At 33.0% G+C, this 430262-nt stretch carries 396 protein-coding genes and 5 tRNA genes (1 of these 401 only partly in view); 154 read left to right on the top strand and 247 right to left on the bottom strand.

Going from position 1 to position 430262, the window contains the following annotated elements; genetic code table 11:
• Positions 1–297: 297 nt before the first annotated feature.
• Complete coding sequence (gene carB / locus J2Y38_RS14905; RefSeq protein WP_309843949.1) at positions 298–3153, bottom strand: carbamoyl-phosphate synthase large subunit; 2856 nt, start codon at positions 3151–3153, stop codon at positions 298–300.
• Between the two features lie 146 nt (positions 3154–3299).
• A complete protein-coding gene (gene rpmH / locus J2Y38_RS14900) occupies positions 3300–3461 on the bottom strand; it encodes a 50S ribosomal protein L34 (protein ID WP_008464848.1) in 162 nt (53 codons plus the stop codon).
• Positions 3462–3628: 167 nt separating this feature from the next.
• Here rpmH and J2Y38_RS14895 point away from each other — a divergent pair, with 167 nt between their 5' ends.
• Positions 3629–4144, top strand: coding sequence for a hypothetical protein (locus J2Y38_RS14895; protein ID WP_053474518.1), 516 nt, complete (start codon positions 3629–3631; stop codon positions 4142–4144).
• 587 nt (positions 4145–4731) lie between these two features.
• Here the strand turns inward: J2Y38_RS14895 and J2Y38_RS14890 are convergent.
• From J2Y38_RS14890 to J2Y38_RS14880, 3 genes are all read right to left on the bottom strand, one after another.
• Positions 4732–8010, bottom strand: coding sequence for an FISUMP domain-containing protein (locus tag J2Y38_RS14890; RefSeq protein WP_309843947.1), 3279 nt, complete (start codon positions 8008–8010; stop codon positions 4732–4734).
• A 300-nt stretch (positions 8011–8310) separates the two neighbouring features.
• Positions 8311–8526, bottom strand: coding sequence for a hypothetical protein (locus J2Y38_RS14885; RefSeq protein WP_309843944.1), 216 nt, complete (start codon positions 8524–8526; stop codon positions 8311–8313).
• A 67-nt stretch (positions 8527–8593) separates the two neighbouring features.
• Positions 8594–8791 (bottom strand): hypothetical protein, encoded by a 198-nt coding sequence (locus tag J2Y38_RS14880; RefSeq protein WP_309843942.1) that lies wholly within the window; start codon positions 8789–8791, stop codon positions 8594–8596.
• Positions 8792–8811: 20 nt separating this feature from the next.
• On the opposite strand from J2Y38_RS14880, the gene J2Y38_RS14875 reads away from it, so the two are divergent.
• The gene (locus J2Y38_RS14875) at positions 8812–9249 is read left to right on the top strand and encodes a hypothetical protein (RefSeq protein WP_309843939.1); all 438 of its coding nucleotides are present in this window, start codon (positions 8812–8814) and stop codon (positions 9247–9249) included.
• A gap of 333 nt (positions 9250–9582) precedes the next feature.
• Here J2Y38_RS14875 and J2Y38_RS14870 read toward each other — a convergent pair whose 3' ends face one another.
• Positions 9583–10242, bottom strand: coding sequence for a YqiA/YcfP family alpha/beta fold hydrolase (locus J2Y38_RS14870; RefSeq protein WP_309843938.1), 660 nt, complete (start codon positions 10240–10242; stop codon positions 9583–9585).
• Between the two features lie 284 nt (positions 10243–10526).
• Between J2Y38_RS14870 and J2Y38_RS14865 the strand changes: the two genes are divergently transcribed.
• Entirely contained in the window at positions 10527–10838 is a 312-nt protein-coding gene (locus J2Y38_RS14865; protein ID WP_234984747.1) for a GNAT family N-acetyltransferase, read from the top strand.
• Here J2Y38_RS14865 and J2Y38_RS14860 read toward each other — a convergent pair.
• The 5 genes from J2Y38_RS14860 to J2Y38_RS14840 form a co-directional block, all read right to left on the bottom strand.
• Positions 10835–12265, bottom strand: coding sequence for an anion permease (locus J2Y38_RS14860; protein ID WP_309843935.1), 1431 nt, complete (start codon positions 12263–12265; stop codon positions 10835–10837). The genes J2Y38_RS14865 and J2Y38_RS14860 overlap by 4 nt on opposite strands.
• 20 nt (positions 12266–12285) lie before the next feature.
• Positions 12286–13437 (bottom strand): porin, encoded by a 1152-nt coding sequence (locus J2Y38_RS14855; RefSeq protein ID WP_309843934.1) that lies wholly within the window; start codon positions 13435–13437, stop codon positions 12286–12288.
• 208 nt (positions 13438–13645) lie between these two features.
• Positions 13646–15280: an ABC-F family ATP-binding cassette domain-containing protein gene (locus tag J2Y38_RS14850; protein ID WP_053472781.1), complete on the bottom strand. Its 1635-nt coding sequence runs from the start codon at positions 15278–15280 to the stop codon at positions 13646–13648.
• A gap of 370 nt (positions 15281–15650) precedes the next feature.
• Positions 15651–16826 carry a GlmU family protein gene (locus J2Y38_RS14845; RefSeq protein ID WP_073486271.1) on the bottom strand — a complete coding sequence of 392 codons (1176 nt, stop codon included), beginning with the start codon at positions 16824–16826 and terminating at the stop codon, positions 15651–15653.
• Positions 16827–17062: 236 nt separating this feature from the next.
• Entirely contained in the window at positions 17063–17317 is a 255-nt protein-coding gene (locus J2Y38_RS14840) for a type B 50S ribosomal protein L31 (protein WP_031456968.1), read from the bottom strand.
• A 250-nt stretch (positions 17318–17567) separates the two neighbouring features.
• Between J2Y38_RS14840 and J2Y38_RS14835 the strand changes: the two genes are divergently transcribed.
• From J2Y38_RS14835 to J2Y38_RS14815, 5 genes are all read left to right on the top strand, one after another.
• Positions 17568–18095 (top strand): DUF4199 domain-containing protein, encoded by a 528-nt coding sequence (locus J2Y38_RS14835; protein WP_073486273.1) that lies wholly within the window; start codon positions 17568–17570, stop codon positions 18093–18095.
• A gap of 9 nt (positions 18096–18104) precedes the next feature.
• A complete protein-coding gene (locus J2Y38_RS14830; RefSeq protein ID WP_256635898.1) occupies positions 18105–19061 on the top strand; it encodes a glycosyltransferase family 2 protein in 957 nt (318 codons plus the stop codon).
• An 86-nt stretch (positions 19062–19147) separates the two neighbouring features.
• Positions 19148–20875, top strand: coding sequence for a phospho-sugar mutase (locus tag J2Y38_RS14825; RefSeq protein WP_309843928.1), 1728 nt, complete (start codon positions 19148–19150; stop codon positions 20873–20875).
• Positions 20876–21155: 280 nt separating this feature from the next.
• The gene (locus tag J2Y38_RS14820) at positions 21156–22985 is read left to right on the top strand and encodes an ABC transporter ATP-binding protein (RefSeq protein WP_309843927.1); all 1830 of its coding nucleotides are present in this window, start codon (positions 21156–21158) and stop codon (positions 22983–22985) included.
• Between the two features lie 131 nt (positions 22986–23116).
• Positions 23117–23818, top strand: a complete 702-nt coding sequence (locus J2Y38_RS14815) for a DUF2971 domain-containing protein (RefSeq protein ID WP_309843924.1) — start codon at positions 23117–23119, stop codon at positions 23816–23818.
• A 193-nt stretch (positions 23819–24011) separates the two neighbouring features.
• Here J2Y38_RS14815 and J2Y38_RS14810 read toward each other — a convergent pair whose 3' ends face one another.
• From J2Y38_RS14810 to J2Y38_RS14800, 3 genes are all read right to left on the bottom strand, one after another.
• The gene (locus J2Y38_RS14810) at positions 24012–24731 is read right to left on the bottom strand and encodes a hypothetical protein (RefSeq protein WP_309843921.1); all 720 of its coding nucleotides are present in this window, start codon (positions 24729–24731) and stop codon (positions 24012–24014) included.
• A gap of 84 nt (positions 24732–24815) precedes the next feature.
• A complete protein-coding gene (locus J2Y38_RS14805; RefSeq protein ID WP_309843920.1) occupies positions 24816–27281 on the bottom strand; it encodes a carboxypeptidase-like regulatory domain-containing protein in 2466 nt (821 codons plus the stop codon).
• 11 nt (positions 27282–27292) lie between these two features.
• Entirely contained in the window at positions 27293–28975 is a 1683-nt protein-coding gene (locus tag J2Y38_RS14800; protein ID WP_309843917.1) for a M23 family metallopeptidase, read from the bottom strand.
• Between the two features lie 179 nt (positions 28976–29154).
• Between J2Y38_RS14800 and J2Y38_RS14795 the strand changes: the two genes are divergently transcribed.
• The 3 genes from J2Y38_RS14795 to rny all read left to right on the top strand — a co-directional run bounded on the left by J2Y38_RS14795 (position 29155) and on the right by rny (position 31514).
• The gene (locus J2Y38_RS14795; RefSeq protein WP_053472792.1) at positions 29155–29445 is read left to right on the top strand and encodes a hypothetical protein; all 291 of its coding nucleotides are present in this window, start codon (positions 29155–29157) and stop codon (positions 29443–29445) included.
• A gap of 4 nt (positions 29446–29449) precedes the next feature.
• The gene (locus tag J2Y38_RS14790; protein ID WP_012022231.1) at positions 29450–29743 is read left to right on the top strand and encodes a cell division protein ZapA; all 294 of its coding nucleotides are present in this window, start codon (positions 29450–29452) and stop codon (positions 29741–29743) included.
• A 208-nt stretch (positions 29744–29951) separates the two neighbouring features.
• Positions 29952–31514, top strand: coding sequence for a ribonuclease Y (gene rny, locus J2Y38_RS14785; protein WP_309843916.1), 1563 nt, complete (start codon positions 29952–29954; stop codon positions 31512–31514).
• A 57-nt stretch (positions 31515–31571) separates the two neighbouring features.
• On the opposite strand, the gene J2Y38_RS14780 is transcribed toward rny, so the two are convergent.
• The 6 genes from J2Y38_RS14780 to J2Y38_RS14755 all read right to left on the bottom strand — a co-directional run bounded on the left by J2Y38_RS14780 (position 31572) and on the right by J2Y38_RS14755 (position 37105).
• Positions 31572–33092 carry a PAS domain-containing protein gene (locus J2Y38_RS14780; protein WP_309843914.1) on the bottom strand — a complete coding sequence of 507 codons (1521 nt, stop codon included), beginning with the start codon at positions 33090–33092 and terminating at the stop codon, positions 31572–31574.
• Between the two features lie 140 nt (positions 33093–33232).
• The gene (gene xerD, locus J2Y38_RS14775; RefSeq protein ID WP_053472795.1) at positions 33233–34129 is read right to left on the bottom strand and encodes a site-specific tyrosine recombinase XerD; all 897 of its coding nucleotides are present in this window, start codon (positions 34127–34129) and stop codon (positions 33233–33235) included.
• Between the two features lie 78 nt (positions 34130–34207).
• Positions 34208–34831: a porin family protein gene (locus tag J2Y38_RS14770; protein WP_309843912.1), complete on the bottom strand. Its 624-nt coding sequence runs from the start codon at positions 34829–34831 to the stop codon at positions 34208–34210.
• A 145-nt stretch (positions 34832–34976) separates the two neighbouring features.
• Complete coding sequence (locus J2Y38_RS14765) at positions 34977–35558, bottom strand: porin family protein (protein ID WP_309843910.1); 582 nt, start codon at positions 35556–35558, stop codon at positions 34977–34979.
• A 188-nt stretch (positions 35559–35746) separates the two neighbouring features.
• The gene (locus tag J2Y38_RS14760; RefSeq protein ID WP_309843908.1) at positions 35747–36349 is read right to left on the bottom strand and encodes a porin family protein; all 603 of its coding nucleotides are present in this window, start codon (positions 36347–36349) and stop codon (positions 35747–35749) included.
• 195 nt (positions 36350–36544) lie between these two features.
• Positions 36545–37105, bottom strand: coding sequence for an outer membrane beta-barrel protein (locus tag J2Y38_RS14755; protein WP_309843906.1), 561 nt, complete (start codon positions 37103–37105; stop codon positions 36545–36547).
• Between the two features lie 279 nt (positions 37106–37384).
• On the opposite strand from J2Y38_RS14755, the gene J2Y38_RS14750 reads away from it, so the two are divergent.
• The 3 genes from J2Y38_RS14750 (at position 37385) to J2Y38_RS14740 (ending at position 41118) form a co-directional block, all read left to right on the top strand.
• Positions 37385–37942, top strand: coding sequence for a porin family protein (locus tag J2Y38_RS14750; protein WP_309843903.1), 558 nt, complete (start codon positions 37385–37387; stop codon positions 37940–37942).
• 112 nt (positions 37943–38054) lie between these two features.
• Positions 38055–38468, top strand: coding sequence for a type II 3-dehydroquinate dehydratase (aroQ, locus tag J2Y38_RS14745; RefSeq protein ID WP_180857410.1), 414 nt, complete (start codon positions 38055–38057; stop codon positions 38466–38468).
• A gap of 160 nt (positions 38469–38628) precedes the next feature.
• Positions 38629–41118 carry a DUF5686 and carboxypeptidase regulatory-like domain-containing protein gene (locus tag J2Y38_RS14740; RefSeq protein WP_309843900.1) on the top strand — a complete coding sequence of 830 codons (2490 nt, stop codon included), beginning with the start codon at positions 38629–38631 and terminating at the stop codon, positions 41116–41118.
• Positions 41119–41367: 249 nt separating this feature from the next.
• Here the strand turns inward: J2Y38_RS14740 and J2Y38_RS14735 are convergent, their stop codons facing one another.
• The 4 genes from J2Y38_RS14735 to J2Y38_RS14720 form a co-directional block, all read right to left on the bottom strand.
• Complete coding sequence (locus J2Y38_RS14735; RefSeq protein ID WP_309843897.1) at positions 41368–42243, bottom strand: cation diffusion facilitator family transporter; 876 nt, start codon at positions 42241–42243, stop codon at positions 41368–41370.
• Positions 42244–42311: 68 nt separating this feature from the next.
• Complete coding sequence (murA, locus tag J2Y38_RS14730; protein ID WP_056201282.1) at positions 42312–43625, bottom strand: UDP-N-acetylglucosamine 1-carboxyvinyltransferase; 1314 nt, start codon at positions 43623–43625, stop codon at positions 42312–42314.
• Positions 43626–43725: 100 nt separating this feature from the next.
• Positions 43726–44448 carry a DUF4290 domain-containing protein gene (locus J2Y38_RS14725; RefSeq protein ID WP_073486305.1) on the bottom strand — a complete coding sequence of 241 codons (723 nt, stop codon included), beginning with the start codon at positions 44446–44448 and terminating at the stop codon, positions 43726–43728.
• A gap of 4 nt (positions 44449–44452) precedes the next feature.
• Entirely contained in the window at positions 44453–44749 is a 297-nt protein-coding gene (locus J2Y38_RS14720; RefSeq protein WP_053472805.1) for a DUF493 family protein, read from the bottom strand.
• 273 nt (positions 44750–45022) lie between these two features.
• Here J2Y38_RS14720 and J2Y38_RS14715 point away from each other — a divergent pair, with 273 nt between their 5' ends.
• From J2Y38_RS14715 to J2Y38_RS14690, 6 genes are all read left to right on the top strand, one after another.
• Positions 45023–45934 (top strand): alpha/beta hydrolase, encoded by a 912-nt coding sequence (locus tag J2Y38_RS14715; RefSeq protein ID WP_309843892.1) that lies wholly within the window; start codon positions 45023–45025, stop codon positions 45932–45934.
• Between the two features lie 322 nt (positions 45935–46256).
• The gene (locus J2Y38_RS14710; RefSeq protein ID WP_309843891.1) at positions 46257–46790 is read left to right on the top strand and encodes an ATP-binding protein; all 534 of its coding nucleotides are present in this window, start codon (positions 46257–46259) and stop codon (positions 46788–46790) included.
• 65 nt (positions 46791–46855) lie between these two features.
• Positions 46856–48751: an ATP-dependent DNA helicase RecQ gene (locus J2Y38_RS14705; RefSeq protein ID WP_309843888.1), complete on the top strand. Its 1896-nt coding sequence runs from the start codon at positions 46856–46858 to the stop codon at positions 48749–48751.
• Complete coding sequence (gene fmt / locus J2Y38_RS14700) at positions 48751–49698, top strand: methionyl-tRNA formyltransferase (RefSeq protein WP_309843886.1); 948 nt, start codon at positions 48751–48753, stop codon at positions 49696–49698. The genes J2Y38_RS14705 and fmt overlap by 1 nt, the downstream gene beginning before the upstream one ends.
• Before the next feature lie 180 nt (positions 49699–49878).
• Entirely contained in the window at positions 49879–50151 is a 273-nt protein-coding gene (locus J2Y38_RS14695) for an HU family DNA-binding protein (protein ID WP_012022249.1), read from the top strand.
• A gap of 129 nt (positions 50152–50280) precedes the next feature.
• The gene (locus tag J2Y38_RS14690; protein WP_053472839.1) at positions 50281–50841 is read left to right on the top strand and encodes a YqgE/AlgH family protein; all 561 of its coding nucleotides are present in this window, start codon (positions 50281–50283) and stop codon (positions 50839–50841) included.
• Here J2Y38_RS14690 and J2Y38_RS14685 read toward each other — a convergent pair.
• Positions 50838–51674, bottom strand: a complete 837-nt coding sequence (locus J2Y38_RS14685; protein ID WP_309843879.1) for an aminotransferase class IV — start codon at positions 51672–51674, stop codon at positions 50838–50840. The genes J2Y38_RS14690 and J2Y38_RS14685 overlap by 4 nt on opposite strands.
• 54 nt (positions 51675–51728) lie before the next feature.
• Complete coding sequence (locus tag J2Y38_RS14680) at positions 51729–52121, bottom strand: START-like domain-containing protein (protein WP_026727620.1); 393 nt, start codon at positions 52119–52121, stop codon at positions 51729–51731.
• A 151-nt stretch (positions 52122–52272) separates the two neighbouring features.
• Between J2Y38_RS14680 and J2Y38_RS14675 the strand changes: the two genes are divergently transcribed.
• A tRNA-Met gene (locus tag J2Y38_RS14675) sits at positions 52273–52346 on the top strand.
• A 112-nt stretch (positions 52347–52458) separates the two neighbouring features.
• On the opposite strand, the gene J2Y38_RS14670 is transcribed toward J2Y38_RS14675, so the two are convergent.
• From J2Y38_RS14670 to J2Y38_RS14660, 3 genes are all read right to left on the bottom strand, one after another.
• Positions 52459–53295 (bottom strand): methyltransferase domain-containing protein, encoded by an 837-nt coding sequence (locus J2Y38_RS14670; RefSeq protein WP_309843872.1) that lies wholly within the window; start codon positions 53293–53295, stop codon positions 52459–52461.
• Between the two features lie 345 nt (positions 53296–53640).
• Positions 53641–54462: an alpha/beta hydrolase gene (locus J2Y38_RS14665; RefSeq protein WP_309843868.1), complete on the bottom strand. Its 822-nt coding sequence runs from the start codon at positions 54460–54462 to the stop codon at positions 53641–53643.
• A gap of 38 nt (positions 54463–54500) precedes the next feature.
• Positions 54501–55271 (bottom strand): alpha/beta hydrolase, encoded by a 771-nt coding sequence (locus J2Y38_RS14660; RefSeq protein ID WP_309843866.1) that lies wholly within the window; start codon positions 55269–55271, stop codon positions 54501–54503.
• A gap of 424 nt (positions 55272–55695) precedes the next feature.
• Between J2Y38_RS14660 and J2Y38_RS14655 the strand changes: the two genes are divergently transcribed.
• The 4 genes from J2Y38_RS14655 (at position 55696) to J2Y38_RS14640 (ending at position 58327) form a co-directional block, all read left to right on the top strand.
• Positions 55696–55986: a GNAT family N-acetyltransferase gene (locus tag J2Y38_RS14655; protein WP_309843864.1), complete on the top strand. Its 291-nt coding sequence runs from the start codon at positions 55696–55698 to the stop codon at positions 55984–55986.
• Between the two features lie 127 nt (positions 55987–56113).
• Positions 56114–56734, top strand: coding sequence for a dienelactone hydrolase family protein (locus tag J2Y38_RS14650; RefSeq protein ID WP_309843862.1), 621 nt, complete (start codon positions 56114–56116; stop codon positions 56732–56734).
• Positions 56734–57084, top strand: a complete 351-nt coding sequence (locus J2Y38_RS14645; RefSeq protein WP_053472815.1) for a hypothetical protein — start codon at positions 56734–56736, stop codon at positions 57082–57084. Before J2Y38_RS14650 ends, J2Y38_RS14645 begins: the two co-directional genes overlap by 1 nt.
• A 304-nt stretch (positions 57085–57388) precedes the next feature.
• Positions 57389–58327: a ring-cleaving dioxygenase gene (locus tag J2Y38_RS14640; RefSeq protein WP_309843860.1), complete on the top strand. Its 939-nt coding sequence runs from the start codon at positions 57389–57391 to the stop codon at positions 58325–58327.
• A 118-nt stretch (positions 58328–58445) separates the two neighbouring features.
• Here J2Y38_RS14640 and J2Y38_RS14635 read toward each other — a convergent pair whose 3' ends face one another.
• The 10 genes from J2Y38_RS14635 to J2Y38_RS14590 form a co-directional block, all read right to left on the bottom strand.
• A complete protein-coding gene (locus J2Y38_RS14635) occupies positions 58446–60356 on the bottom strand; it encodes a cytochrome c biogenesis protein CcdA (RefSeq protein WP_309843857.1) in 1911 nt (636 codons plus the stop codon).
• A 5-nt stretch (positions 60357–60361) separates the two neighbouring features.
• Positions 60362–60883, bottom strand: coding sequence for a peptide-methionine (R)-S-oxide reductase MsrB (gene msrB / locus J2Y38_RS14630; protein ID WP_309843854.1), 522 nt, complete (start codon positions 60881–60883; stop codon positions 60362–60364).
• Positions 60884–60891: 8 nt separating this feature from the next.
• Positions 60892–61530 (bottom strand): peptide-methionine (S)-S-oxide reductase MsrA, encoded by a 639-nt coding sequence (msrA, locus tag J2Y38_RS14625; protein ID WP_309843852.1) that lies wholly within the window; start codon positions 61528–61530, stop codon positions 60892–60894.
• A gap of 77 nt (positions 61531–61607) precedes the next feature.
• Complete coding sequence (locus J2Y38_RS14620; protein ID WP_309843849.1) at positions 61608–62060, bottom strand: thioredoxin fold domain-containing protein; 453 nt, start codon at positions 62058–62060, stop codon at positions 61608–61610.
• Positions 62061–62162: 102 nt separating this feature from the next.
• The gene (locus tag J2Y38_RS14615; protein ID WP_309843848.1) at positions 62163–62705 is read right to left on the bottom strand and encodes a peroxiredoxin; all 543 of its coding nucleotides are present in this window, start codon (positions 62703–62705) and stop codon (positions 62163–62165) included.
• A 120-nt stretch (positions 62706–62825) separates the two neighbouring features.
• A complete protein-coding gene (locus J2Y38_RS14610) occupies positions 62826–63272 on the bottom strand; it encodes an OsmC family peroxiredoxin (RefSeq protein WP_309843846.1) in 447 nt (148 codons plus the stop codon).
• A 134-nt stretch (positions 63273–63406) separates the two neighbouring features.
• A complete protein-coding gene (locus J2Y38_RS14605; protein ID WP_309843844.1) occupies positions 63407–64405 on the bottom strand; it encodes a hypothetical protein in 999 nt (332 codons plus the stop codon).
• Positions 64406–64438: 33 nt separating this feature from the next.
• Positions 64439–64933 (bottom strand): hypothetical protein, encoded by a 495-nt coding sequence (locus tag J2Y38_RS14600; RefSeq protein ID WP_309843841.1) that lies wholly within the window; start codon positions 64931–64933, stop codon positions 64439–64441.
• Between the two features lie 164 nt (positions 64934–65097).
• Entirely contained in the window at positions 65098–65955 is an 858-nt protein-coding gene (locus J2Y38_RS14595) for an AraC family transcriptional regulator (RefSeq protein WP_309843838.1), read from the bottom strand.
• A 67-nt stretch (positions 65956–66022) separates the two neighbouring features.
• Entirely contained in the window at positions 66023–66370 is a 348-nt protein-coding gene (locus tag J2Y38_RS14590; RefSeq protein ID WP_309843835.1) for a helix-turn-helix domain-containing protein, read from the bottom strand.
• Between the two features lie 119 nt (positions 66371–66489).
• On the opposite strand from J2Y38_RS14590, the gene J2Y38_RS14585 reads away from it, so the two are divergent.
• The 8 genes from J2Y38_RS14585 (at position 66490) to J2Y38_RS14550 (ending at position 75859) form a co-directional block, all read left to right on the top strand.
• Positions 66490–67449: an aldo/keto reductase gene (locus tag J2Y38_RS14585; RefSeq protein ID WP_309843833.1), complete on the top strand. Its 960-nt coding sequence runs from the start codon at positions 66490–66492 to the stop codon at positions 67447–67449.
• 90 nt (positions 67450–67539) lie between these two features.
• On the top strand, positions 67540–68373 hold the full coding sequence (locus J2Y38_RS14580; RefSeq protein ID WP_309843830.1) for a helix-turn-helix domain-containing protein: 834 nt from the start codon (positions 67540–67542) through the stop codon (positions 68371–68373).
• Between the two features lie 79 nt (positions 68374–68452).
• Positions 68453–69319 (top strand): aldo/keto reductase, encoded by an 867-nt coding sequence (locus tag J2Y38_RS14575; RefSeq protein ID WP_309843828.1) that lies wholly within the window; start codon positions 68453–68455, stop codon positions 69317–69319.
• Positions 69320–69481: 162 nt separating this feature from the next.
• Entirely contained in the window at positions 69482–69892 is a 411-nt protein-coding gene (locus J2Y38_RS14570; RefSeq protein WP_309843825.1) for a VOC family protein, read from the top strand.
• Between the two features lie 138 nt (positions 69893–70030).
• Positions 70031–70882: a helix-turn-helix domain-containing protein gene (locus tag J2Y38_RS14565; protein ID WP_309843823.1), complete on the top strand. Its 852-nt coding sequence runs from the start codon at positions 70031–70033 to the stop codon at positions 70880–70882.
• Between the two features lie 75 nt (positions 70883–70957).
• The gene (locus J2Y38_RS14560) at positions 70958–72115 is read left to right on the top strand and encodes an MFS transporter (protein ID WP_309843821.1); all 1158 of its coding nucleotides are present in this window, start codon (positions 70958–70960) and stop codon (positions 72113–72115) included.
• A 206-nt stretch (positions 72116–72321) separates the two neighbouring features.
• Entirely contained in the window at positions 72322–74703 is a 2382-nt protein-coding gene (locus J2Y38_RS14555) for a TonB-dependent receptor (RefSeq protein ID WP_309843819.1), read from the top strand.
• Between the two features lie 58 nt (positions 74704–74761).
• Complete coding sequence (locus tag J2Y38_RS14550; RefSeq protein ID WP_309843817.1) at positions 74762–75859, top strand: PepSY-associated TM helix domain-containing protein; 1098 nt, start codon at positions 74762–74764, stop codon at positions 75857–75859.
• A 78-nt stretch (positions 75860–75937) separates the two neighbouring features.
• On the opposite strand, the gene J2Y38_RS14545 is transcribed toward J2Y38_RS14550, so the two are convergent.
• Positions 75938–77866 carry a glycoside hydrolase family 97 catalytic domain-containing protein gene (locus J2Y38_RS14545; protein WP_309843814.1) on the bottom strand — a complete coding sequence of 643 codons (1929 nt, stop codon included), beginning with the start codon at positions 77864–77866 and terminating at the stop codon, positions 75938–75940.
• Between the two features lie 184 nt (positions 77867–78050).
• A complete protein-coding gene (locus J2Y38_RS14540; RefSeq protein WP_309843812.1) occupies positions 78051–79082 on the bottom strand; it encodes an aldose epimerase family protein in 1032 nt (343 codons plus the stop codon).
• A gap of 115 nt (positions 79083–79197) precedes the next feature.
• Here J2Y38_RS14540 and J2Y38_RS14535 point away from each other — a divergent pair, with 115 nt between their 5' ends.
• The 3 genes from J2Y38_RS14535 (at position 79198) to J2Y38_RS14525 (ending at position 84992) form a co-directional block, all read left to right on the top strand.
• The gene (locus J2Y38_RS14535) at positions 79198–80127 is read left to right on the top strand and encodes an AraC family transcriptional regulator (RefSeq protein WP_309843809.1); all 930 of its coding nucleotides are present in this window, start codon (positions 79198–79200) and stop codon (positions 80125–80127) included.
• Between the two features lie 128 nt (positions 80128–80255).
• Positions 80256–81665, top strand: coding sequence for a sugar porter family MFS transporter (locus J2Y38_RS14530; RefSeq protein ID WP_309843806.1), 1410 nt, complete (start codon positions 80256–80258; stop codon positions 81663–81665).
• An 18-nt stretch (positions 81666–81683) separates the two neighbouring features.
• Positions 81684–84992 carry a DUF5107 domain-containing protein gene (locus J2Y38_RS14525; RefSeq protein WP_309843803.1) on the top strand — a complete coding sequence of 1103 codons (3309 nt, stop codon included), beginning with the start codon at positions 81684–81686 and terminating at the stop codon, positions 84990–84992.
• A 310-nt stretch (positions 84993–85302) separates the two neighbouring features.
• Here J2Y38_RS14525 and J2Y38_RS14520 read toward each other — a convergent pair whose 3' ends face one another.
• The 10 genes from J2Y38_RS14520 to J2Y38_RS14475 all read right to left on the bottom strand — a co-directional run bounded on the left by J2Y38_RS14520 (position 85303) and on the right by J2Y38_RS14475 (position 107502).
• The gene (locus J2Y38_RS14520) at positions 85303–87570 is read right to left on the bottom strand and encodes a GH92 family glycosyl hydrolase (RefSeq protein WP_309843800.1); all 2268 of its coding nucleotides are present in this window, start codon (positions 87568–87570) and stop codon (positions 85303–85305) included.
• Positions 87571–87868: 298 nt separating this feature from the next.
• Positions 87869–90208, bottom strand: a complete 2340-nt coding sequence (locus tag J2Y38_RS14515; RefSeq protein ID WP_309843798.1) for a glycoside hydrolase family 95 protein — start codon at positions 90206–90208, stop codon at positions 87869–87871.
• A gap of 141 nt (positions 90209–90349) precedes the next feature.
• A complete protein-coding gene (locus tag J2Y38_RS14510; protein ID WP_309843795.1) occupies positions 90350–93343 on the bottom strand; it encodes a discoidin domain-containing protein in 2994 nt (997 codons plus the stop codon).
• Between the two features lie 147 nt (positions 93344–93490).
• Positions 93491–95023, bottom strand: coding sequence for a RagB/SusD family nutrient uptake outer membrane protein (locus tag J2Y38_RS14505; RefSeq protein WP_309843793.1), 1533 nt, complete (start codon positions 95021–95023; stop codon positions 93491–93493).
• Between the two features lie 26 nt (positions 95024–95049).
• Positions 95050–98076 carry a TonB-dependent receptor gene (locus J2Y38_RS14500; protein ID WP_309843790.1) on the bottom strand — a complete coding sequence of 1009 codons (3027 nt, stop codon included), beginning with the start codon at positions 98074–98076 and terminating at the stop codon, positions 95050–95052.
• 590 nt (positions 98077–98666) lie between these two features.
• Positions 98667–100259, bottom strand: a complete 1593-nt coding sequence (locus J2Y38_RS14495; RefSeq protein WP_309843787.1) for a solute:sodium symporter family transporter — start codon at positions 100257–100259, stop codon at positions 98667–98669.
• A 3-nt stretch (positions 100260–100262) separates the two neighbouring features.
• Positions 100263–101279 (bottom strand): GntR family transcriptional regulator, encoded by a 1017-nt coding sequence (locus J2Y38_RS14490; protein ID WP_073486360.1) that lies wholly within the window; start codon positions 101277–101279, stop codon positions 100263–100265.
• Positions 101280–101347: 68 nt separating this feature from the next.
• On the bottom strand, positions 101348–103549 hold the full coding sequence (locus J2Y38_RS14485) for an alpha-galactosidase (RefSeq protein WP_309843781.1): 2202 nt from the start codon (positions 103547–103549) through the stop codon (positions 101348–101350).
• Between the two features lie 19 nt (positions 103550–103568).
• A complete protein-coding gene (locus J2Y38_RS14480) occupies positions 103569–105539 on the bottom strand; it encodes a sialate O-acetylesterase (RefSeq protein ID WP_309843778.1) in 1971 nt (656 codons plus the stop codon).
• A 10-nt stretch (positions 105540–105549) separates the two neighbouring features.
• On the bottom strand, positions 105550–107502 hold the full coding sequence (locus J2Y38_RS14475) for an alpha-galactosidase (RefSeq protein WP_309843774.1): 1953 nt from the start codon (positions 107500–107502) through the stop codon (positions 105550–105552).
• A 636-nt stretch (positions 107503–108138) separates the two neighbouring features.
• Here J2Y38_RS14475 and J2Y38_RS14470 point away from each other — a divergent pair.
• Both J2Y38_RS14470 and J2Y38_RS14465 read left to right on the top strand, forming a co-directional pair.
• Positions 108139–110820, top strand: coding sequence for a T9SS type A sorting domain-containing protein (locus tag J2Y38_RS14470; protein WP_309843770.1), 2682 nt, complete (start codon positions 108139–108141; stop codon positions 110818–110820).
• Positions 110821–110984: 164 nt separating this feature from the next.
• Entirely contained in the window at positions 110985–111242 is a 258-nt protein-coding gene (locus tag J2Y38_RS14465) for a hypothetical protein (protein WP_053474453.1), read from the top strand.
• 66 nt (positions 111243–111308) lie between these two features.
• Here the strand turns inward: J2Y38_RS14465 and J2Y38_RS14460 are convergent, their stop codons facing one another.
• The 5 genes from J2Y38_RS14460 to J2Y38_RS14440 all read right to left on the bottom strand — a co-directional run bounded on the left by J2Y38_RS14460 (position 111309) and on the right by J2Y38_RS14440 (position 118167).
• Positions 111309–114953, bottom strand: coding sequence for a DUF2339 domain-containing protein (locus J2Y38_RS14460; protein ID WP_309843768.1), 3645 nt, complete (start codon positions 114951–114953; stop codon positions 111309–111311).
• Positions 114954–115142: 189 nt separating this feature from the next.
• A complete protein-coding gene (locus J2Y38_RS14455; protein WP_309843766.1) occupies positions 115143–115895 on the bottom strand; it encodes an SDR family oxidoreductase in 753 nt (250 codons plus the stop codon).
• 12 nt (positions 115896–115907) lie between these two features.
• Positions 115908–116378, bottom strand: coding sequence for a DUF1097 domain-containing protein (locus tag J2Y38_RS14450; RefSeq protein ID WP_309843763.1), 471 nt, complete (start codon positions 116376–116378; stop codon positions 115908–115910).
• Positions 116379–116394: 16 nt separating this feature from the next.
• Entirely contained in the window at positions 116395–117135 is a 741-nt protein-coding gene (locus tag J2Y38_RS14445; RefSeq protein ID WP_309843760.1) for an SDR family oxidoreductase, read from the bottom strand.
• Positions 117136–117243: 108 nt separating this feature from the next.
• A complete protein-coding gene (locus J2Y38_RS14440; protein ID WP_309843757.1) occupies positions 117244–118167 on the bottom strand; it encodes an AraC family transcriptional regulator in 924 nt (307 codons plus the stop codon).
• A gap of 160 nt (positions 118168–118327) precedes the next feature.
• Between J2Y38_RS14440 and J2Y38_RS14435 the strand changes: the two genes are divergently transcribed.
• From J2Y38_RS14435 to map, 6 genes are all read left to right on the top strand, one after another.
• Positions 118328–119368, top strand: a complete 1041-nt coding sequence (locus J2Y38_RS14435; RefSeq protein WP_309843754.1) for an aldehyde reductase — start codon at positions 118328–118330, stop codon at positions 119366–119368.
• A gap of 3 nt (positions 119369–119371) precedes the next feature.
• A complete protein-coding gene (locus J2Y38_RS14430) occupies positions 119372–120019 on the top strand; it encodes an NAD-dependent epimerase/dehydratase family protein (RefSeq protein WP_309843751.1) in 648 nt (215 codons plus the stop codon).
• Between the two features lies 1 nt (position 120020).
• Positions 120021–121157, top strand: a complete 1137-nt coding sequence (locus J2Y38_RS14425; RefSeq protein WP_309843748.1) for an MBL fold metallo-hydrolase — start codon at positions 120021–120023, stop codon at positions 121155–121157.
• Between the two features lie 7 nt (positions 121158–121164).
• A complete protein-coding gene (locus J2Y38_RS14420; protein ID WP_309843744.1) occupies positions 121165–121965 on the top strand; it encodes an AraC family transcriptional regulator in 801 nt (266 codons plus the stop codon).
• A gap of 153 nt (positions 121966–122118) precedes the next feature.
• Positions 122119–122976 (top strand): phospholipase D family protein, encoded by an 858-nt coding sequence (locus tag J2Y38_RS14415; protein ID WP_309843743.1) that lies wholly within the window; start codon positions 122119–122121, stop codon positions 122974–122976.
• A gap of 64 nt (positions 122977–123040) precedes the next feature.
• On the top strand, positions 123041–123805 hold the full coding sequence (gene map, locus J2Y38_RS14410; protein WP_309843741.1) for a type I methionyl aminopeptidase: 765 nt from the start codon (positions 123041–123043) through the stop codon (positions 123803–123805).
• A 291-nt stretch (positions 123806–124096) separates the two neighbouring features.
• Here the strand turns inward: map and J2Y38_RS14405 are convergent, their stop codons facing one another.
• On the bottom strand, positions 124097–124678 hold the full coding sequence (locus J2Y38_RS14405; protein ID WP_309843738.1) for a Crp/Fnr family transcriptional regulator: 582 nt from the start codon (positions 124676–124678) through the stop codon (positions 124097–124099).
• 306 nt (positions 124679–124984) lie between these two features.
• Between J2Y38_RS14405 and J2Y38_RS14400 the strand changes: the two genes are divergently transcribed.
• From J2Y38_RS14400 to J2Y38_RS14385, 4 genes are all read left to right on the top strand, one after another.
• Positions 124985–125425: a hypothetical protein gene (locus J2Y38_RS14400; protein ID WP_309843735.1), complete on the top strand. Its 441-nt coding sequence runs from the start codon at positions 124985–124987 to the stop codon at positions 125423–125425.
• A 159-nt stretch (positions 125426–125584) separates the two neighbouring features.
• On the top strand, positions 125585–126580 hold the full coding sequence (mgrA, locus tag J2Y38_RS14395) for an L-glyceraldehyde 3-phosphate reductase (RefSeq protein ID WP_309843732.1): 996 nt from the start codon (positions 125585–125587) through the stop codon (positions 126578–126580).
• A gap of 27 nt (positions 126581–126607) precedes the next feature.
• On the top strand, positions 126608–128071 hold the full coding sequence (locus J2Y38_RS14390; protein WP_309843729.1) for a glycoside hydrolase family 30 protein: 1464 nt from the start codon (positions 126608–126610) through the stop codon (positions 128069–128071).
• Positions 128072–128088: 17 nt separating this feature from the next.
• Positions 128089–128742, top strand: coding sequence for a delta endotoxin C-terminal domain-containing protein (locus J2Y38_RS14385; RefSeq protein WP_309843726.1), 654 nt, complete (start codon positions 128089–128091; stop codon positions 128740–128742).
• Between the two features lie 68 nt (positions 128743–128810).
• Here the strand turns inward: J2Y38_RS14385 and J2Y38_RS14380 are convergent, their stop codons facing one another.
• Positions 128811–129836 (bottom strand): hypothetical protein, encoded by a 1026-nt coding sequence (locus tag J2Y38_RS14380; protein WP_309843723.1) that lies wholly within the window; start codon positions 129834–129836, stop codon positions 128811–128813.
• Positions 129837–130031: 195 nt separating this feature from the next.
• Between J2Y38_RS14380 and J2Y38_RS14375 the strand changes: the two genes are divergently transcribed.
• The 8 genes from J2Y38_RS14375 to J2Y38_RS14340 all read left to right on the top strand — a co-directional run bounded on the left by J2Y38_RS14375 (position 130032) and on the right by J2Y38_RS14340 (position 137656).
• A complete protein-coding gene (locus J2Y38_RS14375) occupies positions 130032–130547 on the top strand; it encodes a sigma-70 family RNA polymerase sigma factor (protein WP_309843721.1) in 516 nt (171 codons plus the stop codon).
• Positions 130548–130596: 49 nt separating this feature from the next.
• Complete coding sequence (locus tag J2Y38_RS14370; protein ID WP_309843719.1) at positions 130597–131496, top strand: FecR domain-containing protein; 900 nt, start codon at positions 130597–130599, stop codon at positions 131494–131496.
• 27 nt (positions 131497–131523) lie between these two features.
• Positions 131524–134028, top strand: coding sequence for a carboxypeptidase-like regulatory domain-containing protein (locus tag J2Y38_RS14365; RefSeq protein WP_309843717.1), 2505 nt, complete (start codon positions 131524–131526; stop codon positions 134026–134028).
• Between the two features lie 322 nt (positions 134029–134350).
• Positions 134351–135268, top strand: a complete 918-nt coding sequence (locus J2Y38_RS14360; RefSeq protein ID WP_309843714.1) for a hypothetical protein — start codon at positions 134351–134353, stop codon at positions 135266–135268.
• A gap of 228 nt (positions 135269–135496) precedes the next feature.
• Positions 135497–135892, top strand: coding sequence for an OB-fold protein (locus tag J2Y38_RS14355; protein WP_053472340.1), 396 nt, complete (start codon positions 135497–135499; stop codon positions 135890–135892).
• 2 nt (positions 135893–135894) lie between these two features.
• Positions 135895–136737 (top strand): DUF5777 family beta-barrel protein, encoded by an 843-nt coding sequence (locus J2Y38_RS14350; protein ID WP_309843709.1) that lies wholly within the window; start codon positions 135895–135897, stop codon positions 136735–136737.
• Between the two features lie 11 nt (positions 136738–136748).
• The gene (locus tag J2Y38_RS14345) at positions 136749–137099 is read left to right on the top strand and encodes a hypothetical protein (protein ID WP_053472341.1); all 351 of its coding nucleotides are present in this window, start codon (positions 136749–136751) and stop codon (positions 137097–137099) included.
• Between the two features lie 11 nt (positions 137100–137110).
• A complete protein-coding gene (locus tag J2Y38_RS14340; protein WP_309843704.1) occupies positions 137111–137656 on the top strand; it encodes a YceI family protein in 546 nt (181 codons plus the stop codon).
• 79 nt (positions 137657–137735) lie between these two features.
• On the opposite strand, the gene J2Y38_RS14335 is transcribed toward J2Y38_RS14340, so the two are convergent.
• On the bottom strand, positions 137736–138716 hold the full coding sequence (locus tag J2Y38_RS14335; protein ID WP_309843701.1) for an aldo/keto reductase: 981 nt from the start codon (positions 138714–138716) through the stop codon (positions 137736–137738).
• Positions 138717–138895: 179 nt separating this feature from the next.
• Here J2Y38_RS14335 and J2Y38_RS14330 point away from each other — a divergent pair, with 179 nt between their 5' ends.
• Both J2Y38_RS14330 and J2Y38_RS14325 read left to right on the top strand, forming a co-directional pair.
• Positions 138896–139789 (top strand): helix-turn-helix domain-containing protein, encoded by an 894-nt coding sequence (locus J2Y38_RS14330; protein WP_309843700.1) that lies wholly within the window; start codon positions 138896–138898, stop codon positions 139787–139789.
• A 4-nt stretch (positions 139790–139793) separates the two neighbouring features.
• A complete protein-coding gene (locus J2Y38_RS14325; protein WP_309843698.1) occupies positions 139794–141365 on the top strand; it encodes a Na+/H+ antiporter in 1572 nt (523 codons plus the stop codon).
• Positions 141366–141432: 67 nt separating this feature from the next.
• Here the strand turns inward: J2Y38_RS14325 and J2Y38_RS14320 are convergent, their stop codons facing one another.
• Positions 141433–142404 carry an alpha/beta hydrolase gene (locus J2Y38_RS14320; RefSeq protein WP_309843695.1) on the bottom strand — a complete coding sequence of 324 codons (972 nt, stop codon included), beginning with the start codon at positions 142402–142404 and terminating at the stop codon, positions 141433–141435.
• Between the two features lie 59 nt (positions 142405–142463).
• Here J2Y38_RS14320 and J2Y38_RS14315 point away from each other — a divergent pair, with 59 nt between their 5' ends.
• The 8 genes from J2Y38_RS14315 (at position 142464) to J2Y38_RS14280 (ending at position 148537) form a co-directional block, all read left to right on the top strand.
• Positions 142464–143366: a LysR family transcriptional regulator gene (locus J2Y38_RS14315; protein WP_309843693.1), complete on the top strand. Its 903-nt coding sequence runs from the start codon at positions 142464–142466 to the stop codon at positions 143364–143366.
• Between the two features lie 230 nt (positions 143367–143596).
• Positions 143597–145063, top strand: a complete 1467-nt coding sequence (locus J2Y38_RS14310; protein ID WP_309843690.1) for a glycoside hydrolase family 130 protein — start codon at positions 143597–143599, stop codon at positions 145061–145063.
• 28 nt (positions 145064–145091) lie between these two features.
• Positions 145092–145631: a hypothetical protein gene (locus tag J2Y38_RS14305; RefSeq protein WP_309843689.1), complete on the top strand. Its 540-nt coding sequence runs from the start codon at positions 145092–145094 to the stop codon at positions 145629–145631.
• Positions 145632–145708: 77 nt separating this feature from the next.
• The gene (locus tag J2Y38_RS14300; protein ID WP_309843687.1) at positions 145709–146167 is read left to right on the top strand and encodes a hypothetical protein; all 459 of its coding nucleotides are present in this window, start codon (positions 145709–145711) and stop codon (positions 146165–146167) included.
• A 25-nt stretch (positions 146168–146192) separates the two neighbouring features.
• On the top strand, positions 146193–146615 hold the full coding sequence (locus tag J2Y38_RS14295) for a hypothetical protein (protein ID WP_309843685.1): 423 nt from the start codon (positions 146193–146195) through the stop codon (positions 146613–146615).
• 338 nt (positions 146616–146953) lie between these two features.
• Entirely contained in the window at positions 146954–147529 is a 576-nt protein-coding gene (locus J2Y38_RS14290) for a Crp/Fnr family transcriptional regulator (RefSeq protein WP_309843682.1), read from the top strand.
• A 52-nt stretch (positions 147530–147581) separates the two neighbouring features.
• Positions 147582–147992, top strand: coding sequence for a hypothetical protein (locus J2Y38_RS14285; protein ID WP_309843679.1), 411 nt, complete (start codon positions 147582–147584; stop codon positions 147990–147992).
• On the top strand, positions 147989–148537 hold the full coding sequence (locus tag J2Y38_RS14280) for a nuclear transport factor 2 family protein (protein WP_309843677.1): 549 nt from the start codon (positions 147989–147991) through the stop codon (positions 148535–148537). Before J2Y38_RS14285 ends, J2Y38_RS14280 begins: the two co-directional genes overlap by 4 nt.
• 79 nt (positions 148538–148616) lie before the next feature.
• Here J2Y38_RS14280 and J2Y38_RS14275 read toward each other — a convergent pair whose 3' ends face one another.
• Together J2Y38_RS14275 and J2Y38_RS14270 are read right to left on the bottom strand one after the other, a co-directional pair.
• Positions 148617–149285: an SDR family NAD(P)-dependent oxidoreductase gene (locus J2Y38_RS14275; protein ID WP_309843675.1), complete on the bottom strand. Its 669-nt coding sequence runs from the start codon at positions 149283–149285 to the stop codon at positions 148617–148619.
• Positions 149286–149304: 19 nt separating this feature from the next.
• Positions 149305–149754: an ester cyclase gene (locus J2Y38_RS14270; RefSeq protein ID WP_309843673.1), complete on the bottom strand. Its 450-nt coding sequence runs from the start codon at positions 149752–149754 to the stop codon at positions 149305–149307.
• A 163-nt stretch (positions 149755–149917) separates the two neighbouring features.
• Here J2Y38_RS14270 and J2Y38_RS14265 point away from each other — a divergent pair, with 163 nt between their 5' ends.
• Positions 149918–150286: a helix-turn-helix domain-containing protein gene (locus J2Y38_RS14265; RefSeq protein ID WP_309843670.1), complete on the top strand. Its 369-nt coding sequence runs from the start codon at positions 149918–149920 to the stop codon at positions 150284–150286.
• Positions 150287–150300: 14 nt separating this feature from the next.
• Here J2Y38_RS14265 and J2Y38_RS14260 read toward each other — a convergent pair whose 3' ends face one another.
• Together J2Y38_RS14260 and J2Y38_RS14255 are read right to left on the bottom strand one after the other, a co-directional pair.
• Positions 150301–151077 (bottom strand): TIGR03915 family putative DNA repair protein, encoded by a 777-nt coding sequence (locus tag J2Y38_RS14260; protein ID WP_309843669.1) that lies wholly within the window; start codon positions 151075–151077, stop codon positions 150301–150303.
• 5 nt (positions 151078–151082) lie between these two features.
• Entirely contained in the window at positions 151083–152342 is a 1260-nt protein-coding gene (locus J2Y38_RS14255) for a putative DNA modification/repair radical SAM protein (protein WP_309843667.1), read from the bottom strand.
• A gap of 346 nt (positions 152343–152688) precedes the next feature.
• On the opposite strand from J2Y38_RS14255, the gene J2Y38_RS14250 reads away from it, so the two are divergent.
• Positions 152689–152931, top strand: coding sequence for a hypothetical protein (locus J2Y38_RS14250; protein ID WP_309843665.1), 243 nt, complete (start codon positions 152689–152691; stop codon positions 152929–152931).
• A gap of 15 nt (positions 152932–152946) precedes the next feature.
• On the opposite strand, the gene J2Y38_RS14245 is transcribed toward J2Y38_RS14250, so the two are convergent.
• Positions 152947–153549: a nucleosidase gene (locus J2Y38_RS14245; RefSeq protein ID WP_309843663.1), complete on the bottom strand. Its 603-nt coding sequence runs from the start codon at positions 153547–153549 to the stop codon at positions 152947–152949.
• A gap of 170 nt (positions 153550–153719) precedes the next feature.
• Here J2Y38_RS14245 and J2Y38_RS14240 point away from each other — a divergent pair, with 170 nt between their 5' ends.
• From J2Y38_RS14240 to J2Y38_RS14225, 4 genes are all read left to right on the top strand, one after another.
• Positions 153720–154283 (top strand): DUF6642 family protein, encoded by a 564-nt coding sequence (locus tag J2Y38_RS14240; protein ID WP_053472360.1) that lies wholly within the window; start codon positions 153720–153722, stop codon positions 154281–154283.
• Positions 154284–154285: 2 nt separating this feature from the next.
• The gene (locus J2Y38_RS14235) at positions 154286–155206 is read left to right on the top strand and encodes a helix-turn-helix domain-containing protein (RefSeq protein WP_309843662.1); all 921 of its coding nucleotides are present in this window, start codon (positions 154286–154288) and stop codon (positions 155204–155206) included.
• 70 nt (positions 155207–155276) lie between these two features.
• Positions 155277–155477, top strand: coding sequence for a hypothetical protein (locus J2Y38_RS14230; RefSeq protein ID WP_053472362.1), 201 nt, complete (start codon positions 155277–155279; stop codon positions 155475–155477).
• Positions 155478–155522: 45 nt separating this feature from the next.
• Positions 155523–156095 (top strand): pentapeptide repeat-containing protein, encoded by a 573-nt coding sequence (locus tag J2Y38_RS14225; RefSeq protein ID WP_309843660.1) that lies wholly within the window; start codon positions 155523–155525, stop codon positions 156093–156095.
• A 143-nt stretch (positions 156096–156238) separates the two neighbouring features.
• Here the strand turns inward: J2Y38_RS14225 and J2Y38_RS14220 are convergent, their stop codons facing one another.
• From J2Y38_RS14220 to J2Y38_RS14205, 4 genes are all read right to left on the bottom strand, one after another.
• A complete protein-coding gene (locus J2Y38_RS14220; protein WP_309843658.1) occupies positions 156239–157801 on the bottom strand; it encodes a DUF5123 domain-containing protein in 1563 nt (520 codons plus the stop codon).
• Positions 157802–157849: 48 nt separating this feature from the next.
• Positions 157850–159631, bottom strand: coding sequence for a RagB/SusD family nutrient uptake outer membrane protein (locus tag J2Y38_RS14215; RefSeq protein WP_309843655.1), 1782 nt, complete (start codon positions 159629–159631; stop codon positions 157850–157852).
• A gap of 20 nt (positions 159632–159651) precedes the next feature.
• Positions 159652–162765 carry a TonB-dependent receptor gene (locus J2Y38_RS14210; RefSeq protein WP_309843654.1) on the bottom strand — a complete coding sequence of 1038 codons (3114 nt, stop codon included), beginning with the start codon at positions 162763–162765 and terminating at the stop codon, positions 159652–159654.
• 725 nt (positions 162766–163490) lie between these two features.
• On the bottom strand, positions 163491–164657 hold the full coding sequence (locus tag J2Y38_RS14205) for an MFS transporter (protein WP_309843653.1): 1167 nt from the start codon (positions 164655–164657) through the stop codon (positions 163491–163493).
• Positions 164658–164760: 103 nt separating this feature from the next.
• Between J2Y38_RS14205 and J2Y38_RS14200 the strand changes: the two genes are divergently transcribed.
• From J2Y38_RS14200 to J2Y38_RS14170, 7 genes are all read left to right on the top strand, one after another.
• Positions 164761–165594: an AraC family transcriptional regulator gene (locus tag J2Y38_RS14200; RefSeq protein WP_309843650.1), complete on the top strand. Its 834-nt coding sequence runs from the start codon at positions 164761–164763 to the stop codon at positions 165592–165594.
• 70 nt (positions 165595–165664) lie between these two features.
• Positions 165665–166048 carry a hypothetical protein gene (locus tag J2Y38_RS14195; protein ID WP_309843647.1) on the top strand — a complete coding sequence of 128 codons (384 nt, stop codon included), beginning with the start codon at positions 165665–165667 and terminating at the stop codon, positions 166046–166048.
• 162 nt (positions 166049–166210) lie between these two features.
• Positions 166211–166741, top strand: a complete 531-nt coding sequence (locus tag J2Y38_RS14190) for a DUF3347 domain-containing protein (RefSeq protein ID WP_309843644.1) — start codon at positions 166211–166213, stop codon at positions 166739–166741.
• A 2-nt stretch (positions 166742–166743) separates the two neighbouring features.
• Positions 166744–167304 (top strand): AraC family transcriptional regulator, encoded by a 561-nt coding sequence (locus J2Y38_RS14185; RefSeq protein WP_309843642.1) that lies wholly within the window; start codon positions 166744–166746, stop codon positions 167302–167304.
• A 389-nt stretch (positions 167305–167693) separates the two neighbouring features.
• Positions 167694–168407, top strand: a complete 714-nt coding sequence (locus tag J2Y38_RS14180; RefSeq protein ID WP_309843639.1) for a MauE/DoxX family redox-associated membrane protein — start codon at positions 167694–167696, stop codon at positions 168405–168407.
• Position 168408: 1 nt separating this feature from the next.
• Complete coding sequence (locus tag J2Y38_RS14175; RefSeq protein WP_309843637.1) at positions 168409–170673, top strand: multicopper oxidase domain-containing protein; 2265 nt, start codon at positions 168409–168411, stop codon at positions 170671–170673.
• A gap of 301 nt (positions 170674–170974) precedes the next feature.
• A complete protein-coding gene (locus J2Y38_RS14170) occupies positions 170975–171130 on the top strand; it encodes a hypothetical protein (protein WP_177178044.1) in 156 nt (51 codons plus the stop codon).
• Between the two features lie 213 nt (positions 171131–171343).
• On the opposite strand, the gene J2Y38_RS14165 is transcribed toward J2Y38_RS14170, so the two are convergent.
• Both J2Y38_RS14165 and J2Y38_RS14160 read right to left on the bottom strand, forming a co-directional pair.
• Complete coding sequence (locus tag J2Y38_RS14165) at positions 171344–174739, bottom strand: polysaccharide deacetylase family protein (RefSeq protein ID WP_309843635.1); 3396 nt, start codon at positions 174737–174739, stop codon at positions 171344–171346.
• A gap of 417 nt (positions 174740–175156) precedes the next feature.
• Entirely contained in the window at positions 175157–175609 is a 453-nt protein-coding gene (locus J2Y38_RS14160) for a DUF4442 domain-containing protein (protein WP_180860058.1), read from the bottom strand.
• A gap of 251 nt (positions 175610–175860) precedes the next feature.
• Between J2Y38_RS14160 and J2Y38_RS14155 the strand changes: the two genes are divergently transcribed.
• The 5 genes from J2Y38_RS14155 (at position 175861) to J2Y38_RS14135 (ending at position 180301) form a co-directional block, all read left to right on the top strand.
• Positions 175861–176319: a DUF4870 domain-containing protein gene (locus J2Y38_RS14155; RefSeq protein ID WP_309843633.1), complete on the top strand. Its 459-nt coding sequence runs from the start codon at positions 175861–175863 to the stop codon at positions 176317–176319.
• 240 nt (positions 176320–176559) lie between these two features.
• Positions 176560–176892 (top strand): PadR family transcriptional regulator, encoded by a 333-nt coding sequence (locus J2Y38_RS14150; RefSeq protein WP_017498072.1) that lies wholly within the window; start codon positions 176560–176562, stop codon positions 176890–176892.
• A 3-nt stretch (positions 176893–176895) separates the two neighbouring features.
• Positions 176896–178641, top strand: a complete 1746-nt coding sequence (locus tag J2Y38_RS14145; protein ID WP_309843628.1) for a PspC domain-containing protein — start codon at positions 176896–176898, stop codon at positions 178639–178641.
• A gap of 3 nt (positions 178642–178644) precedes the next feature.
• The gene (locus tag J2Y38_RS14140; RefSeq protein WP_309843625.1) at positions 178645–179382 is read left to right on the top strand and encodes a head GIN domain-containing protein; all 738 of its coding nucleotides are present in this window, start codon (positions 178645–178647) and stop codon (positions 179380–179382) included.
• Between the two features lie 85 nt (positions 179383–179467).
• The gene (locus J2Y38_RS14135; RefSeq protein WP_309843623.1) at positions 179468–180301 is read left to right on the top strand and encodes a GIN domain-containing protein; all 834 of its coding nucleotides are present in this window, start codon (positions 179468–179470) and stop codon (positions 180299–180301) included.
• 141 nt (positions 180302–180442) lie between these two features.
• Here the strand turns inward: J2Y38_RS14135 and trxB are convergent, their stop codons facing one another.
• Complete coding sequence (trxB, locus tag J2Y38_RS14130; RefSeq protein ID WP_053472378.1) at positions 180443–181390, bottom strand: thioredoxin-disulfide reductase; 948 nt, start codon at positions 181388–181390, stop codon at positions 180443–180445.
• 255 nt (positions 181391–181645) lie between these two features.
• On the opposite strand from trxB, the gene J2Y38_RS14125 reads away from it, so the two are divergent.
• From J2Y38_RS14125 to J2Y38_RS14115, 3 genes are all read left to right on the top strand, one after another.
• Positions 181646–181720 (top strand) — tRNA-Pro (locus J2Y38_RS14125).
• 51 nt (positions 181721–181771) lie between these two features.
• On the top strand, positions 181772–182023 hold the full coding sequence (locus tag J2Y38_RS14120; protein ID WP_309843622.1) for a GIY-YIG nuclease family protein: 252 nt from the start codon (positions 181772–181774) through the stop codon (positions 182021–182023).
• A tRNA-Phe gene (locus J2Y38_RS14115) sits at positions 182022–182082 on the top strand. The genes J2Y38_RS14120 and J2Y38_RS14115 overlap by 2 nt, the downstream gene beginning before the upstream one ends.
• 171 nt (positions 182083–182253) lie before the next feature.
• On the opposite strand, the gene J2Y38_RS14110 is transcribed toward J2Y38_RS14115, so the two are convergent.
• Positions 182254–184428, bottom strand: a complete 2175-nt coding sequence (locus tag J2Y38_RS14110) for a hypothetical protein (RefSeq protein ID WP_309843619.1) — start codon at positions 184426–184428, stop codon at positions 182254–182256.
• A 192-nt stretch (positions 184429–184620) separates the two neighbouring features.
• On the opposite strand from J2Y38_RS14110, the gene J2Y38_RS14105 reads away from it, so the two are divergent.
• The 7 genes from J2Y38_RS14105 (at position 184621) to J2Y38_RS14075 (ending at position 190602) form a co-directional block, all read left to right on the top strand.
• Positions 184621–185022 (top strand): septal ring lytic transglycosylase RlpA family protein, encoded by a 402-nt coding sequence (locus tag J2Y38_RS14105; RefSeq protein ID WP_309843617.1) that lies wholly within the window; start codon positions 184621–184623, stop codon positions 185020–185022.
• A 276-nt stretch (positions 185023–185298) separates the two neighbouring features.
• Positions 185299–186066, top strand: a complete 768-nt coding sequence (locus J2Y38_RS14100; protein WP_053472385.1) for a ParA family protein — start codon at positions 185299–185301, stop codon at positions 186064–186066.
• A 5-nt stretch (positions 186067–186071) separates the two neighbouring features.
• On the top strand, positions 186072–186974 hold the full coding sequence (locus J2Y38_RS14095) for a ParB/RepB/Spo0J family partition protein (RefSeq protein ID WP_053472386.1): 903 nt from the start codon (positions 186072–186074) through the stop codon (positions 186972–186974).
• Complete coding sequence (locus tag J2Y38_RS14090) at positions 186974–187534, top strand: DUF5683 domain-containing protein (RefSeq protein WP_053472387.1); 561 nt, start codon at positions 186974–186976, stop codon at positions 187532–187534. Before J2Y38_RS14095 ends, J2Y38_RS14090 begins: the two co-directional genes overlap by 1 nt.
• A gap of 40 nt (positions 187535–187574) precedes the next feature.
• Positions 187575–188276, top strand: coding sequence for a 4-hydroxy-tetrahydrodipicolinate reductase (gene dapB, locus J2Y38_RS14085; protein WP_053472388.1), 702 nt, complete (start codon positions 187575–187577; stop codon positions 188274–188276).
• 64 nt (positions 188277–188340) lie between these two features.
• Complete coding sequence (lepB, locus tag J2Y38_RS14080) at positions 188341–189894, top strand: signal peptidase I (RefSeq protein WP_309843610.1); 1554 nt, start codon at positions 188341–188343, stop codon at positions 189892–189894.
• A gap of 93 nt (positions 189895–189987) precedes the next feature.
• Positions 189988–190602, top strand: a complete 615-nt coding sequence (locus J2Y38_RS14075) for a WbqC family protein (protein WP_309843607.1) — start codon at positions 189988–189990, stop codon at positions 190600–190602.
• Here J2Y38_RS14075 and J2Y38_RS14070 read toward each other — a convergent pair.
• The 6 genes from J2Y38_RS14070 to J2Y38_RS14045 form a co-directional block, all read right to left on the bottom strand.
• Positions 190599–191621 (bottom strand): endonuclease/exonuclease/phosphatase family protein, encoded by a 1023-nt coding sequence (locus J2Y38_RS14070; protein ID WP_091290680.1) that lies wholly within the window; start codon positions 191619–191621, stop codon positions 190599–190601. The two genes, J2Y38_RS14075 and J2Y38_RS14070, sit on opposite strands and share 4 nt — an antisense overlap.
• Before the next feature lie 46 nt (positions 191622–191667).
• A complete protein-coding gene (locus tag J2Y38_RS14065; RefSeq protein WP_309843604.1) occupies positions 191668–192531 on the bottom strand; it encodes a rhomboid family intramembrane serine protease in 864 nt (287 codons plus the stop codon).
• Between the two features lie 45 nt (positions 192532–192576).
• On the bottom strand, positions 192577–193389 hold the full coding sequence (locus J2Y38_RS14060) for a rhomboid family intramembrane serine protease (protein WP_309843603.1): 813 nt from the start codon (positions 193387–193389) through the stop codon (positions 192577–192579).
• A complete protein-coding gene (gene mutL / locus J2Y38_RS14055; protein ID WP_180860655.1) occupies positions 193386–195314 on the bottom strand; it encodes a DNA mismatch repair endonuclease MutL in 1929 nt (642 codons plus the stop codon). The genes J2Y38_RS14060 and mutL overlap by 4 nt, the downstream gene beginning before the upstream one ends.
• 176 nt (positions 195315–195490) lie before the next feature.
• Complete coding sequence (gene ribH / locus J2Y38_RS14050; protein ID WP_309843600.1) at positions 195491–196063, bottom strand: 6,7-dimethyl-8-ribityllumazine synthase; 573 nt, start codon at positions 196061–196063, stop codon at positions 195491–195493.
• A gap of 84 nt (positions 196064–196147) precedes the next feature.
• Positions 196148–196927, bottom strand: coding sequence for a hypothetical protein (locus J2Y38_RS14045; protein WP_180860657.1), 780 nt, complete (start codon positions 196925–196927; stop codon positions 196148–196150).
• A gap of 393 nt (positions 196928–197320) precedes the next feature.
• Between J2Y38_RS14045 and recF the strand changes: the two genes are divergently transcribed.
• From recF to J2Y38_RS13980, 13 genes are all read left to right on the top strand, one after another.
• Complete coding sequence (gene recF, locus J2Y38_RS14040; protein ID WP_073486886.1) at positions 197321–198400, top strand: DNA replication/repair protein RecF; 1080 nt, start codon at positions 197321–197323, stop codon at positions 198398–198400.
• A 113-nt stretch (positions 198401–198513) separates the two neighbouring features.
• On the top strand, positions 198514–199194 hold the full coding sequence (locus tag J2Y38_RS14035; protein WP_309843596.1) for a DUF2461 domain-containing protein: 681 nt from the start codon (positions 198514–198516) through the stop codon (positions 199192–199194).
• Between the two features lie 86 nt (positions 199195–199280).
• A complete protein-coding gene (locus J2Y38_RS14030; RefSeq protein ID WP_309843594.1) occupies positions 199281–200333 on the top strand; it encodes a glycosyltransferase family 4 protein in 1053 nt (350 codons plus the stop codon).
• 6 nt (positions 200334–200339) lie between these two features.
• Entirely contained in the window at positions 200340–200882 is a 543-nt protein-coding gene (locus J2Y38_RS14025; RefSeq protein ID WP_309843592.1) for a hypothetical protein, read from the top strand.
• A gap of 98 nt (positions 200883–200980) precedes the next feature.
• Positions 200981–202084, top strand: a complete 1104-nt coding sequence (locus tag J2Y38_RS14020) for a histidinol-phosphate transaminase (protein WP_309843590.1) — start codon at positions 200981–200983, stop codon at positions 202082–202084.
• Between the two features lie 90 nt (positions 202085–202174).
• Positions 202175–203188 carry a UDP-N-acetylmuramate dehydrogenase gene (murB, locus tag J2Y38_RS14015; RefSeq protein ID WP_309843587.1) on the top strand — a complete coding sequence of 338 codons (1014 nt, stop codon included), beginning with the start codon at positions 202175–202177 and terminating at the stop codon, positions 203186–203188.
• 38 nt (positions 203189–203226) lie between these two features.
• On the top strand, positions 203227–203727 hold the full coding sequence (locus J2Y38_RS14010) for a hypothetical protein (protein ID WP_309843584.1): 501 nt from the start codon (positions 203227–203229) through the stop codon (positions 203725–203727).
• 169 nt (positions 203728–203896) lie between these two features.
• The gene (locus J2Y38_RS14005; RefSeq protein WP_309843582.1) at positions 203897–204511 is read left to right on the top strand and encodes an FMN-binding negative transcriptional regulator; all 615 of its coding nucleotides are present in this window, start codon (positions 203897–203899) and stop codon (positions 204509–204511) included.
• An 84-nt stretch (positions 204512–204595) separates the two neighbouring features.
• Complete coding sequence (locus tag J2Y38_RS14000; RefSeq protein WP_309843580.1) at positions 204596–205702, top strand: glycosyltransferase; 1107 nt, start codon at positions 204596–204598, stop codon at positions 205700–205702.
• Positions 205693–206244: a sigma-70 family RNA polymerase sigma factor gene (locus J2Y38_RS13995; RefSeq protein ID WP_309843578.1), complete on the top strand. Its 552-nt coding sequence runs from the start codon at positions 205693–205695 to the stop codon at positions 206242–206244. The genes J2Y38_RS14000 and J2Y38_RS13995 overlap by 10 nt, the downstream gene beginning before the upstream one ends.
• A 156-nt stretch (positions 206245–206400) precedes the next feature.
• The gene (locus J2Y38_RS13990; protein WP_309843576.1) at positions 206401–207234 is read left to right on the top strand and encodes an energy transducer TonB; all 834 of its coding nucleotides are present in this window, start codon (positions 206401–206403) and stop codon (positions 207232–207234) included.
• Between the two features lie 97 nt (positions 207235–207331).
• Complete coding sequence (locus J2Y38_RS13985; protein WP_309843572.1) at positions 207332–208069, top strand: DUF4184 family protein; 738 nt, start codon at positions 207332–207334, stop codon at positions 208067–208069.
• 68 nt (positions 208070–208137) lie between these two features.
• Positions 208138–208518, top strand: a complete 381-nt coding sequence (locus J2Y38_RS13980) for a PH domain-containing protein (RefSeq protein WP_012022332.1) — start codon at positions 208138–208140, stop codon at positions 208516–208518.
• Positions 208519–208571: 53 nt separating this feature from the next.
• On the opposite strand, the gene J2Y38_RS13975 is transcribed toward J2Y38_RS13980, so the two are convergent.
• Together J2Y38_RS13975 and J2Y38_RS13970 are read right to left on the bottom strand one after the other, a co-directional pair.
• Positions 208572–209429 (bottom strand): M48 family metalloprotease, encoded by an 858-nt coding sequence (locus J2Y38_RS13975; RefSeq protein WP_309843567.1) that lies wholly within the window; start codon positions 209427–209429, stop codon positions 208572–208574.
• A gap of 196 nt (positions 209430–209625) precedes the next feature.
• Positions 209626–210501, bottom strand: coding sequence for a M48 family metalloprotease (locus J2Y38_RS13970; protein ID WP_309843565.1), 876 nt, complete (start codon positions 210499–210501; stop codon positions 209626–209628).
• A gap of 296 nt (positions 210502–210797) precedes the next feature.
• Here J2Y38_RS13970 and lipA point away from each other — a divergent pair, with 296 nt between their 5' ends.
• The 3 genes from lipA (at position 210798) to J2Y38_RS13955 (ending at position 214935) form a co-directional block, all read left to right on the top strand.
• On the top strand, positions 210798–211664 hold the full coding sequence (gene lipA, locus J2Y38_RS13965) for a lipoyl synthase (protein ID WP_053472411.1): 867 nt from the start codon (positions 210798–210800) through the stop codon (positions 211662–211664).
• Between the two features lie 73 nt (positions 211665–211737).
• A complete protein-coding gene (gene gap / locus J2Y38_RS13960; RefSeq protein WP_309843563.1) occupies positions 211738–212736 on the top strand; it encodes a type I glyceraldehyde-3-phosphate dehydrogenase in 999 nt (332 codons plus the stop codon).
• Between the two features lie 27 nt (positions 212737–212763).
• On the top strand, positions 212764–214935 hold the full coding sequence (locus J2Y38_RS13955; RefSeq protein ID WP_309843560.1) for an ATP-binding protein: 2172 nt from the start codon (positions 212764–212766) through the stop codon (positions 214933–214935).
• A 1-nt stretch (position 214936) separates the two neighbouring features.
• On the opposite strand, the gene lpxK is transcribed toward J2Y38_RS13955, so the two are convergent.
• The 3 genes from lpxK to J2Y38_RS13940 are packed head-to-tail and all read right to left on the bottom strand — an operon-like array spanning position 214937 to position 216469.
• On the bottom strand, positions 214937–215959 hold the full coding sequence (lpxK, locus tag J2Y38_RS13950) for a tetraacyldisaccharide 4'-kinase (protein ID WP_309843559.1): 1023 nt from the start codon (positions 215957–215959) through the stop codon (positions 214937–214939).
• 4 nt (positions 215960–215963) lie between these two features.
• Positions 215964–216245, bottom strand: coding sequence for a Txe/YoeB family addiction module toxin (locus J2Y38_RS13945; protein WP_309843557.1), 282 nt, complete (start codon positions 216243–216245; stop codon positions 215964–215966).
• A complete protein-coding gene (locus J2Y38_RS13940) occupies positions 216221–216469 on the bottom strand; it encodes a DUF2683 family protein (RefSeq protein ID WP_309843555.1) in 249 nt (82 codons plus the stop codon). Before J2Y38_RS13940 ends, J2Y38_RS13945 begins: the two co-directional genes overlap by 25 nt.
• A 192-nt stretch (positions 216470–216661) precedes the next feature.
• Between J2Y38_RS13940 and J2Y38_RS13935 the strand changes: the two genes are divergently transcribed.
• The 5 genes from J2Y38_RS13935 to rluF all read left to right on the top strand — a co-directional run bounded on the left by J2Y38_RS13935 (position 216662) and on the right by rluF (position 220937).
• Positions 216662–217756, top strand: coding sequence for a Nif3-like dinuclear metal center hexameric protein (locus J2Y38_RS13935; RefSeq protein WP_309843553.1), 1095 nt, complete (start codon positions 216662–216664; stop codon positions 217754–217756).
• Between the two features lie 3 nt (positions 217757–217759).
• Positions 217760–218539, top strand: coding sequence for a zinc ribbon domain-containing protein (locus J2Y38_RS13930; RefSeq protein ID WP_053472418.1), 780 nt, complete (start codon positions 217760–217762; stop codon positions 218537–218539).
• 189 nt (positions 218540–218728) lie between these two features.
• Positions 218729–219586, top strand: a complete 858-nt coding sequence (locus J2Y38_RS13925) for an alpha/beta hydrolase (RefSeq protein ID WP_309843551.1) — start codon at positions 218729–218731, stop codon at positions 219584–219586.
• A 59-nt stretch (positions 219587–219645) separates the two neighbouring features.
• On the top strand, positions 219646–219990 hold the full coding sequence (locus tag J2Y38_RS13920; RefSeq protein WP_309843548.1) for an antibiotic biosynthesis monooxygenase: 345 nt from the start codon (positions 219646–219648) through the stop codon (positions 219988–219990).
• Positions 219991–220109: 119 nt separating this feature from the next.
• Positions 220110–220937, top strand: coding sequence for a 23S rRNA pseudouridine(2604) synthase RluF (rluF, locus tag J2Y38_RS13915; protein ID WP_309843545.1), 828 nt, complete (start codon positions 220110–220112; stop codon positions 220935–220937).
• Between the two features lie 40 nt (positions 220938–220977).
• Here rluF and J2Y38_RS13910 read toward each other — a convergent pair whose 3' ends face one another.
• The 12 genes from J2Y38_RS13910 to J2Y38_RS13855 all read right to left on the bottom strand — a co-directional run bounded on the left by J2Y38_RS13910 (position 220978) and on the right by J2Y38_RS13855 (position 237755).
• Positions 220978–222366, bottom strand: coding sequence for a DUF4173 domain-containing protein (locus J2Y38_RS13910; RefSeq protein WP_309843544.1), 1389 nt, complete (start codon positions 222364–222366; stop codon positions 220978–220980).
• 59 nt (positions 222367–222425) lie between these two features.
• On the bottom strand, positions 222426–222716 hold the full coding sequence (locus tag J2Y38_RS13905; protein ID WP_053472423.1) for a transcriptional regulator: 291 nt from the start codon (positions 222714–222716) through the stop codon (positions 222426–222428).
• Between the two features lie 4 nt (positions 222717–222720).
• Positions 222721–223335: a hypothetical protein gene (locus J2Y38_RS13900; RefSeq protein ID WP_180860757.1), complete on the bottom strand. Its 615-nt coding sequence runs from the start codon at positions 223333–223335 to the stop codon at positions 222721–222723.
• 504 nt (positions 223336–223839) lie between these two features.
• A complete protein-coding gene (locus tag J2Y38_RS13895; protein WP_309843541.1) occupies positions 223840–224766 on the bottom strand; it encodes a magnesium transporter CorA family protein in 927 nt (308 codons plus the stop codon).
• 220 nt (positions 224767–224986) lie between these two features.
• Complete coding sequence (locus J2Y38_RS13890; RefSeq protein WP_309843540.1) at positions 224987–225874, bottom strand: tetrahydrofolate dehydrogenase/cyclohydrolase catalytic domain-containing protein; 888 nt, start codon at positions 225872–225874, stop codon at positions 224987–224989.
• Between the two features lie 130 nt (positions 225875–226004).
• Positions 226005–227357 carry a signal recognition particle protein gene (gene ffh / locus J2Y38_RS13885; protein WP_012022351.1) on the bottom strand — a complete coding sequence of 451 codons (1353 nt, stop codon included), beginning with the start codon at positions 227355–227357 and terminating at the stop codon, positions 226005–226007.
• 284 nt (positions 227358–227641) lie between these two features.
• Entirely contained in the window at positions 227642–229324 is a 1683-nt protein-coding gene (locus J2Y38_RS13880; protein ID WP_309843538.1) for an MBOAT family O-acyltransferase, read from the bottom strand.
• 1 nt (position 229325) lies between these two features.
• Positions 229326–230744: a GDSL-type esterase/lipase family protein gene (locus tag J2Y38_RS13875; RefSeq protein ID WP_309843535.1), complete on the bottom strand. Its 1419-nt coding sequence runs from the start codon at positions 230742–230744 to the stop codon at positions 229326–229328.
• Positions 230737–232218, bottom strand: coding sequence for an SGNH/GDSL hydrolase family protein (locus J2Y38_RS13870; RefSeq protein WP_309843533.1), 1482 nt, complete (start codon positions 232216–232218; stop codon positions 230737–230739). The genes J2Y38_RS13875 and J2Y38_RS13870 overlap by 8 nt, the downstream gene beginning before the upstream one ends.
• A gap of 214 nt (positions 232219–232432) precedes the next feature.
• Positions 232433–233947, bottom strand: a complete 1515-nt coding sequence (locus tag J2Y38_RS13865) for a T9SS type A sorting domain-containing protein (RefSeq protein WP_309843531.1) — start codon at positions 233945–233947, stop codon at positions 232433–232435.
• A 229-nt stretch (positions 233948–234176) separates the two neighbouring features.
• Positions 234177–235589 carry an HmuY family protein gene (locus J2Y38_RS13860; RefSeq protein ID WP_309843530.1) on the bottom strand — a complete coding sequence of 471 codons (1413 nt, stop codon included), beginning with the start codon at positions 235587–235589 and terminating at the stop codon, positions 234177–234179.
• Positions 235590–235601: 12 nt separating this feature from the next.
• A complete protein-coding gene (locus J2Y38_RS13855) occupies positions 235602–237755 on the bottom strand; it encodes a TonB-dependent receptor domain-containing protein (RefSeq protein WP_309843528.1) in 2154 nt (717 codons plus the stop codon).
• A 103-nt stretch (positions 237756–237858) separates the two neighbouring features.
• Here J2Y38_RS13855 and J2Y38_RS13850 point away from each other — a divergent pair, with 103 nt between their 5' ends.
• Entirely contained in the window at positions 237859–238761 is a 903-nt protein-coding gene (locus J2Y38_RS13850) for a DUF6607 family protein (protein WP_309843527.1), read from the top strand.
• 100 nt (positions 238762–238861) lie between these two features.
• Here J2Y38_RS13850 and J2Y38_RS13845 read toward each other — a convergent pair whose 3' ends face one another.
• From J2Y38_RS13845 to argS, 3 genes are all read right to left on the bottom strand, one after another.
• Positions 238862–240334, bottom strand: coding sequence for a RagB/SusD family nutrient uptake outer membrane protein (locus tag J2Y38_RS13845; protein ID WP_309843524.1), 1473 nt, complete (start codon positions 240332–240334; stop codon positions 238862–238864).
• Between the two features lie 4 nt (positions 240335–240338).
• On the bottom strand, positions 240339–243506 hold the full coding sequence (locus tag J2Y38_RS13840; protein WP_309843520.1) for a TonB-dependent receptor: 3168 nt from the start codon (positions 243504–243506) through the stop codon (positions 240339–240341).
• Positions 243507–243985: 479 nt separating this feature from the next.
• Positions 243986–245764 (bottom strand): arginine--tRNA ligase, encoded by a 1779-nt coding sequence (argS, locus tag J2Y38_RS13835; RefSeq protein ID WP_309843517.1) that lies wholly within the window; start codon positions 245762–245764, stop codon positions 243986–243988.
• A gap of 325 nt (positions 245765–246089) precedes the next feature.
• Here argS and J2Y38_RS13830 point away from each other — a divergent pair, with 325 nt between their 5' ends.
• On the top strand, positions 246090–248507 hold the full coding sequence (locus J2Y38_RS13830) for a TonB-dependent receptor domain-containing protein (RefSeq protein WP_309843514.1): 2418 nt from the start codon (positions 246090–246092) through the stop codon (positions 248505–248507).
• Positions 248508–248609: 102 nt separating this feature from the next.
• Here J2Y38_RS13830 and J2Y38_RS13825 read toward each other — a convergent pair whose 3' ends face one another.
• The 3 genes from J2Y38_RS13825 to J2Y38_RS13815 form a co-directional block, all read right to left on the bottom strand.
• Complete coding sequence (locus J2Y38_RS13825) at positions 248610–249281, bottom strand: copper homeostasis protein CutC (RefSeq protein WP_309843512.1); 672 nt, start codon at positions 249279–249281, stop codon at positions 248610–248612.
• A 105-nt stretch (positions 249282–249386) separates the two neighbouring features.
• The gene (locus tag J2Y38_RS13820; RefSeq protein ID WP_309843509.1) at positions 249387–249710 is read right to left on the bottom strand and encodes a GIY-YIG nuclease family protein; all 324 of its coding nucleotides are present in this window, start codon (positions 249708–249710) and stop codon (positions 249387–249389) included.
• 429 nt (positions 249711–250139) lie between these two features.
• Entirely contained in the window at positions 250140–251147 is a 1008-nt protein-coding gene (locus tag J2Y38_RS13815; RefSeq protein WP_035650216.1) for a 3-oxoacyl-ACP synthase III family protein, read from the bottom strand.
• Between the two features lie 264 nt (positions 251148–251411).
• Between J2Y38_RS13815 and J2Y38_RS13810 the strand changes: the two genes are divergently transcribed.
• Entirely contained in the window at positions 251412–253823 is a 2412-nt protein-coding gene (locus J2Y38_RS13810) for a prolyl oligopeptidase family serine peptidase (RefSeq protein ID WP_309843502.1), read from the top strand.
• A 111-nt stretch (positions 253824–253934) separates the two neighbouring features.
• On the opposite strand, the gene J2Y38_RS13805 is transcribed toward J2Y38_RS13810, so the two are convergent.
• The 3 genes from J2Y38_RS13805 to J2Y38_RS13795 form a co-directional block, all read right to left on the bottom strand.
• Positions 253935–254885, bottom strand: coding sequence for an ABC transporter ATP-binding protein (locus J2Y38_RS13805; protein WP_309843499.1), 951 nt, complete (start codon positions 254883–254885; stop codon positions 253935–253937).
• A 106-nt stretch (positions 254886–254991) separates the two neighbouring features.
• Positions 254992–255687, bottom strand: a complete 696-nt coding sequence (locus tag J2Y38_RS13800; RefSeq protein ID WP_309843497.1) for an OmpA family protein — start codon at positions 255685–255687, stop codon at positions 254992–254994.
• Between the two features lie 17 nt (positions 255688–255704).
• Positions 255705–256205: a lipocalin family protein gene (locus J2Y38_RS13795; protein ID WP_309843494.1), complete on the bottom strand. Its 501-nt coding sequence runs from the start codon at positions 256203–256205 to the stop codon at positions 255705–255707.
• Positions 256206–256407: 202 nt separating this feature from the next.
• Here J2Y38_RS13795 and htpG point away from each other — a divergent pair, with 202 nt between their 5' ends.
• From htpG to J2Y38_RS13770, 5 genes are all read left to right on the top strand, one after another.
• Positions 256408–258291 carry a molecular chaperone HtpG gene (htpG, locus tag J2Y38_RS13790; protein ID WP_309843491.1) on the top strand — a complete coding sequence of 628 codons (1884 nt, stop codon included), beginning with the start codon at positions 256408–256410 and terminating at the stop codon, positions 258289–258291.
• 243 nt (positions 258292–258534) lie between these two features.
• Entirely contained in the window at positions 258535–259212 is a 678-nt protein-coding gene (locus J2Y38_RS13785) for a hypothetical protein (RefSeq protein WP_309843488.1), read from the top strand.
• A gap of 204 nt (positions 259213–259416) precedes the next feature.
• Positions 259417–260688, top strand: coding sequence for a patatin-like phospholipase family protein (locus J2Y38_RS13780; RefSeq protein WP_309843485.1), 1272 nt, complete (start codon positions 259417–259419; stop codon positions 260686–260688).
• A 125-nt stretch (positions 260689–260813) separates the two neighbouring features.
• Positions 260814–261632, top strand: coding sequence for a hypothetical protein (locus J2Y38_RS13775; protein ID WP_309843483.1), 819 nt, complete (start codon positions 260814–260816; stop codon positions 261630–261632).
• Positions 261633–261766: 134 nt separating this feature from the next.
• Complete coding sequence (locus tag J2Y38_RS13770) at positions 261767–262504, top strand: DUF4369 domain-containing protein (protein ID WP_309843481.1); 738 nt, start codon at positions 261767–261769, stop codon at positions 262502–262504.
• A 64-nt stretch (positions 262505–262568) separates the two neighbouring features.
• Here the strand turns inward: J2Y38_RS13770 and J2Y38_RS13765 are convergent, their stop codons facing one another.
• The 8 genes from J2Y38_RS13765 to idi all read right to left on the bottom strand — a co-directional run bounded on the left by J2Y38_RS13765 (position 262569) and on the right by idi (position 266275).
• Positions 262569–263027, bottom strand: a complete 459-nt coding sequence (locus J2Y38_RS13765; protein WP_309843479.1) for a DUF5362 family protein — start codon at positions 263025–263027, stop codon at positions 262569–262571.
• 126 nt (positions 263028–263153) lie between these two features.
• Positions 263154–263227: transfer RNA gene (locus J2Y38_RS13760), tRNA-Thr, on the bottom strand.
• A 115-nt stretch (positions 263228–263342) separates the two neighbouring features.
• Positions 263343–263416, bottom strand: a tRNA-Thr gene (locus J2Y38_RS13755).
• Positions 263417–263492: 76 nt separating this feature from the next.
• The gene (locus tag J2Y38_RS13750) at positions 263493–263759 is read right to left on the bottom strand and encodes a hypothetical protein (protein ID WP_012022371.1); all 267 of its coding nucleotides are present in this window, start codon (positions 263757–263759) and stop codon (positions 263493–263495) included.
• A 58-nt stretch (positions 263760–263817) separates the two neighbouring features.
• Positions 263818–264789 (bottom strand): type I phosphomannose isomerase catalytic subunit, encoded by a 972-nt coding sequence (locus J2Y38_RS13745; RefSeq protein ID WP_309843473.1) that lies wholly within the window; start codon positions 264787–264789, stop codon positions 263818–263820.
• Positions 264790–264853: 64 nt separating this feature from the next.
• Positions 264854–265312 (bottom strand): peroxiredoxin, encoded by a 459-nt coding sequence (locus J2Y38_RS13740; RefSeq protein ID WP_309843472.1) that lies wholly within the window; start codon positions 265310–265312, stop codon positions 264854–264856.
• Positions 265313–265315: 3 nt separating this feature from the next.
• Positions 265316–265726, bottom strand: coding sequence for a 6-carboxytetrahydropterin synthase (locus J2Y38_RS13735; RefSeq protein ID WP_053470926.1), 411 nt, complete (start codon positions 265724–265726; stop codon positions 265316–265318).
• Between the two features lie 21 nt (positions 265727–265747).
• Entirely contained in the window at positions 265748–266275 is a 528-nt protein-coding gene (gene idi / locus J2Y38_RS13730) for an isopentenyl-diphosphate Delta-isomerase (protein ID WP_053470925.1), read from the bottom strand.
• A 294-nt stretch (positions 266276–266569) separates the two neighbouring features.
• Between idi and msrB (J2Y38_RS13725) the strand changes: the two genes are divergently transcribed.
• The gene (gene msrB / locus J2Y38_RS13725; RefSeq protein WP_309843467.1) at positions 266570–267124 is read left to right on the top strand and encodes a peptide-methionine (R)-S-oxide reductase MsrB; all 555 of its coding nucleotides are present in this window, start codon (positions 266570–266572) and stop codon (positions 267122–267124) included.
• A gap of 7 nt (positions 267125–267131) precedes the next feature.
• Positions 267132–267749 (top strand): peptide-methionine (S)-S-oxide reductase MsrA, encoded by a 618-nt coding sequence (msrA, locus tag J2Y38_RS13720; protein ID WP_309843465.1) that lies wholly within the window; start codon positions 267132–267134, stop codon positions 267747–267749.
• 52 nt (positions 267750–267801) lie between these two features.
• On the opposite strand, the gene J2Y38_RS13715 is transcribed toward msrA (J2Y38_RS13720), so the two are convergent.
• On the bottom strand, positions 267802–268239 hold the full coding sequence (locus J2Y38_RS13715; protein WP_309843462.1) for an META domain-containing protein: 438 nt from the start codon (positions 268237–268239) through the stop codon (positions 267802–267804).
• A 267-nt stretch (positions 268240–268506) separates the two neighbouring features.
• Between J2Y38_RS13715 and J2Y38_RS13710 the strand changes: the two genes are divergently transcribed.
• Together J2Y38_RS13710 and J2Y38_RS13705 are read left to right on the top strand one after the other, a co-directional pair.
• Entirely contained in the window at positions 268507–269910 is a 1404-nt protein-coding gene (locus J2Y38_RS13710; RefSeq protein WP_309843460.1) for an aminopeptidase P N-terminal domain-containing protein, read from the top strand.
• Between the two features lie 186 nt (positions 269911–270096).
• Positions 270097–271056, top strand: coding sequence for a quinone oxidoreductase (locus J2Y38_RS13705; protein ID WP_309843457.1), 960 nt, complete (start codon positions 270097–270099; stop codon positions 271054–271056).
• 125 nt (positions 271057–271181) lie between these two features.
• Here the strand turns inward: J2Y38_RS13705 and J2Y38_RS13700 are convergent, their stop codons facing one another.
• Both J2Y38_RS13700 and J2Y38_RS13695 read right to left on the bottom strand, forming a co-directional pair.
• On the bottom strand, positions 271182–272270 hold the full coding sequence (locus J2Y38_RS13700; RefSeq protein ID WP_309843456.1) for a hypothetical protein: 1089 nt from the start codon (positions 272268–272270) through the stop codon (positions 271182–271184).
• A 65-nt stretch (positions 272271–272335) separates the two neighbouring features.
• On the bottom strand, positions 272336–273895 hold the full coding sequence (locus J2Y38_RS13695) for an NAD(P)/FAD-dependent oxidoreductase (RefSeq protein WP_232680829.1): 1560 nt from the start codon (positions 273893–273895) through the stop codon (positions 272336–272338).
• 297 nt (positions 273896–274192) lie between these two features.
• On the opposite strand from J2Y38_RS13695, the gene J2Y38_RS13690 reads away from it, so the two are divergent.
• Positions 274193–274435, top strand: a complete 243-nt coding sequence (locus J2Y38_RS13690) for a hypothetical protein (protein ID WP_309843454.1) — start codon at positions 274193–274195, stop codon at positions 274433–274435.
• A 120-nt stretch (positions 274436–274555) separates the two neighbouring features.
• On the opposite strand, the gene recQ is transcribed toward J2Y38_RS13690, so the two are convergent.
• Entirely contained in the window at positions 274556–276751 is a 2196-nt protein-coding gene (gene recQ / locus J2Y38_RS13685) for a DNA helicase RecQ (protein WP_309843453.1), read from the bottom strand.
• Positions 276752–276839: 88 nt separating this feature from the next.
• On the opposite strand from recQ, the gene J2Y38_RS13680 reads away from it, so the two are divergent.
• The 5 genes from J2Y38_RS13680 (at position 276840) to J2Y38_RS13660 (ending at position 280113) form a co-directional block, all read left to right on the top strand.
• Entirely contained in the window at positions 276840–277805 is a 966-nt protein-coding gene (locus J2Y38_RS13680) for a KpsF/GutQ family sugar-phosphate isomerase (RefSeq protein ID WP_309843451.1), read from the top strand.
• Entirely contained in the window at positions 277805–278623 is an 819-nt protein-coding gene (gene tatC / locus J2Y38_RS13675; RefSeq protein ID WP_309843449.1) for a twin-arginine translocase subunit TatC, read from the top strand. The genes J2Y38_RS13680 and tatC overlap by 1 nt, the downstream gene beginning before the upstream one ends.
• A complete protein-coding gene (locus J2Y38_RS13670; protein ID WP_057124221.1) occupies positions 278616–278966 on the top strand; it encodes a carboxymuconolactone decarboxylase family protein in 351 nt (116 codons plus the stop codon). Before tatC ends, J2Y38_RS13670 begins: the two co-directional genes overlap by 8 nt.
• 90 nt (positions 278967–279056) lie before the next feature.
• Positions 279057–279797, top strand: coding sequence for an LPS export ABC transporter ATP-binding protein (lptB, locus tag J2Y38_RS13665; RefSeq protein WP_053470913.1), 741 nt, complete (start codon positions 279057–279059; stop codon positions 279795–279797).
• A 94-nt stretch (positions 279798–279891) separates the two neighbouring features.
• Entirely contained in the window at positions 279892–280113 is a 222-nt protein-coding gene (locus tag J2Y38_RS13660) for a DUF5808 domain-containing protein (RefSeq protein WP_180860828.1), read from the top strand.
• A gap of 21 nt (positions 280114–280134) precedes the next feature.
• On the opposite strand, the gene J2Y38_RS13655 is transcribed toward J2Y38_RS13660, so the two are convergent.
• On the bottom strand, positions 280135–280989 hold the full coding sequence (locus J2Y38_RS13655; RefSeq protein ID WP_309843444.1) for a glycoside hydrolase family 25 protein: 855 nt from the start codon (positions 280987–280989) through the stop codon (positions 280135–280137).
• Positions 280990–280999: 10 nt separating this feature from the next.
• On the bottom strand, positions 281000–281713 hold the full coding sequence (locus J2Y38_RS13650; protein WP_309843441.1) for a CDP-alcohol phosphatidyltransferase family protein: 714 nt from the start codon (positions 281711–281713) through the stop codon (positions 281000–281002).
• A gap of 295 nt (positions 281714–282008) precedes the next feature.
• On the opposite strand from J2Y38_RS13650, the gene J2Y38_RS13645 reads away from it, so the two are divergent.
• A complete protein-coding gene (locus tag J2Y38_RS13645) occupies positions 282009–282992 on the top strand; it encodes a PorV/PorQ family protein (protein ID WP_053470940.1) in 984 nt (327 codons plus the stop codon).
• A gap of 23 nt (positions 282993–283015) precedes the next feature.
• The gene (locus J2Y38_RS13640; RefSeq protein ID WP_309843438.1) at positions 283016–284155 is read left to right on the top strand and encodes a DUF4105 domain-containing protein; all 1140 of its coding nucleotides are present in this window, start codon (positions 283016–283018) and stop codon (positions 284153–284155) included.
• 2 nt (positions 284156–284157) lie between these two features.
• Here the strand turns inward: J2Y38_RS13640 and J2Y38_RS13635 are convergent, their stop codons facing one another.
• The 68 genes from J2Y38_RS13635 to J2Y38_RS13300 form a co-directional block, all read right to left on the bottom strand.
• On the bottom strand, positions 284158–285552 hold the full coding sequence (locus J2Y38_RS13635) for an exopolysaccharide biosynthesis polyprenyl glycosylphosphotransferase (RefSeq protein ID WP_309843435.1): 1395 nt from the start codon (positions 285550–285552) through the stop codon (positions 284158–284160).
• A 56-nt stretch (positions 285553–285608) separates the two neighbouring features.
• On the bottom strand, positions 285609–286958 hold the full coding sequence (locus J2Y38_RS13630) for an O-antigen ligase family protein (protein ID WP_309843432.1): 1350 nt from the start codon (positions 286956–286958) through the stop codon (positions 285609–285611).
• Positions 286958–288034 carry a glycosyltransferase gene (locus tag J2Y38_RS13625; protein WP_309843429.1) on the bottom strand — a complete coding sequence of 359 codons (1077 nt, stop codon included), beginning with the start codon at positions 288032–288034 and terminating at the stop codon, positions 286958–286960. Before J2Y38_RS13625 ends, J2Y38_RS13630 begins: the two co-directional genes overlap by 1 nt.
• A complete protein-coding gene (locus tag J2Y38_RS13620; RefSeq protein ID WP_309843427.1) occupies positions 288031–289146 on the bottom strand; it encodes a glycosyltransferase in 1116 nt (371 codons plus the stop codon). Before J2Y38_RS13620 ends, J2Y38_RS13625 begins: the two co-directional genes overlap by 4 nt.
• Positions 289143–290243 carry a glycosyltransferase family 4 protein gene (locus tag J2Y38_RS13615; protein ID WP_309843425.1) on the bottom strand — a complete coding sequence of 367 codons (1101 nt, stop codon included), beginning with the start codon at positions 290241–290243 and terminating at the stop codon, positions 289143–289145. The genes J2Y38_RS13620 and J2Y38_RS13615 overlap by 4 nt, the downstream gene beginning before the upstream one ends.
• Positions 290244–290264: 21 nt before the next feature.
• Complete coding sequence (locus tag J2Y38_RS13610; protein ID WP_309843422.1) at positions 290265–291410, bottom strand: glycosyltransferase family 4 protein; 1146 nt, start codon at positions 291408–291410, stop codon at positions 290265–290267.
• The gene (locus J2Y38_RS13605; RefSeq protein WP_309843419.1) at positions 291411–292061 is read right to left on the bottom strand and encodes a CatB-related O-acetyltransferase; all 651 of its coding nucleotides are present in this window, start codon (positions 292059–292061) and stop codon (positions 291411–291413) included. It abuts the gene before it with no gap.
• Positions 292062–292072: 11 nt separating this feature from the next.
• The gene (locus tag J2Y38_RS13600) at positions 292073–293458 is read right to left on the bottom strand and encodes a UDP-glycosyltransferase (protein ID WP_309843416.1); all 1386 of its coding nucleotides are present in this window, start codon (positions 293456–293458) and stop codon (positions 292073–292075) included.
• Positions 293459–293464: 6 nt separating this feature from the next.
• Entirely contained in the window at positions 293465–294346 is an 882-nt protein-coding gene (locus J2Y38_RS13595) for a hypothetical protein (RefSeq protein WP_309843414.1), read from the bottom strand.
• Positions 294346–295779: an MBOAT family O-acyltransferase gene (locus tag J2Y38_RS13590; protein WP_309843413.1), complete on the bottom strand. Its 1434-nt coding sequence runs from the start codon at positions 295777–295779 to the stop codon at positions 294346–294348. Before J2Y38_RS13590 ends, J2Y38_RS13595 begins: the two co-directional genes overlap by 1 nt.
• A gap of 32 nt (positions 295780–295811) precedes the next feature.
• Complete coding sequence (neuC, locus tag J2Y38_RS13585; protein ID WP_309843412.1) at positions 295812–296945, bottom strand: UDP-N-acetylglucosamine 2-epimerase; 1134 nt, start codon at positions 296943–296945, stop codon at positions 295812–295814.
• Complete coding sequence (gene neuB, locus J2Y38_RS13580) at positions 296938–297978, bottom strand: N-acetylneuraminate synthase (protein WP_309843410.1); 1041 nt, start codon at positions 297976–297978, stop codon at positions 296938–296940. Before neuB (J2Y38_RS13580) ends, neuC (J2Y38_RS13585) begins: the two co-directional genes overlap by 8 nt.
• 20 nt (positions 297979–297998) lie before the next feature.
• Positions 297999–298658 carry an acylneuraminate cytidylyltransferase family protein gene (locus J2Y38_RS13575; protein ID WP_309843407.1) on the bottom strand — a complete coding sequence of 220 codons (660 nt, stop codon included), beginning with the start codon at positions 298656–298658 and terminating at the stop codon, positions 297999–298001.
• Between the two features lie 13 nt (positions 298659–298671).
• Complete coding sequence (locus J2Y38_RS13570; RefSeq protein ID WP_309843406.1) at positions 298672–299766, bottom strand: glycosyltransferase family 4 protein; 1095 nt, start codon at positions 299764–299766, stop codon at positions 298672–298674.
• Between the two features lie 20 nt (positions 299767–299786).
• Positions 299787–300806 (bottom strand): glycosyltransferase, encoded by a 1020-nt coding sequence (locus J2Y38_RS13565; protein ID WP_309843402.1) that lies wholly within the window; start codon positions 300804–300806, stop codon positions 299787–299789.
• A 4-nt stretch (positions 300807–300810) separates the two neighbouring features.
• Positions 300811–301701, bottom strand: a complete 891-nt coding sequence (locus J2Y38_RS13560) for a glycosyltransferase (protein WP_309843399.1) — start codon at positions 301699–301701, stop codon at positions 300811–300813.
• Positions 301686–302474, bottom strand: a complete 789-nt coding sequence (locus J2Y38_RS13555) for a glycosyltransferase family 2 protein (RefSeq protein ID WP_309843398.1) — start codon at positions 302472–302474, stop codon at positions 301686–301688. Before J2Y38_RS13555 ends, J2Y38_RS13560 begins: the two co-directional genes overlap by 16 nt.
• Positions 302475–302533: 59 nt before the next feature.
• Positions 302534–303478 (bottom strand): glycosyltransferase family 10 domain-containing protein, encoded by a 945-nt coding sequence (locus J2Y38_RS13550; protein ID WP_309843395.1) that lies wholly within the window; start codon positions 303476–303478, stop codon positions 302534–302536.
• Positions 303479–303512: 34 nt separating this feature from the next.
• The gene (locus J2Y38_RS13545; protein ID WP_309843392.1) at positions 303513–304655 is read right to left on the bottom strand and encodes a glycosyltransferase family 1 protein; all 1143 of its coding nucleotides are present in this window, start codon (positions 304653–304655) and stop codon (positions 303513–303515) included.
• Positions 304656–304679: 24 nt separating this feature from the next.
• Entirely contained in the window at positions 304680–305528 is an 849-nt protein-coding gene (locus tag J2Y38_RS13540; RefSeq protein ID WP_309843389.1) for a class I SAM-dependent methyltransferase, read from the bottom strand.
• A 27-nt stretch (positions 305529–305555) separates the two neighbouring features.
• A complete protein-coding gene (locus J2Y38_RS13535; RefSeq protein WP_309843386.1) occupies positions 305556–306188 on the bottom strand; it encodes an acyltransferase in 633 nt (210 codons plus the stop codon).
• Between the two features lie 70 nt (positions 306189–306258).
• Positions 306259–307197 carry a nucleotide-diphospho-sugar transferase gene (locus J2Y38_RS13530; protein ID WP_309843385.1) on the bottom strand — a complete coding sequence of 313 codons (939 nt, stop codon included), beginning with the start codon at positions 307195–307197 and terminating at the stop codon, positions 306259–306261.
• A gap of 2 nt (positions 307198–307199) precedes the next feature.
• Positions 307200–308102 carry a glycosyltransferase family 2 protein gene (locus tag J2Y38_RS13525; protein ID WP_309843384.1) on the bottom strand — a complete coding sequence of 301 codons (903 nt, stop codon included), beginning with the start codon at positions 308100–308102 and terminating at the stop codon, positions 307200–307202.
• Positions 308102–308947: a glycosyltransferase gene (locus J2Y38_RS13520; RefSeq protein WP_309843383.1), complete on the bottom strand. Its 846-nt coding sequence runs from the start codon at positions 308945–308947 to the stop codon at positions 308102–308104. Before J2Y38_RS13520 ends, J2Y38_RS13525 begins: the two co-directional genes overlap by 1 nt.
• Positions 308944–309942 (bottom strand): glycosyltransferase family A protein, encoded by a 999-nt coding sequence (locus tag J2Y38_RS13515; RefSeq protein ID WP_309843382.1) that lies wholly within the window; start codon positions 309940–309942, stop codon positions 308944–308946. Before J2Y38_RS13515 ends, J2Y38_RS13520 begins: the two co-directional genes overlap by 4 nt.
• The gene (locus tag J2Y38_RS13510; RefSeq protein ID WP_309843381.1) at positions 309932–310783 is read right to left on the bottom strand and encodes a glycosyltransferase; all 852 of its coding nucleotides are present in this window, start codon (positions 310781–310783) and stop codon (positions 309932–309934) included. Before J2Y38_RS13510 ends, J2Y38_RS13515 begins: the two co-directional genes overlap by 11 nt.
• Positions 310784–310836: 53 nt before the next feature.
• The gene (locus tag J2Y38_RS13505; protein ID WP_053470882.1) at positions 310837–311613 is read right to left on the bottom strand and encodes an FkbM family methyltransferase; all 777 of its coding nucleotides are present in this window, start codon (positions 311611–311613) and stop codon (positions 310837–310839) included.
• A 6-nt stretch (positions 311614–311619) separates the two neighbouring features.
• A complete protein-coding gene (locus tag J2Y38_RS13500) occupies positions 311620–312888 on the bottom strand; it encodes an ABC transporter ATP-binding protein (RefSeq protein ID WP_309843378.1) in 1269 nt (422 codons plus the stop codon).
• A gap of 53 nt (positions 312889–312941) precedes the next feature.
• Entirely contained in the window at positions 312942–313802 is an 861-nt protein-coding gene (locus J2Y38_RS13495) for an ABC transporter permease (RefSeq protein WP_309843376.1), read from the bottom strand.
• A gap of 129 nt (positions 313803–313931) precedes the next feature.
• Positions 313932–315899: a nucleoside-diphosphate sugar epimerase/dehydratase gene (locus tag J2Y38_RS13490; protein WP_309843375.1), complete on the bottom strand. Its 1968-nt coding sequence runs from the start codon at positions 315897–315899 to the stop codon at positions 313932–313934.
• An 83-nt stretch (positions 315900–315982) separates the two neighbouring features.
• Positions 315983–316867, bottom strand: coding sequence for a glucose-1-phosphate thymidylyltransferase RfbA (gene rfbA / locus J2Y38_RS13485; RefSeq protein ID WP_309843373.1), 885 nt, complete (start codon positions 316865–316867; stop codon positions 315983–315985).
• A gap of 66 nt (positions 316868–316933) precedes the next feature.
• A complete protein-coding gene (gene rfbD, locus J2Y38_RS13480; protein ID WP_309843372.1) occupies positions 316934–317779 on the bottom strand; it encodes a dTDP-4-dehydrorhamnose reductase in 846 nt (281 codons plus the stop codon).
• A complete protein-coding gene (rfbC, locus tag J2Y38_RS13475; protein WP_309843371.1) occupies positions 317779–318327 on the bottom strand; it encodes a dTDP-4-dehydrorhamnose 3,5-epimerase in 549 nt (182 codons plus the stop codon). Before rfbC ends, rfbD begins: the two co-directional genes overlap by 1 nt.
• A 20-nt stretch (positions 318328–318347) precedes the next feature.
• Positions 318348–319484, bottom strand: coding sequence for a DegT/DnrJ/EryC1/StrS family aminotransferase (locus J2Y38_RS13470; protein ID WP_309843368.1), 1137 nt, complete (start codon positions 319482–319484; stop codon positions 318348–318350).
• Positions 319477–319902, bottom strand: a complete 426-nt coding sequence (locus J2Y38_RS13465; protein ID WP_309843365.1) for a hypothetical protein — start codon at positions 319900–319902, stop codon at positions 319477–319479. The genes J2Y38_RS13470 and J2Y38_RS13465 overlap by 8 nt, the downstream gene beginning before the upstream one ends.
• Positions 319899–320864 (bottom strand): glycosyltransferase family 4 protein, encoded by a 966-nt coding sequence (locus J2Y38_RS13460; protein ID WP_309843362.1) that lies wholly within the window; start codon positions 320862–320864, stop codon positions 319899–319901. The genes J2Y38_RS13465 and J2Y38_RS13460 overlap by 4 nt, the downstream gene beginning before the upstream one ends.
• 17 nt (positions 320865–320881) lie before the next feature.
• Positions 320882–321814 (bottom strand): GDP-L-fucose synthase, encoded by a 933-nt coding sequence (locus J2Y38_RS13455; RefSeq protein ID WP_309843360.1) that lies wholly within the window; start codon positions 321812–321814, stop codon positions 320882–320884.
• Positions 321815–321862: 48 nt separating this feature from the next.
• A complete protein-coding gene (gmd, locus tag J2Y38_RS13450) occupies positions 321863–322978 on the bottom strand; it encodes a GDP-mannose 4,6-dehydratase (RefSeq protein ID WP_309843357.1) in 1116 nt (371 codons plus the stop codon).
• A gap of 62 nt (positions 322979–323040) precedes the next feature.
• On the bottom strand, positions 323041–323937 hold the full coding sequence (locus tag J2Y38_RS13445; RefSeq protein WP_309843354.1) for an NAD-dependent epimerase/dehydratase family protein: 897 nt from the start codon (positions 323935–323937) through the stop codon (positions 323041–323043).
• A 1-nt stretch (position 323938) separates the two neighbouring features.
• Complete coding sequence (locus J2Y38_RS13440) at positions 323939–324727, bottom strand: glycosyltransferase (protein WP_309843352.1); 789 nt, start codon at positions 324725–324727, stop codon at positions 323939–323941.
• A gap of 117 nt (positions 324728–324844) precedes the next feature.
• Entirely contained in the window at positions 324845–325723 is an 879-nt protein-coding gene (locus J2Y38_RS13435; RefSeq protein ID WP_309843351.1) for a hypothetical protein, read from the bottom strand.
• Position 325724: 1 nt separating this feature from the next.
• Complete coding sequence (locus tag J2Y38_RS13430; RefSeq protein WP_309843350.1) at positions 325725–326840, bottom strand: EpsG family protein; 1116 nt, start codon at positions 326838–326840, stop codon at positions 325725–325727.
• Positions 326841–327560 carry a glycosyltransferase family 2 protein gene (locus tag J2Y38_RS13425; protein WP_309843348.1) on the bottom strand — a complete coding sequence of 240 codons (720 nt, stop codon included), beginning with the start codon at positions 327558–327560 and terminating at the stop codon, positions 326841–326843.
• 14 nt (positions 327561–327574) lie between these two features.
• The gene (locus tag J2Y38_RS13420) at positions 327575–328585 is read right to left on the bottom strand and encodes a hypothetical protein (protein ID WP_309843347.1); all 1011 of its coding nucleotides are present in this window, start codon (positions 328583–328585) and stop codon (positions 327575–327577) included.
• Between the two features lie 74 nt (positions 328586–328659).
• Complete coding sequence (locus J2Y38_RS13415) at positions 328660–329832, bottom strand: sialidase family protein (RefSeq protein WP_309843346.1); 1173 nt, start codon at positions 329830–329832, stop codon at positions 328660–328662.
• A 21-nt stretch (positions 329833–329853) separates the two neighbouring features.
• Entirely contained in the window at positions 329854–330381 is a 528-nt protein-coding gene (locus J2Y38_RS13410; protein ID WP_056200652.1) for a DapH/DapD/GlmU-related protein, read from the bottom strand.
• 1 nt (position 330382) lies between these two features.
• On the bottom strand, positions 330383–330952 hold the full coding sequence (locus J2Y38_RS13405) for an acyltransferase (RefSeq protein WP_309843344.1): 570 nt from the start codon (positions 330950–330952) through the stop codon (positions 330383–330385).
• Between the two features lie 238 nt (positions 330953–331190).
• The gene (locus J2Y38_RS13400; RefSeq protein ID WP_309843342.1) at positions 331191–332444 is read right to left on the bottom strand and encodes an oligosaccharide flippase family protein; all 1254 of its coding nucleotides are present in this window, start codon (positions 332442–332444) and stop codon (positions 331191–331193) included.
• Between the two features lie 30 nt (positions 332445–332474).
• Positions 332475–333515: an acyltransferase gene (locus J2Y38_RS13395; RefSeq protein WP_309843339.1), complete on the bottom strand. Its 1041-nt coding sequence runs from the start codon at positions 333513–333515 to the stop codon at positions 332475–332477.
• Positions 333516–334016: 501 nt separating this feature from the next.
• On the bottom strand, positions 334017–334703 hold the full coding sequence (locus tag J2Y38_RS13390; RefSeq protein ID WP_309843336.1) for an acylneuraminate cytidylyltransferase family protein: 687 nt from the start codon (positions 334701–334703) through the stop codon (positions 334017–334019).
• Between the two features lie 3 nt (positions 334704–334706).
• Entirely contained in the window at positions 334707–335753 is a 1047-nt protein-coding gene (locus J2Y38_RS13385; RefSeq protein ID WP_309843335.1) for a nucleotidyltransferase family protein, read from the bottom strand.
• Positions 335740–336852 (bottom strand): UDP-N-acetylglucosamine 2-epimerase, encoded by a 1113-nt coding sequence (gene neuC, locus J2Y38_RS13380; RefSeq protein WP_309843333.1) that lies wholly within the window; start codon positions 336850–336852, stop codon positions 335740–335742. The genes J2Y38_RS13385 and neuC (J2Y38_RS13380) overlap by 14 nt, the downstream gene beginning before the upstream one ends.
• Complete coding sequence (gene neuB / locus J2Y38_RS13375) at positions 336849–337871, bottom strand: N-acetylneuraminate synthase (RefSeq protein WP_309843331.1); 1023 nt, start codon at positions 337869–337871, stop codon at positions 336849–336851. The genes neuC (J2Y38_RS13380) and neuB (J2Y38_RS13375) overlap by 4 nt, the downstream gene beginning before the upstream one ends.
• Positions 337872–337873: 2 nt before the next feature.
• Positions 337874–338497 (bottom strand): acetyltransferase, encoded by a 624-nt coding sequence (locus J2Y38_RS13370; protein ID WP_309843329.1) that lies wholly within the window; start codon positions 338495–338497, stop codon positions 337874–337876.
• Complete coding sequence (locus J2Y38_RS13365) at positions 338487–339629, bottom strand: LegC family aminotransferase (RefSeq protein WP_309843326.1); 1143 nt, start codon at positions 339627–339629, stop codon at positions 338487–338489. Before J2Y38_RS13365 ends, J2Y38_RS13370 begins: the two co-directional genes overlap by 11 nt.
• Position 339630: 1 nt before the next feature.
• The gene (locus J2Y38_RS13360; protein ID WP_309843324.1) at positions 339631–340818 is read right to left on the bottom strand and encodes a UDP-N-acetylglucosamine 4,6-dehydratase; all 1188 of its coding nucleotides are present in this window, start codon (positions 340816–340818) and stop codon (positions 339631–339633) included.
• 24 nt (positions 340819–340842) lie between these two features.
• On the bottom strand, positions 340843–341913 hold the full coding sequence (locus J2Y38_RS13355; protein WP_309843322.1) for a Wzz/FepE/Etk N-terminal domain-containing protein: 1071 nt from the start codon (positions 341911–341913) through the stop codon (positions 340843–340845).
• A gap of 9 nt (positions 341914–341922) precedes the next feature.
• On the bottom strand, positions 341923–344313 hold the full coding sequence (locus tag J2Y38_RS13350; protein ID WP_309843319.1) for an SLBB domain-containing protein: 2391 nt from the start codon (positions 344311–344313) through the stop codon (positions 341923–341925).
• 51 nt (positions 344314–344364) lie between these two features.
• Positions 344365–345411: a dTDP-glucose 4,6-dehydratase gene (gene rfbB / locus J2Y38_RS13345; protein ID WP_309843316.1), complete on the bottom strand. Its 1047-nt coding sequence runs from the start codon at positions 345409–345411 to the stop codon at positions 344365–344367.
• Between the two features lie 6 nt (positions 345412–345417).
• Positions 345418–346425, bottom strand: coding sequence for a mannose-1-phosphate guanylyltransferase (locus J2Y38_RS13340; protein ID WP_309843314.1), 1008 nt, complete (start codon positions 346423–346425; stop codon positions 345418–345420).
• A 29-nt stretch (positions 346426–346454) separates the two neighbouring features.
• Positions 346455–347738: a nucleotide sugar dehydrogenase gene (locus J2Y38_RS13335; protein WP_309843312.1), complete on the bottom strand. Its 1284-nt coding sequence runs from the start codon at positions 347736–347738 to the stop codon at positions 346455–346457.
• Between the two features lie 328 nt (positions 347739–348066).
• Entirely contained in the window at positions 348067–348531 is a 465-nt protein-coding gene (locus J2Y38_RS13330) for a UpxY family transcription antiterminator (protein ID WP_309843309.1), read from the bottom strand.
• Positions 348532–348617: 86 nt separating this feature from the next.
• On the bottom strand, positions 348618–350009 hold the full coding sequence (locus tag J2Y38_RS13325; protein ID WP_309843306.1) for a UDP-glucose 6-dehydrogenase: 1392 nt from the start codon (positions 350007–350009) through the stop codon (positions 348618–348620).
• Positions 350010–350031: 22 nt separating this feature from the next.
• The gene (locus J2Y38_RS13320; RefSeq protein ID WP_309843302.1) at positions 350032–351015 is read right to left on the bottom strand and encodes an SDR family oxidoreductase; all 984 of its coding nucleotides are present in this window, start codon (positions 351013–351015) and stop codon (positions 350032–350034) included.
• A gap of 10 nt (positions 351016–351025) precedes the next feature.
• Positions 351026–353476 carry a polysaccharide biosynthesis tyrosine autokinase gene (locus tag J2Y38_RS13315; RefSeq protein ID WP_309843300.1) on the bottom strand — a complete coding sequence of 817 codons (2451 nt, stop codon included), beginning with the start codon at positions 353474–353476 and terminating at the stop codon, positions 351026–351028.
• A gap of 16 nt (positions 353477–353492) precedes the next feature.
• Entirely contained in the window at positions 353493–354281 is a 789-nt protein-coding gene (locus tag J2Y38_RS13310; RefSeq protein ID WP_309843298.1) for a polysaccharide biosynthesis/export family protein, read from the bottom strand.
• Positions 354282–354351: 70 nt separating this feature from the next.
• Positions 354352–354972 (bottom strand): recombination mediator RecR, encoded by a 621-nt coding sequence (gene recR / locus J2Y38_RS13305; protein ID WP_256636080.1) that lies wholly within the window; start codon positions 354970–354972, stop codon positions 354352–354354.
• Positions 354973–355117: 145 nt separating this feature from the next.
• Entirely contained in the window at positions 355118–355483 is a 366-nt protein-coding gene (locus J2Y38_RS13300; RefSeq protein WP_056200582.1) for a CoA-binding protein, read from the bottom strand.
• 151 nt (positions 355484–355634) lie between these two features.
• Between J2Y38_RS13300 and J2Y38_RS13295 the strand changes: the two genes are divergently transcribed.
• Positions 355635–356261, top strand: coding sequence for a MarC family NAAT transporter (locus J2Y38_RS13295; RefSeq protein ID WP_256636081.1), 627 nt, complete (start codon positions 355635–355637; stop codon positions 356259–356261).
• Between the two features lie 79 nt (positions 356262–356340).
• Here J2Y38_RS13295 and ctlX read toward each other — a convergent pair whose 3' ends face one another.
• The 37 genes from ctlX to rpsL form a co-directional block, all read right to left on the bottom strand.
• Positions 356341–357276, bottom strand: a complete 936-nt coding sequence (gene ctlX, locus J2Y38_RS13290) for a citrulline utilization hydrolase CtlX (protein ID WP_309843289.1) — start codon at positions 357274–357276, stop codon at positions 356341–356343.
• A gap of 89 nt (positions 357277–357365) precedes the next feature.
• Entirely contained in the window at positions 357366–358280 is a 915-nt protein-coding gene (locus J2Y38_RS13285) for a dimethylarginine dimethylaminohydrolase family protein (protein WP_180861035.1), read from the bottom strand.
• A gap of 63 nt (positions 358281–358343) precedes the next feature.
• Positions 358344–359621, bottom strand: a complete 1278-nt coding sequence (locus tag J2Y38_RS13280) for a citrate synthase (protein ID WP_309843283.1) — start codon at positions 359619–359621, stop codon at positions 358344–358346.
• A 156-nt stretch (positions 359622–359777) separates the two neighbouring features.
• Positions 359778–361070: a phosphopyruvate hydratase gene (gene eno, locus J2Y38_RS13275; protein WP_053470835.1), complete on the bottom strand. Its 1293-nt coding sequence runs from the start codon at positions 361068–361070 to the stop codon at positions 359778–359780.
• Positions 361071–361172: 102 nt separating this feature from the next.
• On the bottom strand, positions 361173–362291 hold the full coding sequence (gene carA, locus J2Y38_RS13270) for a glutamine-hydrolyzing carbamoyl-phosphate synthase small subunit (RefSeq protein WP_309843279.1): 1119 nt from the start codon (positions 362289–362291) through the stop codon (positions 361173–361175).
• Positions 362292–362532: 241 nt separating this feature from the next.
• Positions 362533–363024 (bottom strand): 50S ribosomal protein L17, encoded by a 492-nt coding sequence (rplQ, locus tag J2Y38_RS13265; protein WP_053470833.1) that lies wholly within the window; start codon positions 363022–363024, stop codon positions 362533–362535.
• Positions 363025–363060: 36 nt separating this feature from the next.
• Entirely contained in the window at positions 363061–364053 is a 993-nt protein-coding gene (locus J2Y38_RS13260; RefSeq protein WP_008464329.1) for a DNA-directed RNA polymerase subunit alpha, read from the bottom strand.
• 21 nt (positions 364054–364074) lie between these two features.
• Complete coding sequence (rpsD, locus tag J2Y38_RS13255) at positions 364075–364680, bottom strand: 30S ribosomal protein S4 (protein WP_029272055.1); 606 nt, start codon at positions 364678–364680, stop codon at positions 364075–364077.
• A gap of 89 nt (positions 364681–364769) precedes the next feature.
• Positions 364770–365153 carry a 30S ribosomal protein S11 gene (gene rpsK / locus J2Y38_RS13250; protein ID WP_012022477.1) on the bottom strand — a complete coding sequence of 128 codons (384 nt, stop codon included), beginning with the start codon at positions 365151–365153 and terminating at the stop codon, positions 364770–364772.
• Between the two features lie 8 nt (positions 365154–365161).
• Positions 365162–365536: a 30S ribosomal protein S13 gene (gene rpsM / locus J2Y38_RS13245; protein ID WP_089055322.1), complete on the bottom strand. Its 375-nt coding sequence runs from the start codon at positions 365534–365536 to the stop codon at positions 365162–365164.
• Positions 365537–365538: 2 nt separating this feature from the next.
• Positions 365539–365655, bottom strand: coding sequence for a type B 50S ribosomal protein L36 (gene ykgO / locus J2Y38_RS13240; protein WP_002987490.1), 117 nt, complete (start codon positions 365653–365655; stop codon positions 365539–365541).
• A 12-nt stretch (positions 365656–365667) separates the two neighbouring features.
• Positions 365668–365883 carry a translation initiation factor IF-1 gene (infA, locus tag J2Y38_RS13235; RefSeq protein ID WP_007136545.1) on the bottom strand — a complete coding sequence of 72 codons (216 nt, stop codon included), beginning with the start codon at positions 365881–365883 and terminating at the stop codon, positions 365668–365670.
• A 7-nt stretch (positions 365884–365890) separates the two neighbouring features.
• Entirely contained in the window at positions 365891–367237 is a 1347-nt protein-coding gene (gene secY / locus J2Y38_RS13230) for a preprotein translocase subunit SecY (protein ID WP_053470831.1), read from the bottom strand.
• A 13-nt stretch (positions 367238–367250) separates the two neighbouring features.
• The gene (gene rplO / locus J2Y38_RS13225; RefSeq protein ID WP_309843269.1) at positions 367251–367703 is read right to left on the bottom strand and encodes a 50S ribosomal protein L15; all 453 of its coding nucleotides are present in this window, start codon (positions 367701–367703) and stop codon (positions 367251–367253) included.
• An 11-nt stretch (positions 367704–367714) separates the two neighbouring features.
• The gene (gene rpmD, locus J2Y38_RS13220) at positions 367715–367897 is read right to left on the bottom strand and encodes a 50S ribosomal protein L30 (RefSeq protein ID WP_017495010.1); all 183 of its coding nucleotides are present in this window, start codon (positions 367895–367897) and stop codon (positions 367715–367717) included.
• 12 nt (positions 367898–367909) lie between these two features.
• Positions 367910–368434: a 30S ribosomal protein S5 gene (gene rpsE / locus J2Y38_RS13215; protein WP_085950926.1), complete on the bottom strand. Its 525-nt coding sequence runs from the start codon at positions 368432–368434 to the stop codon at positions 367910–367912.
• Between the two features lie 3 nt (positions 368435–368437).
• Positions 368438–368788 carry a 50S ribosomal protein L18 gene (gene rplR / locus J2Y38_RS13210; protein ID WP_053470830.1) on the bottom strand — a complete coding sequence of 117 codons (351 nt, stop codon included), beginning with the start codon at positions 368786–368788 and terminating at the stop codon, positions 368438–368440.
• A gap of 11 nt (positions 368789–368799) precedes the next feature.
• Positions 368800–369342, bottom strand: a complete 543-nt coding sequence (gene rplF / locus J2Y38_RS13205) for a 50S ribosomal protein L6 (protein WP_053470829.1) — start codon at positions 369340–369342, stop codon at positions 368800–368802.
• A gap of 18 nt (positions 369343–369360) precedes the next feature.
• Positions 369361–369759, bottom strand: coding sequence for a 30S ribosomal protein S8 (gene rpsH / locus J2Y38_RS13200; protein WP_029272051.1), 399 nt, complete (start codon positions 369757–369759; stop codon positions 369361–369363).
• A gap of 78 nt (positions 369760–369837) precedes the next feature.
• Positions 369838–370107 (bottom strand): 30S ribosomal protein S14, encoded by a 270-nt coding sequence (gene rpsN / locus J2Y38_RS13195; protein WP_008464305.1) that lies wholly within the window; start codon positions 370105–370107, stop codon positions 369838–369840.
• A 3-nt stretch (positions 370108–370110) separates the two neighbouring features.
• Complete coding sequence (gene rplE, locus J2Y38_RS13190; protein ID WP_017495015.1) at positions 370111–370662, bottom strand: 50S ribosomal protein L5; 552 nt, start codon at positions 370660–370662, stop codon at positions 370111–370113.
• Positions 370663–370664: 2 nt separating this feature from the next.
• Positions 370665–370979 carry a 50S ribosomal protein L24 gene (gene rplX, locus J2Y38_RS13185; protein WP_053470828.1) on the bottom strand — a complete coding sequence of 105 codons (315 nt, stop codon included), beginning with the start codon at positions 370977–370979 and terminating at the stop codon, positions 370665–370667.
• 11 nt (positions 370980–370990) lie between these two features.
• A complete protein-coding gene (gene rplN, locus J2Y38_RS13180; RefSeq protein ID WP_007803649.1) occupies positions 370991–371359 on the bottom strand; it encodes a 50S ribosomal protein L14 in 369 nt (122 codons plus the stop codon).
• A 2-nt stretch (positions 371360–371361) separates the two neighbouring features.
• A complete protein-coding gene (gene rpsQ, locus J2Y38_RS13175) occupies positions 371362–371622 on the bottom strand; it encodes a 30S ribosomal protein S17 (protein ID WP_007803646.1) in 261 nt (86 codons plus the stop codon).
• 17 nt (positions 371623–371639) lie between these two features.
• On the bottom strand, positions 371640–371831 hold the full coding sequence (gene rpmC / locus J2Y38_RS13170; protein ID WP_008464297.1) for a 50S ribosomal protein L29: 192 nt from the start codon (positions 371829–371831) through the stop codon (positions 371640–371642).
• Positions 371832–371843: 12 nt separating this feature from the next.
• The gene (gene rplP, locus J2Y38_RS13165; protein WP_017495016.1) at positions 371844–372269 is read right to left on the bottom strand and encodes a 50S ribosomal protein L16; all 426 of its coding nucleotides are present in this window, start codon (positions 372267–372269) and stop codon (positions 371844–371846) included.
• Positions 372270–372288: 19 nt separating this feature from the next.
• On the bottom strand, positions 372289–373047 hold the full coding sequence (gene rpsC / locus J2Y38_RS13160; RefSeq protein WP_012022487.1) for a 30S ribosomal protein S3: 759 nt from the start codon (positions 373045–373047) through the stop codon (positions 372289–372291).
• Positions 373048–373052: 5 nt separating this feature from the next.
• Positions 373053–373466, bottom strand: a complete 414-nt coding sequence (rplV, locus tag J2Y38_RS13155; RefSeq protein ID WP_007803631.1) for a 50S ribosomal protein L22 — start codon at positions 373464–373466, stop codon at positions 373053–373055.
• A 6-nt stretch (positions 373467–373472) separates the two neighbouring features.
• Positions 373473–373751 (bottom strand): 30S ribosomal protein S19, encoded by a 279-nt coding sequence (gene rpsS / locus J2Y38_RS13150; RefSeq protein WP_012022488.1) that lies wholly within the window; start codon positions 373749–373751, stop codon positions 373473–373475.
• Positions 373752–373757: 6 nt separating this feature from the next.
• Positions 373758–374582: a 50S ribosomal protein L2 gene (rplB, locus tag J2Y38_RS13145; protein ID WP_035650459.1), complete on the bottom strand. Its 825-nt coding sequence runs from the start codon at positions 374580–374582 to the stop codon at positions 373758–373760.
• Positions 374583–374591: 9 nt separating this feature from the next.
• A complete protein-coding gene (rplW, locus tag J2Y38_RS13140; protein ID WP_012022489.1) occupies positions 374592–374882 on the bottom strand; it encodes a 50S ribosomal protein L23 in 291 nt (96 codons plus the stop codon).
• A 7-nt stretch (positions 374883–374889) separates the two neighbouring features.
• Positions 374890–375519, bottom strand: coding sequence for a 50S ribosomal protein L4 (gene rplD / locus J2Y38_RS13135; RefSeq protein WP_053470827.1), 630 nt, complete (start codon positions 375517–375519; stop codon positions 374890–374892).
• A complete protein-coding gene (gene rplC / locus J2Y38_RS13130; protein ID WP_007803612.1) occupies positions 375519–376136 on the bottom strand; it encodes a 50S ribosomal protein L3 in 618 nt (205 codons plus the stop codon). The genes rplD and rplC overlap by 1 nt, the downstream gene beginning before the upstream one ends.
• Positions 376137–376537: 401 nt before the next feature.
• Positions 376538–376843, bottom strand: a complete 306-nt coding sequence (gene rpsJ, locus J2Y38_RS13125) for a 30S ribosomal protein S10 (protein ID WP_007803605.1) — start codon at positions 376841–376843, stop codon at positions 376538–376540.
• A gap of 10 nt (positions 376844–376853) precedes the next feature.
• A complete protein-coding gene (fusA, locus tag J2Y38_RS13120; RefSeq protein WP_309843232.1) occupies positions 376854–379010 on the bottom strand; it encodes an elongation factor G in 2157 nt (718 codons plus the stop codon).
• A gap of 10 nt (positions 379011–379020) precedes the next feature.
• Positions 379021–379497: a 30S ribosomal protein S7 gene (rpsG, locus tag J2Y38_RS13115; RefSeq protein ID WP_056200545.1), complete on the bottom strand. Its 477-nt coding sequence runs from the start codon at positions 379495–379497 to the stop codon at positions 379021–379023.
• 23 nt (positions 379498–379520) lie between these two features.
• The gene (rpsL, locus tag J2Y38_RS13110; protein WP_007136570.1) at positions 379521–379904 is read right to left on the bottom strand and encodes a 30S ribosomal protein S12; all 384 of its coding nucleotides are present in this window, start codon (positions 379902–379904) and stop codon (positions 379521–379523) included.
• A gap of 183 nt (positions 379905–380087) precedes the next feature.
• On the opposite strand from rpsL, the gene J2Y38_RS13105 reads away from it, so the two are divergent.
• The 5 genes from J2Y38_RS13105 to J2Y38_RS13085 all read left to right on the top strand — a co-directional run bounded on the left by J2Y38_RS13105 (position 380088) and on the right by J2Y38_RS13085 (position 388246).
• A complete protein-coding gene (locus J2Y38_RS13105; RefSeq protein ID WP_309843228.1) occupies positions 380088–381791 on the top strand; it encodes a hypothetical protein in 1704 nt (567 codons plus the stop codon).
• A gap of 84 nt (positions 381792–381875) precedes the next feature.
• A complete protein-coding gene (locus tag J2Y38_RS13100; protein ID WP_309843226.1) occupies positions 381876–385130 on the top strand; it encodes a SusC/RagA family TonB-linked outer membrane protein in 3255 nt (1084 codons plus the stop codon).
• Positions 385131–385141: 11 nt separating this feature from the next.
• Positions 385142–386587 (top strand): SusD/RagB family nutrient-binding outer membrane lipoprotein, encoded by a 1446-nt coding sequence (locus tag J2Y38_RS13095; RefSeq protein ID WP_309843224.1) that lies wholly within the window; start codon positions 385142–385144, stop codon positions 386585–386587.
• Positions 386588–386670: 83 nt separating this feature from the next.
• The gene (gene rlmB, locus J2Y38_RS13090; RefSeq protein WP_073486710.1) at positions 386671–387405 is read left to right on the top strand and encodes a 23S rRNA (guanosine(2251)-2'-O)-methyltransferase RlmB; all 735 of its coding nucleotides are present in this window, start codon (positions 386671–386673) and stop codon (positions 387403–387405) included.
• 40 nt (positions 387406–387445) lie between these two features.
• Positions 387446–388246 carry a DUF2490 domain-containing protein gene (locus J2Y38_RS13085; protein ID WP_309843220.1) on the top strand — a complete coding sequence of 267 codons (801 nt, stop codon included), beginning with the start codon at positions 387446–387448 and terminating at the stop codon, positions 388244–388246.
• Between the two features lie 2 nt (positions 388247–388248).
• Here J2Y38_RS13085 and J2Y38_RS13080 read toward each other — a convergent pair whose 3' ends face one another.
• Positions 388249–388755 carry a hypothetical protein gene (locus J2Y38_RS13080; protein ID WP_309843217.1) on the bottom strand — a complete coding sequence of 169 codons (507 nt, stop codon included), beginning with the start codon at positions 388753–388755 and terminating at the stop codon, positions 388249–388251.
• Positions 388756–388816: 61 nt separating this feature from the next.
• The gene (locus tag J2Y38_RS13075; RefSeq protein ID WP_309843215.1) at positions 388817–389590 is read right to left on the bottom strand and encodes a rhomboid family intramembrane serine protease; all 774 of its coding nucleotides are present in this window, start codon (positions 389588–389590) and stop codon (positions 388817–388819) included.
• Between the two features lie 154 nt (positions 389591–389744).
• On the opposite strand from J2Y38_RS13075, the gene J2Y38_RS13070 reads away from it, so the two are divergent.
• Positions 389745–391022, top strand: a complete 1278-nt coding sequence (locus tag J2Y38_RS13070) for a replication-associated recombination protein A (protein WP_053470818.1) — start codon at positions 389745–389747, stop codon at positions 391020–391022.
• A gap of 13 nt (positions 391023–391035) precedes the next feature.
• Here the strand turns inward: J2Y38_RS13070 and J2Y38_RS13065 are convergent, their stop codons facing one another.
• The 3 genes from J2Y38_RS13065 to radC are packed head-to-tail and all read right to left on the bottom strand — an operon-like array spanning position 391036 to position 393164.
• On the bottom strand, positions 391036–391782 hold the full coding sequence (locus tag J2Y38_RS13065) for a hypothetical protein (protein ID WP_309843211.1): 747 nt from the start codon (positions 391780–391782) through the stop codon (positions 391036–391038).
• A 2-nt stretch (positions 391783–391784) separates the two neighbouring features.
• Positions 391785–392471, bottom strand: a complete 687-nt coding sequence (locus tag J2Y38_RS13060) for a YjjG family noncanonical pyrimidine nucleotidase (RefSeq protein WP_309843210.1) — start codon at positions 392469–392471, stop codon at positions 391785–391787.
• Between the two features lie 3 nt (positions 392472–392474).
• The gene (gene radC / locus J2Y38_RS13055) at positions 392475–393164 is read right to left on the bottom strand and encodes a RadC family protein (RefSeq protein WP_309843208.1); all 690 of its coding nucleotides are present in this window, start codon (positions 393162–393164) and stop codon (positions 392475–392477) included.
• A gap of 106 nt (positions 393165–393270) precedes the next feature.
• Between radC and J2Y38_RS13050 the strand changes: the two genes are divergently transcribed.
• Positions 393271–393903, top strand: a complete 633-nt coding sequence (locus J2Y38_RS13050; RefSeq protein WP_309843206.1) for a DUF1287 domain-containing protein — start codon at positions 393271–393273, stop codon at positions 393901–393903.
• Between the two features lie 96 nt (positions 393904–393999).
• Here J2Y38_RS13050 and murC read toward each other — a convergent pair whose 3' ends face one another.
• Positions 394000–395355, bottom strand: a complete 1356-nt coding sequence (gene murC / locus J2Y38_RS13045) for a Mur ligase family protein (RefSeq protein ID WP_309843202.1) — start codon at positions 395353–395355, stop codon at positions 394000–394002.
• A 206-nt stretch (positions 395356–395561) separates the two neighbouring features.
• Between murC and J2Y38_RS13040 the strand changes: the two genes are divergently transcribed.
• Positions 395562–402035: a carboxypeptidase-like regulatory domain-containing protein gene (locus J2Y38_RS13040; protein ID WP_309843200.1), complete on the top strand. Its 6474-nt coding sequence runs from the start codon at positions 395562–395564 to the stop codon at positions 402033–402035.
• A 198-nt stretch (positions 402036–402233) separates the two neighbouring features.
• Here the strand turns inward: J2Y38_RS13040 and J2Y38_RS13035 are convergent, their stop codons facing one another.
• A complete protein-coding gene (locus tag J2Y38_RS13035) occupies positions 402234–404378 on the bottom strand; it encodes a S46 family peptidase (protein ID WP_309843197.1) in 2145 nt (714 codons plus the stop codon).
• Between the two features lie 312 nt (positions 404379–404690).
• Between J2Y38_RS13035 and J2Y38_RS13030 the strand changes: the two genes are divergently transcribed.
• Positions 404691–405221 (top strand): outer membrane beta-barrel protein, encoded by a 531-nt coding sequence (locus J2Y38_RS13030; RefSeq protein ID WP_309843195.1) that lies wholly within the window; start codon positions 404691–404693, stop codon positions 405219–405221.
• 115 nt (positions 405222–405336) lie between these two features.
• On the opposite strand, the gene obgE is transcribed toward J2Y38_RS13030, so the two are convergent.
• The 4 genes from obgE to hpt form a co-directional block, all read right to left on the bottom strand.
• Entirely contained in the window at positions 405337–406338 is a 1002-nt protein-coding gene (obgE, locus tag J2Y38_RS13025) for a GTPase ObgE (protein ID WP_073486737.1), read from the bottom strand.
• Positions 406339–406440: 102 nt separating this feature from the next.
• Positions 406441–407715, bottom strand: a complete 1275-nt coding sequence (locus J2Y38_RS13020) for a hemolysin family protein (RefSeq protein ID WP_309843192.1) — start codon at positions 407713–407715, stop codon at positions 406441–406443.
• Positions 407716–407919: 204 nt separating this feature from the next.
• A complete protein-coding gene (locus J2Y38_RS13015) occupies positions 407920–408492 on the bottom strand; it encodes an adenylate kinase (protein WP_053470808.1) in 573 nt (190 codons plus the stop codon).
• A gap of 75 nt (positions 408493–408567) precedes the next feature.
• The gene (gene hpt / locus J2Y38_RS13010; RefSeq protein ID WP_180861085.1) at positions 408568–409098 is read right to left on the bottom strand and encodes a hypoxanthine phosphoribosyltransferase; all 531 of its coding nucleotides are present in this window, start codon (positions 409096–409098) and stop codon (positions 408568–408570) included.
• A gap of 186 nt (positions 409099–409284) precedes the next feature.
• Between hpt and J2Y38_RS13005 the strand changes: the two genes are divergently transcribed.
• The 7 genes from J2Y38_RS13005 (at position 409285) to J2Y38_RS12975 (ending at position 418362) form a co-directional block, all read left to right on the top strand.
• Positions 409285–410559, top strand: a complete 1275-nt coding sequence (locus J2Y38_RS13005) for a sorbosone dehydrogenase family protein (protein ID WP_309843189.1) — start codon at positions 409285–409287, stop codon at positions 410557–410559.
• Positions 410560–410696: 137 nt separating this feature from the next.
• Entirely contained in the window at positions 410697–412787 is a 2091-nt protein-coding gene (locus J2Y38_RS13000; RefSeq protein WP_309843186.1) for a TonB-dependent receptor domain-containing protein, read from the top strand.
• Positions 412788–413369, top strand: a complete 582-nt coding sequence (locus J2Y38_RS12995; protein ID WP_309843184.1) for a hypothetical protein — start codon at positions 412788–412790, stop codon at positions 413367–413369.
• A gap of 307 nt (positions 413370–413676) precedes the next feature.
• A complete protein-coding gene (locus tag J2Y38_RS12990) occupies positions 413677–414831 on the top strand; it encodes a 5-(carboxyamino)imidazole ribonucleotide synthase (RefSeq protein WP_309843181.1) in 1155 nt (384 codons plus the stop codon).
• 123 nt (positions 414832–414954) lie between these two features.
• Positions 414955–415440, top strand: coding sequence for a 5-(carboxyamino)imidazole ribonucleotide mutase (purE, locus tag J2Y38_RS12985; RefSeq protein ID WP_068843754.1), 486 nt, complete (start codon positions 414955–414957; stop codon positions 415438–415440).
• Between the two features lie 102 nt (positions 415441–415542).
• Positions 415543–417570 carry a M3 family metallopeptidase gene (locus tag J2Y38_RS12980; RefSeq protein WP_309843177.1) on the top strand — a complete coding sequence of 676 codons (2028 nt, stop codon included), beginning with the start codon at positions 415543–415545 and terminating at the stop codon, positions 417568–417570.
• Positions 417571–417702: 132 nt separating this feature from the next.
• A complete protein-coding gene (locus J2Y38_RS12975; RefSeq protein WP_309843174.1) occupies positions 417703–418362 on the top strand; it encodes an ElyC/SanA/YdcF family protein in 660 nt (219 codons plus the stop codon).
• Positions 418363–418378: 16 nt separating this feature from the next.
• On the opposite strand, the gene J2Y38_RS12970 is transcribed toward J2Y38_RS12975, so the two are convergent.
• From J2Y38_RS12970 to J2Y38_RS12915, 12 genes are all read right to left on the bottom strand, one after another.
• Positions 418379–419566 (bottom strand): hypothetical protein, encoded by a 1188-nt coding sequence (locus J2Y38_RS12970; RefSeq protein WP_309843171.1) that lies wholly within the window; start codon positions 419564–419566, stop codon positions 418379–418381.
• 10 nt (positions 419567–419576) lie between these two features.
• Positions 419577–420488: a glycosyltransferase family 2 protein gene (locus J2Y38_RS12965; RefSeq protein ID WP_309843169.1), complete on the bottom strand. Its 912-nt coding sequence runs from the start codon at positions 420486–420488 to the stop codon at positions 419577–419579.
• A gap of 6 nt (positions 420489–420494) precedes the next feature.
• A complete protein-coding gene (locus J2Y38_RS12960) occupies positions 420495–421760 on the bottom strand; it encodes a hypothetical protein (RefSeq protein WP_309843167.1) in 1266 nt (421 codons plus the stop codon).
• A gap of 15 nt (positions 421761–421775) precedes the next feature.
• Positions 421776–422588, bottom strand: coding sequence for a hypothetical protein (locus J2Y38_RS12955; protein ID WP_309843165.1), 813 nt, complete (start codon positions 422586–422588; stop codon positions 421776–421778).
• A 187-nt stretch (positions 422589–422775) separates the two neighbouring features.
• The gene (locus tag J2Y38_RS12950; RefSeq protein ID WP_309843162.1) at positions 422776–423354 is read right to left on the bottom strand and encodes a hypothetical protein; all 579 of its coding nucleotides are present in this window, start codon (positions 423352–423354) and stop codon (positions 422776–422778) included.
• 1 nt (position 423355) lies between these two features.
• Positions 423356–424777, bottom strand: a complete 1422-nt coding sequence (locus tag J2Y38_RS12945) for a radical SAM/SPASM domain-containing protein (RefSeq protein WP_309843159.1) — start codon at positions 424775–424777, stop codon at positions 423356–423358.
• A 78-nt stretch (positions 424778–424855) separates the two neighbouring features.
• On the bottom strand, positions 424856–425026 hold the full coding sequence (locus tag J2Y38_RS12940; protein ID WP_232680630.1) for a DUF1843 domain-containing protein: 171 nt from the start codon (positions 425024–425026) through the stop codon (positions 424856–424858).
• An 88-nt stretch (positions 425027–425114) separates the two neighbouring features.
• Complete coding sequence (locus tag J2Y38_RS12935; protein ID WP_291150462.1) at positions 425115–425291, bottom strand: DUF1843 domain-containing protein; 177 nt, start codon at positions 425289–425291, stop codon at positions 425115–425117.
• Positions 425292–425314: 23 nt separating this feature from the next.
• Positions 425315–425968 (bottom strand): hypothetical protein, encoded by a 654-nt coding sequence (locus tag J2Y38_RS12930; protein WP_309843155.1) that lies wholly within the window; start codon positions 425966–425968, stop codon positions 425315–425317.
• A 613-nt stretch (positions 425969–426581) separates the two neighbouring features.
• On the bottom strand, positions 426582–428063 hold the full coding sequence (locus J2Y38_RS12925; RefSeq protein ID WP_309843154.1) for a hypothetical protein: 1482 nt from the start codon (positions 428061–428063) through the stop codon (positions 426582–426584).
• A gap of 141 nt (positions 428064–428204) precedes the next feature.
• Positions 428205–428618 (bottom strand): DUF1842 domain-containing protein, encoded by a 414-nt coding sequence (locus J2Y38_RS12920; RefSeq protein WP_309843152.1) that lies wholly within the window; start codon positions 428616–428618, stop codon positions 428205–428207.
• A gap of 331 nt (positions 428619–428949) precedes the next feature.
• The gene (locus J2Y38_RS12915; RefSeq protein WP_053470797.1) at positions 428950–429282 is read right to left on the bottom strand and encodes a hypothetical protein; all 333 of its coding nucleotides are present in this window, start codon (positions 429280–429282) and stop codon (positions 428950–428952) included.
• Positions 429283–429664: 382 nt separating this feature from the next.
• Between J2Y38_RS12915 and J2Y38_RS12910 the strand changes: the two genes are divergently transcribed.
• Together J2Y38_RS12910 and J2Y38_RS12905 are read left to right on the top strand one after the other, a co-directional pair.
• Complete coding sequence (locus J2Y38_RS12910) at positions 429665–430168, top strand: GbsR/MarR family transcriptional regulator (protein ID WP_053470795.1); 504 nt, start codon at positions 429665–429667, stop codon at positions 430166–430168.
• 56 nt (positions 430169–430224) lie between these two features.
• Positions 430225–430262, top strand: the start of a protein-coding gene (locus J2Y38_RS12905) for a hypothetical protein (protein WP_309843150.1). 319 nt of this gene lie beyond the right edge of the window; 38 of the gene's 357 nt are visible here — the first part of the coding sequence; its start codon is at positions 430225–430227; the stop codon falls past the right edge of the window.

Below are 430262 nucleotides of genomic sequence, written 5' to 3'. Positions count from 1 at the left end.
AAAATTGGAATGGAATTTATATACATTTTTCGACAAACAAATACACAAAGTATATCGTAGAAACGCACAGCAGTGCGTCTTATGCGCAAAGTAAATCAACAGATGTGAATACTGGACGTAGACGCACTGCTGTGCGCCTCTTCGGAAAATTGGAATGGAATTTATATACATTTTTCGACAAACAAATACACAAAGTATATCGTAGAAACGCACAGCAGTGCGTCTTATGCGCAAAGTAAAAAACAAAAAAAGCTCCAATTTTCATTGGAGCTTTTTTGGTTATAATAGAATCTGAGATTATTTACTCAAATACATTTTTCTTCTAGAGTACAATTCGTAGAATTGATCGTCTTTTAAGTCATCAATAAACAAGATGCTTTCTCCTGTTGATTTCATTTCTGGTCCTAACGCTTTGTTTACGTTCGGGAATTTGCTGAAAGAGAAAACCGGCTGTTTGATTGCATAACCTTTCAATTGCGGGTTGAAATCAAAGTCAGTTACTTTATTGTGCCCTAACATTACTTTTGTAGCGTAGTTTACATAAGGCTCTCCGTAAGCTTTTGCAATAAACGGAACCGTTCTTGAAGCTCTAGGGTTTGCTTCGATAATATAAACCGTATCATCTTTTATCGCAAACTGAATATTGATTAAACCAACTGTTTTTAAAGCTCTTGCAATTTTAAAAGTATGGTCTTTAATTTGCTGCATTACGAATTCTCCTAAGTTAAAAGGAGGCAATGTTGCATTACTATCTCCAGAGTGAACTCCGCAAGGTTCGATATGCTCCATAATTCCTATGATGTATACATTTCCGTCAGCATCACAAATTGCATCAGCTTCGGCTTCGATCGCTCCGGCTAAATAGTGATCCAAAAGTAATTTGTTTCCTGGAATTGTTTTCAACAAATCGATAACGTGTTCTTCAAGCTCTTTTTTGTTGATTACAATTTTCATTCCCTGACCTCCTAATACATAAGAAGGACGAATCAAAAGCGGAAAATCTAAACTGTCTGCTAATTTTGAAGCTTCGTCTGCTGTTTCAGCGATTCCAAATCTTGGGAAAGGAATATGTAATTCTGTCAATAAATCGGAGAATCTTCCTCTGTCTTCAGCTAAGTCAAGTGCATCAAAACTAGTTCCGATGATTTTTACACCGTATTTAGATAATTTATCAGCTAATTTAAGAGCCGTTTGACCTCCAAGCTGAACGATTACTCCTTCTGGTTTTTCGTGCTGAATGATGTCATAAATATGCTCCCAGAAAACCGGTTCGAAGTATAATTTATCAGCTGTATCAAAATCTGTTGAAACTGTTTCAGGGTTACAGTTAATCATGATCGTTTCGTAACCGCATTCTTTTGCTGCTAAAACTCCGTGTACACAAGAATAATCAAACTCAATTCCCTGTCCAATTCTGTTTGGCCCAGAACCTAAAACAATAACTTTCTTTTTATCTGTCAGGATACTTTCGTTATCTACATAACGCTCTCCGTTTGCTTTTTCGATTTCTGCCTCAAAAGTTGAGTAGTAATAAGGTGTTTTTGCTTTAAACTCAGCAGCACACGTATCAACCAGTTTAAACACACGGTTGATGTTTTTTTCCATACGTAAAGAATGCACTTCACTTTCCAGACAGTTCATCATGTGAGCCAATTGTCTGTCGGCGAAACCTTTTTGTTTGGCTTCAAGTAACAATTCTTTAGGAAGGTTTGAAACTTTATAGTTTGAAATTTCTTTCTCTAAAACATAAAGTTCTTCGTATTGCTTTAAGAACCACATATCGATTCTTGTAATTTCATGAATTCTGCTCAACGGAATTCCCATTGCAATGGCATCATAAATTACAAAAACTCTGTCCCAGCTTGCATATGTAAGCTTTTCGATGATTTGTTCGTAATCTTTATATCCTTTTCCGTCAGCTCCTAAACCGTTTCTTTTAATTTCTAAAGATTGGGTTGCTTTGTGAAGCGCTTCCTGGAAAGAACGTCCAATTCCCATAACTTCACCTACAGATTTCATCTGAAGACCTAAAGTTCTGTCTGATCCTTCAAATTTATCGAAGTTCCAACGTGGTATTTTTACGATTACATAATCTAAAGTTGGTTCAAAAAGAGCCGAAGTTGATTTTGTAATTTGGTTTTGCAATTCATCTAAGTTATATCCTAAAGCCAGTTTAGAAGCAATTTTAGCAATTGGATAACCTGTTGCTTTTGATGCTAATGCAGAAGAACGAGATACACGAGGGTTAATCTCGATCGCTACGATATCTTCTTTTTCATCTGGAGAAACTGCGAATTGTACGTTACATCCTCCCGCAAAATTTCCGATACTTCTCATCATTAAGATAGCGTAGTCACGTAATTTTTGGAAAGTGGTATCTGATAATGTCATTGCCGGCGCAACAGTAATCGAATCTCCGGTGTGGATTCCCATTGGGTCCATATTTTCGATAGAACAGATAATAACAACATTATCGTTTTTATCTCTTAAAAGCTCTAATTCGTATTCTTTCCATCCCATTAAAGCTTTATCAATTAAAACTTCGTGAATTGGAGACGCTTCAAGTCCGCGTGTTAAAAGCTCATCAAAATCTTCTTTTTTGTAAACTACTGCAGCTCCTGTTCCTCCTAATGTAAACGATGGACGAATTACAAGCGGAAAACCAAATTCCTGAGCAATTTCTTTTCCTTCTAAGTATGAAGTAGCTGTTTTTGCAGGTGCAGTTGGTACATTTATTCTTTCTAAAAGCTGTTTAAACTGTTCTCTGTCTTCGGTAATATTAATTGCGTTTACATCAACTCCTATTAATCTTACTCCGAAATCCTGCCAAATTCCTTTTTCTTCTGCTTCCAGACACAAGTTTAAAGCGGTCTGCCCTCCCATTGTTGGCAAAACTGCATCAATTTGCGGGTGTTCCTTCAGAATTTCAATAATCGATTTAGTAGTTAATGGTTTCAAATAAATATGATCGGCCATAGATGGGTCGGTCATAATTGTCGCTGGATTGGAGTTAATTAAGATAACTTCAATTCCTTCTTCACGAATCGAACGTGCAGATTGAGATCCCGCATAATCGAATTCGCAAGCTTGACCAATAACAATAGGTCCCGAACCTATTATTAAAACTGATTTAATTGATGTGTCTTTAGGCATTTTGTATGTATTGTGTAGTTATATAAGTATTTTAAAAAACATTCTTAGTGTACTAAAAACTAGAATGTTGAGAAAATTTTTACCGACAAGGTATAAAAAAAGGCGATACTAAAAAAGTAATCGCCTTATGTATGTTTATACAAACATTATTTTTTGTGTCTAGGTTCGCTAGAAACAGTCAATTTATGTCTTCCTTTTGCTCTTCTACGCGCTAGAACTTTTCTTCCATTCGCAGAAGCCATTCTGTCCATAAATCCGTGCTTATTTCTTCTTTTTCTTTTCGATGGTTGAAATGTTCTTTTGCTCATTGCTTTGTATCTTTAAAATGGTGTCTATTATCTCTTTTTCTGTTTTTGAATTCCGTTGCTCAAAAACCGAGTGCAAATATACAAAGACTTTTTTTTCTGGCAAGTAGTTTTATAAAAATATTTTTAATTCATTTTACTATATTTGCAATCACAAATTTACATGAATTATGTTTAATAAAATTATCAAACTTATTTTGGCCGGACTTCTTATAATAGCTGGCGTTTGGCAAATTGTAGATAAAGAAACCGGTAATGGTATCTTCCTTATATTATTGTCTGCAATTCCTATTTTTCTTTATTTTAAAAATGAATTTATCCTTTTAGCCTTTCTTAAATTAAGAAAACAAGACTTTGAAGGCGCTAAAAAATGGTTAGCATACATCAAAAATCCGGAAACAGCGTTAGTAAGAAAACAACAAGGATATTTTAATTACCTTCACGGTATCATGCTTTCTCAGACTAATTTAATTCAGGCTGAAAAACATTTCAAAAAAGCGATCGAACTTGGACTATCAATGGACATGGATTTAGCTGTAGCAAAATTAAACCTTGCCGGAGTTGCAATGTCACGCCGAAGAAAACTGGAAGCAACTAATTTATTGGCCGAAGCTAAAAAATTAGACAAACAAGGAATGCTGAAAGAGCAAATCTCTATGATGAAAGAACAAATGAAGAAAATCTAATTTTCTTTAAATTACAATATTCGAAATCCCAAATTCTAATTGTGAATTTGGGATTTTTTTTATTTTAGAGTTTTGAGATGTCATCCTGAGTAACGAAAGATCGCACTTGCTGATCGACAAAGATTGGCGATTCTCTTTGTGGAGTTTCTTTGTAGAGTTTCTTGTGCGATCCTTCGTTCCTCAGGATGACAGGATTGTGTCTCCATAATAATAACGTTTGCTATGTCATCCTGAGGAACGAAGGATCGCAATTGCTGATCGACAAAGATTGGCGATTTACTTTGCGGAACTTCTTGTGTAATTTCTCCCTTCGGTCGAAATGACAAAAAAACTCATAACTCCTATTTTTCATGTTTTTATTTATTTCTTTTACCAATTAATTAAAACTTTATAAAACACCGAAACGCCTTCCATTCCTGCCTATGAGCAGGAAATGAAAAGCGAAACGGCCTTTTGGTAATCTTAATTATTTATATTTTTTATAGCTAAACCATTATAGATAGCTTAACTATGTTTTTATTTTATCCCGAGAGAAAAGTTTCTCTCAGGATTTTTTTAAGTGAACATGTATTACAAACTATTTAAAATTATGGCTTACCCCCCTCGCCGTCTTTTTTAGCTATACAACGTACTGGTAATCCAGATACGTAAGAAGTAGAACCCTCCGTACCTGTAAAAGTTGGTAAATATGAATCTATCATTAAATATGCTGTTGATAACTTACCACTACCATTACTGCCGGTCCCGCTCCAATAGTGTTGTGTACTTTGAGGAGGATTACTATTAGAATACTGCTTGACACCTGTATATGGCAGCATTAAATAATCACCAAAATAAAAAGCTGCGTCACTACTTAATACCATCATATTTTTTACACCTGCGTATCTCAGAACATTGTTATTACTATTATATAAAGCAGCCCATTCAGCTGAAGTAGGTACACGATACCCTTCAGGACAAGGATCATTAGGTCCTTTTATATTTCCTGTATTGGACCAGCTCCCAGCTGGGCTTGCTATTGGATTAATAATTAAAGGATTAACAGGGCTACTCATCCCCCAGTGATAATAATCTCCAACTAATTTTACTCTCTGATTATTATCCAGAGGATCTACAGATGTATCTGCTCCTAAGTTATGACACAAAAATACTCTCCAATCTGAATCTAAAGGACCAACTTTTGCACCACAACAAGAGCAGTCTTTAATTTTTGCTGTTAGCTGTACCTTTTTATCTGTACCATTATTAGTAGGGCCATCATTGTAAATTGCATAGATGGTTAGGGTAAGCGCACTTTTATCATCTCTACCGTAAGCTGTACCGTCTTTGGCAAGTAAAGTTGTACTGCTTAATGTTTTTTTGTATGTTACTTTAAGTGTAACAACTGTGCCTTTAGCAATAGTAGTGGTTGGATCAGTTACGGCATCACTGCTAATTAAATCTACAATTTTACCGCTGTCTGATTCTACGACAACAAAACGAACATTACTTACTGAAGCGGTGCTATTCGTAGTAAATTTATATTCTTGTGCGCTCATTGTATTAAAATCAGCTCTCGTTGAAGATCGGGAATCAATCATACCGCAAGCAACACTTCCGCTTTCAGCAATATCAAAACAAGTTTTTCCGCTTAGGGTACCGCTTCCTGATGTTATGCTAGCTGGGTCAACACTTGCTTTAACATGGAAAAAAGCGGATGTTGCACTTGGTGTTCCTGTACAGCCATTTTGTACAATACAGTAATAATAATAATCACCTTGCGCTATTTTTTGTTCAGTATATGATGATGCTGTAGCGCCAGATATAGCGGCTGCACCTGTAGTACTTGCACTTGTTTTATTAACATACCATTGATAAGTTGGCTGATTAGCAGTTCCACTTCTTAAAGTAATACTTACTGCAGGATCAGATCCTCCTGTTACAGTCTGCTCTAATTGTGACTGCGATATAATTTCAGGTGTTGGACATCCGTTGTTCAATGTAATTACCTTTTCTAAAGTATCTGAAGTACCGCAGTAGTTTTTGGCAGTTACCGCAACAGTAACTCTTTCACCATCTGTCTCCAGAAAATCTATTGTGCCATTTGCTGAGGCTTGACCTGAAACTTCAACCCCATTTTTAGTCCATACATAAGACTCAGCAGGAAATGTCGTACTTGTGGCAAATGTGAATTTTGAACCAAAAGAAGCTGTATCATTAGCAGGAAAACTTGTCCATGAAAGTTCCGGACGGTTTGAATTATTATTTGAAACTGTTTTTTTTATTGCCGGGCTTACACATCCTGTAGTATTAGCAATAGCAGCACTGTAATCTCCTCCCTGTTTAACAATAATAAAATCTTTATTCTCACCACTCATTAGCTCAACATTCTTATACCACATATAAGTATAAGTGCCCGCTGTTTTTGGATTAATTGTCAATTTTGCTTCTCCGTCGCAAAGTGCTGTATTTCCGTCAATCGATTTTATTTCAGGAGTACTGCCCTGTATTACATCCATATCTATTGCCTTTTGTTGAGCAGGGCATTTAGCTCCGCTGTCATCAGTAGCAATCATACTAAGTGATATTTTAGTTTGAGAATCTGGTATTTTATAAGGGTTACTCGTAATTTTATCAGTACCATTATACCAAGAGTAAGTAATGCCGTTTTGTTTATTAACAACACTTAAATCTAAAGTTCCGCCCGCACAAAAAGCCGTAAAATCTTTTAATGGTTTTCCATTTACCTTTACATCACTATCATTAATAATTATTGGTGATGCTGCTTCGCTTTTTGTTACCGTAATAATGTTGGCAGATTGTTTTGAATAACAGCTTCCTTCTTTTACCGCTGCAAACCACTGACCTACACTACTGTCACCACTAATCGTTATTTTTCTGCCTGACTTTGTTTTGTCTTCTACTCCATTATGGAACCAGGCTATATTAGTTGCTGTTCCACTTGTTACAAAAAGGTCAATAGTGCCCGTACCGCAAATCACTCCATTATTATCTGCAGATATGGTAATACTGCCCGGCGCTGTTGAAGTAGTTGAATCTTCAATAATTTTCTCATTTGCAGCATTGGTATTACAGCCCATTGCCCCCATAGAAATATTGTATTTTCCTGCTTTATCTGCAACAAGATAATTTAATCCGCGATTAGAAGGGATTTCAACTCCATTATATATCCAGATTAATTTATCAAGATTAGGTGTATTAGCAGGAACGGAAAGATATACAGAACCGCCTGCGCACAAAACAGAAGAAGATGCACTTAAAGTAGGCACAGCATAAGGCATAGTACTGCAGTCTACCCCATTTTGAGAAAATAAAAACTCTTTATACAACCCTGTACAACTACTTGTAACGCGAACTATTACGTTGTGTTTGTTTACCGTTTCGTTTGGATTAAAGTTAATTTTAAAACTTCCGTCTTTTTTATTTACCCCGCTTAATGAAGCATAATTTTCACCTCTTGTAATTTCAATTTCAAACAGACCATCAGGACAATCAGGATCTGTAACGTCAAATGTCTGGTCACATCCGGTTCCATTTGCAGCTACATTTACACAAGGTTCCGGGCTTATTGAAGCCTGCGATGTTCCGTCACATAAACTTACCCAGCGTGATGCGTTCCAATATTCTACACACTTGGTATCAATATTATAAATAGTTAGTCCTTCACCTGCAATTTTACCTTGTACTGCAAATGTGTTACGCTGTGCAGTTGTCATTTGGGGCAGTCGAAGCCCTCCTTTGTTAAGCAGTTCCAGCACAGAGAAAGCCTCGGGTTCTTTCTTGCCCCCAATGGTCATCTGGGCCTGCGTGTTAACCGAAAATAATATGGCAAATACAAGCCATATACAAAATAGATTTTTTTTCATTTTTTAAATTATTTAATTATTTAAATGGAGCAGGCCTCCAGCTGCTATGCATAGAATAACAGAATAAAAGACATGCCGGACCGATATCCTTTTGGGATATTCGTATGTATTTTGTGGTATTTGTGGTATTGTTGAGTAAAAAAGGCACTTATCGAATCTTATCAATAAGGCTTATAATGATGAAGGCAGCCTGTGTATTAATAAAACAAGGCTTTAATAAATCGGCTTCTAAAACTTGGGGTTTTAAAGCTGACATGAAGTATAATAACTTTTTGGTTTTCTGGTATATTTTTTACTTAATTACTTAAGCGTTGTCTGAATAAGATTCATGATGACATCTTTGTGTGCTTTTTCCATTATTTCATAGTCTTTTTTTATGCTGTCCGGTGTTATTCCGTGTACAGCTCCGTTCACACATTGTCGTATGTAATATTTTGACAGTCCGTATTTTATAAACAAGGCTTCTAAAATATTTGCATCATAGGAGCTATAAACTTTTGTCTTCCTTTTATCCATTGTCTTACTTATTTTCATTTGTTAATGATCTTAATTTTACTCTGGCAGACTTTCCTGGAAAATTAGTCTATGCCTTTTTTGTTTTCTTTTGAAATTCCTTAATTAAAGCCTCGCGGTTTGCAATTATTTTAAGTAACGCTTTTTTCGCAATTTCATCTCCTCTAAAAAATCTCATTTTTGCCGCAGGGGCATTAATTCCCATAACCTGCCCAAGCAAGGTATAATCACCATACAGCGTTTTTTCCTTAATTTGTTCGATTGTCATAACAAAAAGTTTATCTTTGAATGCTAAATAATATCCAAATATACACAAAAAACTGTGTAAAAAACCTACAAAACACAATAATCTGTAATTTTCCTGCAATGAACGATGTAACTTCAAGATTTCTAATAACTTATGAATATCTAAAAGAAGCAAAGGTTGTTTCAAATATCAAAAGTTTTGCTAAAGAACTAAATATTAGCTCTTCGCTTGTTACAGAAATTTGTAAAAAAAGAACCAATGCAGGAATGGTTCCAATATCTAATTTACTGATAAGATATAAAGATATTGATGCAAACTGGCTTTTAACCGGCGAGGGAACTATGTTAAAGAGCAGTGGCAGTCCCGAAGCCAATCTTAATTATAAAGAATTAGCTGAAGCAAGACTTGAAATTATCGCCCTGAAAGATGAAAAAATTGAGTGGCTTAATAAGGAACTTAAAAAAAAGAAGGGTTTGTAGTGTGGCTGCTTTTATTCACAAGATATGTCTTTGCGAAGAACGAAACAATCTCACTAACAAGGAACAACTTTGGTGATAAACGGAGTGGGATTGCTTCGTTCCTCGCAAAGACAGTACGTTAGTTTTTTGTCATTTCGATGTAAGGAGACTCGAGCGATAGCGACAGACGAAGTAAATCGTCAATCTTTGTCAAGTTACTTACAGAGATCCCTCGTTCCTCGGGACGACAAGATTGTGTAGAGAATTTTATTGTAGAGTTACTTTGCGCCCTTCGACTTCGCTCAGGGTGACAAAACAATTATTAATTATTAATTGTAAATTATCAATTATTACTCACTCTTCTAATATAATCGAAGGCAGATTTTCGTTGAGCCATTTGTATTTATTGAGAATCATAATATGGGTTCCGCCTTTTACTACTATACAGCTGTTGATATATTTTATAGGAAAAACTTCGTCCTGATCGCCGTGAATATGAATGACATTATCGTCGACTTCGTTTCTATTCCATAAAATAACAGATTCTACCGCCCACTGCAGATAATTAAGATCGCGAACGGCTAAAAACTTTTCGTATAATTTAATTCGTTTGTTGATTTTTTCTCCAAAAGAATATTTCGCCAGACTTTCTATATTCAAAATCAGCTTCATAGGAATCAGCTTGTAAGCTTTTGTCTTCTTCCCTATTTTCATTCTTCTTGGAAATTCGATGTTACTTCTTACACTCGAAATAATGATTACTTTTCTCGCCTGAACATGTTTTGCAATTTCCTGCACTAAAATTCCTCCAAAAGAAACGCCAATTAACACAGGGTTTTCATGTTTGATTTTTTTTGAAATTCGGAGTGCGTAATCTGATAAGGCTTCTTTGGGATGCGGAATTTCCCATTCTAATAAACAGGTTTCAAAAACAGATTCATCTAATATGATTCTCTCAAATATAGCAGGGCTAGCCGCCAGACCGGGCATAAAATATACGGGAATTTTACTCATTTGATTAAAATGGAATTACAACTACAGCTCTAAATTTCAAGCTAAATTTACTTTTTTTAATAATATCTACAGCAAATCGCACACCATAATTACATATTAAAACAAATTGAGTTGTAAAAACAAACGATTTTGCAATGAACCTGATCGCCAAAAAATAATTTTATATTGAAAATCAAATGATTACCTTTGCAATCCAAATCACCTGCAGCTAAACATCTTTTTAAAAGATCTTAGCTGACTATATTTTTCGTTCTTTTTCTAATATTTTTAACCTACCCCAAAACATGACAAATATGGAACCTACCGAAACTATGGAAATCAAAGACAACACTTTTGCAAGACAATTTGAAACCGTGGTCCCTGAAGGATTATTAAGCGTGGAATACTCTTTTCAGGAAAAAAAGATTTTTTTAACCAAAATCAATACGCCCGAAAACTTTGAAAACCAGCCTGTACTTGACAATTTACTTAAAAGCATTTTGGAATTAAGTACTGAGAAAAAATTTAGAGTTGTACCGATTCACCCAAAAATCGCGGCTTTTTTCAAAAAAAACCCAAAATACAAAGATTTATTGCCACCGGGAATCAGGATTTAAAAATCGCCAATTACCCAAAGCCATAATCCGCCAATTGCCATATAAATAAAGAGCATAATAAGTCCGGTTATCAAACCTTTGACCCACCAGCTTTTTAAATCGACATATCCGCTCCCAAAGAAAACGGGAGCCGGACCATGTCCGTAATGCGTTAATGTTCCGTAAATAGATCCCACAAAACCAAGCATAAAAGCCAGAAGCAATCCTGGAATTCCAAGTGAAACCCCAACACCTAAAAGTGCCGCATACATTGCCGCCACATGCGCCGTTGCACTTGCAAAAAGATAGTGGCTGAAAAAGTATACCAATATAATAATAGGAAAAGCCATCTGCCAGCTTAATCCGCCAATTTCGGCTTTTACAACATCACTAAACCAGCCAATAAAACCTAATTCGTTTAGGGAACTTGCCATCATTACTAATACCGAAAACCACACAATAGTATCCCACGCTCCTTTTTCGGCTTTTACATCATCCCAGGTTAAAACGGAAGTGAGCAGTAAAACCACTAAACCTATAAAGGCTGTGGTGGTGGCATCTATAGAAAATAAATCGCCGGTCATCCAGAGAAATAATAGTATAAAGAAAGTCAGCAGCATCATCCATTCGTTTCTGGTGATTGGCCCCATTTCTTTTAATTTTTGAGAAGCTATTTGCGGTGCGTCTCCGGTTTTTTTAAGTTCCGGCGGATAAATCTTGTACAACACAAACGGAATAACAAAAAAGGCACATAATCCCGGTACAATTGCCGCGGCTGCCCAGGACATCCATGTTATTTTTATTCCCAAATTAAGTGCAAACTTCTGGCACATTGGGTTACTTGCCGTTCCGGTAAGAAACATGGAGGATGCTATTAAATTCATATTATAACAGTTCAATGTTAAATACGAACCTAGTTTTCGATGTGTTTCGGGCTCTTCCGGTAAAGAACCAAAACTCATCGACATTGATTTCATTATGGGATAAATAATTCCGCCGCCGCGGGCTGTATTACTTGGTACGGCTGGTGCCAAAACCAAATCGGCAAGACCTAAACCGTAAGCTAATCCAAGCGAACTTTTTCCGAATAATCGAATAAACAGAAAAGCAATTCGGTTTCCTAAACCTGTCTTTATAAATCCGCGTGCTATAAAAAATGAAATTCCAATAAGCCAGATCACCTTGTCTCCAAAACCTTTTAAGGCCAATGTAATTGATTTTCCGGGATCGCCCGGCGCTAAAACCTGCGTAAAAGCGGTTAAGGCAATGGCTATCATACACATGGTTCCCATTGGTGCGGCTTTTAGAATAATTCCTAAAATGGTCGCAACAAATATGGCAAACAAATGCCAGGCTTCGGGTACAACTCCGTTTGGCGCAGGAATAAACCAAATTGCTGCTCCAACGGCAAGTGTAATCAGGGTTTGAGGAATTTGTACTTCTTTCATGGTTTTGGAATTAAATTAAACTACAGCCTGCACTGAAACTGAATTAAAAATAAATTGTCGTTATAGGTTGATGTATCCGGGATATTTCGGTCGAAATGGTCTATTTCAAATCCCATTTCTATACGACCTGTATAGTTTTTTCCAAATTCAAGACTTATCATAGGAGTATAAGTCTGTCTAACATTTGAATCGATTTTAAAACTTGGATCAAATCTTTCATAACGGCAGGATACTTCTAAAGAAGTTAATTTTTTATAATCGATTTGGTACCGCACATTGGGTAGAAAATAAATTCCGCGCATTTGATAATCAGCTACATCAGCTGTTCTGGAATCAACGGGTAAAGAAAAATATAAGTTGTGATTTGTTCCTCGCTTGTATTCTATCTGCAAATCAAAAGTAAAACGGTCTGTAAGTCTGAAATCGCTGGTAACATCTGCACCAAAGGCAAATACTTTTTCTTTGGAATATTTACCAATACCTCCGTTTAAACCGAGATTAATTTTATGTTTTTTTGATAATTCGAAAACCAATCTTGAAGAATATTGTTTTCCGTTATCGTTGTCTTTTTCCTGATTTTTACCGTTCCCGTTTAAAACTGAAACAGAATAATTTACGGGAATTTTGCCCAAATCAAAATTTCCGGTTGCAGAAGCTCCGATTTGAAAGCTTGTCCAGCCATTTTTTCCAAATTCATAATACTGATTCGAGAAATCAAATGATTTTATAATATCAACCGGAACTAATTCCTCAATACCAAAAGCCGGCCGAAACTGCCCTCCTAAAACGGCAATGTATTTATTGAAGGTATATTTTGCATAGGCATTTTCGAGAACTTTACCTTTTGTATCTGATTTAAAATCGGCAAGGTTTACCAGAATTACGACTTCTGTAGCTTCGCTTAATTTTGTATTTAACCCAACACGCATTCTTTTAATATCAAAGGAACTTTGGGTTACGTCGCCTGTAGAATGGTGAACGCCCATAACATCTACATTGTCACCAAAACTTTCGAGATATCTTGCCTGAAAAAGTCCTTTAAACTGAAATTGGGGATACTTAACACCATCTTCAGAATCAGCTGCCTTTTGGGTTTCGGCAGTTTGCGCATTCGTGAGAAGTGGTATTAAAAAAAGGAAAAAAGCAATTCTTATTAGTAAAGGTGTATTCATACGCTCCAGAAATAAAAAATTGAACTTAGCTAATTGCTTGAAAAAACCTAAAAATAACTAAAAGGTAATTGGAAATATCTTACGAAAATAAGAAAAATAGTAATGTCTTGTAAAAATTACTGCATTAAAATACTTTCCTGTATTCAACGATACAAAAAAAAGGCATAAGAATTAACTTATGCCTTTCTGTTTTTTATTTTAGTAAATATTATTTTTCAATCTCTCTCATGGAGTCCATTTTTTTGTGAGCAAGGAAACCTGCAACATCTTCAAAATGTTCTTTAACTCTTTTGTTTCCAAATTCGAATACTTTAGTTGCCAGTCCGTCAAGGAAATCACGGTCGTGAGAAACTAAGATTAATGTCCCGTCAAAATCACGTAAAGCATCTTTAATAATGTCTTTTGTTTTCATATCCAGGTGATTTGAAGGCTCATCCAGAATTAACAAGTTAACAGGCTCTAACAATAATTTAATCATTGCCAAACGTGTTTTTTCTCCTCCTGAAAGTACTTTTACTTTTTTGGTAATATCATCACCCTGAAACATAAATGCTCCCAGAATATTTTTTATCTGCGTACGGATATCACCTACTGCAATGGCATCAATTGTTTCAAAAATGGTTGCATTTTCATCTAATAATGAAGCTTGATTTTGTGCAAAGTATCCAATTTGTGCATTATGTCCAATTTCAACGCTTCCTGAATCAACGCCAATTTCTTTCATAATCGCTTTGATCATCGTTGATTTTCCTTCTCCGTTTTTTCCAACAAAAGCTACTTTCTGACCTCTTTCGATTACAATATTAGCATCTTTAAAAACCACATGATCTCCATATGATTTTGCCATTTCTTTTACAATAACCGGATATTGTCCTGAACGTGCTGCCGGCGGGAATTTTAAACGCAATGCCGATGTATCTACTTCGTCTACCTGAACGATTTCTAGTTTTTCCAGCATTTTTACACGAGACTGAACGGCATCTGTTTTAGAGAATGTTCCTTTAAAACGATCGATAAAGGCTCTGTTATCAGCAATCATTTTTTGCTGCTCGTCATAAGCTTTTTGCTGATGAATACGACGGTCTTTTCTTAGTTCTAAATAATGAGAATATTTTGCTTTATAATCGTAAATTCTTCCCATTGTTACTTCGATCGTACGGTTTGTAATGTTATCTACAAACGCTCTATCGTGCGAAATTACTACAACCGCTTTTGCTGAATTCACTAAAAACTCTTCTAACCATTGGATACTTTCAATATCCATGTGGTTGGTTGGCTCATCCAGTAAAATCAAGTCTGGTTTTTGCAATAAGATTTTTGCCAGTTCGATACGCATTCTCCATCCTCCAGAAAATTCAGAAGTTTGTCTTGTAAAATCTTCACGTTCGAAACCTAAACCAACTAAAATTTTCTCTACTTCAGCTTCATAATTTACTTCTTCAATTGCATAATATTTCTCGCTTAAGTCCGAAACTCTTTCGATCAATTTCATGTATTCGTCACTTTCGTAATCTGTACGAACGGTTAACTGCTCGTTGATTTCGTCAATTTCGGCTTTCATTTTAAAAATCTCACCAAAGGCTTTAGATGCTTCTTCCATTACAGTCGAACCGTCTTTTGTCAATAAATGCTGAGGCAGGTATGCTACAACGGCATCTTTTGGCGTAGAAATACTTCCGGTAGATGGTTTGCTCTGCCCTGCTATAATTTTTAAAAGTGTCGATTTTCCCGCACCATTTTTACCCATAAGGGCAATTTTATCATTTTCATTGATAGCAAAAGAGACATCGCTAAAAAGTGTAGTTCCACCAAACTGAACCGAAATATCGTTAACTGTAATCATTATCTTCTGTGAATTTGTTTTATCGGTTAATCGTTTACTTGACTACCCATTTTTTTCGTGCTGCAAAGATAGATTAATTAGATAATTAGGCAATTAGAAAATGTGGCAATTTATTAATTAGATAATTTTGAGAATGTGACAGTTAGAAAATTTTCTTTTTTACCACAGATTAAAGGATTTTCACGAATTATTTTTTTCAAGAATTGACTTTGAGATAAAATCTTTTTTAATCTTTTTAATCTGTGGCAAAACAAAAAAATGTTTCGTTCAATTTTTTTAACGGGATTAAAGTAAAAAATAAACCCGACAGGCTTTAAAAAACCTGTCGGGTTGTGAAATTATCTCATTATCAAATTGACTAATTATCTAATTAATCTTTTCTCCATTTTTTAGTTTCTTCAAAAACGTGTTCTAATATTGAAGCTTCTATTTCATCAAAATCAATATTACGTCTTCCCATTACTAATTTTGCAGTTTCAAAAGCCTTTTTGGTAATATACGTAGTGAAACCTGCTGCTCCGCCCCAAGAGAAACTCGGAACAAAATTTCTAGGAAAACCAGATCCAAAAATATTAGCACTTACTCCAACAACAGTTCCGGTATTAAACATCGTATTGATTCCGCATTTACTGTGATCACCCATCATTAAACCGCAAAACTGAAGTCCGGTTTTAGCAAAACCTTCCGTTTCGTAACTCCACAATTTTACTTCTTCGTAGTTGTTTTTCAGGTTTGAGTTATTACTGTCAGCTCCAATATTACACCATTCGCCTAAAACAGAATCTCCAAGAAATCCGTCATGACCTTTGTTTGAATTAGCAAACAGGACAGAGTTTTTAACTTCTCCTCCTATTCTTGATCCCGGACCAACTGTAGTTGCTCCATAAACTTTTGCATTTAGTTTTACCTGTGCATTTTCACACAAAGCAAAAGGGCCGCGAATAACAGTTCCTTCCATGATCTCGGTATTCTTACCTATATATATAGGACCGTTTGATGCATTTAGGGTTACAAATTCTAATTTTGCTCCTTCTTCAATAAAAATATTTTCAGGCGCAATTGTATTTACACTTTTAGGAATGGGCTGTGATTTTCTGTCTTCAGTCAAATAAGCGAAATCGGCACGAATGGCGGCGTCGTTTTTTGAGAAAATATCCCAAGTGTGTTCTACTGTCAAACATTCATCATTATATTGAATGATTTCATACGAATCGAAATCAACTTCTTCCTGATTTTCTGTTGTAAAAAAAGCAATTACATCTTCTCCTTTAAAAATTGCCTGATTAGGTTTTAAGTCCGAAACTAATTCTGCAAGCGTATCATTTGGCAAATATGCAGCATTTATCATTACGTTTTCTTCCATTTCTACCATTGGGAATTTAGCAGAAAGATAATCCTCCGTAATTGTTGTTATAGTCGATCCTAAACGAGTTTCCCATTTTTGGCGAATCGTCATAATTCCGATTAAAATATCAGCCACGGGTCTGGTAAAAGTAAAAGGTAATAGCGCATTCCGGACGGGACCGTCAAAAAGAATGTAATTCATAAAATTAATTTAATGTGTTAAAATTTGTTTGGTTACCGAGGCCAAAGTTACAAATATTTATGTGTTTCATTAATATATGTTTTTTCTGATAGGTCTGAATTCACGAATTTTTATTTATCTCCAACTTATTAAACGAATGATAATAAAATAATTCGTGAATTCGTGGCTAACAAAAAATAATCCCATAAAAAAAGCCTTCCAAATTGGAAGGCTTCTTATATAATTTTAAACAGCTATTATTTTTTAGCGTGTTTTGCATATTTAGTTTTGAATTTATCAATACGTCCTGCAGTATCGATAAGTTTAGATTTACCAGTATAAAAAGGGTGAGATGTTCTAGAAATCTCCATTTTTACAACTGGATACTCAACTCCGTCAACTTCAATTGTTTCTCTTGTATCTGCAGTAGATTTAGTGATAAAAACGTCATCATTTGACATGTCTTTAAATGCAACTAATCTGTAATTTTCTGGGTGAATTCCTTTTTTCATCTTTTCTTTTTATTTATTGTTTAGAACATTTTCATTTTGAAGCTTCTTCATGGTTAGAAAAAGGTATAAACAAACGATGCTCTTTTTTGTTTAAAATTTTAATTAATTTTGAGTTTGCAAATTTACAATTCTTTTTTAATAAACAAATACTTAGCGTACTTTTTTTTAGTTAAATTCAAAAAGCTTTTTTTCTCCTTGATTATATTGGGAATTGCTATATTTGTGGATTAATTTTAAAACATATATAAATATGATTAATGAAGTTATAAAAAAGAATGGAGTTACATACGGAATTATCTTAGGTGTTATTTTGGCGCTGATTACGGCAACAATATATGCCGTTGATTTAAAATTGTTTGTTTCGGGCTGGATTGGCGGTCTGTCATTTGTTATTTATTTAGTAGTTGGTATTTTATTACTTACAAAAACAAAAAAAGAGATTGGTTTTTTCTCTTTTAAAGATGCCTTTACCACTTTTTTTATAACTACAATAATTGCTATAGCAATTTCTACTTTATTCAGTATCGTATTATTTAACGTAATTGATCCGGAAGCAAAAGAAACGGTAAACCAGTTACTTATTAAATATATGGCCGAGACATTGCAAAAATTTGGAACTCCGGCTGCAGCTATCAACGAAGCTTTGGCTAAAATGAAAGAAAACAGCCCTTTCTCGACTACGGAACAATTAAAAGCATTGGTTTTTAGTATTGTTGGCTACTCTATTTTAGGATTAATTTTAGCAGCATTTTTTAAAAGCAAATCTACACAAGAATAAAAATTATAAATGAATCTATCTATACTTATACCACTTCTAAACGAGGAGGAATCGCTTCAAGAACTCTACACATGGATTATTAAAGTGATGCAGTCTAACAATTACTCTTATGAAATCATTTTTGTAGATGATGGAAGTACGGATGATTCTTGGAATATCATTGAAAGTTTTTCTAACGAAAACCCAAATGTAAAAGGGATTCGTTTCATGAAGAATTTTGGAAAATCACAGGCTTTACATGCTGGTTTCGCTAAAGCAAAAGGTGATGTTATCATTACTATGGATGCCGATTTGCAGGACAGCCCGGATGAGATTCCTGAATTGTATGAAATGATTACCAAAGAGCGTTTCGATTTGGTTTCGGGATGGAAAAAGAAACGCTACGATTCTGTTGTGGCTAAAAATTTGCCTTCAAAATTATTTAACTGGGCGGCCAGAAAAACTTCTGGTGTGGAGTTAAACGATTTTAACTGCGGGTTAAAAGCCTATAAAAATGCAGTTGTAAAAAACATTGAAGTTTCGGGCGAAATGCATCGATACATTCCTGTTTTAGCAAAAAATGCCGGTTTTGGTAAAATTGGAGAAAAAGTAGTGATTCACCAAGCCCGTAAATACGGCGAAACCAAATTTGGAATGGAACGTTTTATTAACGGATTCCTTGATTTAATTACGATTTGGTTTTTATCAAGATTCGGAAAAAGACCAATGCACTTGTTTGGCGCAATGGGTTCAATTATGTTTATTATCGGATTTTTATCTGCCGGATATATTGGAGTTTCAAAACTATACCATATGTATAGCGGAGTAAAATACAGCTTGGTAACTAATAATCCGTGGTTTTACATAGCATTAACAACAATGATTCTGGGAACTCAGCTTTTCTTAGCTGGATTTTTAGGTGAAATCATTTTGAGAACTAAAAGCAACGAAGCAAGATATAAAGTAGCACGAGAAGTGAATTTTTGACACAAATCAGGAAAAAAAAATCTTTTTGAGTCAAATTAACCTTTGAAGAAAAACTATCTTTATTTAAAACATAAAAGAAAATTTACATGAACATAGCACCTAATATTTTAAACGCTGTAAATGAATGGCTGACACCAACTTTTGATCAGGAAACGCAAGCCGCTGTAAAAGAATTAATGACAACATCTCCAAAAGAACTTGAGGAAAGTTTTTATAAAAACCTTGAATTTGGAACCGGCGGTATGCGTGGCGTTATGGGCGTAGGAAACAATAGAATTAATAAATATACACTTGGAAAAAATACTCAGGGTTTATCTGATTATTTACATGAGGTTTTTCCAAATCAGCCTTTAAAGGTTGTTATTGCTTATGACTGCCGTCATAATAGTAATACTTTAGCAAAAGTGGTTGCTGATGTTTTTTCGGCAAACGGAATTCAGGTTTATTTATTCTCAGATTTAAGACCTACTCCGGAATTGTCTTTTGCACTTAAATATCTGGGATGCCAATGCGGAATTGTTCTTACGGCTTCACATAATCCGCCAGAATACAACGGATATAAAGTTTACTGGCAAGATGGAGGACAAATTGTTCCTCCGCAAGACGCTGCTATTATTAACGTAATCGAAAATTTAGGCTACGATAAAATTAAATTCAGCGCAAACGAAAGTTTAATTCAATATATTGATACTGAAATTGACAAAGCGTTTGTAAAATCGTCTATCGATAACGCAAGTTTTAATACTCCGGCTGAAGCCAAAGATAATCTGCATATTGTTTTTACTTCACTGCACGGAACTTCTATAAAATCTGTTCCTGATACTTTATCGCAGGCGGGTTACAAAAATGTTCATATTGTACCGGAGCAGGCGGTTCCAGACGGAGATTTCCCAACTGTAAAATCTCCAAACCCGGAAGAACCTGAGGCTTTGACAATGGCTTTAGCTTTGGCAGATAAAACAAATTCTGACATCGTTGTGGGTACAGATCCTGATTGTGACCGTTTAGGTGTTGCGGTTAGAAATAACGACGGTAAAATGATTTTGCTTAACGGAAACCAAACGATGATTTTAATGACTTCTTTCCTTTTAAAACAATGGAAGAAAGCCGGAAAAATTAACGGAAAACAATTTGTAGGTTCTACTATTGTTTCTACTCCAATGATGATGGAACTGGCTACAAGCTACGGTGTTGAATGCAAAGTTGGCTTAACAGGATTTAAATGGATCGCTAAAATGATCAAAGATTTTCCTGAACTTCAGTTTATTGGCGGAGGTGAAGAAAGTTTTGGTTTTATGGTTGGCGACGCTGTTAGAGATAAAGATGCCGTTGCCGCTACTTTATTAATATGCGAAGTTGCTGCTCAGGCAAAAGCTGCGGGAAGTTCTGTTTATAAAGAACTTTTACAACTTTATGTTGAAAATGGTTTCTATAAAGAATATTTAGTTTCACTGACTAAAAAAGGAATGGAAGGTTTACAGGAAATTAATCAGATGATGATTGATTTACGTGAAAATCCTTTGAAAGAAATCAACGGTCAGCGTGTGATTATGGTGGAAGATTATGATTCATCGACAGCATTGAATTTATTGACAAATGAAGTATCTGAAATGGATATCCCAAAATCGAATGTATTGATTTATTATACAGAAGACGGATCTAAAATTTGCGCAAGACCAAGTGGAACTGAACCTAAAATTAAATTCTATATCAGCGTAAATGCCGAATTAGAATCGGTTTTAGATTTTGATGCTGCTGAAAGTTTCTTAGACGGAAAAATACAAAATATCATTGCAGACATGCAATTGAAATAAAAAAAACGAGTGATAAGCTCTTTAAATACCTATTATAGCTGCGCAGGGAATCTCTGCGCAGCTAATTAAATTTTGACATTTAGAACTCTGGTTTACATTTAGAACAAATGCAAATCAGAGTTTTTTAATAAAAAAAACTAAAAAAAAATTGAAAACTAATCAATTGGATTAATTTTGTGCATTGAAAAACCACCAAAACAAATTAGTTATAACCACAAAATTATATTGCTAAAAACTCGAAAGAGCATTGCCATAGCAGAAAAATAACATTCAAAAATAAATGAGTAATTTCAAAAAAATAGTTCCTTTTATATATCCGTATAAAAAATATGCGTTCTTAAACATCTTTTTCAATGTTTTGTATGCCCTTTTCAGCACACTTTCATTCATGGCGTTGATTCCAATGCTGCAGGTTTTATTTGGTAAAAGCAAAAAACTTACAACCATGCCTGTTTATGAAGGAATCACACATATAAAAGAATACGGAGAAAGTTATCTAAACTATTACATCACAAAAAACAACGATCCAAACAATCCGGGTTTTATACTTTCGGTAATGGTTGGAATAATTATCTCGATCTTCTTATTAAAAAATTTAGCAGATTATCTGGCTATGTTTTTTATTAACTTTTTAAGAAATGGGGTTTTAAGAGATATGCGAAATGCATTATACAAAAAAACACTTGAACTGCCTTTGGCATTTTATTCTGAAAAAAGAAAAGGAGATGTTATTTCCAGAATCGCCGGCGATGTAAATGAGGTACAAACCTCTTTTTTAGCAATTTTAGAGCTTATTGTCAAGGAACCTTTGACAATTATATTTACGATAATAGCAATGTTAATTATAAGCGCTAAGCTAACGTTGTTCGTTTTTATATTTATTCCGGTTTCAGGTTACATTATTTCTTTAATTGGGAAACAGCTTAAAAAACAATCTACAAAAGCGCAGGAAGAACAAGGTACTTTCTTATCTACTATTGAGGAAACTATTGGCGGATTAAAAGTGGTAAAAGGATATAATGCCGAAAACTATTTCAACAATGTTTTCAAAAATTCTACGGAGCGTTTTTTCAATTTATCAAACAGCATTGGAAACCGTCAAAACCTGGCTTCGCCTGCCAGTGAGTTTATGGGAATAACGGTTATTGCTATATTACTTTGGTACGGTGGACAAATGGTTTTAATTGACAAAACTTTAGAAGGCGCTTCATTTATTGCTTACATGGGATTGGCTTATAACATCCTGACTCCGGCAAAAGCCATTTCTAAAGCTTCATATGGTGTAAAAAGAGGAAATGCTGCCGCAGAACGTGTATTGGAAATTTTAGATCAGGAAAACACAATTGTTTCAAAAGAAAAAGCAATCGAAAAAACAACTTTTGAAAGCAATATCAGTGTTCAAAATATCAACTTTAAATATGAAGATGAAAATGTCTTAAAAGATTTTTCTCTTAATATTAATAAAGGACAAACTGTTGCGCTTGTTGGACAATCCGGAAGTGGAAAAAGTACCATTGCGAATTTATTAACCCGTTTTTATGACGTAAACGAAGGCTCGATTTCTATTGATGGAATTAATATAAAAGATATGAACCTGCATTCGCTTCGCAGTTTAATGGGATTAGTAACTCAGGACAGTATTTTATTTAATGATACAATCAAAGCCAATATTGCATTAGGAAAATTAGACGCTACAGATGATGAAATTATCGATGCACTTAAAATTGCCAATGCGTATGAGTTTGTAAAAGAACTGCCTTTAGGAATTTACACCAACATTGGTGACAGTGGAAACAAACTTTCCGGCGGACAAAAACAACGTTTATCTATTGCTAGAGCGGTATTGAAAAATCCGCCGATTATGATTCTTGATGAAGCAACATCTGCATTAGATACTGAAAGCGAGAAATTTGTTCAGGTGGCGCTTGAAAACATGATGCAGAACAGAACTTCGATTGTGATCGCACACCGACTTTCGACGATTCAAAAAGCAGATGTTATCGTGGTAATGCAAAAAGGAAAAATCGTTGAGCAGGGAACGCATGACCAATTAATTGCACTTAACGGAACTTATAATAAACTGGTTACCATGCAGTCTTTTGAATCTTAAGACTTACACATCATAACTAAAAAATCTACACAGATTAAGGAAATATTAAAACTCAGTTTAATTTCTTTAATCTGTGTTTTATTTTATAACTTTAGGTAGTAAAGATTAAAATCATTTAATTCTTATGAAAAATGTATCTTAGCAGCCCTAACATTAAACTGCCAGACGATCCTGATACTATTGTTTGGAAATATCTTGACCTATCTAAATTTCTTGATTTACTGCTTTCTAAAAAACTGTTCATGTCGCGATCTGATAAATTTGAAGATCAATATGAGGGTACTTTTAGCGAGCCGACTTATGAAGAGATTAAAAAGCTTGCCGTTGACAATCCTGACTTTTTAAATTATTATAAAACGCATCGCGAACAGGTTGCCGTAAGCAGCTGGCATATTAACGAATACGAATCGTTTGCTATGTGGCAGATATTTACTCAAAACAGCGAAGGTTTAGCGATTCAGTCTACAATTGGAAGATTGCAAAAAGCTTTAAAGCCTGAGAATAATTTTGATCAGTATATTGGCGAAGTAAATTACATCGATTATAAAAAAGAATATATTCCGTTTGAGGATTTGTTCTTTCCTTTTTTATTCAAAAGAAAAAGTTTTCAATACGAACGTGAAGTCCGTATTCTTACCGATACTTCAAAAAGCGGCATAAAACTAAATGACGGAATAAAAATCAATGTTGATATCAATCAGTTGATTGAGAAAATATACATTCACCCAAAATCTGAAAACTGGTATAAAAAACTGGTAATCGAATTGGTTGAACGCTTGGAGTTCGGTTTTGAAATCGAAAAATCTGACTTAGAAAGCGACATTCTGATTTAGTTTTTTAAAGTTGCTAAGATTCTGAGATGCTGAGGTTCTAAGTTTTTTTTAGCCACAGATTATACAGATTAAAAGGATTTTTTGCATAGTCTTAAAAAATAAAAAAGCCCTTTAAAAATTAAAATTTAATTTTTAAAGGGCTTTTTATATGTATAAAGATTTGAAAATCTTAGAATCTCAGAACCTTAGCAACTTAGATAGGTTTATAGCTTTTAACCTCCCATTTTTTAGAAGCTAAGTCGATATAATTATAGTGTAAAACATCGTTTTTGTCGAATTGACCGTTTTGGTTAGTATCTTCAATAGTTCTAAAATACAAACGGTTTTTCGATTCAATCAAGCTCCAGTCAACCAATTCCTGAAGATCTGCTGAGACTTTTGTAAAGTTTTCTCCGCTGATATCACTTAAATATAAAGTTTTGATATCGCTTGTGTCAATTTTGCCGTCTTTGTTGGTATCAGAATCTGTTAAAGTGTACACCATAACTTTATTTTTAGTTTTATCTGCAACCGTTTTTAAATACGTTGCCGTTAAAATCAAAACAGGTTTATCTGATAAAGCATGAATCGAATCTGAATCTGTTTTTTGAAATTTAAGGTTTTGTAAATATCCTGTAATTTCATATTCCCCTAAGTTAGAAATTGTAAAACTTACATCATTTACACTTGAAGATCCATAACGTGCTTTTGAGCCTTTTTCAAAAACTCTTAAATCCCCAACCGGATGAATTAAATAATCTGTTCCTTCCATTTGAATAGGCAGATCAGCAACTTCAATCTGAGTTGAATCTGTTTTTGTAACACTTACTTTATTTGACACATCGTAACTTACTTTTGGCTTTTTAACTTCTTCACGACAGCTAATTAATGTTCCAACAATTGCTAAGGCTATATATTTAAAGTACTTTTTCATCGACAAATTATATTCAATTATCAAATATACTATTTTTGATTGTAATTTTGGTTTTTATTGAATTTTACTGGACAAATTCAAAAGCTACAATCTCGCATTCAGTTTTATATTAAAAACTCTCGAAGTCATATAATTTGGAATCGCGTACTGGTTTTTAGAATATACATCGCGAACCCAGGTATTTGTAATTGCATTTTGATTATTGAAAAGATTGAAAATTTCCAATCCAACAGCTAATTCTTTGAAGTTTTTCAACCAGCTTGTTTTTGAACCCTGCGTACTGCTGTCTACAAAAACTTTAGCAAAACCAATATCAGCCCTTCTATAATCATTTAATCTGTTTTGGTACAAATACGGATCAGAATATGCCGGCGCGCCGCCTGGCAAACCTGTATTGTAAACTACATTAAGATAAACTTTTACACTTGGAATATTCGGCATGTAATCCTGAAACAACATCGCAAATTTTAAACGCTGATCTGTCGGACGAGCAATGTAACCTTTGTTTTCGTAATTTTCTTCTGTTTTCAAATATCCAAAACTTACCCACGATTCTGTTCCCGGAACAAATTCTCCGTTTAATCTAAAATCTAAACCTTGAGCATAAGCTTTAGCATTGTTATTAGCAACATATCGAATGCGGACATTGTCGATGGAATACACATTTACATCCGAAAGGGATTTATAATAAAGTTCCGTCACCCATTTAAAAGGGCGATTCCACATTTTGAAATTATAATCATTTCCTAACACAACATGAACTGCTTCTTGCGCTTTTACATTTGGATTTACAACTCCGTCCAGATCACGAAGTTCTCTATAAAATGGCGGTTGATGATATAATCCTCCCGAAATCCTGAAAACCATATCACGATCCCAATCCGGTTTTATGGCGAACTGCGCGCGCGGACTTACTACAAACTGATTTTTCCCTTCTTCTATAGCTCCAGTAACATTCCAGCTTTGAAAACGTGCTCCAATATGATACCAAATCTGGCTTGAACCCAGTTCAGACTGTTTGTTCCATTGTGCATAACCGGAAAATCTATTGATTGTATTAAAATTTGTAGCACGAATATCCTGATAAGGCAAAAGCGGACCTGTATAAGGCGAATACGGCTGATTGTTTTCTGGCAGAATCACCAACGGCGGATTGATAGAAAACCCCGCAGAATCGATCATCTCCCACTCTACAACTCTGTCACGAATAGATTCTCGTGTATATTTTAACCCAAATTCAAGCTGACTTTCCTGCCATTCTTTAGAACCTTTAATTTCCATATTGGCAATTAACGCATCTAAATCATTTCGGGCGTGATTCAACTGCGAACCAATTCCGCGTGTGAAATCAATTGTTGATGCATCTTTCGGGTTTTCTGCATTCACATTTCCTAAACGATATTGGGCTAAAATATCAAAATGTTCTTTTTCTGTAGTATGAAATAACGAACCGATAAATTTTAAAGTCAACGAAGGCGAAACTTTATACGTTGTTTTAAAAGCTCCAAAATAAGTATCGTATTGATCTTTTTCCTGACCTTCATAATAAACCGCCAAAGCCATTGGCTGATCAATTGTTCCAAATTTCGTTTCGCGGGTTAAGGGCTGATATAAATATTTATTCTGCGAAATATTTCCTAAAAAGCTAATCTGCCATTTTTCAGAAATATCATAATTTATATTGGTTTGAATATCGGCAAAAGTTGGTGTGTAGTTCGTCTGCGTATCTTGGCTGTTTACCAATAAACTATTATTTCGATAACGAACTCCGGTCACAGCCGACCATTTTTTATTTTTCGAAACTAAATCTACAGAAGCGCTTCCCCCCAAAAAACTTGCCTCAAACGAAGCACCAAACTGTGTTGGTTTTCTGTATGTAATATCTAAAACAGATGATAATTTATCTCCAAATTTTGCCTGAAAACCTCCGGCTGAGAAATCAACGTTTTGAACCAAATCTGTATTGGTAAAACTCAATCCTTCCTGCTGACCTGAACGAATTAAAAACGGACGGTAAACTTCGACTTCATTTACATAAACTAAATTTTCGTCATAATTTCCACCTCTAACGGCATATTGTGTACTTAGTTCATTATTTGAATTTACGCCGGGAAGTGTTTTTAGAATATTTTCGATACCTGCATTTGCTCCCGGAATCTTTTTTATTGTGGCAGTTTCTATAGTTGTAATTCCCTGAACCCGTTTTTTATTTCTCGAAGAAACAAAAACTTCTCCCATTTGTTCCTGAGAATTATTCATGACAGGATTAAAAACAAAAACTTCATCTGGTTTTAAAGTAACCGTAAGACTGATCATTTTTAACGAAATGTGTGTAAAAATGATAGAAGCTTTTTTATTCGAAATTACATCAATTTCAAAAAAACCATTCGCATCAGATTGTGTGTTGTTTTTCCCCGAAGTTATATTGACATTCGAAACAGGATGATTTTCATTATCTAAAATAATACCTTTTACATGAGCATTTTGAGCAAATGAAATACAAGTAAAGCACAAGAAAAGTAAAGCGAATATTAACCTGTTTTTATTCAAAGATTTGGGTTTTATTTTTGTTGACTTCTAAAAAAATGAGTTTCAAAGATAGTAGAATTTCCTACATTATCAACTACTTCCATTTTTAAAAAGTTTTCTCCTTCTGTCAAATACTGATCATCAAAAGTATGTGTAATTTTTCTATTTTTATTTTCATATTCAAATAAAACCCAGCTTCCGTTTAAATAACCGTTATACGACTTTATTCCAGACAAAGAATCACTAATGGTAAACTCAATTTTTTTCTGATCGCTGATCCATTTTCCTTCAACAGGTTTTGTGATTTTTATAACCGGAGCAATGGTATCGAGAACCAAACCATACGTTCCTAATATTTTGGCTTTGGCAGTAAAAACATCACCTTTTCTAAGAGTTCCGTTATAGCTTGTACCTTTTCCTATATAAAGTTTATCCTTTAAAGATTCCGGATAAACGGTATCTTTTATAGTAATTGTAAAATTAGAATGCACCGGAACGGTATCATCATGAATATAAATCTTGTTGTTTTTTACATCAAAATTTAAATTAAAATCTTCGTAAAAAGTTCCGGCAGGAAAGAAAACTGACATATTATCTTTCTCAAAATTGGAGTCTTTATTGTAACGAATAAAATATTTTGATGTTACAGGTTCTGCTGGAACAAGCGGAGTTTCCAAATCATATTCAATTGGCACCGAAATTGAATTTGAATTTCCGAAATAATCTGAAACTTCAATTCTGTAATTCGAAGTCAGATTTGGTACTGCAGAAATTATCCCTCTCAGCGAATCTGTTTTGATAATACTTAATGCAAAAGGCGTTTTCATAAAAAGTTTCTGTACGCGCTGGCTTGTCTTTTTATATCGCGGATAATCGATAAAAGCGTTGATATAACGCATTTCATCAAAAGAATAGGTATTGAATTGATAATTATAATTCTGGTTTCCGTTTAAAAATGCTGAAACATTAAAAACCCCATTTTTATTAAAAGAAACATCATCAGTATCTGAGGCATTAATTCCAAAACCAATTTTTCCGTTTGTCTTTACTTTCGAAGCAAGATAAGTTCCGTCTTTTTGAAGCGTCATGTTTACAAGCAATGGCTGTTTTGACTGGTTAACTGTTGCATTATCTAACGGATAAACGTATAAACTCGACAAGGTCGGCTTCTTGGTATCTTTAATATTTTGGTCAAAGCCAAAGAATATTGGATTAATGACAAACTCCGTTTTGGTATCACGAATTTCAAAATGAAGGTGCGGCCCTTCAGATGAACCAGTATTTCCTGAAAGCGCAATTAATTGTCCTTTTGTAACCGGAAGTTCATCTGGTTTCAATAACATTTCAATTTCATAAGCCTTTTCTTTGTAGTGCGTTTTTTTTACATAATCCTGAATTGGGCCAAGGGTTGTCTGCAAATGTCCGTAAACAGAAGTATATCCATTTGGATGCGTGATGTAAATACATTTTCCATTTCCAAAAGTCGAAATTTTAATCCTTGACACATAGCCGTCAGCAATCGCATACACATTTAATCCTTCTTTTTGATTCGTTTTTAAGTCAAAACCCGCATGAAAATGATTGGGCCTTAACTCGCCAAAATTCCCCGAAAGCTGCATAGGAATGTCCAGCGGCGGACGAAAGTAATCTTTAGGATATTGTGTCTGGGCGAATAGAAAAGGGCAAAAGAAAAGGGCAAGTATTGAAAATTTCATAGGTAACATTTTTGCTAAGGTAAAAAATTAACAGGTAAAAACCGAAGAAAAACTTACAAAAACACAATTGATTGAAATTCATTTATTTGTCTATTTTTAATGCAAAAAAATCGAGAAAAAATTGCATTAATAAAAAGGAATACTAACTTTGTATGATTAAGTAATGAATAGGATTTATAATGAGTGTAATTGCCGAAATAATTGATACTCTTGAATATAAAGTCGAGAAGCTTTTTGAAAAATCAAAAGGCCTGGAAAAAAATAATCAGGAATTACGATTAGAATTAGACAAAGCGGTGCAAATTATCCAGAAACAATCTGAAGAAATGGAAGCTTTGAAAAAGCAATATGAAACACTTAAGATAGCCAATTCGTTGCTTGGCAGCGACAATAACAAGAGAGAGACAAAGCTTAAAATAAATTCATTAATTCGCGAAATTGATTACTGTATAGCGCAATTATCAGATTAGAAACATGGACGGAAAGCTTAGAATTAAAATATCAATTGCCGACCGCGTTTACCCATTAACGGTTGAACCCGCTCAGGAAGAAGGTCTTAGAAGCGCCTCAAAAAAAATTGATGCTATGATCAAGCAATTCGAAGAAAGTTACGCAGTTCGCGATAAACAAGATGTATTAGCCATGTGCGCACTGCAATTTGCATCGCAGGTGGAACAAAAACAAATTGATAACGCAATCGATGGCGAAGAAACCATTGAACGAATTAAAAGATTAAATTCGCTTTTAGATCAATATCTCGAAAATTAAACGTTCTTTACATAAACTAAGATACTGCCTACATTAGTTCACAATTGGTAAACTCAACACTAACAATTTAGAATGAGCAAATCGTCGCTACTATAGTATGCCCAGCTTTGACCGGGAAACTTGAACAGTGAGTTAGCTCAAAACTTGTCTTTACGAGTTTATACAAGCAATTAATGTAGGCTTTTTTTATATATAAACCCTAACAAACATGGACATCATAACGATCATTATTTCAGGTGTTGTAGGTATTGCGGCAGGCTTTGCAATAGCTAAAATCATCGAGAAAAGTAATATTTCAAACCTCATCAAAAATGCTAAAAAAGAAGCAGCTTCTATTTTAAAAGATGCTAATTTAGAAGCTGAAAACATAAAAAAAGATAAAATCCTTCAGGCAAAGGAGCGTTTTATCGAATTAAAATCTGAACACGAACAAGTTATTCTGGCACGCGATAAAAAAGTAGCCGAAGTAGAAAAACGCGTACGTGATAAAGAATCTCAGGTTTCTAATGAACTTTCTAAAGCTAAAAAAGTAAACGACGATTTTGAAGCTAAAACAGAAGAATACAATAATAAAATTGAAGTTTTAGATAAAAAACAAGCTGAAGTTGACAAACTACACAAAAGTCAATTGCAACAGCTTGAAGTAATTTCTGGGCTTTCTGCAGAAGAAGCAAAAGAGCAATTGGTTGAAGGTTTAAAAGCCGAAGCTAAAAGCAAAGCTATGTCTCATATTCAGGAAACTATTGAAGAGGCTAAACTTACAGCGCAGCAAGAAGCTAAAAAAATCATCATCAACACTATTCAAAGAGTTGGAACGGAAGAAGCAGTTGAGAACTGTGTTTCTGTATTCAACATTGAATCTGACGATGTAAAAGGAAGAATTATTGGTCGTGAAGGTCGTAACATTAGAGCGCTTGAAGCTGCAACGGGAGTTGAAATCATTGTTGATGATACGCCGGAAGCTATTATCCTTTCTTGTTTTGATCCGGTTCGTAGAGAAATTGCCCGTTTGTCTTTACACAAATTAGTGACTGACGGACGTATTCACCCTGCAAGAATTGAAGAAGTTGTTGCTAAAACGGCTAAACAAATCGATGATGAAATTATCGAAGTTGGAAAACGTACTGTGATCGATTTAGGAATTCACGGTTTACATCCTGAATTAATTAAAGTTGTAGGTAGAATGAAATACCGTTCTTCTTACGGACAAAACTTATTACAACACTCAAGAGAGGTTTCTAAACTTTGCGGTATCATGGCAGCTGAATTAGGCTTGAATGTAAAACTGGCAAAAAGAGCAGGTTTACTTCACGATATTGGAAAAGTTCCAGATACAGAAAGTGATTTACCACACGCATTATTAGGTATGCAGTGGGCTGAAAAATACGGCGAAAAAGAAGAAGTTTGCAACGCTATTGGAGCGCACCATGACGAGATTGAAATGAAATCATTATTATCACCAATCGTTCAGGTTTGTGATGCTATTTCAGGTGCAAGACCAGGTGCAAGACGTCAGGTTTTAGATTCATACATTCAACGTTTGAAAGATCTTGAAGATGTTGCTTACGGATTTAGCGGTGTAAAAAATGCTTATGCAATTCAGGCTGGTAGAGAATTACGTGTTATTGTAGAGAGCGAAAAAGTTTCTGATGATAATGCTGCAAATTTATCATTTGAAATTTCACAAAAAATCCAAACTGAGATGACTTATCCAGGTCAGGTAAAAGTTACTGTAATTAGAGAAACAAGAGCAGTTAACATTGCTAAATAATTCTCTTTTAATTATATAAAATAAAAAAGGCTGTCAAATGACAGCCTTTTTTATTATTTAGAGATCGTTAAAAACGATTTTAAAGCTCGTTCCTACTCCAACTTCACTTTCTACAGAAACCGTTCCTTTCATCGCTTCTATTTGGTTTCTGGTAATATATAAACCAATTCCGCGCGCTTCTTCATGTTTATGAAACGTTTTATACATCCCGAATAATAATTCTCCATAGACCTTTAAATCGATTCCTAAACCGTTATCTGTAATTTTTAAAGATTTATAACCTTCTGGTTCAATTCCAAAATCAAACACAATAAGCGGATCCCGATCCGGATGTGCATACTTAATTGCATTTGTAGTGAAATTAAGCAAGACACTTTCAAGATAAGCCGGATTAAAATTAATAGTCAAGTATTGCGGAACATTATTTACAATCGTAACTTTTTTTTGTTTATCATACCCTTTTATAGTCGCAACAGTTTTCTCGATATATTCACAAAGTTTTAATGGTTCAACCGCAATATTAATATTGCTCTGTGTTTTTACAATTTGCGTTAAGTTAGAAATTGTCTCATTTAAATCATTTGAAACCGTACGAAGATGTTCCAGCATTTCGCCAACAGTTCCTTTATCTCCATCTTCATCAATAAAATCCAAAATCGATTTTATATTTCCTGCCTGCGTATTTAAGTTGTGCGAAACAATATGCGAAAAGTTTAACAGCCTACTATTTTGGTCGCTGTACAATTTCATTGTTTTTAAAAGCTCCAGTTCTTTTTCTTTTTGCAGAGAAATATCGGTGTGGGTTCCAATAACACGCAATGGCTTACCATTTTCATCACGTTTGATTACTTTACCTCTATCCAAAATCCATTTATAATTACCGCTTGAAGTCATTACACGATGGTAATTTTCGTAATACGGAATTTTATTATCAAAATGTTCTTTAATGTCTGAATAGTATTTTGGAAGATCATCTGGGTGCACGATTTTATCCCAGCGTTCCGGATCATCAAAAATATCCGCCGATTCTAATTCTAAAATTTTTAAGGAGAGCGAAGAATAAAAAACATTATTAGTTACCATATCCCAATCCCAAATTCCTACGGTTGATGCATCAAGCGCAAACTGGAAACGTTCTTCAGAAATACGGAGTCTTTCTTCTTTGTCTTTTAAATCGGTAATATCAGATATGTGTCCAAAAAAACTAACTTTTCCATCAGAAGATAGTTCTGTTTTTGCAGAAACCCGAAACCAGCGCAATCCCTTTTTGGGTAAAACAGATCTGAATTCTAATTCCCAAGGCACAATTTCTTTACGCGCTTTTAGCAGGGACTGAAAAAATTTTTCTCTATCCTGTTCAAAAACCCGTTCGTAAATAATGTGCTTAATATCGTCTGTAAATTCTTTAAATGAAAGTTCAAAAATTTCATCAACTGCTTTACTGACTAGAGGAAAAGTATAATGATTATTAGTATCTATAACAAATTGAAAAAGCAAATCTGGCATTTCGGCAAATAATTTTCTGTAAAAATTATTTACTTCCATGCAGTCTTCATTACTGTACAAGTCAAAAATCATATGTCGCTATTTAAGTAAATAATATCGTATTGGATTTGTTAAAAAAATCCTCAAAATCCTTTTAATTTACTTCCCTTGAATACAAATGTGATACCAAGTTATAACTTTTGATGTAAAAAAACCAGACTCTTTCCAAAAAATTACTTCCGCGGATGATACGAATGCATTACTTCTGTCAGGAAACTTCTGTCCAAGTGCACATAAATTTCTGTTGTTGTAATAGATTCATGTCCCAGCATTAATTGAATAGATCTTAAATCGGCACCATTTTCCAATAAATGTGTCGCAAAAGAATGACGCAAAGTATGCGGGCTTATATTTTTGTTTAAACCAATTTTTACCGCCAAATCTTTTATAATGGTAAAAATCATGGCACGTGTTAACTGGTTTCCTCTGCGGTTTAGAAATAAAGTATCTTCACAGCCTTTTTTAATATTGAGATGGACTCTAATCTCGTCCTGATAGATTTCAATGTATTTTTTAGTTAATTTTCCAATGGGCACAAAACGTTCCTTATTCCCTTTTCCGGTAATTTTTATAAAACCTTCGTCAAAAAATAAATCTGAAATTTTAAGCGAAACCAATTCAGAAACCCGAAGTCCGCAGCCATATAATGTTTCCAATATAGCACGATTTCGTTCTCCTTCATTACTGCTTAAATCAATGGCTGCGATAAGTGCATCAATATCTTTTATGGATAATGTATCGGGAAGTTTTCGTCCGGTTTTGGGGCTTTCGATTAATTCTAGCGGACTGTCATTTCGATAATCTTCAAAAACCAAATAATTAAAAAAACTTTTCAAACCAGAAATAATCCTCGCCTGCGAACGTGGATTTACTTCTTTTGAAACCGAATATATAAACTGCTGAATGGTTTCATCCGTAATTTTTATAGGCGAAACATCAATTTGATTGGTTTCTAAAAAAAGACATAATCGCTCAATATCAAAGCTATAGTTTTCAATTGTATTTTTAGACAAACCTCTTTCTATTCGCAGATACGATTGATAGTCTTTTATATAATTGTTCCATTTCATATTTACAAAGTAAAACATTTTTGGGCATAAAAAAACCTTCCGTTTCGGGAAGGTTTCTAAGTATTTTAAAAATTCAAATTAGAATTTATATCCAGCAGATAATGAGAAAACTCCGTTGTGAAGTTTTGAATCATCTCCCTCTTCAGTTTTAGCAATATTTGCTAATCCTAAATTATATCTTGCACCAACAAAGAAATTTTCTGTAAAATCATATCCAGCTCCTAAATTCAATCCAAAATCAATTGATTCAAAGTTATCTTTAATATCTTGTGTACTACTTCCGTAACCGTCTACTTTAGTCTTAAGTTCTGCAGAAACTAAAAAGCCAATTTGTGGACCAGCCTCTAGTGAAAACTTTTCTGCTGCAAAATATTTAAACATAACAGGAACATTTATATAAGCGAAGTTAAAGGAAGCATCTCCTGTAAAAAAGCCTAATCCATCAATTTCCAGACCAAAGTTATCAACTTTTGCACCTTGAGTAGAATATAAAACTTCGGGCTGTATGGCAAATTTTTCAGAAAATTTAATTTCTGCAAATCCTCCAACATTAAACCCGAATCGAGATTTAAAATCTAATCCTTCTGTATCACCAGAAAAATTAGAAGCATTTAAACCTCCTTTAAGACCAAATTTTACGTCTTGTGCATTTGTCATACCAAATGCCATAACTGCAATTGCAGATAAGATAACTTTTTTCATTTTTTTGTTTTTGGTTAAAAATAATTTAGCCAAATATAAAAATTTACTTATCAAAATATAAGTGTTGTTAAAACATTTTAATATTAAATTTCATGCATAAAAAAACCTCCCATTCTGGGAGGTTTTTTAAGTATTTTTAAAAATTCTAATTGAATTTATAACCTACAAACAATGCAAGGTTGCTGTTTTTAGAGCTATCTATATAATCTTCTAAATCCTCATTATCGTTATCATAAACTCCTGATAAACCTACAGTATAGCGAATACCAGCAGAAAAATTATCAGTAAAGTTATATCCTGCTCCAAAATTAAATCCAAAGTCAGCTGATTTGTAAAAATCTTTAGCATCTTCTCCCTCTATTTTTGCAGATAATAAAAATCCTATTTGTGGACCAGCTTCAACTGTAAATTGTTTTGTTATATAAAATTTAGCTAAAACAGGGATATTCAAATAATTCAATTTAGCATCATATTTATCATTTCCAATACCTTCAAATCTTGCTCCTTGTGCAGAAAATAAAAGCTCTGGCTGAATAGCTAATCTTTCAATAACTTTTATCTCAGCGAAACCTCCAACATGAAAACCTATCAAAGATTTTGTATCATCTTCGTATTCTCCAGTTAAAGTTGAAACGTTAAGACCACCTTTTACTCCAAATCTTGTTTTCTGCGCATTGGCAAAACCAAATGCCAAAATAGCCATTGTTGTTAAAATAACTTTCTTCATCTTAATTTGTTTTGGTTAAAATTAATAATCAAATATAAAAATATTCTTCATAAAAACTAATTTGGATTTTAACAAAAAAAAAAGTAATAAGCATACAAATTGTTAACACAAGGTGAATTTGGGTTTAATTGAAAAAAAAAAGCTCCCTCAAAAATGAGGAAGCTCTTTTTAAAATAAAAGAATATTTATTAGAATTTGTATCCAACAGATAATGAGAATACACTATTGTTAATTTTATAGTCTTCAGCATCTTTAGCCAAGTTTGCTAAACCAAGATTGTAACGAAGTCCTACAGAAAGATTTTCAGTAAAATCGTAACCAGCACCAAAATCAACTCCAAAATCAATTGATTCAAAACCATCTTTAATATCATCTTCTTCAGAGTTACCAAGAACAGTTGCTTTACCTTTTGCGCTTACAAGAAAACCAATTTGTGGTCCAGCTTCAAGGCTAAATTTTTCAGCAACATAATATTTTGCTAATACTGGAACATTAATGTAAGCCAATTTATAGTTCATTTCAACGTCATAAACATCTCCATTAAACTCAAATTCACCTTTCTCTTTAGCTCCTTGAGTTGAATAAAGAACTTCTGGTTGGATAGAAAATTTATCAGAAAGTTTAATTTCTGCAAATCCACCAACATGGAATCCAACTTTTGAAGACGCCTCTTCAATATCTCCTGTTAATGTAGTTAAGTTAGCACCTGCTTTTACTCCAAATTTAACTTCTTGAGCATTTGAAAATGCAAAGGCCATTACTGCGGTAACAGTAAACATAATTTTTTTCATTTTTATTTGTTTTTGAAATTTATCTGCCAAATATAAAATTATACTTCATAAAAATTAATTAGGAATTTAACAAATAAAAGACTAATAAGGAGGCAAGCTATTTATAGTGTATATCAATTTATTTTTAAATGAAAAGAAAAAAGCTCCCTCAAAAATGAGGAAGCTTTTAAAAAAACTAACTAAAAATATTTTCTTTTAGAATTTGTAAACAACTCCAAAACTTACATCTCTTAAATCTGTTCCCAAACCAAAAGTATTAGTTTTCTCTGCACCATGACCACCATTGTTATCAACATAATAACCTAAACCAACCCAAGTAGCTTCAATAGCAAAATGATTAGACAAGAAGTAGCTTAAACCTAAACCAATGTTTCCACCAATTGTGTTTGATTTAAAATCACCAGGTTTTACTTTTGAGTTCATGTAGTCAAAACCAGCCTGACCATAAACTGAAAATTGAGAAGCTGGAGTAAAATAGTATCTACCGAAAGCTCCTACTGTAAAGTCATTAGTTTTATTATCACCTTCTTTTGATGTACTAAAACCTAATTTCGCCCCAATAGCAATATTTTCACTCACAAAATAACCAGCACTTGGAACAAGAGTAAAATCACTTGATTTAAAGTCTCCAGTTTTTTGAGAACCTACATTGAAAGCTCCCGAAACAAATACATCACCTTTAGAGAAACCTGTTGTTTGTGCATTTGCAGATGCAAATCCTAATACTGCAATAGCAGCTAAAATAACTTTTTTCATGTTTTATTTTTTTAATTACAATTCAAAACTAAGATTATACTTAATAAAATATAACCCCTAAAAGAAAGAAAAGTATCAAAATAAGACAGAAAGAAACTACAAATATTGATCTGGTTTTCAGTATTTTAAAACAAAAATCATTAATTTAGCATATTAAAAATCTTAAAAAAGTGTGAATTTTAATAATTATCTGAACATCGATATAAAACAATAAATTCAAAATAATGTAGTTTTGAATAAAAAGAATAACATTTAAATACCAAACTAAAAACATTTTTTATGAAGAAAATACTTTTAGCAGCTGTATTGTTCATCGCAACAACGGCTACGATTCAGGCACAATTATTAAAAATTGGGGTTAAAGCAGGGGTTAACTTTGCAAATCAAACTGGAGATTTTCCAGATCAAATTGATAAAGAAGGGATCACTAGTTACCATGCTGGTTTAGTTGCTGAATTAAAATTACTAGACAAATTTTCGATCCAACCAGAACTTTTATATTCAACTACAGGTGCATCATATAAATTTAGCGAAGTAAGTGAAGATATTAAAAACGAACTAGGATATATATCTATTCCGGTAATGGCTAAATTTTATTTGAATAACACATTTAGCTTAGAAGTTGGTCCACAAGCTTCTTTTTTGGTAAGCGAAAAAAATGATTTTGATGTTAAAAACGGAGAAACTTTTGAATTTGGAGTAAATGCAGGGTTAGGAGTAAAACTTACTGAAAACTTCTTTTTACAAGGACGTTACGGGTTAGGCTTAACAGAGGCTTCTAAAGATGCCGATGTTAAAAACTCTGTATTCCAGATTTCAGCTGGATTCATGTTCTAAAAATATATCACATACTTTAATAAAAACCGGTCTATTAATTAGATCGGTTTTTTTATTTTTACACAATTCAATTGCAATAGCAATATCAATATTTCAATAAATAATTTTAAATATGAAAATCTGCATTATCAACGGACCCAATTTGAATCTTTTAGGAAAACGTGAACCGGAAGTTTACGGAAGTCAGACTTTTGAAGATTATTTTGAAACGTTGAAACAAAAATTTCCAAACATTGAACTTTCTTATTATCAAAGTAATATTGAAGGGGAATTAATTGGAAAAATTCAGGATGTTGGTTTTTCATTTGACGGAATTATTCTAAATGCCGGTGCTTATACTCATACTTCTATAGGTTTAGGCGATGCTATGAAAGCAGTTACAACTCCAGTTATCGAAGTACATATTTCTAATACTTATGCCCGCGAAAGTTTCAGACATCAGTCGTATTTGTCTGGAAACGCAAAAGGTGTTATTTTAGGATTTGGATTAAAAAGTTACGAATTAGCGATTCAGTCATTTTTGTAACATAGTGTAACCCTGAGCGAAGTTGAAGGGCTTATCACGCACGAGGGGCTTCGACTTCGCTCAGCCTGACAATTGACTTTGAATTTCCTTATTACAATTTAACAAATTATTAATAAGCTCATTTTCAACTTCTTTTATTTTTGTGAGAGAAACCACTTTCATGAAAAACTACATTTTATTCGCCTTTTTATTTTTTTCGATTTCCAATTTTGCCCAAATCAAAGGAATTATAACCGATGAAAAAGGGAATCCGCTGCCGTTTGTTTCTATTTTTGAAGAGAATACCTATCGCGGAACTACTTCAAACGAACAAGGACAATATCAATTGCAGGTAAAAGAAATTGGTAAAAACAGAATTGTTTTTCAATATCTGGGGTTTAAGACTCAAAAAATAACTGTTTCTGCAGGTTCTAAAACAGTAACTTTAGATGTTAAAATGCAGGAAGAAAGTTTTGACTTAAACGAAGTTGTTATTGATGCTAAAAACAATCCTGCAAACGCAATTATTAAAAGCGCGATTGCAAATCGAAAAGAAAACTCTGAAAAAACAGCCCGTTTTACTGCCGATTTTTATTCGAAAGGAATTTTAAAAGTAAAAGATTTACCTAAAAAAATATTAGGACAAAAAGTAGATCTTGGCCCGGATTTATCTTCAAATTTAGATTCGACAGGAACTGGGATTTTATATTTATCAGAAACTATTTCGAAAGTTTCTTATCAAAAACCAGATAAATTAAAGGAAACTATAATTGCCTCTAAAATTTCCGGAAACAATAAAGGCTTTAGTTATAATACCGCTGCTTTATCAACTTATGATTTCTATGACAATACATTAGAATTTGATGTAAACCTCATCTCTCCTATTGCCAATAATGCTTTCAGTTATTATAAATATAAACTGGAAGGAAGTTTTTATGATGATAATAAACAGCAGATTTATAAAATTAAAGTAATTCCGAAGCGCGATAAAGAACCTGTTTTTGAAGGTTACATTTACATTGTTGATGACAGTTTTGCTATTTATGCCGTTGATTTCGACATAAAAGGTTACCGAATGAAAAATGAATTTACTGAAGTGATGAATTTAAAACAAAGCTTTAGTTACAATCCAAAAAACAAAATCTGGTCAAAAAATGCACAGACACTTTCGTTTAATGCCGGAGGTTTTGGTGTAAAATTTTCAGGTCAGTTTAATTATGTTTATTCCAATTATGAATTTCCGGAGTCGTTTGCCAAGAAAACTTTTGGAAACGAAATCGTAGCTTTTGATTTGAATGCCAATAAAAAAGACGATTCTTTTTGGAATGAAATTCGTCCGATTCCGTTAACGCTTGAAGAAAGTACCGATTACACCAAAAAAGACAGTTTGCAGGTTATTAGAAAATCTAAAAAATACACTGATTCTATTGATGCAAAAAATAATAAGTTTAAAATTTTGGATATTCTTGGCGGTTACGATTATAAAAATACGTTTAAGAAATACTCTTTTACGTTTGACGGCTTGCTAAGTCCTACATCTTTAAGTTTTAATACCGTTCAGGGATTTAATTTTGGAACTGGATTTTCATTTAAAAAATGGAATGAAGAAAAAGGAAAAAGCACTTCAATAAGTACAGATTTCAATTATGGTTTTTCTGATGAAAGACTTCGTGTTACTGGCGAATTCAGCCACCGATTTAATACTATTAATTACGCCACGATTTCGGCTTCTGGAGGAACAAAAACAGCACAGTTTAATAGTGCAGAACCTATTACCAAATTGATCAATTCTGTAAGTTCGTTGTTTTTTAAAGACAATTATATGAAATTGTATAATTTGGAATTTGCTCAAATTAACTATGCGCAAGATGTCGCAAACGGACTAAATTTAAACGCAAGAGTAGCTTACGAACAAAGAAAACCTCTTTTTAATACAACCGATTATTCGTTCTTTAAAAGAGATGATATTTATTCGTCAAATAATCCGCTGGCGCCAAATGATTTCAATACACCTGCTTTTAATCAGCATCATTTAATGAAAGCTAATTTGACTGCCAGAATTAATTTTGGAAACAAATACATTTCAAGACCAGACGGAAGGTATAATTTTAAAGATGAAAAATATCCAACTGTATTTTTAGCTTTTGAAAAGGCATTTGCCGCAAGTGAAAAAAAGTACGAGTTTGAACGAATTGGAGCTGCTGTTCAATATGATTTAAAATTAAATAACAAAGGTGTTTTAGGAATGAATTTTAAAGCCGGTAAATTCTTTAATGCCGAAAATATTTCTTTTATAGATTACAGGCATTTTAACGGAAACCAAACTCACATTGGAACCAGCGATCGTTATTTGAATGTTTTCAATTTAATGCCGTATTATGACAATAGTACAAACGATAGTTATTTTGAAATGCATTTAGAACATAACGATATGGGATTTGTAACAAATAAAATTCCACTTTTGAATCTTTTAAAATCAACAATGAATCTTGGTTTTCATTCGCTGGCAATTCCGGATCGTAAACCGTATACTGAATTTACAGTTGGTTTAGATAATCTAGGTTTCGGGAAATTTAAGTTATTTAGAATTGATTACGTGCATTCTTACCAAGGTGGAATCCAGCAAAATGGTGTTGTGTTTGGGCTGAAGATTTTGAATGTTCTTAACTAAGGTGCTAAGGTTCTGAGATGCTAAGATTCTAAGTTTTTTTTCTTTTGAGTTATAAAACATCTTAAATAATAAAAAAATCCGCTTATGTCAAATCTCGGTGTAACCAGACTGGACATAAGCGGATTTTTTTTCAAAGTTTGAAGATCTTTACGCGGGCTTCGACTTCGCTCAGCCTGACAAAAAATCAGACTAGATCCCTAAAAGAAAACTTAGAATCTTAGCATCTCAGAACCTTAGCAACTTAGAATCTCAATGATAATCATCCGGTTCGATATGTATCAAAACATTTCCTAACTGCGGAATTTTCTCTTTTAAAGTATCTTGCAATTTATGAGATAAATCATGTCCTTCTTTTACTGAAATTTTTGCCGAAACAATAGCGTGAAGATCTACATGATAACGCATTCCGGCTTTTCTGATGAAACATTTTTCGGTTCCGAGGATTCCGGGTACTGTCAGTGCTTTTACACGAATTTCTTCAACTAAATCATCGTTCATGTTTTCATCCATGATTTCGCCAAGCGCAGGTCTGAAAATTTTATAACAATTATACAGGATAAAAAAAGCAGCAAACAGCGCCGCCCAATCGTCTGCAGATTCGTAACCTTTACCCATAATCAGTGCAATCGAAATTCCGATAAATGCCGCAACCGAAGTTACAGCATCACTGCGATGGTGCCAGGCATCTGCCGCAAGAGACGAACTATTGGTTTCTTTACTTCGTTTCATCACTAAACGATACGAGTATTCTTTCCAAATAATTATAGCTCCTAAAACATATAATGTCCATGATTTTGGCAAATCATGCGACGATTGAATATTGGCAATACTTTCGTACCCAATAATTGTTGCCGAAGTAATTAAAAATCCAACGACCAAAAAAGTAATTAAAGGTTCTGCACGGCCGTGACCGTAAGGATGGTTTTCATCTGCCGGTTTATTAGAATATTTGATTCCGAATAAAACCAAACAGGACGAAAATATGTCTGCTGTTGATTCGATTGCATCTGCAATCAAGGCGTATGAATTGCCAAAAAAACCTGCCAAACCTTTTATCAAGGCCAAGCAGGTGTTTCCGACTATACTAAAGATAGTAGCTTTTATAGCTTTTTTTTCATCTGTCATTATAGAAAATTATTTTTCGCCACGAATTACTTTAGATAATCTTAGATTAAATTCGTGGCAAATAATTTTTATGCTCTTACAATTTTTGCTCCAATAGCTCTTAAACGCTCATCGATACGCTCGTATCCACGGTCAATTTGTTCGATATTTTGAATTGTACTTGTTCCTTTTGCAGAAAGCGCCGCAATCAATAATGAAATTCCCGCACGAATATCAGGAGAAGACATTGTAGTTGCTTTTAATTGAGATTCAAAATTATGTCCCATAACCACAGCTCTATGCGGGTCACATAACATGATTTTTGCTCCCATGTCGATTAATTTATCCACGAAAAACAAACGGCTTTCGAACATTTTTTGGTGAATCAAAACATCACCTTTTGCCTGTGTTGCTACAACCAAAACAATACTTAATAAGTCAGGTGTAAATCCTGGCCAAGGTGCATCCGCAATTGTTAAGATAGATCCGTCAATGTCTGTTTTTACTTCATATCCGTCTTTGTGAGCCGGAATATAAATATCGTCGTTACGTTTTTCAATAGTAATTCCTAATTTTCTAAATGTATTTGGGATCAAACCTAAATTTTCCCAGCTTACATTTTTGATCGTGATTTCACTTTTTGTCATAGCCGCAAGACCAATCCAAGAACCAATCTCGATCATATCAGGAAGGATTCTGTGCTCACATCCACCAAGGCTTTCAACGCCTTCGATAGTTAATAAGTTAGAACCAACTCCAGTGATTTTAGCTCCCATAGAGTTTAACATTTTACATAACTGTTGTAAGTAAGGCTCACATGCAGCGTTGTAAACAGTTGTTTGTCCTTTTGCCAAAACCGCAGCCATTACAATATTTGCAGTTCCAGTTACAGAAGCTTCGTCAAGAAGCATATCTGTTCCTTGCAGTCCTTCTTCTGGAGATTCAACCCCGTAAAAGTGATCTTCTCTGTTATATCTAAATTTTGCACCAAGGTTAATAAAACCTTCAAAGTGAGTATCTAATCTACGACGGCCAATTTTATCTCCTCCCGGTTTTGGAATATATCCTTTTCCGAAACGTGCTAAAAGCGGTCCAACAATCATAATAGAACCACGAAGCGCTCCACCTTCTTTTTTGAAAGCTTCTGTTTCTAAATATCCAACATTAACCTCATCGGCTTGAAACGTAATCGAACCCGGTTCATTGCGTTGAATTTTTACACCTAAATTACCCAGCAAAGTGATTAATTTATTGATGTCAATAATATCGGGAATATTATTAATTCTTACTTTATCTCCCGTTAAAAGCACGGCACATAAAATTTGTAATGCCTCGTTTTTTGCTCCTTGCGGAGTGATTTCTCCTTTTAAAGGAATTCCTCCTTCGATTTTAAAAATTCCCATAGATTTTTTTTAGGTTCTTCTTTTTAAGATTCTAAGACTCTGAGATTCTAAGACTCTAAGAAAAAACTTAGCAGCTTAGTATCTTAGCAACTTAGAGACTTTACTTCTGATTATTGTTTTTTTGAAAAGTTTTAGGTTTACCGCCTTTATTATTGTTTTTGTTGTTTTGAATTTTAGGCTGTCCTGCAGGTGTAATTTTGTTTGATACACGTTTGTTTGTACGCATTAAATCTGTTGTGTTTAACAGTTCTTCTGTACTGTGCAGCAAGTTGATTTTTCCTCCGGACAATTCATATAAATGTTCAAAAATAACATCGTCTTTTACTGTGTCTTTGTTCCAGCTCAAAAATGATTTTTTCATGTGGTTGGCAATTACCATAACCAATGCATTTTTCATTTCTCCATCTTCCCATTTATTAGCAACATCAATCATGTATTTGATATTGTTTCCGTAAAATCTGTATTTTGGAAAATTCTGAGGATATTGTAAAACATCTGGCTTTAACTGCAATACATCTCTTGAAGGAATTGGGTACGGAGATTCTACATTCAATTTAAAATCAGACATAATAAAAAGCTGATCCCATAATTTATGCTGAAAATCCGGCACATCACGCAAATGCGGATTTAAGCTTCCCATAACCTGAATGATATATTTCGCCGCTTTGTTGCGTGTTTCATCATCTTCGATTGCAGTAGCCTGATCGATCAGTTTTTGTAAATGACGACCGTACTCCGGAATAATCAAACGCTGTCTTTCAGAATTGTATTCTAAATTATACACAACGTCATTTGCGACTTCTTTTTTATATTTTTCGACCATAAGTTTATAATGAAACTATACCTTCTATTGTAGAAACTTCTTTGTATTTGCCAATCACCTCATCAGAGCTGTTCATGGTAACATCTACAGAAACACTGGTAAATTTACCAGTTTTTGATTTTGTTGTTTTAATAACCGCGCCCATTCTGTCAAAAGCTTTTTCAACACGTTCTACATTATCACCCACAGAAGGTACAATGAATTTGTACAAATATTCTGCTGGCCAAGTATTTGCGTTGTCTAATTCGACTTTTAATCTTTCGAAAAATTCGGCGGTATTTTTTTCTTTATCGTTCTCCATTCGTAATTAAAAATAAACGCAAATATACGGTTTTGATTTCAGATTTTAGATTTTAGATTTTAGATTTTTTTCGTTGGAGAAACTGTAGATTTTTTGCCACGAATTTCACTAATTTACACTAATTATTATTGAGGTGAATATCTTCCTGAATTTTGCTGGCTTTTGATTAATTTTAAAATTAAAATTCGTGAAATTCGTGGCAAACCTTTATATTTGAAATACTTTGCTATTTCACTTCCGGTAATTATCGGAATCAAACTAAACCACATTATAATGAAAAAAATCCTTTTACTTTTTATTGCACTTACAATCAATAATATTCACGCACAAGAAGTTAAAACTCTAACCTATTTTCAAAATGACACTTTAAAACTGGATTTGGATTTATATCTGCCAAAGAAAAAATCTAACGAAAAAATTCCGTTGATTATGTTTGCTTTTGGCGGCGGATTTTCTGGCGGAGAACGCACCAGCGAAAAAGAATTTGGGATGTTTATGGCGCAAAATGGCTATGCGGTTGCCAGCATTTCGTACAGTTTATATATGAAAGGAAAAGATTTTGGATGCAAAGGTGTTTTAACCGAAAAGATAAAAGCGATTCAAATTGGCGTGAGCGATATGTGGCAGGCTACTTCCTTTTTAATTGAAAACGCAGACAAATACAATCTTGATTCTTCTAAAATCTTTATTTCGGGAATTAGTGCCGGAGCAGAAATTGGTTTTCACGCTTCATTTTGGGATTATAAACTCATGAATCTATACAAAAGCAATTTGCCGGAAAACTTTAAATATACAGGATTTATTGGAGGTTCTGGTGCTATTCAGGACATCAATTTGATTACCAAAGAAAAAGCTATCCCTATGTTATTGGCACACGGAAGTAACGACGACACCGTTCCTTATAGTGCGGGTTCGCATCGCTCCTGCCCGACAAATGCTTCGGGATGGTTAATTTTATTTGGTTCCTACGCAGTTTACAATCATATGCAGGATTTACACAAAGATGTTGAGCTGATTACTTTCTGTGGCGGCGGACATGAATTCTCCGGTTATCTTTTTCATGACGGACAACAATATGTTCTGGACTTTGTAAATGATGTTTTGAAAGGAAAGAAATTTGAATCGCATTTGATTGTTCCTTCTAAAAAAGGAAAAGGCTCTGGGAAATATTTGTTTTGTGATTAAAAAATTGGATTGCGCCAAAATAATCAACATTATAAACTGGACTGAAGTCCAGCCCTACAATATTTGGCGAGCCTATAGCTCTCTTTTCCAATATAGTTCAAGAAGAACAATTTATATTATAGAGGTGAATTTCAATCCAGTTACCACAATATTTAAAGAACTCACAGCTCTTTTCACACTTTAGTTCCGAAGGAACGATCCATATTGTAGAGCTGGACTTCAGTCCAGTTTACAGTCAAAAATGCTAAATTATTCGCTCTTGATAAATATTCTTTTTAAATACGAATAAGTTTAGGTAAATTTGCGCTTTATTTTTAGAATAGTGCAAAAACAAATCATAGTTCTCATTGGCGGTCCTGGTACAGGAAAATCTACGCTTATAAACGAATTAGTCGCTCGTGGCTATTGTTGTTACCCTGAAATTTCCAGAGAAGTTACACTCGAAGCCCAAAAAAGAGGCGTTGAGCAATTGTTCTTGGAACAGCCTTTATTGTTTAGCGAAATGCTTTTGGAAGGGCGTATTCAGCAATTTGAAAACGCTAAAAAAGAACCCGATACTATCGTTTTTATAGATCGCGGTATTCCTGATGTTGTGGCTTATATGGATTATATTGGCGATGAATATCCCGCAGATTTTGTAAAAGCATGCGAGGATTATAAATATTCTAAAACTTTTATTTTACCGCCTTGGGAAGAAATTTATCAGAGCGACACGGAGCGTTATGAAAATTTTGAACAGGCACTTACCATTCAGAAACACTTAATTGAAACGTACAAAAAATACGGTTACGATTTAATTGAGGTTCCGAAAGATACGGTTGAAAACAGAATTCTTTATATCTTAGACAAAATTTAGCAGCCGGTTTTAAAGTTGTAAAACTAGAAACTGATTTCTACATTTTTAACTTTAAAACAGAGGCCATGCAGGACGCACAGGAAATTCTTTTAAAATACTGGAAACACCAAAGTTTCCGACCGTTGCAAAAAGAAATTATTGATTCGGTTTTAGAAGGGCAAGACACTTTTGCACTGCTGCCAACCGGAGGCGGAAAATCGATTTGTTTTCAGGTTCCTGCCATGATGCGCGAAGGAATTTGTCTGGTAGTTTCTCCTTTGATTGCCTTGATGAAAGATCAGGTAGCGAATTTGCAGAAAAGAGATATTAAAGCAATTGCTCTTACAGGCGGAATTCATACGGAAGAAATTATTGATCTTCTGGATAACTGCCAATTCGGAAATTATAAATTCCTTTATCTTTCTCCAGAACGTTTACAGTCTGACTGGATTTTAGAACGCATTAAAAACCTTCCTATAAATTTAATTGCTATTGACGAAGCGCATTGTGTTTCGCAATGGGGCCACGATTTTAGACCGGCTTATTTAAAAATTTCTGAACTTAAAAAATACTTTCCTAAAATTCCATTTTTGGCTTTAACAGCAACTGCGACCCCACGAGTTGTAGAAGATATTAAAACCGAATTAGGTTTAAAAGATACCAAACTTTTTCAACAGTCTTTTGAAAGAAAGAATATTGCGTACATGGTTTTTGAAGTTGAAGACAAATTGTATCGCGTTGAGCAGATTTTGAAGAAAAATCCGCAGCCATCTATTATATATGTACGTAACAGAAAATCGTGTTTGAATATGTCAACGCAATTGCAATCGTTAGGATTTCGGGCAACATATTATCATGGCGGACTCTCGGCTCAGGAAAAAGATAAGAATATGCAGTTGTGGATGTCGGAACAAGCACAGGTTATTGTTGCCACCAATGCCTTTGGAATGGGAATTGACAAAGACAACGTAAAAACAGTTATCCATACGCAATTACCAGAAAACATAGAAAATTATTACCAGGAATCTGGAAGAGCGGGACGAAATGGCGAAAAGTCGTTTTCGGTTTTATTGTTTAATAATTCAGATGCAAATCAAACAGAGCAGCAGTTTATAAGTGTTCTTCCTGATAAAAAGTTCCTTAAAACGATGTACATCAAATTGTGCAATTATTTCCAGATTGCTTATGGCGAAGGCTTAGATGATTCGTATTCTTTTAAAATGAATCATTTTTGCCATAAATATGACTTCCCTACTTTAAAAACGTATAATTCTTTACAGTTTTTGAATCAACAGGGAATTATCACCATGTCTCAGGAATTTTCAGAAAAAGTTTCCATGCAGTTTTTAATTGAATCGAAAGAAGTACTTCGATATATGAGTCTGAATCCGAATGATGAAGAAATTATTCTGGCGATTTTAAGAACGTATCCGGGAATTCATGAAATGAAAACTCCGCTTAATCTTTCGTTGATTGCAAAAAAATCAAATCATACCGAAGAACAGGTTACGAATCTTTTAGAAAAACTGAAAGAGAAAGATATTATTGAATACAAATCTAAAAACAACGACGCTACGATTTTATTTAATGAAGTCCGTGAAGATGATTTGACAATAAACCGGGTTTCTAAATATCTGGAAAAACAAAACAAATTAAAACGTGATCAGCTTTCGTCTGTACTCTATTATATAAAGGAAGACAAAACATGCAAGAACAGATTAGTTTTGGATTATTTTGGAGAGGAAACCAAATCGAATTGCGGCGTTTGTTCTTTCTGTATTACTCAAAAAGGAAAAATCACTGAAGCCGATTCAATTGCTGATAAAATTCTTCACTTATTAAAAGCAACTGCACTAACTTCGCGCGAAATTCAGAATCAAATAAAATTAGATGCTAAAGATGTTATATTAGTTCTTCAGGAATTACTGGAAAACAATCATATCATTATTTTAGCCAATAATAAATACGCTTTAAAATCATAATGGAAAAATTACGAATTATATTTATGGGAACTCCGGAGTTTGCAGTTGGCATTCTGGACACCATTATTAAAAACAATTACGATGTTGTTGGTGTTATTACAGCGGCAGACAAACCGGCTGGACGCGGACAAAAAATAAAATATTCGGCTGTTAAGGAATATGCCCTGGCAAATAATCTTACTCTATTACAGCCTACAAATTTAAAAGACGAAAGTTTTTTAGCCGAATTAAAAGCTTTGAATGCCAATTTGCAAATTGTTGTTGCTTTTAGAATGTTACCAAAAGTAGTTTGGGAAATGCCAAGTTTAGGAACATTTAATCTTCATGCTTCTTTATTACCAAATTATCGTGGTGCAGCTCCTATAAATTGGGCTATTATTAATGGAGAAACTAAAACCGGAGTTACTACATTTTTTATCGATGATAAAATCGATACCGGGGCTATGATTTTAAATTCGGAAATTGCTATTGAACCTAAAGAAAATGCCGGACAGCTGCACGACCGATTAATGCATTTAGGAAGTACAACGGTTATTGATACTTTAAAAGTTATTGAAAACGGAAATGTTACTACAACAATCCAGGAAGATAATGCCGATATTAAAACCGCTTATAAACTAAATAAGGAGAATTGTAAAATTGACTGGACAAAACCCGGAGATGAAATCAATAATCTAATTCGCGGCTTAAGTCCTTATCCTGCAGCATGGTGTTTTTTGAAAGATAAAAACGAAGAATTAAATATAAAGATATATGAAGCCAAACTGGTTTCAGAGGATCATTCTTATGAAGCTGGAACTTTAATTAGTAACAAAAAAGAAATCAAAATTGCAATAAAAGAGGGCTTCATTCAGTTATTAAGTCTACAATTACCTGGTAAGAAACGAATGCAAGTAGCAGAATTGTTAAATGGGATAACTTTTTCTGATAGCGCAAAGGTCTATTAAAGTCAGTAAAACAGGGGTTTCTACCTGTTTTTGATCGATGAACAACACGCTTTATGAACAAAAAAAACAAGTTATCAACAATTATTGCTAAAATTAGAGAAAACACTTGCACGCAACGGATTTCCTACTAAATTTGTGTATTAACAATTTTTTTTAACCAACAATTAATAACTAATTATTATGAACAAATCAGAATTAATCGATGCTATCGCTGCTGATGCAGGAATTACAAAAGCTGCGGCTAAATTAGCTTTAGAGTCATTTTTAGGAAACGTAGGAACTACTTTGAAAAAAGGCGGAAGAATTTCATTAGTAGGTTTCGGATCTTGGTCAGTATCTGCGAGAGCTGCTAGAGACGGTAGAAATCCTCAAACAGGAAAAACTATCAAAATTGCTGCAAAAAATGTAGTAAAATTCAAAGCTGGAGCTGAATTAGAAGGTGCAGTGAACTAAGTAAGAAAGTTCTCTAAACTAAATAATATAATTAAGACCCTCCTTATGGAGGGTTTTTTTGTGCGGTTTAACGATTTTTTTTGTGAATTTAAAAAATTTATGATTAAATTTAATAAAAATTGTAGCCGTATGATTTCAGAAAAATTAAAAAAAGGACACCTGCTTATTGCCGAGCCTTCAATAATTGGAGATTTATCATTCAACAGATCGGTAATTTTATTAGCAGACCATAACAAAGAAGGATCAATAGGTTTTATCATTAATAAACCATTAAAATACACTATTAATGATTTAATACCTGAAATTGAAGCCAGCTTTAAAATATATAACGGAGGCCCAGTTGAACAAGACAATCTGTACTTCATTCATAATATTCCTGACTTGATCCCGAATAGTGTCGAGATTTCTAACGGAATTTATTGGGGAGGAGATTTCGAATCAACCAAAGACTTAATTAACGACGGATCGATCAATAAGAACAATATTCGTTTTTTCTTAGGTTATACTGGTTGGGACGAAAATCAGCTTGAAAACGAAATGCAGGGCAACTCCTGGATCATTGCTGACAATAATTACAAAAACAAAATTATTGGAAAATCTACTACCCATTTCTGGAAAGAGCAGATTATTGAACTTGGCGGTGATTATGTTATTTGGTCAAATGCACCTGAAAACCCATATCTGAATTAATTTTCGGATATGGATTCATTTAGTTTCTGTACTAATAAATGAGCCAGATTACTTGTAAACTCTTTTTTTCGGTATTTGCTTATCGGTTGTATCCCTGTGATTACATTTGTCAAGAATAATTCATCTGCTTTTTGAAGATCAAACGGCGAAATTATTTCTTCCACGACTTCTATACCTTCAACTTTCTTAGCTAAAGCTAAAACCTGCTTGCGCATAATTCCATTTAAACATCCTTCAGAAATTGGAGGTGTAATTAATTTTTTGCCAGAAACCATAAATAAATTTCCCTGCAAAGCTTCGACAACATTTTTAGTATCGTTTACTAAAATACAATTCGCTAATCCGTTTTCATGGGCAAAAATACTTCCGGTAACATTAATCATTTTATTAGTCGTTTTAATCGACGATAATAATTGTTTTGTTACATAGAAGTCTTTATATAAATCAACTTCGTATTCGGCCGTATTTAAAGCGTATAAAGTATTGTCAAGCTGTGTTGCATGAATTAAAAAAGAAACTTCATTCGTTTTTGGCAGATACAAACCACCATCGTTTCTAAAAACAGTTATTCTGGCTCTTGCCGATGAAGCAATGTTCTTTTGCTGCACAAGATTTAAAATCTGTTCTTCAAAATATTCCATTGTAAAATTCATGGGAATTTCCATTCTAACAACACGCATTGAAGCCATTAACCTGAAATAATGATCTTCGAGAAACAAGATTTTATTGTTGATTATTTTTACTGTTTCAAAAACGCCGTCTCCGTATAAAAAGGCACGATTTTGAGTTAGTATATTTTCTTCTTGTGCAATGTTTCCGTTAAAATTGATCATAAAAAAACCCTGAATTTTGTTCAGGGCAAATATAAGGCATAAAATAGACTTTTACTAAACAGATCCTATAAGATGTTTTAGGTCTGAGATTTGATTCTCCCACAATTGTTTAGCTTCGCCTACTTCTTCTTTTTCTGCAAAATCGACTACCATTAATGATACATCCTTAGTTAATTCATCAACTAAAATATGGAGTTCAAAAAAGTATTCAGTATCCTTACTGCTTTCATCAACCCATTTAAACTTTACTTTTTCACCTGTTTTTTTAGAAGCAAGACGTGCTTTTTCCTGCGAATCGTTCCAGATGAAAGTAAAAAATTCACCTCTTGAATTAACATTGTCAGCAAACCATTCTGATAAACCTGACGGAGTTGATATATATTGATACAATAATTGTGGCGAAGAATTGATCGGAAACTCGATTTCGTAACGTATTTTTGAATCCATGTGCTACTTTTAATTTTTTCGAAATATAAGAATATATGTCCAAAAACAATGCGTTTTTAAAAATATTTTTTTTTCTTCATTTTATTCTTGTAAGCTTTAATATTATTTCTATCTTTGCACCCGCAATCAGGAATTCAATGATAGCAGTCCAGGCGAGGTAGCTCAGTTGGTTAGAGCGCAGGATTCATAACCCTGAGGTCACGGGTTCAACTCCCGTCCTCGCTACAAAAAGGCAAAACCCTTAAACAGAAATGTTTAAGGGTTTTTTATTTGGGTTAATCCGGAATCTTTGCATAAAAAAAGTATTTATCACTTTATGACTAATATCTTGAAAAGATTATTTTACTCCTAAGACCACAAAAGAGTTTCCTTCTATAATAACTTTATCCGGATACGCTTTTTGAACGATTTCTAAAACTTCAGTTTTAATTTTTTGCCGCATTTGATCATCTGCATTGCTTAAAGCTGCTACTACCGGAGCTGCAATTTCAGTCATCATGCTCCAGTATCTTTCCGGAGTTTGACAATTTAATTCTCCCTGTACTTCATAAGCCTTGATTTCTTTAAAACCTGCTTTATGAAATAAATCTTCTATTAATCCGGATTTTGCACATCTAAAAACACCCGGAGCATCAGGATTGGGTGGAGGCAATTCCATATTCCTGTTAATTGCCCCTCCAATAGCAGTGACCCAAAAGTTTTTTTCGGGAATATCCCAAACAGAGGTTACAACTCTGCCGCCAGGTTTAAGAACCCTAAAAATTTCTTTTGCGGCTAACTCCATATCCGGAAAAAACATAAAGCCTAAACGGCAGCTGACTGCGTCAAAAGATTCATCAGAAAAAGGAAGTTCACAAACGTCGCAATTCACAAAATCAACGTTTTTTATGCCTCTATTTTCAGCATTCTCATTTGCTATTATCAGCATATCATTAGATAAATCTGTAATGGTTACTTTTTTAGCATATTTTGCTATACTAAGTGCCGGCTCACCTGTTCCGGATGCAATATCCAAAACATGATCTGTTGTTTTCAAATCAAGCAGATCAATCATTTTTTCTCCCATTGGTTTAAGAAAATCCATCATTTCCTTATCCCATTTTTTCCAGCCCGGAGAAAATTTATTCCATGAAGTTTTTTGCTGTTCCCGAATTTCCTGAAGATGTTTTTCCATAGCTCCTATTGTTTAATGTTTGTAATTTTAATTAATAATTCAATTCTTAATCATTACTGCAAACGTTTCGGGGCTAAGCGTTAAGCGATTTTTTTATTTATGAAGTCATCAAAGGTAAAAAATCTCAACACGAAATCAATATAAAACACTGAAAATTTGATAGTTACACTCTTAAACAAATAAACCTTGAAAAGAGCTGGATTTATATTCTTGAAGAAATTAACAACCCAAAAAAAAGCATATCTAAAAAAAAAACATTCAGAGATTTATAAATAAAATAAATCTCTGAATGTATAAGTGAGTAAAATTTTCCTCTTTCTGATAGAAAATCTTTAAATAAAATACTTAAGGTTTAATAAAGTTAAGAATGTCTGCATTAACTCTATCTGCATCTGTTGTTGGTATTCCGTGGCAAAGTCCCGGATAAGTAATTATTTTTCCGTTTTTTACCAGTTTAATAGCTCTTAGCGCAGTAATTTTATAAGGCACGATCTGGTCGTCTTCGCCATGTAATATAAGCACAGGGAAATTAACACTTTTTAGATCTTCGGTAAAATCTGTTTCAGAAAATGCTTTTATACAGTCATAATGCGCTTTAATCCCGCCATTCATTCCCTGACGCCACCAATTGTCCTGAATTCCTTTTTTTATATCTGCTCCTTCTCTATTATATCCATAAAATGGAAAAGTAATATCGTGATAAAACTGCTGTCTGTTATTGGCTGTGTTGAAACGAATATCATCAAAAACTTCTATCGGCACTCCATCCGGATTGCCTTCATTTTTGATCATATACGGCGTCACCGCACTAATAAGTATTACTTTTGACACACGGTTTTTACCATATTTTGCGGCATAATGAATCGCTTCACCTCCACCTGTAGAATGTCCGATATGTATAGCATCTTTTAAATCTAAAAACTCAGTAAGTTCTGCAACGTCTGCAGCGTAGGTATCCATTTCATTACCAGAATACGTTTGTGTAGATCTTCCGTGTCCTCTTCTGTCATGTGCAATTACCCTAAATCCCTTATCTAAGAAAAATAGCATTTGTGCATCCCAGTCATCTGCTGATAAAGGCCAGCCATGATGAAAAAAAATAGGCGTTCCTGTTCCCCAGTCTTTATAATAAATCTCTGTTCCGTCTTTTACCGTAATCTTGCTCATTGTATTATGTTTTAATTGTTAGTATGCATTATCAAAGTTTATAATTGTTCGTACCAGTCTAAAATATAATCTGCTACAGCTTCCCAGCCTGGTTCACCACATATAAAATGGCTTTTTCCCTGAAAAATTTTCAGGTCAATCTTGCTGTTACTGTCTTTATATTTTCTGGCCAGCGTCGTGGTAAGTGATGAAGGAAAAATAGTGTCGCTGCCTCCACCAATAAATAAAATAGGATTGTGAGGTTTGCTGAAATCAATATTAGAAAAAGAATTCAATACCAGTTCACGGCTTACTTTATAACTTTCAGGAACGGCAATACTATCAAAAGCATTTGCTCTGTCTCTTTCCGGAAGTGTGTTGAAAAAGCATTTGTCATACCATTCGCGGCTGCCCATGAAATATTTTTGGGAGGAAAAGAAACCAAATGCCGGTATAACTGACTTTAATGTTGCAAAAGGAGGAAATACATTTTTTGGAGGAGCACCATCAATACTTACTGCCGCAGCTGCTTTACCTAATTCTAATAATTTCATCGCCGCCATTCCTGCCATTGAATGTCCTATAATTAATGGCTTTTCGGGCAGGGTTTCAATTAATTTAATGATATTATTAACCACGTCTATAAAACCCGTTTTGGTAAGATCAGGATGGACTTGTTTTCTTAAGTCAGAAGGAATCCCATCATGTCCGGGATTAGCCGGCGTGTAAACGGTATAACCTTTTTGTTCGTATCGGTCTTTCCACTTTTCCCAACTTGTTTGGTTTACAAAGTTTCCATGTATCAGAATAATAGATTTTGATTTTGTCATAAGATTAATATTTAATGAGTAATTGAGGTTTATAAAATATGACGTACCTTACTTCTAAATTAGCAGTATAATCAGGGCAAAGCACCTATTAAAAATTAGATTTCAATCATTTTATTAAGAATTCCAATACTTCAGAAGTATTCTAATTTCTTTCCTGTGCCTAATCATGGAAACAGATAAAGCAAGCACTATGCTAATTTACTAATTTATTGATAATCAAATAAATATACTTTTAAAAAATTATTCTAATAACTATATTTCGCTAAAAGAATTCACCGATAGTGAAATATAAATAATGAACAAATAGAATCTATTTTAAATCTGGGAAGTAAAATTTTTCTTAATCTAGGTTAATGAGCAGATTTGTGTGTATTGCCTAAGTTTGTAAAAGAAATTAACAACATCAAATTATAACTAGAACAATATGGAAAAGATAAAACTAGAATTAGACGAGAAAAAACATGGAGCTTTTAATCTTTATGTTGATGGTAAAAAACAAGGTGAAATGACGGTAAGTATTAAACCTGATTTATTGACTGTTTATCATACAGGAGTTGAACCGGAAGCTGAAGGAAAAGGCTATGCAAAAAAACTTTTGGATGAAATGGTATCGTATGTTCGTGCTAATAATTTAATGGTTTTAGCGCTTTGCCCTTATGTTCATGCGCAATTCACAAGACATCCGGATGAATATCAGGATATTTGGAAAAAATAATTAAAAATCTTTTTATAGGCCACAGATTATACAGATTAAATAGATTAAAAAAATCTGTGCTAATCTTTATAATCTGTGGTGAAAAAATCTACTTTAATCAGCCTCATAATTTTAAAAATATAACATTATGAATACAGAAATTTTAACCGATGGTATTCCTTTAAACGAAGCTAAAAAAGCTTTGATTATGATTCATGGCCGTGGTGCGAGTGCTCATGATATACTTTCAATTGCAAAACATCTTAAGGTTGATGACTTTGCATTGGTAGCGCCTCAGGCCGAAAACAGAACCTGGTATCCATATTCATTTTTGGCTCCTATTAATGAAAATGAACCTTCTTTTTCAAAATCATTAGAAGCTATTCATCAGGTTGTTGTTGCAATTCAGCAAAACGGAATTGAAAAAGAAAACATTTATTTTCTTGGATTTTCTCAGGGCGCTTGTCTGGCTTTAGAATTTACAGCCCGAAATGCTGTAAAATACGGTGGAGTTGTTGCCTTTACAGGCGGACTTATTGGCGATAAAGTATATGAGAATCATTATGCCGGAAATTTCGAGAATACACCAATTTTCATTGGAACAAGTGATCCTGATTTCCATGTTCCTGTTGAAAGAGTAAATGAATCTGAAGCGCTTATGACAAAAATGGGCGCAGACGTTACTAAAAAAATCTATCCAAATATGGGACATACCATAAGTCAGGATGAAGTAGATTGTGCAAATGCATTAATTTTCAACAAAAAATAATGATTACGATAACGCGAGTTTACAGCGATACCAATGGCGAAAGTCATTTTGAAGACTTCGAAGTTCCGTTGAAAAACAATGGCGATATTGGTTTTTTATCTGATGATGAGCCTGTAAAATCAATCGTTTTTAGAGAAGTCAAACCTTCTTATGATTATGATTTTCATAATGCACCAGACCGTCAATATATTGTTTTATTGGAAGGCGGTGTAGAAATCGAAACTTCTTTAGGAGAAAAAAGAAAATTTGAAACAGGATCTATTCTCTTGGTTGAAGACACTACAGGAAAAGGACACAAAACAAAAAATATGGAGCCCAAACTTCGAAAATCAATATTTATAAAATTATAAACTGCCGACGTTCTGTCGGCTTTTTTATTTATGAAATTTAAGAAATAACCTCGTTATATTTTTTATCCATTTTCTAAATGAAACAGCTTCATTTATAAAATTGCGATATATCGTAAAAACAAAAAAACACAACACAAGTAAAACACTAATAAACAAACAAATAGCGCACTTGGAATACTATTTGGTTATTGGTTTACGAATAATAAAAAGTGGCTTTTATTTCTTAATCTAGGTTAATCGATCCAGAGCGATAATGGAGGTAAATTTGTATAAGAAATCAATAACAATTTAATAGTATAATACCATGGAAAATAAAATTTTAGGCTTACACCATATAACTGCAATAGCAGGTGACGCAAAAAGAAACTTCAACTTTTACTCTAATATTTTAGGATTACGTTTCATTAAAAAAACAGTAAATTTTGATGATCCGGGAACGTATCACTTTTACTTTGGCGACGAGGTTGGAAGTGCCGGAACAATTTTAACTTTTTTCCCTTGGGGAGAAGGAATTCAGCAAGGAAGAAAAGGTTCTGGAATGGCAACAGAAATTGGATATTCTGTTCCAAAAGGAAGCTTGGATTTTTGGCAGAAACGTTTCGAACAATACAATGTAATTTATAATAAACCAGCTGAAAAATTCGGAGAAAAATATCTTACTTTCTTAGATCCGGATGGTTTAAAATTAGAATTAATCGAATCTAAAACAGACGATAACAGAAAAGCCTGGGAAACATATGAAGTAAAAGCAGATGTAGCTACAAAAGGTTTTCATAACATTACTTTGACTTTAAACGATATTAAACCAACTGCTGCAATTTTAACAGAAATATTTGGTTACAAATTAATCGATCAGGATGTAAACCGTTACCGCTATGCTACAGATGCTGTAGAAAATGCTGCAATTGTTGATTTGGTAGAATTGGCAGATGAAAAACGAGGTTTAAATGCAAACGGAACTGTTCATCACGTTGCTTTCCGAGTAAAAAATGATGAAATTTTAATGCACTTCCGTGAAAAAATCGAAGCTTACGGATTGTCAATTACACCACAGATAGACAGACAATATTTCCATTCTTTATATTTTAGAGAACCAGGAGGTGTTTTATTTGAAATTGCTACAGATAATCCCGGATTTACTGTAGATGAAAGCTTAGAAGAATTAGGTCAAAACTTAAAACTTCCTGCTCAATACGAATCTCAAAGAGCTACTATCGAAAATCATTTGGTTAAAATTAATTAATGATACTTTTAGAATAAGCCAAAAAGCCAAACCCCTTAAACAGAAAATTTTTAAGGGGTTTTTTATTGGTCTGAATCAAAAAGATTATGTTTTTCTCAATCAAGCTATCAAAAACAACTTAAAAATTCTCAATTCCATTTTGTAAAAATGCCGCATATTTTTTCACATCAGGTTCGTATGCTGCTGGTTTAGAAAGCATATTTCCGTTTGTATCCATCAAAGCATAATACGGCTGCGAATTGGTTTGAAACTTTTCAGTTTGAAAATCACTCCATTTATTCCCAATTGTTTTGATCTTTTTGCCGGTAGTTTTCGAAATAAACTGTTCCTTTTCCGGAAGTACTGTTGTATCATCTACATAAAGTGAAATCAGTACATAATTGTTATTCAGCTTTTCCCATACCTCTTTATCACTCCATACATTATCTTCCATCTTGCGGCAGTTCACACAACTCCAACCCGTAAAATCAAGTATGATTGGTTTATTTACTTTTTTCGCATAAGCCAGTCCTTCTTCATAATCATGAAAGCAGTTGAGATTTTGCGGACAGGGCTGCGAATGTTTTTCTGCTTCATTCTCTGTATTGGACGAAACAGAAGCAGTATTATTTTGATTCCATTCTTTATAAAAAGACGGAGGTAAAAATCCGCTGGCTAATTTCAAAGGGGCGCCCCACAGCCCCGGTATCAAATAAACCACAAAACTGAATATCAAAATAGAAGACACAAAACCACTAATTGAAACTTTTGAATTGTTTTCGTATTCATCAAACTTTAGCTTGCCCAACATGTAAAATCCAAATAAGGTAAAAATAACAATCCAAATGGCTATAAAAAGTTCACGCTTTAATATTCCCAATCCGTAAACAAGATCAAAAGTTGAGAGGAATTTTAGTGCAAGAGCCAATTCTAAAAAGCCTAAAATCACTTTTACCTTTCCCAGCCAGCTTCCTGATTTAGGCAGTTTTTTAAGCATACTCGGAAAAGCGGCAAAAAGCAGAAACGGAATGGACAGTGCAAATGAAAACCCAAACATTCCTATTGCTGGTCCAACAATACTTCCGCTGATTGCAGCTTCTACCAAAAGATTTCCTATAATTGGCCCTGTACAGGAAAACGAAACCAATGCCAGTGTAAAAGCCATAAAAAATATTCCGATCAATCCGCCTTTATCTGCCATTTCATCAGATTTGTTAAGCCAGCTGCTTGGAAGTGTTATTTCAAAAGCGCCTAAAAATGAGATCGCAAAAACAACAAAAATCAAAAAGAAAATAAAATTTACGATACCGTTACTTGCCAAAGCATTCAGCGCATCTGGTCCTAAAGTCAGCGTAACCGTTAAACCAAGTGTGACATATATCGCCACAATGGATGCGGCATAAATAATCGCTCGCTTTATTCCTCCATTTTTGGTAAAATAACTAACCGTAAGCGGAATCATAGAAAATACACAAGGCGTTAGTATTGCTAAAAATCCGCCAAGGAATCCTCCCAGAAATATCCACCATAAATTAGCTTCTTTCACAGGCGGTGTATAATGTGCATTTTCTGCACTTTTTTTAGGCAAGTATTTTAAATTAATTTCCTCGGTTTCCGGCGGAAGGCACATTGTACTTCCGCACGACATATAATTGACAGTTGCTTTAATCTTTATGCTGTCTTTTGCTTTAGGAATTATCTTTTGTATAAAAGTGACTTCATTTTCAAAATAGTACAAAGTCTGATTCTCAAACTCCTTCTCTATTCGGTTGAGAGGTTTGGGTTCCATTACTCGGCCTGCAAGAACATATTGGTCTGATTCTTCAAAATGAAAAAATGTAGGAAGCGGACCATCTTGTATTTTATTAAACTGGCTGTTGATGTGCCAGCCTTTTTTAATTACAGCCGAAAATTTTAAATGTAAAGTATCGCCAGAACCTTGTTCAATGCTTGATTTCCATTTTACAGGATTTTCCTGAATCTGCGCGTTTACATTTATAAAAAACAAAATGAAAAATATTCCAAGAATACCCTTAAATTTTTGATACATATTATTTATTTTTTTGATTCTCCTTCTGGTTCAAAATCCAGCGAAACAGAATTCATACAGAATCTTTTGTAAGTAGGTGCCGGACCATCATCAAAAATGTGCCCCAAGTGCGCATCGCATCGTCCGCAGAGAACTTCTGTACGACTCATTCCGTGTGAGCTATCGTCGTGATAACGAACGCTGTTTTTTCTAAGAGGTTCATAAAAACTCGGCCATCCACAGCTGCTTGCAAATTTGGCATCAGATTTAAAAAGTACATTACCGCACGCTGCACAATAATAAGTTCCTTTAGTGATGCTTTTCCAGTATTTCCCTGTAAAAGGTCTTTCGGTATTTTTTTCTCTTGCTACCAGATATAAATCAATCGGTAATACTTTTTTCCATTCGGCATCAGAAACATTTAGTTTTGACGTATCAGTATTTGAATAGTAAGGATTATTTTCATGTCCTTTCTCTGATTTCATATTTTGAGCATAACCGCTGGCAGTCAATAGAACTGCTATACAGCTTAATACTATATTTTTCATAGTGATCACTATTTGAGTTTCTTTTTAAATATTTCCCTGAATTTTTCCAGCTCGGGCTGAATTACATATCGGCAATACGCCTGATTAGGATGCTTTTTATAATATTCCTGATGGTAACTTTCGGCATTGTAAAATTTAATGAAAGCGGTTACCTCTGTCACGATATTACGTTCGTAGATTTTTTTCTCTTTGAGCTGCGCAATGCAATATTTGGCTCTTTGTTTCTGATTTTCATTATGATAAAAAATCGCCGAACGGTATTGTGTACCAACATCATTGCCTTGACGATTTAATTGTGTTGGGTCATGTGAAAGAAAAAAAGCTTCCAGCAATTCATCATATGAAATTAAAGACGGATCATAAACAATAGAAAATGCTTCAGCGTGTCCGGTCGTTCCCGTGCAAACTTCTTCATAACTCGGATTTTCTGTAAGACCACCAGTATAACCAGGCGTAACTTTTAATACGCCTTTAAGCTGTGAAAATTTAGCTTCTCCGCACCAGAAACAGCCTGTTGCAAATGTTGCAGTTTCTGTTTGAAGAGCCGCTGCCTGAGTCGAAGTAACTGAACTTTTAAAAGTGTGAAATGCAAATCCTGAAAGCGAGGAGAATATCAGGATATAAATTGCCAGAACGTGTTTTTTCATAAATTTTATTATTAATTCAGATGAGTATCTGATGAAATTGTTCCTCGAAAAACTTCTGATTCAATCAAAAGCGTAGATTATTGAGCCGAGGCTTCTTTAGCAAATTCAAGCAATCCTGCACCATCAACATATCCAATATGATTTGCAATTATTTTTCCGTTTTGATCCAAAATTAAAAGTGTCGGCAGACCTTCAATTCCCCATGTTTTGGCTAGTGTAGTTCCTTCTCCTTTTTCAACATCAATACTGAAATTGATATAATTTTTATTAAAATAAGCAGCTGCCTTTTGATCTTTGAATGTAGTTTTCTGAAGCTGTTTACAAGGCGAACACCATACTGCGTATGCATCTACAAAAATATTTTTATGACTTGCTTTAGCCATAGTAAGTGCCTGCTGATAATTCTTTGGAACAAAATTTATTTCATTTTCTGTCGCTTTTTTTTGAGCTTCTGCATTCAAAACATAAAGCATTGAAAACAGAAGAAAACAAAATGATAACAGACCAGAACCGTTTTTTAAATTTTTCATTTGAATAAAATTTTACGATTAGCCGCTCCTCGCACCGATGCCGTCAGTAACCTTGAAGCACCGATACTTAATAGCGGACACTTTAAAAAATAGAACTTATTATTATTTTTTCAGATAAGAAAGTACTTCTTTCGAATGATCTTCACCTTTCATAAAATCTCTGAAACTGTAAGCAATAACACCATCTTTTCCAATCACAAACGTTTCACGTCCGCTCAGGATCATAGTGCCTAAGTTTTCTTCTTTTACTCCAAACAATTTCAATACTTTATTATCCGGATCGCTTAACAAATCAAAAGGAAGTTTTTCTTTTGATTGAAATGCTTTATGGCTTTCAACAGTACCTTGGTTAATCCCGATAACAAGAGCGTTGGCATCTTTGTATTTTGCGTAAGCATCTCTAAACGCGCATACTTCGGCAGTACAAACCGGGCTCTGATCCATTGGGTAGAAAAAAACCACTATTTTTTGTTTTCCCAGATGATCTGCCAGTTTAAAATCTTTGCCATCTTGATCTTTTAGAGTAAATCCTGGAGCTTTATCTCCTTTTTTTAATGTTTCCTGTGCGTAAATATTCGAAGCTGTTAGAGACAGAACTGCAATTACCATCATTACAATTCCCTTCATTTTTTTTGATGTTATCATGATTTTAAAATTTAAATTGTGCCATTATTGACCTTGTAAAATTGCAATACAAAAAAGAGTTTGTTTTTGCGATTAAGGTCAATTATTTGGTAATTTGGTTCAGCTTAAAAATTATTTTATTTAAGCGAAAAGCTGCGCATCAGAAGTAATCTGAATACTTAAAGCTTTTGAGATTAAGCAATTCTGTTCTGCAGCTTTTGTAACGGCTGTAAATTCTTCTTCACTAATTCCCGGTACACTTCCTGTAATCGAAAGATGAATTCCTGAAATAGCAAAACCTTCCATCGTTAAAGTCGCTTCAGTATTCAATAATGTTGGTGTTAAGCCTTTTTCTGTCAAGGCAAAACTTACTGCCATTGTAAAACAGCCTGCATGTGCCGCCGCTAGTAATTCTTCGGGATTTGTACCTTTTTCTTCTCCTGTAAAACGAGTTTTAAAACTGTAATTTGTTTGGTTTAAAATTCCGCTTTGAGTTGTTAATTCTCCTTTTCCTTCTTTTGCACTTCCTGTCCATTGTGCTTTTGCTGTACGTTTCATTACTTTATTATTGTTTAATTTGATTGTCATTATTGACACTACAAAATTGCGTTATACTTAAGAGAAGGATTTTGTCAATAAGCCCAATTATTTGGCGATTTAGTCCAAAAAAAAAGCCCTAAATCTTTTCAGTTTGGGGCTTTTGTTATAAGCTATTTTGTTTGCTAGAAAGACAATAGAGAAATACCTGCATTTACATAACCCGCACTTGTATTATCGCTTGTAAAAGAAGCGTTGCTATAATGTTCTCCATCTTTAAATAATCTGGAAGAGAAATAATTATTGATACCGCCTCCCACGCTTAACATAATATTTTTGGCAAAGAGATATTCAAATGTGGCACCGCTTTTAAGCTCAATTGTATTATAACTTACTTTGCCATCGAGCAGATTATTTCGACGATTGTAAAAAGTACTAAAAGAACTTTGGTTGGAACCAAGAATAACCCATGCATTTCTGGCCACTTCTTTTTTAAGGTTAATTCCTGTGGGAATATCTACAATAAGTTTCAATCCTGACGAAAGAAACTTATGATAATAATTTATAATGGGTTCTACCGGAATTGGCGAAGAAGGATCGATCAACACTAAAAGTCCAACAGAAAACGAAGAGTTCTCTGTTTTCTTTATTGGCAATGTAAAACTTCCATTAAAATTAAAACGCTTCACAGAATTTAGATTATCAGAAATGCCTCTGGCAACCAATGAATATATAATGGGATGATTAAAAATACGGTCAGATCTGGAATAATTTACCGCAACATCTATGGTATTTCTATCCGATGTTAAAGGCATTAATTGAGAATCAGTAAGATTGGTTATATCTTTAAGTTCGATGGCGGTATACGTATAAAAAACCGTCGCCGAAAGAGAATTTCCACTCCACTGAATTGCCGGAGAATTGAAAAAAGTAGTGATGCGCTCGGTCTTTATTTTTCCGTTTGCAAAATCTTGATCATCCAATTTTGAATCAAAATCGCTGTAACCAAAACTGCTCGCCGAAACACCAAATTGTCTTAAAGCCGGATAGCGAATTGCCAGTTCTCTTTTTCCTGCACTTGTGGTGTCTGCCACAGGATGTACAGATGACATACTGACCATGTTTTGTGCTTGTAATGCACACGAGAAAAGTAAGATATAAATGAAAAAGGCTTTTATTTTCATGGCTTTGTTGTTTAAAATAGTATGTTTCCTGATTTAAAGTCTTGTTGTTTTATTGATAAACTTCTGTTTTCTAAACTGAAATATTGAACCGGCAATAAAAAGCAGTAATAAAACAAGAAGTGTATTCCCAATTACAGGATCTTTAATATCCTTAGCCAGCGGATGTCCTAGCGGAACTCTGGTAAAAGTTTCATTAACGGTTGGAACTAGTGATAGAAAAAAACTAAAAGACAGCCAGAAATTTTCAAAATAACGAGCTCTCCCGCTGTTTTTTCTTTTTGAATTCAGAAAATAAGCTGCTAATACCAGAACGATAATAAAAATAGCAAAGACATGACCCGGATTAAATCCGCCATGTTTGGAGATTCCTAACGAGGTTAGTGAGGTTACGACTGTTCCGTAAAAATATATTTTACCGGATAATGTGTTCAAATTGATTTTACCATATTTGACAAAATCTATTACTGCTGCTACGATTGCAGCAACACCTATAATTGTGTGAAAAATTCCTAAACTTGATAGTCCCATTTTTTTATGATTTAAATTTGTTTGAAAATACATAGCAAACTTCCGATAGATCAAGGAGAATGGTTTTGTCAATTAGTCCAACTATTTGGCAATTTGGTTCACAAAAAAAAGCATCCTTCAACTAAATGAAAGATGCTTAAATATTATAAAAATGAGTTTTACAATTACTCTTTGTTATTCAGTTTCTGGCGGTAATTTGTGGGGCTGACGTTGTATTTACTGGTGAAACTTTTGGTGAAATTTGCCAGATCATTAAAACCGCAGTCAAATGCTATTTCAGTAATACGCTGATCTGAAACTTGCAGTAATTCGGCAGCTTTTTCCAGTTTTTTAGCTTTGATATAATTGGCTGGTGTATCATGGAATATTTTTGCAAATTCTCGTTTGAATGATGAAACGCTCAAATTATTTTGCTGCGCCAGTTCTTCAATTGTGAGTTGTGAAAACAGATTTGCTTCTATAATTTGTTTGAAAGTATAAGTCGTAGGAGAAAAAAGCTGTGATAATATCAGTTGTATCGATTCTGAATTTTGTGTTTGAGACAGCAAAAGTATAATCTCTTTTACTTTTAATACCAAAATATCTTCGTTGATCAAAGATGGATTTTCAAAATAAAACAATAATCCTTCAATGTACTTCTGAATTAGAAAATCGTTGTTTATTTTTTCACTTGATTTATTTGATATTACGTTCTTAGGTTTTTGAAGCAATAACGGAAGTTCTCTGTCGTATATTTTTTTTAATATCTCCGGATAAAACGTAACAATTACAATTTCGCAATTACTGTTTGTCTTTGAATTGTGTATTTGTTTCCCGGAATTTATACAGTTTAGTAATAACGAATAATTTGTGGCAACACTTATTTGTTCATCATCGATTTGATATTCAACGTCTCCTCCTTTCACGTATAAAAAACAAGCCTGCTCCGTAACCGGAAAATCAAAATTAAACGGCGGTGTCAATTCAATTTTTTGAATTAGTGTTTTGCCGTATAGATCGTGTTTTTTATAGTCGTTTATCATAACTTTTTATTTTCTTCTTTAAACTAATATTTAAATATCAGCTACAAACTTTTTTTGTTTTGTATTATTATGATTGAATTAATTTTTCTAATTCTTCACGATGGTCTTCGCCCCACTGCGCTGTGTATTCAATTGCGGGTATGAGTGAATTTCCTAAAGAAGTCAGTTCATATTCTACCTTTAAAGGACGTTCGTCATAAGTAATTTTGGTTAAAATACCATGATTAACAAGTTCGCTTAACTGCGTATCGAGAAGTCTTCTGGATGCTTTTGATATTTTGCGCTGGAGTTCTCCGGGACGTTTTATACCCGAATGAATACACCAGATTAAAGCGATTTTCCACTTGCCCTGAATTACCTCCATAAACAAATGCAGTCCGCAGTCTAAATTTACCGGAATCTTCTTTTTGTACATAATTAATCGAATTGGGTATCAAAGGTAAAATATAAAAATGATAAATCTTATACGGCTGAATTTAGCCGTACTTGACTGATTTAAAAGCAGTCTGTAATTTTACAAAAAATAAAAAAATCATGAAATATAAATTATTCGGCACAGGAACGGGATTATATTCCAGCGAAATTATATTGGGCGCAGCGAGTTTTGGAACACGTAAAGGACACGGAACAAATCCCGAAGAAGTTCATAAAATATTAACGGCTTATGCAGATGCGGGCGGGAATTTTATAGATACTTCTGACCGATACCAACTTGGAGAATCGGAAGAACTGATTGGGAAATTTATAGAACATCAGCGCAGCAATTTTATCATCTGTACAAAATATACACAAAGTAATGAAGCTGCGCCTAAAATCAGCAATTTTGGAAATCATCGCAAGGCAATGAGACAAGCTGTAGAATCAAGTTTAAAACGCTTGAAAACAGATTATATCGATATCTATATGCCGCATTTTGATGATGGCGTTACTCCGCTTGACGAAATTATTAGAGGTTTAGAAGATTTGGTAAAAAGTGGAAAAGTGCTTTATACTGGTTTAACTAATTTTCCTGCATGGAAGGTTTCTGCAATAGCTGCTTCAACCAAACTGACTGCTGTACAAATCGAATATAATCTATTACAGCGTACTGCAGATCGTGAATTTATACCAATGGCAGAGCAATTTGGCTTAGGAACTATGATGTATTCACCTTTAGCAGGCGGAACATTAACGGGAAAATACAGAAAAGGAGAAACAGGGCGAATAACTCTTGCTTCTTCTGATTACCACGAAGATGAAAAATCAAAAGCAATACTGGATCAACTTTTTATTATTGCAGAAGAAATTGATTCGACACCCGGACAAGTGGCTTTTGCTTGGGTAAAATCTAAAAGCGCTTTTCCAATATTAGGTGCGCGTACCATTGAGCATTTTAATGATGGACTTAAAGCTTCTTCTATAGAATTAACAACCGAACATATTCAACAATTAGATAAACTGAGTGCTATTACTTTGGGATATCCGCATGATCTATTGGCAAGCGTAAGAAGTTAGAATTACTAATCTAAAAATTTGGCATAGAACTTATTCATTATAATTGAATTGTATAAATTTGTGAATGATTAAGATATATCTAAATAAAATATGAGTCAGTTTCTGGTAGCAGCGATTGGAGAAAATAAATGTACACTGGAATCTTATAATCGCAGGGATTTCTATAAAATTAGTCTGGTAACAACAGGCTGGCCTCCATGCCAATTGTATTACGGCAAACTTTCTCCTATAGAAGTAGACAAACCTGCGTTAGTACTGCTTAATCCGCTTGTGCCTCATTCATGGGTGGTGCCCGAACGTGAAATCGAAACAGAAGGATATTTTTGTGTATTTGATGACAAGTTTATTAATTCCAGCGCACAGCTCAACGGATTAGCCAGCCAATTATTTAATGAACAGTCATCGCCTGTTTATTTTCCGGATAACGAGGAACTAGAATTTTTATCTGTTTTATTTAAGCGTATTCGGGCAGACTCTGATATTCAGTATGATGACAAAGAGAATCTTTTTCGCAGTCATCTCAATTTAATATTTCATGAGGCTTTAAAAATGCGAAATACGAAGGACAGAACTGATAAAGGCACTTCGAGAATTGTAGCTTCATTTTTTGGTTTACTCCGAAAACAGTTTCCAGTTGATTTACCTCTACAGACAATTAAACTAAAAACTGCATCAGATTTCGCCAGCTGTCTTTCAGTACATGTTAACCATCTCAATACTGCGGTAAGAAAGGCTACCGGTAAATCGACAACGACACATATCAACGAACTTTTATTTGCTGAGGCTAAATCACTCCTGAGTTATACAAATTATAGTGTTGCCGAAATCACATTTGGTTTTGGTTTTGAATATCAAAGCTACTTTACAAGGTTTTTTAAAAAATATGCAGGAACTACTCCTTCTGATTTTAGAAAAAAGATTTGAAAAGTATAAATAATGCTTTGAAAAGTCTTTATCAAAATTCAAGTCGCCTCAATAGCTTTGTATCTATAAAAACTAAATTATGGAAACATCAATTAAATCTAAATTTCTTTTGGGAGGTGACCTGAATATTAACCGAATGGGATATGGAGCAATGCGTATAACCTCACCCGATTTATTTGGTATGCCGCAGGATCCGCAGAATTCTATTAAGGTACTGCAGCGCGCTGTAGAATTGGGAGTAAATTTTATCGATACTGCCGATCAATATGGCCCTTTTATTTCGGAAGAATTGATAACCGAGGCTTTGCACCCGTATCAACAAGACCTGATTATTGGAACTAAAGGCGGTTTGGTTCGTTTTGGTCCATGGGCAGATATTAATAACGACGCCAGCCCGCAGCACCTTCAGGATGCACTTGACGGAAGTCTGCGGAGGTTGAAACTGGAACGTATTGATTTATACCAATTGCATAGAATCGATCCTAAAGTTCCTGCTCCAATAAGTTTTGATTTTTTGGCTAAAGCTCAGGAACAAGGAAAAATCAGGCATATTGGTTTATCAGAAGTATCAGTTGATGAAATTAAAGAAGCTCAAAAGTATTTCAAAGTTGTTTCGGTACAAAATCGATACAGTGTATTAGAACGTCAGTGGGAACCTGTATTAGAATATTGTAAATCTCAGGGTATTGCTTTTATACCCTGGTTTCCTATTGGAGGCGGAATGACGCCTTTGACTGAACAACTGCAAAAAATCGCCGATCGTAAAAGTGTAACTATGCGTCAACTTGCATTGAGCTGGCTGCTTCATCACGCTGATAATATTCTTCTTATTCCTGGAACAGCCAATCTACATCATTTGGAAGAAAACATTAAGGCGAAAGAAATTTTACTTGATCAAAATGATATGCTGGAATTGAATGCTTTAACGGATCAACAAAGCATTTAATTTTCTTTGATAAATAAAGTTTATACAAAAGGATGAGTTTTTATTCATCCTTTTGTATAAACTATTTTATTCAGAATAAATACGAAAAAATCCAAAGTCTCCTGACAAACAGCTGTCACAATCCTAAATTATTTTTGTCTTATAATTTTAAAAAAAAGAAAAATGAATTTAGTGTCAATTCGCATTATTACTGCCCGCTTAGAAGAACTAGTAAAATTTTATGAGCACGTTACAGGCGTAACAGCAGTGCAATATACACCGGACTTTGCCGAACTTAAAACACCAACCACAACATTAGCAATTGGAAGTACCAAAACTTTAGCCTTTTTCGGTGGAGATGAAGTTGCAAAACCAGCTCAAAACAGCAGTGTGATTATAGAACTTAAATCAGAAGATGTAGAACAAGACTATATTAGATTAGAAAATTATCTTCAAAATAATATCGTTCAAAAGCCTACCACAATGCTGTGGGGAAATAAATCATTCTTATTTCGTGATCCAGATGGTAATCTTGTCAATTTATTTACGCCGGTCACAGCAGAAGCTATTGCAAAATTTAATGCTCAAAATTAACTCTAACTATCGAAGAAATTCAGGTGAATTATAAATAGTATTTCCTGAGTCAGATTTCAATTGAAATCTGACTCAGGATTATAATTGAGTATACGCATATGAATTATTTTGTAGTTTTATAAAAATTTTGGGTGAATTATGCCGACTAAAAAAGAAACTATAGAAATACATAAAGATGAGCTAAACGCTCCGGGTATCGATATTGCTTCCTTTGATAATCTTCAGGAATATTTGCACACTGCCCACAGAGACGATCATTATATGTTTGTTATCCTGCAAAATGGAAATTTTCTTTGGGAACTTGATTTTAAAGAAATAACCCAGATTGGTCCCGCTGTAGGTTTCGTCGCTCCCGGACAAGTACATCGCTATCTTGAAGCAAAGCAATGCAAAGGCTGGTTGGTATTTGTAGATAATGATTTAGTTCCGCTTCAATATCGTGACATTTTCATTACCTATTTAAATGCAAAACAATCTGCATCTGTAACAAATGATGAAACGGTTTTTAAAATACTTCCGTTATTGGCATCAATGCTTGAACAAACACAACAACCGTTGTTTGATTCTGTCGTAAGATCAATGATAGAAACTCTTGCTGGTTTGGTAGCTTCAAAAATTTTAGATTCACAAGATTCAGTGATTCGTCCGGAAGGACAAAAATATAATACTGTAGTAAAATTTAAACAGCTAATAGCTGAGCACAAAACAAAAGTAAAACAGGTTCAGAAGTATGCATCTCTTTTAAATATTTCACCACTTTACCTTAACGAAATTGCAAAACAAATCACGGGCTTTCCGGCAAGTTACTGGATCAATCAGGAAATTTTACTGGAAGCCAAACGTATGCTCTATTATACCACACTTGATGTTAAACAAATAGCTTACGAATTAGGCTATGAAGATTATCAATACTTTTCACGCTTCTTTAAAAAGAATACTGCGATGACTGCTCTTGAATTTAGAAATTCAAAACCATCAATTGTCCAATAACAGCCATTAATCGGCTATCGCCTGCGCTGCCCTTCCCGTCTACCTTTGCCGTTGTATAATTATAAAAAATCTACAATGGTACAAACCAACAATTTTACTAAAATGATCACACCAATAATTCTATCGGTGTTTGCTATTTACTTAACTATTGGCATGACTCTGGGAATTCTGCCCGGTTTTATAAAAACAAATTTAAACCTCAGCAATTTTATTGTGGGCTTAGTTATCGGACTGCAGTCATTGGCAACTTTGTTTACAAGGGCATATTCCGGAAAAATAACCGATACAAAAGGAGCCAAAAACAGCAATCATCTGGGAGTATTACTAATGATTATTTCAGGAGGCATTTATGTAACAGCTTCTTTATTTTCTAATAATGTTTTAGTCGCTATAATTTTATTGATAATTGCCCGAATCGTACATGGTACTTCTGAAAGTCTTGCTATAACCGGCGCTCTATCCTGGGGAATAGGTCTGGCAGGCATACAGCAATCTGGAAAAGTAATGACATGGAATGGAATTGCTATGTATGCAGGAATAGCAATTGGTGCTCCGGCGGCTTTATGGCTCAAAAGTACTTATGGCATAACGATCGTATTTATTTTAATCTGTTTGCTTTCTGCTGCAAGCTGGCTTTTTACCCTAAAACTGCCTTCTTTAACTGTCGACCCTTCTCTTGTTAGATCTCCGTTTTACAAAGTTGTGGGACTTATTTCGCAACAAGGACTGGCGTTAGCATTTTCTGCTATTGGGTTTGCTTGTATATCGTCGTTTATTGCGTTGTTGTTTTTAGATAAAAACTGGGGAAATCCGTCATTGGCTTTCATGGCATTTGGATTCTTTTATATAATAACAAGAGTTCTTTTTTCTTCATTTCCTGATAAATTTGGCGGTTATAAAGTGGCACTTATATCTTTGGTTATCGAAATTATAGGTCAGCTTTTAATTGGATTTGCGCCTTCAAAAATGATTGCTTTGGCAGGCTGCGGTATTACCGGAATAGGGTTCTCCTTAATATTTCCATCTTTGGGCGTATTAGCAATTAAAAAAGTAATTCCACAAATGCGCGGAACAGCTTTAGGAGCATACGCAGCATTTTTTGATCTTTCACTAGCATTGGCCGGACCCGCAGCGGGACTTATCGCAGGCTTCTATAACTATCAATCTGTTTATTTCTTTGGAGGAATCAGTTCGCTTCTTGCAATAGCAGCTTTATTTTATAAAAAACAATAAAACCTGTTTTATATTAAAGATTAAAACCTCATTTATTGAGGTTTTTTCTCTTATAAAAAACTTTCAATAATTTTTTAAGATTCCCGATTTTTCAACTTAAAGTTTTTAATATTATTTTAAGAAAATTTTAATGTTGCTATATGAATTTATAGTTCTATTTATATATTTGTAATCAGTCTAAATAAGAATAAATTACAAAATTTCATATGAAAACAACATTTAAAACACTTAAAAACAATGTTTTAACAAGAGTGTTTCTAGCGTTACTGACTATTTTTTTGTGTTCAGAAACTGCTTTTTCTCAGTCAACTTTGGGAACTATCTCAGGTAAAGCAATCCTGAAAGACGGAAATCCTTTACAAGGTGCTACGGTAAAAATTTCAGAATTAAATAAAACTACAACTACTGATTCTGATGGTACTTATTTACTAAAAAACATTCCTTTTGGAACGTATTTAGTTGAAATTAAACTAAACGGTTATGAGTCTACTCCTGCTTCAATTTTAGTAGATCAAAACAATTCAAATCCAACTCTTGATTTTGAACTTACTTATACTTCACAAAAATTAGAGGAAGTTATTGTAAGCTCTGGAGGAAACCGATTTGCAAGAAAAGAAAGTGAAGAAGTTTCTAAAATGAAACTTAAAAACATGGAAAATCCGCAGGTTTACAGCATTGTAAGTAAAGAACTTATGAAAGAGCAGGTAATCACGGATTATAATAGTGCTTTTAAAAATATTCCTGGTGCAGGTATTTCTGAGGTTAGAAATCAGGGAAGATCAACTAATATTTCGAGAGGATTTGCAACACCTCAATTAGTAAGAAACGGGGTTGGAAGTTTTACTTATAATTCAATTGATCCTTCTAACTTAGAGCGTATTGAAGTTATCAAAGGGCCATCGGCAACATTGTTTGGAAGTACAATTTCATCTTTTGGAGGTTTGTTTAACAGGGTAACAAAAAAACCTTTTGATTTCTTTAAAGGTGAAGTATCATATACTGCTGGTGATTGGGATTTAAATCGTTTTACAGCCGATATTAATACACCAATTAATGATGATAAAACAGCTCTTTTTAGAATTAATACAGCTTTGCATAGCGAAAGAAGTTTTCAGGATGCAGGTTTTAACAAAAGCTTTTTTATAGCGCCAAGTTTTTCTTATCAGGTAAACGAAAGAATGACTTTACTTATTGATGCTGAATTTAGCGCATCAAAAGGAGTTTCACCAACAAGATTAGCTCCTTTTACCGGAGCTGGTGCTACTGCACACAGCATTGAAGAAATGGGAATCCCTTATAAACTTTCATTTGCTAACAATACTGTAAATTACACCGCTCAGCAGTATAATATATTTGCACAGTTAAAATATCAAATTTCAGATGAATGGACATCACAAACGATTGTTTCGCGTACAAGATCATCTTCAGAAGGATATACTGTAGCTTTAACAGCTTTAAGTAATGAAACATTAAGACAAGCTGTTACAAATCAGGATTATCCTTATTACGGTACAGACATTCAGCAAAACTTTAATGGTGATTTCAAAATTGGAAGCTTACGTAACAGAGTTGTAGCTGGTTTAGATTTCTACAGCCTTCGTGCAACGCGTAATGATGCAACGGTAAATATGCCGGCTATCAATTTTAGAACACCGGGAGAAGCTTATAATAACTTTACCATTGATAAAATAAAGCCATTATTTGCGGGAGTTAATTATGTAAATTATGTATCTAATAACGAAAGAACATATAGTGCATATATATCTGATGTATTGAACATTACTGATCGATTAATTGTAATGGGAGGTGTTAGAGCTGACCGTTATTTTAATAAAGGAACGTATTATCCGGCTACTAACACTACTACAGGCGATTACAACCAAACTGCATTTTCTCCTAGATTTGGAGCTGTTTATCAAATTGTTAAAGAGAAAATCTCTGTATTCTCTAATTACATGAACGGATTTAATAATGTTGGAGGTTCAGATTTTAACGGAGATACTTTTAAACCAAACCATGCGAATCAGTTAGAGGGAGGATTTAAATTCGACTTTGATAAAATTAGTGCTACTTTGAGTTATTATAATATTGAAGTAACTAACATGACCCGTAATGATCCTGATCATGCTAATTTTCAAATTCAGGATGGTACGCAGTTAAGCAAAGGTTTTGAAGCTGAGCTTATTGCAAACCCTATTAAAGGTTTAAATATCGTTGCTGGTTATACGTATAATGACAGTAGATTATCAAAATCAAATCCTAGTACTAACGGATTAAGACCTACAACTGCAGGTTCGCCAACAACTGCGAATCTTTGGGCTAGTTACAGATTAACTCAAGGTGCAGCATCTGGTCTTGGATTTGGTGTTGGTGGAATTTACGGAAGCAAATATTTCCAGACTAATACAGCTACTTTTAAATTCCAAATTCCTGAATATACTGTTTTAGATGCTTCTGTTTTCTATGACAGACCAAAATACAGATTAGGTTTAAAAGTGGATAACTTAACAAACGAGAAATACTGGTCATACCGTTTAGCTGCTCAAAATCCAACGAGAGTTACGGGAAATATTACCTTTAAATTCTAAGATTTTCAGTTCGTTATTTCGACTGATATTATTTACATTTGGGCTTTTATAATAAGTTATGACCAAAGGTTTTAAAAATACAATAAGACAAATACATTTGTGGCTCGGTTTAGCATCGGGCCTCATTGTTTTTATAGTGAGCATCACCGGATTTCTTTATGTTTTTGAAGAAGAAATCCGTGATTTTTCAAACAAAGAATATCTGCATGTTCCTGTTCAGCAAAAATCATTTATAGGATTAAAAACTATAATTGAAAATTATAAAAAATTGGAACCTAAACAGAAAATTACAGCTTTAAAAGTAAACAGAGAAGAACCTAATGCTGCAATTGAAATTTCAACCAAAAAGAAAAAGACCTATTATTTCAATCCTTATGACGGAAGCTTAATCAACAAGCAAAGCTCTGACTGGTTAAATATTGTTCTTGAAATACACCGTACTTTATTGCTGGGAGAATTTGGCGAATTCATACAAGGCTGGTCAGTAGTAATTTTTATCATAATGTTGATTACAGGACTAATATTATGGTTTCCAAATCAAAAACGATTAATAAAACAATCGCTAAAAATAAAGTGGAGCGGCTCTTTTAAAAGAGTTAATTACGATCTGCATCAGGTTTTAGGATTTTACGCTTCTATTATTTTGCTTTTAATCGCTTTTTCAGGAACGTATTTTAAATACGATACGGTTAAAAAATCGGTTAGTATAGTAACCGGAAGTAAACTTAGAAAAGGTGATGAAGTCGTGTCTAAAGAAAAAATTGATTCAACCACAATTCCGTTTCGTTACAATAACATTTACGAAAGTGCCAACTCCAAATATCCGGGAGCAACTTCTGTTTCATTTTCGATTAGAAAAACAGGAGAATTGAGAGTAAGAATGACGTATCCGAATGATTGGGCAAGAAACCAAAATACACTTTTCTTTGACGGAAAAACAGGTCAAATGCTTCGTACTAAACTTTACAAAGACAACAATGCTGCAGATGTATATGAAGCCAGTAATCATGATTTGCATACAGGAGTTTTCTTTGGTCTTACAGGGAAAATAATCTGGAGTTTGGTAAGTTTGATTGGAGCTTCTCTTCCTATAACCGGATTTATTATTTGGTGGAAAAAAGGAAAGAAATCAAAAACAAAAAAGGTTAAAGCTTAAAAGCTTTCAGCCAATAGAAATAAAAAAAGCCTTTAAACAGAAACGTTTAAAGGCTTTTTGCTTTTAATCTTCAACTATTTATTTTATAAACTGAATAATAAATCCTCCTTTTGGAGCTAAATTATACTGCCATTTTGAAGTTATAGGATAATTTGAAATCTTAAATTCCATTAACGGATCTGTTCCTTCAGAAATAATTCTGAATTTTGAAAAGCCCTTACCGTATTTCGACAAATCAATTGAAATTGGTGATACTGCATTAGTACCATTTATTCCAATAATATAAGACAGATTATCTTTTTTGCGAGACAAAACAACTGTTTTTCCTGGCTCTGCAATTATAGCTTCGGTTTTATCCCAAGTCGCCGGCATCTCTTTTAATAAATCCTTAAGTTCATTAGGAAGTGAATTAAAAACCTCTTCTGAATCGGCAAAATGAATAATTCCTGATGTATAAATCATGGCCATAGCCAATTCATGCACTGCTGTATTTAAACGCGTATATTTTCTAAATGTTAAAGCAAACGGAGTATAATCTGCAGGTCCTGCAACGTTTCTTGTAAAAGGCAATACTGTATTTTGCTGCGCTGCCATTTCAGGAAATCTTGGCTCATAAAAATAACTTTCCGTTCCTAAAATAGCTTCTGCCGTTACAAAGTTGGGCCATGTTCTATGCCATCCTCTTGGAACTGTTGTTCCATGCAGGTTTACAAGCAAATGTTCTTTGGCAGCATCTTCAAAAACCGATTGAAGCGTACTCATAACTTCTTGTCTGTCTGAGCACCAAAAATCTATTTTAACGCCTTTTACTCCCATATCAGCGAGTTCCTTAAATCTTTTTTTCCTTTTTTCAGGATTAAAATATTCTGCCGAATATCCCCAAACTAATGGCTGAACTCCTTTAGACAAAGCATGATCAATAATTTTTCCTTCTTTATTCGCTTTTTCCCAACCCGCATCAAAAAGCGTATATCTAAAACCAAATGAAGCCGAAACATCAGTAAACTTTTTATACATTTCTGGTGTAAAATCATCAGGATGCGACCACCATGACCAGGCTGCTTTTCCCGGCACAATCCATGAAGTATCTTCAATTTTAGAAGCCGGAGCCAAATCCGTAATCAAAGTTGACAATAAAATATCTCCCGCTTTATCGCCAATCAAAATAACTCTCCAAGGCATTGTCCACGGTAAACTTGATTCAGGATAAGCGTTTGTGTCCGGCAAAGGCAAAGTGAATTTTTCATCTTTTTCTGCAAAAGCAATTTTATACATTCCGCCATTAGAATCCGGCTGTAAATGACAACCCGGAAATGTACCTTCGGCTCCAGATTCTGAAATTAGAACCCAATTTTTAGTATCGTTTACATTAAAAAGCGCCGGCATACACCATCCAACCGAAACATTTCGTGCGCCGCTTATTGGATCTCCAGATTTTACATTCACATAAAAATCCTCATAACCCGGAGTATAATCTCCAGCCTTGTTGTACGGTTGAAGCCAGCCTTTTGCATTTTGATCAATATGAAATCCTGTAATTTCATTTTTAACCACTCTGGTTTTTTCTTCCTTCTCGGTAAACTTATATCTAAAAGCAACCCCTTCTTCTCCAGCAATTAAATCAATTGTGATTAAAGCTCCCTGCTTGTTTTTAAACGTTATGCTTTTAGTTTTAAAAACATGATCAGCAACTTTATTATTGGCGACTTTAAGTTCGTATTTTTCACGTTTTTCTTCGATAGGCGAAACTTTCTCAACCGACAAACCAGAAGTAAAATCATTATTTTCAAGATTCAAACCCAGCGGAGAATCTAAAATTATCGTTTTATCTCTGCGGGTAACTTTATACGACAACTTTCCATCTTCGGTTAAAGACAAAGTAATTTTATTTAAATTATCCTTAGACTTCAGGTAAAGGTCTTTGTTTTGAGCTTTACCGCTTGTCAGTACAAAAAATACTGCTGGTATCAGTAAGCTCAAAGTTCGATGAATAAACATTTTTCTCATTATATAATTTTTAAAGGTGATAGTTCAATTTTGTTATTAATAGTTGCGGTTATTTTAACACATAGATTGTAAAGTTTATTTTGCCACGAATTCCACTAATTAGCACGAATTAATTAGTGAAAATTTGTGCAATTCGTGGCAAAAAAAATCCTTTTTATCCCTATAATCTGTGGCATAAATATTTTTAATTTTCAAGAGTCATAACATCAAAAGCATAAGTAATCATTTCATTATAAATCTGCTCTGCTTTGAATATTGTATTTGGAAAATGTGCATGATTGGGACTATCCGGATAATACTGGCATTCTAAACAAAGACCGTCAAAAGGTTCATAAAACTTAGAATGTTCCCCAATTTCGACGCTGTTTAAATAATCTCCCGTATACAATTGCAAGCCAGGATAAGACGTAAATACACGCATTATTCTTCCTGATATTTCTTCGAATAATTCACAAACCGAATCTTCATCAACATTATTTCTATTAAAAATATAATACGTATTCAGTCCGCCATCTTTCATAACATCACCTAATTTGTAATGATAAAAAGAGCAGTTTTCTGCAGGTATAATTCTTCCTGTCGGAATATAATCTTCTGTACTTTCTACTATTTTGTCGGCTTGGATGTTGAGATAATGATGCTGTATTTTTTCGGCACAAGCCGATAAATTAAAATAAGAATGATTCGTAAAATTTATTGGAGTTGGTTCATCGGCTACAGCCAAAAATTCAATTTTCAGTTCGTTTTTATCCGTCCATTTATAAATGACTTTGGTCGTTAAATTTCCGGGAAAACCGCCGTCTCCATCTTCATTTTCCAGAGTAAAAATTACAGCATCTTCTTTTATACTAAAATCAAAAACCTTGCTGTTAAATCCGGCTGAACCACTGTGGTTATTGTTCTTGCCATCATTTTTATCTAAATAATAAGTTTTATCATCAATAGAAAATTCGGCATTATTGATTCGGTTGGCAAAACGACCAACAGTTGCGCCTATATAAGATTTATCTTTTATGTATCCTTCTAAAGTTGGAAATCCTAAAACTACATTTTCTTTATTTCCGTTCTTATCCGGCACTACTATGGATTTTACTACGGCTCCATAATTAAGCAGTTCAACATAATTTCCGTGAACATTTGTAAGTGTAAATTTAAAAATTTCTTTCTCAGCATACCAGCCAAAAGGCTCATATACAATTGTATCTAAAGGATTCATATTGTTTTAAAAAAGGATTAAAAACACCAAGGTTATAATAGTGTTTCAAATGTACTTTTGATTATTCGTCTCAAAATGGACATTTTTTTTAAAAGCATGGATTAAATTACGATATTTGGAAAAGACAATCCAGAAAATGAAAAATTCATCTCAAAAAGAAAAAACAAAAGTTAAAGAAGGTTTCTTAGGACAGCGCATGATTGTGATTCCTAAAAACATACTTTCAAACATCAAAAAAAATCCTCTTATTGCGAGTTTGTATTTTACAGATATTGGAGTTTTCCCAAACGCGAGCCATCATTCCATGAAACGAAAACACGGAAGCAAGCAATACATTTTGATTTATTGTTATAAAGGAGAAGGCATTATCAGCAAAGAGCATAAAACTATAACGCTCAAAGCGAACACTTTTTATATTATACCGCCAGAAGTTGCGCACGATTATTATGCTTTAAAACAAAACCCGTGGAGTATTTTCTGGATTCATTTTACTGGACCACAAGCGCCTCATTTTTACGACAAATTCATAACGGAGTTTCCAGATTCAGCACCGCAGCTTTCACTTGAAGAAAGACGCATTGAACTTTTTGAAAACATACTCGACGTTATGGAAGACGGTTACAGCGCGAGTAATCTCGAATTTGCTAATCTTTCACTATGGCAATTGCTGAATGCTTTTTTATATGAGAAATTTTTCATTCAAAAGAACCGAAAATTTTCAGAGGATAATACTATTGAATCCGCAATTGACTACATGAAAAAACATCTGGATCTTTCTCTAAAAATCAATGATGTTGCTGCTTATTTTAATTATTCCTCATCCCATTTTTTTACCTTATTCAAGAAGCAGACCGGCTATTCTCCCATACATTATTTCAACTATTTAAAAATGCAGAAAGCCTGTCAGTATCTTAGTTTCACTACGATGAGCATAAAGGAAATTAGTTTTAATTTAGGGTTTAATGATCCGCTGTATTTCTCCCGTTTGTTTAAAAAAATAATGAGTACTTCGCCTATACAATATCGCACAGAATACAAACAGTAACGCAATGGTTTTCGTATTTTAATACACCGCATCAAAAAATCAGATTATAATCCATCTATTCAAAAAAAATATCCATAAATCAAAGGTTTCTATTCCGCTAATTTTACAAAAGCTATTAAACCCTTTTTATGAAAAATTATAATTATACCTTTTTACTATCGATTAGCCTTGTTGCAGCATTGGGTGGTTTACTCTTTGGCTACGACTGGGTTGTAATAGGTGGTGCAAAACCATTTTACGAAATTTATTTTGGCATTTCAGATTCTCCGGCGCTTCAGGGCTGGGCAATGAGTAGTGCCCTTGTTGGCTGTGTGGCAGGTGCAGCAGTTGCCGGAAAACTGGCAGATACGTACGGAAGACGTCCTATGTTAATTGTTGCCGCCGTATTATTCTCCTTATGCGCCATTGGCACGGGAGCTTCAGAAACTTTTACCATATTTATTATCTGGCGAATTATTGGAGGAATCGGAATTGGGATTGCTTCTACAATATCACCTTTATATATCGCAGAAATTGCGCCTCAGGAAACCCGCGGACTTTTTGTTTCGATTAACCAACTTACTGTAGTTATAGGAATTCTGGCAGCACAAATAACCAATATGCTGATTACAGAAGTGATTCCCGCAGGTTATACGCACGCTCAAATTCTGGCTTCATGGAACGGACAAACGGGCTGGAGATGGATGTTTTGGGCAGGATTTTTTCCGGCAGTTTTATTCTTTCTTTTAATGTTTTTAATTCCCGAAAGCCCTAGATATCTGGCTAAAAAAGGGAAAAACGAGACGGCAGAAGCAACACTTACCAAAATTGGCGGATTAGCTTACGGAAAAGAAGCTATCACAAAAATCAAAGAAACGTTTACAGACGAAACGGAGAAAACAGATTTCAAAATGTTACTCGACAAAAAAGCTTTGCCAATATTAATAATTGGTATTGTTTTGGCGGCTTTTCAGCAATGGTGCGGCATTAATATCATTTTTAATTACGCTCAGGAAATCTTTGTTTCAGCTGGTTACAGCATCAACGATTTATTTATGAATATCGTGATTACCGGAAGCATCAACTTAGTTTTCACTTTGGTTGCTATGGGAACTGTAGACAAATGGGGACGTAAAAAATTAATGCTTTTTGGATCTGCTGCATTGGCGATAATTTATGCTTTATTAGGCTATTTTTATTATACTAATGTTACCGGTTTCCCTTTATTATTACTCGTATTATTAGCCATTGCCATTTACGCAATGTCACTTGCACCTATTACCTGGGTTATTTTATCTGAAATTTTCCCAAACCGAATCAGAGGTGTTGCGATGTCTATTGCCACATTTGCACTCTGGATTGCTTCTGCTCTATTGGTACAAACATTTCCAATTTTTAACGAATACCTGGGCACATCAGGAACTTTCTGGGTGTACGGTATTATCTGTGCCTTAGGATTTGTATTTGTTTTCAGAAAACTTCCTGAAACAAAAAACAAAAGTCTTGAAGAGATTGAGGAACTAATGGTTTCTGATCGTCAATCGAAGAATATTCAATAATCTAAATTTCATTACATCATGCAAAAAGTAAATGTTTGGAAGGAAAAAATAATCCTGCCAACTTATGAGGTGGGCAAACCTGAAAAAAATCCTGTATTTATTGAGAAAAGAGTATACCAGGGAAGTAACGGATCTGTATACCCGTATCCGGTTATTGAAAAAATAGCAGACGAAAAAACGAACAAAGAATATCAGGCGGTTTATCTTGAAAATGAATTTATTAAAATAATGATTTTGCCTGAACTTGGCGGACGAGTTCATATGGCGTATGACAAAACTAAAAATCGTCATTTTGTTTATTATAATCAGGTTGTAAAACCGGCATTAGTTGGACTTACAGGCCCGTGGATTTCTGGCGGAATCGAGTTTAACTGGCCGCAGCATCACAGACCAACGACTTTTGATCCTGTTGATTTTACGATAGAAGAACACGAAGACGGAAGCGCAACAGTTTGGTGCAGCGAAGTAGAACGTATGTTTAGAACCAAAGGAATGGCAGGTTTTAGATTATATCCTGATAAAGCATATTTAGAAATCAAAGCGCAATTATACAACAGAACATCGTTTCCACAGACATTTTTATGGTGGGCAAATCCGGCAGTTAAAGTAAATGATGATTATCAATCGGTTTTTCCACCAGATGTAAATGCTGTTTTTGATCATGGAAAACGTGATGTTTCTTCTTTCCCAATTGCAAAAGGGACGTATTATAAAGTCGATTATTCGCCGGGAACTGATATTTCTCGTTATAAAAATATTCCAGTTCCAACTTCTTATATGGCGATTGCTTCGAAATATAATTTTGTGGGCGGATATGAAAATGATTCAAAAGGCGGATTACTTCACGTTGCGAATCATCATGTTTCTCCCGGAAAAAAACAATGGACTTGGGGACACGGCGATTTCGGTCGCGCATGGGATCGTAACCTTACGGATGAAGATGGGCCTTATATTGAATTAATGTGCGGAGTTTATACGGATAATCAACCGGATTTTACGTGGATTATGCCGGGAGAACAAAAGGATTTTACACAATATTTTATGCCGTATCGTGATTTAGGGATTGTAAAAAATGCGACCAAAAATGCGATGGTTAATTTAGAAAGTATTGATGATAAATTAGTCATTAAAGCTTATACAACTGGCGTTTATCCTAAAACTACTGTTACTTTAAAAAATAATGATGTTGTTATATTCCAAAAACAATATGATGCTTCACCATACAATTCGTTTGAAGAAACAATTGATTTTAATTTTGGTTTAGAAGGTTTATCAATTGCCGTAACCGATGCAGATGATAAAGTTTTAGTAGACTGGAATTACGAAGGCCAAAACGAAGATGAAATTCCCGAAGCTGCAAAACCGGCTCTTGCTCCGGAAGATATTGTAAATAACGAACAATTGTTTCTAACGGCTCAGCATTTAGAACAATACAGACACGCTACTTACAGTCCGATTCCATATTATGAAGAAGCTATAAAACGTGATTCTGGAGATATTCGTTCTAACAATGCAATGGGATTGTGGTTAATGCGCCGAGCAAAATTTGCAGAAGCGGAACCTTATTTTAGGGCAGCAATAAAAACATTGACACAGCGAAATCCAAATCCGTATGAAGGTGAAGCTTATTTTAATTTAGGATTATGTCTTAAATATCAAAATAAAAACGAAGATGCTTACAGTGCTTTTTACAAATCAACATGGAATGCGGCCTGGCAAAATCAGGGTTGTTTTTATGTTGCACAGCTTGACGCTCTAAAAGGTGATTATGATTTGGCATTAACGCATATTAAAAAAGCAATTTCTAAAAATACCGAAGACCATAAAGCACTGCATTTGCAAGTAGCACTTCTTCGAAAATTAAATCAAAAAGAAAAAGCGCTTGCACTTACAAACAACTATTTGCAAGACGACTGTTTTAATTTTGGATTACTTTATGAGAAATATCTTTTAAGTAATGATAAAAAAGACCTCAGCTATTTTAATTCTCTTATCCGAAACAACATTCATACGTATATCGAATATGCTTTAGATTATAATGCTGCCGGTTTTTATGAAGAAGCTGCCGGATTATTAAATGAAGGTTTGAAAGATGAAAATACATACCCAATGGCGTGGTATTTTGCAGGTTCTTTTTATGAAAAATTAAATGATTTCGGTCAAGCCGAAAAATGTTTCAAAATGGCTTCTGAGGCAAAACCGGATTATTGTTTCCCAAATCAGGTTGAAGCTGCGTTGGTGCTTCAAAATGTAATTGAGAAGCAAAACAATGATGCTAAAGCGTTATATTATTTAGGTAACTTTTGGTACGCTTCGAAGTTTTATGATGATGCTATTTCCTGCTGGGAACAATCTGTCGCTATAGACAATAGTTTCCCTACGGTGCATCGTAATTTATCATTGGCGTATTACAACAAATTGGGCGATGAACAAAAAGCACTTTCGAGTTTAGAAAAAGCTTTTTCATTAGATTTAGAAGATTCAAGAATCCTGATGGAATTAGATCAGTTGTACAAACGTTTGAACAGAGATTTGGTTTTCAGATTGGCTTTCTTAGAAAAACATTTAGAATTAGTAATTCAGCGTGATGATGTTTATTTAGAAAGAGCCGCTATTTACAATCTTTTAGGAAAACATGATAAAGCGTTAACCTTATTACAAAACCGAATTTTCCACCCGTGGGAAGGCGGCGAAGGAAAAGTGAGCGGACAATATCTTATTTCTTTAACTGAAATTGCAAAACAGCAAATCTCACAAGGAAATTACGATAAAGCCATAGAACTTTTGGAACAAGCTCAAATTTATCCTGATAATTTAGGTGAAGGAAAACTTCCGGGTGCACAGGAAAATGATATTCATTACTGGCTTGGCGTTGCTTACGAAAAGAAAAACGATTTGAAAGAAGCTCAAAACTGGTGGCAAAAAGCAACTCAGGGATTAGACGAACCAACGGCCGCTATTTTCTATAACGATCAACAGCCGGACAAAATTTTCTATCAAGGTTTAGCTTTCTTAAAATTAAATAATACTGCCGAAGCAGGAAAACGTTTTGAAAAATTAGTCGCTTACGCTCAAAAACATGTAAACGATGCTATTACGATCGATTATTTTGCAGTATCGCTTCCAGATCTTATGATTTGGGAAGATGATTTAGATAAACGAAATAAAATTCACTGTCTATATATACAGGGATTAGGGCTTCTGGGTCTTGATAAAAAAGCAGAAGCAGAACAGACTTTTGAAACAGTTCTTGCAGAAGAAAAAAGCCATTCAGGCGTTACGATACATTTATCCTTATTGAAAAATGAGGAATCAGTTTTTGTTTAAGTTAGTATTGGTAATTTAAGTTTAGCCCCGACAGATTTTTAAAAATCAGTCGGGGCTTGTGGTTTTATTTTTAAAACGAAAATGGAATCTCCTCAATTTTGTCATTCCGAGGAACGAGGAATCTTCGTTGCAAAATCGATAAAGATTGATACTTAGGAATGGAATTTCTTTGTAGAGTTACTTGTGAAGATTCCTCGTTCCTCGGAATGACAAGAATGCGTATAAACACATTCCGGCTAGTTTCTAAAAATGAAGTTTAAATTAAAATCTGCTAAAACCCGTTCAACCCACATAATCCGTGGGCAAGAATCTAATTATCCGGCCTATCCTCTAATTTAACTCCCCATTTTTTATTAGGCTTTGGTCCCATACTAAATTCTAAAACCCCGCCATTATCAATATCCGATTGATGAATAAAAGTCTTAGTATACGTTTTACCATTTAGCTTTGCGCTTTGGATATAAATATTTTTATCTGAAACATTCTTTGCCACAACTTTAAAAGTCTTCTCATCTTTCAACTGAATTGAAGCTTCTTTTAATAATGGAGAACCAATAACATATGTACCGCTGGCAGGATTAACAGGATAAAATCCCATCGCACTAAAAATATACCAAGCCGAAAGTTCTCCGCAATCATCATTTCCCGAATAACCGGATGAAGTTGTGTTGTACATTTTCTTCAAAATCTCAGCTGTGTATTGCTGCGTTTTCCACGGCTGACCTGCATAATTATATAAATAAGCGATATGGTGACTTGGCTCATTTCCATGTGCATATTGACCAATAAAACCAGAAGCATTATCATTTACTTCTTCCGGTTTATCTTCCAAAGTGAAAAAAGTATCTAGCTTTTTGGTAAAAGCATTATCTCCTCCAACCAAATTTACAAGTCCTTTTACATCTTGCGGAACATACCAAAAGTATTGCCAGCCATTTCCTTCCGTAAAAGGATATCCACCATTTGCACCATACTTTAACGGATCAAAAGGTTCTATCCAATTGCCTTTATCATCTTTGGCTCTAAAGAAACCAATTTGTTTATCATATAGATTTCTGTAGAATTGAGAACGTTTTGTAAAATGATTACAATCATCTGTTTTTCCGAGTTTCTTTGCCAATTCTGCCACGCACCAATCATCATACGCCATTTCTAAAGTCAGGGAAACCGATTGTGATTTTAAATTTTCGGGAATGTATCCGTACTTTTCCCAAATGTCAAATGGTGATCCGGGATGTTCACGAACTGCTGAATTTTTTACAGCTTCAAATGCTAAGTCTGCATTAATGCCGGATAAATTTTTAAGCACGGCATCAACCACAACTGGAATAGCGTGATTGCCTATCATACAATAATTTTCCTGGCCCCATAACTGCCAGATTGGTAAATAGCCAAAGACTTTATAATACTCCAGCATACTGTTTACAAAATCAGCAGAACGTTCCGGCTGCAAAATGGTATATAATGGATGTGCTCCGCGGTACGTATCCCACAAAGAAAACGTTGAATAATAAGGTTTAGAAGAATTTCTAACCGTAAAATCTGCCGATGGATAATCGCCGTTTACATCTGATAAAGTATTCGGCTGAATAAAAGTATGATACAAAGCGGTGTAGAAAATCTGTTTTTGTTCGTCTGAACCGTCAATTTTTATTTTGCCGAGTTCCTTTTCCCAAACAGCATCTGCATTGTTTACGGTTCCGTTAAAATCCCAAGTAGGAATTTCAGCTTGCACATTCAAACGGGCATTTTCTATGCTTGTCGCAGAGATTCCAACTTTCACCAAAACTTCCTGTTGTTTCGAAATATCAAAATCTAAGATTGCTTTGATTGCATTTCCATTAACGATTTTCGCATTCTCATAAACATTACTCCCGTCTTTTATATGATTATGAATTATGGGCTGTGAAAATTCCGCATGAAAATATACTTTTCGCATTGGTGCCCAGCCTGTAATAATGCGATATCCCTCGATAGTATGATCATTTGGAAACGACAATTGCGAAGCAATAATACGTGTATTCCAATCTGATTTTTTCATCGAATGATCTAAATCGATGATAATATGGGCTTCTTTATTTTTCGGAAAACTGTATTTATGAAAGCCCGTGTGTGTTGTCGCCGTCAATTCTGCCTTTATTTGATAATCCAAAAGTTCTATGCTATAATAACCTGGTTTTGCCGATTCTTTATCATGCGTAAATTTAGATTGATAGGCATTTTGTCCTTCTGTTTCTTTAACTATTGCACCGCTAAAAGGCATTAACATAATGTCGAATAATTCTGCAACACCAGTTCCGCTTAAATGCGTGTGGCTGAAACCTGCAATGGTATTATCGTTATAATTATAACCGCAGGCAACGCTCCAATCAGGTGTATTTCGGGTATCGGGACTAAGCTGTACCATACCAAACGGTACTGTCGCTCCGGGATAATTATTCCCCGAAAGTGGCGATCCGTGTGCCGCTCCCGTTCCAATAAACGGATTTACATGTGAGGTTATTTTTTCTGTTGTCTGCGCTGTTAGAAGTATAGAACTTAGAAATGCACCGCAGATTATTATTTTATTGTAATTCATTTTTTTTTAAGATAAAAATTAATGACATGATTTCATTCTTCTTTTTAATTGCCTCCAGCTTTAGCTGGAGGTTAGAAGAATTAATTTTAAAAAGGCTTTAGCCAAAACATTATGATTTTGGCTAAAGCCCTTTGTTAATAGACTTTTTTTAAACCTCCAGCTAAAGCTGGAGGCAATTAATTTTTTATTGATATTGTTAAGTCCTGCAAGGTTTTCAAAACCTTGTAGGTTTAATTTTTTATTTCACTTTACAATTTAATACCTACAAGGTTTTAGAAACCTTGCAGGAATATAAAAACTACAATTTCGAAGATGTAATCTCTTTCAATTCTCCATTTACTTTCACTTTTACTTTTATGGGTATAGGAGATAATATTTCATATTTGGTGACTTTTCCTTTTTCCCATTTCATATTTATGGTAAAATTACCTTCGGCTTTAAGTCCTTTTACTTCACCTTCCTTTAACCAAACATCTGGCATAGCAGGCAATAAATCTATAAATCCGGCGTGGCTTTGAATCAGCATTTCACCAATTCCTGCTGTAGCTCCAAAATTGCCGTCAATTTGAAATGGCGGACCTGCCGAAAGTAAATTTGGATAAACTCCTCCTCCTGCTCCATAATTAATATTCGTAGCAAGCGTTGGTCTCAAAATTGTTTTTAATAATTTATAAGCTCTGTTTCCTTCTTTCAAACGAGACCAAAACAACATTTTATACGCAATTGACCAGCTTGGCCCATCATCTCCTCTAACTTCAAGAGTTTTTTTAGCTGCTTCGGCAAGTTCTGGTGTACTTTCTGGAGTTATTAAAGAGGCAGGATATAATCCGTATAAATGAGAAATGTGGCGATGTTGTGCGTCTGGTTCTTTATACGGTTTTAGCCATTCCTGAATTCTTCCGTCGGGACTAATAACTCCCGGCGGCGGCAATAATTTTAATCTTTTTTCAAGATCAGAACTTAAATCTTTATCGATTCCCAATTTTTGAGAAGCTGTGATTACATCATTAAATAATTCACGAACAATTTGATTATCAATTGTTGGTCCCATACAAACATGCGCATCCTGACCATTTGGCAAGAAAAATGAATTTTCTGGAGAAACTGATGGTGAAGTTACCAGCCAGCCTGTTACCGGATCTTTTACGAGCATGCTGTTATAAAACTGAGCTGCTCCTTTTATAATGGGATAAATTTCTGCTAAATAAGTCTTATCGTTTGTATACAAATAATGGTTCCATAAATTGTTGCACAACCAGCCTGAACCTGCTTTTGCAATTCCCCATGAAGCACTTTCGCCTGGTTCTGTAAATCCCCAGACATTGGTAATTACGTGCGCTACCCAGCCATCTGCATTGTAGTAGGCTTTTGCTGTTTTTTCTCCGTAAGGAACCATTCCTTTGACCAAATCTTTTAATGGAAGATTTAATTCTGAAAGATTCCCCGTTTCCAGTGCCCAATGATTCATCTGCACATTTACATCAAGATGATAATCTCCGTTCCATGGCGTCTGCACCTGATGCGCCCACAATCCTTGTAAATTTGGCGGAAGCAATCCAACTCTTGTACTGCTGATACTTAAATATCGTCCGTATTGGTAAAACAAAACCGGAAGTTCGGTATCTGAATCTGGTTCTTTTAAAAAAGCATCTAAACGTTCATTTGTAGGCAATATTTTTTTGTCTGATTTTCCAAAGTTTAAAGCCACACGATTGAATAATTTCTGATAATTCTGAATGTGGGTTTTCTTCTGATCCTGATATTTCTTTTGAATTGCTGCATCTAAAATTTTATCTACAGAAGTTTCAAAACTTTTATCTTTAAAATCTGTTCCTGCGGATATATAAAGTACAACTTCGGTTGCATTTTTTATTTCAATTGAATTATTAGTATATAAAGCGCTTCCGTCAGTTGTTTTAGCTTTTACTTTGGCTTTATATTTCATTCCTTTTCCGTCAATTCCATTATTCAGCTGTCCTGTCATAACAAGAGAATTGTCATTTTCATTTAGCGTTTTAAAATGTTCTGGTCGGTCTAACTGTACGGTAAAATTCAGCTTTCCTTTTTTACTGGAAGTAAGTTTTACAAAAAGGGCATCATCGCCAAAACCTGCAAAATATTCACGTTTATAAGTAACTTCGTCAATATTAAATTGTGTGGCTGAGGTTGCAGTTTGTATATTTAAGTTTCGGCTGTAGTTAGTGGCTTGTGATTTGGTTTTGTAATCAAATTTCAGGGTCATATTTCCTAAAACCTGATAACATCCAAATTGTACATTTGCGCCGTCTCCACTTCCTGATCCTGGTCCCGTGCAGACAAAATTCTCATTGATCAGTTTCTCGGCTTCAGTATTTTTATCTGCTAAAAGCAATTCTCTTATTTGAGGCAGAAATGAAAATGCTTTGTAATTATTGGCATCTTGTGGTGATCCGCTCCAAAGGGTGATATCATTTAAAACCAATTTTTCGGTTGTAACGCCGCCGTCGGGCATAATTCCTAAACGTCCGTTTCCTAAGGGTAATGTTTCTTCCCATTGAGATGCCGGTTTTTTATACCATAATTCTAATGGATTATTTTGTGAATAACCTAAAATGGGTATTAGTATAAATAGTAATGCTTTGTATTTCTTGATATTCATATTGTATTGTTTTTTGCCACAGATTAAAAGGATTAGAATGATTTTTTTAGTCTGTGGGAACTTGTATATTTTTTCTCCGTTTCGATTAAACCTGACAGGTTTTAAAAACCTGTCAGGTTTGACGTTGACGATATGATTTCCTTATTTATTATACGGAGTCGCTTTTACAACTGGTTTTTCTCCATTTTTTAAAGCTGATTCATCAAATTCTATTGTAACTTCTTTGCTTTCTCCTTTTAGCAAAGTAAAGTAGCTATCGCTTACAATTGCGGGTAATATTTGAGTTCCCGATTTGTCATTTACTGCTTGTATCTGGATTCCGAATGCAATTCCTGAAGGGCTTGAAATCTTCGATTTAATAACATACTTCCCGTTTTGTTTTACCACTTTACTGGAAACATTTACGTTTGCTTTTGGCAATTTATTCAAATCTGTGAAATCTTTCATATTAGAACCTCTCCAATAAAAATTCTCACTCATTACTTTATTCTGAGCATCTTTTAGTTTTAATCGGATGAAATGTACCGGACTCAAACTCGAAGTATCGGCATTAGTTTCTGCTCCAAAAACTTTGAAATCATACAAGGAATATCCCCAGCCTGAACCTCTTTTTATTCCCAACATTCGAACATAACGGCCTTTTGTTTCATCAAACGAAATATTCTGAAGTCCTTGTTTTCCATCTTTAATCGTACTTACATATGTCCAGTTTTTGGCATCTGTACTTATTTGAATTTTATATTCTTTTCCGAATGCATTTTCCCAGTTTAAAACTACGCGATTGATGATATATTCGTTTTCAAGATCGATGTAAATCCATTCATCATCTGTTGATTTACTTGCCCAGCGGGTATTTGAATCACCGTCTGTAATATCTTTTGTGTTTCCTCCATCTGTCGATGATGCGGTAACATTTTTTTGAAAAGCTAAATCCTTCTGATTAGAGTAAAACGGAATTACAAAACTTTCTGTCGCTGTATTTGAATAAGAATCTACAATGGTATTTTGGCTGAACTTCGCTACCGATTTTCCATCTAAATTATAAATCGTTGCTTCGGCAGTCAAATTCTTAAAATCAGTTCCGGTGGTATTGATTACTTTAACTGAATTATTTACTGGACTCCATTGAATATGCATAGGTTCACATGCCGATTTTACGCCCCAATAAGCTCCTGTTAAATCATAATAATAATCGTAAGTCTGCCAAACCATACTTGGATAAGAGGACTGACTCATCCAAATCATTATCCCCGAAGCGTCTTCCCACATATGATCTAACCAGCCTTCGTACATGGCTTTGTTGGTTTCGATATTTAATAATTGGGCTTTTCTGGTATATTCTTCGAGATTATTTGGTTTGCCGTAACGTTCTGTTATGCTTTTATCGTAATTATCGGGAGAAGCATTAAAGGCTTTTTGTCCGAAGAAATGTTTGTCCCACATATCGTTTCTTGGCCACCAGTCTTTTTCGGGAATAAATTTTTTGAAACTTTCTATATTCGGAAAAACGGCTGTACCAATTTCAGATCTTAAACCCCAGCTTGGGCCGTCTCCTGTTCCTAGGTAAGGTTCAGGATATTTTGTAAAATAAAACCTTGGATCTTTATTGCCCCAAAGTCCGCTGCCGCTTAAGTTTCCTGTGTTAGAACAAGGCTGATAATAACGGTCGTTGTTGTCAAAAGTTTTGATATTTTCGGCAATCCATCCGTTGAGCGGAGGTTGAGGTAAACCTTCATTATTTCCGCACCAGATTGCGATACTGGCATGATTTCTAACTCGTTTTATTTTCTCAATTACATTGCTGTTGAAAACATGAATATCTAAAGGAAGGTTCGGATTTGCATTTAGCCAAAAATCATCCCAAACCATAATTCCGTATTTATCGCAAGCCTGGTAAAATTCATCATCTGTTGTTGAACCTAACCAGTTACGAATAATATTGTAATTCATTTCTTTGTGAAGTTTGACCTTCAAATCATATTCTTCACCTCTGCAGCGAAGCATATATTCACTCATTCCCCAATTTCCTCCTTTAAGAAAAACGCGTTTTCCATTAATCGAAATATGCAAAACGCCGCCTTCTGTATCGTAAGTATACTTTTTGATTCCGAAGGTTATTTTTTGGGAATCAGAAACTACATCTCCAATTTTAAATGTGAATTGGCACGTATATAAATTAGGATCTCCGTAACCATTTGGCCACCATAATTTAGGGTTTTGAATAGAAAGTTCCGGAAACTGTTCTTTGCTTAATTTTACACTTGTAACTGCATTGGCATCAAGACTTATTTTTTTAGAAAAAGTAATATTTCCAGGCATTATTACACCTGTTAAAACTCCTTCCTGATTTTGTGCAGATGAATTTTTAAGGTCGACTTTTACATCTAAATCTGCACGAGCGTTCGTTGGTAAATTAGTATGAACCCAAGGATCTGCAATTGTTACTTTATCTGTATTGCTTAAAAAAACATCATCTGTAATTCCTGAATTTAGTCCCGGTACATACGGCATCCAGTCCCAGCCGGCACTTGAAATATAAGTTGGGCTTCCGTAATTGTTCAAAGGCTGTTTTGGAATACTTACTAAAATAGTCAGCACATTTTTTGCTTTGCGGTGCACTAATTTTGTAACATCAAATTTACCGCGCTGCATCATTCCACTAAGCGTGGCTAGTTTTTTTCCGTTGAGGTAAATATCACCTTCACGATTGATTCCTTCAAAGTTGAGCCAGATAATTTCTTTGGTAAAATTTTCGGGAATGCTAAATTCTGAACGATACCAAAAACTACGGTCGTATTTTGATTTATCTACCTGATAAATATTGTCGCCAAAATTGGGGTCTTTTTCTAAACCGCTTACTACATAGGAATTAAAAACCGTACCCGGAACTACTGCTTTTACCCAGTCTTTATCTGAATAATCTGCAGCAGTTATTTTAAGGCTGTCTTTTCCTAATTCTGCCTGCGGTTTTAGTTTCCAGACAATGTCTGAAGAGTTCAGACTTACTTTATTCTGAGCATAAAAATGGAACGATAAGGCATTTAAAACAAATAAAGTGATATAAACCTGAATTGTATTGAATTTCATATTGTTATTTGAATGATGAAAAATTGTAACTAAAAATAAGAATGCCATTTTGGAATAAGTTTTTCTAACAGAATTCTCAGGACTGTTTTATTACCTATACCCAAAATGGCATTACAAATCAAAAACTGTGATTATTAACCAAAAAATCACATAACCAAACGATAAAAACTATTTTAAAAACTTTTCTAATTGATATTAATAACCAGGATTTTGATCTTCTGGATTAATCTCATCATTAAGCTTGATTTCTCCAATAGGAATAGGATAACGGTTATGAAATACAGCAATTGTACCGTTTTGTTTCGCCCATTTGTTGCGGGCACTTACTAATTCTACCAATTTTCCTGTACGAATAAGATCCATTCTTCTCCAGCCTTCAAATGCTAATTCACGCATACGTTCATCAAGAATTTGATCTCTAAACTGAGATTGAGAAAGTCCGCTCCACTTCATTGCTGCAGGTAATGTTCCTCCAAAAGCTCTTGTACGAACCTGATTCACATATCCTTCAGCTTCTGGTGTGCTTCCTAATTCATTTAAACATTCTGCGTAATTAAGTAATACATCCGAGTATCTGATGTATGCTTTATTTTTTCCTGAATTCCAAAACGATTGTCTTCCATCTACACGAATATCTTCGTATTTTTTAATGTGTGGATCCAATTCGTCTCCGCCAAAACCAGCAGGAAGTGTTGGTGTAACTCCTCTATAAGTAAAATCATAACGAATACTTGCATCTTTACGTCTATCACCAGCTTCCCATAATCCTCCATCAGTTTTGTCTTTATAACAATATTGAGTAGGAAGTATAAGGTCATAACCACCAAAATAAGCATATTGGTCTATATTTGCCAAAACTCTTGAACCTGTCTGCCATTGTATCTGGTTGTTATCAGGCCAGTTATTATTATACTGCCATTCATATAAAGATTCTGAAGAATTAGCATGATCCGGACTAAAAACATCTGCGTAATTAGACAGTAAACTGTACTTGCCAGATTTAATAACTTCTTCAAACCATTGCTTTGCTTTAGCATAATCACGGTATCCTGACGCTTCTGGAGCATATAGATATACTTTTCCTAAAAGTGCCTGAGCTACACCTTTTGCAGGAAATGCAGGATTGCTTTGTGTTACAGGAAGTTTTTGAATTGCTCTTTCTAAATCGGCAACTATAGTAGAATAAACCAAATTCAGAGGCTGACGTTTTAAACCATATTCTGCAGTTTTTGCTTTATCATTAATCGGTATTTCGCCCCAATATTGTGTAAGTTCAAACATTAACGTTGCTCTTAAAAAACTAGCTTCGCCCATTAAAAGATCACGTTTTGCACTATCTTCTTCGGTATTGATTAATAATGCTCTAACAGATTGTGCAGCTACTTCAATTACTGGCCATCTGTCATTCCACAATTGTCCAATTGGCTGATTTTCCTGACTTAGAAAACCATTGTATAAATCAAGTCCTGCCTGGTTTGCATCTCCGGTTACCTGCAAAGCCCCTTGTTGTGCTTCGTCTGTACCTAGAGAAGTATAAAGTCCTGCACGGTCTTTTTGCATATTTCTCCAATTCGTTATAGCTCCCAAGAGAACAGGCTCTATTTTACCTAAACTGCCATATGCCTGTGCAGCAGTAAGTGAACTTTTAGGCTCTTCTTCTAAAAAATCTGAAGAACAGGAAGCTGATAATATTGCTAAGGCCATAAAGGCTATAATTTTTGCTTTCATAAAAATAATTTTTAAAATTAATTTGATTAAAGAGATACATTTAATCCCATAACTACCATTCTAGATAAAGGATAAGAATCTCCTCCCTCAGGATCATAACCTTTATATTTAGTTATAATAAATAGATTAGATCCCGTTACATAAAACCTTACATTTTTAAGAAAAACACTATCTGCAACTTTGTCTTGTAATGTATACGATAATGTAAGTGCATTTAATCTTAGGAATGAAGCATCTTGTATTGCCTTATCTGTCTCTCCTAAAGTGTATCTTCCTCCTCCATAATAAGCTCTTGGAACATCTGTATTAGTATTGGTTGGAGTCCAACGATCCAAAAGATCTGTATGCGCAGCGCTCATTCCTCCTGAGTTCATATAGCTTTCGTAAATACCACTAGGTCTTTTACCTCCTATTGAATAAGCAAATACTGCATTTAACGCAAAACCTTTATAATTAAGGTCTGTAGAAAAACCACCATAATAATCAGGATTCAAATCGCCAACCACATATCTGTCTTTATCGTTTATTACACCATCACCATTACGGTCTTTAATTTTAATATCACCAGCCTGAACAGTTCGGCTTCCATAATTTATTCCACTAAGGTTTTCTCCCTGCTGTGCTATACCGTCATATTGAAACACATAAACTGTGTTTACCGATTGACCTAAGAAAAAGTTTCCAGTACGCTGAATCTCATTGTTACTATAACCACCTAGATTGTATATCTCTGTAGCATCTCCATAAAGTTTTGTAACTTTATTTTTTGCCGATGATATATTGGCAGAAACATTCCATTTAAAATCTTTGTTTTTAATAATGTCACCGCTAAGTTCTAATTCTATACCCTCATTAGTTGTAGAACCGATATTATCCAGCTTATATTTATATCCAGATGAAACCGGCATATTACGCAGCATTAAAAGATCGTCATTATTTATATGGAAATAATTAGCGCTTGCAGTCAATCTGTTTTGAAAGAAACCAGCATCCAGTCCAACATTAAATTGTTTCTGTTTTTCCCATCTTAAATCAAAATTATCTATATAATTATCAGACACGTAAGTACCAGAATTATTACTAACTTGTGCATTATATAAGGCAAAATATCTGTAAGCATCTACATTTTGATTACCCACCATACCGTAACCTACACGAAATTTAAGCTGATTTAATTTTTCAAATCCTGAAAGGAAATTTTCTTTAGCAATATCCCAGCTTCCTGCTATTGAAGGGAAAGTTCCCCACTTATTATTTGGACCAAATTTAGAAGAACCATCTCTTCTTATTGTACCTGTAATATTATATTTGCCATCATAAGTATAGTTCGCTCTTGCAAAATACGATTGGTTTGAATAATCTGTAAAATTCGAGCCTAACTGTGCATTATCTTTTTGATATGCTCCTGATAATGCCATATAGGTCAAATCATCACTAACAAATCCGCGGGCTCTAACATCAGTAGTATTACCTGAATTACTCATTACAGAAAATCCTCCCATTACGCTTACGTCATGCTTTGCAGCAAAAACTCTACTGTAACTTACGGTATTATCCCACTGATAATTAAATTGTGAATATCTGTAGTGATGCGCTTCCCCATCCATCGAATTTCGAAGTGACTGTCCTGTGTAGCTTGGCACATAATCAAAATTTGCCTGATCTGTAATATCTACAGATAAATTTGTTCTGATATCAAGTCCTTTTATTGGTTTTGCACTTAAAAAGTTACTGCTTGTAATTCTATTACGTGTGCTTGTATTTATGATATCAAGACTTTTTATTGGGTTATAAAGATTCTGGTCAAATACTTCACCGTATCTAAGATAAGTAGCCTTAGAGTCTATAGGCAATAATGGATTTGCTCCCAATGCCACACCAAAAGCACTGCCTTCCTGATAATCACTCTTACTTCTTGAAAAAGTAGTATTGGTACCAAATTGCAGCCATGATTTTAAATCCTGCGTAAGGTTAATTTTTCCATTATATCTTTTAAAATCAGAGTTTTTAAGAAGTCCTTCCTGGTTAACATAATTAAAACTTACAAAATAAGTTCCTTTTTCTCCTCCGCCGCTAAAACTTAAATTATGATTTGTTTGAAAACCTGAACGTGTTACCTGATCCAGCCAATTGTAACTTTTACCAGTTCTGTAAGATTCCAGTTCATAAGGTGCAAAAACAGTCGAACCATCTGATTTAATTTGATTAACATAAGCAGCACGATCGGCTCCAGGATTTTCATCCATATAACGATTTGCGTAAGCATCAACTCTTAGGTCAAATAACTGCTGGCCATTCATCAACGGGATCGTTTTTGCAAATTCAGATACACCTGTCCATGTATCATACTGTATTTTTGCTTCTCCTGATCTTGAACCTTTTTTTGTCGTAATTACGATTACTCCATTAGCTGCTCTTGAACCATATAGTGCAGTAGCAGAAGCATCTTTAAGAACTTCCATACTTGCAATATCATCAGGATTAATGTTTTCAAAATTGCTGTCGGTAACTAAACCATCGATTACAAATATTGGATTACCTCCAAAATTTAGAGAGTTATTACCCCTAATTCTTATTGAACCTGCCTGACCTGGTACAGCACTTTGCTGCACATATACACCAGAGGCACGTCCTTGCAGTGCCTGCACTACGTTTGGAGTAGGAACTTCTCTAAGCTTATCACCAGAAACGCTGCTTACTGCACCCGTTAGATCTCCCTTTTTCATTGAGGCTCCAACTATTACAATTTCATTTAATTCCTGTGGACTTGGAATTAAAGAAACATTAATTTCTGATTTATTGGCTGCAACGGTCTGCGTATTAAATCCTATAAACTTAAACTCTAAAGTTGAGCCGGATTTTACGTTTGACAATTTATAACTGCCATCTATGTCTGTTACTGTAGAATTCTGTGTACCTTTTACCAGAATTGTGGCACCTGGCAATGGTAGATTTTCATTATCTGTAACTTTACCGGTTATGGTTTGGGAGCAAAGTGTCCCGGCTGACATCATAACTACTAAGAAGCATAAGTATCTTATTGCAATTCTCATAATAATTTGGTTTTTTAGTTAATAAATTAGTGAGTTAGTTTTATTCTTTTTATTGAGCATTAAAATATGAGAAAACGAATTGACTTATACTATACTATACTACAACATTACAAACATACAAATATTTTCATTACATCCAAATTTATGTTTTAAGAATTTCATATTTTTTTTGATGATTTATTTCGGCTTTAATAGAAATACCAAGCTTTAAAAAGGAAAAAGAAAATAAAGGAATAATTAATTTAAAGAAATCTCAGACAAAACTGAATAGCGTTTTAGCTTAAAACAAAGAAAACAGGTATAATTTACCTGCAAAATCAAAAAGCCATTTTTGAACAATTTTCAAGATATTTCATCCCAAATATGAATAAAAAAAGACGCATTGCTGTGCGTCTCTACAAAAAATTGGGATGTTTGAATTGTCAATTTTATAATTAATTATATCCACAACGCATATCCGTAGAGGCGCACAGCAGTGCGTCTACGTCAAGTATATCAAATGTTGTGGTTACGTTGCGCAAGACGCACTGCTGTGCGTCTCTACATAAATCTTTGTCCCTAAAAATCTTAGAACCTCAGCACCTAAAAAACTAAGCTATTCCCCATTTCGAAAACAAAACAAAAATACTCACCATACCAATTATTAAGGCCGTAAAATACCAATAACGGTTTTTCCAAGGCGATAATTCGACCGATTCTAATTTTATTTCGACATAATTATATTTCGGATAAAACTTAGAAACCAGCAGCATGCATACAGAAGTAAGCACAAATAAAAGTGCCAGCATGTGCAAATAATGTAGTTTAATATCGAGTACGTAATTAAAAATAATATAGCCTAAAATAAAGAATATCATTCCCATTTTTGCGGCCTGCGGCGGTACTTTTTTGAAAACAAAACCAATCAGAATAATGGTGAAAATAGGCAGGCAAAACATACCGCTCAACTGCTGTAAATAAGTATAAAAACCAGCTTTACTGAACAATATAAACGGAGCCGAAAACATGGCTAAAGCCGATACAATGATCTCAAATTTGCGTCCGGTGTAAACTAAATGTTTTTCGGTTACTTCTTTGTTTTTCTTCTCTAACCACGGTTTATAAAGATTCAACACAAATAATGTACTGCTACTGTTAAGCCCTGCATTAAAAGTACTTATGGCTGCTCCCAAAACAACTGCGGCCGTTAAACCAATCATAACTCCAGGCAATGTGTCTTTGATAACAAGCGGAAAAACTTCAGCTGTATTTTCAAGATTTTGGTAAAGATGAACCCCAACTAATCCAGGAATATTGATGATGAAAGGACATAATAGTTTTCCTAAACAGGCAAGTCCCATTCCTTTTTGACTGTGTGATAAGCTTTTTGCCGAAAGTGCCTGCTGTACAATAAACTGCTCCATTCCCCAATAGTACAGGTTCATAATAAACATTCCTGTAAAAATGGTGCTCAGCGGAATTTCATCCTGTGGTCCTCCTATAGAATTTAAATGTTCTTTATGTTCTGAAAGCAAAATATGAAGTCCCTTGAACCAATCTCCATTTCCTAAAAATTTAAATCCGAAGTAAGGAAAAGCAATACCAATGGTCAATAATCCAACACTTAAAACAGTGTCACTAATTGAGATAGCACGTAAACCTCCTAAAACCGAATAAGCACAGCCTGTAAGACCTATCAGCCAAACCATAACCCAGATATTCTGCCAGTACGTTAATTCTAAAGGATATAAAAAATTGAACATTCCAGTTAGGGCAACTGCACCGCCATATAATACTGCCGGAAGTAAATTGACAATATAACTGCATAAAAATATAATCGACACGAGTCTTTTAGTCGAATCGTCATAGCGTTTTCCCAGATAATCCGGAATTGTCATAGCTCCGGTACGAAAATATATAGGCAGAAAAAACTCGGCAACAAGTAGCATGGCAAGCACAGAACTTACGCCCCAAGCCATAACGCTCATGTTGTTGGTGTAGATGGATTCGTTTTCGCCTATAAACTGGTTGGCGCTTATATTGCTGAGCAATAAAGCGCCTCCAACTATAAAAAAGTTATTGTTATGATCTGCAAAAAAAAGCCCGCTTGTGGTTTGTACCTTTCTTTTTCGTGTTTTTATGGCTGAAATAACAGCGACTAAACCTGTAATCAGTAGAAAACTAACAATGGATAAAACATTCATAAACTACAACGAATTTCTATCAATAAGAATTGTTGGAATAATCTCTTGTGTCTTTTTTCTATTCAACACAAAATCAGCGGCTCTTTTTCCCATTTCAGAGAAATCTGTAGAAAATGTGGTTACACCATCAAAGATGATTTCTTTTACAATATCATCGTTGTGCGAAATAAAACCAATGTCGGTACCAATTTTAAGTCCTTTTATTTTAGAGTCTTTCAGCATTTCCCAAAGTTCCAGATTGTGAATCGTAAAATACACTTTTCCTTTTTCCAGAGAACCTGCTGTGTATTCTTCTTTTATAACTCCTTTGATATCATAATCCTTCATGAACCTTTTAAATGAATTTAAAATTTCATTAGGTTCTGCAGACGATGGCTTGAAAAAGAAAACAAGTTCATCGTACTTTTTAATTTTATCTTTAAGCTGCACAAAAGCATTGTAAGACGAATCTCCAAACTCTTGTGCAACATAATTGTAATCTTCATCTGTTTCTATAAAACGGTCAACCAGCAATACTCTGTTTGTTGGCAGCTGTTTTAAAACATCCGGTGTTTTTTTATTCGGAATCGGAGCGATAACAAACATTCCGTATTTTCCTTTTATACTTTGAATTATATTTTCAAACGTATCAAAATTATTGTGATGGAAAAAGATATCCAATTGTACATTTTTTCCAAGTCCTTTTCTGAAATTTTCATAAAACGTTTCCTGAAAAATATCAAATGCAAATATCAGCAGTGCCACTTTTAATTCTTGCTTTACATCGTTTGTAGCAACGAAATATCCAAGTCGGTTTTTTGATTCGATAATTCCTCTGTGAACAAGTTCTTTATAAGCTTTGGCAATAGTTTCTCTTGCAAAACCCAATTCGCTTATAAAAGTATTTACAGATGGAAGCAGATCACCTTTTGTTACTACCTTTTCATCAATGGCATTAATTATTCCCTGAACCAGCTGCTCGTGTTTGGATAGGGAATTAATTGATTCAAGGTTTTTTATCTGTTGAATAATTTGCTTCATAAACGTTTTAATAGGTATTTATTTAGAAAATATATAGTACAAATATATACTAATGTTTGAAATTTATTTTAGGCCTTCGTGATTTTTAAAACAACGCTGTTATTTGATACTGTTACATTTGGATTAATTCCAACCTGCATTAAAAAATCACCAGAATATACTGCTGTTTCTACAGAAGCTTTTTTATCCGGATACACATTGATTTCTTCTACTTTGTAGTTTTGTCCTGCTTGTAACCCTTTTAATTTTATTGGAAGATGTGTTCCTGCTTCATATCTTGAATTAACTGAATAACTAAACATTACGGCTTCGTTTCCGTTTTTGTTCACAAACATTACCGATGCTGCATCATTACCCCACGGATTTTGCAGACGATATTGATCTCCCTGCCAGATTGTTCCGCTTAATGCGTTGTAGTTTTTGATGGCTTGCTGTGTAAATGCTAAATCTTTTTCGTTTAAATCTTTAACCACAATATCAAAACCCAATCTTCCCATCATGGCAACATCTGTACGGTATTTTATAGATTGTTTACCCCAGTCTGTAACGTGCGCCGCAATAGTAAGTGCCGGATAAAAATACGAGTATTCCCATTGCATATATACACGCTCTAAAGGATCTGTATTATCACTTGGCCAGAATTCAGTAAAGTATTTTAAAGCTCCATAATCCACTCTTCCGCCGCCGCCAGAACAAAGCATCATTGGTACTTTTGGATATTTTACACGAATGCGTTCTAAAACTTTATAAAGTCCGTTTACATAATCCGTATAAAAATTATTCTGATTGTCTTTTAAATTACTTGAATATGCGTTATAAATCACTGCATTACAATCCCATTTGATATAAGCCAATTCCGGGTTTTGAGTAAAAAGATTATCAACAACTCCATAAACAAAATCCTGAACTTTTGGATTTGATAAATCTAAAACTAATTGATTACGGAAATAATGTTCTGCTCTTCCCGGTTGTTTGATTACCCATTCCGGATGTTTTTTATACAAATCACTCGCCGGATTTACCATTTCCGGTTCAATCCAGATTCCGAATTTTACCTGATTGTTTTTCGCTGTTTTTATCAAAGTTCCAATTCCGTTTGGTAATTTCTTTTTGTTCACGTCCCAATCTCCTAAAGCCGCATCATCATTGTTGCGTGGATACGTATTTCCGAACCATCCATCATCTAACAAAAACATATCAACACCCAGTTTTTTACTATCGGCGATAAGCACTTTAAGCTTTTCTTCATCAAAATTAAAATAAGTCGCTTCCCAGTTATTCAATAAAGTTAAACGATCTCCTTTTCCGTCAAGGATTTTATGACTTCTTGACCAGTCGTGTAAATTACGGCTTGCCGTTCCTTTTCCTTTTGATGAAAAAGTGTACCAAAATTTAGGCGTTGTAAATACTTCGCTTTTAGCCAGTTTATAAGCCGCCGCTGCATTATTTATTCCTGAAATAACACGAAGATTATTTAAAGGATCTAATTCTAAATCGGTTCTAAAATTTCCTGACCATTCTAAACCTGCAAACAAAACTTTTCCTTCGTCTTCTGAAGCTGGTTTATCTAAAGAAACCATAAATACAGATGGCTGAAATAAATTAGTACGTGATCCTAATTTAGAATCTAAAACTTTGATTCCGTGCGTTAATTTAGTTTCTTCCGGCTGCATTTCTTTTGCCCAGTCACCATGATATTGGTTCAGGTAAAAGTTATTATATCCTTTAAGATATAAATTAGCCGAAGCATACTTATTTAAAGTAATACTTGCTTTTTCGTTATGCTGAATGGTTGTCCACTGCTCAATTACATCATTATCAAAATAAGACTGAATAAACAAATGAACCTCAACCGGATAAACAGGATCTTTTAGCGTAATATCAGTTTGAAAAACTCCTGTACTAATTTTATTTGTTTCATGACTTACGTATAACAAATCAAGCGAAGTATTTCCGTCAGCGTGTGTTACGGTAATAGCAGGTTCTAACAAATTTTTAGATCCCGATGCCGTATAAGCCGCATTATAAATACCAGAGTAATCTGTTCCCTGACGAAACTGAGCTTGTATTTTTGTGTAATCTGAATCGTTTGCCAGTTTTTCTCCTAAGTAAATAGTGTTTACTTCTTTCCCGGGAGTTACTTGTAAAACCAATGCGTTGCTTTTTGTTTTTACTGTAATAATCTGTTGTGCAGTTATTGAACAATAACTCGAGAGAATAAAAAATGCTATCGCAAAAGACTGCCTTAAAGTTGTAAATTGTTTTTTCATTTTATTATGTGTTATTTTCTTATTTCTTTTTTTGTGTAATTCCTGCCCAGTTATCTGTTCTAAAAGAAGATGCCGGCAATCCCGAAGCATTCATTAAATTTCCGTTTGGATTGTCTGCCCAATTGTATCGCACCGAAACCGGATTTGGAACTTCCTGCGCATATACTTCTACTTTTCCGTTGACTATTTTGGCTTCTGCCCAATGAAATTTCTGGTCTGCTCCAGCAATCGAAAATCCTTTTAAAGAATTGTCTTTTGCTTTTATATTTTCATTAAAATCAAAATCAACCGTAATCACATTTGCTTTAACAGAATACGATTTATAAAGCGGCCCCGAATACTCAATTTTAGTATTGTAAACTTTTGCCAAAGCAATATTTGCCAAACGCGCTCCAACATCTTGTTTGTTTTTTGGATGAATGTCTTCTCCGTTTCCGATATCAGTTGTTACAGCCATTCCGGTATTTGGCAGTTTTAAAGCCATAAATTGCGCTTCTCTTAACTCTGCCCAATCTGAATCTCCGGGTTGTTGTTTTTGCTGTTTATAATTAGCTAACTGAACATAGAAAAATGGAAGATTTTTATCCTTGAATTTTTCTCTCCAGTCGTTTATCAGCAACGGTAATAATTTTTGATATTGAAAAGCTCTTTCCGCATTGCTTTCTCCCTGATACCAGATTACTCCTTTTATTTTATAATCTAACAAAGGCGCGATCATCGCATTATAAATCGCACTTGGTCTGTTTTGTCCTTGTGCCAAATAGGGTTTAGCTGGTAAATCTTTACTGTCTGCACCAATATTATATTTCCAGTCTCCGGCTAATGAAAGAGTTTCATTTTCAGATTTTAATGTGATTTTTTCATCGGCATAAACTCCCCCGTTTCCTGCTCCGTCAAAGACTCTGATTGTGATGGTGTTTTCTCCTTTTTTCAGAAACTTAGCCGGAATTGTATAATGACGCTCTACATTATAACCTTTGGTTTCTCCAACATAATTTCCATTAATCCAAAGTATATCGTCGTCATCGGCATAATAACTCAAGTTAAAATCTTTATTATTTTCAGAGATTGTAAACTTTTTTCTAAACCAGATTATTCCATCAAAATTGGCTAATCCGTTGCTGTCAAAAAAAGAAGGCAGTTTCATGGTTTTCCAGGAAGAATCATCAAAGTTTTCTGTTGCCCAAATTGCTTTTTCCTGCTGCATGCCTTTATCAGCATTTGCAACTTGTTTTTCCCAGACAGCCAAATCAGCATTGTATTTTTGCTGTAAAGCTTCTCTGTTCGTTTCAGATTTCATCGCTTCGATTTCGGTATCAAAATCATGAATTGTGCTTAACGCTCCAGAACTCGTCCAGACTTCAATAAGCGTTCCTCCCCACGAAGAATGAATTAATCCTATCGGAATCTTTTTTTCTTTGTAAATTTTTCTGGCAAAAAAATAAGCTGTTGCGCTAAAGTCGGCAATCGTTTTTGGACTGCACACATTCCATCCTTCGTGCTGTACTTTTAATGTGTTTAATGGTAAAGTACTTTCGATATGTTCGGCTTGTAACAATCGTATTTGCGGATAATCAGCATTTGCAATTTCTTCTTTATAATTATCTATTTTTCCCCAGCCTTCAAGAGGCATTTCCATATTACTTTGTCCGGAACACAGCCAGACTTCACCAATTAAAATATTTTGAAGCGTTTTTAAATCTCCGTCATTTATAGCAATAGAATAAGGTCCGCCGTAAACAGGCGTTTTTAAAATCACATTCCATTTGCCGTTTACGACATTGGCTTTATATGTTTTTTTATCCCAAGAAGTTGTAACCGAAATGGATTGCTTATTGCTTTCTCCCCAAAACGGAACTGCGCTTTTTTGCTGCAACACCATATTATCTGTAAAAAAAGAAGGCAGTGTTACCGCAGCTTTTACAACATTTGATGAAAGTATCAGCAACAATACAACTAAAATGGTTTTCTTAAAAAAATGTCTTTTCATATACATTCAATTAACGATTTATGATTTTGTACAAATGAGCATCTTTGGAATCAAGACTTACATTTATATTATTTTTTACATCAGTTTTTTGATTTGTAAAAAGATTCTGCAGTTGATAATTTCCATTTTTTATGCCCAATCTTTCCAGAGGAAGTGAATAATTTTTAGGTGTATTACCATAATTTAAAACCGCTATATACCAATCGTTTCCTATTTTTTGTTCGAAAACTTCAGTCGTATGTTTTCCTGTATTTCCTTCTACCGGACGGAAAGCCACACCGTGAGAAACAATTTTTAGTAATTCTTTATTCTGAAGCCACTCTTTTGCGCGTACATTCCAAATTCCGTCTTTACTATAATCGTCTCCGGTAATTAAAGTTCCTGTAATAACTGCCGAAATTAATCGGGCGCGGTTCTCTCCTTCTGTAACATCTACAAAAACTACATGATCGGCATCAATATAATCATACGAATAAGTCTGCCACCAGCCATAATTTACACTATTCAGCGTGTATTGTGTATGTTCAATTGTTTTCCAGGCATCGCATGCAATACGACGGACATGGGCATAACGAGATGTTGCCATGTTTGGGGAAATAGCAGCATAAATAAGCATTTGTCCGTCTAATGCATTTACTAAATGTTCCATTCCCACTTTGTAAGCCTGCATTCCTGTAGTAACATTTTTATCGTAAAACGAAGTAGATTCTGCGGCAGCGTGACCTAAAAAGTCAATTTTAATCATTTTAAAACCGCACGCTTTTAGTTTGTTAATTACATAATCAACACGCTTTAATGTTCCCGGATGTGTCGGGTCAATCGCTCTGGCGCCGTCAAAATCAAAATACGTGTTTCCGGTTTTCGTCCACATTTCTCCAAAAGTATAATCACTTCCTTCGGCTTTGCGATTTGGTCCGTCTTTCCATCCCCAATCTGTAAAAGGCGCCCAATACGCTCCCGGTTCTAAACCTTTACTTTTACAATAATCTGCGAATTCTTTTAATTTGCTGAAATCTCCCGTAAAACCGCCTTTTACCATATTGTCCCAAAAAGAATCTAAATCGATATAAGCCGTATTTCCTACTCTAAACTGCGGAATTTCTTTTGCAAAAAAGTCTGCAACCTTTGTCGTATTATCAAAATTAATTTTCTCCATCAAAACGCCCCAGCTGTTCCATCCTACCGGAGTTGGTTTGTCCCACTCAAAAACATAAGGCTTTTCTATAATGCGATTGGTTTTGGCATAATCTTCCATACCATTTCGCCAATCTGAATAATAACCCACAAAGAATTTTGGCGATAAAACTTTATTGCCTTTTACGAGACCGTGTGCGATGCTGTCACGCGTAACTTCTTTTTCAGCATATCCTGCCCATGCAGAAAATAAAGCTGTCGGTTTTTTATTGGTAGTTTTTACAGCACTTTTCCAAACGGTATGTTCAAGAGAACCTATAATAAAACCATTTCTGGAAGTATTATTAAATAAAATTCCAACTTCGGCACTTGTATTATGAGAAATCGTATCTAACTTTTTTGAATTATAGCTGATAAAAGCATCATTATCATAAGGCACAAAAACGGTTTGTAAATTCTCTATTTTGTCAAAAGTGATTTTTCCTAAATCTAATGGCGAAATATAATTGGTTGCAATTTGCTGCCCTGCGCCTAAAATTTCTATTTGAGTTATAAAGTATGACTGATTGTTATAAGTATAGAAGTTTTGGATTAGGGTTGGATTGTTTTTATCTGTATAAGTAAGCGTATATTTTGTCCCTTTTCCTAAATTATCATTCAAAGTTTCTTTTGATACAACAGCTTCTGAATAATCACTAACCGAAATTGTTTTACCATTTACATTGACTGAAGCTTTTGCATCTGAAAAAATAGTTTCCCCAGATTGGCTTACGGCAATTGTTTTTTGTTTTGCATCATACGTTATGATTCCGTTTTTCCCAAAAGTCATTTTAATGCTTTTTTGGGCTAACGCCAAATTAAAGAAAAATGCTACAAACAAAATGGACAAAAACATTTTTTTGAATAGAAAAAAATTAGGTTTCATTAAGTGGTTATTTTGGTTATTATACTATTCTATACTACAATGATACAAATTAAAATTTATTTCGCAAGCACTTCAAAAAATATTTCATTAAATCTTCTATTCAAAAGGCATTAAAAAATAATTTATTCGATTAAAAAACCAGGATCTAAATCTTGCTTTTGCCTTAAAAATAAAGCACATAGCTACTAATGTATTCAATTTGCAGCTAACGCAGTCAAACGAAATTTTTATTTACTGAATAATTGTGAATTTTACAATTTTTTCAAATAATTTCAAAAAACAAGACGATCAATATCTATAATATTAGTCTTGTCTTCAGTCAAAATATTCCAACTTCAATACTTCTTTTCCATTTTTTGCCAAATTGATTCTTCAATTTATCCATACTTATTTTAAAGATTATTTAAAAACGAAAAACATAATTCTGGTAGCTTCAAAAATAAAAAATGTCAAATTTTTAACTATATATTAATATTTTTCTTATCATTGTAGCACAGTATAGTATAGTACTGCATTTTAACTGTCTAAACCAAAATTATTATGCAAGAAAAAATTACAAAAACAAGATTATCAATTAGAGTATTAATTACCACTACAATGCTCTTTATAGCGCTATATACTTCAGCTCAGACTTATGAGTTTGAAAATGGTACACGTACTAATAGCGCTGACATACAAAACTGCGATTCCTGTTCCGGCAAAATTGTCGGTAATTTGGGAGGCAACAGCAGTGTATCAACAAACGTTACGGTTTCGACTGCGGGTTTGTACAATCTTCAATTATTTTATTGTACCGGAGATCCGCGTACCATTCGTTTAACAGCTGGCTCAGCTACAGCGATATCTATTCCGTGTGATCCAAGCGGCGGATGGAGTACTGCTGCATCAAAAAACTTAAGTGTATACCTAAACAGCGGAACCACAACGCTACTTTGGGACAATACAAATTCATGGGCACCCAATTTAGATAAGTTTGTTTTAACGCCGCTTAGTTCTTCTAGTCTTCAAACTATTGCTTTTGGTACAAATAATAGTATTGTTTACAATTTAGCTACTAAAACGTATAGTGTAAAATTTAACGGAGCGACGGTTATTACGAATGCATCTGCTTACGCAAATAGTGATCAGCAGTATTTGAGCGGTAACTTTGCTACAGCTGCTTATTCATCGGCACCATTTACAGATAATATTGGAAGCGGAACAAAACATATTTTTACTTTAAGCGGAAATTATACTTTGGGTATGCAGCAAATATTTTATACCTATACTAATAAAGAATATGTAGCGGTACAAGTTGTACTTACCGGAAATGGATCGAACTGCTATAGAATGTCTCCTTTAACGAGTTATCAGGTAACACCAAATTTTGGTACGGGAGATACCAGAGCTATATTTGTTCCTTATGATAATGACGCCTGGATTCGCTATAATGCTAACGCTTTAAACTCGGCAGATTTTACGGCTTCTGAGGTTACGAATATTTATAATAACACGAATCGTAAAGGTTTGGTTATTGGTTCTCTTGAACATACAAAATGGAAAACAGGTATTACAGTAAATGGCGGCGGTGCATCATCTGCTTATGTTTCGGTTATTGCAGGATGGACAAAGCAAGATATAACAAGGGATAAACGTGGTCATGGCTGGGTAAATGTGGGGCAAACAAGCTGTCCTTCGCCTAAAGTAATGATAAATGCGGGTGACGACTGGAGAACAGGTTTTGAAGAATTTGCTCAGGCAAATGCAGCACTACAGCCGAAATATATTTTTGACTGGACGGCACCAAAACCTATTGGCTGGAATAGCTGGGGCGCCATGCAGACTAGTATAAATTTAACGAAAGCAAAAGCAGTTGTAGATTATTTTCATGATGACTGCCCTGCATTCAAAACGCAAGACAATACTTTATTTATAGATCTTGATTCGTATTGGGATAATATGACCGATGCGCAGCTTGCACAGTTTGTTACTTATGCAAAAAGTAAAGGTTTTAAAGCGGGTATTTACTGGGCTCCTTTTGTGGACTGGGGAAAATACAATCGTCAGGTAGAAGGAAGTTCATACAATTACAATCAATGCTGGACAATGGTTAACGGAGCTCCACTAGAACTGGATGGCGCATATGCGATGGACCCGACAAGTCCGGGAACTAAAGCCAGAATAAAATATTTTATAAATCGCTTTAAAGCAGCTGGTTTTGAAATGGTTAAAATTGACTTTTTGACGCATGCGAGTGTCGAAGCAGACAGTTTTGTAAATTACCAAATTCATACGGGTATGGAAGCGTATCAGGAAGGTATGAAATATTTAGTTGATGAAATTAACGGAACAATGCTGGTTGAGGCTGCGATTTCTCCAAATTTAGCAACGGGTCCGTTTGTGCATGTGCGTCGTATTGCTTGTGATGCGTACAGTACAATAAGTGATACTGAGTATACTTTAAACAGTACAACTTATGGCTGGTGGCAAAACCAGATTTATGATTATCTGGATGCAGATCATGTTGTATTTGGTAATTCTTCTATCGGGCAAAATCGTGCGAGATTATTAAGCAGCGTAGTAACGGGAACTGTTACAACAGGCGATGACTTTTCTGTTGCAGGCGCATGGAAGGCTACAGGGCAAAATCTTTTACAAAATGATGATGTGATGGATGCGGCGCGAAACGATATGCATTTTATTCCGTCTGACGGTAATACAGGATACAATGCCGCGAATATTTTCTACGCAACACATAATAATGTTACTTACGTTGCTGTATTTAATTACAGCAATGCTGCAACAACCAATAATATTAGTTTAAGCCGAATTGGCTTGGGTTCTGGAACTTACAACGTTAAAGAACTATATTCCGGGACAGTAAGCACGGCGCAAGGTACATTAAGTGCTCAGCTTCCTCAGGCAGATGCTGCTTTGTATGCTATTTATGACGGCCCAATTTTAAGCACTCCTGACTTTAACTGGGGAATTGCTGCTACAAATTATATTTTTCCTAATCCTGCTTCAACAACTTTCAGGATAAAATTTGATCATACGATTAGCGGACCAGCTGTTATTTCAGTTTATGATATATCTGGTAAAGAAGTGTCAAAAACATCTTTGGTTGCTGAAGATATGATTAGTTCTGAAATTCCGGTAAACAATCTTGCAAAAGGGGTTTATGTGGTAAAAGTTTCATCGGCAGATAATAAGGTTCAAAACTTTAAGTTTGTGAAAAAATAAATAGTTGCTCCATAAAAAATCCCGATTTTCACTTCAAAATGAAAATCGGGATTTTTTATTTCTGCAAAACAGAACCTCAACTTGTTATTTTAAATTATCCATATTTTTATTTATACAATTAATTACAATAACTTTGCAATTTCATTAAGCAACTTAGAAATAATATGGACATAGTTAAATTTAAAATTACATCAAAAACGATAAAAGTAGAAGTACGCAATTCGAATAATTATGTTTTTAATTTTAATACTGCCTTAGATATTGCAAAAGAAGATAAAGATGTTTTATTGAAACTTTATCACGCATTAGATCTTCTGTTTAAGAAAGAAACTCCTCCCGAAAATAAAAATTATATTTCGCCGAATCAAACTAATATTTTAGATCAGATTTCGGCTGTTGATAATTTAGAAAACGAAGAATAAATAAGTTCCCTATAAAAAAGAAGCCCTTAAATAGAAATATTTAAGGGCTTCTTTTTAGGATTATTTTTAATCAAATCGTTCTTTGTATTTTTTAAATAAAGTATTCATTACTAAAAGCACCACTCCAACGCCTAGTAAAACTAATGCTCTTATAAGGAAATCGGCATTTGATAAGTCGAAAAACATTAGTCGAATTACACAAACACCAACTAAGGAAAGTGAAACGTAACGGAAATATTTTTCTTTTAGAATAATTCCGAGTATCAGCAATCCTAAAGATTCTAAAATCCAGAAGAAGGTCAAGATTCCTTTATCAAACGAAAGAAATAAAAACAATCCAATGCTAAAAGTAGCCGGATAAATAATAATACTATTTCTTAATTTGAAATCTTCGATGTATTTGTAAATGATGAAAATATACAACGCGAGCAAAGCAAATATGATCAAATAAACAAATTCAAATTTAGCTTCGAAATAATTAAAGCTCACAAAAGCTAAATGAAAGTTAGCCAGCAAATAGTAAACAATACTGATTTCTTTTTTGTTCCCTATTTTTTTATAATAAAGCAATAAATTCACAATAGCTGTCGCGGCCCAAAATACGGGAAGCCATTTATGCTCCAGCTGTGAAAACATAATGATCGAAAGCCAGATATTTATAGCTATTTGATAATCTATCTGTAATGATTTAATAAACTCTTTTTTCTTCGTCAGAAAAACCAAAACAATTAATAATACAATTGCTAAAAGCTGTAAAATCCAATCCTGCAAAGTAAAATGATTGAGTACTTTTATGCTGTAATACACGGAAGTTAAAATAGATAAAAGTCCTATAAACAATATTGATTCTGAAGCCAATTCAATTTTTTTGTATAAAATCAAACCAAAATTAAGGATTGCCAAAAACATAAATAGTAAAGGTAAATACACTATTTCTACCTGAATAAATAATAAAGCAATTATCCATAAATTTTGAATAAAAGGTAAAATTGCAATAAACCTTTTCCCTTCTTCTTTCTGGCTTTTCAACTGTAGATAACTATAAACTGCAGATATCAAAACACTTATTGTTTGTGTTATATAAAGTATATTTTTATTCAACGCTTTATCTGTATCAAAAACAGCTAAATAAATACTTAAAAGTACGCAGCCTATCAACAGTACAAAAGAATAGATATTATAGCGTTTCACTTTTTCGGTTTTTTGGAAAATCCAAAAAGTGACCAACGCTAAACTTCCTAAATAAACCGGAATATAATCTATTTGAATACAAGAAAATCCAAAAACCAATGCATTAAAAAGAATGAATTCAGAATTTAGTGTACCGAAGTTTTTCCAGTCTAAAATTTCTTCATTCGATTTATTTCTGATTTTATCTGCAAACAAAATGTAAACTTCGATAACAGAAAGTCCAACGGCGGTTAAACCAATTTCGGTATAATTTAAAAACTGGGTATTGTATAAAAACAATGCGCTTCCGAATATTGAAAAAGCAAGACAAAAAAGATACAGCAACACTTGATTGTCATTTGAAAGTGTTTTTCGTTTAAACTGAATCCAAAGAAATTCGTGATTTAACAACGCTGCCACAAATAATCCAAAAATCTGAATTATAGTATAACCCGCTAAATATTTATAATCAAACAAAACCAACAAGGAATTGACACCAATAATCCCGATGGTTTTTATATTATTCTCATTGGTATAAAATAATTTTACAAACCAGTTAAAGGTTATTACAGCAATAATTCCTAGAGCAAAAACCAGGTCTAAATTAGATTTAGGGTTTTGGAAAATTAATACTAAACCTGCAATGATGGTTGTGTTTAAAAATAGGAATCGTCCTAAATCAAAAGTATTGGTTTTGAATTTGAATCGTAAAAAACACCATAATAAAGCGAGGAATACAAGAGGATAATAAAACGAAATTTCGATTGTATGATACCAGCTTACAAAAAACAATGTCGAAAACAGCACAGAGAAAATTCCGTTTAAGCTCAAATCTTTCTTAACAATTAAAGAATCTATTTCTAAGAACTCTTTTTTTACAGCGCAGAAAACAGGAACGATTAACGTAATTAAAGTCATTACAATCAACGACACAAAAGTACTGGTGTTATTTGTTTGCTCAAAAGGCGTATTAACCTGCACAATAAAAAAGCCAAAAATGATTAAACCTAAAATATGATTAAGGCCTAAAAATATTTTATGCAGCAAAGTTTCTCCGCTTTTGTAAACGATAAATAAACAAGTAATAACCAAAAAGTACAATGCGCAGGCGATAACATCGAAACCTACTTTCCAGTCATTAAGCATAATAATACTTAATGAGAAAAGTAAAAACGAAACCATTCCGTCTAAATGATATAGCCAGAAAATCTTTTTCTTTCTGGCAAAAAGAGCAGCAAAAAGACAAAGAATTCCCGCAGCAAACAAAACAAATATTTTGATTTTACTTCCGGTTGAATGCAAAATTAAACCCAAAGCAAATAAAATCCAGTTGGTAAGATGCGTTATAAAAGCAATTCGGTCAAAGCGTGTATTGGCATAAATGCTTCGGTACTGCATATACATACAGCTTAGCGAAACCAAAATAATACCCAATATCGCAAATATATTTTGTGACGAACTGAGACTATGTGCTCCTTGTGTAAACCAAATATCAAATATTATAAAAGCCGAAATAACGATCAATAAATGATATTCCCATTTTTCTTTATACGATAAAATAATTCCTGCCGTCGCAGTTAAAGCTGCCAGCAAAAATGTAATTAAGAGTTTTTCGGGAATAACGCATAAAACCAAAATACTTAAAATGACGTGAAGTGATAAAAAAGTCTGCTGTTTTATAATATATCCTACATATAAATTTATGGCAATCCCAACTCCTATAAGCGAATAAGCAAGCGGAATACTTTCTATAAAAGTAAGCGCCGGAATTTGCGAAGCACCAAAACATCCAAATAAAAACAAACTTGCTCCGGCACTGCGAAGCCAAAGTCCCGTTTTAAACCATTTTTCTTTTTTCTTTAAAAAGAAATAAGAACCCACTAAAACTCCGGAATAAAGCCAAAGAATTAAAACCCTAAACATTGGCGAAACCTTCAAAGCCGTATAAATGCTTAAATAACCAATTCCTAAAACCATTATGGCGGTTCCTAAAATTCCCGTCCAGTTTTCGGCAAACTGTTGTTCTAATTTCTTTATAAAAATTGAAAAAGCACTTTCTACATACACTTCTTCTTCCTTATGCTGAGGTTTCGGTTGTGTTTCAAATTCAGGGATTGAAGGCGTTTCGATATTTTCTATCGGCGCAGGAGTTTCTTTTTCTTCAACAATTTTATTTATGTCATGAACAGGAATTCCTTGCGAATCAAAACTTAAAGCAATTTTCTCTAAAGATTCTTCATTAATACTATTTTGTTCATCTTGAAGAACATCAAGACTATTAACAGGATCAGGAATTGGAGATAAAACTTCAACTACTGGCGCAGGATTTTCTTCAATTTTTTGCGGTAAATCAACAGCAGTAAAACCAGATTGGGAAATCTGTTTTTTTATTTCACTAATTTCATTTTTTAAAGAATTGTAATCTTCTCTGCTTTTTCTATAAAGAGAATCCAGATGTTCGTTTTCTTCTTTTACTTTAGAAAGACTATTAAACAAAACGATAACACATACAAATAAGATAAAAAGTATAAAGTACTCCATAGTTTGAATTTTGATTTGGCGAATGTAAGAATTTTATACTTGTTTAATTTCTGCCAAATTTCTTCCTAAAATAGAATAGATTTTTGAATTTAAGACTGTAATTAGAATTAAAATAAAAAAGTCAGGTTTTGACTAAACAAAAAACCTGACTTTTTTAAAATACTTTGAAAATTCCTCAATCAAAGTTTATTATTGATTTGCTCCGCCATTTACAAGCAAATGCTGGCCGTTTACGAAAGAAGACAAATCACTTGCAAAAAATTCAGCAATATTAGCTACATCTTCCACTTCTGCCAATCTTCCCATTGGACAGCTGTCGATTAATGATTTTCGAAGTTCAGGATAACTATTTTCATCTGCAAAAATTCCCGAATGATCTACCGCAAACGGAATAATCGTATTAACCGTAATTCCTTTATGTCCAATTTCTTTAGATAAAACATCAACCATATATCTCGGTGTAGTTTTACTTCCGCCATAAATCGCCATTCCCGGAATTGGAAAAGCCGTTGTGCTCGAAGCGATATAAATTATCCTTCCATTGTTTTCTACTTTTTTCGCCGCTTGCTGCATAGTGAAATAAGCGCCTTTTGTATTGATAGAAAATAATTTATCAAACTGAGATTCTGTAAATTCAGCAACCGGAGTTTCTACCATTTCGATTCCGGCATTGGCAACAACAATATCTATTTTTCCGAAAGCTTTAATGGCTTCATCAAATAATCTTTCGATATCGGCAACTACACTTACGTCGGCCTGAACAGCGATTACTTTTACGCCCATAGCCGTAATGTTTGACACTACTTCATCTGCAGACGCTTTATCTTTTGAATAATTGATTACAATATTGGCACCTAATGATGCATATCTTTCTGCAATAGCTTTTCCTAAACCTCTTGCTGAACCCGTAATTACTGCGACTTTATTATTTAATATTTTCATGATTTTTAAATTTTAATTGTTGAATGATTTTGATACGATTTGAAGCGAAGAATCATTGAGCCAGGCAAATGTAAATCCTGCAATTACCGGAATCAGAAGGCTGACAATAGCTACAAATTCAAGTTCAGGATGTACTCCGAAAATAATTATCAATCCGATAAACCAAGCCGGAATACTTTTTAAACCTTCTATTTTTGATAAGAAAGCCAAGAAACCGATGAATAAAAATACAGACAGTTGAAAACCTGCAACTCCAATGAAGCTTTCAAAAAATTTCGCCGATACCATTATTCCCACTCCCATCAGGATTCCGAAGATTATTTGCACGAAGACCGGAATAGAAGTTTTAATCGATTTCCCGAATAAATAATAACTTACCCAAGCCAGGAACATCGTCCACGTTGGCCATTGCAGCATAAATGAAACAGTAACCGCAGCCGCGCCAAACAATCCTAATATTATTGCGTTTATATATGTTTTCATAATTTTAATTTTAAGATTAAGCCATTCCACCGTTAGCACCAATATTCTGTGCATTGATCCATTTTGCATCATCAGAAGCAAGGAATATCACAACGTTTGCAATATCATCTGTTTCTCCAATTCTGTTGAATGCAGATAATGACGCTAATCTTGCGATAACTTCTTCTGATTTTCCGTTTGTGAATAATTCTGTGTTTGTTGGTCCAGGCGAAACTGAGTTTACGTTAATTCCTCTTGAACCAATTTCTTTAGAAAAAACTCTTGTCAATTGCTCCACAGCAGATTTTGTGGCTACATAAGTGGCGTAACCCGGAAGCATAATACGATTTACAGAAGTCGAAAAGTTGATAATACTTCCGTTATCAGCCAGTTTTGTAGCTGCTTCACGCATCGTATTAAAAGTTCCTTTAACATTGATATTGAAGTGACGGTCAAAATCTTCATCGGTAGTATCTTTGATTAATTTGGTAATCATAATACCAGCGTTGTTAATCAACACATCGATTTTACCAAAATGAGCAATACTTTCATCAAAAAGATTTTTAACTTCTGCCGAATTGCTTACATCTGCTTTAATGGCTAAAGCCTGACCTCCGTTAAAATTAATTTCCTGAGCCAGTTTTTCGGCAGGTTCTTTGCTTCCTGCATAATTGATAATAACTTTTGCTCCGGCCTGAGATACTTTTAATGCAATTGCGGCTCCAATTCCTCTTGATGAACCTGTAATTAAAACTACTTTGTCTTTTAAATTTTCCATGATTATTTATAAATTTTGTTATGTCATTATCGACAGTACAAAATTGCAAATAGACAGGAAGGTGGTTGTTGCGAAGATTACAGATTGAAATGCAAATTTCAAAGCATGCTATAAATCTGCTGACTTTCTGTATTCCTCAGGTGAGGTTTTGGTGTTTTTTTTGAAGTAATTACTAAAATGTGACGTTTCTATAAAACCCAATTTATAGGCTATTTCTTTAATAGAAAGCGTAGAATTTATTAAAAGTGATTTTGCTTCTGCAATCAGTTTTTCCGAAATCCAGTTACTTACTGATTTTCCGGTTTTACTTTTAATAACATTGTTGAGGTAATTTTCATGAAGGTTTTGTGCCAAAGCATAATCTTTTACCCGAAGTTGTTTATCGGTTTTTCCGTCCAGTAATTCCCTGAAATGCTGTTCGAGGTTTTTCTTGAAGTTTTTTACAATTTGAGAACTTTTATTTCCTTCGTAAATTGGGTTATAATTGTTCCAAAAAGCTTCTTTTATCTTCAAAAGTAAAATGACCAAAAAACTGCCAACTACTTTATTTTTTATGGAAGATGTTGAAGCAAATTCTTTTTCCATTTGAAGATAAATCGTTTCAAACTCTTTAAAATCGGTTTCATTCAGGTTTCTCGGATAAACCGTTTCAGACAATAAAAAAGGAAATTCCTTAAAGATATCCGTATGAACATTTTCTTTTAAAAAGCTTTCTGTAACCGTTATCAAATAAACATCAGTAATCTCATCCCATTCAAAAGATTTGAAATGTCCCGGATTTGTAAAATATACCGTTCCCGGTTCTGTCGTAAATGAAACATCATCTGTCGTATATTTTCCTTTGGCATCTTTTACAAATAAAAAAGAAAAATAACTTGGTCTGTATCCAATCGATTTAAAAGGCAGTACCGGATGCAGATCTTTTAAATTATTGATTGTTAAACCGTCATTGTCAATAATTTCATTTACAGGAAGTCCCATATTTTTATAGGTTTCGTGTAAGTTTTTAAATAAAATTATTTCTTTAGACATTGGTTTCTCTTTGTAAGTTCCAGCGAATATAAGATTTTTTCACAAAAGCCCATTCGTTTCGTTTTCAGCTTTCTGAACCTCTCAACAAAATAACTTTGGACTTTTCAACAAAATAACTTCTCTGCATTCTCCTGAAATTTGCCCTATAAAAATACAATCGATGATACAATCAAATCAAAAAGTATTAGTTACCGGCGGAACAGGCTTTGTTGCCATACACAGTATTTTGCAATTACTCAACCGCGGTTATAAAGTGAGAACAACTGTTCGCTCGCTAAAAAGCAAAGAGAAGATTTTTGAAATGCTCGAAAACGGCGGCATTACAGATTTTAGTGATTTAGAATTTATTGAAGCTGACTTAACCAGCGATACAAACTGGGCAGAAGCTATGATAGACTGCGATTACGTTTTGCACATTGCTTCGCCTATATTTTTAAGATTACCAAAAAACGAAGATGAAATGATTCGCCCTGCGGTTGACGGAACCTTGCGTGTACTAAAAGCCGCAAGAAACGCAGGTGTAAAACGTGTTGTCATGACGTCCAACTTTGGCGCTGTGGGCTACAGTCATAAAGATAAAAATTCGCTTATTACCGAAGAAAGCTGGACAAATCCTAATGAAAAAGGGCTTTCAACTTATAATAAATCTAAAGTTCTGGCAGAACAAGCAGCTTGGGATTTTATGAAAAATGAAGGCGGAACATTAGAACTTTCTGTAATTAATCCAATGGGAATTTTTGGACCTTCCTTAAGTCAGGATTTATCGAGTGGTTTTGAATTGCTTAAAAAGATATTAGACGGTTCGATGAAAGCAATTCCGGATATCAGATTAGGAATTGTTGACGTAAGAGATGTTGCCGAATTACACATTTTAGCAATGGAAAGTCCCGAAGCAAAAGGCGAGCGATTTTTAGCATTATCAGGAGGAACAATGTCTTTAATGGAAATTGTAAAACTGCTGAAAGAAAAAATGCCGTATGTAACCGAAAAGGCATCAACAAAATCTTTGCCTACCTTTATAATACGTTTAACGGCATTATTTAACGATCAGGCCAAAGCGATTTTACCTTTGGTTGGCGTTTATCGTAATGCCAGCAACGAAAAAGCAAAAACAATATTAGGCTGGAAACCCCGAAGCAATGAAGAAGCGATAACCGCCACAGTGATTAGTTTAATAAAATGGAAATCTCTTAAAATATAAAAGATGAAAGTAATTATTACCGGTGCCACCGGAATGGTTGGCGAAGGCGTTTTAATAGAATGTCTTGAAAATAATCAAGTTGAAGCTGTATTATATGTGGGAAGAAAACCAAGCGGAAAATCACATCCTAAATTATCGGAATATCTTGTTCCAGATTTTCTTTCGCTGAAAAGCGATGATGTTAAACTTGCTGGTTATGACGCCTGTTTTTATTGCGCCGGAATTAGCAGTGTCGGACTTGACGAAGCGCAATACACTTATATTACGCACGATACAACGATTCATTTTGCAGAAGTTGTACTCAACCAAAACCCAAATCTTGTTTTCAATTTTATTTCGGGATCACATACAGACAGTTCTGAAACCGGAAAAGTGATGTGGGCGCGTGTGAAAGGAAAAACCGAAAATGCTTTACAAAAAATGTCTTTTAAAGCGCAGTATAATTTCCGTCCGGGATTAATGAAACCTGATCCAACGCAAATTCATTTAAAAGGATTTAATAAATACATCAAATTCATGTACCCAATTATGGGATTATTTTATACAGGCTGCGAAACCAGAGAAATTGGCCGCGCCATGATTTCGACAGCACGATTCGGATTCTCTAAAAAAATACTGGAAGCAATAGACATTAAAAAAGCCGCGAACTAAAATGAAAAAACGAATTCTAAAAATCATCAAAAGAATACTAATTGTTCTCGTAATCCTGATAATAATTCTTGGTTTCAGCACATGGTTATACATGCAAAAAGCAACATTTGGAAGTTTACCTTCAGAAGAAAGTATGGCTCGAATTGAAAAATCATCTCATTATAAAAATGGTGAATTTCAAAATAATACTTACACGCCAACCTTTGCGCCGGGTTATACTTTTTGGGGCGTAATCAAAAGCCAGCTTTTTGATAAAAAGGTTCCAACGGAACCTACAGGAAAAATTCCGTCTGTAAAAAGAGATTTGAAACATTTACCTGCAAATCAGAATTTGTTGGTTTGGTTTGGGCATTCTTCTACCCTTTTACAAATTGATGGAAAGAAAATTTTAATCGATCCCGTTTTTAGTGATAATGCATCACCAATTCCAAATAGTGTAACCGTTTTTGCAGGAACAAATTCGTACCATGTAGAAGATTTACCCGAAATTGATTATCTGCTGATTTCTCACGATCATTACGATCATCTTGATTATGAAACTGTTTTGGCATTAAAAGACAAAGTCAAAACTGTAATTTGCGGTTTGGGCGTTGGTGCGCATTTTGAACGCTGGGGATATCCTAAAAATAAGATTATAGAAGAAGACTGGAATGATTCCATCACAGTTGGAAAAGATTTCACGATTCATACACTTCCGGCAAGGCATAAATCCGGACGTGGATTCACACAAAACCAATCTTTATGGGCGTCCTATTTAATTAGTTCTCCAAAAATGAAAGTATTCTACAGCGGTGACGGCGGTTACGATACGCATTTTGCAGAAATCGGAAAAAAATTTGGCCCAATAGATGTTGCCATTATGGAAAACGGACAATACAACAAAGCTTGGCATTATATCCACATGCTTCCCGAAGAAACCCTTCAGGCGGCGAAAGATCTAAACGCTAAAAGTGTTGTTCCGGTTCATAATTCGAAATTTGCATTGGCAAAACATCTCTGGAATGAACCGTTAAACGAAATCACGCGTTTAAATAAAAAATATCACATTCCGCTGATTACACCTGTTATGGGAGAAATCGTTAATTTTGAAAGTCCTGATGTTTCCAAACAATGGTGGAAAACTAATCCTGAAAAATAAACGCTTTATGAAATATACAGAAATCAAAAGTTGTTATATAGGTCCCGAAATATCGCCGGAACATTTTATTGCAGAGCATTTCTTTTTGTATCTGGCAAAAGGCACTATTGAAGGTTATGACGGAGTTAGCAAATACAACCTAAAACCTAGCGAATATTGCATTGCCCGAAAAAATCATCTCGCACGTTACAACAAACAAAAACAAGACGGGGAATTTGAAAAAGTAGTGGTAATTTTTGATACTGCATTTTTAAAAACTTTTGCTGCAAAGCATAAAACCAAAGCTCAAAAAAGTGAAGATGAAGCAGCATTTTTTGCTTTGAAGAAAACCAATCTCGTTCCGAATTTTATTCTTTCCTTAATGCCTTATTATAATGATGGCGGTGAAATCGACGAGACTTTTTCGAATATAAAACGTGAAGAATTACTTTTGATTCTGCTAAAAGAAAATCCGCAATTGACAGATATTTTATTTGATTTTGCACCGCCGGAAAAAATAGATTTAGAGGCTTATATGAACCGAAATTATAAGTTTAATATCAGCATGGAACGTTTTGCATATTTAACCGGAAGAAGTATTTCTGCCTTTAAACGTGATTTTGCATCCATTTTTTCAGATACTCCAAGCCGCTGGCTCATTCAACGCAGACTGAAAGAAGGTTATTTTTTAATGGAAAAGAAAGGCAAAAAACCTTCTGATATTTATCTTGATCTTGGTTTTGAAGATCTCTCTCATTTTTCTTTTGCTTTTAAAAAGAAATATGGGTTTTCTCCTTCGGATGTTTTGAAAGCGGTGAAGAAAGTTTAAAATATTTAATATGAAACTCTTGCTATAAATGAAACCCCTAACTGTAATTTTTAGGGGTTTTTACTTGTAAATATTTTCTCAAATTAAGTTATATTAGCAGTAACAAAAAAAATGTGAATGATTTAAATTACCAACAGCAAAATAGAATAGCAAATGACAAAATTCATTACAGGAAAAGAACTTGAAAAAGTTGTATATGACATCATTTGGGAAGCAAAAAATACAATTCTTATTGTTTCGCCTTACATAAAGCTGGATGATTATTTTAAGCGTTTGTTTGACAAACACACAAATAATCCTAAAATTCATATTTTGATTGTATTTGGCAAAAATGAAGGAGAAGTAAGCCGAAGTTTAAGCAAAGATGATTACGATTACTTCAAAAAATTCTTAAATGTTACTATTGTTTATGTTCCAAAACTTCATGCGAAATATTATGGAAATGAAAAAAAAGGAGTAATTACATCTATTAATCTTTATGATTTTTCATTTAAAAATAATATAGAATTTGGCGTCTATACAGAACAAAATATTTTGGGTAGTTTTAATAAATCGGCAGATCAGGAAGCTTGGAATACTTGTTGGGAAATCGCACATAACAATGAAGCAGTTTTTGTAAAGCGTCCTCTTTATGAAAAAAAACTCCTAAGTGCATTTCTTGGAAAAAATTATATCAAATCTGATATTCTACATGATGTCACTGATAATTTCTATCATAATTTTCGCAATTACAAACAACGTACATTAATAAAAAAACTGGGAGACTTTCCTGATGAATTAGAGTTAGGCTCAGAAGTATCATTGCGACCAGAAAGAGATGAAGAAATTATTCGATTTGGTTTCTGTATCAGGACAGGAAATAAAATCCCATATAATCCAAATAGACCTTTTAGTGATAAAGCATATAAAAGCTGGGTACAATTTGGTAATGTAAATTATCCTGAAAACTTTTGCCATAAAACAGGAAACCCTTCTAATGGAAAAACATCAATGAGAAACCCTATTCTCTAAAAAAGTGATATTGAACTAATACTTTAAATTTAAGTTTTATATTAGCAATTAGAAAAATAACACCATGTCAATAACAACAGAAGCAGAATTAATCGGAATGAAAAAGGCAAGCGAAGCTGTAGCTTATGCTTTAAGAGAAATGAGAAATTATGCCAAACCTGGAATTTCTACAAAAGAATTAGATGATTACGGCGGAAAAATTCTGAATGATCTCGGAGCAAAATCGGCACCGTATGTAACGTATGGATTTCCCGGCTGGACTTGTATCAGCGTCAACAAAGAATTCTGCCACGGAATTCCTTCTGATAAAAGAATATTGAAAGAAGGCGATTTAATCAATATTGATGTTTCGGCAGAATTAAACGGTTTCTTTTCAGATAACGGCGGTTCGTTTGTTATTGGCGAAGATGTAAACCGTCATCAAAAATTGATTGAAGCTTCAAAAGAAATTCTGCATAAAGCAATTCACAATATAAAAGGCGGCGTTCGTATTTCTGATATTGGTTTTATAATGGAAACCGAAGCTAAGAAAAGAGGTTACAAAGTCATCAAAAACTTAACCGGTCACGGAATTGGAAGAGGTCTTCACGAAGCACCACACGAAATCGCCAATTACAGAGATAAATTTAACTTAACAAGATTTAAGAAAAACTCTGTAGTGGCAATTGAAACTTTTATTTCAACAACTTCTACAATTGCCGAAACTCTGCAAGACGGCTGGACAATGGTTGGAAACAAAGGTGGTTTTATGGCGCAGCACGAACATACAATTATCGTTACTGATGGAAAACCTATTATCTTGACAGAAATGAATGAGATTTGGAATTAAAAATTCTGAAAATTCTTATAACTTTTTGATATCCCGTTATCATTCCGTTAGGAATGTTTCATCGGTAGAAAAAAAATAACGATTGACCGCATTTTACGTTCCGTAGGAACGTTTGATATATTAGATTATTAAAAACGATATCAAAATCAAACGTTCCTACGGAACGTAAACAATAATAACAATATAATTTTTCTACCGACGAGATGTTCCTACGGAACAGAGAAATATATAAATTTAAAAGGGCTGCTTCGATTTTGAGCAGCCCTTTTTTATTGTTTTTCAAATCTAAATTCATCCATTCTTCAAATGCTTCGCACGCAACCTGCTTAAAAATTCAGGCGTAATTCCTAAATAAGAAGCGATATATTGCTGCGAAACCCTTTGCGAAATTGTTGGATAACGCGTAACAAACTCAATATATTGATCCATTGCGGTTGAAGAAACCGTTTTAAACAATCGTTTTTGCAATTTCGACAAATGCCTTTGAATCATCAAACGAAACATTCTTTCTAATTGCGGAACTTCGTTAATCAAATTCTCTTTAGACTGACGGGTTAAAACCAATAATTCGCAGTCTTCAAGCGTTTCAATATACATATCACTCGGAATCTGATCTTCAAAACTGGTAATATCACTTACCCACCAATCTTCGGTTGCAAACTGCAGCGTTAGTTCAATTCCTGCATCATCAATAAAATATTCGCGAATACAGCCTTTATTAATATAAGCTTCAAAATTGCATACTTCACCTGCCTGCAATAAGATTGTTTTTTTTGGAACAAGCCTCAATTCCAGACTGTTTTCAAAAATTTTAATCTCTTCTTCAGAAAGGCGGACAGACCTTGAAAGATATTCTCGTATTCTTTGAAACATTGTTTTACTGATTTACAAGATGTAAATATAAGATGATTTATTTAACTCATTGAATCTATTAATTTAAACACATAGGAACATAGTTTTTCGGAATCTTAAAAAAAGGCGTTTCACTTACATTAACAAACATAGAACTATGTGCAAATGATGTGTCATTTATTTTAATCTTTTTCAACTTGAATATAAAACTATGTTTCTATGTGTTTAATAAAATTTTTATTTATTATAATTTCTTGATCTAGTTTAAGAAATTAGGAAACAAAATATTTCATCTTTGAAATCCCTAACATTTTATAAATCAAAATAATGAATGATCAAATTCTACACTTAAGAATTGCTTTGGCTTTATTGGCTATTGAAGATCTGATCCCCAGCTACATGGACGTTCAGGAAGACAAAGTAATTTCAAACGGAAATGTAGCCGTATGTATTATTGACGAAGAAGGAACCGTTTATGGCCGTATGTACGGAAATGATAAAGCCAGAAAAAGACAATCGTATAAAATTGCGTGGACAAAAGCGAGTCAGGTTTGGCTTACCGGAGTAAAAACGGGAGATTATGAAAAATTGGTTTTTAATAATATTGTAGATGAAAACGCTAACGGAATTGAAGCTCCAGATCTTATTGGATGGCAGGGCGGACAACCTTTAACTTTATCTGACGGAACAAAACTTTCTGTTGGTTTTAGCGGTTTTAGAGGCACAAGCGATTTAGAAATTGTTGTAAAAGCATTTAAAAAAATATAAATTAACTCATTGAGATGTAACAAATAAATATTTTTAAACACATAGAAACATAGCCTATGTTTGTTAATGCAAGTGAAACGCCTTTTTTAGATTCCTAAAACTATGTTCCTATGTGTTTAAATAAATTACACCCAAAGAAAAAACAATTAAAATAAAAATATGAGTTACATACCTGATTCAAACCGATATCAAAAAATGGAATACCGCCGCAGCGGTAAAAGCGGATTAATGCTTCCTGCCCTTTCTCTTGGGTTGTGGCACAACTTTGGCGCAATCGATAATATCGAAAACGCCCGTAAAATATTGCACACTGCATTTGATAATGGTATAAGTCATTTTGATTTGGCCAATAATTATGGTCCGCCGGCGGGATCTGCAGAGCAGACTTTTGGTCAATTATTTAAAGAAGATTTCAAACCTTTCCGTGATGAACTTGTGATTTCTACCAAAGCTGGATGGCCTATGTGGGATGGCCCTTACGGCGATTGGGGATCAAAAAAACATTTAGTTGCGAGTTTAGATCAGAGTCTTTCCCGCCTCGGATTAGATTATGTTGATATTTTTTATCACCACAGACCAGATCCAAATACACCATTAGAAGAAACTATGGCAGCACTTGACTTAATTGTACGTCAGGGAAAAGCACTTTATGTGGGTATTTCGAGCTACAGCCCTGAAGAAACTCAAAATGCAATTAAAATTTTGAAAGAATTAGGAACGCCTTGCTTAATTCATCAGCCTAAATATTCAATGCTGGAACGTACTATCGAAAAAGGTTTATTAGATGTTTTGGAAACTAACGGAGTTGGCGGAATCGCTTTTTCTCCTTTGGCACAAGGACTTCTTACCAATAAATATTTAAACGGAATTCCTGAAAATTCAAGAGCAAACGCACATCGCGGAAACGGAGCAATTGAAGAAGATGCAATAACGCCGGAAAATATTGCAAAAGTTCGTCTGTTAAATGAAATGGCAACAGAGCGCGGACAAAGCTTGGCGCAAATGGCATTGTCGTGGGTTTTAAAAGATAACAGAATTAGTTCAGTTATCATTGGCGCAAGCAAACCGGAGCAGGTTTTAGATTCTGTTGGATGTCTTAAAAACACAGCTTTTTCTGCAGATGAACTTCAAAAAATTGATAACATTCTAGCATAGAACGATACTAACTATTTAACCATAATTATGAAAACATACCAAATCAACACATGCCTGACCATCATGTTATCCGGTTTTCTGACGGCAAGTTTATCGGCCCAGAAAAAGCAGACTAAAGCAGCCGATTATAAAAGTGTAACGGTTTTTGTAACGGCAAAAAATACCGAGAATAAACTAACAAAAACTGAAACCTTAACGTTTTTTGACAAACCGCAGCCAACGGAAAAAGAAACTTCTGTTTTTGTTGATCCGTCTAAAACGTATCAAACTTTGTTAGGAATTGGCGGCGCACTTACTGACGCTTCCGCAGAAGTTTTTTACGCACTTCCAAAGGATAAGCAAGAAGAAATCCTGACGGCTTATTACGATAAGGACAAAGGAATTGGATATACTTTGGCGCGTACTAATATGCAAAGCTGTGATTTCTCCAGTGATATTTACAGTTATATTGCTGAAGGCGACAAAGATTTAAAAACTTTCGATATCAGCCACGACAGAAAATACAGGATTCCGTTAATTAAAGAAGCGATTGCAAAAGCCGGAGGAAAATTGACTTTGTACGCTTCACCTTGGAGTCCGCCGGCGTGGATGAAAACCAACAATAATGTTTTGCAGGGCGGAACTTTAAAACCGGAATATCACCAAAGCTGGGCTAACTTTTTTGTGAAATTTATTAATGAATACGAAAAAGAAGGAATTCCTATTTGGGGTTATACCGTTCAAAACGAACCAATGGCAGTTCAAAAATGGGAATCGTGCATTTTTACTGCGGAAGAAGAACGTGATTTTATAAAAAACTTTCTTGGGCCAACGATGCAAAAAGCCGGATTATCTAAAAAGAAACTGATTATGTGGGATCACAATCGTGATTTAATGTATCAGCGTGTTAGTACTGTTCTGGAAGATAAAGATGCTGCAAAATATGTTTGGGGAGTTGGATATCACTGGTACGAAGACTGGATGAAAAACGGAATGAACTTTGAAGCCGAACGCCGCGTTGCAGAAGCTTTTCCAGACAAACCGCTTATTCTTACCGAAGGTTGCGCTGCAGATTTTGACCAAAAATTATTAACGGAATGGAGTTACGGTGAAAAATACGGAATGTCGATGATTAACGATTTCAATATTGGAACAGTTGCCTGGACAGACTGGAATATTTTACTGGATGAAAGAGGCGGACCAAATCACGTTCAAAACTTTTGCATGTCGCCTATTCACGCTGATTTAAAAACCGGAAAACTGATTTACACCAACGGATATTACTATTTAGGACATTTTTCTAAATTCATTAAACCGGGTGCAAAACGTGTGGCTTGTAATTCGAGCAGTAATAAATTGTTGTCTACAGCTTTTGTAAATCAGGATAATAATCTTGAAGTTGTGGTAATGAACCAAACTGATAATGACGTAGAATATTTTCTATGGATAAAAGGAAAAGCTTCAAAAGTAACGAGTTTGGCGCATTCTATCGCAACTTTAGAAATACGTTAATGCTAAAATTGACTACTATGAAAAAAGTATTATTATTTCTGAATGCTTTCGTTTTGATGAATGCTTTTTCAACATTTGCTCAAACATCGGCTGAAAAGCCAAAACCTTTTAAAACGCAGCAAATTCCCGGAAAAATAGAATGTGAGTTTTATGATTTGGGAGGCGAAGGTATTGCATATCACGATACGGATGAGGTTAATAACGGAAGCGGAAAACTGAATCCGGTAAACGGAAATCCTTTAAACGAGTTCCGGCTAAAAGAAGGCGTTGATATTTCGTATACCAAAACAGACAGTATTGACGATACGCCTTATACCAAAGTTCCGATTAAGATGAAACAGCTTTATGTGGGCTGGACGCAGCCAACGGAATGGATTAATTATACGGTTGAGGTTAAAAAATCCGGAACTTATAAAATTGGTGTTTTATATACGGCAAACGGCGACGGAACAATTTCTATTGCTGTAAACGGAAAAGACAGCACCGGAAATATGAAAATTGTTTCTACACATGATGATAAAGATCCTGTTGCCTGGAGACAATGGCATCATTGGAACAGTTCTGAAAATATTGGTACAATTAAATTAGAAAAAGGAAAGCAATTGCTCACTTTGCATATCGTAGAAAACGGTAATATGAATTTAGATTATTTGACCTTTACGCCCAATTAATAATGATTTATGATTAGTTAACTTGATCTGGCCGCATAATTCAAACCAAATTGTGCGGTCATTTCTTTTTATAACTTTTCGAAGTAAAGATAATTGGTACTGCTGCTTACATCGCGCAATCTAATCTGCGAATTATTAAACTCAAACAACTTCCAGCTGTTATTCAATTTACTAAGTAACGCTGAACTAAAAGTTAATTTTAATTCCCTAACATTATTTTGTACGCTGCTTTCCCATTGGCCCGTTTCTGAAGCTCCCGCTTTTGTTGCCACTACAGAATTATCGTTTTTAAATACAAAGGAATAACCACTGTAAGACGAAGTTTTCTCAGAATCATCAAAATAATACGGAATATCCCAGGAACCTTTTGTAATTACTTCATTCAAATCAAGCGTTACAATATTATTTTCCGGGCAGTAATCAATCGCATATTTTATAGCATTTTCAAAATCCAGATTATTGTTAATGGTTCTCGTTTGACCATGATAATCAACTATCGAAATTGGATATTTTAAAGAAATGTACTGACTGGCATTCAAATTTTTAATAAAATTAAAAAAGGCCTGATCGCTTATAATTGATTGAGAACTTCCTATTTGATTTGAGCTGTTATAAATATTAATTGTTATTGGATAATTGATATTCAGTCCGTTGATTTTAGATAAAAGATCAGGATATTGGTTCCAATAATCAATTAAAGAATCAAAATCAGCTTGGTCAGGAATAAATTTTTGAATGTAATTATAGTAGACCATCGTTACCGGAAAATCTATTGTTACAATATCATCATCATAATTATTTGCATTGATATTGTCTATTACTTTTTGATAATCTGCAGTCGTATTAACAGCAATTTGAGTATTATTTACAGTAACCGTGTAAGGTAGTTTTATAGTACAATAAGTAGAGCCGTCAATTACATTATCCTGCACGGTTGGCACCATGGCAACCCTTTGCAGATAAGACGTAAGAGGTGAAGCATTAGTAATTGTTCCTTGCCCACTATTATCCTGATCGTCAGGTGATTCGTTTTGACAAGATAACAAAAGCAGGAAAACTGCTGCTAGTGATAAATATTTTTTAAAAGGGAACATATTTATATTTTTACAAAGGTAATAAAATTTAAGAAACTGTTTTTTAATAAATTAACATTAGGGGTTTTGGCCTCTTTTAATACTAAATTATCAAAAGCCAATAACATTTCATTCTTCTATAAAACAATCTACATTGCTTTTACCCTACTTATACTAAAAACAAATACTTTTGCATCATACCAATCACAAATATAAATGCCAACTAAGAACCAATCAGACACTTGCGATGAAATAATTTTTTCGTCTTTTTTCAAAAGTCACGTAAAAGCACTTCGAAATTTTCTTTTTTACAAATTTGGCAATGTCAATCAGGCTGAAGATGTGGCGCAGGAAGCATTTGTAAAACTTTGGCAAAATTGTGCATCTGTACCGCTGGAAAAAGCAAAATCTTACGTATATACCATTGCCAACAACAGCAGTCTCAACGAAATTGCACACCAAAAAGTGGTTTTGAAATACGAAAAAAACTTCACGGGTTTAGACAAAACAAATGAAAGTCCCGAATATATTCTGGAAGAAAAACAATTTCAGGCCAAACTTTTAAAAGCCATAGAAAATTTAAACGAAAAACAGCGTGAAGCTTTTTTAATGCATAGAATTGACGGAAAAAAATACAGCGAAATTGCCTTAGAATTAAATATCAGCGTAAAGGCAGTAGAAAAGCGCATTCATCTCGCTTTATTAAGCCTGCGTAAAGAAATTGATTTATAAAAGTAGGGTAAATTTAGTTTTAATTGTTTTAATTATATAGTACAGTACAATGAAAAAAGATCGCTTATTAGCAAAATGGCTCAACGATGATTTATCTCCGGATGAATTGGCTGAATTTGAAGCAAGTCCCGATTTTGAAAAATACCGAAAAATAAAAGATTATACAGCTCATTTAGAGGTAGGTGATTTGGACGAAAATGCGATGTTGTCGAACATTTTGAGTCAGAAAAAAGCGGCTCAAAAAGTAGTCCCGCTATACAAAAAATGGGCGTTTAGAGCGGCTGCAATATTTGTTCTGGCACTTGGAATTACGTTTGCAATGAAAGTTTTAGTACCGCAGACAGAAACAGCAGATTTTGGAAAAAAGACCACTTTTTCATTACCTGATAATTCTGAAGTGGTATTAAACTCTGGTTCTGAAATAAATTATAAAAAATGGAACTGGGACAACAACAGACATTTAGATTTAAAAGGTGAAGCTTATTTTAGAGTAGCCAAAGGCCGAAAATTTGAAGTACAGACTAATCTTGGAAAAGTAACAGTTTTAGGAACTCAGTTTAACGTAAAAGCCAGAAAAAACAGGTTTGATGTAGTTTGTTTTGAAGGACGTGTAAAAGTAAATTATGCAGATACTCAAATTTTATTAACGCACGGACAAAGCGTTAGTTTTGAAAACGGAAAACAAATTAAAGCGGTTGTAAGTTTAACACAACCGGAATGGATTGGCAATGAAATCGCTTTTTATAAAGAAAATATCAGAAGCATTCTTGACGAAGTTGAAAGACAATATGATATTACAATCGAATTAAATACAAAAGATACAACATCATTATTTACAGGGAAATTACCCGCTAACGATTTAAACACAGCCTTGCAGATTATTAGTACAACTTATCATTTAGAGGCCAAGCAAGTCTCAAAAAATAAAATAATTTTTGACGGAAAATAAATGTTGCTCCCCAAACAATTTCATTTTTTGTTTCTTCTGTTTTTCCTTGTCCCGAATGCTTTTGCTCAGGACAAAGGAAAACTTATGCCTTTTAAGAAAATCATACTTGAAATTGAACAGCAGCATCAGATCAGCTTTAATTATACCGAAGACAATATTACCGGACTGGAATTAATTCCGCCAAAAAAATCACTTTCTTTAGTCGAAAAACTAGAATACCTGGCCCAAAAAACTCATTTGTCTTTTGAAAACATAGACAACAAATTCATTAATATTTATAAAAAAGAGAATCAGAAACCGCTAATATGCGGTTATGTTTTTTCTAATACAGATAAAAAACCAATTGAAAACGCTAATATTAGTCTGTCTAACAAAACTCAGGTTGCAACAGATGCAAACGGTTATTTTGAGTTTACAAAAGAAGACAAAAACACATTCGTAATCAGCCACGTAGGTTTTTTAGCTAAAAAAATTACTGCAGTCAATGCGGATTCTAAAGATTGTCTCCAACTATTTTTAGAACCAGAAATCATGCAGCTTCAGGAAATAAAAGCTAATGCTATTCTGGCTTCGGGGATTTCAAAAAACAAAGATGGATCGTTTGAAATTAAACCCAAGAAATTCGGTATTCTTCCCGGACTTATCGAACCGGACGCTTTGCAGACCATGCAGCAAATTCCGGGTGTAAACAGTATCGACGAAAGTGTTTCGAGCATTAACGTTCGCGGTGGCACACACGATCAGAATTTATTTTTATGGAATGGTATACGAATGTTTCAAACGGGACATTTTTTTGGTTTAATATCGGCATTCAATCCTAATTTAGCCCATACTATTTCTATTTATAAAAACGGAAGTTCTGCCTTTTACGGAGAAAGTGTTTCCAGCGTTGTAGCTATTTCGTCTACTCCCGAAACTGCTGAGAAAAACTCCTTTAGCGCAGGGTTAAATATGATTAATGCTGATGTTTACGGGAAATACAATATTTCACCGAAGGGTTATATCGAAGTTTCGGCACGTAAATCAATTACTGATTTTGTCGAAACACCTACTTATAAGGAGTATTTTAATAAAGTATTTCAAAACACAACGATCACTGATTTTTCAGATAAACAAAATGTTGATTATCACAGCGACAAGAAATTTGGTTTTTATGATGCTACGCTAAAATATGCTCAAAAAATAGGGCTTAAAGACCAAATTGTTTTAGATCTTATTACGATTAAAGATAATCTGGAAGTTTTTCAAAGTGCAAAAGTTTACGACATAAACAGTTCTGAAAATAATATTTTACGTCAGCAAAATTATGGCGGGAATTTATCTTGGAAACGAAACTGGAACGGCTTTAATACAACTAAAATTAATGTTTACAACTCTGCTTATGAACTTCGCGCCAATCAATCTACGAGCGAAGATCAAATTGTAATTCAGGAAAATACGGTTAACAATAACGGAGTTAATTTAGAGAACAATCATATCCTTAATTCTAAATTTACTATAAACGACGGGTATCAATTTAATGAAATTGGTGTTACTAATTTAGAACAGGTTTCAAATCCGGATTTCTACCGTAAAGTAAAAGACGTTTTGAGAACCCACGCTTTAATTGCAGAAGTAAAATACAACGATACCATTTCGAGAATATATTTTAAAGCCGGAAGCCGAATTAATTATATCGAAAAGTTTAAAAAATATATTATTGAACCGCGCGCGCAGTTTAGCTACGGCATCAGCAAAAGTTTAAATGTAGAATTACTGGGCGAACTAAAAAGTCAAAATACACAGCAAATTATTGATTTGCAAAAAGATTATTTCGGTATTGAAAAAAGACGCTGGATTATTTCTAATAACTCCACAATTCCTATTCAAAAAAGCAGACAGGTTTCTTTGAATTTATCTTACATAAAAAATGACTGGCTTTTTGATATCGAAAATTTCTATAAAAAAGTAATAGGAATTACAACTTCAAGTCAGGGATTTCAGAATCAGTTAGAGTTTGTTAAAACTACGGGCGATTATGAAGTTTGGGGAACCGAAATGCTGATTCAAAAAAAAATGAATCACTTTTTGACTTGGTTAAGTTATACGTATAATCATAATAATTATCATTTTTCTAATTACGAATACCCAATTTTTCCTAACAATTTTGAGGTAATGCATACAGCATCGTGGGCAGGAATTTATGAGAAAAACAATTTCAAAATTGCTTTAGGTACAAAGTGGACTTCGGGCAGGCCAAAAACTTCTCCTGATAATACGCAAATTGATCCTTCAAATCCTACTTTGATTTATCACAAACCTAACAGCGATAATCTGCATATTTTTTCGCAGGTTAACTTTTCTTCTACCTATAAATGGGAAACAGATAATGGTATTCAATACAAATTAGGGATCTCTATCTTAAATATTTTAAACAGAAGAAATGAAATCAGCGAATATTACAGAGTAAGTTCGTTGACAAATTCTATCGAAGAAGTCGAGACTTTTTCACTGCAAAGAACTCCAAACGTGAGCTTTAGAGTTTCTTACTAATTTCCTTCAAGCCGGGATTTAAAAAAATCCTACATTATTTTTCATTTTTTTTATAAAAACTTTAATTCTTTGGTAGGGTAATCTACATCAAGGCTGTTTTACTATTGAACCATATCAAAAGAATAGAAATGACCGCCTTACAAAACTTCATAAAATACCACGAAGGCTATTTTATTTATGACTCTTCTTAGCATAACTAAAAAGATGGAACGAAATGCTTATTAAAGCATGAATTCCCGATGTAGAATTTTAAAACAAAACACTTTACTGTTTTTGTAAAGTTTCAATTCCCTTATCAATATATAACTTAAATTAAAAAACGATGAAATTAAAACAACTTAAATTCGCTGCGGCTCTTGTAATTACAACCTTCTTTTTAAGCTGCAGTAGTGACAGTGGAGATAGTGGAGACAATGGTGGAAATAATAACCCGCCAACTCCCGAAGTTAAAAAAGCTGTTAGCCTTGCTACAAGCGCTACATTAGGTTCTTACCTTGTAGATAAAGATGGAAGAACTTTATATTTTTTCTCAACAGATGCAAACGGACAATCTTCTTGTACTGGAGGATGTGAAGCACTTTGGCCAGTATTTAATGTAGATAATTTAACTGCAGATAAATTAGGTGCAGGATTAACATTATCAGATTTTGGATCTATTACTACTCCCTCTTCTAAAAAACAATTAACCTACAAAGGATGGCCTTTATATTACTATGCACCAAGCTCAGACGATGGTTATGGCAGCGTGATGAATAAGCTTGAAGAAGCAGGAAAAACAGGTGGAGAAGGATTTGGAGGGGTTTGGTTTGTTGCAAAACCAGATTATTCTATTATGATTGTAAGAAGCCAGCTTGTTGGGCATGATGGTAAAAACTACAAATCAGATTATACTGTTGGAGACGGTGCTACAACATATTTTACAGATGCTAAAGGTATTACGCTGTACACTTTTAAAAACGATAAATTCAAGAAAAACAACTACACAAAAGAAGATTTTTCTAACAATGCTGTTTGGCCAATATATGAGACAGACAAAATTGTAGTTCCTTCTACTCTTGATAAAACTAAATTTTCTGTTATCACGGTATTTGGTAAATCACAATTGGTTTACAACGGATGGCCATTGTATTATTTTGGGCAGGATGCAAATGTAAGAGGTGCTAATAAAGGAATTAGTTTCCCTGCTCCTGGTGTTTGGCCGGTTCCTGTAAAAGATATTGCGGCTGCGGTTGCGCCATAATAATTTACTTACTAAGTGTAAATTAATTTAAACACATAGGGACATAGATTTTAGATTCTTAAAAAGGCGTTTCATTTATTTAAAATTCACAGAGCTTACTATGTGAAGAAACGGGTTTCTTTTTTATCCTTTTTTAAGTATAAAATCTATGTTACTATGTGTTAAATAAAAAATTCAACAAATAGTATATTCTGGTACATTACTGTAAAATTTAAATCCCAAATTGACATGAACAAACGAAAAATCACGATTTTAATCGTACTGCTTTTGGTAAGTTTTGGTCCTTACTATATCTACCAAAACATTATTTACAAAGATGCCAGAGACATCAATAATGAAAAATCAATACTTACCATTTCTGCTAAAAACTTAGAAAACCACTATGCGAAAAATGCTTTGCAGGCAGATTCAAAATACTTAAATAAAACAATTGAAATTGAAGGAACAGCCACAGAAGTTACTGATTCTTCAATGGTAATTGACGGAAAAGTATTTTGCAAAATGAATGAAATAGTAAAAACGAACTTCACCAATAAACCAATCAATATAAAAGGAAGATGTATAGGATTTGATGATTTATTTGGAGTTGTAAAATTGGATCAATGCAGTATACAACAAAACTAAATATGAAAAAAATATTCTTAATAGCCAGCTTTTTAATCTGCTTATATGCGAATGCCCAAGAAGATTTACTTTCCAGTCTGGACTCAACACAAGTAGTTGATAAAAACGCAACTGCCACTTTTAAAGGTCTGCAGATTATTACGCTACAGTCGACAAAAATGGCGGCCAAAAAAGAGCTTTATATTGTTATATCGCATCGATTCGGTTCTGTGAAAGGCGGAATCTCTGAATTTTTTGGTTTTGATGATGCCACGACAAAAATTGGCGGAATTTATGGTGTAACCGATTGGCTTTCTGTAAGTGCATCACGTCATACACTTTTAAAAATTTACGAAACATCGGTTAAATATCGATTAGCGAGACAAAACGACGAATTCCCGTTTGACATTGTGGGTTACAATACGATCGATATTAATAGCGGATTAAAAAAAGACGATTATCCTAAAATTGAATTTTCTGACCGATTAACTTATGTGAATCAACTTTTGATTTCCAGAAAATTCTCTGATAAATTATCCCTGGAATTAGCGCCTTCATTCCTTCATAAAAATCTATATAATCCGGATAATGAAAACGATAATCAATTTACTTTAAGTGCAGGCGGAAGATTAAAATTAACCAAAAGGCTTTCTTTAAATCTTGAATATGGTGAAAATTTCAATAAACCTGATTTTTATAACAATCCATTATCTGTGGGCTTGGACATCGAAACCGGGGGTCATATTTTTCAGTTAATTTTTACGAATTCGCAATCTATGACCGAGAGCGGCTACCTGACCAATGCAACCGGCGATTGGGGAAAAGGCGATTTTTTCTTTGGATTTAATTTATATAGAGTTTTTTAAAAGTATACAATATGAAAAAATTTATCTTCTTATCTGGCATTATATTATCCTTATACAGCTGCGAATCTACTACTTACGAAAGTCTGGAAGAACCAGAAGTTATTACAGGTCCGGTTACTTACAACGCTAATGTGAAATCTATCATTGATGCCAACTGTATTGCCTGTCATAATTCTGAGTCCCAGCTTATCCCTTTAGAAACGTATGCTCAGGTGAAAGACGCCACTTTAAATACGAATTTGATAGACCGAATTCAGCGTCAAAACGGAACTCCGGGACAAATGCCAAAAGCAGGAAGAATGTCTCAGGATAAAATCAATACAATTCTACAATGGAGTACGGACGGATTATTAGAAAATTAAATCGATAGAAAATGAAAAAACGAATTGTACTGCTATTTTTATTGGTTGGAATATTTCATGTTTCGGCACAAAAATATGCGACAAAAACAGGAAACTTAAAGTTTGAAGCTTCTGTTGATTCTTTTGAAGAAGTGGCGGCAGAAAACAAAAACACATCGGCCATTTTAGATTCAGGAACGGGAGATATTGCGGTGTTAACACTTATGAAAGGATTTCGGTTTAAAGTGGCCTTAATGGAAGAACATTTTAATGAAAATTATGTAGAATCGGATAAATTTCCAAAAGCTTCATTTAAAGGAAAAATTGAAGATTTTGATGCCTCTAAACTTTCGGCGACAGCAAAAGCAGTTAAGATTTCGGGAGATTTAACGCTGCACGGAAAAACAAAAAAAATAACGACAAATGCTAAAATTTCAAAGTCTGATGACAAGATTACCGTAATAGGAAATTTTGAAGTAAAAGCAGAAGATTTTGATATTCAAATTCCAAAACTGGTTTCTAAAAAAGTGGCGGATAAAATAAAAGTCAATTTTAATCTGCCGCTTACAAAAATGTAATACTTTTTTTTAGTTCATGGTGTTAGTTATTTAAAAGTGCTAAATTTTTCAATTTAGCACTTTTATGTTTTCTACAGAATTATTTCCCTACCGTTTGCTGAAATTGAGCAGGATAACGATCTCCTTGAATTGTAGTTTGAGCAAAAGCATCGTCAATTTTTTTCACATCTTCTACAGATAAATGAATGGAAGCTCCGCCAATATTTTCTGTTAATCGGTGTGATTTTGTTGTTCCCGGAATTGGAGCAATCCACGGTTTTTGTGCCAAAAGCCAGCCTAATGCAATTTGCGCAGGAGTTGCTTGTTTTTGAGAAGCAATTGCAGACAATAAATCAACTAATTTTTGATTGGATTTTCTGTTTTCTTCACTAAAACGAGGCAGATTATTTCTAAAATCTGTAGCTTCAAAACTGGTACTTTCAGTTATTGCTCCAGTTAAAAATCCTCTTCCCAACGGGCTAAACGGTACAAAACCAATTCCTAATTCTTCTAATACCGGTAAAACTTCTAATTCCGGTTCTCTCCACCAAATAGAATATTCACTTTGCAAAGCAGATACCGGCTGAACCGCATGAGCTTTTCTAATTGATGCTGCACCCGCTTCAGACATTCCAAAATATTTCACTTTTCCTTCCTGAATCAAATCTTTAACCGTTCCGGCAACATCTTCAATCGGTATATTTTGATCTACTCTATGTTGATAAAACAAATCAATAACATCCGTTTTTAAACGTCTTAAAGATTCTTCGGCAACAGCCCTGATATTTTCTGGTCGGCTGTCTTGTCCGTTAAAAGCCTGTCCGCCTTTAAAACCAAATTTGGTTGCAATAACAACATCTTTTCTAAACGGAGCCAGAGCCTCTCCTACCAATTCTTCATTGGCAATACCATAAGCTTCGGCGGTATCAAAAAAATTAATTCCCTGTTCGTATGCTTCTCTGATTAATTTTATTCCTTGTTGTTTGTCTACCGCTGTACCATACGCAAAACTTAATCCCATACAGCCCAATCCTAATGCAGAAACCTCTAATCCTTGTGTTCCTAATATTCTCTTTTCCATAATTTTATTTATATAAAAGTTTATTGTTATTTTTAACAGTACAAATTTCCTTTAATAAAACCAGGTGCATATAATACAGATTACTGCTATTATTACCATTTTTACTGATTTGAATAATCACGCTAAGTTATTAAGAATCTGAATAGTATATTTGTGCAGCTATTTTTTATAAATACATCATGGACCAATTAAAACTCGAACAAGTTACACAGTATAATCAGTTAAAAGGTGTTGAAACGCAGCATCCTTTAATTAGTGTTTTTGATAATTCAAATAGTAACGCATTACCTAATAATACGCGCCTGCATTTTGGTTTCTATGCCGTATTTTTAAAAGCGGGTCATTGCGGCGAATTAAAATACGGACGTAATAATTATGACTACGACGATGGTACAATGGTTTTTGTAGCACCCGGACAAGTACTCGAAGTTAATAATACAGACAATTATAAATCGACAGGCTTAACATTGCTTTTTCATCCTGATTTGATAAAAGGAACTGCGCTGGCTAAAAATATAAATCAATATTCGTTCTTTTCTTATGATTCGCACGAAGCACTTCATTTATCTTTAAAAGAACAGCAAATCATAAAAGATTTATTCAGTAAATTAGAATATGAATTAAGCCAGTCTATTGATAAACACAGCAAAAACATTATAAGCAATACAATTGATTTGCTTTTAAATCATTGTGTGCGTTTTTATGACAGACAGTTTATTACGCGCGAAAACATCAATTCTGATATTTTATCAAAATTTGAGAATTTGTTAAACGATTATTTTCAATCGGAAATTGTTCAAGATTCTGGTTTGCCTTCTGTTGGCTATTTTGCAGATCATTTGCATCTTTCTTCTAATTATTTTGGAGATTTAATTAAAAAAGAAACAGGGAAATCGGCGCAGGAACACATTCATCTTAAGTTAATAAATCTGGCCAAAGAACGAATTTTCGATACAGAAAAATCAGTTAGTCAGATTGCCTCAGAATTAGGGTTTAAATATCCGCAGCATTTCAACCGAATGTTTAAAAAAAATACCGGTTACACACCAATTGAATATAGAAACCTAAACTAAACGAATGCTGGACGACTTTCCATTTTATCTCGGTCTTTTAATTATCATTTTACTGCTCATTATGCTGGGCAATAAAATAAAAGTGGCTTATCCTGTACTTTTAGTATTGGCAGGATTGGTGATCAGTTTTATTCCGGGCATTCCTGCGATAAACATTGAACCGGAGCTTATCTTTTTTATTTTCCTCCCTCCGTTATTATACGAAGCGGCGTGGACAATTTCATGGAAAGAGTTGTGGCGCTGGCGGCGAATTATTACAAGTTTTGCTTTTATTGTCGTTTTTATTTCGGCACTTTCAGTCGCATTAGTGGCTAATTATATTATTCCCGGATTTTCATTGGCACTAGGTTTTGTTTTAGGCGGAATCGTATCGCCGCCGGATGCCGTAAGTGCCGGAGCGATTTTGAAATTTGTCAAAGTTCCCAAAACAATTTCATCCATATTAGAAGGCGAAAGTTTACTGAATGATGCTTCTTCCCTGATTATTTTCAGATTTGCCATGATTGCCGTTGCAACAGAGCAGTTTATATTTTATAAAGCAGCAATGAGTTTTAGCTGGATGATTTTTGGCGGTGTTGCGATTGGTTTATTAATTGGATGGCTTTTTATGAAAGCACATAAATATTTACCGACAGATGCTAATGCGGATATTGTACTGTCTTTATTAACGCCATACATAATTTATCTGGCGGCTGAAGAAGTTCATAGTTCCGGAGTATTGGCCGTTGTAAGCTGCGGATTGCTTTTGTCTAACAACAGGCATCGTTTTTTGAGCAGCAGATCACGTATACAAGGCGTAAATGTTTGGGAAAGTTTATGTTTTATTTTAAACGGATTGGTCTTTATGCTGATTGGCTTAGATTTACCCCAAATTACAAAAGGTCTTGAAGACGTAAGCCTTTTAACCGCAATTGGATATGGCGTATTGATTACGCTTGTATTAATTGTAAGCAGAATGATATCTTCTTACGGTGCCGTAATTGTCACCTTAATTGCCCGAAATTTTATTACCGTTGCCGACAGAAGACATCCCGGTTATAAAACGCCTTTTATTCTGGGCTGGACTGGAATGCGCGGCGTTGTATCATTGGCCGCAGCCTTATCTATTCCTGTTTATTTGAATAATGGCAACGGATTTCCGCAGCGTAACCTCATCTTATTTATCACTTTTATTGTGATTCTTTTGACTTTATTGATTCAGGGATTAACGCTTCCTTATTTTATCAAAAAAATCAAACTGCCTAATATCTACGATGTTCCTCGTGAAGAAGCTTATCATCAAATAAGACAAGAATTAGCCGAATTTGCTTTACACTATTTAAAGACGAATTATGACGGTCAGGTTGAAAATAATACTTCTTTACAGCATCTTATTCAAAAATGGGAACAGCATATTAAAGGAATCGATGATGAATCGATAAGTCAGGATCTTAAACATATTTATCTTGATTTATTAAATCAGCAGAGACAATGGCTCATCAACAGAAATAAAGAAGATCAGACTTTAGACGAATCTATTATTCGCAGACAAATGCATTATCTGGATATTGAAGAAGAAAAACTAAGATATCTTTAATTTATATAATAAAAAAACAGCCTCTAATTGGGCTGTTTTTTTATTAAGACTGAAAAGTTGTTTCGTCTTATTTAGGAAGTTTAGCAAGAAACTTTAAAATATCATTTCCTATTTCGTTTACGTGTGTTTCAAGTGCAAAATGTCCGGTATCGTAAAATTTCACCTCAGCATTTGGACTGTCTTTTTTATACGCTTTTGCGCCGGCAGGTAAAAAGTAAGGATCTTTATCACCCCAAACTGCTAATATCATTGGTTTTTTAGTTCTAAAATATTCCTGAAATTTTGGATAAAGCGCCACGTTAGTTCTGTAATCTTTTACAAGATCAAGCTGAATTTCAACATTTCCCGGACGATCTAAAAAGTGCTGGTCCAGCGTATAAGTTTCTGGAGCAATAAGACTTTTATCGGCTACTCCGTGAAAGTATTGAAACTGGGTAACTTCTTTAGAAACAAAAATATTAAGCGCGTCACGATTGGCTTGTGTCGGCTCTTTCCAATATTTTTGAATTGGATTCCATTCGCTGCTTAAACCTTCTTCATAAGCATTTCCGTTTTGAGATATTATTCCCGTAATTTTTTCCGGATTTGCCAAAGCAAGTCTAAAACCAGTTGGCGCTCCATAATCAAATACATAAATCGCAAAACGTTTTAAACCAAGCTGATCGATAAAACCCTGCATTGTTTTAGCCAAATTATCAAAAGTGTAGGCAAACTGCGTATGATCTGGCGCATCAGAATAACCAAATCCAGGTAAATCTGGTGCAATCACGCGATATTTTTTACTCAAAATAGGAATCAGGTTTCTATACATATGCGATGAAGTTGGATATCCATGAAGTAATAATACAACTGGCGCATCTTTTGGGCCTGCTTCACGATAAAAAATATTCAGCCCGTCTACCTTTGTGGTATTAAAATGTGTTGCCTGAATTTCAGTATTACTTTTTGATGCAGAAGATTTTTCTTGTGCATTTGCATCAATTCCGGGCAGCGCTGTTAAAGTCAATATTAGCGCTGCAGATTTAATTGTGTTTTTCATATTTTCAATTGTTTGATACAAATTTACTTTGTATTTTTGATATCTAAATATGATATGTTATGATCATATTAATCACTAATAATGATGTTATGAATAGTAATGATCTTAAAATATTTGAGGCTGCCGCAACACTCGGAAGCTTTACAAAAGCTGCAGAAGCTACTTTTACCGTACAATCGAATGTTACGGCGCGCATAAAAAGTCTGGAAGAAGAATTTGAAACCGAGCTTTTCAAAAGAGTTTCCCGCAAGGTTGTACTTACGGAAGCCGGTGAAACATTATTAAAGTATGCGAAGAAAATAGGAAACCTATTAAATGATGCAAAAAATGATATTCAGAATTCAGATCAAATTGGAGGTACGGTACGCATTGGCTGTATTGAAACCACAATGGCATTAAAAGCACCGGATATTATTAATAGTTTTAGTGAAAGTTACCCTGCTGTTGAACTTGAGTTTCATTCCGCAGCATTATCAACACTTGTTCATGATGTATTAAATTATAAACTGGATGCCGCATTTGTTATAGCACCCATAAATATTCCAGAACTGGAACAAGTAGTTGTGCGCAACGAAAAGCTTCTTATACTTTCTCCGTCGGGAACAAATAAATTAGAAGATATCCTAAACGAAGATCCTTTAAAAATTGTAGTTTTTGAAAAAGGCTGTGTTTTTAGATCCAGACTTGAAACCTGGTTAAGTTCAAAAGGAATCACGCGCTACAAAAGCACCGTTCTTAATTCTATTGAAGGAATTATCAATTTTGTTGAAGCAGGTTTAGGAATCAGTATTCTTCCCGAAGAAGTAATTAATACGTATTACAGCGGCAGGAATATAAAAACTTTTCCGGTAAGCAAAGAGTTGAACACAATGACAACTTTATTAGTTTACCGAAATGAAGAACTCCATTCTAAAGCGCTAAATGCTTTTATAGAGCAATACAGAGAGCCTTCAGTAGTTTAAACTTTGAACTCTGATATCCTTTTAAAATAAATGGAGAAAGAAAACACAGCCAAATAGTTCATAAAAAAGTTTTTTTTAGTAACCAAAATCATTAACTTGTTATAGAATTAGAACTAATACCACCCTATTTATGAGGTTTATTTCTAAATTTTTTGAAACAAATTATACCCAAAGTAATTTTTCTAACACTAGAAAACCCACTTACTCATTGTACTAAAAAAAACAAAACTATGCGAGTATCAGTAGTCCGAAAAAGTATAAAATTCACCCCAGATTCCAGAAGAGTTGTTGCCCGATATTTTATGAACGGTTATGAACGAACCCAGCAAATGGTGCTTCGGATTATGACATTGGATGAAAAACAAGTGTTGGAAACTTTAGAGCAGACTCTTCGTGAATTTGCCAGACGCCATCGCAATATTTCGGCTATATTTTTTAGACACTGCGAAAAAATCAGACCTATTATCGAAGCCATGCAGGTCGATTATGAAGCCATGTCTCTGAATCGAAAAATGCTTATTGGCTCCTATTGTACCATGGAATATGCGATAGAATCTGCTGCCATTTTTAATCCCTCAATTGTAGAAGACTTTGATCAGTCGGGATTGGAAGTCGGTGAAAAACGTGTTATTATTTCTTTTCGTGCCACGGGCGAAGGCCATATTTCATCGATTGTTTTTAGAAGAGGAATTCTCGACAGAGATAACAATTTGCAGATCATGAAAATTGGTCATCATATTGATAAGGCCGAAATTGAACACAAAACTTTATTCAATAAAGAGCGCTTTTTGACTAAGCTGATCGAAATGCATACCCAGGACAAATACATCGATCAAATCATGCAGGGCCTGCCAGATGAATTTGAATTTGCTGTTCTTAAAAATTTACTCGCTACCGCATTGAGCGATCCGCTGATTCGTCAGGAAAGAAGAGTTGCGCTCGAAGAAATTCTTTGGTTAGCCAATTCTTTTTACGATTTGCAATTCAAACACGATTCTGATATTACGGAGCGTGTTATTTTCCCAATATCTGATTCTGAAAGCCGCGGAATTGAAGATGCGCGTTTTGTTCGCTTTACCGATGATGACGATTCTGTTCGTGTTATGGCTACTTATACCGCCTATAATGGTCATGCGATTTTACCAAAACTAATTTCTACAGAAGATTTTTATTCTTTTAGAGTTATGCCTTTACACGGAGAAGGCGCTCAAAATAAAAACCTCGCTTTGTTTCCAAGAAAAATAAAAGGAAAATATGCCATGCTCGCCCGAATCGACGGTGTAAACAATTACATTATGTATTCGAACCGCGCAACACAATGGAACAATCCTATTTTATTGCAGCAACCGCGTTATACTTGGGAACTTACCCAAATAGGAAATTGCGGTTCGCCGCTTTGGACAGAAGAAGGCTGGCTTGTTATTACACATGGCGTTGGTACAATGCGTCGTTATTGCATTGGCGCGTCACTTTTTGATCTTGATGATCCGTCAAAAGAAATTGGAAGACTTAGCGAACCGCTGCTTTCTCCGCTTGAAGACGAACGCGAAGGTTATGTTCCAAATGTGGTGTATTCCTGCGGGGCGATTATTCACAATAATAGTTTGATTTTACCTTATGCCGTTTCTGATTATTCGTCTACTTATGGCGTGGTTGATATGGTGGAATTGCTGGATGCTTTGAAGAAGAGTAAGTGAAAATAATGGGCTTTTAAAATATATTTAAATGGCAAAAAAAATTATATGCACTTTATTTACATTCCTTATTTCTATAGCATTTACTAGTTGTGAAACTAAAAAAAGTAATTTGGAAGAATCTGTTTATTATGTAGAAAATATTAAACGAATACAAGATTCTATTTTTAAATTAAAAACTTATGGCGCTAAATTAGTTATATGCAGTTTAAAAAAAACTTCAAGTCATACTATAATTAATTTATCTTCACCCAACACTCCTTATAAAATTCACACTAACCATAAGTATAAAAAAATTCAGGGAGTTAATATTCTGTTTGTAAATTATGATGAAAAACTGATTAATCAACAAATTCCAAAACAACTTATAAAAGATAAGATTCTAACATTTAAGGGGCTTGAAAATAATGAACCACCGTACTTAGAGTTTATTTTTTGTCCAAATGATATTAGTTCGATAAAATGTTTTAATAATATTCAGCTTGACGATTTTGATCAGGAATATAGAAAAAACAAAAAGATCTTTAATGAAGATATGTTGGTTAGAAAATGTGATGATAATGAAACCTAACTCTTTTCATCTTCGAGAATCCGAAATTTTTCCATTTATAAACTACAGACTACAAATTCACAAAAAGAAGACTAACAATGAATAAATTTTATTTCTTAAGCATATTATGTGTCTTCATAAGTTGTAACACCAGAAATCGTATTGATAAAAAATTATTAGATTCTATATCTGAGATTCATATACAAAATAGAGCCACCGATAATTTTGGGGGAATCGAGGAATATAAAATTAAAGACAAAAAAGAAATAACTTCTTTATGCAATGAATTACTTCTGTTAAAAGAAAAAAATAATTTACCCACAAAGCCATATGATGGAACAATTGTTATAGAATTTATGACAAGAGATAAATATGGAACAGAAGAATATATTGATATTCTTTCCTCTAGAATTATACTTAAACCTAATGGAAAATACTTTATAGATTATTCTAGAGGGCAATTTGTATCAGATCTCTTTTTATCTAGAATTTTAAACTATTTAGAAATAGATAAAAATAAAGTTTCTGCGTTAGATAATTACCCAAAAACCGAATAAAATAAGTTATAAAAATCAAATATAAATGACCCTTAAATTTAAAATAAATGACAATTATGATGATGAATTATTTTTATCACATTTGCAACATCATTTAATTAAACAAGAAATAAGCGATGTATCTATTATAAACAATAAGATTGTGCTCAAAAACAATTTATTTAATGGTCAAAGTCAAATGAATAGCTTTGCTTATACCGCAGAAGGTTTCTTTTATATCCGACATTTCGAAACTTATAAAACACTTTATTATACCTATTATAATTTTAGAATTCTACTATATATTGGTTCTCTTTTTTTAGTTTTAGGCTTTTTCTTTGAAACATTTAGGATTCTCACTATTGCTGTTATTCTAATAACTCTAATTAATCAAACTCTTTATCGTAAAAAACAGAAAAGATTTATAACTAAAAAAATTTCAGAGTTTGCTACTGCTAATCAAGCTTAACGATGTTTTCTAATCAACCGCAAAACCTCGCAAAACTTTCCCAAACTCTTTCTTCATGTCTATTTTATTTTTCTCATTTGAAACATCAGATGAATCTATTTTAAAAATTACAAAGATTAAAAACCCGGAAATTATCATTATAAAATCATCAATATTTATTTTTTAAGTGGAATTATTGTTTTCAACTTTACTTATTGGTAGAGGACTCACATATTTCCCCATAAATTTACAAAATGATGGATGATTCGCTTATTGTTTCGTGTTTTATAAGCGGAATTCTTGGCGTATTAAAGTGAGATTACGTTATCTTTACATAGATTATTGTACATCAATTAGTAATGGAATCACTACGCGCTATTTTTACCGAAACTTTAGGATTAAGTTCCAATCATTTTGAAGAATTCCTAAAAGAATTGCATCTTAAAACACTGAAGAAAAAAGAACATTTAATTCAGGAAGGTTCTGTCTGTGATTTTATTGCTATCGTGATTTCGGGAACCTTAAGATCGTATGTGCAAAATAATGACGGAGAATTTAATAATGATTTTTATCTCGAAAATAGTTTTGCCAGTGCGTACACGAGTTTTTTAACGCAAATGCCAACAAACTGTAATATAGAAGCTTTAACCGATGTTGAATTATATTACATCACGCATAAGCAGTTTCATTCGTTAATCGAAAAAGACACTAATTATTTAAAACTTGCTAAATATATTTCTGATAATTATTTCATCCGAAAATGTAAAAGAGAAACTTCTTTCCTAAAAAATTCTGCAGCCGAAAGATTGGAAATGATCAGAAAGCTTTATCCTGAAATTGAGCAAAAAGTTCCGCAATATCATATTGCCTCCTATTTAGGAATTAAACCGGAGTCTTTAAGCAGAATAAAACTCTTAACATACATCAATAAATAAGTCTGCTGTTATAATGAGCTTTGTACTTCATTAATTATTAAATATTTGAAGTATGCCTATTATAAATTTAAAAGTCAGCGGCGAAGAAGACGCAGCTTTAGCAAAAGAATTAGCGGTAATTATTAGCGGCCTTACCAAAAAAGTGCTGAATAAAAAACCCGAAGTTACGGTTGTAACGGTATCATTTGTTCCAGACAATTTTTGGTTTATTAATTCTGAATCGCTGGAAGATTTACAAACAAAAAGCTTTCATCTTACAATTAAAATTTCCGATTCTACTAATCTAAAAAACGATAAAGCCAATTATATCGATGCTGTTCACAAGGCGTTGGCACTTCGGTTAGGCGGAATTCATCCCGTAAGTTATACGGCAATCGAAGAAATGAAAGCTGATGCGTACGGTTATGAAGGATTAACTATTGAATACAAACTGATTCATAATCGTATAAAATTAGAAAAATGAAACATATAAAACCATTGATTTTGGGCTGTTTGATTTTCATTCAAAATACAAATGCACAGCAAAAAACAGATAACAAAAAAGAAATAAATGTCATTATAGAAAAGTACAGCGAAAGTGTGATTAAAAAAGATTCCATTGCGTTTTACGATTTATTTAATGAAGGAACTGTAACTTGGTGCGCTGCGCTTATGGATAAATCACAAAATAAAGAAATAGAAACAAACGGAAAAGAAAAAGCCCGATCGAATTATTTTTCCGGAACTTATAAGGGTTTTATGAGAAGTTTATTCCGTTATCAATCTACCGAAGATAAGTTTGATAATATTCATATTATTGAAGATGGAACTGTCGCCGCCGTAACAATGGATTATAGTTTTTGGGCCGATAATAAAATGACCAATTTTGGCGGTAAATATTTAACTCTAATAAAAAGAGACGGCAAATGGAAAATTACCAGCGTCATTTATTCCTTAGAACTTACTTCTTATTTTGAACAGCCTTCGCTAATAGACAGACAAAAAGAGAAGAAATTACAATTACTGTAAAGTCTTAACTCTGAAAGACAAAACCCTTAAACATTGATTTGTTTAAGGGTTTTACAATTGGCTTCAAATTTAGAAACAATTAATCGATACCGGGAATGGTAATGTCCCAAAATTTACCCGATTCTATGTTTAAAAGAATAGCGTTATAAATTCCGTCTGCAGAATCTTTTGTGGTAAATGGCGCTTGATTTCCACCTAATTTAGTTTGAACCCAGCCCGGATGAATTGGTGTTACAATAATTTCTTTATCAATTACTCTTGTTGCCAGCATTGCCGCATACATATTAATGGCATTTTTTGACAATCGATAAGCTGTTCCGTTTGGAGCTGCATTTTTTAATAATCCCATACTGCTTGAAATAAAAGCAATTTTTCCGCCCGTTTTAATATTTTTTAATAATGATTCTGTAAAGAAAATTACACTCGTCACATTTGTATTAATGGTTTCGGTAAAGGAATCAAAATCAGGTTGATTTGAAAAAGCATCGGGAGCAATTCCAGCGTTATTTACCAGTAAATCAATATCTGTTGTAATCGCTAAAATTTCATTAATCGCATTATTTCTGCTTTCCTGATTGGTAGCTTCTAATGGAATCACTTTTAAATTCGAATGCGAAAAATCATCTAATTTTCCTGATCTTGTTGTTCCTATTACATTAAAATTTTCGTCCAGCAATTTTTTAGTCAACGCTAAACCTATTCCGCTGCTTATTCCCGTTATAACGGCTGTTTTATATAATTTGTTCATTTTTTCTCTTTATCTTAAATTAATTATTGGGTTTAAATCCGCCGCTTTGCATTAGTAAACCAAACCAGTCTTCTAAATGCCAGGTATGCGTTATTTTTCCATCTTTTAAATAATGAAATTCATGTATTGCTACCGACACTTTTTTGCTCGTTGCCGGTATACCAATCAATTCTTTATTGTGTGTAAATACAATTTCTGCCCTTACCCCCGCACGTTCATGTGTTCCGAAAATTTCTAAAATATTGATTTCGATATCGGGAAAATTAGTTGTAAAACCTTTAATAATATCTTGTAAACCTTTTGGACCTGCCGCCTGATTGGGTAAAAGCGGCATATCTTTCCAGTCCGGCGTACAGATTTCATCTAATAATTCCGGTTGTTTTGTTCCCCAAATTGCATAAAAAGTTTTAATTGATTCTATTTCGGATGTTGTCAATCCTTTCACCATTTCTTCATTATTTGTCTTCATAATTTTACATGTTTTTCAGTCGTTTTTTCTGCAGAAAAATGGCTTGTTATTACTTCTTAAGTACTTTTGTTTACAATAGTTCTACAAATAAACTATCAATAGTTTATATTTGCAACTAATGTAAATTGATTTAAGAAAAATTGCGGTAACTAAAAAGTAACTTATGGCACGAAAACTATTTGAGAACAAAGATTCTTGTGCAATGCTTCACACCATAAATATCATTGGCACTAAATGGAAGCCTCTTATCCTGTATTTACTGGCTAATAAAAGCGTACGTTTTGGAAAACTACTTTTCTTTATGGAAGGTGTTTCTAGGAAAGTATTAACCGATCAGCTTCGTGAACTTGAAGAGGATGGTTTTATTCTCAGACAGAAATTCGGAGAAGTCCCGCCAAGAGTAGAATATTCTTTAACAGAAAAAGGAAAATCTTTTCTTCCGGTTTTAAAACAAATGTACGACTGGACGATTGAATGGAATCCCGAAATTTCATTTATGGATTGTAAAATAGTATTGCCCGTAGAAGATTAATTTTACCCGAATTATTACTTTTTCAAATTCGGGATTTTCTCTGTCAAATTTTTCCAATAACGTTTTGGCATGTGTTGTAAATGCAGTTTGGTATTTTTTCTGGATTCAATATTAACACTGCTGAAATAACGACGCCAGAGATTCTGAAAAAATTCTTCGTCGTCATCGCATATTTCGGCTAAAAATTTAGAAGAATTGGAATCAGCATTAAACTCTAATTGTACTGATGTTGTATTTTCGAGATCATAGTAAATGCCGTATTTGCGTTTGGCATCATAAATTAACCAGCGCTGATCGGCGTAGCGGTTTTTAAAATGACGTTCTATTAAAGGCAAAACATCGCAGTCGGGTTCTACGATTGCGTAATACAAATTGTCTTTGGTCAATTTAAACCTTACAAAAGCTTCCATTCGGTGGCTTTCTCTTCCGGTTAAGTGAGCGGCTTTTCTAACTTCTAAAACTGCCGAATTAGATAAATCACCTTCGACATTTATGGAACTCGAAAAAATATATTTTACGTATTGAAATAAGGTTTCGTCAATTTTATCATTTTCAGATAAAAATGCTCTGTAAATATTCGCAAAACCTTCCTTTGATAGCTTTTGTTTCAATCCGTTTAAAACCCGTTTTGCTTTTACTAAATCTGTTGTTACAAAATGTTTATCCGAAAAAAGCAACGCATTTGAAACTTCACTTTTAGCAAAAACCACATCTTCGAGTTTAAGTTCGTAGATTTCAAATACAGCCGAAAGCCAGCCTTCAAAAGTGCTATCGTAAATTATTTGTGTCATTGGGTTTAAAATAAAGAAAGCTGATTCGAAAAATCGTTTTTGTATTTGCTTTTCTGCGTATTTAAAATATGATCTTTTATTTGGATAGAAGTCCAATCCCGCTGCAATTGAAATGGTGAAGCAAAAGCCAAAAAGTATTTTGATCTGCTGTAAGCGATTCCTAATTTTTGTAAATCTTCGGGCTGCAATCTTTTAAATTTTCTCGCGGCGACAATCTTTTGGGCACTTGAAACTCCAATTCCGGGAATTCGGAGAATCAATTCTAAATCGGCAGTATTGATATCAACCGGAAATTGATTCAAATTTCGCAAAGCCCAGCCGAGTTTTGGATCAATATCCAAATCAAGATTCGGCTGATCGAAACCTACAATTTCATTTACATTAAATCCGTAAAAGCGAATTAACCAATCGGCCTGATACAAGCGGTTTTCCCGAATCATGGGAACAGGTGTTCCAATTGCCGGAAGTCGATTGTCATAACTAATGGGCACATATCCCGAATAATAAACGCGTTTCATGTTCATTTGTTCGTAGAAATAATTGGCCATTCCTAGAATTTCCATGTCATTTTCTTTTGTTGCGCCAATAACCATTTGCGTACTTTGACCTGCCGGAGCAAAAAGCGGCGCTTTGTAGTTTAGTTTTTTTTCTTCTTTATAACCAACGATTTCATTTTTGAGATATTCCATTGGTTTGATCACATCGATATGATTTTTATCGGGAGCCAGTAATTTAAGACTCTGCTCTGTTGGCATTTCGACATTTACGCTTAAACGATCTGCGTAAAGTCCTGCCTCTTTTAGTAATTCGTCGCTCGCGCCCGGAATCGCTTTTAAATGAATGTATCCATTAAAGTTTTCTTCTAACCGAAGTTTCTTTACGATTCTAACCAAACGCTCCATTGTATAATCAGGATTATCAAAAATACCCGAACTCAAAAACAAACCTTCAATATAATTTCTACGGTAAAAACCAATCGTCAAATCCACCACTTCCTGAACCGTGAAAGCGGCGCGTTTTACATCATTGCTTTTTCTGCTCACGCAATACGCACAGTCGAAAATACAATGATTGGTCAGTAAAATTTTAAGCAGCGAAACGCAGCGTCCGTCTTCGGTATACGCATGACAGATTCCTTTTCCCATTGCATCGCCAAGTCCTTTACCTTTATTTTCCCGTTTGCTGCCGCTGGACGAACACGAAACATCATATTTTGCTGCATCGGCTAAAATTGCCAATTTCTCCATCACTCTTTCGTGTACCATTTTGACGTTTTTTATTTGTTTTTGAAATGAAATTTCATCATTTCAAAATTAGGGATTTGGCATGGAGAAGGGTTGAAAATTAGTGTTCTAAATTGTATCAAAAATTGAAGCCAAAGCCAACAATAACAAAGCTTTTCTTAATAATTATTCTCCTCAAAATAAAAGAGTTAAAGTTTAAAAACAGGTATAAATACCTGGTCCAAAATTTTTGAATATTTATACATTGCACTAACAGTTATGAAAAATTTTTATAACCCCCTTAAGATTATTTTTCAATTCTTTTTTTGATAAAATTGAGACTACTGTATTAGCGAATAATAAATAAAGAATCGAAAAAGCTAAAGCAATGAATTTTGAAAAAGGACAAGATATATCCTACACAACTTTAAGTGGGAGATCTTACAGGGCTATTGTATTAGAAAGAAAATTAGATTTTAAAAAAGGACTTATCAAAAAATCTGCAATGAAAGAAATGACTTTTCATTATTTGATTGAGGTTTTTAGAAATGATCTTAGGGAACAAATTCTTTGTTCAGAGGAGCAGATTAAGCTTTTAGAAGAAAAAGTGAGTATAAAAAAAGCGGCTTAATAACCGCTTTTTATTCTATACTAAAACATCTTCGTTATTCAATCCCAAAATCTTGCCGTAAGCTACGGCAGCTTTATGCACCTGAACAAACCAGTCTTCGGCAGCATTATCATCGGCGCCATCAGAAATGTATTTGAGACATAAAAACGGAATATTTTCTTTCATTGCAATCATGGCTAAAACATAACCTTCCATATCTACAACATTGTAGGCATCAGAACAATGTCCCATTTCAAAATTATCGCCAGTTCCGCAAATTCCTTCTTTTAGGTTATCCATTTTCAAACCATATTCCAGAACTGGAGGCAGTCCTGATAATGGCGTTTCATATTGTGCGTAACCTAATCCCTGAACATCCATATCTCTTTGTACAAATTTAGTACAGCAAATAACGTCTCCTTTTTGAAAAAAACTGCTTCCCGCTGATCCTAAATTAACTATTAATGCAGGTTTTTTATTTTGAATAGCTTTAGACAATTCATACGCTACATTAACTTTTCCAATCCCAGTAATCAATGTATTATAATTTTTAAAAACTTCTGCCGCTTCTGATTCAAGAGCAAAAGAAAATAATATATCGTCGATGGAAAAGGATTGGTTTTGATTAATTTGGATCATGTTTAATTTGGATTTTCTGTCCGCAAAAATACGTTTAAAAACTTTTTCTATTTAATGTATTTCTTCTAATTCTAAAAAACACGTTAAAATCCCAATCAAATAGCGGTTTTTCCATATAAAAAAATATATTTGTCAAAAGCAGTTTTCCCAAGAACCGAAAAGACATTTGTATGGATAATGAAAAATTTATTTTCTGCCTTGAAGGCGTACAGGACGTAGATACCGTTACGACTACTGATGTGGTTAAAAATTTGGAAGAAATTGCTATTGACCAGGGAATTGCAAGTATTTATAAAGCCTGCGATACAATTGAAGGTTTAGAAGAAAGCTTGAACACGCTGCTTTATGACGATCATAATTTTAAGGATTATGAAATCATTTATCTTGTAATGCCGGGACAGGAAAACAACATCTGCCTTCATGATTATTACTACAGCCTCGAAGAAATAGCTGAACTTTTTGAGGGAAAAATGAAAGGAAAGATTATTCATTTTGCCAATAAAAAAAGACTCGACCTCAACGACGAAGAAGCGCAATACTTTCTGGATATAACCGGAGCGCGCGCCATTTCGGGTTACGGATCTACTTATAATAAAATTGCCAGCTGCAGTACTATTGATAAAGCTTTTTTTAGTTTGTATCAGGAAAACGATGATCTTACAGAAGTAGTAGAAGATTTGTACCAAAAACATTATGCGCTTTGCAAATTACTTGATTTTAGATTGTATTATTAAGTATGAAAGTCAAGACAACAGAGAAAATAAAAACGTATAATCCTTCAAGATTTCGGGAGAAGTTTTTGGGAGAAGACAATCCTATTCATTTGCTTTTCAAATCAAATTCGGATCATTTTTTCTGTTTGGAGATTGAGGAAATCATGCAGATGCAATATCCGGTACCGCCTTCTAAACATTCCTGTCACACTTTAATTTTTATTACTTCGGGTCAGCATGTTATGAAGTTGGGTTATCAGGAATACATCACTACAGATAACGAAATGATTATGGTTCCGGCTGGTCAGATTTTCTCTCTTGATAATGTGAATAGTATACACAAAGGCTTTATCTGCCAGTTTCATCCTGATATTTTAATTGGAAAATACGGCAGCCGTGAAATGCTTAATGAATTTGATTTCATGAAAATATCTGGTAATCCAAAAGTTTCTTTTGCGAGCAAAGATGTTCCTGATATTACGGCTATTTTGAATCGGCTTCAAAAAGAATATTCAGAAACGGAGAGTGCGAACCTGAATATTGTGCAGTCGTATTTGATTGCTTTGTTTTATGAAATGAATAAAAATTCGGTTAAGAGTCCTAAAAGTATTTCGGCCGCAGAAGTTATTACAAATAAGTTCAAGGAACTAATTCATGAACATATTAAAACCCATCATTTTGTTCATTATTATGCTTCACTGCTCAGTGTTACGCCAAACCATTTGAATAAATCGGTTCGAACGGTTACCGGAAAATCGGCAGCAAAATGGATTGACGAGACCATATTGCTTGAAGCTAAATATCTCCTGTTTCAGACCACTCTTTCTGTAAGTGAAATCGCAATACAAGTAGGACTTGAAGATCAATCGTACTTTAGTCGGTTTTTTAAAAAACATGAAGGAATTAGTCCTATTCAATATCGAAAAATGATTGATAAATCCTAATTATTGATTATTGCATCCTAATAAATAACAATACATTTTTCTGAAATTTGCATCTCAAAAAATGCATATTATGATTTATGTTTTTAAAACTTCCGTTGACAACCGATCCAAGTTTGAGTCGGCTTCTGCCCTGCTTCAGGAATTACTCCCAAATACATTATGGAATTTTGATCTCGAGGACTGCGATAATATTTTAAGAATCGACAGCGAACTTGATATTCCTAATTTAATTCAAAACAATGGCATTTTTGATTGTATTGAATTAGAATAAAATCATGCTCATTTCTCCAATTTTTCAATTTCTTCATACCCTTTAATGGAAACAAAATTATACCAAAACCGAACTTTTGATACGGTAGATTATGCTGATCAAAGTTTATCGAATACTGAATTTGTAAACTGTGAATTCATCAATTGCAACTTCTCTAAAAGTGATTTAAGCCATAATGATTTTTTGGATTCTACTTTTAAAAACTGCAATCTTTCATTGGCGATTCTGAAAAACACAGGATTAAAAAACATCAGGTTTTTGGGCTGTAAACTGATGGGTTTGGATTTCAGCGCGAGTAACAGCTTTTTGTTTTCCATGAGTTTTCAGGATTGCCTTTTAGATTATTCGACTTTTATTTATAAGAAATTAAAGAAAACGAATTTTATTGACTGTTCTGTAAAAGATGTCGATTTCTCGAATACTGATTTGTCTTTGGCGGTTTTTAAAAACTGTGATTTATCGAATGCTACTTTTGTGGAATGTATTCTGGAGAAAACTGATTTTAGATCGTCTCGAAATTACGCTTTTGATCCTTCTGAAAATAAAATTAAAGGAACTAAGGTTTCACATATTGCCCTTGCGGGGCTGCTTGAGAAATTTGATTTGGAGATTGAATGAGTTTTTTAGTCGCAGACTCGGTTTGAGAATATTGTGTGTAATTGGCACACGGATTTCCGCAGGTCTTAACGGGTTTATTTTATACAAAAAGGGATGCTGTTTGCATCCCTTTCTAAACCAATATGAAAAAAAACAATGAATTATTAATCTAACCAGCGTGGATCTCCAATTTGATTGTCGATCAGGGTTTGATTTTTTACTGTAAAGTCACCACTTGCTGCATTTACAAACTGTGGGTCTGCTGTTGTTCCTGAGGCATCGATTTTATTTAAAGGAATCGTTGCATCCATAAAACTTGCTGCGTTGTAATAATAGGTTTTACTAAATACTGGCTGCTCAGTATTAGCCTGATTAGTATAAATAGCGCTTGTTCCTGCTATTAAAGTATTTTTTACTGTTGAAGCATTATCTAAGAATCGAACATATAAGATTCTTTTTGGAGCTGCTAAATTTGATACATTATACAAGGTACATTTATCAATTAAACTATTGGTTACTAAACCTGTTCCAGATAAGTTAGCTGCCGCATCTGCTCTAATAAAATCACGGGATGCAGAACAACTGTCGAATGTACTGTTTTTAAGTACTATGCTTGCAATGTAGGTATTTCTGAAATCGATAAAATCAGCACCAACATTTGTATTTACATTTTTAACAATACTGTTATCAACTGTAAATGATGTTACTTTTGCATTTGTTACGTTGGCAGAAATTAAAGCACGAAGATAATCATGAATATTACTTTTACTTATTAAAATATCTCCATAAGTTGATGCAGCTCCGCTGATTGTTATTACAGCTGCATTGGTTAAATCTTTCCCATTCAAATCTAAATCTACTAAAGAAAGATTTGTAACTCCCGGATTAACCGTAAACTTGACATTTAGTTTTGGCTTGTCACCTGTTTTGAATCCTCTTATAATAAGTGATTTATTTAAGATTATTTCGCCAGTAGTACTAAAAGTTCCCGGCATTAACAACAATCTTGAACCGGCAGGCGCGGCTGCAATACTTGCTGCTAAATCATCTCCCGGATTCACTACAATACCGTTCGTAATATCGATTCCGGTTGTAAATGTCGCCGTTCCTCTTGTTTTAGTTCCGTTTAATAATGTTGCTGTATAAGCTGTTTCACCAGTAAGTCCGTCTACTATCGCTACTCCTGCCGTTTTTTCTGCAGGTGTTATCGTATGAATGACATTACCTGGAGCAACAGAAATTTGTGTAACGTTGCTATTTGGCGTCCATTTCAAAGTAACGAATTTAGCATCGATATCAGCATCCTGAACCGGGAAGAAAATTTGTTCTGAAAGCGTAGTTGCGGTTACCACAGACCATTTTGAGTCTTCCAATCCTGTTGAACCAACTGATTTTACTCTAATCGAATAAACTGTTTCACCTTCTAATGCAACCTGAATTGGCAATTGTTCCGGTGTAACGTTCATGGTTTTAAAAATCGTTTTAAAGTCCGGATCATCTGCACTAAATTCTACTATATAGTGATCTGGGTTTTCTTCTTCTTTTACTGACCAGTTTAACTCAACTGTAGTCTGGTTTCTAACTTTTGCCGTTAAACCAATTGGAGAAAATTCCCTGCTTGCATTTATGCTGTCTACAACTTCTTCGTTATAATTTTCACAGCCCGAAATAACAGCTGTCAACACGATTGAAGCTATTAATCCTTTTATTATATATTTTGTTTTCATAAACATGATACCTTATAATTAATAAATAATTGTATGAGATTAATAACCCTAATCATTAGTTAATTTACCGTTACTTCCGTCAATAAACACTTGCCAGATTGGCCAGAATTGTCTGTTATCAGGATTCACGCCCGCTTTATACAAACTGTTGATTTTTGTATCGGTAGCAGCACCTGTCCATGTCCACTCAAAAGAAGTATAAGCAGCTCCCGGATTAGCAGTTTCTCCACGGTTTAATCCGTAAATATCCAAGCTCACGTTATCAGCTTTAAATTTATAATATAAGGTTGTTGGCACTGTAGCATATTCGCCCAAACGCTGCGATAAGTTTGTCATTTTAACTTTGGCTTCATCTAGTTTTGTTTTAAGAAGATTCCAGCGAATAAGGGCTTGTTTACGTTCCATTTCTCCTGTAAACTCAAATTTATTTTCTTCTACCAATGCTTTAAACATGGCATCTTTACTTGTTAAGGCACTTACATAAGCATCTACTTTTACTGGCTGAGCTGCGACCGGAAATGCTCTTCTGCGGATTTCTTTTAAATACGGAGCTGCTGCACTTGGACCTTCTAATTCGTTAGCTGCTTCTGCGGCGATTAAAAGAACCTCAGCATAACGCATATAAATTTTGTTTACGCCATCATCATTTGTTGAAGTAACTCTGCGGGTCATCCATTCGTAACGGTATTTTCCAAAATACCATGTATTTAAAGCTCCTAATTCTTGTTTTGCAATATTATTTACGGCTGTTCCATATTTGTACGGAACGCAGGTTACATCTCTACGTGTATCTGCCTGATCATAGTCATAAAAAACGAAAGGAAGCGGCCCTGCAGTTCCCCCGCGGTTTGGTCCGTTTGCATGAAATTGATCATCTGTAGTATGGCGTACTGCAAATGTAAATAACATACGTCCTCTACCTTCTGAAAATGGAAGTTCCCATAGTGATTCTCCTCCTGCAACTAAATATTCCTGATTGTATTTTCTCCAGAATGTTTCAAAAGAAGATTCTAAATGTGCAGATCCGCTTTCAATTACCGAACGGGATTCTGCCAATGCCAATGCGTACATATTGGCAACAGAAAGCTGCGGATCTGTACTTCTTCTTACTCCGTCAGGATATTGCTGATAACCGCTCGCAGCCATTGCTAAACGAGCACGGAATCCTTTTACGAATGCTTTATTGATTCTTTCTACACTGCTTGTTGCTGTAGTTTCTCCAGGCCACGGTACTAATGTTGCAGCTTCAGCTAAATCTTTAAGCAACTGCTTGTAAATTTCGTCACGGCTTGTTTTTCCTATATAAAGTGTTTCATTTGTTAATGGCTCAAATCGATACGGAACATCTCCAAAAGCTTTTACCAAATCAGCATAATAAATAGCTCTCAATGTTAAAGCCTCACCTAATAAATACCCTAAGTCTGATCCCGGTGTTGGGTTGCCATAAGTACGTAAACCGCGAACACAAAGATTGGCACGCTCAATTCCTGAATACATCATTGCCCATGCATTGTTGGTTGTATTCATTTGAGAGTTATTTGCCTTTGCATCATACGTACATAAATCTGATGCATCACTTACGGTTTGTGAAGAGTTATACCATTCTACATCGGTGTTTAATCCATAAAAAGGAAGAAAACGACCTCTGTAAGAGTTAGTTTCTGCAAACGGAATTTTAATTCCGTCTACTGCTCCTGCAGCTAAATCAGGACTGGAAAAAATAACTGATTCGTCTAATGTTGATTGTGCCGGAGCATCTAAGTAGTCATCTGAGCAAGAACAAAAAAGACTTGCAACAAACATTCCTGCGATTACTATTTTATGTTTCATCTTGTGAAAGTTTTACTGAATTAAAAATTAAGGTTTAAACCAAATATCAACTGTCTGCTTCTTGGATAAGCTGAATAATCAACCCCAGGAGTCAACGGTGTATTTCTTCTTGTTGAAGCTTCAGGATCTTGTCCGGTATATTTTGTCCAGACAAATACGTTACTGGCAGTTAAGTAAAATCTTAACTTAGAAATGCCTAAAGCAGAAGTTAAATCATTTGGTGTAGTATAACCTAAACTCAAAGTATTAAGTCTTAAAAAAGACCCGTCTTCAACAGCCCAGTCACTAAAAACATAACGCGGCATATAAGGAGACCACATTGTAGTATTTGCATTTAAGGCAGTAAGTGCTGCAGGATCTGTTACTAATTGTCCTGTGTTAGGATCAAAGTTTGTCCATCTTGTCCCGTCAGCCATTTCAGTATCTAAATTTCTATATTGTCCATTTGGAATTGAAGTAGAAAATTCAACTTTATTTGCATTATAGACATCATTTCCAATGCTGTAGTTAAATGCTGCAGAAAGATCAAATCCATACGCATTTGCATTCAGTACAAAACCACCTGTAGTTTTTGGGTTAGCATTTCCTATAACAGTAAGGTCGTTTGCATTTACTTTACCATCGCCGTCAATATCTTTCAATTTCATTGCACCTGGTTTCATAGGCCCAACAATTGTAGTACCATCTGGCACTCCGGTTTTTAAAGTGTAAGCTCCTGCATTATAATTGAAATCAGATACTTCGTAACGTCCGTCACTTTTATATCCGTACATAACACCTATTGACTGACCTACGTTTACTAAATAATCATTTCCAATAGCCGTTGAAGCCCATCCAGAACTTGCACCAAAGTTGCTCATTACACCAAGTGAGTTAATTTTATTGGTGTTGAATCCAGCATTAAGCGATAAGCTTACGCCGAATTTCTCTCTTTCAATTAGGTTAAGATTTAAAGTGGCTTCAACTCCGCTGTTTTGAACTTCACCCATGTTTCTGAACTGAAAATCATATCCTCCAGAAATTGGGAAGTTGATCAATAAATCTTTTGTAACGTTTTTATACACCTCAACAGAACCTGTAACACGGTTTTTAAACAAATCGAAATCTAAACCTAAGTTTTGCGTCACAGTAGTTTCCCATTTCAAGTCTGGGTTTGCCATTGTTTTAGAAGGCGCCCAGTAATTATCAACACCATTAATCCAAGTAGATGTTGTAGAGGTAAAACTCTGAACCATTTGTCCTGTCGGGATATTGTTGTTTCCTGCTTCACCATAACTTGCTCTAAGTTTAAGCAAATTAACCCATGAAGCATTTTTCATAAATTCCTCTCCCGAAATTTTCCATGCTGCCGCAGCCGCCGGGAAAAATCCCCATTTATTATCTCCTAAAAATTTACTTGAACCGTCCGCACGATACGTTGCTGTAAAAAGGTAACGATCTTTATAATCGTAATTTACGCGACCAAAGAATGAAAGTAATTTATCATCTGGAAAATAGAAATTATCCACTGAAACCGGTGTTCCCTGAGTCGTTAATTTTTTTGCCTGATCTAAACCAAAAGTCAATGGATAACCATGAATAGCAGTATTTACATCGTTTCTTTTGTATTCAATAGACTCCTCACCAAAAAGTACTTTTAAACTATGATTTTCTCCAACGAATTTTTTCAAATCATAGTTCAGCGTATTGGCATTTCTAAAACGAGTATCTTTTCTGTCTCCCATTATCATAGCCGGCATACCTTGTCTTTCTGCCGCCGGATTATTTTTTACATAATAAGTAGAACGCCCAAAATAACGATAATCTAAATAATTGTAGTTATCCCAGCCTAATTCTGTTTTAAACACTAAATCTGAAGTAAGTTTCCATGAAAAACTTCCCAGCATATTAAAGTTTTTTCTAAACTGCTGGCGGTCAGTATCAGCAATAGCCACAAAAGGATGTGTTAAATTATCCGAAACCGCTTCATCAGTATCATCAGTTGTTAAACCCGGAACCGGAATTGGAGCATATCCCACAATATTTTTTAAACGAGAATCTGCCGATGAAACTTCATTTTGCTCATTCATTCCCCCACCATTAATTTCTGTATCTGAATAACGAACTGTAAAACTCAAATCAACTTTATCAGAGGCTTTACTGTTTAAAGCCAGCGACAAGTTATTTCTATTAAAATCTGATCCGTCCATGATCGCTTTTTCATCATAATGAGCATAATTGAAATTATAGTTCATTTTATCTGAACCGCCGCGAATCGATAAGTCACGGCTTTGAACTTCACCTGTACGCCCAAAAACCTGTCTTTGCCAGTCATTCCCTTTCATGCCTTTGTACATGTCATAATCATTCCATGATCCAAAATATTTCTCATAAGAGTTTAAGTTTGCACTATCCTTAAGCAAAGCGTACTCATACTGCCATTTCACATAATCTTCCGGAGCTGTAACATCAATAGTATTGGCTAGTTTTTTCATACCGTAAAACATATTATAGTTTACGGAGATTTTACCATCTTTACCTTTCTTAGTCGTAACAATAACAACTCCGTACGCACCTCTTGAACCATAAATTGCCGTAGATGACGCATCTTTTAAGATTGTCATTGTATCGATATCAGAAGAAGAAATATCATTAATATTATTTACCGGAAACCCATCTACAATGTACAACGGCGAAGCATCCTGCGTTAAAGAACCGTTTCCACGAATTCTAATCTGAACGTTTGAATCCGGAGAACCTTCCGAAGAAGTTACCTGAACTCCCGCTATACGTCCCGTTAAGGCTTCTGCTACGTTAGGAACAGGAATTTTACGCATTTCATTTCCGGAAAATGTCGCCACCGCACCCGTTAAATCAGATTTTTTTGAAGTTCCATATCCAATTACTACAACCTCATTTAAGTTGTTTGAATCTTCAGACATAGTTGCATTTACTTTGGCTTTTCCTTCTGTAGGTATTTCAATACTTTTAAATCCTATAAATGAAAAGCTTAAAACCGCTTTTGGATTGGTTAATTTTAATTTATAGTGGCCGTCAAAATCTGTAGAAGTCCCGTTCTTCGTTCCTTTCTCCAGTACATTAACCCCTGGCAAAGAAAGTCCGGCTGCATCCTTAACGGTTCCTTCTATTGTCACTGTCTGAGCATTTGCTCGATTGCTCAACAGCAAGCACAATAAAAAAACAAATGCAAAGCAATGATTTGCTCCCTTGTTTAATAAATCTTTAAAATTCATGGTTGTTTGTTTAAGTTAGTAAATTGTTTAAAAGTGGTTTTTGTGGTTTCTTTTTTTGTTTGTCAGCCCAGTCTCTGCAATTATTCACAAAGATTAGGTCTACACTATTTTGGAATTTTAATCATTCTGTTTTTGTAAGAATCGAAACTTCTATTAACAATGTTTCAAAAAGTTGTAATCGATTACACAAACATAGATATTTTTTTTATATAAAAAATTAAAATTCATAAAAATTTCATAAATAGAATTACATATCAAAAATAAAACAGCTTTTTTATACGACTTATGTAATTTTATCGATATATAAATATTAAATATATTATCGTAATTCGATGATTTGTTATGATTTTATCTAAAAAAACAATCGATTACAAGCTTACAATTTAATAAATTTTTAAGTGTATTTTTAACATTTAATATGACTGAAAAAATCAAATAAAATTTTTAACAGACATCATTTTTAACAAGTTTTTCTTTCAAAAAAAGAATCTTCAACTTGTTTTTGTGTATCTATTACAGTTCTAAAACAAGCATTCAAAACCCTAAACAAATCCTAAAATAAATTTTGGGCATAAAAAAACCCTTAGAAATAATCTAAGGGTTTGATATTTATAGTGATATAAAATTTATGCGCTTTGAAGTTTCAAATCGTTCTTGCGTATTTTTATTAATGTTACCGTTATCAGCATTCCAACAATAGACATTCCAACTCCTATAAGATTTGGAGATTCGTAGCTATATCCGGCTGTTAAAGGTAATCCTCCTAGGAAAGCTCCAAGAGCATTTCCAATATTAAAACTTCCCTGTAAAGAAGCCGAAGCAATCATCTCTGCCCCTTTTGCAGTTCGTATCATCAACATTTGAATTGGTGCAATAACCGAGAAAGAAATTGCCCCCGTTAAGAATGTCAAAAACAAAGAAACATATTGATTTGATGAGAAGAAGTAAACCAAAACCAAATCGATTGACATGACAAACAACAAGGCTAAAGTGGTTGGTGCAGGTGAATATTTATCTGCCAGTTTTCCTCCGGCAAAATTTCCAACAACCATTCCAAGTCCTGCAAGAATTAAAATATACGAAACATCGCCTTCGCCAAATTTCGAAACGTTAATCAATAAAGGAGCGATATAACTAATCCAGGCAAATAATCCTCCAAAACCAATGGCAGTGATTCCGATAATCAACCAAGCTTCGGTTCTTTTGAAAAACTCTAATTGTTTTTTCATATTTACTGTTTCTCCTTTGTCCAGCTTTGGCATCCATAAAGAAATAAGTAAAAAGGTTAACAGCCCCACAATAGCAATTAATACAAAAGTATAACGCCAGATAAAGTTATGTCCAATATAAGTTCCGATAGGAACCCCAATTAAATTAGCCAGGGTTAAACCCGAAAACATAATCGCGATCGCCTGTGCTTCTTTTCCTTTATCGGCCAAACGGCTTGCGACTACTGCACCCACTCCAAAAAACGCTCCATGCGGTAATCCCGATAAAAATCGCGAAGCAAATAAAAAATTATAAGAAGGTGCAATAATCGAAAGCGCATTAAAAATCGTTAACATTAAAGCTAAAATTAAAAGCATTTTTTTAGGTGGAAAATTTCTTCCAAGTATTACTAATAAAGGAGCGCCAATAACGACTCCAAGTGCATAAGCTGAAATTAAATATCCGGCAACAGGAATACTAACTTTCATATCTGAAGCGATATCAGGAAGAAGACCCATCATTACAAATTCGGTTATACCGATTGTTAAGCCTCCAAAAGAGAGTGCAATAAGACTTTTTTTCATTTTGATTGGATGAGAAAGGGAAAGACTTTCTACAGTGCAAATTTAACACCATTAAGCAAGAAAAAAGTTGTACATTTACAACATAAACTTGTAATAATAAAACATGCCGAAATTAAATCAGTTTGAAACTCTTGTCATTCATGAGTTTGAAGATGAAAAATTTCATCTTCCGCCGCATACACATACGTATTACGAAATCATCTATATAAAGAAAGGAAGCGGCGTTCATCACCTCAACAATAATCTTCTTCCTTACAAATCCGGAGATTTATTTGTGATTTCGCCAGAAGACGAACATTATTTTGATATTAAAAAATCAACACGCTTTGTTTATATCAAATTCACGGATAATTATTTTAATTCGAAACAAAATTTAACCTGCGATGAATTCTTAATTCATACGCCGGAAAATTTTATGCGGGATAAATTATTAAAGGAAACCGTTTTAAAATTAGACGATCCTTGCAAAACGATTCTAAAAAATACGATTGAAAATATTACGGCTTATAATTGTAAAACCGATGTTTCGTCTTCACCAATTATATTTTATCAGATTCTTTCAATTTTTGGCGTAATCAAAGAAACGATTAAATGTATGAATCTGCGAATGGAATCGACGCATATCGACAACGAACAAATTGCGACTTATATTCATCAAAATATTTATAACCCAAAATTGGTTCAGATAAAAGTCATTGCCAGTCATTTTAATATTGCCGAAACTTATTTTAGTGCTTATTTTAAAAGGACTTTTTCTATCAGTTATCGCGAATACATTAATAATCTGCGAACGACTTTAATCGAAAAACGCATTCATAATGATAAGCTTTCTATCAAACAAATTGCTTACGAATTTGGTTTTACTGATGAAAGCCATCTTTCTAATTATTTTAAAAAGAAGAAAAACATGAAACCAACTGATTTTAAGAAAATATAAAATTGGAAATCTTAAATAAGTAACGGCTCTTAAAAAAATTATCTAAATTTGTAATTCCAAAGCATTTTCATTGAAGAAAAAAATTCACATATTGTTTTTCCTTTTAACTCTTGGCTTCTTTTTGATGTCCAGTTCAGGTTATGCATGTGGAAAATCTTCTGCGAAAACTTCATGCGAAAAGAAAGCTGTTTCTAAAAAAGAGAATCCCCATTCTTGTCAGGAAGATTGCTGTAAAAAAGATCATAATTCTAAAGATCAGCACGGCTGCAGTGGAAAATGCGATCATTCGAGCTGTACAACTACTGCTTTGCAATTTAGTCTGCTTACCACAAACGAATTTGAATTCGAAAATAATCTCTTTAATTTCTCGTCTGAGAAATCTATTTCTTATTATAAAACCGCCAGTATTTCTGATGGTTTTACTTCTATTTGGTTAATTCCTAAAATAAAGTAATTCTATTTCTGACAGCCATAATAGTGTTTTGCCGCTAAGGCACAAAGGCTCGAAGAAATATAAAACTTTGCTCCCGATAGCTATTGGGATTGCGAGATTAAAAAACATCCTAAATTATTTAACTTAGAGAAAAATTACATTCTCTATCAAAATTTACACACAATGAAAAACTTAATATCAACTATAGCAGCAATAATTACCTTATTATTTACTGCAAATACGATTCAGGCAAATACAATTAAAACAACAGAAACAGGAATTGAAATCGCTGATTCAAGTCAGCTGCAATCTGTTTATGATGCTTATTTTACTGTAAAAGATGCTTTAATTAAGAGCGATGCAAAAGTAACTTCGGCGAAAGCCAAAGATTTATTAGACGCGATTACTGCCATAAAAATGGACAAATTAAAATCTGACGAACATACAGCCTGGATGAAAGTGGTAAAAAAATTAACTGCCGATGCTAAAAGTATTTCGACTACAACAGATTTAAAAAAACAACGTGAGACTTTTAAATCACTTTCAAAAAACACTTATACTTTAATTAAAGTTTCAAAATCGACTGATGTTGTTTACAAACAATATTGCCCAATGGCTGATGCTGACTGGTTAAGCAAAGAAAAAGCAGTTAAGAATCCGTATTACGGTTCTTCGATGTTAACTTGCGGAAACGTGGTAGAAACCATCAAATAAATATGACGCTCTACATCAAAAACATGGTGTGCGCCCGCTGTAAAATGGTTGTGAAGTCTGAGTTTGAAAAACTCGGACTTCAGACTATTTCTGTCGAATTAGGCGAAGTCGAACTGCAAGATGAAATCAAAGATTCTCAAAAAGAAGTTTTACTTAAAAATCTGCAGACTTTAGGTTTTGATTTACTCGATGATAAAAAAACCAAAACTATCGAGAAAATAAAGAATCTGATTGTCGATTTGGTTCATCATAAAAACAACGAACTCAAAATCAATTTATCTGATTATTTAGTCGAAAACCTTCATCAGGATTATAATTCGCTAAGTAATCTTTTCTCTGAAATTGAAAATATTACAATTGAAAAGTATTTTATCAGTCAGAAAATAGAAAAGGTAAAAGAACTGTTGATTTACAATGAGCTTTCTTTAAGTGAAATCGCTGACCTTTTAAACTACAGCAACGTTGCGCATTTAAGTAATCAATTTAAGAAAATAACAGGCTTCACACCTACTTATTTCAAACAGCTGAAAGATAAGAAACGTATTCAGATCGAGAATTTGTAAAAGAGTCTATTTCTTGCAAAGTCGCAAAAGCGCAAAGTTTTTTAAGTCAGTAATTAAGCATCTAGTTTGTCATTTCGAGGAACGAGAAATCGCACTCGTAAATCGACAAAGATTGACGCTTTTAGGAATGGAGTTTCTGGTGCGATTTCTCGTTCCTCGAAATGACAAAAAAGACGACTTCCTTTGCGTTCCTTCGACTTCGCTCAGGATGACAAAAGAAAAAACTTTACGGCTCTGCGACTTTGCGAGATTATTATTTAGATAAAAACCTTTGCTTCTTTGCGGTAAAAAACCACTTTTAGTAAATCTTGCAAATCATTCTCAAAATTATACAAACCGTTGTAAACCTTACTTCGGAAATTTGCATTGTAATATAATTAAATAAAACAATGACACATACATATCAACTTAACGGACTGACTTGTACAAGCTGCGAAGACAAAGTAAAAAAAGCACTTGAGCTTGTAGACAACGTGACCGATGTTGCCGTTTCTAAAGATAATAGCACCGCAACGATAACCATGGACAAACACGTTGCGCTGACAGAATTGCAAAATGCACTTGAAAGTAAATATCAAATCAAAGCTGTCGATCATAATGAAAACGCTGAAGAAGTAAAATCATGGTTTACCACTTATAAACCTATTTTATTGATTTTTTTCTACATCAGTTTCGTTACCTTATTAATACAATTTACCAATCATCATTTTGATTATATGCAGGCAATGCCACACTTTATGGCAGGATTTTTTCTGGTTTTTTCGTTTTTTAAACTATTAAATTTAAAAGGTTTTGCCGAAAGTTATATGATGTATGATGTGCTGGCAAAAAAAATTCCGACCTGGGGATATGCCTATGCTTTTATTGAACTAGGTTTGGGAATTTCATATTTATTGAATTTTAATCCGTTATTGACCAATGCTGTTACTTTTATTGTAATGACTATTAGTATCGTTGGTGTTTTGCAATCGTTATTAAATAAAAAGAAAATCCAATGTGCTTGTTTAGGTGCTGTTTTCAATTTACCAATGAGTACTGTAACGATTATAGAAGATGGTTTGATGATCCTGATGAGTTTTATTATGCTAATTACAATGCTATAAAATGAATAAAACGATATTTTTAGTCCTTCTATTTTTGATCTTTTTCGTTCAGAATATGCTTTCGCAAAAAGTAGTTCGTTACGACTTACACGTTCGTGATACTATTGTGAATTTTTCTGGAAAAGAAAAACGCGCGCTTACCGTAAACGGACAAATTCCGATGCCGACATTGACTTTTACGGAAGGCGATATTGCCGAAATTTATGTGCATAACGATTTAAAAAACGAAGATACAGCGCTGCATTGGCACGGATTATTTCTGCCAAATAAAGAAGATGGTGTTCCGTATTTAACGCAAATGCCTATTAAACCGGGAACAACTCATAAATACACTTTCCCAATTATCCAGAACGGAACGTATTGGTATCATAGTCATTCGGGACTTCAGGAACAAATTGGTTTATACGGGCTTTTCATTATCAATAAAAAGAAAGACGATTCGACTTTTAGAAAAGGGATTGACGATTTGCCGACTGTTCCAGTTATTCTTAGCGAATGGACGGATCTGAAACCGGAGAATGTACAGCGAATGCTTCATAATGCCAACGATTGGTTTGCCATAAAAAAAGGAACAACGCAAAGTTATGCTGAAGCAATTAAAAAAGGTCAGTTTTCAACAAAAGTCACTAACGAATGGAAACGTATGAATGCCATGGATGTAAGTGATGTTTATTATGAAAAGTTTTTAATCAACGGAAAAAATGAAGACCAGCTTTCGCAGTTTAAGGCGGGTGACAAAGTTCGATTACGAATTGCAAACGGAGGCGCATCCAGTTATTTCTGGCTGACGTATGGCGGTGGAAAAATAACGGTTGTGGCCAGCGACGGAAACGATGTTGAACCTGTAGAAGTCGACCGTTTGATTATTGCCGTTTCTGAAACTTATGATATCGTGGTTACGATTCCTGAAGATAAAAAATCCTTTGCTTTTTTAGCTACAGCCGAAGATAGAACGGGATCTGCTTCTTTGTTTTTAGGCGAAGGAAATAAACAATCTGTTTCTCATCTCCCGAAATTAAAATATTTTGAAGGGATGAAAATGATGAACGACATGATGAAGATGAACGGCGAAATGAATGATATGGGTATGAATATGTCGCTGAACAAAATGGACATGAATGCCGTAATGTATCCTGAAATTTCCGGCGAAGAGGAATCTACAAAAACTGAAGATCATTCGATGCATAATATGGAAGGCATGAAAATGGATGACGATATGAAAATGTCTAGCGATACCACAGAAACGGCCCAGATCACCACCTTGAATTATGGAATGTTAAAGTCTCCAACCAAAACAACACTTCCAAAAGACGCTCCGGTAAAAGAATTACGTTTTACATTATCTGGAAATATGAACCGTTATGTTTGGAGCTTGGACAACAAAGTCATTTCTGAAACGGATAAAATCTTAATTAAAAAAGGTAAAAACGTTCGTATTGTATTGTACAACGGCTCAATGATGCGTCACCCAATGCATTTACACGGACATGATTTTAGAATTCTGAACGAACATGGTGATTATTCTCCGCTAAAAAATGTGATTGATATTATGCCGATGGAAACGGATACAATCGAGTTTCAGGCAAATGCAGATGGCGATTGGTTTTTTCATTGTCATATTTTATATCACATGATGGCGGGAATGGGACGTATTTTTAGTTATGAAAATTCGGCTTCAAATCCGTTGATCCATCATCCTGAAATGGCGTATAAAATGCTAAAAATGGATGATCGAATGTTTCATTTTATGACCGAAAATGATTTTGCTTCAAATGGAAACGACGGAGAAGCAATGTACAGCAACACGCGCTGGAGCATTGGTACAGAATGGAGATTAGGTTATAATGACAAACACGGTTATGAAACTGAAACGCATATTGGCCGATACATTGGCAAAATGCAATGGTTTATGCCTTTTATAGGTTTCGACTGGCGATACCGAAAAATGGGAATGGACGAACAGGAACAAAATCTTTTTGGACAAAGTAATACAAAAGACAATCGTTCTGTTTTTAGTATCGGAGCTGAATATACTTTGCCAATGCTTGTAAAAGCTCAGGTTGAAATGTATACCGATGGAAATGTGAGAGTGCAGTTTGAACGAAAAGATATTCCGCTTTCGAGACGTTTGCGTATGAATTTAATGTGGAATACGGATAAGGAATATATGGCGGGATTAAAATATATCGTTGCCCGTAACTTTGGAATTACAACACATTATGACAGCGATATGGGAATTGGTTTTGGGGTTAATTTGAATTATTAAAGAGGTATAGTCCCTACGGGACATTCGGGTGTGGTTTCATTTATTTTTCTACCAATATTTTTTCTACCGATATTAAACTCCTAACGGAGTATTACTAGAAATCTAGAACATATCTCGTAGAGATAAGATATCGGTAGAAAAAAATAACCCGCATTAAAATTGTCCCGTAGGGACTATATTAACATCTCTATATTTCTCTATTAACTTATCGTTGACAATTTCCAAGACAAAATCGCATTATATTTGAACCAACATCTTCAATCAAAAAACGAAAATTACTAACAACTAAATTTTACAAAAAATGCAAAAATTATTTACCGTTTTAGCCATCGCTTTATTTACAATTGGATTACAAGCTCAGGATACTACGCCTGCTAAGAAAGAAAAAGCTAAAAAAGAATCTTGCTGCAAAAAAACAGATTCAAAAAAAGACAAAAAATGCTGCGCTAAGAAATAATCGCAACATGTATTAAATGAAAAGGCCTCAAATATTTGAGGCCTTTTTTTATGTTGTTTTTTTTCCGCCACGAATTACACGAATTTTCACGAATTATTTTTTTTAGATTCAAACTTTAAAAATTTGTGGAAATTCGTGTAATTCGTGGCGAAAAAACTAGTAATCAACTTCCCCCAGAAATCTCTTTAATCCTTTTAATCTGTGGCAAAAAAACTATTTCACTGTTGCTACATTTCCTGTTCTGGTAAGTACTCCCCAGCTTTGACTTTCGCCTTTTATGGCTCTTCTTAATGCTCTAAATAGAATTACATACATCAATTGTCTGTATACAAATCGCTGTGGAATTAACCATATTAATTTAGTGAGTTTTTCTTTTTCAAAAATAAAAGCAATCACGCTAACCAGCATATCTACTACCATAAAAGCTATATAATAAACCAATATTTTATGAAGACTATCCGGATCATTGAAATTCCAGATTAAACTTAAAATAAGAATTAAATCAGCCAAAGGCGCAAATATTGGTAAAACGATTTGAAAGAGAAGAATATTAGGTAAAGCAACCATTCCTAAACCTTTATATCTTGGATTAAAACACGCATCTCTGTTTTTAAAAAATGCCTGCATAATTCCATAACTCCAGCGGAAACGCTGTTTCATAAATTCTTTCAAACTTTCCGGAGCTTCTGTTATCGCAACGGCTTCAATACAATTTATAATTCGGTAATCATTTCTTAAAATCCGAATCGTTAAATCGCAGTCTTCAGCAAGTGTATCGGTTGTAAAGCCTCCTGCTTTTTCTATTGCTTCTTTCTTAAAGGCGCCAATCGCTCCGGGAACAACCGTAATTCCGTTTATTAAATCAAAAGCCCTGCGGTCAAAATTTTGTGCAGTTGTATATTCAATACTCTGCCATTTGGTCAACATTGTATTTTCGTTTCCTACTTTTACATTTCCAGCAATCGCTCCAATCTCTTCATTGTTTTTTAACTGCATCGTAAAACCTTTCATCAATTGCGAAATCGCATCGGTTTTTAGCTGCGTATCGGCATCGATACAAACTACATACTCATTTTGGGTTAGTTTAATTCCGTAATTTAAGGCAGATGCTTTCCCTCCGTTTGGTTTGGTATTGACTTTTACTTTTGGATTATTAGCAAAAGCTTCGTTAATCATGGCAAAAGTTTTGTCTTTCGATCCATCATCCACAAAAACAATATCAAAATCCGGATAATCCTGACCCAATAAATTTTCTATAGTTTTTACCGCATTTATTTCTTCATTATAAGCTGGAACAATAATACTCACTTTTGGGAGAACTTCATTTGAAGGCTTGTAAACCGGCGGGTATTTATGATCTTTCCATTTTTTAATAAAAGCCATAATTGCCATTAATGCGATTCGGAAAAAACCCAGAAAAATAGCCACCCAAAATGTCGCCGTAATAAAATGTCCAAACCAATATCCGAAATCGAAAATAAAATTATCGACTGAAATAAACGGACCTTTTGCTTCTGGCATAATCTCATCTTTTGTTTTACCAAGCAAGTGAGCAACAGTCGTAAACTGAATATGTCTGTCTTTAAAATATTTAATAATTCTCGGCAAAGCTGTAACTGTAGCTTCTCTATTTCCTCCGGCATCGTGAAGCAAAATAATTCCTTTATCGGGGTTTGCTTCGTATTGTTGTATAGTTCTAATGTAAACAGAATCGGCACTTACGCCTTTTTCCCAATCATTTGGGTCGATACTTTCTCCAACAGTATAATAATTTTGTGCTTTGCTTAATGCAATTGGTTTTAGTTCGGCTTCTGTTGTGGGCTCAGCATCTGCATTATAAGGCGCTCTAAAAAGCACGGTACTTTTTCCGGTAACGGCTTCGATTAATAATCGGGTCGTTTCCATTTCTTTGGCCGCTCGTTCCGGACTTACCAAAGCAATATTTGGGTGTGTAAAAGTATGATTGCCTATTTCGTGACCTTCTTTATAAATTCTTTGCAGCAGCGGAATATTATTTTCTCCCTGAATACCAATCACAAAAAATACTGCCGGTACTTTTTCTCTTTTTAAAATATCTAAAATTTGAGGTGTATAAGTAGGATCCGGCCCGTCATCAAAAGTTAAAATGACTTGTTTGTTTACGTTTCCAAATTTGCTGATTACATATTTTGTGGGTAATTCTACATATTTCTGTTCTGTAATAATGTCTTCGTCATTATTGATTTCCAATTCTATTTTTCCCGCTGCAGGAGCCGCAATAACATTTAATATTTCGCCGTCTCCAATATAAGCGGGGCTTTCGATTCGCGTATCGACACGTTTCATTATATTAAAATCGAAAGGCTTTTTATTGATGCTTTCATCTGTTAGGCTTCGCTGATAAAAACTCCACAAACGCTGATCTTCACTTCCTAAACGCCACAAAGCGGTTCCTCCCAAACCATATTCGTCACTAAACCTTATCGTATTAAAATTAGTGGCAGCATCTTCAAAATTGACTACATGTTTTTTACCATTGCTATCAGTATAATTAAAAGAGTTACTATAGCTGTTATTATCAAATTTTATCGTGGCATTGTGCTGTTTTGCAATAGCAATTGCCTGATCGTAAGTTATGGTTTCACCTTCTTGTTTTTCCTGCCAGTCGTAACCATATCCGGCAAAACAAAGAATAATTTTTTCTGATGGAATTTCCTGTGCCGTTTTGTCTACGATACGTTCTATCCATTTCTGACTACTTACATCTCCCGGAACACTGCCGGCATAATGTTCATCATAAGCCATCAAAAACATATAATCATTGTATTTTGCCAATGCTTTTACATTAAAATCATCATCTGATGCCATAATATCCTGCGAAACAAGATAGCCAAGCGGATGCAGTTTTTCGTATAAGGCTTTCTGAAAAGCAATTATAGGTTCATCACTGTTTTCTTTAAACTCTTCAAAATCAATATTTATTCCTTGTAGATCATATTTTTTTAATGCTTTTACAATATCATTAATTAGTCTTTCTCTTTTATTTGTATCATGAAGAATGCGGTGAATAAGATCGCCGTCAAATTCGCCTTCGCCTAAAGATTCATTGATGTTGTTGATTAACGGAAGAATTTTTACTTTTCCTTTTTTCATCACTTTCAATGCTGCCGTATCAATTTCTGTTCGCAGTAAATCGGTTTTAGGATCAATAAAAAACCATTCCGGGACTACCATATTGAGTTTGTCAATATTTTTTTGGAGTGAAAATAAACTCTGCGGATCCCAGTCAACATAAAAAGCAGCCCGAACTTCCTCAGTAGTTTTTGGTGCAATTGGCTGTTTTCGTAATTTTTCTATTTTCTTTTTTTCTCTTAAGAAATAATCAAACCCTTTAAACTTTTTGAGTTCCTTATCACTTAAATCTTTTGGTGTTATGGGATTTTCTAAACTATGTCCGGCTCGGCTGCTGTTGGCTAAAAGCGGCAAAGGTGGTTTTAATCCTCTTTTTAAAGTGATAAAAAAAATAGGAACCATTAAAATAAGAAGAAACAAAATAAGCCTGCTTGACCATTGAAATGTTTTCCAGCGTTTTTGGGTAACCGTCTGAAATATTTGTTTTTTATCATCCATATATTTTACTTTTTTAGGTAAATACTATTAAAAGATAAATCAAAAAATTAATTGTAAATCCTGAAGATTTAGGCAACTTGATAAAATTCTGCTTTTCTATTATGAAATATTTATCTTACAAATATAATTTAATTTAGATACAAAGCTAGTGTTGATAAATGAAGATAAAATTAGCAGACTGAATATTTCCGGAGCAGAAACTATAGAATAAAATTACAAAAGAAAAAGTTCAAAAACACAACAAAACTTACTGATTAACAAATAAATACAAAAAAGACCTCAATTGCTTGAGGTCTTTCTTTATGTTTGTTTCGCCACGAATTTCTCGAATTTCCACGAATTATTTATCTACATTGAAGCTGTATAGATTTAAAACTTTAAAATTCGTGCTAATTCGGGAAATTTGTGGCTATAAAATTATTTCAATCTAACGCTCCATTCAAAATCCATTTCTGAAACCTGAACACCTTCTTCATTAGTTCCAATAGATTTCATCCAGAAGGTTTGCCCCTCGCCTGTTGCGATTGTCTGCTGAATGGCTTCGGCAATTAAATGTCCGTCATTGCAGACAAAAGTTATTCTTCCTGTTGCTTTTTTTGTGAAGTTCCCTTTATTATTAGCGACAAGCATTGAGATTTTTTTACCGCTTTGCTGAATTTGTGAAATAACCAAAGCGCCTGTTGTTAACTCGGCAGCCATTGCCTGAACTGCGAAATACATCGAATTAAAAGGGTTTTGATTTATCCAGCGGTGTTTTACACTTACTACACATCTGTCTTTGTCAATTGCTTTTACACGTACGCCGCAAAAGTATGCCGACGGTAATTTGAATAATACAAATTTGTTAAGTTTAGATACAGATATTGCCATTTGATATATTTTTTATGTAAAAATACAAAAAAACTATGCACGCACAATAAATTGATATTACTTTATAAAACTGCCAGTAAAATCAATACTTTACAATGATTTTCAATTATTTATACTTCTAAAATTCATTTTAACTATGTTAAAATTTTGTTAATATTTGGTACTATGTAAAACAAGATACTGTCTTTTAGATATATATTTGCATAAGAAATTACTATATGCTTTTAATCATTCAATCAAAACCACTCATCATGGAAAAATCATCAGAAAAGAATACTTCGGCATTCGCACATTTAAGTACATTAAGTCAATACATTATTCCGTTTGGAAATTATATTTTTCCAATCATCATTTGGTCAAGTTATAAAGACAAATCGGAGTTTGTAGATCATCACGGAAAACAGGCTTTGAACTTTCAGTTAAGTTTATTGCTTTACACGTTAATCTTAGCTTTAATCGCAATCCCGGTTTTTGTTACGGTTTTTTTACAAAACCTTCCAATCGAAGCTGTTTTTAATGACCATGAAGATTTCTACATCAGAAATTTCAATTTTGAAGGAAACATTGGCCTTTTAAGTATTGGAGCTACGGCGGTGGTACTTTTTGGACTTTTAAAATTTGTTGAATTCTTTTTAGTGATTTATGCTTCAATAAAAGCTTCAAACGGAGAATTATACAAATATCCGCTAACGATTCCTTTTATAAAGTAATTAAGGTTTAGGAAGCACTTCGACTTCGCTCAGTGTGACAATAACCTAAAAAGATTAAAAGTTCTTATAAAATACGGGAGTCCTAGCCCTGATAGAAGTGGAAATCCTTTTGTGCCGGGGTTCGGCACAAAAGATTGAAACGGATAGCAGGAAACAGCTCCAAAAAAAACAATCAATCATCAATCAATTATCATCAATCAAAAAACGAATTGTTCAATCTAAAAAAAACAAAATGAAATTATGAACATTGAAAACACAAAAGCACAGATGCGCAAAGGTGTTCTTGAGTTTTGCATCTTATCTGTTCTAAAAGAAAAAGACGCATATACATCTGAAATATTAGACACTTTAAAAAACGCAAAATTACTAGTTGTTGAGGGAACAGTTTATCCGCTTTTAACTAGATTGAAAAACGACGGTTTACTAAATTATCGATGGGAAGAATCGACATCTGGACCACCTAGAAAATATTATGGATTAACCGAAATAGGGCAGACATTTTTAAACGAACTTAGCGGTACCTGGACTGAATTGTCTGACGCCGTAAAACTAATCACCAATCAAAATCAATAAGTCATGAACAAAACAGTAAATATTAACTTAGGCGGTATGTTTTTTCACATCGATGAAGATGCATATTTAAAATTGACACGCTATTTTGACGCTATAAAACGATCACTTAACAACTCGTCTGGACAAGATGAAATTATTAAAGATATCGAAATGCGTGTTTCTGAATTATTAACAGAAAAACAAAAAAGCGAGAAACATGTTGTTGGACTGAAAGATGTTGACGAAGTGATTGCGGTGATGGGACAACCTGAAGATTACATCATTGACGAGGAAGAAAAATCAAATCAGTCTTTTAATAATTATAGTGGAAGAAGTCACAAAAAATTATACCGTGACAAAGAAAATGGTATGATTGGCGGTGTTGCAACTGGTTTGGCCCACTATTTTGGAATTGATGCTGTATGGATCAAAATCGTATTCTTAATCTTTGTTTTTGCAGGTTTTGGAACTGGAATTTTAGCTTATTTCGTTCTTTGGATTGTAACGCCTGAAGCTGTTACAACTTCTGAAAAACTAGAAATGACAGGAGAACCGGTTACGATTTCGAACATTGAAAAAAAAGTTCGTGAGGAAATAGATTCATTGTCTGATAAATTTAAAAATGCAGATTATGACAAAATGGGAAACCAGGTAAAGTCGGGAGCTGAGAGAATAAGTAGTTCATTTGGAGACTTTATCATCACGGTTTTTAAAATCTTCGCTAAATTTTTAGGAGTAATTTTAATCATGTCTGGTATTGCGGTTTTAATCATGTTAATGGTTGGAGTTTTTACCTTAGGAACGAATGCTTTTGTTGATTTCCCTTGGCAGAATTTTATTGAAGCCGGTAACTTTACAGAATATCCTATTTGGTCTTTTGGTTTATTGATGCTTTTTGCAGTAGGGATTCCGTTTTTCTTCCTAACATTATTAGGATTTAAATTGTTGTCTCCAAACTTAAAATCAATTGGTAACATTACAAAATATACTTTGTTAGCCGTATGGATTATCGCTGTTGCAATCGCAATTAGTATTGGAATTAAACAAGCTACAGAGATTTCTCGCGACAATAAAGTGGTAGAAAAGAAAGTAATTGCTATTACTCCAAAAGATACTTTGTATGTAAAATTCAGATACAATGACTATTACGCTAAAGATTTATATCGTCACGGAGATTTTCAATTTGTACAGGATTCAGCCGGAAATGATTTGATTTATTCAACAGATGTACGTTTACATGTTTTACGTACTGATGAAGCTTCTCCTTATATTCAGATAGAAAAAAGCGCTAGAGGAAATTCATTAACTAACGCTAAAAAAAGAGCAGAAAAAATAAATTTTAAATACCAAGTTAACGGAAATCGTTTAATTTTGGATAATTATTTTCTGACAGATGTTAAAAACAAGTTCAGAGGCCAGGAAGTTGATGTGTTCTTATATTTACCAGAAGGTCAATTATTTAAACCAGATGCATCAATACAAGAATATGATGATACTGACGATGATTTCTTTAACTTACACTTTAGCGGAAATTACAACTATAAAGTAGAAGGTTCAAAAATTAAATGTTTGAACTGCCCTGCAGATGAAATGGACGATGAAGATCATGATGGAGAATACCATGAAGATTACAATGAAGAAAATCATATTGAAAAAGATACTGTAAACGAAGTTTCTATTAAAGTAAATGGAAAAGAAATTCTAAACGGTAAAAAAACTAACGGAAAGCTAACCACTGATAAAAACGGAGTTATAATTAAAATTAACTAAGCCATGATAAAAATAATCATTCATATTACGAAATTTGTTATTGCCACAATTACCGCTTTATTGTTTGCTTCATGTAATAACTTAAACCTGAACACAATTGAAGGCAGCGGGAATGTAACGACTGAAAAAAGAATTGTTCAGGGAGATTTTAAAAACATCGAAGTAAGCAATGCAATAGATTTAGTTATTCAGCAATCTGATTCGGTAGACATTACAGTTGAAGCTGATGATAATCTGCAGAAAGAAATCATTACAAAAGTTGAAAACGGAACTTTGATCATTGAATGCAAATTCTCTTCTTTCCGTAATGTAACACAGAAAAAAGTAACGGTAAAATTACCTCACGTTGGTAAAATCGAAGCTTCGAGTGCTGCAAGTGTTTTAAGTAAAAATACAATTCAGGGAGAAAACATAGAACTAGAAACTTCAAGTGCAGCATCAATGCATGTAGATGTAGAGTCTGATAATGTTTCTTGTAATTCAAGCAGCGGAAGCTCAATCGACATTAAAGGAAAAGCATTAAAAGTGCAGACTTCAGCGTCTAGCGGGTCTTCAATAGAAGCCGGAAAATTATTAGCAAATGATGTTGATGCTGATGTTTCGAGCGGAGCAGTGATAAGTGTTCACCCAATTTTAAGTTTAAAAGCACAAGCGAGCAGCGGTGGAAATATTAACTACAAAAATGTTCCCAAAACGATCAATAAAGAAACAAGTTCCGGAGGAAGCGTAAGTCAAAGCTAACTTTTTTAAACTGTTAAATATAAAAGAAATCATTCATCTAAAGTGGATGATTTTTTTATATTTGTCAAAATCAAATCTAAAATAAATGAAAAAAAATACAGCCCTGTTCCTATTGCTTTTGGTTACAACATTAACTTTTGCCCAAAAGAGAGAAAAAGTAAAAGGATCTAAAATTGTAACTACTTCTATTAAGGACGTAGGAAGTTTTGATGCTCTTGAAGCCGATGATAATATAGAAGTTTATCTTGAAAAAGGAGAAAAAAACGAAATCAAAATTGAAGCCGATGACAATCTTCATGAAATCATTGGAATGGATTTAAGAGATAAAACGCTTCGTTTATATACATCAAAAGAAAGTACGATTTTCAAAAAGCTTTCTGTAAAAATTACTTATACGAGTTCATTAACAAAAGTAATTGCAAAAAACGAGGCTAAAATTTATGCCATTCAGGAAGTTCAGTTAGATGACATTACTTTTAGTAGTTTTGATTATTCCAGATTATTCTTGAATGTCAATTCTAAAAAATTCAATTTAATTGCTGATGACAAATCAAAAATAGAATTAAACTTAAAAGCTGATGACGGAAGTTTACAATTGAGCAAAAGTGCTTCAATCAAAACTTTGGTTTCTGCTATTAAATTTAAATGTGATTTATACCAAAAAGCAAATGCAGCTATTGAAGGAATTGCTGAAAAAGCAACAATACGTTTAGATAATAATTCGGTTTTCACCGGAACAAAATTTACATTGAAAGATGCTAATGTTACGGCAGAAAGTAGTTCTGTTGGAAGCATTTTAGCCGAAACTACGGTTTCTATTGCCGTTGGAGATAAAGCAGAATTATCTTTATTTGGAAATCCAAAAATTGAATTAACTCGTTTCTCTGAAGAAGCTAAGCTGATTAAGAAGATAAAATAATTTGTTTCAGGTTTCAAGTTGAAATTAGGAAAGTTAATTATAAAAAAATCCCAGTCTAGATTTTAGACTGGGATTTTTTTATTGTTGTTTTACAGATTCCAGAAAACTTGAAACAAAGAAAACCTGAAACCTGAAACAAAATTACTCCTTAGAAGCTAAATATCTTTCAGCGTCAAGTGCAGCCATACAACCAGTACCCGCAGCAGTAATTGCCTGACGGTAAACGTGGTCTGCAGCATCTCCGGCTACGAAAACACCTGCTACATTTGTATTAGAAGTTCCTGGTGTATTTATGATATATCCAGTTTCATCAAGAGTGATGTAATCTTTAAAGATGTCTGTGTTTGGTTTGTGACCAATTGCTACGAAAAATCCAGTTGCTGGAATTTCAATCACTTCTCCAGTTGTTTTATTTAAAGCTTTAATAGCGTGAACTACATTTGAATCTCCTAAAACTTCAACAGTATCGTGATTCATTAAAATCTCGATATTTTCTGTTTTGCGAACGCGTTCTTCCATAATTTTTGAAGCTCTGAATTTCTCGCTTCTTACCAACATCGTTACTTTTTTACAAAGTTTAGATAAGTAATGTGCTTCTTCACAAGCAGAATCTCCTGCTCCAACAATTACAACTTCTTGGTTGCGGTAGAAAAATCCATCGCAGACAGCGCAGGCAGAAACGCCGCCTCCCATATTTAAATAATGCTGTTCTGATGGTAATCCTAAATATTTAGCTGTTGCACCTGTAGAAATAATAACTGTTTCACAGTGCAATTCGATTGAATCGTTAATCCAAACTTTATGAATATCTCCAGAAAAATCAACCTTTGTAGCCCAGCCATCACGGATATCAGCTCCGAAACGTTTTGCTTGTTCTTGTAGCTGAACCATCATTTCTGGTCCTGTAACACCATCAACATAACCAGGGAAATTTTCTACTTCATTAGTCGTTGTCAACTGACCCCCAGGCTGCATCCCTTGATATAAAACCGGATTCATGTTTGCTCTGGCTGCGTAAATTGCTGCAGTATAACCTGCAGGGCCAGAACCTATAATAAGGCATTTAATTTTTTCGATTGTATCTGACATAATGTGTATTGTTTTTTTGTGATGCAAATGTAAACTTTATTATAAAAAATAACACCGAAAATAAATCTGAAATAGCTATGTTAAAATAAGTTTTATTTATTTTCATTTTTTCCTTTTGTAAACAAATTTTATTTATATCTTTGCATCCGCTTTCGGGCACTACAACAAATACATCTTCGGGGTGTAGCGTAGCCCGGTTATCGTGTCCCGCTCTAAGGCGGGAAGACCACAGTAACGATCCATAAGCAAATGCTACGGGGTGTAGCGTAGCCCGGTTATCGCGCCTGCTTTGGGAGCAGGAGGCCGCAGGTTCGAATCCTGCCACCCCGACAAAGCCGAACAGAAATGTTCGGCTTTTTGTTTTCTTTAATTTATTTTCCTATGTTTTTCGTTTATATTCTTTACAGCATTACGAAAGAAAAATTCTATATCGGTCAAACAAATGATATCGAAGACAGACTTAGAAGACATAATAGCGGGCAATCATTATCTACAAAAAGTGGTGCGCCGTGGAACATCATTTATACAATTCAACTAAATTCAAGATCCGAAGCAGTAGCTCTAGAAACTAAAATAAAAAAACGTGGTGCAAAAAGATATCTCCAAGATATAGATTTTGAGTATCAATTGTAGCGTAGTCAAATTATCGCGTCCGATTGAAAATTGGGAAAGTCGCAGGTTCGAATCCTGCCTACACAACAAAAGTCTTTGCATTTAAAACATAACCCGTGGTTTCAACCACGGGAAACGTATCGTAATTATTAATGCGTCCCCGTGGTTGAAACCGCGGGCTATATTTAAAAAACAAAACCTCTGAAAACAATCGATTTTCAGAGGTTATTTATTTCAAATATCTAAATTATTTATTTTCCCATATTTATATACGCAGGAAACGATTCCTTATTAGGCAAATTAAATTCTTCATCGAAAGACTGTGTACCTTCACCATTATTGTATAATGCCACACGCTTTACACCAGTTGCTGTGCTTCCGCCAATACCATTAATAACATTTTGAATATTTCCCGGACCAGCAAAACGAGTTATACACATTTTCTCCAATTTTACATTTGGACTATTAGGCGCTTCAAAGCCATTTTTTTTATTCACATTACCATCAGTTCCTGTGAAAACCGCATAAGAACCCATACCTATACTATGATAATCTTTTACAGTATTGGCTATTTTAAATGCCGCATAACCATCAACTTTACCTCCTTGACTGCTCCAGCTCGTTTGATTTGGAGCATCGTATGGTGGTTCATTTTGGAAGAAATAAGTTCTGCCGCGTTCTCCTAACCATAAAACTTCATATTCTTGAAAATGTTCTGTAAACAGCGCATAAAGTGTAACATCATTACCTGTAACGATAAGTCCGTTTTTACATCTGTCTCTTGTCCATCGTAAATTTCCACCTTTCTGCGAACCATGATCAGCACGCCACAACCAGAAATGATCACCCACCACATTGCTGCTGTTTATCTGCATAGCAGTATGTATCTGAATATTTTTTGACTGAACTCCTCCCACTCTACAAGTAATATCTGATAACAAAATAGGATTTGCAGAATGGTCTGCTTTTGCTCCTTCTTCACCAATTCTAACCTGATACGTTGTACTATTAAATGAATCTGTCAAAAGTCCGGCAATGATAATTCCGTCTTTATCATCGGCATAAATACATCCCCAAGTATTTTTCTCCGTAGGTTCTAATGTTACAGAAGCTATACCCGCACCAAGAAGAATTCCATCTTTTCTATTTACCTGAATAGGCGCATTCAACGCATAATGTCCTGGAGTGAAAAATATATTTTTACCTGCTTTTAATGCATTATTGATTTCTACATCGGTGTCGCCTTCTTTGGCAACATACCAATCCGTTAGTAAATCTTGAACTTTTCCCTTACCCATATCTGTTGACGACCATGAAACTCCTACTCTATCTTTTTGCCATGCCGGAACAAACACTTTGTACTCACCATCATTATCTATAAAAAGAAAAGGTTTTTCTCTTATAATAGGTGTAGTAGGAATTGGAGAATTGGTATCATCTGCTTGCGGAGGATTAACACAGCCTTGCCAAACCATATTATATGAACCGCCCATAGCTCCCGAACCCGAAGGGAAAATAGCATTTCTGGTGTACCATTGCTGTTGCCCACCCCAGTTTGGTCTGTTTGATGTATAATGAGTATCAGCAATAAAACCACCGCTTCCCCAAAAATTGGTGTTTCCAATATCTGAAATATATTTCGAAGTACTTTCAATCAGCATTCTTCGTGCGCTGGTTGATTGAGAAACCGTCCAGGCAAAATCCCGCATTACTTCTACATTTTCTACAGAACGCCAAAATGTACACGTAGCATTTGCTCCGCCAGAAAGGTGAGGTCTTGTAAAAATAGAACCCAATTTAACATCTGACGGCACTTTGCCCAAACCTCCAATGTGAGAGTAAAATCCTAATTCTATTGAATTGGCTTCCGCCGATGACGCAGAACCCGACCCGCCTGAATCGTAAGTCTGACCATCAACATTTGCTTTTAAATAATAAGCCTGACGTTTCGTAGTCCACTCACCATTTGCTCCGCCCAGACCAATAGCACTAAATTGCGAATTAATATCAATTCGTGCCGTTTCTGCTTTTTCATATTTTCTATCGTAGAAATACATATTACTTCCAAAAATTTGGTTCTCCAGCGAAACTATTATGGTTATATCGTTACGAGTAATTTTATAATAGTTCTCGTATTTATCTTTGTTTGGTTTATTATCTGTAAATGTCAATTTGGAAGTCGAACCCACCGACACAAAATTGGATGCCAAACGGCTGCCTCCTCTTGTAATCACATAATTTCCCGAAGAGCCAAATGCCGGCCACGATAATGTTATGTTATGTTTTTTCTTGTTGTAAACAATTTTGCCTTCTGTTTTATTCTCCTGTTTTTTCTCATCAGATGAAGATGAATTGGATGTTGCAAAACTGCATAAAATCAGCATAAACACAAATGCTGTAAATACTGAGGTTAACTTTTTAATCATAAAAATTGTTTTTGGTTTAATAGTTTTTTAGGGATTCTAAAATAGTCATAATCTTTAACCTGTATCTTTCAATTTTCTTATCAAAAACTATACAACGGTGCCAAATATGCCTTTTAATAGCATAAATAAACCGTATACGATATTCTCATTTTTTAATAATAGATTTTTTTTGCGCCCAATAGAAATTAGAAAATGAAAATAATACTACTCTATATTGCTTTAGCCTTTTCAGCAGCAGCCGCAGCACAAGAAAATTCAGTTGACACAGATCTCAATGCTGAAAACGACCAGTATATCTTATATAAAGAAAATGCACACGCTTCTTATTATCATGATAAATTTAACGGAAGAAAAACAGCAAGCGGTACAAGATTCAACAATGAAGATTTGACAGCTGCCCATAAAAAACTTCCTTTTGGCACAAAACTCAGGGTCACAAACGAAAAAAATAATAAATGCGTTATAGTAGTAGTAACAGACAGAGGGCCTTTTATTAAAGGAAGAGAAATTGACTTAAGCAAAAGAGCTTTTATGAACATTGCTTCAAATATAAAAAGCGGCTTAGTTTATGTAAAAATTGAGATTATAAAATAAAAATCCTGTTCATTATTTTTTATTATTGACATTTTAGAAAAGAAAAAACAGAATGGGATCATTTCTACAAAGTAAATTTTAAATTCGTTCGCTTTTACTGCAAAAACAACTTTCATCATAACCAAAATCTGGTCTGTAATTCTGCTCAAAACTTAAATTAATTTCTGCCGAACACGCACGAAACAACGATTAAGCGAAGTTTCACAAATGTTAACAAAATAGATTTTCAAAAACCATAAATAATTGTATTTTTACGGTTCAAAATTCAGAAAATAAATGGGCAAAATCATTGCGATTGCTAATCAAAAAGGAGGCGTTGGAAAAACTACAACATCTGTAAATCTTGCAGCCTCATTAGGTGTTTTAGAGAAAAAAGTATTATTGATCGATGCTGATCCTCAGGCTAATGCTACATCTGGCCTTGGAATTGACGTAGAATCTGTTGAACTTGGAACTTACCAAATTCTTGAACATACAATAACACCCAAAGAAGCCATTTTAAAATGTTCAGCTCCAAATGTTGACGTGATCCCTGCTCACATTGACCTTGTTGCTATCGAAATCGAATTGGTCGACAAAGAAAATCGTGAGTACATGCTTAAAAAAGCATTAGAAGAAGCAAAAGAAGAATATGATTTCATCATTATCGACTGTGCACCTTCATTAGGTTTATTAACCTTGAATGCTTTAACAGCTGCCGACTCAGTAGTAATTCCAATTCAATGTGAATATTTTGCACTTGAAGGATTAGGTAAATTATTGAACACTATAAAAAGTATTCAAAAAATTCATAACCCTGATCTTGACATCGAAGGATTATTACTTACAATGTATGACTCAAGATTACGTTTATCTAATCAGGTAGTTGAAGAGGTTCAAAAACACTTTAACGATATGGTTTTTGATACCGTTATTCAGCGAAATGTTAAATTAAGTGAAGCACCAAGTTTTGGAGAAAGTATCATTAATTATGATGCTACAAGTAAAGGTGCGGTTAATTACATTAATTTAGCTCAAGAAATTATAAAGAAAAACAGTAAATAGTTTTTATGACAAAAGCAATTAAAAAACAAGCCTTAGGAAGAGGATTATCAGCGTTATTAAAAGATCCGGAAAACGACATTACATCAGTAGAAGACAAAAATGCTGATAAGGTCGTTGGAAATATTATTGAGCTTGAAATAAGTGCTATCGAAATAAATCCGTTTCAGCCTAGAAGCAATTTTAATGAAGAATCATTACGCGAATTAGCCACTTCTATTAAAGAACTTGGTGTAATTCAACCTATTACTGTTCGAAAATTAGACTTTAATAAATACCAGTTAATTTCTGGAGAACGTCGTTTGCGTGCTTCAACTTTAGTTGGTTTAACTCATGTTCCGGCATATATTCGTATTGCTAATGACAATGAGTCCCTTGTTATGGCATTGGTTGAAAACATTCAGCGTCATGACTTAGACCCAATCGAGATCGCACTTTCTTACCAGCGTTTAATTGACGAAATTCAATTAACGCAAGAGCAAATGAGCGAGCGCGTTGGAAAAAAACGTTCTACGATTGCCAATTATTTACGTCTTTTAAAATTAGATCCAATTATTCAAACTGGTATTCGCGATGGTTTCATTAGTATGGGACACGGCCGTGCTATCATTAATATTGAAGATTTAGACGTACAGACTGATATTTACCAAAAAATCGTAAGTCAAAATTTGTCTGTTCGTGAAACTGAAGCCTTAGTTAAAAATTATCACGAAGGTCAGCAGCCAAAAGCAGAAGGAAAACCTAAAGCTGAATCTTCATTTGTGGTTAGAGAAACACAAAAAAATACTTTCAATGATTATTTTGGTTCGAAAGTTGATATAAAAGTCGCTGGTAACGGAAAAGGAAAAATCACAATTCCTTTTAATTCTGAGGCCGACTTTAATCGAATTATAAAATTAATAAACGGATAGTGAATAAAATTGTCCCCATAAGTCTATTGTTCTTTCTCATAGGAACCGTTTCTCTTTTTGCCCAGGTAAAAAAAGACACGGTTTTAGTCGTTAAAGACACAACTGCATTAATAGAAATAGATCCGCTTACACCTGCAAAAGCAGCTTTTTATTCGGCTATTTTACCTGGTTTGGGTCAGGTATACAATAAAAAATACTGGAAAGTTCCGCTTGTTTACGGAGCAATTGGTACAAGTTTATACTTTTATATTGATAACAATAAAAAATATCATGATTATCGTGATGCCTACAAACGAAGACTAGAAGGATATAATGATGATAAATATCAGTTTCTTGACGAAAGCAGACTTATTGCCGGTCAGAAATTTTATCAGCGTAACAGAGATTTATCTGCCTTATTTGTTGTTGGTTTTTATGTTTTAAATATTATCGATGCCAATGTTGATGCGGCTTTGATTCAATTTAACGTAAACGAAAGACTATCACTTCGTCCAGAAATTTATCCCGCCGATGTAACATTTAAACCAAACGTCGGACTAACTTTTAATTATCGTTTTTAAGTAGTTTTTTGCTATTTAAAAATTCACAAATACATACAAAATGAAAATTGCGCTTTTAGGATACGGAAAAATGGGTAAAGTAATCGAACGAATTGCTTTAGAAAGAGGTCATGAAATTGTTTTAAAGAAAGACGAATTCAATACATACGACGGACTTTCGACTGCAGATGTTGCGATAGACTTTAGTGTTCCGTCAGCGGCAGTCGACAATATTTCTGCATCTTTTAATGCTAATGTTCCTGTAGTTTCCGGAACAACAGGATGGCTGGAACATTACGATGAAATGATTGCTCTTTGCAACGAGAAAAAAGGAGGTTTTATCTCCAGTTCAAATTTCAGTCTGGGCGTGAATATCTTCTTTGGGTTAAATGAATATTTAGCCAAAATCATGAATCAATTTGATTCTTACAAAGTTACGATGGAAGAAATTCACCACATTCATAAATTGGATGCTCCAAGCGGAACTGCGATTTCTTTAGCACAAGGCGTTATTCAAAACAGCGACTATTCTAACTGGACATTAGATGAAGCAAAAAAAGGTGAAATTCATATTGAAGCTAAAAGAATTGGAGAAGTTCCGGGTACACATACCGTAAACTACGATTCTGCTATTGACAGCATTGAAATCAAACATACTGCCCATAATCGTGAAGGTTTTGCCCTTGGCGCTGTTATCGCTGCAGAATGGCTTGCCGGAAAGCAGGGAATTTTCACTATGAAAGATGTATTAAACTTACAATAAATTGATAAAAATTCTGGATTAAACAAATATTCAATCCCGAATTTGAAACTTAAAATACTATATTATGACTCTTTACTCTTGGTTCGTATTTTTCTTAGCTGTTCAAATTATTCATTTCGTTGGTACTTGGAAATTGTATCAAACAGCAGGAAGAAAAAGCTGGGAAGCGGCAATTCCGGTATATAATTCAATTGTTTTAATGAAAATTATCAGCCGACCAACCTGGTGGACATTATTACTTTTCATTCCAATTATTAACTTGATTATGTTTCCGGTTGTTTGGGTTGAAACACTTAGAACCTTTGGTAAAAAATCAACTTTAGATACTATTTTAGGAATTTTCACTCTTGGTTTTTATATCTACTATGTAAATTACACGCAGAAACTAGAATATAACGCTGACAGAAATTTAACTCCTGAAAACAAAACAGCAGATACCGTAAGCTCTTTGCTTTTTGCAATAATCGTTGCAACTTTAGTACATACTTATGTTATCCAGCCTTATACAATCCCAACTTCTTCATTAGAGAAATCATTATTAATTGGAGATTTCCTGTTCGTAAGTAAAGTAAATTATGGCCCTAGAGTTCCTATGACGACTGTTGCATTGCCAATGGTCCATGACTCTATTCCATTAACAAAAAGAAAATCTTATTTAAGCTGGCCGCAATTACCTTATTTCAGGCTTCCTGCTTTTGAGCAAATAAAAAGAAATGACATTGTAGTATTCAACTGGCCGGTTGATACGGTACATTATTTTTATGAGCCAAAAGGAAGACCGGGCGTTATTAAGCCAATCGATAAGAAATCAAACTATGTAAAAAGATGTGTTGGTATTCCTGGCGACAGTTTATCAATTAAAGATGGATTTGTTTTCATTAACGGAAAAAAACTTATTTTACCTGAAAGAGCAAAACCTCAATATTCTTATTCTGTAGCTTTAGACGGAAAAACATCTATTGATTTTGAATCTTTATTTAAAGAATTAGACATTACAGATCCTGCAGGTTTTAGATCTGAAAAAAGAGATACGCTTTATTTTAGAGCTTTGACAGAAGCAAGTGCTGAACGTTTGAGAAACACTCCTGGTGTTACTGCTGTAAAAAGAGAGATTGACAAAGGAAATGACAATGCTCTTTTCCCGCATATTAACAAATGGAATCAGGATAATTTTGGTCCAATTTATATTCCTGAAGCTGGTAAAACAGTTGCTTTAACAAATACATCTCTTCCATTTTACAAAGACATTATCACCAACTATGAAGGAAATACTTTAGAGTTAAGCGGTTCTAAATTTATCATTAACGGAAAAGAAACTAACACTTATACCTTCAAACAAAATTACTATTGGATGATGGGAGACAATCGTCACAACTCTGAAGATAGCCGTTATTGGGGTTACGTTCCTGAAAATCACATCGTAGGAAAACCAGTTTTCATCTGGATGAGCTGGGATACTAACGGAAAAGGTATCAACAAAATTCGCTGGAGCAGAGTTTTCACTACCGTTGACGGCGAAGGACAACCGCAATCGTATTTCAAATATTTCCTAATTATTCTTGCACTATACTTTGTTGGAGAATTCTTCTGGAGAAAAAGAAAACAGAATAAAGCATAATTAAAAAAAAGTTATTTTTGTTTCAGGTTTCAAGTTTCAAGTTCTCACAACCTGAAACTTGAAACCTGAAACTTTTAAACAAAAAATAAAATCATGAATTCCTTATTACTTCCTACTTATTTCCCATCAATTAGCCACTTTGCAGTTATGGCTCAATCTGAGAATATAACTTTTGAAATGGAAGATAATTTTCAAAAACAGACGAATAGAAATAGAACTTATATCTATAGTCCGAATGGAATTCAATTATTAAACATTCCTGTTAAGCATTCTAAATCTGCGCATCAAAAGACAAAAGATGTATTGATTGAAAACGAATTTGACTGGCAGAAACAGCATTTTAAATCCTTAGAAGCCGCTTATAGAAGTTCGCCGTTCTTTGAGTATTTTGAAGACGATATCGTGCCGATTTTCGAAAAGAAACATACTTTCCTAATGGATCTAAACATGGAAGTTTTTGATACGGTTACAAAGTGTCTTCGAATGAAAATAGAATTTGGCAAAACGACTGAATATTTTCATGAAGTTGAAAACATTTCTGATTTCAGATATTTAGCAAACGGAAAAAAAGATCAAAACTCATTTGAAAAATACACTCAGGTTTTTGATGACAAACATGGTTTTATCAACAATTTAAGTGTTTTAGATTTACTTTTTAACGAAGGGAAATTTGCAATGGATTATTTAAAAACGCAGAAAATAATCTAAAATTGATCAATCGAAAGCCTCGTCATTATTGGGTAATGATCGGAATTTTCGAAATCAGAAAAGCTTTCAAACTGCTTTACTTTCATTTTAGTATCGGTAAAAATATAATCAATTCGGGCTGGGTAATATTTAAACTTATAAGTTGCTCCAAAGCCTTCTCCTGCTTCTTCAAAAGCATCTTTAAGTTTTCCTTTAATATTTCGGTAAACGTATGAAAACGGACTATTATTCATGTCTCCGCAAATAATAATCGGGTATTTGCATTTCTTTATATGCTCCTTAAAAATTTCAGCTTGTTCCTGCTGCTGCGTAAAACCTTTACTGATTCGGGCATAAATACGCTGTGATTTTTGCTGGTTTACTTTATCAATATCGTCAGAAATCTCACTTACATCCGGAGAAATTTTTATAGACTGCAGGTGCATATTATAAACACGAATAATGTCTTTTCCTCGTTTAATATCAGCATAAACTACATTATTATCTGATTTTGGAAAAATAATATTTCCTTCGTCGATAATAGGAAATTTAGAAAAGATGGCTTGTCCAGTCTTAATTTGGTTTCCTTCAATAAAAATATAACGGTGTGGATAGACTTTTAAATCCAAATGCGCCGAGTTAGAATATTCCTGAACACACAAGATATCAGGATCTTTTTCATCGATAAATGTTTTTATATTTTCTGGAATATCATCGCGATCCAGCCATTTAAAGACATTAAAAAGACGCACATTATAACTCATGACAGAGAAATCCCTTTCGTCTTTTACATATTCTTTAGCCGAGAATTTATAGAATTTGCTGATAAAAGTAATTCCGGTAAGCAAAACCAAACCAGATAAAATAAGGCGTTTTTTAAATTGAATTGCCCAATATAAAAAGAAGAGTCCATTTGCCACAAAAAAGGCCGGCATGAACAAAGTAAGCACCGATAAAAGCGGAAAGCTCTTAGGTGCTAAAAACGGCAAAATATAGACACTAAATGTAAGCACAGTCAGTACTATATTCAAAAAGAACATTATTTTATTAAACCACGAAAGGTTTTTCATATTTTCTTGCTAAGGATTATTTTCCTGCTTTAAATAAAAACTCTTTTTCTTCTTTTGTCAGGCAATCATATCCAGACTGACTGATTTTATCTAAAATCTCATCAATTTGCTGCTGTGTTTTGTCTTTTGTAACAATTCTTGATGTTGATTTTTCTGTAGGTTTTTTGTAATTTTTATGAACTTTTGTAAATGGGGTCGTTGGGGATTTTCTAAAAAGATTTGCAAAAAAGTCTAGTACTTTAGAAACAATAATACTTAAATCTGTTCCGTTTTGAAGCAGTTTAATAAAAATGAAACCGAAAAATGCTCCGGCTAAATGCGAAATATGTCCGCCCATATTTTCAAGGCGAAGCTGCATTAAATCTAAAAGCAAAATTACACCTGTAATATGCCAGAGTTTGACATTTCCAAAAAGAAATAATCTAACATTCATTAAAGGCTGATAGGTTGTTGCAGCAACTAAAATCGCCATAATAGCGGCAGACGCACCAACTATTGAAGCAGAAGTTCCTAAAACATAAAAACTCAAAGCAAAAACAATTCCTGAAAAAATTGCGCCTAAAATATACAATCCTAAATATTGTTTTTGAGTAAAGAAGGTCAGGAACAAATTGCTTGCAAAGTTTAAAACCATCATATTAAATAACAAATGCAAAAATCCGAAATGAAAAAATGCATAGGTTAAAAATGTCCACGGTTTAAACATGAAAACCTGAGGATCTGATGATAACGCAAGCCAGTTTGGAAAAAGAAACTGACCAGTAGAAAACTGATAGAAAAAAATTAGCGAAATAAGAAAACAGGCGATGTTCCAATAAATAACCTGCATCGCAATGCCGCCTAATTTATATTGAAGTTTTAAATCGTCAAGAATATTCATAAAGTCTTCTTTTGGTTTTTAAATTTAATTAATTAAAGTTAAAAATTAATTCCATCGATTGTTATTAAACTGATTTTTTTTCCAGTATAACATCATTAAAAAACCAGCAACCGCACCACCAATATGTGCAAAATGTGCAATTCCTGTTCCTCCACTTCCAAACAATGAACTTCCTTTAAATCCTAAAAATAAATCTACTGCTAAAATTCCAGGCACAAAATATTTTGCTTTAATTGGAATCGGAATAAAGATCAAACCAAGCTGTGCATTAGGAAACATAAAGGCAAAAGCTGTTAATAAACCATAAATTGCTCCAGAAGCTCCTAAAACTGGTGACTGCATAATGCCGCCAGCTTGTGCCAAAGCATTAAATTGCTCTTGAGTACAATGTGCTTTATTTAAAATAGAAGCAATATCTCCTTGTACCATTTTACCACTGGAATCAAATAAAGACTGATAATCTGCATTTAAGATCAAATGAAGTTCTGATTTTGATAAATTCAAATTAGAAACAGAATCTAAAATAGATTGTAACTGCAGGTAATTTACTCCTGTATGAAGCAATGCGGCTCCAAGTCCGCAAGAAATATAGAAAAACAAGAATTTTTTACCTCCCCAAAAATGCTCTAGCGGAGAACCAAAACTATATAAGGCGAACATATTAAATAAAATATGTGCAAAGTTTGGTAATGGCGCATGCATAAACATATGCGTAATAATCTGCCAAGCTCTAAAATCATTACTTTCCGGATAATACAATGAAAAATATTCATAAGAAACCGGCACCAGTTGAGCACCAATAAAAAATATAATATTAATAATTAGCAGTTGTTTAACTACTGGAGTCATATTCATCATAAGGCAAACTTTTTATCTATATCTTCAACACGCATGGTAATGAAGGTAGGTTTTTGAAAAGGTGAAATATTAGGATCTTTGCAAGCAAACAAACCGTTCACTAAATTATCTTGCTCTTTTTCGGTTAAATAAGATCCTGTTTTAACCGCTAAACTTTTTGCCATCGATTTGGCAATGGTATCATTTTGACTGTAACTGCTTGCCGGAATTCCGTCTTGCAAATCGCTTAATAATTGTTCAATTACAAGAGAAACTTCGCTTTCGGTAATATTTACCGGAATTCCCGAAATTACAATATGATCTGTTTTAGCTTCTTCAAAAATAAATCCGGTTGTTTCTAACGAAGGTTTTAATTCTTCGATTAATTTCATTTCTGTAGAAGAATAAAATAAATCTAAAGGAAAAAGCAATTTCTGACTTGAAGCCTGATTCACAGTCATATTCAACAAAAATTGTTCGTATAAAATACGTTGATGCGCACGCTGCTGGTCAACGATTATCATTCCTGATTTTATTGGCGAAACAATATATTTTTTATGAATTTGATACGTTTTTTGAGTTGCCTGTTCCACCTCATCATCATTAAATAAAGAGGAAGTTACTTCTTCATTTTCGAATGTAAATGGTGAACTTTCGATACTTTCTGCATTTTCTACATCTAAACCAACATACAAACTTTCCCAGCTTACCGTTGGTTCTACTCTTTTTGAGTAGCCAGAATAAGACGAAGATGAATTTGAAGAGGAAGAAGATCCAGAGCTATAACCAGAACTTGATCCTGAACCCGCTTTTGCGTAATGCTGATTTGTTTTATCATCTGTAAAAGGATTAAAAGTTCCATCAACCTGAATTGTTGGCACTTCTGCTTCTACATCTTTATAATGATAAGGTGTATCTAAATTTGAATCTCTGTCAAAATCTAAAACCGGAGCCACATTAAACTGTCCCAAACTATGTTTGATCGAAGCTCTTAAAATAGCATATAAGGCTTGTTCATCATCAAACTTAATTTCGGTTTTTGTGGGATGAATGTTAATATCGATTGTATTTGGCGGAACTTGCAGATACAAGAAATAACTTGGCTGAGAACCATCTTTCAAAAGTCCGTCGTAAGCCGCCATAACTGCATGGTGCAGATAGCCGCTTTTAATGAAACGATCGTTTACAAAAAAGAATTGTTCGCCCCTATTTTTCTTGGCAAACTCTGGTTTACAGACAAATCCCTGAACATTTATAATTTCTGTATCTTCATTTACAGGAACTAATTTTTCATTGGTTTTACCAGACATAATCCCAACAATACGCTGACGATAACCTGCTGCGGGAAGATTATACAATTCGCTTCCGTTATGATAAAAACTAAAATGAATGTTTGGATGCGCCAAAGCCACACGCTGAAATTCATCCATTACATGGCGAAATTCAACTGTATCTGATTTTAAGAAATTACGACGCGCCGGAATATTAAAAAACAGATTTTTAACGGCAAATGATGTTCCTTTTGGCAAAACTGCCACTTCCTGCGAAACAAATTTACTTCCTTCAATAATAATATGCGTTCCGAGTTCGTCTTGTTCTTGTTTTGTTTTCATTTCCATGTGCGCGATTGCCGCAATAGAAGCCAATGCTTCGCCGCGAAAACCTTTGGTAGCAAGTGAAAATAAATCTTCGGCCTGACGAATTTTTGATGTTGCGTGACGTTCAAAACACAAACGCGCATCTGTAACGGTCATTCCTACACCATTATCAATAACCTGAACTAATGATTTACCGGCGTCTTTTATAATCAATTTAATATCAGTTGCCTTTGCATCAACAGCATTTTCTAACAGCTCCTTTACGACTGAAGCGGGTCTTTGAACCACTTCTCCAGCAGCAATTTGGTTAGCAACGTGATCAGGAAGTAATTGAATAATACTCGACATTGAAAATTTTAGATTGTAGATTAACGATTTAAGATTTTTGATTTAAATCTAAACCAAGCTGCACAAATTTAGTGAATTTATACTGGCTTTTTGAATATGTGAAATCATAAAAAAAACAAAAAACCTATACTATTATGACACAGTATAGGTTTTAATATTTTAAAACAAATGTGTTTTTATTCGTTCTCTATTTTTCTTGGAGAATCTTCTATCTGAAGTGCACCAGAAGTTAATAAAGGCTGATTGAAAGCATGTGAGATAGAGGCCTGCTGACGAATGTATGCCATTTTTATGGCAGCAATTGCAGCTTCGGTTCCTTTGTTTCCATGAACGCCGCCGCTTCTGTCAATAGACTGCTGCATGTTATTATCTGTTAAAACACAAAAAATAACCGGAATATCAGTTTGAACATTCAAATCTTTAATTCCCTGCGTTACACCTTCACAAACAAAATCAAAATGTTTCGTTTCTCCTTGAATTACACATCCAATTACGATTACTGCATCAACATTTTGTGTTTGAAGCATTTTTTTTGCGCCATAAATAAGCTCAAAACTCCCTGGTACATTCCAGCGAATAATTTGCTGCGCAGGAACATCACAATCAACTAGTGCGTCAAAAGCGCCATTGTAAAGTCCTTCTGTTATAACATCGTTCCACTCAGAAACAACAATCCCAAATCGAAAGTCTTTCGCATTTGGGATTGTGTTTTTATCGTATTCTGATAAATTTTTATTTTCGGTAGCCATCTTTAAATTTTAGATTTTTGAGTATAGATTTCAGATTGCTAAAATACGAATCTAAAATCTAAAATCTGAACTCTAGAAATTTTATTATTGCGCTAATCCAATCAAGGCATCAACAGCACCAGCTTCTGGAGTTGCATCGAAGTTGTCTTTAATATCGTTTAGATATTTTAAAGCGTCTTCTTTTTGACCTAAAGCGATAGCAGTTTTAGCAGCTTTTAACAAGAAACGAGGTGTTGTAAAATCGTTTTTGTTAGCTTCAGCAGCTTTTACATAATAGTCTAAAGCTTCTTTTTGATTGTTTTTTTGAGAGTAAGCGTCTCCAATTGCTCCTTTTGATAAAGCACTTAAGATTAAATCATCTGATTTAAATTCTCCTAAATACTTAATAGCATCATCAAATTTACCTGTATTTAAATATGCCATACCAGCATAGTAATTTGCTAAATTTCCAGCGTCAGTTCCAGAATATTCGTCAGCAATTTTCACAAATCCAAATTTACCTTCAGATCCATTTAATGCTAATTTATATAATGAATCACTTGCAACACCATCAACAGCTTTTTGAAAGTTCTGTTGTGCAACAAACATTTCGTTTGCAGCTTCGTCTTGTTTAGGATTTTCAATAAATTTTTGGTAAGCCAAATAACCAATAGTAGCAACTGCAATACCAGCAACTAAACCAATAATGATTTTTTGATTTTTAGCAACCCAATCCTCAGTTCTTGAAGCAGTTTCGTCTAATTTAGAAAAAACACCAGCTGTTGTGCTGTCTTTTTCGTCAATAATTACCTGTTGTTCTTCATTTACTTCTTTAACTTCCTTCTCTTTTGGTGCTTTATATCCTCTTTTATTGTAAGTAGCCATTTAAAATTAATTTAGTGAACGGCAAAAATAAAATTTTTCTTGAAACTGTGGCATAAAAAATCAAATTTATCACTATTTTAAAACAAATATTTTTAATAACGCTAACTCCTTTCGCATCAGCGCCAAAATAAATCAACTTGAAACGCACCAAAAGTCCTTTATATCGATAATTTTCGATAATTTGCACCCTCAAATTTTTGATGATTTTAAATAACACTTTTCTGAGTTAGAACTTGGTTTTAGCCACAGATTTCACAGATTTTCACAGATTAAAAAGCCTTATCAAAAAATCTTTTTAATCATTTTATCCCGATAGCTATCGGGAGTGACAGAAAAAAAGTCAAAGAGTTAACAGAAAAACATCAAATTTTACCTTTTTAGCGTCTCTTAAAAATGCATTTAAACAAAATATCTTTATTCAATTATAAAAATTTCTCTGAAGCCAGTTTTGATTTCGACATCAAGATCAATTGTTTTGTTGGAAAAAACGGAATTGGAAAAACCAATGTCCTTGATGCCATTTATCATTTGGCTTACGGAAAAAGTTATTTTAATCCGCTGGCGGTTCAAAATATCAAACACGGAGAGGAGTTTTTTGTTATTGATGCCGAATTAGAAAAAAACGACAGAACGGAACAAATTGTCTGCAGTTTAAAAAAAGGCCAAAAGAAGATTTTAAAAAGAAATGGAAAGGCTTACGATAAATTTTCAGATCATATTGGTTTTATTCCGCTGGTAATTATTTCTCCGGCCGACCGCGATTTAATTGTTGAAGGAAGTGAAACACGCCGTAAGTTTATGGACAGTGTTATTTCGCAGTTAGATTCTACTTATCTGCATCAGCTTATTCAATATCAAAAAGTAATTGTACAGCGAAATGCGCTTTTGAAATATTTTGCACTCAATCATACTTTTGACAATGATACCTTATCTATATATAATGAGCAGTTAAATGAATACGGAAAATCGATTTTTGAAAAGAGAAAAGATTTCCTGGAACAATTTATACCTATATTTAATATACATCATCAAGCAATAACCGGTTCTGAAGAAACGGTTCAGCTTGTTTATGAAAGTCATTTGTTCGAAAAAGATTTATTAACGCTTTTACAGGAAAACATCAATAAAGATCGTGCGCTGCATTATACAAGTTCAGGAATTCATAAAGATGATTTATCTTTTGAAATTGACTCGCATCCTATAAAAAAATTCGGATCGCAAGGACAGCAAAAATCTTTTTTGATTGCATTAAAACTGGCTCAGTTTGAATTTTTAAAAAAGCAAAGTGGTGTAAAACCCATTTTACTTTTTGATGATATTTTTGATAAACTGGACGAAACCCGTGTTGCCAAAATTGTCGAAATGGTAAACAGTGAAACTTTTGGACAGCTTTTTATTTCAGATACACACCCGGAAAGAACCGAAGCGATTGTAAAATCTACGCATCAAACTTATAAGATATTTAATTTGTAGTTTTTGATAGTGAAAATTGATATAATTTGTATCAGACTTTATAATTAATTAGAATCAGGAAATCATTAAATTAGCCTGAGAAAATATAACAATAACTGCAATAAAAACTGAATATGCTTACGAAAGAATCATTGCAATTTTTAGACGATTTAAAAAAGAACAACAATAGAGATTGGTTTCAGGACAATAAAAAGCGTTATGAAATCTTCAAAAAAGATTATCATCAGTTAGTGAGTGATTTTCTGGATGTAATGAAACCACTTGATCCTTCACTGGAATTATTGGAGGTTAAAAATTGTACTTTTAGAATTAACCGAGATATTCGTTTTTCTAAAGACAAATCTCCTTATAAAGCACATTTAGGTGTTTGGCTTTCATCTGGCGCAAAAGGTCTAAACCGTTCCGGATATTATGTTCACATTGAAAAAGGTGCTAGTTTTATAGCTGGCGGATTTTATTCGCCTGAAGCGGAGGATTTGAAAAAAGTACGTAAAGAAATTGCCTTTTTTTATGATGATTTAGAAGCAATTGTAGCCGATAAAAACTTTAAGAAAGAATTTGGAAGTTTGGATGTTGATGAAAATAATTCGCTTAAAAATCCGCCGAGAGGTTATGAAAAAGATCATCCGGCAATTGAATTTTTAAAACTAAAAAGTTTCACAGCTTCTCAAAAATATGATATTTCTGAAGTGACTCAAAAAGATTTCGTTTCAAAAATGAGTAAAAAACTGATTGCCTTAAAACCTTTAAACGAATTCATAAACCGTGCTTTAGACACTGATGAAGAATTCTAAATTTTTATTTGCCACGAATTTCACGAATTAGCACGAATTAATTAGTGGAAATTCGTGAAATTCGTGGCGAAAAAAAACTCATTTTAATGAAAAGAAAAATACTTTTTCTTGGGGAATCGTATCGCGCCGATGCCATAACATGGATGAAAGGCCTGAAAGAATTTGGCGATTTTGAAATTATCACCTGGGAACTTCAATCTCCTAGCAATTCAAAACTCAACCGATTCAAACGCATTTTAGAATATTTCTTCGCTCCTGTTTCTATTCGAAAAATAATCAGAAATGAAAAACCCGATATGGTTATTGCCGAAAGAACTACAAGTTATGGATTTCTTGCTGCTTTATCAGGTTCAAAAACTATAGCAATCGCACAACAGGGCCGAACTGATTTATGGCCGGAAGATTCTGTTTTATATCCATTTAAAAAGTTTATTCAGAAATATGCTTTCAAAAAAGCGCATTTAATTCATGCCTGGGGACCTGTTATGACGATTTCCATGAAAGCCATTGGCGTTGACATGAGCAAAGTTTTGGTTCTTCCGAAAGGGATTGATTTATCACTTTTTACACCTTCAACAAACCATTCAAACAAAATTGAAGCGATTGTGACGCGTTCGCTACAGCCGGAATATCGACATGATTCTATTTTAAAAGCATTTGGTATTTTACATCAAAAAGGAATTAATTTTTCGCTGACTATTGTTGGCGACGGAACAAGATTACAATTTTTGAAAGATTTAGCTAAAGAACTTCAAATCGAAAACAAAGTGATTTTTACAGGAAGAATCCCAAATACAGAACTTCCTAAATTATTACAGCAATCGAATATTTATATCAGTATGCCAATTACCGAAGGTGTTTCGGCATCATTATTTGAAGCTATGGCTTGCAATTGTTATCCTGTTGTTTCGGATATTGCAGGAAATCAAAGCTGGATCACCCATCGCCAAAACGGACAATTAATAGAAATTGATAATATTGAAATGCTTGCCAATGAATTAATTTGGTCTTTTGAAAATCCTGAATCCCGAAACGAGGCCATTATTCGAAACAGAAAATTTGTAGAAGAAAATGCTAATTATGATATTAATATGAAGGTTATTGCTAATCGATATCATGAATTGCTTAACTTGAAATAAAAAATCATGTCTCAATACTTCTATAAATCTTCAATAGATTTTATTTCTGATCTGCCTTTTGATTATGTAGAAACTTATTCATTTCAACGTGGAGAACTATATGAAGAAAGTAATTCATCAAACAAAAGTGAATATGAGAAATTAAAACAAAGAAAACTTCAAAAAAATGATCTAAGTGATTTTCAGGAGTTAAAACTTAATGAATTAAAAAACCTTGTTGGTTACACACAATATATACTCAATGATAAAGGAGAATTTCATCCTTCAAGTAAAAAAATCAACTCTTTTAAATCTACAGATCAACAAGTAATTGATTTGAAAAACATTTTAAAAACCAAAATACAAGATATCCCAAATTGGATGTGTGCTCCCATATATCGAGACGCATTAGTTTTTTATAACAAAAATGGCAAAATCGTAGAAACCCTAAATATTTGTCTTAGCTGCCAATACATGGAAACCAAAATGTTTAATTATATAAATGGTGATTTTATTACTTACGATTTATTAAAACATTTTTTTATTGAAGCAGGTCATGTTATAGAATAAAAACATTTTATCTCTCTACAAAAACCACATCGTAACTTTTCTTCAATCTCAACGACATAGTATTATAACGAATTGCGTAATTTAATTCTTAAAGTAATATGAGCAATAGAAGAAACTGGTTAAAACAAGTAGTTTTAGGTACAATAGGATTAGGTTTAACTTCATTTGAAACATTTGCAAATCCTTCGCCAGAAAATTATATTCCTTTAGATGTAGACAAATCTCCTATATTATTACGATCAAATGAAAATCCTTACGGCCCTTCTCCACTCGCTCGCGCTGCCATGCAAAAAAGCATCAATAGCAGTAATCGATACGGCTGGAATCTTTCGGAAGAATTGATTTCTCTTATTGCAAAAAAGAATAATGTTTCTGATCATAATATTTTATTAGGCGCTGGTTCAACAGAAATTTTAGATTTGGTTCTTCAACATACTGCTTTAAAAAAAGGAAATTACATACTTGCCGAAACAACCTTCAACTATTGGACATTTCCTTCTGAAAAATTAGGGATAAAAAAAATTACGATTCCGTTAACTGCAGACAAAAAGCATGATTTACCAGCAATGCTAAAAGCAATTGATTCAGATACAAAAATGATTTATATCTGCAATCCCAATAATCCAACTGGTACAATATGCGATCACGAACAATTGGTTTCTTTTGTAAAAGAAGCATCTAAAAATGCCATTGTTTTTGTAGACGAGGCTTATATCGATTTCACAAAAGAACAATCACTAAGCAGTCTTGTAATTGAAAACAAGAATTTAATTATTACTAAAACCTTTTCAAAAATGCATGGTTTAGCCGGCGCGCGTATCGGTTATGCTATTGCAGCTTCCTCAACTATTGACGAACTCAGTGCTTTAAAATCATCTCCAAATTTATCTGTTAGTGTTGTATCAACAGCTGCTGCCATGGCATCCTTAAATGATGAAAAATTTATTAAGGAAGTTTATTCTTTAAATGAAGAAGTTAAGAAATATACGATTGACCAACTTACGAAGCTTAACTTAACCTGTATTCCGTCTTATTCCAATTTCATCTATTTTTCTCTTGAAAATTATAAAAAGGATTTCTTTAAACAATTAGAAGCCAATAACATTGAGGGAACCAAAATCTATGAAGAAAATGGAAAATGGACCAGAATTACTATTGGAACAATGAAAGAAATGCAGCAATTTATTGAAGCGATAAAGTAAATTTGTATAAAAAGACTTTCTAAGGTCAAAACTCAATTGAAATAAATTATAATCCTTACTTTTGACCTCAGATTAAAAAGCCTTTTACACATGCATATCCAATCCAATTTTTCTTTAAAAAACTACAATACTTTCGGCATTGAAGCCAAGGCCAAAAAATTTGTCGCAGTACATTCTGTTGAAGAACTGAAAACTATTTTAGAAGAAAACAAAAACGAGAAGAAATTTATTCTTGGCGGCGGGAGCAATATGCTTTTAACAAAAGATATTGATGCTTTGGTCATTCATATCGATTTAAAAGGAAAAAAGATCATTAAAGAAGACGATGATTTTGTTTGGGTTGAAAGTCAGGCTGGTGAAACCTGGCATGATTTCGTACTTTGGACAATTGAGAATAATTTTGGCGGATTAGAAAATATGTCTCTAATTCCGGGAAATGTTGGTACAACTCCAGTTCAGAACATTGGTGCTTACGGAACTGAAATCAAAGATACTTTTGTTTCGTGCGAGGCAATCAACATTGAAACGCAGCAAATAAAAACTTTCTCTAATACTGAATGTAATTTCGGTTACCGCGAAAGCATTTTTAAACACGAAGTAAAAGACCAATTTATTATTACTTCGGTAATCTATAAATTGACAAAACGCAATCATAAAATCAATACATCTTACGGAGATATTTTGGCTGAATTGGCTAAGAATAATATCTCTGAACCTACTTTAAAAGATGTAAGCAACGCTGTAATTGCCATCAGGCAAAGTAAATTACCTGATCCTAAAGAATTAGGAAACAGCGGCAGTTTCTTTAAAAACCCCATTTTATTGAAATCTGATTTCGAAAAAATCCATCAAAAATTCCCTGAAATGAAGTTTTACGAAGTTTCTCCAACCGAAGTAAAAGTTCCCGCAGGATGGCTTATTGAACAGGCAGGCTTTAAAGGAAAACGTTTTGGCGATGCCGGAGTTCATAAAAATCAGGCTTTGGTTTTAGTTAATTACGGAAACGCAACCGGCCGGGAAATTTTAGATGTTTCGAAACAAGTCCAGCAAACCGTTTTCGAAATCTTTGGCATTCAAATTGAAGCCGAAGTAAACGTTATCTAAAAAAATTCAGCCTTTACTAGCTTACCAACCAAACCTTAATGAAAGAATTAAATATCAAAGTTATTTTACTCCAAATATTCGGAATGATTTTCCTGATAAATGGTATTCTGCAGCTTAGATTTTACACTGTATCTGAAAAAATAATCTGGGCAGAAACACATTCTCAATATCAGCATTCACAATATTGGAACAAATTATTACCTACAAACGAAGGCATTTTTAACTTTTGGCCTAGTGTATACGTTTGGATATTTTTAGGTTCATTAATCGGTATCTGCATACTTGCTTTTGTAAACTGGAAAAGTAAACTTTCATCACTCAATACAATTATAGTAGCAATTGTATTATATATTCTTTTAAGGCTTAAGTTTTTTAGAAAAGAAATGATATCCCAATTATTTCGCCCCGTAAGAACTTTTTGCTCTGATGATTTTGGAACACAATGTTTGATCGAAGGAGTAATTTTTACTTTTATCGGAGTTACGATTTTATATCTAAGCGTAATTCAGATTTATTTGAACTCAAAAAAATTGAGCTGAAATTTATTAAAAAATCTTCCTATAAATTAACACATCAAAAACCGAAAAAGTTATAGAAAGTACCATTGAATTATCAGCAAATCTTTATCTTCGTTTTGGAAACTTCAAGAATTCATATTAATACTAAAATGTAGCAGTAACAAAGAAATCTTGAAAACAAATTCATAAAATGTACACACCTGAACTCTATAAAGATGAAGATCCGGAATCAATCAGAACTTTTTTAAAAGAGAATAGTTTTGGAATTCTGATCAACCAGACTAACAGAAAATTATGTGCAACGCATATTCCGATAGAATTGGAAGTTAATGCTGATGGAAAAGAAATTCTACAGGGACATATTTCTAAACTGAATCCGCAAGCTGAAGGTTTTACAGAAAATGATCAGGTTTTGGCTGTGTTTACAGGTCCGCATAGTTATATTTCATCTTCTTGGTACGATCATGAAAATGTTCCAACATGGAATTATATAGCTGTACATGTTTACGGAAGAATCAAGATTGTAGATTACAGCACATCTGTAGAACAGCTGAAAAAGCTTGTTGACAAATACGAAGCAAATTCCGAAAATCCTGTTCGTGTTGAAAATTTATCTGAAAAAACCATGCGTGAAGCCAGAGGGATCTTTGGTTTTGAAATCGAAATTGATGAAATTCAGGCTACCAAAAAATTATCTCAAAACCGCGATGATCACAATTATAAAAACATAATTTCGGAATTAGAAAAAACAGAAAACCCTCAGTCTATTGCTATTGCAAAAGAAATGTCAAAGTGCCGAAAGTAAATTGATATTAAACATTGAAAATTAGGAATTCATAACTACCTTTGTTCTCGCAAAATTTGGAACATTAACAGACATTAAAACCATATGCTTATAATTTTACTTTACTTTTTTAGTGCCATTGTTTTTATTCAGCTTTTCTACTATTTAGGAATTTTTGGAAAATTTGCTTTTGCTAAACCTCAAGAAGTTACGCCAAAGAATATCCCGGTTTCTGTTATTGTCTGTGCAAAAAATGAAGAAGAAAACGTAAAGAAATTTATCCCTTTATTAGCAGAGCAAAATTATCCTGATTTTGAAATTGTATTAATTGACGATGCATCAAGCGATGAAACGCTTGAGGTTTTTGAAGAATTTGAGCAAAAATATTCGAACATTCGCTTGGTTAAAGTTGAAAACAACGAGGCTTTTTGGGGAAATAAAAAATACGCTTTAACCTTAGGAATCAAAGCCGCAAAAAAAGAATACCTTTTATTTACAGATGCAGATTGTTATCCAACTTCAAAAGACTGGATTACATCAATGACCTCACAATTTGATACAGAAAAAACTATTGTTTTAGGTTACGGAGGTTATGAAAAAATAGAAAATTCTTTATTAAATAAAATTATTCGTTTTGAAACTATATTAACTGCGGTTCAATATTTTTCATGGGCAAAAGCCGGACTTCCATATATGGGAGTTGGACGAAATTTAGCTTATAAAAAAGATGAGTTTTTTAATGTAAATGGTTTTATTGATCATATTCAGGTTCGTTCCGGCGATGACGATTTGTTTATCAATCAGGCTGCAAACAAATTGAATACTACAATATCGTATACACCTGAAAGTTTTACTTATTCAAAACCAAAAGAGTCTTTTAAAGACTGGTTTACACAAAAAAGAAGACACGTTTCTACGGCTGAGCATTATAAGTTTTTTGATAAATTTCAATTGGGACTTTTCTTTTTCTCACAATTATTCTTCTTTTTATCAGTTATAATTCTGCTGGCGTTTCAATTTCAATGGATTGCTGTTGTAGCAATTTTAGCAACTCGTTATACTGTAGTTTGGACTGTTATTGGTTTTTCTGCAGGAAAACTTAAAGAAAATGATATTAAAATTTGGTTTCCAGTATTAGAAATTGTGCTTATTGTAACGCAAATTAATATCTTTATAACTAATATTTTTTCAAAACCTGTATATTGGAAATAAATTCTAAAATAGAAAAAGCAAAAAAAGGTGACCAGGTCGCCTTTACTTTTTTATTAGATTATTTCTGGAATGAAGTTTATGCCTTTATGCTTAAACGTACAGAAAATGAAACCACTGCAGAAGATATTACTATTGAAACTTTCTCAAAAGCTTTTGATAAAATAGGATCTTATAATCCCGAATTTCAGTTTAACACTTGGTTAATTGCCATTGCAAAAAACGTTTATATTGATTTATTACGTAAAAAGAAAACGAATCTTTTTATAGAAATCACTGATACTGAAGACCAACAGGCATACAATATTGCCGACACTACTCCATCTGCAGAAGATGCATTAATTAAAGAGCAAAACCTCTCCCGTTTACTTTTATGCATCAAAGAATTAAAGCCCCATTATCAGGAAGTAATTCAGCTTCGCTACTTTCAGGAAATGTCCTATCAGGAAATTGCTGACAAAATTAATGAGCCTCTAAGCAACGTAAAGGTAAAATTACTTCGTGCTAAAAAATTATTGGCAGAAATTATCGAACGTAATAGATAATTTATTATCTTTAAGAAAAGAATAAGATATAATCATATTTTTTCTTAAAAAAATAATTTATTCACACACTAAAACAACAACTCCTACGTTGTTTGCTTAAACCCAATTCACTATCGCGTATGATTTAAAGTTACTTAACCTTAAAATCCAAAAATCATGACTAAATTAAGCATCTATGAAAACAAGTGGATCGATCTTGTTTTCGAAAACAAAAACAAAGAATACGGAGCGTACCAATTACGCCAGGAAAATTCTAAAACAACAGTTACGGCTTTATTTATGGCCTTGTTGTTACTAACTGCCATAGGAAGTGTATCAATGTTGCTTAATAAATTTAGAACAATTGACCCTGTTGAAGACCCTGTTCCTTTTGTGCCTACTCATTTAACGGATATTGATCCGATAGTGGTTCCAAAAACAAAGGATCCTGTTGCCCCACCAATGAAATCAACACCACCGGCAGCAACAGCGCCAGTAACGTCAAGTCAATTAACAAATCCGGTTATAGTACCTACAGATCAGGCAACGCAAACTATCGCTGCTAACGTGGACAACACTCCTCATGTAGACAATGCAATAGGAACAGATGGACCTGGTACAAATGTATTACCTGGAAATACTGGCGGAGAAATAGGAGATCCACCGCTAGTTGATAATGGAACTAATATTATAACTACGAAAGATCTTGACAAATTACCAGAGTTCCCTGGAGGGATTAAAAAGTTTTACACTTATGTTGGAAATAACTTTACAAAACCAGAATTGGATGCAGAAAAAATATTACGTGTGTATGTTTCATTTGTAATCGAAAAAGATGGTACAATGACGGACATTGTAGTTAAAAACGATCCAGGATTTGGAATGGGAAAAGAAGCTGTTAGAGTTTTAAAATCATTAAAAACAAAATGGGCTCCGGGTATATTAGCTGGAAAACCGGTTCGTACGGCGTATAATCTTCCAATAACAATACAAACAGGGCAAACTGAATAAAAAATAAAATATAGAAAAAGAAAAAGCAGAATTTATGTTCTGCTTTTTTTATGGTTTTAATTAATGACATATCTTTATCATTAATTTATCAGTTAAAATGCCTTTTACATTTGCTCATCCCGCAATAGTTCTGCCTCTAAATTATTTACCTAAAAAATGGTTTTCATTAACTGGACTTATCATCGGAAGTATGACTCCAGATTTTGAGTACTTTATCAGAATGAGAGTAGAAAGTCATTACAGCCATAGTATTGATGGCATTTTTTGGTTTGATCTGCCGCTTGCAATTCTACTAGCATTTACATTTCACAATATTGTTAAAAATCAACTATTCCATAATTTACCCGAAATAATTCGATCACGAGTTCTTATCTTCTGCCAATTTAATTGGAACGGTTATTTCAAACAACATTGGATTGTTGTAGTACTATCAATTTTAATTGGAACTGCCTCACATCTTTTTTGGGATAGCTTTACACATGAAGATGGCTATTTTGTAAATAATATTGCCTTATTGCATGATTACATTTTTATTTCTCATCTAAAAATTCCAATTTTTAAAGCGGTCCAACACTTAAGTACATTTATTGGCGGATTGATTATTTTATTTGCTTTTTCTAAACTCCCAAAGAATAATATTTCGACAAAACCTTTAAATAAAAACTATTGGATTTGTCTTGTTTTATTTTCGCCAATAATTTTAGTCTTTCGATTTGCGATAGGATTAGACCCAAAACAATATGGACACTTAATAGTTTCTATAATTTCCTCTGTTTTATTTTCTTTAATATTAACTCCTCTTTTTTTAAATCTAAAAGCATTTGTTAAAAACTGACAAAATCAATTACTTTTACATTAAATTCAAAAAAGGAACAATTAATCAACTTTTAAAAATAAAAAGAAATGGGAATATTTTCAGCTCTTATGGGCAATGCCGGTACGGTAAGTCAGGAAGATTTACTTAAAAAATACGGTCAGCTTTTAACGGATAACGAAGAAATTGAAATGGGTTTTAAACTTATTCGTGATACTTTTATCTTCACAAATAAAAGATTAATCCTGGTTGATGTACAAGGATTAACAGGAAGCAAAACTGAATATAAATCTATTGCTTACAAAAGCATTACTCGTTTTAGTGTAGAAACTGCGGGAACATTTGATCTTGATGCAGAATTGAAAATCTGGGTTTCAAGCGAATTAAATCCAAGTATTGTAAAACAATTCAATAAATCTGTAAACGTATACGATGTGCAAAAAGTTTTAGCACATCATGTTTTAGGTTAATTTATAAAAAAAACGGCAGATTTAAATCTGCCGTTTTTACTTTATGTCAAAAACTATTTTTTCTTCTTTGTAGTCGTTTTTTTCGTTGTTGTCTTTTTAGGAACTGTATTGTCGATTTTTTGCTGAACGTATGGTTTGTAAACTCCATCTTTTTCAGCTCTTGCTTTTGCATCATCTGCCCTTTTCTTAGAATCAGGATGTGAACTCATCATTTGATCAATAAATGACGCTTCTGCTCCTTCACTCATTTTAGCTAAAATTCTAAAAGCAGATTCTTCCGCATTCACATTATAACCGTTTTTCTTTAAGAAGTTATAAGAATATAAATCAGCTTCTGTTTCTTGTTTACGACTGTGTTTACTATCGATTAAAGCACTTCCAATTTTCCCTAACTGGCTATCTGTAACTGCAGATATTTTAGTCGATTGTGAAGAAGCCCCATCAATTAAAGCTTCTTTTTGGTAAGCTGCACGCATTGCGTCTCTTGAATCATTATTAGCAACGTGGCCAATTTCGTGACCAATTACAGCTAACAATTCATTATCATCCATAATATCCATTAATCCTGAATACACACGAACACTTCCGTCAGCGGTTGCAAAAGCATTTACTTCTTTTACTTTATATACTTTATAATTTAAAGTAAAACCATCGCCTGCCGTATGTTTTCCAAAAACCCTGTTTAATCGCAAAGTATAACCATCTGTTGGTGCTGCTACTTGATTGGTAGAGTCTAATTTCCTAACCGCTTCTTTAGATAACGCCGCTGCATCTGCATTTGTTAAAGTGAAAGCTGCCACACCTTTTTGAACTGCTCCTATCGCTTTTTCACCAAAATTAATCTGTGCATTCATTTTTGTAAAACCAAATGCTGTAAATATTAGTCCTACTATTATAAATCTTTTTTTCATGTTTTTATAATTACAATTTAACAACAAATGTAAATAACATAATGCTATTTCATTTCACACAAAGTTTATTTTTTTAACAAATTAAAGGTAAGAATTTTAAATGAGCCATTTGACAATATTGTAAGTGTTTATGATATTGCGATCAAAAAAAACCGATAATTCTGCAGAATTACCGGTTTCACTTTTTACACAAAAATTACTTCTTTTTTGTTGTTGTCTTTTTAGCAGGTGTTTTTGCAGGCGCTTTAGCTGCTGTTTTTACAGGTGCAGTATTTACAATTTTCTGCTGTACATAAGCATTATACAAACCATCTTTTGTTGCTCTTTTTTTAGCTTCATCGGCTCTTTTACCAGAATCCGGATGTGAACTCATCATCTTGGTAATAAAAGAAGACTCTGCTCCTTCACTTAAATTTTGCAAAATTCTAAAAGCTGACTCTACCGCATTAACATCATATCCATTTTTTTTCATAAAATCATACGAAAACGTATCAGCCTGGGATTCTTGCTTTCTACTGTGTTTGCTATCGATCATTGCGCTTCCTATTTTCCCTAATTGAGATCCGGTAAGCGTCTCAATTTTTCCTGATTGTGATGAAGCGACATCTAACAAAGCCTCTTTTTTATAAGCTGCTTTAATTGCATCTCTTGTATCATGATTCACTACGTGGCCAATTTCATGTCCAATAACTGCAAGTAATTCATTATCATCCATAATATCCATTAAACCTGCAAATACACGAACACTTCCGTCTGCACAGGCAAAAGCATTAATATCTTTTACTAAATAAACTTTATAATTTAAAGTAACTCCTTCACTCGAAGTGTGTTTTCCAAATAAACGATTTAAACGAATTGAATAACCGTCTGTTGCTGCGGCAACAGGATTATTTGCATCCATTTCAGCAATCGATTCTTTTGCTAAAGCAGCAGCATCTGCATCGCTAAAAGTAAATCCTGAAACACCTTTACCTAAAGCTCCCATAGCTTTATCTGAAAGTATCTGTGCATTCATTTTAGTAAAACCAAAAGCTGCAAATAAAATTCCTAATACAATAAATTTCTTTTTCATGTTTTTCAAACTTAAATTAATAGCAAAAATATTACAGCAAAAACCCTTCATTGTCTAAAAAAGCCAAATTTGCAACAGATTAAGGTTAAAAGTGAAATTTTAAAAATATTAGTCTTACTATCAAAATCTTAAGTAAAAATTAAAAAGATAAGCCTAAAACGTATTTATAGTCAAACTATTAATACTTGAACTTCATAATCTTAAATAACATCACCTAATAGGAAAAGTAAACGAAAAGCAAATTAGCATCATCAAATAAACAACATTCCGTATCTTTGTAGTAAGATTTATGATATATGGAAACAGTCATTGAAAACATACCGCCTGCAAAACCGAAATGGTTAAAGGTAAAATTACCAATTGGACAAAAATATACTGAACTACGTGGTTTAGTTGACAAATACAGCTTAAATACGATCTGCACCTCTGGAAGCTGCCCAAATATGGGAGAATGCTGGGGAGAGGGAACAGCAACTTTCATGATTTTAGGAAATGTCTGCACCCGTTCCTGCGGTTTTTGTGGTGTTAAAACCGGACGCCCGGAAACGGTAGATTGGGACGAACCTGAAAAAGTAGCCCGTTCTATAAAAATCATGAATATTAAACACGCTGTAATTACAAGTGTTGACAGAGATGATTTAAAAGACGGAGGTTCTATTATTTGGATAGAAACTGTAAAAGCAATCCGTAGAATGAACCCAAATACTACTCTTGAAACTTTGATTCCGGACTTTCAGGGAATTGAAAGAAATATTGACAGAATTGTTGAAGCAAATCCTGAAGTAGTTTCTCATAATGTTGAAACCGTTCGTCGTTTAACACGCGAAGTTCGTATTCAGGCAAAATATGATCGCAGTTTAGAAGTTTTACGTTATTTGAAAGAAAAAGGAATAAACAGAACTAAATCTGGAATCATGCTTGGTCTAGGAGAAACTGAAGAAGAAGTTTACCAGACAATGAGAGATTTACGCAATGCAAATGTTGATGTTGTTACTATTGGTCAATATTTACAGCCAAGTAAAAAACATTTACCTGTAAAAGAATTTATCACGCCTGAATTATTTGCCAAATACGAAAAATTTGGTCTTGAATTAGGATTTCGTCATGTTGAAAGCGGGCCTCTTGTTCGTTCTTCATACAAAGCACAAAAACATATTTTATAAAAGGTTTAATTGTTTAATCGTTTAATTGTCAAACCGATTAAACGGTTAAACGATTAAACAAATAAACAAAACATTGAAAACAAGAATTGCTATTAATGGTTTTGGAAGAATTGGAAGAAATTTATTCCGCCTTCTTATAAATCATCCTGAAATTGAAGTTGTTGCAATTAATGATATTGCAGATAATAAAACAATGTCGCATTTAATAAAATACGACAGTATACATGGAGTTCTGCCTTTTGCTGTAAGTTACGATGAAACAGGAATTATTGTAAACGAGAAACATTTTTTATTTTTTCACGAAAAAAGCATTTCTAATCTGGACTGGAAAAGCCATTCTATAGATTTTGTAATTGAATCGACCGGAAAATATAAAACGCATAAAGAATTAAATGCACATATAGAAGCCGGGGCAAAAAAAGTGATACTTTCTGCACCATCAGAAGTTGATACTATTAAAACTGTAGTTCTTGGAGTTAATGAAAATATATTAGACGGAACAGAAAATATCGTTTCAAATGCAAGCTGTACAACAAACAACGCCGCTCCGATGATAAAAATCATTGAAGAATTGTGCGGAATTGAGCAAGCTTACATTACAACGATACATTCTTACACAACAGACCAAAGTCTTCACGACCAGCCGCATAAGGATTTACGCAGGGCCAGAGGCGCAAGTCAGTCGATTGTTCCAACAACTACAGGTGCAGCTAAGGCATTAACAAAAATTTTTCCTAAATTGCATGAGAAAATCGGAGGCTGTGGCATTCGTGTTCCAGTTCCAGATGGTTCATTAACAGACATCACGTTCAATGTTAAGCGTGCTGTTACGATTGAAGAAATTAACATTGCATTTCAAAAAGCCTCAAAAACAAATTTAAAAGGAATATTAGATTACACAGAAGATCCTATCGTTTCTGTTGATATAATTGGCAATACACATTCGTGCTTATTCGATGCACAATTAACTTCTGTCATTGACAAAATGGTAAAAGTTGTGGGTTGGTATGATAATGAAATTGGCTATTCATCAAGATTAATTGATTTGATTTTACTGATAAGAAGAACATAAGAATTCATTGTAAATGCATTGCCATACATGAAGTACTATCTTTTATCTGTTGTTTGTTTTTTTAATTCACTTTTGTATTCTCAAATCAAACAGAATACAGATAGTGTTTCCTATTACAATAAACTGGCCAATAAAAAACTGAATAGCAAAGAGTACAATGAGGCTGTGTTTTACACTAAAAAATCAATTGATTTTTGCGAGACTAATAATATCCCTGAAAATTTAGCCAACCAAACTTTTAAACTTGGTAAGATTTACTACAATCAGCGGAAGTATGACGAAGCATTAAAAAACTTTCACAAAAGTGTTTCTTCCTTTGACAGCGTAAAACCAACTTGTACCAAAATCTTAGCATTACAATATATTGGTGCTGTAAATACTGCAAAAGGCGATTATAAAACCGCAGACGTTTATTATGCAAAAGCCCAAAAACTTCTAAAACAGCTTGGCATTGTTGATAGTTCTGAAATCTTAGACTATCAAAAAGCAATCGCATTTAAAACAAATAAAAATTTTTATCAAGCGACCAAAACCTTCCGCAAAATCATCAAAAAACCAGATAATCCATTGATTTTAGAAACCAAAAGTGATTCTTATTATCAACTGGGATTAATTGAAACACAGCTTAAACGGAATGATTCTGCTATGATTTATTTTGAAAAAGCGCTTGATTATACAGAGAAAACAAATAATCTTTCGCAAAAATCAAAAATAACTTTAGCAATAAGTCAATATTACAAACAAAACAAAAATTTTGATTTAGCTTATTCTTATTTAGATGAACATTATCAATTAGAAAATTATATTCTAAAATTAAAAAATGCGAAAATAGATTTTAACGAATTTCAAAAATTCAAAAAAAATCAAACCCTTAACAACACACTTAAGCGGGAAAGCGAAGAAAAAATTCAGCTTAAAACGTATCGCTATTCTAAATTAGTCAGTATTTTGGCGATTGCCTTAATTTCGATTCTGTCTCTTTTGAGTTTGGCTTTATATAAAAACAATATTATTCGTAATCAGAATAATTTACTTTTAAGAGAAAAAAACAAAGAACTTATTCTGGCAAAAAACAAAGCCGAAAAAGCTTCAAAAGCAAGATCAGAATTTTTATCGACTGTAAGTCATGAACTGCGGACGCCGTTAAATGCAATTAACGGAATCACGCATTTACTTCTTGAAGATAACCCGAAAAAAGCGCAATTAAAATATTTAGAATCACTAAAATTCTCTGGAAATTATCTTACTACTTTTATAAACGAAATTCTTGAAATTAATAAAATCGACTCGACTAAAGTTGAAGTTGAAAATATTAGTTTTAATTTAAAAGAATTGCTTTTTAATATTCAAAGTTCTTTAAAAGAACTGGCAACGGCTAATAAAAATTATTTCAACTTAGAAATAGACGATGCAATTCCAGATAACTTAATTGGTGACCCAACCAAATTATCTCAAATTATATTAAACCTGATTAACAACGCATTAAAATTCACCCAAAACGGAAATGTAAATGTTATTGCTAAATTATTTGGACAGGAAGATGAAAATGCAACTGTTTATTTTGAAATAGTTGATACCGGAATTGGTATTCCCGAAGATAAACTGCAAACCGTTTTTGAAAGTTTTTCTCAAGGTTCTATCGAAGTAAACCGAAAATACGGCGGCACAGGATTAGGTCTTACTATTGTAAAAAAATTAATCGAACTTTTAGGAGGCGAAATCAAACTAAAAAGTGAAGTTGGCAAAGGATCAACTTTTACTTTCAAATTAAATTTTAAAATTAATAACGAACCTTTGGAAGCTGTTACAGAAGAAAAACCATATAACGACAAACAATTAAAACACAAGTCTATTTTACTGATTGAGGACAACAAAATCAATCAAATGATTACGCGTAAAATGCTTGAGAACAAAATGATTACCTGCGAAATTATCGATAATGGCGAAGATGCTGTGGAACTTTTAAAAGTGAAACGTTTTGATATGATTTTAATGGATGTGCATTTGCCTGGAATTAACGGAACTACAGCAACGCAGCATATTAGAGATTTCGACAAAACAACTCCTATTATTGCCTTGACGGCTATTTCGCTTGACGAAAACAGGGATATGCTTTTATCTTTTGGAATGAACGATGTAATTACAAAACCTTTTGTTCCTGACGAATTTTACAGTACAATTGCGAAATTCTTTGATTAACCTAAGGTGCTAAGTTTGTTTTGACATATTCTAAAATCGAAACGTCAAAATTTTGCTGGTGATTGATGAACGTGCTTTTTATGGGCAGATAATACAATTGAGAAACCAGTTTCGAATCTTTTAAACGAACATAATCTTTTTCGGTTGTAATAATCTTTTTTCCGTTTGCTTTATTTTGAATGGAATCTAAATCGGCATCAGAAAAATGATGATGATCCGGGAAAGTCAAACATTCATCATTTTCATTTTTTAAATAGTCAAAAAATGGTTTTGGTTTCGCAATTCCGGCTAAAAGCACTTTTGATTCTGATTTAATTTCATCCACAGAAATCTTTTTATTTTGACCATAAATTACAGTATCATAATCTATAAAAGTAAAGAAGATTTGCTGCGAACAATTTAGCTTTAACTTCAAACGAATCTCTTCTTGTTTTTCTTCTGATAAATTATTTGGGCATTTAGTAACCACAACAATATTTGCTCTGTTAGCTCCGCTTCGGCTTTCTCTTAAATTTCCTGTTGGCAGCATAAAATCATCTGCATATAAATCGCCATAAGAAGTCAGCAGAATATAAAATCCAGCTTTTACTTTTCGGTGCTGATAGGCGTCGTCTAATAAAATTACCTGAGGTTTTTCTTTCTGCGAAAGCAATTGTGTAATTCCGTTTGTACGATTGGCATCAACTGCAACCTGAACATTTGGAAATTTTTGATAAAACTGAAAAGGTTCATCGCCTAGAATTTCAGCATTAGAATTATCATCTGCCAAAACAAAACCTTCCGATTTCCTTTTGTAACCTCTGCTTAAAGTCGCCACTTTATATTTATCAGCTAATAACCGAATCAAATATTCAATTTGAGGTGTTTTTCCAGTTCCGCCCACACTTAAATTTCCAACTGCAATAACCGGAATATCAAAAGAAGTCGATTTTAGAATTCCTTTGTCAAAAAGAAAATTGCGAATGCTTGTAATGAATCCGTATAGAATTGCAAAAGGGAAAAGTATTTTTCGAAGTAAGTTCATAGAATTATTTATCTGAATAATGACCCATTGCAGAAATTACAAATACAGTTACAACTTCGTCATCTACACGATAAATTAATCGATCTTTTTGATTAATTCGTCTTGACCATAATCCTGAATATTCATATTTTAATGGTTCAGGATTCCCAAAACCTTCATATGGGTTCTCTGTAAGATCAATTAAAATTTTAGTAATGTTTTTAATAGAAATTTTATTTCCTGATTTTTTATGTTTTTCAATATCCTGATTTGCCACCTTAGTTACTTCAACCCTAAACTTCCCCATATATCATCTGGATTTAGCCTTGTTGTTTCGCCATTTTTAATATTTTCTTCTGCTTTTTTAACTTTCTCAGCAAATTCAGAAGAATAAATGCTTCGCTCCTCATTCACCTGTCCATAATCAGTTTCAACAATTTCAATGCCTTCAACACCTTTAAAAAAAGTTTCGAACATAGCCATGAATGCTTTTCCTGTCTTAGTATGTTCGTTAATTTTTATTGTAGTCATGACTTTTTATTTAGAGACACAAATATACAAAAAGTAAATCATTCGTTTATCGAATGTAAATCAAGTCGTGGAATAACCTAAAGCATCTTCTATTCAAGTATAATTTTATTAAAGTAGTTTTTTTCGTTAATTTGTTTTAGGTTTCAGTTGTCAAAAAACTTGAAACCTAAAACTTGAAACAAAATATAAAAAATGAAAATCAAAGACATCATAACCGTACTAGAAGAAATGGCGCCTCTCGCCTATGCAGAAGATTTTGACAATGTGGGACTTTTAGTGGGAAATCCGGAAAACGAAAGTAACGGAGTTTTAGTTTGTCATGATGCATTGGAAAATGTAATTGAAGAAGCAATAACTAAAAATTGCAATCTCGTAGTTTGCTTTCATCCTATTTTATTTTCTGGAATTAAAAAAATTACCGGCAAAAACTATGTCGAGCGTGCTATTTTAAAAGCCATTAAAAATGATATTGCTATTTATGCCGTTCATACCGCTTTAGATAATCATCCGCAGGGAGTTAACAACATTTTCTGTAATACCTTAGGTTTAATAAATACCAAAATTCTAATTCCAAAACAGCAATTTCTACAAAAATTAGTTACGTATACTGTTCCCGAAAATTCTGAAAAAGTTCGAAATGCCATGTTCGAAGTCGGCGCTGGAACTATTGGAAACTATGATAATTGTAGTTTTAATTCTGAAGGCTTTTTTACTTTTAAAGGAAATGAAAAAAGCAATCCAACAATTGGAGAAAAAGGAAAATTACATACCGGAACAGAAATAAAAATCGAAGTTATTTTTGAAAAACATTTACAATCCAGAATTTTAAAAGCACTTTTAACGAATCATATTTATGAAGAAGTGGCATATGAGATCTACGATCTGCAAAATTCACATCAAAATATTGGCTTAGGAATGATTGGAGAATTGGAGAATGAAATGGATGAAAAAGACTTTCTTCTGCACGTAAAAGAAATTATGATTGCGCGCGGAATTCGTCATTCTGCCTTTACCGGAAAAAAAGTAAAAAAGGTAGCCGTTCTGGGAGGTTCAGGAAGCTTTGCCATAAAAAATGCAATTCAGGCCGGAGCCGATGCATTTTTAACTGCTGATTTAAAATATCATCAGTTTTATGAAGCAGAAAACAAATTACTTTTGGCCGATATTGGTCATTTTGAGAGTGAACGCTATACAAAAAACTATATTGTTGATTATCTTCGAAAAAAAATTCTTAATTTTGCGATCATTTTATCGGAAGAAAATACAAATCCAGTTAAGTACTTATAGAATATGACGAATACGAAAGAATTAAGTGTTGAGGACAAGTTAAGAGCAATATATGATTTACAGCTTATTGACTCTAGAATTGACGAAATCAGAAACGTTAGAGGAGAACTTCCTTTAGAGGTTGAAGATTTAGAAGATGAAGTTGCAGGTTTGAGCACTCGTTCAGAAAAACTGAAAGGTGAACTTGAAGTGATTGAGGAGCAAATCAAAGCAAAGAAAATTGCTATTGAGGAGCATAAAGAGGTTATCAAGAAATACACAAAACAACAAGAATCAGTTCGTAACAACAGAGAATTTAATTCTTTGACAAAAGAAGTTGAATTTCAGGAATTAGAAATTCAATTAGCTGAAAAGCAAATCAAAGAAATGAAAGCTTCTATCGAGCACAAAAAAGAAGTTATTTCTAATTTAAAAGAAAAACTTGATGCTAAAAGCTCTCATTTAAAACATAAAAAATCTGAATTAGATGCTATTATGGCTGAAACTCAAAAAGAAGAAATCTTCTTATCTGAGAAATCAGCTGAATTTTCAGCTCAAATTGAAGAAAGATTATTAGCTGCTTACAACAGAATCAGAAGCAGTGTTCGTAACGGATTAGCTGTAGTTTCTATCGAAAGAGGAGCTTCTGCAGGATCTTTCTTTACGATTCCACCACAAACTCAGGTTGAAATCGCTTCAAGAAAGAAAATCATTACTGATGAGCACTCTGGAAGAATTTTAGTTGATACTCAATTAGCTGAAGAAGAAAAAGAAAAAATGGAACAATTGTTCTCAAAATTCTAAATATCAAGTCCCGATTTAATCGGGACTTTTTTTTGACTAAATATTTTTTTGCCACGAATTACACTAATTTTCACTAATTTTTAATTTGTTTTTAAATGGAATAAAAATTCGTGCTAAATTTGTGTAGTTCGTGGCGAAACTTTTTTAGATCGATTCCCGAATATTATTTTTACTACTAAATTATTTGTTTTGGGAATTAAAAAAAGCATCCGTTTTATTACATTAAAATCAGTTGGATCTTATATTAACTTTTTGAGTTATGTGCGTCCGCAAAAAGCCATGGAACTTTCTTATGCTCTTTTTAGTCAGCCCCGAATTGGGAGATTAAAAAAAGAAACGCTTCCAAAAGTTTTAAGAAATACCGAAACAGAAATTTTTCACCATAACGAACATCATTTTCAAACCTATATCTGGAAAGGGAACGAAACCAAAATTTTATTGGTTCACGGCTGGGAAAGTAATGCTTCACGCTGGAAAAAAACATTACCTCATCTACAAAAATCCGGAAGTACTATTATCGCAATTGACGCACCTGCTCACGGACAAAGCAGCGGAAAAGAATTTAATGTTCCGCTTTATGCCGAATTCATCAATAAAGCGGTAGAAAAATATCAGCCAGAAATTATTATTGGACATTCTATTGGTGGTGCAGCCTGCGTTTATCATCAATATTTATTTCCGAATACGAGCATTAATAAAATGGTTATTCTTGGCGCTCCTTCTGATTTAAAAACTTTGATTGATAATTACATTTCAATGCTGAGTCTAAACAACAAAATGTTAACTCTTTTAGAAAGCAAATTCATAAATCGCTTCAACTTTAAACTGGAAGATTTTTCAGGACAAAAATTTGCATCTCAATTTACTATTCCTGGTTTCATTGCGCATGATACTTCTGATAAAATTGTGGCTTTCGCCGAAGGAAAAAAAATAGCAAGCAACTGGAAAAACAGTCAGTTTATTGAAACCAAAGGCTTAGGCCACGGAATGCATGATGATGAATTGTATCAAAAAGTGATTGAGTTTCTTTTTGAAGGCACAAAGTAACAGAGGTTCAAAGGGACAAAGTTTTTCCAAAAATCTAAAATCTAAAATCTACAATTAAAATGATAGCTGTAATTTTTGAAGTTATTCCGAATGAAGGAAAAAAAGAAGAATATCTTGATATCGCTGCAAGTCTGCGACCAGAATTAGACCATATCGAAGGTTTTATTTCTATTGAGCGATTTCAGAGTTTTTCTGATCCTTCAAAAGTTTTGTCTTTATCTTTTTGGAGAGATGAAGAAAGTATTCAACAATGGAGGAATCTTGAAATGCATCGTGCTGCGCAGTCAAAAGGTCGAAATGAAGTTTTTAAAGATTATCATTTAAGAATTGCTAGAGTTGTTCGTGACTACGGAATGTTTGAAAGAAAAGAAACTCCTGAGGATAGTTCGATTTTTCATGATTAAAAAAAGGTTCTGAGGTTCTAAGTTGCTATCCCGATAGTTATCGGGACTAAGTTTTCTTCACAAAAATCTAAAATCTGAATTCTAAAATCTAAAATCATTTTTTTGCCTACTTTTGCAGTATGGAAGAAAATCTTAAACGTCTTAATAAATTTATTGGTGAAACGGGATATTGTTCTCGTCGTGAAGCCGATAAATTAATTGAAGAAGGACGTGTAACAATAAATGGCGCTGTGCCGGAAATGGGAACTAAAGTTTCGCCAGATGATGAAGTACGCATAGACGGAAAGTTAATCGTGGAAAAGCACGAAAAAATGGTTTATTTGGCTTTCAACAAACCGGTTGGAATCGAATGCACCACTAACTTAGAAGTCCGAAATAATATTGTGGATTATATCAATTATCCGAAACGTATTTTTCCAATTGGAAGATTGGATAAAGCGAGTGAAGGATTAATTTTTATGACGAATGATGGTGATATTGTAAATAAGATTTTACGTGCCAGAAACAATCACGAAAAAGAGTATACGGTTACGGTAAACAAACCTATTACTGATCGTTTTATACAACGAATGGGAAATGGTGTTCCAATTCTGGATACCGTTACCAAGAAATGTAAAGTAGAACAAATTAGTAAATACACTTTTAAAATAATTCTGACTCAGGGTTTAAACCGTCAGATTAGAAGAATGTCTGAATATTTGGGTTATGAAGTAACGGCACTTAAACGTATCCGAATTATTAATATTTCTTTGGATGTTCCGGTTGGGCGTTACCGCGATTTAACCGATGCTGAAATTAAAGAATTAAATCAGTTAATTGAACCTTCGAGTAAAACGGAAGAAGCGAGTTTTCCTAAAGTTGAAACTCCAAGTCAAAGTTCTAATCGAAGAACAACATTTATTTCAAAACACGATCCCCGATTTAGAAAAAGAGGTGACAACAATTAAATAAAAGTCCCATTTGAAATTTCAAATGGGACTTTTTAATTTATTTCTTATTATCTAAAAATTCATAATACAAAGCCTTAGATAAAAAACCTGCATTTTGATAATTTGAAATTAATTCTTCTCTTACCGCTTCTGGATATTTTCCGTCTAAATTATTTTTTGAAAGATATTCTCTTCTGGCATCATCATTAAAGTTTAATCCGCTTAAAAATACTGGTTCTACTCCTTTGTTTACCGAAATATTATAATTGGTTACTAAATTTCCCCAATTTACATAACTGCATAAAAGAATTGTTGCATAGAAATACCAAATCATTTGATTGAAAAGATAGGCATTGGTTTTTTGTTTCGTTATTTTTAAAAAAGAATAAACTAAACCTATAATAGCCAAAATTAAAAAAGCATAAACTCCTAGACGTTTGTATGTTAAACCATAGAAAGAAACATATTCTGAGTTTTTAACGATGGCGCTTACAATTAAAACTACATTTAATACAATCCATACTTTTGCCAGGTTTTTTAATGTTGTAGCTTTTTCATCAAAGTTAAAACCTCCTTTAAAGTAAAATAAGATTACGCCAACTGCCATTAAAATTGAAAATATTACTGCATTTACACGTTCGTGCGTATCGGCGCTTAAGTTTGTTTTTTCGACTACTTCAAAAAATTGTTCGTAATTATATGTTCCAATGAAAATTAGAAGCATAACATTTAGCATAAATAATGTGATCACTCCGCTTTTTCTTTCAAAATCCAAGTCTAAGAATGAGAATGTACTTTGATTTTTTACTTCAGCAATATTCGTGAATTCATTGTTTAGTTTTGGGTTGAACTGATAAGAAATATCCGGAACCCAGTAGTTCCAAAAACTGAATGAGATGTAAAATCCTAAAATACACATAGCGATTAATTGAGGTAGATTAATATCTAATGTATAATCAGTAAACAATGAAGAGAAATGATTGCTTCCGAATGAGTAAACGATAAAAAATAATCCAAGAAATATTACCGGAATAATTACAAACGCTACTAGTTTTTTAGCAATGTCGTTGTGAATTTTTCGTTCAGGAAGCCATTGGCTAAATATAAAAATACGTCCTATTGTAGTGATTCCGTTTAGGAATATTAAGGGAAAAATCTGAACGATTTTAAGTTCTCCATCCTGCGTTTTAAATTGTAAAAACAGAATTGATAAAGCTAAAGCAAAAAATGATGCAGCGTCTCCATACCACGCAAAGGCAAAACAAGACAAAATAGAAGTCATTACAAGAACAAGATGTGATCTGTTTACAAACTTTTCCTGAAAGAAATAACTAATTAACAGAGTAAGTATCACTCCAAAAATAGAAATGTTGATTCCCACAGATTCATTGTAAAAAAGCAGTATAAAAACCGCTGTACAAGCTAAAATAATTTGATGTTTTTTCATGATTTTAATTTTTAAAAGTACTTTGTAATTCAAAGTTTTTAGGTAAAAAAATATAGTTATTACGATTTCATTAATTTTTCGAGATAAGAAAGGTGTTCTTTAAACGCTGCGCGGCCTAGCGGCGTTACCTGATAAGATGTTTTTGGTTTTTTACCAACAAATTCTTTCTTAACTTCGATGTATTCAGATTTCTCCAATGCTGAAGAATGACTTGCTAAATTACCATCGGTGATATTTAAAAGCGTTTTCATCTCGGTAAAATCTACCCAGTCGTTAACCATCAGAACGGACATAATCCCCAGTCTGACACGGCTTTCAAAATCTTTATTTAGTTTATCAATAATTCCCATTGGGTTATTTGTATTTTTTGAACATCACCAATCCATATGCGATATGCAGGATACCAAATCCTAAGATCCAAAATATTAAACCATATCCAATATAAAAAAGTGAAATACATCCTAGCAAAAGTTCAGAAAAGCCTAAATACTTTATATCTGAAAATGTATATTTTTCGGCATTAATAACCGCTAGTCCGTAAAATAGTAAAGTCGAAGGCGCTACTAAACCGTAATATCCGTGATATATTAATGCTAAACAAAATATTCCTCCTGCTGCAAGTGGAACTGCCAGATTAAATAACATATTTTTTGTGGCAGAGGTCCAAATTGGCAAATTGTATTTTTTGCTTTTTCTAACGGTAAAAAAGGTTCCGAATACAAATGCGCAAACTAAAATTATTACACCAATCCAGATTAATTCTGAAACTAAGCTTCCAGATAATATTATGTGTTCATCCGTAAAATACTCTATTCCATTTACTTTAAAAAGCTGATAGACATACAATCCGCCTATTAATGCCGAAAGTCCCGCGAAAACTCCTGAAAGTCCGCTTAACGATATAAATCTTGAAGAACGCTCCATCATGGAACGAATATGTGCTAAATCTTCTTGGTGTTTTTGATTCATAATTAAAGTACTTTGCGTTACAAAGTTATTATTTATTTTGAATTGACAAATAAAAATTGAGTTTTTATTTTAATTAAATTAAATGGTAGATATAATGAATGAATTTGTTACATCACAAAATATATAATCCCTACGGGATATTTTACCGGTGAAATTGTATTATTACTACCGATATATAACTCCTAACGGAGTATCTCGGAGAGATTAAATATCGGTAGCAAGAATTCATTTACCATCATTTTTTTGTCCCGTAGGGACTACACATTTTAATTAACATTCATAATCATACCTTGCACGAACGGGATTTGATATTACCTGAGAGCCGCGTGAGGGATAGGAGCTGGCTACCGAAGTAGCGCGGATAGCCCGACCGTCCCGATATAAGAAGGTGTATTTACATAAAGTATATTGGCCTTCTTATATCGGGACGGTCACGCCCAAAGTATAGAAACGAAAAAGCCTATTCGTAACGAACAGGCTTTTATATTTTTTCTATTTTTCAATTTAAAACCATCTTCTTCTTTTGAATAAAAAGACTCCAAAAGTTGATAAGATAACGGAAACTAAAAGCAGAATCCAGATTCCGTATTTACTTTCTTCCAGACCATTTGGCACGTTCATTCCGTACAAACTGGCTATTAAGGTTGGAATCATTAAGATGATCGAAATTGAAGTCATCTGCTTCATGATGTTATTCATATTATTCGAAATTACCGAAGCATACGCATCCATCATTCCAGTTAAGATATTGCTGTAAATATTGGCCGTATCCTGTGCCTGACTTAATTCGATTTCGACATCTTCCAGTAAATCTGAATCGTAATTTGCTTTATGCGCTTTTAGATTTTTTATTCTTTGAAATAAAACATCGTTTGCTTTTAATGAGGTAATAAAGAATACCAAACATTTTTCGATTTGAAGCAATGCTTGTAATTCTTCATTTTTAATTGACTTTTCTAAATTATCCTCTGCCAGTTTTATCTTTTGATTGACTTGTTTTAAGTATTTCAAATACCAAACGCTTGATGAAAGAAGCAATCTCAAAACCCAGTCGAAATTGTCTTTAACCTGAATGTTTTTGCGTCGGGAATACAACATAAAATCATATATGATTTCTGTTTTGTAAAAAGTTATGGTTACGCATACATCATTTTTAAAAATTACGCCTAGCGGAATGGTTTGAAAAGGGAGTTTTATGTCGTTACTTTTTATGGGAACGCGCATGATGATAAGCGTCCAGCCGTCTTCGATTTCGATACGGGGTCTTTCGTCGATATCTTCAATATCATTGTAAAAAGCTTCGGGAATTTGAAGTTCTTCTAGTAAATATTTTTTTTCTGTTTCTGATGGATCTTCAATGCTTATCCAGCAGTTTGGAGTCCATTTTGGTATTTCTAGTAATCCGTTGTCATTTGTGTAAAAGGCTTTCATTTCAAAATACAGGGTTTTAACGCAGCATTTTGAAAGATTTCAAAAGCTGCTTTTAATTTAATACTAACGAATAATAATCGTCCATTTGGAGAAGTGTTTTTTAAGTGTGGCAAAAGTATCCTTTATTTTTAAGAACCAAAACTTTAAAGTATTAATTATATATTAAAAACAACAAAGCCTGTTCGTTTGAACAGGCTTTGTAAATATATTTAGAAACAAATTACTTGTTTTTTTGGCTTCTCATTTTACGTGCTAAAAGTGTATTTTTAAGCAACATTGCAATTGTCATTGGTCCTACTCCACCTGGAACTGGTGTAATAAATGATGCTTTTTTGCTTACACCGTCAAAATCAACGTCACCTTTGATAACATATCCTTTTGGGTTTGATGCGTCATCTACACGAGTAATTCCAACATCAATAATCGTTACTCCTTCTTTTACCATATCCGCTTTTAAAAATTCAGGAACTCCTAAAGCTGTAATAATAATATCAGCATTTTTAGTAAATTCTTCTAAGTTTTTAGTACGGCTGTGAGTCAACGTAACTGTTGAATCTCCCGGATTTCCTTTACGGCTCATTAAAATACTCATTGGACGCCCAACGATATGACTTCTTCCAATTACAACAGTATGTTTTCCTGCAGTTTCAACTTTGTAACGCTCTAACAATTCCATAATTCCGAATGGTGTTGCTGGAATAAAGCTTTCCATTTCAAGCGCCATTCTACCAAAGTTCGTTGGATGAAATCCATCTACATCTTTATCTGGATCAATTGCTAACAAGATTTTTTGCTCGTCGATGTGTTTTGGCAAAGGCAACTGAACGATATATCCGTCTAGATTATCATCTTCATTTAACTCTTTAATTTTAGCAAGCAGTTCGTCTTCAGTAATTGTTTCTGGCAGACTTACTAAAGTTGAGTCAAATCCAATTTCCTGACATGATTTTACTTTACTTCCTACATAAGTTAAACTTGCACCATTGTTACCAACCAAAACCGCTGCTAAATGAGGCACTTTTCCTCCTGCATCTTTTATTGATTGAACTTCGATTGCAATTTCGTTTTTAATGTCGTTAGATGTTTTTTTACCGTCTAGTAGTTGCATTGTTTTCTAAAAGTTAAATGTTCTAAGTTAGAAGTGAGAAGTTACTCTTCTCTTATATTAATTCAGTTATAAAATTTAAGGTCTAAAATTCCAGCTTATAACTTGAAACTTTAAACCTTAAACTTTTATTTTATCTCGGCATTCCGCCTGGCATTCCTTTCATGCCTCCCATCATTTTCATCAGGTTTTTTCCGCCCGGACCTTGCATCATCTTCATCATCTTGCTCATTTGGTCAAACTGCTTCATTAACTGATTTACCTGCTCGACTTTCGTTCCGGAACCTTTAGCGATTCTGGCTTTTCTTTTTACGTCGATAATGGCTGGTTTGCTTCTTTCTCCTGGTGTCATGGAGTGAATGATTGCTTCAATATGTTTAAAAGCATCATCTTCTATTTCTACATCTTTCATGGCTTTTGAAGCTCCTGGTATCATTCCGACCAAGTCTTTCATATTACCCATTTTCTTTACTTGCTGAATCTGCGTTAAGAAGTCGTCAAAACCGAATTCGTTTTTAGCGATTTTCTTTTGAAGTTTTCTTGCTTCTTCTTCGTCAAATTGTTCCTGAGCTCTTTCTACAAGCGAGACAACGTCTCCCATACCTAAAATACGCTCAGCCATACGATCTGGATAGAAAACATCAATTGCTTCCATCTTCTCGCCTGTACCTACAAATTTGATTGGTTTGTTTACAACCGATTTAATCGAGATTGCTGCTCCACCACGAGTATCACCATCTAATTTCGTTAAGATAACTCCATCAAAATTTAAGATATCGTTGAAAGCTTTTGCTGTGTTTACAGCATCTTGTCCTGTCATAGAGTCGACAACGAACAATGTTTCTTGTGGCTGAATTGCTTTGTGAACACGTGCAATTTCATCCATCATTTCCTGATCAACTGCTAAACGTCCTGCAGTATCGACAATAACAACATTGAAACCGTTTGCTTTTGCATGTTTAATTGCGTTTTGAGCAATCTCAACAGGATTTTTATTTTCTGGTTCTGAGTAAACCTCAACACCTATTTGATCTCCAACAACATGTAACTGATTGATCGCCGCCGGACGGTAGATATCACACGCTACAAGAAGTGGTTTTTTATTTTTCTTCGTTTTTAAGAAGTTAGCTAATTTTCCTGAGAAAGTAGTTTTACCAGAACCTTGAAGTCCAGACATTAATATAACGCTTGGATTTCCAGATAAATTAACTCCGGCAACATCACCTCCCATTAATTCTGTCAGCTCATCTTTTACCAGCTTCACCAATAATTGTCCTGGCTGAAGCGTTGTTAAAACGTCCTGACCAATTGCTTTTTCTTTTACTTTGGTTGTAAAATCTTTAGCAATTTTAAAGTTAACGTCGGCATCAAGTAAGGCACGACGAACTTCTTTTAAGGTATCGGCAACGTTTACTTCTGTAATTTTACCGTGTCCTTTTAATATATGGAACGCTTTATCTAACTTATCACTTAAATTATCAAACATACTATTTTCTTTATTTGAAGTGCAAAGATAATCTAATTAGATATTTCAGGCAATTTTTATTTGTGTGCAATTTTTTGCCACGAAGGCACAAAGACACAAAGTTTATTTTGTTTTTTCTTGTTAAGTCGCAAAGTTTTTATCTCTCGCAGATTAAACAGATTGGGCAGATTATTTTAAGGTTAAACATGAAAAAATCAGCTATATCTGCTAAATCTGCGAGAAAAAAAAGCGCAAAAGAAAAAACCTTTGCGCCTTTGTAACTTTGTTCCTCTGAACCTTCTAAATTAAAATTGGAAATAGATAAACGGCTGTGAACCGGCAACTGCTGTTGCGTAAACGATCCAGTAAACGAAGCCCAGAATTATTGCTTTTATTAATAATGGCGTTTTATCGAAAACCAATTTCATTTTGTCTGTGATAACTTCTGGTAAGAAATGCCAAACATATCCGAATAACATTAATAAGAATACATTTTTATATCCTAAAACTATGGCTTTCCAGTTTTGTGGTTCGAAAGTTAACTGACCAATATTATTGATTACTTGTAAGGCTGTTTCGAAATCTCTGGCTCTGAAAAAGATCCAGCAGAAAACTACAAAATGAAATGTAATTAGAATGGAGAAAAATCTCCATAAGAAATTACTTTTCCCGTCTTTTTTAGAAGGAAAGAATTCAAGGAAAATTTTGTGAACCGCTAAAGCTAATCCGTGTAAAGCTCCCCAAACTATAAATTGCGCTCCCGCTCCGTGCCACAATCCGCCTAAAAGCATTGTGGTAAAAAGATTTAGATTGGTTACTAAAGTTTGTTTTCTTTTATTCGAAAGCAGAAATGACAAACAAAATAGTGCAATCGAAATTGATGCAATAATCAACGGAATTATGCTGGTATTGTAACTTGTGATTCCCCAAAGTAATAATCCGAAGAAGAATAAACTTGGGAATAAGAATCCTGCGAATGAACCTTCTCTGTTTCCACCAATAGAAATGTATAAGAAATCTTTTAACCAGGTTGAAAGCGAAATGTGCCATCTTCTCCAGAAATCTGTAATCGAAGTTGATTTATATGGCGTTCTAAAGTTGGCTGGTAATTTGAATCCGAGTAACAAAGCGATTCCAATTGCCATATCTGAATATCCTGAAAAGTCGCAATAAATCTGGATGGCATATCCGTAAGAGGCCATTAGATTTTCGAACGAAGTGTAATTTAAAGGCGTATCAAAAACACGATCTACAAAGTTTATTGATATATAATTTGATATTACCGTTTTCTTAATTAATCCACCAATAATCAAAAACAAGGCGTTGTTTACATCTTGTCTTGTTAAGTTTAGCTTTTGATAAATCTGCGGTAAAAAATCTTTTGCTCGCACGATTGGTCCGGCAACTAACTGCGGGAAAAACGAAACAAAAAATAAATATTCGATGTAGTTTTTTGTTGGTTTAATTTCCTCACGGTAAATCTCAATAATGTAACTCATCGATTGGAAGGTATAAAACGAAATTCCGACTGGAAGGAAAATATCATGAAATTTAAAATGTCCATTGAACATATCGTTGTATGTTCCAATCATAAAATTCATGTACTTGAAATAACCCAGTAATCCTAAATTCAGAATTACACTTATTACCAAATATATTTTCTTGGTGCTGACTTTAGTCTCTTTATAGATAATTTGGCTCAAGCCATAATCTACAACTGAAGAAAGTAGTAATAGTAAAAAGTAAATTCCGCTTGACTTGTAATAAAAGAAAAGCGAGAAGAGAATAACGTACGTTAATCTTAAATAAAATGTTTTGCGTAAAAAGCCGTACACAAAATAAAAAACCAGAAATAATCCTAAGAATAAACCTGTATTAAATAATAGTTTTTCGTCTGGATTATAAATAAACCAGCTTTTAACTTGCTCTATTGTAATTGCACCAAAATTTTGGACGAACCAATTATTGATGTTATCTATTGCTATCAACTTACTTCTTTAATTTAAAATTATCGTATGCTTTTAAAAATGCCTCTGAAAACAAATTTCCTTGTTTTTCGTATCCTTTTTTAGAATAATGAACCCAATCCGGGCCTATTAATTTTGCCGATTTTAGATTTCGAATTCCTTCCATTCCGCCAAATTCATCGTATAAATCCCAAACTGCAAAACCATCTGTTTGTGCTATTTCGATAATTTGTTTGGTGTAATCTTGAATAAAAGTGTTCGGTCTTTTTCTAAGTAGAGACGGCGGCGGCGTCATTACAATTATTGGAACATTTATATTCTGCGCTTTTATGTTGCTTATAAACTCTCTTAATTGTTTGATGTAATTTCCTGATTCCAGTTTCTCATAACTTTCATTTGTTCCGAGTGAAAAAACCAGCATATCAGGATGTAAAGCTTTTAACTGTTCAAAAAACAACGGATACTTGTTATAATCTGAATATTTTGCTCCGTTTACTCCGATGCCGCTGTAAATTAATCCCGGCGCATCTTTTTCTAAAACAATTCCGTTTAACTCGAATTTTGAAGCTTTTTTATTCGGAATCAAATAAATCTTGTCTAACGCTTTTTCTGAATTATAATAATGTGAATACGAATCAGATTCCATGTTTAAAGAAACATATTCAGATGTTTTTATGTTTCTTGACTGCGTTTCGTTTGTTGGAATTCTTAATATTCTTCCTGCACGAATGTTATTTGATTTTAGCGAATTTGCTCTTTTTATTTCAGTAATCGAAACATTGTATTTATCTGCAATTACAGAGATCGCTTCTCCTTTTTTAATTTTATGCTTAATTATTTTTGGTTCTGCCGTTTCAATAAATTTGGTTTGAGATGCTGTTGACAAATCAAACATGTCTTCATTTTTGGGTGTTATTATTTTTATTGAATTGAACTTATATACCGGATCTTTAATATTCAATTCTAAAACAAATCCGCCAGAATCTCTCCAAAGTCCGATACCGCTTAAACCAACAGGATAATTTCTAATCGGATATATATTTCGATAGGTTTCCCAAACTCTATTGCAGCGAAAACGCTCGTTATAAGATCCGTTTGTCTTAGCCAGTTGATACGGAAAAACTAATCCGCGGCCCGCATTTCCAAATTTTCTTTGCAGATTTTTCCTTATTTCATTGGTCATTAAATCTCCCTGAATATGAGAATCTCCAATATGAACAATATTTATCTTTTGATTGTTATCGCTTTCATTGTCTTTTAATTTCTTAAAAAAACTTTCTAAAACTGTCGCGTTGTAAATATTATTTCCGTTGAAAGATTCAACTGTTGTTGAATCGACTTTACTAACCATATTTTTAGTTATTGGAGGTGAAACTGGATTTTGCGGTTTATCATTTGTTGAGAAAAATAGACAACAAAAGAAAATAATAAGTTTATTCATTTACGCTATCTTTTTCTACAGAGACGGAATCTGCTTTGGGTTTTCTAATCGCTTTAGGTCTAACACCTGTTTCACGTTTTTGACGTAAAATTTTATATTGTTCGTATCCGTTATTTAACTGACTGTATAACAAATTACCAATTGCTTTTGCTCCTCTTTGGTTAAAGTGTGTGTAATCTTTATTGGCTTTTGCCGGAGTTTCATCGACCCATTTTACCATCGATCCGTCACCGCCCATTAAGGTATATAAATTTACAAATCCTGATTCGGTTTCTAAAGCATATTTTTTCTGTGCTTTCATTAATGGAACAACTGCAGAATCTGTTTTCATTTCTAAATCATATTTAGTCGATTTATCTGCTGTTGAAACAATTAAAATAGAAACTCCCGGAAATGATTCTTTTATTTTATTTACAGTTTTTGTCATTCCTTTTTCATACCAGAAATAGTTTTTGGTTCCGTAATTCAATACGTTAGTTCCGTAATGAAGGACGATTAAATCGTATTTCAAATTATTGTCAAAAGCCTGCATCACACTGGCATCAAACATAGAAATTGGCAATCCTGAATTTCCTCGTTGAGAGAAATTATCAACGTGAACACCAATGCCATTGTCAAAATTAAATCCATAAATTGGAATAGAATCGGCGTGAATAAAGTTTGCTTTGAAAGCTTTTATACTTCCCGAAGTAACTTTTAAAGTGTTTACTAAGTTATTTGGGGAAAGGCTTTTTTTCAATGTATCTTTTCCAATAATGAAATTTACGTTTCCTCTTTTAGATGCTCTTCCATAAAACAAGGTTGGATTATCTAAAGTCGTTGTATGTTTAGGAAGTCCGGCTTCATATTGAACCCAAGTTGGATTTGTCTGATCATTTGCAAAAAACACATGTCCGTTTACACCAAAAGGGCTTGCTGGTCTTTTTACATTTAAGTACGATTGTGTCTTCCAGTTTTTAGAATAGGTAGATCTAACTGAACCTCTTGACGCTGCAGATTCTGAAGTTATGGACACGAAACCAACTCCGTTTCCACCAAAGCGGTCCTGATAATTGTTACGTACATCCTGAACAATTAAATCTCCATCGGTCATAGAATCTCCGTAATAAGCAATTCTAACATGCCTTTGCGGATTCTGTTCCAATTGATATAATTTTTCGTAAAAAGAAATCAGATATTGATATCCTTTGTAATTATCGAAGGTTTCAGATGGAAATTCGATTCCTTCAGAAGCATCGTAAACAATTTTCTGCTGACCTAATTTACGCTCGCTTTCTTCGATGCTGTCGCTTTTTAAGGACAATGAATCTTTCGCTACTGACTCCAGAAGCAAGCTGTCTATAAGTACATTTTTGGAATCTACTTTACTATCAGAAAATATTTTATCTGGTAAGATTTGTTTAAAACCAATAAAAGCAACAAATGCTAATGCTACGATTGCGAAAGATTGAAAGAAATATGACTTAGTATTCACTTAATAAATAAAATTTAAAAGAAATAATTACGAAAATTAAAAATTGTTGTAAAATTCCTATTAATTCGTAATGTATAAATGTAGACAAAGATAGAATTAAACATTCATTTTTAATAATAAAGAAATAAAAAAAAGAGGTTAGATAAATCTAACCTCTAAATCAAAAAAAAATAAAAAAAACAAAGCTAATGATTAACTAAATTTTTGATGCTGTTTATTTGAAAATAACCTTTCCGGTTTTGACTTCTTTATTGTCTGATAAGATTTTGTAGAAGTAAATTCCTTTTTGATAACTAGAAGGAATATTCCAATTTACAACTTGGTTTGGTGTTACTTTTCCTTTAAACACAGATTTCTCATTTCCTAAATTTTCTGAGTACAAAACGATCTCAATTTCTTTATCTGTTGTAAAGTTGGTTGAGAAGTTTATTGATTCAGATGCTGGGTTTGGGTATGCGGTTAGATCTGTAGAAGTTTTGGCACTTGTGGATGTGGTCTTAGCAAAACTTGCAGAAGGATTAATTATAATTGTATTACTTATTGAAGTTTTATTGCCCGAGATAATTTTTCTATAAATTTTTGTAGTCAGCCCTCCATAATTAGCTAAAGGAAGATTCTGATTTTTTCCTACCAATGCTGGCTCTCCTATAATTTCACCTTCAAATTCTTGATAAAGATAATATTCATAATCAAAAACCCCAATACCACCATTTGGGAGACTACCCAAAATATTACTTCCAACTAAATTAATATTATTGTTAGTAATATCTACTGGACGGGCAAGATTAACAAAATTACTATAAAAAGTCCTGTATTCAGATTTTACTTCTCTAACGATAGGAACTTTATTTATCCCAACTGTCTGCATAAAATTGTAAACATTCGCAGGAACTGTACAAGATTGTGATTCTCCAATTAGCCAAGGATCCTCTCCCTCCACAACGTATGCATACCATTTATATGTATAATTATACATACCTCCTTCAGGAGAGCTGCCTTCAATTATAGAACCTGTTAATGTTATTGTATTATTTGAGACAAGAGGTACAATTAGCAACATAAGTTCATTACTATAATAAATATTACCCGAAGAAGTATTTTTTAAAATCCTTCTAAAATATGTTCTTCCTAGCTCTAAATCAGAAAACATAATTGAGGAGCTTGTTTTTCCAGGAATTTTAACCCAAACATTAGCCTCTCGCAGTTTTTCCCATTCATATGTTACATCTGGAGCACCATCCCCTCCCATGTAAACCTTATCATATTCACCCACATAAAAAAACCTGTTACTTTGCCAGTATATAGTACTTGTACTTACAGGAGGATTTGTTGGCGTGGTAGAAGCCTTGTAATTTACAGTAACTTTAATCATTTTTGATTCATCTTGAAAACAGCTTCCATTTGTACTAAACTTATAGATTATTTGAGTATCTGTAGTTACAGTTTTTTTGAATTTAAATTTTAGAGTAGTAGTTTGCCCTGGAGTTAATGAGTGTCCATTTGTGGCTACATAAGAAATATAACCATCTGGATTACCACATAAAAAAAAAGTATTAAGCACTACTGGAGTACCACTACTTCCAGAACAGTTAACTATTATATCTGATGTTCCTTCTACTCCAGAATTTAAAGTCAAAGTAGTATTTAAAGAACTATATGATACTGTATTTTGACCAAAACCAAACTTTACAAAAAAAAGCAAAGCCATTATTAGTATTTTTTTTTTCATAATATGAGATTACTTTACATACAAATAATTATTTCATTTTTTTCAATTTACAATTTTATACTTAATGGAATTTCTACTTTAGATCCATACAAATCAAATACAGAGATTTAAAATAAACCTCAAAATAAAATTATAATAAAATAAAAGTAATTTTCTTCATGTTAAAATTAATTATAGACTAAAAAATAACCTCGGATAATAAATTATCCGAGGTTATTAAAATTATTTTTTATTTCAAGATAGCGTATTGAAAAGTTGGATTTCCTCTTTCACCAGCTGCGTTAACACCTGCAGTAAATCTTACTTTATAAACATTTCCTGCTGGATCTTTAACCACAAAGAAACGATCTGTTTTTGCTACAAATAAAGAAACTGGATTACCATTTGCATCAGTTCCTCCTGTAGTTCCTCTCCAATTTGAACCAATATTTCTTTGATCGTCTGTAAATTTTGTATTATCAACATTTGCTAATGTGAAAGCATCATATGTAAAAGCTGTTGTAAGTACTTGGTAAGCTTTTGCACCACCTTTAACGTTATTTAAAACGAAGTCTGCAAAATTATAAGGAACTAAACCTGTTCCAAATGAAGTTGTATTGGTGAAGCTTGTGAAACTAATATCCCATAATGTTTTTTGAGGCTCTACACTAACTGTTTTCTTATCTAATAAGCTTAAGAAAGTAAAGTTAAATGCTACATTTTTTGAAACAATGATTTCTTCGTGAGTTGTAGCTGCAATATCAGCATACTGAACTTTATAATCATTACCGCTTCTTAAAATTCTAACTTTTTTCCATCCTCTTGAAGGCCCTGTACCTGTACCTTCCTTGCCAATTTCAGGAGCAATTGTCCCAGGATTACTTCCCATATTGATTACATATACTTTGTTATCAGAATCAGTTGCAGAGATTGATGCAATAGCTGTTTTAGTAATATCTCCTGCTGGGTCATCAACTTGAGTAGTACTTCCGCTACCATTAACAAGCATAGTTGCATCTTCTGCTTGAACTTCATCAATATTTACACTAGTTGTTTGTTTAGCAGACATTCTTACAGTGTGATTTATTATTACTCTAAAATCTGTTCCAGAAGCAAATCCTAAATCCCAAGAAACTCTAGGAACAGCAGTCATTTTTCCGCTGCTTAAATCAACAAAAACCTGATTTGGCTGTGTTGGACCACCAACTCCTGGAGCTAACGCATTTCCTAAAGAAGCTGTCTCATTAAAGTTTACCTGGATTGATTTGTTTTCAGAAATTACAGAATTAATTGTTATACTCTTAATAGTGAAAACCACATTTTTAACTTCTCCTTCAATAGCTTCTTTTAATTTCTTAAAAGTAAAACTTACTGAAGAAACATTTTTCTCAAAAGGTACAACAACAGTACTTGCAGCTACTGCTGGAGTAGTGCTAAAATCTGTACCATTTGCTACTGCAGTTTCAGTAACAGTCAATGTTAATGACCCCGCAGATGCAGTTGGAGAGGCAAATTTAATTTCGATCGGAGTTGATTCCGCTGTTAAATTTAACGACGTAGAAGCAAAAGCTACAGCGTTAGCCTGAGCCACTTCATCATCACTACTACAAGCCCCAATAGCAAGTAATACAAAAGATAGTATTAAAATAAAGTTCTTTTTCATGGTATTGATTTATTAATTAAAATTTAGATTATATGAAAGTTTTAAAAAGTAAGATCGGCCGTAACCCAGCATTTCAGAGGTTGTTCCTCCTCCGTGCGCACCACCAGTATCACCGCCGCCATTTTGCACAGATTGCAGATTGGTAACGTCGAAAAGGTTCCTAGCCCCAACGGTAACTTCAAATTGATTTTTAAAGAATGTTTTTCGAATAGAAGCATCCATCCAGCTAAATGGCTTAAGTTCGTTTAAAAAGAATCCAGGTTTTCCATCACTGTCAGATCCTGCAACATATTGTTGCTGCTGTCCATTATATTTATAAAAAACAGCTAACAAAGTATTCCATTTTGTAATATTATAAGAGATACTTGAATTTAATCTAAACGAGTAGAAAAATTTATCATCAGATACTAAGTTTTCAGCCGCCAAATCAAGTCTTCTAGAAATTCCAACTACAGCAGCGCCTAACATTACATTCCAGTTTTTATAAGTATATTGTTCTACCGTTGAAACGTTCCACATTTTATATCTGTTGATATTAACATATTTATAATGTAAAGGAGTTACCTGTGTTGTAACTAGATCAATTCTATCGTCAACATCCAGATACGTAACAGCTAAGTTGTTCGATATTTGAGCACCAGAATCAAAAGTACAAGCTCTCTTTAAGCTAAACTCATAAGAAGTACTTGTTTCAGGAATCAAATCTGCATTTCCCTGCATGTTATGGTTTGAATCTACAAAATAAGTATACAACTCATCAAAATTTGGAGTACGATAAGATTTACCCAAAGAAGCTCTTGCCTCTAGCCCTTTATCAAAAAGATATCTTAAACCTAAAGAACTTGCATATTGATTGTCAAAAGCGCTTTGAAATGAAAATCGAATCCCTGGGCGAATTGAGAATTTATCATTTATACTAATTTCGGCAACCGAATAAATATCATAATTCTCAAGTCTCTTTCTAATATCTACACCTTGTTGATTATCATCTCTAAAAGCTCCTACTGAAGAATCATAAAAGCCATTCTCGTTTGTAATTTCATAACCAAGCTGAAAGTCCACCTTTTTATTATCGAAGAAATTACTCAATGTCCCTGTAGAATAAAATACCTCTTTTGATTGATAAGTGTCTCTTTCGTTATCTACCTCTTGTTTTGTATCTAAATGATAAACGAAATTCTCTAAATCGCGTTCTTGTTTCTGTTGAGAAACTGAAACATTATACTTTAACCTCGAAAAAAGATTTCCACTGGCATTTAAATGGTGATAATAACGATTGGTTATATATCTTTTGTCTCTCGAAAAATACGTATCTGCAAATGGATAATTGTCTTGTATGTTTACAATTGGACTGTAGTAATGAACATCTTCGCCATAATAATCAAATTTGTAAAAAATTCTAAAAGCATTTTTTTGGTAGCCCAAAATGGCATTTCCCACCAATTGTTCTTTCGGAAGCTGTGTATATCCTCTAAATCCATCATTTTTATCATAATCTTTTCCTTGCATATTATCATAGTAACCAGCCATGACATTGCGATTTCCTCCAATATTTACAAACCAATTTTCATTAAAATTATGACCAATTTTTGCTGATTGAATATGACGGCCTTTATCAAAAAATGCAAACTCCTTACCTACCGTTTCTTCCTGAACAGTTGCGCCAATCTGCCATTTATAACCTCCTCCTTTTTTAGTAATAATATTTAAGATCCCAGATACAGCATTTGCTCCATGAGTTACTCCCATTGAACCTTCTATAATTTCAATTCTCTCAACATCATCAAGATTTACCTGAGTTAAATCAACACTAGTACCCATTCCTGTGTCACTTACTAAAGGTATATTGTCAATCAAAATTTTAAAATACTGTGCATCTAATCCAAACATAGAAACTTTTGAACGTCCGTCATTTCCATTCGATGTCACGCTAATATTCAAATACTGATTTAGTACATCTGCTAAATTATTTGCAGCCAGTTGCTTTATATTCTCTTTAGTTATAACGCGAACATTAAATACTGATTTCTTTATTGATTGCGGTTCGAACTGCCCTGTAACAACAACTTCAGAAAGTTTTTCTCGTGACGCAATAGTATCTTTTTGCTGCGCAAATGAGATTTGACAGAAAGTTAATACAGCAAAAAGGGATAATTTTATTTTCATTATTTTTATTCAATCTTAATAATCGGTGCAAATATATAACTATTTTTAATTGTTCTAAATAAAATTTATATATTTGCAAAAAATTAAAAACAAATAATAAGTTATGATTTCAAAAAGCCTTTATTTTTCAGCCATTATGGCTTTAACATGTGGTCTTGGTTTTAGTCAGGACAAGAAACAACAAGACATAAAATCAATTAAATCTATGTGTGGTTGTTATGAAGTGAAGTTCAACTTTGCTGAAACTTTTCAATATGCTAAAGATTCAGCTACATACAAACCTTCACAAACTAAACATGAATCTGCTTTAGAATGGGTAGAATTGTTAGAAGATACTCCAAACAAAATTGTTATGCAGCACTTATTAATTGTAAGTGATGACATGATTATCAAACACTGGAGACAAGATTGGTTATTTGAAAACACAGACTTATATTCTTTTGATAAAGGAACTTCTTGGAAATATAAAAAACTTGACAAAAAAGCTGTTAAAGGTCAGTGGACTCAAAAAGTATATCAGGTAGATGATAGTCCAAGATATGAAGGATCTTCAACTTGGGTACATGTTGACGGACAAGATTACTGGACAAACGTTGCTGATGCTCCACTTCCAAGAAGAGAGCAGACAAAACGTAATGACTATAATGTTTTAAAAAGAAGAAATATTCACGAAATTACTGCTACAGGATGGAATCATGAGCAAGATAACGATAAACTTATTCGTGATGATGCTGGAAAAGATGTATTGTTAGCACAAGAAAAAGGATTTGATGTTTACACTAAAGTTCCAGACATCAAATGTGTCGCTGCTCAAAAATGGTGGAAAGAAAATAATGCTCTTTGGAAAAATGTTCGTGACAAATGGCAGACTCTTTTCGACAGACATAAAGACTTAAACTTAGAAGCTAAGGTTGATAGAAAAGCACTTTATTCTCTTTTGTTTGATTTAAAACCAACTGCAACAAAAGCAGAATCTGATGCAATTATCGACAAGTTCGTAAAATAAAAAATGTTTGTGTTAGTTGTAAAAAAGCCGGTAATTTTAAGATTACCGGCTTTTTTTTATAAAATGAATCTAGAAACCTAGACGTTTCATCATTAAAGAATTACAATTCATTTTGCTCAATTAAAGGATTGGCATTGATTTCATCTTTAGGAATTAACCATTGCCATCTTTTATCTGAAGGAGCTACATATAAAACTCCATTTGTTATACCTGAATCATGATTTGCTCCAGTTCTGTCTAATGGCAAGTTATTACGTTTCAAATCAAAAAATCTAAATCCTTCACCCCATAATTCAATTCTTCTTTGTAATAATATTTCATCAATTAAAGTTTGACCTGTATTAATTGATAAAGTATAAGAAGGGTTTCTTGTTACTTCAAAATCAAAAAGTACTTTGGCTGCATCAGCTTCTCCCAATCTCGCTTTTGCTTCTGCTTCTATCAAATACATTTCAGCGGCACGCATATAAGGAACATCACATCTACTATCTCCGGCATCTATTGCCAGGAATTTTTGACTTGTATATGGGAATCTAGCAAAATTTGAAGGCAATGCTAATGAAGTATGCTTTCCTGTTTTATCAAATATTGCAGCACGAACATCTGTTGATGGAATCATATCATAAAGCTTACTATTAATTGCTTTTGGACAAGAACGTATTACTGTTGAGCTAAAATTTCTAGACATATAAGCTCCAAAATTTCCAAAATATTCCGTTTGAACTTCATTAATATGACTTCCCCACATCCATTCTTTATTGTTATAATCATTAAAACCAGAGCCGTAATCTGCCATCGACATTAAAGTCACTCCTGATTTAGCTTTATTAGCATATTCTGCAGCAATTTGCCAATTACCCTGAGTCAAAGCTACACGGGCTTTTAATCCTTGAGCAACTTTTAAATTTAAATGAGAATTATTTGGCCTTGAATACCCAACCAATAAAATATTGGCTTCATCTAAATCTTTATTTATCTGCGTATATACCTCTTCAACTGTAGAACGAGGATTTTTTTCATTTCCAACAGTCAAAACTATCGGAACTCCCAATTGAGAATTGTTTTCTCCGTTTACATATCTTTTACCAAATAACTGTACTAATTGAAAGTTGCAAAATGCACGATATAATAAGGCTTGACCTTTTACTACATTTTTATCAGCAGTTGTACCAACTGCTGCATCGGTTGAATTTATTATTGTATTTGCATTTCGAATTATCCTGTAATAAGTTCTATAAGGAAAACGAAGATCTACAGAGTTTTCATTACTTACCGAACTCCAATTGTACATTTGCAAAAACCAACCGTTTGTAATTGGAAAAACTACATCGTCACCAACAATATCAGTTTGCTGCATCAAACCACCTAAACCAGTTTGACTTTGATCTTCGTAATTTTTATATAAAGATCTATGGATTCCATTCAACAGTGTCATTAAGTTTTCGGTTGTTGTTGTCGCACCGGCATTGTCTACATATTCTGTTGGTTTTTTATCTAAAAAATCATCTGAGCAAGATCCTAAAATAGTTACTGCTATTAAGGCAACCATTATTTTAATATAATTTGTTTTCATAATGTTAAAAATTTAAATTCAGACCTAGTGTTATTACTCTTGCAGGTATGTATCTATTTTGTGCAGTTCCGTCAAAAGTTTGTGTTGGATCCATTCCTTTGCGCTTTGTAAATAACATTAAGTTTTCTCCATTTATGTAAACAGAAGCATTATCAATTTCTAATTTTGATATAAATTCAGAAGGCACTTTATAAGATAAATTGATTTGTCTTAATGCTAAATAATCTGAGCCTTTTAACCATCTGTCAGAAGCTGCTGCAGCTTGTGTATTTCTACTTATATCCAAACGAGGTACATCTGTAATATCACCTAGTTTCTGCCATCTTCTAAAAATATCAGTACTAAAAGCTGAACCGTAATTATTTCCGGTATGCATTAATACAGCGTAATTACTATCATACATTTGGCCACCAATTTGATAAGAACACAAAACATCTAACTGAAGTCCTTTATATTTGAATGTATTTCCAAAGCTTCCAAACAAATCTGGTATAGCTGAACCAGCATAATGATAAAGTGCTTTATTTTGATCTGTGGTTACATTTACTCCATTTACAACTCTTACTGTAGCATCATTAGCAGCTACAAATTTTGGATCTACTACATATAATGCATATCCATCAGCTGGGTCTACACCATACCAGTCTCTTAACCAATAATCATAAATTGAATGCCCCACCGAAAGTTTTTTTGTTCCATCTATAATTTCTCCCTGAGGAAGTTTAGTGATTTTATTATTAATTGTAGATGCATTTACATTCAGACTCCATGAAAAATCATTGGTTTTAAGAATTACACCATCTAGTGCTACTTCAATTCCTTTGTTAACCATAGAACCAATATTTTCCATTCTATAATCTAAACCAGAAGATAGCGGATTAGGAACAGCGAAAATAAGACCGTCGGTGCTTCTATTATAATATTCAACACTTCCTTTTAGTCTATTTTTAAATAATCCAAATTCTAATGCAAGATCTCTTTGAGTATTAACTTCCCATTTTAAGTCAGGTGCTGCAGATGCATAAATTAAAGTACCTCCTTCACTTCCGTTATCATAACCTAAACTATAAGTAGGCTGACTAACGTAATAGTTTAATCCCTTTATTTTTGTTCCAGAATCATTCGTATCACCTATTATGTGAGAATCATTTCCAACTTTTCCAATCGAAGCTCTCAATTTTAAGTCATTAATCCAAGAATAATCTTTAATGAAATTTTCTTTAGAAATTACCCACGCTCCACCTAAAGACCAGAAATTACCCCAGCGATTATTTTCGACAAACTTTGAAGATCCATCTCTACGTAATGATGCTGAAAATATGTATTTGTCCATATAATCATAACCGATTCTTGAAAAATAAGATTCTGTAGCGTAATTTCTTGTATAAGATGTTAAACCCGTTGTAGTCGCATAATTAACAAACTCAATTATATCTGGCGCCACTTGCCCCGTTTTGCTGCTGCTTGTCCAGTTTTTTTCGTAGTCAAAACTTTCGTGCCCTAATAAAGCTGTAAAAGAATGAGCTCCAAATTTTTTAGAATAATTCAGTAATTGGTTATAAGTAATTCCCGTTAAGATCTTATCTTCTTTTCCCATTAATCCTGTAGGTGCTCCATCTCCAATTAATGTATTATAAGAATAGGTTCTATTCGAATATGACTTATCGATAGAAGCATTTGTTGTAAATTTCAAATCTTTAGTAAAATCAATTTCAAAGAAAGCCCTCGCAGAAAGTGCCAATCCTTTTACAACGTCTGTATCATTTAGAGTTTCATACACAACATTTCGACCATTAGAAGCACCGGAACCGCGAACTGTCGAATAAACTTTATCACCATTATCATCTAATAAATAATCTCCATTTTCAGTATGATCGAAAACAGGATAAATAGGTCCCATTGTTCTTATCGTTCTAAACGGATTTTTAAATGAAGCATTATTTTCTACTCCATCAGTTCCTAATTTAGAATTGGTTAAAGCCCCAGACATATTCACTCCGGTTTTAAACCATTCTTTTAAACTTGTATTCAGGTTTAATCTTCCTGTCGTTCTTTCAAAACCTGATTTTTGTATATAACCTTCCTCATTTAAATAACCAAGAGAAGCAAAATAATTAGATTTTTCTGATTTTCCCTGATAAGAAAAATCAACATTTTTACGAACTCCGGCTCTTTCTAATTGTTTTGCCCAATCAAGATCCTGCGGATATAATAATTTCGCATCTGGATTCAATTTCCCGTCTGTACCCACTATACTATTATTTGGTACATTAAAAGGATTTGTAACCAAAACAACAGGAACTCTTGAAGAAGCATAAGTATTTGCTGCATCGATTTGTGCCTGATTAGCCATAGGACGACTGTTTCGTATTGCTTCCCATTCTAAAGGATAATAATCATAAGCATTAACTCGATTATAATCTTTGATAGAACGTGAAGTTATACCGGTACTCATGTTTAAAGTAAATTTATCTTTTGCTGACTTTCCTGCTTTTGTAGTAATTATAATTACTCCGTTAGCAGCTTTGGAACCATAGAGTGAAGTGGAAGAAGCATCTTTTAAAACACTTAAACTTTCAATATCACTTGAATTTAAATTACTTATATCTCCTGCATAAGGAACTCCATCTACAATATATAGTGGTGTATTTGAACCATTTATTGAACTAAATCCACGCACTCTAATCTCCGGAGCGGAACCCGGCTGACCAGCTGAACTTTGAATTTGAACTCCTGATGTAGATCCTTCCAAAACCGACAAAGCATTTGTTAAAGGTCGACTTTCTAATTGTTCTGATTTAATTTGAGTTGCTGAACCTGTATATGAAGTTTTTTTAGCTGTACCATATGCCACAACAACTACTTCATCTAATTCCTTTCCATCTTCTTGTAACTTTGCATTAATTACGGACGTTGTTCCAACTGTTATAACATTATCCTTCATTCCCATGTAAGAAAAAACCAAAACATCCCCGGTCTTTGCTTTAATCGAATATTTTCCATCTAAATCAGATTGTACACCATTACTTGTACCTTTTACAACAACATTTGCTCCTGGAATTGGTCCAACAGCGTCCGCCACAATCCCAGATATTGTTCTTTCCTGCGCAAAAAACAATTGCGTTGTAAGAACAAACACCAGAACTAACAGCCCTTTAATTTTTCTTTTCATTATAGTTTATTTGAATTAAGGGGCGCAACTTATAAAATTAAATTAATTTTAACAAGATTTTATTTCTTTTTAACATTAAAAATTGTAGTGTTATTTTTACAAATAAAAAAACCATCTAAAATCAATTAGACGGTTTGTGATCCTTACTATTCTTACTAAAAAGTGTACTAATTCAAAATAGATAAAAATGATATAAGGAAAATATCTTTAATCTTACACAGCTGAAAATTTAGAAAACTTACAAGTATTTAATACTTTAATAACTAACTAAAAAACAACAAATTACAAAGGTTTTAATTGAATACTTTTGAATTTGCGAGCGCAAAATTAACATGAATTATCTTTAATTCATATGCGAAAGCAATATTTAACTTAAAATATGTCTTATCTTATTATTTTTCATCCTTTTAGTGAACAATTCTAAAACAAAAAGCCGATAGTTTAAAACTATCGGCTTTTTTAATTCTTGTAAAAAGTTTTTACATTCTCTCCGGAACTTCAATTCCTAATAATGTAAAAGCTGATTTTATAACTTCAGCAACTTTTTGCGAAAGCTGTACTCTGAAAATCTTTTTAGTCAAATCCACTTCACCTAAAATGTGAACAGATTGATAGAACGAATTGTATTCTTTTACTAAATCGTAAGTATAGTTTGCAATCAATGCCGGGCTATGATTTTGTGCTGCATTTTGAATTACTTCCGGGAAAAGTTCGATTTGTTTTACCAATTCTTTTTCTTTTTCATGAAGTTCTTCGATGTTGGTTTTTTCAGAAAAATCAAAATCGGCTTTACGGATGATTGATTGAATTCTGGCGTAAGTATATTGAATAAACGGACCTGTATTTCCAGCAAAATCTACAGATTCTTCCGGATTAAACAGAATACGTTTTTTAGGATCTACTTTTAAAATGTAATATTTCAAAGCTCCAAGACCAATTGTTTTATACAATTTTGCTTTTTCATCGGCAGAATAGCTGTCTAATTTTCCTAAATCTTCAGAAATTTGTTTGGCTGTGTCTGTCATATCCTGCATCAAATCATCAGCATCTACAACAGTACCTTCACGGCTTTTCATTTTTCCCGATGGTAAATCAACCATTCCATATGATAAATGATATAGACTTGAAGCCCAGTCAAAACCAAGTTTTTTCAAGATTAAGAATAAAACTTTAAAATGATAATCCTGTTCGTTACCAACAGTATAAACCATTCCGCCAACATCCGGCATATCTTTTACACGCTGAATTGCTGTCCCGATATCCTGTGTCATATAAACTGCAGTTCCGTCAGAACGCAATACAATTTTACGATCAAGACCTTCATCTGTCAAATCAATCCAAACAGAACCATCTGGATCTTTTTCGAAAACTCCTTTATCAAGACCAACTTGCACAACATCTTTTCCTAATAAATAAGTATTGCTTTCGTAATAATATTTATCAAAGTTAACTCCAAGATTCGTGTATGTAGTTGCAAAACCATCATAAACCCATTGGTTCATTTTTTTCCAAAGTGCAATAACAGCTTCATCTCCAGCCTCCCATTTCTTAAGCATTTCCTGCGCTTCAATAATAATCGGCGCTTGTTTTTTAGCTTCTTCTTCGGTTTTACCAGTTTCTATTAATTGGTTGATTTCTGCCTTGTAAGCTTTATCAAACTCAACATAATATTTACCAACTAATTTATCGCCTTTTAAACTTGAACTTTCCGGAGTTTCTCCGTTTCCGAATTTCTCCCAAGCCAGCATCGATTTGCAAATATGAATTCCACGATCGTTGATGATCTGTGTTTTATACACTTTTTTACCCGAGGCTTTAATAATTTCTGCAACAGAATACCCTAACAAATTGTTACGAACGTGTCCTAAGTGTAAAGGTTTGTTTGTATTTGGAGAAGAATATTCAACCATAATTGCTTTATCGGCAGGATCTGGCGTTACATATCCAAACTTTTGATTGTTTTTTATTTCATTGAAGAAATTCAGATAATAACTATCTGAAATTACAATATTCAAAAACCCCGAAACTACATTGAAACGCGCAACTTCAGAAACATTTTCAACTAAGTAGTTTCCAATTTTATTTCCTAATTCGGCAGGATTGCTTTTGATCACTTTTAACAAAGGAAAAATTACCATTGTAATATCGCCTTCAAACTCTTTTCTGGTAGTTTGAAACTCGATTTTATCAACAGAAACGTCAAATAATGCCTGTATTGCTTTTTGTATAGAAGGTGTAAGAATTTGTGATAATGACATGTAAACTTATTTTAAAGTGAGCAAAGATACTGCTTATTCATCAATTACAGAAAATGAAAAACATATTAAATCACATAATCCTGTTAGAATTTCTTAAAAAACGATTTGTTTTGAATGTTAAAATTATCAAAAAATCAAAACGCTAACCTACTACAAAACAGAACTTCCAAAAAAAACAAAAAGTTTTTTTTACTTTTTATGTAACATATCGGCAACAAAATAGTCTTAATAGAGACTTTAAATTTTATTTGAAGTAAAAAAAATCAAAACAAAAACAAAAAAACAACCTCATCATCAATCAAATCAAAACAATCATTATCTCATTATGAAATTAAAATTCTTTCTGCTTGCATTACTGGGGGTAATTGCAACAGCACAAGCCCAGAATACCGGAACGGTCACGGGGAAAATTACCGAAAAATCAAACAATGCACCTATTTCTTACGCAACAGTTTCTCTTAAAGAAAACGGAAAAGTAGTATCAGGCGTTAATACAGATGACAACGGAGATTTTACTGTTAAAAACCTAGCGCTAAAAAGTTATACTATCGAAATTCAATATATTGGATTTAGAAAATATATTGGTTCTGTAATTTTAGCCGATAATAAAAAATCTGCAACCGTAAATGTTTCTCTTGAAGAAGAAGCAACACAGCTTAAAGGTGTTAATATTGTTGCGGAACGTTCGACAATGGAACAAAAAATTGACCGAAAAGTAATTACTGTAGGGAAAGATTTGACGACTGCCGGAGCTTCTGCATCAGATATTATGAGCAATATTCCTTCTGTAAATGTGGATCAGGACGGAAAACTTTCGCTTCGCGGAAATGACAATGTTCGTGTATTAATCGACGGAAGACCTTCTAACATTGATCCTGCTCAGTTATTGAAACAAATTCCTTCAACTTCGATCAAAAAAATTGAGTTGATTACAAATCCTAGTGCAAAATACAATCCGGAAGGAATGTCTGGGATTATTAATATTATTTTACACAAAAATGCTAATACTGGTTTTAACGGAAGTTACAGCGGCGGTATTACTTTTGGTGAAACAGCAAAATACAATCAGTCTTTAGATTTAAACTATAAAACCGGAAAAGTAAATTTCTTTGGAAATGCCGGTAATAATTTTGGAACTTATTTTAACGATGGTCATATCAAAAGATTAGATCAGGATGTGGTTCAAAAATTAGATATTTCTAATGACAATGATAACTATTTGTATAAAGTTGGAATGGATTATTTAATCAATGATCACAATACTTTATCATTTTACACCAATCAAAATAAAGCAAAAGGAACTGGACTTGTAAATACAGATATTGATTACAATAACGGAGATCCGGATATTAAAAATATCTACCAAAAATCAAGATACGAAGGTCCAAACGAAACCGGAACTTATAATTTAGCGTACAAACATATCTTTAAAAAAGAAGGTCATACTTTAGATTTTGAAGGAAACTTTAGTAATACCAGAGAAACTCAAGATGCAGGTTTTGATACTAAAACAACAAAGCCAGACAATACTGCTAGCTCCATTTTGTACAACGATTACATCAATGACAAAAGAAAATTAGGTACCGTAAACGTTGATTACGTAAATCCGTTAAACGACAAAACGACTCTTGAAGCAGGTGCTGAGGCAAGAATTACAAGAACTGACAATATTTACAATACAAGTAATCCAGCAGTTGCTCCTGCGGATCAAGCTTCTATTTATGTTTATGATACAGACATTTACTCTGCTTATGTAACTTTTGGTCAGAAGTATAAAAAATTCAGCTATCAGTTAGGAGCCCGTTTTGAAAGCTATAAAGTTGCTGCTGATTTAAATCACGGCTTCAAAAAATTTGATGATGATTATATTACTTTATATCCATCAGCTTATTTAACTTATAATTTAAATGAAAAAAACGTTTTACAATTAAGCTACAGCCGTCGTGTTGATCGCCCAAGTTTAGAGCAGACAAAACCTATTCGTGAGTTTTCTACTCCATTAGTAACTTCATATGGAAATCAAGAATTAAGACCTCAGTTTACTAATTCTGTTGAAGTAAATTATACTAAAACTCTTGAAAAAGGAAGCATTACTGCGGGAGTTTTTGTAAGAGCTATTAACGATCAAATAAGCAGAACTTTAAGTCCGGATCCTAACGATGCTTCTGGTTACAAACAAATTTTAGGTTTTGCTAATTTCGATCACAATAGTGCTTATGGTTTTGACATTTCTGCTAACTATAAAATTACTAAATGGTGGGATATCCAGCCATCTGTTGATTTTTCAAGTATAAATCAACAAGGTGTTGTGTTCCAGTATGATCCTGCAACAAAATTAAGTTCACCTTTAGAGCGCAGTGTAACAACTTCTGCATTTAATGCTCGTATGAACTCAAACTTTAAGCCTACAAAACGTTTAAGCTTTTTATTATTCGGGTTTTACAGAGGCGGAGTCGAAGAAATTCAACAACATAGAAATGAAATGTACAAAATGGATATTGGTTCACGCTATACATTGTTAGACAATAAGATGAATATCAGTGTACGTTTTAATGATGTTTTCAACACAATGAAATATTCGTTTGATGGCGTTTATCCTTATCCTCAAAATGGTCAGTTTACCTGGGAAAGCCAAACGGTTTATTTAGGTTTAACTTACAACTTTGGTGGAGCAAAAATCAAAAAATTAGAGCGTAAACAAAGAGAAGAAAACACTAATCAAGGTGGTGGCGGAATGTTCTAATCACTGCTTTTATTAGAATCAATTTTAATATTTTTAAATAATTTTCTTGTAGAAAAAAGCCTGAAGTTTGCCAGCTTCAGGCTTTTTTATTTTTGAGAAGTATTATAGGAAATTTTTTAATTCTTTTATTTCTTCGGGATTTGCTGTTTCTGAATTGTTTGTAATTGCAGATGAATGGTAAAAAGTCAAGTCTAATCGTTCTTGTAATAATTTAATATTTGAAGATCGCAAACCGCCGCCCGGCATTATTTCGATTCTGTTTTTAGCAAGATCTTGTATTCGTTCCAAAGCCAAAATTCCTTCTTCTACATTTACCGCCTGTCCCGAAGTTAAAATCGTTTTAAATCCGCAATCGATAATATCTTCAAGAGATTTTTCTACATTCCTGACCACATCAAAAGCACGGTGAAAAGTACAAGGAAGCGGATGTGCCAAATGCACTAATTCCTTATTCTGCCTTTTATTAATATTTCCGCTGTCTTTTAAAATTCCAAAAACAAAACCATCGACACCCAATTTTTTATATTGCTTGATATCTTGTTTCATTTCTATCAGTTCTTCATCAGAATAAACAAAATCGCCACCGCGAGGTCTAATGATAACATGCATTTTAATATTTAAGCTTTCGCGGACTTTCACGACTAATATTGAGTTTGGAGTTGTTCCGCCAAGTTTCATGTTTTCGCATAACTCAATTCGATCTGCACCGTTTTCCTGAGCTATTATTGCCGATTCGTAATTAAAGCATGCTATTTCTAATTGATTTTTTTTCATTGTAAATTATTTAAAAGGGGCTTCGACTTCGCTCAGCCTGACAAACGTTTTTCAGAAATCTCAACATGAGTGTCATCCTGAGCGAAGTCGAAGGCTAATTTACTACTAAACCTCCTTTTTATAAAAATTTTTATGACTTGTTTTATTTAAACATTCTGATAACTTTTTTAAATCTTCCCACTTATCATTTATTATTGCTTCTTTCTTTTTCCTGCTCCAGCCTTTTACTTGTTTCTCGAATGCAATAGCTTGATTTACATCATTAAATTCAGTAAAAAAAACTAATTCTAAAGGTCTTTTATTAAACGTATAACATTCTGTGTTTATACCATAATTGTGTTCATTTAATCTTCTTTCAATATTATTTGTAAATCCCGTATAATAACTATTATCAGAACATTTTAGTATATAAACATAATATTGTTTCATTTTATTTAAAAGTTTTAGCACGAAATAAAAGTAAGAAAAATATTTCTTTTTTATATTTTATTAAGCCCCAATTGTCAGGCTGAGCGAAGTCGAAGCCCCGCTTCTATTGGCACGCCCCTAACTTAGCGTATGTAACAAAGTTTGTTTCTTGATAATTTTTTTTAGTGAAATTGATAGTTTGTCAATTGGGGCGTGGGCTTCGACTTCGCTCAGCCTGACAAATCGTTGAGAACAAAAAAACACTATTTCAAATCAATAACCCGGATGTCATCCTGAGCGAAGTCGAAGGCTCGTTAAAAAAGCTTGCCAATTGGAACGGGGCTTCGACTTCGCTCAGCCTGACAGATCGTTAGTCATCTAAATAAATAGGTATAAAAAAACCTGCTCCAAAACGAAGCAGGTTTTAATTATAATGTAAGATGAATTAATTTACCATTTGATGATTGCACTTGCCCAAGTGAATCCACTACCAAAAGCGGCTAAAACAACGGTATCCCCAGATTTGATTTTACCTTGTTCCCAAGCTTCAGTCAAAGCGATTGGAATAGATGCTGCGGTTGTGTTTCCGTATTTCTGGATATTATTATGAACCTGATCATCGCTTAATTTGAATTTGTTCTGAATGAACTGAGAAATTCTCAAGTTAGCCTGATGCGGAATCAACATATCGATATCTGAAACCTGAAGCCCGTTTGCTTCTAAACCTTCGTTGATAACTTCGGCAAAACGAACCACTGCATTTTTAAATACAAACTGACCGTTCATATACGGATAATAACTTTCGTCGTTAGGATCATTATCTGCTAAAATATCAGTTACCCAACGCGCTCCCATTCCCGGTGCCTGCAAAGCCAATTCTTCGGCATGCTGTCCTTCTGAATGTAAATGCGTTGATAAAATTCCTTTTGTCAAATCTTCTTCACGGCTTAAAACTGCCGCTCCTGCCCCATCTCCAAAAATAACCGAAACCCCGCGTCCGCGAGTGGTCATATCTAATCCGGTTGAATGAACCTCAGAACCAATAACCAAAATATTTTTATACATTCCGGTTTTAATATATTGATCAGCAACAGAAATTGCGTAAACAAAACCAGAACATTGGTTTCTAACATCTAAAGCTCCAACGGTTCTTAATCCTAAATCACGCTGTACCAAAACTCCAGGTCCTGGAAAATAGTAATCCGGGCTTAATGTAGCAAAAACTACAAAATCAATATCTTCTTTGGCAACGCCAGAACGTTCTATAGCAATTTTAGCAGCTTTTACACCCATTGAAGTCGTAGTATCTTCTCCACGAATGATATGTCTTCTCTCCTGAATCCCTGTTCGTTCCTGAATCCATTCGTCATTGGTATCCATTATCTTAGACAAATCATCGTTTGTCACAACATTTGAAGGAACATAATATCCTAAGCCTGCTATTTTTGAATGATACATATAATATTGTTATTTGTTAAAAATTTAGAATGCAAATTTACGTATACTTTAAAACATAAGAGTACAAATTACTATTTTTTTCGGTATTGGCAATTTAATATACTTTAATTATCAGACTGTTTAAAAACAATTACTTTTTGAAAAAACAGTTTTTTGAGGAATTCTTTGAAAAGAATGAAAAATAAGATTTAAAATGTAACAAGACTAAAGTATCTTAGACAAACATTATTGAATACCATTTTTTAAACCCAAAAAATTCAACCCATGAAATTAAAGGTTACGTTGTTCCTATTTTTAAATATCGGTTTTATTTCTTTTGCTCAGGAGAATTTAACTTACCAAAAACCTTCTAAATCTATTTTAGATTTGGCTGACTACCAAAGAGCTCCAACCGTTTCAATGGATACAAAAAAAGAAAATATGCTTTTATTGTACCGAAACACATACAAAACTCTCGACGATTTAAATCAGGACGAAATTCGTTTAGCCGGTATACGAATAAATCCGGTTACTAATATATCAAGTACTGTAACGTATGTTACCAATTTGAAACTTAGAAAAATAAATGGTAAAGAAGAAATTCAGGTTTCAGGTTTGCCGCAAAATCCAAAAATTGCCAATATTCTTTGGTCGCCAAACGATAAAAAAATCCTGTTTTCTCACACGACAAATACGGGTGTTGAACTTTGGGTTTTAGATGTTGCATCGGCTCAGGCCACAAAACTTACGGAAGCAACTGTAAATGCCAATCTTGGAAATCCGTTTAACTGGTTTTCTGACAACGAAACGATTTTGGTAAAAATGCTTCCAAAAAACAGACAGCCGCTTTTAGATTCTAAAAAAGATTTACCAACCGGTCCTATTATTTCTAATACATCTGGAGAAAAATCTCAAAACAGAACGTATCCTGATATGTTGAAAAACAAAAATGACGAAGCTAATTTCGAAACCAGTGTTACGTCTGAGTTATACAAAGTCAAATTAGATGGCGATGCTGTTTTATTTAAAGAAGCAGCCATGTTTGCCGGTGAGAAAATTTCGCCAGATGGCAGTTATATTATGCTGACTACAATTCAAAAACCATTTTCGTATGTGGTGCCTTTAAACAGATTTCCTTCTAAAACAATTGTTTACGACATTAGAGGAAAAGAAATTAAAACGGTTAACGAGGTGCCTCTAAATGAAATTATGCCGAAAGGTTTTATGGCTGTTCGAAAAGGAAAAAGAGAAATGGCCTGGAGAAATGATAAACCTGCAACATTATCATACGTAACGGCTTTAGATGAAGGAGATCCTGCAAATAAAGTAGATTTTAGAGACGAAGTTTTTCTTTGGGACGCTCCTTTTGATAAAGAAGCTTCATCATTAGTTAAAACACCACAACGTTTTAATACTATTACTTGGGGAAATGACAATGTTGCCGTTGTTTCTGATGAATGGTATGATACCCGAAATGAGAAAACGTATTTGATAAATCCTTCAGATGCAAATCAACAGCCAAAATTAATAACTGATAGAAATTCACAAGACGTTTATTCTGATCCCGGCGTTTTTGAAACCAGAAAGAATGAATACAATAAATATGTTTTAGCTCTTGAAAAAGATAATTTGTACCGAATTGGAGATGGTTATACAAAAGATGGCCAGTTTCCTTTTGTTGATGAATTTAATTTAAAAACACTAAAATCAAAACGTGTTTATACTTCGCCTTACAAGGATAAAAAAGAGGAAATTTTAGAAATTGAAGATTTTAAATCTGGTAAAGTTCTGGTTCAGATTCAATCCAAAACAGAATATCCGAATTACTTTTTCAGAAACATTAAAAAACCAAATAGTTTAACTCCAATAACGGATTTTAAAAACCCGTTTGAAAGCATTAAAAATGTAAGCAAAGAGGTAATTAAATACAAACGTAAAGATGGACTGGAGCTTTCGGGAACTTTATACCTTCCTGCGGGTTATGATAAAGCTAAAAAAGAAAAACTGCCTTTATTAATCTGGGCTTATCCGGCAGAATATAAAGACCGAAATAGCGCTGGCCAATCCACTCAAAACTCAAATGAATTTACGTTTCCTTATTACGGATCGTTTGTCTATTGGGTTACAAAAGGATATGTTGTTTTAGATGATGCAGCTTTCCCAATTATTGGCGAAGGAACTACAGAACCAAACGACAATTTTATTTCTCAATTAGTAGACAATGCCGAAGCTGCAATTAATGCAGTAGATGCTCTGGGATATATTAACCGTAAAAAAGTAGCTATTGGCGGACATTCTTACGGTGCGTTCATGACTGCAAATTTATTGACACATTCTAATCTTTTTGCCTGTGGAATTGCGCGAAGCGGAGCTTATAACAGAACGCTGACGCCTTTCGGATTTCAATCTGAACAACGTAATTACTGGGAAGCTCCAGAAGTTTACAATGCTATGTCGCCATTTATGAATGCAGAAAAAATGAAAACGCCAATTTTATTGGTTCATGGCGAAGCCGATAATAATCCTGGGACTTTTACTTTGCAGACAGAACGTTATTTTCAGGCTTTAAAAGGTTTGGGAGCGCCTGCAAGAATGGTAATTTTACCGAAAGAAGCACATGGTTATGTAGCCAAAGAAAATATCTTGCACTTACTTTGGGAACAGGATCAGTTTTTAGAGAAGTATTTGAAAAACTAATTTATTTCTTAAACGATTATAAAAAGTAAACCCGACAGTTTCAAAAACTTGTCGGGTTTATTTTTTTTAAGATCAAAAATTATCTAATTATCTAATTGGCAAATTACCTCATTAAAGATAATTCAGTCCAAGAAATATTTCCTGTTCAAGCGGCAAATCAATTTCACTTTCGAAAAATATTAACTGTCTTTTATAAACGGTTTCAACTAAATAATGTCCTCCCCTAAAATAAGTTCTTCTGATTTTCACCGGAAGTTTAGATTCTGAAACCATTTTAAACTGATGTGGATAAACCAGTGTTTTATGCGTTTCATCTTCGTAAGGAAGCAATAAATGTGTTGCGACCTCATTTACTTCTCCAAATAATGAAGCTACATATTTAGTCTGCGGATCTTCGTATATTTTTGCCGGATCGCCTTTTACGATAATTTCACCATGACGCATTACAATCGCTTCATCTGCAAAAGACAAAGCATCTGTACTGTCATGCGTTGCAATAATACAGGTAATCCCTTTTTGTTTTAAATATTTAAATAGGTTTCGGCGTAAAGCATTTTTACGAAAAGCATCAATCTGGCTAAAAGGTTCATCAAGCAAAATTACTTCCGGCTCTAAAGCTAAAACTCTTACCAATGCCACTCTTTGCTGCTGTCCACCACTTAAAAACTTGGCTTTAACATTAGAAAATTGTTCCATTTCTACCATTTCCAATAATTCCTGAACACGAAGTCTTTTCATGTTTGCAAAACCGTTTGAAAGAAATTTTCCAACATTTTCTGCCACGGTTTCATAAGGCGACAAATCGAAATCCTGCGCCAGATATTTCATATACGGCATTCCGGGAATCAAATTGTATTTTGGTCCCAGAATAGGTTTTTCGTTATAAAATATTTTGCCTTCGTCTAAATCGAACAAACCGTACATAAGCTTTAACAGCGTACTTTTTCCACAACCGCTTTCGCCAATAATGGCAATATTTTCGCCTTTATTGATCGTAAAAGAAACATTATTTATAACTGGTTTATCAGTATACGAAAAAGATATATTTTGAATATCAAGCATGTGTTGTAATTAGAGAGGTCAAATTTACGATGTTTAATTTCTAAAGTCAAAAAAAAAGCTGCTTCAATTATGAAACAGCTTTTTTTATATTTTATTTTATCTGAAATTATTTTCCAGCTTCAGCTTTTGCATCGTTAACCATTTTATCATTTGCTGTAATAGAGAATTCAACACGACGGTTTTGAGCTCTTCCTTCCGGAGTATCATTTGTTGCAATAGGATCAACAATACCTAAACCTGAAGTTTTAAAACGGCTTGATTTTAATCCTTTTGAAACTAAATAAGACTGTACAGAAGCAGCTCTTTGTCCAGAAAGTGTCAAATTATATTCTGGTTTACCTGTATTATCAGTATAACCAAAGATTTGAATATCAGTATCTCCGTATTCATTAAAAACAGGAACTAATTTATCTAAGTTTGCTTTTGCCTGAGGAGTTAAACTTGATTTGTTTGTATCAAAACGAACAGCGTTTTCATTTAAAGTTAAGTGAATCCCTTCACCTACTCTTTCTACAGAAGCACCTGGTAAAGCCTGATCAATTTCACGGGCTTGTTTATCCATTTTGTTACCAATTAAGGCACCGGTTCCACCACCTACAGCAGCTCCAATTGCAGCCCCTAAAGCAGCGTTTCCGCCTTTTCCTAAATTATTTCCTAAAATACCTCCAATAATACCACCGGCAACTACACCGATTCCGGCACCTTTTTGAGTATTATTTGCATTTTTAACTGAATCGCAGCTTGTAAATAAACTAACTAATACAAGTAAACTACTTAAACCTAAAACTGTTATCTTTTTCATCTTTATACTTTTTAATATTAATTAGCTCTTTGAAATTGGTACGTAACATCTTTAACTTGTCCGCCAACATTAATATTGTCGATTAACTGAAAAGAGTTATCTGTTAAACCTGCAACTTTTAGTAAATACCCTGATTTTACATTTTTAGATTTTAATCCCGGATCTACAATTTTAAGAACAAAAAGTCCTTGGTTGTTAATACTCCAAACGATTGGAGAAGTAAAAGCTGTACAATTTGGAGAATTCAGATTCATTGTACCTTTGTTATTATTTGAAATAAAATTCCAGGTACTGCCAATAAAGCATTTAGAATCTGCAAGATCAAATGAGGTTACTTTGATATAATCAGAACCTGCATAAGATACATTAGTAAGAACCCAGTTCCCTTTAATAGCGACTTGAGTAGGTCTGTCAAGTTTAGTCGAAAGCGTTGTTGCTTCTGTTGAAGCTGTAGACGAAGATGATTTACACGCGAATAACACTGTGGCAATCATGCAAATGAAAATTATTTTCTTCATTTTGTACATTTATTTAAGTTAATACTTACACGTTTAACAATTATTGTACCACAAATATACGATTCATTGCGCGAATTTCTTTTTTAAAATCTAATTATTTTCTTTCAAAATTAACATTTACGACAATTTGTCATCTAAAAAAAATTGGTATTTTATTTGACTAAATGAAAATCATCAAGTTAAATTCAAAAAATAAAAAAATATGACAACAGGTAAAATTAATGTTTCAGTAGAAAACATCTTTCCCTTAATCAAAAAGTTCTTATACAGCGATCATGAAATCTTTTTACGTGAGCTGGTTTCAAACGGAACTGATGCGACATTAAAATTAAAACATTTAATAAGCATTGGCGAAGCTAAAGTAGAATATGGAAATCCGGTTATCGAAATTAAAGTAGATAAAGAAGGTAAAAAAATCCATATTATCGACCAAGGTTTAGGTATGACAGCTGATGAAGTTGAAAAATACATTAATCAGGTTGCTTTTTCCGGAGCTGAAGAATTTTTAGATAAATACAAAGATTCTGCAAAAGATTCTGGAATTATTGGTCACTTTGGTCTTGGTTTCTATTCTGCATTTATGGTTGCAGAAAAAGTAGAAATCATTACAAAATCATACAAAGATGAACCTGCTGCACACTGGACTTGTGACGGAAGCCCTGAATTTACTTTAGAGCCAGCTGACAAAACTTCACGTGGTACAGAAATCATTCTGCACATTGCCGAAGATTCTTTAGAATTTTTAGAAGATTCTAAAATCAGCGGCTTATTGAATAAGTATAACAAGTTTATGCCTATTCCAATTAAATTTGGAACAAGAACAGAAACTCTTCCAAAACCAGAAGATGCTCCTGAAGATTACGTTAATGAAACTATCGAACTTGACAATATCATTAACAACCCAAATCCGGCGTGGGCAAAACAGCCTTCTGAATTATCTGATGAAGATTACAAAAACTTCTACAGAGAATTGTATCCAATGCAGTTTGAAGATCCTTTGTTCAACATTCACTTAAACGTAGATTATCCGTTTAACTTAACTGGTATTTTGTATTTCCCGAAATTAGGTACTGATATGCAAATCCAGAAAGATAAAATTCAATTGTACCAAAACCAGGTTTACGTTACAGATAACGTAGAAGGAATTGTACCTGAATTTTTGACCATGTTGAAAGGAGTTATCGATTCACCGGATATTCCGTTAAACGTTTCTCGTTCTGGTTTACAAGCTGATGGAGCAGTTAAGAAAATTTCAAACTACATTACTCGTAAAGTAGCTGATAAATTAAAAGCTTTATTTAACGAAAACCGTGCTGATTTTGAAGCAAAATGGAACGATATTAAAATCGTTTTAGAGTACGGAATGCTTTCTGAAGATAAATTCTACGAAAAAGCAGGGGCGTTTGTTTTATACCCAACGGTTGACGACACTTACTTTACTTTAGAGGAATTAAAAGAAAAACTAAAAGAAAACCAAACTGATAAAGATGGTAAATTAGTTATTCTTTACGCCGGTAACAAAGATGCACAGCACTCTTACATTGAAGCAGCAAAAGAAAAAGGATACGAAGTATTGCTTTTAGACTCTCCAATTATTTCGCATTTAATTCAAAAAATTGAAGGTGATAATAGCGACTTGACTTTCGTTCGTGTAGATTCTGACCATGTTGATAATTTGATCAAAAAAGATGAAAACACGATTTCTAAATTATCTGATGAAGAAAAAGCAGCATTAAAAACTTCATTAGAAGCTTATATCCCTAAAGCATACAGCGTTCAGCTGGAAGCTATGGACAGCCAGGCAGCTCCATTTATTATTACGCAGCCAGAATTTATGCGTAGAATGAAAGAAATGAGCCAAACAGGCGGCGGCGGAATGTTCGGAATGGGAAATATGCCGGAAATGTACAATCTGGTTGTAAACACTAATTCTGATTTAGCTTCAAGTATTTTAAATACGGAAGATAAAACACATCAGGAACATTTGGTAAAACAAGCTTTAGATTTAGCTAAGTTATCTCAAAACCTTTTAAAAGGTGAAGCGTTGACTGCTTTTGTAAAAAGAAGTTTTGAAATGATCAAATAAGAGTAGCATAAAATAATTTATTCCAAATAGCCCGCAGGTAAAACTTGCGGGCTATTTTATTTTTATAAAAAACAAAATCATAAAAATTTAAAAAATAGAGTGTTTTGCATGTAGTGATTTAAGAAAAATCACATATTTTTAACTCCGTTTTCTTTAATCTTTTTTTCTATTACAAACAATAGGAACTTATAACCGGAGCGAGCCAAAAATCCCAAACAGAGTAGGCAAATAAATTCTAAGATTATGTTTTATGTAAGACTAAACAAATTAAGAATCATCAAAAATGGTGATATAATAGGAAAAGGTGAAATCCAATTCATGAGTTTTATAAACCAATCAAATGATAGTTTGCCGAATCTAAATGAATTTTTTGAAACCAATGATGAAGATCGAAAAAAAGAAATCATTAAAGATTCTGTATCAAGAGTTATCCAATCCAGAATTTTAATGACTATCGACAAAGTAAAAGACAAAAGCATTATCACTTTTGGAGACACAGGATATATTGTTTACAAAGACGAAAAAATTCCACAAGATTTTAGCTGGCAGATCGTTGCTGTTGAATTAGATAAAAAAACCCGTGATAATGCCGGATTAATCAAATCGGTCTTAACAGATTCTAATGTTGATACTATTACAAAAGGAATACAGGCACTCGCAAAAGCAAGTAATCCTGTTAGCGGAGCTGTTGTCGAACTTTCTAAACTAGTTGTCGGAGTAATTTTAGATATCGCAAAAAATAAAAAAGATGACCAAATTGGTTATTACCTGACTTCTTTCATTGAAAAATTAGATTATCCAAACGGAATTAGAGACCGCCAAGATATTCCTGATTTAACAGGTAATATGTTTGTTGATTATTCCATTTTTGGATATCAGGATTACGCAGTCGAAGCTGTTGAAAATCTAAAATCATTGTAAACAACTCCTCAAGATATTTTACAATCCTGCAGATTAATTTCTGCGGGATTTTTTTTGCTCTATACTAATTTCAAATATCTTAAAAAAGGGTAATTCTCCCCTTTTATGCCGATAATCGAATTTATAATTTTACACATCTGAAAATCAAACAATTAAATAAAATTATTTTGCAAAAACAAACCTAAAACCTAAATTCTGGAAATCATGGAGAAAGAAAAGTTTATACACAATGGTGAAGTATTATCGATTATAAAAGATTTAAAGGAACAAATTAAAGAGAAGAAAAAGAAATTCTCTGATATTGTAGATGCAAACGGTAACGAATATGTAGATTTAGTTCAGGAAGGCGGCGGAGTTCTTGGTGTTGCATTGGTTGGATATGTTTATGTTTTAGAACAAGTAGGAATCAGGTTTCTAAGTTTAGCCGGAACATCGGCCGGAAGTATTAACACTATGCTGATGGCGGCTGCCGGACCAATTGACATTACAAAGTCAGAATGGATTTTAGAATGTCTATGTAATAAGAATTTATACGATTTTGTGGATGGCGATCACGATGCACGCGAATTTATTGACGCTTTATTAAGCGATGCCGGAAATCTTAAACTAGTTATGAAAGGCTGTCAGGTTGTAGATAATTTTAAAGATGATTTAGGATTAAATCCCGGCACTAATTTTCATCAATGGATGACTAATTTGCTTTCGCAGAAAGGAATTAAAAATTATGGTGACTTAAAAGCACTGCGAGAAAAAGGCGTTTCAAACGACAATAAATTATTCCGAATTAACAAAGTAAAACTTGGCGATAAAGAAGATTATACGAGACAAGATCATTGGAGTGAAATAGCCATAATAACCGCTGACATAACTACAGAAAGCAAAATTATTTTCCCTAAAATGATTGACTTGTTTTATTCTAATCCCGATGTTCAAAATCCAGCCGATTTTGTGAGAGCTTCTATGTCAATTCCGCTTTTCTTTACTCCCTTTAGAATTAAAAATATTCCCGGTGGTATTGAAGCCTGGAATAAATGGAACGAAGCAACCTGTTTACGCGCATCGGTTCCGTCAGAAGTTATGTTTATGGATGGCGGGATAATTTCAAATTTTCCTATTGATATTTTTCATGAAAATATGAATGTTCCGGCATCGCCTACTTTTGGCATAAAACTCGGATATGATAAAAATGAAATCAATACAAACGAAAAAATAACCAACGTGATAAGCTCTATGTTTGACACCGCTCGATTTGGTTATGACTCTGAATTTTTGAGAAAAAACCCTGATTTTAAAAATCTGATAGGATATATTGATACCGGAAACCACAACTGGCTGAATTTTAATCTTACTGATGATGCCAAAATTGATTTGTTTATTCGCGGAGCGCAAAAAGCGGCAGAGTTCTTAAACAAATTTGATTGGGAAGAATATAAAAAAATCAGAAAAGCAAAAAGTGAATATTACAAAACTGTTTAAAAACAACTGATTTACAAATAATTAAAAACCAAAATCCTGAAAGTAGAATTTTCAGGATTTTTTTTGTGAATTATTTTTTTTATTACATTTGAATGCCTTTAATCTAATCTTAAACAAAAACCAATATGAAAAAAACGGCTATTTTACTTTCTGTAATGTTTGCTTCGGCATTTATTTACGTTTCATGTTCGAGCGACGAAGTTGTCAATCAGGCAGACACAACAGCTGTCAGCGCATCTGTTGTAATTGATGCTATAAATGAAATGGATGTTAAAACAGGATTGACTGTATCAAATACAAATCCTGCTGCAAAAACATCTGAAACTTCTCCCGGAACTTGTGCCAATATTACAATTACAACTCCAAACGAAACTGCTTATCCAAAAGTCTTTACTGTTGATTACGGCACAGGATGCACAATAAATCAAATTACAAGAAAAGGAAAACTAAAAATTACACTTTCTGGTCCGATAATTACAACCGGAAGTAAAATGACGGTAGAAAGAATTGATTATTCTATAAACGGATACAAACTGGAAGGAACTATAGAATATACTAACACAACTACTGTTGCAACTGTACCGCAATGGAGCAGAAAAGTAACAAACGGGAAATTTACAGATTTACTTGGAAGAGTTTTTACCAATTCAGGCACACACACCATAAAACAAACTGCTGGTGTTGATACTCCATACGTATTAGAAGATAACATTTATGAAATGCCAGAGGGAACTCATACTGTTACTACAGAAAAAGGAGGAGCTTTGACTTTAACTGTACAAGAAACCTTAATTAAAAAATATTCTTGCGAGTATGTATCTAAAGGAAAATTAAAAATTCAAGGCGGATATTTAAACGGTGTTATTGATTATGGAAACAATGACTGCGACGCTAAATATACTTATACGCATGAAGATGGAGCGACTTACACTTTAGCAATGTAACCAATTCATTTTTAAAAAAATATAGAGATCCCAATTTAGAAATAGATTGGGATTTTTATTTTTTATAAAAATTTACGGTGACTTATTTACATTCAAACTATTTTCTTTATTTTGCACCAAAATCCAATAAACTAATGAAAAAATCAATTATTGCCTTTGTTACTCTTGCACTGCTTGCATCTTGTAGCAAAAAAGAATCTGCTGCAGATAACTTACACCTTACAGGAAATATAAAAGGTTTAAAAACCGGAACTTTATATATTCAAAGAATCGTTGATACATCACTTGTTGCTATCGACAGTGTTAAAATTGACGGAAATGCTTCATTTGAAAGAGACATCAAATTAGAATCTCCAGAAATGCTTTATCTGTTTTTAGATCGCGGCGTAACGAATTCTTTAGACAATAATATTTTATTCTTTGCTGAACCGGGAAATATCAACATTGATACTAATTTAGATAATTTCATTTCGAGCGCAAAAATTACCGGATCTAAAAATCAGGAGTTATTCGAAGAATACAAAAAAGTAAATTCTCGTTTTATTGATGAGAACCTATCAATGGTTGAGGCTAGATTTAAAGCGATTAAAAGACAAGATCAAAAAGCCATTGACAGTATTGACGCAAAACAACAGTCAAATATTAAAAGAAAATATTTGTATGCTACAAACTTTGCCATTAACAATAAAGATCACGAAGTATCGCCTTATATTGCTTTAGCAGAGATTTATGACATCAACATCAAATTTCTTGATACGATTCAAAAATCAATGACTCCAAAAGTAGCACAGTCACTTTACGGAAAAAAGCTTACTAAATATGTAGCTGAAATTAAAAAAGAAGAACAAAAAACTCCTGCAGCAGCAGAGTAATACATAAAAAAAAAGCGCCCTGAATTTCAGGGCGTTTTTTTTATGCTTAATTTTTAAGAAAAAATTATCTTGCTAAAAGCCCTCCTAAAGCAGCAAATACAATTATTAGCCCGTATAAAGACAACAATATAATCGTAAAAATTCCGACGAATTTGTAATGAGATTTTAAGTATCCAAATGATGCTGTCAAGGCTTCTGAATCACTCTCTCTAAAAGCTTTTTTTCCATTTGAAGCAAACTTAAATAAATAATAAACCGGGAAGAAATAAAGAACCGCAAGTAATAAATAAACAAAACTTATGATTGCGCCAAAAGAACCGCCATAAATCCCCATTCCTGGTACCGTACTTGCCATCGTAGAGAAAATTGCTCCTGCAAAAATTGCAATAATCACTAAAAAAGCAATTCCTATAAAGCCCATAATAGCCAAGAAATAAGCCCACTTAGTAGCTTCTCTTAAAAAGTCTTTTGCAGTTGAATCGAGCTGCATCTCAAATTTTTCAAATACTGAGGTTTCTTCCATTTTTTATATGTTTTGGTTAAGAAACAAACATAAGGAAATTATACTACAATTGTATTTTGTAAAACTTATATAAATTGGAATTTTTGAGGCATAAAAAAACCATCACAATCTGTGATGGTTTTTTTGAGCCGATAGAGGGACTCGAACCCACGACCTGCTGATTACAAATCAGCTGCTCTAGCCAGCTGAGCTACATCGGCCTATTTTTTTATTACGGGTGCAAAGATAAAATTGTTTTTTAAATTTCCAAAAATAATTTCACACCTCTCTCTATAATTAAAAAAACCACCACATTTCTGTGATGGTTTTCCGTTGAGCCGATAGAGGGACTCGAACCCACGACCTGCTGATTACAAATCAGCTGCTCTAGCCAGCTGAGCTACATCGGCCTCATTACGGGTGCAAATATAAAGCGGTTTTTCGTTTTCCCAAAATAAATTTGCACTTTTTTACACTTTTTTTTGCTTACAATGCGTTGATTTTTTCAATCAATTGATTAGCAGTTTGTTCTAATTCAACATTGATTTGTTTGAAGTGTGCTTTTTTATTTTCAACGTTTTTAGCGTTCACTTTTGTAATCAAAGTATCAAATGCAGCAATAGCCTCATCGATTAAAGCATTCGTTTCTGGAGTAGGATTTCCTGTTGTAGACATCTCAAACAAATAAACTGCCTCAATAATATCTCCTAATACAAAATTGATGTCTTTCTTTAAATTCTTAACGTTTGCCATTTTTTATTATAATTTTAATTTGCGTCTGCAAAAATACACATAATCTTTAGATTAAGTGCTATGAAATGTAAATTTCTAAAATTGAAGCATTTCCATCCAAAATAAATTTATTTACAGTTGCCGGAACCAAAATTGTATCTCCTTTCACATAAGTACCACTAAACCCCGCATATTCTATTTCAAAACTTCCTTCGATACACATATAAACCGTAAAAGTTTCTCCAGATTTTGAAACTCCCACTTTGTCTTCTAACGGAATAAAATTTGTCGTGAAATAAGGACAATCTACAACTACGTTTGATGTATTTGCCTTTGTATCGTATTTCTTTTGTGTATCAACTTTATTGTAGTTAATTGCATCAAGTGCTAAATCTACATGAAGCTCTCTTTTATTTCCCTGAGCATCTACACGATCAAAATCATATAAACGATACGTAATATCAGATGTCTGCTGAATTTCGGCAACCACTAAACCGGCACCAATTGCGTGAACAGTTCCTGTTTCTAAAAAGAAAACGTCTCCGGCTTTTGCCTTTACACCATCTAAAATAGAAACTAAAGTATTATCATGTAAATGTTTTAAATATTCCTCTTTACTGGAGTTTTCCTTAAAACCAACAATAATTCTGGAATCAGTATCAGCCTGCATTACGTACCACATTTCAGTTTTACCAAATGAGTTATGACGTTCTTTTGCTAATTTATCGTTTGGATGAACCTGAATCGAAAGATCTTCGCGTGCATCTAAATATTTAAAAAGTAATGGAAATTGTTTTCCAAAACGCTCGTAAACTCTCGTTCCTAAAATTTCATTTGGAGTTTCATCAATAAGTTCCATTAATGATTTTCCTTTTAAATCTCCGTTAGCAACAGTACTTACATCACCTTCTACTGTAGACAATTCCCAGCTTTCGCCAGTAATTTTAGAAGTGATTGGTTTGTTTAATAATGTTTTTAACTTCTCTCCACCCCAGATTCTTTCTTTCAGGATTGGTTCAAATTGAAGCGGATATAATTTTTCTGGTTTCATAATTTTTAAGTTTTCGGCTAATATCTATATTAATTAAACAATGATGTAATACTATTTTCTAAATCTACAATACTAATTCTTTTATTATTTCCAGTGCTTTCGGAATATGTTTTGCGGCATTCATACTATCAAAAATATAAATAACCACTCCGTTTCTGTCAATAATAAAAGTTACTCTTCCCGGTAAAAGTCCAAACAGATTATTTTTCACACCAAAAAGCTGTCTTAATCTTTTATCCTGATCTGAAAGTAAAATGAACGGCAGTTTATGTTTATTGGCAAATTTATGGTGCGATTTTACACTATCGGCACTTATACCAATTACTTCTGCACCTAAGGCTGCAAAATCTTCATATTGATCTCTAAAGCTGCAAGCTTCCGTTGTACAGCCTGGCGTATTATCTTTTGGGTAAAAATAAATCACTAAAGGTTTTCGTCCTAAAACACTTTTGCTTTCAAAAACTTCTCCGTGACTATCTTTTGCAGTAAAATTCGGAACTATATCTCCTATTTTTAATGACATTTATTATTCTCCTTTATAAGTTACAAAATTGCGGTCTGTTTCATAAAGCACGATTTCTAAATCAAAATCGGGCTGAATTCTTTTTCTAATTTTATTCCATATCACAACCGCAATATTTTCTGCAGTTGGATTCAAATCCTGAAATTCCGGAACGTCCAGATTCAGGTTTTTGTGATCAAACGGAATTTCTACTTCTTCCAGTATAATATCCGCTAATACTTTCACATCTAAAACAAAACCAGTTTCCGGGTCAATTTTTCCTGTAACACTTACTGTTAAACCATAATTATGACCATGAAAATTGGGATTATTGCATTTTCCAAAAACGGCATTGTTTTTTTCTAATGACCAATCTTTCCTATGCAATCGATGTGCAGCATTAAAATGCGCTTTTCTTGATATGGTTACTCTCATTTAGGTCTTTGGTTGGTTTGGTTATAATTTATGGTCTTCGAGATAATGATCAAATTCATCAAAAATTATCTTAAACCATACGGTATAAATTTCGGGCTGTTTTTCAATATCTGCTTTAACATCTTCAATACTCATCCATTTCCAGTCTTCTACTTCATCCGGATTTATATTTGGCTCTTCATTATAATAGCCAATCATAACGTGATCTAATTCATGCTCAGTTAAACCGTTGTCAAAAGGAGCTTTATAAATAAAATGAAACAGCTCTTTTAACTCTGCTTTAAAACCCATTTCTTCAAACAATCTTCGGCTTCCTGCTTCAATATTCGTTTCACCTTCGCGTTGGTGACTGCAGCAAGTATTTGTCCACAGTAAAGGAGAATGGTATTTATGGTGAGCGCGCTGCTGCAGCATGATTTCATTTTTATTATTTAAAATAAAAACCGAAAATGCACGATGCAAGACTGCTTTTTCATGTGCTTCTAGTTTTGGCATTAAGCCAATTTGTTCATCGTTTTGATTAACTAATATTACGTTTTCTTCTGTCATAAGGCTTCTTAAGCAAACAAAAATACGAAAAAAGAAATCGCTTAAAAACGCTGTTCTAAGATTGTCAAAAGCTTAAATTGAACGTAATTTCTATTTTTCTGATTTACAGTACAATAAATTATGCTAAAAATTAAAAGCTGTTAAAATTAAGACATAAAAACTACATTGCCTTGTTTTACGTAACTAATAAAAAGTTAAAACATACTTAAATATATCTCAATTGTAATATAGGCGACATTTCGAAGATAAAACTCGCCGTATCTTTGAAACACAAGATTAATCTCCCAAGAATTTATGAAATCTAAAAACTTAATTTTCAGCATTTGCTTTTTAATTCCGCTTTTTATTTTACAGGCATGCGGACAAAACACAAAAAAACAACCTGCAAAAACGATTACTATGGAAAACAAAATAAGTAAACCCGGAAATCCTTATTATTCGAATACCGATACGACTAAACTAAATGTAAGCAACACCGAATGGAAAAAGGTCCTGCCCGAAGATGTTTATGCCGTAATGCGTGAGGCTGATACCGAAAGACCTTTTACGGGAAAATACTGGAACACAGATGAAAAAGGAACTTACTACTGCGCTTCTTGCGGGAATTTACTTTTTAGATCGACTGCTAAATTTTCAAGCAGCTGCGGTTGGCCTAGTTTTTTTGAACAAGACAACAAAAAAAGTGTGGTTTACAAAAATGATAATTCACTTGGAATGGAAAGAATCGAAGCGCTTTGCGGACGCTGTGGCGGACATTTAGGCCACTTGTTTGATGATGGACCGGAACCAACCGGAAAACGTTACTGCATGAATTCGATTGCTCTTGATTTTATTCCTGATACTAAATAATATACAAATGAAAAATATACTTTTAATCTGCCTTTTTGCTTTATCAATAAGCGGTTTTTCACAAAATAAAAAACCAGATTTGGAAACTATTACCCTTGGCGGAGGATGCTATTGGTGTGTTGAAGCTGTTTACGAAAATCTGGACGGAGTAAAATCTGTCGTTTCGGGATTTTCTGGAGGAAATGTAGCTAATCCTACTTATGAAGAAGTTTGTACGGGAGAAACCGGTCATGCCGAAGTTGTACAAATTACGTATGACAAAAACGTAACTGACATTAATGAAATCTTTAAAGTCTTTTTTACTGTTCACGATCCTACAACTTTAAACCGTCAGGGCGCTGATGTTGGAACGCAATACCGTTCTGTAATTTTCTACAAAAATGCCGAACAGAAAAAAGCTGCCGAAAGCATTATTGCCGAATTAAACAAAGCAAAAGTGTACAATAATCCGGTTGTGACAAAAATCGAGCCTTTTAAAGTTTTTTATAAAGCCGAAGATTACCATCAAAACTATTATGCAAATAATAAAAATCAGCCGTATTGCAGAATGGTGATTCAGCCGAAAATAGAAAAATTTGAAAAAGTTTTCAAAGACAAACTGAAAAAGAAACAAAACAACAGTTAATAAAAAAGGGGAAATGAAAATCATTTCCCCTTTTCTTATATAGATTTTAAAACTATTGCTTAGCTACTTTTTTAAATCTCATCATTGGCACATTGCCCTCAATTAAATTTAGTTTTCCATCTTTATCAATAGAATAACTGGTGATTTTTCCAATTTGTTTTAAAAATTGCTGTTCTCCACCGCCTTCACAAAACATCATTGTAGTGGGTCCCGCTTCTCCAAACGTTAAAGATTTTCCACTTAAAGTGTATGGTGCACTATAGCCGTTACATCCGTTATTACCATAAACTTTTTTTTCTTTCTCATCAAAAGTAAGCTGTGGTTTTTTATTTGGATACAACCCTTCAAAAGCAATTCTTGGTCCCGAAATATATTCTAACTCCCAAGTTGTATCATAAATATTAGCTGTACCTTTTGTATCCTTTGATGCCGTACATGAAGTTATTAATAAGGTTAAAATCGAAACGATTGCAAGAGTACACTTTTTCATAAAATTTACTTTTTAAAATTATATAATTAGTTTTTTAAGATTAAAATTACAGTACAATATCCATGCCTTATTAAAATTCAGTCAAAAATAGTGTGCTTCACTATCAACCGGATCTCAAATACAAATAGTAATTTTCTGACATCTAATTTACGTTATTTTATTTTAAAAAATATTAATCAGCCATTTAAATTCTAATAGGTGATTACATTTTTTTTGTAATTTGCATCAATCAAAAAACAAAAAATCATCAATAAAAAACCAAAAAAAATGAAGCCATTTCTTTTATTCTTTGCCTTCTTAATTAGTGCATTCCAAATTCAGGCACAGGAAAACCTTCCAACAGATTATCTTTCAAAAGAATTTCACAAAGGCCGCCGTGAAGCTTTCAGAAATTTAATGCCGGCAAATTCTGTAGCCGTAGTTTTTTCTTATCCGGAAAGAGTTTTTTCAAAAGACGTTAATTACAATTACCACGCAAATCCAGATATGTATTATCTAGCCGGATATAAAGAACCTGATGCCGTTTTATTGATTTTTAAAGAAGAGCAGGGAACTGAAAAATACAATGAAGTATTATTTGTAAGAGAACGAAATGCCAACAGAGAAATGTGGACGGGAAGACGTTTAGGAGTTGAAGGCGCAAAATCTAAACTAGGTTTTACAACAGTTTACAACGGAAAAGATTTCAACGATTTTGCTATTGATTTTAAAAAATTCGACAAAGTGATTTACGATAACATTCCAACAGATGTTGAAAGCAGTAAAAATATCGATAACTTATATTCTTTATTACAATCTTTCAAAACTAAGGCTGGAATTGAAAAAGAAAATGAAGCTTCTGTAGAATTGTTTACTAACATTACCAACTCACTTCGCGAAATAAAAACGCCCGAAGAAATGGTTTTAATGCGTAAAACAGTAAAACTTTCATGCGTTGCCCATAACGAAGTGATGAAAGCAGTTGGTCCGGATATGAGCGAAAACGAAGCCGATGGGATTCACGCTTACATTCACAGAAAATATGGTGCCGAAGGCGAAGGCTATCCGCCAATTGTTGGCGCCGGAGCAAACGGATGTATTTTACATTATGGAGAAAACAATGCAGTAAAAATCGACAATCAATTATTGTTAATGGATGTTGGTTCTGAATACCACGGTTATTCTGCCGATGTTACGAGAACAATTCCGGCAAACGGAAAATTTACCGAAGAGCAAAAAGCAATTTATCAAATCGTTTACGACGCTCAGGAAGAAGTTTTTAAACTTTGTAAAGAAGGAACTCCAATTCAGGATTTAACCAAAAGATCCAGAGAAGTTGTAGCTGCAGGGTTAATCAAATTAGGAATTATTACAGATCCTAAAGATGCCAGAATTTATTACCCGCACGGTTGTTCGCATTTTCTTGGTTTAGATGTTCACGATAAAGGAAATTATATGGGAACGCTGAAAGAAAATATGATTTTGACCGTTGAACCTGGAATTTATATTCCGGCAAACAGCAAATGTGATAAAAAATGGTGGAATATTGGTGTTCGTATCGAGGATGATATTTTAATCAAAAAAGATTCCTACGAAAATCTTTCAGCCGAATCTCCAAGAAAATGGCAGGATGTTGAAGCGTTGGCCAAACAAAAAAGCACTTTTAACGAAATGAAATTTCCAAAAATTTAATTTATTTTTTGCCACAGATTAAAAGGATTATAAGGATTTTTTGAAAGTTTAAAACTTAAAAATATAATCTGTGAAAATCTTTTTAATCTGTGGCTAAAAAAACATTTCAAAAGCCTCATTTAAAAAATTAAATGAGGCTTTTAATTTGAATTTTGGCGTACTTTTGTAGTCCTAAAAATTTAAAAAATGAAAGCACTTACCTTCTCTAATTTTGGAGATTCAAATGTTTTAGAATATATCGAAATCCCAAATCCACAATTAAAAAGCGATGAAATTTTAGTCGAGATGAAAGCCATCGGGTTAAATTTTGCTGACGTTTACAGACGAAAAGGGAATTATCATTTAAAAGGAAATCCGCCTTTTATCGCCGGTTATGAAGGCGCCGGAATTGTTGTCGACGCCAATAATCATCCTGAATATAAAGTTGGAGATCGTGTGGCTTTCGCCGACGCTCCTTTTGCCAATGCAGAATTGGTTGCCGTAAATATAAATCATGTCCTTCCTTTAGCTGAAAATATTTCGTTTGAAACCGCAGCTTCTGTTTTATTACAAGGTTTAACAGCACATTATTTAGCTACAGACAGTCATAAAACTGCAAAAGATGAAACAGTTTTAATTCACGCTGTTGCGGGCGGAGTTGGACAAATCTTAACACAAATCAGTAAACTTCTGGGCGCAACTGTAATTGGCTTAACCTCATCTGCCGAAAAAGCAAAAGTTGGTTTTGATCAGGGTGCAGATCATGTTTTTCTTTATAATGACGACTGGAAATCACAGGTTTTTAAAGTTGCATCAAATGGTGTCGATGCTGTTTACGACAGTATCGGAAGCACTTTAAAAGAAAGCTTCGAAGTCACTAAAGAATGCGGACAAGTTGTTTTCTTCGGAATGGCAGGCGGCGATCCTGAACCTGTAGACCCAAGAATGTTAATGGACGGTTCTAAAACTTTAACCGGAGGCGATTTATGGAGTTATTTAAATTCTAAAGAAGAAAGAATCAAACGTTCCACACAATTATTCAATTGGATTATTGAAGGGAAAATTAAACTTTCTGAACCCACTTCTTTTAAATTATCAGAAGGAAAACTGGCGCATGATTTTCTGGAAAGCCGAAAAAGTACAGGGAAAATTATTTTGATTCCGTAAAAAACCATTCACTCAATTTTGTCATCCTGACGAAAGGAAGGATCACACTAGTAATTCGACAAAGATTGGCGACATTCTCTGCGGAGTTTCTTGTGTGATCCTTCCTTTCGTCAGGATGACAAATTCTACAATTTATCAATCTCAATTTTCGTCAATTCAGATAATTCTAAAATCCTGCTAACATCATCTTTATTGGCAATAAAAAATAAATAATTATCACCATTCGTATTATAACTCATCAATTCCAAACCATGCTTTTCTAAAGCGGATTGAATGTAAGGAAATAAATCATGGCTATAAGTCTCTTCTGGATATTCGAAATTTAAATCTTCACCAATCATTTCAGAAATGAAATATTCAGCATCTTCGGGATCAAATTTCCAGTCGCTGTTCCAGGCATTTACGCTTTCGAACAAATCATAATGTCCTTCAATAATTGTGTGATATTCATTAATATCTTTTTGATAATTTTTGAAAAGCTCTTTTGATTGTTTTTTTAGTTCTTTTTCTTCGATATTTTCTCTTGAAACTAATTTGATAAACTCCTCAAATGTTTCTATTGTAACTTCTTCATTTTCTATTAAATTTTCTGATGAAGGAAGTTCAACACTTTGTGGAATTTCGATATTTAAATACTGACAGATTCCCTGCAACACTATTTTAAAATCTTTAACTGCAATTTGCTGAGTTTCATTTTTAGGATTATTTATATCCAACAATTCAGCATCTAATAAACCTTTTGTATAATCTAAAAAATGACTGCCTGAATATAAAATTTTGAAATCGTTTGTTTCCAGACTATTTGTGCAGCAAAAGAAGATTATAAAGTTATTGACAACACGTTTCAAATATTTTTTTACTTCAGCACTTGGCTCTAAATAAATCTCAATATGTATAAAATCGTATTCTAAACCCTGTTCTATTGTTTCTTGGGAAAGAACTCCAATATCGATTTTTTTATAAAGTTCATTTAAAACCTCATAAGCATTATTAAAACCCGCTTTTTTAATCTCTGCCCTTCCTTCTTCATGATCGAGTGAACCGGGAAAATAATACAGATTGACCGAAACATTATCCTGAATTCCTTTTACTTTAAATTCAAGATTGGACTGCTCATTATATAAATACGAATAAATTGGATCTATAACGTCAAAAGAAATAATCGATTTTGGGTCATTATTTCTATTAAATAAATTGGAGAAAAAGTTTTTCATTGGGCATATAATTATTAAAACTAAATATATTACAAATTTTAATAATCAGAAAGCCAATCGACAAGTTACTTCAAAGATTCAGCAATCATTAAAGCACATTTTTCACCATCGATTGCTGCAGAGATAATTCCGCCGGCATAACCTGCTCCTTCTCCACACGGATACAATCCTTTTATTTGTAAATGCTCTAAAGTATAAGCATCTCTCGGAATTCTAACCGGTGACGAAGTTCTGCTTTCTGGCGCATGCAAAATGGCTTCGTTGGTCAAATAACCACGCATTGATTTTCCAAATTCCTTGAAACCTTCACGTAAAATCTGCGATAAAAATCCTGGAAAAACCTGTCCCATTTCAACCGAAGTTGTTCCCGGAACATAAGAAGTTTTTGGAATATCAGCCGAAACTTTATTTTGGGTAAAATCGATCATTCGTTGTGCCGGAACTTTTTGGGTTCTTCCTGCCAAATGCCAAGCTTTTTGTTCGATACTTTTTTGGAATTCAACCCCAGCCAAAGCACCAAATTTTGCAAAAGGCTTAAAATCTTCTAATTTCAATTCGATTACAATTCCTGAATTTGCCGTTGCCTGATCACGTTTAGATGGCGACCAGCCGTTTGTAACCACTTCACCCGGACTTGTCGCGCAAGGTGCAATTACTCCACCCGGACACATACAGAACGAGTACATTCCGCGTCCGTTTACTTGTTTTACAATTGAATAGGGTGCCGGAGGCAAATGTTCACCGCGATAATCACAGCTGTATTGAATACTATCAATTAATTCCTGTGAATGTTCTGCGCGAACTCCCAAAGCAAAAGGTTTTGCTTCGATTAAAATTTTCTTTTTATCCAGTAATTCAAAAATATCACGAGCCGAATGTCCGGTTGCTAAAATCAATTTATTAGCCAGAATCTTATCTCCGTTTTGAGTTACGATTCCTTCAACTTCATTATTTTTTACCAAAATATCAGTAACTCTGGTATCAAACAAAACCTGACCTCCAAACTCAATGATTTTATTTCGAATATCTTCAATGATTTTCGGAAGTTTATTTGTTCCGATATGTGGATGTGCTTCAACCAAAATATCTTCTGAAGCGCCAAAAGCTACTAAAAGTTCTAAAATTCTAGTTACATCGCCGCGTTTTTTAGAACGCGTATATAGTTTCCCATCGGAATAAGTTCCGGCTCCACCTTCTCCAAAACAGTAATTAGAATCTTCGTTTACGATATGTTCACGATTAATTGCTTTTAAATCACGTCGGCGTCCGCGAACATCTTTTCCGCGTTCGATTACAATTGGCTTTAAGCCTAATTCGATTAATTGCAAAGCAGCAAAAAGTCCGGCCGGGCCTGCACCAACCACAATTACTTCTTGGGCAGAAGAAACATCTTTATATAGAGGAAGTTCAATTTTAGTTTCCTGAAAAGCTTCTCCTTTTAAATATATAATAACTTTCAAATTGATTTTAATCGCTTTTTGACGCGCATCAATCGAACGTTTTAAAATGGTTATATGCTGAATTTCCTGCGGAGAAACTTTTATTTGTTTAGACAAATAATCTTTAAGCAGCGATTCGTTTGCTGCAATTTCCGGCGTTACCTGAAGTAAAAGTTCTCTTGGCATTGTATCTTTTTTATTCTATTAGCTTTTCTTTCTATGAAAAGAAGATGCAAAAGTACTATTTTGAAATGAGATTTTATCAATTGTAAAATTTGCCCACAGATTTACGCAGATATAAACAGATTTTATACTTAACATTTTTGTGATCTTTGTTCTTTTTTAACCACAAATTATTTGGATTAAAAAGATTTCTTCAAGAACAGTTAAAAAAAACTTAGAACCTTAGTATCTCAGAATCTTAGAACCTTTAAGAAAGACTTTGTACCTTTGCCACTCTGAACCTTTGCACCTTTAAAAATAATGTCTAGAAAAATAAAACTGATTTGGGATTTTCGTGGTCCAGCTTCTGCAAAAACTGCAGAACATCACGAAATTCACCTGAAAGAATATATCGCAATCGAAAAATTACCTTTGAATATTACAGGTTTTTCAATTCTGAATGATATGCATGCAACCGCTTTTATGGTTGTTACCGATGAAAATATGATTCAGGTAAGAGATGCTTTGAAACCGCATCGTGGGGAAGTTTATAGTGATCAGTAATCAGTTTTTTAGTGTTCAGAGAGTGCTAAAAAACTGATCATTGATACTTTTTTATAAATTGTTTCACTAACCTATTTTAGCATTCACTGAACACTAAAAACTGATTACTGAATACTTTCCTTAATTCGCTACTTCACTAATAAACTTAATACGCATTAATCGCAATTCGTCAATATCATAATCGCCGTCGAATTCTTTTAAAGCATCTTCGATTTTATCTGATTCTGACTCCATGAAATAATCGTGGATTTCTTCCTGCTGATCATCGTCTAGCATATCATCAATCCAATATTTGATATTTAATTTGGTTCCAGAATATACGATTTGCTCCATTTCTTTGATTAAAGCATCCATCGTTAAACCTTTCGCGGAAGCGATATCACTTAATGGCAATTTTCTATCGATATTTTGAATGATATATAATTTATTGGCAGAGTTTACTCCGGTAGATTTTACAACTAAATCGTCTGGACGAATGATATCGTTATCTTCAACATATCGGCTGATAAGCGTAACGAATTCACCTCCGTATTTTTTAGCTTTTCCTTCACCAACTCCGTGAATATTGTATAATTCGGTTAATGAAATTGGATATTTTAAAGCCATGTCTTCTAGAGAAGGATCCTGGAAAACAACAAATGGAGGAACGCCTAGTTTTTTGGCTACTTTTTTACGAAGTTCACGCAGCATTCCCATTAAAACTTCATCGGCTGTACCAGATGATTTTGCTGATGCTACAATTGCTTCGTCATCGGCTTCACTGTATTCATGATCTTCAGACATCATAAATGAAACCGGTTTTTTGATGAAATCTAAACCTTCCTGCGTAATTTTTATAACCCCGTATGTTTCGATGTCTTTAGATAAATATCCGGTTACGAGAACTTGTCTCAATAAAGCCATCCAGTATTTTTCGTCATGGTCGGAACCTGAACCAAAATAAGGTTGAATATCTGTTTTATGTGCTTTAATTACCGCATTGATTCGGCCAATTAAAGTAAACACAATTTCTTTTGATTTATAAATATGTTTCGTGTCGCGAACAATTTCAAGTAATTTGACAACTTGCTCTTTAGCTTCAATTTTATTTTTTGGGTTACGAACATTATCGTCCATATCAGCACCTTCTCCATTTTCGCTGTCGAATTCTTCTCCGAAATAATGCAGAAGGAATTTTCTGCGTGACATTGAGGTTTCGGCGTAAGCCACAACTTCCTGCAAAAGTGCAAAACCAATTTCCTGTTCGGCAACTGGTTTTCCAGACATGAATTTCTCCAGCTTTTCTACATCTTTATAAGAGTAGTAAGCTAAGCAATGTCCTTCTCCTCCATCACGACCGGCACGACCCGTTTCCTGATAATAACTTTCTAATGATTTTGGAATATCGTGGTGAATTACAAAACGAACGTCTGGTTTGTCGATTCCCATTCCGAAAGCGATTGTTGCCACAACGACATCTACATCTTCCATCAAAAACATATCCTGATGTTTTGCTCTCGTTTTGGCATCTAAACCTGCGTGATAAGGAACAGCGCTGATTCCGTTTACTTGTAAAACTTCGGCAATCGATTCTACTTTTTTACGGCTTAAGCAGTAAATAATTCCAGATTTGCCTTTATGTTGTTTGATAAACCGAATAATATCCGATTCGATATTTTTCGTTTTAGTACGTACTTCGTAATATAAATTTGGTCTGTTAAATGATGCTTTAAAAGTATTCGCATCAGACATGTCCAGATTTTTAAGAATATCTTCCTGAACTTTTGGGGTTGCAGTAGCGGTAAGTCCAATAATTGGTACTTTACCTAATTGTTTAATTATACTTCTCAGATTTCTGTATTCCGGCCTAAAATCATGTCCCCATTCTGAAATACAGTGTGCTTCGTCAATCGCAACAAAAGAAATTGGCACACTTTGCAAAAAGGCTACATATTCTTCTTTCGTTAAAGATTCGGGAGCAACATACAAGAGTTTGGTTAAACCAGAACTGATGTCTTTTTTTACTTGTGCAATTTCTGTTTTGGTAAGAGAGGAATTCAGCACATGTGCAATTCCGGTTTCTGAAGAAAGGCTTCGAATCGCATCTACTTGATTTTTCATCAAAGCAATTAAAGGAGAAACAACAATAGCTGTTCCGTCCTGAATTAAAGCGGGTAATTGATAACAAAGAGACTTACCGCCGCCCGTAGGCATAATTACGAAAGTATTCGTTTTACCTAAAATACTCGTAATGACTTGCTCCTGCAAGCCTTTAAATTGGCTAAAGCCGAAATACTTCTTTAATTCCTTGTGTATTTCAATTTCGTTTGAATTCATTCTTTATTTAAATGGATATTTTTGTATAAATTTGCAACACATAAAGATACAACTTTCTTTTATACATACAAATTTTAAATATTCTGTTTTGATCTCAAAAGAAAATATACTGGCAATCGCCAAAAAAACCATACTCTCTGAAAGTGAAGCAATTATAAAATTAATTGATTTTCTGGACGAAAATTTCTTCGAAGCAACACAACGTATTTACGAAACTAAAGGCCGATTGATCGTTACAGGTATAGGAAAAAGCGCCATAATTGCTCAAAAAATGGTGGCTACTTTTAACTCTACAGGAACACCTTCAATGTTTTTGCATGCTGCAGAAGCAATTCACGGTGATTTAGGAATGATACAAAATGACGATATCATTATCTGTATTTCAAAAAGCGGTAACAGTCCAGAGATTAAAGTTTTGGTTCCGTTATTAAAACGTTTTGGGAATACCTTAATTGCTATTACCGGAAATGTAACTTCTTTTCTGGCTAAAGGTTCTGATTATGTTTTAAACACAACAGTTGACACAGAAGCTTGTCCTATAAATTTAGCACCAACAAACAGCACAACAGCACAACTTGTAATGGGCGACGCTCTTGCAGTTTGTTTAATGGAAATGCGCGACTTTAAACCAGAGGATTTTGCGGTTTATCATCCGGGAGGTGCTTTAGGAAAAAAACTTTTGCTTCGTGTAAAAGATATGATCGAGCATTCGTTAAAACCAGCTGTTTCTCCAGATACTTCAATCAAAAAAGCAATTTTCGAAATTTCTGAAAAAAGATTAGGTGTAACTGCGGTAATTGAAGACAATAAAATTATCGGAATTATTACAGATGGAGACATCCGAAGAATGCTAAACGACGTAGATACTATTGCGGATTTAACTGCAAGAGATATTATGTCAAAAAATCCTAAATTAGTATCTTCAGAGACTATGGCAGTAGATGCCTTAAATATTTTAGAAGATTTTTCTATTACACAGCTTATAGTGGCTGACAACGGCGAGTACAAAGGAGTATTACATTTACATGACATTTTAAAAGAAGGAATCGTATAATGGCAAAGAAAAACCTTGGCGAGATGTCATTTTTAGACCATCTTGAAGAACTAAGATGGTTATTAGTTAGAAGTACAATTGCAATATGCATTATGGCATTTGTTACTTATTTTATCAGTGATTATTTATTTGATCAAATTATTTTAGGACCAACAAGACCTAGTTTTTTTACTTATGTCTGGTTTTGTGATTTATCACATCAATTAGGTTTTGCAGACAGTATTTGCATTACCAAACTAAACTTTATCATTCAGAATACTGAAATGGAAGGGCAAGTAAATATATTTGTCTGGATGTGTCTTTTGGCTGGATTTATTTTAAGTTTCCCTTATATTTTATGGGAACTTTGGAAATTTATCAGTCCTGCACTTTATGAGAAAGAAAGAAAAAATGCTAAAGTGTTTATATTCACTTCTTCACTACTTTTCTTTTTAGGAGTAATATTTGGTTATTATGTTGTAATCCCAATGTCTGTGAATTTCGTTGCCACTTTCTCTATTAGTGAAATGGTAATCAACCAGTTTACTTTAGACTCTTATATGGGAATGGTAAAAACGAGTATCCTTGCCAGCGGATTGTTTTTTGAACTTCCAATTATCATTTATTTCTTAACTAAATTAGGATTGGTAACTCCTGATTTTTTAAGAAAATATTGGAAATATGCTGTTGTAATTATCTTAATTATTGCTGCAATTGTGACTCCTCCAGATGTGGTGAGCCAGACTATTGTAGCAATACCAATGTTACTTATCTACGAAGTAAGTATCCTGATTTCAAGGATTGTTTATAGAAATAAATTAAAAGAAAGCAATGTCTGAATTAATTCAAGAATTTAACGACTATCGTTCTAAAATGAACGAAAAATTATTAGCTGACAATAACAAAATTGTAAAGCGAATTTTTAACCTTGACACTAATGCTTATGCAGAAGGAGCTCTTGATGTAAAAACAAAAGAACTTTTAGGTTTAGTTGCATCGACTGTTTTGCGTTGTGACGACTGTGTAAAATACCATTTAGAAACGAGTTATAAGGAAGGTGTTTCTAAAGAAGAAATGATGGAAGCAATGGGAATCGCAACACTTGTTGGAGGAACAATCGTAATCCCGCATTTAAGAAGAGCTTACGAATTCTGGGAAGCTTTAGAAGAAGCTGGGAAATAAATAATTGTTAATACGTTTAACTCTTGAATCGTTTATTCGTTAATTTGTACCGAATAAACGATTTATCGATTAAACGATTAAACTTAAAAAATGAAATTAAGAGCCGATAATTTAATAAAAACCTACAAAGGCCGAAGTGTTGTAAAAGGAATTTCTGTTGAAGTAAACCAAGGAGAAATCGTTGGGCTTTTGGGGCCAAATGGTGCCGGAAAAACAACTTCATTTTATATGATCGTAGGATTGGTAAAACCAAATTCAGGAAACATTTATCTTGATGATTTAAATATTACCGATTATCCTATGTACAAACGTGCACAGCAAGGAATTGGTTATTTGGCACAGGAAGCTTCTGTTTTTAGAAAATTAAGTATTGAGGACAATATTTTAAGTGTTTTACAATTAACTAAACTTTCTAAAGAGGAGCAGATTGCTAAAATGGAAAGTTTGATTGAGGAATTCAGTTTAGAACATATTCGCACGAACCGTGGCGATTTACTTTCTGGGGGTGAACGTCGTCGTACCGAAATTGCCCGTGCCTTGGCAACAGATCCAAAATTTATTTTATTGGATGAGCCTTTCGCCGGAGTTGACCCGGTTGCGGTTGAAGATATCCAAAGAATTGTAGCACAGTTAAAAAATAAAAATATCGGAATCCTGATTACAGATCACAACGTCCAGGAAACTTTAGCGATTACAGATAAAACATACTTAATGTTTGAGGGAGGAATCCTAAAAGCAGGAGTTCCTGAAGAATTGGTTGAAGATGAAATGGTTCGCCGTGTTTATCTTGGACAAAACTTCGAACTTCGTAAAAAGAAATTGGAGTTTTAAAAAACAGTGGTCAGTGTTCAGTTTTTTAAGTAATCAGTTTTGTTTTTTGACTGAACACTAAAAAACTGAACACTGATCACTAATCTAAAATACGATGAATTCAGAAAAACCAACTCAGGAAGATTACGACAATTGGCACAAAGATCCAAACAATTGGTATTTGTTCTGTTTTTACTATAACCCTAAAGACAGCAGATTATTTCCTCCTAAAAGAATACCATCTATGGGTTATACCATTAATTTTGCCAATCCTTTTTCTGCTTTAATTATTTTAGCCTTACTTTCAATAGCTGTACTGGGATTATTATCCAGATGATAATATCAGTCAAACTGAAAACTACTCCACAGTAATAAACTGCAGCTGTTCTAAATCGCCATTGTAAATATTGACATCAACACGATGTTTGATTCCCGGCAGAGAAGCTTTTTCTGTAAACTGCCAAAACAGCCAGTCATCTTCAATTTTTTCCCGGTAGAAATTGTAATTGGCAATCCAAAACAAATATTCTCCAAATTCTTCTTTTAAGAAATCTGAATAATATCTTTCTCCTGAATAAATTATTGGGCGCACCTGATAATGTTTTTCCACTTTAGTTAACCAACGCTTTAAACCTTTTTTTAAACTGTCCAGAGGCTGATTTTTTGGTAGTTTCTCTATATCTAAAACGGGAGGTAAATCGCCTTTTTGCAATTTTACGGTTTTAATAAAAAGATTGGCCTGCTCTATTGAGTTTTCATTTGGGCGATAATAATGATATGCACCGCGCATAATTTTATTTTCTTTAGCGCCTTCCCAATTACGTTTAAACTGAGCATCAACGCGATCGTTGCCGGCAGTTGCACGAATGAAAACAAATTGTACGGGATATTTTTCGTCCAAAATTTCAACTTCATCCCAATCGACTTTTCCTTGAAATTCAGACACATCAATTCCAACAACTTTTCCTTTGTGATTTTCGAGAACTCGAATATTTCTCACATCAGAAAGATGTTTGTCTACCTCATCTTCATCTAAAACTTTTTCTGATTTAAATCCTAAATAATAAGCCAGTCCCTTGCGGTAGTGATAAACAATTCCAATAAAAAGAAGCGCAAAGAGAATCAATAAAAGGGATCGAAAAAACCTGCTTAGAAATGACCTCCCTGCTGGTTTTCTTGAATATGTTTTACGATAAGTCGTTTTTCTTGCCATTCGAATAAAACTACTTTTTTTTCAAAAACAAATTATTTACGATTGATAGTAAAACGTAAAAAATGATGATTAATGGAACGGCTCCAAAATGGAATAATAAAAGTAAAACGAAGGAAATCAAAAGAAATACGATCTGTAAAGCATTATCTTTCAAATTAAACTTCTTCACTTTTAAAGAGAACAACGGGATTTCGGCATTCAAGATATAAGCACTGCATAAAGTGATCGCTAATAAAACATATTGGTTTGTCAGGATTTCAAGCAATAATAAAGAATCTGAAAACTTTAAAACTAAAGGAAGACTTAAAATAAAAAGAGAATTTGCCGGAGTTGGCAATCCTATAAATGAATCTGTCTGACGTGTATCAATATTGAAATTAGCTAAACGATAACAAGAACCTAAAGTCACGATAAATCCTAAAAACGGAATAAAAGCATTTGTTCCTAATTCGTGTGCGCTGTTTGTAAACAAACTGTACATTACATAACCCGGAGCTACTCCACTGGTTACCATATCGGCCAAAGAATCTAACTGCAAACCAAGCGGACTTGAAACTTTAAATAATCTGGCAAAAAAACCATCAAAAAAATCAAAAAAGATTCCTAAACAAACCATGTAAAAAGCCATTTCATAATTGGCTTCAGAAATAAAAACTATTGCAACGCAGCCACAAAAAAGATTAATTAACGTAATTAAATTCGGAATGTGTTTTTTGATATTCATATTTAGGTTTTGATAAATTTTGAATGACAAATTTCGCATAAATAAGCGACATTAATAGAAAAAATTTCTATTAAAATTCTAATCAGCAAAAAGCATTGTAAACATTCTTTCAATAAAAATTTAAGTTTTACAATAATTTGAATTAGATGCATAAAATATTATATTTTTGATGAAAATTAAAAACAGGCGTCAGTCTGCAAAAAATCAGCTTTTGAAAAAACTTTCTGCGTTTTTATTATTTTGGAGTTTTACTTCGCAATATGCACAAACCGTTCGAAAATATTCGAATGAGTTTATGAATATTGGTGTCGATGCAGCAGCGTTGGGAATGTCTAGTGCTGTGACTGCTTCTACAAATGATGTAAATGCTGTTTACTGGAATCCGGCTGGTTTAACACATCTGGAAGATCATCAAGTTTCGTTAATGCACGCCAGTTATTTTGCCAATATTGCTCAATATGACTTTATTGGGTATGCAAGTCCCATTGATGATCGAAGTGCGTGGGGAATTTCGATGATTCGTTTTGGTGTCGATGACATTATGGATACGACTCAATTAATCGACAGTCAGGGAAATATTGATTATAACAGAATTCGTTTATTTTCTACAGCCGATTATGGCTTTACTTTTTCATACGCGAGAAAACTTCCTGTTGAAGGGTTTCAATATGGAGTAAATGCAAAAATCATTCGAAGAGTAATTGGGAAATTTGCCAATTCATGGGGTTTTGGTTTTGATGTCGGGCTTCAGTTTGAACATAACGACTGGAAATTCGGATTAATGCTTCGCGATATTACAACAACTTACAATGTTTGGAATATTGATGAGGAAGAATATGCAAAAATTGCGAATGCGATTCCGGGAGAAAATAACGAATTACCAGAAAGCACCGAAATCACTTTACCAAAAGCACAATTAGGAGTTTCTAAAAAATTCGAATTTCATGATGATTACAGCCTTTTGGCAGCTGGAAATTTGAATATGCGTTTTGAACAGACAAACGATATTATTTCATCTAAAGTTGTGAGTATTGATCCTGCACTTGGTTTTGAATTTGGCTATACAGATATTGTTTTTTTAAGAGCCGGAGCGGGAAATTTTCAAAATGTGATGCAGTTAGACAATACTGAAAAATTAAGTTTTCAGCCTAATATTGGTCTTGGTTTTAAATACAAAGGCATTCAAATTGATTATGCTTTGACTGATTTAGGAAATCAAAGTGCGGCTTTGTATTCGAATATTTTCTCTATAAAAGTTGATCTTGGTATTTTTAGATAATAAACTTCTTAAAATTTTAAATTATGAAAAAAGTCCTTTTACAAAAAACACTTTTTAGTTTACTATTATTACTAAGTTTTACTATTGGCTTTAGCCAAAATATACCATTATCAAAATACGCTAAAATAAGTGTCATTACCTGCGGATTAGGAAATGAAACTTATTCTTATTTTGGACATACTGCCATTCGTGTTGCAGACCCAATTAACAATCTTGATATAGTTTATAATTATGGCGCTTTTGATTTTAGAACGCCAAATTTTGTTGCCAAATTTACAAAAGGCGACTTGCAGTATTTTGTAGTTGCTCATTCATTTACAGATTTCTTAAATGATTATACTTATGAAAAAAGAAGTGTTTTTGAGCAGGAATTACTTCTTTCCCCTGAATTAAAACAGAAGCTTTTTGACAAACTAAATACTGTTTTATTATCGGAAGAACGTTACTATACATATAAGTTTATTGATAAAAATTGTACATCGATGGTTGTTGATGTTATCAATTCAACTTTAAGCGGAAATGTAATTGTAAAAAAGAATGATACTGATAAAACTTATCGCTCTGTTTTGTTTCCTTATTTTAAAGGGCATTTTTATGATCAATTGGGAACAAGTATTATTTTTGGAACTAAAGTTGATCAATTGGCTACCAGAATTTTTCTGCCTTTTGACTTAAAAAATAGTTTAGATGAAACAACTTTTCAAGGTCATCTTTTAGCAGGAAAAAGCAAAACACTTTTAAGTTTTGAAAAAGAAACTCCATCTTCCTGGTGGAATAACATTTATACTTATTTGTTTATTTTAGGGTTTGTAGTTGTTGTACACAACAAAATTGTAGACAAAATCTATCTTTTGATTTTATCTTTAATGGGAATCTTTTTTGTTTCGGTTGGATTTTATTCTTTTCACCAAGAACTGGCAATGAATTATAACGTATTACTATTTAGTCCGCTTTTATTGCTTTTGATTTTCTTTTCGATTGCAAAGAACAAAAGATGGACTTATAGATTTGCTGTTTTACATTTAATATTTTTAGTTGTTTACAGCCTATTTATGATCAATAAGGCACATTTTTTAATTGTACTGCCAATGATCATTACAAGTGGTTTTGTTTTGGTAAGAGTTGTGATTCGAAATGTTAAACCTATACCAATAATAATCTAATTTTATTGGCCTCTGTAAAATAAAACAGTCGTAATTGTTTTAAAAGTAATACTTAAATCAAGGACAACGCTTCTATGTTTTATGTAGTATAGATCATACTGCAGTTTTATCAAACTTTCATCAATCGATTCTCCGTATGAATAATTTACCTGTGCCCAGCCGGTAAGTCCGGGTTTTATTACATGGCGAGTTTCGTAAAAAGGCATTACTCTGGCGATTTCCTCCACAAAAAATGGTCTTTCGGGTCTTGGGCCAATTACAGCCATATCTCCTTTTAAAATATTAAAAAACTGTGGTAATTCGTCTATTCTGGATTTACGCATGAATTTGCCAAAGGGAGTAATTCTTTTATCATTAAAAACGGCAAAAACAGCACCATTTGTTTCAGAAGCTTCAATCATAGTTCTGAATTTATAAATCTTAAAAACATTACCATTTTTTCCAACGCGGTCTTGTGTATAAAAAAGACTGCCTTTGTTTCCGATAAGATTTGCAATAAAAATAAAGGGAATGAAAACCGTGCAGATTATTAAACCCGTTAAAGAGAACAACAGCTCTATAAAACGTATTAAAAACAAATACAATTTATTGTTATTGCTGCGACTGAAAGGAAAAAAACGATAAAAATCCCGAGCTATATAATGTACAGGAATACGCTGTGTTTTACTTTCGTAAACTTGTGTATATTCCCGAATTACATTTCCGGATTCTAGTAAGTGAAGTAATTGCTGGTATAAATCGGCAGTGATTCCATCTGTTTTTTGAGAAGCAATCACAATTTCAGAAACGCTGTTTTTGACTACAAAATCTTCTAATTCACTTTTATCAATTTCTTTTACATAGTGAAATTCGGAATTTTCTTTAGAAAGAGAATCAGAATTAACAAACCCAATAATTTTATAATGTGGATCAACATTTTCTAATCCTAATACCAATTCTTCTACCTCACCCTGATCGCATATTAAAACTACATTTTGAGAAAAACGATGCGATGCTAAAAACAATGCATAAAAGAAACGCCACATTAATACAACCAGCAATATTGTTAAATAAAAAATCAATATTATCAATCGCTGCTTTGGGAGTTCCGGCGATAAAATAGGTGTAAGCAGATATGCCAGAACTGTTGTAGAAACCGAAAGGACAACGCTTTTGAGTATTTGAAACTGATTGCTTGCGACCTGTAAATTATACATTTCGAAAATTGTTCCAAAAATGAACAAATAACCAACAAGTATAATGGGTCTGTAAATAATTTCTATTTCTAAAGCGAAATAGCGATAGTCAAAAAAGAAACTTAAAAAATATAATGCAGACAAAACGAAAATAGCATCAAAAGCAAAAAGCAAAACTTTTCGTTCTGAAATTTCAAAATGCATTTTATTAGTTGAACGCATATTATGGTAGGTTTAGGGGCTTAAACTTGGGGCAAATGTATTATAAAAAACGACATTTACTTTAGGTTATTACTTGTTTTTTCAGGAATTTTTATCTGAACAGAAAGCAGCATCATTGCATATACAAAAGCTGGGGCTGCGATTCGCATTGCTGCATGATTTATTGTTAAAAGCCAAAAAACAAAAAAAGACAAAAAATACAAATGCTGTCTGTTATTAATATAAAGTATAAAAGGAGGTATAAAAAGTAATAAAAGTCCAAAAATACCAAAAATACCATGCTCGCTAAGCATTCTGGATATTTCATTGTGTGATGCAACAGCCTGACCTAAAGATTCTTCACGCAATTTTTTACCAATTCCTGCACCCACACCTAAAACAGGATTATCTAAAAAAAGTTTTAAATCAGCATCCATAATAGCTTCTCTTCCTCCTAATCTATCTTTTTTCACACGTCCTTTTGCATCCTGATTTGCGTAACGTTTTTCGATAAGTCCTCTTGTCTGCAATGAACTATATACCCAGGTTCCAACGCCCATAGATCCGATCAAAACAAAGATCAAAATAAACTTCTTTTTTGCTCTTGCATTTGAAAAATAATACAAAAAAAGAAGTGAAAATCCAATCATCACTGCGCCCGTTATAACTCCTCCTCTGGAAAAAGTTACAATCCCTCTATAACTAATAAAAATTAATATTAGAATATTCAATAAAACAATTCTTTTTGATTTTGAAAACAATATCAATTGCGTAAAAAAGATAAACATTCCTAAACCTAGTATAGTCGAAACCTGATTAGGGCCAAATCCTCCTGAAGTTTCAAAATTAGAACTAGTTCCCGTTACTACATCTTTTACGCTGGGATTATATAAGAAAAGATAAATTACAGTTGTAATTATAGGCATTCCCATTGTAGTCAAGATATTTTGTAAATCTGTAAACAGGATTCTTCTTTTATACATATATATAGAAGAAATTGCAAGACAAAATGGGCCAGACAAATTAAAAACTAAGGCTTTTTTAATATCTGTATTCACATCAGCTTCAGTAAGTGCTATAAAAATCCCTGGTATTAAAAAAATAATAAACAGAACATAAATTAAAGCATTTATAGAAAAATTGCTATAAATCATGCCCAAAAACATAAAAATAATTACGCAAAGTTTTATGTATTCATTATTTAAATTACCTCCTGTCATTCGCAAAAAAACCTCAGCGCCAACCAAATATGCTGCGACAAAAAGTACTTCGTTATTTCTGTTTTTATTACGGCTAACAATATAAAGTCCTACAACAGGAATTAAAAGTGCATAAATTTTTGACAAAAAAGGAATTGCAAAAACTGCCAATGCAATTACAGCATGAATTAAAATTAGAAAACTATAAGATAAGGAAAGTTTTTTCATTATTTTAATCTTTTATATTCAGACACTAATTTCTCGATTACAACTTTTTCTGAATAATTCTTTATAACTGATATTCTAAAATTATCTGCCGCCGTTTTTCTAAACTCTTCTTCTTTTATCATTTTTTCTAATTGAACTTTCAACTCAAAATCATTAAAAGGACTAAATACTAATCCTGTTATTTCATGTTGAATAATCTCTGCACAAAAACCAACATTTGTTGAAACAACTCCCAAATTGCTCATTGCATACTCTAATAATGCAACCGGGAATCCTTCTTCTGTAGAAGCTAAAACTCCTATAGATGCTTGAGATAAAATATGTTTAACATCTTTTCTTTCTCCATACAAATGTATATGCTTTTCTAATTCATTATTCTTTATAAAAATTTTTAACGAATTTGAATATTCATCTAAATAATCTCTTCCTATTAAATGCAGTGTCCAATCTGAGTTTTGTAATTTTAAATCTTGAAAAGCTTTTAAAATTAAAATATGATTTTTAGGGTTTTTCAAATTTGCCAAAACAACAATTCGTTTTCCTTCTGTGCCTTTCAAATTTGTAATTTGATTATCATCCTTTTCTTCTATAGTAAAATTAGGTATAAAAACTACTTTTTTACATAGCATTGTTTTCTGACTCCAGTTTCTTAATTGATAATTAACTACAAAAATGGATGAAAAAAAAACAGATAAAAAAATTAAAACTTTATTTTGTTTCCATGATTCATTAACACGACTTCCGTAATGATCGTGCCATACAATTTTAATTTTAACAAAGGTTAATTTGACTAAAACAGCAGTAAAAAAAGAAGAACTATGAGCGTGAATAATAGTAACTTTATTTTCAAGTATATACCTTCTTAGTTTAAGAATCGCTTTAAGATCAATTTTTCTCTTTTTGTTTAAAAACAAATAGGAAACATTTTCACTTATTTGATGGATTAACTCTCCTTCTTTTCTTGTGGCAACTAAGCCGGAAAAAGTTATTTCTTTTGAAAGTGCATTTGCATAATTAACAGCCATTCGTTCTGCCCCGCCAGATTCTAAAGAATCTATTAATTGTAGTATTCTCATTTTTCTAACAGCTTTTTAATTTCAAGTTCAAAAATTTCTGTTGTGTAATATTGAGACCAATCAGCAGCATTTTTACTAAGTGCTAAGAAATTATTTTCGTTTAAAACATCATTAATTTGACTTATATCTTTCTCTAAATCCATTTCCAGCATAAGACCTCTTTTTCCATTATCAAGCATATATGGAATGCATGAAACTTTTGTAGCTGCGGGAACGCAGCCCCAAAACATTCCTTCTGCAAGTGCTTTTGGCCATCCTTCGCTTTTAGAAGGCAGGATCACGAAATGACTTTCCTGATATGCGGTTTTTACTATTTCTTTTGTTTGATTCCCTTTTAGAAAAATGATGCTGTCAAGTTTATTATTAGTTATATATTGCTGCAAAACATTTCTTTCAACACCATCTCCATATAAATTTAAAATAACGCTTTTTCCTTTTTTAGCTAATCCTTCAACTATGTTTACTGCATACATTGGATTTTTTCCTGAGACTAAACTTCCGACAAAAATAAATTTTATATTGGGATCTAATGACGGCTTTTCTGGTTGAATTTTCTCCAATTCAGAATAAGTTGCTGTAAAAAAAGATTTAATATTTTTAGATTGTTTATCCCAGTCACCATACACTAAAACCGTCATGTTTTTGGTTAAAAAAGTATTATTTAAAATACGTTTTTGCAATTTATAAGTCCAAGGCTGTTTACTTTTGGGATCCCAATTTCCAGCATATTTTGCAGTTTTTATTTTTCCGGGAAATAATATCTGAACAAAACAGCCTAGTAAACCCATATTTCCAGGGCATCTTAAGTGAATATGATCTGCGTTTTTCATTGCCCAAAATATGCTCCAAAGAATTACTGGAATTTTAACTATTGAGAATAATATATTCTTAAAACTGGTAAAGCTAAAATCTGATACTTTTCTAAATTCAATTTGGTTATGAACATAAGCAATGTCGATGTCTGTTGGATTGGCTCTAATTAATGGGGCAACTATTATTACTTTATCTACATATTTAAACCAAATATTCATTTCACGCACATAAGGTGCGTAACCAAAAAATTGCCCGCTATTTTCAACATGATTAACATTGGTAATAATTGCAAATTTCATTTCAATATTTCTTTAGAAAAATTAGAACAATATTTTTCTATACTAAATTTATCTAAGTAAGTTTTTCTAGCATCAACAGCCATTTTGGGCTGGTTAATAAAACCATCTTCGACTCTTTTAAATAATAATTTTATGGATTCAACAGTTGCATCAAATTTGAAACATTCCTTCCCGTCTTCCAGGTAATAAGTTAAGCCGGTTGTATTTGATATTAACAAAGGCGTATTATTCATCATAGATTCTAATCCAACTGTAGGCAGGTTATCAATTTTTGATGGTATTATTGCGAAGTGACTATTTTGAAGATATTGATCAATCTCAGTATATTTTAGTGCGCCAAAATATCTGATTGAATTTTCGTCTTTGATTAATTCCTTAATTTCTAATTCTAATCCCCCGTTTCCGGCAATATTCAAAATAATCTTCGAAGACTGATTCTCTTTCTTATAAATTTTAAATGCTTCAATTAATTCTATTATTCCCTTTGAGTGAGCGAGCCTTCCTAAAAAAGAAACAATAATCGCATTTCCATCAATAGTTTTTGAGTTCAAAAACCTATCCTTCATGGGATTTAAAACAACTAATCCTTTTTTAGAATGATAGCTTTTTTCAAAATCCGTTTTAGCCAATTCTGAAGGACAAATTACTACATCACAAAACAGTTTATAGAATACTTTCTTTCTGAGAAATAAAATATCTTTTTTTAATTTCATTTTTTTATTATCTAACTCAATTTGTTCCATTAGAGTATGATAATAAGCAAATGTTCGGGTTTTATTTAATGATAATAATTTTGATATCCCAATAGTAATATTGGCTCCAACAAAGTGACCAATTACCACATCAGGCTTGTATTTAAAATATAATTTGGAGAACCATATCGCATCTTTCAATGAAGTTGGCCGCTTTTCAGATGGCCAAGAAAAGATTATTATTTCTCCTTTTTCTTTTTTGATTATTTCTGTTTCAGAGAAATAAGGTCTGTAAGAAATAAAAACAACTCTATTACCAAGATCTGCCAAATAATTAGCTAATGAAAAACTAATTACGGCAAATGAATTTTCATTGTAATTATGAGCTATTAAAACGGTTTTCATAAACCTAATTTATTTAATGTATTAAGTGATTATAGATTTGAAGAAATCAACATTTTGCTTAAAAATATGTTCTAACGCATATTTTTGAAGTACAAATTCCCTTGCCTTTTTTCCAATTGTTTTGGCTTCTTGTTCATTCAAAAGAAACCAAATAATTTTTTCAGCAATATCTTCAGGACTATGTGGATCGCATAATAATCCTGTTCTATAATCTTCAATAGCTTCCGGGCCTGGGCCTAATTTTGTAAAAACGACTGCTTTTTCCATCGCCATAGCTTCTGGAGCAACTAATCCCTGCGTTTCCATATGAGAAGGAAATACACAAATTACTCCTTCAGAATATGCCTGTGGAATATTAGAATAAGAAACTGCTCCGTGAAACTGAATGCCTTTTGCCTGTTCTTTTAGCTTTGGCAATTCCTTCTCTTTTAACATTTTTATATATGATGTGCCGTCTGGAAAAAACCAATCTCTTCCATAAATTTCCAGTGTGGCATCAGGAAATTCTTTTTTCACAAAGGGAAAAGCCTGAATTAATTGACGTATTCCTTTTTTCTCACAAACTGTTCCTGCAAAGACAATTTTGTTTTGAATTTCATTTTTACCAATTGGTTTAAAGAAATCAGTATCAATGGGGTTGCTTATGTATGCTATTGGTTTATTATTATAACTTAAATATTTCTCCGTATGGTTTTTTACATATTGAGAAACTGCAATAAAAGCATCGGCTTTCTTAAAAGATCTTTTTTCCTGAAACCCTTTCCATTTATTAATTTTTCTGTTTTCGCCTTCAGCAAAAAAATGGTGTCCTCCATGAAGACGAATAATGTATTTTATATCTTTTATTTTCGATATGAAAGCAAAACCCAATTCAGAAGATTCTATAATTTTTATAGGGTTCTGTTTGTGAATTTCAATAATTTTTTGGGTTATTGCTTTTGAGTTGAAATACCATGAAAATCCTTTGACAGTACTTTTCTTCAGTCGATAAACATTGACTCCTTCCACAACTTCTGTTTCCTCGCTTGAGGTGTAATTAATGCCAATAACAGATACCTGAATATCTTTTTTTACTAATGCTGCAGCCAGTGTTTTAACAAAACTGCCAATTCCGCCATGTGGAAATCCTTGTTTTGGAAATTCGTTAGTTAGGAAACAAATATGCATTTATGAATGTTTTTTAATAAACTCCTCTATTGAAAGATAGAAGTCATTTACAGTTTGTTTTACCTTTTCATCTGACCAATCCCACCAGCTAATTTTATTCAAAGCATCAATAATTTCCGGGTTGTGTTTGTATTTGATTATTTTGGCCGGAACGCCCGCAGCAATTGCATAATCCGGAATATCATTTGAAACGACAGCTCCAGACATGATTGTAACTCCATTTCCAATTTTCACACCTGGTAAGATTGTCGCGTTCATTCCAATCCAAACGTCATTTCCTATTATTATACCAGCCTTCTTAGCTGTTATTTTTTCATTTATGTCACTGACTTTGTAAGTTATTTTGTTGATTATTACTTCATCATTTTTCTCCAAAATTTGATGAAACAAAGGAAATGAAGTAACTTCACTTTCTGTGTGAAAGCCAGAGTCGCAAATGAAATTTACATCATTTGCTATGGAACAGTATTTACCAATTTTTAAGCTCGAATCATTATACCATTTCCAGACAAAAGCGCCATTATCGTAAGTTTTATTTCCAACAACTGCCCACTTTGCATCTTTTAAATAGATATTATTTTTACCTTTTAAATAATTATAGTAATTAATTCCCAAAAGGCACCATAACAGTTTTCTAATATATAGAATCATGAGCTTTCTTTTTAAGTGTTTTTTATAACATTTGAAATTTTAGAAATAATATTGTTTTCTTTTCCAGCAACAATTTCATACCAGTTTTTTAGAGGAGCTATTGAGTTCCAATTTTTTTTATCGATAATTTTATCAATAATCTCTTCTTTACTGTTGAGCCAAAGTACTGCATTAGTATCTGGCATGCTCTTAAAATGCTGAAATTGGTAAATTGTTTTTACTGACCAGTTTTTATCATTTTGATTCTGTTGGTCATAATTAATAAAAACGCAAGGTTTATTAAACTTCCCAAAATCAAAAGCCATCGTTGATCCTACATTTACTACTATCTCAGAATAAAATACTGTGCTTACTAATAATTTAACATCTTCAAAAGTTGGATAAACCGTGTTCCATTCTTTTGATTTACTGAAATACCATAAAGGCGGTGCTTCTTTGATTAAATCTTTATGTTGCTTTATAATTGCATCAAACCTTCCTGAAAAATCAACTGGACATCTTCTTAATAGAATTTGATATTCGTTCTGTAAATTTGCTCTAATAATCTCATCGGCAATATCTTTTAGATATGCAGGATCATCTGGAGAGGTTTTGGTATCATCACCAGAAAAACAGATAATTTTTTTATTTAAATCTAAATTGTATTTCTCGTAGAAAGTGTTTTTATCTATTATATTATCTGGGTTATTATAAAATTCAAACTGCGGAGTTCCCGTAACATGAATATCTTCTGATGGAATTTCAGGATAATATAATTTTAATTCATCCTTCATATAATCAGACCACACTAAGTAATTGTTTGCCCTTAGTGCTAATCTTGCTTTTGGTAAATTATCCCAGGAATAAATTACGGTGCTTGTTTTAATTCCTAAATCGGCGGCGGCGGCAAAAACAGGAGCTGCGCTTAAAGCTCTTTGATGCGAACAAAAAACATGATTAATTTGTCTGTCTTTTAAAAGATTTATTACTTCATTGTAAAATGGATTTTTACGAATTGCTTTTTGATACCTTTTTTCCAGTTTCAAAATGCTCGAATATTTTTTTAAAAAGACAGATGATACTTCAATTGCTTTGTAAAATATCTTTTTGGACAATCCCTTTTGGTTCCAATTCCAATTAGTCAGTAAACTTGGATTATTGACTTTAGAATTATTATAATATAATCTCGAAAGGCAGATTAATTCTCTTAAAAATTTCTCTTTAACAGATTCTTTATAATTGGGAATTAAAATCTCTTCATTAATTGGAGTACTTTCTTTTATTGCCGTTATAGTTTCCGGATCGAAATTATGGAACAGAACTATATCTTCTTCTAAATTATCAAAAACATTAGAGTAAAGATAATTTCTAATACCAACGCCATCTGGAAACAGCAATGCAATTCTATTTTTCTCCATTGAAAATTATTTTTTAAAAAAATCTTTTAAAATTCTGGCAGTAAACATTTTTGCCCCAGTATCTGTCATATGTCCGCAAGATGAAAAGTATTTATTTTCAACTACTACATTTTCATAATTATAAATTTCAGGATATGCTTTTTTTACCTTTTCAAAATAATTCATTCCAACAACATTTTCGCACATTGGCGTCATGACCGGAATAAAATTAATATTGTGAATTTTACAGATATTTTTAATTTCCTCGTAATATTTGTTATGCGCCAATGGTTTTAAATTGACAATATTATTTTTCATATTGCCATTTTTATGTTTTACAAGCGGGTAATATCCTAAATTATCTAACGCATTTGTCTTTTCATCTTTTAGGATTTTAAAAATTTCTCTAAAACCAATTTTTCCATCATATTTGATATATCTATAAAATGGAATATAATACAATTCATTAAAGTCAGCTTCATTTGAAAAATGATCTTTTATAACTTCTGAATTATGAATATAAGGCAAGAATTTTGCAGAAACTCCTTCGGACTGATGATCGTTTGAAAGATTTAAATCGGCTTCCAGAATAACATTTTTAATTTCATAATTTCTTTCGATCATTAGCTTTAACATTAATGAAGCTTCAAATAAATGTCCGCCACTCATTCCGTAATTAAACGTTTTGAGTCCTTTATCTTCAAACATTTGAGCTACAAAATGATTATTTGCCCTGGAAGAGCCCAAAATAACAACATCGTATTTCTGAGCTTTTGAATTAAAAACTTTTTCAATTTTTCCTCTATTCCCAGACTGCATAAAAATATATGTATACAATCCGTCTAGTAGAAATGCTATAATTACAGTTACTAAAATAATTTTAGCGATATAGATTAAAAACTTCTTCATTAAAATTGAAAATATATAAATTCTTTATAATCTGAAAAAGTTCCAAAAGCCATAATAGCTAAGATTGCCAAAGCTACTTTTAAAGTGCTACATTTTCCAGAAAGCGGTTCTACTTTACTACGATTATTCCATTCGATTAAAACAAATATTCCAATCATAAGTAACAATTCGTAACTATAACGTTCGTTATCTAAATACTGAAAACTAAAATCTTTGCTGGTAATAATTCTTTTTAAATACGAAACAGCATCTGTAATAGTTCTAGCCCTAAAAAATACCCAGGCAATACAGGTTAATAAAAATGTGTAAAGTATACTTAATAGTACTTTAAAAGAATCGAAATTAAACTTCAATTTAAAGGCGTCTATATTATTTCGGTTGCTGTTTGAAAGAAGTAACGGTAAGAAATAAACTGCATTTATGAATCCCCAGACAATATAGGTCCAATTGGCTCCATGCCAAAAGCCGCTTACAACAAAAATGATGAATGTATTTCTGATTTTCATCCAAAGTCCGCCTTTACTTCCTCCTAACGGAATATATAAATAATCCCGAAACCAAGACGAAAGTGAAATATGCCAGCGGCGCCAAAACTCTGCTATATCTCTTGAAAAATAGGGATAATTGAAGTTTCGTAATAAATCCAAACCAAACAATTTTGAAACTCCAAGTGCAATATCTGAATATCCTGAAAAGTCTCCATAAATTTGAAAAGCAAAATATATGGCTCCCAAAATAAGTGAGAAGGAATTCATTGAAGTATAATTATCAAAAATAGCATTGGCATAAGTTGCGCACGTATCTGCAATAATTACCTTTTTTACTAAACCCCAAATAATTTGATAAACTCCTTGTTTTGCATTTTCTAAATCAAATTCGCGTTTAACTTTTATCTCTGGAAGTAAATGTGTTGCTCTTTCAATTGGGCCTGCAACGAGTAATGGAAAGTAACTTACAAATAAAGAATAGTCTACAAAATTATATTCGGCTTTTATCCTTTTAAAATAGATATCTATTACATAAGAAAGTCCGTGGAAAGTGTAAAATGAAATTCCGACAGGCAAGATGACCTCTAATAATAATGGGCTTGCTTTTAGCCCAGCTGAATTTAATAATTCAGAGAATGAGGCTGCAAAAAAGTTATAATATTTAAATATTCCTAAAAAACCCAGATTGACCAGAATGCTTAACCAAAACCAAAATTTCCGGCTTTTTTCTGATTTTCCTTTTTCAATTTGAATTCCTGTATAATAATCCAGAAATGTTGAGAAAACTAACAAAAATAAAAATCTCCAATCCCAACAGGAATAGAAGTAATAGCTGGCAATAATTAATAAAGCATTTTGCGTGCTTTTGTTTTTATTAAAAACAAACCAATACAAGAAAAAAACGATTGGTAAAAAGATAGCAAACGCTATAGAATTAAAAAACATAAGTGTTTAAAGTGGTATTAGTAAAAAAGATATTATATATCTCTAAATTGCTTTTGGTGATTGAGCTGCCAAATATCGTCTTTCTTTATTGATTGCAAAAACAATTCATTACTGTTTCCTTGCCCAAAATCATTTTCTGAAACCTGAACTTTATGAGAGTCTATTTTTGAAAGTGCCCCTTTTATATTTTTTTCTGAGTAATCTACATTTATAATATCTGCATGAATAGCTCTATTTTGCTGGCGTGTTCCAATATTTATAATTGGAATTCCGTAATAAGGTGCTTCACGAATTCCGGCGCTGCTGTTGCCTATTATAAATTGACTATTTTTTAATAATGTTAGAAAATACTCAAATCTAAGAGAAGGAAAAATTCTAAATCGTTTATTTTCTTCCAGTCTTTTAAATTCATCGATTATGAATTGACTCCCTAAATCATTATTTGGGAAAATAACAATATAATTATGATTATCCTCCAGTAAACAATCAACAAAAGTAGCTGCATAGTCTTTCATTGAGTTAAATTCTGTCGTGACTGGGTGAAACATTACAACAGCAAACTCATTAAATGGAATTCCGTAATATTCTTTAGCTGTTTCGAGAGGTGGCAAATTACTAGAAAACATAATATCGATATCTGGAGAACCAATAGTAAATATAGATTCTTTTACTTCTCCCATTTGAATTAATCTCTTTGCTGCTTCCTTGTTAGATACAAAGTGTATGTGACTTAATTTACTAACACTATGACGAATTAATTCATCAACAGTTCCTGAAACCTCACCGCCTTCTATGTGAGCAACTAAAATATTATTTAAAGATCCTACAATAGCACCGGCAAGAGTTTCTACTCTATCACCGTGTACTACAATCATATCCGGATTTATTGTTTTGCAATAATTTGACAATCCCTCAATGGTTTTTGCCAATGTCAAATCCATTGTAGTTTCGTGTGTATGATTTTCGAAGGTATAAACATTAGTAAAGTTACAGCGCTCTATTTCTATCAGAGTGTATCCATAAATTTCCTGCAAATGCATGCCGGTAACAAAAACAAAAACTTCAAAATCCTGTTGTTCTTCAAGGGTTTGAATTAGTGATTTTATTTTTCCGAAATCAGCACGGGTGCCGGTAAGAAATAATATTTTTTTTGTAGAATTACTCAAAATCAGTAAAGTCTAATTGCTCGTCATTTTCAATATCTCTAGAAGCTGTTTTACCTAACAAATCATTAAAATGTTCAGCTAAAATTTTACCGGTTCCCGGGCGTTTAACCCAGATATTTTCTTTAGATAAAACTTCTCCTTTTTTAATTGGTTTTATGGCACAAACAGTAGCAAAAGCAAAATCGATTGTTACTTGTTCTTCAAGAGCAGGTTTTTTAGTTCCGCCACGCATTAAGGCAATTTCTGCACTTGAAACAATTAATTCTCCACATGCTTTCTCATCCATACTGCAAACAATATCCGGACCTGTTCGCTGCATGTGATCTGTAAAATGTCTCTCTAAAATACTCGCTCCAAGAGCTACTGCACCTAGACAAGCGTTATTATTTAAAGTATGATCACTTAATCCAAATACTTTATTTGGAAAAGCTTCGTGAAGTTCTACCATTGCACCAAAACGAACTAAATGAATTGGTGTTGGATATAAATTTGTCGTATGTAATAACGCAACTGGAATATTATGTTTATCAAAAATTGCTACGGCTTTTTGAATACTTTCGATTGTATTCATTCCTGTACTTAAAATTACAGGTTTACCAAATGATGCAATATGTTCTAATAAAGGATAATTGTTACATTCTCCTGAACCAATTTTATAGGCCGGAATATCAAATTTCTTTAATCTTTCGGCAGCTGCTCTTGAAAATGGGGTTGAAATAAAAATCATGCCTTTGCTTTCCACATAATTTTTTAGTTCTAACTCTTCAGATTCGTTTAACGAGCATCTTTCCATAATCTCATAAATAGAAACATCTGCATTTCCCGGAATTACTTTTTTTGCTGCGCCAGACATTTCGTCTTCTACAATATGAGTCTGGTGTTTTACTACCTCAACTCCTGCTCTGTGTGCAGCATCAACCATTTCTTTTGCTACTTTTAAAGAGCCTTCGTGATTGATTCCGATTTCGGCAATAACTAATGGTGGAAAATCTGGTCCAATTTTACGACCTGCAATTTCTATGTATGGATTCATTATTTCTAAAATTTGGGGTTTTATTGTTTTTGATAAAGGTATCTCGCATAATCTAAATCATCGGGAGTATCGATATCAATTTGTGCAAAAATATGATTTACTTCGAATGGAAAAGCATTTTCTGAAATAATAATATCTTTTAGAATCAAGGAAGCTTTTGTAATATAAAGCATCCCATTTTCAAAAAAAAGCGGTTCTAAATCCTGGCTCCTCTGCCCGATAGTATAATTAAACGGCTGGAATTTATTATTGGCAATTTTTCCGAATTTTTGATGATTTCTTGAAACCGTAAATATGCTGTCCAAATTATCATTTTGATATTTTTCGAAAACTTCTTTTAATAAATTTTGAGGGCGCAATGGATTTGTAGCTTGCAATAAAATAACATTTTCTACATCTGAATCAATGGACTTTAAAACATGTTTTAAAGCAGAAACCGTTGGCTCCATATCTCCCGAAATAGAAATTGGTCTATCAATAACTTTTGCGCCAAATTGTAATGCAGTTTTTTTTATTTCTGCATCATCAGTAGAAACGTATATATTTTCTATTATATCACTATTTTCCTGTGCATATACTATTGAATGAGCAATTAAAGGTAATTCACCCAGTAATTGAATATTTTTTTCAGGAATGCGTTTCGATCCTCCACGGGCTGGAATTATAGCTATTGTTTTCATTTGGTTTCTTTTTTCAATCTAATCTTGATTTAGCTTTTTCAATGATTTCATTCATACCTAAATTCCATGCTTCTGTGGTATATAAATTTTCCGGAACAGAATCAAACTTTAGTGGCTGTTCGATAAATTCAATTATAGCACCTTCCCAAGATGAGACAAAATGCGGTGTTTCAATTAATTTTCCAAATTTACCGTTTTGCATTATTTCTGATACTCCACCCACGTTTGAGGCAATACAATAACAGCCAGAATGCAAAGCTTCTGTAAGACTTAAAGGAAATCCTTCCTGACATAGTGAAGAGAACAAATAACAATCAGCACTTTGCAGATAAGGTGCAATATTTTCATTTGGAATTCTGCCTAAAAACTTCACTCCTTCTTGCTCTTGTTTTGGCTCACATCCAATAATCCATAATTCGATATTATTATATTTTATAGAGATATTTTTCCAAGCTTCGAGTATAATGTGTAATCCTTTTTTAGGTCTGTCTTGCGAGCACCAAACAAATACTTTTTTATCCTTTACACTAAATTGTTCTTTTAACTGATCTTTTGTTGAATTTTCAATTTTAAAGAATTTCTTATTATCAATTCCGTTATGTAAAATCGAAACCTTAGTTGGTAAAGCAGTATAATATTCTTTGTGAGCCAGATATGATTTATAAGTTAAAAGAACCAGTTCATCTATTGACTCAAAAAAACAATTGCCTTTTTGATTGTCAAAAAAAGGAGGGTAACTATGGTAAAAAAATTGAATATAACAATTACTGCGAATTTTTCTTTTTTTCAAAAAATCTACAACGTGTTCAACTACATAAAAATTATCTACTATTTGAATAATAAATTTTTCTTCATTATTCACGATTTTGTCTAAAGCTTTTATATATGATAAATATCTTTTTTTAGTAAATTTTCTAAAAGCCTTTGTCAGGAAAGTGTTTTTTACAAAACTGTATTTGATATTGCTAAAAGAACTGTTCGGTTGTTCACAAACAATATAATCTAATTGGTTAAGTTGAGAACAAATGTAATTTTTATACAAAGTTGTCCAGCTTCCTATCTTTGAATAGGGCAACGATAATTGAGAGATTAAAATTGTTTTTGCCATTTAAATTAGAGTTTCTTTTTTTAATAATTTTTTGCTTCTTCTTTTGTTAAGCCTTTATATATTAAGAACTTCTTTTTTATATTTTTTTGAAAGATAAATCTATAAAACAGGTCATTTTTTATCCATGAGATTATCTTTTTTTCTTTTTGTTTATCAAATTGAACCTCTTCTATTATATTATCAGACGAGATTATTGTTTTTTCTAATTTTTGCAGCATCCATTCTTCTTCAACATTGCCCATATGGTAAACAAAATTATCTTCTGTAGATAATCGCCATAGCCCATTTCTTACCACTGTTTTATCAAGGATTTCGTCTTCACTATTTCCTCCTAAGCTATAGTCTGAAAAAAGAACACCAAGATTAGAGAATACATCAGATCTGTAAGTTGCTACAAAATGTCCTGCTCCAATAACTGCTTTTAGATTTCCATTAGAAAGGGTAAGATATTTTTCTAAATGCGTGTTTTTATAAAATTCAGGATTTCCAATACTATTTGCAAAATATTGTAAAGCTTTGGGATTTTTTACGGCAGTAAATTTTAATAGATTAGAAAAAAGATTCTCAAAAATTACATTTGCTGTTTTATTGCTGAACGATTTTGGAGAAGGCGTTGGACAAACGGCACCTGCTTTTGGAAAAGCTTTGAAAACTTCATAAGTTGCATTTTGCCACTCATTTAAAAACAATGCATCTGCATCTGCAATTGTTATAAGTTTAAAATTTTGCCCTGTTATTCCTTTTAAAACAGCATTGATTTTACCAATATTCGAAGTATGAATTAACTCATGTATCTTTTTATCATGATACAGGTTATTTAAATACTCTACTACTTCATTATTACTTCCGTTATTGACGATTGTAAAATATGTTTTATTATGACAGGTTTTAAACAGTGATTCTAAACAATATTGAAGAATTTTAAAACTGTCTTTAAAATAACCTTCCTGATTGGGTATATAAACGGGTATTACAACCTGATGAAAAAAGACATTATCTTCCTGTACCTTATCTTTATTTGGATTATAGCCTACTCGCATCTTGTTATCTTTTTATTAAAATAAAAGTAAGTAATTTTAAATTTCTCCATTTAAATATCCAAAATGGATTTAATTCAAAAAGATTAAGGACCGATTTATAACTAAACTTCTTAATCATTTTAATCTGCATTGCGCAAAGATTATTTAAAAGTATGTTATACTGAATATTATCTATGATTTTTTCAGAATTGAATTTAGTCAGGACCTTTTTTAAAAACAATGAGAGATCAGCATATCCTTTTGCTTCTGTAGAAATATTATCATTATGAACTCTATATTGAACTAATGGTTCGTCAACGTAATAAAACTTGGTAAAAAAAGAACATCTAATCCAGTATTCAGCATCTTCACCTGCAGAAGGCATTTTTTCATTAAACAATCCTACTTTATCTACAATCGTTTTATTTAAAAGAACCGAAGGAGTCATTAAAGTCCAATTCCCCGTCATTTTCATAGAAACATTTCCATGTTTTACATCTATAGATCCTGGTCTGCCGGCTATCTGTGCTTGAAGTGTTCCATTTTCATTAATTATCTCACAGCAGCCATGAATTAAACCAAACTCTGGATTTTGTTCTAAAATATTAACCTGGGTCTCAATTTTGTGAGGAAGCCATAAATCATCATCATCTATAAAAGCAATGTATTTACCTTTTGCTAAATTAATTCCTGTATTTCTTGGTTTTGCCGGACCTCCGCTATTTTCAATTTTAATATATTTTACTTTTTCAAATGTTTGACAGAGAAGTAAGTTTCTATCATGCGGTGTACCATCATCTACAACAATAATTTCTATATTTTTATAGGTTTGATTAATGATACTTTCAATAGTCAATTTAAGAAATTCTGTCCTATCGTAAGTTGGAACAATTATACTAACTAGCGGATGCGACATATTTTTTTTATCTTGTTTTTAACTCTTTTCATCAAACCAAAAAATGTTTTTTTACGAGTTTGATTTAATTCTTGCTGTAATTGCAGCATTTTTTTATAGTCTTCATAATAAATACCATAATGATTTTGAAGCATCTTATCACATTCTAACAAATGTTTTTCTTGATGAGCTGCATCATTGCTCACTCCCTTAAGATCAAAAACCGTAAGAGGATATTCAATATGTTTAAAAATAAATTTATCACTTAAAAAACATTTGATAAAAAAATCTCTATCTGAAACTATTTTATACTGCTCATCGTAAAGTCCCATTTTTTCAAAAACTTCTTTTTTAAAGAATGTACTTTGATGTGGTAATGAAGTGCGTACAAAATATAGTGGAGATAAATAATCGGGGAATATTTTGAAACCGCTTTCAAATTTGTAATCTCCATAAATAATATCTCCTTCAAAATCAGAATGATTTATAAAATCTTTTAAAGAAGTATTTCCATTTAAAAAATCGCCACTATTTAAAAACAACAAGTATTCACCATTTGCTATTTTAATCCCTTTATTCATGGCATTATAAATGCCATTATCTGGCTCACTAACCCAAAACTGAATATATTTTTCCTGACTCTCAATATATTGTTTACTTTCATCATTACTTCCTCCGTCAATCACTATATATTCAAAGTCTTTGAATGTTTGTGACAATACGGACTGCATGGTTGTTTCTAGACCTGTTCTATTATTAAAATTAATAGTAATGATTGACAAGTATGGCTGCATAGTTTGATATAGTTAAATCTCAGTAATAAATTCTTGTGTTTAATTTTCTGACTGAAATACTATTTAATAAACAATATTCTCTTTATAGCTTTTTTTATATTTTTCTTATACTCTGTATTCATCAAGTGAAGTAATTCCTTATAAGTTTGTGCTTTAGGTTTTTTAGGTGAATTTATAACAGTATCAATTATTTCTAAAACATCTTTTCTTATTTTAACCGGTGTGTCAATTTTTTCATTAAATACTGGCTGAGATAATATATCAAGTGCAATTTCCGGATTTTTATCAATTTCAAGCAATCGTTCTATAAGAGCTTCTTCTGTTTCGAAATCATGATAATTTAAAAACCTCTTAGTATTAAACTCCTTATCTACATGTTTGTTTCCCCAATAAATTGGGATACTGTCAACAAACATTGGTTCGATAATTTTTTCTGTTGTATAGCCATCATGGCATTCATTTTCAAAAGAAATTACAAACTTATATTCTTTTATAAATTCTTTTTTATTGGGAACTGGTCCTCCAACATTATTCAATACTTTTCCACCTGAGTCAACTTGTATATATGTTGACAGCTTATGGAAAAAATTAATTCTGTCTAAAGCGTTTGGATTAGAAACAACCATACAGCATAATTTCTTTTTTTGGCTCCAGCTTTCTGCTAATTCATTTCTGGATTTAATTTCAGAAATTTTGTTATTCATATTGTCTTCATCTATGTACAATAGATAAAGCGGCAGTCTGTAATGATCTTCTCTGTTATTAAAATCAAAAGTGAAAGCAAAATCACAGGCAGAAAAATTTGGTCTAGTATTTTCTCCTGTAAAATAAATTCTTTTGCATTTATATTTAAGATATTCTGTACCAAAACAAGAATAAAAAAGCAAATCAGGATTTGCTTCATCTATGATCACATTATAACGCTCTGATAATAAATTGTAGAAATAATTATTCGTTTTATCTAATGGCCAAAAGTCAACGAAGTTAATTCGTACTTCTTTCATTTCTGATCGATTTTCGCTTATCATATAAATTTTCTTATTGCTTAATTGATGTCGTATAAGCTTTTTTATAAACAGCTAAACATTCTGCTGCTGCTTTTTCCCAACTAAATTTATTAACTTGATCTAGTCCTTTTATTGAAAATTCATTTCGTAAAATAGGATTTTGAACTAATGAATAAATTTTATTTTTTAAATCTTCTGGATTTCCTGTTTCATAATAAACTCCTGCTTCACCTGCCACTTCTGGAAAAGAACTATGTTTTGATAAAACTACCGGACATCCGCAAGTCATTGATTCTAAAACCGGAATTCCAAATCCTTCATATAAAGAAGGAAAAACAAAACAAATTGCATTTTTATAATAAAGGCCTAATTCATCATCTTTAAATTCTCTTTGAATAACTTGATTTTCCAGACTTAATTCTTTTAAAAATCCCTTTTCTTCGTTATCAAATTCTCCTCCACCTGCACACAATAAAACTAGATCGCTATTTAGTTTTAAAAGTTCTTTTATAGAATTTACTAAAAAAATAAAATTTTTATAATTAGCCCTTGTTCCTACAAACAAGATATAATTTTTTGGAAGTTTATATGTATGTGCTTCTACAATTTTTATTGAACAACCGTGATATACTACATCAATTTTAGATTCATCAATATGTGGATATATTTTAATAATGTCACGTTTTGTGTTTTGTGAAACGGCAATAATTCTTGTTGCTCTTTCCATTAGCAGCAATTTATTACTACTAATCGATGAAATTATTTCTTTCTGATCTTCAAAATAATGTGGAAACAATTCATAAATCATATCATAAATTGTCAACACAAAAGGCTTTGAGTCTATCAATTTTAAAAAACTCACATCATAATATGTTGGTATAAAAACATCAAAGTCTTTTTTTAAAATTGTTCGTTTAAAAAATTTATCATTTCGTTTTCGTGTTTTTTCAAAACGACGAATTTTAAATTTTTCAAGTAATTTTATATATAGTGAATATATTTTTTGCTTAAAGGTTACTAGGTTACTTTCATTATAGTAAATGTTAGAAGTACCATATAGAGGAATTTTGACCTTATTATTTTTAGAAAGTCTTGAAAATATTTCTGTGTAATATCTAGAGATACCTCCATATTTTTGCAAATTGAATGTTTGTGGATGTACTAAAATTTTCATTTTGGCTTTATAAAATTAAATACATTAGTTATTGTTATTAATTTTATTTATTATCATATGATAATCTTTTTCCAGTAGACTTTCTGAATGAATTTGATTTATTTTCTGGTTCTTAGAGTGTTCTAGTTTTCTAATAATTTTATAAAGTCCTCTAACAACAAAGGATTTTCTATTTTTATTCTGCCACTTTTGAAAAGGGTTTGAAATCAATTTCTTTTTTGTCAAAATGTGAAGATTATTTCCATTTGAATAAAAATGACAATTCAATTTTTCTGCTATTATTTCCAATGATTTTATATTATAAAATGCAACGTGCTGCCCCGTTTCTTTTGCAAAATATCTCCAATCTTGTATTGATTTTATTTCTATTTGCGGCTGTAATTCTGTCGAAAAAAATATAGAATCAGAATAATCAAACATTTTTTCAATTTCTTCAAAAGGATGAACCAAATGTTCAAAAACTTCAAAGGCAGTTAGTAGTTCATATTTATCTGCATTGTTTTGGTCTGTTACATCAAAATATTGTGCAAAATAATTTTCACAATAAAAATCCTGTCTGTAAAAATCTAATCCTCTATCTCGCATTAATCTTACGAACAAACCATAACCGCCAGCAAAATCAATAAACTTTGCTTTATAATTAAAGTAATTTTTTATAATCCAGGTTGTAATATTTTGAAAACTTAAATTTCTGGCAACTAATCCAATATCAGTCATTGCAATAACTGAAGAATAGGATTCTTGCAGCCAAAAAGGCTCTTCGGTTTGGATAAAACCACAGTTCTGGCACTTGAAATAATCTATTTCGTATTTGTTTAATATTTTGCCAGAAAATATTTTCTCTGAATTAGATTTACAAATTTTACAATTCATGAATTCTTTGTTTGCTTTTTTGTGTTTTTATCTTTCGTTTTCAGGAATGGTTCTTATAACTACAGCTGGATTTCCGCCAACAACTGTCCAGTCAGCAACATCTTTTGTTACAACGCTTCCTGCTCCAATTATTGCTCCTTCACCAATCGATACCCCTTTTAAAATAATACTATTAAATCCAATCCAGGCTTTATTCTTAATCTTAATTTTCCCTCTCTTAATATTACTCCAATCTTTATAAAATCCACCTATTTTATTTTCTTCTAAACCCTTCTTCCATTGAGATAGATCGTCTTTTCTTTCTGACCAAACAATTGAATGAGAGTTATTATCGATAAATGTGCATCCCCAGGAAATCAAAACGTCATCGCCAATTTCAATTTCATCGATACAAATAAAAAGCCCGCCACCAATAAAGGTTCTATTTCCAATTTTTATTTTCCCTTCCTGAATTTCAAAAATATAATCCCCTTTTATGATAGATTCATCACCTATTTCTAAATATTTTTTTTCCTCTAAAGGTTTTCTCACAAATATATTGAGAGAGGAAATATCAGAAGAAGGCGCAGATAAAATATACTTTGATTTATTAGACTGTAAATCAATGTTTTTTTTACCTAGTAGTAGTGATTTTATTTTTTTCTTTACTTTTTTTAGCATGAAAAATGAATTTTGAATTCAATTTGAAATAATCCCATAATTAAAATAATCTTTTAATTGCTATTGAAAATCAGCCTTTTGATTTTTTTAAATATTTAAATCCTCTTTTAACAATATTATATACTGTTTGTTTAATACCTCCTTTATTTCTAACAATTTTAAAACAAACATCTGAAATATATCTATCTATATTTTTGTTAACTTGGATATTATTGGGGTGAACAATATTTCCTATGTTTTCTGTTGGTAAATTTTCAAATTCACTTGATCCAGTTGTATGTGTTGCATTTATTCCAAAACCTAAATTAGATACCAGATTTACGTTTGGAGCAATCACAATTCCCTGATTATTCCAAATAGAAAAGCTCCACTGATAATCCCATGTATCGATCTCTTTATTTAAAACTTTTTCGAATATTGGGATCCAATAATTTTTAAATATTGCTCTATTATCGATTCTATTTATTAAATTATTGGTTTTAAATTTTTCTAAATGTTTTAAATCAAAATCGTATTGTTTCCAGGCTCTTTTCCAGCTTGCCCATCCCCAAACAAACGCATAATTAGAGAAAAAATAAGACGAGTTATCAACTCTTTTTTCACTGTGCAAATTACTTCCGTTAATTGCATAAATATTTTCATCCTCTTTATATTTTTCTAATAACTCTTGGCAATAATTAAAAAAAGAAGGATGTGGCAAACAATCATCTTCTAATATTATTCCTTGTTCTACATTATCAAAAAACCAAGTTATAGCTTGAGAAACCGCGAGGCCACAACCTAAATTTTCATCTCGAAATAATGTTTTCACTTCACATTCCCAATCTATGCCTTCAAGAACTAAATCTCTGGTTATTTTACATTTTTCAGCATCCTGAACAACATTTGGCCGCGCTCCATCTGCAGCAATGAATAAATATTTAGGCTTTTGTTTCTTTATCTCATCAAAAACTACTTTTGTAGTATCGGGACGATTGAAAATAAGAAATAATATTGGGGTTTCAAACATGGCTATTTTTTAAGAATACTAATAAGAAATCTTCTAATCGATTTTACAAATGGCATTAGCCTAAAGTTTAAAAAGTAAAGTTTCATTATAAAAAACCATTCTTTTAACGTTGGTTTTCTGTCTTTTTTTATTGCAACTTCATAAGTCATCAGCAATTCCAGTCTTTGATCTTTTTTAAATGTGTGTAAATAATTTATTATTACATCCCTAAAAAAACGAATGCTAACCTCTTTTTTTAAGATTGCATTTTCTTGCTGGCCAGATATATTAATATTAGAAATTCTAAAGAATACAATAGATTCATTTATGGTGTATATTAATTTACCATCCGGAAAATCTAAAAATGCTTTATAATCACTACACCAGGCTAAAGGATAATTATTAAAACCATACTTTTTATAACTGGCTTTTGAAAAAACATATTCCGATAATGAGCTTCTCGTTATTCCTTTAAAAATTCTCACAAAAGAATCTGATGCTGATTCCCAAACAGGATGAATATATGCGTCTGAAATTGTATTAGAATCTTCTAAAACAATTTTTGTTGCAAATCTAATTACATTCGATTTATCTTTAAATTTTTCAAAATTTCGATGCCAGGATTCAATTACCGAAGGATCTAAAAAATCATCATCACCTAGGATCATTATCCAATCTTCTTTTTCAGAAAGTGAGATACATCTTTCCCACTGTTTTGTCAATGAAATGCTTCCTAAATTAGTTTCAAAACGATAATATTCAAAATCAAATTTTGATTTATATTTTTCTAGAAGCAAAACCGGACTTTTTGGACTGGCATCATCGCCTATATAAACCTTGAATCTTTTATCTGTTTGATTAGCTAATGATTCTAATGTCTTTTCGAAAAAGGTTATCTTATAATAAGGAATTATAATTGCAATCATTATCGTAGTAACATTTTAAAAAACTTCAGATGAAGTTTTGATTTTGGTTTTAATAAAAGTAGTTTCCACCAAATTTTTATTGAATGTATTTTTTTTATATGCTTAAACGATTCGAGAAGAAACTTTGCACCATTGTCAAATTCTAGTTTTTTTAAATTAAAATTTGATTTTATATCTAATTGCAATGGTAATATATCAGCATACATATCGTGTATTTTAATTACAGACTGATACCATGAAGAATTGATTGTTCCTATAGAAAAATGCTCGATCAAAATTTCTTTTGCCACCACAATTTTGTAATTATGTTTTAAATATTCAAAAGACAAGTTCAAATCGTAATTATGAAATCCTGTTAACGTATTAGAAAAATGAATTTTGTCAGGTCGTCTGGCGGCCATAAAAACTCCATCTATCGCTACTACTTCTTCAATCTTTTTCTCCCAGCCTTTCTCCCAATGTTCTATATGACCAGATTTAAGATGCTGAATTATATTAATACTCTTAACATTTTCGGGACAATCCCACCAGGCTGAAGGCATTCTGGTTTTTACTTTTGTACCTGCCACACCTATCAGTCCTATTTTAGAATCCTGCTCAAATATATTCTGGACTATTTTTCCCCAATTTTTGTTATGAAAAAAAATATCATCGTGAATAAAACAGCAAAAAATTCCTTTACTTTTAATAATTCCAACATTATAGGCTTCAAAAATAGAATATTTATTTTCGGAATTATCAATTACAATCAATTCGTAATCAACACCAATTGTTTCATCAATATTACTTGAAAGTATTGGATTGATTTCTACTGTTCTTGAACATATTATTATTGAAAGTGTCAAGCTGTTTTAAAGAATCTTTTTATTTTAATACTAAGGTTTTTACGTATTTTATAATTTTTATAAAAAACATCTATTATAGTTAATAACAGTAGATAACCGTGCAGTTTTTTCCCTCCCCTAATAAGTAAAAAAGCCTTTTCGTAGGTTAAAAAGTTTCGTTTTATAAATCTATTTTCTACTTTAATTTTATGAATATTATCAATATTTATAGTTGATAAATAATCCATTAAAACTTTTCGCATTTTATAATCAATATCAATAATTGCAATTCTCTTTTCTGATTGAATGGCTTTTGCGATAACACTTGTTGAATGATACCTAAAATTATTTAATGACTCGGGTATAAATGCTACTTTTTTATTTACGATTAATTTAAAATAAAACATCCAATCTCCACAATATCTAAACTCATCTGCTATATCAAAATGGTCTTCAATATTAACCGCATCTTTTTTAAACACTACAGCACTTGCGTTTGGGATTACATTTTTGAATATTAAAAACTTTTCAATGAATTTATTTGCATTCATTGTAAAAGAATTCAAAAATAAATTTTCGTCAATGTCATTAGTATGAGTAATCCAATTTCCTGTTATTTCTCCAAATTCATTAACTCTATTTGACTGGCAATAGGCTAAAACAACGTCTGAATCATTTTGAAAAGGTTCTGTCAATTTTTGTAAAAAATTATTGTCACAATAATCATCTGTTTCTGCAATCCAAATTAAATCACCTTTTGCTAATGATATTCCTTTTGACCATTGTTTAAATGTATTTCCAGAATTAATTTGGTTAAAAACACAATGAGAAACTTTTTCATTCTTTGCATAGATAGACAAAATTTCCCGACTGTTATCTGTGCTGCAATCATCTAGTAAGATAACTTCAAAGTTTGAATAGTTTTGGGCAAAAATACTATCTAGACGTTCTGCCAAATATTTTTCATGATTAAAATTTGGGACAATTATAGAAATTAATGGTAAGTTATTTATCACTTCTAATTTTTTTTAAAAGCTTTTTGAATATTTTTTTGAATTGATTAAAATCGAATACTTTTTCTTTTTCAACCGATCCTCCATATTTTTTTATCTGATCATTAAGTATTTCTTGAACATCAGAATCAAAATTTTTTCTTATATTTTTTAAGAAATCTATCCAAATTTCTTCTCTTTTTAATTGAGTCTGAGAAGACCATATAGAATTATCATGAAGTCTGTATACACTCATAAATTCATTTAAGAATTTAATTTTTCCATACTTGGCATTAAGCATATGCAGAAAATAATCTCCAACTGGTGCTTTATGAAAATATTTAGGCAGCTTACTAAATAATTTATTTCTAAAAACTACACTACAAGTGTGAATGTAATTTCCTTTAGCAAGATCTTTTATTGTTGTTGTTTCTGATACTTCACTGGTTATATCATCTTCTTCTAAAACGCCATTCCTTAATACTTGGACTTTATGATAACAAATGCTATAATCTAAATTTGCTTCTAAGAAATCTACTTGTTTTTGCAGTTTTAATGGATCTGTCCAATAATCATCTCCTTCACAAAGTGCAACATATTTTCCTGAACATTGATTAAAGGCAAAAATACCATTAGCTTGCATTCCAATATTTTTTTTATGCCTGAAATATTTGATTTTACTTCCTTGCGAATGTGTTTTTATTAAATCATTAACTATTTCCTCTGTTCTGTCAGGAGAACAGTCATCGGCGATAATTAATTCATAATCAAAATCCGTTTGCTGCATTAAAATTCCTTTTATAGCCTGCTCAATATAGGATTCATGCTTATAAGTAATCATATTAACCGAAACTGTCTTTTGCATATAATTACCGTTCATTTAACCTCTTAGAATTTTTAAATTATTCATTTAATTTACTATTGAGCAACTATTTGAGAATCAATAAATCCATTTTTCTTAACAAATACTAATTCAACCAGCCACAAAACTTTTAAGTCAAAAGGCCTGTTTAAATCTGTAATTTCAAATAATCTATATCCATTTTCATCCATGAAATTTATCAACTTCAAGAAACTATTATCAAATGATTTATTAACAACTCCAGCTTCTACCATAAATATTTCTGTTTTTCCAAAATAATCACTTGCTCCTTGCAAAACTTCAATATCTAATCCTTCGGCATCAATTTTAATAATATCAGGAGTAGGAAAATTCCCTTCGATAAGCAATTCATTTAGAGTTATAACAGGAATTTCTATTTGTTGTAATCCAGCTGTTTCTGCTTCTTCTTTTGTATATCTGAATGAACAACTATCGTCACGATCTACAATTGTAAAAAGAAAAGATCCTTTTTCTTTACCTGCACCAAAGGGATAAAATCGAATTTTAGAATTGCTATCTAAAATATCTTGAAATGATTCTTTTAACCAATTTTGAGGCTCTACAAGAGTATAATATGCATCTGGAAAATATTGCAAAGCATCACGTGTCCAAGTTCCATGATTTGCTCCAATATCAACAATATGTTTTGGTTGAAAATTGATCTTTTTTAAAGTATTATAAAAATTCGACAATAAAGAACTTTTATCATCAATATGAACAGATTCAATAGGTGATTGAGCGATTGAGCTTATCTTGGTTAAATTGTAACCAAATTTTTTAAATAATAATTTAATTTTCTTTTTAATTTTCATTTTACATTAATTATCTATTGACCATTCAAATCTTGGTTTTATAAATCCCGGTTCTCTTCCCATCCAAGCACCAATTGGTCTTTCTCCTTCCTGAATAATGAATGACATAATATCCTTTTCAATAAATAAAGCGCTTTTTCCATTTTCTATTATAAAAAGAGATAGATAATAAGTACCTATATTTAAAAATCCTTCGGGAAAAACACATTTAATTTTATTTAAACCATCTGTTAATTTTAAATCATTATTTATATGTGAAAAAGTAAAAAGAGGTTCGCCAGCATCATTATTTAATACTAAAGTTAAATGTAATTTTTTTGAACTATCTTTTAAAGTAAGCATTGTAGTTAGCTCTATTTTTTGATATTCATCTAATGGGTCTTCAGATGATTTGCCAAAGGCATTTAAGCTTATTTCGTGAAGTGTAAATTCTGGTTTATCATATTCTGAAGAAAAGGTTCTCATATTCATTGATTCTGAATCCTGGCTTAGATAATAATTTACAGCTTGTTCTGTACTGCCAACCATTGCTACTTTTCCATTAATAAGTACCAAACCCTTTGTACACAAACTTTTAACTGCAGCCATATTATGACTCACAAACAAAACCGTTCGTCCCTCACCTCTAGAAATATCTTGCATTTTACCAATTGCTTTTTTCTGAAACTCTGCATCTCCAACTGCTAAAACCTCATCGATAACCAAAATTTCCGGTTCCAGAAAAGCAGCTACTGCAAATGCAAGACGAACAGTCATACCACTACTATATCTTTTAACAGGAGTATCAATATAACGCTCGCAGCCAGAGAATTCGATAATTTCATCTAATTTAGATGCTATCTCTTTTTTTGTCATTCCCAGAATTGCACCGTTTAAAAAGATATTCTCACGACCGGTCATTTCTCCATGAAAGCCTGTACCAACCTCTAATAAAGAGGCGATTCTTCCTCGTGATTTTATGCTTCCGGTTGTTGGTGCTGTTACTTTTGAAAGTATTTTTAATAAAGTAGATTTTCCTGCTCCATTTTTACCTATAATTCCTAAAACCTCACCTCGTTCAACCTCGAAATTAATATCATGTAATGCCCATACGTATTCTGAAGTTCCTTTTGTAGAACGATCATTAGTATCGCCTATTTTTAAGTATGGATTTTCTTTACCACGAATTTGGTGCCACCATTTATTTAAATCGTGATTTAATGTACCTGTTCCTACTTCTCCTAAACGATATTGCTTAGAAATATTTTCGGCTTTTAAAATAATGTCTTTTTCCAATTATAATCTTTAATCGTTAATTACCTAAAATAAAATCTTATAGATTTTTAATCCTAAACTGTATCAATAAAACTTTTTTCTGTCTTGTTAAAAATTAAAAGGCCAAGAAAAAATATGACAATTGTAATGGTTACGGTATATCCTAATCCTATTACTGAAATTTCTCCAACATTTAATAACATGTAACGTGACGATTCAATGATATACGCAAGTGGATTATATTCTACGATCCATCCGTAAGAAGGTAATTTTGTTTTAATAAGTTCCATTGGATACATTACGGCAGATAAATACATAAGCAATTGTATTCCAAACGCTACCAAATAACTAAAATCGCGATATTTAGTTACCATAGAAGAAATCAACATTCCTAATCCAAGCCCTAAAATTCCCATAATAGCAATCAATAAAGGAAAAAGCAATAATGAACTGTTTAAGCTTAAATCCGATCCCTTAAAAAAGTAAAAAATATAAAAGGCAATAAAAATTACAAGTTGAATTCCTAGCTTAATTAAATTTGAAATTACAACAGAAAGAGGTGTGATTATTCTTGGAAAATAAACTTTTCCAAATATACCTGCGTTGGCTTTAAATGTATCCGAAGTTCCATTTAAACAAGCTGTGAAATAATTCCAAACAGTAATACCTGCCAAATTAAACAAGAATGGAGGAACAGAACCTGTATTAATACCAGCAACATTATTAAATATTATGGTAAATGTTACTGAAGTAAATAGTGGTTGAATTAAATACCACAGTGGCCCTAATACAGTTTGTTTATATACAGTAATTACATCACGTTTAACAAAAAGAAATAATAAATCTCTGTATTGCCATACTTCTTTAAAGTTTAGTGAAAAGAATTTGTTTTTTGGTGTTATTTCGAACAACCAGTCATTAGAATTATTATTCATTTTATATTCTATATAGAGTTTTTCAACCCTTGATTTAACAAGATTTTTAGCCTTTTATTATTTAATTAAAAAGGAAAAAGGCGTTTTAAAAAAACACCTTTTTAATATATCTATTGAATTTTATCAGAATTATTTATCAAGAACTTCAAAAGCAGAATTCATACTTTTAAATTCAGGAACAATTTTTTTCATTTTTGCAACTATATCTTCATTATCATAAAAATCAGCAATACCAATTAGTTCATCAATGTCAGTATGTAGATTTTCATATTCGTCCTGTATTTCCTGCGCAATCATAATTTTATTATGATAGGTTGGTAACGTTTTAGAAGTATCATTTAATAATTCTTCATATAATTTCTCACCTGGTCGCAATCCAACAATTTTTATTTTAATTTCCTTGTCTGGAATAAATCCAGCAAGTTTAATCATTTTTTTAGCTAAATCGATAATTCTTACTGGTTTACCCATATCGAAAATATAAATTTCGCCTCCATTACCCATTGCTCCGGCTTCTAAAACCAGCTGGCAGGCTTCTGGAATGGTCATAAAATATCGAATAATATCTTGATGCGTTATTGTTACCGGGCCTCCTTCAGCAATTTGTTTAGTAAATAGAGGAACAACTGATCCGTTAGAACCTAAAACATTTCCAAAACGTGTTGTAATAAACTTAGTTACTCCAGGTATATTCTCTTTTTGGTTTTTCAAAAATAAGGACTGTACATACTTTTCTGCAATTCGTTTACTAGCCCCCATAACATTACTCGGATTCACCGCTTTATCGGTTGAAACCATCACGAATTTTTTGACATGATATTTACATGCTAAATCCGCTAAATTTTTGGTTCCTTTTATATTAGTCAAAATAGCTTGTGATGGGTTTTCTTCCATTAAAGGAACATGCTTATATGCAGCAGCATGAAAAACAACATGCGGATTATAATTTTTAAATACTTTTTCTAATGCTTTTTTACTTTTTACATCTGTAATAACTGCCACAATTTTTGCAGTTGTATCCATGCTTAATGTTTCTAAGCAAAGATTATGTAAAGGAGTTTCGGCATGATCTAAAATAATAACCGTTTTTGGATTAAACCCAAGAACCTGTCTTACTATCTCACTACCAATTGACCCCGCAGCACCAGTAATAAGAATGGTTTTATCTTTTAATTGTTTAGAAATCGACTTACTGTCTAAAACTATCGGTTTTCTTTCTAATAAATCTTCAATCTGAATATTTTTTACTTTTTGAGAAATTTCTTTTTGATTTTCCCAATCTGAAATTAAAGGAACTGTATAAACTCTATAATTGAATTCAAGACATTGATCAACTATAATTAATTGCTCATCTTTTGATAAACTTTTGTCAGCAATAATAACACCTTCAGCAGCAACAGATCGCATTAAAGCGGGAAGTTTTTTTCTCAAAATCAAAATCGGAAGATCTAACATTCTCTTAGATGCATTTTGATTATTTTTATCTACAAAACCAACAATTTTAAATCGAGACGGAGTTTCAAATTTTAATGCATTTGCAACAGAAATAGCATTTGCGTCAGTTCCATAAATAACGGTTCTTATAAGTTTCGAATTTGTTTTTTCTGAGAAGTATAATTCAAATGTTTGCTTTACAATTACACGATATAAGAACAAACCACAGAAAGACAGCACTAAATTGATAAATAATGCCGTATTTAAGAATGCCTTTTCTCCTGTATATAACTCATAAACAAGATTTATAAACAAGAAAAACACCAATACTGACATTTGAGAAAACAACAATTTTATAGCATCAATATAGGATGAATGTCTAATAATTCCTGAATATGTCCTAAAAAGCCAAAAGAAAAAAACATTTACTACTATCAAACTGAAGACAAAATAGAAATCATGTGAAATAATGATATATCCTAATGCGGTACCTTCAAACAGCATATAGGTAAATGTAAATGAGAAAAGTAGCACCATAACATCTATGGCAACAATAATCCACCTTGGTAAGTAACTAAGGTTATTAATATTTGCTCTCAAATTTCTTGGCGAAAAAGAGTTATACAATATGGATGCTATTTTGGTTGGTTTATCTGTATCCAATTTGGTTTAGTTTAATTCTGTAAACTTTGTATGGCTTACAAAAATACAAATTAAAGGTTTAAAATTTTATTTATTCAATAAAATTAAACTTTAGCACCTTTTTTCTTTTGTTTTAAAAATTCTATTAAATAAGATCCATAGCCTGATTTCACCAAAGGCATAGCTAAATCCTCTAATTGTTCATCATTAATGAATCCTTGTCTCCACGCTACTTCCTCAATACATCCAACCTTTAAACCTTGTCTTTCTTCAAGAACCTGTACAAATTGACCTGCTTGCATCAAGCTATTAAAAGTTCCTGTATCCAGCCAGGCAGTACCACGGCTTAATATGCCTACTTTTAAAGCGTTTCTTTCTAAATATACTTTATTAACATCGGTAATTTCATATTCTCCTCGCGCACTTGGCTTAATATTTTTAGCAATTTCTACTACTGAATTATCATAAAAATACAAACCTGGAACCGCGAAATTTGATTTTGGAGTTTCCGGTTTTTCTTCTATGCTAATGGCATTTAATTTTTCATCAAACTCAACAACACCATAACGTTCAGGATCTGAAACATGATAAGCAAAAACAACTCCTCCTTGTGGTTTTGTATTAGATTTTAGTAATTCCTGCATATTAGATCCAAAAAATATATTGTCCCCTAAAATCAAAGCCACATCATCATTACCTATAAACTCTTCACCAATAACAAAAGCCTGTGCCAAGCCATTTGGTATTGCTTGCTCTGCATAATTAAATTTACATCCTAAACTTGAGCCGTCACCTAATAATTTTTTAAAATTTGGTAAATCATGTGGTGTTGATATAATCAATATCTCATTAATTCCTGACATCATCAATGTAGATAATGGATAATAAATCATTGGCTTATCATAAACAGGCATCATTTGTTTACTCATTGCAAGTGTCAGTGGGTGTAAACGTGTCCCAGAGCCTCCTGCCAAAATTATTCCCTTCATAATGTGTGTTTTTTAATTCTAGAGATTCTCTATAAATCTATATGTTGTGTTAAGCTTAAAATCAATTTATACAAACATTTTTATTAAACTTTCCTTATAATTTGGAATATCCAAATTATAAATTACTTTTATTTTTTCTTTGTTTAACAATGAAAATTTTGGCCGTTTTGCAGGTGTTGGATATGCCGAAGTTGGAATCCCTTCAACATTACATTTATAGTTGCCTAAATCTTTTATTGCCAACGCAAATTCATACCAACTTATTTCGCCTTCATTTGAAAAATTATAAATTCCTGGAACCCATTTTGAAGATTCTATTATATTAATTATTGCGATAGCCAAATCAGCCGCATATGTTGGTGAACCTACTTGATCGTTTACTACACTAATTTCATCTCTTTCCTGCATTAATCGCTGCATTGTTTTAACGAAATTATTTCCGAATTTACTATAAACCCAGGAAGTTCTTATTATAATTGAATTGGGATTTTCTTTTAAACAAGCAGTTTCACCAGCTAGTTTACTTTCCCCATATACATTTATCGGATTTGTTTCTGAATCCTCACTTAAAGCGATAGAAGAAGAACCATCAAAAACATAATCTGTTGAAACATGTATTAAACTCACGTTATTTTTTGCAGTATATTTCGCAATTAATTCTATTGCTAAATGATTGACTGTAAAAGCCAATTCCTTTTCAGTTTCTGCTTTATCAACTGCTGTATATGCTCCGCAACTCAATATTATATCTGGCTGTATCTCCTTTAATTGTATTTGGAGTATATTTAAATCATTCAAAGTAATTTTTGCTCTATCGGCAAAAACCCATTGATATTTTGGATAATTTTTAGATAAAACCGCTAACTCAGATCCTAACTGTCCGTTTGCACCTGTTACTAATACTTTTTTCATTAAAATAAGCTATTACAGTTTTCGATAAAAGGAAGTATTTGATCTTTTTCTGAAACAATAGCATTTTTTAAATCCATTCCCCAATCAATATTTAATGACGGATCATCAAATTTGATTCCACCTTCAGATTCTTTATTATAAAACTGATCGCATTTGTACATTACAGATGCTGTCTCGCTAATAACTGAAAAACCATGTGCAAAACCTTGTGGTACTAATAATTGTTTTTTATTTTCTGCTGATAATAAAACACTAAATACTTTACCGTAAGTTGGAGAATTTTTTCTTAAATCAACAGCAACATCTATAATTTCTCCTTCCAGAACACGAACTAATTTTGTTTGTGCAAAGGGAGGATTTTGATAATGAAGTCCACGTAATGTTCCATATTTTGAAAATGATTGATTATCCTGGACAAAGTCTATATCAATCCCTAAATCTTCAAATTTTATTTTGCTGTAAGATTCAAAAAAATATCCTCTGTCATCTCCAAAAACATTTGGTTCAATAATTACTAAATCTTCTATAAATGTTTTTTCAATTTTCATATAAAATTATAATTCTATTTCTACTTAAAAAAAGTGCGAATCACTTTTTCAATTCTATTTTTATCTTCCTTTGTAAGATTTGATCCTGAAGGCAGACAAAGACCATTATTAAATAATTTTTCTGCTACCCCCCCACCATAATATGGATATTTCTCAAATAAAGGCTGTAAATGCATAGGTTTCCAAAGAGGGCGACTTTCAATATCTTCCTTTTCAAGAATTAATCTTAAGTTTTCTACATTCCTATCTTTATTATTTGATTTTATTAGAATGGTATTCAACCAATAATTTGAATAAAAATTATCATTTAAATTATCAAAAAGTTCCACTTCATCAATTGCATGAAAAATATTTTTATAAAAATTATGATTTTCTATTCTTTTATTTATGTTGTCATTCAGGATTTTCATTTGTCCAAGGCCAATTCCCGCACAAATATTGCTCATTCTATAATTATACCCTATTTCACTATGTTGATAATGTATTGCTTTATCTCTAGATTGAGTTGCATAAAAAATTGCTTTCTCTTTTAATTCTTTAGAATCTGTAATTAATGCTCCTCCGCTTGAAGTTGTAATAATTTTATTTCCATTAAATGATAAAATTCCAAAAGTACCAAATGTTCCACATTTCTTCCCTCTATATTTACTTCCAAGAGCCTCAGCACTATCTTCTATAATTGGAATTTCGTATCGATCTGCTATTGCATGAATCTCATCAACTTTATAAGGCATCCCATATAAATGAACTGCAATTATCGCTTTTGGTTTTTTACCTTTTTTAATTCGGTCTTTTATAGCAATTTCCATGCTCTTTGGGCAAATATTCCAGGTTTCATGTTCACTATCAACAAAAATCGGAATTGCTCCCTGGTATAAAATTGGGTTTGCTGATGCCGCAAATGTCATGCTTTGACAAATAACTTCATCGTTAAGCTTTACTCCTAATAAGATTAACGCTAAATGAATGGCTGATGTTCCTGAATTTAAAGCCGCTATAAAAGAATTTTCATTAAAATATTGTTGAAGTTCATTTTCAAAATCATCAACATTTGGACCACCTGAAGTTATCCAATCAGAGTTTAATGCTTTTTGAACATATTCCTGTTCAAAACCACTCTGCTGTGACAATGATAAATAAATTCTTTTATTATTCATTTATATTCCAATAATCCGAAGGATAACGTGCATCATCTTCTTTTACATTTATTAATGGCAAAGTCGAAAACGAAACTAATTTTGAATTTGTTTCTAAAGATTCCACAGCATTTGCATAACCAGCTGGGATGTGAACTATTTTACTATCAGATTCAGTAACAGTAATTGTTTCAATAGATAAATCTTTTGAAGGGTTTTCCCAGTTATCAATTTTTACAAAATGAATTTTAAAAGATCCACTTATGCAATAAAAATTTTTTGAATCTAATTTATGTCCCTGCCAGGCACGAATTGGATTTTCATCAGAATTAGTAATGATGTAAAATCTTTCAATATCTTTAAAACTAAAATCATTTACGTAGGAAATAGTTCCTCTATGATCTGAAAAATTTCCTCCCTGAATTACTTTAGGAATCATGTATTTAATCTTAAATTACTCTTTTTTAACAGATAAAACTTTGATGAATATATCAAGAGCAAAGGAATAATTACAATTACAAATAAAATTGTGTCTTCAACTTTCTGGTAAAGAAATATAACTGCAAAAGAAATCCCCGCTTGAACTAATGCATAGTAAAGAGAAACTATTCTATGCTGGATCTTGTATTCGTTACTCAAAACTTGATATAAATGTAACCGATGAGCTTCAAAGATATTTTGTTTCAAGTATAAGCGATGCATAATTGTACAAATCGCATCCACTCCATAAACTGCTAAAAATAGCAACCAAATAAGCGAACTTGTATTAAGGATAAGTTTTAAAACTAAATAAATTATCCAAAATGCTATTGCAATACTCCCAACATCCCCTGCAAAACACTTAGCCTTTTTTCTATAGTTAAAAAATAGAAAAACTAAACTCGCTATCATAGCATATTTTATAAAACTGCTACTCGTATAGAGCTGAACCTTGTTATTTACATATAATAACGATGCCATCACTACTAAAGTATACAGTCCTGTGATACCATTAATTCCATCCATAAAATTGTAAGCATTAATTAGTCCAATTGCTAAAATGTATGCTATTACAACACCCCAAATCGGAATTAAATTAAATAATTCTAAATCATAAAAAATTAAAGTAATAGAAAGAAAATGAATTGAAATTCGGATTTTGTTAGATAAACTCTGAATATCATCCCAAAAACTAACTAAACTAACCAAAGTTATTCCAGTAAAGAAAAAATAATTATTTTGAACATTCTGCACAAAATAGAGTAATGCTGAAAACCAAAAAATAATTCCCCCTCCTCGTAAGGTTATTTCTGTATGAGAGCTTCTTAGATTTGGTTTATCGATGATATTAAAACGATCTGCTACTTTAAAATAAAGTAACATCAAAATCATTAATGTAATTCCTAGAATTGCGTATTCCATAATTTTAAGAACTTATATTAATCCCAATTAGTATCTTTAATTTCATCGTAAACTTTTTGAATCCCCTCTTCTAAGGTTGTTTTAGCTTTCCATCCAAAACCGCTTAATTTAGAAACATCCATTAATTTACGAGGAGTACCGTCTGGTTTACTTGGATCTGTAATAATTTCACCTTCAAAACCTACAATTTTTTTAACTAAAATTGCAAGATCTAAAATTGAAATATCTTCACCAACTCCTATATTAACCAATCCTGAATCGTTATGATTTTCCATTAAAAACAGACAAGCTTCTGCAAGATCATCTGCATGTAAAAATTCTCTTTTAGGGCTTCCAGTTCCCCAAATTGTTACCGCAGAATCTTCATTACGTTTAGCTGTAATAAATTTTCTGAGCATTGCAGGCAATACATGAGAATTTTTTAAATCGTAATTATCATTAGGTCCATATAGATTTGTAGGCATTACAGATATAAAATTACATCCAAACTGATCTCTGTAGGCATCACACATTTTTATTCCGGCAATTTTTGCAATTGCATACGGTTCATTTGTAGGTTCTAACTCGCCTGTTAACATGTATTCTTCTTTTAATGGCTGTGGTGCCAATTTTGGATATATACATGAAGAACCCAAAAACATCAATTTAGTAACTTTATTTAAATATGATTGATGTATCACATTGTTTTGTATCATCAAATTTTCATAAATAAAATCACCTTTGAAAGTATTATTTGCAATTATCCCCCCAACTTTTGCAGCTGCCAAGAAAACATAATCGGGTTTTTCATTTTTAAAAAAATCGGCTACTGCCTGCTGGTCTCTAAGATCAAGTTCAGAAGAAGTTTTTAAAATAAAATTGTTGAATCCTTTGGCTTTTAATTGTCTTAAAATAGCTGAACCAACCATTCCACGATGCCCTGCTATGTATATTTTATCATCTAAATTCATATGCTAAATTTCTCCCTTCAAGATTAAAACTATTCTACTTTTTTTAAATTAATATTTAACCGATTTTATTTCTTTTAACATTTTTCCTTTTTGAACATAGTCAAGATCACATGCCATCATTTCTTTCACTAATCCTGCAAGATCATATTTAGGAACCCATCCTAATTTTGTTTTAGATTTCGTAGGATCTCCAATAAGTAAATCAACCTCCGTAGGTCGGAAATATTGTGGGTCGACAGAGATAACCTGTTTACCTAACTCAATTTGATAAGCAGGATTACTACAAGCTGCAACATATCCTTTTTCATTTACTCCTTCACCTCTAAATTCGATACTTATCCCCACTTCTGCAAATGACATTTTAACAAAATCACGTACATAAGTAGTTTCTCCCATAGCAATCACATAATCTTCAGCCGTATCTTGTTGTAAAATACGCCACATAGCTTCTACATAATCTTTAGCATGTCCCCAATCACGTTGAGCATCTAAATTTCCTAAATATAAACAATCTTGTTCACCTAAAGCAATAGCAGCCGTAGCCATAGTAATTTTACGAGTCACGAAAGTTTCACCTCGACGCGGCGATTCATGATTAAACAAAATTCCGTTACAAGCAAACATATCATAAGCTTCACGATAATTTTTTGTAATCCAGAAACCATAAATTTTTGCTACACCATAAGGCGAACGAGGATAAAAAGGTGAGTTTTCATCATAAAACCCTTTCGCATTTTTATTCTCAACCAAACCACCGTATAATTCTGATGTTGATGCTTGATAAATACGGGTTTTCTTTTCCATCCCCAAAATACGCACTGCTTCTAAAATCCTTAACGTACCAATACCGTCAACATTTGCAACATATTCTGGTGAATCAAAAGAAACTTTTACATGGCTCATAGCTCCTAAATTATAGATTTCGTCAGGTTGAACCTCTTGAATAATTCGAATAATGTTAGTAGAATCTGTTAAGTCTCCATAGTGCAGCTTAAAATTTACATGAGTCTCATGTTGATCTTGATAAATATGATCAATACGCTGCGTATTAAAAGATGAAGCTCTTCTTTTAACACCGTGAACCATATAACCTTTCTCTAATAATAATTCTGCCAAGTACGAACCATCTTGTCCTGTAATACCTGTTATAAGAGCTATTTTCATTTATTTAATTTTTTAATTTTTTTATAATCTATTAAATAGAAACAGTTAATCTTTTATCTGTTTCAAATTGGTTCTTCTGAAATAAATTCAATAACTGACTGTGGCTCCCATTGCAATAGCCTGCGCGCTTTTTCGTCATCAAAAGTTAAATCGGAATTAATTTTCTTCACTTTCAAAGAATTTATAGGAGAAAAAGATCCCAATAAATCTCCCATTTTTCCCATTATTTTTGCTATAAACAAAGGCAAGTTTTTTGGTCTTTTCTTTTTATAACTTAATGCAATAACTTCACTCAATTGATAAAAATTTGGATGAAAACCATCTGTCAAATTATAAGTTCCGCCAATTTCAGCTACTTTGGGAATTATTTTTGCCACATCTAGAGCCAAAACCATACTTTTTTTAGCTCGACCTCCTCCAATATTAAAATAATATCCTTTTTTTATAGAACGTACCATAGCACCTAAATTACCAGGCGCATCTTTTCCAACTAAAAGAGGAAGTCGCAATATGGTACAGATAATATTATTTTCTTCACACCAGTTTTCAACTAATATTTCTGATTTAATTTTACTTAATCCATAAGGATCATTTGCTAGTAGTGATTTTTCTTCATTTATTAATTCACCAGAATCTAATCCATAGACACTTACAGAACTTATAAATATAAAATATTTAGGAAAACCGCTTTTGTCTAATGCATTTAATAAATTTTGTGTGCCTATATAATTTACTTCATTAAACAATTCCTTTTCTAATTCCGTTTTCGGAACACTATGTGCTTTACCAGCCGCATGTATAATCAAATCAAATCTTTCTTTGAAATCTGGAATTTCTTTCTCTAAAGAGCAACGATAATTTCCACTATTCCTGTTTAAATCATAAATCGAATAATCCTTTAGGTTCTCTTTAATAATTTTACCTAAAAATCCGCTAGATCCAGTAATTAACGCTTTCATATTAATAAATGCTTTTTAACCATCCCCATTTGTTAAAATATATAAATGCACTTTGAACTGTAATCCATTTAAATTTGATTTTTTTATGGGTTAATTTTCCAAAATGGTGAAAGACTTTTGCTTCTGGAAAATATGCAGTTTCAGAAACCTCTAAAAACCTTCTTGTTAAATCAGCATCTTCCAAATACATAAATATCTTGTCGTCAAAATAACCTACTTCTTTTAAAGTTGAAGTTCTTAAAAACATAAAACAACCCGATAAATAAGGTATATTATAAATTATATCATTGTAATCATGATTTTTGTATTCATATTTATCCATGCGTTTGCTAAAAACCTTTTTTAAAAATTTAGGCATAAAACCTCTTGCAAATAAATCAAAAAATGTTGGATTTGTTTTGCATAAATATTGTAGATCCCCATTAGGGTACTCTACTCTAGGCATGATATGTCCTATATTTTTATTATTTTCCGCAAATAAAACTAGTTTCTCAATAATTCCTTCATCAAAATATATATCGGGATTCAATACCAAATGATAATCAGAATTTAATTCAAAAGCTTTTTTTATAGCTACATTATGTGAAGCGCCAAACCCAGGATTAGACGGATTATGAATATACGTGATTCTCTCATCATCCTTTAAAATTTTTAATGCATCTGTTGGTGAATTATCAACTAAGAACAGATGAACTTCGATCTGAGTATTTAAAAAAGACTTTATAGCCTCTTTCAACATGTTGATATCATTGTTATATAGTACAATACATGATGTAATATTAAAAGACATTTTTTTTATTTTAACAAGATTAATTTCAAAAGAATACAAAAAATTTAGAATCTATGTAACTTTTACACATTTATAAAGATATAGTTCTTAGACATTATCAGATAATTATCTAAAAATTTATTTTTCGAGTTTAATGATAAAGAATTTAAGAGTATAGAAAAGTCGCACGAAAAAAGATTCAAAATAGGTAATAGATATCTTAAAATCACCTTTTACAAGATAAATTACAGTACCACCAAGTGCGCGAAATGTTAAGAGCGCTGCATGTTTGTGCATTCTATGTTTACTCAATAGAGCAACCACACCAATGCCATAATTTACCATTCTACTTCTTAATTTTTTATATGGGAACAGCTTGAACTTACTTTCACCCGAAGGATGATAATTATAAAGTTCATTTGTATAATAAAAATCTCCTTTTTCTGTAGCACGAATAAAATAATCACCGTCTTCTCCCGCACCATACTTAGCATTCACTCCAAATCTAGTATCAAAATATAAAACGTTCTTAAATGTTTTATAGTTTAAAACAATGTTTACTGCTCCTACAATATTATAATCGTATTTTGTTAACAATTTATTATTTTGATAATTAACTTTTCGGAAAAACGATTTTGTCCCTGTACAATAAACATCTATTATAAAATTTCGGAAATCTTTATTTAAAATTTTAGAATGGATTTCGTTGAAAAAACTATCATCAAACGAAGAATCATCGTCAGGAAAATTTAAAAAATCAAAATTAAAATTATTTTCTATAATGTGTTTTATTGCAATATTTCTAGCAATTGATGTATTTACATTTGCATTATGCTCAATAATTTTAATAGTTGTATTATTTGTACCTGTAACATTTTTGATAGGATCATTATCTTGATTCACTATTATCAAATAGACGGAAAGAGTGTGATTATTATCTACAATACTATTTACAAGTTTATATATGTATTCGTGATTACAACAAGTTGAAACAAAAACAAGATCAAATTTTTGCATATTATTTGCTAAAGATTGTACGATAAGGAATATAGTAAGGATAATTACCCGGCATATAAAAATTGGTAAGCATTACTGCAAACGACCATGCACTTACTAGAATAAGACCTAATATTTTAAATGGATATTCTTTTAGGAAAATCAAGAAATATGGAATCAATAAAACATCAAATACCTTAAGATTCATACTAACCCTTGTAGCCAGCATATACCCTAAAGGAGTTAATAAAAAATAAATAACAATACCCCAAAAATAGATATTTACCATTTTTTTAAAAATAATATTTGAGGATTGAAATTTTGAAAAATATAGAGCCAATATTAAGATCAAAAGTCTGTGCAAAACTGAAACACTAAGTAATTTAATTTCGGCGCCAAATGTTTCATTTTGAGTATAAAAATCAACTACCCCTAAATATCCCGCATCTTTTACAAAAGCTAATCCTCCTAACTGAATCAATACATTTCCAATTCCTGCAAATGCCCAAATCATAGAAGCTCCTAACAAAATAAATTTATTCTGGAGAGAAAAATCAAACAATCCCAATAAATAAAGAAAAGGAAGTACGAGTGCCGTTTTATGAACAAAAAAACCTAGAAAAAAAGATAAAACGAGTACTTTAAAAAAAGTTAATGTAATTTTTTCTTTTTGCAAAAGGAGAGGGAGAAGGTACATTATTATCGCAATAAATAAACCTTGTCGTATACCGTTAAAAAAAAGATTAGCATAATAAACACCATAAAAAATTAGCCAGGATATAAATGGATTATATGAATATTTTAAAATAGCTTTATTGGTAAAATATAAAGATATTATCATATGAACCGCAAACAACCCAATTTTATCTAATCCAATATATTTTAAACAAGACATGGCAATTCCGTAGCCTGGCTCTATATATACATCAGCAACTTCAGATATTGACATTGGTCTGTTAAATATGGTGTCAAAAATTTCTTCGTAACTTTCATAGTCCATACCAATTTTATATCTCAAAACTCCAAAAATAAGTAATATAAAAAAAATACATAAAGAGTAGTATTTATTAATTTTAACAAATACAGACACAAAACTAATTAAGAAAATAAAACCAAAGATCAGATTATAAATAGCCATCTATATCTTTCTTAATTTCATCCTTAAAAAGAAATACAATCTTACTTTTATTTTTTTTAAAAAACCGGGACTGTTTTTTACAGATATATCAATATATTCATTTAGCATTTGCTTTGCATTTTGAGATGAAAACCCACTATTATCGTAAATACTTATAGTTTCATCTACAAATTTAAATACAGCCTTAGATTTTTTCAACTCGTGATACTGATTATAATCTGCTGCAATTTTATACGATAAATCAAAAAGATTATTAATTAGAAAAGTTCTTTTTATTAAAACACTTTGATGACAATAAGGCATTGTTTTCCAATCTAAATTTAAGGGATATGCTTTGGCAATTCTTTCACTATTTAAATCTTTAATACATGTGTTACCATAAATAACATCTTCATATTGACTTTGAGTGATTATATTCTCCAACGTTTTATTTGAATAAAAATTATCCCCAACATTTAAAAAGTAAATATAATCTCCTGTAGCTAATTGAATCGCTTTGTTCATTGCATCATAAATACCTTTATCCGGTTCTGATTTCCAGAGAGAAATTTTTTCTTCGTATTTTCTAATTATATCTTGAGTTCCATCTTTTGAGCCTCCATCTACGATAATGTATTCAATATTGTCGTATGTTTGGTTTATAAGATTTGCTATAGTATTTTCTATAATATCCGCACCATTATAAACAACTGTTACTACAGTAATTTTAATTTTATTCATTTCTTTTTTGAATACTAATTTTTAATATTATTCTCAAAATCATTAAATGATTGAAAAAACTTAACTTGGTTATTTGATGCCTCTGAAAGATAATCTGTGTAGAGTTTTGAAGATGTATTTTTCCTAAATTGAAACAAATTAACTAATGAATATGTTTTTATATCACTGCTTGTGGCGAAATGAGCTAATGCTGTTGTGATAATCCCAACACACATTTTGACATCTTTAATCTGCAGAAATTCTGCGGGTATATAAGAGGGTATTTCAACATCAATCACATTCATTATATTGTCAGGAACCCCCAAACGAGGATGTCCTTTTATAACAACAGTCCAATTGTTTTTTTTGAAAGATTCAACAATACTTAACTGAATTTCGTCATGGCTTTCACAGTCATAAATTGTAGGTTCGCAAGGCATGACAAAAAATAAAACTATTGGTTCTATTTTTTGTAAAATATCTATTTCATATTGATATTTTTGAAAAACTTCATTATTGACTTGAGGGACTCTTCGTTCTATTTTATATTTACCATAATTTAATTCTGGAATCTTTTCAATTATTTCCAATTTAAAATCAACCCCTGTGAGTAAAAAATAAATTAATTTATAAATGCTTAATTTAAAGGTTAACTTCTTTTTTTCAAAAAATTCTGATGAAAAATCATAATGATCTAAATAATAAATCTTGTTCCTTTTTGACAGACCTTTTAAAAAGAAGGATGTCAGCCAATCTTCAAATCGAGAAAAAAAATAAACATTTGTACCAACTATAGCATCAAAATATTTTTTATTAAGTTTTATAATTCTCTTTCTTTCTCTAATAATATCTAAAGGATTCTTAAATGATTTTAAAGTATAAGGAATAAAAACTAGTGAATCTAAATTAAGATTTAAGCTTTTGATAAATTTAAAAACATTTTCTACATTTATTACAACAATTGATATTACTTCTTCATTCTTGTATTTCTCATATAAAGACAATACATACGGAATATCCGCTGGTGCTTGACAAAAAACAATCATATTTACAGGAGAAAAAATTAAAATATTTAAATGTAGTATCTAAAGATTTACTTTAAAAATTCATAAAATCAGTATCAGTTAGCTTTATTTAATAAATCTTCCAAAGAAGATATTGAAACTTCAGAAAAGACAACAACTGATCTAGAATCGCCTGCATTTTTTTTTGTGTAAGTAATTAACATTTTATCTTTCGAAAAATTAATTGTTGGATAATATGCCCCCACATTTAATGTATTCTCAATATCGAAAAGATATTTCCATGTTTTACCCTCATCTTTACTTATAGCTAACGATAAAGGTGACCTGTTATGATAGTCAAATATTCTGTCAGTATTATTCCAGCTTAAAACCAATAAGTTTTTACCCGGGATTTTTGCAATTGTCGAAGGCGCATCAGGACTAGTTATATCACTTTTTACAAAATCCGTCCAAGTTAATCCATCATCATTACTAAATGCAAATATAATTTTGCCAGACGAATTTCTTAGTGTCATAATTAATCTTCCATCACTCAACTCCTCAACACATGGTTCATATAAAGAATTGCCTTTTGTGTAAAGTAACTTCGTATTTTGCCAAGTATCTCCATTATCATCAGAATAATAACAAAATATATAATTTTTTGAACCTGCTCCCCCAATTGCCATTGGCAATAATATACGACCTGATGAAAGTAAAATCGCACGATTATTTGCAGCATGCTGATAAACATCTTTAAGAGTATTTATCATTTTTGGTCCTGACCAAGTTACACCATTATCACCAGATGACTTCATGTAAATATTAATGCTATTCGCGCTTTCTTTGCCATAAAATAAACTTAGGATAACCTTGTCATTCAATTTAACGAGTGAATTTCCTCCTGTTTGAATTTTTGACAAGTTTTCCTGAAAAAGTGATGTTCCTGTAAATTGTTTCGTTTGAATATTTAAATCAAAATTTAATAATTCAGAGAATGCAAAGTCATCATATTTTCCATAGCCCATGGCAACAACTAAATAATCATTATCATTTTTTTTACAAATAGATGCAAAAGCAGATCCTCCCAAGTATTTTCCTGTTGGATTAGGATCAAGGATAGTATATTTTTCTAGTTTAAAAGGAGATGGTATTCCTTTTAGTATTCCAAAATCTTTTGATTCTTTAACTACAACTTCATGTGAATCTTCAAGATATTCTTGCGCATCACTACAAGAAGTACTAATAATAAGTATTAATAAATAATAAAAAGTAGTTCTTAATTTCATTCAAAATTTAATTTAAATCTGTTAATAAAATTTTTTTTGTTCTTTTAATTTTTGGAAAGTTTCTATATCTCTAAACTTAATAATCTTATGAGGATTCCCCCCTATTATTGCATAATCAGGCACATCTTTTGTGACAACAGTTCCTGAACCAATAACGACCCCTTCACCTATTGTGACTCCTGGAACAATTGTTACATTTGCTCCACACCACACAAAATCTTTGATCTCAACTGGCGCTAATTTGTCTGCACTATCATATGGAATTGAGATCTGACTGTCATAATTATGATTATGAGAAAAAACAGTTAGTCCTTTGCCTATGTGACAAAATTTTCCAATTTTAACACCGCCGAAGGCATTAATATAACATTGTCCATTAATTACAGTACCATTGTCAATATATAGTTTTTCTGGTGAATTAATAATAAAACCATTATTACAATCAGGGCCTATAATTACTGATTTAATATCACAATTAACCTTTTTAAAAAGGTTTTTAGAATAAAAAACATTATAAATGGAAAGTATTTTATTTAGAATTTTAAACATTTTAATAAAATTTTTGCGCCCTTTTTAACTTCAAAAAAGAATCTATATCCCTATAACTCAAAACATTATGAGGATTCCCTCCTATAATTGCATAGTCTGGCACATCTTTAGTAACCACACATCCACTTGCAATTATTACACCCTCTCCTATTACTACTCCAGGAACTATTGTCACATTTGCTCCACACCAAACAAAATCCTTTATAACGACTGGTTTATCAATTATTTTATCATCATAAGGAATTGCCTCAGCATTCTTATAATTATGATTAATAGAAAAAATAGTTAGTCCTCTGCCGGTATGAAAATATTTTCCAATTGATACTCCTCCTGAACATTCGATAATGGTATCAGATTTTAAATGACTAGTATTATCTATTTTGAATTTTGAATAATCTCCATTGACACTAATAATTTTAACACCTCCAAAACCTTGATCAACATAATTAATCTTATTTCCTGATTTTCGTTCTATTCTATTAATTTCAGCTAAATGAATTTGATTTTTCAGAAAAGTTATTAAAATATCAATTTTAAAAAAAAGAATTAGTTTTACAATAATTTTACTCATTTAAAATTTGAATTAATAATTACATTTTTAAGATGTTCATAACATGGTAATAATACCGATTTTAGTTTTATTTCTTGAAAAACAATTCACTATTAATCGATTAGGATAATTTCGTTAAAATTATGCTAATCGAATGAATTTACAACTTTAAAAAAAGATTAAATATTTGTAATATCAAATAGTATTTGATTGCCAATCTAAATATTTAACCAAAGTAATCATATTTCATCTTAATGATCTATGTAATTTGATACTTTTTAAATAAACTTAACGAGATAAAAAATGACAATACAGATAGAAATACAAAAGATAAAAGTGAGGCTAAAGCTGGTCCATAAATTCCAAAAAAAGGAATTAAAGTAAATGATAATAATATTACCAAAATAGCACTTGAAACTACTAAAATGGTCTTAAGTTTTGTCATTTTAAAATAATCAATAACTAAACCTGTTGTAGTATAAATACCAAAGAAAGCTTGAGCAATACACATAATATATATTATAGGCATGGCTGACAAGTATTTTTGACCTAAAAATAGGTTACCAAAAAAATACAATCCGAAGCAAAAAATCATACTAATTATTAAAACTAAAATTGAATAATATAATGTCAATTTTAATATAAAATTTTTCCCTTCTCTTTTACTTAACTTTTTATAAACTAGAGGATAAATTACCTTAATCATGTTTGTATTAATCATAACAATAAAAGATGCTATCCCTGCTGCTGCTGCATATAAACCAACTTCCTTAAGACTAAAAAAATTCAAAAGAAAATATCTGTCAGACTGATTTAACACCCATCCGGCTAAAACTGAAAATATTAATGGGGCGCCATAATAAATAATAATTTTAAATTGCTCTTTATCAAAGCTAAATCTAAACGATTTACCAATTGAACTTAGAAAATAAAATCTTATAATCAGAAAAATAAACTCGGATATTAGTAAAGCAAAAATTCTTGATTTCCAATCTAAATTAAAAAGCGAAATAAAAATAACTGTCAGAACAAATCCTACTAAAACAGTTCCCGTTGAAATGAGTCCAAAACGAGTTGGTTGTGAAAATTGAAAAAGTTCTGTATTATGGACTGAGCTTAATGTCTGAATAAACCCTATTGTAGTTGCCATAATAATTACAAATCCAAACTCACTAAAATATAATGAAAACAGGAATGAAATTATTGAGCTGGCTAAAAATGAAATCAGAAGAAATGAAATATAACTATTCCTAAAATTCAAATACTTATTGAATTCTAAATCAACTATTTCTATCGCTATTAATCCATTGGCAGAAAATGATATCAATGATGGAATAAAAAATAATATACTTGTATAAATACCAATCATTCCATAATCTTCGGGAACTATATTTTTGGTTAAATATGAAATCGAAAATATACTTATTCCTGCATTAATTATTGTAAAGATATAATAATTAGCAAAGTTTAAAACTTCTCTTTTTTTTGCTAAAGATTTTATTTTATTCAACATCTTCATCAAAAATTAAAATCTTTTTCATTCTTATTTATCATTATAGTTTAAAATAAGTTTAAGATTGTTTCCTTTTCTAATAAAATACTTTTCGAAATAGTTATAAACAAAGTAACTTATTATAAGTGTTAATATAATAGACATGGCAATAATATAAAGTCCAGAAATGTTTAATCGTTTGCATATAATTTGAACAATTCCAAAGACGATTGGATGTAGTAAATAAACTGAATAACTTGCTTCTCCTAAAAGAGATAACGGTTTATCTATAAAATTTGGAATTTTTATATCAATCTTGTAAAAACTAATGCAAATTGTAAAACTGATTAACATAAAAAGAATTCTATTAAATCCAGATACAATATTGATAGAATCCCCATCGACTGGGTAAAACACAAATAAAACACTAACTAAAAAAAGTAAGAAAAAATATAATTTATTATTATTTTCTTTTTGAGAGAAAAAACTAAAAATTAAAAATCCTCCCAGAAAAAGAAAAACCTGATTTAGGGGATTAACATAGTTTCTCCATTGCTGAGCTAATGTAAGATTTTGATCAAGGCTTATAAAAGTAAAATATAGGCTTATAACAATAATGAGTGCTATTAAAATCTTAAAATAAATTTTATAATATTTCGACATTATTAAAAATAAAGGAAAAAATACGTAGAATACCAACTCATTTCCGATAGACCAAGCTCCCATTGCGAAATAATGATCCCATCTGAAAAATCCAAATAACCCTGATAAATTCAAAGCCAGATCCAATAAATCGAATTTTTCTGGGGATAAAAAGATAGAAAAAATTGTTGCAAGCCAAAGAAGCGGAAAAATTCTAAAAATCCTTTTCTTAAAAAAAGTTAATATTTCGCCAGTAGAGGTTTGCATTTTTTCACTGTAGACATGATGAAGAGTAAGCCCACTTAATATATAAAATATTGACACACCATAAATTCCCAATCTTCCCATAAATGAACCAGCATCTCCACTTCCCCATCCTGTATAATGAAAAATCATTATACCAAATGCACATATCCCTCTTAAGTAGTCTAAATTAACTAAACGTCTCATAAATTTCTCTTGTTTAAAACGATTAAAATAATAAAATTTTCTTTTGAATAGAAAAAGCTATTTTTTAGTAGTTATTAATCGTCTCTTATATTTGTTTTAAAAATTATTTAGATGTTTCTAGCCCCATTAACAATCAAATACTTCATCATTCTCTTTTTAAAAAAATGCAGATTGTTTCATATATATCTTTCTAATACGATATCTTATAGTTTTTCTCTGGTTCAATTATTTTCTCCAGACCTCGTGTCACTTTTAAATTTCTTAGCTAGAAATCACCTTTTACAAATTAATTATATCTTTTCACTAGTGATAAAGCTTCAAAAATTTAATTCCGACTCCTGAAATATTAGTTCTTTCATCACTCAATTAGATTATAATCATCTAAAAATCAAGTCTATAGATCTTTATTTCTCTATTGTAACTTAAAAAAAATATTAACTTAAACTGTAATCTAAAGTATTATATCCAATCGCTATAATATACACTAAAATATTATTGAAGTTAATTTGAATCATTCAAATAAAACTCAGCAAGCTTCCAGTCAAACATAGTATCAATATCTATACTGTCTGTTTCATTCATTACATACTTTATCATTTTCTTAAACGATCCTATAGGTCCATTTCGTAATGATTGTATATTTATAATATATAAAGCCCCATTCAGCTCCCATACATCCGGGCAATCCTGCCTTCTTATAAAATCAGATTTCTTTGATTTTGCTAAAAATCCTTTTTCATTTTCTTCAAAAAGAACATAATATGGATTAGATTTAGTTTCTTTTACTGAGACTACCATATCAATATCATCAGTGTATAATTTAAGTGCTTCCTTAATATGTGCATGTGTTCTAAAAGGAGATGTTGGCTGCATTAAGACCAAGGTATCTGCAGTATATCCTTCTTTTTCATAAAAATCTATTGCATGTAGTAAAACTTCATAAGTACCTGCGTCATCTGTTGCCAGGAAGTCAGGGCGAAGAAAAGGAACTTTCAAATTTGTTGTATTTTCAACTACCTCTTTTATTTCCTGACTATCTGTAGTAACACAGATAATGTCATTTTCAAATATCTGCTGAGCAGCCTCAATTGAATAATTTATTAAAGGTTTTCCATTAAGAAGTTTAATATTTTTTTTAGGCACACCTTTACTTCCGCCTCTTGCAGGAATTACAACTAACGGTTTCATTCTTTAAAATTTTATGTTTTTTACATCAATATGAGCTTTCTCAAAATCTTCATGTTTTCCAACATCTAACCAATATCCTGAAAACGGAAACGAAATTACTTTCTTTTTATTTCTTATCAGCTCCTCCATTAAATCCGTGGCATTAAAAAAAACATTTTCAGGAATAAACTTTAGCATTTCTTTTTTAATTAAATAAATACCGCCATTTGAATAATAAGTATAAATTGGTTTTTCTTTAAAACTTTTCACAACACCATTCTCGGTTTCTAAAACTGCATATGGCACATTTACCTGATATGGAATTGTTAGTACTGCCAAATCTGCATCTTCTTTTATAAACTCAAGAAAAAATTGTTCATAATCAATATTTGTAAGCAAATCTGAATTTGTTACCAAAACATAATCATGTTCAAAATTTTTTATCTGAGATACAGCTCCAATTGTTCCAAGAGGTTCATTTTCCCAAACGTATTCAATTTTAACATTTTTATCTTTTCCATCTCCAAAATGATCTTCAATTTTTTCTCCTAAATATTTAACTGAAACCCAAAAATCATCAATTCCAAATAAGGCTAATCTATCTAAATTGTGTTCCATGATGGCTTTACCTCCTACTTTTAAAAGCGGTTTAGGAAGAGAATCTGTTAAAGGCTGTAAACGTTGACCTCTGCCACCAGCCATTATCACTGCATCAATAGGAAGATAAGATCTTATTTTTCTAAAATTTATAACATTAACTACCTTATGATTTTCATCTACTATAGGTACAACTCTAAAGTCACCTTCACGATATTCGATAATTTGCTTAAGATTGTTTTCTCCTTTTTTAATGTATCTTGGATTCGTTTGAATAATTTCATCAACATTACTTTCTATCGAAAATCCTTTAAGCAGACCACGTCTAACATCACCATCAGTTAACGCTCCAATTAGTCTCTCTTCTTTGTCAACTACAAAAAGAATAGCATCTGGAGATAATTCATTAAATTTTAGTAGTGCCTGCTTAACTTTACTACCAGAAAGAATTAAGTGTTCTTTATATATTCTCATGAAATATTTTTACTATTTTAATAATGTTATCTGCAGCCTTATCTTTAAAATATACATTTTCGCCTTCAAATTTTCCTTTATTCATTGCTATGTTAACGGCAGAAATAATTGATTCTTCTTTAAAATCACTATTCAAAATATTATCACTTTGAACTCTTCCTTTTTGTCTGTCCCCAACATTCACAACATATTTGCCAAATGATGCGGCTTCCAAAATTCCACTGGAAGTATTTCCTAATAAAATTTTAGCGTAATACATTGCAGAGAAGTAATTTTGTTTTCCAAAGTTTTCAATTAATAAGAAACGATCCGGAATTTCTTTTTTCAATTCTTGAATTACTTCTCTATAAACAGAGCCTTGTGTATCTGCATTAGGCATTGTAATAATTACAAATGTTTCTTTGCAAATAGATAGCAATGCTTTTTTCATCTCAGTAGCAAAATGAACATTTTCTTTAATCGAAATTGTTTCTGGATGAAACGTAACTAAAATAAATTCCTTTTCTGGAATTGCATATTTTTTATAAAATTCATTTTTATCTATTGGGCGAAAATCTTTAATATCATTTAAACTTAAAGAACCAACGGAGTAAACTTCTTTTGATGAACCAATTAAATTAATAACTTTTTCTTTAAAAACATCGGTCGCAGTAAAATGGAGAGATGATGCTAAAGTAATTTGATGCCTATATATATTATCTATGGCACCTAATGTAGTTTCTCCTCCATGAAAATGGGCAAATCTTATTCCAAAAACTATTCCCGCTTGAACAGCAGCACTCATTTCAAAACGATCTCCAAGACAAAAAACCAAATCATATTTATTCTGATCCCAAAAATCTGCAAACTTTAAAATAGTAAGACCGTAAGATGTTACAATAGATTGTTCATCATCGTTTGATATTAATGCTGAAATAGTATGAACACATTTATATTTATCTGCTTCTATTTCGTTTAAAGTATATCCATGAGTTTTGGATAAATGAGTTCCAAAAGCAATAATTTCTAATTCAAAAAAAGGATCGTCTTTTATTTTTTGAAGGAAGGGGAGATATATTCCATAGTCAGCCCTTGAACTAGTTAATATTCCTATTTTCATTTTATATCTAAAAATGATAATTTGTCAAATTCATTTTTATTAGTGGTTAATTTTTTCCCAATAACATTTTCCCATTCCATAGGGGAAATTCCATCCCCAGGTCGCAATGTAATAATATCGTCATCAGTAATAATATGACCTTCTTTTAAATCTTTACTAATAAAAATACTCTTCCTCGCAATTGCTATATTTTTTGTTTCACTTTTACTTGCAATTTTTTCCCCGTCTCCACTTATAGCTAATTCTATATTACGAATTCCTTTAACCATTTCTTTTAATTCATGCGGTTCTAATGAAGCCACATGATCAGGACCTGGCAAAGTTTTATCTAAGGTAAAATGTTTCTCTATAATTTTTGCTCCCATAGCTACTGCCGCAATAGGCACTTCTATGCCTAATGTATGATCTGAATAGCCAATCGGCACCCCAAAATTTTTTCCAATAGTTAACATCGCTTTAAGATTAACATCTTCCATTGGAGTAGGATATTCTGTATTACAATGAAGTATTGAAATTTTTTCTTTTTTTAATCCAAATTTCACTAATACATCTAAAGCTTGCTTGATTTCTATTTCAGAACACATACCAGTAGATAAAATAACAGGTTTACCACATAAAGCAACTGCTTTTAAATAAGGGTAATTAGTGATCTCTCCGCTTGGAATTTTAAAAAAATTAAGTCCTAATTTATTTAGATAGTTAATTCCTTCAACATCAAATGCGGTAGAGAAAAAATTAATGTTTTTTTCTCTACAATATGACATTAATTCTAAATGATTTTCGTGACTTAATTCTAAATTTTTTAACATGGTATATTGAGAGTCATCACCATCGTTAATATTAACACTTTGATATTCTGCTTTTTTTGCTGATTTACTAACCAAACTGTCAGCTTTAAATGTCTGAAATTTGACATAGTCTACACCAGCATCAACAGCCGCATCTATTAATTTTTTTGCAATATTAATATCTCCGTTATGATTTACACCAGCCTCAGCTATAATAATTACTTTACTCATATTTAGATTATTCTACCTGGATTCCCTACTATTTTTTTGCCGTCAGGTATATTCGAAATAACTACAGTGCCTGCTCCTATTATCACATCGTTTCCAATTACGACACCTTGTTTTATTACTGCATTTGCACCAATGAATGTATTTCTGCCAACATTTACATTTCCCGCTAAAACAGCACCCGGAGCTATATGCACTCCATCTTCTAAAATGCATTCATGTTCAATAATACACCCCGTATTCAAGATTACATTTTTTCCTATTTGAGCTAGAGCATTAACTACAACTCTTTTGTTGATAAAACTTCCATTATCAACAATAGCACTCTTTGAAATCAGCGCTGAATCGTTAATAACTGTTTGAACTCTCTTTCCTTTACTTTCAATAAAACCTGCTACATTTTGTCTTAAATTATTATCTCCAATACCTATTACAAATGCAATGTTTTTATCAAAATCAATAAAATTTTGATTTTTTTCAAACCCTAAGTAAGGTAAATTAAAAGGATCATTATCGTTTTTTTCTTTTTCGAAATATCCAATTACCTCATAACCATTCTCTAAAAGAGTTTCTAGTACTACATAAGCATGACCAGAGTATCCTATAAGAATGATTTTTTTATCTGACACTGCTTGGTATATTTACAATGCGCTCCTCCAAGAATTCAGCATTAATTTGTTCGTCCCTTTGACAATTTTTATACATTGGTAAACGATACATTAACTGCCAAATTGGTCTTGTCATTACACCTTTTACATTTGTTTCTTCTAAAAACAAATCTCTTTCATTTTTATTTGCCAACTCTATGCACATTAACCAATAATTCGCTTTAGTCTCAGGTGTTTCCGTTCTGAATTTGATACCTGATGACTGAAAAAAAGATTCATATTCTTTAGCTAATATCCTTTTATTTTCCAAAAAAGTATTTAATTGTTCTAATTGGGCACAAGCTAATGCTGCATTTAAATTTGGCATCCTAAAATTATAACCCATTTCATCATGCACATATTCATAAGGGTGAGGAATTTTGGCTGTTGTAGTTAGATATTTTCCTTTTTCACCTAATTTAAAATCATTTGTAACTATTGCGCCGCCGCCGCCACTGGTAACTATTTTATTTCCATTAAAAGAAAACGCTCCTAGTTTACCAAAACTACCTGTTGGTTTTCCTTTGTATTCACTTCCTAATGATTCTGCAGCATCTTCTACTACTGGAATTTTCCAATCATTACAAACAGCAATTAGTTCATCTAGGTGAACAGGAAACCCAAAAGTATGCATTGGCAGACATGCACTAATTTTTTTTTGAGTCTTTTTATTGTAACAACCATCCTCTCGTAATTCTCCAAACTCTTCTAAAAAAGTGGAGACAGCCTTCGGAGACAGTCCCATAGTATCCAAATCAACATCTAAAAAAACTGGTGTTGCATTCTGATATGCAATAGCATTTGCAGTAGCTACGAAAGTTAAAGCTTGTGTTAATACTTCATCTCCACTTTTGACCCCAATTAAACGGAGAGCTACCTGAATTGCTGCTGTACCATTTACAACTGCGACAGCTTTTTGTGTTTGAGTAATGTTTTGCATTGTTACTTCAAATTGATCAACATATGCACCAACAGAGGAAACAAAAGTAGAATCTATAGTCTCTATTAAATATTTTTTTTCATTACCCCCAAAATGAGGAACGTGGAGAGGTATGAAATTTTCTGTTTTATATTGCTCTTTTATAAAAGAAATTGTCGAATTAATAGCACTCATATTACATTTTTGAATCTAAATATTTACCTGTTTCTTTATGTCCAAAATTTGGGATCATGGCATGAAACATACTGACAATTTCTTCCTTCCCCCATCTTTTATCAGTTTTCATCCTTTTTATTTGAGCAGTAAAATTTTCCAATTTTAGATCATCAAAAATGGCCTCATTTTTAATAACTCCAAAATTTTCAAAACGATCCATATCCAAAGTTTCACTATCGGTAAAAAATTCTTCAAAATCTTTTTCTCCAGTAGTATCACTTTCCGTAAATAAACAGGGCCATTTTTTTTGTTTAATTAAATCTTCTACATTTTCTCTTGCCTCTATTTCTGTTTTACACAAATGAGGCTTGTAGCCTATTTCATCCAAATATTTTACAGCAATATCAGCAAAAGAAATTAAATGAAGACTTTCACTTAACTTTGGAAAAAATACATCTCTATTTTCTCCAAAAATGCATGACATTAAACAAAGCTCCCCTGATTCTTTAGGTGTAACAAAATATCTTTTAATATCATTTGGAGCGACAATTGGCTGTTTTTTTAAGATACGTTGATTAAAACCATGTAATAATGATCCATCTGAAAAAGCAACATTCGCAAAACGAGCTGTTGAAATTTTAATTTGTTGACTTTTACGCATCAGGTACATTTCCATGATTCTCTTAGAAGCCCCCATCATGTTTACAGGATTAGCTGCTTTATCTGTTGAAACACAAAAATACTTTTTAGTGCCATTTTCGATTGATTGCTGTAACGTTTTTTCAGTATTAAACACATTTACATCTATCATTCTCATTAATGTAAAAGGATCTTTTTCACTTCTAACATGTTTTAGTGCGGATAGATTTAATACATAATCATATTTCCCATCAGATTGAATGAAAGCATCATATTCTACAGATCCAATATCCAAGGCAAAAGTTTGAAAATCGCCATCTATATAACCAAATGAACTTCTTAAATCTCTAACCAGCTCAACCATATTGTTTTCACTTATATCAACAACATGTAATTTCAGAGGGTTCCTTTGAAAAATTTCTTTTGTTACAGCTTGTCCTATTGAACCAGCACCTCCAATAATTAAAAAACTAGATTTACTGATGATTTTCTTCAAATCTTCTTCAAAATGCTTTATATCATTCTTAAAAATCTCACTCTTTCTTCCAATTAAATTAAGAATATCCATTATAATATTTTAAATTATTGTTTTTTAAATATTGTTTTTTAAATTATTTACAATTTTTTTTACGAGCAAAAACATTATCATAAGGAAACCTGCTAAAAAACCTCCCAATATGATTCCTTTAACTTTTCCAAACCTCTCTTTTGCTAAAGGTAAAATTGGCCTGTCAATAATTTGAATTAAAGGAGTTTCTCTTCTTAAAGTAACTTTTGCCATTTCACTTTGCTTAACAAGTTCTGTCAAAATTGCTGTATTAGCCTGAACATCAACCTGTCGTCTGGCAGAAGGCGCTCTTCGAACATTTAATGCTGGATTTAAATTAAATGTATTGTCTGTTGCGACTGCAACTCCTGTAATTGCTCCATTTAATTCACCACGAATAGAATCTGTTTGTCTTTCCAGGATATCCATATTTATTCTGGCTTTTTTACTTTTAGTATCAACGTAAAATTCGCCAACTTCTTTTGCTAAACTTTCGCAAAAATATTTAGCAAATAATTCATTAGTTGAAGAAACTTCCATTGTAACAATAGAAATCTTTTTATCCTTTTGATCAACAATTAATCCTTTAGATATATTTTCATAAATTGAACCTAAGATACTATCATGCAGTCTATTAAATCCTACTCGTTTTCCAGGTAAAAATTTAATGTTTTTCAACTTTTCACTTTTATTCCATGATTCTCTCCATTCATTATTTTCGATATACATCTCTGCTAAAGAAATAACTTTCCCATTTAAATTAACCGGAGATAGCAGTGTTTTTTCAATCATGGATCTTGATTTAAAGAGCTCAGTTAAATTGGCCCCAGAAAACATTCCTCCACCATTTCCTCCTAAATCTAAACCTAAAGTACTCGCTAGACCTATTGCTCCACCTAGGCCTCCCCCACTTTTTTCATCTTCCAATGCAAAAGAAAGTGAAGCTGTATATTTAGGCTTTTTCATTATGGAATAAGTGACTCCCAGGAAAGCTCCAACTATACCTGCTAATACAATTATTTTCCATTGTGAAAACAAGTAATTATACCATTGTCCTACTTTTAATATTAAATCTCTTAACGATATTTCGTCACTTTTAATATCTGTTCTATCCATTATTATAATCTATTTAAAAGCTGTAACAATTAGTAATGCTAAACTGGTAATGACGCTTCCTATGCTAACCCATTCCCCTGTACTCATTTTCTTTGTTTCAGGTTTTTCAGGAACAACAATTTGTGAATCAGGCTCAACGGAAGGATATGAACGAAAGAATAAAAATGATTTTGTAACATCAGCTTTTCCATTAGGATATATTATATAAGCTTTTCTTTTCCAGCCTTTATTGTTCACTCCTCCTACCGCATTTATATAATATTTAAATCCTTTTCCTCTTCTATACGGAATTTCTGATGTTAATAACACATTTCCTGCTACCTTTACCCCTTCATTATAAACCGCAACTTCAATTTCATCGCCTGGAAATAAAGTAACGTTTGAATAATGATTTTTATTTTTTTCGATTTTTTCCCAATTAATAGGAATAGTAGCGAATTTTTTATCTACTAATTTCTCTTTTAAAGAATCGTTCTTAGATAAATTTAGATCAATATCTTCTAACTTCTCTATCTCCTCTTTTTTAATAGGTCTTTTTATCTTCATTCCTTCAATGTTTGAAATAGAAGTTAAACCTCCGGCTCTCATAACTATATCATAAACCTTTTCTTTTTTGTTTGCTAAAACATATTTACCCGGATAAGTTACTGCTCCTGAAATAGTCACCATCTGAGGTTTTTCGTAAACTGCTATTCTACGAATATTAATAACATCGAAAGGTTTTAAAATAAAATTTTTAGCTTGTTCATTATTATCTGACAAAATTTCAAGCTGGATCAATTCAATTCGTTTTGGATCACTATCATTGATAACGTCTGATTTAACCATTCTTGCAACTTCTACTCGTTTAGACGCAGATCCTGTCAAACCGCCTACTTGAACTATTAAATCATTTAATGTTAGATTTTCTACATATTCATAAACTCCAGGTTTTTTAATCTCGCCATCAATAGTGACCTTATATTCTTCTCTAAAATCTAAAATAGAATAAACTGTAACTATATCTTCTCTTTTTAGTTCAATATCTGCATTGACATCTCCTGTTAATGCAGCGCTTAAATCGATATTTACAATCTCAGTAGTTAAGTCTGATTTTAAACGGATTACTCTTGCTCTCTTACTGTAGGCATCTTCTTTCAGCCCTTCAGCTCTAGCAACTAGATCAGAAATTCTCATTCCTTCGGTAAAAGAGTAATAATCTGGTCTAAAAACTGCTCCTTCAATTTTAATACGATTCTCAAATCTGTTTAAAATTTTTGTAATTCTAAAAACGTCTCCTGATTGTGGAATATAAGTATTAAAATCACTTTCATTAATATCCTGAACTTTAAATTCTTTTCCTGTTTTCTGCACAACACTAACAGATGCCGTATATGCCAACTCATTAAATCCAGATGCAAAATTTAATAAATCAGAAAAAGTTTCTCCCTTTTTCATCTCAAAAATCCCTGGACGTTTAACTTCACCCTCAACTTTAACTCTTTGATTATATGCAGGAATTCGTACAACATCATTGTCTTTTAAATTAACATTATCAGACTGGTCGCCTTTTACTAAGAATCTATAAATATCAATATTTCTAAATACTTTATTATTTCTAATAAGTTCGATATTTCTATAACTTCCATTTTTGCCTGGTCCTCCTGCTAAATGAAGAGCGTTATATACAGTTGCTAAAGACGATATAGAGTAATTTCCTGGCTGTTTTCCTCCAACTACAGTTATTTTAATAGTTCGTATCTGGCCAAGAGTAACACTAACTTGGGATTGTCCTGAACGTACTGTACTATATACATTAGAAATTGCTGATTTAATTTTTTGAGTAGCCGCTTCAATTGGCATTCCTGCTACTGAAATTTGCCCTACATATTGTATGCTTATTTTACCTTCAGCACTAACAGGAATACTAGCATTATATTCTTGAACCCCATATATACTAATTTGAAGTTCGTCTCCAGGGCCTAATATATAATTAAGAGGAGTTGCTAATTTCAAATTAGGTTCAAAATTTAAATTTGGATTATCAAAAAGTTCCGAACCAAAAATTATAGCGTTTGCCGAATCTTTGACTTTATTATTAATTATCTTTTCCTGATTTCTCCCTGATTCAACTTTATTTGCATTATTACTTGTTGAACCACTTGACATGTTATTAAGCTTACTTTTGAGTTTGTCAAATTCTTCCTGGCTCATACCTTTAGATAAGGCCATAGGTTCAACCTGTTCAATAGTCATATTATTACTCTTTAATTGTCCACTAATTTCAGCTAGTTGATCCTGAGATAAATAATCAACTTTTATTGTACTTAAATCTTTGGACTTTAATATATCTTGAGCATGAGCATTGAAAGATATTATTGAAACTAATAATAAAATAAGAACGTATACTCTATTTTTCATATATTTAAAATTTGACCTTAGGTCTTGGATAAATAAAATTATTGCTTTTTTTTAAGAATATTGTTTTTGATAGTAATCTTTATAAGAACCCGATGTCACATTTTGAAGCCAATCTTCATTGCTTAAATACCAATTAATAGTTTTCTCTAAGCCTTCCTCAAAGGTAACAGATGGTTTCCAGCCTAAATCCCTATTAATTTTTGTAGCATCAATTGCATATCTCAAATCGTGACCAGGTCTGTCCTTAACATAAGTGATTAATTCCTGTGAAGAGCCTATTGTTCTACCTAACTTTTTATCCATTAGATTACATAAAAGTTTAACTAAATCAATATTTTTCCATTCATTAAAACCACCAATGTTATAAGTTTCGTGATTTTTACCTGCATGAAAAACCAGATCAATTGCAATTGCATGATCTTCTACAAATAACCAGTCACGAGTATAATTTCCATCACCATAAACTGGCAAAGGCTTATTGTTAATAATATTATTTATAAAAAGAGGAATCAATTTTTCAGGAAAATGATAAGAACCATAGTTATTTGAACAATTTGTTAAAACGTATGGTAATCCGTATGTCTCTCCATATGCTCTAACAAAGTGATCAGAACTAGCTTTTGAAGCAGAATAAGGCGAATTTGGGTCATAAGCAGTAGATTCAGTAAAAAGGCCTTCAGTTCCAAGAGATCCATAAACTTCATCAGTGCTGATATGGTAAAATCTCTTTCCTTCAAAATTAACTTTCCATTGATTCTTTGCTGCATTTAAGAGGTTCATTGTTCCAATTACGTTTGTTTTCACAAAAGCTAAAGGGTCTTCAATAGAACGATCAACATGTGATTCTGCAGCTAAATGTAAAATACCATCAAAATTATGCTTTGAAAAAAGATCATTAATAAAATTTTCATCTACAATATCTCCTTTTACAAAAGTATAATTTGATTTATCTTCAATATCTTTTATGTTTTCAAGATTTCCTGCATAAGTCAAAGCATCCAAATTAAAAATTTGATAATCCGGGTATTTATTCACGAATCGTCTTACTACATGAGAACCTATGAAACCAGCCCCACCAGTTATAAGAATTTTTTTCATTTTGAATTAATTTAAGAGATCTGAATTTTGTTTTTCTAATTCACTGTATATATCCTTTACATCCTGCGAGCTTTCCTTTTGTAAAATTAGATTCGCAGTATTCGTATGTACAAATATAGTATTTTGCAACCCTAAAAAAGTTGTATGCTTGTCACATCCAATAACCATATTACCATTTTTATCTACAGGGTGTCCTTTTGTTATTAAATATTCATAAACAGACTCAAATGATCCTAAATCTGACCATGAAAATGCGGCCGGTACAACTTTAATTTTTTTACTGCGCTCCATTACAGCATAGTCAATACTAATTGATGGAATCTCTAAAGACAAATCTAAATCAAGAAAACCTTCTTTATGAGCTTCCCACACTGCTTTAGACTTTTCATAAACATCTGGCTGAAATTGTTTTAATTCATCTAATAGTACACCTGCTTTAAAACAGAACATTCCGCTATTCCATAAAAAATTACCTCTTGCTATAAATTCTTTTGCAGTAGTCTCATTAGGTTTTTCTCTAAATGATATTACTTTATCTCCTTTTGATTCAATATAACCATAGCCAGTTTCTGGCTTAGTTGGAATAATTCCAAACGTAACAATAAAACCATCTTTAGCTTTCAAAACTGCTTCTTTAATGGCATTATTGTAATCATCCATCTTGTCTATAATGTGATCTGATGGCGTTATAATTAAGATATCGTCTGGATCTGAAGCAAACGCAGCAAAAGCAATTGCTGCCGCTGTATTCCTTGGAGTAGCCTCAACAATATTTACATAATCAGTTTTAGTTTTATCCATAACTTTTCCACTCAAATGATGATTATCTACATTTCCAACCACCATTACTTTATCTGCCAAGTGACTATTACGATCAACCGTCATCTCAAATAAAGATTTATTTTCAAAAATTTCCAAATATTGCTTTGGTTGACTTTTACGAGAAAGAGGCCACAATCTGCTTCCTACTCCACCTGTCAAAATTACATGTATAATTGAATTACTTTTTTCCATTTTTTTTAATTAAACAAGATTTTAAAGTACTAAAGTCTATTATCTGCTAGTGCCCCTAAAACTCCTTTTACATCATATAATAAACTGCTTTCTTTTTGTAGTTCAGAAAAATTCAATTTTAAAAATTCATTATGCGCTACTCCTAAAACTATAGCATCAAATTTTTCTGTTGGCAAAGAATTTTTAGTATCTAATTTATATTCCTTTTTTACCTCTTCGATACTAGCTAAAGGATCAAATATTGTAACTACTATCCCGTACTCTTTTAGAGCCCTAATTACATCTACTATTTTTGTATTTCTAACATCTGGACAGTTTTCTTTAAAAGTAATTCCTAACATTAAAAGGTGTGCACCATTAACCGAAACACCTTTTTTTATCATTAGCTTTACAACTTGTGAAGCAACATATTCGCCCATACTGTCATTTAAACGTCGTCCTGCTAAAATTATTTCAGGATGATATCCAAATTCCTGTGCTCGCTGAGCTAAATAATAAGGATCTACTCCAATGCAATGACCTCCTACTAGACCTGGTTTAAATGGTAAAAAATTCCATTTCGTACCAGCGGCCTTCAAAACTTCCTGAGTATCAATATTCATTAAATTGAATATCTTAGCTAGCTCATTAACAAAAGCTATATTGATATCACGTTGAGAATTTTCTATAACTTTTGCTGCTTCAGCTACTTTTATTGAAGGTGCTAAGTGTGTTCCAGCAATAATAACCGATTTATATAATGAATCTACTTTTAAGCCTATTTCTGGAGTTGAACCAGAAGTTACCTTTAAAATTTTCTCTACCGTATGTTCTTTATCTCCCGGATTTATTCTTTCTGGAGAATAACCCACAAAAAAATCTTCATTAAATTTAAGTCCTGAAATTTTTTCTAAAACCGGAACACACTGTTCTTCTGTAACACCAGGATAAACTGTTGATTCATAAATTACAATATCGCCTTTTTTTAATACTTTTCCGATAGATTCACTTGACTTATACAATGGTGTAAGATCTGGACGATTATTTTTATCTACTGGCGTTGGCACTGTAATTATAAAATAATTGCATTGTTCAATATCATCAAGAGAACTTGTGCAATACAACCCAATTTTACTATCAGCATTATTGACTAATACTTTTTGCAAAGTACTAGAATCTATCTCCAGTGTAGTATCTATACCAGAGTTCAAACTTTCAATTCTCGATTTGTTTATATCAAAACCTACAACAGCATATTTTGTCGCAAATAATCTGGCTAAAGGTAAGCCAACATAACCTAACCCTATAACAGCTATCTTTATGTTTTTTTCCAATTTCAGTCCTTATTTATAAGTTTTTCAGTCATTAAAATTCACGGCTTCGCCCTTCTGAGTCACAAAAAACGAGACCAGACTACGCAAAATTATTTTCGGCAAATATAACATAAAAGTCAATTTATACACTATAGTTTTTTGTAATACTTTAGTAAAACAAAGAATTACAGCCATTTCAAACACTAATATCCTAATAATCAATATTGTAATAAAATATTTACAAAAAAAATAAACAGAAAATAAAACTCATAAAATGAAATTTTATTTTCTGTTTATTTAAGTAAGACATTAAAAAAATCTAATCCAGACGAAATAGAATAATTTAATTTTATTTGTATTTAATTTTCAATACACATCCTAAAGATTCAAGAACTAAAATATAATGTGTGTTTGAAACTTCTTGGACAATTGCATTTTGATTATTAAAAGCCCCTGATTCTAATTTTATTTTATCCCCCACATGAAATGGCAAAACAGAAGCATCCGCAATATTGGGAGATTTTAGGCTGTTTTTAATTATATTTATTTCTTCATCACGGACAACTGCCGGCTTTCCTAACCAAAATAAATACCTCACAACACCTGCAATCTCAAACACAGAATTTCTTTCACTATCTGATAATTGCACAAAAACATAAGAATTAAAAAGCGGCATTTCAACCTTTTTTTTTCTATCTGACCATTGCTTTATTTTAATTATTAATGGGCAATAGCACTCTATTCCTATTTCAGTAAGTCGCTCAGCAACTTTTTTTTCCCATTTCGGTTTTGTATAAATCACATACCAATTCATAATTTCTATTTTTATTGAAAACAAACCTTAACCAACCGCTTCTCTTCTCTCTTCATGTTAAAATCTTATCTCAATAGAATATTCCATTAAGAACCTATTCCTTTATAAACAAATCCAATTGATTCTAACTTTTTAGCATCCAGAATATTTCTTCCATCAAAAACAAATGCAGGCTTATGCATTGATTCATATATTTTTTGCCAATCATAAGTTGTAAATTCATCCCATTCGGTTAATACTGCTATAGCGTGTGACCCTTTACAAGCATCATAAGCATCCTCAAATATTGTTAACGAATTAATATTTTCATCAGAAGTTCTGGTTCCTAAATAATCTAAATCGCTTAACATTTTATTTCTTGATACTTTCGGGTCATATACAGAAATCTTTGCCTGTTCATTTATTAAATCATCTGCTACATAAATTGCCGCAGATTCACGTGTATCATTTGTATCTTTTTTGAAAGCCCAGCCTAAAAAAGTAATTTTTTTATCGGCAACAGTATTATATAAAGTCTGAACTATTTTATTTGAAAATCTTCTTTTTTGATGATCGTTCATAATTATAACCTGCTCCCAATAATCTGCCACTTCATTTAATCCATAAGTTTTAGCAATATAAACCAGATTTAAGATATCTTTCTGAAAACAAGATCCTCCGAAACCAACAGATGCTTTTAAAAACTTAGGCCCAATTCTGCTATCCATTCCAATTGCTTTTGCAACTTCATTTACATCTGCTCCAGTTTTTTCACATAATTCAGACATTGCATTGATAGATGAAATACGTTGTGCTAAAAATGCATTAGCTGTTAATTTAGACAATTCTGATGACCAAACATTTGTCGTTAGGATTTTATCTCTATTAACCCAATTTGCATAAACATTTACCAAAGCATTAATTGCAGTCTCTCCTTCGTGAGTTGTATCTCCACCAATTAAAATTCGGTCTGGATTTAATAGATCTGTAACTGCCGTTCCTTCAGCTAAAAATTCAGGATTTGATAAAATTTGAAACTGTACACCGTTACCAGTATTATCTAATATGCTTTTTATAGCTTCCGCAGTTCGAACTGGTAAAGTAGATTTCTCGACTACAATTTTATTTTGTTTCGCAACTTTTGCAATTTGTCTGGCACATAACTCAATATATTTTAAATCAGCTGCCATACCTTTCCCTTTACCATACGTTTTGGTTGGGGTATTAACTGAAATAAAGATTATTTGCGCTTCGTCAATTGCTTTTTCTACTTCTGTTGAAAAAAACAAATTTCTTCCTCTGGCTTCTGCTACAATTTCTGCAAGTCCTGGCTCATAAATAGGAATATTATCAGTATTTGGATCATTCCAATCCTTAATTCTTTGTTCATTCAAATCTACAACTGTAACTTGAATATGTGGACATTTTTGTGCAATTACGGCCATAGTAGGGCCTCCAACATAACCAGCTCCAATGCAGCAAATTTTTGTAATTTCCATTTACTATAATTATTATCTTTATTTATTTCAAATTATTCCAATACCAGCTTACTGCTTCTTTTAATCCTTCTTGAAGAGAATATTTAGGATTGTATCCTAAAAGGCTTTTTGCCTTGTCAATACTTGCTAATGAATGCGGAATATCTCCTGCTCTATTTACACCATATATAATCTCTACATCAGCAATTTTTGGGTCAAATTCAGATAAATATTTTTTTAAATATTTTACTAAATCATTTAATGTGCTTCGATCTCCAAAAGCTGTATTATAAACTGTATTAAAAGCAGACTCATTTTGAGTTGTCATGGCTAGTTCATTCATCTGAATTACATTATCTATATATGTAAAGTCGCGCGAATAATTTCCATCACCATTAATTATTGGGCTTTCATTATTCATTAATTGTTTAACAAATTTTGGAATTACTGCCGCATAAGCCCCATCTGGATCTTGTTTTCTTCCAAAAACATTAAAATAACGTAATCCGATTGTTTCTAAACCATAAGCTTTACTGAAAATTTCAGCATATAACTCGTTTACATATTTAGTTATTGCGTAAGGAGATAATGGTTTCCCTATTATGTCTTCTACTTTTGGTAATCCTTCAGAATCTCCATATGTAGATGAACTAGCTGCATATATAAAACGTTTTACTTTTGCATCTCTAGAAGCAACCAACATGTTTAAAAAACCTGAAACATTTACTTCATTAGTTGTTATAGGATCATTTATAGATCTTGGAACAGATCCTAAAGCGGCCTGATGTAAAACATAATCAACACCTTCAACTGCTAAAATACAATCTTCAATATTTCTTATATCACCTTCAATTAATTTAAAGTTTGGATTCTCTATAAAATCCTTTAAATTATGATGATGACCAGTAGAAAAATTATCTAAACAAATTACTTTATGACCTAATCCCAGAAAATATTCTGACAGATTGGAACCAATAAAGCCTGCTCCACCAGTAATTAGTATTGTATTTTGATTTGAAATTTTCATTTGTTCAAAATTATCTTTTTCTAAATTTACCAGAGATCAAGTTCCAAAGTCCGCTTTGTTTCTCTTCTTCATGATATCCATTCGAATAAGCTCCGTAACCATATCCATATCCATACGTAGCTCCATACTTTGCTTTATTCTCAAAGCCATTAAAGACGATACTTGTATTATTCAATTCTCCTCTTTTAACTTTATTATTCAGCAACGTTATCATATCTTTTTTCGTATAATTCTGCCTAACAATATACAAAGTAACATCAGCATATTGAACAAGTTCTGAAGCATCTGAAACTAAACCAACTGGTGGTGTATCTAGAATTATATAATCGTATTTTTGTTTTAATTCATCTATTAATTCTTTCATTGCATCGCTTAGAATTAATTCAGATGGATTTGGAGGAATTGGCCCAGAAAGTATTACATCAAGATTTGTAATTTGTGTTGAATTTGTAATTTCATCCAAAGTGTTTTGCTTAATTAAATAATTAACAACTCCTAATTGTTTATTTGTTAAAGAAAATTCATCTGCTAATCTTGGTTTTCTTAAATCCAAACCAACGATGACAGTTTTCTTTTCACTTAACGCAAAAACTGTGGCAATATTAATAGAACAAAATGTCTTTCCTTCACCACTTATAGATGAAGTGATCATTAAAGTTTTTGAACCATGAAGCTGTTGTCTCTTATATAAAAATTGTAATGAAGAACGTATACCTCTAAATGCCTCTGAAAGAGCAGATTTTGGTTTCTCAAAAACGGCTAAACTTACTGCATCTTTATTAACTCCTATTACTCCAATTATTGGTATTTCGGTCAATTTACTAATATCTTCAGTATTTTGAATTGAATTATTAATAAAGAAAATTGCAATTACAAACATAAGAGGAATTAAAATCCCCAAAAACAGCGCCAAAATATAATTTGCAGAAGTTTTTGGCCCTATCAATCCTCCGCCAATGTCTTTTGCAGAATCAATAAAATGAATATCTGACAAATTCGAAGCTTTTACAATTTCTGCTTCATTTCGTTTTTGAAGAAACTCAGTATAAATATTGTCATTTAAATCGTATTTTCTCTGAATCTTTAATAATTCTTGCTGTTCTTCAGGCAATTTTTTAACAGTATTTTCAGCTTGGCCAATCTTTGCATTTACCAAAGATAAATCATATAATAAAGAAGATTTGGCTGAAATTATGTTTTCTAACAACACACTTTTTACAGCCTGCATTTGATTATCGAAGTCTTTAAAAATCTTATCGCTTTTTACGGCATATGCCATCTCTGATCTTTGTGCTGAAAGAGCAATAAGCTTTGAAACATTTGCAACAATATTTGGATCTTCTATACCAGCAACAGAAGGTGCAGGTAATCTTGAATAATCGACACTATTATTTAAATAAGATCTTAAAGAATTATAATAGGCAATTTTTCGTGTCACTTGGTCTTTTTCAACATCGAAATTCATTATTTTATCTGAAAACTTAGCACCGCCTCCTTCAATTTCATAAATATTTTTACCTTTCCTGAAAGTTTTCAACTCATTCCCAGTTTGTTTCAACTGTGCTTCCATAGCAACAAGTGTACTATCTATAAATCTTATTGTATTCGTTGCAAACTGATTTTTACCATCTAATTGAATTTTTATCAACATTTTTACTGTTGCGTTTAAGTATTCAACCATTCTGGCTTTATTGGTTCCCTGCATTCCTAAAGTTAGAAGCGACCCTCCATTTTTATCACTATCTACACTTATCCCTCTATAACGAGAAACCGTTCCATTAAAATCATTGAATTTTACAAAATATTCTTTCCCTTTATAAAATCCTGGATTATCATTAATTTGTAATTTCCAATTTAAAAAAGGCAGAGAAACTTGCTCACCTACTTTATATTTTTTAATAAATGTTGCAGGTTGTACAGAAGTATTACTATAAACATTAGTTGAATAAGTAATTAACGAAACTGAATTACTTTCAAATGGTATTAGAATTTGATATTCATTTTCACTTAAAAATTTTACACTAATTAAAGTATTTGCAAGCTGCCCTTTTGTTTTATCTATATCAACATAAAATGGAACTGCTCCGTAAGAATCAATTAAATTATATTTTCCTTGTTCAAGATAATCAATATAGTATTGCAATTTATCAACAACTAATTCATTATGTGACCTTGATTGCAATATGGTAGAAATTCCGTTTACCTGATCTGAAATTCCTCCCCAATTAAAAACTAAACTCGTATTAGATGTAAAAAACGGATTGCTTTCTTCTTTAATAGAAATCATGGTCTGCATTCCGTAAATTTTTTCTTTTCGAATGTTTACCTGATATGCAATTGTAAAAGCAATAATCAAACTCACCAGAAACCATTTCCAATAACTTAAGATTTTTAATAAAAATCCTTTAAAATCAAAATTTGAATGATTCTCAAAAATGGAAAAATCTTTTATATCTAACATCTTAATAAATTAATTTTTAATTTCTGATTATCAAATAAACTGTTGTTGCCAATGACAACAGCGTAATAACGGTACCTATAGACTGTATACCAGTTTGTCCAGTTCCCCAGGTTTTTTGTTTTAAAGGCTTGACATATATATAATCATTTGGCTGTAAATAATAATAGGGAGACTTCATAACATTCACATCTGTAAGGTCTATTTCATTCATTTGCACACCTGTTGGCGTTTGACGAATTACAGTTACTGCTTTCCTATTACCAACAGTGGTAATATCACCGGCATTCGCAATAGCCTCCATAATATTTACATTCTCTTTAAACAATGTTTTTGTTCCTGTACTCCCAACCTCTCCGTTGATCGTATATCTAAATCCTGCTAATTTTACAGTAAGAAAAATATTAGCTTCGCTTTTAAAATATTCTTCATGCAGTTTTTTTTCTATTTTAATTCGAACTTCTTCTAAAGTATAACCAATAACATTAATTTCTCCTAAAATTGGCATTCTGATATTACCATGGTCATCAACAGTAAATCCATCGAAATATAATGAAGATTCAGATTTTCCACTACTAGAAGCTTCTGTTGTATTAAAAATCGAAACCAATTTAGGATCGATAGCTTTTATACTAATACTTAAAACATCATTTACTTGCAATCTATAAGGTTTAGATTCTACTGATGCAATATTATTTTGTTCAGATGAAGTGTTTTTATCCTGCAAATACACCAAATCATTTAAAGGGATGCATGATGTAAATAATGTACTAATCAGCAATAATATATAGAGGCTGTTTTTTGTCATTTTGAAAATTTTAACGCAAATATAGTTTTTCCTTTAGTTTTCAGGAAATCTATATATTATTTGATCGCATTTAATTGCTTTTGAAAGTTTTTTCGAACGGAACACGATGTAAAATACTTCTTCCAAGTGTAATTTCATCAGCATATTCTAATTCATCTCCAACAGAAATTCCTCTTGCTATAGTAGAAATTACAATTTCTGAATCGGCGATTTGTTTATAAATGTAAAAATTTGTGGTATCGCCTTCCATAGTAGAACTCAAAGCGAAGATAATTTCAACCACTTTTCCTGATTTTACTTTCTCAACTAAAGTAGAAATATTTAATTGACTTGGGCCAACTCCCTCAATTGGAGAAATTTTACCTCCTAAAACGTGATAAATCCCTCTGTATTGTCCCGTATTTTCAATTGCCATGACATCGCGGATATCTTCTACAACACAAATCGTCTGATGATTTCTGCTAGTATTTGCGCAGATTTCACAAATCTTTGTATCTGATATATTATGGCAATTTTGACAAAATTTGATATCCTCGCGCATATTTAATAATGCCTGTGATAAAAATCCCGTTTGTTCTTTTGGCTGCTTTAACAAATGAAGAACTAAACGCAATGCTGTACGCTTACCAATTCCTGGTAATTGCGACATTTCGTTAACCGCTTTTTCAATAAGTTTTGATGAAAATTCCATGACGACAAAAGTAATACTTTTAATGGTATAGCAGGCTTTGCCACAACTAAAATCAATATTCAAAAGATTAAATATTCTTACTATTCTTTTATGGGAATCCCGAGATTTCGGGAGCCATAAAAGATATAATCATTAGCTAAAAAAACTAATATTGATTCGTAGCCAATAAAACCAAAGTACATGCAACTTCAACTTCAATATTGTTCAATTCTAATAATTGATATAATTCAGGGTTTTCAGTTCCGGGATTGAAGATTACTCTTTTAGGCTGTGCTTCAACAATGTAATTATAATAATCACGTTGACGATTAGGATTTAGATATAAAGTTACTGTATCAATATTTTTAACAGGAACGGCTTTGGTGTGAATTTTTACCCCTGCCACTTCTCCAGTGTTTTGTCCAATAGCAAGAACAGTATGCCCTTTTTGAGTTAATGCATTTATTGCTCTAAAAGCATAACGATCAGGTTTTGTGGTTGCTCCAAGCAACAATGTTTTTTTATTTTTCATTATATTAGAATATTCTACAAAAGTAGTCAAAAAGGGCGAGCTTAATTTATTCTATTGATTTAGAATATTGACTGTAAAAAATAATATGATAATATAAATTTACATCCAAGTATTAAAATTTGACTATTTTTACTTCACTAACCAATATTATATGGATTTATTTATTTACCTATTTGCTGCACTTTTCTCAGTACTAAACCCAATTGGGACAGTTCCCATTTTTGTTGGATTAACACAGCATGATTCTCAAAAAGAACGCTCTAGAATTTCTTTATGGACTGCCATAAATGTTGGTATTATCTTATTGGTTTCTTTTTTTATTGGCCAATATGTTTTGACTTTTTTCGGAATAAGTATTGATGCTCTTCGAATTGCAGGCGGAATTGTGATTGTTAATTCTGGTTTCTCATTACTTTCTGGTAAATTCAATAAAAAAAGAGGTATCAATAAAAAAATCGAAAACGAAGTACAACAAAGAAATGATATTGCTTTAACTCCATTAGCGATCCCAATGCTTGCTGGACCAGGTTCTATTTCTTTATTAATTGCATTTTATCAAGAACACCATCAAATGGAGGAAATCATTTTTTCTTGTCTTGCAATTTTAGCAATAGCTGTAGTCATATTTGTAATTCTAAAAAGCGCACATTATCTGGCAAGAATTTTAGGTGCATCAGGAATTGTAGCAATCTCAAGAATTGTCGGTTTTATTGTAATTTCTATCGGAATTCAATATATTGTAAGTTCGATTGTTAATATTATAAAAGGAAATTTTTAAAATGTTTCCACATTTATATAAAATAAAAAAGGGATAAAAACTTAGTGTTTCTATCCCTTTTTTATTTTATTGACTAATTTTAATTTCTTGGCAAAAATACTTCAGCCATCATACATCTTGCACTTCCACCTCCACAGGCTTCAATTGTATCTAAACTCGAACTTAAAATTTCAGCGTGTTTTTCTAATTGTTGAATTTGTTTTGGAGTTAAACTTTGATGAGCTGATGCACTCATAACGATATATTTTTTATCATTCGTTCCTCGAACTTCCAACATATTTCCTGCGAAATTATTAACCTGATCTTCTGTAATTATAATAATTTCTTTTTTATCGTCTTTTAGATTATCAAGAACCATTTTACGTTCTTTTTTATCATCGATACAATCTGCACAAATAACCGCAAATGTTTCTCCCAAACACATCATAACATTGGTATGATATATCAATTTACGTTCCCCATCAACAGTTTGAAAAGCTTCAAAAATTACCGGAGCATAATCAAAATCTTCGCAAAACTCAATAAACAATTCTTCATCAGCGCGAGGAGATAATGCACAATATGCTTTTGCATTGGCACGATCTAAAAGTAAGCTTCCTGTTCCTTCTAAAAAATAACCATCATCTTCTGCAGATGTATAATCCATTATATTAGAAATTTCAAAGCCCTTTTCCTCCAAAGTATCTAAAATATCTTCACGACGTTCTAAACGACGATTTTCTGCAAACATTGGATAAAGAGCAACATCTCCATTTTCGTGAAATGAAACCCAATTGTTTGGGAAAATACTATCCGGAGTATCCGTCTCCAAATTATCTTCAATTACGGTCACATCAACACCAACAGCTCTTAGTTTTTCAACAAAAGTATCAAACTCTTGCTGCGCTTTTGCATTAACTGTACTTGGCAATAATCCGTCTAATACTTTTTGGTAATAATTATTTACAGCTGTCTGCTCATTCATTCTGAAAGCAACAGGCCGAATCATTACAATTGCATTTGTTGTTTGTTTCATTTTTTATATTTTTCGTTTCAAGTTTTAAGTTTCAGGTTTCACGTCTTGTAAAAAACTTGAATCTGAAACCTGAAACCCAAAAACTATTCTTAGTCTCTAATTAATGGCAAAGTTGAACATCTCAACAAACCTTCTTGTTTTGCAATTTCAGCATACGGAATTTCTTCTACAGTAAAGCCATTTGCTCGAAGCCAATTATTTAGTCGGGTAAAGTTTTTCTCAGAAACAACAACATCTTTATCAATCGAAAATACATTCGAAAACATATTGTACATTTCCTCTCTTTCGATATGAAATAAGTTTTCTTTTCCAAATAGATTTACCAAATACAAATAATCTGCTTCTTCACGGAAACCTCTTTTGTAAATGATTCCTTTATCTTTTCCAACTGGCTGAAAACAACAGTCTAAATGCAATGCATTGTCACGAGCTTCTAACTTCGATTTAACCAAATCAAACTCTTTTACAATCTTATTTGGAAACAATTCTTTAATATAATTTACGCCATGCATATTTGTTCTGGCAGTAATATAATCTTTGTAGTCGCTTCCTTTGTATGTACCAATAAAAATATGATCATTCCAAAGCATAACATCACCTCCTTCAATGTGAACTTCTTCTGGCGGGCGTACAACTTTTATTGCATCAATTTGATCAATCACATATTGAATTGCATCTAACTCGCGTTCACGATCTGGTAAAATATTTGATTTTATGAAAACATCATCAATTACAAATCCTATATCTCTGGCAAAAATTTGATTGTAGTTTTCAATCATTTCAGGACGATAAACAGTTACATCGTATTTCTGAAAAACAGCATTAAAAGCATCCATTTCAGCAACCATATCTTTTTCGATAGGATACGTTCCGGCTTTAATATGTTCCAATGATTTAGGATCATAGGCCTCTTCTAATGAAGGAGTTGGCCCATTATGAACGGCTGAACCCAAAACTACAGCACGCAATCTTGACGTTTCGTTCTTTACATTTAATTGCAACATAACTTTATTATATTTTTGACAAAGATAAAAAAAGCTTTACAGTTAAGTAAAGCTTTAGTTTTTTTATTTGTTAGACTTAAAGTCTCTTAAAGGATGTCCAGTATAAATTTGTCTTGGCCTTCCTATTGGTTCTTTATTTTCACGCATTTCTTTCCATTGTGCGATCCAGCCTGGAAGTCTGCCAATTGCAAACATAACAGTAAACATATCTGTTGGAATTCCTAATGCTCTGTAAATAATTCCAGAATAGAAATCAACGTTTGGATATAAATTTCTTGATTTGAAATAATCATCTTCAAGAGCTGCTGCTTCTAATTTTTTAGCAATTTCTAAAATCGGATCTTCAACACCTAAAGTTTCTAAAACTTCTTTAGCTGCTTTTTTAATGATTCTAGCTCTTGGATCAAAGTTTTTATAAACTCTGTGACCAAATCCCATTAAACGGAATGGATCATTTTTATCTTTAGCTTTTGCCAAGAATTTATCAGTATCTCCACCATCTTTATTAATTTCCTCTAGCATTTCAAGTACTGCTTGGTTAGCTCCTCCGTGAAGCGGCCCCCAAAGAGCAGAAACTCCTGCAGAAATAGAAGCAAATAAACCAGCATGAGATGAACCTACCATTCTTACTGTAGATGTTGAACAGTTTTGCTCGTGATCTGCATGAAGAATAAATAATTTATCTAAAGCATCAACTACAACAGGATTCGCTGAATAAGGTCCTGTAGGCAATTTAAACATTAACTGCATAAAATTATCTACATAACCTGTTGTGTTATCGTAATAATTTAATGGATACCCCATAGATTTTCTATAAGTCCAAGTAGCAATTACAAGAAATTTACCCATTGTTTTACAAATGGCTTCGTACATTTCTTTTTCATTGTCTACATTAACTGCTTTTGGATTAAATGCTGTTAAAGCACTTGTCAAAGCAGATAAAACTCCCATTGGGTGAGCTGTTTTTGGAAAACCATCAATGATATTTTTCATTTCTTCGTTTACCAAAGTATGTTTTTTAATACCATTTTCAAACTGCTCTAATTCCTGAGCTGTTGGTAATTCTCCGAAAATCAAAAGATAAGAAACTTCTAAAAAACTAGCTTTTTCTGCTAAGTCTTCGATTGAATATCCTCTGTAACGTAAAATTCCTAATTCTCCGTCTAAGAAAGTGATTTCACTTTTACAAGATCCAGAGTTTTTATATCCCGGATCAATTGTAATAATACCTGTTAAATCACGTAATTTGTTAATATCGATAGCTGATTCATTTTCACTTCCTGTGATTACCGGAAGCTCAATTTTTTGACCATCTACTTCTAATGTAGCTATTTTTGACATAATATAATCGGAAATAATTCTATAAAATAATAATTTATCAAATCTAAGGAATTTAAGACTAACTAAAAAAAGAATCCTGCTATGAATTTGTTAAAACTCCAAAAAAAAACCATTCGTTAACACGAATGGTTTCTTTTCAACATATAACTCTTACGATTATTTGATCTTGAAAGCGTTTAATCCAGGGAAATAAGCAGTACTTCCTAACTCTTCTTCGATTCTTAATAATTGATTGTATTTTGCCATACGATCAGAACGAGAAGCAGAACCTGTTTTAATTTGTCCACAGTTTAAAGCAACTGCTAAATCAGCAATTGTATTATCTTCTGTTTCTCCAGAGCGGTGAGACATTACTGAAGTATAACCAGCGTTTTTAGCCATATTTACTGCAGCAATAGTTTCTGTTAAAGTTCCAATTTGGTTTACTTTTACAAGGATTGAATTAGCGATTCCTTTTTCAATACCAGTTGACAAACGCGCAACATTCGTAACAAATAAATCATCACCAACTAATTGTACTTTATTTCCAATTTTTTCAGTTAAATATTTCCATCCATCCCAGTCGTCTTCATACATACCATCTTCGATAGAAATAATTGGATATTTAGCCGCAAGTTCAGCTAAATAATCAGCTTGTTCTTCAGATGTTCTGATTTTTCCAGTTTCACCTTCAAATTTAGTATAATCGTATTTACCGTTTACATAAAACTCAGAAGCTGCACAGTCAAGAGCAATCATAATTTCGTCACCAAAAGTATATCCAGCTTTTTCAACCGCTAATTTGATAGTATCTAAAGCATCCTCAGTACCACCTGCTAAGTTTGGAGCAAAACCACCTTCATCACCAACAGCTGTACTTAAACCTCTGTCATGTAAAACTTTCTTCAAGCTGTGGAAAATTTCAGTTCCCATTTGCATAGCGTGTGTAAAAGAAGTTGCTTTTACAGGGAAAATCATAAATTCCTGGAATGCGATAGGCGCATCAGAGTGAGAACCTCCATTGATGATATTCATCATTGGAACAGGTAATGTATTAGCAGAAACTCCACCTACATATCTGTATAAAGGCAATCCAAGTTCGTTAGCAGCAGCTTTTGCAGCAGCCAAAGAAACTCCTAAAATAGCATTAGCTCCTAATTTAGATTTATTTGGAGTTCCATCTAAATCGATCATTAATTGATCAATTGTATTTTGTTCAAAAACAGAAGTTCCAACTAGTTCCTCAGCAATAACAGTATTTACATTGTTCACTGCATTCAAAACTCCTTTTCCAAGATAAGCCTTACCTCCATCACGTAATTCAACAGCTTCGTGTTCTCCGGTTGATGCTCCAGATGGAACTGCAGCTCTACCTAAAACTCCGTTTTCAGTTACTACATCAACCTCAATAGTAGGATTTCCTCTGGAATCCAAAATTTGTCTTGCGTGAACTTTAATTATAATACTCATTATTTTTGTTTTTTATTAATAGATTATAGATTTTTTTTCGAAATTAGAAAAATATTTAATATTAAAAACGTATTTTCTTTATTAAACACCTTTATTTATTAACTACATCGTTTTAGACACAGCTAGTTTTATATTCTCAACAAATTGATCAAATAAATATGACGAATCATGTGGTCCCGGACTTGCTTCTGGGTGATATTGTACTGAAAAACAATTCTTATTTTTCATTCTCATACCTGCCACAGTTCCATCATTTAAATGTAAATGTGTAATCTCTAAATCAGGGTGATTATCTAACTGTTCTTTCTTTACAGCAAACCCATGGTTTTGAGAAGTAATTTCTCCTTTACCTGTAATAATATTTTTTACCGGATGGTTAATCCCACGATGTCCATTAAACATTTTATAAGTCTGAACACCATTTGCCAAAGCAATTACCTGATGGCCTAAACAGATTCCAAATAAAGGTTTATCCTCTGCTAGAATTTTCTTTGCAACTTCGATCGCTCCAAATAGTGGATCTGGATCTCCAGGTCCATTTGACAAGAAAAACCCATCTGGATTAAAGGAATTCAAATCTTCATAAGTTGAATTGTATGGGAAAACTTTTATATAACAATCTCTCCTAGCTAAGTTTCTTAGAATGTTCTTTTTGATTCCAAGGTCAAGTGCTGAAATTTTATATGTTGCATTTTCATCACCAACAAAATAAGGCTCAGTTGTAGATACTTTTGAAGCCAGTTCCAAACCTTCCATGTCAGGAACGTTTGCTAATTCCTTTTTTAAATCTTCAATTGAAGTTCCATCTGTACAAATAACAGCATTCATAGCTCCATTGTCACGAATATAACTTACAAGAGCTCTTGTATCAACATCAGAAATACAAATCAGATTTTGTTTAGCAAAGTAATCTTCCAAACTTCCAGAAGCACCTTCTCTAGAATAATTAAAGCTAAAGTTTTTACAAACCAAACCAGCAATCTTGATGCTGTCTGATTCAACTTCTAAATCATTAACACCATAATTACCAATATGCGGATTAGTCGCAACCATAATTTGACCAAAATAAGAAGGGTCTGTAAAAATCTCCTGATATCCGGTCATTCCAGTATTAAAACAAACTTCACCAAAAGTTTTACCGCTGATTCCGATAGATTTACCATGAAAAATAGTTCCATCGCTTAGTAATAAAATGGCGCTTTGTCGTGTTGTGTATTTCATTCTTTAATTTGTATTGTTTTTAATCGTCTTATGAAACTTTAATGTTTCATTTGTAATTAGATATTTTGCAAATTTACTTCTTTAAAAGAGTGCTGCCAAGATTTTTTAAATTTTTCATTCATAAAAATAAAACCTTGACACTAAAATAAGTTAAATTTTACTCTTCTAAAAAAAATCAAAAAAAAAGGATAAACTAAAAATTAGCTTATCCTTGATTTCTATAGAATCATTACTTTCATAATTATTCAGAAGCTTCAGTAGTCGATTCTGATTCAGCTGCAGGAGCTTCAGGAGCAGTACCTTCAGCTTTCTTAGCTTTACCACCACGACGGCTTTTAGCTTTTTTAACTTCTTTTTTACCTCCATTGTAAAGTTCATTGAAATCTACAAGTTCGATCATCGCCATATCAGCGTTATCTCCCAAACGATTTCCAACTTTAATGATACGAGTGTATCCACCTGGACGGTCTCCTACTTTAGCAGCTACATCTCTGAACAAATCAGTAACAGCATATTTGCTACGTAAGTATGCAAAAACAATACGACGATTGTGAGTCGTATCTTCTTTTGATTTTGTGATTAAAGGCTCAACGAATTGTTTAAGCGCTTTAGCTTTAGCAACAGTAGTGTTAATACGTTTGTGCTCGATAAGAGAACAAGCCATATTAGCTAACATAGCTTTTCTATGTCCAGTCTGTCTGCTTAAGTGATTGAATTTTTTTCCGTGTCTCATTGCTATTTTAAATTTAATCCCGCAAGCGGGATTGAATTATTCTTTATCTAGTTTGTATTTAGCTAAATCCATTCCGAAAGTTAAATTCTTAACTGCAACAAGTTCATCAAGTTCAGTTAAAGATTTTTTACCAAAATTACGGAATTTCATTAGGTCATTTTTATTGAACGATACTAAATCACCAAGTGTATCAACTTCAGCCGCTTTCAAGCAATTTAATGCTCTTACAGATAAATCCATATCAACAAGCTTAGTTTTAAGCAATTGTCTCATATGCAATGACTCTTCATCATACGATTCTGTTTGTGCAATTTCGTCAGCCTCAAGTGTAATTCTTTCATCAGAAAACAACATGAAATGGTGAATTAAAACTTTAGCAGCTTCAGTAAGAGCATCTTTTGGATTAATAGATCCATCAGTTTTGATTTCAAAAACTAATTTTTCGTAATCTGTTTTTTGCTCTACACGGAAATTTTCGATTGCATATTTTACATTTTTTACCGGAGTAAAAATAGAATCTGTAAAAATCGTTCCAATTGCAGCATTTTGTTTTTTGTTCTCTTCAGCAGGAACGTATCCTCTACCTTTTTCGATTGTTAAATCGAAGTTCAATTTGATTTTAGAATCTAAATTACAGATAACAAGGTCTGGATTCAAAACTTGAAAACCTGAGATAAATTTTTGAAAATCACCTGCTGTTAATTGATCTTTACCAGAAACAGAAATTGTAACTGATTCATTATCGATATCTTCTATCTGACGTTTGAAACGTACTTGCTTTAGATTAAGGATAATTTCGGTAACATCTTCAACAACACCTGAAATAGTAGAAAACTCATGATCTACACCTTCGATACGAACAGATGTAATTGCATAACCTTCTAACGCTGAAAGCAAAACTCTTCTAAGTGCATTACCAACTGTCAATCCATAACCAGGTTCTAAAGGTCTAAATTCGAATTTACCTTCAAAATCGGTTGAATCGATCATGATAACTTTATCGGGCTTTTGAAAATTAAATATTGCCATAAATTTCGACTAAGTCAATTATTATTTGTTGTACAACTCTACGATTAATTGTTCTTTAATGTTTTCTGGAATTTGAAGTCTCGCAGGTACAGAAACAAAAGTTCCTTCTTTAAGATCATTATTCCAAGTAATCCATTCATAAACATGACTTGAATTTGATAAAGAACGCTCGATAGCCTCTAAAGATTTAGATTTTTCACGAACTGCAACTTTATCACCAGGCTTAAGGTGGTAAGAAGGAATATTAACAACTTCACCGTTTACTGTAATGTGTCTGTGAGATACTATTTGACGAGCACCTCTTCTAGATGGAGCAATTCCCATTCTAAAAACAACATTATCTAATCTTGCTTCACATAGTTGTAATAAAACTTCACCAGTAACTCCTTTAGTAGCTGATGCTTTTTCGAATAAATTTCTGAATTGTTTTTCTAAAATTCCATAAGAATATTTAGCTTTTTGCTTTTCCATTAACTGAACAGCGTACTCAGATTTTTTTCCTCTTTTTTTAGCCATCCCGTGTTGTCCAGGTGGGTAATTTCTTTTTTCGAAAGACTTATCATCTCCGAAGATTGCCTCGCCAAATTTACGAGCGATTCTTGTGCTAGGACCAGTATATCTTGCCATTTTGAATTGTTTAAGATTGAGATTATGAATTCAGGTCTTATCCTTCGATAATCTATTTTCAATCTAGGTTATACTATAATTTTTGAGTATTAAACTCTACGTCTTTTTGGAGGACGACATCCGTTGTGAGGCATTGGAGTAACATCGATAATCTCAGTAACTTCAATTCCACCGTTATGAATAGAACGGATAGCAGACTCACGTCCGTTTCCTGGTCCTTTTACATAAACTTTTACTTTTTTAAGTCCTGCCTCAAGAGCTACTTTACTACAATCTTCTGCTGCCATTTGAGCTGCGTACGGAGTATTCTTTTTAGAACCTCTGAAACCCATTTTACCAGCTGAAGACCAAGCAATAACTTCACCTTTCTTATTTGTCAAAGAAATGATAATATTGTTGAAAGTCGAAGAAATATGAGCTTCACCCGTTGATTCAACGATAACTTTACGTTTTTTTGCAGTTGCTTTAGCCATATTACTTATTATTTAGTTGCTTTTTTCTTGTTAGCAACAGTTTTTCTTTTACCTTTTCTAGTTCTAGAGTTGTTTTTAGTTCTTTGACCTCTTAATGGAAGACCAGATCTATGACGAATACCTCTATAACAACCAATATCCATTAAACGTTTGATGTTCAAAGAAACTTCAGAACGTAACTCTCCTTCAATTTTGAATGCTCCAACAGCTTCACGAATTGCTCCGATCTCGTCATCATTCCAATCTTGAACTTTTTTATCTTGGCTAACTTGAGCTTTCTCTAAAATCTCAATAGCTCTACTTTTTCCTAATCCGAAGATGTAGGTAAGTGCTATAACACCTCTCTTGTTTTTTGGGATATCTACCCCTGCTATTCTTGCCATAATTATCCTTGTCTTTGTTTAAATCTAGGATTCTTTTTGTTTATCACGTACAATCTTCCTTTTCTACGCACGATAATGCACTCGGCACTTCTCTTTTTTACTGATGCTCTAACTTTCATAGTGAATATCCTTTAATATCGATAAGTAATTCTTGCTTTTGACAAATCGTAAGGACTCATTTCTAGTTTCACTTTATCACCAGGTAATAACTTGATATAATGCATACGCATTTTTCCAGAAATATGAGCAATTACAATATGTCCATTTTCTAACTCCACACGGAACATCGCATTAGATAATGCTTCAATGATTGATCCGTCTTGTTCTATTGCTGATTGTTTTGCCATAAATATATTAAGCTACTGCTTTTCTATTTTTACCAGTCTTCATTAAACCATCATAATGTTTGTTTAACAAGTATGAATTGATTTGTTGAATAGTATCTATCGCAACTCCAACCATAATTATTAATGAGGTACCTCCAAAAAACATTGCCCAAGATTGTTGTACATCCATAATACTTACAACAATAGCTGGGAACACAGCAATCAAAGCAAGGAATAAAGATCCTGGGAAAGTTATTAAAGACATCACTTTATCAAGAAATTCAGAAGTTTCAGCTCCAGGACGAACTCCCGGAATAAAACCACCACTTCTTTTTAAATCATCAGCCATTTTGTTAGTAGGTACAGTGATCGCAGTATAAAAGAATGTAAATACAATAATTAAAGTTGCAAAAACAAAATTATACCAGAAACCAAACATATTACTAAATGCACCAACAATAGATTGTGATGTGTCTGATTTAGACAATCCAGCTACTGCTGCAGGGATAAACATAATTGCCTGAGCAAAAATGATAGGCATAACTCCAGAAGCATTAAGCTTAAGAGGAATCCATTGTCTATTACCACCTGCTAAATCTTGCTCATAGTCACCAGTTGTAGTACGACGAGCGTATTGAACCGGGATTCTACGTACTGCCATTGTAAGCAATACACAAGAAATGATTACCAATAACCACACAATAATTTCAATAACTAACAACATTGGACCTCCATTGTTATTGGTAACTCTCGTTGTAAACTCTTGAATAAAAGCTTGCGGTAAACGAGCTAGGATACCAACCATAATTAATAATGAAATTCCATTTCCAATACCTTTATCCGTAATTTTTTCACCAAGCCACATAGCAAAAATAGTACCAGTAACTAAAATGATAACAGAAGAGAACAAAAATTCAGGTGAATTAAATCCTAGTAAGAATGCACTTCCAGGTAACGTTCTGTATAAATTATAGATATAAGTTGGACCTTGAACCAGTGTAATAGCTATAGTCAACCAACGAGTGATTTGGTTAATCTTTTTTCTACCACTCTCCCCATCGTTTTGAAGTTTTTGCAAATAAGGAATCGCAATTCCCATTAACTGAACAACAATAGATGCAGAAATATAAGGCATAATACCTAAAGCAAAAACTGAAGCTTTAGAGAAAGCACCTCCTGTAAACATGTCTAGGATAGATCCTAAACCATTTTTAGTTTGTCCCGCTAAACCTGTTAATTGAGTTGCGTCAATTCCAGGCAGCGTTACATGTGCACCAAAACGATATACCAAAAGCAATCCTAATGTAATTAAGATTCTGTTTTTCAGTTCTTCGATTTTCCAAACATTACTTATTGATTCAATAAATTTCTTCATCTTAATAGATAAGTTATATAGTTACAACTTCTCCACCAGCAGCTTCAATAGCAGCTTTTGCAGTAGCAGTAAATTTGTGGGCAGTTACTTTTAATTTTGCTTTCAATTCTCCTCTACCTAAAATCTTAACGATTTCATTTTTGGTAGCTAGACGATTTGCTACGAAATCTGTCATAGAAACAGAATCAGTAATCACACCATTGTCTACTAATAATTGAAGCGTATCTAAATTAACACCTTCGTATTCTTTACGATTGATGTTTGTGAAACCAAACTTAGGTACACGTCTTTGAAGTGGCATTTGCCCTCCCTCAAAACCAATCTTTTTAGAATAACCAGAACGAGATTTTGCTCCTTTGTGACCTCTTGCAGAAGTACCACCTTTTCCAGAACCTTCTCCTCTACCTAATCTTTTATTTTGATTGTGCGTTGACCCTTCAGCTGGTTGTAAGTTACTTAAATTCATAACAGTATTTGTTATTTAGCTTCTTCAACAGAAACTAAGTGTTTAACTTTGTTTATCATACCAAGGATAGCAGGGTTTGAATCATGCTCTACAACTTGTCCCATTTTACGTAGACCTAAAGCTTCTAATCCTCTTTTTTGAGAAAGAGGGCAGTTGATTTTGCTTCTTACTTGTTTTACTAATAATTTAGCCATAATTTCCTTGAATTAACCTTTAAAAACTTTTTCTAAAGAAACACCTCTTTGTTTTGCAACAGTATGAGCGCTTCTCATTTGTAATAAAGCATCAAAAGTTGCCTTAACTACGTTATGAGGATTTGATGATCCTTGAGATTTAGATAATACATCGTGAATACCTACTGATTCAAGAACTGAACGAACAGCTCCACCAGCAATAACTCCTGTACCATGAGAAGCAGGAATTAAGAATACACGTGCACCACCAAATTTACCTTTTTGTTCGTGAGGAACAGATTGTCCATTCAAAGGAATTTTTACTAAATTTTTCTTAGCATCTTCTACTGCTTTCGCAATTGCTTCAGAAACGTCTTTAGATTTTCCTAATCCGTGACCAACTACTCCGTTTTCATCACCTACAACTACAATAGCAGAAAAACCGAAAGCTCTACCACCTTTTGTAACTTTAGTAACACGATTAACACTTACCAGACGATCTTTAAGTTCAAGACCACTTGGTTTTACCAATTCTACATTTTTGTATTTAGACATAATATATTAGAATTTAAGTCCAGCCGCTCTTGCGCCTTCTGCTAATGATTTAATACGACCGTGATACAAATAACCACCTCTATCAAAAGTGATTGTTTCGATCCCAGCTTTTAACGCTTTCTCTGCAACTAATTTTCCAACAGCAGCAGCTACTTCAACGTTAGTACCTTTTCCTATTTCTTTTTCTCTTGAAGATGCAGCTAAAATAGTAACTCCATTTACATCATCAATAAGTTGAGCGTAAATTTCTTTGTTACTTCTAAATACAGATAGTCTTGGGTTAGCAGCAGTACCACTAATCGATTTTCTAATTCTGAATCTAATTCTCTGTCTTCTATCAGATTTTGTTAATGACATAATCTTATTTTTTAAGCTGATTTACCTGCTTTTCTTCTTAATACTTCACCCACAAATTTAACACCTTTTCCTTTGTATGGCTCAGGCTTACGGAAACCTCTGATTTTCGCAGCAACCTGTCCTAAAAGTTGTTTGTCAAATGATGTTAATTTTACGATTGGGTTCTTACCTTTTTCAGATATTGTTTCTAAAGATACTTCTGGAGCAATTTCTAAAACAATATTGTGAGAATATCCAAGAGCTAAATCTAATTTTTGACCTTGGTTTGAAGCTCTATAACCAACTCCAACTAATTCTAGTTCTTTTGTGAAACCTTCAGAAACACCCACAATCATATTATTGATCAAAGATCTAAATAATCCGTGTTTTGCTCTGTGGTCTTTATGATCAGACGATCTTTCAACTAAAACTTGATCGCCTTCAACAGTTACATTAACGTCCGAAAACTCCTGAACTAATTGACCTTTTTTTCCTTTTACTGTAATAATACCGTCTTTAACTTCTACAGTTACACCAGCAGGGATTACAATTGGGCTTTTACCTATTCTTGACATCTTATCTAGTGTTTAAAATTAGTATACGTAACAAATTACTTCACCACCTACATTTAATTGCTTAGCTTGTTTTCCTGTCATCAAACCTTTTGATGTAGAAACAATAGCAATTCCTAATCCGTTAAGGATTCTTGGTAATTTGGCAGCACCAGCGTACTTACGTAAACCTGGTTTACTAATTCTTTGGATATCTTTAATTACAGGCTCTTTAGTATCTTTATCGTACTTTAAAGCAATTTTGATAGAACCTTGAACAGTGTTCGTTTCAAATTTGTAACTTAAGATATAACCTTGATCAAATAAGATCTTAGTTATTTCTTTTTTAAGATTAGAAGCTGGAATTTCAACAACTTTGTGGTTTGCAGCCACAGCGTTACGAACTCTAGTCAAATAATCTGCAATAGGATCTGTATACATATGTATTTGATTGCGATTATGGTTTTCAGGAAGCACTCTGCCTCCTGAACCTTTAATCAATTTATAAACTTTTTTAAATTACCAGCTGGCTTTTTTTACACCTGGAATTAATCCATTGTTAGCCATTTCACGGAAAGTTACACGTGAAATACCGAATTGACGGATATAACCTCTTGGTCTTCCAGTCAATTTACAACGGTTGTGCAAACGAACAGGTGAAGCATTTTTTGGCAATCTTTGTAAACCTTCATAGTCTCCAGCTTCTAATAAAGCTTTTCTCTTTTCAGCATACTTAGCTACCGTTTTTTCTCTTTTCACCTCACGGGCTTTCATTGATTCTTTAGCCATATCTTAATTCTTTTTAAAAGGTAATCCTAATTCAGCCAATAATGACTTTGCTTCCTTGTCTGTTTTTGCAGTAGTAACAAATGTAATATCCATTCCTGAGATTTTGTTTACTTTGTCAATATCAATTTCTGGGAAAATGATTTGCTCCAAAACTCCAAGATTGTAGTTACCTCTTCCGTCGAAACCAGTAGCTTTGATACCACTAAAATCTCTAACACGCGGTAAAGCAGAAGTAATAAGTCTATCTAAAAACTCATACATTCTTTCACCACGTAAAGTAACTTTTGCTCCAATAGGCATCCCTTTTCTCAATTTGAATGACGCAACGTCTTTCTTTGAAATTGTAGATACTGCTTTTTGTCCAGTGATCTTTGTTAACTCATCAACAGCATAGTCAATAAGTTTTTTATCAGATACAGCTGCACCAACTCCACGGCTCAAAACGATTTTTTCAAGTTTTGGAACTTGCATAACGTTTGTATATCCGAACTCTTCTTTAAGAGCAGAGATTACTCTACTCTTATATTCTTCTTTTAGTCTAGGTGTATATGCCATTACTATAGTACTTGATTAGATTTTTTTGAAAATCTTACTTTCTTATCTCCTTCTACTCTAATACCTACTCTAGTTGTTTCCTTAGTTTTAGGATCAATTAGAGAAATGTTAGAAATTTGAATAGAAGCCTCTTTCTTAACGATACCACCTTGAGGGTTTTTAGCACTTGGTTTTGTATGTTTTGAAACCAGGTTTACACCTTCAACTATCGCTTTATTTTTCTCACGGTAAACACGTAAAACTTTACCTTCAGCACCTTTATGGTCTCCAGCAATAACTCTTACGATATCTCCTGATTTTATTTTTAGCTTTATCATCTTAAAACGAATTAAAGCACTTCTGGTGCTAATGATACAATTTTCATGAATTGTTTTTCACGAAGTTCTCTTGCTACCGGACCAAAAACACGAGTTCCTCTCATTTCCCCTGCAGCGTTCAAAAGAACACATGCATTGTCATCGAAACGGATATAAGAACCATCAGCTCTTCTCACTTCTTTTTTGGTACGTACAACAACTGCAGTTGAAACAGCTCCTTTTTTAACGTTACCGTTAGGAGTTGCATCTTTAATAGATACTACAATCTTGTCACCAACAGAGGCATACCTTCTTTTGGTACCTCCTAAAACACGGATAGTTAAAACTTCTTTTGCTCCCGTGTTATCTGCTACTTTTAGTCTTGATTCCTGTTGTACCATAATTATTTAGCTCTTTCTAAGATTTCAACTAATCTCCAACATTTTGTTTTACTTAAAGGACGCGTTTCGCTAATTCTTACAGTATCTCCAATGTTACAGTCGTTTGTTTCGTCGTGTGCAACATATTTCTTAGTTTTCAACACGAACTTACCGTATAATGGGTGTTTTACTTTTCTTACTTCAGCAATAACAATAGATTTATCCATTTTATTTGAAGTAACAACACCTATTCTTTCTTTTCTTAAATTTCTTTTTTCTTCCATCTTTCAGCAGAATACAATTATTGTAACTCTCTTTTAGTTAACTCTGTAGCCAATCTTGCAACTGTTCTTCTAACGCTTCTAATTTGAAGTGGGTTAGCAATTGGAGATATAGCGTGAGCCATTTTTAGGTCAGCATATACTTTCTTAGTTTGACTAAGCTTTTCTTGCAACTCCGCTGCAGAAAGATCTTTTATTTCTGATTGTTTCATAATAAATATAAATTATGCTTCGAAATCTCTAGCAACGACGAATTTAGTTTTTACTGGAAGTTTCTGAGCTGCAAGACGTAAAGCCTCTTTTGCAACTGACAATGGAACTCCTCCAACTTCAAACATAATTCTTCCTGGTTTAACAACAGCAGCCCAATACTCAACTGCTCCTTTACCTTTACCCATACGTACTTCAAGAGGTTTCTTAGTGATAGGTTTGTCTGGAAATATTTTAATCCATAATTGTCCCTCTCTCTTCATATAACGAGTTGCAGCGATACGCGCAGCTTCGATTTGACGAGAAGTTAAGAACATTCCATCTTCATGTACAGATTTAATACCAAACATTCCATTTGAAAGTTCATGCCCCCTTTGAGAGTTACCTTTCATTTTACCTTTTTGTACCTTACGGTATTTTGTTCTTTTAGGCTGTAACATTTTTCTTTAGTTTAAAAATTTACTTTCTTTTACGAGCGTCTGGTTTTCCACCTTTATTAAAGTTAGATTTACCTCTAGGGGCATCTCCACCTTTACCACCGCCAGTACCAGATTGTTTTTTATCCATTCCAGCAAGTGGAGAAAGATCTCTCTTTCCATAAACTTCACCTTTCATGATCCATACTTTGATACCCATTCTACCATAAGTAGTGTGAGCTTCAGCCAAAGCATAATCAATATCAGCTCTGAAAGTTGATAGAGGAATTCTACCTTCTTTGAAACCTTCTGAACGTGCCATTTCAGCACCATTCAAACGACCAGAAATCAAAACTTTAATACCTTCTGCATTCATACGCATAGAAGCTGCAATAGCCATCTTAATTGCACGTCTGTAAGAGATACGGCTTTCGATTTGACGAGCGATGCTTGTCGCCACAAGATAAGCATCTAACTCAGGTCTTTTAATCTCAAAGATGTTAATTTGAACCTCTTTGTCAGTAACTTTCTTAAGTTCTTCTTTTAACTTGTCTACCTCTTGTCCGCCTTTTCCGATAATGATACCAGGTCTAGCAGTAGTGATAGTAACGGTTACAAGTTTCAAAGTTCTCTCGATGATTACTTTTGATACACTAGCTTTTGATAAACGAGCGTGGATATACTTTCTGATTTTATGATCTTCGGCAAGTTTATCACCGTAATCATTTCCACCATACCAGTTTGAGTCCCACCCTCTGATGATACCAAGTCTATTTCCAATTGGATTTGTCTTTTGTCCCATGCTGCTTAAGAATTGCTTTGTGTGTTATTGATAGCTCCAAGCACGATTGTAACGTGATTAGAACGTTTTCTTATTCTGTGTGCACGACCTTGTGGAGCTGGACGAAGTCTTTTTAACATCATTCCACCATCTACTCTGATCTCTTTAACAAATAATCCAGCTTCTTCTAAATTACCTTCACTATTTTTTTGCTCCCAGTTGTTGATTGCAGATAATAATAGTTTTTCTAATTTTCTTGAAGCTTCTTTAGAACTGAATCTTAAGATGTTAAGTGCTCTTTCTACCTTCTGACCTCTTACCAAGTCCGCTACTAAGCGCATTTTTCTAGGTGAAGTAGGGCAGTTATTCAATTTTGCGAAAGCAATAGACTTATTAGCCTCTTTTCTCGCATCTGCTGTTTCTCTTTTACGAACTCCCATTGCTTCTTATTTTTTACCTTTATTTTTTGCTCCAGCATGACCTCTAAAAGATCTAGTTGGTGAAAACTCTCCTAATTTGTGACCTACCATGTTTTCTGTTACGTAAACTGGTACAAATTGACGACCGTTATGAACTGCGATAGTTTGTCCAACGAAATCCGGAGTAATCATAGAAGCTCTAGACCAAGTCTTTACTACACTATTTTTACCACTTTCTACGTTTTCCTGAACTTTCTTGTCTAATTTATAATGAACGAAAGGTCCTTTTTTTAATGAACGTGCCATATCTTATTATTTCTTTCTACGTTCTACGATATACTTGTTACTCGGGTTTTTCTTAGAACGAGTTCTGTAACCTTTAGCTGGCAATCCGTTTCTTGAACGTGGGTGCCCTCCAGAAGAACGTCCTTCACCACCTCCCATAGGGTGATCAACTGGGTTCATCGCTACCGGTCTAGTTCTAGGTCTTCTTCCTAACCATCTTGTTCTACCTGCTTTTCCAGATACAACTAATTGGTGGTCAGAATTAGAAACAGCTCCAATTGTAGCCGAACAAGTTAACAAGATCAATCTTGTTTCACCAGATGGCATTTTAATTGTTGCGTATTTCCCGTCTCTTGCCATTAACTGAGCAAAAGTTCCAGCTGAACGAGCAATAACCGCTCCTTGTCCTGGACGTAACTCAATACAAGATATAACAGTTCCAAGAGGAATTCTGCTTAAAGGTAATGTATTACCAATTTCAGGTTGAGATTCTGGACCAGAAACTAATTTCTGACCAACTTTCAATCCGTTTTGAGCAATAACATAAGTTTTCTCTCCATCAGCATAAGCTAATAAAGCGATAAATGCAGTACGATTTGGATCGTATTCGATTGATTTCACTGTAGCTGGAATTCCATCTTTAGTTCTTTTGAAATCAATAATACGATATCTCTGCTTGTGACCACCACCCGTATAACGCATGGTCATCTTTCCTTGACTATTTCTACCTCCAGAGTTTTTTATCGGCGCTATCAAAGAGCGTTCCGGCTTATCAGTTGTAATGGCGTCATAACCATTCACAACTCTAAATCGCTGACCTGGGGTAATAGGTTTTAATTTTCTTACTGACATTTTTCTATCTTAGATATTGTTGTAAAAATCAATTGTTTCTCCTTCTTGTACTTGAACAATTGCTTTTTTAATTGCATTTGTCTTTCCACTGATTAAACCACTTTTAGTGTATTTAGTAGATCTATCTGGTCTCACATTCATTGTGTTAACTGAAACGATAGTCACTCCATAAGCAGCCTCAACAGCTTTCTTAATTTGAACTTTGTTTGCTTTTTTGTCAACAACGAATCCGAAGCGGTTTAGAACTTCACTTTCTTTGGTTACTTTTTCTGTTACTATAGGTCTAATTATGATACTCATACTCCTATTATTTGCTTAAATTTTCTTCGATTAACTCCAAAGAACCTTCTAAAAGCACTAAATTATTAGTGTTTAAAATAGCGTAAGTGCTTAATTCTGAGCTAGTTACGACATTAGAAGCCTTTAAATTGCGTGACGACAAATATACATTTTTATTTGACTCTCCCAACACAAATAGAGATTTTTTATTTTCTAACCCTAAAGCTTTCAAAACGTTAATGAAATTTTTAGTGTTTGGCGCATCAAAATTAAAGTCTTCAACAACGATAATATTTGATTCTTTTGCTTTGATTGAGAAAGCAGATTTTCTCGCCAATCTTTTTAAACCTTTATTCAATTTGAATGAATAACTTCTTGGTCTTGGTCCGAAAATTGTTCCACCACCTTTAAACAATGGATTTTTGATACTTCCCGCACGAGCCGTACCAGTTCCTTTTTGTTTTTTAATCTTACGCGTACTTCCTGTCACTTCAGCTCTTTCTTTTGCTTTGTGAGTTCCTTGTCTTTGATTAGCAAGATATTGCTTAACATCAAGGTATACAGCGTGATTGTTTGGTTCAATTGCGAATACTGAATCAGAAAGTTGAACTTTTCTTCCAGTATCTTTTCCGTTGAAATCTAATACTTTTACTTCCATTACTTCTGAATGATTACATAAGAGTTTTTATGTCCAGGAACACATCCTTTAATAACAAGTAGATTCTTTTCAGCAACTACTTTTAAAACTCTAAGGTTTTGAACTTTTACATTATCTCCTCCCATTCTTCCAGCCATACGCATTCCTTTGAATACTCTAGATGGATATGAAGAAGCTCCCACAGAACCTGGCGCTCTTAAACGGTTGTGTTGACCGTGAGTTGCTTGTCCAACACCACCAAATCCGTGACGTTTAACAACCCCTTGAAAACCTTTACCTTTAGATACACCTTGTACATCTACAAATTCTCCTTCAGCAAAAATAGAAACATCAATAAGATCTCCTAATTTTTGTTCAGTTGCAAAATCTTGAAATTCAACGACTTTTTTCTTAGCAACAGTTCCAGCTTTTTTAAAGTGACCTAAAGCCGCTTTAGTGGAATGTTTCTCGTTTTTGTCATCGAAACCAAGTTGCAACGCTTCGTACCCGTCAACACCTTTGGTTCTGACTTGGGTAACAACACACGGCCCAGCTTCGATTACTGTACAAGGAATATTTTTCCCGTTTTCATCAAAAATGCTAGTCATGCCGATTTTTTTACCAATTAACCCAGACATAAATATTAATTATTAATTACTAAAATTCCCTTCAATTTGAAAATAACAGAAATTTCCAAACAGGGAGTGCAAAAGTATACATTAAAATTGAATATACCAAACAGTTACAAAAATTAAATCGCTCATAATCAAAATCCAACGACCAAACCCAGTATTAACAATATGCTATATGTTCAAAAAATATTTTTTCCTCTTTTAACTAACAGATATATTATTCTTAACAATTACTTCATCTACTAAAGAAAAAACATCTTCAACAATACAAAACAGCATGCATTTTAAACAAAATCACAATAATTCATTTCTTTTAATAAATTCATTATACATCACAAACAAACCTTACACAAACAAAAAAGCGAGACATTTCTGTCTCGCTTTTGTATATAAAATATAATAAAAAATTATACTTTTATTTCCACTTCAACTCCACTTGGCAATTCAAGTTTCATTAAAGCATCAATAGTTTTAGATGAAGATGAATAAATATCAATCAATCTCTTGTATGACATTACTTCAAATTGCTCTCTCGCTTTTTTATTAACGTGCGGAGAACGTAACACAGTGAAAAGTTTTTTGTGAGTTGGCAACGGAATTGGACCTGTTACAACTGCCCCAGTAGTTTTTACTGTTTTTACGATCTTTTCAGCAGATTTATCTACCAACATGTGATCGTAAGATTTTAGTTTTATTCTGATTTTTTGACTCATTTTCTTAAAATTAAGCGTTACCTTTTGCTTTTTTGATTACCTCTTCTGAAATATTAGAAGGCGTTTCTGCATAGTGAGAAAACTCCATTGTTGAAGTAGCTCTACCAGAAGATAATGTTCTTAATGTAGTTACATATCCAAACATTTCTGACAAAGGCACATCAGCCTTAATAGTTTTAGCACCATTTCTATCACCCATATCATTAACCTGACCTCTACGACGGTTCAAGTCACCTACGATATCACCCATATTTTCTTCTGGAGTAATAACTTCGATTTTCATGATTGGCTCAAGAATAACAGCTCCAGCAGCACGTCCTGATTCTTTATAACCCATTCTTGCAGCTAACTCAAAAGATAATGCATCAGAATCCACAGGGTGGAAAGATCCATCAGTTAAAGTTACTTTTAAACTATCCACAGCATATCCTGCTAATGGACCAGTTTTCATAGCCTCTCTAAATCCTTTTTCAACAGCAGGGATATATTCTTTAGGAACGTTACCACCTTTTACAGCATTGATAAATTGTAATCCAACTGGAACTTTACCATCAACTTCATCAGCAGGCTCGATTGTAAATACGATATCACCAAATTTACCACGACCTCCAGATTGTTTCTTGTAAGTCTCTCTATGTGTTGCAGATCTTGTAAACGCTTCTTTGTACTCAACTTGAGGCTCACCTTGGTTTACTTCAACTTTAAATTCACGTTTCATACGATCTACTAAGATATCTAAGTGAAGCTCACCCATACCTGAAATAATAGTTTGACCAGAAGCCTCATCAGTTCTAACTGTAAATGTTGGATCCTCTTCAGCTAATTTAGCTAAAGCCATACCCATTTTATCAACGTCAGCTTTTGTTTTTGGCTCGATAGCAATACCAATTACCGGATCAGGGAATTTCATAGACTCCAATACAATTGGATTCTTTTCATCACAAAGAGTATCTCCTGTTTTAATATCTTTAAATCCAACAGCAGCACCAATATCTCCAGCCTCAATAAATTCGATTGGATTTTGTTTATTAGCGTGCATTTGGTAAATACGAGAAATTCTTTCTTTGTTACCAGAACGAGTATTTAAAACATAAGAACCCGCATCTAAACGTCCAGAATATGCACGGAAGAAAGCTAAACGACCTACGAATGGGTCAGTAGCGATTTTAAATGCTAAAGCAGCGAATGGCTCTTTAACATCTGGTTTACGTAAAATTTTCGTTTGATCTTCTTCTAATAAATCAGCATCATCAGGATGAATTCCTTCAATACCTTCTTTATCCAAAGGAGATGGTAAATACTTACAAACTGCATCCAACATAAATTGAACACCTTTGTTTTTGAAAGAAGAACCTGCAAGCATTGGAATGATTGCCATATCAATAGTAGCCGCTCTTAATGCATTGTTGATTTCTTCCTCTGTAATAGAGTTCTCATCTTCCATGTATTTATCCAAAAGATTTTCATCATAAGTTGCAATCTCTTCGATAAGAATAGAACGATATTGTTTTACTTCATCAACCATATCAGCCGGGATATCAACGATATCAAAAGTAGCCCCTTGTGTTTCATCATGCCATACAATAGCTTGATTTTTCACTAAGTCAACAATACCTTTAAAATCAGCTTCGTCTCCAATAGGCAAAGTAATTGCAACCGCATTCGATTTCAACATATCTTTAACCTGTCCGCATACAGCTAAAAAGTTAGCACCTTGACGGTCCATTTTATTTACGAATCCCATACGAGGAACTCTATATTGATCTGCAAGCCTCCAGTTAGTTTCTGATTGAGGCTCAACACCATCAACAGCACTAAATAAGAAAACCAAACCATCAAGTACACGTAAAGAACGATTTACCTCTACAGTAAAGTCAACGTGTCCAGGAGTATCAATAATATTAAAATGGTAAGGCAATGATTCTGGAAGTGCTTTACCTTGCTCTGTTGGAAAATTCCAAGTACAAGTTGTAGCAGCAGAAGTAATTGTAATACCTCTTTCCTGCTCTTGCGCCATCCAGTCCATTGTTGCAGCACCATCGTGTACCTCACCAATTTTATGCGACTTTCCAGTATAAAAAAGAATACGCTCAGTAGTTGTTGTTTTACCAGCATCAATGTGAGCAGCAATTCCGATATTTCTTGTATATTTTAAATCTCTAGCCATTTCTTACGAATTAAAATCTAAAGTGAGAGAATGCTTTGTTAGCTTCTGCCATTTTGTGAGTATCCATTCTTTTCTTAACCGCAGCACCTTCTTCTTTAGCAGCAGCTAAACATTCTGACGCTAAACGTTGTGCCATAGATTTTTCGTTTCTTCTTCTAGAATAAAGTATTAACCACTTCATTGCCATAGAAATTTTTCTGTCTGGACGAATCTGCATTGGAATTTGAAATGTAGCTCCACCAACTCTACGGCTACGTACTTCTACGTGAGGCATAACATTAGTTAAAGCATCTTTCCAAATTTCTAATGAAGTTTTCTCTGAATCTTGCTTTTTAGTTTCAATGATATCAATTGCATCATAAAATACTTTGAAAGCTGTAGATTTCTTACCATCCCACATTAAGTTGTTCACAAAACGCGTTACCAATTGGTCGTTAAACCTTGGATCCGGTAAAAGTGGTCTTTTCTTTGCCGCTCTTTTTCTCATGTCTTTTTCTTAAAAGTTTTAAATTACTTTTTTGCTTCTTTTGGACGTTTAGCACCGTACTTAGATCTTCTTTGCGTTCTTCCTGCAACTCCTGACGTGTCAAGCGCTCCACGAACGATATGATATCTAACACCTGGTAAATCTTTTACCCTTCCGCCTCTAACTAATACTATCGAGTGCTCTTGTAGATTGTGTCCTTCTCCAGGAATGTAAGCATTCACCTCATTACCATTTGTCAAACGTACACGCGCAACTTTACGCATTGCAGAGTTTGGTTTTTTTGGTGTAGTAGTGTAAACACGCGTACAAACCCCTCTTCTTTGAGGACAAGAATCTAAAGCAACCGATTTACTCTTCTTAGTTATCTGAGTTCTTCCTGTTCTTACTAATTGTTGAATTGTTGGCATAATTAATACTAAAAATTATTATGTTTATTAAATTCCCGCTTTTTACGGGGTTGCAAATGTATAAAATAATTTTCACTATACAAACGTTAATCTATTAATTTTCAACAACATTATTTATTAGTATGTTTTTACAAACAAACAATAGATATTTGCATACACTTTAATTAAATAAAACATTTTCTCTTGAAACAGTTTTTTAATACATTGTTTTTTTTACTTATAAGCTTTTCTGCTTATACTCAAACCTTTCATCTAAAAATAAATGGATTAAATGATATTGAAAACAAGATTATCGACTCCTTAAACTATAATACTACTCACCCAAATATTAAATCGTTATTTGACGAAATAAAAAACACTTCCGGCAAACTTTCAAAAAAGGGCTTTGTTGACAATAAAACACTAGAAAACAACAAAATAAACGATAGCACATATACTGTAATTTTCAGCCTAAAAAACAGAATAAAAAACATACATATATATATAGGTATAAATAATCATTTTTTTGATCCTGATAAAAACCAAAATGATTCCATAATTCTCCCTTATACTGAAATTGAAAACTATTTAAATGCAAAAATAATTCAAGCCGAAAAAGGCGGTTTTGCGCTAAGTAAAATCAAACTTGAAAATATCCGAAGAAAGAATTTGATAATTTATGCCGACTTAAATTTTAAATCCGAAAAAAAACGCAACCTAAATTCAATTATCCTAAATTACACAAATAGCAGTTCTGGCGACTTTTTCCCTAAAGGCCATTTAAAACAACTTAATAAAAAATACCTAAACAAAACATTTAATCAGGAAATCACAAAACAGCTTTACGAAGACATCAATAATTATGAGTTTGTTTCTCAGACAAAATATCCTGAAATACTTTTCACAAATGACTCTACCAAAATTTACACTTACGTAGAAAAAAGAAAAGCAAACACTTTTGATGGTTTTATTGGATTTTCAAATGACGAAAACAAAAAAGTAACTCTTAATGGATATCTCGACATTCTATTAATCAACACACTTCATGCCGGGGAACAATTTTCATTATACTGGAAAAGCGACGGAAACCAACAAAAAACTTTCAGCACTAAACTGGAAATCCCATATATATTTAAATCTCCGCTCGGAATAAAGGCTCAATTAAATATTTTCAAAAAAGACAGTACTTTTCAAAACACAAAAACAGCAATTGACTTGGGTTATTACATAAATTACAACTCAAAAGTATACCTAGGATATCAATCTACAGAATCAAGCGATATACAAAACACTAACAACTCAACTATCAGCGATTTTGACAATTCTTATTTCACATCAACTTTCGAATATAAAAAAACAGATTACGATAATTATCTTATGCCTAAAAAAGCATTTATAAACTTGACTGCAGGCTACGGAAAAAGAAACACAAATAACGACTTGGAAACAGCTGGATCAAGTAAACAATTTTATATAAATCTAAATACCGGCTATAATTTTGAGTTCAACAACAAAAACTACATTAACATAAATTCACAAAATTTTTATCTGCAAAGCAAAAACTACATTTCAAACGAATTATTCAGATTTGGCGGAATAAAGTCAATAAGAGGATTTTTAGAAAATAGTCTTCAGGCAAATTTCACAGCATCCATTCTTACAGAGTATCGATATATAGTTTCTTCAAATCTCTATATTAATTCAATCTTGGATTATGGAATATACCAAGACTTGACAAGCGTTTCAGACCCAAATAAAATAAAAAAATTAATAGGAATTGGAATTGGCACTTCAATTCAAACCCCTAATGGAATAATAAATATCAACCTTACAAACGGAGCCAACAAAACACAGGAATTACAATTATATAACACTATCATAAACATATGTTATAATGTTAAATTTTGACCTTTAACAAAAAAAAAAAATATTTTACTAGGAAAGTTAACAAATTATTAAGAGTTTTGCGATACTAATTCAAAATATTTAAAAATGAAACTAAAGTTCAATGGATTCTTAGTGCTTTTATTAGTACTAGTAGCGCAACTTACTTTTGCGCAAGAAAGAGCCGTTTCAGGAACTGTTTCTGACAATGCAGGAATGCCTTTACCAGGTGTTAGTGTATTGCTAAAAGGAACAAAATCTGGAACGCAAACCGATTTTGATGGTAAATTTTCTATCAAAGCATCATCAAGCCAAGTTTTGGTATTTAGCTACATTGGGATGAAAACCCAAGAAATAGCTGCAACTTCAACTACAATTAATGTAAAATTAGCTGGAGATGCACAAGAACTTGAAGGTGTTGTAGTAACAACAGCTTTAGGTATTAAAAGAGAGAAAAAATCTCTTGGTTACTCTTCACAATCAGTATCAGCTGAACAAGTAGGAACAGTACCAACTGGGAACTTTGTAAACAACTTATCAGGAAAAGTTGCTGGTCTTAGTGTAACTCAAGGTACAAACTTTGGTGGATCTACAAACGTAGTTCTTAGAGGTTTCAAATCACTTTTGGGAGACAACCAGGCTCTATTCGTAGTTGATGGTGTGCCAATTTTGAACAATAACGTAAATAGTAACGATCAAAAAAGCGGTAGAGGTGGATTTGACTACGGTAATGCTGCGTCAGATATCAACCCAAACAACATTGCTGAGATCAACGTATTAAAAGGTGCTGCTGCAACAGCTCTTTATGGATCTAGAGCTCAAAATGGTGCTATCATCATTACAACGAAAAAAGGAAAATCTAGAAACGATCTTTCTGTAGAATTTTCTTCTTCATACACAATGGCTTCTGTAGACAAAACAACTTTCCCAAAATACCAAACTGAATACGGTCAAGGATATTTTGGTCAAGTTTTTAGTTCATACCAAGGAGCTCCTAGATCTCGAAGTGGAGATGACGCTTCTTACGGGCCTAAATATGATGGTTCTCCAGTTTGGCAATATGACGCTTTCATTCCTGGATCTGATAACTTTGGTAAACAAACTCCATGGGTTGCTGCAAAAAATGGTCCAATTGAGTTTTTCGAAACTGGAACTTCAACTGTAAACAACATCTCTTTAAGCGGTGGTACAGACAAAGCAACTTACAGATTAACTTATGCTAATACAAATAGTACTGATATATTACCAAATTCATTACTAAGCAAAAACAATTTTAACGCTACTGCTACTTATAAATTTAGTGATAAATTAAGCTCTACAGTAAACGCAACTTATGTAGCTCAAAACACTAGAAACAGAAACTCAACTGGATACGGTGGAAACCAGTTAGCTGGTTTCAGACAATGGTGGGCTAACAACGTAGATCTTAATGAACAAAGAGATCTATATTTCATGAGCAGACAAAACTATACTTGGAATATAAAAGGACCTGCTAACGCAACTCCATTAGCTCCAGCTTATTGGGATAACCCTTACTTCCAAAGATATGAGAACTACAATAATGATAGCAGAAAAAGATTTGCTGCAAATGCAAGTGTAAGCTATGATGTATCAAAAGAGTTTAACTTAACAGGTAGAATGGGAACTGATGGTTTTGTTATGAGAACTGAAGACAGAATTGCTGCAGGTTCAACTCCAGCAACTCTTGGATCAAACTCAAATGGTCAAAATCTTCCAGCTCAACCATCTGGTTATGCTTTAGATATCTATGATTTTAGTGAGCAAAACTACGATTTCTTAGCTACTTATAAGAAAGACTTAACTGAAGACTTAAATCTTAACGTTCTTGTTGGTACTAACTACAATGTACAAAGTAGATTCATTAACCAACAAATGACATCAGGAGGATTATATATTCCTGGATTATATACTATTTCTAACTCTGTATCTGCTCCTGCTTTACCAAGAATTGTAGACACAAGAAAAGAAGTTTTAGGTTTATTTGCACAAGCAACATTAGGATACAAAGGAACATACTACTTGGAAGGATCTGTTAGAAGAGATGAATCTTCTGCTTTACCTAAAGATAATAATGCATATTGGTATTCAGCAGTTTCAGGAAGTGTTGTTTTCTCAAATTGGTTAAAAGATGTTGAATTCATCAATTTTGGTAAATTCAGAGCAGCTTATGCTCAAGTAGGTTCTGATACAGATCCTAACCAACTAGAGAACACATATACAGCTCGTAACCCATTTGGAACTCCTGTATACTCATACAATACAACTGCAAAAAATGCAAACTTAAAACCACAACAATTAGACAACGTGGAATTAGGGGTGAACATGCAATTTGCAAACAACAGACTTGGATTTGATGTTGCTTGGTTCCAAAACAAAGCTTACGATCAAATTTTACCATTACCTGTATCAACAGCTACTGGATCAGCTTTCAACACAATCAATGCTGGTACTTTAACAACTAAAGGTTTTGAGGTAACTTTAAATGCTACTCCTATTAAAACTGCAAACTTTGCTTGGGATGTTAACGTAAACTGGTCTAACCCTAACACTAAAGTTACTGAGTTAGCTCCTGGTATTGAAAACATTAATATTAACTCTCTACAAGGAGGTATTAGTATTAATGCTCCATTAAACCAAGATTATGGTCAAATTTGGGGAACTACTTATGTACTAGACAGTGCTGGAAACAGAATCATTGGAGACAATGGAGGATACTTAGTATCTACTACAACTGATAACAAATTAGGAACATACCAAGCTGACTGGATTGGTGGTATTAACAACAAATTCTCTTACAAAAACATCTCTTTCAGTTTCTTAATTGATGTTAAAAAAGGAGGAAGTGTTTTCTCTCTTGATCAATATTATGGATACGGAACAGGTATTTACGCAAACTCTGTTGGAAACAACGACTTAGGGAATCCTGTAAGAAATACATTAGCTAACGGTGGAGGTGAAATTTTAAAAGGTGTAATGGCTAACCCAGCTTACACACCAACAAATGGTCAACCACAATATATCAACAATACGATTAGATTAGATAGATCTCAATCAAGTCAAGTTTTAGGTACTGACCCTCCTGCTGCTGCATTCGTTTACGATGCTGGTTTTGTTAAACTAAGAGAGGTTGTGTTAACTTATAACCTTCCTTCAAGCATATTAGGAACCTCTATCAAAGCAGCTTCATTTAGCTTAATAGGTAATAACCTATGGATCATTGACAAAAGCTTACCTTACTCTGATCCAGAGGCTGGATTATCTTCTGGTAACACTCAAGGATACCAATCTGGACCTATGCCGACAACAAGAAATATTTCTTTTAATGTCAAAGTTAATTTTTAAAAAAAACGAAAATGAAAAAAATATTCGCAATATTAACCATTGGTCTGTCGATGACAGCATGTGTTAATGAGGACATAAACACAGACCCTAACAGTGCTTACACCACTGTACCCGGGTCGCTAATTACTTACGCACAAAAAGAATTAAGTGATTACACTAATACTCCAAGCGTAAATGAAAACAACTTTAGGTTGACAATGCAATATTGGCAAGAAACAACGTATGTTAACGAAAGTAATTATGACTTTACAAACAGAAACGTTTCAAACCAAATATTCTCAGACAATTACGTAAATGTATTGAACAATTTAGGTCAAGCTAAAAAAATTATTGAAGCTTACTCACCTACTGCTACTGAGGTTAACGCATGGCCAAAAAACAAAAAAAATCAATTAGCAATAATTGACATTTTACAAGTTTATACTTTCCAGTTACTTGTTGATACTTTTGGTAATGTTCCTTATACACAAGCAGCAAATCTTACTCAATATCCATTACCAGCTTATGACGATGCTGCTACAATTTATCAGGATTTAATTACTAGAATAAACAGTGATATCGCTAATTTAGATACTTCTGCTGCTGGTTTCCCTTCTTTTGACACTGGTGACAAATACTACAGTGGAAATATTGCAAAATGGCGCGTATTTGCTAATTCTTTGAAATTAAAACTAGGTATTGCAATTGCCGATTCTAATCCTACTTTAGCTCAAACTACAGCACTTGACGCTATAACTGCAGGCGTTATGACTTCTCCAGCTGATAATGGGAAATTAACATACTTAGCAGCATCACCAAATTACAATCCTTTGTATGAAAATGTTGTTGCAAGTGGTAGAGATGATTTCTTCGCAGCTAAAACTTTAGTTGATTACATGAATGCAAGCAGTGACCCAAGATTAAGTGCATATTACCACCCATTAGATGATGGAACTTTTGTTGGACAAGTAGTTGGTCAAGGTGGAGAGTTAGGTGATTTCTCTTATGTAGGTGATTTTGCAACTACTCCAACTACACCAGGTAATATTTTAACTTACACTGAAGTTGCTTTCTACATTGCAGAAGCTAATGCACGTTGGAACGCAGGAGCTGCTGCTGCTGCTTACAACACAGCTGTTACAGCATCTATCCTAGAATGGGGTGGTGATGCAGCAGATGCTACTGCTTACCTTGCAGCAAAACCTTACGATGCAGCTAATTGGAAAAAATCTATCGGAGAAGAAGCTTGGGTAGCGATGTACAATCAAGCTTTAGTTTCTTGGAATTTCTGGAGAAGATTAGACTTCCCTGCATTATTAGCTCCTGCAACAGCAATTAATAATGCTGGTGGTAAAGTTCCAGTAAGAATGGCTTATCCAGTTCTTGAGCAACAAACAAATAACACAAACTACAAAGCTGCTTCTACAGCTATTGGAGGTGACTTATTGACTACAAAATTATTCTGGGATAAATTCTAATTTATTACAAAATAAATATTTCAAAACCGCTCTGTTAATTCAGGGCGGTTTTTTTATATAAACATTATACCTATATTTGCCTCATGGAAAAAGAACATCAAATATTTGGTATTAGAGCCATTATAGAAGCGATACAAGCTGGTCAGGAAGTTGACAAAGTATTTATACAAAAAGAAATTTCTGGAGAATTAATGAAAGATTTAATGAAGGTGATGAAACGTGCCAACATTAACTTTTCATACGTTCCAGTTGAAAAACTAAATAGATTAACACCAAATAATCATCAAGGTGCTGTTGCAACGATCTCCCCTATTGGATTTATTGATATAGAACATTTAGTAGAATCGACTATTGCTTCGGGTTCAAAACCTTTATTTTTAATATTAGACCAAATCTCGGATGCGAGAAATTTTGGTGCTATTATCAGAACTGCTGAATGTACAGGAGTAAATGGAATTATTGTTCAAAAAGCAGGTTCTGCACCAGTAAACGGTGACACAGTTAAAACATCTGCGGGTGCAGTATTCAATGTGCCTATTTGCAAAGTTGAACATATTAAAGATGCTATATTTTATCTTCAGGGATCTGGAATAAAAACTGTAGCCGCTACTGAGAAAACAGATCAAAACATTTATGACTTATCTCTAAATGAGCCTTTAGCTATTATAATGGGATCTGAGGACAGAGGTATAAATCCTTCTGTTTTGAAAATTGTAGATGAAAAAGCAAAATTACCAATGTTTGGTTCCATAGGATCGCTTAACGTATCTGTTGCATGCGGTGCATTTTTATACGAAACAGTTCGCCAGAGAAGTTAACAAGCATCCCGAAGTAGAATGACAACTTAATAATTATTAAATGTCTTCAAAACTTGCTCAAAATATAGTACTTAGAAAAATCTGTTCTTCAATTGTAATTTTTCTAATTACAATGATGAGTTATGGGCAAACAACAAAGTACAATCAATTTTGGGGTGAGATTCAATTTAGCCGAACTATAAATAAAAAGTGGTCAACTGAACTTAATTTAGGAACAAGTTACAGCAGTACTGAATCATCCCCAAACATTTTTGAGCAAAATACACAAAGATCATTTAGAGCCTGGGGGCATTATTATTTGTCTCCACGATGGAAACTATCATCATTTATAGCATACTTTAACAACAAAGATGTTCCTGAAATTGGCCAATTTGAATCTCCAGAATGGCGGTTTGCTTTACAGGGTATTTATTATTTCCATAAAACTGGATATAGTTTAAGTACAAGGATGCGAACGGAACTTCGTCATATGAAAAATGAAGATGATAGTTACGAAAACGTAATTCGGTATCGCCAGCAAATTAAATATTTACAACCTATTAACAGCAAAGTTTTACGAGAAGGCGTTGTCTATGCTATTGCTTCTGATGAGTTATTTTTAAAATCGGGAACAAAAGTTACTGGTCTTAGTTTTTTTGACAGAAACAGATTAAATGTTGGTGCCGGTTATCTGTTTACGGATGACATACAAATTGAACTAACATATGCTAACGAATATCTTCCAAGGGATAACGGAAATCAAATCGTAAACGCTGCAGCATTCACACTTACATTTAATAATTTTTTTGAGAATCTAAACAAAAAGTTCTTACACAAATCAGAGACTACAAGTGATGATTAAACCTACTTTTCTTCTTCTTTTAAGAAACAAACCAGCTGTTTTACAATTTCATCTTTATGTAATTTGAAATTGTAGTCACGGATAAACTCAGTTCCTTTCATATTTATAGACGCCACAACAGCTTCGAATTTAGAAAACACTTCTAAATCCTTTTTGTCTATTAGATACAAAACCTGCATTACAGAATCATTTTTTATATACTGCGTATCATAATGCTTTAATTTATAAGCATTATTATCTGCCAAATGTATTATCAAATCATCTTTTATTCCTTTCCCTACCTTTTTTTCCGGAAAAGGTGTGGGCTGAAGAGCAACAAAGTAACTTTCTTTATCGGTAATAATATTTATTTTTAGAGATTTAGATTTTGTGGTATAAAAAGCCGCCGGGTCGAAATAATAAACCATGGAACCGTCTGCAAGTACTCTATTTTTTACATCGCATTGAGCAAAAGATTCAGCACTTCCAAAAATCAATAAAATTAAAACAGAGAAAAAAGTATTTTTCATGAGTTGGATTAATTAAATTAAAATGGTCATTAACAAAATTAATCATTTTAATCCATAAAAATCATACTTCAGAGTCTTTATCAATTGATTCTGATTTGGTTACAATATAATTCACAATAACATTTGAATTAAAATATGCATCAGAATTTTCAATTTCTTCTTCAGGAATTTCTGTATTTACGAAATTTCCATCCTCATCAAAATGCTTCATAAAAGCATCCTGAGATGGATCAAAATCCGGTTTCTGCCAATCGTAAATTATGGGTTTTGTATATTCAGAAGTTTTGTAATATAAAGAAAGTCCAAATCCTGTAATAAATCCACCTAAATGTCCTTCCCAGGAAATTGCTGCATCTACATCTGGGAAAACATACCAAATCATTCCGCCATAAAGTAAGATAACAGATAACGAAAGCGCTACCAAGCGATAATATTTAGTTTGTATTCCTTTAAAAAAAATAAAACTTACCAAAACATAAATTAATCCGCTTGCACCAATATGAAAGTTTGGCCGACCAATAATCCAGGTTATCAATCCGGAAAATAAAATCCCATAACAAATAACACCTAATGATTGTTTTGGATAAAAAAACTGCAAAGCTGTCAGCAAAACAAAAAGCGGAATTGAATTGTTATATAAATGTTCTAAATTTTCGTGAATAAATGGGCTAAACAATATGCCTTGCAATCCGGAAAAATCCCTGGGATAAATTCCGTTTTGATAAAAATCAAAATCAAATCGAATCTGAATCCAGTATATAACCCAAAGAAAAAGCACAAAAAATACTGGAACTCCAATAACTGCAGTTGAAAATTTAAATTGATTATCATTCATATAGTTTCGATTCTGATTTATGTTATGGCATCAAAAAACTATCCAAATAAAAATTACTGATAATTTGTCAGCTTATATGTTAAATCTTTAAAATCGAATTAGTATATAATATCTCATGTAATAAAATTAATTTTGAAAATAGTAATTTTACAAAATGGAAGCACCGTTAGCCGAGCGTATTCGCCCACAGAAATTAGAAGATTATGTTAGTCAAAGTCATTTGGTTGGACCAAATGGTTCATTGACGCAGCAAATTTCAAAAGGAATAATTCCTTCACTTATTTTTTGGGGACCGCCCGGAACAGGCAAAACAACTTTGGCACAAATTATAGCGCAGGAATCTAAACGTCCGTTTTATATTTTGAGCGCCATTAATTCTGGGGTTAAAGATATTCGAGACGTAATCGAAAAGGCAAAACAAAGCGGAGGTTTATTTACGGCCAAAAATCCGATTTTGTTTATTGATGAGATTCACCGCTTTAGTAAATCGCAACAAGACTCGCTTTTAGCCGCTGTTGAAAAAGGATGGATTACACTCATTGGTGCAACAACAGAAAACCCAAGTTTTGAAGTTATTCCCGCATTATTATCCCGTTGTCAGGTCTATATACTAAATGCATTTACAAAAGACGATCTAGAAGCCCTATTGCATCGTGCAATGAAAATTGATGTGGAATTAGCCTCTAAAAAAATAACTTTAAAAGAAACGGAAGCATTACTCCGACTTTCTGGCGGAGATGGCAGAAAACTGCTTAATATTTTTGAACTTGTAGTTAATGCTTCCCCAAGCGACAATGTAATTATTACTAACGATCGTGTTTTCGAACTGGTTCAGCAAAATACTGTTTTGTATGACAAAACTGGTGAACAGCATTATGATATTGTTTCTGCTTTTATAAAATCCATAAGAGGAAGCGATCCAAATGGTGCCGTTTACTGGCTGGCAAGAATGATTGAAGGCGGTGAAGATGTAAAATTTATTGCCCGAAGAATGCTGATTTTATCTAGTGAAGATATTGGGAATGCAAACCCAACGGCATTTATTATGGCTAATAATACTTTTCAGGCTGTCTCAACGATAGGTTATCCGGAAAGCCGAATTATATTGAGTCAATGTGCCATATATCTGGCAACATCTCCAAAAAGCAATGCATCTTATATGGCTATTGGAAATGCGCAGCAATTAGTAAAACAAACAGGAGATTTACCTGTTCCTATTCATTTGCGAAATGCTCCGACAAAATTGATGAAAGAATTAGGTTATGGTGAAGATTATAAATATTCGCATGATTATGCTAATAATTTTGCCGAACAAGAATTTCTTCCAGATGCTATAAAAGAAACGGTTCTTTACAATCCGGGGAGCAATTCTAGAGAGAACAGCAACCGCGAATTTTTAAAGAACCGTTGGAAAGATAAATATGGTTATTAAACCATAATATGTTTTAGAATTTTACAGAAACTTTTTCTGAAACCAATTTATCATTTTGATAATACTCAAAATACCATTGATTATCTTTTGCGTTTAAAGATCCCTGAATACCATCTTTAATAGCAATAAATGAATCTGCACGTGAAGTTTTCAATAATTTCATTACCACTTTTGGTGTTTTATCAATTAATTGAAAACCATTTTCTGTTGGCTGCGCGTATAATAAATTTGGATCTGAAAGATTTACTACAGGTTTCTCTTCTACTGGAGTACTCGCAACAACAGCAGCAACAGGAGCCGCAGCTTGTGCTACATTAGAAGGCGTTGAAGAAACAGTTTTTCCATTATATTTATAGTGCAGTCCAATAATAGAAACAAACGCACCTTCAAGACTTTCTTTGTATGCTACTTCATAATCCTTCTCCCTGCTCTTTCCGGTTTCAGAAGTATAAATTACTTTTCCGTAGCAGTCTTTAAATTGAACAAAAAGTTTTGTTACTAAAAAAGCATTATCTCTTTTTACATCGATATACAAAATCTCACATCTGTCATAACCTGCAGGTACTTGCTCGCTTGTATAAAAAGCTTCAAACCCGGCTTTAAGTAAATTTGATTTAGTTAAGGTAGCTAATCGATATTGATTGTCTGTTTTAATAAAATCATATTTAAGCGGAATTATAACGGCTTTATAATCGTTAACAGATTGCGAAAATCCAATAGCCGAACAAAATAGTAAAGCCAGTAAAACTTTTATTTTCATAATTATAGGTATTTTTTTAGTTCTAGTAAATGATTAATTTGTTTTAATTTTTTAGGCACATCAATATTTCTGATGTTAAAGAAAATAGCATCCATACCAGCGTTTAAAGCGCCATTAACATCTGCATCAAAATCATCGCCAATCATGACGCTGTTTTCTTTTGATGCCTGAGCCAAATTGACAGCATAATCAAAGATAATACTATTTGGTTTTTTAACGCCTGCTAATTCAGAATTTGTAATCGTGCTGAAATAACCTCCAAGCGAAGCATTATTTATTTTCTTGGTTTGAACATGCGCAAACCCATTTGTAATAATATGCAGTTTATACTTAGGTTTAAGATATTCCAGAACTTCAATTGCTCCATCAAAAAGATAATTATTATCGGTCAAAAACTCAATATAATCATTAGCAATCTGATCTATATTTTCATCAGAAATGGAATAATTTAAAGCATCAAAAGAATATTTTAATCGATTATAGCGTAATTCCTGATGGGTAATTTCATCATTTTGGTACAACCTCCAGCATTCCTGATTTATGGGAACATATTTTTTAATAAAATCTTCAATTTTAATTTCTCCGAAATTATTTTTAAAAATACGATCAAAAGCCATTTCTGAATTTTTATCAAAATCCCAAAGCGTGTGATCTAAATCAAAAAAAATATCTGTAATGTTAGTATTCATAGATTAAAAAATTCCTTCATCTACAAAACTATAATATTTTGTTTCAGTAATAATCAAATGATCCAAAATTTTAACATCTAGAATCTCTCCTGCTGTTTTTATTTTCTTTGTAATTTGTTTATCAGCATCACTTGGATTTAAATTTCCAGAAGGATGATTATGACACAAAATCAAACCTGTAGCGCCATTTTCTAAGGCTAATTTAAAAACCAATCGTATATCTACAATTGTTCCTGTAATTCCTCCTTTGCTTAATTGTGATTTAGAAATAACTTTATTAGAATTATTAAGAAAAAGCACCCAAAATTCTTCATGAGACAGTTCTCCAATAATAGGCTGCATAATTTCGAAAGTATTTTTACTTGAGATAATTTTAGACAATTTAACCGTATCCTCTGCCCTTCTTCTTCGTCCTAATTCTAAAGCAGCAATAATGGTAATCGCTTTTGCTTCTCCTATTCCTTTAAATTGCATTAATTGAGAAATAGACATTTTCCCTAAAGAATTTAGATTCCCCGCACCAGCTAAAATTCTTTGACTTAATGCAACTGCCGATTCATTGCGACTTCCGGAACCAATTAAAATAGCCATTAATTCGGCATCGCTTAAAGCATCTTTTCCTTTAAGCATTAATTTCTCACGAGGCTTATCATCTTCTGACCAATTTTTTATAGCAAAATGACTTCCTTCCATAATAATATATTTTGAGAAGCGAATATATATTAAAAAGAAGAAAAATCTTTCAAAAAATTGAATCATTTCCAAATTTGTTTAACTTTAAAAACTAACTTATCTCGAAATGAAAATTTTACGTATTTCTTTCCTTTTGTTTCTTTTTATATCCTGTCAAAAAAAGGAAACAGCAAAAATTGCCAGCAACGAAAATCAGCCAAATAATTTTGAAGAGAGATTATCTCAAGCTGCAATTTCAATTATTGATCCATCAATAGACTATGATCCTGCCTATTTTTCAATTCAATATCCAAATGGAGATGTTCCTGCAAAAAAAGGAGTTTGTACCGATGTTGTTATTCGCTCTTATCGAAAATTAGGAATTGATCTTCAAAAAGAAGTACATGAAGATATGGTAGAAAACTTCGACGCATATCCGAATTTAAAAAATTGGGGAATGACTAAAACCGATACTAATATCGATCACAGAAGAGTCCCAAATTTGGAAATATTTTTTGAAAGAAAAGGAACAAAACTACCCGTAACTCAAAATTCTAACGATTATAAAACTGGTGAAATTGTAACATGGATGATTAATGATAAACTCCCTCATATTGGAATAGTAACTAACAAAAAATCAAATGACGGAAAACGAAATTTAATCGTCCACAATGTTGGTAATGGCCAAGTTCTTCAAGATTGTTTATTTGAATATAAAATTGTGGGACATTTTAAATATTCCAAAGAAATTCTAAATTAGAAATTCCGAAAATTAAATTTTAAAATCTAAAATTCAAAAAAAAGCCAGCTGTAAAAAACAGCCGGCAATTATATAATTTTCAAATTGACTGATTAACTACTCAATCAATTGTTTTACTTCATCAAAATTCAAACCTCCGTAATTTCCTGAACTCATTAATAAAAGTGCAGAATTATCTAAATTCAAATTGAATAAATATTCTTTAAATTCAGCTGGATTTGTATAAATGATTAAATCTTCTCTATTAAAAGCAGAAGCAATTTGTTCGTATGTGACTTCTTCTAACTGTTTAATTTTTACAGCATCTGGCGAATAGAAAACAACTGCAACATCAGCATATTCTAAAGCTCCTTCATACTCTTTTAAAAATTCGGCATTTAAACTACTGTACGTATGCAATTCTAAACAAGCTACTAAAGTTCTGTTTGGATATTGTTCTTTTACCGCTTTAGTCGTTGCCGCTACTTTACTTGGCGAATGTGCAAAATCTTTATAAGCAACTTTTCCTTTTCCTTCGGCAATTTTTTCTAAACGTTTAGAAGCCCCTTTAAAACTGGCAATAGCTTCATAAAAATCGGCTTCATCAACGCCCATATTTTGGCAGATCCATTTTGCTCCGGCAAGATTATTTAAATTATGCGCTCCAAAAACTTCAATTGGCATATCGCCTTCTGGCGTTTTTAATAATGTTACGCCGTCACTAACTGCATATTCCGGAGTATGATAAGCTAATTTACGAATAGGATTTGTTGCAGCCTCAGAAACTCGTTTTACTTCCGGGTCATTTTCGTTATAAACTAAAATTCCTCCGTTTGTAATTTTCGAAATAAAAATTTCAAACTGCTCTACATAATTTTCATATGTTGGAAAAACATTAATATGATCCCATGCAATTCCTGAAATCAAGGCAATGTTGGGCTGGTATAAATGAAATTTCGGGCGACGATCTATTGGAGAAGATAAATATTCATCACCTTCTAAAACCATAAAATCATTTTCTTCGGTAAGATGTACCATGGTGTCAAAACCTTCTAACTGTGCACCAACCATATAATCTACTTCAATATTATGATAATGCATAACGTGCAAAATCATCGAAGTAATGGTTGTTTTTCCATGCGAACCGCCAATTACAACACGAGTTTTATTTTTTGATTGTTCGTATAAAAATTCTGGGTAAGAATAAATTTTAAGTCCCAATTCCTGCGCTTTCAACAATTCCGGATTATCCGCTTTTGCATGCATTCCAAGAATTATAGCATCAATATCGGCAGTAATTTTTTCAGGAAACCAGCCCAATTCAGCAGGAAGAATTCCTTTTTTCTCTAATCTTGATTTTGAAGGCTCAAAAATAGCATCATCACTTCCTGTAACCTGATAACCTTTATTATGCAATGCTAATGCTAAGTTGTGCATAGCGCTTCCGCCTATAGCGATGAAATGTGTTTTCATTTAAAATGTTTAATCGTTAAACTGTTTAATTGGTTAATCGAAAAAGCCAATAACTAATAAAACTCAAATAATTATTTTTCAAAAATAAGGAAATATAAAATGTGTTATTTCCTTTTATAGATAAATTAGTACTTTGTACGAAAAATATTTTTAAACCTTTCCCAACCTTTATCGAGAAACTGCCCTCTATAGATAAAAAGCACTTTATGAAAAATATACTATTTGTTTTATTATTGATTTCTAATACAGTTTTTGCGCAGCAAAATGATAAAAGATGGGACAAAGTTATTGCCCTTGAAAATGAAGGCAAAGTAAAATCGGCAAACGAAATTGTTTCTAAAATTTACACGAAAGCAATAAGTCAAAAAGACGAAGTTCAAATGATAAAATGCTTTTTCTATCAGTCTAAATATCTACAGGTTGTGGATGAAAATGCACAAACCAAAATTTTAAATAATCTAAAAACTGACATTAGCCGCGTTTCTGTTCCATCAAAAGCAATCTTGAATTTGGTCTACGCAAAATGTTTAACCGATTATTTCGCCCGAAATAAATATCAAATTGAAAAAAGAACAAATACCGAAGAGCTGGATAATGATTTCCTGACCTGGACAGCAAAAAATTTCAATGCTCAAATTGATCTTGCTTTAAAAACTTCACTGGAAAACGAAACTGTTTTAAAAAATACTTTATTGACTAAATACGAGGCTATTTTTGATTATCCAACCATGGAGAAATTCAAAACTCTTAATTTATTAAATTATGTAATATCAGAAAACATAAACCTTCAATCGCAAAAAATTCACTTTTGGGAAATTCAAAAAAGTGATTTTTTATCTTCTAAAAAAGATCTTTTAGGAAATTCAACTGATTTTATAAAATTAAACTTTGATTCTGTTTCAAACGAAAATCTTAAAATCACTTTAAAACTCTATCAAAGACAGGAAATTAACAATTCTACTGCCGAAAATATTTGGGGAAGAATTCAGTTTTTCAAAAAAAATATTTTGGACGCAGATGAAGATTACATTCAGGCTTTAGCTGCTCTTCAAAACAAAACTGATAATGTGCTTTTAATACAAAACATTCAGTTAGAAAGAGCCTCTTTTTTATCTCAAAAAGCCTCAAAAAAAGCATACCCCGATTATAATATAAAAGCAGTTGCAATTTTAGACAGCATTTTACAAATTAACAATAAATCAAATGCGTATAAACTTGCCATACAGCAAAAGGAAAACATTTTATATAAAAATTTAAATGTCCAGCTTCAAAAATATGTTTACAACAACGAAAACACGCGCGCTTTTGTTCAATATAAAAATGTCGAAAAACTTAAAATTTCCTTTTTCAAAATTTCACAAACACAGCTTATAAATCTCACAAAATCTTATATCACTACAGATGGAATCAGAGATACAATCATTCAAAAAACAAAACCTGCAATTTCACAATCTTACACCTTAACCAACAAAAAAGATTATTTTGAATATTCAACAGAAGTTTTGCTGCCACAACTAGAGACAGGTTCTTATTTAGTATATTTTGAAAGTGAGGCTGATTCAAATGACAGGAAAGCTTATGCCTTTGAAACTATTACAGTTTCTGACTTTATAATTTTAGGAACTCAAAATGATACAGCGGAAATTTATCAGATTCTGGATCGAAAAACCGGAAAACCATTAGAAAATGTAAACATCAAATCTCAGTCAATTAACGTTTTAACAAATAAAAACGGAATTGCGGTTTTTGAAAAGAAAATTAACCAGTATACTTATCAACCTATTACTGTTTATACACCAAAAGATACTCTTTACGTTGAAAACAAATATCTTGCTTACAATAACTTATACAGCGACAAAAATGAGGATCAGAATAATTTTAAAGGGAAAGTAGAATTTTATTTAGACCGTGCAATTTATCGTCCGGGACAAACTGTTTACTATAAAGGAATTGCGACACAAAAAACTAAAAACAAATCGGCTGTAGTTCCCTTTACAACATTTCAAGTTATTGTTGAAGACCCTAACAATACTGAAATCAAAGAATTTGATGTTACAACAAATGAGTTTGGTTCTTTTTCGGGCGAATTTGTTCTTCCAAAATCTGGCCTGACAGGTAGTTTTCTAATTACTGCCGATGAACCTACTGACTATGAAAATGACAAAGTTTATAATAAAACAAAAGATGAGCATCCATTTTGGGATAATGTAGATTTTGAAACTTCCCAAATCGATTTTCAGGTTGAAGAATACAAACGTCCAAAATTTGAGGTAACTTTTGAACCTAAAAAAGAAAGTTTTCAGCTTAATCAACTAGTTAAAGTAAAAGGAACTGCAAAAGCTTTTGCAGGAAGTAACATTTCTGATGCAAAAGTAACTTATACCGTTACCCGACATACGACTTATTTAAGACATTTCTATAATCAGGAAGTTGAAAATGAAGTTTTGGCTGTTGAAGAAACTAAAACTGATGCCTCAGGAAAATTTTCAATTGATTTTACAGCCCTTCCTGCTAAAAACTCTAAGAAAGAACTATTGCCAGTTTTTAATTATGAAATAAAAGCTTCTGTTACTGATATCAACGGAGAAACTCATGATGCCGGCACTTCTATAAAAGTTGGTTATCACGACTTAGAATTAAATGCTGTAATTCCTAATGAAATCTACACTAAAAATAAAAATGAGATTAAACTTTTAAGCACTAATCTAAATGGAGAATTTATGCCAATTAAGGGAGAAATAAAAATTTACTATCTTAACCCATTCTCTACAAAATTTAAGGGCAGAGTATTTCCTAATCCTGAAATAGAATCTATTTCAAATTCTGATTTTGAGAAATTATTTCCATACGAAAACAATCAAAATTCAAAAGAAAAAACAACCGAAATTTTATTGTATTCCAAAAATATCGATACACAAAAAGACAAAACTCTTGCTTTAGATTTCATTTCAAATTATAAATCCGGTGACTATAAAATTGTCTTTTCTGCAAAAGATAGTTTTGGAAATTTAATAGAAAGCAATTCAAATTTCAGGCTTTTTCAAAGCAGCGATAAATTTGACACAAGTCGTTTATTTAGTGTAACACAAATAAATCAAGATGCCTTAAAAGACGGTTTTGTTTTAATAAAACTAACTTCTGTTCTTCCAGAATTATATATTACTGGGACAGCCAGTTATGAAAACAAATTGTATTCAGAAGAAATATATCACCTTCGAGATCATGAAGCGTTAGTTAAGATCCCGATAAAAAAAGAATTTCAAAATGGGGTAATAATTGATTTCACAAGTATATACGAGAATCAAAAATTTGACAATAATGTTTTTGTTATTTTAAAAAGAGAAAAACCAGAATTTAAATTTGATGTAGAAACATTTAGATCTAAAATACAACCCGGAAGTAACGAAAACTGGTCTTTTAAATTAACCGGAACAGCTGCAAAAAAAGAATCTGAAGTTTTGGCGTCAATGTATGACAGCTCATTAGATCAATTTACCACAAAAAATTGGCCAAGCTTAAATCTTGATCAATACAATATTGGACACAGTTACAAAGCACTTTTAGGTAACGAAAAAACATATACTACAATCCTTAATTTAAATACTCCGTCTAAGCGTATTGAACTAAAAAATGAAAGTACAAAGCTAATCTGGTTTGGATTTGATTTTGCCCGCACCAGCAATGATGTAATTTATTTACAAAGAGAATATCAAAGACAGTTAACAAAAAAAATAAAAAAACCATTAGATGCCAAATTGATTTCCGGTATTGTAACTGATCGGGATCAATTACCTCTTCCTGGTGTGAGCATAACTATTAAAGGTACACAAAGAAGCACAAGTACTGATTTTGACGGATATTATGAAATTGAAGCAAAAGAAAATGAAGAACTTGTTTTCGCCTATATTGGTTATAAAAATCAATCTGCAATTGTTTACAAAGATAAAACCATCAATTTTGAATTAACAGCAGAATCAAATCACTTAGAAGAAGTTGTTGTAGTTGGTTATGGCACACAAAAAAAGAAGTTACTAACAGGTGCTATCTCCCAAATAGTTCTTTCAGAAGATAATGCTGTTTATAATTCCGCTGGATTTTCACAACAATTAGCCGGAACCGTACAAGGTGTTCAAATTAGAGGTGGGTCGTCAGTTAAAGGAACAAATCCTTTATATGTAGTTGATGGACAAATAGTAAGTGAAATAAAAAATTTAAATCCAAATGAGATTTTATCAATTGATGTTTTAAAAGATGATAAAGCAACAGCTCTTTATGGAAGCAGAGCAGCAAATGGAGTAATAATTGTTACAACAAAAAGTGCTCTCGAAGCCTTAACACAAGTAAAAGCCAGAAAAAATCTTTCTGAAACGGCATTCTTTTTCCCGAATTTAAAAACAGATTCTAATGGAAAAGTGAGTTTTAACTTTACTTCTCCAGAAGCGTTGACTGCTTGGAAACTTCGTTTATTGGCTCATAATAAAGATGCTGTTTCCGGTTATTTAGAGAAAAGCGTTATTACACAAAAAGAGTTGATGATACTGCCTAACTTTCCACGCTTTTTTAGAGAAAAAGATACCATTGTGATTAGTGCAAAAATCTCGAATGTTACCGCTGACGCAAAAGCCGGAATCGCTAATTTACAGTTTTTTGATGCCGTGACGATGCAGTCAATTGATGCGAAATTGTTAAACACAAAAAACATTCGAAATTTCACCATTCCTGCTTACGGAAACACAACGGTAAATTGGACAGTTACAATTCCAGAAGGCTTACAGGGAGTTCAATATAAAATTTTGGCAAAATCTGGTAATTTTTCAGATGGAGAAGAAAATATTATTCCCGTTTTAACCAACAATATGCTCGTTACAGAAAGTATCCCAGTTTGGGTTCGGGAGAATTCAACAAAAGAATATACTTTCGAAAACTTAAAAAATAATAATTCTACGACTTTAAGAAATCATCAGTATACATTTGAATATACTTCAAACCCAACCTGGATTGCCATTCAATCTTTACCGTATTTAATGGAATACGAACATGAATGTGCAGAACAAACTTTTGCTCGATTTTATGCCAATGCTTTAGCTTCAGAAATAATTTCAAGTAATCCAAAAATTGCGGCTGTTTTTGAAGAGTGGAGAAAAAAAGGAAAATCAGTTTCTAAGTTAGAAGAAAACGAAGAATTAAAATCGATCATTCTGGCAGAAACGCCTTGGTTAAATGATGCTCAAAATGAAGATGAAAAGAAAAAGAATCTTGCGCTTTTATTTGATTTAGAGAAAATGAAAACTTCCCAAGAAGCTGCTTTCGACAAATTAAAACAAAAACAAAAAGTATCTGGAGGATTCTCTTGGTTTGACGGCGGTTATGAAAGCGAATATATCACAAGACACATTCTGGCCGGTTTAGGTCATTTAGCAAAAATGAGTAAAAATGATACTGCAAAAATCGATGAAATCGCCAAAACAGGAATTCCGTTTTTAGACAATAAATTTCTAGGCTATCATAGTTTTAGAACCAAAAACTTAAAAACAACCGATAAACTAATCTGGATTAATCCGTATTCTGATCTTCATTATTTATATACCAGAAGTTTTTACTTAGATAAATATCCATTATCTGACACTTTAAAAAAGATTACTAAATTGTATTTAGGGACTGCAAAAAAAGAATGGCTTGATTATTCACTTTACGAAAAAGGATTGGCTGCTTTAACTTTGAATAGATTTGGTGAAAAAGAAACTGCTACAAAAATTATCGAAAGTCTAAAAGAAACTTCTTCAAATAACGAAGATTGGGGAATGTACTGGATTGCGAACAAATCTGGCTGGTATTGGTATCAGGCGCCAATTGAAACTCAGGCTTTATTGATTGAGGCTTTCGCCGAAGTTACGCAAGACACCAAATCTGTAGATGCGATGAAAGTTTGGTTATTAAAAAATAAACAAACCAAAAACTGGCCAACAACAAAATCTACAACAGAAGCTATTTATGCTTTATTACTGCAAGGTACAGATTGGCTTTCTGTAAAAGATAATACCATTATAAAATTAGGTGACGAAAAAATCATGACTAAAAAACTGTCTGAAAATCAAAAAGAAGCTGAAACCGGTTACGTTAAATTAAACTGGAAAGCCGATGAAGTAAAGAAAGAAATGGCTTCTATCAGCATTCAGAATAAATCAAAAGTTCCGGGATTTGGAGGCGTTTACTGGCAGTATTTTGAAGATTTAGATAAGATTAAAAATAATTCAGGCACAATTTTATCAGTTTCAAAAGAACTTTATCTAAAGAAAAGCACTTTAAAAGGCAATGAATTAGAAAGAATTACAGCAAAAAATTCTCTAAAAACTGGAGATTTAGTTACAATACGTTTAATTATTACTTCGAAAGAAGACACCGAATATGTTCATTTAAAAGATATGCGCGCTTCTTGTTTTGAACCTGTAAATGTTCTTTCAGAATATAAATATTCAGATCGTTTAGGATATTATATGAGTACAAAAGATGCTGCCACACATTTCTTTTTTGACCGAATCAATAAAGGAACTTATGTTTTGGAATATGATATTAGAGTAAATAACAGTGGCGAATTCTCAAACGGAATTACAACAATCCAAAGCATGTATGCTCCCGAATTTGCAAGTCATACAAAAGGAATTCGGGTAAAAGTTCAATAAAAAATTCCAAATTCCAACAAAAGTATATAATTTATGCTTTTGTCAGGCTGAGCGAAGTCGAAGCCCTTCTCGTTATGCGAGCCTTCGACTTCGCTCAGGATGACAATAAATTCGTGAATTCATGGCAGAAAAAAATTACCATAAAAAAACCCGACAGATTTAAAATCTGTCGGGTTTACTTTTATAATGAAACTGAGATTATTTAGAAATCGTCAATTCGTCAATAATATTTTTAGCACCAGCGTATTTGTCAATAATCCAAAGTACATAACGAATATCAACGTTAATAGTTCTTTGTAATTTAGGATCAAAAATTACGTCTCCGGCCATTGCTTCAATGTTTCCGTCAAAAGCAATTCCAATTAATTCTCCTTTTCCGTTTAAAACTGGCGAACCTGAGTTTCCTCCAGTAATATCATTATCAGTCAAGAAGTTTACTGGCATGTAACCTGCTTTATCAGCATATTGACCAAAATCTTTTGCTTTGTTTAATTCTAATAAACGAGCTGGTAAATCAAATTCCTGATCTCCGGCTTTATACTTTTTCACCATGCTTTCCATAGTAGTATAATTGTTGATCGCAGCATCGTTACGAGGATCCGCAGGTAAAGCGCGAACTTTTCCGTAAGTCAATCTCAAAGTAGAGTTTGCATCAGGATATTTAATTGCGTTTAATTTTGATTCTCTTAAACCTTCAACCAATTCTCTGTAAGCAGTTGCAAAACCATCATCCGCTTTCTTTTGATCATCTGTTTTTGTACGCGACTTTGTCAATAAATCATTAGAAATAATATATAATGGATCGTGTACAATTGCTAATGGTTTTGGATCAGCCATAAATGCTAATACTTTTTCCTTAGTTGTAAAATAACTAATTTCAGTTGCTTTTGCCACATCAGCAGTAAAGTCACCATTATTAGCCGTTTTCATTTTAGCAACTTCCGTAGCAAGTCCATATTCAGCAGCTTTAGAAGCATATAAATTTAATTGCGCTGTCAATACATCTTTTTCAAGCGGAGCATAAAAATTACCATAGATATTGTCAATCATTGTGTTGATCTTTGGTAACATCTCTGCTCTTTTTGCTTCATTTTCTTTATAATAAGCAATCAGCTCATTTCCTAAATTTGCAGGACCAGCCGCATAGCTAGAAGTACGCAAAAGCTGCGTTAAATAATTATCGTGACGCGCTTTTAAATTTGTTTCTCTGTAATAATCGTTAATAGTAGGAATTACATTTTCGTACTTATCTTTATTAGCCGGCTTACTTGCCCACTCATAAAATTTATCTTCTTGTTCTGATTTTGTATCTACCGTTCCCGCTTTTGTTAAAGCATCGATCATACCTTGACGGTTTTTCCAGTAGTTTGCTGTCGAAGCATATTTAGATGCATATTTCAAACGAACTGTTGCATCTGTATCCATATACTTTTTCATTACATCCATTCCTGTTTTAGCACCTTCAACCCAAGCAGGATAAGCATATTTTATATTCTGCTCAATTCCTCCCGCCGGCATCCAGCGATTTGTTCTTCCAGGGTAACCCAAAATCATGGCAAAATCATTTTCTTTTACACCTTTAATACTTACAGGTAAATAATGTTTTGGCTGTAAAGGCACATTATCTTTAGAATACGCTGCAGGATTTCCGTCTTTATCAGCATACACTCTAAACATAGAGAAATCTCCTGTTTGACGAGGCCACTCCCAGTTGTCAGTATCTCCTCCAAATTTACCAACACTTTCTGGTGGTGTTCCTACTAAACGAACATCTGTGTAATCTTGGTAAACAAAATAGTAATATTCATTTCCTTGAAAAAATGGACGAACAGAAACTGTATATTTTCCGTTTTCACTATTTTCCGTTTCAATTAAACTAATCTCCTGCTGAATGATTTTATTTCTTTCAGTTTCGGTCATAGTATCATTTACTTTTGATAAAATTCTTTTAGAAACATCGTCCATACGAACAAAGAAACGAACGTATAAAGATTTAGGTTTCATTTCGGCACTTTTATCTTTTGCCCAAAAACCATCTTTCAAATAGTTTTGTTCTGCAGTAGAAAGTTCTGCAATCGCATTATATCCGCAATGGTGGTTTGTTAAAACCATTCCGCTTTTAGAAACGATTTCAGCAGTACACCCGCCATTAAACTGTACAATTGCATCTTTTAAACTATGGTGGTTGATACTGTAAATTTCTTCGGCTGTTAATTGCAAGCCCATTTTCTCCATATCTCTATGGTTCAATCTTTCGATAAACATCAAGAACCACATTCCCTCATCAGCTCTTACAGGAAAAGCCATAAGGCACATGGTCAAGAATAAAACTATTTTTTTCATGTTATTTTGTTTAAGTACTGCGAATATAACTCATTTTCGCAAAAAAAATAAACATTCGATATAAAAACAAAACATAATAAATAAATATTAAGATGATTTTGCGAAATTCATAATTTGACAAAAAAGAAAAATTATTAGAATATAAAAAGATAAAAGCTAATTAAACTTATAAAATTTTAGCTTTAATGAAATCATGATTTTAAATCTTAATAAAAATTGTAAAAATTAACTTTCAATTAAAAATATTTAATTTAATCTATTTCTTACAAACAATTATTCCTTTAATTTGCCTTTCTAATTAAAAAAATAAAAATGAAAAAATTATTAGTAGCAGTTGTTCTATTAGTGACAACAATGATGAGTGCGCAAAAAGGATCAATTTTACTTGGTGGAAATGTTGGATTTGGTTCAGAAAAAATTGGAGATGATAAATATGAAAATTTTGAATTTTCTCCAAAAGTAGGATATCAATTTGCTGACCATTGGACTGCAGGAGTTGAAGGTTCAATTACTAACAGCAAAATAAGCGGATTAGACAGACAGGAAGAGTATAAAATTGGAGCTTTTGCACGTTATTCAACTCCACTTTCTCAAATGTTTTCTTTTTATGCAGATTTAGGAACTGGATACCAAACTAGAACATTAGACAACGCTAAAGGTATTTATGCAAGTTTTGATCCGGGTGTGTTTATTAACATGAAAAACGGATTTGGTGTAAACTTCTCTATTGGAGGAATAAACTACAACAACTTGAGTGGAAAAAACATTGACAGAGAAGAAAATTTCAAGTTTAATTTTGGAAAAACTTTAAACATTGGAATCTCTAAAAACTTTGGACTATAATTTCACAGGATTTAAGTTAGAAAGTAAAATCCTTTATACTTTTTGTTTTTTCGCACAGAAAGTAAAAAACCCGACATTTACATTGTCGGGTTTTTAAATTTATAATAAAACGATATTATTCATTAAGCATTTTCCAAAGTTTATCCTTCAAATCTGTTAAACCTTGCTGTGCAACAGATGAAATAAACATGTACGGAATATCTTTAAACGAAACGTCTAATTCTGCTTTCAATTCAGCTTTAAGTTCGTCATCCAGCATATCACATTTTGAGATAACCAAAAGACGTTCTTTGTCCAGCATTTCAGGATTATATTTCGTTAATTCATTTACCAAAATATCATATTCTGCTTTAATATCTGGCGTATCAACCGGAACTAAAAATAGTAAAGTTGAATTACGCTCAATATGGCGAAGAAAATAATGTCCTAAACCTTTTCCTTCGGCAGCGCCTTCAATAATTCCCGGAATATCAGCAATTACAAAAGATTGATAATCTCTGTAAGCTACAATTCCTAAATTTGGTTTTAAGGTTGTAAAAGGATAATCGGCAATTTTTGGTTTTGCTGAAGTTAATACAGATAATAATGTAGATTTTCCAGCATTAGGAAAACCAACCAATCCAACATCTGCCAAAACTTTAAGTTCCAGAATAACGTCCATTTCTAAACCTGGTAAACCTGGCTGAGCATAACGCGGTGTTTGGTTTGTCGAACTTCTAAAATGCCAGTTTCCTAAACCTCCCTTTCCTCCTTTTGCAAGAATTCTTTTTTCGCCGTCTTCTGTAATTTCAAAAAGTACTTCTCCGGTTTCTTTGTCTTTTACAACAGTTCCCAAAGGCACTTCAATAAATTTATCATCACCATCTGCTCCCGTGCTGCGGTCCCCTCCACCGTCTCCACCGTGTCCGGCTTTAATATGACGCGCAAACTTTAAATGAAATAATGTCCAGAGTCCTTTATTTCCCACTAAATACACATGTCCGCCTCGACCACCATCACCACCGTCCGGGCCGCCTTTTTCAATAAATTTCTCTCTATGTAAATGCGTAGATCCTTTTCCTCCTTTTCCGGATGAAACATATATCTTAACGTAATCTACAAAATTTCCTTCTGTCATTTTTGTTTGTTTATGTGTAGTTTCAGGTTTCAGATTTCAAGTTTCAAGTTTGCGCAACGCATAACCTGAAACATGAAACTTTAAACTTGAAACAAATTTTCCCTACTCTTTAAGCGCTTTTACAAGCACTTTATCAATCTTTACGCCGTCCATGTCGACAACTTCTAAGATGAACTTTTGCCAAATTAGTTTCTCACCTTCTTTTGGAATATGTGAAAGTTCGGTCATAATCATTCCGCTTACGGTGTTTACTTCGTAGTCGTTTGTTAGTTCGTCTAATTCGAAATACGTTAAGAAATCGTGTAATGAATAATGTCCGTCAACCAGCCACGATCCGTCTTCTCTTTCTATAAGCTGGAATTCATCTTTATAAAACTCAGATGCATCGCCAACTAAAGCTTCCAGAATATCATTCAAAGTAATTAAACCTTGAAAAACACCATATTCATCAGAAACCAAAGCGTAGTGAACACCTGTTTTTTTGAAATTTTCTAACGCTTTATAAGCCGTTGTCTGCTCCATTAAATAAGGCGCATCAGAAATTATAGCCGCAAAATCAAAATTATCGTTTTCGATATTCGCGAATATATTTTTCAGTGTTACAACCCCAACAATATCATCATAGTTTTCATTGTAAACCGGATAAACCGTATGCAAATCCTGAACAACTAATTCTTTTATTTTCGTTTTATCAGCATTTAACGGAAGCATATCTACTGATTTTCGGTGCGTCATTAACGAACTTACTTTTCGGTCACCAATATGGAAAACACGCTCCACAATATCTTGTTCAATTTCCTGAACTTCTCCAACTTCTGTTCCCTCTTTGATGATGGCTTTAATTTCTTCCTCGGTAACTTTTCCGTCAGCAGTTGGTTTTATCTGCAAAACATTCAATAAAAAATCGGTTGAAGAAGTTAGCAACCAAATGAACGGTGCCGTGATAATCGAAATTACTTTCATTGGCATCGCAACCATTTTGGCAATCGATTCCGGATAATTTAATCCGATACGTTTTGGAAGTAATTCTCCTAAAACTAAAGAGAAAAATGTTAAAACTACAACCACAATTCCAACCGCAACGGAATGAGCGTATGGTTTTAAAATTTCAAAACCGCTCACAAATGTTTCTACATCTAATGTGATTTTATCCCCAGAATAAATACCCGTCAAAATTCCGATTAAGGTAATTCCAATTTGTACCGTTGATAAAAATTTGTTTGGAGAATTCGCCAGATCGAGCGCTGTTTTGGCACTTTTGTTCCCTTTTTTTGCTGCTGTTTCCAGTCTATTTTTTCGTGCCGAAATCAATGCAATTTCAGACATTGAGAAAACTCCGTTTAATAGTATTAGAAAAAATATTATTAGTATTTCCAATGTTTAGTAGATTCGTTATTTGTTTGGTTCGTTGTTTTTGTATAAATTCTTATTGTTCTATTTTAGCCCAGATGGAAGTGAAGAGCCCGGAGCTAAAAAAACTAATTTTTCCTGCCAGAAAACAGCGACCAGCGGAAGCTCGTTTTATGGTTTGGAAAAATAATTTTTTTAGCGAGGACTCGCAACGTACAGCTGGATTAGCTTCTACAAATTATCTATAACTGACGTTAAGCGTTCTGTAATTTCTTCGATAGTTCCGATACCGTTTACGGCGTGAAACTTATTTTGCTCTTTATAATACCCAATTAACGGAGCTGTTTTTTCATTGTATTCCTGATATCTTACACGAATTTTTTCTTCGTCCTGATCATCTGGTCTTCCGCTTGTTTTTCCTCTTTCCAGTAAACGTGCTACTAAAATTTCATCATCAGCTTCTAATGCAATCGTTGCTGTTACGCTTGAACCAATTGTTGGTAAAAATTTATCTAATGCCTCAGCCTGATCTAAAGTTCTTGGATATCCGTCGAACAAAAATCCTGCGCTTTCCGGGTGTTTATTTACTTCGTCAATTAACATTGCAGTTGTTACTTCGCACGGAACTAATTCTCCGTTATCCATAAAAACTCTTGCTTTTTTACCTAGTTCAGTATCATTTTTTAAATTAAAACGAAAAATATCTCCTGTTGAAAGGTGTGTTAAATTGTATTTTTCTTTTAAAAATTCTGCCTGAGTTCCTTTTCCTGCTCCAGGCTTTCCAAATAAAACAATGTTAATCATAGTACGTTTGAGTTGTGTGACTTCTTATTTTTTGAAGAAGTTTAAAATGAATATATAGTTGTGTTTTGTTTAATATTATTCTGCTAATTTATATACCTCGGTCAGGTTTCTGCCTAAACCGTCATAATCTAATCCGTAGCCAACAATAAATTTATTCGGGATTCTTATTCCGATATAATCTATTTTAATGTCTTTTTTATAAGCTTCTGGTTTAAAGAACAAAGTAGCCACTTTAAAGTGTTTTACATTTTGTGCTTTAAATAAATGTTTTAATTCTTCAAGCGTATTTCCTGTATCGATAATATCTTCGATAATAACAACGCTTCTTCCAGACAAATCCTGATTGATTCCAATCAATTCTTTAACTGAATTTGTTGTTTCAGTTCCTTCATAAGAAGCCATTTTGATAAATGAAACCTCGCAAGGACTTTTATATTTTTTCAGGAAATCGGCAGCCACCATAAAGGCGCCATTCAAAACTCCAATAAAAATTGGAGTATCATCTCCAAAATCATCTTCTACCTGTGCAACTAATTTGGTTAAAGCAAAATCAATTTCCTTAGCCGAAATAAACGGAACAAATTGTTTATCGTGAAGTTGTATCATTATTTTTAAATTTAAAATAATGGACAAAGATACAGAATTACAACCAATCTGCCCACATGAAAATAGAATCGAAAGATGACTTTTTTGTGAATGTTAAATATCAGTTAATAATTACAAATTCGTTCCTAACCCTACTTTTAAATTTACTAAATTGTTGTTGAATAATCATTTAACTCCAAAACACCAATGAAGAATTACTTACCACTATTTTCTATATCATTATTAATTTTAATGACTTCCTGCAACGGACAAGTTAAAAAAGAAGAAAAAGAAGCACTTGCAAAACAACCCGGAAATGTTGTAAAAACTGCTATTGGCGACATTACGCTTCCGCCGCCATATGCTACTGAATCTAAAACGAATAACAGCAAAGTTATTGGCTGGCCAAACGGCGTTACGCCAAAAGCTCCAGAAGGTTTTACGGTTACCAAATTTGCAGACGGTTTTGAAAACCCACGCTGGACTTATATCGCACCAAATCAGGATATTTTTGTGGTAGAAAGCGGAACAAGATCGAGTAAAAATCAAATCACGGTTTTTCGCGACAAAGACAAAGACGGGAAATTTGAAACCCGCCAAGTTTTTATTACCGGCTTAAACAGACCTTTTGGAATGTTGGTTTTAAAGGACTTTTTCTACATTGCAAATACCGACGGATTATACCGTTATCCGTATAAAAACAATCCATTAAAATTAGAAACAAAAGGAGAAAAAATTCTTGAGCTTCCTGCCGGAGGTTACAACAATCACTGGACACGAAATTTATTAGCAAGTCCTGACGGAAGCAAAATTTATGTTTCTGTAGGTTCTGGAAGTAACAATGCCGAACATGGTGTTGACAAAGAAGTTCGTCGTGCCGGAATTCTAGAAATTAATCCTGATGGAACTGGCGAAAAAATCTACGCTTCGGGTTTGAGAAATCCGGTTGGAATGGATTGGAATCCGGTTAATAAAGAGCTTTGGACAGCGGTAAATGAACGTGATGATTTGGGTGACGATTTAGTTCCGGATTATATTACGAGTGTAAAAAAAGATGGTTTTTACGGATGGCCTTATTCTTATTTTGGAAGTATTCCTGATCCAAGAATGAAAGGCGAAAGAAAAGATTTGGTCGAAAAAGCAATTGTTCCTGATGTTCCCGTTGGTGCGCATACTGCTTCGCTTGGATTGGCATTTTATACTAAAGATGCATTCCCGGCAAAATATAAAAATGGTGCTTTTGTTGGGCAGCATGGTTCTTGGAACCGTTCTAAAATTTCAGGTTATAAAGTGTTGTTTGTTCCTTTTAAAGATGGAAAACCATCTGGAAAACCGGAAGATTTTTTAACTGGTTTTGTTTCGGATGAAAATAAAGCTGAAGTTTACGGACGTCCAGTTGCCGTGACCGTTATGAACGACGGATCGCTTTTAGTAAATGATGATAGTAGTAATACGATTTGGAAGGTTACAGCGAACAAATAAATTCCAATTATTCAATAATTTAAACATATAGAAACATAGATTTTATATTTTATTAAAAAGCGAAACACCTTTTTTGCCTCCATGAATCCTATGTTTCTATGTGTTTTAAAAAACTACATTTTTAATTCGAATCATTTATGACCTTAAAAAAATATTGTCTTTTTCTTTTTGTACTTTTTGTTTTCCAAAACATTGAAGCACAGAAAAGAGAAGGCAAAAATATTGACTCTCTAAAAACCGAAAAACTGAAAGAAGTTGTAATCAGTTCGCTTCATATTGATAACAATTTATTAAACACGCCGGCTTCAATTGGAATTCTTTCTAAAAAAGATTTACTGCAAAATAATACAACAGATATTACAACGGTATTGAATACAATTCCGGGTGTTTTTATGCAATCGTCTAATTTTACCACAACCCGAATTTCGATTCGCGGTATTGGTGCGCGAACCACTTACGGAACCAATAAAATTCGAGCTTTTTATGGAAGTATTCCGCTGACTTCCGGAAACAGCGAAACCGTAATTGACGATATTGACCTCGAAAACCTCAACCAAATCGAGATTATAAAAGGCCCGCTTTCGAGTGTTTATGGCGCAGGATTGGGCGGTGCGATTTTAATTTCGCCTCAGCTTTCTAAAAACGGAAATCAAAGTGCCGGAATAAGTTCTGTTTTTGGTTCTTTTGGATTATTGAAAAACAGTGTGAATTTTGGTTTAGATGAAAAAAACGGAAGTTTAAACATTAGTTATCACAATTTAAAAACCGATGGCTGGCGGGAAAACAGTGCGTACAAACGCGAAGGAATTACGCTTGCGGGAGAATTATTCAGAAAGAAAAACAGCAAACTGACTTATTTTTCAAACTATACTTATTTAAAAGCTTTTATTCCGAGTTCGATAAATAAAAATGCTTTTGAAAATAATCCGGAATCTGGTGCGCCAACTTGGGTCGCCTCAAAAGGATATAAAGAATACAAATCGACTTTGGGAGGATTGGCTTATGATTTTTCAATTAATGAAAATTTAAAAAACTCCACTTCGGTTTTCATTAATTATAAAGACAGCAACGAACCGAGACCTTTTGATATTTTACGCCAATATACTTTTGCAACGGGAGCGAGAACGCAATTCTCCGGAAATTTTAAAATTGGGAAAATAGAAAATAACTTTATTTCCGGAATTGAATATTTTACGGATACTTATAAAGGTAATACTTTCGAAAATCTGTATCAGCAAAATAATGGTTTAGGAAGTTTACAAGGCGACCAGCTTACCGAAACCGGGCAAAAAAGACATTTCTATAATATCTTTTCTCAATTAAGAACTTTACTTTCAAATCAATTTGAAATTCAGGCAGGTTTAAATTATAACAAAACTAAATTCAGCCTCGACAATTATAATACAAACACAAATCAGGAATACAGTTATGACGGGATTTTTTCGTCGCAATTATCTTTATTATTTAAGCCGAATTTGCAGCAAACTGTTTATTTTTCTGTCAGTCGAGGATTTTCATTGCCAGCTACAGAAGAAACGCTGACAAGCGAAGGCACAATTAACACGAATATAAAACCTGAAAACGGTTATAATTTTGAAGTGGGCGGAAAGTTCTATTTCTTCAATAAAAAACTTTACACAGAAATTGCGGTTTACCGAATGGAAATTAAAGATCTATTGGTCGCAAAAAGAGTTGGCGATGATCAATATGTAGGTTTAAATGTCGGAAAAACATTTCATGAAGGAATCGAAATTACCTTAAATCACAATTGGCCAATCAATCGATTCTTTTCTCTGAATTCTTATTTAGCCGGATCTTTAGGAAACTACGAGTTTAAAGAATTTGTTGATAACGGAAATGATTATTCCGGAAATAAATTAACCGGAGTCGCAGCAAACAAAGTCAACGCCGGAATTACTTTAAACACCAATCTTGGAATTTATTTCAATGCCGATTATCAATTTGTAGATGAAATTCCGATGAACGATGCCAATACCGCTTTTTCTGATTCTTATAATCTTATTAATTTAAAAACGGGTTATCAATTTGAGATTTTGCCAAAATTGACAACACATTTTTCTGCAGGAATAAATAATGTTACAAATACAAAATATGCTTCTCTAATACTGCCAAATGCCGTTGCGGTTGGAAACGCGGCGCCCCGTTATTATTATCCCGGACTTCCTATAAATTATTACGGAACAATCTCATTAAATTATTTATTTTAGATGCTTGAAATCACCCCCAAACCTAAAAAAATGCTTTCTGTATTACAAGAAAAACTGGATTATGTAAGTGCCTATCGGGAAAACCGGTTAAAGTGCGCGCAAGACATTCTTGAAAATCCATCTTTATTTGAAGAATTAGTTTCGATTTGCTTTTCGCCCGAAAATAAAAACAATCATAAAGCATGCTGGATTCTGGAATTTGTATCATATGAAGAACTAATCTGGCTTCAGCCTCATCTTGATTTTTTCTGTTCTAATTTGAAAGTTCTAAAAGATGAAAGTTCGCTTCGACCAATTGCAAAAGTGGTGCAGCTTTTAGTAAAATCACATTATAAGAAAAACGAAAACAGTATTTCATTATCCGAAGAAAATCTTCAGGATTGTATTGAAGCCAGTTTCGATTGGCTCATAAATGATGTAAAAGTCGCTACGAAAGCCTATTCTATAAGAACTTTATATGTCTTGGGAAATTATTACGACTGGATTCATCCTGAACTTCGAGTTATTTTAAATAAAGATTACGGAGATCATTCCGCAGCATACAAAGCCGTTGCCCGCGAAGTTTTGAAAAAAATTGAATAGTTTTTTGCCACAGATTAAAAAGATTAGAAGGATTTTTTGTTTGCCACGAATTACACGAATTACACGAATTATTTTTTAGATTGAATCTGAAAAATTAGTGGCAAACAAAAACCCGCACAGAGATAAATCCTTCTAATCCTTTTATCCCGATAGCTATCGGGAGTGGCAAAATTTTAAAAATAGAATTCGTGGAAATTCGTGTAATTCGTGGCAAAACTTTAAAATAGAATTCGTGAATTCGTGGCTGAAAAACTAAATTTTGGCTAAAAAAAGATTAAAAGGTATCTTTGCAAAAACACAACACAAAATGAATTATTTTTCTTCTGATTTTAAATTAGGAATATTAGGCGGCGGACAATTAGGCAAAATGCTTTTGTTCGATACCAGAAAATTTGACATACAAACTTATGTTCTAGATCCGAGTGACGAAGCCCCGAGTAAAATCGCCTGCAACAAATTCTTTCAAGGCGATTTAATGGATTATGAAACGGTTTACAATTTTGGAAAACAAGTGGATATTCTAACTTTTGAAATCGAATTGGTAAACCTTGAAGCTTTAACTCAATTAGAAAACGAAGGACTAAAAGTATATCCGTCTCCAAAAACTTTAAAAGGAATTCAGAATAAAGGAACTCAAAAAGATTTTTATACTCAAAGTAATATCCCAACTGCGTCGTATTTACGTTTTGAAAGTCCGGCACATTTGCAAAAATCAGTTGGAAATAATGAAATCACAATTCCGTTTGTTTGGAAATGCACCGAGTTTGGTTATGACGGAAATGGCGTAAAAGTTATTCGCCAGATTTCTGATATGGATGATTTACCAAATGTAGAATGTATTGCCGAAACTATGGTTCCGTTCAAAAATGAATTGGCGGTAATCGTGGTAAGAAATCCGTCAGGAGAAATTAAAACATATCCAGTTGTAGAAATGGAATTTCACCCAGAAGCAAATCAGGTTGAATACGTAATCTGCCCGGCAAGAATCGATGAAAAAGTAGCCGAAAAAGCTCGAGCAATTGCTCTGAATGTTTCTGAAAAATTCAATCACGTTGGACTTTTGGCTGTTGAAATGTTCCAAACTCATGAAGATGAGATTTTGGTAAATGAAGTGGCACCTCGTCCGCATAATTCTGGGCATTATTCTATTGAAGCAAGTTATACGTCACAATTCGAAAATCATCTACGTGCTATTTTAGATCTTCCGTTAGGAAACACAGACAGTAAAGTTGCCGGAATTATGGTAAATTTAGTGGGTGCCGAAGGATTTTCTGGAGATGTTGTTTATGAAAACATCGAAACCATTTTAGGATGGGATGGCGTTACTCCACATATTTACGGAAAAAAACAAACGCGTCCGTTTAGAAAAATGGGTCATGTTACAATCGTAAACGAAAATATGCAGGAAGCAAGACGAATTGCACAGGAAGTTAAGAATACTATTAAAGTGATTAGCGCTTAGTAATTAGTGATTAGTCGCAGTTTACAGTCGCAGTCACAGTCTAAATAAACATTTTATAGTCTCGGTTTTCAGTTTCCAACAACTTGAAACTTTAAACCTAAAACAAAACAAACAAAAAACACAATGAGCAAAGTAGCCATTATAATGGGAAGCATCTCAGACATGCCAGTTATGCAGGATGCAATCGACATATTAAAACAATTTAATGTAGAAGTTGAAGTAGATATCGTTTCGGCACACAGAACGCCGGAAAAATTATTCGATTTCAGTAAAAATGCACATACTCGCGGAATCTCGGTAATTATTGCTGGTGCGGGCGGTGCGGCACATTTACCTGGAATGGTGGCTTCGATGTCTCCGCTTCCAGTAATTGGAGTTCCTGTAAAATCAAGTAATTCTATTGATGGATGGGATTCTGTATTATCGATTCTGCAAATGCCGGGCGGAGTTCCTGTTGCAACTGTAGCTTTAAACGGAGCAAAAAATGCAGGAATCTTGGCAGCACAAATCATCGGAAGCCACGATAAAAAAGTTTTAGATACTATTATTTCTTATAAAGAAGAATTAAAAGCTGCGGTTAATAAAGCTGCTGAAGGTCTTAATAAATAAATTTAGTGATCAGTGGTCAGTTTTTTAGTATTCAGTAGTTGTCTTCATGAGAACTGAACACTTAAAAACTGACCACTGACTACTTTAAAAAAAACTCTACTTATGAGCGTACTAACACAATACTTCAATACAAAACATAACACTGCACCTTTTTCGCAAATTAAAATCGAAGATTATGTTCCTGCTTTCAACGAAGGAATTTCTTTGGCTAAAGCCGAAATTGATGCAATCGTAAATAATCCGGATGCGCCGACTTTTGAAAACACAATTGTGGCTATGGATTATTCAGGCGATATTTTGGATCGTCTTTCTAGTATTTTCTTCAATTTGAATTCGGCTGAAACGAATGACGAAATGCAGAAAATTGCGCAGGAAGTTTCACCTTTACTTTCAGAATTTGGAAACGACATTCGTTTGAATGCTGATTTATTTGCAAAAGTAAAAACGGTTTACGATCAAAAAGGAAGTTTAAATCTGAATGCAGAACAAACGACTTTATTAGATAAAAAATACAAAAGCTTCTCCAGAAACGGTGCCAATTTACCTGAAGACAAGAAAAACCAATTAAGAGAAATCGACAAAGAATTATCAAAATTGAGTTTACAGTTTGGCGAAAATGTTTTGGCAGAAACTAACAACTTTGAATTGCATTTAACGGATGAGAAAGATTTATCAGGTTTACCGGAAGGAACAATCGAAGCTGCAAGATTATTAGCCAAAAATCAGGAAAAAGAAGGCTGGATTTTCACATTAGATCATCCAAGTTATGTTCCGTTTTTAACTTATGCTGACAACCGTGAATTACGTAAAAAAATGGCGATTGCATTTGGTGCAAAAGCATTTCAAAATAACGAATTTGACAATCAGGAAAATGTTTTAAAAATTGCTAAACTTCGTTTTGAAAGAGCTAATTTATTAGGATATAAAACGCACGCACATTTTGTTTTGGAAGAAAGAATGGCTGAAAGCCCAGAGAAAGTTTTTTCTTTTTTAAATGATTTATTGGCAAAAGCAAAACCGGCGGCTCAAAAAGAGTTTGCAGAATTAACTGCTTTCGCAAAAGAACTGGACGGAATAGAGCAATTAGAAAAATGGGATGGTGCATATTATTCTGAAAAATTAAAACAGCAGCTTTTTAATTTAGATGATGAAAAGCTGAAACCTTATTTCCAATTAGAAAAAGTATTGGACGGTGCCTTCATAGTTGCCAAAAAATTATATGGTTTAACTTTCACGGAAGTTTTTGATATCGATAAATATCACGAAGAAGTTACGACTTATGAAGTAAGAGATGCTGAAAACAATTTGGTTTCAATTTTCTATGCTGATTTTTTTCCAAGAAAAGGAAAAAGAAACGGCGCTTGGATGACTTCATTCAAATCACAATATGTAAAAGATGGCGTAAACGAAAGACCACATATTTCGAACGTTTGTAATTTTACAAAACCAACAGAAACAAAACCTTCATTATTGACTTTTAATGAAGTAACAACTTTATTCCACGAATTCGGACACGGTTTACACGGAATGCTGGCAAATACGGTTTATCCAAGTTTATCTGGAACTTCTGTTTATTGGGATTTCGTAGAATTGCCAAGTCAGATTATGGAAAACTGGTGTTACGAACCGGAAGCTTTGGCTTTGTTTGCAAATCATTATGAAACGGGAGAAATTATTCCGATTGAATATGTTCAGAAAATTAAAGAAAGTGCAAGTTTCCAGGAAGGTTTAGCAACGTTACGCCAATTAAGTTTTGGATTATTAGATATGGCTTGGCATGGACAAGACCCAACAAGCATTACCGATTTAAAAGCTTTCGAAACAGAACAATTTGCGAATACACAATTATATCCTGATGTAAAAGAAAATGCAATGAGTACTGCATTCTCTCATATTTTTCAAGGTGGATATTCTTCTGGATATTACAGCTACAAATGGGCAGAAGTTTTAGATGCTGATGCTTTTGAATTCTTTCAAGAAAATGGAATCTTTAATGAAGAAATAGCGAAGAAATTCAAAGATAATGTTCTTTCTAAAGGAGGAACGGAGCATCCGATGACTTTATACAAACGTTTTAGAGGTCAGGAACCAAAACCAGAAGCTTTATTGAAAAGAGCAGGTCTTCTTTAGACTTCTTAGATTTTTGGACTTCTTAGATTGTTAGATATATTAGAAACCGAAGCATTTCTGCTTCGGTTTTTTTATTTGACTTTACTTTAACTATCTTCGTGTTTTTGAATCTTAATCTTACAAATACAAGCCGTGAAAAAATATTTTAGAATAGTTCTTTATCTTGCAATTATTGGATTGATTGCTATTGTTTCTGTAAACTATTACGTAAAATCTTCTACCAAAAACAAGATTTATTATTCGGTTAAAAAGTTTCCGAAAAATGATGTGGGGATTATTTTTGGTGCGGGAATTAATGGAAATCAGCCAAGCAAATATTTAAAAGATCGTCTTGATGCGGGAATTTTATTGTACAAGATGAAACGCATCAATAAAATTTTACTTTCGGGAGATAACAGTCGTGATGAATATGATGAACTTACTGTAATGAAAAATTATTGTTACAATCACGGAGTTGACACTACAAAAATCTTTATTGATTATGCGGGTTTCGATACTTATTCAACAATGTATCGTGCTAAACAAATTTTCAAGATTAAAAAAGCGACATTAATTTCTCAGGAATATCATTTGAATCGTGCGATTTATATCGGGCAAAAACTTGGAATAAAATCGGCTGGATACTCTGCAAACAATGGAGAATATCACGGATATAAATATGTTTGTTTTAGAGAATATGGTTCCATTTTTAAATCTTTTTTTGATGTTTTAAGAAATCGCGAACCTCGTTTTCTGGGAACTCCAATTAACATTAATGGTCCTTCTAATTATTCTAAAGAAGATAAACGATAAAACCTTTTTAGTTTTCTTATCTCAAATCTAGTAATTGAGGGGTTTTAGTTGTGTTAGGATCTGTATATAAATCAGCGGCTGTAACCAGTAAAACCTCAACTTCCATAAAACGTTCATTGTAATCTAAGCGCTTTTTTAATGCTTTTGATTTTTCTGCAATAAACTCCGCTTTTTGGTTTTGGGGAATATTTTGTACAAGCAGCATTTTAACGACTTCTTTAAAATCTTTACTGGATAATTGAATCTGAAAAGCTGTTGCAGAACTCGTAAGAAAATTAAATTCATCTAAATCATAATGCTGTTCAGAGAGTATAAAAGATTTAGTTTCTCTTGATTTTAATTCCAGAAAAGCTTTTCCGTGTACATTAACCCATCGCCCTAAATCGCCAATAGCATATCGAAAAACGGGAAATCTTTTTCGGAAAGTATTGGTAACGGCAATTGTACCATATCCGTCATTATCAGGATTAATGATCTCGATTATAATTCCTTCAATAACGGAGAACAACGAAGGATTTTTAGTAAAATCTGACCATGCCCAAATTCCCGTTTCGGCAGAGCCGTACATAGAGTAAATTTGCTGAAGTCCAAATACTTTTTCCAAGAGTTTTTGAACTTCGGGTCTTAAAAATTCTCCTGCATATAACAAGTTTTGGATTTGCAGTTTTTGATTATTCTCTTGTAAAAATTGTGCAAAACATAATAATTTTGAAGGTGTTCCCATTATAAAGTCCGGCTTAAAATAAGCCGCGGCTTGTTCCATATCTTTATAACTGGCATGTGCACTCAACGCTAATGTTGTTGATTGACATTTTTCTAAAATATCATCCATTATGGCGGCCGTGCGGTACATATCTGAATATCCAAAAATATTTAAAGCGATTGTTTTCGAAGTAAAAAAATTATTCTTCGTCAATTCCTTTGCCATCGCAAGACGCTGATTTTGATTTTCTTGTATATCTACGGGAAAAACCAAAGGATTTTGAGTACTTCCACCTGAACGTACCAAATAGACTCCTGTTTTTTCTTCGTGTAGCTTAAAATTGTTTTTTAAAATGGGCATCAATTCTTTTTTACTAAGAACCGGAGCTTTCTCTGCACAATCATGTTCTTTATAAAACTCAATGTATAAAGGATTGTTTTTTGCCAATTCAAAATAATCCTGCAATTCTGATTTTTCTGTTTTTGGAATATCTGGGGACATAGTTTTTATTTTAATTCGGTCTTTTTTTGAAATAATACCAATTCCTAATTAAGCTTTTAGAATGATTTGTCAGGAATAACATTTTTTGGTACCACGATGGTAATCGTTCCATAGCATGTTCCAGCCATCTTTGTGATAACATTCCCATGAGCTGCTGATCATATTTGTTTTCACTTTTATGGTATCTTTCTATTGTAACGGGAATTTTTAATTCTTTCCAGTTAGAATATTTAATTCTCGACAAACTGCCTTCAACTTCTCTTACTTCTATGCAGACTTTGTTTAGTAATGCTATTTTCGGTTCTTTTAAACTTTTTAGAACACGATACCAAAAATCAATTCCTTCGTTTAGGGATACATTGGTTTCGTAACGTATATTTTCTAAATGCTTTTTTCTGATTACGACATTACTGCCAACTCCCATAATAAAATCCGGAGAACTAATAGTGTGTAATATATTAGGAATCAAAAACAATTCATTTGAGAGCGAAGTCATTTCTTTTTTAAAGGATGAGATGTTTGGCAGATAATAGTTTGATGGAATTAATAAAATTCCGAGTACCAGAACATCTATATTTTCCTGTTCCATAATTAAGCCGACTTCTTTTAAACAAGAAGAAGTATAACAATCATCGGCATCCAAAAAACTGATCAGATCTCCTGTTGCGAGTTCCATTCCTATATTTCTGGCATGTCCCGGGCCTTTATTTTCTTTTAATTCAATAATCTCAACTTCTGTTAGTAAAAACTGTGGTGCAAAAAATGCCAGAGCATCTTTTAACAAAAACATACTTTGATCTGTACTAAAATCATCAACAATAATAATTTGTGAGGCTTTTTTTTCCTGAAAAGCCAGCGACCGAATCGTATCGTATATGAACGCTTCTTTATTATAAAGAGGAATTACAACTGTATGTTTCATGATTTTTCACTCTGTTATTGGATAAATTAAAGCTCTGCCCTGATGCACGTTTACAACTGATTCATCTGAACCGCGAAACAAACCGGGGCCATAGTTTTTGTCGTCTTTACACAACAGCATTCCTACTAAATGAATCTGACGATTGTTTTCGAGGTCTTTAAATTCCTTCTGTTCTACAAAATGCTGAATTAAATATTTGCTCCAATTTTCTCTAATAATGGCATCCCATTCCTGAGCTGTACAATCACTTTTTACGTAAGCTCCAATTCCTCTTCCGCCGCTATTTAATTTTAAAATCAGGTTTTGATCATTTTCAATAAAAACATCGCAGTCAGCGGGATCAACAATTACATAACTTGGAATTAGGTATTGTTTTAAAAAATCGTAATCTTCTTCGCTTAGATAATCATACATTATGTCGGCATCGTACATTACGGCTAAAACTCTTTTGTCATGAATTAAGATTAAGGTTCTGATATCATTAAAATAACAGTTTTGTTCAATCAGTTTATCGAGCACTTCCGGTTTTATTTTTTTTAGTTCTTCCCGATCCATTTCTAATATAAACTGCGAAACTGGTTCTCCGTTTACATAAATAGAATTGTTTGAAACGATTAAATCCTGAGGTTTTACCGAAATTAATTCAACTCCAAGTTTTGCTAATTCCTTTTGAAGATAAAAAATCTCGGTTCCTTTTTCGTCGTCGTGAACTAGAGCCAATTTTTTATTTGGAGCAAATTGATAGTATAAATCGTCGATCAGGTTTTTTAAATCCGGATCTTTAAAACTTAGCCCATCTTTAGTTTCACTGATTTCGTCATTCATCAATTTTAAATAATAACTAATCATCCAGCCGTTTAGCGGATAACGGGCGCCTATCTCGCAAATTTTTGCCTGATTGTTTGTATCATATAAAAAATCAGGGCGATAAAAGCCCTGATTGTATGTTGCGCTGTAGCTTTTTTTCAATAAAGCTTCAAGGTCTTTGTCCAGCTGATAATAATTTCGAATCCTTTCGTCTTCAAAATAATTTTGGACAATTGCTTTACAAGCGTAATTTAAAATAGAACACAAACGATTCATTTCATTATCATATTCTAAAGGTAGTTTTACCGAAGAATTAGCAAAAAAATGACTCCCCAATCCTGTATTTTTTTCAAAATATTCAGAAAATAATTCCTTCCATTTTTTCTGTTTTTCAGGCTGATTTTGCTGCAGACTTATTTTTGGGGCAATGAGCTGCGCTTTTGGTTCTTTATTTGTATGAATCATTTATTGAAATATGAATTATAAACTAATTTCTTCAATTTCCATAACATCTTCCATTACGGCAGATTTTTTAGCTAAATAATCTTTAATGATAGGTTCCAGATCGTAGTTTTTCAAATCAACATTCATGGCTTTGGCATAATGAAAAATAGAACTTACGGCAAAAAAGAAGTGATTTTTTTCGGTTGGACCGCAGTGAACGCTTATCCAGGCTAATGTTTTGTCACGATCTTCTTCTGAAAAACCGTAATCGTTTGTAAGCCATGATTCAAACTTTGGAAGAATATATTCTACCTCACCGTGTGTATAAATTTCATGGATTAAAGTTGTCAATAAAGCGATCATGATATCTTTATTTCGCAGTGAATTTTGGTCTTTCCACGCTTTAAACTCATAAGCACTTTGGTTTAAATATTTACGTGAAAGCCAGTCATCATCTGTACAAATATTGGTTGCCATGGTATAAAATAACTGAGAGTGTAAAACTCTGCCCACAACTGCTAAATCTTCGTCTACAATTCTATTTAAACTTGTAATAGATTGCAAAAGGGCTTCTTTGTCTGCAATAGGTTGGTTTTTGTGAACCAGCATTGTCATACGGTTGCTGATTCCTGCCACTGTCATGGCACTGTTATTGGTTTGGCTCCAACTGTGAAAAAAAAGCTGTAAACGCTCTTTGTCCTGAACTTTTGAAGTTAATTGTTTGAAGCTTTTTTCGATTTTTGAGAATGATTCCTCTTGATTAGGAAGAAATTTTAATAGTTGATCTTTTAAATAAGATTCTTCCATGTCTTGAAGAACCGGAAGAATAATTGAACTTAGATTTGTCATGATTGCTGGGGTTTTAGGGTTTATTTTTGATTAGTTTTGAATTTGTTTTGGTATGTGTTTATTTCTTTTTGTAAACTTATTCTTTAAGTATTTACAGATTTTAAAAAATGCCATAAGCACATTAATATCGGGCATGAGTTGGATAATCTCTGTAATGAAAAAAATTAGGAATCTTGGTTTTGATGGTTTAAAAAATCTTAACTGAGCGATAGTATTTAATTTTTCTAACCACATCAATATCTTTAAGGTGATATTGTTCTAACCATTCGGCTTCATCAAAAAAATTACATCTGGATTCTGCAATTACGATGATCGGTTTATGTAATGAAATCTGATACAGTTTATCCAATAATTCGGCGTATTGAAAATCATAAAGAGGATTGTAGAGATAAAAAATAGTCCCGTCAGAAATATTAGCTTTTAAAATATCACTGCAGATTGCAACAGCATTTGTTATTTGTTCTTTTTCGATTAAACCGGCACAAACTTCATGTCGTTCTTTCAGAATTTCAATCCCTTTAAACTTCGCATTTGGATATTTTACAGCTCCATATAAAATGATGTTTCCATAACCGGAACCTAAATCGTAAAATACCGTTTCGTTTGTTATTTCGATAGGATCAAAAAGATCAGATAAAAAACTGGAGGAACCATATCGATACGAATTAAGACCATATTTAATTGTAATTTCAGAAAGGCTTAAAGCTTCTTCAATAGTATTTGAATATTGGTCAATTTCTGATTGAATCTTTTTTAGCAGTTCCATATTATTTCATCATTAATAATTCTAATTTTTCCAGTGAACGTTTGGCTATTTCCATTTTAGCGGCATATTCATCGTTTACTTTCTGAATGTCGGCATTGCAAAAAGTGCAGGTCGTTTCTTCTTCATAAACATAATTATCACAGCCATTACAAAGTTTAAGCGCTTTTGGAATTCTTGGAACTCTGTCTGTATTTGCTACCGGAACCAGAGGAGCATTATGAGGTGACTGCACTTCGACTACTTCTCCTTTTTCATTTTCAACTATGATTTCAAATAAACCAATATCAAAAGAGAGTCCGGGTGCTTCTTTTATTTTTCTTATTCTTTCGTGAAGTCCTTTCTTTTTTAATTCTAAGGCGCGATAATGGCAAAAAGGATTATTGCCTCTTTTTCCAAATAAGACATGACTAGTCCAGGTACAGCCAGCCAGGCAAGAAGATTCGTAATAGCAGCCTTTGCATCCTCCCCATAATTCTTCTTTATTTCTATATCTGGAGAAAACCATTTCTTCGCTGTATCGCCAAATATCTTCCAACTTCATGTCTTTTACATTACCTCCTGTATATTCGGTTGTGGGTAATGACGGACAGCCTTTTATTTTTCCATCGGCTTCAATGCCAATTCCGGTATGTCCTGCGGAACATCCTGTATAATATTTTTCATTTCCTTGTCGCCAGATATGTTCATAAGGGCCAAAGTAGCCAATGTTGTTTCCGGCTTGTATTAAAACATTATTTGCTAGTGCTTTTCTGTATATAACAATAAGTTTTTCGTAAAAGTCAATTAATTCATAAGGCTGCAGGATCAATTCTTCAGAATGATCAACGGCATTTCCCATAGCAACTGCCAGTTGTATCTGCCAGTTTCTTACTCCGTTTTCAATCAAAACATCCAAAAGTTCGCTTAGCTCATTTTGATTTAATTTTGTAATTACGGTATTTACACTAGAAGGTATATTGTACTTTTTTAGTAATTGCAGGCAATGAATTACATGATCAAAAGAATCTCTTCTTCCTCTTATTTTATTATGCGTTTCCGGTAACCCATCAATAGAAACACCAATATTTCGTATTCCTGCTTTTTTAGCATCACTAATTCGCTCTTCGTTTAAATTATAAGCTCCAGACTGCATAGAACATTCAATTCCGCTTTCGTGGATTTTTGCAATTATGTCAAGCCAGTCTTTTCTTAAAAAAGCTTCGCCGCCAATAATTGTGATCTCTCTTGTACCAAGACGTTTAAGACTATCAATTACGTCAAAACATTGTTCGGTAGTTAGTTCACCTGGTCTCACTTTTCCGGCTCTGGAACCGCAGTGCGAGCATTTCAAATTACAGGCAAGAGTAATTTCCCAAACAACATGAACCGGAGTTGCTGTTTTATAATCATCTCGTACTCTGTATCGTATAGAAGTCTTATCCATCTTAATTGATTTAGGGTTTTGTTGATTTTTTTAAAGAACGGTTTAAAAAGCAAAGCTTGATAAACCGTTCTTTTTAGATTACTTTCTTAGTTTTTCAATAGCCTCTAGCAATTCTACCAAAGCAGCGCTCAGGTCACCCTGTTCTCTAACTGTTTGTTTCGCTTGTTCAGCTACTGCTCTCATTTTTTCTAAATCATTTGAAGCTATCGCTTCTCTGATTCCTGCTGCGTAAAGCATTACTACTCCCATAACATTTTTGTTTTTTAGTTATTCCTACTCTTGAGGTTTTTCGGATTCACCCTTGTTATACTGAACAAGTCAGCTTTCTTTGTTTGTTTTATTTTTTGTTCTTTAGAGCTTCTATTGCTTCCAGTAATTCTAACAAAGCGGCACTTAAGTCCCCTTGATCTTTTATTACCTGTTTTGCTTGTTCTGCAATAGCTTCCATTTTTGCTAAATCATTAGAAGCTATCGCTTCTCTGACTGCTACACCGTAAGGCATCATTATTCCCATAGTTATTTTGTTTTTATAGATTATTAACCTCCAAATTGATGTAGAAAAATGGCTGGATCATTTGGGTTTAAACAGGTTAAATTCCCCATTGTAACCGTTTTTCCATCTTTGTTTTTTCCTGAAATCATGATGTTTTTCAATCCTGTTCTTAATTGTCCAACACGATTTCCGCCAGTTACTTCAATTCCCATTTCATGAGGAGTACCTGTTCTTGTTGCGATAATATTTCCTTTTCCGTTTTCGATTAGAAGAACCTCTCCAATTGCCGGAGGAGGAAATGACTGCGTTACAGTAATATCAGTAAGTGGTCCTAGTATGATATAATCTGGTAAAACTTCTGTGTTAATAGCATCTAACTCTGGTTTAAGAAGGTTGATGGTTCTTCCAAATTCTGGATTATCACCTGCATTTGTGCAGTACATCCATGGAGTAGTGAAAGAAGTTCCGTCTTCTGTTTCTCCAATTGCTACATATCTTTGATGTACTCCCAGTTTAGATTTTTGAGTAACTGCAGTAAGATCAAGATTGTAAAATACAGATGTAATAAGTGTACCAACGGCATAAGTTCCGCTGGCTCCTTCGATAACAGGAAGAATAACAGGGCCAACGCCTCCGCCTTTCCAGTCTATATAAGGATACACATTTACATTTTTAACTTTTCTAGGTATAGGTTGCATAATTAAAATTTTTTGGGTCTTACTCATAAGGCTTTTCAGCTCCGCCTTCGCTTTTTTCTGTGCGAAACAGTTCGTTTTTTAAAGTGAGTTCTGCTTCACTACTACTGTAATTTCACAATGGATATTTTAAGAAACTATACTCGCCTATGATATAAAAAGAGCTGTTCTTAAAAATCAAATAGAAATAATTGATAAAATAAATTCTGCCGGCTGCTTTTATTCTATACTTTAAAATTAATCTTGATATACAGATATTTACTACAGAAATGTTATAAGAAGAATATTTTTTGTCATGAAAGAGAAAAAACAATACATAAGATTATTCTTAAAAAACATAAACACATTAGATAAGGTTTTATTTACATTTTTATAAGGGTCTAAAAAATAAAATGGAGATATAAAAAAACGGAGTTTCTTGTCGTAACTAATTGTTACAATAAGAAACCCCGTTTATCAGGATTAAAAATTCATTTGATGTTTAAGAAATCCAATTAATATTAATGGCCTTTCTAATTATTCTAAAGAAGATAAAATAGAAAAGCCGAAGTAATACTTCGGCTTTTCGTTTGGAGCAAAATTAAAATAAGACAGTTTTTGTTTTCCAAAAAATGAACTATTTATGTCGACGAACAAACACTTCTTCAAACTGTTTAAGTTTAAGTGCTTTTGTTTCTTCAATACGTTTAGCTTTTAAGTTAACATTTTTAGCAGTTGCCGGCTGAGGTTTTGTAGTATACAAATAAGACTCAAACACATGGCTTAAATACAAAGGAGATTTTCCAATTCCTCTTGTAGTGTCAAAATTTTGAGATTGATGACAGCTAAAACAATTTGCTAAATTACCAGCATTAATTTTATGTATACTATCCTGAAAAGTCTGCGTGTAAGTCTCCATTGTAATGTTGGCTAAATTAGCAGATCCTCTTGCCAATGAATCCGGAAGAACACTTGATATATCACTTTTTACGATAGTTTGCGCTTGCTGCGCCGGAGTTAATCCGTCTGTATTTAACCAAATCGATCCGTTGTAGAAGTAATTCTTGAAAACGTCCGTTAATTTTGAGGCTACACATTTATTGATAGCATCAATGTTGTCAAAATTAGCAGGTTCTGCCTGGCTCGTTGTCATATAAGCATTTGTACTTATCACTTTAGGAACTCCATATTCGTAAAGAACAAAAGCTTTATACGGCTCTAATGGTTTCTTGTTTACTTTATCCCATTTTATTCCTTTTAAGCCAGAAGTTGTTCCGCTTTGATAAAGCAGCATTTCAGTTGCTGAAGTCACAGAATTGTTTTTCCAGTCATAAACCGGAGCCATTTCTTTATGTTCAAAAGTTGCCCAGATAAATTCAGGATGATTTTTTACAACTCCCACAACATGCATTCCTAACAAAGCAACTGGTTTTGCTACATATTGTCCTTGCTTATTTTTGAATGCTGCTTTAGTAACGAAATACTCTCCAATTTTTTCTTTCGGAATTGCATCTGTACTAATCCATGAAACTTTTAATTCTAATGAACCAACAGGAAATGTGTCTAAATTAGAATAAGGAACTTTTCCGCTGTTAATTTCAGAAGCCGCAATAATGGCTTTATCATGTAATGTTTTATTTACGTGTATAGAATAATATACCGTATCGCCAGCCGTTTTCCCAGAAACAAATTTTGGGTTAGAAACTAATACGCCTTCCGGACCTGCCTGATTAATGGAGCTTAAAACTAATTTTAATCCCAATTGCGGAGGAACCGGCGCCATCTCAGGACTAACTACATCCAAAGAATCTAAAAACAATGGATTTCCGGATGGAAGTGGTTTTGTTACCCAAAGGAATTTCTGCCATGACCATTGATGAAAAATACAATTTGTTGTACTTGAAGTATCAAAAGGGCTTCCGTCTCCTTCTGCAGGCGGTGGTGTCTGCTCGTGCGGAAACCAGCTTGCTTCACACTCGCAAGGTGCTGCTGCTTCCGTTTTAGCATATCCTGAAACTCCGGCTTTTCCTAATATTTTTTCTTTATTCAGGAAAAATAATGAAACAGCCGCAGCAATAAAGACAACTAATAAGATGATAATAATAGGTTTTCTTTTCATGTTTTTGTGATTTATTTATTTTTGGTAATAAAAAAGGCCGTCTAAAAAGACGACCCTTTCAATCAAAACTGTAACCAAATCAGGCGTAATTAAATCCTAATATGTTTCGTAATTCGAGTTGTTAATATTTGGGGTCGCTTATTATGCCAACTCTGCTTGTAAATTTGTTGCTGCTTTTACAGGTACGTTTTCAATATGATGTTGGTAGTATGAAAAACCTCCAAGTCCGTTCCAATCTGCATTAACGGCTAAATGAGCGTCAAAATCGGCTAAAAAAGCACCAATTGCCGGAGCTGGAAAAGTTTGAACATATTGTCCTTTTAAACTAACTAATTGTGTATACTGTCCAAGTCCTGCTGCATATATTTTTCCAGTTACAGGAACAACAATATGAGCATCAGGACCATTTATAGCCTGAGTAATTACTACTGTACCAGAAACAGAATGTTGTGATGGTACAACAACTAAACTAAATGTTGCAATTGGAGCACCTGGTGTTCCTACATTTCCTATTGTGCCATTTGCTAAATAAGCACCTGCTAATAAATCTGCCATAACTTTTGTATTTTTTGGTCTTCCTACTCATAAGGCTTTTCGGAACCGCCTCGTTTTTTTAAGTGGGGTCTGCTCCACCTATTTGATATTTTATTTTTATATTCTTATTTAAATTAGAATGTTTAAATAAGAATACTTTGGTTTATTTCTACTTCAAAACTATATCAGATAAGTAGACATAAAAGAAAAAATGATGTGAAATGGAGTTTCTTTGACATGAAACAGGTTAAGCGTGACACAAGAAAATTTTACCCGTATAAACACCTGCTTTAAACAAAAAACCACCAATATTGTATTGCAATATCAGTGGTTTTAAAACTTATTTAAGTTACTATGAACTTACGCCATCTAAAGCTAAATGATTAGAAAGTGTCGTTCCTGAACAAGTGTAATCAGCAACAGCCGAATTTCCCGACTGATATATAAACGCTTGCTGCGCCTGATTATCGTGTCCCGCCATAACCCAGATTTTCATCCAAAGCGTTGATCCGTCCGGTACGCCAAGGCTTCCCGGATCTGTCGTATACGACTGACCTAAAAGTTCATTACCAGTTTGAGAAGAACTTTGTAATTGACCATTTGAGTCTAAGTATACAAACTCAGTTCTGCAAACGTATCCGCCTTGTTGATTTAATTTAAATTTTCCTACTGTTTGAATTGCCATGATAATTAATTTTTAAAATTTTATGACCTACTCTATTTCTGCTTTTCGGTTTACGCAGCCGCTTTTTTTCTGTGCGAGACAGCTCCACTTAGTGATTTTGTTTGATTTGCTGTTTCAGGGAGAATGTCATAAAATTTATTCTTTCCAACTTGAAACAAGCTTTGAAAAAAAGATTGCTAGCTTATTTTTTCTGATTTCAAAATTATTGCAGATGCATTAGCCAAATAAAAAAATTGCCGCAGAACAAAGAATATTGGTTATCAATCAATTAAAACCAATACATGAAACACGTTTTTATTTAGTCTAAAAAAGAATAAAACAATTCAAAAATAAACTTTCAATTATTTTTGAAAGTTTAAAAACTTTTAATTACTTTTGATCTATGGAATTCAAAGAAGCAAAAAATAAGTTTGTACAAACCTGGGGAGCTTTAGGTTCTCAATGGGGAATTAATAAAACGATGGCGCAAATCCACGCTTTATTAATGATCTCAAACGAAGCTGTTTCTATGGAAGACATTATGGAAGAATTGCAGATTTCACGCGGAAATGCAAGCATGAACCTAAGAGGGTTAATGGATTGGGGAATTGTATATAAAGAATTTAAAGCCGGCGAAAGAAGAGAATTCTTTACTGCCGAAAAAGATTTAGATGAATTAGCAGCAAAAATCTCCAGAGAAAGAAGCAAAAGAGAAATTAAACCTGCGCTTAAAATCTTAAAAGAAGTTTCGACGATTGAAGCAAAAGATTCTGCTGAAGAAAAACACTTTGTGGATCAAACTTCCAAATTATACGATTTCGTTTTAAAAGCAGATAATATGCTGGACAAAATGACTGAATTCAATGAAAACTGGTTAGGAAAATTGGTTATAAAAATGATGAAGTAAAAAAATTTAATCAAAACTTTCATTTTTTTCTGAAAGTTTAAAAATAATAAATAGTTATGAAAACACTTAAAAAAATCAACAAAATAGCATTGTG

The sequence above is a fragment of the Flavobacterium sp. 2755 genome, from assembly GCF_031455715.1.
Classification (GTDB): Bacteria; Bacteroidota; Bacteroidia; order Flavobacteriales; family Flavobacteriaceae; genus Flavobacterium.
Note: the sequence above shows the minus strand (reverse complement) of the source record. Positions and strands in the feature narration are given on the sequence as shown.

Excerpts from the sequence above, each read along its gene's own strand:
- rplB (WP_035650459.1), bottom strand. The coding sequence starts at position 374,582 with ATGTCAGTAAGAAAATTAAAACCTATTACCCCAGGTCAGCGATTTAGA.
- J2Y38_RS14815 (WP_309843924.1), top strand. The coding sequence starts at position 23,117 with ATGTATCTTAGCAGCCCTAACATTAAACTGCCAGACGATCCTGATACT.
- rplV (WP_007803631.1), bottom strand. The coding sequence starts at position 373,466 with ATGGGAGTTCGTAAAAGAGAAACAGCAGATGCGAGAAAAGAGGCTAAT.
- J2Y38_RS14750 (WP_309843903.1), top strand. The coding sequence starts at position 37,385 with ATGAAGAAAATACTTTTAGCAGCTGTATTGTTCATCGCAACAACGGCT.
- J2Y38_RS14685 (WP_309843879.1), bottom strand. The coding sequence starts at position 51,674 with ATGATCAATTTTAACGGAAACATTGCACAAGAAGAAAATATACTAACT.
- J2Y38_RS14250 (WP_309843665.1), top strand. The coding sequence starts at position 152,689 with ATGAATTTTGAAAAAGGACAAGATATATCCTACACAACTTTAAGTGGG.
- J2Y38_RS14285 (WP_309843679.1), top strand. The coding sequence starts at position 147,582 with ATGCCTATTATAAATTTAAAAGTCAGCGGCGAAGAAGACGCAGCTTTA.
- J2Y38_RS14650 (WP_309843862.1), top strand. The coding sequence starts at position 56,114 with ATGAATACAGAAATTTTAACCGATGGTATTCCTTTAAACGAAGCTAAA.
- J2Y38_RS13095 (WP_309843224.1), top strand. The coding sequence starts at position 385,142 with ATGAAAAAAATATTCGCAATATTAACCATTGGTCTGTCGATGACAGCA.
- J2Y38_RS14485 (WP_309843781.1), bottom strand. The coding sequence starts at position 103,549 with ATGAAAAAACAATTTACAACTTTAAGGCAGTCTTTTGCGATAGCATTT.
- rplN (WP_007803649.1), bottom strand. The coding sequence starts at position 371,359 with ATGGTACAACAGGAATCAAGACTAAAAGTAGCAGATAACACGGGAGCA.
- obgE (WP_073486737.1), bottom strand. The coding sequence starts at position 406,338 with ATGACAGAAGGAAATTTTGTAGATTACGTTAAGATATATGTTTCATCC.
- J2Y38_RS14240 (WP_053472360.1), top strand. The coding sequence starts at position 153,720 with ATGGATAATGAAAAATTTATTTTCTGCCTTGAAGGCGTACAGGACGTA.
- J2Y38_RS13840 (WP_309843520.1), bottom strand. The coding sequence starts at position 243,506 with ATGAAAAGAAAAATTAAAGGGCTGTTAGTTCTGGTGTTTGTTCTTACA.
- J2Y38_RS14270 (WP_309843673.1), bottom strand. The coding sequence starts at position 149,754 with ATGAAGACAAATAATGAAGAAATGGTGAAAGGATTGACAACATCCGAA.
- aroQ (WP_180857410.1), top strand. The coding sequence starts at position 38,055 with ATGAAAATCTGCATTATCAACGGACCCAATTTGAATCTTTTAGGAAAA.
- J2Y38_RS12970 (WP_309843171.1), bottom strand. The coding sequence starts at position 419,566 with ATGTCCCCAGATATTCCAAAAACAGAAAAATCAGAATTGCAGGATTAT.
- J2Y38_RS13930 (WP_053472418.1), top strand. The coding sequence starts at position 217,760 with ATGACGAATACGAAAGAATTAAGTGTTGAGGACAAGTTAAGAGCAATA.
- J2Y38_RS14725 (WP_073486305.1), bottom strand. The coding sequence starts at position 44,448 with ATGGTCGAAAAATATAAAAAAGAAGTCGCAAATGACGTTGTGTATAAT.
- J2Y38_RS13845 (WP_309843524.1), bottom strand. The coding sequence starts at position 240,334 with ATGAAAACAAATTATATTAAAATAATGGTTGCCTTAATAGCAGTAACT.
- rplQ (WP_053470833.1), bottom strand. The coding sequence starts at position 363,024 with ATGAGACACGGAAAAAAATTCAATCACTTAAGCAGACAGACTGGACAT.
- J2Y38_RS13315 (WP_309843300.1), bottom strand. The coding sequence starts at position 353,476 with ATGTTAGATATAAAAGATTTTTCCATTTTTGAGAATCATTCAAATTTT.
- J2Y38_RS14555 (WP_309843819.1), top strand. The coding sequence starts at position 72,322 with ATGAAAACAACATTTAAAACACTTAAAAACAATGTTTTAACAAGAGTG.
- map (WP_309843741.1), top strand. The coding sequence starts at position 123,041 with ATGTCAATAACAACAGAAGCAGAATTAATCGGAATGAAAAAGGCAAGC.
- ykgO (WP_002987490.1), bottom strand. The coding sequence starts at position 365,655 with ATGAAAGTTAGAGCATCAGTAAAAAAGAGAAGTGCCGAGTGCATTATC.
- J2Y38_RS14290 (WP_309843682.1), top strand. The coding sequence starts at position 146,954 with ATGGAATCACTACGCGCTATTTTTACCGAAACTTTAGGATTAAGTTCC.
- radC (WP_309843208.1), bottom strand. The coding sequence starts at position 393,164 with ATGGAAGGAAGTCATTTTGCTATAAAAAATTGGTCAGAAGATGATAAG.
- J2Y38_RS14320 (WP_309843695.1), bottom strand. The coding sequence starts at position 142,404 with ATGAAAAACACAATTAAATCTGCAGCGCTAATATTGACTTTAACAGCG.
- J2Y38_RS13545 (WP_309843392.1), bottom strand. The coding sequence starts at position 304,655 with ATGAAAATTTTAGTACATCCACAAACATTCAATTTGCAAAAATATGGA.
- J2Y38_RS13990 (WP_309843576.1), top strand. The coding sequence starts at position 206,401 with ATGACTAAATTAAGCATCTATGAAAACAAGTGGATCGATCTTGTTTTC.
- J2Y38_RS12935 (WP_291150462.1), bottom strand. The coding sequence starts at position 425,291 with ATGGGAATAATGATGCCTTACGGTGTAGCAGTCAGAGAAGCGATAGCT.
- recR (WP_256636080.1), bottom strand. The coding sequence starts at position 354,972 with ATGGAATTTTCATCAAAACTTATTGAAAAAGCGGTTAACGAAATGTCG.
- fmt (WP_309843886.1), top strand. The coding sequence starts at position 48,751 with ATGGAAAAATTACGAATTATATTTATGGGAACTCCGGAGTTTGCAGTT.
- rplC (WP_007803612.1), bottom strand. The coding sequence starts at position 376,136 with ATGTCTGGGTTAATTGGTAAAAAAATCGGCATGACTAGCATTTTTGAT.
- J2Y38_RS14780 (WP_309843914.1), bottom strand. The coding sequence starts at position 33,092 with ATGATTTTTGACTTGTACAGTAATGAAGACTGCATGGAAGTAAATAAT.
- rplO (WP_309843269.1), bottom strand. The coding sequence starts at position 367,703 with ATGAATTTAAGTAACTTACAACCAGCTGAAGGGTCAACGCACAATCAA.
- rpmD (WP_017495010.1), bottom strand. The coding sequence starts at position 367,897 with ATGGCTAAATTATTAGTAAAACAAGTAAGAAGCAAAATCAACTGCCCT.
- rpsN (WP_008464305.1), bottom strand. The coding sequence starts at position 370,107 with ATGGCTAAAGAATCAATGAAAGCCCGTGAGGTGAAAAGAGAAAAAACG.
- J2Y38_RS14155 (WP_309843633.1), top strand. The coding sequence starts at position 175,861 with ATGGAAAAATCATCAGAAAAGAATACTTCGGCATTCGCACATTTAAGT.
- J2Y38_RS14890 (WP_309843947.1), bottom strand. The coding sequence starts at position 8,010 with ATGAAAAAAAATCTATTTTGTATATGGCTTGTATTTGCCATATTATTT.
- J2Y38_RS14610 (WP_309843846.1), bottom strand. The coding sequence starts at position 63,272 with ATGACAATCAAATTAAACAATAATAAAGTAATGAAACGTACAGCAAAA.
- lptB (WP_053470913.1), top strand. The coding sequence starts at position 279,057 with ATGAAATTAAGAGCCGATAATTTAATAAAAACCTACAAAGGCCGAAGT.
- J2Y38_RS13395 (WP_309843339.1), bottom strand. The coding sequence starts at position 333,515 with ATGAGACGTTTAGTTAATTTAGACTACTTAAGAGGGATATGTGCATTT.
- J2Y38_RS14355 (WP_053472340.1), top strand. The coding sequence starts at position 135,497 with ATGAACAAACGAAAAATCACGATTTTAATCGTACTGCTTTTGGTAAGT.
- J2Y38_RS14380 (WP_309843723.1), bottom strand. The coding sequence starts at position 129,836 with ATGTTCCCTTTTAAAAAATATTTATCACTAGCAGCAGTTTTCCTGCTT.
- J2Y38_RS14260 (WP_309843669.1), bottom strand. The coding sequence starts at position 151,077 with ATGACACAAATAATTTACGATAGCACTTTTGAAGGCTGGCTTTCGGCT.
- J2Y38_RS14305 (WP_309843689.1), top strand. The coding sequence starts at position 145,092 with ATGGCAAAAAAAATTATATGCACTTTATTTACATTCCTTATTTCTATA.
- J2Y38_RS13085 (WP_309843220.1), top strand. The coding sequence starts at position 387,446 with ATGTCTTCAAAACTTGCTCAAAATATAGTACTTAGAAAAATCTGTTCT.
- J2Y38_RS13260 (WP_008464329.1), bottom strand. The coding sequence starts at position 364,053 with ATGGCAATATTTAATTTTCAAAAGCCCGATAAAGTTATCATGATCGAT.
- J2Y38_RS13910 (WP_309843544.1), bottom strand. The coding sequence starts at position 222,366 with ATGAAAAAACATCAAATTATTTTAGCTTGTACAGCGGTTTTTATACTG.
- J2Y38_RS12930 (WP_309843155.1), bottom strand. The coding sequence starts at position 425,968 with ATGCAACCTATACCTAGAAAAGTTAAAAATGTAAATGTGTATCCTTAT.
- J2Y38_RS14645 (WP_053472815.1), top strand. The coding sequence starts at position 56,734 with ATGATTACGATAACGCGAGTTTACAGCGATACCAATGGCGAAAGTCAT.
- J2Y38_RS13865 (WP_309843531.1), bottom strand. The coding sequence starts at position 233,947 with ATGAAAAAAAAAATACTAATAATGGCTTTGCTTTTTTTTGTAAAGTTT.
- J2Y38_RS13460 (WP_309843362.1), bottom strand. The coding sequence starts at position 320,864 with ATGGAATACGCAATTCTAGGAATTACATTAATGATTTTGATGTTACTT.
- J2Y38_RS13830 (WP_309843514.1), top strand. The coding sequence starts at position 246,090 with ATGAAATTAAAATTCTTTCTGCTTGCATTACTGGGGGTAATTGCAACA.
- J2Y38_RS13620 (WP_309843427.1), bottom strand. The coding sequence starts at position 289,146 with ATGAAATTTGCAATTATTACCAATGTTAATCATGTTGAAAATAGCGGG.
- hpt (WP_180861085.1), bottom strand. The coding sequence starts at position 409,098 with ATGATACAACTTCACGATAAACAATTTGTTCCGTTTATTTCGGCTAAG.
- J2Y38_RS13640 (WP_309843438.1), top strand. The coding sequence starts at position 283,016 with ATGAAAAAAGTCCTTTTACAAAAAACACTTTTTAGTTTACTATTATTA.
- J2Y38_RS13945 (WP_309843557.1), bottom strand. The coding sequence starts at position 216,245 with ATGGGGAAGTTTAGGGTTGAAGTAACTAAGGTGGCAAATCAGGATATT.
- J2Y38_RS14510 (WP_309843795.1), bottom strand. The coding sequence starts at position 93,343 with ATGGCATTCTTATTTTTAGTTACAATTTTTCATCATTCAAATAACAAT.
- J2Y38_RS12940 (WP_232680630.1), bottom strand. The coding sequence starts at position 425,026 with ATGGGAGTAGTAATGCTTTACGCAGCAGGAATCAGAGAAGCGATAGCT.
- J2Y38_RS13525 (WP_309843384.1), bottom strand. The coding sequence starts at position 308,102 with ATGATTGCAATTATAATTCCTTATTATAAGATAACCTTTTTCGAAAAG.
- rpsQ (WP_007803646.1), bottom strand. The coding sequence starts at position 371,622 with ATGGAAGAAAAAAGAAATTTAAGAAAAGAAAGAATAGGTGTTGTTACT.
- J2Y38_RS14325 (WP_309843698.1), top strand. The coding sequence starts at position 139,794 with ATGCTGGACGACTTTCCATTTTATCTCGGTCTTTTAATTATCATTTTA.
- rpsG (WP_056200545.1), bottom strand. The coding sequence starts at position 379,497 with ATGAGAAAAAGAGCGGCAAAGAAAAGACCACTTTTACCGGATCCAAGG.
- J2Y38_RS14865 (WP_234984747.1), top strand. The coding sequence starts at position 10,527 with ATGACAAATATGGAACCTACCGAAACTATGGAAATCAAAGACAACACT.
- J2Y38_RS12990 (WP_309843181.1), top strand. The coding sequence starts at position 413,677 with ATGAATTATTTTTCTTCTGATTTTAAATTAGGAATATTAGGCGGCGGA.
- J2Y38_RS13040 (WP_309843200.1), top strand. The coding sequence starts at position 395,562 with ATGAAAAATATACTATTTGTTTTATTATTGATTTCTAATACAGTTTTT.
- J2Y38_RS13530 (WP_309843385.1), bottom strand. The coding sequence starts at position 307,197 with ATGTTTGAAACCCCAATATTATTTCTTATTTTCAATCGTCCCGATACT.
- J2Y38_RS14830 (WP_256635898.1), top strand. The coding sequence starts at position 18,105 with ATGAATCTATCTATACTTATACCACTTCTAAACGAGGAGGAATCGCTT.
- J2Y38_RS13645 (WP_053470940.1), top strand. The coding sequence starts at position 282,009 with ATGAATATTGGTGTCGATGCAGCAGCGTTGGGAATGTCTAGTGCTGTG.
- J2Y38_RS13430 (WP_309843350.1), bottom strand. The coding sequence starts at position 326,840 with ATGGCTATTTATAATCTGATCTTTGGTTTTATTTTCTTAATTAGTTTT.
- J2Y38_RS13425 (WP_309843348.1), bottom strand. The coding sequence starts at position 327,560 with ATGAATAAAATTAAAATTACTGTAGTAACAGTTGTTTATAATGGTGCG.
- J2Y38_RS14640 (WP_309843860.1), top strand. The coding sequence starts at position 57,389 with ATGGAAAATAAAATTTTAGGCTTACACCATATAACTGCAATAGCAGGT.
- xerD (WP_053472795.1), bottom strand. The coding sequence starts at position 34,129 with ATGAAATGGAACAATTATATAAAAGACTATCAATCGTATCTGCGAATA.
- J2Y38_RS14230 (WP_053472362.1), top strand. The coding sequence starts at position 155,277 with ATGATTTATGTTTTTAAAACTTCCGTTGACAACCGATCCAAGTTTGAG.
- J2Y38_RS13325 (WP_309843306.1), bottom strand. The coding sequence starts at position 350,009 with ATGGAAATTACAAAAATTTGCTGCATTGGAGCTGGTTATGTTGGAGGC.
- J2Y38_RS14470 (WP_309843770.1), top strand. The coding sequence starts at position 108,139 with ATGCAAGAAAAAATTACAAAAACAAGATTATCAATTAGAGTATTAATT.
- J2Y38_RS14060 (WP_309843603.1), bottom strand. The coding sequence starts at position 193,389 with ATGATGAATATGACTCCAGTAGTTAAACAACTGCTAATTATTAATATT.
- J2Y38_RS13050 (WP_309843206.1), top strand. The coding sequence starts at position 393,271 with ATGAAAATTTTACGTATTTCTTTCCTTTTGTTTCTTTTTATATCCTGT.
- rfbA (WP_309843373.1), bottom strand. The coding sequence starts at position 316,867 with ATGAAGGGAATAATTTTGGCAGGAGGCTCTGGGACACGTTTACACCCA.
- J2Y38_RS13075 (WP_309843215.1), bottom strand. The coding sequence starts at position 389,590 with ATGAATGATAATCAATTTAAATTTTCAACTGCAGTTATTGGAGTTCCA.
- neuC (WP_309843333.1), bottom strand. The coding sequence starts at position 336,852 with ATGAAAATAGGAATATTAACTAGTTCAAGGGCTGACTATGGAATATAT.
- J2Y38_RS14220 (WP_309843658.1), bottom strand. The coding sequence starts at position 157,801 with ATGAAAACAAAATATATAATAAAAGGATTAATAGCTTCAATCGTGTTG.
- J2Y38_RS13465 (WP_309843365.1), bottom strand. The coding sequence starts at position 319,902 with ATGATTCCTAAAGTAATTCAGGGAGGAAATTTTTCAGATCATAGAGGA.
- J2Y38_RS14585 (WP_309843833.1), top strand. The coding sequence starts at position 66,490 with ATGAAATATAAATTATTCGGCACAGGAACGGGATTATATTCCAGCGAA.
- J2Y38_RS13750 (WP_012022371.1), bottom strand. The coding sequence starts at position 263,759 with ATGGCAAACGTTAAGAATTTAAAGAAAGACATCAATTTTGTATTAGGA.
- J2Y38_RS14770 (WP_309843912.1), bottom strand. The coding sequence starts at position 34,831 with ATGAAAAAAGTTATCTTATCTGCAATTGCAGTTATGGCATTTGGTATG.
- J2Y38_RS13405 (WP_309843344.1), bottom strand. The coding sequence starts at position 330,952 with ATGAGTAAAATTATTGTAAAACTAATTCTTTTTTTTAAAATTGATATT.
- J2Y38_RS13815 (WP_035650216.1), bottom strand. The coding sequence starts at position 251,147 with ATGTATCATTCAAAAATAGCAGGCTTAGGATATTATGTTCCTTCAAAT.
- J2Y38_RS14655 (WP_309843864.1), top strand. The coding sequence starts at position 55,696 with ATGGAAAAGATAAAACTAGAATTAGACGAGAAAAAACATGGAGCTTTT.
- J2Y38_RS13100 (WP_309843226.1), top strand. The coding sequence starts at position 381,876 with ATGAAACTAAAGTTCAATGGATTCTTAGTGCTTTTATTAGTACTAGTA.
- rpmH (WP_008464848.1), bottom strand. The coding sequence starts at position 3,461 with ATGAGCAAAAGAACATTTCAACCATCGAAAAGAAAAAGAAGAAATAAG.
- J2Y38_RS12960 (WP_309843167.1), bottom strand. The coding sequence starts at position 421,760 with ATGATTCATACAAATAAAGAACCAAAAGCGCAGCTCATTGCCCCAAAA.
- J2Y38_RS14140 (WP_309843625.1), top strand. The coding sequence starts at position 178,645 with ATGATAAAAATAATCATTCATATTACGAAATTTGTTATTGCCACAATT.
- J2Y38_RS13385 (WP_309843335.1), bottom strand. The coding sequence starts at position 335,753 with ATGAGAATATATAAAGAACACTTAATTCTTTCTGGTAGTAAAGTTAAG.
- J2Y38_RS14065 (WP_309843604.1), bottom strand. The coding sequence starts at position 192,531 with ATGAATATTCTTGACGATTTAAAACTTCAATATAAATTAGGCGGCATT.
- J2Y38_RS14170 (WP_177178044.1), top strand. The coding sequence starts at position 170,975 with ATGCAAAAATTATTTACCGTTTTAGCCATCGCTTTATTTACAATTGGA.
- J2Y38_RS14530 (WP_309843806.1), top strand. The coding sequence starts at position 80,256 with ATGAAAAATTATAATTATACCTTTTTACTATCGATTAGCCTTGTTGCA.
- J2Y38_RS13780 (WP_309843485.1), top strand. The coding sequence starts at position 259,417 with ATGGAGAAAGAAAAGTTTATACACAATGGTGAAGTATTATCGATTATA.
- J2Y38_RS14110 (WP_309843619.1), bottom strand. The coding sequence starts at position 184,428 with ATGATTAAAAAGTTAACCTCAGTATTTACAGCATTTGTGTTTATGCTG.
- J2Y38_RS14145 (WP_309843628.1), top strand. The coding sequence starts at position 176,896 with ATGAACAAAACAGTAAATATTAACTTAGGCGGTATGTTTTTTCACATC.
- J2Y38_RS13770 (WP_309843481.1), top strand. The coding sequence starts at position 261,767 with ATGAAAAAATCAATTATTGCCTTTGTTACTCTTGCACTGCTTGCATCT.
- J2Y38_RS13015 (WP_053470808.1), bottom strand. The coding sequence starts at position 408,492 with ATGATTAACATTGTTTTATTTGGAAAGCCTGGAGCAGGAAAAGGAACT.
- ctlX (WP_309843289.1), bottom strand. The coding sequence starts at position 357,276 with ATGAAACAAACAACAAATGCAATTGTAATGATTCGGCCTGTTGCTTTC.
- J2Y38_RS13795 (WP_309843494.1), bottom strand. The coding sequence starts at position 256,205 with ATGAAGAAAATAATTTTCATTTGCATGATTGCCACAGTGTTATTCGCG.
- J2Y38_RS14695 (WP_012022249.1), top strand. The coding sequence starts at position 49,879 with ATGAACAAATCAGAATTAATCGATGCTATCGCTGCTGATGCAGGAATT.
- J2Y38_RS13655 (WP_309843444.1), bottom strand. The coding sequence starts at position 280,989 with ATGGCAAGAAAAACGACTTATCGTAAAACATATTCAAGAAAACCAGCA.
- murC (WP_309843202.1), bottom strand. The coding sequence starts at position 395,355 with ATGAAAACACATTTCATCGCTATAGGCGGAAGCGCTATGCACAACTTA.
- J2Y38_RS13285 (WP_180861035.1), bottom strand. The coding sequence starts at position 358,280 with ATGTTGCAATTAAATGTAAAGAACGAAACGTCAAGATTGCGTGCTGTA.
- J2Y38_RS13420 (WP_309843347.1), bottom strand. The coding sequence starts at position 328,585 with ATGATTGTTTTTTGTCAAGCACCAGCGGATATTCCGTATGTATTGTCT.
- J2Y38_RS13615 (WP_309843425.1), bottom strand. The coding sequence starts at position 290,243 with ATGAAAACCGTTTTAATAGCTCATAATTACAATGAAAATTCATTTGCC.
- lipA (WP_053472411.1), top strand. The coding sequence starts at position 210,798 with ATGGAAACAGTCATTGAAAACATACCGCCTGCAAAACCGAAATGGTTA.
- J2Y38_RS14720 (WP_053472805.1), bottom strand. The coding sequence starts at position 44,749 with ATGGAGAACGATAAAGAAAAAAATACCGCCGAATTTTTCGAAAGATTA.
- J2Y38_RS12945 (WP_309843159.1), bottom strand. The coding sequence starts at position 424,777 with ATGGATAAGACTTCTATACGATACAGAGTACGAGATGATTATAAAACA.
- J2Y38_RS14635 (WP_309843857.1), bottom strand. The coding sequence starts at position 60,356 with ATGTATCAAAAATTTAAGGGTATTCTTGGAATATTTTTCATTTTGTTT.
- J2Y38_RS14705 (WP_309843888.1), top strand. The coding sequence starts at position 46,856 with ATGCAGGACGCACAGGAAATTCTTTTAAAATACTGGAAACACCAAAGT.
- J2Y38_RS13360 (WP_309843324.1), bottom strand. The coding sequence starts at position 340,818 with ATGGATATTCTTAATTTAATTGGAAGAAAGAGTGAGATTTTTAAGAAT.
- J2Y38_RS14310 (WP_309843690.1), top strand. The coding sequence starts at position 143,597 with ATGCGAGTATCAGTAGTCCGAAAAAGTATAAAATTCACCCCAGATTCC.
- J2Y38_RS14565 (WP_309843823.1), top strand. The coding sequence starts at position 70,031 with ATGCCGACTAAAAAAGAAACTATAGAAATACATAAAGATGAGCTAAAC.
- J2Y38_RS14575 (WP_309843828.1), top strand. The coding sequence starts at position 68,453 with ATGGAAACATCAATTAAATCTAAATTTCTTTTGGGAGGTGACCTGAAT.
- J2Y38_RS14540 (WP_309843812.1), bottom strand. The coding sequence starts at position 79,082 with ATGAATCCTTTAGATACAATTGTATATGAGCCTTTTGGCTGGTATGCT.
- J2Y38_RS14265 (WP_309843670.1), top strand. The coding sequence starts at position 149,918 with ATGGCACGAAAACTATTTGAGAACAAAGATTCTTGTGCAATGCTTCAC.
- J2Y38_RS14300 (WP_309843687.1), top strand. The coding sequence starts at position 145,709 with ATGAATAAATTTTATTTCTTAAGCATATTATGTGTCTTCATAAGTTGT.
- J2Y38_RS14120 (WP_309843622.1), top strand. The coding sequence starts at position 181,772 with ATGTTTTTCGTTTATATTCTTTACAGCATTACGAAAGAAAAATTCTAT.
- J2Y38_RS14855 (WP_309843934.1), bottom strand. The coding sequence starts at position 13,437 with ATGAATACACCTTTACTAATAAGAATTGCTTTTTTCCTTTTTTTAATA.
- mgrA (WP_309843732.1), top strand. The coding sequence starts at position 125,585 with ATGAGTTACATACCTGATTCAAACCGATATCAAAAAATGGAATACCGC.
- J2Y38_RS14275 (WP_309843675.1), bottom strand. The coding sequence starts at position 149,285 with ATGAACAAATTATATAAAACAGCCGTTATAACGGGAATAAGCAGCGGA.
- J2Y38_RS14875 (WP_309843939.1), top strand. The coding sequence starts at position 8,812 with ATGCTAAATAATATCCAAATATACACAAAAAACTGTGTAAAAAACCTA.
- rpsS (WP_012022488.1), bottom strand. The coding sequence starts at position 373,751 with ATGGCACGTTCATTAAAAAAAGGACCTTTCGTTCATTATAAATTAGAC.
- J2Y38_RS14475 (WP_309843774.1), bottom strand. The coding sequence starts at position 107,502 with ATGACTTTTGGGAAAAACGGAATCATAACGTATGATGCAAAACAAAAA.
- J2Y38_RS13445 (WP_309843354.1), bottom strand. The coding sequence starts at position 323,937 with ATGAAAGCGTTAATTACTGGATCTAGCGGATTTTTAGGTAAAATTATT.
- J2Y38_RS14370 (WP_309843719.1), top strand. The coding sequence starts at position 130,597 with ATGAAAAAAGATCGCTTATTAGCAAAATGGCTCAACGATGATTTATCT.
- J2Y38_RS13820 (WP_309843509.1), bottom strand. The coding sequence starts at position 249,710 with ATGAAACAATATTATGTTTATATACTAAAATGTTCTGATAATAGTTAT.
- J2Y38_RS14025 (WP_309843592.1), top strand. The coding sequence starts at position 200,340 with ATGTCTCAATACTTCTATAAATCTTCAATAGATTTTATTTCTGATCTG.
- murB (WP_309843587.1), top strand. The coding sequence starts at position 202,175 with ATGCATATCCAATCCAATTTTTCTTTAAAAAACTACAATACTTTCGGC.
- J2Y38_RS12980 (WP_309843177.1), top strand. The coding sequence starts at position 415,543 with ATGAGCGTACTAACACAATACTTCAATACAAAACATAACACTGCACCT.
- J2Y38_RS14500 (WP_309843790.1), bottom strand. The coding sequence starts at position 98,076 with ATGAGAATTGCAATAAGATACTTATGCTTCTTAGTAGTTATGATGTCA.
- J2Y38_RS13900 (WP_180860757.1), bottom strand. The coding sequence starts at position 223,335 with ATGAATCAAAAACACCAAGAAGATTTAGCACATATTCGTTCCATGATG.
- murA (WP_056201282.1), bottom strand. The coding sequence starts at position 43,625 with ATGGGAATTTTTAAAATCGAAGGAGGAATTCCTTTAAAAGGAGAAATC.
- J2Y38_RS14035 (WP_309843596.1), top strand. The coding sequence starts at position 198,514 with ATGCTTACGAAAGAATCATTGCAATTTTTAGACGATTTAAAAAAGAAC.
- lpxK (WP_309843559.1), bottom strand. The coding sequence starts at position 215,959 with ATGAACTTACTTCGAAAAATACTTTTCCCTTTTGCAATTCTATACGGA.
- J2Y38_RS13825 (WP_309843512.1), bottom strand. The coding sequence starts at position 249,281 with ATGAAAAAAAATCAATTAGAAATAGCATGCTTTAATTACGAATCGGCA.
- J2Y38_RS13065 (WP_309843211.1), bottom strand. The coding sequence starts at position 391,782 with ATGAAAATAAAAGTTTTACTGGCTTTACTATTTTGTTCGGCTATTGGA.
- J2Y38_RS14200 (WP_309843650.1), top strand. The coding sequence starts at position 164,761 with ATGCCGAAATTAAATCAGTTTGAAACTCTTGTCATTCATGAGTTTGAA.
- J2Y38_RS13610 (WP_309843422.1), bottom strand. The coding sequence starts at position 291,410 with ATGCATATTTGTTTCCTAACTAACGAATTTCCAAAACAAGGATTTCCA.
- purE (WP_068843754.1), top strand. The coding sequence starts at position 414,955 with ATGAGCAAAGTAGCCATTATAATGGGAAGCATCTCAGACATGCCAGTT.
- neuB (WP_309843410.1), bottom strand. The coding sequence starts at position 297,978 with ATGAATCCATACATAGAAATTGCAGGTCGTAAAATTGGACCAGATTTT.
- J2Y38_RS14185 (WP_309843642.1), top strand. The coding sequence starts at position 166,744 with ATGACGCTCTACATCAAAAACATGGTGTGCGCCCGCTGTAAAATGGTT.
- J2Y38_RS13560 (WP_309843399.1), bottom strand. The coding sequence starts at position 301,701 with ATGTCGCATCCGCTAGTTAGTATAATTGTTCCAACTTACGATAGGACA.
- rplF (WP_053470829.1), bottom strand. The coding sequence starts at position 369,342 with ATGTCAAGAATAGGTAAAAGCCCAATTGTAATCCCTGCTGGTGTAACT.
- J2Y38_RS13670 (WP_057124221.1), top strand. The coding sequence starts at position 278,616 with ATGTCTGAATTAATTCAAGAATTTAACGACTATCGTTCTAAAATGAAC.
- J2Y38_RS14660 (WP_309843866.1), bottom strand. The coding sequence starts at position 55,271 with ATGACAAAATCAAAATCTATTATTCTGATACATGGAAACTTTGTAAAC.
- J2Y38_RS13280 (WP_309843283.1), bottom strand. The coding sequence starts at position 359,621 with ATGTCAAAAATAGCTACATTAGAAGTAGATGGTCAAAAAATTGAGCTT.
- J2Y38_RS13955 (WP_309843560.1), top strand. The coding sequence starts at position 212,764 with ATGAAGTACTATCTTTTATCTGTTGTTTGTTTTTTTAATTCACTTTTG.
- J2Y38_RS13390 (WP_309843336.1), bottom strand. The coding sequence starts at position 334,703 with ATGAAACCGTTAGTTGTAATTCCTGCAAGAGGCGGAAGTAAAGGTGTG.
- J2Y38_RS14215 (WP_309843655.1), bottom strand. The coding sequence starts at position 159,631 with ATGAAACATAAAATAGTAATCGCAGGAATGTTTGTTGCAAGTCTTTTT.
- rplP (WP_017495016.1), bottom strand. The coding sequence starts at position 372,269 with ATGTTACAGCCTAAAAGAACAAAATACCGTAAGGTACAAAAAGGTAAA.
- J2Y38_RS13080 (WP_309843217.1), bottom strand. The coding sequence starts at position 388,755 with ATGAAAAATACTTTTTTCTCTGTTTTAATTTTATTGATTTTTGGAAGT.
- J2Y38_RS14765 (WP_309843910.1), bottom strand. The coding sequence starts at position 35,558 with ATGAAGAAAGTTATTTTAACAACAATGGCTATTTTGGCATTTGGTTTT.
- J2Y38_RS13695 (WP_232680829.1), bottom strand. The coding sequence starts at position 273,895 with ATGCCAAGAGAACTTTTACTTCAGGTAACGCCGGAAATTGCAGCAAAC.
- J2Y38_RS13650 (WP_309843441.1), bottom strand. The coding sequence starts at position 281,713 with ATGAATATCAAAAAACACATTCCGAATTTAATTACGTTAATTAATCTT.
- J2Y38_RS14020 (WP_309843590.1), top strand. The coding sequence starts at position 200,981 with ATGAGCAATAGAAGAAACTGGTTAAAACAAGTAGTTTTAGGTACAATA.
- J2Y38_RS13810 (WP_309843502.1), top strand. The coding sequence starts at position 251,412 with ATGAAATTAAAGGTTACGTTGTTCCTATTTTTAAATATCGGTTTTATT.
- rpmC (WP_008464297.1), bottom strand. The coding sequence starts at position 371,831 with ATGAAACAATCAGAAATAAAAGATCTTTCTGCAGCGGAGTTGCAAGAA.
- rplE (WP_017495015.1), bottom strand. The coding sequence starts at position 370,662 with ATGGCATATACACCTAGACTAAAAGAAGAATATAAGAGTAGAGTAATC.
- rluF (WP_309843545.1), top strand. The coding sequence starts at position 220,110 with ATGGAAGAAAATCTTAAACGTCTTAATAAATTTATTGGTGAAACGGGA.
- J2Y38_RS14255 (WP_309843667.1), bottom strand. The coding sequence starts at position 152,342 with ATGGTACACGAAAGAGTGATGGAGAAATTGGCAATTTTAGCCGATGCA.
- J2Y38_RS13565 (WP_309843402.1), bottom strand. The coding sequence starts at position 300,806 with ATGCGAGTAGGCTATAATCCAAATAAAGATAAGGTACAGGAAGATAAT.
- J2Y38_RS14895 (WP_053474518.1), top strand. The coding sequence starts at position 3,629 with ATGTTTAATAAAATTATCAAACTTATTTTGGCCGGACTTCTTATAATA.
- J2Y38_RS13920 (WP_309843548.1), top strand. The coding sequence starts at position 219,646 with ATGATAGCTGTAATTTTTGAAGTTATTCCGAATGAAGGAAAAAAAGAA.
- J2Y38_RS14515 (WP_309843798.1), bottom strand. The coding sequence starts at position 90,208 with ATGAATATCAAGAAATACAAAGCATTACTATTTATACTAATACCCATT.
- J2Y38_RS13935 (WP_309843553.1), top strand. The coding sequence starts at position 216,662 with ATGAAAATCAAAGACATCATAACCGTACTAGAAGAAATGGCGCCTCTC.
- J2Y38_RS14100 (WP_053472385.1), top strand. The coding sequence starts at position 185,299 with ATGGGCAAAATCATTGCGATTGCTAATCAAAAAGGAGGCGTTGGAAAA.
- J2Y38_RS13975 (WP_309843567.1), bottom strand. The coding sequence starts at position 209,429 with ATGAAAAAAAGATTTATAATAGTAGGACTAATATTTACAGCATTTGGT.
- J2Y38_RS14560 (WP_309843821.1), top strand. The coding sequence starts at position 70,958 with ATGGTACAAACCAACAATTTTACTAAAATGATCACACCAATAATTCTA.
- J2Y38_RS13470 (WP_309843368.1), bottom strand. The coding sequence starts at position 319,484 with ATGAATAATAAAAGAATTTATTTATCATTGTCACAGCAGAGTGGTTTT.
- J2Y38_RS13800 (WP_309843497.1), bottom strand. The coding sequence starts at position 255,687 with ATGAAAAAGATAACAGTTTTAGGTTTAAGTAGTTTACTTGTATTAGTT.
- J2Y38_RS14450 (WP_309843763.1), bottom strand. The coding sequence starts at position 116,378 with ATGAAAACATATATAAACGCAATAATATTAGGATTGTTTGGCGCGGCT.
- J2Y38_RS14010 (WP_309843584.1), top strand. The coding sequence starts at position 203,227 with ATGAAAGAATTAAATATCAAAGTTATTTTACTCCAAATATTCGGAATG.
- J2Y38_RS12955 (WP_309843165.1), bottom strand. The coding sequence starts at position 422,588 with ATGACAAATCTAAGTTCAATTATTCTTCCGGTTCTTCAAGACATGGAA.
- J2Y38_RS14340 (WP_309843704.1), top strand. The coding sequence starts at position 137,111 with ATGAAAAAACGAATTGTACTGCTATTTTTATTGGTTGGAATATTTCAT.
- J2Y38_RS14580 (WP_309843830.1), top strand. The coding sequence starts at position 67,540 with ATGAGTCAGTTTCTGGTAGCAGCGATTGGAGAAAATAAATGTACACTG.
- J2Y38_RS13035 (WP_309843197.1), bottom strand. The coding sequence starts at position 404,378 with ATGAAAAAAATAGTTTTATTCTTGACCATGTGCCTTATGGCTTTTCCT.
- J2Y38_RS13435 (WP_309843351.1), bottom strand. The coding sequence starts at position 325,723 with ATGCAAAAATTTGATCTTGTTTTTGTTTCAACTTGTTGTAATCACGAA.
- rpsM (WP_089055322.1), bottom strand. The coding sequence starts at position 365,536 with ATGGCAAGAATAGCAGGGGTAGATATCCCAAAAAACAAGAGAGGTGTT.
- J2Y38_RS13310 (WP_309843298.1), bottom strand. The coding sequence starts at position 354,281 with ATGACAAAAAACAGCCTCTATATATTATTGCTGATTAGTACATTATTT.
- J2Y38_RS13410 (WP_056200652.1), bottom strand. The coding sequence starts at position 330,381 with ATGTTTAAAATTCTAAATAAAATACTTTCCATTTATAATGTTTTTTAT.
- tatC (WP_309843449.1), top strand. The coding sequence starts at position 277,805 with ATGGCAAAGAAAAACCTTGGCGAGATGTCATTTTTAGACCATCTTGAA.
- J2Y38_RS14430 (WP_309843751.1), top strand. The coding sequence starts at position 119,372 with ATGAAAGTAATTATTACCGGTGCCACCGGAATGGTTGGCGAAGGCGTT.
- J2Y38_RS12910 (WP_053470795.1), top strand. The coding sequence starts at position 429,665 with ATGGAATTCAAAGAAGCAAAAAATAAGTTTGTACAAACCTGGGGAGCT.
- ffh (WP_012022351.1), bottom strand. The coding sequence starts at position 227,357 with ATGTTTGATAATTTAAGTGATAAGTTAGATAAAGCGTTCCATATATTA.
- rplX (WP_053470828.1), bottom strand. The coding sequence starts at position 370,979 with ATGATAAAGCTAAAAATAAAATCAGGAGATATCGTAAGAGTTATTGCT.
- J2Y38_RS13745 (WP_309843473.1), bottom strand. The coding sequence starts at position 264,789 with ATGAAACCAGAAAAATTATATCCGCTTCAATTTGAACCAATCCTGAAA.
- J2Y38_RS13365 (WP_309843326.1), bottom strand. The coding sequence starts at position 339,629 with ATGAGTGCTATTAATTCGACAATTTCTTTTATAAAAGAGCAATATAAA.
- J2Y38_RS14070 (WP_091290680.1), bottom strand. The coding sequence starts at position 191,621 with ATGTTCTTTTTGAATATAGTACTGACTGTGCTTACATTTAGTGTCTAT.
- rpsJ (WP_007803605.1), bottom strand. The coding sequence starts at position 376,843 with ATGAGTCAAAAAATCAGAATAAAACTAAAATCTTACGATCACATGTTG.
- J2Y38_RS13000 (WP_309843186.1), top strand. The coding sequence starts at position 410,697 with ATGACCTTAAAAAAATATTGTCTTTTTCTTTTTGTACTTTTTGTTTTC.
- rny (WP_309843916.1), top strand. The coding sequence starts at position 29,952 with ATGGACATCATAACGATCATTATTTCAGGTGTTGTAGGTATTGCGGCA.
- J2Y38_RS13540 (WP_309843389.1), bottom strand. The coding sequence starts at position 305,528 with ATGAATTGTAAAATTTGTAAATCTAATTCAGAGAAAATATTTTCTGGC.
- J2Y38_RS13775 (WP_309843483.1), top strand. The coding sequence starts at position 260,814 with ATGAAAAAAACGGCTATTTTACTTTCTGTAATGTTTGCTTCGGCATTT.
- argS (WP_309843517.1), bottom strand. The coding sequence starts at position 245,764 with ATGTCATTATCACAAATTCTTACACCTTCTATACAAAAAGCAATACAG.
- J2Y38_RS14445 (WP_309843760.1), bottom strand. The coding sequence starts at position 117,135 with ATGGAAAATTTAAAAGACAAAGTAGTTTTAATTACAGGTTCATCAAGA.
- J2Y38_RS13980 (WP_012022332.1), top strand. The coding sequence starts at position 208,138 with ATGGGAATATTTTCAGCTCTTATGGGCAATGCCGGTACGGTAAGTCAG.
- J2Y38_RS14095 (WP_053472386.1), top strand. The coding sequence starts at position 186,072 with ATGACAAAAGCAATTAAAAAACAAGCCTTAGGAAGAGGATTATCAGCG.
- J2Y38_RS14690 (WP_053472839.1), top strand. The coding sequence starts at position 50,281 with ATGATTTCAGAAAAATTAAAAAAAGGACACCTGCTTATTGCCGAGCCT.
- J2Y38_RS14505 (WP_309843793.1), bottom strand. The coding sequence starts at position 95,023 with ATGAAAGCAAAAATTATAGCCTTTATGGCCTTAGCAATATTATCAGCT.
- J2Y38_RS13890 (WP_309843540.1), bottom strand. The coding sequence starts at position 225,874 with ATGCAACTACTAGACGGTAAAAAAACATCTAACGACATTAAAAACGAA.
- J2Y38_RS14455 (WP_309843766.1), bottom strand. The coding sequence starts at position 115,895 with ATGAAAATATTAAATAATAAAGTCGCAGTAATTACGGGTTCAGCAAGA.
- J2Y38_RS13415 (WP_309843346.1), bottom strand. The coding sequence starts at position 329,832 with ATGAAATTAAGAACTACTTTTTATTATTTATTAATACTTATTATTAGT.
- rfbD (WP_309843372.1), bottom strand. The coding sequence starts at position 317,779 with ATGAAAAAAGTATTAGTAACAGGTGCAAACGGACAGTTAGGATCTGAG.
- J2Y38_RS13350 (WP_309843319.1), bottom strand. The coding sequence starts at position 344,313 with ATGAAAAATAGAGTATACGTTCTTATTTTATTATTAGTTTCAATAATA.
- J2Y38_RS13495 (WP_309843376.1), bottom strand. The coding sequence starts at position 313,802 with ATGAATAATAATTCTAATGACTGGTTGTTCGAAATAACACCAAAAAAC.
- J2Y38_RS12965 (WP_309843169.1), bottom strand. The coding sequence starts at position 420,488 with ATGAAACATACAGTTGTAATTCCTCTTTATAATAAAGAAGCGTTCATA.
- J2Y38_RS13300 (WP_056200582.1), bottom strand. The coding sequence starts at position 355,483 with ATGAAAAATAAAAAAACATTGTTGCTTGGAGCAACCACAAAACCTGAT.
- J2Y38_RS14495 (WP_309843787.1), bottom strand. The coding sequence starts at position 100,259 with ATGAATGTTTTATCCATTGTTAGTTTTCTACTGATTACAGGTTTAGTC.
- J2Y38_RS14620 (WP_309843849.1), bottom strand. The coding sequence starts at position 62,060 with ATGAAAAATTTAAAAAACGGTTCTGGTCTGTTATCATTTTGTTTTCTT.
- J2Y38_RS14135 (WP_309843623.1), top strand. The coding sequence starts at position 179,468 with ATGAAAAAAAATACAGCCCTGTTCCTATTGCTTTTGGTTACAACATTA.
- J2Y38_RS13570 (WP_309843406.1), bottom strand. The coding sequence starts at position 299,766 with ATGGCAAAAACAATTTTAATCTCTCAATTATCGTTGCCCTATTCAAAG.
- J2Y38_RS14335 (WP_309843701.1), bottom strand. The coding sequence starts at position 138,716 with ATGGAAAAGAGAATATTAGGAACACAAGGATTAGAGGTTTCTGCATTA.
- J2Y38_RS13805 (WP_309843499.1), bottom strand. The coding sequence starts at position 254,885 with ATGCTTGATATTCAAAATATATCTTTTTCGTATACTGATAAACCAGTT.
- J2Y38_RS14190 (WP_309843644.1), top strand. The coding sequence starts at position 166,211 with ATGAAAAACTTAATATCAACTATAGCAGCAATAATTACCTTATTATTT.
- J2Y38_RS13970 (WP_309843565.1), bottom strand. The coding sequence starts at position 210,501 with ATGAAAAAGAAATTTATTGTATTAGGAATTTTATTTGCAGCTTTTGGT.
- J2Y38_RS12995 (WP_309843184.1), top strand. The coding sequence starts at position 412,788 with ATGCTTGAAATCACCCCCAAACCTAAAAAAATGCTTTCTGTATTACAA.
- recQ (WP_309843453.1), bottom strand. The coding sequence starts at position 276,751 with ATGAATTCAAACGAAATTGAAATACACAAGGAATTAAAGAAGTATTTC.
- J2Y38_RS14520 (WP_309843800.1), bottom strand. The coding sequence starts at position 87,570 with ATGAATTACAATAAAATAATAATCTGCGGTGCATTTCTAAGTTCTATA.
- J2Y38_RS13630 (WP_309843432.1), bottom strand. The coding sequence starts at position 286,958 with ATGAAAAAACTTTCCTTATCTTATAGTTTTCTAATTTTAATTCATGCT.
- J2Y38_RS14245 (WP_309843663.1), bottom strand. The coding sequence starts at position 153,549 with ATGATCCAAATTAATCAAAACCAATCCTTTTCCATCGACGATATATTA.
- J2Y38_RS14350 (WP_309843709.1), top strand. The coding sequence starts at position 135,895 with ATGAAAAAAATATTCTTAATAGCCAGCTTTTTAATCTGCTTATATGCG.
- J2Y38_RS13340 (WP_309843314.1), bottom strand. The coding sequence starts at position 346,425 with ATGGAAAAAAGTAATTCAATTATACATGTAATTTTGACAGGTGGAGTA.
- J2Y38_RS14480 (WP_309843778.1), bottom strand. The coding sequence starts at position 105,539 with ATGAAAAGACATTTTTTTAAGAAAACCATTTTAGTTGTATTGTTGCTG.
- J2Y38_RS13295 (WP_256636081.1), top strand. The coding sequence starts at position 355,635 with ATGGATTTATTTATTTACCTATTTGCTGCACTTTTCTCAGTACTAAAC.
- J2Y38_RS14330 (WP_309843700.1), top strand. The coding sequence starts at position 138,896 with ATGGACCAATTAAAACTCGAACAAGTTACACAGTATAATCAGTTAAAA.
- J2Y38_RS14600 (WP_309843841.1), bottom strand. The coding sequence starts at position 64,933 with ATGGGACTATCAAGTTTAGGAATTTTTCACACAATTATAGGTGTTGCT.
- J2Y38_RS14590 (WP_309843835.1), bottom strand. The coding sequence starts at position 66,370 with ATGTACAAAAAGAAGATTCCGGTAAATTTAGACTGCGGACTGCATTTG.
- J2Y38_RS12925 (WP_309843154.1), bottom strand. The coding sequence starts at position 428,063 with ATGAAAAGAAAACCTATTATTATCATCTTATTAGTTGTCTTTATTGCT.
- gmd (WP_309843357.1), bottom strand. The coding sequence starts at position 322,978 with ATGAAAATAGCTCTTATAACAGGTATTACAGGACAAGATGGTTCGTAC.
- infA (WP_007136545.1), bottom strand. The coding sequence starts at position 365,883 with ATGGCAAAACAATCAGCAATAGAACAAGACGGATCAATCATTGAAGCA.
- trxB (WP_053472378.1), bottom strand. The coding sequence starts at position 181,390 with ATGTCAGATACAATCGAAAAAATTAAATGCCTTATTATAGGTTCTGGC.
- J2Y38_RS14005 (WP_309843582.1), top strand. The coding sequence starts at position 203,897 with ATGTACACACCTGAACTCTATAAAGATGAAGATCCGGAATCAATCAGA.
- J2Y38_RS14615 (WP_309843848.1), bottom strand. The coding sequence starts at position 62,705 with ATGATAACATCAAAAAAAATGAAGGGAATTGTAATGATGGTAATTGCA.
- J2Y38_RS14545 (WP_309843814.1), bottom strand. The coding sequence starts at position 77,866 with ATGAGAAAAATGTTTATTCATCGAACTTTGAGCTTACTGATACCAGCA.
- J2Y38_RS13590 (WP_309843413.1), bottom strand. The coding sequence starts at position 295,779 with ATGTTTTTTAATTCTATAGCGTTTGCTATCTTTTTACCAATCGTTTTT.
- J2Y38_RS14810 (WP_309843921.1), bottom strand. The coding sequence starts at position 24,731 with ATGAAAAAGTACTTTAAATATATAGCCTTAGCAATTGTTGGAACATTA.
- secY (WP_053470831.1), bottom strand. The coding sequence starts at position 367,237 with ATGAAGAAATTTATTGAATCAATAAGTAATGTTTGGAAAATCGAAGAA.
- J2Y38_RS13705 (WP_309843457.1), top strand. The coding sequence starts at position 270,097 with ATGAAAGCACTTACCTTCTCTAATTTTGGAGATTCAAATGTTTTAGAA.
- J2Y38_RS13700 (WP_309843456.1), bottom strand. The coding sequence starts at position 272,270 with ATGAAAAACTTTTTCTCCAATTTATTTAATAGAAATAATGACCCAAAA.
- J2Y38_RS14405 (WP_309843738.1), bottom strand. The coding sequence starts at position 124,678 with ATGTTTCAAAGAATACGAGAATATCTTTCAAGGTCTGTCCGCCTTTCT.
- rpsH (WP_029272051.1), bottom strand. The coding sequence starts at position 369,759 with ATGTATACAGATCCTATTGCAGATTATTTGACTAGAGTTCGTAACGCT.
- J2Y38_RS13005 (WP_309843189.1), top strand. The coding sequence starts at position 409,285 with ATGAAGAATTACTTACCACTATTTTCTATATCATTATTAATTTTAATG.
- J2Y38_RS14490 (WP_073486360.1), bottom strand. The coding sequence starts at position 101,279 with ATGAAGCAAATTATTCAACAGATAAAAAACCTTGAATCAATTAATTCC.
- J2Y38_RS13850 (WP_309843527.1), top strand. The coding sequence starts at position 237,859 with ATGATTTCAAAAAGCCTTTATTTTTCAGCCATTATGGCTTTAACATGT.
- J2Y38_RS14670 (WP_309843872.1), bottom strand. The coding sequence starts at position 53,295 with ATGGAAAAACATCTTCAGGAAATTCGGGAACAGCAAAAAACTTCATGG.
- J2Y38_RS13625 (WP_309843429.1), bottom strand. The coding sequence starts at position 288,034 with ATGAGAATACTACAATTAATAGATTCTTTAGAATCTGGCGGGGCAGAA.
- J2Y38_RS14840 (WP_031456968.1), bottom strand. The coding sequence starts at position 17,317 with ATGAAAAAAGGAATTCACCCAGAAAATTACAGATTAGTTGCATTTAAA.
- neuB (WP_309843331.1), bottom strand. The coding sequence starts at position 337,871 with ATGAGTAAAGTAATTATTATAGCTGAGGCTGGTGTAAATCATAACGGA.
- J2Y38_RS14385 (WP_309843726.1), top strand. The coding sequence starts at position 128,089 with ATGAAAAAAGTATTATTATTTCTGAATGCTTTCGTTTTGATGAATGCT.
- msrA (WP_309843852.1), bottom strand. The coding sequence starts at position 61,530 with ATGAAAAAACACGTTCTGGCAATTTATATCCTGATATTCTCCTCGCTT.
- J2Y38_RS14390 (WP_309843729.1), top strand. The coding sequence starts at position 126,608 with ATGAAAACATACCAAATCAACACATGCCTGACCATCATGTTATCCGGT.
- J2Y38_RS14525 (WP_309843803.1), top strand. The coding sequence starts at position 81,684 with ATGCAAAAAGTAAATGTTTGGAAGGAAAAAATAATCCTGCCAACTTAT.
- mutL (WP_180860655.1), bottom strand. The coding sequence starts at position 195,314 with ATGTCGAGTATTATTCAATTACTTCCTGATCACGTTGCTAACCAAATT.
- J2Y38_RS14595 (WP_309843838.1), bottom strand. The coding sequence starts at position 65,955 with ATGATAAACGACTATAAAAAACACGATCTATACGGCAAAACACTAATT.
- idi (WP_053470925.1), bottom strand. The coding sequence starts at position 266,275 with ATGACAGAAGAAAACGTAATATTAGTTAATCAAAACGATGAACAAATT.
- J2Y38_RS13895 (WP_309843541.1), bottom strand. The coding sequence starts at position 224,766 with ATGAAAGCCTTTTACACAAATGACAACGGATTACTAGAAATACCAAAA.
- J2Y38_RS12915 (WP_053470797.1), bottom strand. The coding sequence starts at position 429,282 with ATGGCAATTCAAACAGTAGGAAAATTTAAATTAAATCAACAAGGCGGA.
- rpsL (WP_007136570.1), bottom strand. The coding sequence starts at position 379,904 with ATGCCAACAATTCAACAATTAGTAAGAACAGGAAGAACTCAGATAACT.
- J2Y38_RS14295 (WP_309843685.1), top strand. The coding sequence starts at position 146,193 with ATGACCCTTAAATTTAAAATAAATGACAATTATGATGATGAATTATTT.
- J2Y38_RS14715 (WP_309843892.1), top strand. The coding sequence starts at position 45,023 with ATGAAAAAAATCCTTTTACTTTTTATTGCACTTACAATCAATAATATT.
- msrB (WP_309843854.1), bottom strand. The coding sequence starts at position 60,883 with ATGAAAAATATAGTATTAAGCTGTATAGCAGTTCTATTGACTGCCAGC.
- J2Y38_RS14825 (WP_309843928.1), top strand. The coding sequence starts at position 19,148 with ATGAACATAGCACCTAATATTTTAAACGCTGTAAATGAATGGCTGACA.
- J2Y38_RS14425 (WP_309843748.1), top strand. The coding sequence starts at position 120,021 with ATGAAAAAACGAATTCTAAAAATCATCAAAAGAATACTAATTGTTCTC.
- J2Y38_RS13740 (WP_309843472.1), bottom strand. The coding sequence starts at position 265,312 with ATGTCATTAAAAATAGGAGATATAGTTCCGAATTTTACTGCAAAAGAT.
- J2Y38_RS14105 (WP_309843617.1), top strand. The coding sequence starts at position 184,621 with ATGAAAATAATACTACTCTATATTGCTTTAGCCTTTTCAGCAGCAGCC.
- J2Y38_RS14820 (WP_309843927.1), top strand. The coding sequence starts at position 21,156 with ATGAGTAATTTCAAAAAAATAGTTCCTTTTATATATCCGTATAAAAAA.
- J2Y38_RS13735 (WP_053470926.1), bottom strand. The coding sequence starts at position 265,726 with ATGAGAGTAACCATATCAAGAAAAGCGCATTTTAATGCTGCACATCGA.
- J2Y38_RS14225 (WP_309843660.1), top strand. The coding sequence starts at position 155,523 with ATGGAAACAAAATTATACCAAAACCGAACTTTTGATACGGTAGATTAT.
- J2Y38_RS13555 (WP_309843398.1), bottom strand. The coding sequence starts at position 302,474 with ATGCAGCCATACTTGTCAATCATTACTATTAATTTTAATAATAGAACA.
- rfbC (WP_309843371.1), bottom strand. The coding sequence starts at position 318,327 with ATGAAAATTGAAAAAACATTTATAGAAGATTTAGTAATTATTGAACCA.
- J2Y38_RS14870 (WP_309843938.1), bottom strand. The coding sequence starts at position 10,242 with ATGAGTAAAATTCCCGTATATTTTATGCCCGGTCTGGCGGCTAGCCCT.
- J2Y38_RS14315 (WP_309843693.1), top strand. The coding sequence starts at position 142,464 with ATGATCATATTAATCACTAATAATGATGTTATGAATAGTAATGATCTT.
- J2Y38_RS14075 (WP_309843607.1), top strand. The coding sequence starts at position 189,988 with ATGAATTCCTTATTACTTCCTACTTATTTCCCATCAATTAGCCACTTT.
- J2Y38_RS13715 (WP_309843462.1), bottom strand. The coding sequence starts at position 268,239 with ATGAAAAAGTGTACTCTTGCAATCGTTTCGATTTTAACCTTATTAATA.
- J2Y38_RS12920 (WP_309843152.1), bottom strand. The coding sequence starts at position 428,618 with ATGGCAGATTTATTAGCAGGTGCTTATTTAGCAAATGGCACAATAGGA.
- J2Y38_RS13875 (WP_309843535.1), bottom strand. The coding sequence starts at position 230,744 with ATGAATAAACTTATTATTTTCTTTTGTTGTCTATTTTTCTCAACAAAT.
- J2Y38_RS13400 (WP_309843342.1), bottom strand. The coding sequence starts at position 332,444 with ATGTTGAATAAAATAAAATCTTTAGCAAAAAAAAGAGAAGTTTTAAAC.
- J2Y38_RS13940 (WP_309843555.1), bottom strand. The coding sequence starts at position 216,469 with ATGACTACAATAAAAATTAACGAACATACTAAGACAGGAAAAGCATTC.
- J2Y38_RS13550 (WP_309843395.1), bottom strand. The coding sequence starts at position 303,478 with ATGAAAGAAGTACGAATTAACTTCGTTGACTTTTGGCCATTAGATAAA.
- J2Y38_RS14165 (WP_309843635.1), bottom strand. The coding sequence starts at position 174,739 with ATGGATGATAAAAAACAAATATTTCAGACGGTTACCCAAAAACGCTGG.
- J2Y38_RS14400 (WP_309843735.1), top strand. The coding sequence starts at position 124,985 with ATGAATGATCAAATTCTACACTTAAGAATTGCTTTGGCTTTATTGGCT.
- dapB (WP_053472388.1), top strand. The coding sequence starts at position 187,575 with ATGAAAATTGCGCTTTTAGGATACGGAAAAATGGGTAAAGTAATCGAA.
- J2Y38_RS14800 (WP_309843917.1), bottom strand. The coding sequence starts at position 28,975 with ATGAAATTTTCAATACTTGCCCTTTTCTTTTGCCCTTTTCTATTCGCC.
- J2Y38_RS14000 (WP_309843580.1), top strand. The coding sequence starts at position 204,596 with ATGCTTATAATTTTACTTTACTTTTTTAGTGCCATTGTTTTTATTCAG.
- J2Y38_RS14835 (WP_073486273.1), top strand. The coding sequence starts at position 17,568 with ATGATTAATGAAGTTATAAAAAAGAATGGAGTTACATACGGAATTATC.
- rplW (WP_012022489.1), bottom strand. The coding sequence starts at position 374,882 with ATGAGTATCATAATTAGACCTATAGTAACAGAAAAAGTAACCAAAGAA.
- J2Y38_RS13985 (WP_309843572.1), top strand. The coding sequence starts at position 207,332 with ATGCCTTTTACATTTGCTCATCCCGCAATAGTTCTGCCTCTAAATTAT.
- htpG (WP_309843491.1), top strand. The coding sequence starts at position 256,408 with ATGACAACAGGTAAAATTAATGTTTCAGTAGAAAACATCTTTCCCTTA.
- J2Y38_RS13440 (WP_309843352.1), bottom strand. The coding sequence starts at position 324,727 with ATGTCTTTTAATATTACATCATGTATTGTACTATATAACAATGATATC.
- J2Y38_RS14735 (WP_309843897.1), bottom strand. The coding sequence starts at position 42,243 with ATGACAGATGAAAAAAAAGCTATAAAAGCTACTATCTTTAGTATAGTC.
- J2Y38_RS14740 (WP_309843900.1), top strand. The coding sequence starts at position 38,629 with ATGAAAAACTACATTTTATTCGCCTTTTTATTTTTTTCGATTTCCAAT.
- J2Y38_RS14605 (WP_309843844.1), bottom strand. The coding sequence starts at position 64,405 with ATGAAAATAAAAGCCTTTTTCATTTATATCTTACTTTTCTCGTGTGCA.
- ribH (WP_309843600.1), bottom strand. The coding sequence starts at position 196,063 with ATGGCTACCGAAAATAAAAATTTATCAGAATACGATAAAAACACAATC.
- J2Y38_RS13455 (WP_309843360.1), bottom strand. The coding sequence starts at position 321,814 with ATGAATTTAGATGATAAAATATACATAGCAGGGCATCGTGGAATGGTT.
- J2Y38_RS14045 (WP_180860657.1), bottom strand. The coding sequence starts at position 196,927 with ATGGCTACTTACAATAAAAGAGGATATAAAGCACCAAAAGAGAAGGAA.
- J2Y38_RS13690 (WP_309843454.1), top strand. The coding sequence starts at position 274,193 with ATGTCTAGAAAAATAAAACTGATTTGGGATTTTCGTGGTCCAGCTTCT.
- J2Y38_RS13030 (WP_309843195.1), top strand. The coding sequence starts at position 404,691 with ATGAAAAAATTATTAGTAGCAGTTGTTCTATTAGTGACAACAATGATG.
- J2Y38_RS14280 (WP_309843677.1), top strand. The coding sequence starts at position 147,989 with ATGAAACATATAAAACCATTGATTTTGGGCTGTTTGATTTTCATTCAA.
- J2Y38_RS14465 (WP_053474453.1), top strand. The coding sequence starts at position 110,985 with ATGGACATAGTTAAATTTAAAATTACATCAAAAACGATAAAAGTAGAA.
- J2Y38_RS14760 (WP_309843908.1), bottom strand. The coding sequence starts at position 36,349 with ATGAAAAAAATTATGTTTACTGTTACCGCAGTAATGGCCTTTGCATTT.
- J2Y38_RS14795 (WP_053472792.1), top strand. The coding sequence starts at position 29,155 with ATGAGTGTAATTGCCGAAATAATTGATACTCTTGAATATAAAGTCGAG.
- J2Y38_RS14845 (WP_073486271.1), bottom strand. The coding sequence starts at position 16,826 with ATGAATTACATTCTTTTTGACGGTCCCGTCCGGAATGCGCTATTACCT.
- J2Y38_RS13505 (WP_053470882.1), bottom strand. The coding sequence starts at position 311,613 with ATGAAAATTAAAAAGAAAATTAAATTATTATTTAAAAAATTTGGTTAC.
- J2Y38_RS13595 (WP_309843414.1), bottom strand. The coding sequence starts at position 294,346 with ATGAAGAAGTTTTTAATCTATATCGCTAAAATTATTTTAGTAACTGTA.
- msrB (WP_309843467.1), top strand. The coding sequence starts at position 266,570 with ATGAAATCTAAAAACTTAATTTTCAGCATTTGCTTTTTAATTCCGCTT.
- J2Y38_RS13660 (WP_180860828.1), top strand. The coding sequence starts at position 279,892 with ATGAATTCAGAAAAACCAACTCAGGAAGATTACGACAATTGGCACAAA.
- J2Y38_RS13510 (WP_309843381.1), bottom strand. The coding sequence starts at position 310,783 with ATGCAAAAGACAGTTTCGGTTAATATGATTACTTATAAGCATGAATCC.
- J2Y38_RS14680 (WP_026727620.1), bottom strand. The coding sequence starts at position 52,121 with ATGGATTCAAAAATACGTTACGAAATCGAGTTTCCGATCAATTCTTCG.
- rpsD (WP_029272055.1), bottom strand. The coding sequence starts at position 364,680 with ATGGCAAGATATACTGGTCCTAGCACAAGAATCGCTCGTAAATTTGGC.
- J2Y38_RS14435 (WP_309843754.1), top strand. The coding sequence starts at position 118,328 with ATGATACAATCAAATCAAAAAGTATTAGTTACCGGCGGAACAGGCTTT.
- rfbB (WP_309843316.1), bottom strand. The coding sequence starts at position 345,411 with ATGAAAAAAATTCTTATAACTGGTGGGGCTGGTTTCATAGGTTCTCAT.
- J2Y38_RS14415 (WP_309843743.1), top strand. The coding sequence starts at position 122,119 with ATGACAAAATTCATTACAGGAAAAGAACTTGAAAAAGTTGTATATGAC.
- J2Y38_RS14550 (WP_309843817.1), top strand. The coding sequence starts at position 74,762 with ATGACCAAAGGTTTTAAAAATACAATAAGACAAATACATTTGTGGCTC.
- rplR (WP_053470830.1), bottom strand. The coding sequence starts at position 368,788 with ATGTCATTAACAAAATCTGATAGAAGACAGAGAATTAGATTCAGAATT.
- J2Y38_RS13905 (WP_053472423.1), bottom strand. The coding sequence starts at position 222,716 with ATGGGAATTATTGATAAACTAAATAAAGATTTTGAAAGCCGTGTCAGA.
- rplD (WP_053470827.1), bottom strand. The coding sequence starts at position 375,519 with ATGGAAGTAAAAGTATTAGATTTCAACGGAAAAGATACTGGAAGAAAA.
- J2Y38_RS13635 (WP_309843435.1), bottom strand. The coding sequence starts at position 285,552 with ATGCGTTCAACTAATAAAATGCATTTTGAAATTTCAGAACGAAAAGTT.
- J2Y38_RS14160 (WP_180860058.1), bottom strand. The coding sequence starts at position 175,609 with ATGGCAATATCTGTATCTAAACTTAACAAATTTGTATTATTCAAATTA.
- J2Y38_RS13855 (WP_309843528.1), bottom strand. The coding sequence starts at position 237,755 with ATGAAAATAAAATTATCCCTTTTTGCTGTATTAACTTTCTGTCAAATC.
- J2Y38_RS14790 (WP_012022231.1), top strand. The coding sequence starts at position 29,450 with ATGGACGGAAAGCTTAGAATTAAAATATCAATTGCCGACCGCGTTTAC.
- J2Y38_RS13600 (WP_309843416.1), bottom strand. The coding sequence starts at position 293,458 with ATGGAGAAAAATAGAATTGCATTGCTGTTTCCAGATGGCGTTGGTATT.
- rpsK (WP_012022477.1), bottom strand. The coding sequence starts at position 365,153 with ATGGCTAAAGCAACTGCAAAAAAACGTAAAGTTATCGTTGAATCAACG.
- J2Y38_RS13070 (WP_053470818.1), top strand. The coding sequence starts at position 389,745 with ATGGAAGCACCGTTAGCCGAGCGTATTCGCCCACAGAAATTAGAAGAT.
- J2Y38_RS14885 (WP_309843944.1), bottom strand. The coding sequence starts at position 8,526 with ATGGATAAAAGGAAGACAAAAGTTTATAGCTCCTATGATGCAAATATT.
- J2Y38_RS13535 (WP_309843386.1), bottom strand. The coding sequence starts at position 306,188 with ATGCTAAAAAAAGTAAAGAAAAAAATAAAATCACTACTACTAGGTAAA.
- J2Y38_RS14755 (WP_309843906.1), bottom strand. The coding sequence starts at position 37,105 with ATGAAAAAAGTTATTTTAGCTGCTATTGCAGTATTAGGATTTGCATCT.
- J2Y38_RS14440 (WP_309843757.1), bottom strand. The coding sequence starts at position 118,167 with ATGTCTAAAGAAATAATTTTATTTAAAAACTTACACGAAACCTATAAA.
- J2Y38_RS14570 (WP_309843825.1), top strand. The coding sequence starts at position 69,482 with ATGAATTTAGTGTCAATTCGCATTATTACTGCCCGCTTAGAAGAACTA.
- J2Y38_RS14345 (WP_053472341.1), top strand. The coding sequence starts at position 136,749 with ATGAAAAAATTTATCTTCTTATCTGGCATTATATTATCCTTATACAGC.
- J2Y38_RS13785 (WP_309843488.1), top strand. The coding sequence starts at position 258,535 with ATGTTTTATGTAAGACTAAACAAATTAAGAATCATCAAAAATGGTGAT.
- J2Y38_RS13860 (WP_309843530.1), bottom strand. The coding sequence starts at position 235,589 with ATGAAAAAGAACTTTATTTTAATACTATCTTTTGTATTACTTGCTATT.
- fusA (WP_309843232.1), bottom strand. The coding sequence starts at position 379,010 with ATGGCTAGAGATTTAAAATATACAAGAAATATCGGAATTGCTGCTCAC.
- J2Y38_RS14030 (WP_309843594.1), top strand. The coding sequence starts at position 199,281 with ATGAAAAGAAAAATACTTTTTCTTGGGGAATCGTATCGCGCCGATGCC.
- J2Y38_RS14850 (WP_053472781.1), bottom strand. The coding sequence starts at position 15,280 with ATGATTACAGTTAACGATATTTCGGTTCAGTTTGGTGGAACTACACTT.
- J2Y38_RS14860 (WP_309843935.1), bottom strand. The coding sequence starts at position 12,265 with ATGAAAGAAGTACAAATTCCTCAAACCCTGATTACACTTGCCGTTGGA.
- J2Y38_RS14360 (WP_309843714.1), top strand. The coding sequence starts at position 134,351 with ATGAAATTAAAACAACTTAAATTCGCTGCGGCTCTTGTAATTACAACC.
- J2Y38_RS13575 (WP_309843407.1), bottom strand. The coding sequence starts at position 298,658 with ATGAAAACAATAGCTATAATTCCAGCCCGTGGAGGATCGAAACGCATT.
- J2Y38_RS13330 (WP_309843309.1), bottom strand. The coding sequence starts at position 348,531 with ATGAATTGGTATGTGATTTATACAAAACCGAAATGGGAAAAAAAAGTT.
- recF (WP_073486886.1), top strand. The coding sequence starts at position 197,321 with ATGCATTTAAACAAAATATCTTTATTCAATTATAAAAATTTCTCTGAA.
- msrA (WP_309843465.1), top strand. The coding sequence starts at position 267,132 with ATGAAAAATATACTTTTAATCTGCCTTTTTGCTTTATCAATAAGCGGT.
- J2Y38_RS14150 (WP_017498072.1), top strand. The coding sequence starts at position 176,560 with ATGAACATTGAAAACACAAAAGCACAGATGCGCAAAGGTGTTCTTGAG.
- J2Y38_RS14175 (WP_309843637.1), top strand. The coding sequence starts at position 168,409 with ATGAATAAAACGATATTTTTAGTCCTTCTATTTTTGATCTTTTTCGTT.
- J2Y38_RS14420 (WP_309843744.1), top strand. The coding sequence starts at position 121,165 with ATGAAATATACAGAAATCAAAAGTTGTTATATAGGTCCCGAAATATCG.
- rlmB (WP_073486710.1), top strand. The coding sequence starts at position 386,671 with ATGGAAAAAGAACATCAAATATTTGGTATTAGAGCCATTATAGAAGCG.
- J2Y38_RS14180 (WP_309843639.1), top strand. The coding sequence starts at position 167,694 with ATGACACATACATATCAACTTAACGGACTGACTTGTACAAGCTGCGAA.
- J2Y38_RS14460 (WP_309843768.1), bottom strand. The coding sequence starts at position 114,953 with ATGGAGTACTTTATACTTTTTATCTTATTTGTATGTGTTATCGTTTTG.
- J2Y38_RS13060 (WP_309843210.1), bottom strand. The coding sequence starts at position 392,471 with ATGAATACTAACATTACAGATATTTTTTTTGATTTAGATCACACGCTT.
- eno (WP_053470835.1), bottom strand. The coding sequence starts at position 361,070 with ATGAGTATTATAATTAAAGTTCACGCAAGACAAATTTTGGATTCCAGA.
- J2Y38_RS12950 (WP_309843162.1), bottom strand. The coding sequence starts at position 423,354 with ATGGAACTGCTAAAAAAGATTCAATCAGAAATTGACCAATATTCAAAT.
- carA (WP_309843279.1), bottom strand. The coding sequence starts at position 362,291 with ATGAAATACACAACACGACAAAGCGCCATTTTATTACTAAGCGATGGA.
- J2Y38_RS14880 (WP_309843942.1), bottom strand. The coding sequence starts at position 8,791 with ATGACAATCGAACAAATTAAGGAAAAAACGCTGTATGGTGATTATACC.
- carB (WP_309843949.1), bottom strand. The coding sequence starts at position 3,153 with ATGCCTAAAGACACATCAATTAAATCAGTTTTAATAATAGGTTCGGGA.
- J2Y38_RS14665 (WP_309843868.1), bottom strand. The coding sequence starts at position 54,462 with ATGAGCAAGATTACGGTAAAAGACGGAACAGAGATTTATTATAAAGAC.
- J2Y38_RS13320 (WP_309843302.1), bottom strand. The coding sequence starts at position 351,015 with ATGAAAATTTCAAATCAAAATACAATACTAATTACTGGTGGAGCAGGC.
- lepB (WP_309843610.1), top strand. The coding sequence starts at position 188,341 with ATGACTCTTTACTCTTGGTTCGTATTTTTCTTAGCTGTTCAAATTATT.
- J2Y38_RS13710 (WP_309843460.1), top strand. The coding sequence starts at position 268,507 with ATGAAGCCATTTCTTTTATTCTTTGCCTTCTTAATTAGTGCATTCCAA.
- rpsC (WP_012022487.1), bottom strand. The coding sequence starts at position 373,047 with ATGGGACAAAAGACAAATCCAATTGGAAATAGACTTGGTATCATCAGA.
- J2Y38_RS13765 (WP_309843479.1), bottom strand. The coding sequence starts at position 263,027 with ATGGAAGAAACCTCAGTATTTGAAAAATTTGAGATGCAGCTCGATTCA.
- J2Y38_RS13355 (WP_309843322.1), bottom strand. The coding sequence starts at position 341,913 with ATGGATAGAACAGATATTAAAAGTGACGAAATATCGTTAAGAGATTTA.
- J2Y38_RS13605 (WP_309843419.1), bottom strand. The coding sequence starts at position 292,061 with ATGATTCTATATATTAGAAAACTGTTATGGTGCCTTTTGGGAATTAAT.
- J2Y38_RS14235 (WP_309843662.1), top strand. The coding sequence starts at position 154,286 with ATGAAAGTCAAGACAACAGAGAAAATAAAAACGTATAATCCTTCAAGA.
- J2Y38_RS14375 (WP_309843721.1), top strand. The coding sequence starts at position 130,032 with ATGCCAACTAAGAACCAATCAGACACTTGCGATGAAATAATTTTTTCG.
- J2Y38_RS14205 (WP_309843653.1), bottom strand. The coding sequence starts at position 164,657 with ATGAAAAAAAGTCTTATTGCACTCTCTTTTGGAGGCTTAACAATCGGT.